General features: G+C 71.2%; 378 protein-coding genes, 1 tRNA gene, 1 rRNA gene, 10 pseudogenes and 1 riboswitch. Of the genes and pseudogenes, 164 read left to right on the top strand and 226 right to left on the bottom strand.

Going from position 1 to position 459,445, the window contains the following annotated elements:
• Positions 1–45: 45 nt before the first annotated feature.
• Positions 46–540 (bottom strand): hypothetical protein, encoded by a 495-nt coding sequence (locus ACZ4EG_RS06165; RefSeq protein WP_467789733.1) that lies wholly within the window; start codon positions 538–540, stop codon positions 46–48.
• A gap of 368 nt (positions 541–908) precedes the next feature.
• On the opposite strand from ACZ4EG_RS06165, the gene ACZ4EG_RS06160 reads away from it, so the two are divergent.
• Entirely contained in the window at positions 909–2,066 is a 1,158-nt protein-coding gene (locus ACZ4EG_RS06160) for a magnesium and cobalt transport protein CorA (RefSeq protein ID WP_467789732.1), read from the top strand.
• A gap of 18 nt (positions 2,067–2,084) precedes the next feature.
• Here the strand turns inward: ACZ4EG_RS06160 and ACZ4EG_RS06155 are convergent, their stop codons facing one another.
• The 8 genes from ACZ4EG_RS06155 to ACZ4EG_RS06120 form a co-directional block, all read right to left on the bottom strand.
• The gene (locus ACZ4EG_RS06155) at positions 2,085–3,326 is read right to left on the bottom strand and encodes an ABC transporter substrate-binding protein (protein ID WP_467789731.1); all 1,242 of its coding nucleotides are present in this window, start codon (positions 3,324–3,326) and stop codon (positions 2,085–2,087) included.
• A 35-nt stretch (positions 3,327–3,361) separates the two neighbouring features.
• Entirely contained in the window at positions 3,362–4,378 is a 1,017-nt protein-coding gene (locus ACZ4EG_RS06150; RefSeq protein WP_467789730.1) for a hypothetical protein, read from the bottom strand.
• Complete coding sequence (locus tag ACZ4EG_RS06145; RefSeq protein WP_467789729.1) at positions 4,375–5,901, bottom strand: VWA domain-containing protein; 1,527 nt, start codon at positions 5,899–5,901, stop codon at positions 4,375–4,377. Before ACZ4EG_RS06145 ends, ACZ4EG_RS06150 begins: the two co-directional genes overlap by 4 nt.
• Positions 5,902–5,939: 38 nt before the next feature.
• The gene (locus ACZ4EG_RS06140; RefSeq protein WP_467789728.1) at positions 5,940–8,243 is read right to left on the bottom strand and encodes a serine/threonine-protein kinase; all 2,304 of its coding nucleotides are present in this window, start codon (positions 8,241–8,243) and stop codon (positions 5,940–5,942) included.
• Positions 8,240–8,509 (bottom strand): hypothetical protein, encoded by a 270-nt coding sequence (locus tag ACZ4EG_RS06135; RefSeq protein WP_467789727.1) that lies wholly within the window; start codon positions 8,507–8,509, stop codon positions 8,240–8,242. The genes ACZ4EG_RS06140 and ACZ4EG_RS06135 overlap by 4 nt, the downstream gene beginning before the upstream one ends.
• Positions 8,506–10,212, bottom strand: a complete 1,707-nt coding sequence (locus ACZ4EG_RS06130; RefSeq protein ID WP_467789726.1) for a S1 family peptidase — start codon at positions 10,210–10,212, stop codon at positions 8,506–8,508. Before ACZ4EG_RS06130 ends, ACZ4EG_RS06135 begins: the two co-directional genes overlap by 4 nt.
• A gap of 132 nt (positions 10,213–10,344) precedes the next feature.
• Positions 10,345–10,836: a TIGR03668 family PPOX class F420-dependent oxidoreductase gene (locus ACZ4EG_RS06125; protein WP_467789725.1), complete on the bottom strand. Its 492-nt coding sequence runs from the start codon at positions 10,834–10,836 to the stop codon at positions 10,345–10,347.
• 40 nt (positions 10,837–10,876) lie between these two features.
• Entirely contained in the window at positions 10,877–11,518 is a 642-nt protein-coding gene (locus ACZ4EG_RS06120) for a phosphoribosyltransferase (protein WP_467789724.1), read from the bottom strand.
• A 102-nt stretch (positions 11,519–11,620) separates the two neighbouring features.
• Between ACZ4EG_RS06120 and ACZ4EG_RS06115 the strand changes: the two genes are divergently transcribed.
• Positions 11,621–12,427 (top strand): polysaccharide deacetylase family protein, encoded by an 807-nt coding sequence (locus ACZ4EG_RS06115; protein ID WP_467789723.1) that lies wholly within the window; start codon positions 11,621–11,623, stop codon positions 12,425–12,427.
• Between the two features lie 41 nt (positions 12,428–12,468).
• Here ACZ4EG_RS06115 and ACZ4EG_RS06110 read toward each other — a convergent pair whose 3' ends face one another.
• Positions 12,469–13,740 carry a cytochrome P450 gene (locus ACZ4EG_RS06110; protein WP_467789722.1) on the bottom strand — a complete coding sequence of 424 codons (1,272 nt, stop codon included), beginning with the start codon at positions 13,738–13,740 and terminating at the stop codon, positions 12,469–12,471.
• 220 nt (positions 13,741–13,960) lie between these two features.
• Between ACZ4EG_RS06110 and ACZ4EG_RS06105 the strand changes: the two genes are divergently transcribed.
• A complete protein-coding gene (locus ACZ4EG_RS06105; protein WP_467789721.1) occupies positions 13,961–14,401 on the top strand; it encodes an SRPBCC family protein in 441 nt (146 codons plus the stop codon).
• 386 nt (positions 14,402–14,787) lie between these two features.
• On the opposite strand, the gene ACZ4EG_RS06100 is transcribed toward ACZ4EG_RS06105, so the two are convergent.
• The 5 genes from ACZ4EG_RS06100 to ACZ4EG_RS06080 all read right to left on the bottom strand — a co-directional run bounded on the left by ACZ4EG_RS06100 (position 14,788) and on the right by ACZ4EG_RS06080 (position 21,494).
• Positions 14,788–15,939 (bottom strand): XdhC family protein, encoded by a 1,152-nt coding sequence (locus ACZ4EG_RS06100; RefSeq protein ID WP_467789720.1) that lies wholly within the window; start codon positions 15,937–15,939, stop codon positions 14,788–14,790.
• A gap of 48 nt (positions 15,940–15,987) precedes the next feature.
• Positions 15,988–17,445: an NCS2 family permease gene (locus ACZ4EG_RS06095; protein ID WP_467789719.1), complete on the bottom strand. Its 1,458-nt coding sequence runs from the start codon at positions 17,443–17,445 to the stop codon at positions 15,988–15,990.
• Positions 17,446–17,617: 172 nt separating this feature from the next.
• A complete protein-coding gene (locus ACZ4EG_RS06090; RefSeq protein ID WP_467789718.1) occupies positions 17,618–20,002 on the bottom strand; it encodes a xanthine dehydrogenase family protein molybdopterin-binding subunit in 2,385 nt (794 codons plus the stop codon).
• 2 nt (positions 20,003–20,004) lie between these two features.
• The gene (locus ACZ4EG_RS06085; RefSeq protein ID WP_467789717.1) at positions 20,005–20,604 is read right to left on the bottom strand and encodes a (2Fe-2S)-binding protein; all 600 of its coding nucleotides are present in this window, start codon (positions 20,602–20,604) and stop codon (positions 20,005–20,007) included.
• On the bottom strand, positions 20,604–21,494 hold the full coding sequence (locus ACZ4EG_RS06080; protein ID WP_453557612.1) for an FAD binding domain-containing protein: 891 nt from the start codon (positions 21,492–21,494) through the stop codon (positions 20,604–20,606). Before ACZ4EG_RS06080 ends, ACZ4EG_RS06085 begins: the two co-directional genes overlap by 1 nt.
• Positions 21,495–21,795: 301 nt before the next feature.
• Here ACZ4EG_RS06080 and ACZ4EG_RS06075 point away from each other — a divergent pair, with 301 nt between their 5' ends.
• From ACZ4EG_RS06075 to ACZ4EG_RS06065, 3 genes are all read left to right on the top strand, one after another.
• Complete coding sequence (locus ACZ4EG_RS06075) at positions 21,796–23,478, top strand: PucR family transcriptional regulator (protein WP_467789716.1); 1,683 nt, start codon at positions 21,796–21,798, stop codon at positions 23,476–23,478.
• Positions 23,479–23,631: 153 nt separating this feature from the next.
• Positions 23,632–24,414 (top strand): hypothetical protein, encoded by a 783-nt coding sequence (locus ACZ4EG_RS06070; RefSeq protein ID WP_363294543.1) that lies wholly within the window; start codon positions 23,632–23,634, stop codon positions 24,412–24,414.
• Positions 24,415–24,487: 73 nt separating this feature from the next.
• Positions 24,488–25,021: a DUF2231 domain-containing protein gene (locus tag ACZ4EG_RS06065; RefSeq protein ID WP_453557616.1), complete on the top strand. Its 534-nt coding sequence runs from the start codon at positions 24,488–24,490 to the stop codon at positions 25,019–25,021.
• Between the two features lie 976 nt (positions 25,022–25,997).
• Here ACZ4EG_RS06065 and ACZ4EG_RS06060 read toward each other — a convergent pair.
• Positions 25,998–26,798: a GntR family transcriptional regulator gene (locus ACZ4EG_RS06060; protein WP_467789715.1), complete on the bottom strand. Its 801-nt coding sequence runs from the start codon at positions 26,796–26,798 to the stop codon at positions 25,998–26,000.
• 449 nt (positions 26,799–27,247) lie between these two features.
• Here ACZ4EG_RS06060 and ACZ4EG_RS06055 point away from each other — a divergent pair, with 449 nt between their 5' ends.
• Positions 27,248–28,285 carry a DUF2637 domain-containing protein gene (locus ACZ4EG_RS06055; RefSeq protein WP_453557620.1) on the top strand — a complete coding sequence of 346 codons (1,038 nt, stop codon included), beginning with the start codon at positions 27,248–27,250 and terminating at the stop codon, positions 28,283–28,285.
• Positions 28,286–28,359: 74 nt separating this feature from the next.
• Here the strand turns inward: ACZ4EG_RS06055 and ACZ4EG_RS06050 are convergent, their stop codons facing one another.
• From ACZ4EG_RS06050 to ACZ4EG_RS06040, 3 genes are all read right to left on the bottom strand, one after another.
• Positions 28,360–28,818 (bottom strand): ATP-binding protein, encoded by a 459-nt coding sequence (locus ACZ4EG_RS06050; protein ID WP_453557622.1) that lies wholly within the window; start codon positions 28,816–28,818, stop codon positions 28,360–28,362.
• Between the two features lie 376 nt (positions 28,819–29,194).
• A complete protein-coding gene (locus ACZ4EG_RS06045) occupies positions 29,195–30,937 on the bottom strand; it encodes a pyruvate dehydrogenase (RefSeq protein ID WP_467789714.1) in 1,743 nt (580 codons plus the stop codon).
• Positions 30,938–31,042: 105 nt separating this feature from the next.
• A complete protein-coding gene (locus tag ACZ4EG_RS06040; RefSeq protein ID WP_467789713.1) occupies positions 31,043–32,437 on the bottom strand; it encodes a PP2C family serine/threonine-protein phosphatase in 1,395 nt (464 codons plus the stop codon).
• A gap of 317 nt (positions 32,438–32,754) precedes the next feature.
• On the opposite strand from ACZ4EG_RS06040, the gene ACZ4EG_RS06035 reads away from it, so the two are divergent.
• A complete protein-coding gene (locus tag ACZ4EG_RS06035; protein WP_467789712.1) occupies positions 32,755–33,741 on the top strand; it encodes a helix-turn-helix domain-containing protein in 987 nt (328 codons plus the stop codon).
• Positions 33,742–33,789: 48 nt separating this feature from the next.
• A complete protein-coding gene (locus tag ACZ4EG_RS06030) occupies positions 33,790–34,272 on the top strand; it encodes a DUF456 domain-containing protein (protein ID WP_467789711.1) in 483 nt (160 codons plus the stop codon).
• 4 nt (positions 34,273–34,276) lie between these two features.
• Here ACZ4EG_RS06030 and ACZ4EG_RS06025 read toward each other — a convergent pair whose 3' ends face one another.
• On the bottom strand, positions 34,277–35,473 hold the full coding sequence (locus ACZ4EG_RS06025) for an SGNH/GDSL hydrolase family protein (protein ID WP_467789710.1): 1,197 nt from the start codon (positions 35,471–35,473) through the stop codon (positions 34,277–34,279).
• Between the two features lie 191 nt (positions 35,474–35,664).
• Between ACZ4EG_RS06025 and ACZ4EG_RS06020 the strand changes: the two genes are divergently transcribed.
• Positions 35,665–36,042, top strand: a complete 378-nt coding sequence (locus ACZ4EG_RS06020; protein WP_467789709.1) for a PPOX class F420-dependent oxidoreductase — start codon at positions 35,665–35,667, stop codon at positions 36,040–36,042.
• Here ACZ4EG_RS06020 and ACZ4EG_RS06015 read toward each other — a convergent pair.
• The 3 genes from ACZ4EG_RS06015 to rsgA form a co-directional block, all read right to left on the bottom strand.
• Complete coding sequence (locus ACZ4EG_RS06015; RefSeq protein ID WP_467789708.1) at positions 36,039–36,533, bottom strand: methylated-DNA--[protein]-cysteine S-methyltransferase; 495 nt, start codon at positions 36,531–36,533, stop codon at positions 36,039–36,041. The genes ACZ4EG_RS06020 and ACZ4EG_RS06015 overlap by 4 nt on opposite strands.
• Positions 36,530–37,927, bottom strand: coding sequence for a bifunctional transcriptional activator/DNA repair enzyme AdaA (locus tag ACZ4EG_RS06010; protein ID WP_467789977.1), 1,398 nt, complete (start codon positions 37,925–37,927; stop codon positions 36,530–36,532). The genes ACZ4EG_RS06015 and ACZ4EG_RS06010 overlap by 4 nt, the downstream gene beginning before the upstream one ends.
• Positions 37,928–38,052: 125 nt before the next feature.
• Positions 38,053–39,144, bottom strand: coding sequence for a ribosome small subunit-dependent GTPase A (gene rsgA / locus ACZ4EG_RS06005; protein ID WP_467789707.1), 1,092 nt, complete (start codon positions 39,142–39,144; stop codon positions 38,053–38,055).
• Between the two features lie 438 nt (positions 39,145–39,582).
• Here rsgA and ACZ4EG_RS06000 point away from each other — a divergent pair, with 438 nt between their 5' ends.
• The 3 genes from ACZ4EG_RS06000 (at position 39,583) to ACZ4EG_RS05990 (ending at position 42,486) form a co-directional block, all read left to right on the top strand.
• The gene (locus ACZ4EG_RS06000) at positions 39,583–39,786 is read left to right on the top strand and encodes a cold-shock protein (protein WP_031161015.1); all 204 of its coding nucleotides are present in this window, start codon (positions 39,583–39,585) and stop codon (positions 39,784–39,786) included.
• A gap of 87 nt (positions 39,787–39,873) precedes the next feature.
• The gene (locus ACZ4EG_RS05995; protein WP_467789706.1) at positions 39,874–41,448 is read left to right on the top strand and encodes a DEAD/DEAH box helicase; all 1,575 of its coding nucleotides are present in this window, start codon (positions 39,874–39,876) and stop codon (positions 41,446–41,448) included.
• Between the two features lie 315 nt (positions 41,449–41,763).
• Positions 41,764–42,486 (top strand): Crp/Fnr family transcriptional regulator, encoded by a 723-nt coding sequence (locus tag ACZ4EG_RS05990; protein WP_467789705.1) that lies wholly within the window; start codon positions 41,764–41,766, stop codon positions 42,484–42,486.
• 16 nt (positions 42,487–42,502) lie between these two features.
• Here the strand turns inward: ACZ4EG_RS05990 and ACZ4EG_RS05985 are convergent, their stop codons facing one another.
• From ACZ4EG_RS05985 to ACZ4EG_RS05960, 6 genes are all read right to left on the bottom strand, one after another.
• Positions 42,503–42,991: a Pycsar system effector family protein gene (locus ACZ4EG_RS05985; protein WP_467789704.1), complete on the bottom strand. Its 489-nt coding sequence runs from the start codon at positions 42,989–42,991 to the stop codon at positions 42,503–42,505.
• A gap of 3 nt (positions 42,992–42,994) precedes the next feature.
• The gene (locus ACZ4EG_RS05980; protein ID WP_467789703.1) at positions 42,995–44,014 is read right to left on the bottom strand and encodes a hypothetical protein; all 1,020 of its coding nucleotides are present in this window, start codon (positions 44,012–44,014) and stop codon (positions 42,995–42,997) included.
• On the bottom strand, positions 44,014–45,969 hold the full coding sequence (locus tag ACZ4EG_RS05975; RefSeq protein ID WP_467789702.1) for a dynamin family protein: 1,956 nt from the start codon (positions 45,967–45,969) through the stop codon (positions 44,014–44,016). Before ACZ4EG_RS05975 ends, ACZ4EG_RS05980 begins: the two co-directional genes overlap by 1 nt.
• 17 nt (positions 45,970–45,986) lie before the next feature.
• Positions 45,987–47,801, bottom strand: a complete 1,815-nt coding sequence (locus ACZ4EG_RS05970) for a dynamin family protein (protein WP_467789701.1) — start codon at positions 47,799–47,801, stop codon at positions 45,987–45,989.
• 3 nt (positions 47,802–47,804) lie between these two features.
• On the bottom strand, positions 47,805–49,748 hold the full coding sequence (locus ACZ4EG_RS05965; protein WP_467789700.1) for a dynamin family protein: 1,944 nt from the start codon (positions 49,746–49,748) through the stop codon (positions 47,805–47,807).
• Between the two features lie 122 nt (positions 49,749–49,870).
• On the bottom strand, positions 49,871–50,878 hold the full coding sequence (locus tag ACZ4EG_RS05960; RefSeq protein WP_467789699.1) for a LacI family DNA-binding transcriptional regulator: 1,008 nt from the start codon (positions 50,876–50,878) through the stop codon (positions 49,871–49,873).
• A gap of 105 nt (positions 50,879–50,983) precedes the next feature.
• On the opposite strand from ACZ4EG_RS05960, the gene ACZ4EG_RS05955 reads away from it, so the two are divergent.
• From ACZ4EG_RS05955 to ACZ4EG_RS05945, 3 genes are read left to right on the top strand one after another with little or no spacing between them, the layout of a single operon-like run.
• Positions 50,984–51,805 carry an ATP-binding cassette domain-containing protein gene (locus ACZ4EG_RS05955; RefSeq protein WP_467789698.1) on the top strand — a complete coding sequence of 274 codons (822 nt, stop codon included), beginning with the start codon at positions 50,984–50,986 and terminating at the stop codon, positions 51,803–51,805.
• Entirely contained in the window at positions 51,802–52,863 is a 1,062-nt protein-coding gene (locus ACZ4EG_RS05950; protein ID WP_467789697.1) for an ABC transporter permease, read from the top strand. Before ACZ4EG_RS05955 ends, ACZ4EG_RS05950 begins: the two co-directional genes overlap by 4 nt.
• Entirely contained in the window at positions 52,860–53,891 is a 1,032-nt protein-coding gene (locus ACZ4EG_RS05945) for an ABC transporter substrate-binding protein (protein WP_467789696.1), read from the top strand. Before ACZ4EG_RS05950 ends, ACZ4EG_RS05945 begins: the two co-directional genes overlap by 4 nt.
• A gap of 86 nt (positions 53,892–53,977) precedes the next feature.
• Here ACZ4EG_RS05945 and ACZ4EG_RS05940 read toward each other — a convergent pair whose 3' ends face one another.
• The 5 genes and pseudogenes from ACZ4EG_RS05940 to ACZ4EG_RS05920 form a co-directional block, all read right to left on the bottom strand.
• Positions 53,978–55,465 (bottom strand): cellulose binding domain-containing protein, encoded by a 1,488-nt coding sequence (locus tag ACZ4EG_RS05940; protein WP_467789695.1) that lies wholly within the window; start codon positions 55,463–55,465, stop codon positions 53,978–53,980.
• A gap of 420 nt (positions 55,466–55,885) precedes the next feature.
• On the bottom strand, positions 55,886–57,226 hold the full coding sequence (locus tag ACZ4EG_RS05935) for a radical SAM protein (protein WP_453562047.1): 1,341 nt from the start codon (positions 57,224–57,226) through the stop codon (positions 55,886–55,888).
• A 58-nt stretch (positions 57,227–57,284) separates the two neighbouring features.
• On the bottom strand, positions 57,285–57,959 hold the full coding sequence (locus ACZ4EG_RS05930; RefSeq protein WP_467789694.1) for a pyridoxamine 5'-phosphate oxidase family protein: 675 nt from the start codon (positions 57,957–57,959) through the stop codon (positions 57,285–57,287).
• Positions 57,960–58,006: 47 nt separating this feature from the next.
• Positions 58,007–58,630: pseudogene (locus ACZ4EG_RS05925) on the bottom strand (LacI family DNA-binding transcriptional regulator); the annotation flags it as partial.
• 110 nt (positions 58,631–58,740) lie between these two features.
• Positions 58,741–59,748: a hydroxyacid dehydrogenase gene (locus ACZ4EG_RS05920; protein WP_467789693.1), complete on the bottom strand. Its 1,008-nt coding sequence runs from the start codon at positions 59,746–59,748 to the stop codon at positions 58,741–58,743.
• A gap of 106 nt (positions 59,749–59,854) precedes the next feature.
• On the opposite strand from ACZ4EG_RS05920, the gene ACZ4EG_RS05915 reads away from it, so the two are divergent.
• From ACZ4EG_RS05915 to ACZ4EG_RS05865, 11 genes and pseudogenes are all read left to right on the top strand, one after another.
• Positions 59,855–61,099, top strand: coding sequence for an FAD-binding protein (locus tag ACZ4EG_RS05915; protein WP_467789692.1), 1,245 nt, complete (start codon positions 59,855–59,857; stop codon positions 61,097–61,099).
• A gap of 138 nt (positions 61,100–61,237) precedes the next feature.
• Entirely contained in the window at positions 61,238–62,485 is a 1,248-nt protein-coding gene (locus ACZ4EG_RS05910) for an ROK family protein (RefSeq protein WP_363294513.1), read from the top strand.
• Positions 62,486–62,496: 11 nt separating this feature from the next.
• On the top strand, positions 62,497–64,353 hold the full coding sequence (locus ACZ4EG_RS05905; RefSeq protein WP_467789691.1) for a glycoside hydrolase: 1,857 nt from the start codon (positions 62,497–62,499) through the stop codon (positions 64,351–64,353).
• Positions 64,354–64,585: 232 nt separating this feature from the next.
• Complete coding sequence (locus ACZ4EG_RS05900; protein ID WP_467789690.1) at positions 64,586–65,851, top strand: ABC transporter substrate-binding protein; 1,266 nt, start codon at positions 64,586–64,588, stop codon at positions 65,849–65,851.
• A 26-nt stretch (positions 65,852–65,877) separates the two neighbouring features.
• Positions 65,878–66,834 carry a carbohydrate ABC transporter permease gene (locus ACZ4EG_RS05895; RefSeq protein ID WP_467789689.1) on the top strand — a complete coding sequence of 319 codons (957 nt, stop codon included), beginning with the start codon at positions 65,878–65,880 and terminating at the stop codon, positions 66,832–66,834.
• Between the two features lie 50 nt (positions 66,835–66,884).
• Positions 66,885–67,700 carry a carbohydrate ABC transporter permease gene (locus ACZ4EG_RS05890; protein WP_467789976.1) on the top strand — a complete coding sequence of 272 codons (816 nt, stop codon included), beginning with the start codon at positions 66,885–66,887 and terminating at the stop codon, positions 67,698–67,700.
• A 12-nt stretch (positions 67,701–67,712) separates the two neighbouring features.
• Positions 67,713–70,607 carry a glycoside hydrolase family 2 TIM barrel-domain containing protein gene (locus ACZ4EG_RS05885; RefSeq protein ID WP_467789688.1) on the top strand — a complete coding sequence of 965 codons (2,895 nt, stop codon included), beginning with the start codon at positions 67,713–67,715 and terminating at the stop codon, positions 70,605–70,607.
• Between the two features lie 121 nt (positions 70,608–70,728).
• Complete coding sequence (locus ACZ4EG_RS05880) at positions 70,729–70,860, top strand: hypothetical protein (RefSeq protein ID WP_467789991.1); 132 nt, start codon at positions 70,729–70,731, stop codon at positions 70,858–70,860.
• A gap of 68 nt (positions 70,861–70,928) precedes the next feature.
• Positions 70,929–71,624 (top strand): annotated as a pseudogene (locus tag ACZ4EG_RS05875) (ABC-2 family transporter protein); the annotation flags it as partial.
• 214 nt (positions 71,625–71,838) lie between these two features.
• A complete protein-coding gene (locus ACZ4EG_RS05870) occupies positions 71,839–73,173 on the top strand; it encodes a hypothetical protein (RefSeq protein ID WP_467789687.1) in 1,335 nt (444 codons plus the stop codon).
• Between the two features lie 52 nt (positions 73,174–73,225).
• Complete coding sequence (locus ACZ4EG_RS05865) at positions 73,226–73,945, top strand: hypothetical protein (RefSeq protein ID WP_453557020.1); 720 nt, start codon at positions 73,226–73,228, stop codon at positions 73,943–73,945.
• Here the strand turns inward: ACZ4EG_RS05865 and ACZ4EG_RS05860 are convergent.
• The 4 genes from ACZ4EG_RS05860 to ACZ4EG_RS05845 all read right to left on the bottom strand — a co-directional run bounded on the left by ACZ4EG_RS05860 (position 73,932) and on the right by ACZ4EG_RS05845 (position 76,327).
• Positions 73,932–74,357, bottom strand: a complete 426-nt coding sequence (locus tag ACZ4EG_RS05860) for an NUDIX hydrolase (protein ID WP_467789686.1) — start codon at positions 74,355–74,357, stop codon at positions 73,932–73,934. The genes ACZ4EG_RS05865 and ACZ4EG_RS05860 overlap by 14 nt on opposite strands.
• Positions 74,358–74,457: 100 nt before the next feature.
• Positions 74,458–75,213 (bottom strand): isocitrate lyase/PEP mutase family protein, encoded by a 756-nt coding sequence (locus ACZ4EG_RS05855; protein ID WP_467789685.1) that lies wholly within the window; start codon positions 75,211–75,213, stop codon positions 74,458–74,460.
• On the bottom strand, positions 75,210–75,671 hold the full coding sequence (locus ACZ4EG_RS05850; protein ID WP_467789684.1) for a hypothetical protein: 462 nt from the start codon (positions 75,669–75,671) through the stop codon (positions 75,210–75,212). The genes ACZ4EG_RS05855 and ACZ4EG_RS05850 overlap by 4 nt, the downstream gene beginning before the upstream one ends.
• A 287-nt stretch (positions 75,672–75,958) precedes the next feature.
• A complete protein-coding gene (locus ACZ4EG_RS05845) occupies positions 75,959–76,327 on the bottom strand; it encodes a VOC family protein (protein WP_467789683.1) in 369 nt (122 codons plus the stop codon).
• Positions 76,328–76,653: 326 nt separating this feature from the next.
• Between ACZ4EG_RS05845 and ACZ4EG_RS05840 the strand changes: the two genes are divergently transcribed.
• Positions 76,654–77,802 (top strand): hypothetical protein, encoded by a 1,149-nt coding sequence (locus ACZ4EG_RS05840; protein ID WP_467789682.1) that lies wholly within the window; start codon positions 76,654–76,656, stop codon positions 77,800–77,802.
• Here ACZ4EG_RS05840 and ACZ4EG_RS05835 read toward each other — a convergent pair.
• Positions 77,747–79,474 (bottom strand): DUF2264 domain-containing protein, encoded by a 1,728-nt coding sequence (locus tag ACZ4EG_RS05835; RefSeq protein ID WP_467789681.1) that lies wholly within the window; start codon positions 79,472–79,474, stop codon positions 77,747–77,749. The two genes, ACZ4EG_RS05840 and ACZ4EG_RS05835, sit on opposite strands and share 56 nt — an antisense overlap.
• A 69-nt stretch (positions 79,475–79,543) precedes the next feature.
• Positions 79,544–80,596 carry a rhamnogalacturonan acetylesterase gene (locus tag ACZ4EG_RS05830; RefSeq protein WP_467789680.1) on the bottom strand — a complete coding sequence of 351 codons (1,053 nt, stop codon included), beginning with the start codon at positions 80,594–80,596 and terminating at the stop codon, positions 79,544–79,546.
• A gap of 190 nt (positions 80,597–80,786) precedes the next feature.
• Here ACZ4EG_RS05830 and ACZ4EG_RS05825 point away from each other — a divergent pair, with 190 nt between their 5' ends.
• Positions 80,787–82,466: a rhamnogalacturonan lyase B N-terminal domain-containing protein gene (locus ACZ4EG_RS05825; RefSeq protein WP_467789679.1), complete on the top strand. Its 1,680-nt coding sequence runs from the start codon at positions 80,787–80,789 to the stop codon at positions 82,464–82,466.
• A gap of 34 nt (positions 82,467–82,500) precedes the next feature.
• Here ACZ4EG_RS05825 and ACZ4EG_RS05820 read toward each other — a convergent pair whose 3' ends face one another.
• Positions 82,501–83,910, bottom strand: coding sequence for an RICIN domain-containing protein (locus tag ACZ4EG_RS05820; RefSeq protein ID WP_467789678.1), 1,410 nt, complete (start codon positions 83,908–83,910; stop codon positions 82,501–82,503).
• Between the two features lie 183 nt (positions 83,911–84,093).
• Here ACZ4EG_RS05820 and ACZ4EG_RS05815 point away from each other — a divergent pair, with 183 nt between their 5' ends.
• Positions 84,094–86,205 (top strand): autotransporter, encoded by a 2,112-nt coding sequence (locus ACZ4EG_RS05815; protein WP_467789677.1) that lies wholly within the window; start codon positions 84,094–84,096, stop codon positions 86,203–86,205.
• A 48-nt stretch (positions 86,206–86,253) separates the two neighbouring features.
• Positions 86,254–87,189, top strand: a complete 936-nt coding sequence (gene mmuM / locus ACZ4EG_RS05810; RefSeq protein WP_453556998.1) for a homocysteine S-methyltransferase — start codon at positions 86,254–86,256, stop codon at positions 87,187–87,189.
• Positions 87,190–87,382: 193 nt separating this feature from the next.
• Here the strand turns inward: mmuM and ACZ4EG_RS05805 are convergent, their stop codons facing one another.
• Positions 87,383–88,966, bottom strand: a complete 1,584-nt coding sequence (locus tag ACZ4EG_RS05805) for a carboxylesterase/lipase family protein (protein ID WP_467789676.1) — start codon at positions 88,964–88,966, stop codon at positions 87,383–87,385.
• A 452-nt stretch (positions 88,967–89,418) separates the two neighbouring features.
• Between ACZ4EG_RS05805 and ACZ4EG_RS05800 the strand changes: the two genes are divergently transcribed.
• Complete coding sequence (locus tag ACZ4EG_RS05800; RefSeq protein WP_467789975.1) at positions 89,419–90,489, top strand: LacI family DNA-binding transcriptional regulator; 1,071 nt, start codon at positions 89,419–89,421, stop codon at positions 90,487–90,489.
• Between the two features lie 64 nt (positions 90,490–90,553).
• Here ACZ4EG_RS05800 and ACZ4EG_RS05795 read toward each other — a convergent pair whose 3' ends face one another.
• On the bottom strand, positions 90,554–91,201 hold the full coding sequence (locus ACZ4EG_RS05795; protein ID WP_467789675.1) for a TetR/AcrR family transcriptional regulator: 648 nt from the start codon (positions 91,199–91,201) through the stop codon (positions 90,554–90,556).
• A 118-nt stretch (positions 91,202–91,319) separates the two neighbouring features.
• On the opposite strand from ACZ4EG_RS05795, the gene ACZ4EG_RS05790 reads away from it, so the two are divergent.
• The 4 genes and pseudogenes from ACZ4EG_RS05790 to ACZ4EG_RS05775 all read left to right on the top strand — a co-directional run bounded on the left by ACZ4EG_RS05790 (position 91,320) and on the right by ACZ4EG_RS05775 (position 94,147).
• Positions 91,320–92,834, top strand: a complete 1,515-nt coding sequence (locus ACZ4EG_RS05790) for an MFS transporter (protein WP_467789674.1) — start codon at positions 91,320–91,322, stop codon at positions 92,832–92,834.
• A 296-nt stretch (positions 92,835–93,130) separates the two neighbouring features.
• Positions 93,131–93,241 (top strand): annotated as a pseudogene (locus ACZ4EG_RS05785) (transcriptional regulator); the annotation flags it as partial.
• Positions 93,238–93,417, top strand: coding sequence for a DUF397 domain-containing protein (locus ACZ4EG_RS05780; protein WP_467789673.1), 180 nt, complete (start codon positions 93,238–93,240; stop codon positions 93,415–93,417). The pseudogene ACZ4EG_RS05785 and the gene ACZ4EG_RS05780, both read left to right, overlap by 4 nt.
• A 103-nt stretch (positions 93,418–93,520) precedes the next feature.
• Positions 93,521–94,147 carry a VOC family protein gene (locus tag ACZ4EG_RS05775; protein WP_390730769.1) on the top strand — a complete coding sequence of 209 codons (627 nt, stop codon included), beginning with the start codon at positions 93,521–93,523 and terminating at the stop codon, positions 94,145–94,147.
• Here ACZ4EG_RS05775 and ACZ4EG_RS05770 read toward each other — a convergent pair.
• Entirely contained in the window at positions 94,144–94,725 is a 582-nt protein-coding gene (locus ACZ4EG_RS05770) for a helix-turn-helix domain-containing protein (protein WP_467789974.1), read from the bottom strand. The two genes, ACZ4EG_RS05775 and ACZ4EG_RS05770, sit on opposite strands and share 4 nt — an antisense overlap.
• Before the next feature lie 125 nt (positions 94,726–94,850).
• Between ACZ4EG_RS05770 and ACZ4EG_RS05765 the strand changes: the two genes are divergently transcribed.
• Positions 94,851–96,224: an MFS transporter gene (locus tag ACZ4EG_RS05765; RefSeq protein WP_467789672.1), complete on the top strand. Its 1,374-nt coding sequence runs from the start codon at positions 94,851–94,853 to the stop codon at positions 96,222–96,224.
• Here ACZ4EG_RS05765 and ACZ4EG_RS05760 read toward each other — a convergent pair.
• The gene (locus ACZ4EG_RS05760; protein ID WP_467789990.1) at positions 96,221–96,379 is read right to left on the bottom strand and encodes a hypothetical protein; all 159 of its coding nucleotides are present in this window, start codon (positions 96,377–96,379) and stop codon (positions 96,221–96,223) included. The two genes, ACZ4EG_RS05765 and ACZ4EG_RS05760, sit on opposite strands and share 4 nt — an antisense overlap.
• Positions 96,380–96,559: 180 nt before the next feature.
• On the opposite strand from ACZ4EG_RS05760, the gene ACZ4EG_RS05755 reads away from it, so the two are divergent.
• The gene (locus tag ACZ4EG_RS05755) at positions 96,560–96,961 is read left to right on the top strand and encodes a VOC family protein (protein ID WP_453556980.1); all 402 of its coding nucleotides are present in this window, start codon (positions 96,560–96,562) and stop codon (positions 96,959–96,961) included.
• On the opposite strand, the gene ACZ4EG_RS05750 is transcribed toward ACZ4EG_RS05755, so the two are convergent.
• Together ACZ4EG_RS05750 and ACZ4EG_RS05745 are read right to left on the bottom strand one after the other, a co-directional pair.
• Positions 96,944–97,630: a helix-turn-helix domain-containing protein gene (locus ACZ4EG_RS05750; protein ID WP_467789671.1), complete on the bottom strand. Its 687-nt coding sequence runs from the start codon at positions 97,628–97,630 to the stop codon at positions 96,944–96,946. The genes ACZ4EG_RS05755 and ACZ4EG_RS05750 overlap by 18 nt on opposite strands.
• Positions 97,631–97,640: 10 nt before the next feature.
• Entirely contained in the window at positions 97,641–98,579 is a 939-nt protein-coding gene (locus tag ACZ4EG_RS05745) for an AraC family transcriptional regulator (RefSeq protein ID WP_467789670.1), read from the bottom strand.
• Positions 98,580–98,660: 81 nt separating this feature from the next.
• Here ACZ4EG_RS05745 and ACZ4EG_RS05740 point away from each other — a divergent pair, with 81 nt between their 5' ends.
• Entirely contained in the window at positions 98,661–99,593 is a 933-nt protein-coding gene (locus tag ACZ4EG_RS05740; RefSeq protein ID WP_467789669.1) for a Rossmann-fold NAD(P)-binding domain-containing protein, read from the top strand.
• A 268-nt stretch (positions 99,594–99,861) separates the two neighbouring features.
• Here the strand turns inward: ACZ4EG_RS05740 and ACZ4EG_RS05735 are convergent, their stop codons facing one another.
• Positions 99,862–101,016: a YihY/virulence factor BrkB family protein gene (locus ACZ4EG_RS05735; protein ID WP_467789668.1), complete on the bottom strand. Its 1,155-nt coding sequence runs from the start codon at positions 101,014–101,016 to the stop codon at positions 99,862–99,864.
• 153 nt (positions 101,017–101,169) lie between these two features.
• Between ACZ4EG_RS05735 and ACZ4EG_RS05730 the strand changes: the two genes are divergently transcribed.
• The 15 genes from ACZ4EG_RS05730 to ACZ4EG_RS05660 all read left to right on the top strand — a co-directional run bounded on the left by ACZ4EG_RS05730 (position 101,170) and on the right by ACZ4EG_RS05660 (position 116,193).
• On the top strand, positions 101,170–102,807 hold the full coding sequence (locus tag ACZ4EG_RS05730; protein WP_467789667.1) for an acyl-CoA dehydrogenase family protein: 1,638 nt from the start codon (positions 101,170–101,172) through the stop codon (positions 102,805–102,807).
• A 289-nt stretch (positions 102,808–103,096) separates the two neighbouring features.
• A complete protein-coding gene (locus ACZ4EG_RS05725; protein WP_453556969.1) occupies positions 103,097–104,386 on the top strand; it encodes a GAF domain-containing protein in 1,290 nt (429 codons plus the stop codon).
• A 187-nt stretch (positions 104,387–104,573) separates the two neighbouring features.
• The gene (locus tag ACZ4EG_RS05720; protein WP_467789666.1) at positions 104,574–105,908 is read left to right on the top strand and encodes a hypothetical protein; all 1,335 of its coding nucleotides are present in this window, start codon (positions 104,574–104,576) and stop codon (positions 105,906–105,908) included.
• A 17-nt stretch (positions 105,909–105,925) separates the two neighbouring features.
• The gene (locus ACZ4EG_RS05715; protein WP_467789665.1) at positions 105,926–106,498 is read left to right on the top strand and encodes a GNAT family N-acetyltransferase; all 573 of its coding nucleotides are present in this window, start codon (positions 105,926–105,928) and stop codon (positions 106,496–106,498) included.
• Positions 106,499–106,625: 127 nt separating this feature from the next.
• Complete coding sequence (locus ACZ4EG_RS05710) at positions 106,626–106,709, top strand: putative leader peptide (RefSeq protein WP_309486338.1); 84 nt, start codon at positions 106,626–106,628, stop codon at positions 106,707–106,709.
• Positions 106,710–106,835: 126 nt separating this feature from the next.
• Entirely contained in the window at positions 106,836–108,536 is a 1,701-nt protein-coding gene (locus ACZ4EG_RS05705; protein ID WP_453556963.1) for a nitrite/sulfite reductase, read from the top strand.
• Between the two features lie 145 nt (positions 108,537–108,681).
• Entirely contained in the window at positions 108,682–108,861 is a 180-nt protein-coding gene (locus tag ACZ4EG_RS05700; protein ID WP_316752968.1) for a hypothetical protein, read from the top strand.
• On the top strand, positions 108,858–109,577 hold the full coding sequence (locus tag ACZ4EG_RS05695) for a phosphoadenylyl-sulfate reductase (protein ID WP_467789664.1): 720 nt from the start codon (positions 108,858–108,860) through the stop codon (positions 109,575–109,577). Before ACZ4EG_RS05700 ends, ACZ4EG_RS05695 begins: the two co-directional genes overlap by 4 nt.
• A gap of 1 nt (position 109,578) precedes the next feature.
• Complete coding sequence (cysC, locus tag ACZ4EG_RS05690; protein WP_453556959.1) at positions 109,579–110,148, top strand: adenylyl-sulfate kinase; 570 nt, start codon at positions 109,579–109,581, stop codon at positions 110,146–110,148.
• Entirely contained in the window at positions 110,145–111,083 is a 939-nt protein-coding gene (gene cysD, locus ACZ4EG_RS05685) for a sulfate adenylyltransferase subunit CysD (protein ID WP_467789663.1), read from the top strand. The genes cysC and cysD overlap by 4 nt, the downstream gene beginning before the upstream one ends.
• Before the next feature lie 2 nt (positions 111,084–111,085).
• Positions 111,086–112,420: a sulfate adenylyltransferase subunit 1 gene (locus ACZ4EG_RS05680; protein WP_453556955.1), complete on the top strand. Its 1,335-nt coding sequence runs from the start codon at positions 111,086–111,088 to the stop codon at positions 112,418–112,420.
• A 226-nt stretch (positions 112,421–112,646) separates the two neighbouring features.
• Positions 112,647–113,753, top strand: a complete 1,107-nt coding sequence (locus ACZ4EG_RS05675) for an aliphatic sulfonate ABC transporter substrate-binding protein (protein WP_467789662.1) — start codon at positions 112,647–112,649, stop codon at positions 113,751–113,753.
• A 34-nt stretch (positions 113,754–113,787) separates the two neighbouring features.
• A complete protein-coding gene (locus ACZ4EG_RS05670) occupies positions 113,788–114,573 on the top strand; it encodes an ABC transporter ATP-binding protein (RefSeq protein WP_390707339.1) in 786 nt (261 codons plus the stop codon).
• On the top strand, positions 114,560–115,444 hold the full coding sequence (locus ACZ4EG_RS05665) for an ABC transporter permease (protein WP_453556949.1): 885 nt from the start codon (positions 114,560–114,562) through the stop codon (positions 115,442–115,444). The genes ACZ4EG_RS05670 and ACZ4EG_RS05665 overlap by 14 nt, the downstream gene beginning before the upstream one ends.
• 5 nt (positions 115,445–115,449) lie before the next feature.
• The gene (locus tag ACZ4EG_RS05660; protein ID WP_467789661.1) at positions 115,450–116,193 is read left to right on the top strand and encodes a sirohydrochlorin chelatase; all 744 of its coding nucleotides are present in this window, start codon (positions 115,450–115,452) and stop codon (positions 116,191–116,193) included.
• Here ACZ4EG_RS05660 and ACZ4EG_RS05655 read toward each other — a convergent pair.
• Positions 116,190–117,173 (bottom strand): helix-turn-helix domain-containing protein, encoded by a 984-nt coding sequence (locus tag ACZ4EG_RS05655; protein WP_467789660.1) that lies wholly within the window; start codon positions 117,171–117,173, stop codon positions 116,190–116,192. The genes ACZ4EG_RS05660 and ACZ4EG_RS05655 overlap by 4 nt on opposite strands.
• A 56-nt stretch (positions 117,174–117,229) precedes the next feature.
• On the opposite strand from ACZ4EG_RS05655, the gene ACZ4EG_RS05650 reads away from it, so the two are divergent.
• Positions 117,230–118,534 carry an MFS transporter gene (locus ACZ4EG_RS05650; protein WP_467789659.1) on the top strand — a complete coding sequence of 435 codons (1,305 nt, stop codon included), beginning with the start codon at positions 117,230–117,232 and terminating at the stop codon, positions 118,532–118,534.
• Positions 118,535–118,729: 195 nt separating this feature from the next.
• On the opposite strand, the gene ACZ4EG_RS05645 is transcribed toward ACZ4EG_RS05650, so the two are convergent.
• From ACZ4EG_RS05645 to ACZ4EG_RS05625, 5 genes and pseudogenes are all read right to left on the bottom strand, one after another.
• Positions 118,730–121,357, bottom strand: a complete 2,628-nt coding sequence (locus ACZ4EG_RS05645; protein ID WP_467789658.1) for a fibronectin type III domain-containing protein — start codon at positions 121,355–121,357, stop codon at positions 118,730–118,732.
• Positions 121,358–121,480: 123 nt separating this feature from the next.
• On the bottom strand, positions 121,481–122,098 hold the full coding sequence (locus tag ACZ4EG_RS05640) for a mycothiol-dependent nitroreductase Rv2466c family protein (protein WP_467789657.1): 618 nt from the start codon (positions 122,096–122,098) through the stop codon (positions 121,481–121,483).
• Positions 122,099–122,170: 72 nt separating this feature from the next.
• Entirely contained in the window at positions 122,171–122,749 is a 579-nt protein-coding gene (locus ACZ4EG_RS05635; RefSeq protein ID WP_390707347.1) for a TIGR03086 family metal-binding protein, read from the bottom strand.
• Positions 122,750–122,774: 25 nt separating this feature from the next.
• Positions 122,775–123,830, bottom strand: a pseudogene (locus ACZ4EG_RS05630) (ketopantoate reductase family protein).
• A gap of 344 nt (positions 123,831–124,174) precedes the next feature.
• A complete protein-coding gene (locus ACZ4EG_RS05625) occupies positions 124,175–124,726 on the bottom strand; it encodes a DUF1697 domain-containing protein (protein WP_467789656.1) in 552 nt (183 codons plus the stop codon).
• A gap of 405 nt (positions 124,727–125,131) precedes the next feature.
• On the opposite strand from ACZ4EG_RS05625, the gene ACZ4EG_RS05620 reads away from it, so the two are divergent.
• Entirely contained in the window at positions 125,132–127,378 is a 2,247-nt protein-coding gene (locus ACZ4EG_RS05620) for an MMPL family transporter (protein ID WP_467789655.1), read from the top strand.
• A gap of 66 nt (positions 127,379–127,444) precedes the next feature.
• On the opposite strand, the pseudogene mgt reads toward ACZ4EG_RS05620, so the two are convergent.
• A pseudogene (mgt, locus tag ACZ4EG_RS05615) lies at positions 127,445–128,693 on the bottom strand (macrolide-inactivating glycosyltransferase).
• Between the two features lie 107 nt (positions 128,694–128,800).
• Here mgt and ACZ4EG_RS05610 point away from each other — a divergent pair.
• The gene (locus ACZ4EG_RS05610; protein WP_467789654.1) at positions 128,801–129,664 is read left to right on the top strand and encodes a phosphotransferase enzyme family protein; all 864 of its coding nucleotides are present in this window, start codon (positions 128,801–128,803) and stop codon (positions 129,662–129,664) included.
• Positions 129,665–129,688: 24 nt separating this feature from the next.
• Here ACZ4EG_RS05610 and ACZ4EG_RS05605 read toward each other — a convergent pair whose 3' ends face one another.
• Complete coding sequence (locus ACZ4EG_RS05605) at positions 129,689–130,597, bottom strand: LysR family transcriptional regulator (protein ID WP_467789653.1); 909 nt, start codon at positions 130,595–130,597, stop codon at positions 129,689–129,691.
• A 94-nt stretch (positions 130,598–130,691) separates the two neighbouring features.
• Here ACZ4EG_RS05605 and ACZ4EG_RS05600 point away from each other — a divergent pair, with 94 nt between their 5' ends.
• Positions 130,692–131,693, top strand: a complete 1,002-nt coding sequence (locus tag ACZ4EG_RS05600; RefSeq protein ID WP_467789652.1) for a DMT family transporter — start codon at positions 130,692–130,694, stop codon at positions 131,691–131,693.
• 228 nt (positions 131,694–131,921) lie between these two features.
• Here the strand turns inward: ACZ4EG_RS05600 and ACZ4EG_RS05595 are convergent, their stop codons facing one another.
• From ACZ4EG_RS05595 to ACZ4EG_RS05580, 4 genes are all read right to left on the bottom strand, one after another.
• On the bottom strand, positions 131,922–132,653 hold the full coding sequence (locus tag ACZ4EG_RS05595) for a 3'-5' exonuclease (RefSeq protein ID WP_453556927.1): 732 nt from the start codon (positions 132,651–132,653) through the stop codon (positions 131,922–131,924).
• Between the two features lie 104 nt (positions 132,654–132,757).
• Positions 132,758–133,996, bottom strand: a complete 1,239-nt coding sequence (locus tag ACZ4EG_RS05590; protein WP_453557040.1) for an SAV2148 family HEPN domain-containing protein — start codon at positions 133,994–133,996, stop codon at positions 132,758–132,760.
• Between the two features lie 103 nt (positions 133,997–134,099).
• A complete protein-coding gene (locus ACZ4EG_RS05585) occupies positions 134,100–135,419 on the bottom strand; it encodes a copper amine oxidase (protein ID WP_453556925.1) in 1,320 nt (439 codons plus the stop codon).
• Positions 135,420–135,495: 76 nt separating this feature from the next.
• Entirely contained in the window at positions 135,496–136,308 is an 813-nt protein-coding gene (locus tag ACZ4EG_RS05580) for a Tat pathway signal sequence domain protein (protein WP_453556923.1), read from the bottom strand.
• A gap of 182 nt (positions 136,309–136,490) precedes the next feature.
• On the opposite strand from ACZ4EG_RS05580, the gene glgX reads away from it, so the two are divergent.
• From glgX to ACZ4EG_RS05565, 3 genes are all read left to right on the top strand, one after another.
• Positions 136,491–138,632 (top strand): glycogen debranching protein GlgX, encoded by a 2,142-nt coding sequence (gene glgX / locus ACZ4EG_RS05575; protein ID WP_467789651.1) that lies wholly within the window; start codon positions 136,491–136,493, stop codon positions 138,630–138,632.
• A gap of 92 nt (positions 138,633–138,724) precedes the next feature.
• Positions 138,725–141,094 (top strand): malto-oligosyltrehalose synthase, encoded by a 2,370-nt coding sequence (gene treY, locus ACZ4EG_RS05570; RefSeq protein ID WP_467789650.1) that lies wholly within the window; start codon positions 138,725–138,727, stop codon positions 141,092–141,094.
• 151 nt (positions 141,095–141,245) lie between these two features.
• Positions 141,246–142,496 (top strand): M14 family zinc carboxypeptidase, encoded by a 1,251-nt coding sequence (locus ACZ4EG_RS05565; protein WP_467789649.1) that lies wholly within the window; start codon positions 141,246–141,248, stop codon positions 142,494–142,496.
• Positions 142,497–142,588: 92 nt separating this feature from the next.
• Here ACZ4EG_RS05565 and ACZ4EG_RS05560 read toward each other — a convergent pair whose 3' ends face one another.
• The 3 genes from ACZ4EG_RS05560 to ACZ4EG_RS05550 all read right to left on the bottom strand — a co-directional run bounded on the left by ACZ4EG_RS05560 (position 142,589) and on the right by ACZ4EG_RS05550 (position 145,046).
• The gene (locus ACZ4EG_RS05560; protein ID WP_467789648.1) at positions 142,589–143,011 is read right to left on the bottom strand and encodes an SSI family serine proteinase inhibitor; all 423 of its coding nucleotides are present in this window, start codon (positions 143,009–143,011) and stop codon (positions 142,589–142,591) included.
• On the bottom strand, positions 143,008–144,333 hold the full coding sequence (locus tag ACZ4EG_RS05555) for a M14 family zinc carboxypeptidase (protein WP_467789647.1): 1,326 nt from the start codon (positions 144,331–144,333) through the stop codon (positions 143,008–143,010). The genes ACZ4EG_RS05560 and ACZ4EG_RS05555 overlap by 4 nt, the downstream gene beginning before the upstream one ends.
• 161 nt (positions 144,334–144,494) lie before the next feature.
• On the bottom strand, positions 144,495–145,046 hold the full coding sequence (locus ACZ4EG_RS05550; protein ID WP_453556911.1) for an FHA domain-containing protein: 552 nt from the start codon (positions 145,044–145,046) through the stop codon (positions 144,495–144,497).
• A gap of 174 nt (positions 145,047–145,220) precedes the next feature.
• On the opposite strand from ACZ4EG_RS05550, the gene treZ reads away from it, so the two are divergent.
• Positions 145,221–146,966 carry a malto-oligosyltrehalose trehalohydrolase gene (treZ, locus tag ACZ4EG_RS05545; protein ID WP_467789646.1) on the top strand — a complete coding sequence of 582 codons (1,746 nt, stop codon included), beginning with the start codon at positions 145,221–145,223 and terminating at the stop codon, positions 146,964–146,966.
• Between the two features lie 10 nt (positions 146,967–146,976).
• Here the strand turns inward: treZ and ACZ4EG_RS05540 are convergent, their stop codons facing one another.
• From ACZ4EG_RS05540 to ACZ4EG_RS05525, 4 genes are all read right to left on the bottom strand, one after another.
• Complete coding sequence (locus tag ACZ4EG_RS05540) at positions 146,977–147,927, bottom strand: aminoglycoside phosphotransferase family protein (RefSeq protein WP_467789645.1); 951 nt, start codon at positions 147,925–147,927, stop codon at positions 146,977–146,979.
• A gap of 70 nt (positions 147,928–147,997) precedes the next feature.
• On the bottom strand, positions 147,998–149,125 hold the full coding sequence (locus ACZ4EG_RS05535; RefSeq protein ID WP_467789644.1) for an aminopeptidase P family protein: 1,128 nt from the start codon (positions 149,123–149,125) through the stop codon (positions 147,998–148,000).
• 133 nt (positions 149,126–149,258) lie between these two features.
• The gene (locus ACZ4EG_RS05530) at positions 149,259–149,813 is read right to left on the bottom strand and encodes a PDZ domain-containing protein (protein ID WP_453556903.1); all 555 of its coding nucleotides are present in this window, start codon (positions 149,811–149,813) and stop codon (positions 149,259–149,261) included.
• A 157-nt stretch (positions 149,814–149,970) separates the two neighbouring features.
• A complete protein-coding gene (locus tag ACZ4EG_RS05525; RefSeq protein WP_467789643.1) occupies positions 149,971–150,846 on the bottom strand; it encodes a LysR family transcriptional regulator in 876 nt (291 codons plus the stop codon).
• A 93-nt stretch (positions 150,847–150,939) separates the two neighbouring features.
• On the opposite strand from ACZ4EG_RS05525, the gene ACZ4EG_RS05520 reads away from it, so the two are divergent.
• Both ACZ4EG_RS05520 and ACZ4EG_RS05515 read left to right on the top strand, forming a co-directional pair.
• On the top strand, positions 150,940–151,662 hold the full coding sequence (locus ACZ4EG_RS05520; RefSeq protein ID WP_467789642.1) for a CTP synthase C-terminal region-related (seleno)protein: 723 nt from the start codon (positions 150,940–150,942) through the stop codon (positions 151,660–151,662).
• 61 nt (positions 151,663–151,723) lie between these two features.
• Positions 151,724–153,253, top strand: a complete 1,530-nt coding sequence (locus ACZ4EG_RS05515) for a hypothetical protein (RefSeq protein WP_467789641.1) — start codon at positions 151,724–151,726, stop codon at positions 153,251–153,253.
• Here the strand turns inward: ACZ4EG_RS05515 and cyc2 are convergent.
• Positions 153,246–155,438: a germacradienol/geosmin synthase Cyc2 gene (cyc2, locus tag ACZ4EG_RS05510; protein ID WP_467789640.1), complete on the bottom strand. Its 2,193-nt coding sequence runs from the start codon at positions 155,436–155,438 to the stop codon at positions 153,246–153,248. The genes ACZ4EG_RS05515 and cyc2 overlap by 8 nt on opposite strands.
• A 153-nt stretch (positions 155,439–155,591) precedes the next feature.
• Here cyc2 and ACZ4EG_RS05505 point away from each other — a divergent pair, with 153 nt between their 5' ends.
• Positions 155,592–156,383 carry an alpha/beta fold hydrolase gene (locus ACZ4EG_RS05505; protein ID WP_467789639.1) on the top strand — a complete coding sequence of 264 codons (792 nt, stop codon included), beginning with the start codon at positions 155,592–155,594 and terminating at the stop codon, positions 156,381–156,383.
• A complete protein-coding gene (locus tag ACZ4EG_RS05500) occupies positions 156,380–157,642 on the top strand; it encodes a cytochrome P450 (protein ID WP_467789638.1) in 1,263 nt (420 codons plus the stop codon). The genes ACZ4EG_RS05505 and ACZ4EG_RS05500 overlap by 4 nt, the downstream gene beginning before the upstream one ends.
• On the opposite strand, the gene ACZ4EG_RS05495 is transcribed toward ACZ4EG_RS05500, so the two are convergent.
• Both ACZ4EG_RS05495 and ACZ4EG_RS05490 read right to left on the bottom strand, forming a co-directional pair.
• A complete protein-coding gene (locus tag ACZ4EG_RS05495) occupies positions 157,614–158,810 on the bottom strand; it encodes a damage-control phosphatase ARMT1 family protein (RefSeq protein ID WP_467789637.1) in 1,197 nt (398 codons plus the stop codon). The two genes, ACZ4EG_RS05500 and ACZ4EG_RS05495, sit on opposite strands and share 29 nt — an antisense overlap.
• A 22-nt stretch (positions 158,811–158,832) precedes the next feature.
• A complete protein-coding gene (locus ACZ4EG_RS05490) occupies positions 158,833–159,480 on the bottom strand; it encodes a ScbR family autoregulator-binding transcription factor (RefSeq protein WP_467789636.1) in 648 nt (215 codons plus the stop codon).
• Positions 159,481–159,932: 452 nt separating this feature from the next.
• On the opposite strand from ACZ4EG_RS05490, the gene ACZ4EG_RS05485 reads away from it, so the two are divergent.
• Entirely contained in the window at positions 159,933–160,862 is a 930-nt protein-coding gene (locus ACZ4EG_RS05485) for a lytic polysaccharide monooxygenase (protein ID WP_467789635.1), read from the top strand.
• Between the two features lie 18 nt (positions 160,863–160,880).
• Here ACZ4EG_RS05485 and ACZ4EG_RS05480 read toward each other — a convergent pair whose 3' ends face one another.
• A complete protein-coding gene (locus ACZ4EG_RS05480; protein ID WP_453556883.1) occupies positions 160,881–161,531 on the bottom strand; it encodes a Tat pathway signal sequence domain protein in 651 nt (216 codons plus the stop codon).
• A gap of 614 nt (positions 161,532–162,145) precedes the next feature.
• Here ACZ4EG_RS05480 and ACZ4EG_RS05475 point away from each other — a divergent pair.
• On the top strand, positions 162,146–162,808 hold the full coding sequence (locus ACZ4EG_RS05475; protein ID WP_467789973.1) for a DUF6230 family protein: 663 nt from the start codon (positions 162,146–162,148) through the stop codon (positions 162,806–162,808).
• Positions 162,808–163,272 (top strand): DUF6114 domain-containing protein, encoded by a 465-nt coding sequence (locus ACZ4EG_RS05470; protein ID WP_467789634.1) that lies wholly within the window; start codon positions 162,808–162,810, stop codon positions 163,270–163,272. Before ACZ4EG_RS05475 ends, ACZ4EG_RS05470 begins: the two co-directional genes overlap by 1 nt.
• 16 nt (positions 163,273–163,288) lie before the next feature.
• On the opposite strand, the gene ACZ4EG_RS05465 is transcribed toward ACZ4EG_RS05470, so the two are convergent.
• The 5 genes from ACZ4EG_RS05465 to ACZ4EG_RS05445 form a co-directional block, all read right to left on the bottom strand.
• Positions 163,289–164,023, bottom strand: coding sequence for a Type 1 glutamine amidotransferase-like domain-containing protein (locus ACZ4EG_RS05465; protein ID WP_467789633.1), 735 nt, complete (start codon positions 164,021–164,023; stop codon positions 163,289–163,291).
• Between the two features lie 28 nt (positions 164,024–164,051).
• The gene (gene tatA / locus ACZ4EG_RS05460) at positions 164,052–164,255 is read right to left on the bottom strand and encodes a Sec-independent protein translocase subunit TatA (RefSeq protein ID WP_467789632.1); all 204 of its coding nucleotides are present in this window, start codon (positions 164,253–164,255) and stop codon (positions 164,052–164,054) included.
• Between the two features lie 204 nt (positions 164,256–164,459).
• Complete coding sequence (locus ACZ4EG_RS05455) at positions 164,460–164,822, bottom strand: ArsR/SmtB family transcription factor (protein WP_467789631.1); 363 nt, start codon at positions 164,820–164,822, stop codon at positions 164,460–164,462.
• 109 nt (positions 164,823–164,931) lie between these two features.
• On the bottom strand, positions 164,932–165,360 hold the full coding sequence (locus tag ACZ4EG_RS05450) for a hypothetical protein (protein WP_467789630.1): 429 nt from the start codon (positions 165,358–165,360) through the stop codon (positions 164,932–164,934).
• A 10-nt stretch (positions 165,361–165,370) separates the two neighbouring features.
• Positions 165,371–166,336 (bottom strand): ABC transporter substrate-binding protein, encoded by a 966-nt coding sequence (locus ACZ4EG_RS05445; protein WP_453556873.1) that lies wholly within the window; start codon positions 166,334–166,336, stop codon positions 165,371–165,373.
• 320 nt (positions 166,337–166,656) lie between these two features.
• On the opposite strand from ACZ4EG_RS05445, the gene ACZ4EG_RS05440 reads away from it, so the two are divergent.
• Genes ACZ4EG_RS05440 through ACZ4EG_RS05425 form a run of 4 tightly spaced genes read left to right on the top strand, consistent with a single transcriptional unit; the run spans position 166,657 to position 170,777 of the window.
• Positions 166,657–169,272 carry a sensor histidine kinase gene (locus ACZ4EG_RS05440; RefSeq protein WP_467789629.1) on the top strand — a complete coding sequence of 872 codons (2,616 nt, stop codon included), beginning with the start codon at positions 166,657–166,659 and terminating at the stop codon, positions 169,270–169,272.
• A complete protein-coding gene (locus tag ACZ4EG_RS05435) occupies positions 169,269–169,745 on the top strand; it encodes a roadblock/LC7 domain-containing protein (protein WP_316752833.1) in 477 nt (158 codons plus the stop codon). Before ACZ4EG_RS05440 ends, ACZ4EG_RS05435 begins: the two co-directional genes overlap by 4 nt.
• A gap of 35 nt (positions 169,746–169,780) precedes the next feature.
• On the top strand, positions 169,781–170,197 hold the full coding sequence (locus ACZ4EG_RS05430; RefSeq protein WP_263213793.1) for a DUF742 domain-containing protein: 417 nt from the start codon (positions 169,781–169,783) through the stop codon (positions 170,195–170,197).
• Positions 170,184–170,777: a GTP-binding protein gene (locus ACZ4EG_RS05425; RefSeq protein WP_363294431.1), complete on the top strand. Its 594-nt coding sequence runs from the start codon at positions 170,184–170,186 to the stop codon at positions 170,775–170,777. Before ACZ4EG_RS05430 ends, ACZ4EG_RS05425 begins: the two co-directional genes overlap by 14 nt.
• A 3-nt stretch (positions 170,778–170,780) precedes the next feature.
• On the opposite strand, the gene ACZ4EG_RS05420 is transcribed toward ACZ4EG_RS05425, so the two are convergent.
• The 5 genes and pseudogenes from ACZ4EG_RS05420 to ACZ4EG_RS05400 all read right to left on the bottom strand — a co-directional run bounded on the left by ACZ4EG_RS05420 (position 170,781) and on the right by ACZ4EG_RS05400 (position 174,683).
• A complete protein-coding gene (locus ACZ4EG_RS05420) occupies positions 170,781–171,449 on the bottom strand; it encodes an ABC transporter permease (RefSeq protein ID WP_453556868.1) in 669 nt (222 codons plus the stop codon).
• Positions 171,446–172,099, bottom strand: coding sequence for an ABC transporter permease (locus ACZ4EG_RS05415; RefSeq protein ID WP_453556866.1), 654 nt, complete (start codon positions 172,097–172,099; stop codon positions 171,446–171,448). The genes ACZ4EG_RS05420 and ACZ4EG_RS05415 overlap by 4 nt, the downstream gene beginning before the upstream one ends.
• Positions 172,096–173,241, bottom strand: a complete 1,146-nt coding sequence (locus ACZ4EG_RS05410) for an ABC transporter ATP-binding protein (RefSeq protein ID WP_467789628.1) — start codon at positions 173,239–173,241, stop codon at positions 172,096–172,098. The genes ACZ4EG_RS05415 and ACZ4EG_RS05410 overlap by 4 nt, the downstream gene beginning before the upstream one ends.
• An 83-nt stretch (positions 173,242–173,324) precedes the next feature.
• Positions 173,325–174,077, bottom strand: a pseudogene (locus ACZ4EG_RS05405) (FAD:protein FMN transferase).
• Complete coding sequence (locus ACZ4EG_RS05400; protein WP_467789627.1) at positions 174,078–174,683, bottom strand: FMN-binding protein; 606 nt, start codon at positions 174,681–174,683, stop codon at positions 174,078–174,080.
• On the opposite strand from ACZ4EG_RS05400, the gene ACZ4EG_RS05395 reads away from it, so the two are divergent.
• Genes ACZ4EG_RS05395 through ACZ4EG_RS05380 form a run of 4 tightly spaced genes read left to right on the top strand, consistent with a single transcriptional unit; the run spans position 174,673 to position 180,099 of the window.
• Entirely contained in the window at positions 174,673–174,978 is a 306-nt protein-coding gene (locus ACZ4EG_RS05395; RefSeq protein WP_467789626.1) for an ATP-binding protein, read from the top strand. The genes ACZ4EG_RS05400 and ACZ4EG_RS05395 overlap by 11 nt on opposite strands.
• A gap of 35 nt (positions 174,979–175,013) precedes the next feature.
• Complete coding sequence (locus ACZ4EG_RS05390) at positions 175,014–175,400, top strand: hypothetical protein (protein ID WP_467789625.1); 387 nt, start codon at positions 175,014–175,016, stop codon at positions 175,398–175,400.
• Positions 175,401–175,410: 10 nt separating this feature from the next.
• Positions 175,411–176,298: a hypothetical protein gene (locus ACZ4EG_RS05385; RefSeq protein WP_467789624.1), complete on the top strand. Its 888-nt coding sequence runs from the start codon at positions 175,411–175,413 to the stop codon at positions 176,296–176,298.
• 42 nt (positions 176,299–176,340) lie between these two features.
• Complete coding sequence (locus ACZ4EG_RS05380; RefSeq protein ID WP_467789623.1) at positions 176,341–180,099, top strand: CHAT domain-containing protein; 3,759 nt, start codon at positions 176,341–176,343, stop codon at positions 180,097–180,099.
• A 62-nt stretch (positions 180,100–180,161) separates the two neighbouring features.
• Here the strand turns inward: ACZ4EG_RS05380 and ACZ4EG_RS05375 are convergent, their stop codons facing one another.
• A complete protein-coding gene (locus ACZ4EG_RS05375; protein ID WP_467789622.1) occupies positions 180,162–181,418 on the bottom strand; it encodes a PP2C family protein-serine/threonine phosphatase in 1,257 nt (418 codons plus the stop codon).
• Between the two features lie 86 nt (positions 181,419–181,504).
• Between ACZ4EG_RS05375 and ACZ4EG_RS05370 the strand changes: the two genes are divergently transcribed.
• Positions 181,505–183,037: an amino acid permease gene (locus ACZ4EG_RS05370; RefSeq protein WP_467789621.1), complete on the top strand. Its 1,533-nt coding sequence runs from the start codon at positions 181,505–181,507 to the stop codon at positions 183,035–183,037.
• On the opposite strand, the gene betA is transcribed toward ACZ4EG_RS05370, so the two are convergent.
• The 6 genes from betA to ACZ4EG_RS05340 all read right to left on the bottom strand — a co-directional run bounded on the left by betA (position 183,013) and on the right by ACZ4EG_RS05340 (position 190,944).
• Complete coding sequence (betA, locus tag ACZ4EG_RS05365) at positions 183,013–184,671, bottom strand: choline dehydrogenase (RefSeq protein ID WP_467789620.1); 1,659 nt, start codon at positions 184,669–184,671, stop codon at positions 183,013–183,015. The genes ACZ4EG_RS05370 and betA overlap by 25 nt on opposite strands.
• A 33-nt stretch (positions 184,672–184,704) precedes the next feature.
• Positions 184,705–187,473 carry a SpoIIE family protein phosphatase gene (locus ACZ4EG_RS05360; protein ID WP_467789619.1) on the bottom strand — a complete coding sequence of 923 codons (2,769 nt, stop codon included), beginning with the start codon at positions 187,471–187,473 and terminating at the stop codon, positions 184,705–184,707.
• 64 nt (positions 187,474–187,537) lie between these two features.
• Positions 187,538–187,945 carry a peptide-methionine (R)-S-oxide reductase MsrB gene (msrB, locus tag ACZ4EG_RS05355; RefSeq protein ID WP_453556844.1) on the bottom strand — a complete coding sequence of 136 codons (408 nt, stop codon included), beginning with the start codon at positions 187,943–187,945 and terminating at the stop codon, positions 187,538–187,540.
• A gap of 13 nt (positions 187,946–187,958) precedes the next feature.
• Positions 187,959–189,350, bottom strand: a complete 1,392-nt coding sequence (gene murC, locus ACZ4EG_RS05350; protein ID WP_467789618.1) for a UDP-N-acetylmuramate--L-alanine ligase — start codon at positions 189,348–189,350, stop codon at positions 187,959–187,961.
• Positions 189,351–189,475: 125 nt separating this feature from the next.
• On the bottom strand, positions 189,476–189,949 hold the full coding sequence (locus tag ACZ4EG_RS05345) for an indole-3-glycerol phosphate synthase (RefSeq protein ID WP_390707397.1): 474 nt from the start codon (positions 189,947–189,949) through the stop codon (positions 189,476–189,478).
• 128 nt (positions 189,950–190,077) lie between these two features.
• Positions 190,078–190,944: a pyrimidine reductase family protein gene (locus tag ACZ4EG_RS05340; protein ID WP_467789617.1), complete on the bottom strand. Its 867-nt coding sequence runs from the start codon at positions 190,942–190,944 to the stop codon at positions 190,078–190,080.
• A gap of 37 nt (positions 190,945–190,981) precedes the next feature.
• On the opposite strand from ACZ4EG_RS05340, the gene zapE reads away from it, so the two are divergent.
• From zapE to ACZ4EG_RS05315, 5 genes are all read left to right on the top strand, one after another.
• Positions 190,982–192,088 (top strand): cell division protein ZapE, encoded by a 1,107-nt coding sequence (gene zapE / locus ACZ4EG_RS05335; RefSeq protein ID WP_467789616.1) that lies wholly within the window; start codon positions 190,982–190,984, stop codon positions 192,086–192,088.
• 112 nt (positions 192,089–192,200) lie between these two features.
• Positions 192,201–193,163 carry a slipin family protein gene (locus ACZ4EG_RS05330; protein ID WP_467789615.1) on the top strand — a complete coding sequence of 321 codons (963 nt, stop codon included), beginning with the start codon at positions 192,201–192,203 and terminating at the stop codon, positions 193,161–193,163.
• Between the two features lie 10 nt (positions 193,164–193,173).
• On the top strand, positions 193,174–193,737 hold the full coding sequence (locus tag ACZ4EG_RS05325; protein WP_467789614.1) for a YbhB/YbcL family Raf kinase inhibitor-like protein: 564 nt from the start codon (positions 193,174–193,176) through the stop codon (positions 193,735–193,737).
• An 88-nt stretch (positions 193,738–193,825) separates the two neighbouring features.
• Positions 193,826–194,674 carry a polysaccharide deacetylase family protein gene (locus ACZ4EG_RS05320; protein ID WP_467789613.1) on the top strand — a complete coding sequence of 283 codons (849 nt, stop codon included), beginning with the start codon at positions 193,826–193,828 and terminating at the stop codon, positions 194,672–194,674.
• A gap of 18 nt (positions 194,675–194,692) precedes the next feature.
• Positions 194,693–194,875 (top strand): hypothetical protein, encoded by a 183-nt coding sequence (locus ACZ4EG_RS05315; protein ID WP_453556832.1) that lies wholly within the window; start codon positions 194,693–194,695, stop codon positions 194,873–194,875.
• Here the strand turns inward: ACZ4EG_RS05315 and ACZ4EG_RS05310 are convergent.
• Both ACZ4EG_RS05310 and ACZ4EG_RS05305 read right to left on the bottom strand, forming a co-directional pair.
• Positions 194,867–195,538 carry an ABC transporter gene (locus tag ACZ4EG_RS05310; RefSeq protein ID WP_467789612.1) on the bottom strand — a complete coding sequence of 224 codons (672 nt, stop codon included), beginning with the start codon at positions 195,536–195,538 and terminating at the stop codon, positions 194,867–194,869. The two genes, ACZ4EG_RS05315 and ACZ4EG_RS05310, sit on opposite strands and share 9 nt — an antisense overlap.
• Positions 195,535–196,416, bottom strand: a complete 882-nt coding sequence (locus tag ACZ4EG_RS05305) for an ABC transporter ATP-binding protein (RefSeq protein WP_467789611.1) — start codon at positions 196,414–196,416, stop codon at positions 195,535–195,537. The genes ACZ4EG_RS05310 and ACZ4EG_RS05305 overlap by 4 nt, the downstream gene beginning before the upstream one ends.
• A gap of 35 nt (positions 196,417–196,451) precedes the next feature.
• On the opposite strand from ACZ4EG_RS05305, the gene ACZ4EG_RS05300 reads away from it, so the two are divergent.
• From ACZ4EG_RS05300 to ACZ4EG_RS05280, 5 genes are all read left to right on the top strand, one after another.
• Positions 196,452–197,201 carry an aminoacyl-tRNA hydrolase gene (locus tag ACZ4EG_RS05300; RefSeq protein WP_467789610.1) on the top strand — a complete coding sequence of 250 codons (750 nt, stop codon included), beginning with the start codon at positions 196,452–196,454 and terminating at the stop codon, positions 197,199–197,201.
• Positions 197,202–197,370: 169 nt separating this feature from the next.
• Positions 197,371–198,684: an MbnB/TglH/ChrH family RiPP precursor modification enzyme gene (locus tag ACZ4EG_RS05295; protein ID WP_467789609.1), complete on the top strand. Its 1,314-nt coding sequence runs from the start codon at positions 197,371–197,373 to the stop codon at positions 198,682–198,684.
• Between the two features lie 146 nt (positions 198,685–198,830).
• Positions 198,831–199,604: a DUF4142 domain-containing protein gene (locus tag ACZ4EG_RS05290; RefSeq protein ID WP_467789608.1), complete on the top strand. Its 774-nt coding sequence runs from the start codon at positions 198,831–198,833 to the stop codon at positions 199,602–199,604.
• Positions 199,605–199,700: 96 nt separating this feature from the next.
• The gene (locus ACZ4EG_RS05285; RefSeq protein ID WP_453556820.1) at positions 199,701–200,486 is read left to right on the top strand and encodes a TIGR04222 domain-containing membrane protein; all 786 of its coding nucleotides are present in this window, start codon (positions 199,701–199,703) and stop codon (positions 200,484–200,486) included.
• 134 nt (positions 200,487–200,620) lie between these two features.
• A complete protein-coding gene (locus tag ACZ4EG_RS05280) occupies positions 200,621–202,279 on the top strand; it encodes an alpha/beta hydrolase (protein ID WP_467789607.1) in 1,659 nt (552 codons plus the stop codon).
• A gap of 492 nt (positions 202,280–202,771) precedes the next feature.
• On the opposite strand, the gene hemQ is transcribed toward ACZ4EG_RS05280, so the two are convergent.
• Positions 202,772–203,503 (bottom strand): hydrogen peroxide-dependent heme synthase, encoded by a 732-nt coding sequence (gene hemQ / locus ACZ4EG_RS05275; protein ID WP_390707411.1) that lies wholly within the window; start codon positions 203,501–203,503, stop codon positions 202,772–202,774.
• Positions 203,504–203,508: 5 nt separating this feature from the next.
• Positions 203,509–204,963, bottom strand: a complete 1,455-nt coding sequence (gene hemG, locus ACZ4EG_RS05270; RefSeq protein WP_467789606.1) for a protoporphyrinogen oxidase — start codon at positions 204,961–204,963, stop codon at positions 203,509–203,511.
• Between the two features lie 157 nt (positions 204,964–205,120).
• On the opposite strand from hemG, the gene ACZ4EG_RS05265 reads away from it, so the two are divergent.
• Both ACZ4EG_RS05265 and ACZ4EG_RS05260 read left to right on the top strand, forming a co-directional pair.
• Positions 205,121–206,074 (top strand): DUF4349 domain-containing protein, encoded by a 954-nt coding sequence (locus ACZ4EG_RS05265; RefSeq protein WP_467789605.1) that lies wholly within the window; start codon positions 205,121–205,123, stop codon positions 206,072–206,074.
• Positions 206,075–206,111: 37 nt separating this feature from the next.
• Complete coding sequence (locus ACZ4EG_RS05260; protein ID WP_467789604.1) at positions 206,112–207,509, top strand: FAD-dependent oxidoreductase; 1,398 nt, start codon at positions 206,112–206,114, stop codon at positions 207,507–207,509.
• Here the strand turns inward: ACZ4EG_RS05260 and ACZ4EG_RS05255 are convergent.
• Positions 207,506–207,793 (bottom strand): hypothetical protein, encoded by a 288-nt coding sequence (locus tag ACZ4EG_RS05255; protein ID WP_453556812.1) that lies wholly within the window; start codon positions 207,791–207,793, stop codon positions 207,506–207,508. The two genes, ACZ4EG_RS05260 and ACZ4EG_RS05255, sit on opposite strands and share 4 nt — an antisense overlap.
• Positions 207,794–207,885: 92 nt before the next feature.
• Here ACZ4EG_RS05255 and ACZ4EG_RS05250 point away from each other — a divergent pair, with 92 nt between their 5' ends.
• Positions 207,886–208,710: a rhomboid family intramembrane serine protease gene (locus tag ACZ4EG_RS05250; protein ID WP_467789603.1), complete on the top strand. Its 825-nt coding sequence runs from the start codon at positions 207,886–207,888 to the stop codon at positions 208,708–208,710.
• Between the two features lies 1 nt (position 208,711).
• Here ACZ4EG_RS05250 and hemE read toward each other — a convergent pair whose 3' ends face one another.
• Positions 208,712–209,779, bottom strand: coding sequence for a uroporphyrinogen decarboxylase (hemE, locus tag ACZ4EG_RS05245; RefSeq protein ID WP_467789602.1), 1,068 nt, complete (start codon positions 209,777–209,779; stop codon positions 208,712–208,714).
• A 96-nt stretch (positions 209,780–209,875) separates the two neighbouring features.
• Here hemE and ACZ4EG_RS05240 point away from each other — a divergent pair, with 96 nt between their 5' ends.
• The 5 genes from ACZ4EG_RS05240 to ACZ4EG_RS05220 all read left to right on the top strand — a co-directional run bounded on the left by ACZ4EG_RS05240 (position 209,876) and on the right by ACZ4EG_RS05220 (position 216,567).
• A complete protein-coding gene (locus tag ACZ4EG_RS05240) occupies positions 209,876–210,556 on the top strand; it encodes a DUF3000 domain-containing protein (RefSeq protein ID WP_467789601.1) in 681 nt (226 codons plus the stop codon).
• Between the two features lie 266 nt (positions 210,557–210,822).
• Positions 210,823–211,485: a response regulator transcription factor gene (locus tag ACZ4EG_RS05235; protein WP_263213751.1), complete on the top strand. Its 663-nt coding sequence runs from the start codon at positions 210,823–210,825 to the stop codon at positions 211,483–211,485.
• Positions 211,486–211,656: 171 nt separating this feature from the next.
• Positions 211,657–212,946 (top strand): HRDC domain-containing protein, encoded by a 1,290-nt coding sequence (locus tag ACZ4EG_RS05230; protein WP_467789600.1) that lies wholly within the window; start codon positions 211,657–211,659, stop codon positions 212,944–212,946.
• A gap of 277 nt (positions 212,947–213,223) precedes the next feature.
• Positions 213,224–214,441, top strand: a complete 1,218-nt coding sequence (locus ACZ4EG_RS05225) for a thiolase family protein (protein WP_453556801.1) — start codon at positions 213,224–213,226, stop codon at positions 214,439–214,441.
• The gene (locus tag ACZ4EG_RS05220) at positions 214,438–216,567 is read left to right on the top strand and encodes a 3-hydroxyacyl-CoA dehydrogenase NAD-binding domain-containing protein (protein WP_453556799.1); all 2,130 of its coding nucleotides are present in this window, start codon (positions 214,438–214,440) and stop codon (positions 216,565–216,567) included. Before ACZ4EG_RS05225 ends, ACZ4EG_RS05220 begins: the two co-directional genes overlap by 4 nt.
• A gap of 71 nt (positions 216,568–216,638) precedes the next feature.
• Here ACZ4EG_RS05220 and ACZ4EG_RS05215 read toward each other — a convergent pair whose 3' ends face one another.
• Together ACZ4EG_RS05215 and ACZ4EG_RS05210 are read right to left on the bottom strand one after the other, a co-directional pair.
• A complete protein-coding gene (locus ACZ4EG_RS05215; protein WP_453556797.1) occupies positions 216,639–217,022 on the bottom strand; it encodes a hypothetical protein in 384 nt (127 codons plus the stop codon).
• 18 nt (positions 217,023–217,040) lie between these two features.
• Entirely contained in the window at positions 217,041–218,057 is a 1,017-nt protein-coding gene (locus ACZ4EG_RS05210) for a PLL family lectin (RefSeq protein ID WP_467789599.1), read from the bottom strand.
• A gap of 264 nt (positions 218,058–218,321) precedes the next feature.
• On the opposite strand from ACZ4EG_RS05210, the gene ACZ4EG_RS05205 reads away from it, so the two are divergent.
• Positions 218,322–218,702 carry an NTP pyrophosphohydrolase gene (locus tag ACZ4EG_RS05205; protein WP_467789598.1) on the top strand — a complete coding sequence of 127 codons (381 nt, stop codon included), beginning with the start codon at positions 218,322–218,324 and terminating at the stop codon, positions 218,700–218,702.
• On the opposite strand, the gene ACZ4EG_RS05200 is transcribed toward ACZ4EG_RS05205, so the two are convergent.
• The 10 genes from ACZ4EG_RS05200 to ngcE form a co-directional block, all read right to left on the bottom strand.
• Positions 218,699–220,147 (bottom strand): ArnT family glycosyltransferase, encoded by a 1,449-nt coding sequence (locus ACZ4EG_RS05200; protein WP_467789597.1) that lies wholly within the window; start codon positions 220,145–220,147, stop codon positions 218,699–218,701. The genes ACZ4EG_RS05205 and ACZ4EG_RS05200 overlap by 4 nt on opposite strands.
• 73 nt (positions 220,148–220,220) lie before the next feature.
• A complete protein-coding gene (locus ACZ4EG_RS05195) occupies positions 220,221–221,744 on the bottom strand; it encodes an amino acid permease (RefSeq protein ID WP_467789596.1) in 1,524 nt (507 codons plus the stop codon).
• A 143-nt stretch (positions 221,745–221,887) separates the two neighbouring features.
• Positions 221,888–223,816 carry a 1-deoxy-D-xylulose-5-phosphate synthase gene (gene dxs / locus ACZ4EG_RS05190; protein WP_453556787.1) on the bottom strand — a complete coding sequence of 643 codons (1,929 nt, stop codon included), beginning with the start codon at positions 223,814–223,816 and terminating at the stop codon, positions 221,888–221,890.
• A 210-nt stretch (positions 223,817–224,026) separates the two neighbouring features.
• Positions 224,027–225,349, bottom strand: coding sequence for a sugar ABC transporter permease (locus ACZ4EG_RS05185; protein ID WP_453556785.1), 1,323 nt, complete (start codon positions 225,347–225,349; stop codon positions 224,027–224,029).
• Positions 225,346–226,137, bottom strand: coding sequence for an ATP-binding cassette domain-containing protein (locus ACZ4EG_RS05180; protein WP_467789972.1), 792 nt, complete (start codon positions 226,135–226,137; stop codon positions 225,346–225,348). Before ACZ4EG_RS05180 ends, ACZ4EG_RS05185 begins: the two co-directional genes overlap by 4 nt.
• Positions 226,138–226,383: 246 nt before the next feature.
• On the bottom strand, positions 226,384–227,487 hold the full coding sequence (locus tag ACZ4EG_RS05175) for a sugar ABC transporter substrate-binding protein (protein WP_453556783.1): 1,104 nt from the start codon (positions 227,485–227,487) through the stop codon (positions 226,384–226,386).
• A 122-nt stretch (positions 227,488–227,609) separates the two neighbouring features.
• Positions 227,610–228,809: an ROK family transcriptional regulator gene (locus ACZ4EG_RS05170; protein WP_453556781.1), complete on the bottom strand. Its 1,200-nt coding sequence runs from the start codon at positions 228,807–228,809 to the stop codon at positions 227,610–227,612.
• Between the two features lie 209 nt (positions 228,810–229,018).
• A complete protein-coding gene (locus ACZ4EG_RS05165) occupies positions 229,019–229,942 on the bottom strand; it encodes a carbohydrate ABC transporter permease (protein ID WP_453556779.1) in 924 nt (307 codons plus the stop codon).
• 17 nt (positions 229,943–229,959) lie between these two features.
• On the bottom strand, positions 229,960–230,895 hold the full coding sequence (locus ACZ4EG_RS05160) for a carbohydrate ABC transporter permease (RefSeq protein WP_316752706.1): 936 nt from the start codon (positions 230,893–230,895) through the stop codon (positions 229,960–229,962).
• Positions 230,896–230,960: 65 nt separating this feature from the next.
• Entirely contained in the window at positions 230,961–232,406 is a 1,446-nt protein-coding gene (gene ngcE / locus ACZ4EG_RS05155) for an N-acetylglucosamine/diacetylchitobiose ABC transporter substrate-binding protein (protein WP_467789595.1), read from the bottom strand.
• 402 nt (positions 232,407–232,808) lie between these two features.
• Between ngcE and ACZ4EG_RS05150 the strand changes: the two genes are divergently transcribed.
• Together ACZ4EG_RS05150 and ACZ4EG_RS05145 are read left to right on the top strand one after the other, a co-directional pair.
• Positions 232,809–236,552: a GH92 family glycosyl hydrolase gene (locus tag ACZ4EG_RS05150; RefSeq protein ID WP_467789971.1), complete on the top strand. Its 3,744-nt coding sequence runs from the start codon at positions 232,809–232,811 to the stop codon at positions 236,550–236,552.
• A gap of 27 nt (positions 236,553–236,579) precedes the next feature.
• Positions 236,580–236,963: a hypothetical protein gene (locus ACZ4EG_RS05145; RefSeq protein WP_453556774.1), complete on the top strand. Its 384-nt coding sequence runs from the start codon at positions 236,580–236,582 to the stop codon at positions 236,961–236,963.
• Between the two features lie 93 nt (positions 236,964–237,056).
• Here ACZ4EG_RS05145 and ACZ4EG_RS05140 read toward each other — a convergent pair whose 3' ends face one another.
• Together ACZ4EG_RS05140 and ACZ4EG_RS05135 are read right to left on the bottom strand one after the other, a co-directional pair.
• Positions 237,057–240,323 (bottom strand): GH92 family glycosyl hydrolase, encoded by a 3,267-nt coding sequence (locus tag ACZ4EG_RS05140; protein WP_467789594.1) that lies wholly within the window; start codon positions 240,321–240,323, stop codon positions 237,057–237,059.
• A 317-nt stretch (positions 240,324–240,640) separates the two neighbouring features.
• Positions 240,641–241,741, bottom strand: a complete 1,101-nt coding sequence (locus tag ACZ4EG_RS05135; protein WP_467789593.1) for a lytic polysaccharide monooxygenase auxiliary activity family 9 protein — start codon at positions 241,739–241,741, stop codon at positions 240,641–240,643.
• 358 nt (positions 241,742–242,099) lie between these two features.
• On the opposite strand from ACZ4EG_RS05135, the gene ACZ4EG_RS05130 reads away from it, so the two are divergent.
• The gene (locus ACZ4EG_RS05130) at positions 242,100–244,820 is read left to right on the top strand and encodes a SpoIIE family protein phosphatase (protein ID WP_467789592.1); all 2,721 of its coding nucleotides are present in this window, start codon (positions 242,100–242,102) and stop codon (positions 244,818–244,820) included.
• A gap of 63 nt (positions 244,821–244,883) precedes the next feature.
• Here ACZ4EG_RS05130 and ACZ4EG_RS05125 read toward each other — a convergent pair whose 3' ends face one another.
• Together ACZ4EG_RS05125 and acnA are read right to left on the bottom strand one after the other, a co-directional pair.
• The gene (locus ACZ4EG_RS05125) at positions 244,884–246,365 is read right to left on the bottom strand and encodes an ATP-binding protein (protein WP_467789591.1); all 1,482 of its coding nucleotides are present in this window, start codon (positions 246,363–246,365) and stop codon (positions 244,884–244,886) included.
• Between the two features lie 192 nt (positions 246,366–246,557).
• The gene (acnA, locus tag ACZ4EG_RS05120; protein WP_467789590.1) at positions 246,558–249,275 is read right to left on the bottom strand and encodes an aconitate hydratase AcnA; all 2,718 of its coding nucleotides are present in this window, start codon (positions 249,273–249,275) and stop codon (positions 246,558–246,560) included.
• A 377-nt stretch (positions 249,276–249,652) separates the two neighbouring features.
• On the opposite strand from acnA, the gene ACZ4EG_RS05115 reads away from it, so the two are divergent.
• Positions 249,653–251,182, top strand: a complete 1,530-nt coding sequence (locus ACZ4EG_RS05115) for a helix-turn-helix domain-containing protein (RefSeq protein WP_390707437.1) — start codon at positions 249,653–249,655, stop codon at positions 251,180–251,182.
• A 67-nt stretch (positions 251,183–251,249) separates the two neighbouring features.
• On the opposite strand, the gene ACZ4EG_RS05110 is transcribed toward ACZ4EG_RS05115, so the two are convergent.
• The gene (locus ACZ4EG_RS05110) at positions 251,250–253,565 is read right to left on the bottom strand and encodes a Dyp-type peroxidase (RefSeq protein ID WP_467789589.1); all 2,316 of its coding nucleotides are present in this window, start codon (positions 253,563–253,565) and stop codon (positions 251,250–251,252) included.
• Between the two features lie 136 nt (positions 253,566–253,701).
• A complete protein-coding gene (locus ACZ4EG_RS05105; protein WP_467789588.1) occupies positions 253,702–255,588 on the bottom strand; it encodes a galactose oxidase-like domain-containing protein in 1,887 nt (628 codons plus the stop codon).
• Between the two features lie 243 nt (positions 255,589–255,831).
• On the opposite strand from ACZ4EG_RS05105, the gene ACZ4EG_RS05100 reads away from it, so the two are divergent.
• Positions 255,832–256,221 carry a hypothetical protein gene (locus ACZ4EG_RS05100; RefSeq protein ID WP_390707440.1) on the top strand — a complete coding sequence of 130 codons (390 nt, stop codon included), beginning with the start codon at positions 255,832–255,834 and terminating at the stop codon, positions 256,219–256,221.
• A 53-nt stretch (positions 256,222–256,274) separates the two neighbouring features.
• Here ACZ4EG_RS05100 and ACZ4EG_RS05095 read toward each other — a convergent pair whose 3' ends face one another.
• Positions 256,275–256,703, bottom strand: coding sequence for a DUF6299 family protein (locus tag ACZ4EG_RS05095; RefSeq protein WP_453555368.1), 429 nt, complete (start codon positions 256,701–256,703; stop codon positions 256,275–256,277).
• Between the two features lie 243 nt (positions 256,704–256,946).
• Between ACZ4EG_RS05095 and ACZ4EG_RS05090 the strand changes: the two genes are divergently transcribed.
• The gene (locus ACZ4EG_RS05090) at positions 256,947–257,135 is read left to right on the top strand and encodes a DUF5999 family protein (protein ID WP_363299341.1); all 189 of its coding nucleotides are present in this window, start codon (positions 256,947–256,949) and stop codon (positions 257,133–257,135) included.
• A gap of 43 nt (positions 257,136–257,178) precedes the next feature.
• On the opposite strand, the gene ACZ4EG_RS05085 is transcribed toward ACZ4EG_RS05090, so the two are convergent.
• Positions 257,179–257,577 carry a RidA family protein gene (locus ACZ4EG_RS05085; RefSeq protein ID WP_363299342.1) on the bottom strand — a complete coding sequence of 133 codons (399 nt, stop codon included), beginning with the start codon at positions 257,575–257,577 and terminating at the stop codon, positions 257,179–257,181.
• A complete protein-coding gene (locus tag ACZ4EG_RS05080) occupies positions 257,574–258,710 on the bottom strand; it encodes an acyl-CoA dehydrogenase family protein (protein ID WP_467789587.1) in 1,137 nt (378 codons plus the stop codon). Before ACZ4EG_RS05080 ends, ACZ4EG_RS05085 begins: the two co-directional genes overlap by 4 nt.
• Before the next feature lie 146 nt (positions 258,711–258,856).
• On the opposite strand from ACZ4EG_RS05080, the gene ACZ4EG_RS05075 reads away from it, so the two are divergent.
• The 4 genes and pseudogenes from ACZ4EG_RS05075 to ACZ4EG_RS05060 all read left to right on the top strand — a co-directional run.
• A complete protein-coding gene (locus ACZ4EG_RS05075; RefSeq protein ID WP_467789586.1) occupies positions 258,857–260,449 on the top strand; it encodes an AMP-binding protein in 1,593 nt (530 codons plus the stop codon).
• Between the two features lie 15 nt (positions 260,450–260,464).
• Positions 260,465–261,277, top strand: a complete 813-nt coding sequence (locus tag ACZ4EG_RS05070) for a PaaX family transcriptional regulator (protein WP_363299345.1) — start codon at positions 260,465–260,467, stop codon at positions 261,275–261,277.
• 111 nt (positions 261,278–261,388) lie between these two features.
• Positions 261,389–261,655 (top strand): annotated as a pseudogene (locus ACZ4EG_RS05065) (adenylyl-sulfate kinase); the annotation flags it as partial.
• A pseudogene (locus tag ACZ4EG_RS05060) lies at positions 261,643–261,819 on the top strand (elongation factor 1-alpha C-terminal domain-related protein); the annotation flags it as partial. The pseudogenes ACZ4EG_RS05065 and ACZ4EG_RS05060, both read left to right, overlap by 13 nt.
• Here the strand turns inward: ACZ4EG_RS05060 and ACZ4EG_RS05055 are convergent.
• Both ACZ4EG_RS05055 and ACZ4EG_RS05050 read right to left on the bottom strand, forming a co-directional pair.
• The gene (locus ACZ4EG_RS05055) at positions 261,803–264,085 is read right to left on the bottom strand and encodes a bifunctional salicylyl-CoA 5-hydroxylase/oxidoreductase (protein ID WP_467789585.1); all 2,283 of its coding nucleotides are present in this window, start codon (positions 264,083–264,085) and stop codon (positions 261,803–261,805) included. The pseudogene ACZ4EG_RS05060 and the gene ACZ4EG_RS05055 sit on opposite strands and share 17 nt — an antisense overlap.
• 81 nt (positions 264,086–264,166) lie before the next feature.
• Positions 264,167–264,994, bottom strand: coding sequence for an enoyl-CoA hydratase family protein (locus ACZ4EG_RS05050; protein WP_453555378.1), 828 nt, complete (start codon positions 264,992–264,994; stop codon positions 264,167–264,169).
• A gap of 295 nt (positions 264,995–265,289) precedes the next feature.
• On the opposite strand from ACZ4EG_RS05050, the gene ACZ4EG_RS05045 reads away from it, so the two are divergent.
• Positions 265,290–265,742 (top strand): ATP-binding protein, encoded by a 453-nt coding sequence (locus tag ACZ4EG_RS05045; protein WP_390707447.1) that lies wholly within the window; start codon positions 265,290–265,292, stop codon positions 265,740–265,742.
• Here the strand turns inward: ACZ4EG_RS05045 and ACZ4EG_RS05040 are convergent.
• From ACZ4EG_RS05040 to ACZ4EG_RS05030, 3 genes are all read right to left on the bottom strand, one after another.
• The gene (locus tag ACZ4EG_RS05040) at positions 265,702–267,162 is read right to left on the bottom strand and encodes an amino acid permease (RefSeq protein ID WP_467789584.1); all 1,461 of its coding nucleotides are present in this window, start codon (positions 267,160–267,162) and stop codon (positions 265,702–265,704) included. The two genes, ACZ4EG_RS05045 and ACZ4EG_RS05040, sit on opposite strands and share 41 nt — an antisense overlap.
• A gap of 112 nt (positions 267,163–267,274) precedes the next feature.
• Positions 267,275–268,306: an ornithine carbamoyltransferase gene (argF, locus tag ACZ4EG_RS05035; protein ID WP_467789583.1), complete on the bottom strand. Its 1,032-nt coding sequence runs from the start codon at positions 268,304–268,306 to the stop codon at positions 267,275–267,277.
• 63 nt (positions 268,307–268,369) lie between these two features.
• On the bottom strand, positions 268,370–269,593 hold the full coding sequence (locus ACZ4EG_RS05030) for an arginine deiminase (RefSeq protein WP_453555385.1): 1,224 nt from the start codon (positions 269,591–269,593) through the stop codon (positions 268,370–268,372).
• 132 nt (positions 269,594–269,725) lie between these two features.
• Between ACZ4EG_RS05030 and ACZ4EG_RS05025 the strand changes: the two genes are divergently transcribed.
• Positions 269,726–270,907: an SPFH domain-containing protein gene (locus ACZ4EG_RS05025; RefSeq protein WP_467789582.1), complete on the top strand. Its 1,182-nt coding sequence runs from the start codon at positions 269,726–269,728 to the stop codon at positions 270,905–270,907.
• On the top strand, positions 270,904–271,803 hold the full coding sequence (locus ACZ4EG_RS05020) for a hypothetical protein (RefSeq protein WP_453555389.1): 900 nt from the start codon (positions 270,904–270,906) through the stop codon (positions 271,801–271,803). Before ACZ4EG_RS05025 ends, ACZ4EG_RS05020 begins: the two co-directional genes overlap by 4 nt.
• On the opposite strand, the gene ACZ4EG_RS05015 is transcribed toward ACZ4EG_RS05020, so the two are convergent.
• The 10 genes from ACZ4EG_RS05015 to ACZ4EG_RS04970 all read right to left on the bottom strand — a co-directional run bounded on the left by ACZ4EG_RS05015 (position 271,742) and on the right by ACZ4EG_RS04970 (position 283,575).
• A complete protein-coding gene (locus ACZ4EG_RS05015) occupies positions 271,742–273,025 on the bottom strand; it encodes an MFS transporter (protein ID WP_467789581.1) in 1,284 nt (427 codons plus the stop codon). The two genes, ACZ4EG_RS05020 and ACZ4EG_RS05015, sit on opposite strands and share 62 nt — an antisense overlap.
• A gap of 3 nt (positions 273,026–273,028) precedes the next feature.
• Positions 273,029–273,571 (bottom strand): DUF5825 family protein, encoded by a 543-nt coding sequence (locus ACZ4EG_RS05010; protein WP_467789580.1) that lies wholly within the window; start codon positions 273,569–273,571, stop codon positions 273,029–273,031.
• A complete protein-coding gene (locus ACZ4EG_RS05005; protein WP_467789579.1) occupies positions 273,568–275,469 on the bottom strand; it encodes a RiPP maturation radical SAM C-methyltransferase in 1,902 nt (633 codons plus the stop codon). Before ACZ4EG_RS05005 ends, ACZ4EG_RS05010 begins: the two co-directional genes overlap by 4 nt.
• A gap of 199 nt (positions 275,470–275,668) precedes the next feature.
• On the bottom strand, positions 275,669–278,233 hold the full coding sequence (locus tag ACZ4EG_RS05000; RefSeq protein ID WP_467789578.1) for a polynucleotide kinase-phosphatase: 2,565 nt from the start codon (positions 278,231–278,233) through the stop codon (positions 275,669–275,671).
• Positions 278,230–279,699 carry a 3' terminal RNA ribose 2'-O-methyltransferase Hen1 gene (locus ACZ4EG_RS04995; protein WP_467789577.1) on the bottom strand — a complete coding sequence of 490 codons (1,470 nt, stop codon included), beginning with the start codon at positions 279,697–279,699 and terminating at the stop codon, positions 278,230–278,232. Before ACZ4EG_RS04995 ends, ACZ4EG_RS05000 begins: the two co-directional genes overlap by 4 nt.
• Positions 279,700–279,827: 128 nt before the next feature.
• Entirely contained in the window at positions 279,828–280,760 is a 933-nt protein-coding gene (locus ACZ4EG_RS04990; protein ID WP_453555401.1) for an LLM class F420-dependent oxidoreductase, read from the bottom strand.
• Positions 280,761–280,840: 80 nt separating this feature from the next.
• A complete protein-coding gene (locus ACZ4EG_RS04985; RefSeq protein WP_453555403.1) occupies positions 280,841–281,311 on the bottom strand; it encodes a DUF6099 family protein in 471 nt (156 codons plus the stop codon).
• Positions 281,312–281,488: 177 nt separating this feature from the next.
• Positions 281,489–281,830 (bottom strand): nucleotide pyrophosphohydrolase, encoded by a 342-nt coding sequence (locus ACZ4EG_RS04980; protein WP_363299360.1) that lies wholly within the window; start codon positions 281,828–281,830, stop codon positions 281,489–281,491.
• A complete protein-coding gene (locus ACZ4EG_RS04975) occupies positions 281,827–283,080 on the bottom strand; it encodes an AAA family ATPase (RefSeq protein WP_467789576.1) in 1,254 nt (417 codons plus the stop codon). Before ACZ4EG_RS04975 ends, ACZ4EG_RS04980 begins: the two co-directional genes overlap by 4 nt.
• A 75-nt stretch (positions 283,081–283,155) precedes the next feature.
• The gene (locus ACZ4EG_RS04970; RefSeq protein ID WP_390707461.1) at positions 283,156–283,575 is read right to left on the bottom strand and encodes a cell division protein SepF; all 420 of its coding nucleotides are present in this window, start codon (positions 283,573–283,575) and stop codon (positions 283,156–283,158) included.
• A gap of 198 nt (positions 283,576–283,773) precedes the next feature.
• Here ACZ4EG_RS04970 and ACZ4EG_RS04965 point away from each other — a divergent pair, with 198 nt between their 5' ends.
• Positions 283,774–285,516, top strand: a complete 1,743-nt coding sequence (locus ACZ4EG_RS04965; protein ID WP_467789575.1) for a hypothetical protein — start codon at positions 283,774–283,776, stop codon at positions 285,514–285,516.
• 218 nt (positions 285,517–285,734) lie between these two features.
• On the opposite strand, the gene ACZ4EG_RS04960 is transcribed toward ACZ4EG_RS04965, so the two are convergent.
• Entirely contained in the window at positions 285,735–286,250 is a 516-nt protein-coding gene (locus tag ACZ4EG_RS04960; protein WP_467789574.1) for a YceI family protein, read from the bottom strand.
• A gap of 112 nt (positions 286,251–286,362) precedes the next feature.
• Between ACZ4EG_RS04960 and ACZ4EG_RS04955 the strand changes: the two genes are divergently transcribed.
• The 4 genes from ACZ4EG_RS04955 (at position 286,363) to meaB (ending at position 291,977) form a co-directional block, all read left to right on the top strand.
• Complete coding sequence (locus ACZ4EG_RS04955; RefSeq protein ID WP_467789573.1) at positions 286,363–286,860, top strand: MarR family winged helix-turn-helix transcriptional regulator; 498 nt, start codon at positions 286,363–286,365, stop codon at positions 286,858–286,860.
• A 138-nt stretch (positions 286,861–286,998) separates the two neighbouring features.
• Positions 286,999–288,807: a methylmalonyl-CoA mutase family protein gene (locus ACZ4EG_RS04950; protein ID WP_467789572.1), complete on the top strand. Its 1,809-nt coding sequence runs from the start codon at positions 286,999–287,001 to the stop codon at positions 288,805–288,807.
• Positions 288,807–290,981 carry a methylmalonyl-CoA mutase gene (gene scpA, locus ACZ4EG_RS04945; RefSeq protein ID WP_453555415.1) on the top strand — a complete coding sequence of 725 codons (2,175 nt, stop codon included), beginning with the start codon at positions 288,807–288,809 and terminating at the stop codon, positions 290,979–290,981. Before ACZ4EG_RS04950 ends, scpA begins: the two co-directional genes overlap by 1 nt.
• A 6-nt stretch (positions 290,982–290,987) precedes the next feature.
• The gene (gene meaB / locus ACZ4EG_RS04940; RefSeq protein WP_390707467.1) at positions 290,988–291,977 is read left to right on the top strand and encodes a methylmalonyl Co-A mutase-associated GTPase MeaB; all 990 of its coding nucleotides are present in this window, start codon (positions 290,988–290,990) and stop codon (positions 291,975–291,977) included.
• Between the two features lie 21 nt (positions 291,978–291,998).
• Here the strand turns inward: meaB and ACZ4EG_RS04935 are convergent, their stop codons facing one another.
• The 5 genes and pseudogenes from ACZ4EG_RS04935 to ACZ4EG_RS04915 all read right to left on the bottom strand — a co-directional run bounded on the left by ACZ4EG_RS04935 (position 291,999) and on the right by ACZ4EG_RS04915 (position 295,714).
• A complete protein-coding gene (locus ACZ4EG_RS04935; protein ID WP_467789571.1) occupies positions 291,999–293,606 on the bottom strand; it encodes an acyl-CoA carboxylase subunit beta in 1,608 nt (535 codons plus the stop codon).
• Between the two features lie 254 nt (positions 293,607–293,860).
• Positions 293,861–293,974, bottom strand: a pseudogene (locus ACZ4EG_RS04930) (DNA-binding response regulator); the annotation flags it as partial.
• A 182-nt stretch (positions 293,975–294,156) separates the two neighbouring features.
• Complete coding sequence (locus tag ACZ4EG_RS04925; RefSeq protein ID WP_467789570.1) at positions 294,157–294,450, bottom strand: hypothetical protein; 294 nt, start codon at positions 294,448–294,450, stop codon at positions 294,157–294,159.
• Complete coding sequence (locus tag ACZ4EG_RS04920; RefSeq protein WP_467789569.1) at positions 294,441–294,638, bottom strand: hypothetical protein; 198 nt, start codon at positions 294,636–294,638, stop codon at positions 294,441–294,443. Before ACZ4EG_RS04920 ends, ACZ4EG_RS04925 begins: the two co-directional genes overlap by 10 nt.
• 326 nt (positions 294,639–294,964) lie before the next feature.
• Complete coding sequence (locus ACZ4EG_RS04915; protein WP_467789568.1) at positions 294,965–295,714, bottom strand: IclR family transcriptional regulator; 750 nt, start codon at positions 295,712–295,714, stop codon at positions 294,965–294,967.
• Between the two features lie 70 nt (positions 295,715–295,784).
• Between ACZ4EG_RS04915 and ACZ4EG_RS04910 the strand changes: the two genes are divergently transcribed.
• From ACZ4EG_RS04910 to dmpG, 3 genes are read left to right on the top strand one after another with little or no spacing between them, the layout of a single operon-like run.
• On the top strand, positions 295,785–296,591 hold the full coding sequence (locus ACZ4EG_RS04910) for a 2-keto-4-pentenoate hydratase (protein ID WP_467789567.1): 807 nt from the start codon (positions 295,785–295,787) through the stop codon (positions 296,589–296,591).
• Positions 296,592–296,600: 9 nt separating this feature from the next.
• Complete coding sequence (locus ACZ4EG_RS04905) at positions 296,601–297,563, top strand: acetaldehyde dehydrogenase (acetylating) (RefSeq protein ID WP_467789566.1); 963 nt, start codon at positions 296,601–296,603, stop codon at positions 297,561–297,563.
• Positions 297,560–298,570 (top strand): 4-hydroxy-2-oxovalerate aldolase, encoded by a 1,011-nt coding sequence (dmpG, locus tag ACZ4EG_RS04900; protein WP_467789565.1) that lies wholly within the window; start codon positions 297,560–297,562, stop codon positions 298,568–298,570. Before ACZ4EG_RS04905 ends, dmpG begins: the two co-directional genes overlap by 4 nt.
• 52 nt (positions 298,571–298,622) lie before the next feature.
• On the opposite strand, the gene ACZ4EG_RS04895 is transcribed toward dmpG, so the two are convergent.
• Both ACZ4EG_RS04895 and ACZ4EG_RS04890 read right to left on the bottom strand, forming a co-directional pair.
• Complete coding sequence (locus ACZ4EG_RS04895) at positions 298,623–299,951, bottom strand: class I SAM-dependent RNA methyltransferase (protein ID WP_467789564.1); 1,329 nt, start codon at positions 299,949–299,951, stop codon at positions 298,623–298,625.
• Positions 299,952–300,017: 66 nt separating this feature from the next.
• Positions 300,018–302,066, bottom strand: a complete 2,049-nt coding sequence (locus tag ACZ4EG_RS04890; protein WP_467789563.1) for an APC family permease — start codon at positions 302,064–302,066, stop codon at positions 300,018–300,020.
• Positions 302,067–302,248: 182 nt separating this feature from the next.
• Between ACZ4EG_RS04890 and ACZ4EG_RS04885 the strand changes: the two genes are divergently transcribed.
• The 3 genes from ACZ4EG_RS04885 (at position 302,249) to ACZ4EG_RS04875 (ending at position 304,020) form a co-directional block, all read left to right on the top strand.
• Entirely contained in the window at positions 302,249–302,389 is a 141-nt protein-coding gene (locus tag ACZ4EG_RS04885; protein WP_453555436.1) for a hypothetical protein, read from the top strand.
• A 288-nt stretch (positions 302,390–302,677) separates the two neighbouring features.
• Positions 302,678–303,349 carry a potassium channel family protein gene (locus ACZ4EG_RS04880; protein WP_453555438.1) on the top strand — a complete coding sequence of 224 codons (672 nt, stop codon included), beginning with the start codon at positions 302,678–302,680 and terminating at the stop codon, positions 303,347–303,349.
• Positions 303,349–304,020, top strand: a complete 672-nt coding sequence (locus ACZ4EG_RS04875) for a potassium channel family protein (RefSeq protein WP_453555440.1) — start codon at positions 303,349–303,351, stop codon at positions 304,018–304,020. Before ACZ4EG_RS04880 ends, ACZ4EG_RS04875 begins: the two co-directional genes overlap by 1 nt.
• 106 nt (positions 304,021–304,126) lie before the next feature.
• Here ACZ4EG_RS04875 and ACZ4EG_RS04870 read toward each other — a convergent pair whose 3' ends face one another.
• From ACZ4EG_RS04870 to ACZ4EG_RS04830, 9 genes are all read right to left on the bottom strand, one after another.
• Positions 304,127–304,888, bottom strand: a complete 762-nt coding sequence (locus ACZ4EG_RS04870; RefSeq protein ID WP_390707476.1) for a DUF3159 domain-containing protein — start codon at positions 304,886–304,888, stop codon at positions 304,127–304,129.
• 3 nt (positions 304,889–304,891) lie between these two features.
• On the bottom strand, positions 304,892–305,290 hold the full coding sequence (locus tag ACZ4EG_RS04865) for an OB-fold nucleic acid binding domain-containing protein (protein ID WP_263213508.1): 399 nt from the start codon (positions 305,288–305,290) through the stop codon (positions 304,892–304,894).
• 73 nt (positions 305,291–305,363) lie between these two features.
• Positions 305,364–306,050, bottom strand: coding sequence for a response regulator (locus tag ACZ4EG_RS04860; protein ID WP_453555442.1), 687 nt, complete (start codon positions 306,048–306,050; stop codon positions 305,364–305,366).
• On the bottom strand, positions 306,047–308,590 hold the full coding sequence (locus tag ACZ4EG_RS04855) for a sensor histidine kinase (protein ID WP_467789562.1): 2,544 nt from the start codon (positions 308,588–308,590) through the stop codon (positions 306,047–306,049). Before ACZ4EG_RS04855 ends, ACZ4EG_RS04860 begins: the two co-directional genes overlap by 4 nt.
• Before the next feature lie 181 nt (positions 308,591–308,771).
• Positions 308,772–309,464 (bottom strand): ABC transporter ATP-binding protein, encoded by a 693-nt coding sequence (locus ACZ4EG_RS04850; RefSeq protein WP_467789561.1) that lies wholly within the window; start codon positions 309,462–309,464, stop codon positions 308,772–308,774.
• Between the two features lie 64 nt (positions 309,465–309,528).
• Positions 309,529–310,698: an alginate lyase family protein gene (locus ACZ4EG_RS04845; protein WP_467789560.1), complete on the bottom strand. Its 1,170-nt coding sequence runs from the start codon at positions 310,696–310,698 to the stop codon at positions 309,529–309,531.
• Positions 310,699–311,354: 656 nt separating this feature from the next.
• On the bottom strand, positions 311,355–312,116 hold the full coding sequence (locus ACZ4EG_RS04840; RefSeq protein ID WP_467789559.1) for a DUF3710 domain-containing protein: 762 nt from the start codon (positions 312,114–312,116) through the stop codon (positions 311,355–311,357).
• Position 312,117: 1 nt separating this feature from the next.
• Positions 312,118–312,669: a dUTP diphosphatase gene (gene dut, locus ACZ4EG_RS04835; RefSeq protein ID WP_453555451.1), complete on the bottom strand. Its 552-nt coding sequence runs from the start codon at positions 312,667–312,669 to the stop codon at positions 312,118–312,120.
• Positions 312,666–313,250, bottom strand: coding sequence for a PaaI family thioesterase (locus tag ACZ4EG_RS04830; RefSeq protein WP_390707484.1), 585 nt, complete (start codon positions 313,248–313,250; stop codon positions 312,666–312,668). The genes dut and ACZ4EG_RS04830 overlap by 4 nt, the downstream gene beginning before the upstream one ends.
• Positions 313,251–313,308: 58 nt before the next feature.
• Between ACZ4EG_RS04830 and ACZ4EG_RS04825 the strand changes: the two genes are divergently transcribed.
• Positions 313,309–313,776: a DUF3093 domain-containing protein gene (locus ACZ4EG_RS04825; RefSeq protein WP_467789558.1), complete on the top strand. Its 468-nt coding sequence runs from the start codon at positions 313,309–313,311 to the stop codon at positions 313,774–313,776.
• 65 nt (positions 313,777–313,841) lie between these two features.
• Here the strand turns inward: ACZ4EG_RS04825 and ACZ4EG_RS04820 are convergent, their stop codons facing one another.
• The 4 genes from ACZ4EG_RS04820 to ACZ4EG_RS04805 form a co-directional block, all read right to left on the bottom strand.
• A complete protein-coding gene (locus ACZ4EG_RS04820) occupies positions 313,842–314,762 on the bottom strand; it encodes a hypothetical protein (protein ID WP_467789557.1) in 921 nt (306 codons plus the stop codon).
• Positions 314,763–314,775: 13 nt separating this feature from the next.
• Positions 314,776–315,072 (bottom strand): DUF4193 domain-containing protein, encoded by a 297-nt coding sequence (locus tag ACZ4EG_RS04815; protein WP_005481602.1) that lies wholly within the window; start codon positions 315,070–315,072, stop codon positions 314,776–314,778.
• A gap of 403 nt (positions 315,073–315,475) precedes the next feature.
• Positions 315,476–316,720 carry a sensor histidine kinase gene (locus ACZ4EG_RS04810; protein ID WP_453555457.1) on the bottom strand — a complete coding sequence of 415 codons (1,245 nt, stop codon included), beginning with the start codon at positions 316,718–316,720 and terminating at the stop codon, positions 315,476–315,478.
• A gap of 5 nt (positions 316,721–316,725) precedes the next feature.
• On the bottom strand, positions 316,726–317,379 hold the full coding sequence (locus ACZ4EG_RS04805; RefSeq protein WP_055494404.1) for a response regulator transcription factor: 654 nt from the start codon (positions 317,377–317,379) through the stop codon (positions 316,726–316,728).
• A 416-nt stretch (positions 317,380–317,795) separates the two neighbouring features.
• Between ACZ4EG_RS04805 and ACZ4EG_RS04800 the strand changes: the two genes are divergently transcribed.
• The gene (locus tag ACZ4EG_RS04800) at positions 317,796–317,960 is read left to right on the top strand and encodes a hypothetical protein (RefSeq protein WP_453555459.1); all 165 of its coding nucleotides are present in this window, start codon (positions 317,796–317,798) and stop codon (positions 317,958–317,960) included.
• A 117-nt stretch (positions 317,961–318,077) separates the two neighbouring features.
• On the opposite strand, the gene ACZ4EG_RS04795 is transcribed toward ACZ4EG_RS04800, so the two are convergent.
• Together ACZ4EG_RS04795 and ACZ4EG_RS04790 are read right to left on the bottom strand one after the other, a co-directional pair.
• Positions 318,078–318,893, bottom strand: a complete 816-nt coding sequence (locus ACZ4EG_RS04795) for an inositol monophosphatase family protein (RefSeq protein WP_467789556.1) — start codon at positions 318,891–318,893, stop codon at positions 318,078–318,080.
• An 8-nt stretch (positions 318,894–318,901) separates the two neighbouring features.
• The gene (locus ACZ4EG_RS04790; protein WP_467789555.1) at positions 318,902–320,029 is read right to left on the bottom strand and encodes a ferrochelatase; all 1,128 of its coding nucleotides are present in this window, start codon (positions 320,027–320,029) and stop codon (positions 318,902–318,904) included.
• Between the two features lie 130 nt (positions 320,030–320,159).
• Between ACZ4EG_RS04790 and ACZ4EG_RS04785 the strand changes: the two genes are divergently transcribed.
• The 3 genes from ACZ4EG_RS04785 (at position 320,160) to sepH (ending at position 324,140) form a co-directional block, all read left to right on the top strand.
• Positions 320,160–321,398, top strand: a complete 1,239-nt coding sequence (locus ACZ4EG_RS04785; protein ID WP_467789554.1) for an MFS transporter — start codon at positions 320,160–320,162, stop codon at positions 321,396–321,398.
• Positions 321,358–322,677 (top strand): D-arabinono-1,4-lactone oxidase, encoded by a 1,320-nt coding sequence (locus ACZ4EG_RS04780; RefSeq protein ID WP_467789553.1) that lies wholly within the window; start codon positions 321,358–321,360, stop codon positions 322,675–322,677. Before ACZ4EG_RS04785 ends, ACZ4EG_RS04780 begins: the two co-directional genes overlap by 41 nt.
• Before the next feature lie 431 nt (positions 322,678–323,108).
• Positions 323,109–324,140, top strand: a complete 1,032-nt coding sequence (sepH, locus tag ACZ4EG_RS04775; protein ID WP_467789552.1) for a septation protein SepH — start codon at positions 323,109–323,111, stop codon at positions 324,138–324,140.
• Positions 324,141–324,224: 84 nt separating this feature from the next.
• On the opposite strand, the gene ACZ4EG_RS04770 is transcribed toward sepH, so the two are convergent.
• Complete coding sequence (locus ACZ4EG_RS04770; protein ID WP_467789551.1) at positions 324,225–325,076, bottom strand: sulfurtransferase; 852 nt, start codon at positions 325,074–325,076, stop codon at positions 324,225–324,227.
• A gap of 320 nt (positions 325,077–325,396) precedes the next feature.
• Between ACZ4EG_RS04770 and ACZ4EG_RS04765 the strand changes: the two genes are divergently transcribed.
• A complete protein-coding gene (locus ACZ4EG_RS04765; protein ID WP_453555470.1) occupies positions 325,397–326,197 on the top strand; it encodes a VOC family protein in 801 nt (266 codons plus the stop codon).
• Between the two features lie 16 nt (positions 326,198–326,213).
• Here the strand turns inward: ACZ4EG_RS04765 and ACZ4EG_RS04760 are convergent, their stop codons facing one another.
• From ACZ4EG_RS04760 to ACZ4EG_RS04740, 5 genes are all read right to left on the bottom strand, one after another.
• Entirely contained in the window at positions 326,214–326,864 is a 651-nt protein-coding gene (locus tag ACZ4EG_RS04760; protein ID WP_467789550.1) for a thymidine kinase, read from the bottom strand.
• 75 nt (positions 326,865–326,939) lie between these two features.
• Entirely contained in the window at positions 326,940–328,130 is a 1,191-nt protein-coding gene (locus ACZ4EG_RS04755; RefSeq protein ID WP_453555472.1) for an alkaline phosphatase family protein, read from the bottom strand.
• Entirely contained in the window at positions 328,130–328,726 is a 597-nt protein-coding gene (locus tag ACZ4EG_RS04750; protein ID WP_467789549.1) for a DUF5998 family protein, read from the bottom strand. Before ACZ4EG_RS04750 ends, ACZ4EG_RS04755 begins: the two co-directional genes overlap by 1 nt.
• 1 nt (position 328,727) lies before the next feature.
• A complete protein-coding gene (locus ACZ4EG_RS04745) occupies positions 328,728–329,141 on the bottom strand; it encodes a hypothetical protein (RefSeq protein WP_467789548.1) in 414 nt (137 codons plus the stop codon).
• An 18-nt stretch (positions 329,142–329,159) separates the two neighbouring features.
• A complete protein-coding gene (locus ACZ4EG_RS04740) occupies positions 329,160–331,988 on the bottom strand; it encodes a bifunctional acetate--CoA ligase family protein/GNAT family N-acetyltransferase (RefSeq protein WP_467789547.1) in 2,829 nt (942 codons plus the stop codon).
• Positions 331,989–332,166: 178 nt separating this feature from the next.
• Here ACZ4EG_RS04740 and ACZ4EG_RS04735 point away from each other — a divergent pair, with 178 nt between their 5' ends.
• Positions 332,167–332,448 (top strand): HPr family phosphocarrier protein, encoded by a 282-nt coding sequence (locus tag ACZ4EG_RS04735; protein WP_028802270.1) that lies wholly within the window; start codon positions 332,167–332,169, stop codon positions 332,446–332,448.
• 146 nt (positions 332,449–332,594) lie between these two features.
• On the opposite strand, the gene ACZ4EG_RS04730 is transcribed toward ACZ4EG_RS04735, so the two are convergent.
• The 4 genes from ACZ4EG_RS04730 to ACZ4EG_RS04715 all read right to left on the bottom strand — a co-directional run bounded on the left by ACZ4EG_RS04730 (position 332,595) and on the right by ACZ4EG_RS04715 (position 337,413).
• Complete coding sequence (locus tag ACZ4EG_RS04730; RefSeq protein ID WP_467789546.1) at positions 332,595–333,290, bottom strand: GntR family transcriptional regulator; 696 nt, start codon at positions 333,288–333,290, stop codon at positions 332,595–332,597.
• Positions 333,291–333,478: 188 nt separating this feature from the next.
• Positions 333,479–334,234: a M23 family metallopeptidase gene (locus tag ACZ4EG_RS04725; RefSeq protein ID WP_453555480.1), complete on the bottom strand. Its 756-nt coding sequence runs from the start codon at positions 334,232–334,234 to the stop codon at positions 333,479–333,481.
• A gap of 12 nt (positions 334,235–334,246) precedes the next feature.
• Positions 334,247–334,410: riboswitch (cyclic di-AMP (ydaO/yuaA leader) on the bottom strand.
• Positions 334,411–334,612: 202 nt separating this feature from the next.
• Positions 334,613–336,001 (bottom strand): M16 family metallopeptidase, encoded by a 1,389-nt coding sequence (locus ACZ4EG_RS04720; protein WP_467789545.1) that lies wholly within the window; start codon positions 335,999–336,001, stop codon positions 334,613–334,615.
• Complete coding sequence (locus ACZ4EG_RS04715) at positions 335,998–337,413, bottom strand: M16 family metallopeptidase (RefSeq protein WP_467789544.1); 1,416 nt, start codon at positions 337,411–337,413, stop codon at positions 335,998–336,000. The genes ACZ4EG_RS04720 and ACZ4EG_RS04715 overlap by 4 nt, the downstream gene beginning before the upstream one ends.
• 341 nt (positions 337,414–337,754) lie before the next feature.
• On the opposite strand from ACZ4EG_RS04715, the gene ACZ4EG_RS04710 reads away from it, so the two are divergent.
• Positions 337,755–340,214: a DNA gyrase/topoisomerase IV subunit A gene (locus tag ACZ4EG_RS04710; protein WP_467789543.1), complete on the top strand. Its 2,460-nt coding sequence runs from the start codon at positions 337,755–337,757 to the stop codon at positions 340,212–340,214.
• Between the two features lie 65 nt (positions 340,215–340,279).
• On the opposite strand, the gene ACZ4EG_RS04705 is transcribed toward ACZ4EG_RS04710, so the two are convergent.
• Positions 340,280–341,335 carry a CobW family GTP-binding protein gene (locus ACZ4EG_RS04705; protein WP_467789542.1) on the bottom strand — a complete coding sequence of 352 codons (1,056 nt, stop codon included), beginning with the start codon at positions 341,333–341,335 and terminating at the stop codon, positions 340,280–340,282.
• 139 nt (positions 341,336–341,474) lie between these two features.
• Here ACZ4EG_RS04705 and ACZ4EG_RS04700 point away from each other — a divergent pair, with 139 nt between their 5' ends.
• From ACZ4EG_RS04700 to ACZ4EG_RS04690, 3 genes are all read left to right on the top strand, one after another.
• A complete protein-coding gene (locus ACZ4EG_RS04700; RefSeq protein WP_467789970.1) occupies positions 341,475–342,164 on the top strand; it encodes a DUF6082 family protein in 690 nt (229 codons plus the stop codon).
• A 250-nt stretch (positions 342,165–342,414) separates the two neighbouring features.
• Complete coding sequence (locus ACZ4EG_RS04695) at positions 342,415–342,651, top strand: hypothetical protein (protein WP_390707507.1); 237 nt, start codon at positions 342,415–342,417, stop codon at positions 342,649–342,651.
• 207 nt (positions 342,652–342,858) lie between these two features.
• Complete coding sequence (locus tag ACZ4EG_RS04690; protein ID WP_467789541.1) at positions 342,859–343,455, top strand: DUF6082 family protein; 597 nt, start codon at positions 342,859–342,861, stop codon at positions 343,453–343,455.
• 12 nt (positions 343,456–343,467) lie between these two features.
• On the opposite strand, the gene ACZ4EG_RS04685 is transcribed toward ACZ4EG_RS04690, so the two are convergent.
• Complete coding sequence (locus ACZ4EG_RS04685; protein ID WP_467789969.1) at positions 343,468–344,634, bottom strand: citrate synthase; 1,167 nt, start codon at positions 344,632–344,634, stop codon at positions 343,468–343,470.
• A gap of 99 nt (positions 344,635–344,733) precedes the next feature.
• On the opposite strand from ACZ4EG_RS04685, the gene ACZ4EG_RS04680 reads away from it, so the two are divergent.
• From ACZ4EG_RS04680 to ACZ4EG_RS04665, 4 genes are all read left to right on the top strand, one after another.
• Complete coding sequence (locus tag ACZ4EG_RS04680; RefSeq protein WP_453555492.1) at positions 344,734–345,993, top strand: citrate/2-methylcitrate synthase; 1,260 nt, start codon at positions 344,734–344,736, stop codon at positions 345,991–345,993.
• Positions 345,994–346,047: 54 nt separating this feature from the next.
• A complete protein-coding gene (locus ACZ4EG_RS04675) occupies positions 346,048–346,989 on the top strand; it encodes a sucrase ferredoxin (RefSeq protein WP_453555494.1) in 942 nt (313 codons plus the stop codon).
• Between the two features lie 134 nt (positions 346,990–347,123).
• Positions 347,124–348,788 (top strand): ATP-binding protein, encoded by a 1,665-nt coding sequence (locus ACZ4EG_RS04670; RefSeq protein ID WP_467789540.1) that lies wholly within the window; start codon positions 347,124–347,126, stop codon positions 348,786–348,788.
• Entirely contained in the window at positions 348,788–349,468 is a 681-nt protein-coding gene (locus ACZ4EG_RS04665) for a response regulator (RefSeq protein ID WP_467789539.1), read from the top strand. Before ACZ4EG_RS04670 ends, ACZ4EG_RS04665 begins: the two co-directional genes overlap by 1 nt.
• Positions 349,469–349,495: 27 nt before the next feature.
• Here ACZ4EG_RS04665 and ACZ4EG_RS04660 read toward each other — a convergent pair whose 3' ends face one another.
• The 3 genes from ACZ4EG_RS04660 to ACZ4EG_RS04650 form a co-directional block, all read right to left on the bottom strand.
• A complete protein-coding gene (locus tag ACZ4EG_RS04660; protein ID WP_467789538.1) occupies positions 349,496–350,557 on the bottom strand; it encodes an ABC transporter substrate-binding protein in 1,062 nt (353 codons plus the stop codon).
• A 150-nt stretch (positions 350,558–350,707) separates the two neighbouring features.
• Positions 350,708–351,571 carry an ABC transporter permease gene (locus tag ACZ4EG_RS04655; protein ID WP_467789537.1) on the bottom strand — a complete coding sequence of 288 codons (864 nt, stop codon included), beginning with the start codon at positions 351,569–351,571 and terminating at the stop codon, positions 350,708–350,710.
• Complete coding sequence (locus ACZ4EG_RS04650; protein ID WP_453555501.1) at positions 351,561–352,376, bottom strand: ABC transporter ATP-binding protein; 816 nt, start codon at positions 352,374–352,376, stop codon at positions 351,561–351,563. Before ACZ4EG_RS04650 ends, ACZ4EG_RS04655 begins: the two co-directional genes overlap by 11 nt.
• 159 nt (positions 352,377–352,535) lie before the next feature.
• Between ACZ4EG_RS04650 and ACZ4EG_RS04645 the strand changes: the two genes are divergently transcribed.
• Entirely contained in the window at positions 352,536–353,228 is a 693-nt protein-coding gene (locus ACZ4EG_RS04645; protein WP_453555503.1) for a response regulator, read from the top strand.
• Positions 353,229–353,292: 64 nt separating this feature from the next.
• Here ACZ4EG_RS04645 and ACZ4EG_RS04640 read toward each other — a convergent pair whose 3' ends face one another.
• The 6 genes from ACZ4EG_RS04640 to ACZ4EG_RS04615 all read right to left on the bottom strand — a co-directional run bounded on the left by ACZ4EG_RS04640 (position 353,293) and on the right by ACZ4EG_RS04615 (position 360,254).
• The gene (locus ACZ4EG_RS04640; protein ID WP_467789536.1) at positions 353,293–354,885 is read right to left on the bottom strand and encodes a solute symporter family protein; all 1,593 of its coding nucleotides are present in this window, start codon (positions 354,883–354,885) and stop codon (positions 353,293–353,295) included.
• Positions 354,882–355,430 carry a DUF485 domain-containing protein gene (locus ACZ4EG_RS04635; RefSeq protein WP_467789535.1) on the bottom strand — a complete coding sequence of 183 codons (549 nt, stop codon included), beginning with the start codon at positions 355,428–355,430 and terminating at the stop codon, positions 354,882–354,884. The genes ACZ4EG_RS04640 and ACZ4EG_RS04635 overlap by 4 nt, the downstream gene beginning before the upstream one ends.
• Positions 355,431–355,498: 68 nt before the next feature.
• Entirely contained in the window at positions 355,499–356,179 is a 681-nt protein-coding gene (locus tag ACZ4EG_RS04630; RefSeq protein ID WP_467789534.1) for a response regulator transcription factor, read from the bottom strand.
• Positions 356,176–357,327: a sensor histidine kinase gene (locus tag ACZ4EG_RS04625; RefSeq protein ID WP_467789533.1), complete on the bottom strand. Its 1,152-nt coding sequence runs from the start codon at positions 357,325–357,327 to the stop codon at positions 356,176–356,178. The genes ACZ4EG_RS04630 and ACZ4EG_RS04625 overlap by 4 nt, the downstream gene beginning before the upstream one ends.
• Positions 357,324–357,848, bottom strand: a complete 525-nt coding sequence (locus tag ACZ4EG_RS04620; protein WP_467789532.1) for a DUF1453 domain-containing protein — start codon at positions 357,846–357,848, stop codon at positions 357,324–357,326. Before ACZ4EG_RS04620 ends, ACZ4EG_RS04625 begins: the two co-directional genes overlap by 4 nt.
• 282 nt (positions 357,849–358,130) lie before the next feature.
• Entirely contained in the window at positions 358,131–360,254 is a 2,124-nt protein-coding gene (locus ACZ4EG_RS04615) for a DNA gyrase/topoisomerase IV subunit B (protein WP_467789531.1), read from the bottom strand.
• Between the two features lie 441 nt (positions 360,255–360,695).
• Here ACZ4EG_RS04615 and ACZ4EG_RS04610 point away from each other — a divergent pair, with 441 nt between their 5' ends.
• On the top strand, positions 360,696–360,926 hold the full coding sequence (locus ACZ4EG_RS04610; protein ID WP_453555517.1) for a DUF7455 domain-containing protein: 231 nt from the start codon (positions 360,696–360,698) through the stop codon (positions 360,924–360,926).
• 96 nt (positions 360,927–361,022) lie between these two features.
• On the opposite strand, the gene ACZ4EG_RS04605 is transcribed toward ACZ4EG_RS04610, so the two are convergent.
• From ACZ4EG_RS04605 to ACZ4EG_RS04575, 7 genes are all read right to left on the bottom strand, one after another.
• On the bottom strand, positions 361,023–361,886 hold the full coding sequence (locus ACZ4EG_RS04605; protein ID WP_467789530.1) for a S1 family serine peptidase: 864 nt from the start codon (positions 361,884–361,886) through the stop codon (positions 361,023–361,025).
• A gap of 121 nt (positions 361,887–362,007) precedes the next feature.
• The gene (locus tag ACZ4EG_RS04600; RefSeq protein WP_467789529.1) at positions 362,008–363,549 is read right to left on the bottom strand and encodes an RNA polymerase sigma factor; all 1,542 of its coding nucleotides are present in this window, start codon (positions 363,547–363,549) and stop codon (positions 362,008–362,010) included.
• 428 nt (positions 363,550–363,977) lie between these two features.
• The gene (locus ACZ4EG_RS04595) at positions 363,978–364,865 is read right to left on the bottom strand and encodes a FadR/GntR family transcriptional regulator (RefSeq protein ID WP_467789528.1); all 888 of its coding nucleotides are present in this window, start codon (positions 364,863–364,865) and stop codon (positions 363,978–363,980) included.
• 162 nt (positions 364,866–365,027) lie between these two features.
• Positions 365,028–367,367 (bottom strand): ABC transporter ATP-binding protein, encoded by a 2,340-nt coding sequence (locus ACZ4EG_RS04590; protein ID WP_467789527.1) that lies wholly within the window; start codon positions 367,365–367,367, stop codon positions 365,028–365,030.
• A 91-nt stretch (positions 367,368–367,458) separates the two neighbouring features.
• Positions 367,459–368,217: an NUDIX hydrolase gene (locus ACZ4EG_RS04585; protein ID WP_453555527.1), complete on the bottom strand. Its 759-nt coding sequence runs from the start codon at positions 368,215–368,217 to the stop codon at positions 367,459–367,461.
• Between the two features lie 131 nt (positions 368,218–368,348).
• Positions 368,349–370,232 carry a glycogen debranching N-terminal domain-containing protein gene (locus tag ACZ4EG_RS04580; protein WP_467789968.1) on the bottom strand — a complete coding sequence of 628 codons (1,884 nt, stop codon included), beginning with the start codon at positions 370,230–370,232 and terminating at the stop codon, positions 368,349–368,351.
• Between the two features lie 803 nt (positions 370,233–371,035).
• On the bottom strand, positions 371,036–372,613 hold the full coding sequence (locus tag ACZ4EG_RS04575; RefSeq protein ID WP_467789526.1) for a DUF4192 domain-containing protein: 1,578 nt from the start codon (positions 372,611–372,613) through the stop codon (positions 371,036–371,038).
• Between the two features lie 142 nt (positions 372,614–372,755).
• Here ACZ4EG_RS04575 and ACZ4EG_RS04570 point away from each other — a divergent pair, with 142 nt between their 5' ends.
• Positions 372,756–374,921 (top strand): RecQ family ATP-dependent DNA helicase, encoded by a 2,166-nt coding sequence (locus ACZ4EG_RS04570; RefSeq protein ID WP_467789525.1) that lies wholly within the window; start codon positions 372,756–372,758, stop codon positions 374,919–374,921.
• A gap of 283 nt (positions 374,922–375,204) precedes the next feature.
• Positions 375,205–375,825 (top strand): hypothetical protein, encoded by a 621-nt coding sequence (locus tag ACZ4EG_RS04565; RefSeq protein WP_467789524.1) that lies wholly within the window; start codon positions 375,205–375,207, stop codon positions 375,823–375,825.
• A gap of 461 nt (positions 375,826–376,286) precedes the next feature.
• Here the strand turns inward: ACZ4EG_RS04565 and ACZ4EG_RS04560 are convergent, their stop codons facing one another.
• The 3 genes from ACZ4EG_RS04560 to ACZ4EG_RS04550 all read right to left on the bottom strand — a co-directional run bounded on the left by ACZ4EG_RS04560 (position 376,287) and on the right by ACZ4EG_RS04550 (position 378,391).
• Complete coding sequence (locus ACZ4EG_RS04560; RefSeq protein ID WP_390707532.1) at positions 376,287–376,916, bottom strand: hypothetical protein; 630 nt, start codon at positions 376,914–376,916, stop codon at positions 376,287–376,289.
• Between the two features lie 68 nt (positions 376,917–376,984).
• Positions 376,985–377,686: a ribonuclease HII gene (locus ACZ4EG_RS04555; protein WP_453555535.1), complete on the bottom strand. Its 702-nt coding sequence runs from the start codon at positions 377,684–377,686 to the stop codon at positions 376,985–376,987.
• An 81-nt stretch (positions 377,687–377,767) separates the two neighbouring features.
• Positions 377,768–378,391 (bottom strand): TetR/AcrR family transcriptional regulator, encoded by a 624-nt coding sequence (locus ACZ4EG_RS04550; protein WP_467789523.1) that lies wholly within the window; start codon positions 378,389–378,391, stop codon positions 377,768–377,770.
• Between the two features lie 187 nt (positions 378,392–378,578).
• Here ACZ4EG_RS04550 and ACZ4EG_RS04545 point away from each other — a divergent pair, with 187 nt between their 5' ends.
• On the top strand, positions 378,579–380,126 hold the full coding sequence (locus tag ACZ4EG_RS04545; RefSeq protein WP_467789522.1) for an MFS transporter: 1,548 nt from the start codon (positions 378,579–378,581) through the stop codon (positions 380,124–380,126).
• A 304-nt stretch (positions 380,127–380,430) separates the two neighbouring features.
• Here ACZ4EG_RS04545 and ACZ4EG_RS04540 read toward each other — a convergent pair whose 3' ends face one another.
• From ACZ4EG_RS04540 to ACZ4EG_RS04530, 3 genes are all read right to left on the bottom strand, one after another.
• The gene (locus ACZ4EG_RS04540; protein WP_453555541.1) at positions 380,431–381,336 is read right to left on the bottom strand and encodes an ADP-ribosylglycohydrolase family protein; all 906 of its coding nucleotides are present in this window, start codon (positions 381,334–381,336) and stop codon (positions 380,431–380,433) included.
• Between the two features lie 10 nt (positions 381,337–381,346).
• Entirely contained in the window at positions 381,347–382,006 is a 660-nt protein-coding gene (locus ACZ4EG_RS04535) for a histidine phosphatase family protein (protein WP_390707537.1), read from the bottom strand.
• A 119-nt stretch (positions 382,007–382,125) separates the two neighbouring features.
• Positions 382,126–382,731 (bottom strand): YdbC family protein, encoded by a 606-nt coding sequence (locus ACZ4EG_RS04530; protein WP_453555544.1) that lies wholly within the window; start codon positions 382,729–382,731, stop codon positions 382,126–382,128.
• A 151-nt stretch (positions 382,732–382,882) separates the two neighbouring features.
• Between ACZ4EG_RS04530 and ACZ4EG_RS04525 the strand changes: the two genes are divergently transcribed.
• Entirely contained in the window at positions 382,883–383,416 is a 534-nt protein-coding gene (locus ACZ4EG_RS04525) for a TerD family protein (RefSeq protein WP_467789521.1), read from the top strand.
• A gap of 461 nt (positions 383,417–383,877) precedes the next feature.
• Here the strand turns inward: ACZ4EG_RS04525 and ACZ4EG_RS04520 are convergent, their stop codons facing one another.
• Both ACZ4EG_RS04520 and nrdR read right to left on the bottom strand, forming a co-directional pair.
• Entirely contained in the window at positions 383,878–386,772 is a 2,895-nt protein-coding gene (locus tag ACZ4EG_RS04520) for a vitamin B12-dependent ribonucleotide reductase (RefSeq protein WP_453555548.1), read from the bottom strand.
• 165 nt (positions 386,773–386,937) lie between these two features.
• Positions 386,938–387,489, bottom strand: a complete 552-nt coding sequence (gene nrdR / locus ACZ4EG_RS04515; RefSeq protein WP_390707541.1) for a transcriptional regulator NrdR — start codon at positions 387,487–387,489, stop codon at positions 386,938–386,940.
• 563 nt (positions 387,490–388,052) lie between these two features.
• Between nrdR and lexA the strand changes: the two genes are divergently transcribed.
• Complete coding sequence (gene lexA, locus ACZ4EG_RS04510; RefSeq protein ID WP_263213418.1) at positions 388,053–388,832, top strand: transcriptional repressor LexA; 780 nt, start codon at positions 388,053–388,055, stop codon at positions 388,830–388,832.
• A 154-nt stretch (positions 388,833–388,986) separates the two neighbouring features.
• Here lexA and ACZ4EG_RS04505 read toward each other — a convergent pair whose 3' ends face one another.
• The 4 genes from ACZ4EG_RS04505 to ACZ4EG_RS04490 form a co-directional block, all read right to left on the bottom strand.
• A complete protein-coding gene (locus ACZ4EG_RS04505; protein ID WP_390730573.1) occupies positions 388,987–390,963 on the bottom strand; it encodes an ATP-dependent DNA helicase in 1,977 nt (658 codons plus the stop codon).
• Positions 390,964–391,183: 220 nt separating this feature from the next.
• Positions 391,184–391,960 carry a GNAT family N-acetyltransferase gene (locus ACZ4EG_RS04500; RefSeq protein ID WP_467789520.1) on the bottom strand — a complete coding sequence of 259 codons (777 nt, stop codon included), beginning with the start codon at positions 391,958–391,960 and terminating at the stop codon, positions 391,184–391,186.
• A 38-nt stretch (positions 391,961–391,998) separates the two neighbouring features.
• A complete protein-coding gene (locus ACZ4EG_RS04495) occupies positions 391,999–393,951 on the bottom strand; it encodes an IucA/IucC family protein (protein WP_467789519.1) in 1,953 nt (650 codons plus the stop codon).
• 76 nt (positions 393,952–394,027) lie between these two features.
• A complete protein-coding gene (locus tag ACZ4EG_RS04490) occupies positions 394,028–395,542 on the bottom strand; it encodes a diaminobutyrate--2-oxoglutarate transaminase family protein (RefSeq protein WP_467789518.1) in 1,515 nt (504 codons plus the stop codon).
• Between the two features lie 285 nt (positions 395,543–395,827).
• Between ACZ4EG_RS04490 and ACZ4EG_RS04485 the strand changes: the two genes are divergently transcribed.
• The gene (locus ACZ4EG_RS04485; protein ID WP_467789517.1) at positions 395,828–397,060 is read left to right on the top strand and encodes a trypsin-like serine peptidase; all 1,233 of its coding nucleotides are present in this window, start codon (positions 395,828–395,830) and stop codon (positions 397,058–397,060) included.
• Positions 397,061–397,195: 135 nt separating this feature from the next.
• A complete protein-coding gene (locus tag ACZ4EG_RS04480) occupies positions 397,196–398,404 on the top strand; it encodes a trypsin-like serine peptidase (RefSeq protein WP_467789516.1) in 1,209 nt (402 codons plus the stop codon).
• 63 nt (positions 398,405–398,467) lie between these two features.
• Here the strand turns inward: ACZ4EG_RS04480 and hflX are convergent, their stop codons facing one another.
• The 6 genes from hflX to miaA all read right to left on the bottom strand — a co-directional run bounded on the left by hflX (position 398,468) and on the right by miaA (position 406,771).
• Entirely contained in the window at positions 398,468–399,961 is a 1,494-nt protein-coding gene (gene hflX, locus ACZ4EG_RS04475) for a GTPase HflX (protein WP_467789515.1), read from the bottom strand.
• Positions 399,962–400,111: 150 nt separating this feature from the next.
• Positions 400,112–401,677, bottom strand: a complete 1,566-nt coding sequence (locus ACZ4EG_RS04470) for a M1 family metallopeptidase (RefSeq protein WP_467789514.1) — start codon at positions 401,675–401,677, stop codon at positions 400,112–400,114.
• 106 nt (positions 401,678–401,783) lie between these two features.
• Complete coding sequence (locus ACZ4EG_RS04465) at positions 401,784–403,994, bottom strand: RelA/SpoT family protein (protein ID WP_467789513.1); 2,211 nt, start codon at positions 403,992–403,994, stop codon at positions 401,784–401,786.
• Between the two features lie 283 nt (positions 403,995–404,277).
• Positions 404,278–405,147 (bottom strand): diaminopimelate epimerase, encoded by an 870-nt coding sequence (gene dapF / locus ACZ4EG_RS04460; protein ID WP_467789512.1) that lies wholly within the window; start codon positions 405,145–405,147, stop codon positions 404,278–404,280.
• Positions 405,148–405,211: 64 nt separating this feature from the next.
• Complete coding sequence (locus ACZ4EG_RS04455; RefSeq protein ID WP_453555643.1) at positions 405,212–405,724, bottom strand: hypothetical protein; 513 nt, start codon at positions 405,722–405,724, stop codon at positions 405,212–405,214.
• 108 nt (positions 405,725–405,832) lie between these two features.
• Entirely contained in the window at positions 405,833–406,771 is a 939-nt protein-coding gene (gene miaA / locus ACZ4EG_RS04450; protein ID WP_453555571.1) for a tRNA (adenosine(37)-N6)-dimethylallyltransferase MiaA, read from the bottom strand.
• A 182-nt stretch (positions 406,772–406,953) separates the two neighbouring features.
• Between miaA and ACZ4EG_RS04445 the strand changes: the two genes are divergently transcribed.
• Both ACZ4EG_RS04445 and ACZ4EG_RS04440 read left to right on the top strand, forming a co-directional pair.
• Positions 406,954–407,268 (top strand): hypothetical protein, encoded by a 315-nt coding sequence (locus tag ACZ4EG_RS04445; protein WP_467789511.1) that lies wholly within the window; start codon positions 406,954–406,956, stop codon positions 407,266–407,268.
• Positions 407,269–407,292: 24 nt separating this feature from the next.
• The gene (locus tag ACZ4EG_RS04440) at positions 407,293–407,571 is read left to right on the top strand and encodes an antitoxin (RefSeq protein ID WP_363299455.1); all 279 of its coding nucleotides are present in this window, start codon (positions 407,293–407,295) and stop codon (positions 407,569–407,571) included.
• Between the two features lie 87 nt (positions 407,572–407,658).
• Here the strand turns inward: ACZ4EG_RS04440 and ACZ4EG_RS04435 are convergent, their stop codons facing one another.
• Together ACZ4EG_RS04435 and miaB are read right to left on the bottom strand one after the other, a co-directional pair.
• Positions 407,659–408,372, bottom strand: coding sequence for a class III extradiol dioxygenase subunit B-like domain-containing protein (locus ACZ4EG_RS04435; protein WP_467789510.1), 714 nt, complete (start codon positions 408,370–408,372; stop codon positions 407,659–407,661).
• Positions 408,373–408,456: 84 nt separating this feature from the next.
• Positions 408,457–409,971 carry a tRNA (N6-isopentenyl adenosine(37)-C2)-methylthiotransferase MiaB gene (gene miaB, locus ACZ4EG_RS04430; protein ID WP_453555577.1) on the bottom strand — a complete coding sequence of 505 codons (1,515 nt, stop codon included), beginning with the start codon at positions 409,969–409,971 and terminating at the stop codon, positions 408,457–408,459.
• A 228-nt stretch (positions 409,972–410,199) separates the two neighbouring features.
• Here miaB and ACZ4EG_RS04425 point away from each other — a divergent pair, with 228 nt between their 5' ends.
• Positions 410,200–410,550, top strand: a complete 351-nt coding sequence (locus ACZ4EG_RS04425; protein ID WP_263213396.1) for an ArsR/SmtB family transcription factor — start codon at positions 410,200–410,202, stop codon at positions 410,548–410,550.
• Positions 410,551–410,799: 249 nt separating this feature from the next.
• Positions 410,800–412,191: a hypothetical protein gene (locus tag ACZ4EG_RS04420; RefSeq protein WP_467789509.1), complete on the top strand. Its 1,392-nt coding sequence runs from the start codon at positions 410,800–410,802 to the stop codon at positions 412,189–412,191.
• A gap of 6 nt (positions 412,192–412,197) precedes the next feature.
• On the opposite strand, the gene ACZ4EG_RS04415 is transcribed toward ACZ4EG_RS04420, so the two are convergent.
• On the bottom strand, positions 412,198–412,605 hold the full coding sequence (locus ACZ4EG_RS04415; RefSeq protein ID WP_467789508.1) for a pyrophosphohydrolase domain-containing protein: 408 nt from the start codon (positions 412,603–412,605) through the stop codon (positions 412,198–412,200).
• An 87-nt stretch (positions 412,606–412,692) separates the two neighbouring features.
• Here ACZ4EG_RS04415 and ACZ4EG_RS04410 point away from each other — a divergent pair, with 87 nt between their 5' ends.
• Entirely contained in the window at positions 412,693–413,691 is a 999-nt protein-coding gene (locus ACZ4EG_RS04410; RefSeq protein ID WP_453555583.1) for a TAXI family TRAP transporter solute-binding subunit, read from the top strand.
• On the opposite strand, the gene ACZ4EG_RS04405 is transcribed toward ACZ4EG_RS04410, so the two are convergent.
• Together ACZ4EG_RS04405 and ACZ4EG_RS04400 are read right to left on the bottom strand one after the other, a co-directional pair.
• Positions 413,670–415,118: a sensor histidine kinase gene (locus ACZ4EG_RS04405; RefSeq protein WP_453555585.1), complete on the bottom strand. Its 1,449-nt coding sequence runs from the start codon at positions 415,116–415,118 to the stop codon at positions 413,670–413,672. The two genes, ACZ4EG_RS04410 and ACZ4EG_RS04405, sit on opposite strands and share 22 nt — an antisense overlap.
• 9 nt (positions 415,119–415,127) lie before the next feature.
• On the bottom strand, positions 415,128–415,814 hold the full coding sequence (locus tag ACZ4EG_RS04400; RefSeq protein ID WP_390730571.1) for a response regulator transcription factor: 687 nt from the start codon (positions 415,812–415,814) through the stop codon (positions 415,128–415,130).
• Between the two features lie 297 nt (positions 415,815–416,111).
• On the opposite strand from ACZ4EG_RS04400, the gene ACZ4EG_RS04395 reads away from it, so the two are divergent.
• From ACZ4EG_RS04395 to ACZ4EG_RS04360, 8 genes are all read left to right on the top strand, one after another.
• Positions 416,112–416,888, top strand: a complete 777-nt coding sequence (locus ACZ4EG_RS04395) for an amino acid ABC transporter ATP-binding protein (protein ID WP_467789507.1) — start codon at positions 416,112–416,114, stop codon at positions 416,886–416,888.
• 82 nt (positions 416,889–416,970) lie between these two features.
• Positions 416,971–417,807: a glutamate ABC transporter substrate-binding protein gene (locus ACZ4EG_RS04390; RefSeq protein ID WP_467789506.1), complete on the top strand. Its 837-nt coding sequence runs from the start codon at positions 416,971–416,973 to the stop codon at positions 417,805–417,807.
• An 80-nt stretch (positions 417,808–417,887) separates the two neighbouring features.
• On the top strand, positions 417,888–418,556 hold the full coding sequence (locus ACZ4EG_RS04385) for an amino acid ABC transporter permease (protein ID WP_467789505.1): 669 nt from the start codon (positions 417,888–417,890) through the stop codon (positions 418,554–418,556).
• On the top strand, positions 418,553–419,452 hold the full coding sequence (locus ACZ4EG_RS04380; protein WP_467789504.1) for an amino acid ABC transporter permease: 900 nt from the start codon (positions 418,553–418,555) through the stop codon (positions 419,450–419,452). Before ACZ4EG_RS04385 ends, ACZ4EG_RS04380 begins: the two co-directional genes overlap by 4 nt.
• A 177-nt stretch (positions 419,453–419,629) precedes the next feature.
• The gene (locus tag ACZ4EG_RS04375; RefSeq protein WP_467789503.1) at positions 419,630–421,273 is read left to right on the top strand and encodes an FAD-dependent monooxygenase; all 1,644 of its coding nucleotides are present in this window, start codon (positions 419,630–419,632) and stop codon (positions 421,271–421,273) included.
• Positions 421,274–421,324: 51 nt separating this feature from the next.
• Positions 421,325–421,438, top strand: coding sequence for a putative leader peptide (locus ACZ4EG_RS04370; RefSeq protein WP_390707565.1), 114 nt, complete (start codon positions 421,325–421,327; stop codon positions 421,436–421,438).
• Positions 421,439–421,549: 111 nt separating this feature from the next.
• Positions 421,550–422,095 carry a cupin domain-containing protein gene (locus tag ACZ4EG_RS04365; RefSeq protein WP_453555593.1) on the top strand — a complete coding sequence of 182 codons (546 nt, stop codon included), beginning with the start codon at positions 421,550–421,552 and terminating at the stop codon, positions 422,093–422,095.
• On the top strand, positions 422,092–422,505 hold the full coding sequence (locus tag ACZ4EG_RS04360; RefSeq protein ID WP_467789502.1) for a rhodanese-like domain-containing protein: 414 nt from the start codon (positions 422,092–422,094) through the stop codon (positions 422,503–422,505). The genes ACZ4EG_RS04365 and ACZ4EG_RS04360 overlap by 4 nt, the downstream gene beginning before the upstream one ends.
• Positions 422,506–422,596: 91 nt before the next feature.
• Here the strand turns inward: ACZ4EG_RS04360 and ACZ4EG_RS04355 are convergent, their stop codons facing one another.
• From ACZ4EG_RS04355 to recA, 4 genes are all read right to left on the bottom strand, one after another.
• On the bottom strand, positions 422,597–425,125 hold the full coding sequence (locus ACZ4EG_RS04355) for an ABC transporter permease (protein WP_467789501.1): 2,529 nt from the start codon (positions 425,123–425,125) through the stop codon (positions 422,597–422,599).
• Entirely contained in the window at positions 425,122–425,736 is a 615-nt protein-coding gene (locus tag ACZ4EG_RS04350; protein WP_467789500.1) for a helix-turn-helix domain-containing protein, read from the bottom strand. The genes ACZ4EG_RS04355 and ACZ4EG_RS04350 overlap by 4 nt, the downstream gene beginning before the upstream one ends.
• 220 nt (positions 425,737–425,956) lie before the next feature.
• On the bottom strand, positions 425,957–426,844 hold the full coding sequence (gene recX, locus ACZ4EG_RS04345) for a recombination regulator RecX (RefSeq protein ID WP_467789499.1): 888 nt from the start codon (positions 426,842–426,844) through the stop codon (positions 425,957–425,959).
• A gap of 3 nt (positions 426,845–426,847) precedes the next feature.
• On the bottom strand, positions 426,848–427,972 hold the full coding sequence (gene recA / locus ACZ4EG_RS04340) for a recombinase RecA (protein WP_467789498.1): 1,125 nt from the start codon (positions 427,970–427,972) through the stop codon (positions 426,848–426,850).
• Positions 427,973–428,375: 403 nt separating this feature from the next.
• Between recA and ACZ4EG_RS04335 the strand changes: the two genes are divergently transcribed.
• A complete protein-coding gene (locus tag ACZ4EG_RS04335; RefSeq protein ID WP_467789497.1) occupies positions 428,376–429,137 on the top strand; it encodes a hypothetical protein in 762 nt (253 codons plus the stop codon).
• Positions 429,138–429,146: 9 nt separating this feature from the next.
• On the opposite strand, the gene ACZ4EG_RS04330 is transcribed toward ACZ4EG_RS04335, so the two are convergent.
• Both ACZ4EG_RS04330 and ACZ4EG_RS04325 read right to left on the bottom strand, forming a co-directional pair.
• Positions 429,147–430,415: an AI-2E family transporter gene (locus ACZ4EG_RS04330; RefSeq protein ID WP_467789496.1), complete on the bottom strand. Its 1,269-nt coding sequence runs from the start codon at positions 430,413–430,415 to the stop codon at positions 429,147–429,149.
• Between the two features lie 60 nt (positions 430,416–430,475).
• Complete coding sequence (locus ACZ4EG_RS04325) at positions 430,476–430,670, bottom strand: DUF3046 domain-containing protein (RefSeq protein ID WP_453555607.1); 195 nt, start codon at positions 430,668–430,670, stop codon at positions 430,476–430,478.
• Between the two features lie 80 nt (positions 430,671–430,750).
• Here ACZ4EG_RS04325 and ACZ4EG_RS04320 point away from each other — a divergent pair, with 80 nt between their 5' ends.
• Complete coding sequence (locus ACZ4EG_RS04320) at positions 430,751–431,695, top strand: hypothetical protein (RefSeq protein ID WP_453555609.1); 945 nt, start codon at positions 430,751–430,753, stop codon at positions 431,693–431,695.
• 12 nt (positions 431,696–431,707) lie between these two features.
• On the opposite strand, the gene ACZ4EG_RS04315 is transcribed toward ACZ4EG_RS04320, so the two are convergent.
• From ACZ4EG_RS04315 to ACZ4EG_RS04305, 3 genes and pseudogenes are all read right to left on the bottom strand, one after another.
• Entirely contained in the window at positions 431,708–432,016 is a 309-nt protein-coding gene (locus ACZ4EG_RS04315; protein ID WP_467789495.1) for an AzlD domain-containing protein, read from the bottom strand.
• The gene (locus ACZ4EG_RS04310) at positions 432,013–432,795 is read right to left on the bottom strand and encodes an AzlC family ABC transporter permease (RefSeq protein WP_467789494.1); all 783 of its coding nucleotides are present in this window, start codon (positions 432,793–432,795) and stop codon (positions 432,013–432,015) included. The genes ACZ4EG_RS04315 and ACZ4EG_RS04310 overlap by 4 nt, the downstream gene beginning before the upstream one ends.
• Positions 432,696–433,682 (bottom strand): annotated as a pseudogene (locus ACZ4EG_RS04305) (AraC family transcriptional regulator). Before ACZ4EG_RS04305 ends, ACZ4EG_RS04310 begins: the two are co-directional and overlap by 100 nt.
• 120 nt (positions 433,683–433,802) lie before the next feature.
• Between ACZ4EG_RS04305 and ACZ4EG_RS04300 the strand changes: the two are divergent.
• The 3 genes from ACZ4EG_RS04300 to ACZ4EG_RS04290 are packed head-to-tail and all read left to right on the top strand — an operon-like array spanning position 433,803 to position 440,421.
• Positions 433,803–438,737 carry an ATP-dependent helicase gene (locus ACZ4EG_RS04300; RefSeq protein WP_467789493.1) on the top strand — a complete coding sequence of 1,645 codons (4,935 nt, stop codon included), beginning with the start codon at positions 433,803–433,805 and terminating at the stop codon, positions 438,735–438,737.
• A 44-nt stretch (positions 438,738–438,781) separates the two neighbouring features.
• On the top strand, positions 438,782–439,624 hold the full coding sequence (locus tag ACZ4EG_RS04295) for an Fpg/Nei family DNA glycosylase (RefSeq protein WP_467789492.1): 843 nt from the start codon (positions 438,782–438,784) through the stop codon (positions 439,622–439,624).
• Between the two features lie 32 nt (positions 439,625–439,656).
• The gene (locus tag ACZ4EG_RS04290) at positions 439,657–440,421 is read left to right on the top strand and encodes an SDR family NAD(P)-dependent oxidoreductase (RefSeq protein WP_467789491.1); all 765 of its coding nucleotides are present in this window, start codon (positions 439,657–439,659) and stop codon (positions 440,419–440,421) included.
• Here the strand turns inward: ACZ4EG_RS04290 and ACZ4EG_RS04285 are convergent.
• From ACZ4EG_RS04285 to ACZ4EG_RS04240, 10 genes are all read right to left on the bottom strand, one after another.
• Positions 440,369–440,656: a hypothetical protein gene (locus ACZ4EG_RS04285; RefSeq protein WP_453555621.1), complete on the bottom strand. Its 288-nt coding sequence runs from the start codon at positions 440,654–440,656 to the stop codon at positions 440,369–440,371. The two genes, ACZ4EG_RS04290 and ACZ4EG_RS04285, sit on opposite strands and share 53 nt — an antisense overlap.
• A gap of 130 nt (positions 440,657–440,786) precedes the next feature.
• On the bottom strand, positions 440,787–441,257 hold the full coding sequence (locus ACZ4EG_RS04280; protein WP_467789490.1) for a Dps family protein: 471 nt from the start codon (positions 441,255–441,257) through the stop codon (positions 440,787–440,789).
• 200 nt (positions 441,258–441,457) lie between these two features.
• Entirely contained in the window at positions 441,458–441,832 is a 375-nt protein-coding gene (locus ACZ4EG_RS04275; protein ID WP_053666341.1) for a helix-turn-helix domain-containing protein, read from the bottom strand.
• A 109-nt stretch (positions 441,833–441,941) separates the two neighbouring features.
• Positions 441,942–442,487: a CinA family protein gene (locus ACZ4EG_RS04270; RefSeq protein ID WP_467789489.1), complete on the bottom strand. Its 546-nt coding sequence runs from the start codon at positions 442,485–442,487 to the stop codon at positions 441,942–441,944.
• On the bottom strand, positions 442,484–443,266 hold the full coding sequence (gene pgsA, locus ACZ4EG_RS04265; protein WP_453555627.1) for a CDP-diacylglycerol--glycerol-3-phosphate 3-phosphatidyltransferase: 783 nt from the start codon (positions 443,264–443,266) through the stop codon (positions 442,484–442,486). Before pgsA ends, ACZ4EG_RS04270 begins: the two co-directional genes overlap by 4 nt.
• Positions 443,263–444,738 carry a 30S ribosomal protein S12 methylthiotransferase RimO gene (gene rimO / locus ACZ4EG_RS04260; protein WP_467789488.1) on the bottom strand — a complete coding sequence of 492 codons (1,476 nt, stop codon included), beginning with the start codon at positions 444,736–444,738 and terminating at the stop codon, positions 443,263–443,265. Before rimO ends, pgsA begins: the two co-directional genes overlap by 4 nt.
• Before the next feature lie 92 nt (positions 444,739–444,830).
• On the bottom strand, positions 444,831–445,670 hold the full coding sequence (locus ACZ4EG_RS04255; RefSeq protein ID WP_467789487.1) for a helix-turn-helix domain-containing protein: 840 nt from the start codon (positions 445,668–445,670) through the stop codon (positions 444,831–444,833).
• Between the two features lie 277 nt (positions 445,671–445,947).
• Positions 445,948–448,665 (bottom strand): DNA translocase FtsK, encoded by a 2,718-nt coding sequence (locus ACZ4EG_RS04250; protein WP_467789486.1) that lies wholly within the window; start codon positions 448,663–448,665, stop codon positions 445,948–445,950.
• A gap of 124 nt (positions 448,666–448,789) precedes the next feature.
• Entirely contained in the window at positions 448,790–449,473 is a 684-nt protein-coding gene (locus ACZ4EG_RS04245) for a response regulator (protein WP_363299495.1), read from the bottom strand.
• A gap of 274 nt (positions 449,474–449,747) precedes the next feature.
• On the bottom strand, positions 449,748–455,204 hold the full coding sequence (locus ACZ4EG_RS04240) for a HAMP domain-containing protein (RefSeq protein ID WP_467789485.1): 5,457 nt from the start codon (positions 455,202–455,204) through the stop codon (positions 449,748–449,750).
• A gap of 395 nt (positions 455,205–455,599) precedes the next feature.
• Between ACZ4EG_RS04240 and ACZ4EG_RS04235 the strand changes: the two genes are divergently transcribed.
• Positions 455,600–458,356 carry a SpoIIE family protein phosphatase gene (locus ACZ4EG_RS04235; RefSeq protein WP_467789484.1) on the top strand — a complete coding sequence of 919 codons (2,757 nt, stop codon included), beginning with the start codon at positions 455,600–455,602 and terminating at the stop codon, positions 458,354–458,356.
• Between the two features lie 61 nt (positions 458,357–458,417).
• On the opposite strand, the gene ACZ4EG_RS04230 is transcribed toward ACZ4EG_RS04235, so the two are convergent.
• The 3 genes from ACZ4EG_RS04230 to rrf form a co-directional block, all read right to left on the bottom strand.
• Positions 458,418–458,490 (bottom strand) — tRNA-Thr (locus tag ACZ4EG_RS04230).
• An 85-nt stretch (positions 458,491–458,575) separates the two neighbouring features.
• Positions 458,576–459,238 carry a DegT/DnrJ/EryC1/StrS family aminotransferase gene (locus ACZ4EG_RS04225; protein WP_467789967.1) on the bottom strand — a complete coding sequence of 221 codons (663 nt, stop codon included), beginning with the start codon at positions 459,236–459,238 and terminating at the stop codon, positions 458,576–458,578.
• 114 nt (positions 459,239–459,352) lie between these two features.
• A 5S ribosomal RNA gene (rrf, locus tag ACZ4EG_RS04220) occupies positions 459,353–459,445 on the bottom strand; the annotation flags it as partial.

The following is a 459,445-nucleotide window of genomic DNA, read 5'->3' as shown; positions in this document are numbered from 1 at the left end:
GTCCCTCTCGACGCGGCCGACGGCGCTATGGGGGCGTCGAACGGGTCACTGTGCGGTCTCGTAGCGAGCGACGTTCTTCGAGACCGCCTTGAGCAGCGGTTCCAGATGATCGACCAGTTGCTGGTAACCGCTCTTCCGGCCGTCCGACCACTGGCCCAGTCCCGCCACCATGGCGCGGCCCTGCCCGGTGAAGGCCTGCACCATTCCGCTGTCGGCCGGCAGGGTCGGCAGGCCGGATCCGGGCGGTGGGGCTTGCGCGGCCACCTCGTAGTCGTCGAAGTTCATGGACAGTTGGGTCACCAGCTTCACCGTCTCCTGGGGGTCCTTCATGGTGAAGACGGCCAGGTTGAACTGGTTGTTGCGGGTGTCCTTGTACAGCGCGATCTCCTCGCCGAGGCACCCGCTGCCGGCGGCGATCTCGGCGGCCAGCGCCGATCCCACCGAGTCGGGCTCGGTGCAGGACTTCAGCACGGCCGAGCCCACCCTGGTGAAGGTGCCACCCTTCCCGTCCGCCACATGGACCGGAAACGCCTCGGCCACCGGGATCATTGGCCTCTCTGCCGTACGCGGTGTGGGTGTGGCCGTTGTCGTCGCGGGTGCGGCAGCTTCGTGTTCCGGGGACGACGAGGCGGTGTAACTCACCGCAAGGACGGCCGCCGTGACCACGGCGGCCGCCGCTACGGCCGGCACGGCATTCCGGGGCCACGTACGCTTCCGGGCAGGAACCGGGCCTTGCTGGAGAAGTGGATTCTCGTTGCTGGACACGGTGAGACCATATTGATCAGGCCTTCCGAGGTGTATACAACGAGGTCACAGCATGATCACTATTGGGGCGCCCACCCGAAGGATCCCCCGTATATCCTGCTGCGTGATCACCCCGACACACGCTCGACCGGGAGGCAGCCGCGATGCATGAGCGACGCGCCGGCTCCGGCGAGAAGAATCACCGCAAGTCCGTCTGGCGTCGCGCGCTGAACCAGCCGCCGCCGACTGCCGTGCCGGCCGCGCCCCCGGCGCGGACCCCGGGCGGGGATGCGGTCGAACCCGTCAGCATCGTCCAGGCGGCCCTGTACCGCGACGGGGTGCGCGTCTCCTCCCCGGACACGCTCACCGACACCTACCGCGAACTGCGCAAGCAGCCCTCCGGCATGGCGTGGATCGGGCTCGCCCGCCCCACCGAGGGTGAACTCCTCCCCCTGGCCGCCGAGTTCGATCTGCACCCGCTCGCGGTCGAGGACGCGATGGAGGCGCACCAGCGCCCCAAGCTGGAGCGGTACGGCGACACGCTGTTCGTCGTCCTGCGTGCCGCCCGGTATCTCGACGCGCCGGAGGAGGTCGACTTCGGCGAGCTGCACGTCTTCGTGGGCCCGGACTTCGTCATCACGGTCCGGCACGGGGCCGCTCCCGACCTCTCGGCGGTCCGCGGCCGTATGGAGGACTCCCCCGACCTGCTCAAACTCGGCCCGGAGGCGGTGCTGTACGCGATCCTCGACGCGGTGGTCGACGGCTACGCGCCCGTCGTCTCGGGGGTCCAGAACGACATCGACGAGATCGAGACCGAGGTGTTCCGCGGCGACCCCGAGGTCTCCCGCCGTATCTACGAACTCTCCCGCGAGATGGTCGAGTTCCAGCGCGCGACCCGCCCGCTGGTCGGCATGCTGCACGGTCTGATGGCCGGTTTCGCCAAGTACGAGACCGACGAGGAGCTCCAGCGCTACCTCCGCGACGTCGCCGACCACGTGACCCACATCAGCGAGCGCGTGGACGGCTTCCGCCAGGCCCTCACGGAGATCCTCACCGTGAACGCGACCCTGGTGAGCCAGCAGCAGAACGCGGAGATGCGGGCGCTGGCGGAGGCCGGATTCGAGCAGAACGAGGAGGTCAAGAAGATCTCGGCATGGGCCGCGATCCTCTTCGCCCCCACCCTCGTCGGAACGATCTACGGCATGAACTTCCGCGAGATGCCGGAGCTGCACTGGGCCCTCGGATACCCCTTCGCCGTCGGTCTGATGGGGGTCGTCTGCGTCACCCTGTACCTCATCTTCAAGCGCAAGGACTGGCTGTAGCTCCGGCACCCACGGCGCTCAGTCCGCCGGCGGGACCCGGTCGCAGACCGAGGGGAGCCAGGTCAGGCCCGGCTTGCGGCCGAGGGTGTCGAGGGACTTCAGCAGGGACCCGAGGTCGCCGGGGCGGGCCAGGAACTCGATGGTCGCCTGGGCGAAGGCGTCGCGCACCGTGGGCGGCATGGCGTCGGAGGCGTCGAAGCAGTGCACCGCCCGCCGGTCGAGGAGGGTGGTGGCGAGCGAGTGGCGGTACGCGGTCACCGGCTCGTACGTCTCCAGCGGCACCTTGGCGTCCACGGAGAAGCCGGACTCCTTGGCACTCCAGGCCCGCTGCGCCTCGGCGGAGGCGAGGTAGCCGATCAGCCTCTTCGCCTGCGGGGTCGCGTGCAGGAGGGCGACCAGGTCGCCGGAGACCTCCCATGCGTCCGAGTCGCCCTTGCCGAGGAGCCGGGAGGAGGCCACGTACTGACCGTCGACCCGCTTCCACGAGTCGGAGGAGTTGCGGATGAACGAGGCCTGGTGCTCCAGGCTGCACTGCCGCGGATCCTTGGTGACGAACGCGGAGGCGTCCTGGTAGTCGGTCAGCAGGGCGCGCCGGACCAGGTCGTCCGGCTTCCGGCCCGCTCCGACCATGGTCCCCCACTTCTTCCAGGCGTTGCGGACCGCGTCGGAGTCCCAGGGGATCTCGCCCCGCGCCCATTTCTGGTACGTCTGCCAGCCCGACTGCTGGAGGAGGATGTCCTCGATCCAGTCGGTACCGGGCCAGCCGCTGGTCGCGCCGGAGCCCATCCCCAGGCACCACTGGCCCGGCTGCCGGGCGGCGTCCCGGATCTGCTGCTCGGTCATGCCGCCGGGGTGCCAGACGATGCTCTTCAGGTCGGCCTTGAGCGGGAACCAGTACACATGGCCGTCGACCGGGGTGGCCCAGGACTCGCTGAAGTCCCCCTTGGGGATGAGCCCTTCGAGAGCCTTCAGCTGGTTCTGCCGGACGTACGCGGCGAGTTCACCGGGCCCGGTGAGCACCACCACGTCGGGCGGGGTGCCCGCCTCCACGTCGGAGCTGAGCACCTGGCTCTCGGCGGAGCTGCCCTGGTAGTCGACGCGGATGTGGTACTTGCTCTCGAAGGGGGCGATCACCGCCTCCTCGAAGTTCTTCTGGTCCTCGCCCGTCCAGTTGGCCAGCAGGGTGACGGTCGGCTCCCGGCCGTAGACGCGGACGCCCACGACGACGAGGGCCGCCAGCAGGGCCAGACAGCTCGCCACGACCGTGACCGTGCGGACGGTCAACCGGGGCGCGCTCACCGCGGCCTGAACCGGTAGTCGTTGATGTGCTGTCGCAGGCCGGTCTCGGCCAGCATCATGAGCAGGCCCCCTCCGATCACGATCCATACGGCCGCCGCCGCGCGGAAGCCGGTGTGTGCCAGGTTCGCGGCGGTCTGCCGCCCCGCTTCGGTGATGGCGGACGGCTCGGACAGCTGCCCGTGGAGCAGCCCGCGGGTGTCCGACATGCCGTCGTGCGTCCACAGGGTGAACAGCGTCAGGGTCACGACCCCGACGACCAGCAGGGCGCCTGCCGCGAGCAGTTCGCGGTTGTACTTGCGCCGGAACCGCCGGCGCAGATAGACCTGCGTCTCCAGCAGGGCCGCCGCCAGGGCGAGGACCAGGAGCACGACGACGCTCCAGCCGAGCCACAGCGTCCAGCCGAAGCTCGTCTGCCGTTTCATCACGCCCTGCTGGTCCTTCTGCAGCTGATCCAGCCGGGTCCTTATGCCCGAGTGTCTGTCCTCCAGGACGCTGCTCGCATACCTGAGGTAGGCGTCGCGCAGCACGCCCGCGGGTTCGAGCTGGGCCTTCTGGACCATGCCGTGGTACACGGTGATCAGGTCGGCGACCGTCTGCAGGGCCTGCCGGCCCGCCGGCCCACCCACGTCGTCGGCGGCCGCGACGGCCAGACTGCGGGCGGCGACGGAGATCTGCTTCTGGAACTCGCTGGTGGACGGTGTGGCGGCCGTGGCCTCCCGCTGGGCCTGGGCGAGCGCGTAGCGCGCGGTGTCGACGGCGAGGACGCCCGGCACGCTGGAGGTGCGCAGCGGGTCCGCGTCGCCGTGCACCCCCTCGTAGGAGACGAAGAGGCAGACGGTCAGCACGGCGGTGAGTCCCAGCAGCAGCCGACGACGCAGGGACAGGTCGTGGGCGGTCGTGCTGGCGCCGTGCGGCGGGCGGTGCCGGCCGCCGAGGAGCCGCTCCAGGAAGCGGGGCAGGGAGCCGGGCGCGGCGGACGCTCTCGTGTCCCGGGGCGGGGTGCCGGTGCTCATGCGGACTCCCCGAGCCGTCTGCCGCAGTCGCCACCGCAGTACAGGGAGCCCGCCGGGCCGAGCCACTTGCAGTCCGGGCACTCCACGAGCTCCTCGCCGCCGTCACCGGCCGCGCCGGGGGCGTCGGGTCCGGCCGGGGGCTGCTGCGCGGCGGCCGCCGGGTCCGGTGGGGTGGTCATGGCGCTGGAGAGGATCAGATGCTGCCAGTCGACGTCCTTGAGCCCGTCGCGCACGGTGACCCGGCCCCCGGGCTCCCGCCCCTCGTCCGTGATCTGCCGCAGGGCGCGCAGCAGTTGCGGGTCGTCGAGCTCCCGCGCCAGTGCCCAGGCCCGGCCGAGTTCGGCGTCCGCCTCCGTCCGGCCGTCCGCGCCGCGCAGCCACGCCCGGTACGCCCGGGCCACGGCCGCGCCGGACTGCTCGTACAACTGGTGGCGCCGTACTCCTGGGTGCTGCCGGGAGGCGTCGGCGGGGTTGTCGGTCCAGTGCACCAGGACCGGCTGCGGCGCCGGCAGCCCTACGGTGCGGCCGAAGTCGGGGACGAGCAGTTCCACGGCGGCGAGCTGGAGGTCCTCGCCGAGGTCCCGGCCGGACGGGTCGGCGGTGAGGACGACCTGGTAGTGCCGGACCTCGTCGCCCCAGCCCCGGGTGACGTACTCGGCTCCGCGCTCGCCCGATCCGGTGCTGACGGTGAGGAGTTCCTGTTCGGCGGGCACGACCTGCTTGACCTGCCGGATCACCGTGCCGGGGGTGGGGACGAGCCGGATGCGCAGCTCGGGGACGGCCGTGCCGAGCAGGCCGTTGACCAACTCCTCGTAGGCGGCGGGCAGTTCCGATTCATGGCGGACCGCGGCCGCGCGTCCGTGCAGCCGCCGGGCGATGCGCAGCAGTACGTCGGCGTCCCAGCCGTCGCCGATACCCCAGGCGTCGCAGATGAACCGGCCGTCGCAGGCGTCGAGCGCGGTGTCCAGCCGCATGGCGGCGCGGTCGTCATGTTCGTTGCGGCCGTCGGTGAGCAGCAGGACGTGCTTGATGGGGGCGTCCTGTCCGTTGAGCAGCCGGCGGGCGAGGTCGAGCCAGGTGCCGATGGCGGTGCCGCCGTCGGCGTCCAGGACGCGTACGGCGTACTCGGCGGCCTCGCGCTGCCGCGGGTCGGCGACGGCCATCGCCTCGGCGCCGGGGGCGGGGTGGACCACGGTCGCGTCGAAGCGGCCGGACAGCACGGCGAAGGCGGTGCGGTCGGGCAGCAGTCGTACGGCCGCCACCGTGGCGTCCTTCGCGGCGCGCAGTTTCGTGTCGGGGTGGAGCATCGACCTGGAGGTGTCGATGATCAGCACCTCGGCGAGTGCGGCCCCCGAGCCGCCGGGCCGTCCCGGCAGCGGTCCGGCCCCGGTGTGGGTGACCCCGATCTCCAGGATGGCGTGCATCTCCTGGTCCCCCGGCGGTCCGGCGGCCGTCGGTACGGCGGACAGGTACTTGTTCTGGCCGACCGCCAGTGTCACCTCGATGCCACCGGCCTCGCTCATCGCTGTGTTCCCTTTCGACGGCTCGTCATTGCGTCTGTTCAGAAGGTGGTCATGGGCCGGACGGCATTGGCCAGGTCGAGCAGGCGGCCGTGTTCGTCGGCGGTGCGGGCCTGGCCGGCCAGGTGCCGGAAGGACTGTTCCAGAAGCGCGCGCAGCGTGTCCTCGTCACCGGATCCGAGCACGGTCCCGGTGGGGAAGTCCGGCCCCCACCCTTGCGGCGGCCGGCGGCCCAGGGCGTTGTCCCGCACCTCGGCGACCAGCCGGGCCCGGGACTCACCGTCGGTCGCTCCGCCGTCCAGGCGCAGCTCGGGCAGCCGCCGGACCGCGTCCCGCAGGTCGGCCACGGACGGCGCCCTGCCGTCCAGGGTGCCGGTGCGGATGCGCACCGCGGCGATACGGGCCGCGTCGTGGTGGCGAGAGGTCGAGGGGACGTGGTCGAGGACCCGTACCGCCTCGTCCCGCCGGCCGGAGGCCAGATGGCCGCGGGCCAGCCCGAAGGCGGCCGCGGCGTGGGCGGAGTCCCGCTGCCAGACGGCCTCGTGGAACTTCATGGCCCGGGCGGTCCGGGGATCGCGCTGCCCCTGGGTGCCCCGCTGCGCCTGGGACTCGCGCAGCCGCTCCGCGCAGTAGCCGAGGGCGAGCTTGGGGACGTATTCGCCGGGCAGGGCCCGGTACACCGCCTCGAAGCAGCTGCCGGCGTGGCTCACCTCGTCCTTGCTCAGGTGCAGGACGCCGCGGTGCCAGGCGATCCGCCAGTCGTACTTGGCGTCCTGCGCGCCGAGTTGGGCCTCGGCCTCGTGCAGCCAGCTCTCGGCGTCGTCCTGTCTGCCGCTCCTCAGATAGGCGCGGCACAGCCACAGCGCGGTCTCGGGGGTGCCCAGCCGTGATTCGCGGCGCCACTGTTCGGCGACGCGGTCCGGGGCGTCCGGCGGGAAGGTGTCGAGCAGCAGGGCGGCGCCGTCGGCGGGGTCCGGGACGGGCTGGGGCAGGGCGGCGGCCACCTCGTGGGCGGGCGGCGGGCTGATGTCCAGTTCGCCGGGGCGGGCGGCGGGGCGGGCCGTCCAGTGGGCCAGGGAGGGGATCGCGCCGAGCCCGGCGTCGAGGGAGGCGTCGGTGGGGCGGAACCGGGTGGAGCTCTCGGGGAGCTGTTCGCCGAACCGCAGCGAACGGAACTCCCGCAGCACTTCCCACAGTTGACGGGACATCTCGGCCGCCGAGCGGAACCGGGCCCGGGGTTCGGCGTGCGTCGCCCGGTCGATCAGGCGCCGGAAGGAGTCGGGGGCGAGACCGCGGGCCGGTTCCGCGCTGCGGGCCAGGGCCTGCAGCGTCATACCGACGGTGTAGAGGTCGCTGTCGACGTGCCAGCCGCGCTTCTCGATCTCCTGCTGCGGCGGGGCGAAGGTGCTCGTGTACACATAGGCGGAGGTGCGGTCGCCGATCGCACGCACCGCGCCGAGGTCGATGACCTTGATGCCGCGCCCGAAGTGGATGACGTTGGCGGGCTTCATGTCGCAGTAGAGCAGGCCGCGTTCGTGCATGTACTGGAGCGCGCCGAGGATCTTGCAGCCGTAGGTGAGCACATGGTCGAGGCGGGGGCGGCCCTTGAAGAGCCGTTCCGCGTCCTCGTCGTCGAAGAGGCGCTGCAGGGAGCGGCCGCCGATGTAGTCCATGACCAGATAGCCGGTGGGCGACTGGCCGGGCACCTCGTGTTCGGCGTAGGTGATGATGCGGACGATGTCGGGGTGGTGCAGAGCGGTGAGCGAGCGGCGTTCCTCGACGGCGTTGCGGCGGGCGAGCGCGTCATGGACGTTGATCAGTCCCTTGAGCACCACGCGGTGCCCCTCGGCGCGGGTGTCCTCGGCGAGGTAGATCCAGCCGAGGCCGCCGCGGGCGAGGCAGCCGAGGATCCGGTAGTGGCCGGCGACGATCTGGCCGGGGTGGAGCTGGGGCAGGAAGGAGTAGGGCGTACCGCAGCGCGGGCAGCGACCGGAGGACCTGGCGGGCTGTCCGCCGTAGCCGACGCCGATCATCATCGTGCACCCGTCGGCACCGCAGCGGCGTCCGCCGGTGGGGGGTCTGGGCTCCTCGACGACCGGGTGCGCGGGGACGGGTACGTCGGGCAGGACGACCAGTCCGTGCTGGTCGAGGTCGCCGACCCCGGCGACGGCGTGGACCGGGGCGTGGCCGGGCGGCTCGGGGCCCGACTGCCCCGGCTCACCGGCATCGCCCGGCACCGGCTGCGGCGGCAACTCACCGATGAGCCCCGGCTTGCGCCCGCACGTGTCGCAGAAACCGGTGACCATGAGACGGCCCGCGCAACCGGCGTGGGTACATGACGTCACGCTGTCCCCTCCTCGTACGCCTGCGGGTGCCCGGAGCAGTACGGCGCGGGGACGAGTCCGCGCCGGTCGAGGTCGCCGACCCCGGCGACGGCGTGGACCGGGGCGTGGCCGGGCGGCTCGGGGCCCGACTGCCCCGGCTCACCGGCATCGCTCGCCACCGACTGCGGCGGCAACTCACCGATGAGCCCCGGCTTGCGCCCGCACGTGTCGCAGAAACCGGTGACCATGAGACGGCCCGCGCAACCGGCGTGGGTACATGACGTCACGCTGTCCCCTCCTCGTACGCCTGCGGGTGCCCGGAGCAGTACGCGACGAATCGCCCGGCCGCGTGTTCCGCCGCGTCGACGTCGCACGGGGCCTCGCGCAGCAGTGCCGAGGCGGTGTCATACAGCTCGTACGCCATGAGGTTGCGCTCGGCCTGCGCCGGGTCGGCCCTGCCCTTGGACAGTTCCCACACCGAGGCGACCCGGCCGCGCAGTTCGTCGCGGCGCGCGATGCGGGCGTCGAGCAGTGCGGCCGCCCGCTCCAGCCGCCGGGTCCGGCGCGCGGCCGCGGCCTCGTAGACGAACAGGTCGTCGGCCCGCGACGGTTCCGTCTCGCGGTCGGCGGCCTCGGCCAGTTGCCCGCGCAGCAGACGGGTGAGCGGGATGCCGCGCCGGGCCCGGTCGATCAGGCGCGCGGTGTCGGGATCCCCGCCGGGCAGTACCCGGCCGAGACGCTCGTCGAGGGCGGGTCCGAGCCGGTCCACGATCCGGTCGAGGTCCGCGCGCAGCCGGGCCCAGCGGTCGGCCAGCGGCCGGTGTACGAGCGTGTCCGCGGCCTGCGTGGCGCGGTCGTTCGGGGCGCGGAACACCAGGAGCAGTCTCGCTCCCTGTTCGGCGAGCCGCTCCAGCATCCCGAGCAGCGGGTCGGGTTCGGCCGCCTCGTCGACCCCGACGAGGACGGCGGCGAGCGTGATGCCCATCGCCACGATCTGCTCGGGCAGCGGGACGGCGGTGTCCCTGGGGGTGCCGAGCCGCTCCGCGATCCGGTCCATGACCTGGGCGACCGTCAATCCCTTGACCACGAGAGCGAGATCGTGTCCGCCGGGCGGCGGGACGGTCTCGCGCGGATCGTCGGCGAAGCGGCTGGTGTTGTCACGGGTGCGCAGTTCGCGGTCGGCCAGGGTGACCGCGCGTCTCAGGGTCCAGGCGCGGCGGCCGCGCACCGGGACGACGGTGACGAGCACCGGCCAGCCCTCGCCGCGGAACCAGGTGGCCAGTTCGGTGGCGAACGGCACGTCCAGTTCGCCGGTGCTCTCCTTGGGGTGCAGCCTCGGGTCGACGGCGGACGGGCCGACCGTCCAGGCGGCGACCTGGGGGAGATGGCGCAGGATGGTCTCGGTGGGGCTCATGTAGGTGAACGCGGATCCGTGTCCCGCGTCGACGCTGAGCACGATGCCGATGAGCTCGCCGGTCGCGTAGTCGACCACTCCCCCGCCACTGAACCCGGGTCCCGCCAGTTCGCCCGGGGTCTCGGGGCGAAGCTGCACCTGGCTGTCCCGGCCGCGCCCGCCGACCAGGGTGGCGCTGTGCCAGCGGCCCCCGTCGTCGCCCTCCGGGAAGCCGTACATGCCCACGCCCTCGCGCGAGGCCGCGAGCCGGCACAGCCGGGTGGTCTGCCGGGTGGGGCGTGGTTCGGCCAGCCGCAGCAGGGCCAGGTCTCCGGTGCGGTCGCCGAAGGAGTCCTCCTGCTGCGGCACGTACTCGTCAGGGCTGACCGTGGCGGCGACCGCCGGTACGCCCGGTACGCCGACGAAGTGGACGACGTACCGTTCGCCCGGGCTGACCACATGGGCTCCGGTGAGCACCCGGTCGGGCCCGAGCAGCACACCGGCGCCCACGACCGGCCCTCCGGCCTGCTGAATCCGTGCAACCCAACGCGGCGTCTCCATCCGCGACTTGACGGCTCGTTCCCCCGTGCGCGTCATGTCTTCCGAGGTTACTCCCCGTACCCGTCCGGTACCACTGGGATGCGCTGGGACTTGACAGACGGGGGTTGTCCGGGGCAACGGGCGGTGCTGGGCGCGGCGACGACGTCCGACGGCGTCCTCGGGACGTGTCTACGCAGGGGCCGTGGTCGCGCGCCAGCCGGTCCAGTGCAGGACGGTCACGGCGATCACCGGGCCGGCCGGCGGGTGGTCGCGGTACTGGGGGTACTTGTCGCGGAGCAGCGCGAGGGCGGCGGTGTACGCGGCCCGGTCGGGTGAGTCGGGTACGTCGGGTGCGTCAGGTGCGTCCGGCGCATCGGATACTTCGGGTGGGGCGGGCGCGACGACGCGGGCCTCGCCGTCGGCTCGGACCCACCACAGGCGGTCCCAGTTCTCGTTGTACAGGTCCGCCAGCAGACACACGGCCGGCCGGCCGGCGATGTTGCGCAGCCGCTTCAGCCGGGTCGTGGTCTTCGGCTTGTGGTCGACGGCGGTCACGATCCCGTCGGTGCCCTGCACGGCGAACACGACCGGCACCAGATGGGGGCGCCCGTCCGTGTCCACGGTCGCCAGCCGCGCCACCCGGGCCGCGGTGAACCGCCGCCGCGCCTCGTCCGCCGTCATGTCCGGCACCGTTGCACCTCCGCCGCCGCCGACGCGGCCGTCAGTACCCGTCCAGCGCGTCGAGCACGTCGTCGTCCGTCAGTTGTCCGAAGTCGTCGTACCACTGGCCGACGGCCGAGAAGCCGTACGGCTGGTGCAGACAGACCACGTCGTCGGCCTCTTCACCCAGCAGGGCGAGCGAGTCCGGCGCGCCGACGGGGACGGCCAGGACGAGCCGTGCGGGGCCCTTGCGCCGCACGTGGCGCAGCGCGGCGCGCGCGGTCGAGCCGGTGGCCAGTCCGTCGTCGACGACGATCACCGTGTGTCCCCGCAGGTCCAGCGGCGGGCGGCCCTTGCGGTAGCGCCGCTCACGGCGGTGGAGTTCCTGCCGCTCCCGCTCGACCGTCGGGGCGAGGGACTCCTCGGTCAGGCCCAGGCCGTCCAGGGTGTCCGCGTCGTAGAGCGGGGGGTCGTCGCCGGCGATCGCGCCGACACCGAACTCCGCGTGGTGCGGGGCGCCGATCTTGCGTACGAGGAGCACGTCGAGCGGTGCTTCGAGCACCCGGGCGACCTCCGCGGCGACCGCGACGCCGCCTCTGGGGAGGGCCAGCACGACGGGTTTCGGCAGGGCGCCCTTGTCCCGCAGGTCTCGGAGCCGTTCGGCGAGTTCGCGTCCGGCCTGCTTTCGGTCCTGGAAGCGCATGGGTCGTCCTCTCGCTGGAGGTCGGTCCTCGTCTTCCATGGTGATACGGGCAACCGCACACATCTATACACACCGTCTATACGCGTTATGTATAGTCCCGGCATGCCTCTGTGGACCAAGAAGCTTCCGACCGGGAAGACGCCGAGACGGGGATCGGGGTTGCGTCTCACCGCGCTGACCGCCGCGGCCCTCTCGCTGACCCTCGCACTCACCGGCTGCGCGGACACCGACACGACCGCCCCCAGCGCCGCCCGCGCCCATGCCGCCTCCGGATCCCAGGCCGCCAGGTTCGGGACCGTCGACTGTCGCGAGGCCAAGTGCATCGCGCTCACCTTCGACGCGGGGCCCAGCGAGAACTCGGCCCGGCTCCTCGACATCCTCAAGGAGAAGCGGGTCCCGGCGACCTTCTTCCTGCTCGGCAAGCGGCACATCGAGAAGTACCCGGAGCTCGTCAAGCGCATGGCGGCCGAGGGCCACGAGGTCGCCAGCCACACCTGGGACCACAAGATCCTGACCCGGATATCGGAGAAGCAGATACGTGAGGAGCTTCAGCGGCCCAACGACGCGATAGAGCGCCTCACCGGGCACCGGCCGACGCTGATGCGCCCGCCCCAGGGCCGTACGAACGGGACCGTGCACCGCATCAGCCGTGAGCTGGGGCTGGCCGAGGTGCTGTGGAGCGTGACCGCCAAGGACTACACGACCACCGACTCCGCACTGATCACCAAGCGCGTCCTCGCGCAGGCGTCCCGTGACGGGATCATCCTGCTGCACGACATCTACCAGGGCACCGTGCCCGCCGTACCCGGCATCATCGACGCCCTCAAGGAGCGCGGGTACGTGTTCGTGACCGTGCCGCAGCTGCTCGCGCCGGGGAAGGCCGAGCCGGGGAAGGTGTACCAGCCCTAGGACAGCACTGGTGCAGCACCGGTGCAGCACCAGGGCGCTCCTCACCAGGTCAGGTGGAGCTCGCGCGGAGAGCGGTGGATCAGCGTGGGCCGCATGGTGACGGGGTGCCCGTCGGCCGGCCGCAGTCCGGGCAGCCGGCGCGTCAACTCCTCCAGCGTGACGCGCAGTTGCTCGCGGGCCAGCTGTGCGCCGGGGCAGGCGTGCGTGCCGAAGCCGAAGGCGAGATGGCGGCCGGGGGCGCGGGTGATGTCGAAGTCGTCGGGGCGGGAGTGGCACGAGCCGTCACGGTTGGCCGCGCCGAACGCGACGAACACCGCTGCCCCGGCCGGGAGTTCGGTGCCCGCGAGGGTGACCGGGCGGGTGGTGATCCGGCGGAAGCCCTGGAGCGGGCCGTCGTGGCGCAGCGCCTCCTCGACCGCCGCCGTAATCCTCCCCCAAGCTCTTCGAGCAGGGGGTACCCCCATTCGCTCCGGCTGCGCTCCGCTCGTCTCCGCGCACAGCAGCTCCCACTGGGACCGGTGCCGCATCAGGTGCAGGATGGTGGTGCCGATCAGCGCGGTCGTGGTGAGGTGCCCGGCGATCAGCAGGTTCTGCAGATGGGCGACGGTCTCGTGCCGCTGGTCCAGGGTGAGTTCGTCCTGACCGGGGCCGGCCACGGAGGCGACGATCTCCGTGCAGAGGTCCTCGCGCGGCCGCGCGTACCGGTTGCGGGCGCAGCGGTCGAGGACGTGCTGCATTGCCACCACGTCCTGGGCGGCGGCCAGTTGATCCGCCTCTTCAAGAGGCCGGAACAGCAGTTCCTCGGCGCGGTGTCCGCCGTGCACGACCACGGGTACGTCGGCCGGGTCGAGGCCGACGATCCGCCCGATGACCTCACCGGGCAGCCGCCTGGCATAGCCGGACATCAGCTCCACGTGCCCGTCCTTGACGAAGCCGTCGACGAGGGCGGCGGCACGCTCGGCGGCGTACGGCACCTGCGCGGCGATCCGGGCCGGTGAGAGCGCGCGGACGAGCGGTGCCCGTAACCGCTGGTGCCGCTCGCCGTCCGAGGTGACCACCACCGGCCGCCCGCCGAACCCGCCGCCGAGGACGACGAGCGCGGCGGGCGACGGGAGCACGTCCGGCCTGAGCGCGTTCGCCGACGAGAAGTCCTCGGTACGACGCAGCACTTCGCGTACGTCGGTGTCCCTGGCCACCAGCCACGCGTCGAGCTCGGCGACATGGGTGAGCCCCTCGGCCGTCCGGGCCCGCGCGTAGTACGGATAGGGGTCGCGCATCAACTCGTCGAGCCTGCCGTGCTGTTCACGGTCCACGACGCCCTCCCGAACGCTGGTACGGGGACGCGCCTCATGGTGCCGTACGGCTGTACGGCGCGACAGGGGACGTACGGCGCGCCGGCCGGTGACCTCGCCCGAGCAGTGCGGCATCCCGCCGCGCCGACCAGCGTACGCCCGCTTACGAAGCCCTCGTTGGCGCAACTGCCCGAGGCGACTCGGGTCCCCTTTCGGGCAACCGCTTCCCTAAGATCGTTGCGTGGTCACCTTCCAGCTCGAACGCACGGCACCGCTGCCGATCGACGAGGCGTGGCGCCGGCTCACGGAGTGGCCCCGGCACGCCGACGTGGTCCCGCTGACGCGGATCACCGTGGTCACCGATCCGCCGACCCGGGAGGGCACGCGCTTCGTGGCCCGTACCGGGATCGGTCCGCTCTCCTTGGCCGACCCGATGGAGGTCACCGCCTGGCACCCGCCGCGCGACGGCGAGCCCGGCCTGTGCCGCCTGGTCAAGCACGGACGGGTGGTGCGAGGCTGGGCCGAGTTGGAGGTACACCCGGGACCGGGCGGCCGTACCCGCGTCGTGTGGCGGGAGGAACTACGCCTCCGCGGCCTCCCGAGCCTCTTCGACCCCCTCCTGGACCGCACGGCCCGGGCCATGTTCGGCAGGGCGCTGAACAGCCTGCTGAGGAGGGCGTGAACGGCGGAGGGCATCAGGACTGCCGAACGGGCACACGGGGACGGACACTTGACCGCCGGCCACGCGCCGGCGGACAGCCACGGCGGCCGACGAAGGCCACACGCCCGCGCGCCGGCAGCCGGGCACTGGCCAAGAGCTCACCGATCGCGCTGCGCAGGTGGCCCTGCTCGCCGATCTCGGCCACGGCCCCTCGCGCCGCACGACCCGCGACCGCCTCGACGACAACACCCCGTCCCTGCCCAAGAACCGCGGCCTGGCCATGTGAACGGACTCACACACCGGCCTCGGCCCCGACAGTCCGCCGCCGCCCGCCCCGGGCCCCCGGCCGACGATGCCGCAGGTCCCGCCCTCAGCCACGGACAGAGCACCGGTCTCCGTGACGGCCCTCAGGCCACCGAACCGATCCGGCCCGCCGGTACGGACGTCGTGCCGTGGTGGATCGGAGTGTGCGCGCCCGTGAGGGACGCGCCGGTGCCGCCGCGGCGGCCCGCGACGATCTCCGAGGCGATCGACAGGGCTGTCTCCTCGGGGGTGCGGGCTCCCAGGTCGAGGCCGATGGGGGACCTGAGGCGTGCCAACTCCAGGTCGGTGACGCCGACTTCGCGCAGGCGCTCGATGCGGTCCAGGTGGGTGCGGCGGGAGCCCATCGCGCCGACGTAGGCCACGGGCAGTCGCAGGGCGAGCCGTAGCAGCGGAACGTCGAACTTGGCGTCGTGGGTGAGCACGCACAGGACGGTACGGCCGTCGACGTCCGTGTGCTCCAGGTACGTGTGCGGCCACTCGACGACGATCTCGTCGGCGTCGGGGAAACGGGTCCGGGTGGCGAACACCGGCCGGGCGTCGCACACCGTCACGTGGTAGCCCAAGAACTTGCCGATGCGGACCAGCGCCGAGGCGAAGTCGATCGCGCCGAAGACGATCATCCGGGGCGGCGGGACCGACGACTCGACCAGCACGGTGAGCGGGGCGCCGCAGCGGGAGCCCTGCTCGCCGATCTCCAGGGTGCCGGTGCGGCCCGCGTCCAGGGAGGCACCGGCCTCGGCGGCGACGGTGCGGTCCAGTTCGGGATGGGCGCCGAAGCCGCCGTCGTACGAGCCGTCGGGGCGGACGAGCAGGGCCCGGCCCCGCAGCTCCGCCGGGCCCGACACGATCCGCGCGACCGCCGCGGCCTCCCCGCGCGCGGCGGCGGCCAGCGCGGCCGCGACCACCGGACGGGCGGGGTCGGCCGCCCGTACCGGTGTGACGAGGATGTCGATGATGCCGCCGCAGGTGAGGCCGACGGCGAAGGCGTCCTCGTCGCTGTAGCCGAAGCGCTCCAGGACGGTTTCGCCGTCCTCCAGCGCCTGTTGGCACAGTTCGTACACGGCACCCTCCACACAGCCGCCGGAGACCGAGCCGATCGCCGTGCCGTCGGTGTCCACCGCGAGGGCGGCACCCGGCTGGCGCGGGGCGCTGCCGCCGACCGCCACCACGGTGGCCACGGCGAAGTCGCGTCCCCGCTCGACCCACCGGTCGAGCTCCTCGGCGATGTCCAGCATCTCTCGGTCTCCTGACGACGGTTGTGTGGAGGGTCTTTCGGTGAGCGGCTAGTGCACGCCGAGCCAGCTCTCAATGGGATTGAGGGCGAAATAGACCAGGAAGATCCCTGTCAGGCCCCACATGAACGCCCCGATCTCCCGGGCCTTGCCCTGAGCGGCCTTGATGGCGGCGTAGGAGATGACGCCGGCGGCCACGCCCGCGGTGATGGAGTATGTGAACGGCATCACGACGACCGTCAGGAACACCGGGATCGCGATGGCCCGGTCGGCCCAGTCCACGTGCCGTGCGTTCATCAGCATCATCGCGCCGATGACGACCAGGGCGGCGGAGGCGACCTCCTGCGGGACGATCGCGGTGAGCGGGGTGAAGAAGAGGCAGGCCGCGAAGAACAGTCCGGTGACGACCGAGGCGAGGCCCGTGCGGGCGCCCTCGCCCACGCCGGTGGCCGACTCGATGAACACGGTCTGGCCGGAGCCGCCCGCGACACCGCCGATCGCACCGCCGGCGCCGTCGATGAACAGCGCCTTGGACAGGCCCGGCATCCGGCCCTTGCCGTCGGCCAGTCCGGCCTCGGTGCCGACACCGATGATGGTGGCCATCGCGTCGAAGAACCCGGCGAGCACGAGCGTGAAGACGATCATCCCCACGGTCATCGCGCCGACCTTGCCCCAGCCGCCGAACTCGACGTGCCCGAAGAGCGAGAAGTCGGGCATCGAGACCGCACTGCCGTGCAGTTCGGGGGCACCGCTGGCCCACTGCTTGGGGTCGATGACACCGGCCGCGTTGAGGATCGCGGCGACGATCGTGCCGCCGACGATGCCGATGAGGATGGCGCCGGGGATGCCCCGGGCCTGGAGCATGAAGATCAGGAGCAGGGTGCCCGCGAAGAGGAGGACGGGCCAGCCGGCCAGTTCACCGGCGGGGCCGAGGGTGACGGGGGTCGCCTTGCCCTGGTGCACGAAGCCGGACTTGTAGAAGCCGATGAGGGCGATGAACAGGCCGATGCCCATGGTGATGCCGTGCTTGAGCGCGAGCGGAATCGCGTTCATGATCATCTCACGCAGGCCGGTGACGACGAGCAGCATGATGACCACGCCGTACATCACGCACATGCCCATGGCCTGCGGCCAGGTCATCTGCGGGGCGACCTGTGAGGAAAGGACACCGGAGACGGAGAGGCCGGCGGCGAGGGCGAGCGGCACCTTGCCGGCGAATCCCATCAGCAGTGTGGTGAAGGCCGCCGCGAACGCGGTCGCGGTGATGAGGGCCTTCTGGCCGAGCGTGTCCCCCGCCGCGTCCTTGCCGGACAGGATCAGGGGGTTGAGCAGGAGGATGTACGCCATCGCCATGAAGGTGGTGACGCCGCCGCGCACTTCGCGTGCGACGGAGGATCCTCTCGCGGATATGTGGAAGTACCGGTCGAGCCACGACCTGCCGGCCGGGTTGCGGGTTCCCGCACCCGCGTCCTCGGCGGTGGTCGTCGACTCCAGAGACTGCTGGGTCATGTGGGGCCTACTCCCAAGGTTCATAGGGGCACCCGCAGCAACCGCCTCGGCGGCTGCGGGATTTGGGATGCTGCTTCGGCCGCACGACCCGGGGGACGGCCCGAGACGAACGATCTGAATACTCCGGGCGGCGCGGAGTGTGTGACGTTCCGTGCGCCGCCCGGAGGGTCTGTCATGCCGTTCCGGTGAGGTGTTCCGGCCGGACCGGCGTCCTGTTCAGCTCCAGGCCCGTCGCGTTGCGGATGGCCGCGAGGACGGCGGGAGTCGAGGACAGGGTGGGGGCCTCGCCGATGCCACGGAGCCCGTACGGGGCGTGGTCGTCGGCGAGTTCGAGCACGTCGACGGGGATGGTCGGCGTGTCGAGAATCGTGGGGATGAGGTAGTCCGTGAAGGAGGGGTTCCTGACCTTCGCCGTCTTCGGGTCGACGATGATCTCCTCCATCACCGCCACGCCCAGGCCCTGGGTGGTGCCGCCCTGGATCTGGCCGACGGCGGACAGCGGGTTGAGCGCCTTGCCGACGTCCTGGGCGCAGGCCAGCTCGATCACCTTGACCAGGCCCAGCTCGGTGTCGACCTCGACGACCGCCCGGTGCGCGGCGAAGCTGTACTGGACATGGCCGTTGCCCTGGCCGGTGCGCAGGTCGAAGGGCTCGGTCGCGCGGTGCCGCCACTCGGCCTCGACCTCGACGGCCTCGTCCTCGAGCACGTCCACCAGGTCGGCGAGGACCTCGCCGGCGTCGGTGACGACCTTGCCGCCTTCGAGCAGCAGCTCCGCCGTCGCCCAAGCGGGGTGGTACGTACCGAACTTGCGGCGCCCGATCTGCAGCACCCGCTCGCGCACCAGCTCGCAGGAGTTCTTCACGGCGCCGCCGGTGACATACGTCTGCCGGGAGGCCGAGGTCGAACCCGCCGAGCCCACCTGGGTGTCGGCCGGGTGGATGGTCACCTGGGCGACGCCCAGCTCGGTGCGGGCGATCTGCGCATGGACGGTGACACCGCCCTGGCCGACCTCCGCCATGGCCGTGTGCACGGTGGCCACGGGCTCGCCCGCGATGACCTCCATGCGGACCTTGGCGGTGGAGTAGTCGTCGAACCCCTCGGAGAAGCCGACGTTCTTGATGCCGACCGCATAGCCGATGCCTCGTACGACGCCTTCGCCGTGCGTCGTGTTGGACAGTCCGCCGGGCAGCTGCCGTACGTCGGCGCCCTCGCTGCTCTCCCACTGGCGCTCCGGCGGCAGCGGCATCGCCTTGACGCGGCGCAGGAGTTCGGCGACCGGGGCCGGGGAGTCGACGGGCTGGCCCGTCGGCATGATGGTCCCCTGCTCCATCGCGTTCAGCTGCCGCAGCTCCACCGGGTCCATGCCGAGCCTCTTCGCCAGCTTGTCCATCTGCGCCTCGTAGGCGAAGCACGCCTGGACCGCGCCGAAGCCGCGCATGGCGCCGCAGGGCGGGTTGTTGGTGTAGAGGGCGATGGCCTCGATCTCGACGTCGTCGACGACGTACGGCCCGATGCCGAGGGAGGCGGCGTTGCCGACGACGGCCGGGGAGGCGGAGGCGTACGCGCCGCCGTCCAGGACGATGCGGCACTTCACATGCGTCAGCTTGCCGTCGTTCGTCGCCCCGTGCTCGTAGTACAGCTTGGCCGGGTGCCGGTGGACGTGCCCGAAGAAGGACTCGAACCGGTTGTAGACGATCTTGACGGGCTTGCCGGTGCGCAGGGCCAGCAGGCAGGCGTGGATCTGCATCGACAGGTCCTCGCGGCCGCCGAACGCACCGCCGACGCCGGCCAGCGTCATGCGCACCTTGTCCTCGGGCAGGCCGAGCACGGGCGCGATCTGGCGCAGGTCGGAGTGCAGCCACTGGGTGGCGATGTAGAGGTGGACGCCGCCGTCCTCCTCCGGCACGGCGAGACCTGACTCGGGGCCGAGGAAGGCCTGGTCCTGCATGCCGAAGGTGTACTCGCCCTCGACGATCACGTCCGCCCGCTCGCGGGCCGCCGTCACGTCACCGCGGACGATCGGCTGGCGGTGGACGATGTTCGGGTGCGGGACGTGCCCGGCGTGGTGGTCGTCACGGCCCTCGTGGACGAGGATCGCGTCCGGCGCGGTGGCGGAGGCCTCGTCGGTGATGACGGGCAGTTCCCGGTACTCCACCTTGATCTTGGCGGCGGCGCGGCGGGCCGTCTCCGGGTGGTCGGCGGCGACGATCGCGACCGGCTCGCCGTGGTGGCGTACCTTGCCGTGGGCCAGGACGGGGGTGTCCTGGATCTCCAGGCCGTAGTTCTTCACGTCGGTCGGCAGGTCGTCGTACGTCATGACGGCGTAGACGCCGGGCGTCGCGAGGGCCTCGCCCGTGTCGATCGAGACGATCTCGGCGTGGGCGACGGTGGAGCGCAGGATCTGGCCCCAGAGCATGTCCTCGTGCCACAGGTCGGACGAGTACGCGAACTCGCCGGTGACCTTGAGGGTGCCGTCCGGGCGGAGGGTCGACTCGCCGATGCCGCCCTTGGTGTGGGAGCCCTGGGTGATCTTGGTGGGAGCGCCGTTCGTAGGCATGCTCAGACAGCCTCTCCCTGCCGGGCGGCCGCCAGGCGGACCGCGTCCATGATCTTCTCGTAGCCCGTGCAGCGGCACAGGTTGCCCGAAAGGGCCTCGCGGATGTCCGCGTCGGTCGGGTTGGGGTTGTTCTCCAGCATCTCGTCGGCGGCGACGAGCAGACCCGGCGTGCAGAAGCCGCACTGGACGGCTCCGGCGTCGATGAACGCCTGCTGGATCGTGGAGAGTTCGGTGCCCTCGCCGGTCTGGGAGTCCGAGGGCTTGGCCTGCCTCCCCCAGGCTTCGCCCGGGGGGACCCCCAGCTGGGCGTCCTGCATCGACGTACCGCACGCGCCGGTCCCGCAGGAGCGCTGCTTGGCGTAGTCCGCCAGACCCTCGACGGTGACCACCTCGCGGCCCTCGACCTGGCCCGCCGCGACCAGGCACGAACAGACCGGCACGCCGTCCAGGCGGACCGTGCAGGAGCCGCACTCGCCCTGCTCGCAGGCGTTCTTGGAGCCGGGGAGCCCGAGGCGCTCGCGCAGGACGTAGAGCAGGGACTCGCCCTCCCAGACGTCGTCGGCTTCCTGCGGGCGTCCGTTGACAGTGAAGTTGACGCGCATTACGCGGCTCCCTCCGTGATGCGCCGGGCGCCGCGGTACGACTCCCAGGTCCAGGTGAGCGTCCTGCGGGCCATGACGCCGACCGCGTGGCGGCGGTAGCTCGCGGTGCCCCGGACGTCGTCGATCGGGTTGCAGGCGGCGGAGCACAGGTCCGCGAACTGCTTGGCGACCGACGGGGTGATGATCTTTCCGTTGTCCCAGAAGCCGCCCTCTTCGAGTGCCGCGTTCAGGAAGTCCTCGGCGGTCTTCGCCCGGACCGGGGTGGGCGCGGCCGAGCCGATGCCGGTGCGGACCGTGCGGGTCTCGGGGTGCAGGGCGAGACCGAAGGCGCACACGGCGATGACCATGGCGTTGCGGGTGCCGACCTTCGAGTACTGCTGTGGGCCGTCCGCCTTCTTGATGTGGACGGCGCGGATCAGCTCGTCGGGGGCGAGCGCGTTGCGCTTCACGCCGGTGTAGAAGTCGTCGATCGGGATCAGCCGTGTGCCGCGCACGGACTCGGCCTCGACCTCGGCGCCCGCCGCCAGCAGGGCCGGGTGGGCGTCGCCGGCCGGGGATGCGGTGCCGAGGTTGCCGCCGACGCCGCCGCGGTTGCGGATCTGCGGGGAGGCGACCGTGTGCGAGGCGAGGGCCAGGCCCGGCAGTTCGGCGCGCAGGTTCTCCATGATCCGGGTGTACGGCACGGAGGCGCCCAGCCGCACGCTCGCCTCGCCCACCTCCCACTCGTAGAGGTCGCCGACGCGGTTGAGGTCGAGGAGGTACTCGGGCCGCCTGTGGTCGAAATTGATCTCGACCATCACATCGGTGCCACCCGCAATCGGCACAGCGGAGGGGTGCTCGGCCTTCGCGGCGAGCGCCTCCTCCCAGCTGGCGGGGCGAAGGAAGTCCATGACCGGCTCTCTTCTTCGTCTTGGGGTCGTACGGAATGAGCCAGATCGTGTGCGGCGGGCCCGGCTCGTTCATGTGCTGTTCACGCTGAGTGGGCTCAGTACACAGCGCTGTGGTCCGAGGGGGTCAGTCACGGAAACCATGAAGGAGTTGGCTGGCCAGCACGGGCATCTTGTAGATTCGTATGAATGGAGGCCATCAGAAACCTCCTCGTTTTCCTCTGGAAACACCACCGGGCCCCCGCCCCACTGAACCCTTCAAGATTCATCGTAGTTTTCGAGACACAGAACGGCGGCGACGAGAATGCGGCTGCGCGCACTCCTGGACACCGATGCGCTGGGCCTGCGGCTGCTCGGCGGTGAGGACGAGCTCGACCGCGCCGTGCGCGGGGTGATGACCACCGATCTGCGCGACCCCAGCCGGTATCTCTCGGGCGGGGAGCTGGTGCTGACGGGGCTGGCCTGGCGCCGCGACGCGGAGGACTCCGAGCCGTTCGTACGGATCCTGGTGCAGGCGGGCGTGGCCGCGCTGGCCGCCGGTGAGGCCGAGCTCGGGGATGTGCCGGACGACCTGGTGCTGGCCTGCGCGCGGCACCGGCTGCCGCTCTTCGCGGTGCATGAGTCGGTTGCGTTCGCAACGATTACCGAGCATGTGGTCCGGCAGGTCTCGGGCGAGCGGGCCGGTGATCTGGCGGCCGTGGTCGACCGGCACCGCCGGATGATGACCTCGGGCCCGGCGGGCGGCGGCCCGGACGTGGTCCTGGACCTCCTCGGCTCCGACCTGGACCTGCGGGCCTGGGTGCTCTCCCCCACCGGGCGGCTGATCGCGGGTTCGAAGGTCGCGGGCCCGGCCCTGCCACCGGAGACCTGCGCCAGGCTCGCCGCCGAGCATCTGTCCGCCGTGCGCACCGGCCGTCGCGGACCGCACCGGGTGCTGCTGGGCTCCGCGCCCGCGTCGACGTACTCACTGTTCCCGATCCGCAGCAGCGGCCGCTCCCCGCAGGGGGCGCGGGACGTGCGCGAGACCGTGCTGTCGGACTGGCTGCTCGCCGTGGAGGCGGACGCCGGGGACTGGCCCGAGGAGCGCCTGGACCTGCTCCAGGGCGTCACCCAGCTGATCGCGGTCGAGCGGGACCGGCGGGACGCGTCGCGCACGGTGCGGCGGCGGCTCGCGCAGGAGGTCCTCGAACTGGTGCAGACGGGCGCCGCGCCCGCCGAGATCGCCGCGCGTCTGCGGGTGGCCGCGCCGGTGCTGCTGCCGGGCCTCGGGACCGCCCCGCACTGGCAGGTGGTCGTGGCGCGGGTCGAGTGGGACGAGGGCGAGGTCGAAGGGGGCCCGGTCGCCCAGTCGCTGCTGGAGGAGATCCTGGTCGACCCCCTCGCCACCGGACCCGAGCCCTCCGACCGGATCGCCGTCGCCCACACCGGTGATGAGGCCGTAGCGCTGGTCCCACTGCCGGCCGTCTCGTCCGAGCACGACGGCTCGGAGGCCGGGATCCTCGCCGACGAGCTCCTGGAGACCGTACGGGACCCGTTGTCGGCGGGCCTGGGCGAGGACGGGCGGGTCACGCTGGGCGTCAGCGCGGCCGTGCACTCGGCGGAGGGGCTGCGGGGCGCGCTGGAGGAGGCGCGGCATGCGCGGCGGGTGGCCGCGGCGCGCCCCGGACACGTGTGCGCGGCGGGCCACCAGGAGCTGGCCTCGCACGTGCTGCTGCTGCCGTTCGTGCCGGACGACGTCCGCCGGGCCTTCACCGCCCGCCTCCTGGATCCGCTGCGCGACTACGACCGCCGCCACCGCGCCGAGCTGATCCCGACACTGGAGGCGTTCCTGGACTGCGACGGCTCCTGGACCCGCTGCGCCACCCGGCTTCACCTGCACGTCAACACGCTGCGCTATCGCGTGGGGAGGATCGAGCAGTTGACGGGACGGGACCTGTCCCGGCTGGAGGACAAGCTCGATTTCTTCCTGGCGTTGCGGATGAGCTGAGGTCGCCCGTGCGGGCGACGGCGATGCGCCAACCGGTGGCGCGATCCCACGACTTTGTGAAATTATTCACCCATCCTCTTGGCCAGGCCAGTCGATTGGTGCTGGAATGCCGCCACCACTCAACAGCTCGATGGCGCGCTCGGGGAGGGCAACGTGGCGCATACCGCCATGTCTGGTAACGGAACGACCGCTGGCGACGATCCTCTCCAGACCGCGGTATGGCGGCTGCGCTCGCGGGCCTGCTGGGCCGACGCGGCCGCGCTGCTCCCGCCGGACGGCGCGGCGGCCACGCTGCAACGGGCCGGGCTGCTGGTCGAGCGGTGTCTCTACACCGAGCGGGGCTGGGCGGAGGCCGAGGACGCGCTGCGTACGGCCGAGGCGCAGGCCCGCAGCGACGAGGAGCGGGGCGCGGCCGCTTGTGAACGCGGGCAACTTGCGTACGCGGCCACGATCCACGGGGTGCGGGACCGGGCCGACGAGGCGCGGGCGGCGCTGGGGCGGGCGGCGGCGCTGCTCCCTCCGGGGGTGCCGGGCCGGGCCCTGCTGGACTTCCGGCGCGGTCTGCTCGCCGAAAACCTGGCCCGCTCCCCGCAGGCGGCGCTGGCCGCGTACCGGCGCGCCCACGCGGCCGCCGCCGCGCACTCCGACCCGCTGCTGCTCTCCTTCACCTGGCGCCACCTCGCCGGACTGGCGCTGCGCGAGGGCGAGTTGGCGGAGGCGAGGCACGGCTTCGCCGAATCCCTGCGCATCCGGGAGGAGTTGGGCTATCTGGTGGGTACGGCACCGGCCCTCGCCTCGCTGGCCGACGCGGAGTCGGAGCCGGAGGCGTCCCGGCTGCGGGAGGAGGCCCGCCGGCTGTTCCGCCTGCTCGGCGGCGTACCGACCTGGCTGGCCCGCCAGCTGGCCCCGCCGGCTCCGGGGGCGGCCACGGCCTGAGCGCGGACCCAGAGGGAACTGAGAGGTTCCTGTGTCAGGGTGGCGCGACCGACCCCCTCACAGGAGTATCCCGATGAGCCTCGTCAATGGCCTGCCCGCACATGTCCTGCTCGTCCATTTCGTCGTCGTGCTCGTTCCGCTGACCGCGCTGGCCCTGGTGGTCTGCGCCGTGTGGCCGAAGGCCGCGCGGCGACTGGGCCCGCTGCTGCCCCTGCTCGCCTTCGTGGCGCTGGTGAGCGTGCCGCTGACCACTCAGGCCGGCGAGTGGCTGGAGGGTCACGTCGACGGCAACGCCCTGGTCCGCCGGCACGCCGAGCTGGGCGACGGGCTGCTGCCCTGGGCCGCGGGCCTGTTCGTCCTGGCGGCGGCAGTCTGGTGGGCGGGCCGCCGCCAGTCCACGCCGGACGCCGCGCAGCCCGGATCTCCCGCCCCGGCACGCCGCTACGCCCTCCCCCTGCAAATCACGTTCGCCGTACTGTCCCTGGTCGTGGCCTCGGGCGCGGTCCTGGACGTGTACCGCATCGGCGACTCCGGCGCGAAGGCCGCCTGGCACGACGGCTTCTCAAAGACGGCAAGCAACACGGGATCCGAGGACGACGGCTCCTGACCCCCTCCGGGCCCGCGCCACGCACCCCCCACACGGGACGCGCCGCGCGGGCCCGGCACGCCGCTCGGCCCGCGGACGCGACGGGCCGACACCCCGCACCGGTACGCCCTGCCCCACATCAGCAGCCCCGACACGAAGCCCGCCACAGGCCCGAAGGCAAGGTCCCTGCCCCCTCCGGGCCCACCCCGCACACCCCCCACACGGGACCCGCCGCGCGGACCCCGGCACAGCGCGCAGGCCGCGCCGAACGCGCCGGATCGGCCGGCATCGCACGCCGGTACCCCTGCCCCGCACCGGCGACTCCGGCGCAAAGGCCGCCGGACAAGACGGCTCCTCGAAGACGGCAAGCGCCACGGGGGCCGAAGGTGAGGTTTCTGCCCCCCCCCTCCGGGCCCCCGCCACGTACCACCCACACGGGACGCGTCGCGCGGGCCCCGGCACGCCGCTCAGCCCGCGCCGAAGGCCAGCCAGCCGCATCGGCGACTCCGGCACGACGGCCCCTCGAAGACCGCAAGCACCACGGGGCCGAAGGCGACAGCCCCTGACCTCCTCCGGGCCCCCGCCCCACGCACCACCCACACGGGACGCGTCGCGCGGACCCCGGCAGACTCCTCAGGCCGCGCCGAACCCGGGTCAGGCCGGATCGGCCGGCATCGCACGCCGGTACCCCTGCCCCGCACCGGCGACTCCGGCGCAAAGGCCGCCGGACAAGACGGCCCCTCGAAGACCGCAAGCGCCACGGGGGCCGAAGGCGAGGTTTCTGACCCCCTCCGGGCCCCCGCCGCGTACCACCCACACGGGACGCGTCGCGCGGGCCCCGGCAGACCGACCGCTCAGGCCGCGCGAAGGCCGACCGGCACGACGGCCCCTCGAAGACCATGAGCGCCACGGGGCCGAGGCAACGGTTCCTGACCCGCTCCGGGACCCCGCACAGCCGCGCCAGGCCCGCAGATGGCCGGGCGGCGCAGCGTGGCGCTCAGGTCGCGCCTGCGAAGTGTTCGCCCACCAGGGCGCGTACTACGTCCAGGTCCCGGGCGATCAGGGCCTCCAGCAGTGCCGTGTGCTCCGCCGCGTCGGCGATGAGGTCGGCGTGGCCCGGGCGCGGCGGGCCGCCGACCAGGGGCCACTGGGAGCGGCGGTGCAGGTCCTCGGCGATCCGGACGAGCTGTTCGTTGCCGGAGAGGGCCAGGAGCGCGTTGTGGAAGGTGCGGTCGGACTCGGCGTACGTGGCGCGGCAGCCGGAGGACGCTGCGCGCGTGGTGTCCTCGGCGAGGGGCCGCAGCTCGGCCCAGCGCGCGGCAGGCACCGTACGGGCGAGCCGCAGCATCACCGGCACCTCGATCAGCGCGCGGATCTCCACCAGCTCGGCCAGCTCCCGGGTGCCCCGCTCGACGACCCGGAACCCACGGTTCGGCACGACCTCGACCGCGCCCTCCAGCGCAAGCTGCTGCATGGCTTCCCGCACGGGCGTCGCGGAGACCCCGAACCGGTCACCGAGCGCGGGCCCCGAGTACACCTCGCCCGGCTTCAGCTCCCCCGTCACGAGCGCGGAGCGCAGCGCGTCCAGGATCTGGCCGCGCACGGACGAGCGCTGCACGACCGCCCGCGGCTGCGGAATCGGCCGCTCACTGTGCGTGTGCTCGCCTCGGGCCTCCGGCGTCGAGGTGTCGCGCTCGCGTGCCACGTCCGCGGCGCGCGGCTGCGCGGGCACCCGCGGCGCGTCCGCCGGATGATCAGGAATCCCCGTTACGGCGGAGCCGTGTGCGCCCTGCTTCACGGGGGTCCTCCTCCGGGTTGTCGGCACTTGGGCTATTAACGGCGGGTTGTTACTCACCCGTCAAGCACCTTAGGCGCACAACGCGTCAGTTCAAATTCCGAACGAAGTGAGTAAGGTAAGGCTTACCTTTTCATTCATCCCGATCACTGACCGGCGGTCACGGCACGGCCCGGTGTCCACTAGAATCACCGGCGACTGGGAACACCCCCGCGGAGACAGGCAGTTCACAACTTCCTCACTTTTCTCAGGAACTTTCCGTGGCCCCATCCGTACGGGTAGTCTTATTCGAACTCAACTCCCGCCCCTCAAGCGGCAGTTCGAGCAGAACGCCGCCCTGGGCATCCCCTTGCACTTCGTTGGCGGCCTCTTGCCCCGAAACCCCCTGAGGGCCGTTGGGATTGGGCCACTATGGCGGGCGATACGCCCTATCCCAATGCAAGGGACCCCAGATGAGAGACATATCGCTGAACTGGCTGCTTCCGGGCGGCGTACTGCTCCTGGGCATGCTGGCGGCGGTTGCGGTGCTTGCGCGCGGTAAGCGCTCCTCGGGGAAGGACGCGAGCGCGGACGACTCGTGGGAGCGCAGCGAGGAGCGCCGCCGGCGCAAGGAGGCCATATACGGCACCGCCTCCTATGTCCTTCTGTTCTGCTGTGCGGCGGTTGCCGCGGCACTCTCCTTCCACGGCCTGGTCGGCTTCGGCCAGCAGAACCTCGGCCTCACCGACGGCTGGGAGTACCTGGTGCCGTTCGGCCTCGACGGCGCGGCCATGTTCTGCTCCGTCCTCGCGGTGCGCGAGGCCAGCCACGGTGACGCGGCCCTCGGCTCCCGGATCCTCGTATGGACGTTCGCGGGCGCCGCGGCCTGGTTCAACTGGGTGCACGCACCCCGGGGCATCGGCCACGACGGCGCCCCCCAGTTCTTCTCCGGCATGTCGCTGTCGGCCGCCGTGCTCTTCGACCGCGCGCTGAAGCAGACCCGCCGGGCCGCGCTGCGTGAGCAGGGCCTGGTGCCCCGTCCGCTGCCGCAGATCCGTATCGTCCGCTGGCTGCGGGCCCCCCGCGAGACCTACAAGGCCTGGTCGCTGATGCTCCTGGAGGGCGTGCGCAGCCTGGACGAGGCGGTCGAGGAGGTGCGCGAGGACCAGCGTCAGAAGGAGCAGACGCGGCTGCGCCGCCGCGAGCAGCAGCGGGTCGAGCGTGCCCAGCTCAAGGCGATCAGCCGCGGGCACCGCGGTTTCGTCGGCCGCGGCACCGGCCGGCAGATGGAAGTGCACGAGGTGGAACGCGGTTCCTCCCAGGTCACTGCGGAGCCTGCCATATCCGCGCCGGAACCGCTGCCCGTACGCTCTCGGCCCTCCCTTCAGCCGGTCCGCAAAGGGTCTGACCCGATCACGGTCGACCTGACCGCGGAGGACGACACCATGGCGCTGCCACGGCTCGACTCCCTGGAGCGCAAGCTCAAGGACCTTGAGCAGCAGTTCGGCTAGTCCGGCCGGGGCCGGACACCACTCGGGACGGGGGCGTGACCTTCAGGGTCACGCCCCCGTCCCGTTGCCGTGGCTCACGCGGCCTCCGCGCCGAGTTCGAACCACACCGACTTCCCCACCCCGTGCGCCCGTACGCCCCACGCGTCCGCGAGGGACTGCACCAGCACCAGACCCCTGCCGTGCGTGCCCTCGTCGGCCTTCGGTGCGCACATCCTCGGCCTGCGGCCGACGAAGTCCCGCACCTCCACACGCAGTCCACGCGGCCCCAGGACGGCTGTCAGGACGGCATCGCGGTCGGTATGGACGAGGGCGTTGGTGACAAGTTCGCTGGTGAGCAGTTCGGCGACCTCGGAGCGGCCAGGCTTTCCCCAGTGCCTCAGGAGCTCGCGCAGTGCCCTGCGTGCCTCGGGCACCTCCCGCAGGTCCGCCCGGCCCAGCCGGCGCCTGAGCTGCGGTGCGTGCGTCTGCTCCACGACGTTGATGTTGACGGTCTCTTCCCCCACTGCCTTCGCCGAGGAGGCCCCGATCGCCACGGGACCGCCCCCTCGTGCCTGCCTCTTCATGACCCCCGCCCGCACGCTGTTGCCGGTACCCCTCCTGATCGAACACCTTCACGGGGATCCATGCCCCGTCCGTCCAGGGGCAGTCATGTCGAAAAGTCAACAACCGGCTCTTCGGCCACGGTTGGAGGGGACTTCAGGGCAGGCTCCAGTGCCCCCGCGTCCAGGTTCCGGACCTGGGGTCCGCAGTACGCCGCCACGGGTGCCCCGTCAAGGGCCTAACGGTTCCGTTCTGCCGATCCGGCCGCCGCCACGGCGGAGACCGGGCACGCGATACGCCGCAGGGACGATTCTGCAAGGCCGGTGAAACTGGCCGGAATCAAACGGTCCCCACAGCCTGACCGACCCGTCAGGGCCGAGGCACGTTCCGCAGGTTGGACCGGGCCATCTGCACCATGCGCCCCACGCCACCGTCCAGCACCATCTTCGACGCGGACAGGGCGAACCCCTTGACCATCTCGGCCTTGATCTTGGGCGGGATGGACAGGGCGTTGGGGTCGGTGACGACGTCGACGAGGGCCGGCCCGGGGTGCTTGAGGGCGTCCCTCAGGGAACCGGCGAGCTGCTTGGGCTTCTCGACCCGGATCCCGAAGGCACCGCAGGCACGGGCCACGGCGGCGAAGTCCGGGTTGGTGGTGGCCGTTCCGTACGGGGGCAGCCCGGCGACCAGCATCTCCAACTCGACCATGCTCAGGGAGGAGTTGTTGAACAGTACGACCTTCACCGGCAGGTCGTACTGCACCAGGGTCAGGAAGTCGCCCATCAGCATGGAGAACCCGCCGTCCCCGGACATCGACACGACCTGCCGGCCCCGGTCGGTGAACTGCGCCCCGATCGCCATCGGCAGCGCGTTCGCCATCGAGCCGTGCGAGAAGGAACCGATGACCCGGCGGCGGCCGTTGGGCGAGATGTAGCGGGCGGCCCAGACGTTGCACATCCCGGTGTCGACGGTGAACACCGCATCCTCGGCCGCGAGTTCGTCGAGTACGGAGGCCACGTACTCGGGATGGATCGGGACGTGCTTCTCCACCTTCCGGGTGTAGGCCTTGACCACACCCTCCAGCGCGTCCGCGTGCTTCTTCAGCATCCGGTCGAGGAAGCGCCGGTCGTCCTTGGTCCGCACCCGCGGGGTGAGACAGCGCAGCGTCTCGCGCACATCGCCCCACACGGCGAGGTCGAGCCGGGAGCGGCGGCCGAGCACCTCGGGCCGCACGTCGACCTGGACGATGGCGACGTCGTCGGGCAGGAATGCGTTGTACGGGAAGTCGGTGCCGAGCAGGATCAGCAGATCGCACTCATGGGTGGCCTCGTAGGCGGCGCCGTAGCCGAGCAGACCGCTCATGCCGACGTCGTACGGGTTGTCGTACTGGATCCACTCCTTGCCGCGCAGCGCGTGGCCCACCGGGGACTTGATCTTCCCCGCGAACTCCATCACCTCGGGGTGCGCGCCCGCCGTGCCGCTGCCGCAGAACAGGGTGACCCGCTCGGCCCTGTCGATCATCTCGACGAGCCGGTCGATCTCGGCGTCGCCCGGGCGCACCGAGGGCCGGGAGGTGACCAGGGCGGTCTCGGCGGTCTTGTCCGGCGCGGGTTCGTCGGCGATGTCGCCGGGCAGGGACACCACGCTCACACCGCGCTGTCCGACCGCGTGCTGGATCGCGGTCTGCAGCAGACGGGGCATCTGTTTGGGGCTGGAGATCAGCTCGCTGTAGTGACTGCACTCGCTGAACAGCCGGTCGGGGTGGGTCTCCTGGAAGTAGCCGAGGCCGATCTCGCTGGACGGGATGTGCGAGGCGAGGGCAAGCACCGGGGCCATGGAGCGGTGGGCGTCGTACAGGCCGTTGATGAGGTGCAGATTGCCCGGGCCGCAGGAGCCGGCGCAGGCCGCCAGCTTCCCGGTGATCTGCGCCTCCGCGCCCGCCGCGAAGGCGGCCGTCTCCTCGTGCCGTACGTGGATCCAGTCGATGGCGGAGTTGCGGCGGACGGCGTCGACGACCGGGTTGAGACTGTCGCCGACGACGCCGTACATGCGGCGTACGCCGGCGCGGACGAGGATGTCGACGAACTGCTCGGCGACGTTCTGCTTGGCCATGGCTCTCGCGTGCCCCTTCGTCTCCGGAGTAACCGTCCGGTGCCATCGGGTGCGATCGGATGCCGTCCGGTCTCTGCGAGATCCATGAATTCACAGGGTGCGCGGTTACGCCTCCCAGACGGCGGCCACCGTACGGTCGTCGGCGTATCCCTTCACCCGCACCTGGGTGTCCGCGAGGAACGCGGCCAGACCGGGTGGGGTGCCACGGGACCAGCGCCGGGCCAGGTAGGCGCAGAGGGCGGGCTCGCCGCGCAGCGGGTCGGCGAGCCCGCCGCTGCACATCAGCAGGGCATCGCCCGGACGGGCGACGGAGGCACGGAAGCGGAAGGGTTCGCGGGGTGGTTCGGGGGCCGGTTCGTACGGACTCGGGGGCGTCGGGATGCCCAGGTCCATGGTGAGCCGGTCGCCCTGCGGGGTCTCGGACGGCAGCGAGCCGAAGCCGACCACGGCCTCACCGGTGGTGTCGTCGGCCGTGACCCGTGGCTCGATGTCCTGCCACTCCCCGTTCCGCAGCCGGAACAGCCCGCCTTCGCCGATCCCGAAGAACACACGTGTGCGGCACTCCGGGTGGGCGGGCAGCAGCAGACAGCGCAGGGTGGCCGAGTACTCATCCGGGTCGATGCCCTGCTCGGCGGCGCTGGCGCGGAGCTTGCCGAGACTGCGGTCGGTGAGCCGGTGCAGGCCGGACTTCAGGTCACCGCGCCGGGCGGCCCGGATGTCCTCGCCGAGCCGCTGATGGCTGCGTCCGACGGCCCGCCCGATCAACTGACAGGCCTCGGCCGCCGCCCGGTGTGCCCCCGGCGTGGCCCGCGCGCCGGTCGCCAGGGCCACGAGGATCAGCGCCTGCTCCCCCGACCCGAACCGCGCGGTGAGCAACGAGTCGCGACGCGGCTCTCCCCGGTACCGCGCGGAGTCCCCCCGCACGGACACGGCCCGCAGCGTGCATGCCCCGTACCGGGCCCCGTCGAGCACCGTGTCCGCGACCAGATCGTCCAGCTCGTCGGGATCGGCGACGGGCAGCGCGGTGGGTTCGGCGTCATAGGTGGGCGGCCCGGATCCGACGTAGTCGACGGTAGCGGAGGGCGGCGGGACGACGGGCAGATCGAGCTGAGTGGCAGCAGGGGCACCCTGCCGGACGTCAGGCGTGCTGTCCGGCAAGTCCCTGAAGCCCGGGGGCCTGGGGCCCGGTGGGAACGTCGCGGGGCCCTCGGGTGCCTCGGCCGGCGGCTCCCAGGGGGCGCGCTGCCGTGGAGGTCCCTCGCCCGGCGCGGTGGGCGCGCGTTGCGGCGGGACCGTGGACTCCACGGCGGGGGGCGCGTCCGAGGGGCTGTCCCCCGTCGCCGTACCCGATCGTGGGTCCACCGTGTCCGCCGCCGAGGCGAACCGGTCGTCCAGGGAGTCGGCCGTGGCCGTGGGCCCGGCGTCGTCGGTGGAGTCGTCGTACAGCTGCCCCCACCAGTCGTCCTCATGACGGGTGGGCCTACCCCCCTGCTGGCTCATGCCCCTAATTGTCCACCGCATGGGCCGTATGAAAACGGGGCATCCCGAAAAACCGGCGCGCCTGCCGGACGTACACGCCGTACCGAGGGACGCGGCGAACTGCCGTACGAGGCAAGGCGATACGCACAACGCCGCCGGGCGGCCCCACCCCCCACGGGAGGACCGCCCGGCGACACCGTTGATCAACTGATCGGTGCCGCCACCTTGGCAGAGTGACCGTCGGTACGGCGATGATGTGCCGAGGCGGGATTGCGCCGTGGCCGGTTTCCGCCATGGCCGCCCGTGTCACGACTTGTCTCAGGGAGGGGCGAGGGCTGATGCTCGCGGCGATAGGGCTGGACGAGACGCACGAGTCGGCGTACCGGGCACTCGTGTCCGTGGGCGCCGCCGACGTGGCCGATCTCGCCCGGCGCCTGACACTGGCCGAGCACGACACCGAGCGCGCCCTGCGCCGGCTGGAGCGGCACGGCCTCGCGGCGCAGTCCTCGGCCCGCCCCGGCCGCTGGGTCGCCGCACCCCCGGGCGTGGCGCTGGGCGCGCTGCTCACCCAGCAGCGGCACGAACTGGAGAAGGCCGAGCTGGCGGCGGCCCTGCTCGCCGAGGAGTACCGCGCGGCAGCCACGGAGCCCGCGGTGCACGACCTGGTCGAGGTGGTGACCGGCGCGTCCGCGGTCACTCAGCGCTTCCTCCAGCTCCAGCTCGGCGCAAGCGACGAGGTCTGCGCGCTGGTCACCGGCAACCCGGCCGTCGTCTCCGGCATGGACAACGACGCCGAGGAGCAGGCCGCCGGACGCGGGGTCCGCTACCGGGTGGTCGTCGAGCGGGCCGTGCTCGACCGGCCGGACGGCATCACCGAGCTGACCGCGGCGCTGGGCCGCAACGAGCGGGTACGGGCGGTGGACCGGGTGCCGACCAAGCTGGTGGTCGCCGACCGCACGCTGGCCATGGTGCCGCTCACCTCGCACACCGGCGAACCGGCCGCGCTGGTCGTGCACGCCAGCGGCCTGCTGGAGCTGCTCTCGGGGCTGTTCGAGTCGGTGTGGCGGGACGCGCTGCCGCTGCGGCTGGGTGCGCAGGGGGTCGTCGAGGAGCAGCCGGACGGTCCCGACGGCACCGATCTGGAGGTGCTCTCGCTGCTGCTCGCCGGGCTGACCGACGCCAGCGTCGCCAAACAGCTCGACCTGGGCCTGCGGACCGTACAGCGACGGGTGAAGCGGCTGATGGAGCTGACCGGTGTGACGACCCGGCTCCAGCTGGGCTGGCACGCCTACGAGCGGGGCTGGGTGGCCAGGGACGACCACTGACCCAGCGCCTGGCCTGCGCCGTCGCCCGGGCTCCGGCACGCTGGGCAGATGGGAGTGCCCGAGCTCCTGCTGGTCGGCCTGGTGATCGTGCTGGGCCTGTGCGGAGTGCTGGTGCCCGGGGTGCCGGGGTCATGGCTGGTGTGGGCCGGGGTCCTGTGGTGGGCGCTGACGGATCCGCAGCCGCTGGCCTGGGGTGTCCTGGTGGGCGCCACCGTCGTACTGGCCCTCTCCCTGGTGGTGCGCTGGGCGCTCCCGCCCCGGCGGCTGCGCGAGAGCGGCGCCACGCCCCGGATGGGGGTGTACGCGGGCGCCGGTGCCTTCCTCGGCTTCTTCCTGCTTCCCGTGCTGGGCGCGATCCCCGGCTTCATGGCCGGGATCTACCTCCACGAGCGACTGCGTCTGGGCCGCCATGGCGAGGCCATGGCCGCGCTGCGTACGACGATGCGCTCGGGCGGCTCCAGCGTGCTGGCGGAGCTGTTCGCCTGCCTGCTGATCGCTGGGGCGTGGCTGGGCGCGGTGATCGGGGGCTGACGCGTCAGCCGAGGACGGCCGGCTCGACGGTGTCGGCCAGCACCCGCATGCCCGCGTCGTTGAAGTGCAGATGGTCGCCCGGGTCGTAGTCGGGCCGGATCCGCTCGGGCGACGCCGGGTCGCGGACGACGGCGTCGAAGTCGACCACCACGTCGAAGACACCGCCCGTGCGGATGAGGGCGTTGACCTTCTGCCGTACCGCCTCACGGGCCGCCGTGAAGGCGGAGTAGCCGCTGTAGGGCGTGAGGGTCGCACCGACGACCCGGATGCCGTGGGCGTGCGCGCGGGTCACGATCTCGCGGTACGCCTCCACGAAGGCGACCGGGTCGCTCGCCTCCGGTGAGCCCTTGATGTCGTTGATGCCCTCAAGGACGATCAGCGCGCGCACCCCGGCCCGGGACAGCGCGTCGGCGTCGAGCCGGGACAGGGCGCTGGGCCCGACGCCGTCCCGCAGGAGGCGGTTGCCGGCGATGCCCGCGTTGAGGACGCCCAGCCGGCGGCCCCGGAGGCGTTCGGCGAGCCGGTCGGGCCAGCGGTGATTGGCATCGGTGGTGGAGCCGTTGCCGTCGGTGAGGGAGTCCCCGAAGGCGACGACACTTCCGGCGGCCGTGCCGCGCACGTCGACGCCGGTGACGTAGTACCAGTAGCGCGTCCTGGCCGAGTAGGCCGCGCCGTCCTCGTCGGCGGCCCGCCCCTCGCCCTGCGCGGCGACATAGCTGGTCTGAAGGGCCGTGCGGTGGTACGTCGCGGGGCCCGAGTCGGCGGGCGTGAAGACCGTGACCAGCAGATCGGCGGCGGCCGGCACGGCCAGCGGCACCGGGTCGGTGAGCACGTCCCAGCCCGGCGGCACGCTGACGGACTCGGCCCCGCCGAAGGTGGCGACGCGCATCGAACCGGCCACGGCTGCCGGACCGCCGCCCGCCCGCCGCAGGGCGACCGTGACCGAGCCCAGCGTCAGGGGCACTGTGCCGAACCGGTTGCTGAGCCTGATCCGCACGGCCGTCCCGCCGACACTGGTGTGCACGACGTTGCGGATGGCGGCACCGGGAAGCGCGGGAGCGGTCCCCGAGGGGGCGGTCTCCCAGGTGCCGGTCCAGCCGGACGACAGCACGGAACCCGCGTCGGCCGTCGCCGTCGGCGCGGTGGCGCCCAAGGACCCCAGCAGTAGCAGCAGTGCGAGAACCCGCCCGGCCTTGACCATGTGTGCGCCCGCCCTTCCCCGTCGCCCGCTGGAGGCGACGGTGACACACGGACGCGGCAAGTCGACGGAACGTCACCGCGGAAAACACCCGCACGGCCCAGCCGGGCCGTTCCGGACTAGGCCGACGGCCCCAGGGGCCCTGGGGCGATGTGCCGATGTGCCGGGCGGGGCGGGCGTGTTCGACTGGTGCCATGACTGGATTCAGCGAGGCCGAGCGGGCATATCTGGCGTCACAGCGGCTGGGACGCCTGGCCACCGTCGACGCACACGGGCAGCCGCAGGCGAACCCCGTGGGCTTCTTCCCGCAGGACGACGGGACGATCCTGATCGGCGGCCGCTCGATGGGTACCACCAAGAAGTGGCGCAACCTCCGGAAGAACCCGAAGGTCGCGCTGGTCGTGGACGACATCGTCAGCACGCGGCCGTGGAAGGTCCGCGGCGTCGACATCCGCGGGGAGGCCGAACTCCTCGTCGGCCCGCACGACTTGGGCCCGTACATGAGCGAGGAGGTCATCCGCGTCCATCCGCGCCGGATCATCAGCTGGGGCCTGGAGGACGACGGGGCCTAGGCATCCGCCGTACCCAGCGCCCCCTCCATCGTGAGCAGCCACACCTTCCGGTCGAGGCCGCCCGCGTAGCCGGTCAGGGAACCGTCCGCGCCGATCACCCGGTGGCACGGGCGGACGACCAGCAGTGGATTGGCGCCGATCGCGCCGCCGACGGCCCGTACGGCGGCCCGGGAGGCGCCGATCCGTGCGGCGATCTCGCCGTACGTCGTGGTCGCGCCGTACGGGACGGAGCCGAGCGCGGCCCAGACCCGCTCCCGGAACTCGGTGCCCGGGCTCCGCAACTCCAGCCGGAACTCCTTGAGTTCACCGGCGAAGTAGGCGGCGAGCTGTTCCTCGGCCGCCCGGAACGGCCCGCGGTCCTGCCGCCAGTCCGCCAGGACCGTACGGCCGCCCTTCTGCCCGGGCACGGACAGCGAGGTCAGCGCCCCGTCCGGGTCGGCGGTGAGCAGCAGCGGCCCGAGGGGCCCGTCCACCCGGGTCCAGTACGTCATGCGGACTCCAACTCCTTTTGCACACGCAGGTGTTGTACGGCGTAGGAACGCCAGGGCCGCCAGCTGTCGGGCACGTCCTCGCCCGGCGGGGCCACGTCGGGGTCGCCGAGCGCGCGGACCCGGACGGCGGCGACCACGGCCGGGTCCATACCGGGCAGGGCGAGCAGCGCCGCCTCGGTGTCGTCCCGGTCGGCGCCCGGATCGAGCCGTACGGTGCCGTCGGCGAGCGCGGCGGCCAGCGCACCCAGGGTGCCGTGCGGCTCGGCCTCCGCGAGGACGGCGGGCTCGGGGAACAGATGGGTCAGGCTGCCGCTGGGGGCGTCCAGCGCCTTGCCGTACCGCAGGACGAGCCGCTCGGCGTCCGGCCGCCCGACCAGGGCCCGTACCGCGAACTCCGCCGGATCGGCGGCGCCGGGCGAACGCAGTCCCGGCCGGGCGGCGATCAGCGCAGCGAGCCGCTCGTCACCGCTGAGCCGCTCGTCGACGGCGTACGGATCGGCATCGAGGTCGAACAGCCGGCGCAGCCGCTGCACGGCGGTGGTCAGGTCCCGCGGGTCGGTCAGATGCAGCCGGGCGTCGAGCCAGCCGCCGGGATGCGCGGCGCTCCCCGCGCCCGGGGCGCCGGTGCGCTCCTCGACGGCGACGGTCCCGGTGCCGTACGGCAGCCGCAGCGTGCGCCGGTAGGTACGACGGCCGGGCTCGCCGCAGGCCTCCTCGACCCCGCTCACGGCCTCGCGGGCGAGTAGGTCGAAGACGGCGCCGGAGCGGTACGGTCCTCGGTACGCGAGGCGCAGCGGGATCCCGGTGCCGGGGGTGGCCCGGCGCGCGCCCCGCTCCCGGGGCGCGGCGGCCCGTACCTCGGTCGGCGTCGAGTCGTACACGGCCCGGATCGTGTCGTTGAACTGGCGCACGCTGGCGAATCCGGCGGCGAAGGCGATCTCGGTGACCGGCAGCTCGGTGGTCTGCAGCAGCACGCGCGCGGTGTGCGCCCGCTGGGCCCGGGCGAGCGCGACGGGACCGGCCCCGAGCTCCGCGGTGAGCTGCCGCTGCACCTGCCGCGTGCTGTAGCCCAGCCGCTCGGCGAGCCCGGCGACGCCCTCCCGGTCGACCACGCCGTCCCCGATCAGCCGCATCGCCCGGCCCACCACGTCCGCCCGGACGTTCCAGTCGGCGGAGCCCGGCACGGCGTCCGGACGGCACCGCCTGCAGGCCCGGAACCCGGAGCCCTGCGCGGCGGCGGCCGTCGCGTAGAACCGCACGTTCCGCCGCTTCGGCGTCACGGCCGGGCAGCTGGGCCGGCAGTAGATCCCCGTGGTCTCGACGGCGAAGAAGAACTCCCCGTCGAACCGGGCGTCCCGGCTCCGCACGGCCTCGTACCTGGTGTCTTCGTCCATCACGCTTCCAGTGTGAGCGATGGACACCGGGCCGGGCTGGCGGATATCGGACACGCACCTGGCGGGTCGGGCCGACACCCTCCAGCCCGTCGGGCGACGGCCGCACCGGCACCGTCGCCGGGCGGCTACCGCCAACGCCCCCGCTTCAGCTCCATCGCCGCCTTTCCTTCCGCCCCCTTCCGCTTCCAGTCGCGCCGCAGCTCCGCACGGACCCGCGCATCGGTCTTGGCCACGATCCACTGGTTCTCCCGCATGAGCTTGCGGTAGCTCTCCAGCCGCCGCTGCGGCAGTTCCCCGGCGTCGACGGCGGCCAGCACCGCGCACCCGGGCTCCGACTCATGGGCGCAGTCGTGGAACCGGCAGCGCTGTGCCAGCTCCTCGATCTCGGAGAAGACCTGTCCGACCCCGGTCTCGGCGTCCCAGAGCCCGACGCCCCGCAGCCCGGGGGTGTCGATCAGCACGCCGCCGCCGGGCAGGGCGAGCAGATTGCGTGTGGTGGTCGTGTGCCGCCCCTTGCCGTCCATGTCCCGGATGGCCTGGACGTCCATCACGTCCTGTCCGACCAGCGCGTTGGCGAGCGTCGACTTGCCCGCGCCGGACTGCCCGAGCAGCACGGAGGTACCCCCGGCGGCGAGCGCCACGAGGACGTCGAGCCCCTCGCCGTACAGGGCGCTGACGGTCAGCACCGGCACACCGGGCGCGGTCGTCTCCACGTCCTGGACGAGGTACGACAGGGCCGTCGCGTCCGGCACGAGGTCCGCCTTGGTGAGCACGACCACGGGCTGCGCCCCCGATTCCCAGGCCAGGGCCAGGAACCGTTCGATGCGGCCGAGGTCGAGTTCGGCGGCGAGCGACACGGCGACGATCGTGTGGTCGACGTTGGCGGCGAGGATCTGCCCCTCGGACCGCTTGGAGGAGGTGGAGCGCACGAAGGCGGTACGGCGCGGCAGACACGTCCGTACATAGCGCGGGTTGCCACCGGGCTCGACGGCGACCCAGTCACCGGTGCACACGACCCGCAGCGGGTCGTGCGGGGTGACGAAGGCGGTGTCCGCCCGTACGACGCCACCGGCGGTGACGACGTCGCACTGCCCTCGGTCGACGCGGACGACCCGCCCGGGCAGCAGTCCTTCGGAGTCGTACGGGGCGAACTGCTCCGCCCATGCCTCGTCCCAGCCGTAGGGAGCGAGAGCGGAGAATGCATTGCTGGAAGTCAAGGGAAACCCTTCACAAGGGTGGCCCCGGCTCCGCGCAGATGTGCGCTGGGAGAAAGGTCAGCCGGAGGCCACGGGGGTGGAGTGGATGCTCTTCTGGTTGCGGGCAGCGCCCCTCGCAGAGACAGCCATCGGTCACACCTCCCGTTCCTCACACGGTCGACAGCGGCGGCCGACGGCCGCCGTGCGAATCAGCCCTCACCCTAGAGCGGCACGCACCCGAGTGCCACCGATTTCCGACCCGCGCCGACCCGGCGGCCTTGCGCCCCGGCGCGCGCCTCGATGTTCCGCACGGGCCGCCGAGCTGTGCTACCGTTTTCGCGTTGCAGTTGTGGTACCCATGAACCTATGTGCGCCTGACGGGAATGTTTCTCCTTCGGGCGCATTATTTGTTTTTCCGGCATCTCCGGATGGGGCCTCTGCCTACAGAAGGAGAAAGTCATGGCACAGGGAACCGTGAAGTGGTTCAACGCTGAAAAGGGTTTCGGCTTCATCGCGCAGGACGGCGGCGGCCCCGACGTCTTCGCCCACTACTCGAACATTGCGACCCAGGGCTTCCGTGAGCTCCAGGAGGGCCAGCGGGTCTCCTTCGACGTCACGCAGGGCCAGAAGGGCCCGCAGGCGGAGAACATCGTCCCCGCCTGATCGCCGGACGCGTATCCGCTCACCGGGGTCCGCACCGTCATGGTGCGGACCCCGGTTTGTGCTGTTTCCAGGAAGGCAGAGAACTGCATGTCCCGCAGGTCGCAGAAGCCGAATAGGCGCGCCTCGTCACCCCCGCCGTCCGCGTCGTCGTCGAGGGAATTCCGGCTGCCGGAAAACACGACACCCGCACTTCCCGCCGTCGAGGACTTCGCCGGTATGGACATGCCCGCGGGGCTGCTGAAGACCCTCACCGCGCAAGGTGTCACCACCCCCTTCCCCATCCAGGCCGCCACGCTGCCCAATTCACTCGCCGGCCGTGACCTGCTGGGACGGGGACGCACCGGCTCCGGCAAGACCCTCGCGTTCGGGCTGGCGCTCCTGGCCCGCACAGCCGGGCTGCGCGCGCAGTCCAAGGCACCCCTCGCCCTCGTGCTGGTGCCCACCCGGGAACTCGCCCAGCAGGTGGCGGACGCGCTGACCCCCTACGCGACGGCGGTGAACCTCCGGCTGGCCACCGTGGTCGGCGGACTGTCCATCACCAAGCAGGCGGGTGCGCTCCGGCGCGGCGCCGAGGTGGTCGTGGCGACGCCCGGCAGACTCAACGACCTCGTGGAACAAGGGGACTGCGTACTCGACAGCGTCCGCATCACGGTGCTGGACGAAGCCGACCAGATGACCGACATGGGTTTCCTGCCGCAGATCACCAAGCTGATCCGGCAGGTACGGCCCGACGGACAGCGCATGCTCTTCTCGGCCACCCTCGACGCCAACATCGACCGCCTGGTGCAGCGGTTCCTGACCGACCCCGTGGTGCACTCCGTGGACCCGTCCGCGGGGGCGGTGACCACCATGGAGCACCATGTGCTCCACGTCCTGGACGAGACCGACAAGAAGGCCGTCACCACGCGCATCGCGGCCCGTGACGGCCGGGTCATCCTCTTCCTCGACACCAAGAGGTCCGCCGACCGGCTCGCCAAGCGGCTCCTGGCGGTCGGTGTCCGCGCGGCGGCACTGCACGGAGGCCGCTCCCAGCCGCAGCGGACCCGAACCCTGGAACAGTTCAAGAACGGCCAGGTCACCACGTTGGTGGCGACGAACGTCGCGGCCCGGGGCATACACATCGACGACCTCGACCTCGTCGTGAACGTCGATCCCCCCGCCGACCACAAGGACTACCTCCACCGGGGCGGCCGCACAGCCCGCGCCGGCGGCTCGGGCAGCGTGGTCACTCTGGTCCTGCCCGACCAGAGACATGACGTCACCCGGCTCATGTCGGACGCGGGCATCCGCCCCCGTACGGCCCGCATCAAGTCGGGCGACCGGGAACTGGTCACCCTCACCGGCGCCCGCGAGCCTTCGGGGGTGCCCGTCACCATCGAGGTCCCGCAGCCGACGACACCGACGGCATCCCGCCCGGACCGGAAGACCGGCGCCGAGCGCGGGAGGCGGTCCGGCCGCCGACGCCGAAACGGCGACGGGTCCGGAGCGACGACAGCTGCTGCCACCAGGAGTGACACCTCCGCATCCGGCAAGGATGCCCGCGGCTCCCGCCGACGAGCGGCGGCCGGCGGAGCCACGGGCGGCGCTGCCGGCACCGGCGGCCGCGGATCCGGCGGCCGAGGCTCCGACCGCCGAGGCGGCCGCCGCACCTCGGCCACCTAGGTCCTGTCGTCACATTCCCGTCGTCGCCCGGAGGGCGGGCCTCTCGGCGTCATGGGGGTCCCCCCTGCTCGAGCGAAGCCGAGAGCTTGGGGGAGCGTGCATGGCGTCGCGGGGCAGACGGGAATGTGACGACAGGGCCCAGCGCGGCATCAGGTACCACGCACGCCGGTACCACATCATGTGCGGGACGAACGGCCCCGACCGAAAAGTCACACCAAAACACCCAACTTCTGGGCGCAGCACGGAAGTCGGGGACACAATGCGTGACAGGCGGCATCTTGGCCAAAAACCAACGGCGATGCGAAGGGCCCCGTCATGACATCAACCGCTGCGCGCACCGGGCCCGCTCCCCGGCCGGTGGAAGGCCACTGGCCGGAGGCCAGCCTGCTGGGTGGACTCTGCGTGGAGACGCGCAATCAGCTGATCGGACTCGGGCGGCCGGTGCGCTTCGAGGGCGGTGAACGATTACTGCGCGAGGGCGAGTACGGCTCGCACGTCTTCCTGCTGCTGAGCGGCTGGTTCAAGGTGCTGGCCACGACGGAGGACGACCGGGAGGCGCTGATGGCGGTCCGGTCCGGTGGTGACATCGTCGGCGAACTGGCCTGTTTCGACGCACAGCCACGCGTTGCCACGGTCGTGGCGGCCGGAGCGGGGACGGCAAAGACCATCACCCGGCAGGAGTTCCTCGCGGCTCTCGCGCGGCACGACGACGCCGCCCAGGCGGTGATGCGCGCGGTGGCGGGCAAACTGCGCTGGGCGACCCGGCGGAGACAGGAGTTCGGGGGCTGTCCGGTGAGCACCCGGGTGGCCCGGGTACTGGGTGAGCTGACCCGGGTGTACGGCCGGCCCTGCGAGGCCGGGGTCTCGATCGGTGTGTCGCTCACCCAACCGGAGCTCGCGGCGCTGGTCGGGGCCTCCGAGCCGAGCGTGCACCGGGTCTTACGGATGCTGCGCGAACATCGGATCATCGAGACCGGGTACCGGCGGATCCTGGTCCGGGACGTCCCCGAACTCAGCCGGATCGCCGGTACGGACTGAGGCGCCGCGCCGCTCCTCATGTCGCCCCGGCCAGCACCAGCCAGACGGCCGCCGCCACGACCATCCCGGCGACCCAGCCGACCGCTCGGGCCGTGTAGCGGTTCTTGAGCGAGGCGATCCGCGCGATGGCGTCCGCCGTCGCCCATGCCTGGACTGCCAGCCGATCGCCGGTCGCACCGGTGTGGTCGGCGACGTCGAGTGAGAACCGGTTCGGTGCCGGGTGCCGCCCTGTGCGCGGACGGATCACCTGGACCAGCAGGTATCCCGACACGGTGAAGCCGAGCAGATACGCCAGGGTGGCGAGCCAGAAGAGCACGGCCACCGGCCCGGTCGGCGCCGGGGCACCGACCGAGCCGACCTTGGTGGCGACGACGGCCGCGAGACCGACGTGCACGGTGACCATCGTTCCGGCCTTGGCGTCGGCCTGCTGGGTGACCTGCTGGAACGAGGCCATCGCGGCGACCGCCGCCGCCAACTCCTCCGCTGCCGAGGTGTGTTCGGCCATGCCTCAGTGCCCGCCGTGGTGGAAGTGGTGGAAGTGGTCGCCGGGATCGTGGTGCTGCGGATCCGGGTCATGGTGCTGGTGCTGAACGCCAGGGTGGTGCGGGTCGGGGTGATGAGGGTCCGGGTGGTGCGGGTCGTGGTGGTGCGGATCCGGGTGGTGCGCGTCGTGGTGATACGGGTCGTGGTGGTACGGGTCCGCATGCGGAGCATCCGCGTGGTGGGCGCCGTACGGACCCGTGTGGTCCGGTCCGTCGAAGTCGTCGCCCCGGCAGCCCGTACCGGCACCGGACTCCGGCAGCGCCCACTCCCGCAGCGTCTGGGTGTGCGAGACCACGGTGGCCGCGAGGTGGGCGGCGGCCAGCGCCGGGACGACGAACTCCCGCATGGCCGCGCGCCCCGGCGAGTGCCCCCAGATCACCGGCTCCTGGCTCATGTCCCTGGCGGGCGCGGACCTCGGCACGTACAGCCAGGCGTCGGTGGCGAAGTCCTTCTTCTCGGTGACCACTTCGGTCCGCCGGAAGTCGGAGGCGGGCAGCCCATGGGCCTGCTGCACGATCACGTCCCGGTAGAGCTCGCTCGACACGGCGAGGGCCAGGTCGCTGTCCTCGTTGCGTTCCAGTGCGCCGCGCAGCCCGTCGGAGTCCACCAGGCGGCTGACCAGCACCACGCAGTCGCCCAGATAGCCGCTGTCGGCCCGGGAGATGGACCCCTGTCCGAGCGCGGCCCGCATCCTCATCCGGCCGAAGGCGCCGGGTGCCCGGTTCGCCTCGTACAGGCCGTCCCGTAGGCCGAGGATCAGTGCCGGGACGGCCCGTACGAGGTCGGTACGGGCCGGGAAGACCACCAGCCGTCCGTCGCCCTGCAGTTGCTGCTGGGTACGGACCCGCATGACCCGGGCGCGGCGCAGCGCGTGTTCGACGACGAGGCGGAGCCTGACCTGTGCGTCGGCCTGTTCGGTGTAGCCGTGGCGGCTGTACTGGCGCAGGTCCACGGCCATGCACAGGCGCCTGCGGTAACGGGCCATCAGAGCAACGCCAGTTCGTCGACCAGGTCGCCGAGGTCGTCACCGGCCTTGCGGAGCAGTGCGTCCAGCCGGTTCAGTTCGGCGCGGCGCTCCTCGACGGCCTCCCCGCCCTGCTGGCGGGCCTCGCGTGCGGACTCCACGCTGCGGGTCAGTTCACCGGTCCGGGCGGAGAGCCCCGAGGTCACGTCTCGGGCGATCGGTTCCATGGTCGTGGTGGCGAACGCCTGGGCCGCCTCTCGGGCCTGCTTGGGCGCAGCCAGCCTGATCTGGGTGGCCATCTCCCGGCCGACGGCCTCCCGCATTCTGTTCTCCAGCCGGCCACCGGCTTCCTTGCTCTTGATGAATCCGTGGACGAGCATGCTGCCGATCAGGGTCGGGATCCCGAACGGGGTGAACATCCAGGCCATGGCGATCGCCAGCGTGATCGGCAGGGTGCGCAGCGCCTCCTTGGCTCCGAACCGGGCACCGACCATGCCGCCCGCCACTCCGCCGAGGACGAAGCCGGCCGCCCCCGAAAGGAACCTGGTGAGCGGTTGTTCCTCCTCGCGTTCCCCGGCGCGCCCGGCGTCCCGCACTCCGGTGAGGCTGATCCGCAGCTCGTCCAGACGGGCCTCGAAGGAGTTCAGCTGAGCGTTCATCCGCTCGCCGAGCTTCTCCAGGTCCTGGTGGATCACCGGCTCCAGCGAACTGCTCACCCAGTCGGCCACCTTCTGCTCGATGGCCCTCGCGGTGCCCGCGGCGATCTCCTGGGTGACCTGTTCGGCCCGCTCCGGAACCTTCAGCGGATTCATGCCGATCCTGGTCGTCAGGGGGACCTCCGCGGCGATCGCCGGAGCCTCGTCCGCCACGGACGCGAGGTAGCCGCCGAGCAGGGCTTCCACCCTGTCCTGGAGCATCCGGGTCTGGTTGCGGATGTCCAGCGAGATCTGCCGGGCCTGTACCTCAAGGTCGCGCAGCGGCTGCTGGGCGGCTTCCCAGCGTCGTTCCAGGTCGGCGGACTTGGTGTCGAGAAGGGCGAGTTCGTGCGGGATGTTGCGGTCGAGCTCCCGCGCGAGGCCGCGCAGGGCTCGCGCCGGAGTGAGCAGCTTGACCTTGTGCCGGTCCGTCACCAGATAGCGTTCCAGGGCGTGTTCCAGATCGGCCACACCGGAGTTCTGGTAGCCGGTGGCGTCGTTGGCGATCCGGGCGCGCAGGGCGGTCTTGGCGTCGACGAAGTGGAAGCGGTTCTCGTCCCGGTCCTCGCCGCGCAGTCCGACGATGCGCTGCCGTGCCCCGGCGATCACGTCGTCCCGCTCGGTGTCCTCGATGGCGTCGAAGTACGTGAAGACGAAGAAGGGGTCGTGCGCGTCCAGGTAGGACGTGAGGAACTGCGACTCGCTGATGCTCATGGGGGCGATCGCATGCTGGAGGAAGATCACCGCGTCCGCCTTGCGCAGGTGGGTGAGGGTGATCTCGTCGCGGTTGGCGTGCTCGTTGAGGCCGGGCGAGTCGATGAGTACGACGTTGTGGCGGCACAGTTCCAGCGGCCAGATGACCTCGGCCCTGACGTAGGGGTTGCGCTGGTCGCGTTCCTTGCTGTTGACGGTGATGAGGGAGATGAGGTCCTCGGGGTGGACGGTCTCGGGTACCGCGGCGTCCTCCCGCCACAGCCGGGCGGCCGGGGGGTCGCCGAACTTGACCTCGGTGATGACGGCGGTGGCGGGCGTCGCCTTGACCGGCAGCACCTGGGCGCCCAGGAGGGCGTTGACGAAGGTGGACTTGCCGCGGTTGAAGTCGCCGACCACCATCACGTGGAAGGCATCGCTGTCCATCCGTTCGAGCAGGGCGGTCACGACGCCTTCCGCCCCGCTGTTGCCGATCTGCCCGGCGATCTTCCCGAGTTGCCGGCAGACCTCCATCAGCCGCAGGCGCTGGGCGTCCGCGGCGCCGTAACCCACGGCTTCCGTGGTGGTCATGGTCGTCACTCTCTCCTTCACTTCTGCAGTTCGGCCCGGATACGTGCGGTCAGGGCGGCCGCCGGGCGGGCCAGGGCCGACCAGTCGACGCCGGACCCGGGCGGGGCTTCGAGCGCGGCTCGTCTGGCCTCGTGCCACACCACGCGGGACTCGCGCAGTTGGTCGAACACGTCGGTGTAGAGGTCCGCGAGCAGGTCGACGGCCTGCCGCAGGAAGGCTGCCGTGCTGTCGTCGACCACGCGGACGAGTACGGCGTCGACCTCGCTGCGCTGCTGTTCGGTCGCGGACCGGATGGCACCCTCGGCCAGCAGGCCGCCGATCAGGCTGAATCCCGCGCCGTAGATCATCGGTATCGGGGCCGAACGGGCGAGGGCGATGAAGTAGCCGACGATGGCGCCGCCCTGGGCGCCGAGGCGGGTCGCGAGGCGGGTCCTGGACAGGTCGGAGATCTCGCCGGTGAGCTGTGGTTGCACGGTCGGTCCGAGCCAGGCCGGGACGGGACTCGGACAGGCTCCGGGCAGTTGTCCGGCGACCTCGGCGTCGAGCCAGTCGGTGTCGGCGGTCAGGCGGGGCAGGACGGTGCGTTCGGACCGCTGGGCGAGCAGGGACAGCTCGTGCCGCAGCCGGAAGGGCAGGTCCCGCTTCCACCAGTCACCGGGGTCCTGGGCGCGTTCCAGTTCCCAGCGCAGCCGCTCGATGAGGCCGTCGCGGTCCGTCTGGATCTGCTCACGCAGCCGGGCCGTGAGGGCGAGTTGACGTTCCGTCAGATCGATGCGGAGCTGCTCCCACCGCTGTTCCTCCTTCTCCAGCAGTGTCCTTGCCTGCGCGGCCCGCTCGTCGGCCTCGGCCTGGGACAGCCCGTCGGCCGCCAGGGCCTCGGCGGCGATTGCGGTCATCGCCTCGCAGTGGTCGGCGACCTGGGCGGCGATGCGCCGGTCACGCCACAGCGCCCGACCGCTGCCCCGGGCGAACTCCTCGACGAGTGAGCGCAGGGCCGCGAGCTCCGGCTCTCCGCCGCCGGGCTCCGGGGCCGGTAGCACGGGGAGGGTGCCGGGCAGGTCCTCCAGGCGCTGCTCGAGGTGTCGTACGGTCTCCTCGCGGTCCTCGGCCGCGACCAGGTCCAGCATGGTCACCACGACGGCGGTGAACGGGACGTGGCGGCACAGCACCTCCTCCTGGAGGAGGCGGTGTTCGGTGCTGCTCATGGGAGACACCGCGGAGACGACGAACAGTACGGCGTCGCTGGCCGCGGCCGTGCGGCGTACCTGTTCGAACTGCTCCTCGCTGCCGGAGTTGACCCCCGGCAGGTCCACCAGCTCGATGCCCAGCTCGGTCAGCCAGGCGTCGGCCACGGCGGCGACCACGGCGGGCTCGGGCGGTGCCGGCTCGGGCTCCGCTCCGTGCGGCGGCCTCGGGGTGGGCAGGGTGCCGATGAGACCATCCCAGGAGTCCTCGGCGTCGAGAGCGCGCACTTCGTCGTGCCCGTCCGGCCAGGTGAGCCGCAGCGACTCCCTCTGGGCCGCCCGGACCGTCACCGGGGCACGGGTGACCGGGCGCGGTCCCGTCGGCAGCAGGTCGCGGTTGATCAGCCGGTTGATCAGGGTGGACTTGCCCCGGTTGAACTCGCCCACCACCGCAATCCGGAAGAACTGCCTTCCGCGTTCGGCGGCCAGGGCCTCCAGGGCCGTGCCGATGCGGTCCAGCCCGTAGTCCTCGGCCAGTTGACGGGCCTCGCGCAGCCAGCCGGGAGCGGCGGCGGTGACGTCGGCGATATGGGTGGTGGTGGGCGCGGGCGGCGGGGTGCCGGCGACGGGCGGGGAACCGTTGTCCATGGGTCACTGCTCCTCGGGGTCGGGGACGGTGCGGGCGGCCTCGCCACGCAGGGCGGCGACCTTTTCGCGGCGGCGTCCGGCGCCGTCGGCGGCCTCCTCCATGGCGGCGATGCCGGCGGCGAGTTCGGCGCGCCGCCGGTCGTTCTCAGCGGTGAGGCGGGCGATCTCCGCGCCCCACTCGTCGTCGTACTGCCGACGGAGGGCGGCGATGCTGTCGGTGACGCCCGCGCGGACGCGCAGCAGGGAGTCGCCGACGAGCGTGCCGATCTCCTCGTGCGCGGCGGCGATGATCGGGCGGGCCCGCTCCAGAAACTGCTCGCGGGCCGCGTCATTGCCGCGTTTGCCGATGAGCGCGCCGAGCGCGCCACCGATGACGGTGCCGATGCCGGGGGCGATCAGGCTGCCGGCCAGGGCTCCGGCCATCGCCCCGCCGCCGGTGCGCCAGTTGTCGCTGGCGCTCAGCTGGGTGCCGATCGCGGTGAGGGTCTCGTCGACGCCGGAGAGGTCGGGGGCGGGCAGGTCGGTCGCCCGCACCGCGGGTGCCTCGGGCGCGGCCCAGATCTCACCGGCCAGCCCGGCCAGGGCGCTGTACTCGGTGGTGAAGTCGCGCGCCAGTTCCTCGGCTCCGGATGTGAGCAGCTCGCCGGCCCGGTCCGCCGCGGTCCGCACGGCCCGCTCGGCCTCTTCGCGTAAGTGGAGCCGGACGATACGGGAGACGTTTCCGGCCGCCTCGGACATGTTGCCGATCTTGTCTCCGGCGACGGCGTCGACCACCTTCGCCTCCAGCGTCGCCCGGGACGCCGCGGGGATGCCGGCCGAGGCAGCATGACTCAGCTCGCTTCCGGCCCGGTCCAGGGTGCGCTGGGCCCAGGCGTCCAGAAAGGCCGGGAAGTCCGGCAGGGACAGGGCGGCCAACCCGCGCTCCGTACGGCTGAGTTCGGCACGCTGGGACTGCGCGGACTCCTGCACCGTGGAGAGCAACTCCGAGAGCAGCCCGAGCACCGTGGCCGCGATGGCGAACTGCCGTCGCTCGGCGGCCAGTTCCGCGATCCGTGCCTCGACGGCGAGGAACCTCGCGAGGTGTCCTTCCGGTTCGGGCCCGCGGGCGCCGGGCGCGGTGAGCTCCTTCAGTGCCTGCCCCGGAGCGCAGGGCAGCAGCACCGGATCACCGATCCCCAGTTCCTTCAGCCGGTTCTCGACGACCTCGACGACCTCGGCCCGTTCGTCCTCGTCGAGCAGGTCGGTTTTGGTGAGCACGAACGCGCACCGGTCCTGGTGGTCCAGCAGCGGTCCGCTCAGGAAGTCCACCAGCGTCATCGACATCGCGGCGACGGCGGGCACCACGACCAGCGCCAGGTCCGCCTGCCGTGCGGCGGCCACGGCCAGCTCCCGATGCCCCCGTTCGGTCACGCTGAACCCCGGTGTGTCGAGTACCGCCGTACCGCCGCCCAGCAGGCGGACGGGCGCCAGGACCTCCAAGTCCCGTACCTGCTCGGCCAGTTCGGTGGTCAGCACCCGCTCCAGGGCATCCTCCAGATCGCCCGGACGGGACGTGTGGCGCAGCCCCGTCCACTGGGCGAACGCGGCGGACGGCCACGTCAGCACCTCGTCGTCGGCCGTGCGGACCACCACGCCCTCGGCGCCGTCCCGGTGGCGCAGCACGGTCGTGGTGTGCGTGGTCACCCGGGCCGAGGAGGGCAGCAGCCTGCGCTGCAGAAAGGCGTTGAGCAGGGTGCTCTTGCCGCTGGACGCCTCGCCGAACACCGCGACCCTCAATTCCGGGTCCGCGGCGCGCGCTTCCACCGCGCGCAGACGGTGACGCAGCGCGCTCCGGCGCTCGGCCGGGAGCCCCAGACTGTCGAGCAGGCCGCGGATCCACCGCAGGTGCCCGGCGACCGCCGAGTCCCACCGTTCCCCCGGGCCATCCACCACCAGCTGTTTCGTCACCTCGCCAGCGTAGAAACGACTGCCGGGCCAACTTCTCATCAGACGATGGGATCGGCGCGATATGCCGAGCGACTTGCCTCGGCCGGCACCGGATCGAACAGCAACGAACGGCCGAGACCGGATCAACGGCTGTACGGCCCCGGTATCTCCCCCGACCCCCGCGGAATCAGCCGGGTGGGCATGACGACGGTCCGCGTCGGGGAGTCGTCCCCGTGGATGCGGGCGAACAGCAGCTGCGCGGCGTTCGTCGCGAGCGCGACCGGGTCCTGGGCGATGACGGTGACCGGTGGGGTCAGCTGCGCGGCCAGGGCGAAGTCGTCGAAGCCGATGAACGCGATGCCGGGGGGCAGGACGGCCAGTGCCCCGAACGCGACGATGTCATTGCTGACCAGGACGGCCGTGGGCGGCTCCGGTGAGGAGAGGATCTCGGTGACGGCCCTGGCGGTGTCCGGGCCCGACCTCAGTCCGTGCCGGACGATCCGCGGATCGGCGTCGATACCTCCGGCCTCCAGCGCCGCCAGATAGCCCCGGTAGCGTTCGCCCACGGTCCAGATCTCCCGCTTGTCGCCGAGGTAGGCGATGCGTCGGTGGCCGTGCGCGATCAGATGCCGGACGGCCTCCTTCACCGCGCCGTGGTTGTCCACCACCACGGCGTCCGCCTCCAGGCCGGGCGCGGCCCGGTCCACGCACACGATCTTGGTGCCGCGTGCCTGGGCCGAGCGCAGAACGCGGTGGCTGCCCGCGACCGGGGTGAGGATCAGCCCGTCGACGCGGCGCGCGGTGAAGGCCGCGATGACCTCCCGTTCCCGGCGGGGGTCGTCGTGGCTGGAGCCGATGAGCACCGTGCTGCCGCGCTGCCGGGCCACGTCCTCGGCGGCGGACGCGACCGCGGCCATGAAGGGGTCGGCGACGTTGTCGACCATCAGCCCGATGGTCTGGCTCGGCCGGTCGGCGCGGCGCAACTGGCGGGCCACATCGTCGCGTTGGTAGCCGAGCCGGCGGACGGCGGCCTCCACCCGGGCGGCGGTGCGCGGCGCGACCGACGCGTCACCGTTGACGACCCGGGACACCGTCATGGCGCTGACGCCCGCCGCCGCGGCTACGTCTTTCATCGTGGGACGGCTGGCCACGCCGCGTCCTCCCGCCAAGGTCCCGTTCGTACCCGACCCTTGACGCCCACCCACGGGCCTCCCAGAATCGACGAGCTGTTAACGATACCAACCAGGAGGCACAACATGGCCTCTGCAAGGGAACCGCTTCTCTCGGCACATGGTGTGGTCAAGCGTTTCGGCCACGTCCAGGCGCTCCAGGGCGCCGATTTCACGGCATATCCCGGCGAGGTCGTCGCCCTGATCGGTGACAACGGTGCCGGCAAGTCCACTCTGGTGAACGTCCTCTCGGGCGTGATCGCCCCCGACGGCGGTGAGATACGGCTGGACGGCGAGCCGGTCCGGTTCGCCGGCCCGATGGACGCGCAGCGCCTCGGGGTGGAGACCGTCTACCAGGATCTGTCGCTGGCGCCCGATCTGGACGCTGCGGCCAATCTCTACCTCGGCAGGGAGCTCCTGCGCGGGGGCCTGCTGGGGCGTATCGGCGTGCTCGACCGGCCCGCGATGCGGCGGGAGGCGGTCAGGGCGTTCGCGGAACTCGGCGTCGAACTGAAGGACGTCACGGCCGCCGTGACAACGTTGTCCGGTGGCCAGCGGCAGTCCGTCGCGGTGGCCCGTGCGGTCGCGTTCGCCAACAAGGTCATCTTCATGGACGAGCCGACCGCCGCTCTGGGTGTCGTACAGCGCGCCCGTGTCCTGGAGACCGTCCGCAGGGTCGCGGACCGCGGCATCTGCACCGTGCTGATCAGCCACAACATGCCCGAGGTGCTGTCGGTGGCGGACCGGATCGAGGTGCTGCGACTGGGCCGCCGGGTCGCCTCGTTCACGGCGGCCGACACCACCATCGAGGAACTCGTCGGGGCCATGACCGGATCGCTGGACGGCCCCGCACAGCAGAACGCAGCCCTCGGCGCGGCCGGTGCGGCGGAATCGGAGGACGCACGATGACCGCTGACAGCAAGGAAGTCCAGCAGACCTCGCGGGTGGCGGACCCGCCCCGGTCCACCGGCGGAGCGATCGCGGTACCGGCATGGCTGAGACGGGCGGCCGGCGTCAGCGAACTGTGGACCTTCGTGATCCTGGTGGCGCTGGTCGCGTTCTTCACCATCGCCGCGCCCGGCAAGTTCTTCACCACGTACGACCTCACCCAGATCGCCGTCAACGCGGCCATCTATCTGGTCCTCGGCGTCGGCATGACGTACGTGGTCATCACCGCGGGCATCGACCTGTCCATCGGCTCGGTGCTGGTGCTGGCCGCGGTGGCGGCGGGCAAGTACAACATCAGCCACGGTGGGGCCACCTCCGGCTGGGGCACGGTGGCCGTCTGTGTCGTCATCGCCCTTGCCGTGGGCACCGCCTGGGGCGCGCTGCAGGGAGCCGTGGTGGCGACCGGGAAGGTGCCCCCGCTGATCGTGACGCTCGGCGGTCTGGGCGCGGCGCTGGGTCTGGCCGAACTCGCCACCGGCGGCCAGGATCCGGCGGGTGCGGCCTCCAACCATCTGCAGAACAGCCTGGGTTTCGGCAAGGTGCTCGGCATCCCGTGGCTGGTGGTCCTCGCCGCGGTGGTCACCGCGGTGTTCGGCGCGGTGCTGGGCGGTACGAGGTTCGGCAGCCACACCCTCGCGATCGGCTCCAATCCGACGGCCGTACGACGTGCGGGCATTTCGGTGGGCCGGCACCTGATCAAGGTGTACGGACTGATGGGACTGCTGGCCGGACTGGGCGCGGTGATGTGGCTGGCCTCGTACGGCACGACGTCCATCGCCGGGCACTCCACCGACAACCTGAAGGTGATCACCGCGGTGGTCCTCGGCGGCACCAGCCTGTTCGGCGGGCGCGGATCGGTGCTGGGCACCGTGATCGGTGTCTTCATCCCCGCCGTGCTCACCACCGGACTGATCGTCATCGGCGTCCAGCAGTACTGGCAGGACGTCGCGGTGGGCGTCGTGCTGGTCGCGGCCGTCTACATCGACCAGATGCGCAGGAAGAGCCGGGAGCGCTCATGACCAAGGAGGACACCGTTATGTCGAGTATGCCGAGCATGCGCAACAGGCGCAGAGTGCTGGTCGCCGTGGGCGCCGTACTGGCCCTGACGGGCGCCGCGGCGTGCGGTTCGTCGGACAGCGGCGGGGGTTCGGGGTCGGCGGGAGGCGCCGCCCACAAGAAGGTCAGGCTGATCACGGGCGTGAAGAGCGACCCGTTCTACATCACCATGACCTGCGCCGCGCAGGCCGAGGCCAAGGCCAAGGGCATGGACTTCAGTGCCGACGGCTCCGCGCAGTGGGACGTGTCGGTCCAGCGTCCGCTGCTCGACTCGGTGGCGGCGTCCCGGCCCGACGGGCTGCTGATCTCTCCGGTCGACACCAACGCCCTGACGCCGTCGCTCAAGCAGATCCAGTCGTCCGGGACCAAGGTCGCGCTCGTGGACACCACGGTCACCGACTCCTCGATCGGCATCACTCGTATCTCGTCCGACAACGAGAAGGGCGGACGGGTGGCCGCCGACGCGCTCGCCAAGCTGATGAACGAGAAGGGCTCGGTCATCGTCATCAGCGTGAAGCCGGGTGTCTCCACCACGGACGCCCGGATCAAGGGCTTCACCGAGGAGATGGCCAAGTACCCGGACATCAAGGTGCTGCCGACCCTCTACGACAACGACCTGCCGGCCACCGCGGCCTCGCAGATCCAGTCGACGCTGGCGGCCCATCCCGACCTGGGAGGCGCCTTCGCGGGCAACACCAACACCGGCCAGGGCATCGCCACCGGTCTCAAGCAGGCCGGCAAGCAGGGCAAGGTGAAGGTCGCCGCGTTCGACGCCGAGCCCGACGAGGTCGAGGCGCTCAAGGCGGGCACCGTGCAGGTCCTGGTCGCGCAGGATCCCGCGGCGATCGGCAGGCAGGCGGTCGATCAGCTCGCCGCGGCCTTCGAGGGCAAGAAGGTCGAGAAGTCGGTCGGCACCAGCATGGTCGCCATCACCAAGGCGAACATGAACGACCCCGCGGTCAGCAAGTACTTCTACAAGTCGAGCTGCTGACCCGCGGACAAGGCGAGCTGCCGACACCCGCGGCCCACCGGGGACCCCGCACCGCGGTGCGGGGTCCCCGGTGGGCCGCGGGTGTCTCAACCCTGTGTGCAGGCGCTCCCGTTCAGTGTGAACCCGTACGGCGGGGAGTTCTTGCCGCTCCAGGAGCCGACGAAGCCGAAGGAGACGGTGCCGTGTGCGGCGACCGACTTGTTGTAGTCGGCGGCGGTGGCGGTGACCCGGGAGCCGTTCTGGCTGACGGTCGCGTCCCACATCTGGCCGACCTGCTGGCCGTCGCGGAACGACCAGGACACGCGCCAGCCGCCCAGGGCCTCGGCGGTGGTCACGGTGACGGTGGCCTGGAAGCCGTTGGTCCACTCGTTCACCTGGTCGTACTCGACCCGGCAGCCGGGCCCCGCGGTGGTGGCGGCGTGGGACGGCTCGGTGCTCTTGGAGGCGGACGAGGAGGAGCCCTGGGGTTCCGGGTCGGGGTTCTTGTGGCCGGACTTGGCCGCCGCCGTTGCGGTCGCGGAGGGAGTGGTGGCGGAGGCCGACGGGAGCGGGTCGGTGGACGGCAGCGAGGGGTCGAGGTCGGAAACCGGCTCACGGTCGTCACGGGCGGCCGCGACGTCGTCGCCCGAGCCGCCGAACGGCATCATCGACACGCCGAGCGCGATGACCGACAGCAGCATGGCGGCGGCCAGCAGGCCGCTGCGCAGGACGCGGCTGCGGCCCACGCCCTCCCTCGGGTCGCCGTTCTCCAGTTCCGCCGCCCTCGCCGGGCCGCCCGCGCCCAGTCGCACCTCGGCGGCCCGGCGGCGCCGCTCCAGATAGGCGAGGCCGCCCCAGCCGATCACTCCGCCGGTCAGCGCCGCGGGCAGTCCGCCGCCGTGCAGACGCAGACAGGCGGCGGCCTCCGCGCACTGCACACAGGTGGCGAGGTGGCGGGAGAGGTCCTCGGGGGTGTCGGCGACAGGCGAGCGGGTGACCGCGTCGAGCAGCCGGGCGTAGCTGCGGCACTGCGCGGCCATGGGTGTGTCCAGGTGTGCGCGATGGCAGCGGTCCCGGAACAGGCCGCGCACCTGGTCGAGTTCCTCGGCCGCGGCGGCCGGGTCGAGGCCCAGGCGGCGGGCCACGGCGGGCAGCGGCAGTGCCTCCACCTCGGCCAGCCACAGCAGCGACGCGTCGGCCTCCTGCATGTCCCTCAGGCCCCGCAGGGCGACCGGGCGCTGCAGGGGCGGGCCGGTGTAGCGGGTGGCCTTGTCGGAGTTGAGCCACAGCCGCAGGTCGGGGTCGAGCTTGTGGCCGAGGCCGTCGGCCTCCCAGCCGGCCGCCGTCGTGCGTACGGCGGTCAGCAGCAGCGGGATCATCGGCAGCCGGGGCGCGGAGCGGCGGCCCGTGCTGCGCACCGGTGCGGACTGGGCGGCGCGGGCCTCGCGCAGGCCGAGCGCGAACGCCTCGGTGGCCAGCTGATTGGCCGCGATGGAGCCGGACGTGCACAGGTCCGCGTAGGAGAGCACCGCGTCCCAGCACTCGGAGAACAGCGCGGCCTCGGTGGCGTCCTGGGGGGTCGGCAGGTCGGGCATGGGTCTCCTGCATCCACGAGCGAGGTCAACTCGCCATATTGGCCAATGGAGTTGGGGGGAACCTCGCGGCAGGGCAAGAGCTTTTCACGTCTCCGACACAACTGACAAGCGGCCTATTCAAATCCGGTGACCGACCGTCGCGCGACCGGTTTCACTCCGTCACGCAACACCCGCTCACCATCAGTGAGTTGACCGCAAGGCCGAAGTCTCCGCCCGGTACGGCGACCGCGCGTCGAGGTCGCGGACACGGTACCGGGCGAAGGCCGCCCGGCGCCGCTCCCTGCCGAATTCGACTTACGCGATGCCTCCGTACGCCCTGGGCTCCACTCCCCCCTCTCGTACGCACCGCGACCACACTTCGGCTCAGCGTTCTCGCGGGCATCTTGCGCACCGCCGGCACCGCCGAGGAGCCCTCCGGGGTCACACCTGCGCCGGCTCCTCCGCCGTGTCCGCCGTGTCCGCCGCCGGAAGGCTGTCCATGAAGGAACTCACCGAGAAGACCGCGCGGCCGGGCCCAGGCCGGCCGTAGCCGGGGGGCGAGGACAGGCCGAAGTCGTCCATCGTGGCGCGGTAGGCCTCAAGGAGCCGGATGTGGTACTCCAGCGGGGCGCCCTGCGGGTTGGCCTTGCCCAGCGGGGTCGTGGGCTCCGGGCACCAGGTGGTGAAGCGGGGCGTGATGCCGTGCGACATGAAGAAGCGCAGGCCCTCGGTGGTGGACGCGATGGCCTCGTCGACGGTGGTGAAGCCGAAGGGCTCGGCCATCTCCACGCCTGCCACGAAGTTGGGGATGACGTTGCGCGCGCCGAAGATCTCGGCCGAGTCGAGGATCCGCCGGTGCCACTCGTCGCGGCCGACGTAGCGCTCCTTGCCGGGGCAGTACAGCTCGAAGAGCCGGCGGTCCCAGACCTCGTAGTTGGGGTGGTAGATCTGCACCCCGTAGTCCTTGAACCGCTGCACGTCGTCCTTCGGCAGCGCCTGTGCCACCACCTTGCCGATCCACCGCCCCGGGAAGCGCTCCTCGATGGCCTTGGCGTAGTGGCCGTAGAAGTCGGCCTCGTCGCGGCCCGCGACCTTCGAGGTGATCGCGCCGCCGGTGAGGGTGTAGGCGGTGGACGCCTTCTGGGTGTCGTACCGGTCGATGATCTCCAGCGCCTCCAGGACCTCTTCCACGTCCTTCACGCCGGTGTACGGCCGCCCGGCCGCCTTGTGCTGGCGCCAGTTGTGGTTGATGTCGCAGTACTGGCACTCCTCCTTGGCGCCGAAGTACTGGCACACCCGGAAGACGGTCAGATAGATCAGGTAGCCCCACTGGATGGTGGGGGCCACCTCCATCACGGACTTCCCGTTGGAGAGGGTGTGCCGGTAGTACTCGGGCATGGGCGGGACGCCGACGTCGGCGATCCGCTTGCCGTCGAGGTAGAGCCCCAGGAGTCCCTCGTCGTCGGCGGCGACCCGGTACGGCGAGGACGGGTTCACCCGCACCGACACGACGGTGCGCCGCAGGTCGTACGGCCCGCCGGTGAGGATGATCTCCTCCGGGGGCCGCCTGAGCGCGGCCTCGCCCAGTTCCGGCAGGGTGCCGTGGTCGAAGGAGAAGATGAAGTACGACTTCGGCTTGACCTCGCCGCCCTCGTTGTCGGAGAGGGCCGACGCGTCGAAGGCGACCCCGCCCCGGAGCAGGTCCTCCTTGAAGACGGCTTCCCGCGGTACGTGCGGGAACCTCTCCATCAGATCCTCGACCAGTGCGGTGCGGCTGCCCATCCCGTGTCTCCTCCCGGCTCAGGCGTTCGACTCCTCACGGTATGCCCCCGCGTGTGCGTCAGCCGTGCCGGGTCCCCTCGCGCCGCGCCACGTGTTCTGGTACAGCGATGCCCTGCGGCAGCGCCGGGTCGGCCACCGGGGCTCCCCAGACCGAGGTCAGGGGGAGGGTTCCGGCCCACAGGCCGAGCTCCGCGTCGGGTCCGTCGCCGTCGTCCGGCGGGCCGGTGCGGATCTTGACGGAGGCCTGTTCGAGGGAGAGGGCGAGCAGGGTGGTGGCGGCGAGTTCCCGGCGGTTCGGCTGCCGTGCGTACGACCACTGTCCCGGCGTCGCGTGCTCGGTGAGCCGGGCGAGGCCCGCGAGCTTCTCCTCGGGGTCGGTGACCTTGCGGGCCTCGCCGTGGATCATGGCGCTGCGGTAGTTGACCCCGTGCTCGAAGACGGACCGGGCGAGGACCAGGCCGTCGACGTGGGTGACGGTGACGCACACGGGCGTACCACCCGCGAGGCTGCGGCTGGCCACGGAGCCGTGCACATACAGTTCCCGCTCGTCGCGCCCGTAGACGGTCGGCACGACCAGCGGCCGCCCCTCGATGACCACACCGAGGTGACAGACGAAACCGGCGTCCAGGATCGCGTTCAGCTCGCCCCGGTCTTGGCTGCCCTGCTCGCGCAGGCGATGGTGGCGGGTGAGGTCGGTCGTGGGCAGGAGGGCGGGCAGCGGATCGGAAGCCATACGCTGACGCTATCGAGATCGCGACACCTTGACTAGATAATTGTCGATTACGGCAGTACGTGCCGCCTCATCCAACGAAATCCGCAGCCATCCAGGGTGCTCCTGGGGGCGTGGACGGCGGTGAGGGAGGGGTGGACATCGTGGGCCATGGGGATGTCGTCGTAGCCGCGGACGCGGCCGAGGTGGGCGATGCGGGGGGCCAGCCGCAGGAGGTGGCCGGTAAGGCCGCAGGAGGTGGCCGGTAAGGGCGCAGGCGCCTGGCCCTCGCCGTGGTGGCCGACGACGGTGGCGGGCACGTCGGATCCGAGCCGCGGCCGGCCCACCAGGACCAGCCGGGAGCCCGCCCGGCCCAGGCCGTGAGCGACGCGGGCAGCCCCCGGTAGTGCGCGTCCTCCCAGACCTGCCCACCACGGCGACCGCGTCGACGCCCGGCCCTCGGCTGCGGCCTGTTCCTCCACTCCGCGCGCGATGTGCGCGCGGAGTGGGCCGGTCACGTCGTCGACGACGGCGATGGTCTTGTTGGTGGCGCCACCGGGGGCACCGGCGTGGCCGTCGACCACGTAGTCCGGTTCACGCATCGCCGTCAGTGCCCTGGAACGGATGGCCGCGGCGACCGGACAGGTGCCGTCAAGGACCCGCGATACGGTCGCCGCGGAGCCTCCCGCCCGCGCGGCCGCGTCCCGCGCCGTCGAGGTGTGCCCGCTCGCCGCGGGCCGCGTACGCTTCGTCGCCGTTCGGTTCCCGCTCCCCCGCGTGTCCGGCCCCCGCTACGGCCCGCCCGTCACGCCACCCGTTCCAGAACCGTGTGGTCGACCGCGTGCCGCAGACCCTCGCCGGACAGCAGCCGGGCGGCTTCCTCGGTGACCGTGTGGCCGAGGCGGGCCAGTTCGTTGCCCTGGGAACCGGCGAGGTGCGGGGTGATGAAGGCGTTGGGCAGGTCGAAGAGGGGCGAGTCGGCGGGCAAGGGCTCGGGGTCGGTGACATCGAGGACGGCGGTCAGGCGTCCGGCGCGCAGTTCAGTGACGAGGGCCTCGTGGTCGACCAGGGAGCCACGGGCGGTGTTGACGAGGACCGACCCGGTGGGCATCAGGGCCAGTTCACGGGCGCCCAGGAGGTGCCGCGTCTCCGGGGTCTCAGGGGCGTGCACGGTGACGGTGTCCGCGGTGCGCAGCAGGTCGTCGAGCGGAAGCAAGGGGACGCCCAGCCGGGCGGCCTCCGCCTCGTCGACGTACGGGTCGGCGAGGCTCACCCGCAGGTCGTACGGGCGCAGCAGTTCGATCAGTCGGCGGCCGATGCGGGACGCGCCCACGATGCCGACGCGGCGGCCGTAGTTGCCGATGCCGGGGACGATGTCGCCGTAGGGGAAGGCGCGCCGGGCGCGGAGCTCGTCGCGGAAGGCGAAGACGCCCTTCCCGGCGAGCAGGATCATCGCGAGGGTGTACTCGGCGACGGGCAGCGCGTTGGCCGCGGCCGCCGAGGAGACCGCGATGCCGCGCCGCCACACCTCGGGCGTAATGAAGCCCTTGACCGAGCCGGCCGCGTGCAGCACCGCGCGCAGCCGCGGGGCCGCGTCCAGGGCCGCCTCGTCCAGGCGGGGGCAGCCCCAGCCCGTGATGAGGACCTCGGTGCGGGCGAGCGCCTCCCGCAGCCGTGGGTCGGTGAAGTCCTCGGCCACCGCGGTGGGATCGATTTCTACGCACTCACGCAGTCGCGCGAGCACCTCCGGCGGAAAGACGTGCGGCACGTTCTCGGCCTTCATGGCGAACATGGCCTGGAGACGCTCGGGCAAGGAAGGGCCCTTCCGGCTCGGTGACGCACCGACAGCAACCGTTCTCTACGGTAGGTCGGGGCGGATGAGAGGGTCAATGGAGGCACTCACCGGGAGGACGACAGGGATGACGGAGACGGTCACCAACTGGGCGCGCAACATCACCTACACGGCCGGTGAGCTGCACCGGCCCGGCTCGCTCGACGCGCTCAGGGCCCTGGTGGGCGGGAGCTCAAGGGTGCGGGTGCTGGGCAGCGGCCATTCCTTCAACGAGATCGCCGACCCGGGCGCCGACGGCGTCCTGCTGTCGATCGCCGGTCTGCCGCCGGTGCTCGACGTGGACACCACGGCCCGTACGGTACGGGTCTCGGGCGGTGTCCGGTACGCGGAGCTGGCCCGCGCGGTCCACGCACACGGCCTCGCCCTGCCCAACATGGCCTCCCTGCCGCACATCTCGGTGGCCGGCTCGGTGGCCACCGGCACACATGGTTCCGGGGTCGGCAACGGCCCGCTCGCCACGGCCGTACGCGAGGTGGAGCTGGTCACGGCGGACGGCTCGGCGGTGTCGATCGCCCGGGGTCAGGAGGGCTTCGACGGGGCCGTGACCGCCCTCGGCGCGCTCGGCGTGGTGACCGCGCTCGTCCTCGACCTGGAGCCGGCGTACGAGGTCGAGCAGCACGTCTTCACCGAACTGCCCCTTGCCGGGCTGGACTTCGAGACGGTGGCGGCGTCGGCGTACAGCGTGAGCCTGTTCACCGACTGGCGGAAGCCGGGTTTCCGGCAGGTGTGGCTCAAGCGGCGCACCGACCAGCCGCCCGCGTACTTCCCCTGGGCCGCGCCGGCGACCGAGGCGCTGCACCCGGTGCCGGGGATGCCCGCGGTCAACTGCACCGAGCAGTTCGGGGTGCCGGGGCCCTGGCACGAGCGGCTGCCGCACTTCCGGGCCGAGTTCACACCGAGCAGCGGTGACGAGCTCCAGTCGGAGTATCTGCTGCCGCGGTCGGCCGCCGTCGATGCGCTGAACGCGCTCGACGCGGTGCGTGAGACCGTCTCTCCCGTGCTGCAGACCTGTGAAGTGCGTACGGTCGCCGCCGACCCGCAGTGGCTGAGCCCCGCCCACGGCCGTGATTCGGTCGCCCTGCACTTCACCTGGATCGCGGACACGGCTGCGGTGCTCCCGGTAGTCCGCCGGGTCGAGGAGGCCCTGGACGCCTTCGATCCGCGTCCGCACTGGGGCAAGGTGTTCACCGTCCCGGCCGCGGTGGTGCGTGACCGCTATCCCCGCATGGCCGACTTCCGCGCCCTGGCCCGGGTCCTCGACCCCGGTGGCAAATTCGCCAACGCCTTCGTACGGGATGTCCTGGGCGGCTGACTTCGGGATGCCCTGCGGCCGACTTTATACACCCCCTTTCCTAACCCCTTGTCGAAAGTCCTTCGCAGCCCATAGCCTTGCGCCGCGCCGGTGCCGATGTGCCCGGCCCGGCCTGGACGGGATGGGAGGGGCAGCTCCGTGAAGCGCACATCACGTGACATCCGCACCGCGAACCGCTACGAGGTGCTGCGCCAGATCATCGCCGCGTCGCCCACCTCACGGCAGGAGCTGGCGTCCGCCACCGGGCTGAGTCTGGCCACGGTCGCCACGCTCGTCGGTGAGCTGCTCGACCTCCGTATGATCACAGAGGTCGGTTTCGAGGACTCGGCGGGGGGTCGCCCCCGCGGTCTCGTGGCCGTCCACGCGTCGGGGGGCGCGCTGATCGGGGTCGACATCGCGGAGACGTACGTCCATGTCGAGCTGTTCGACCTGGCGCTGAACGTCCTTGCCCGCGCGGACGAGGACATGCGCCCCGGCGAGAGCCGCCCGGAGCAGGTGGTCGGCCATGTTGCGGCGGCCGTCGGCTCGGTGGTCGCGCAGGCCGGGGTGGAGGCGGCGCGGGTGCTCGGCGTCGGAGTGAGCGTGCCGGGCCAGGTGGACCGCGACACGGGCGTCTCCGAGTACGCGCCCAACTGGGACTGGCACGACGTGCCGTTGCTCGACCTGCTCTCCGAACACATCGCCTACCCGCTGTACTTGGACAACCCGCTGCGCGCCTGCGCGGTCGCCGAGCTGTGGTTCGGGGCGGCGCGCGGGCGCGGGGACGCCGTGGTGGTGAACCTCGGGACCGGAGTCGGCGCCGGACTGGCGCTCGGCGGCGGGCTGCACCGGGGCGTCAGCAACAGCGCCGGCGAGTGGGGGCACACCACGCTCGTCCTGGACGGGCGGCTGTGCCACTGCGGCAACCACGGCTGTGTGGAGACGTATGTCGGCGCGCCCGGCATCATGCAGAACCTGCGTGAACTGAGCCCGCAGAGCGCGCTGTTGCACCCCGAGGACCAGACGGCCACGATCGACGCGCTGGCGCGCGCGGTCGACGCGAACGACCCGGTGGCCATCAAGGTGGTGCGGGACACCGCCCGTTACCTCGGGGCCGGCATCTCCGATCTGATCAATCTCCTCAACCCCGAGGTGGTCGTGCTCAGCAGCTGGGTCGCCGCCCGGCTGGGCGAGCCCCTGCTCGGCGAGGTGCGCGAGGCCGTCGCCCGGCACGCGCTGCGGCGGCCGCTGGCCGCCACCGAGATCGTCCTCTCCCCGATCCCCACCGACCCGGTCTCCTTGGGCGCGGCGACGTTCGCGCTGGAAGGGGCGTTGCAGTCCGTCGGGCAGAGGAACGGAAGCAAGCGCACCACCCCCGTAAGGAGCCGTACCGCACCGCCTTCATGACGACGGAAGGGATGCACGTGTCTCACCCCCGCACCACGACTCCCCGCACCAGGAGATCGGTCCTCCTGACAGCCGCGGCCGCACTCGCCGTCGCCGGCCCCCTGATATCCGCCCCGCCCTCCTCGGCGGCCACCCCCACGGCCGCCGAGGTCTCTCCCCACGCCGCCCAGACCATCGACGACATCGGTGCCTCGGGCGCCTGGTGGGTCAACGACCTGCGGAACTTCGACCCCGAGGTGCAGGCCCGGGTGGCGCGGCTGCTGTTCTCCTCGCAGGGCCTGGACCTCAGCGCCTACCGCTACAACATCGGCGGTGGCGGCACCGGCGTCAGCTACGCGCCCCGCGCCCCCGAGGACTTCCTGAACGACGACGGGTCCTACGACTGGAGCAAGGACAGGGCGGGCCGCTACTTCCTGTACGCCGCCGCGAAGTACGGCGTCGAGGACCTGATCGGTTTCGTCAACAGCGCGCCCGCCGAGTGGAAGACCAACGGCAAGAGCTGCGGCGGCCATCTGAAGGCGGCCAGCGAGCAGGACTTCGCCAAGTACGTGGCCGACGTCACCGACCACTTCGCCCGGCAGGGCGTCCGGCTCGACTACATCAGCCCCTTCAACGAGCCGACGAACAGCTTCGACTCCTGCGGCCAGGAGGGCATGCTGGTCGATCCCGCCCAGCGCGACGACATCGTGCGCGCCCTCGGCGCCGAGCAGCGCTCCCGGCACCAGCGGACGGGCATCATCGCCGACGAGTCCACCAGTACGGTCAAGTTCAACTCCGAGGTCCCGCAGTGGATCTCGCAGCCGGACACCGCCCAGTACGTCGCCAAGCTCGCCCACCACACCTACGACAACCCGGGCGACGGGGACCGGGCGCAGGTCTACGAGACGTCCAAGGCGGCCGGCAGGCAGTCCTGGTCCACGGAGATCTGCTGCTTCGGCAAGGGAGGCACCGGCTGGGCGCAGGAGTACGACCCGACCATCGACGGCGGTCTGAACCTCTCCCGGATCATCTACAAGGATTTCGCGACCGCGCACGACTCGGCGTTCCAGTGGTGGGTCGCGCTGTCGGAGATGATCGGCAGCGATCCGCTGGCGAAGAACGGCGACGGCTGGAACGACGGCCTGATCTACTACGACCCGAACTACAGGACGAACGGCAACCAGACCCTGTACTTCACCAAGCGGTACTACGCGCTGGGCCAGTACAGCAAGTTCGTGAAGCCGGGCGCGGTCGCGCACAACGTGACCGGCGCACCGGACGGCGTCGAGGTGTCGGCATACGACCGGGACGGCACGTGGGTGGTCGTGGTGAACAACCACAATTCCACCGACACGGCGCTCGATGTGCACTTCAACAGCAGGTCGCCACTACGGGCCACGAAGGCGGTGCGGACTTCGGCGGACGAGAACTGGGCCGACGTGGCCAGGCCTTCGGTGCGCGGTGGCACGATGTCCGCCACGCTCGCGGCCCGCTCCGTCACCACCTATGTCCTCGACCGGCAGGGCCACGGCAGCACGGCCCTCACCGGCGCCCTCCAGGGCAAGCAGTCCGGCAAGTGCCTGACGGCCGACGCCTCCGGCGCCACCATCACCGGCTGCACGGGCACCACCGGGCAGTCGTGGTCGTACGACGCGAAGGGCACCCTGAAGGGGCTCAACGGCTATCTGACGGCCGGGAGTTCCGGGCTCGCGACAGCGGCCGCCACGGGTGACGGCACGCAGCGCTGGCTGCTGAACTCCAACGGACAGATCGTCAACGAGGCGACAGGAAAGTGCCTGGACGTCGGTGGACAGGCGACCACCGACGGCAGCGCCGTGATCCTCTACAGCTGCAACGGCGGCGCCAACGAGGCCTGGACCAGGCAGTAACACCCCGCTGGACCGAGGGCCGCCGGCCACACCCCTGACTCGGCGGCCCTCAACTCCCTCGCCACTTCCTCACGTTCGGGATTCCGGACCGAATGCAACTCTTCGAACAGACTTCGTCCAACCCCTTGCCGAAGCCTTAGCCGAAGGTTAACGTCCCGCTCCGCACAGCACATCCGAGCCATCTGGCCCAAGCCGTTGAGCCGCAGCCGCACTTCGAGACAAGGACGTCAGCATGTCGGCAATGAGCAACAGCAACTGGTCCCGCAGATCACTGTTCCGCGCCGCCGCGGGCATGGCCGCCGCCGGCACACTGGCCGCGTGCGGCAGCAACAACGGCCGTGGGGGCGGCTCCGGTTCGGGCAAGAACCTCGTGCAGTACTTCCACGCGTACGGCGAGGCGGGCACCGAGCAGGCGATCAAGCGGTACGCGAAGGCGTACAAGGACGCGAGCGTCACCACGCAGTGGATCACCGGCTCCAACTTCGAGAGCAAGCTCTTCGCCTCGCTGCTCACCGATCAGGCCCCGGACCTGTTCGAGTTCCACCCGCAGCTCCAGCTCGTCAAGAGCGGTCAGGTGGCCGATCTGACCGACATCATCGAGCCGGTCAAGTCCGACTTCAACCAGGCCGACATCACGTCGCACACGGTGGACGGCAAGATCTACGGCCTCCGCATGATCGACGACCCGCAGTTCTTCTTCTACCGCAAGTCGCTCCTGGAGAAGGCGGGCATCCAGGCGCCCACCACCCTCGACGAGCTGATCGAGGCCGCCGCCAAGCTCACCACGAGCAAGGTCAAGGGCCTGTTCCTCGGCAACGACCTGCACGCGGTCATCAACCCGCTGATCTGGTCGGCCGGCGCCGACACCCTCGACGCGAAGAACGAGATCGCCTACCACACGGACGGCGTGGTCGAGGGTCTGAAGAAGATGCGCAAGCTCTTCACCAGCGGCCACCTGCTGCTCGACGCCCCCGCCGACTTCTGGGACCCCTCCGCGCTCAACCAGGGCCTGTGCGCCATCCAGTTCTGCGGCATGTGGGCCATGCCGCAGTTCCAGCAGACCCTCGGCGACGACCTCGGCATCATGCCGTTCCCGAAGGTCACCGACGCGGGCAAGCCGTCCGTCTACAACGGCGGCTGGTCGATGTTCGTCAACGCCAAGGGCAAGAACGTCGACGCGGCCAAGGAGTACGTGAAGTGGCTGTGGATCGACCAGAAGAAGTACCAGGAGGACTGGGCGACCTCGTACGGCTTCCACATCCCGCCGCGCACCTCCATCGCGCAGTCCGCCGCCAAGCTGAAGTCGGGCCTGCCGGCGGAGGGCGTGAAGCTCTTCAACGAGTACGGGCACTTCGACAACATCGGCTGGACCCAGGCGATGATCACCGCCACGGAGAACGTCTTCGCCGACTGCGTCCGCAAGGGCGGTGACCCCGAGGCCGCGCTCGACACGTGCGACAAGACGGTCGGCGCCGAGCTCAAGAAGCTCTTCGGATAGACCGCCGGACGGACACGGACCACGACATGTCGACGACCACCACGCGTGGCCTCGCGAGCCCCGCCCCGGCCAAGGCCCCCAAGGCCCGGCCGCGGCGGGGGCTGCGGGGCAGCCGCACGTTCAACTTCTGGCTCTTCACCAGCCCGTTCCTCATCGGGCTGATCGTCTTCGTCTACATCCCCATCGGCTGGAGCGTCTACCTCAGCTTCTTCGAGGCCCGCTTCACCGTGACGCCCAGCGACTTCGTCGGCCTGGACAACTACCGGCAGATGCTGACGGACAGCAACTTCACCGGCTCGCTGGTCACCTTCACCGTCTTCGCCGCGTTCATCGTGCCCACCACCTGGGCGGTCTCGCTGGGCCTGGCGCTGCTGGTGAACCGGCTGCGCTTCATACGGGCGTTCTACCGGTCGGTGTTCTTCCTGCCGACGGCCTGCAGCTATGTCGCCGCCTCGCTGATCTGGAAGATGTCCATCTTCAACGGCGTCCGCTTCGGCCTGGCCAACACCGTCATCGGCTGGTTCGGCGTGGACAACGTCGCCTGGCTCGCCAACCCCGACCCGCCCTGGTACTGGCTGGTCATCCTCACCGCCCGGCTGTGGCTGCAGTCCGGCTTCTACATGATCCTGTTCCTGGCCGCGCTGCAGAACATCCCGCGGGAGCTGTACGAGGCCGCCGCGATCGACGGCGCGAAGCCCGGCTGGCAGACCTTCCGCCACATCACACTGCCGCAGCTGCGCGCCACCTCCACGGCCGTGATCCTGCTGCTGCTCGTGGCCGCCTACCAGGCCTTCGACGAGTTCTTCAACCTGCTGTCCAAGACGACGTGGGGCCGTCCGCCGCTCGTCGAGCTCTACTACACGGCCCTCGGCCAGAACCAGAACTACGGAGCGGGCAGCGCCGGAGCGGTGATCCTGACCCTGCTGATCTGTGTCGTGACCCTGTTCCAGGGCAGGATCATGGGCTTCGGAAGGGGTGACTAGTCCCAGTGACCACTATCCCGGAGCGCCGCGTCCGGCGCGGTGGCGGAGTGATGAGCTCCACCGGCCTGTACGTCGCCATCAGCGTCGCCGCGTTCTTCTTCCTCGTCCCGTTCTATCTGCTGATCCGCAACGCCCTCTCCACCGATCCGGAGATCACCGGCGAGAACTGGAAGTTCTTCCCCACCCACATCCAGTGGGGCAACATCACCGAGCCGTTCGACGACCCCACGGTCGACTTCGGACAGTCGATGGTGAACTCACTGGTCGTCGGCACACTCCACACGGTCGGCACGCTCTTCGTGTGCTCACTCGCCGGCTACGGCCTGGCCCGCATCCCCTACCGGCACGCCAACAAGATCTTCTACGCGGTGCTGGTGACCCTCATGGTCCCGGCCGCCGTCACCTTCGTGCCGAGCTTCGTGCTGGTCTCGTCCCTCGGCTGGGTGGACAGCTACCGCGGTCTCATCATTCCGGGCCTGTTCAGCGGTTTCACCTGCTTCCTCTTCCGGCAGTACTTCCTGGGGTTCCCGAAGGAGCTGGAGGAGGCGGCGCGCGTGGACGGGCTCGGCTACTGGGGCGCGTACTGGCGTGTCGTCGTCCCCAACTCGCTGAACTTCTTCGCGGCGATCGCCACGATCACCTTCATCAACGGCTGGAACTCCTTCCTGTGGCCGCTGGTCATCGGCCAGGACCCCAGCGCCTGGACGGTCCAGGTCGCGCTCTCCTCGTACATGACCAACCAGACCGTCAACTACCACCTGATCTTCATGGCCACCGCCATTTCCATCCTGCCCCTGCTGTTCGTCTTCCTCTTCCTCCAGCGCTGGCTGGTCCAGGGAATCGCGCAGACCGGCATCAAGGGCTGAGCAAGGAGACCGATGACTTTCCGCACAACCACCCCCACTCTCGACCCCGCTCGAGCGGGGGGACCCCCATCCATCGATTACGTCGAGGAGGTCTCGCCGGGCTCCGGGGCACTGCCACCCCGGGCCTGGTACGCCTCCTCGGACGCCGCATCTCTTTCCCTGAACGGCAGTTGGCGTCTCCGCGTGTCGGCCACCGCCGACGCCGAGGACGACTCGTTCGCCGAGCCGGGCTTCGACTCCGGCGACTGGGCGGAGGTCTCGGTCCCCGGCCACTGGGTCCTTCAGGGCCATGGCTCACCCATCTACACCAACCATCTCTACCCCTTCCCGGTCGACCCGCCCCACGTACCGACCGAGAACCCCACCGGTGACCATCTGCACATCTTCGACCTGCCGTCCGACTGGCCGTCGGACGGAGGCGCGGTGCTGCGCTTCGACGGCGTGGAGTCCTGCGCGCGCGTCTGGCTGAACGGCACGGACATCGGCGAGTTCAAGGGCTCCCGGCTGCCCCACGAGTTCGCGGTCGGCCATCTGCTCAGGCCCGCCGGCAATGTGCTGGCCGTACGGGTCCACCAGTGGTCGGCGGGTTCGTACCTGGAGGACCAGGACCAGTGGTGGCTGCCGGGCATCTTCCGTGATGTGACCCTGCTGCACCGGCCGGCGGGTGCCGTCCTCGACTTCTTCGTGCACGCCTCCTACGACCATGTCACCGGCGAGGGCACGCTGCGCGTCGACTCCGACGTGGACGGCCGGGTCACCGTGCCGGACCTGGGCGTCGACATCGCGACCGGCGAGCCGGTGACGGTCCCGGTGCGGCCGTGGACCGCGGAGACACCACAGTTGTACGACGGTGTGCTGGCCACCGAGGGCGAGCGGGTGCCGCTGAGGATCGGCTTCCGGACGGTCGTGCTCGACGACGGCCTGATCAAGGTCAACGGCAGGCCGGTCCTCTTCAAGGGCGTCAACCGGCACGAGTGGCACCCGGAGAAGGGCCGCTCCCTCGACCCGGAGACCATGCGCGAGGACGTGCTGCTGATGAAGCGGCACAACATCAACGCCGTGCGCACCTCCCACTACCCACCCCATCCGGCCTTCCTGTCCCTGTGCGACGAGTACGGCCTGTGGGTGATCGACGAGTGCGACCTGGAGACCCACGGCTTCACCGAGCAGGGCTGGCGGGACAACCCCGTCGACGACGAACGCTGGACCCCGGCCCTGCTCGACCGCGCCGCCCGCATGGTCGAACGCGACAAGAACCACCCGTCGGTCGTCATCTGGTCGCTCGGCAACGAGGCCGGCACCGGCCGCGGACTCACCGCGATGGCCGAATGGATCCACGGCCGGGACTCCTCACGGCTGGTGCACTACGAGGGTGACATCAACTGCCGTGACACGGACGTCTATTCACGGATGTACGCCGACCACGCGGAGGTCGAGCGGATCGGCCGCGGCCTGGACGGCGGCACCCACGGACGCCGTGAACTCCCCTTCATCCTCTGCGAGTACGGCCACGCCATGGGCAACGGCCCCGGCGGCATCGCCGACTACCAGCGGATCTTCGAGTCCTACGACCGGCTCCAGGGCGGCTTCATCTGGGAGTGGATCGACCACGGCATCAAGGACGAGCGGTACGGGTTCGCGTACGGCGGCGACTTCGGCGAGGAGCTGCACGACGGCAACTTCGTCTGCGACGGGCTGCTGTTCCCGGACCGGCGGCCCTCCCCGGGGCTGATCGAGTACAAGAAGGTGATCGAGCCGGTCCGTATCGACGGCGACGGCGCCGACGGCACCGTCCGCGTCACCAACCGGCAGGACTTCGCCGATCTGTCCGCGCTCGCCTTCGCGTGGTCGTACCAGGTGGACGGCGAGACGGTCGCGTCGGGCGGCCTCCAGGTGCCCACCCTGGCACCCGGTGAGTCGGCCGACGTGAAGCTGCCGGAGGCGCCCTCGGCCGCGCACGGTGAGACCCAGTGGACGGTACGGGCGCTGACGGCCGCCGACACTCCATGGGCACCGAAGGACCATGTGGTGGCATGGGGCCAGTTCCCGGTGTCGGCGCGGCAGACTCCGTCCGTCGTCGCGACCGACGGGCCGGCGCTCGGCGAAGGGCTGATCACGCTCGGCCCGGCCTCCTTCGACGCCCGGACGGGTGCGCTCAGAACCGTCGGCGGCGTGCCGGTCACCGGTCTGCGTCTGGACGTGTGGCGGGCGACCACCGACAACGACGACGGCGCCGCCTGGCAGACCGACGTCCGCTACGGCCTGCTCTGGCGGAAGCTGGGCCTGCACCGGATGCGGCACCGGCTCGACGGCGTGGAGCTGGGCGACGACGCCCTGACGGTACGCGCCCGGGTGGCGCCCGCCGCCCGGGAGGTGGGCCTGTCGACGGTGTACCGCTGGACGTCGGACGGCAACCGGCTGAAGCTGACCGTGTCCGTGTCCCCCGAGGGCGACTGGACGGTACCGCTGCCGCGGCTCGGCATCCGGCTCGGGCTGTCGGCCGCCGACCGTGTGGAGTGGTTCGGCGGCGGTCCGGGGGAGGCGTATCCGGACACCAGGTCGGCGTCGGCGGTCGGCCGCTGGCAGTCGACGGTGGACGACCTGCAGACGCCCTACGTGCGTCCGCAGGAGAACGGCGCCCGCGCCGACGTCCGCTGGGCGGAGATCGGCGGTCTGCGCATCGAGGGCGACCCGGAGTTCTGGTTCACCGCCCGCCGCTGGACCACCGAGCAGCTGGACGCCGCCGCCCACCGCACCGACCTCACCCCGGGCGACACGGTCTGGGTCAACCTCGACCACGGCCAGCACGGCATCGGCTCCCAGTCCTGCGGTCCGGGCCCCCTGTCCCAGTACTACCTGGAGGCCGAGCCCGCCGAGTTCTCCTTCGTCTTCTCGGAGGTCAATTGACCGACGCGCGCTCCGGAGGACCCCCGCGGCCGGCCGACGCGGGGGTCCCGGGGCGTCCCCCGGAAATCTCTGCACCCGGCCGGCCGCGGTCGCGTCCTGCGTCGGCTTCGTCCTGATCGGCATGCTCCAGGCACTTTACGGCCCGGCGGTGCCCGGCCTGCGCTCGGAGTCGGCGATCACCCAGGCACCGGCCCTGCCCCAAGCGGCCCGGGACACGGTCGTGCAGCACATGCACCACGGCACGATCGTCTAGTGGTATTTGCGTCCCCTTCCGTCCCATCGCTACTACGCGCTGCGGGTGTTGGGCGAGCAGTTGTACGGCAGGTGTCGGTGATCGTGTTCGCGACGGTGCTGCTGACCCGGTTCACCGGGATGGGCGGCTGGGACAGCGCGGACGTCCTGCTGATCCCGGCGACGCGTATGCCGGCCCATGGCCTGTTCGTGCTGTTCCTGGGCCGGGTGCACGGCCTGGGCCGGCACATCCAGGAGGGCAAGATCGACGCGTATCCGCTGCGTCCCATGCCGGTGTACCGCCAGGTCCAGCTGGAGTTCTTCCCCACCAACGCGATCGGCGACCTGGCGGTGGCGGCGGGCCTGATGGCGGGCGCGCCGAGCCGCAGCCATCTGGACTGGACGGCGCCCCGGATCGCCTACCTGATCGCGGCCGTCCTCGGCGGAATGCTTCTGGAGGCAGCCCTGTTCACGGTGATCGCCGCCGCCTCCCTCCGCTTTCCGGCCGCCGACTACTGGGGCCGCCGGGTGGAGGAACTCCTGGGCGCGTTCGGCAGTTACCCCCTGAACGTGCTCCCGAAGGCGGTGGGCGGCCTGCTGACCTACGCCCTCCCCCTCGCCTTCGTCGCCTACTTCCCGGCGGCAGTCCTCACGAACCACGGCCACACGACCGGGGCCCCGTACTGGCTGGCGGCGTCGTCCCCGCTCCTGGGCGCCCTGGCCTACCCGCTGTCCCGCCTCCTGAGGCGCTGGAGCCTGCGGCACTACACGGGGGTGAACGGCTGACGGACCGAACCCGCTCGCTCAGACGCTGGTTCCGTCAGACGCCCCAGGGGCCCCGCCTCCCCCTTAGACTGGACGCTTCGCGGGTGTCACGCCGCCCTGGGGGAGGGAGCGCGCCTTGTCTCAACAACGGCTGGGGCCTGGCCCTTTGAGGCCCGCGAGATCCGGTCCCCCGTCGCCGGTACCGGCACCCGGCGAGTCCGGTCCGGTCCGGCTCGTGGGCTGGCTGGGCGGACTCGGGGCCGCCGCCGCGGGATACGGCGTGTTCCAGTTCCTGTTCGGGGTACTGCCCGACCTCGGCAGCGGGCCCGCCAGATATCTGCTCGCCGGGGTGAGCGGATCGGCCACGACCGCGACCATCTGGCTTGCGGCGGCGCTGGCCCGGGCTCGGACCGCCGACGTGGGTGGGGGCGGCGCCCGGCGGACCGCCGCCGGGTACGCGGCTCAACCCGCCCCCGGCAAACTTCCCGAGCTCCTCGCCTCCGCCCACGTCCGCCTCGTCGAACAGGTCTCCACCGTCGACGACCCGGTCCGGGGCCCACTCATCGGCTGGCCCCACTCGCTGGGCGAACCGCACGAGGTCACGGCCCGGCCCACCTCGGTGGGCACCGCGTACGGCCTGCACCTCATGCTCGATCTCGGTGTGCCCGACGGACGTCTGCGCACGGGCGAGCTGGTGGAGACCCTGTGGCGGCTGCGGCTGCCGGACGGCGGCTGGTCGGCACGCTCACAGGGGTCGATGTCCCGCCCGGAGGTGACCGCCCTGGTGCTGGGCGCGCTGGCCCGGGCAGGCGTCTCCGGGGAGCGCCTCGCCTCGGAGGTGGAGCGCTGCGAGGCCGGGTTCACCCATGAACTGGACCGCGTCGGGCGGGCGTTGACCCATGTCGTCACCACCGTGCTGCGCGGGCTGCTGCGCGCCTCGCCCGGGTCCACGACAATCCCGGTGCTGCGCGACGCCCTGATCGCCGGTGCGGTCAGCGACCCCGACCGCCGGCACCGCCACTGCTGGAGTCATCGGCTGTCGCCGCTGCCCTGGCCCTCCCCCGCTGCCCGGCCCTCCCCGGCGCACACCGCGCAGGCCGTCGTCGCGCTCGACCGGGTGGCCCGCGTCCTGGGCGAGGGCTCCGCGGCGCGCTCCGCCCGCGAGGACGGCATCCGCTGGCTGCTGGCCTGCCCGGCCGCCGCTCACGACGGCTGCCCGGACCTGGCCAATGTGCGGGAGGAGGTCCGCAGACCACACCCGGACGACGCCGGCCACCACGAGGTGCTGAACGTACGGCACTTCACCGCGGCCTGGGTCCTGCGCGCGCTGCTGACTCCCGGCGCTCGCGAACTCGCCCGCGAGGAAGGGCTGGAGCGGGAGTGGCAGGAGCGGCTGAACGGTGCGGCGGCCGCGGTGTGGGCGGGGCAGACGGACGGCATATGGTCCTGGACCCGGGACGGCACCACCCTGACCGCCACGGAGGATCTGCACCAGCCGATGTGGATGACCTATCAAGGCCTTTCGGCGCTGCGGGCCCATGCCGTATGGATGTATCAGCCGAATACCTGAGCGCTCAGGCTCACGGGGAGAAGGAAGTCGACGGAACACGAAAGGGCGGTGCATGGGCGGTCGGCAGATCCTGATGGCACGGCGGCTGCTGGCCGAGGCACTGGACGGTGAGCTGACCGAGCACGAGACGGTGGCCGCGGCCCGGTCGGTCATCGCCGAACTAGGCTCTCCGGAGCGGCTGTTGGAGCTGGTCGCGGAACTCGCCTCGGGCGAGGGCGATCCCGAGGGCTGTGCCCGGCTGTCGTACCGGCACGTCCTCGGCTTCGACAAACTGCTGCTGATCGACGGCGGCCCCCGGCACATGCTGCGCGCCCATCTCTGGCATCCGGGCACCGGCGCCGACGAGGACATCCACAACCACCGCTCCCCGCTCGCCTCCTACGTCGTCCGGGGCCGGCTGGCCATGGAGCTGTACGAGGCGGACGGCGCGGGCGGAATCACGGCGGACCGCTACGAGGAGACCCTGGCGGAGCGGTCGGCGGACTGGATGCTGGAGCGCACCGGTCCGGCCCGGCTGCGGCTGACGCAGGCGGCGCGGTACACGGCGGGCAGCTCCTACGCCCTCCCGGCGCACACCCTGCACCGCGCGTGGTGCGACACGGACGCGCCCACGGTGACGCTGTTCCTGGAGACGGGTACCGGACGGCGGCGCCACACCGATGTGTTCACGGCGGCCGGACCGCATCCGGGCGCGGTGGCCAAGGTGCCCCTGGACGTGCCCGGCTATCTGACCGCGCTCGGCGCTCTGGCGGAACTGCTCAGGAGCTCGTGAGGGCCTGGCGTACGACGTCCAGGTTGTACGCGTCGATGTCGACGGACGACAGCTCGCCCTGCGTCAGCCAGGCGTACTCCTGGTCCCGCTCGGGGAGGACGACCTGCCGGGACAACGGCCTGACCAGGAAGTTGTCCTGCCAGTTCTTGACCTCGTGCCCCTGATAGTCGCTCACGAAGGACGACTGGCCGACCCGGCGTACGATCTCGCCGAGCAGCCCGGTCTCCTCCTTCAGCTCGCGCAGGGCGCCGTCCCGGGGGCTCTCCCCCTGCTCCAGCTTTCCGCAGGGCACGCCCCACACGCGCGGCAGGAACCGCTCCCGCTCACTGCGCCGCACCAGCAGGACCCGGCCCCGTTCGTCCATCACGACGGCGGCCGCCAGTCGCCTCTCGCCGGGGATCTCCATGTCCATGGTTCCTCGGTCCCTCGCCGGTGATGAGTCCCAAAGGGTCTGATACCCAGGAAAGCTCCCAGCGTACCAGGATCGCCCGATCGGGTCTGTGCCCTCGCTCTCACCCGGGCCGGCGCTCAAGGGCCCGTACATCGTCGTACGAGGGCGTCGTACCGCCGACGACCCGCCCGGCCGCGATATCGTCCACGGCGTCCAACGCGGCGCCCAGCGCCCGCCGGTACAGCAGCGAGCCGAGACTGATCCGCCGTACGCCGAGGTCGGTGAGATGGTGGACGGTGGGCCCGGCGGGCGAGTAGAGGATGTTGAGGGGGACGTGGAGGTGCCGCACCAGGGCACCGATGCGCTCGGGGTCGGTCAGCCCGGGGACGAACACACCGTCGGCACCGGCCTGTTGGTATGCATCCAGCCGCCGGAAGGTCTCCTCTCCCTCGCCCAGCCAGTACGTATCGGTACGCGCGTTGACGAAGAGCCCGGGCGCGGCCGACTTGACCGCGGCGATCTTCGCGGCGTGCAGGTCCACGGCCCCGAGCCCGTCTTCGAGATTGACACCGACCGCTCCGACGGCCCACAACTCCCGCGCGAACTCTCCTACTTCTTCAGGCTCGTCGCTGAATCCGCCCTCCGCGTCCACCGAGAGGAGGAAGGGTTCCGTGCCGAGGGTGAGGGCGAGCCGGAGGGTGTGCTCGCGGGTCGCTGCCGCGCCGTCGGGCAGACCGGCGGCTGCGGCGACACCGAGACTCGTGGTGCCGATGGCGGCGAATCCGCGCGCGGCGAGGGCGGCCGCGGAGGCATGGTCCCAGGCGTTGGGCAGGAACAGGGGATCGCCCGGGCGATGAAGACCGCCGAACGAGGTCATGAGAGCCTCCCGAGGGCGTCGGCGTAGTACCGGGATCCCGCGAGGTGGTGGGCGAGTTCGCGAAAACTCCAGCCCGCACCGGGCGAGTCGTCGAGCTGCTCGTCGGTCAACGCGTCCAGACGGTCGGCCCAGATACGGGCGAGCCGGATGAGACGACTGCGGGCCTCGTCAAGATCCCCGGAAGTGAAGGGGGCAAGGTCCGCCGCAGTCGTGATCGCGGAGGCGTGCCAGTGGTCCGGCTGGGGTGTCTGCCCCACCAGCCGGGCCTCCAGCTCGGCCAGGTGGTCGATCAGATGGTCCGCGGTACGACGGATCGCCTTGTGCGGGGTGTAGACGCGGTCGTCGATGTGTGCGGGCATACCGTCCCAGGCGGTCCAGGTGGCGGCCAGGTCCAGCACATGGTCGACCATGGCGGTGATGACCTCGGCGGGTGTCTCCGTTGCGATGTCGGCACTCATACGAAGACGCTAGGCCCCGGTCACTTCGGCGCCCGCCGAACCGTCACGCACGTCCGGACCAGGTTCCACAAGCACCATCACCGGGACGTCAGCCATGCGGCGAGCCCGCTTCCCGTGGTCGTGGCGAGAGCGGTCAAGAACCAACGGGGGATGCGCTGAATCGTCAAGTGCAGTCCATCAAAACGGAGTTCGAACTGTGGCGGGCGGCTTGCTGTGTCAGGGCTCATGCGTCCAGGACAGCAGCTACCAGCTGGTACGTAATGGCCCGCTCATGACTGGGCCCGGACCTACTCCCCCCGCTCCACCACCCCACGCTCCACACAGAACTCGTTGCCCTCCGGGTCGGCCAGTACCGCCCAGCCCGTTCCGTCCTCCCGGCGTCGGTCGTCGACGAGTGTGGCGCCGAGGGCGAGCAGGCGTTTGACCTCCTCGTCGCGGGTGTGGTCCTGGGGCTGGAGGTCCACGTGGACGCGGTTCTTGACGGTCTTGGGGTCCGGCACGGTGACGAAGAGCAAGCCTGCGGACTCGATCAGTGCCTCCGGGTCGCCGGGATGGTCGTCCTCGTGCAGGGGCTCGCCCAGGACCTGGGACCAGAAGAAGGCGAGCGCATAGGCGTCGGCGCAGTCGATCGTCACGTGCCGGATCTTGGAAGTCATGCGTCGGATTCTGGTGCGTGCGCGGGGAAAGGGAAAATGAATTCGGCAATGGGTTCGGCAACCTTTCCGGGGCCGTTGGCGACCGGAGGGCATGACTTCTGCACAACGCACGACACGCCACCGCCGCGTCCGGGTGGCGCGCAAAGCCGCCATAGGGCGCCCTCGCGGCCGCCGGCCTGCTCGCCGGGGCGTGGTACGCCACCGCCGGGGCCGCTACCACCGCCTCGCTCGCGGTCACCAGTACATCGGTCGCTCTGCCTGCCAAGTACCCGTATCTGTCGGAGGGTTACAACAACGTCCGCGAGTGGAACCGTACGGCCACCGCGGTGGCTCCCAACGGCACCCTGCGCGTGGCCTGGCCCGCCTCGGGCGGCGTCCATGTCACCCCGCTGACCCCGGCCGGGAAGCGCTCGGGTGCGGACACGGTCGTCAAGGGCGCCAAGGAGGTCGGCGGCCTGGTCGCGCACGACAACGGCTTCGCGCTGCTCACCCGCGTCTCCGACAGCAACAAGTGGAAGGAGACGGCGGCCGCGATCGTCCGCTACACGAACGGCACGAAGACCTGGAGCACCAGGCTCACCGGCACCGCCTCCCACGACACCGCCCCGACGCTGGACGGACAGCTCAACTGGAACGGCAGCAAGTACGGCGCCTACTTCGTCGTGCACGGCGCGGGCGGCTTCGCCGACGGGCACTACGGCGACAAGCTGTCGTACGTGAGCCCCAAGGGGGCCAAGCTCGGCGGTGGTTGGGGCTGGGGGTGCAGCCACAACGAGGGCATCGCCCTGCACGCGGAGAAGTCCGGCGCCTTCACCTCCCTCTGCTTCGACGACTGGCGTTCGGGTCTGTTCGTCTCCACCGGGATCGGCGCCCCGGACGTGGCCCCGGTCGTACAGCGGGAGCAGTGCTGGGCGGGGTACTGCGGTGGTACCTTCCCCAGCCGCACCGGCGACCTGGTGAAGTCCGCCACCGGCAGATACGCGACCGCGTTCGCCTCCCGCGGTGCCGCCTCCGCCAAGAAGAACCCGGCCGACTCCAGCGGCCGCGGCTGGACGGTCACGCCGAGGACGAGCACCCACCAGGTGGCGATCGCCTTCCTCAAGAACCGAAACTCCGGCCCCGGCGAGTCGATCTACCTGTCGAACACCAAGGGCACCGAGCACGTCAACGTGCACCTCGCCCCGTACGGCAAGGACAAGCTGCTGCTGTCCTGGGAGTCCCTGAAGAACGCCAAGTGCGCCGCGGGCACCTGCACCGGCACCTTCACGGGCACCCATCTGCGGCTCGTCGACTGGAACGGCCGGTTCGTCGGCGCGGACAAGGTGGTGAGCGCCCGTATCACCGGTGACATCGCCGTGGCCAAGGACGGCTCCCTGACCTGGGCCTGCGCTCCCGTCACCCCGTCGTACGCCACCAAGCTCAGCGGGGCGTCACCGACCACGAAGACCCTGCGGATCGTCCGTCTGACGCCGTGAACCGGAAATGACGGACCGGGCCCCCGGCCCAGCTCACGCTCAGGTCGTACGGCCCCCGCACCTCGACGGAGACCAGTTCCCCGAGGGGCAGGGGGTCCGGTTCGCCGGTGAGACGGGCCAGGGCCACGAACAGGGTCGGGCCGTCACCCGTCGTACCGGACAGGGCGAGGTCGCCGGACAGGCCGTGGACCGGCACCAGTTCGGCGTGCTCGTCCTGCCACGGCACCCAGCCGGTGATACGGACATCGGTCCCGGGTGCGGCGCCGGCCACCAGATGGGCGCGCACCTCCGCGGCGCCCTCGGCCACCACGAGGCTGGTGACCTCGGTCCCGCCGCCGACGCCCCCCGCGGTGTACCGGGAGGCCGCCCAGCCCTCCCCCACGCCCAGCGGGACGATGCCGGTGCGGGCCGCGTCCCCGCCCACCTTCACGACGTTGTCGGGCGGCGAACCGAGCGGCCGCGTGACCGTCGAATAGGCGAACCGCGTGTAGTAGGGGTCGTAGCGGACGTCCTCGCTGCCGTGGTTGTGCAGCCGGACCACACCGTCCGAACTCGTGGACTGGAGAAGCCAGTTGGGTCCCGTGATCGGGGTCACCGCGTCGGTCCGCTCGGCCGGTCCCGGTTCCTCGGCCGCCGTCCACACCGCGTGGTCCGCGGGCAGGAGCAGCCCGAGGAAGCCCTTGCTCGCCCAGTAGGGGGAGGCCGGTCCCGAATAGCCCTGCAGGAGCGCCTCGTCGGGGCCGTGCCAGCCGAGGGTGAGCAGACCGTGCTCGTCGACGGCCTCGCGGTCCAGGAAGTACTTCAGCGCGCCGGAGGCCAGCCGGCGGGTCTCCCCCGGCGCCAGGGGCGTACGTCCCGTGAGCGCGCCCAGCCACAGCGGGGCCGTCGTCGCGAACCGGTAGGTGAGGGAGCGGCCCTGGAGCATCGGGGCGCCGTCGCCGCCGAACAGCCGGGCGTAGTCGGCGAGATGACGTTCGAGCCGGCCGCCGTACAGGTCGAGGAGCGCGGCGTCGTCCGCCAGCCAGGCGTGCAGCACCGGATACAGGTGCATGGCCCAGCCGTTGTAGTAGTCGAAGGCGCGGCCGGGGCCGTCGCTGTACCAGCCGTCGCCCACGTACCACTGCTCGATGCGCTCCAGGCCCCGTTCGACGGCCTTGCGGGAGGCGTCGGCCTCGTACCCGATCTCCTGGAGGAATCCGCCGACCGTGACCGGGAACAACTCCCAGTTGCAGGGCCAGGGTTCGGCGGTCAGCGCGTCGGCCAGCCAGGCCGCCGCCCGCTCGCGCACGGGCTCGTCCAGCCGGTCCCACAGCAGGGGCCGCGTCAGCCGCAGGGCGAGGGCGATCGAGGCCGCCTCGACCAGGGGCTGGCCGCGGTCCTCGATGCGCGGCCAGACACCCGAGGCCCCGGCGGCGAGTCCGTCCGCGTAGCGTCCGAGGGCGTTCTCGTCGCGGCGGAAGGCGGCCAGCAGCAGCGTACGGGCGTATCCCTCCAGGCCGTCGGAGAGGCGGCCGGACCAGCTCTCGTGGTCACCGGGGAGGTGGTAGAGGGCGCGGTCCCCGGTGGCGTACGGCTCCACCGCGGCGAGCAGGGCGTCCGCGGCGGCCTCCCAGTGGGCGCGGGTGTATCCGGTGCGCGGGCTCAGGGTGCGGTCGGGCTGGGGCAGGTGCATCGGCGGTGTGTGTCCTTCCAGCGGGGCCGGCCTGGGGCGCCCCGGTTCCGGTCGGGACGCCCCAGGGTTTCATCCCACCCTCACCTTGACCTTCGGCACCAGATGCAGGGCGAGAAGTTCCTCGCGGACCAGGCTCGCGTAGGCCGTGGCGCCGCGTACGGAGGTGTGCGTGTTGTCCCGCTTCTCGTTGTAGAGGTACAGCGCCTTGGAGCCCTCCACGCCCAGGGACTCCACCAGCGCCTTCGTCCGCGCGGTGAGGTCGATCAGCGGGACGTCCTCGGCGGCGGCCACGGAGCGGATGACGGCCGGGTGGTCGACTCCGAGGCCGTTGACCAGCAGGGCGGTGTTGTTGTTCAGCGTGCCGTCCGCATTGAACCAGCGGCGCACGATCGGCGTGACGAGGACCGGCTCCCCGCCCCTGACCCGTACACCCGCCACCAGTGTCTCCAGATTCACCCGGTACGTCGCCCCGTCCGTCGTCTTGTCATTGTGGGCCAGTTGCATCAGGACCAGGTCGCCGGGGCGGATCAGCGGCTGGACGGTCGCCCACAGCCGGGGGTCCTGGAGATAGGTGACCGTACTTTCCCCGGAATCCGCGTAGTTGGCGACGGAGATGCCTCTGCGGAGGTACTGCGGGAGCTGCTGGCCCCAGCCGGAGTAGGGGTCGCCGGGCTGGTCGCAGACGGTGGAGTCGCCAATGAGGATGATCCGGCGGGAGTGGGGAGACGGGGTCACACGGATGTCGGCCAGTGCGGGTGCCGTGCCGCCGATGGCCAGGTCCAGGCCGGGAGTTCCGTCGGCGCCGGTCGGTTCGCCCTCGGGGGTACGGACGTCGACGGTGAAGCTGCGGGTGACGAGCCGACCCGCGTCCGCGGGCGTCTCGGGGAGGAGGGAGCGCCGGGTCTCGCCGCTGATGCTCGTGCTGGAGGCGGCCTCGCCGCCGAGGCGGACCCGTACGTCGTAGGTGCCGGGTGGGACGTCGAAGTGGCAGGCGGTGGCGGTGCAGTCGGCGATGCCGAGCGGCAGCTGCCGGTCATGGGCCCGGGCGGGCGCGGCCGCCAGGGCGGTGCTCATGATGACCGCCGCCGGCACGGCGATGCGCATGGCGCTGAATCGTCTCACTCGTGGCTCCTCCGTCACGGCGACAAGGTCTGGCGGCTGGACCGTATCGCGCTGGAAAAGCGCTTTCTAGACCTTGGGCCAATTCCCCGAGACTACCAACTCCAGGCCAGCGAAAGCCCTTTCGCGAAATCGATTCAACTGTCACTCTGCGAAGCACCGGCACCCCCACACCTCCCGAAGGAGGCCCCCCATGTCCGGATCACCGAACAGACCGATCGGACGCCGCACCTTCGTGGCCGGCACCCTGGCCGCCGCCGGCGCGGCGGCCCTCGCCGGACCGCTCGCGGGCAGCGCGTCCGCCGCGGGCTTCGGCTGGAGCGACGACGGATCGAACTACGTCGTCGACACCGGCGCGGGCCTCGTCTTCAAGGTCGGCAAGGCCAACGGCGACCTGACCTCGCTGGTCCACCGGGGCACCGAGTACCAGGGCTACGGCGGCAAGAACTCACACATCGAATCGGGCCTCGGCACCTCCACGGTGACCATCGCCCAGTCCGGCTCGACGATCCTGATCTCCGTCACGCACGGCACGCTCAAGCACTACTACGCGGCCCGCAGCGGCGAGAACAACGTCTACCTGTGGACGAACAAGGCGGACTCGTCCGTCAGCGCGACCCGGTACATCGTGCGCGTCAGGGCGGGCCTGTTCCTCAACGACGAACCCGACTCGTACACCTACGCGCCCACCACCATCGAGGCCTCGGACGTGTTCGAGAAGTCCGATGGCCAGACCCGCTCGAAGCACTACTCGAAGCTGCGCGTGATGGACTACGCCTACCTCGGCTGGAGCACCGGAAGCGTCGGCCTGTGGATCGTGCGCAGCAACCACGAGAAGGCCTCCGGCGGCCCGTTCTACCGCTCACTGCTGCGGCACCAGAGCGCGGACGGGGGCGGGCTGTACGAGATCCTGTACTACGGCGAGAACCAGACGGAGTCCGAGCGCTACGGCCTCCAGGGCCCGTACGTCATCGCCTTGACGGACGGCGGCGCGCCCTCCTCGTCGCTGTACCCGGGCACGCTGACGACCCCGTGGGCGGATGGGCTGGGCATCTCGGGATACGTCCCCGCGAGCGGCCGGGGCCGGGTGGCGGGCGTGGGCATCGCCGGGCGGAACACGGCGTACGCCTACACGGTCGGGCTGGCCAACTCGGCGGCGCAGTACTGGGGTTCGGCGCGCTCCTCGGACGGTTACTTCTCCGTGGCCGGTGTGCTGCCGGGGACGTACACGCTGACCGTCCACAAGGGCGAGCTGGCCGTGTACAGCACATCGGTGACGGTGTACGCGGGCACGACCACCACGCTCGACACGATCACCGTTCCGTCGACGAACGACCCGGGCAACGCGACCGCGATCTGGCGGATCGGCGACTGGAACGGAACGCCGGGCGGCTTCAAGAACGCGGACCTGATGACGTACGCGCATCCGTCCGACGTCCGTGCCGCGCCCTGGACCGGCAACGTGGTGATCGGCAGCGGCACGGAGACCTCCGCGTTCCCCTGCTACCTCTGGAAGGACGTCAACAGCGGCCTGCTGGTGTACTTCAGGCTCACCGCCGCCCAAGCCGCCGCCGCGCACACCCTGCGGATCGGGGTGACGACCGCGTACGCCAACGGCCGGCCCCAGGTCGTCGTCAACGACACCTGGACGTCGTCGATCCCCTCCCCGCCCACCCAGCCGAGCACGCGGTCACTGACCGTGGGCTCGTACCGGGGCAACAACCACACCTTCACCTACAGCATCCCGGCGAGCGCCTGGCGCACGGACACCGGCCAGTACAACCTGCTGAAGATCAACGTGGTGAGCGGTTCGGGAACGACGGGCTTCCTCAGCGCGGGGACGTCGGTCGACGCGCTGGATCTCCTGGCCTGACGGGACAGTCGGCGAGCGGCCGCCGCGCCTCGGGTCAGGTGCCGCGGGTCCACTGCTGGTTGGTGCCTCCGTTGCAGGTGTAGGTGATGATCGCGGCGGAGTCGGCGGTGGCGGCGCCGGAGACGTCCAGGCACTTGCCGGTGGCCCTGGCCTTGATGTTCACATAGGAGCCGGAGGTGACCAGCGACCACTGCTGGGTGGTGGCGCCGGTGCAGTTCTCCTGGGTGACGTCGGTGGAGTTCTCCCGGAGGCACAGGGAACTGCCCCGGCCCATCAGCTCGTAGTAGCCGGTGCCCAGGTCCTTGAACCACCACTTCTGGTTGGCGCCGCCGTTGCAGGTGTACTGGCTGATGGCGACGCCCTGCCAGAGCGACTGGCTCGGTACGTCCGCGCACTTGGAGCTGTGCCGGGCGATCAGCGTGTTGTACGTGGCGCTCGTGCCGGTGACCGTCCCGGCCGACGTGTCGACGGAGACTTCCGGATACCAGGACATGGACATCGAGGTGGACGTCGGGAAGGTCAGCGGCAGCCAGACGTAACGGGAGTCGTTGACGGTGCCGCCGAAGGAGTTGCCCCAGCGGTCGCCCATGTAGAGGTACGAGGTGCCCGAAGTCCCGGTGACCGGAAGGACGTACGCGGTCTGCGAGTTGTACGCCGTGGAGTCGCCGATGTTCGTCCAGGCCGTCCAGGGGCCGGAGGGGGAGGTCGCGGTGGCGTACTGCTGCTGGTTGGCGTTCCAGCCGGTCGCGCCGGACGTCAGCATGAAGTAGACGCCGCCCCGCTTGAACAGCGCCGGGGCCTCCCGATGGCCGCCCGGCCAGGGGTTGGCGACCAGGCCGGCGATGGCGGTGTAGTCGGCGGTGAGCCGGTAGATGTGCAGGTCGTAGTTCTCGTTGGCGGCCGAGACCATGTACGCGGTGCCGTCGCTGTCCACGTAGGCCGTGAGGTCGCGGGACATGTACTGGCCGAGCGGCCGGAAGCTGCCCTGGTAGGTGTAGGTCCCGTCGACGCTGTCGGAGACGGCCACGGCGGCACGGGCCTGGCTGTAGTCGACGCCGTTCTCCTTGTGCATCCACATGACGAACTTGCCGGTGGCCGCGTTGTAGATGACCTTCGGCCGCTCGATGTAGGCGGTGCCCAGCTCGGAGGCGCTGGACTGCGTCAGAACGCGGTTGCGGAACTCCCAGGTCCTCAGGTCGGTGGAGCGGTACGCGTCCACGGACCGGAAGGTGTTGTCGGAGTTCCGGTCCTCGCCGAACCAGTAGTAGTAGCCGCCGACCTTGATCACCCCACCGCCGTGAGCGTGCACGAAGGCGCCCGAAGTGTCGGTGAACTGGGAGCCGTTGGTGACGGTCCCGGCCGCGGCCGCGGCGGGTGACGCGGTGGCCAGGGCGCCGATCAGCGCCAGACAGAGGGAGAGCAGGATCGCGTACGCACGTCTCATCTCACACACTCCGGCAATGTTCGAGGCTGAGAACAGCATTTGTCATGGCGAACGTTGGGATCGCCGAAAAGGTAAGGGCGTGCCACGAGGAGGTCAACGGGTCCGACGGGACAGAGGAGAAAGCCCTTTCAAGCGATGCCCGATTTTCTGTTATCGGCTTCGCCCCGGCCCGTCTCCAACGATGTGCGCAGCCATCTCCACACCACGACAGCCGCCGCCGGCGCCCTTGCTGCCGTCGCCGCCCTGCTGGTCACCGCTCCCCCGGCGGCAGCCGCCGGCACCCGGGACATCACCGCCGACGTGCTCGCGAACCGGGACGTGACGCTCACCGGCGACTCGGTGGTCACCGTGCCGTCCGGAACGACCACGTACGACGGCGTGTTGCACGGCCGGGGCACGCTCACCGTGCGCGGCGGCGGCACACTGATCCTCACCAAGGACAGCGACTTCACCCTGCCCGGGTCCCGGCAGCGGCAGGTGGTGCGCACCCAGGGCGGCAACCACCCGTACACCACCGTGACCAACCCCGACCCGCCCGCCATCACGGTCGAACGCGGTGCGACGCTCCAGTACGGCACGGGCGGCGGCACCGGCCTGATCGGCCACTTCCCCTACGACACCCCCGGCTACCGGCTGAACCAGCTCAACATCCGGGTCGACGGCACCCTCCGCCTGTCCCTCACCCGCACCTTCAACATCGGCACCATCAGCGGCTCGGGACTGGTCACCCAGCCGCGCAACATGTGGGGCACGCTCGACCTCGCCGGGACCCATCCCTTCTCCGGGGTCATCGACAACGGAACCGGAATGGCCGTGGGCCGCCCGGAGTTCCCGGTGGCCCTGCCCGCCGCCCGCGCGATCCTCAACCAGGGCTCGTGGATCATCGACACCCCGCTGAACCGGACGATCACCCTGCGGCAGGACTTCTACCAGCGCGCCTACGGCAGCGACGTCAACGTCCACACACGGCCCGGCAGCAAGGTCGTGCTGACCGGGCAGTACAGCTACAGCGACCGGGGCGGCGACACCCACCCCTCACTCAGCGACCCGGACCTCAACTGGCGAGCGGTTCCACACCAGTTGAACAAGCGCGGGACCAACATCGAGGGCGCCGACGTGCGGTGGGGGGACGGGACCACGCACCGGATCTTCATGCCGGGCACGCGGGACACCGTGTACATCAACCTGCACATCGCCAGCGGTCGGCGCTCCCGCCTCACCTTCGACTACGACGGCCCGGTCACCCTGGGCGCCCCGATCGGCGGCGGCAGGTACCACGACACCCTGGCCGCGCCCGGCGCCGGGGACATCGTGATCGCGGGGACCCGCGGGAACGACGTCACCTTCGCGGCCGCGCAGTACTACGACGGCTCGACGACCGTCCGTGAGGGTGCCGTGCTGCGGCTGGGGTCCGGCGCGAAGGGCGGCGACGGTTCCCTGCTGACGGGGACCGCGCGGCGCCGGATCGTGAACGACGGGACCCTTTTCCTGCGGAACACGACGACTCCCGTGCGGCTGAGCCACGTCGGCGGGAGCGGCTCCCTGGTGCAGTCGGGCGCCGCCACGACCACGCTCACGGGCGGCGCGGTGACCTACACCGGGACGACGACCGTCACGAGGGGCACGCTCGCCCTGCGCTCCGGAGCAACGCTCGCCCACAGCAGGGCGATCCGGCTGACCTCGGCGGATGCGCGGCTGGACGCGGGCTCCTCGGGGCTGCGGGTCACCACGACGCTCACCGGCAAGGGCACGGTGCGGGGTGCGGTGACGAACGACGGCCTCGTGGCGGGCGGGCTGACGGTGACCGGGCACTACGTCCAACGCGCGAAGGGCCAACTGGTCCTGCGGGGTGAGCCGTTGAAGGTGACGGGTGCGGTCCGGCTGGCCGGGTCCTTCGACCTGTCCGCCGCCGGGACGGATCCGGCCCACGAGATCACCGTCATCGACCACACGGGCCGCTCCCGGACCACCGGCGCCTTCGACGGCCTGCGCGAGGGCGCCCGGTTGAAGCTCGTGGACACCGTCTACCGGATCAGCTACCGGGGCGGCGACGGCAACGACGTCGTCCTCACCGCCGACGGCGGCGGCCACGGCCCCGCCGCGAACTCGCCCACCCGGGCCGAGTCCGACACGAAGGCGGTGGACACCAGGAGCGCGAACACCGCGGCCGACGCCTTCGGCTGGTGGCCGTACGTCCTGGCGGCCGGACTCCTGGGCGCCCTGGTGTTCCCGGCGGGCTTGCGCGCCCGGGACAGGGGGCGACGGAGGGGCGGACGGCATGCGGCGCAGGGCTGACACCCGGCGGCCGATACCGCCCGGCGCCGTTTCGACTAGCGTCGTGACATGAGCAGCAACACCCCCGCAGCGTCCCCCGGCCTCGTCGAAGCCCTCGCCACCGGGACCGTCGTGCTCGACGGCGGCATGTCCAACCAGCTGGCGTCCGCCGGGCACGATCTGAGCGACGAGCTGTGGTCGGCGCGGCTGCTCGCCGAGCGGCCCGAGGCGGTCACCGAGGCGCACCTCGCCTACTTCATGGCGGGCGCCGACGTGGCGATCACCGCGAGCTACCAGGCCACCTTCGAGGGCTTCGCCCGGCGCGGGATCGACCGTGCGGAGGCGGCCCGGCTGCTCGCGCTCAGCGTGGAACTGGCCCGGGAGGCGGCACGGCAGGCCCACGACGAGGGGATCGTGCGCCCGCTGTGGGTGGCGGCCTCGGTCGGTCCGTACGGGGCGATGCTCGCCGACGGCTCGGAGTACCGGGGCCGATACGGGCTGAGCGTCGACGCGCTGGAACGCTTCCACCGCCCCCGTCTGGAGGTGCTGGCGGCGGCCGCGCCCGACGTCCTGGCCCTGGAGACGGTCCCGGACACCGACGAGGCGACGGCACTGCTGCGGGCGGTGCGCGGACTCGGTGTGCCGGCCTGGCTGTCGTACACGATCGACGGGGACCGCACCCGCGCAGGTCAGCGCCTGGACGAGGCGTTCGCCCTGGCCGCCGACGCGGACGAGGTCGTCGCGGTGGGCGTCAACTGCTGTGCTCCCGGGGACGTGGACCGAGCGATCGGGACCGCGGCCCGGGTGACCGGCAAACCGGTCGTCGTCTACCCCAACAGCGGCGAGACCTGGAACGCCGAGTCCCGCGCCTGGACCGGCCGCGCCACGTTCACCACCGAACAGGTCAAGGCATGGCACGACGCGGGCGCCCACCTGATCGGCGGCTGCTGCCGGGTGGGCCCCCGGGCGATCACGTCGATCGCGCGTGCGCTGGCGACGGTCTGACCCGACCTGCCCCCGCCAACTCCGACGCGACCGGGGCGAGGGACACGGCTTTCGGTGAGCCCGCGGGCGCGGACCGCGGCAAGCGGTACAGCCCGGAATCCGTGGCGCGGACCGGATGTCCCGCGTCGACGGCGTGCCGTCCGCCCGCTCCCTGAGCCCCGCCCGCGGCGGCCGGTGACCGGCGGTCGACGAATCAATGCTTGCGGGTACCCACCGAGCGGCGCAGGCGGCGTACCGCGGACGCCAGTTCCGCGGCGCGCGCGGGTGTCGGTGTGCCGTTGACGGTGCTCGGCTCCGGGGTGTCGGTGTCGGTCGCCGCTGCGGCCCACAGGGCGAGTTCGGCGTCCCGCGGGCCGAATGCAGTGTGCGGTTCACCCTCGCCGAAGATCTGGACAGGATGTTCGGAGTCCCACGGCCGCCAACCCGGATCCCCCGTGTCGGCGAACCGCACCCAGGCCCCGTGCATGGCGTCGCACAGTTCCTTCGGCGCGCCCTCGCCGGCGAGCTTTGCCGAGTCCGGGACGTGCCCCGTGTCGAAGACGAACCCGAGTTCCAGAGCGTGGCAGGCCCCGAGGCCGGGCAGGTTGGAGGGCCAGGCGAACTCGTAGACGTACGACGATCCGGAACGCGCGTCCGCCAGCCGGTGCATCGGGAGGCGCAGCAGATGGTCCGTGACCATCTGGCCGACGATCTCGGCGATGCCGGCCTCGGGATGCAGCGCTCGGTAGCCGCGCGGCACCTCGTGGCCGCAGTGGCAGCGGGCCATGGCCCCGGCGAGCGCCACCGGCCCGAGCCGGTCCACATGGTCCATCAGACCGCCCGGCACCAGCCACAGCCGGTACTCGTCGCGGGTCCAGCCCATGAGCAGGTCGACGCCGCCCGCGGCCTCGCCCTCCACCAGGGCCTCCAGCGGGTCGCGCGGGACGATGTCGCCGTCGACGACGATCCCGAACGCGGGACCGCCCAGGACGGGGCTGCTCAGCCGCCCCACCTCGGCCTGGGTGCGCAGCAGCAGGTCGCGGTCGACGGTCGCGAAGGCCTCGGCGGTGGCGGGGACCTTGAGCCGGGCCGCCATACGGCGGACCATCCGCCGTACCTTGTCGCGTTCCGAGGCCTCCGGCGGTCCGCTCTGCAGCACGGCACGGCGGACAAGGCCCTGGGCGCCCGGCGCGGCTATCAGCGCACCGACGCTGATAGCCCCGGCCGACTGTCCGGCCAGGGTGATCCGGCCCGGGTCGCCGCCGAAGGCCGCGATCGACTCGTACACCCATTCGAGCGCGGCCAGTTGGTCACGGAGTCCGGGGTTGGGGGGCGAGTCGGGGAACAGTCCGTAGCCCTCGACGCCGAGCCGGTAGTTGACCGAGACGAGGACGACGCCGTCGCGGGCGAAGCCATGGCCGTCGTACACCGGCACGGACGAGGATCCCCTGGTCAGGGCGCCGCCATGCAGCCACACCAGAACGGGGAGCCGGGCCGCGGGGCCGGGCTGCGGGGTCCAGACGTTCAGATTGAGACAGTCCTCGCCGCCCACGAAGGGGTCGGAGAGGTAGTGCGCGAACACTTCGGAGTACGGCGGTTTCGGCGCGGTCGGCCCGAAGGCGCCCGCGTCGCGCACGCCGTCCCAGGGCTCGGGCGGCTCGGGCGGCCGGAAGCGGCGGGGCCCGAAGGGCGGGGCGGCGTACGGGATGCCGCGGAACACCGCGACCTCACGCTCGTACCTGCCGCGGACCGCTCCGTAGGGGGTTCTGACCACGGGGCCCGCCCGGTCCTCCGCCATCCGCCCACCAGCTCCTCCCGCGCTCGCGTTCGCACACCGGTAAATGCAGAGCATCACATCGGCTCCGGGTATTCCTGTACACGAGGCGAACGGGAGGCCGTTCGGGTGACGGAGCGCCCAGCTCGCACGCACAGTCACGGAACCAGGCGGACGGGCGACTCGCGTTCACCGACCGGATGGGTCACCGGGTGGAGTTCTCACCGCGGATCCGCGGGACGGGGCTGGGGCTGCCGACGGGGCGTCAGGTACAGGTGGTGTACCTGGCGGACCTTGGCGAGCCGACCCCTCCCCCGTTCGAGGTTCGAAAGCCCGACCCACCGTGATTCCGTGAATTCCCATGTCTTCACGCCGAGTTGAGCCGCACCTATCGTAGGAAGCGCTTTCTGTGGTCGCAACTTTCGATGGTCCCCGCGCGGGCCGGAGAGGCGGATTCGGCGATGGCGGGTTCAGCGATGGCGGGTTCGGCGACGGCACGTTCGGGGGGTGCGAGCGTGGCGGCCGGTCCGACGCTGGCCGTGGTGGCCCGCGAGGCCGGGGTGTCGGTGCCGACGGCGTCGAAGGTCGTCAACGGCCGCGAGGACGTGGCGCCGGAGACCCGCCGCCGGGTCACCGAGGCACTGGACCGGCTGGGTTATGTGCGCAGACCCCGCTTCGACACGGCAAAGGCACCGGGGTTGGTCGACCTCGTCGTGCACTCCCTGGACAGTTCCTGGTCGGGCGCCGTGCTGCACGGGGTGGAGGAGGCGGCGCACGAGGCGGGCCTCGAGGTCGTGGTCTCGGCCGGGCTCACCCGGACCCGGGCGGGCCACCCGGAGCGCGGCTGGCTGGACAAGCTGACGGCACGCGGCTCGTCGGGAGTGCTGTTCAACCTGGCCGAGTTGTCCCCGGCGCAGTACGCCTGGCTCGACCACCACCGCATCCCGTACGTGATGATCGACCCGGCGCACGAACCGCCGCCGGCCGTGGTGTCGGTCGGCGCGGCGAACTGGCAGGGCGGGGTGACCGCGACCGAGCACCTGCTGACGCTGGGGCACGAGCGCGTCGCCGTGATCGCCGGGCACCGGCGCACGATGTGCGGCAGCGCCCGGGTGGCCGGCTACCGGTCCGCGCTCGCCTCGGCCGGGGTGCGGCCGCGTCCGGAGTACGTGCGGCACGCGGGCTTCGACGAGACCACCGCCCGGCTGCGCATGCTGGAACTGCTGGACCTGCCCGAGCCCCCGACGGCCGTGTTCGTCTGCTCGGACCGGATGGCCCTCGGGGTGTACACGGCGCTGGCCGAACGGGGGCTGCGGGTGCCGGACGACATCAGCGTGGTCGGTTTCGACGACCTGCCCGAGGCCCGCTGGGCCACCCCGGCGCTGACCACGGTGCGCCAGCCGCTGTCGGAGATGGCGGCGGCGGGCCTGCGCCTGCTGGTGCGGATGATGCAGGGCGAGCGTCCGGAGGGGACGCGTACGGAACTGTCGACCCGGCTGGTCCGGCGGGCGAGCACGGCCGAGCGGCCCGCGGGGACGGGCGCATGACCCGGCATTCGTTCGAGGAACGAGCAGGACAGTCCGACGTCGAGCGCGGCAGACCTCTCCGGAGTCACTCCCCGGCGAGCGGGCCCCGAGCAGACGCATGCCGCGCCGGGGGGTTGTGGTGTGAGGGCCGGCGCAGCGCCAGGCGCAGCGGGGGCCCGTAGATGCGGGTTATTTCATCGATCGTCATGGGAGCGACGGGTTCGAGGCGCAGGATGTAGCGCGTCACGACGAGGCCGGCGATCTGCGCACAGAACGCGCCGGCGCGCTTGCGGGCGTCCGCACCGCCGAGCATGGCGGCGATCTTGTCGATCATTTCCCGTTCCATCACCTCTTTGACCAGCCCGGCGATGGCCTGGTCATGGGTGGCGGCGGCTATCAGTGCGCGCAGCGGGGCCCCCGATTCGGGGTCCTCCCACAAGGCGAGCAGGTCCTGCAGGGCGCGCTGGGGGAAGGTGGCCGGGTCGCCTTCGATGGTGCGGGCGAGAGTTTCGGCGGGGGTGGCGGCCAGGGCGAGGGCCGCGCCGAACAGGCCCTTCTTGGAGCCGAAGTAGTAGCTGACCAGGGCGACGTCGACACCTGCCTCGGCGGCGACGGAACGCAGGGTGACCGCCTGGTATCCGCCTTCGAGGAAGCGTCGTCGGGCGATGTCGAGGATCTGGGCGCGGGTGTCGGGTTTTCCGGCCCTTCTGCCCCGCCCCGAAGAATTCATCATGGTTGAGATTGTACGAGCGGCCGCGTGAGTCTGTGCCGGTACCTGCTCCCGCAGCGAAGGACCGACCTCCGTGCTCTCCGATCCGCGACCGCCTGTCCTTGAGGCTCCTGGCGGAGCCGTGCGCCAGGGCGCTGTCCTGGCGATCACCTGCCTCGCACTGGCGACCGTGGTCGCCGCGATGGCCTCACTCAACGTGGCACTGCCCGACATCGCACGCCACACACACGCCGACCAGACCCAGCAGACCTGGATCATCGACGCCTACAGCCTGGTGTTCGCCTCGCTGCTGCTGCCCGCCGGGGCCTTGGGGGACCGGTTCGGCCGGCGTCGGGCACTCATCGTCGGCCTGGTGCTCTACGGGGCCGGATCCGTGCTGGCGGCCCTGGCCACCGACCCGAACGTGCTGATCGGGCTGCGTGCGCTGCTGGGGCTGGGGGCCGCGCTGATCATGCCGGCCACCCTGTCGACGATCACCAGCAGCTTCCCGCGCGATCAGCGGGCCCGGGCGGTCAGCGTCTGGGCGGCGGTCGCCGGCGGCAGTGGGGTGCTGGGGCTGCTCGCCTCCGGTCTGCTCCTGGAGTGGTGGTCATGGGAGTCGGTGTTCTGGTTCAACGTGCTGCTCGCCTCGGTCGCGCTGGCCGGAACGCTGGTGTTCGTGCCCGAGTCGGCCGAATCCCGTCCGGCACCGCTCGACGTGGTCGGCGCGGTCCTGGCGGCGGCCGGCATCGGCGCGCTCGTCTACGCGGTGATCGAGGCCCCGGTGAACGGCTGGAGCGATCCGCTGACCGTCGGCGGCAGTGCGCTCGGCCTGCTCGTCCTCGCCGGCTTCGTCGCCTTCGAACTGCGCCGACGACACCCGCTGCTGGACCCGCGGCTGTTCCGCAACCGCCGCTTCGCGGCCGGATCGCTCTCCCTCACGCTGCAGTTCTTCGCCCTGTTCGGCTTCATGTTCGTGATCATGCAGTACCTGCAGCTGGTGCGCGGCTACAGCGCGCTGAGCGCCGCGCTCAGCCTGCTGGCGATGCCCCTCGGGATGATCCCCGCCTCCCGGCTGAGCCCACTGCTCGCCCAGCGCCTGGGGGTGCGCGGCCCATGGGTCGCGGGGCTGTTGATGCTCGGCGCCGGTCTGGCCGTCCTGGCCCACCTGGACGGCGCCAGCACGTACGGGCACCTCGCTGCCGGTCTGATTCCGCTGGGCGCCGGTCTGGGGCTGGCGATGCCCCCGGCGACCACCGCCATCACCGACGCCCTGCCCAAGGAACTGCAGAATGTCGGCTCCGCGGTCAACGACCTGGCCCGCGAACTCGGCGGCGCCCTGGGTATCGCCGTTCTCGGCAGCCTGCTGACCGCCGCCTACCGCAGCGACCTCCACCTGACCGGCGTCCCGCCACAGGTCGCCGAAGCGGCCGAGTCGTCGCTGGCCGGCGCCGCCGCCGCGGGCGGCACGGTCCTGCACCAGGCTCAGGCCGCGTTCACCACCGGGCTGCACATCGCCCTGCTCGGCGCCGCCATCACCGCCGTCGCCACCGCCGTCGCCGTGGCCGTCCTGTTGCGCCGCAGTCCGGTCGGCCGGACGCAGGACGCCGCAGCCCTCGATCCAGTGGCTCACGGCGGACAGCAGCGGCCGGAATGACGGAGGACCCGTTGCGCGACAGTCTCTTCGGCCTGCCGCCCACCCGCTGATCGTCCACGCCACCGTGGTCGTCGTACCCACTGCCGCCGTGGCCGTCGCGTTGGCCGCGCTTGGCCGCGGTTCCGGGCATGGGCGGGACCGCTGCCTCTCCTGCTGAGCCTCACGGCCCTGACCCTGGTCCCGGTGACCGTCAAGTCGGGCGAGTCACTCGCGCGGCGCCTCGACGAGACAGCCCTGGCACAGCGGCACGGTGACCTCGGCCAGGGCCTCCTCCCCTGGGTGGGCGCCCTTACCCGGATCCGGACGAGGTGGCGATCCTCAATCAGAAGTATGCGATGCTGCGGACTCAGGCCCTCACCACTGAGGACACGAGAGATCTGCTGGACCGCCGTCTGGGAGAGCGATGAGCGATACCGCGCTTGAGTCGTTCGAGTCGAGCTACAGCAGCGAGGAGGGCGGCGCCTGCATCGAAGTCGCCACGGAACCCACCGCCATCCCCATCCGCGACTCCAAGACCCCGACGACCGCCCGCCTTACGGTCTCCCCCGCCGCCTGGACCGCCTTCCTGAAGCTGCCCCGCTAGCAGCACAGGGAGCAGTGCCGTACGAATGTTCCACAGGAAGGCGGCATTTCACTTGGGGTGGCTCTCTTGAACGGGGGCAGCGGCGCCCCTAGCCTCAGCCGGAATGAATGCCATCCCCCCACTCCTGGACCACCTCGTCCTGGCAACGCCCGACCTCGCGGCGACGGTCGCCGAGTTCACCGAGCGGACCGGTGTGGTACCCGCTCCCGGTGGTGTGCACGTCGAGCTCGGCACCCGTAACTACCTCGTGTCGCTGGGCAGTTCCAGCTACCTGGAGATCATCGGTCCGGACCCGGAGCAGGAGACTCCGTCGGACCTGCACGCCTTCGGGGTCGACGGGCTGACCGGACCGCGCACGGTGACCTGGGCGATCAGCCCGCCGGACCTGGACGCGGCGGTCGCGACGGCCCGGGCGCGGGGGTTCGACCCCGGTCCCACCTACCCGATGAGCCGCCGCGCCCCCGGGGGGACCCTGTTGGAGTGGCGGCTGACCTATACCGCGCACCCTTCGGGGCTGGTGCCGTTCCTGATCGACTGGGGTCGTTCCGTCCACCCGTCCGCGTCGGGGCTGCCCGTCACGCCGCTGGTGGAGGTCTCGGCCACCGCCCCCGACCCGGACGAGATCCGTGCCCCGTTGACCGCACTGGGCACCGAACTCCGCCTCAGCGAGGGGCCGGTGGGTATCGCCTTCACCGTGAAGACGCCCAAGGGACCCGTGACCTTCGACTAGTCGGACGGGCTCGCGCGAATCACCGCCTGGTCTCCCCGAGGTCCGAACAGGTGCAGGATCTCCACGGCGTTCGGGCCCGCCGGGCCGAACCAGTGCGGCTCCCTGGTGTCGAACTCGGCCACTTCGCCGGGGCGCAGCGTGAAGTCGCTTTCCCCGAGGACGATGCGCAGTTCGCCCGCGAGGACGTAGAGCCACTCGTAGCCGTCGTGGGTCACCAGCTTAGGTTCACGGGGCGACAGCACCTGCTTGAACACCTGCACCCGGCCCGGGTACTGGGTCAGCGGCACCAGGACGCTGCCCTGGCCGTGGCGCTGGGGCTTGAGGTGCACGCGCGGGTCGCCGGTGGCGGGCGCGGCCACCAGTTGGTCGAGCGCGACACGGTGCGCACGCGCGAGCGGGATGAGCAGGTCGAGGGTCGGGCGCCGCCTGCCGGATTCGAGCCGGGACAGCGTGCTGACGGAGATCCCGGTCGTCGCCGCGAGGTCCTCAAGCGTGAGTCCGCGGTCGCGGCGGAGCGTTCGCAGCCGGGGGCCGATGCCGTCGATTATCTGTTCCACTTCCGCGTCCACGGAGTCCAGTTTTGCAGCCTTCGCAAGAACGCTGGGCCGCGGTGGCGGTCCGGTCGGACGCTTGCCGGGCTGATGCTCCCGGACGTGAGAGGCAGACCGTGACCACGACGACACATCCTGTTCAGCCGCCCCTTTTGAGCGCGCGCAGGCGCTGGACGGTGCTGGCCGTCTGCTGTCTGAGCATGTTCCTGGTGGGTCTGGACACCACCATCGTGAACGTGGGCCTGCCCGCCATCGGACGCGGCCTGGACGTCGGGACACGCGGCCTGGAATGGACCGTGGACGCCTACACCCTCGTCCTGGCCGGTCTGCTGATCTCCTCGGGCGCGCTGGCGGACCGGTTCGGACGCCGGCGGGTGTTCCAGAGCGGGCTGGTCGTGTTCGGCACGGCCTCGCTGGTCTGTGCGGTGGCCCCCACGGCGGACGCGCTCATCGCGGCCCGTGCCGTACAGGGGATCGGCGCCTCGATGCTGAGTCCCGTGGCTCTGGCGATCGTGGTGAACGCGATGCCCGACCCGAGGGAGCGAGCGCAGGCGATCGGCGTCTGGGCCTCGGTCTTCGGACTGAGCATGGCCGCCGGTCCCGTCACCGGGGGCGCCCTCCTCGCGGGGTTCGGCTGGCGGTCGCTGTTCTGGATCAACGCACCGGTCGTGGTGGCCGCCCTCGTGCTCAGCGCGGTGTTCGTGCCGGAGTCCCGGACGGCGCAGCGGGTGCGGCGGCTCGACGTCCCGGGCCAGACTCTGCTGACCGTGGTCATCGGGGTCTCGGTCGGTGTCCTCATCGAGGGGCCCCACATCGGCTGGACGTCGCCCGTGGCGCTGACCGCGTACGCACTCGCCGTCCTGGCGGCGCTGGTGTTCGTACGGGTCGAGTCCCGTCGGCCCGAGCCACTGATGGATCTGGCGCTGTTCCGGCGTCCGGCGTTCACCGGCGCGGTGCTCGGCGCCGTGGCGGTCTTCGTCGCCCTGAACGTGACGCTGCTGCTCAACACCCTCTATCTGCAGCAGACCCGGGGGTGGACACCCCTGGCCGCGGGGACGGCGACCTTGCCGATGGCGATCGCGGCGACCGTCTGCGCACCCCTGTCCGGACGTCTGATCGGCCGCGTGGGGCCCCGGCTCCCGCTCGTCCTGGCCGGCGCCTTCCTCACGGCGGGCGGCCTCTGCCTGGTCGGGCTCGGCCGGAACACGAGTGTGTTCCTCCTCCTGACGGCCTACGCGCTCATCGGCGTCGGTTTCGGTTTCGCCAACGCCCCCATCACCAACACCGCGGTGAGCGGGCTGCCGCCGAGCCGGGCCGGTGTGGCCGGGGCGATCACCTCCACCGCCCGCCAGTTCGGCTCCGCGCTCGGCATCGCCCTGGCCGGCGGCCTGGTCACGGGCACCGCCCCGGCGGGGCTCGCCCACGCCTCCCGTCCCGGCTGGATCCTGGTCGCGGGCTGCGGGCTGTTCCTGTTCGCCATGGCGCGAGGAATGACGCGCGAGGCACGGCCCGACCTGTCGCGCTAGCCGCGGCCGTGTGGGCGGTGGGTGAGGTGCCAGGAGTCGACCTGACCGTAGGTGCCGTCCGCCTTGAGTACCTGGGTGGAGACGTCCGTGAGCCGCTTACGGGTCCAGAACGACGGCGACAGGCGGCCGGCGCCAGTACTCGCCGTCGTCGTCAAGACAGGTGTGATGTGACGTACAACATGGTCCCATCACACGCATACCGGTTTGGTCACGAGACACATACCGATCACACGTAACTCGGCCGACTCGGCTGAAAGAAGCCCCACTTCGCGCGTCGAGCACTCAGGTCCGATTCCTTCAAGACCACGCACCGCCACCCCGCCTACGGTGACCCCATGACTCCACGATTCGCCGTGATCGGCGTGGTGGCCTCCGACCTGGCCGCCTCGCTCGCCTTCTACCGCCGTCTCGGGCTCGTCTTCCCCGAGGGTGCCGAGGACCAGCCGCATGTCGAGGCCGAACTGCCCGGTGGGCTGACCCTTGCCCTGGACACCGAGGCAACCGTCCGCTCCTTCCACCCCGAATGGCGGCCACCGGCGGGCGGGGGCCGGGTGGGGCTCGCCTTCCGGTGCGGGTCACCCGCCGAGGTCGACACCGTGTACGAGGACCTGGTGGGCGCCGGTCACCACGGCGAACTCAAGCCGTGGGACGCCTTCTGGGGCCAGCGGTACGCCACCGTGCACGACCCCGACGGCAATGGTGTCGACCTCTTCGCACCGCTACCGACCGCCGACTAGCCGCCCCAACGGCACACCCGCCAACTCCTTCACGTCCCGCGCCAGATGGGGCTGGTCCGCGTAACCGGCACGGACCGCCGTCTCCGCGAACGGCACACCGGAGCGGGCCAGCGCGAGCGCCCGCTGCATCCGCAGGATCCGGGCCAGGGCCTTGGGGCCGTAGCCGAAGGCGGCCAGGCAGCGGCGGTGCAACTGCCGTACCCCCAGGTCGAGTTCATCGGCGGTCACGGCCACCGTGCGGCCCGCGTCCAGGGCCGTGACCAGCCGCCGCAGCAGGGGGTCGGGCGGGTCCAGGTCCGCCGCCTGCTCCAGCGCGCTCTCCTCCAGGGCCGTCGCCGGGTCCGCCGCCGCGTCGATCCGGGCGCGCAGGCGTCGTACCTCCCAGGCCGGCCACAGGTCGGCCAACTCCACGCGCCGGTCGCGGAGTTCGGCGGCCGGTACACCCAGGAAGGCGGGCGCGGTGCCGGGGTAGAAGCGCAGGCCCGCCCAGCGCACGGCGGGGCCTTCGGGGACGTAGGCGCGGGTGTCCGGGCCCGCGACCAGCAGCCGTCCCTCGCTCCACAGCAGGTCCATGCAGCCGTCGGGCAGGACCGGCAGGACGGCGGGGTGCTCCAGGGTGCGGCGCCACACCACGGCGCCGGTCAGCCGGGACGCCCGCTCCTCGTACACGTACGCCAGGCTACGCCGCCCGGGTCCGGTGCTCCTGCGGGCTGACGCCGTACACCCGTTTGAACGCGTTGGAGAGGGCGAACGCGCTGCCGTAGCCGACCTCGCGGGCGATGGCGCCGATGGTGTCCTCGCTGTCGCGCAGGCGGTCGGCGGCGAGCGCGAGGCGCCAGCCGGTGAGGTAGGACATCGGGGGTTCGCCGACCAGGTCGGTGAAGCGGCGGGCAAGCGCGGCGCGGGAGACTCCGGCCTTGGCGGCGAGGGACGCCACGGTCCAGGGATGCGCCGGGTCGTCCTGCAGCAGCCTCAGCACCCGGCCGACCACCGGATCCCCGAGCGCCCGGTACCAGGCGGGGGCCGCCGCCTCCGGGCGGGAGAACCAGGCCCGGAGCGCGGCGATGACCAGCAGGTCGAGGAGGCGGTCGAGGACGACCTCCTGGCCCGGTTCGTCGCGCACGATCTCCTCCATGAGGAGCGGGGTGAGCGGGCACTGCCACACGTCAGTGGTGAGGGTGAGCAGCGGCGGGAGCGCGTCCAGCAGGCGGCCGCTGATCTCGCCCTGCATGAGGTACGTGCCGATGAGCATGACCGTGGAGCCGTCGAGGCGGTCGCCCCACGTTCGTACGCCCAGGTCCATGGAGCCCCGCAGGGAGGTTCCGTCGGGGTAGCGGCACTCGCCGCCCGGCAGGATCAGCGCCTGGGGGGCGGTGTCCGGGGCGTCGGCGCAGGTGTACGGGTCCGGGCCACGCGCTATGGCCAGGTCGCCGGTCCGCAACCGCACCGGCTCGCCGCCGGCGTCGGGCAGGATCCAGGAGTCGCCGCGGACCATGAGCATGACCGTGAGCGGGGCGCGGTCCTCTACCCGTACGGCCCAGGGCGGGTCGAAGCACGCCCGGATCATGAAGGCGCCGCGTGCGCGTGGGCCCTCCAGCAGGCCTGCGAGAGCGTCCATGGGGTCAGCGTAGACGTGCGCTTATGGGAATGAGCCGTTCAGCGATGGCCGCCCGGGGTGGGCGGGAGTTGACTCGATGGCATGACACAGAACGCATCACGGACACAGAAGCAGACACAGGACATGACGGTGGTGGTGACGGGCGCGTCGGGTCGTACCGGGCGCCGGGTGGCGGATGCCGCGCGGGCGGCGGGGCTGACCGTGCGGGAGGCCACGCGGGCGCGGGGCTTCGACTGGCAGGACCGGTCGACCTGGGCGGACACGCTGAGGGACGCCGACGGGGCGTATCTGGTGTACCCGTCGGACGTGGGCTCGCCGGAAGCGGCGCTGGCGGTGGGACTGCTCGCGCACGAGGCGGTCTCCCTCGGCATGCGGCGGCTGGTCCTGCTGTCGTCACGGGGTGAGGAGATGGCGCGGCCGACCGAGGAGGCGCTGCGGGAGTCGGGGGCGGACTGGACGGTCGTACGGTCCGCGTGGTTCGCACAGAACTTCAGCGAGGGTCCGCTGGTGGAGGGGCTGCGGGAGACCGGCGAGCTGATCTTCCCGGGCGGCGACGTGCGTGAGCCCTTCATCGACGTACGGGACGTCGCGGACGTGGTGGTGGCGGTGCTCAGCGCGACCGACGACCGCTACGTCGGCCAGTCCCTGGCCATCACCGGCCCCCGCCTGCTGACCTTCGGCGAGGCGATCGCGGAGATCTCGGCGGCAACGGGCCGCGAGCTGACCTACCGCCCGGTGCCGCCCCGCGAGTACGGCGAACACCTGGCAGGCTTCGGCGTACCGCCCCAGGAGGTCGACTTCCTGGTAGACCTGTTCGAATCCCTGCTCGACGGCCGAAACGCCTACCTCACGGACGGTGTGCGCGAGGTACTGGGCCGCAGCCCCCGAGACTTCACAGACTTCACCAGGGAGGCCGCGGCGACGGGCGCATTGCGCCCGCCCAGGACCACGGGGCGCCACGGCCGCACTTCGCGCCGTTGCGGCGGTGGAGGCCGGGCCGGCGACGGAAGCTAGGTAGGGCACCCGGCCGATGCGATCAGCCGATGGCCACGCCCCTGCGGGGGCTTCGCCGGAGAGCCCGACCAGCCGCACGGCCAACACGCACGACCGGCTGCGAGGCGACCGCGCGGCCCCGCGATCGACGCGCGCGACCGGCAGCAGGGGTGCCCCTCCCGGCCGACATGAGCCACCGGCGGCAAAAGCCCCGTCGGTCACACAGCCCCGGCGCGGACGGCCGGCGGCAACAGGCCCATCAGCCACCCGGCCCACGCCCGCCGAAGCGTCACCTGTCCTGGTGCGAGCCGCCCCTGCTCGGTTTGTGTGTGTGGTGTGTGCTCTTCACGTGGGTGCGCAGGCGGGCCGTTACGTCCTCCGGGGGGAGGAAGCGGGACCAGCGTTCCGGGAATTCGGACGGCATGTCGGGATCGTCGGGGTCGGCCTCGCGGGCCGCGGCCACGCGGGCCACGTACTCGGCGACCTCCGCCTCCCGGAGGCGTTCGTTCGCGGCGCGGGCCGCTGCCGTGGCGGCGGCCGGCCAGACGCGGTCGATCGCGGCGTTCATCGCGGCGCCGACCAGCACCGCGAAGGCGGACACACCGATCCACAGGAGTACGGCGACCGCGGCGGCGAGGGAGCCGTAGATCGTGGCGCCCTCGATGGTGTTCGTGAGGTAGATGCGCAGCAGGAAGCTGCCCAGGACCCACATCGCGAGGGCGACCAGCGCGCCGGGCACGTCCTCGATCCACGGGGAGCGGACCGGCACGGACACGTGGTACAGCGTCGTCAGGAAGACGATCGACAGGATGATCACGACGGGCCAGTACAGGACCTGTACGACCGTCTCCGACCACGGCACGATCCGCACCACCGCGTCCGGCCCCGCCACCATCAGCGGCAGCGCCACCGAGCCGATCAGCAGCGCCACGATGAACAGCAGGAACGCCATGATCCGGGTCTTGACGATGCCCCGGACGCCGTCGAGCCCGTACATCACGGTGATCGTGTCGATGAAGACGTTCACCGCGCGCGAGCCCGACCACAGGGCGAACAGGAAGCCGATGGAGATGACGTCGGGCCGGCCGCCCTTCATCACGTCGTGCAGGATCGGCTCCGCGATCTCCCGCACGCCCTTGTCGGACAGCACGGTGCGCGACGCCTCCAGGAGGTTGTTCTCCAGGCCGGCGATGGTGTCGGCGCCGGTCCAGGCGTCGACGTAACCGAGCAGCCCGATCAGGCTGAGCAGCAGGGGCGGCACGGACAGCAGCGTGAAGAACGCCGCCTCGGCGGCGAGGCCGAGGATGCGGTACTCCATGCACGAGTCCACCGTGTCCTTCAGCAGCAGCCAGGCGGTCCTGCGCTTGGAGACGTTCCGGTAGAGGGCTCGGGCCCGGTGGAGCCGACCGGCCGGCTGCTCGGGGGGTTCGCTTGCTGGCTGCACGACCTAAAGGTATCCGCCGCGCCGCACCGTCCTCACCTTCCGGGGTGATCACCGGACAGCTCCGGCGGGCGCCGGGCGGAGCGGACGCGTCCGGTCCGGCCACTGTGTCAGTCTGGTGACCACCGCCGTCGCCCCCGGGGTAGGTTCGCAGACATGGCACGCACCACCACCCACACCGTGACGAACCAGGCTCCGCCGCTGGTCGGATACGACGTCTTCGGCGCCGACCGCGCCCTGGTGGAGGCCGTCGAGCGGCACACCGACGCCGCCGTGCTGGACGAGGTGCTCGGCGAGCTGTCCGCGCTGGGCAGGAGCACGGGCTCGGCGCAGGTGCAGGAGTGGGGGGTGCAGGCGAACGAGAACCCGCCCCGGCTGCGCACGCACGACCGGTACGGCAACCGGATCGACGAGGTCGACTTCCATCCGGCCTGGCACCGGCTGCTCGGCAAGGGAGTCGGGGCCGGGCTGACCGCCGCCTGGGTGCGTCCGGCCGGGCATGTGCGCCGGGCCGCCGGGTTCCTGGTCTGGACCCAGGCCGAGGCGGGCAACGGCTGCCCGCTGTCGATGACACACGCGGCGGTGCCCGCGCTGCGCACCGACCCGGAGCTCGCCGCCGAGTGGGAGCCGCTGCTGACCTCCACCCTGTACGAGCGCGAGCTGCGGCCCGCTCTGCAGAAGGCCGGGGTGGTGTTCGGGATGGCCATGACCGAGAAGCAGGGCGGCAGCGACGTACGCGCGAACACGACGGCCGCGCGGCCGCTGGCCGAGACCGGGACGTACGAGCTGACCGGGCACAAGTGGTTCTGCTCGGCGCCGATGTCGGACGGCTTCCTGGTGCTCGCGCAGGCGCCCGGCGGGCCGACCTGTTTCCTCGTGCCGCGGGTGCTGGCGGACGGCACGCGCAACACGTTCCTCATCCAGCGGCTCAAGGACAAGCTGGGCAACCGGTCCAACGCCTCCGCGGAGGTCGAGTTCGACGGGACCTGGGCGCGCCGGGTGGGCGAGGAGGGGCGCGGGGTGCGGACCATCATCGGGATGGTGGCGGCGACCCGGCTGGACTGTGTGCTCGGCTCGGCGGGGCTGATGCGGCAGGCGGTGGCGCAGGCGGTGCACCACTGCACGCACCGTGCGGCGTTCGGCGGGAAGCTGGTGGACAAGCCGCTGATGCGCAACGTCCTGGCGGACCTGGCGCTGGAGTCGGAGGCGGCGACGGCCCTCGGGCTGCGGCTGGCGGCCGCCTACGACGACGGGGGCGAGCAGGAGCGGGCGTTCCTGCGGCTGGCGGTGCCGGCCGCCAAGTACTGGGTGACCAAGCGCTGTACGCCGGTGGCGGTGGAGGCGGCCGAGTGTCTGGGCGGCAACGGCTACGTCGAGGAGTGCGGGATGCCTCGGCTGGTGCGCGAGTCGCCGCTCAACTCCATCTGGGAGGGCGCCGGGAACATCCAGGCGCTGGATGTGCTGCGGGCGCTCCAGCGGGAGCCGGATGCCTTCAACGCCTATCTCCTGGAGGTGGGCCGGGCGCGCGGCGCCGACCACCGTCTCGACGCGGCCGTGAAGAATCTGCTGGCCGAACTGGGCGACCTGGAGGGCGTCGAGGGGCGGGCCCGGCGGCTGGTGGAGCGCATGGCGCTGGTGCTGCAGGGGTCGCTGCTGGTGCGGTACGCGCCGCCGGAGGTCGCCGACGCGTTCTGTGCGTCCCGGCTGGGCGGCGACTGGGGCGCGACGTTCGGGACGCTGCCGTACTCGCTGGACCTGGCCTCGGTGGTGGACCGGGCCCGGCCGGCGGGCTGAGCTGCGGGCACGGGTCGCGGGGGTGATGCTGCGCCGACACGGCACCACCCCCGCTTCACGGCCCCCGTTCGAGGCCACGAACGCCGATCGGGACGGCGCTGCTCAAGTTTCAGACACCCTCGGCCCGTCCACCAGGGTTGCAAGGGGTTGCAACTTGTTGGCATATATGCGCGGAGCGGTCCCCTCCACCGCGCCCGAAACGGCACTATGAGACCAGCAGTCGGACCGGAAACCGCCGCCCGGACGGCTTGACACTCATGTGTTCGCAAGTGTTTGCGGGAGGATCCCAGTGGCGAACCCGCCGATGAACGTGGCGCAGCTCGCGGCCGTCGACGTGGCACAGACGGCTCGGTTGCTCAGCGAGGTGCGCGAGGCCGCACTCACCGGTCAACGTGCGCGGATGGCGCCCCGCCCCGTGATCGGGCAGTCGTGGGGGCGGATGCTGCGCAACGGGGTGGATCCGGACCATGACTTCAGATCGGGGCTGCTCAGTCCCGAGGAGGTGCGGCACAGACGGGAGGAGTCACCGCTGCGGCATGTCCTGCCGGTACTGCGGGAGGGTCTGCTTTCGGTCGCCGACATCGCCCACCACATCATGGTGGTCGCCGACGCGGATGGCAGGGTGCTGTGGCGCGAGGGCAGTTCGCCGGTGCTGCGCAAGGCGGACGGGATCGGTTTCGAACTGGGCGCGGACTGGCGGGAGGACGTCGTCGGCACCAATGGCGTGGGCACCGTGGCCGTGGTGCGCAAGCCCGTCCAGGTCTTCGCCGCCGAGCACTTCGCCCGGTCGCACACCTCCTGGACCTGTGCGGGCGCCCCGATCACCGACCCCCGGGACGGCAGGCTGCTCGGTGTGGTCGACGTCAGCGGCGCGCTGGAGACGATGCATCCGGCCACCCTCGCCTGGGTCGACTCGGTGGCGAAACTCGCCGAGGCGCGGCTGCGGGAGCTGCATCTGACCTCGCTGGAGCGGCTGCGCGCGGTGGCGGCGCCGGTGCTGGCGCGGCTGGCCGGGCAGGCGCTGGCGGTGGACCGGGACGGCTGGACGGCGGCGGTCACAGGGATGCCGTATGTACGGCGCCTCGCGCTGCCCAAGTCGATGTCGGCGGGCCGCCGGTGGCTGCCGGCGTTCGGTCTGTGCGCGGTGGAGCCGCTGGCCGGGGGCTGGCTGGTGCGCGCGGTGGACGAGCCGCCGGCGTCGGGCGCCTCCCGGGTCGTGCTGGATCTGACGCAGCCGCGCCGCTGGTCGGTGTCCGTCTCCGGTGATGCAGGCGCCTGGTCCCGTGAACTCAGCCCCCGGCACGCCGAGTTGCTCTATCTGCTGGCGGTGCGCCGCTCGGGGCGCAGTGCGGCGGGGCTGGCCGAGGACATGTTCGGTGATCCGTCTCGTACGGTGACGGTACGTGCGGAGATGTCGCGGATCCGGCGGTATCTGGGGGCGTTCCTGGAACACCGGCCGTATCGTTTCTGCGAGGACGCCGAAGTCGAGGCGCTGCTGCCCGAGGACCCCCGTGACCTGCTGCCGCACTCGACGGCACCGGCGGTCACACAGCGGTGGGCGGCCACGCACACGCCGTAAGAGAGTACCGCCGGGGGCATATGCCGTGTACCGATTCGGCACATCCGGGGGGCATCTTCCGCATATTTGCAGGGTCTTCTGCCTCTGTCGCACCTTGCTGCCGTAGCATCCCCTCTACGGGCCTCCCCACCTGCTCCTCGGTCAACGTACGGACCATCAGGCGCAGTTGGCTCGCCGAGGAGGAAGCATGAAGCAACGCGGCAGACATCGCCGGCGCAAGCGGGGCCGCGCCCTGCGCGCGTTCCTGACCGGAACCGCCCTCGCGCTCACCGCGGCCGCCACCATGATCAGCGCCTCGCAGGCCACGGTCGCCGACAGCCCGGGCGCGCTCAAGCCGATAACCTCCTCCGCCGAGACCGGGCCGCTGCGGCTCCAGGAGCAACTGGTGCCGCGGGCCGCGCTCGACCGGCTGGCCGGCGCGATGGGCCGCCCGGTCGGTGTCTCCGCCGTACTGAAGGGCGCCGACCGCGCCCTGCTCGACGCCGCCGACTGCACCTCCGCCGCGCGGGAGTCGCTGCCCGTCGCACCGCGGGCCGCGCACGCGTACTGCTGGGACCCCTCCGACACCGCCGACCCGGACTGGCGTCCGGCCTCGGTGACCACCTCCGGGGACGCCGACGACGACGGCGTCTGGGGCGAGAACCGGGTGATCCTGTCCGGCTGGACGCACAGCGCGAGGACCGGCCCCGCCGCCGAGCGGGGTCTGGCCCGGGTCGCCTTCGTCGACGCCGACGACCCCGCCCGTCTCGCCTACAGCTGGGTCCTGCTCGTGGTCCCCACCGCCGACGGCCGCGACTACCGGGGCCTGGCCTCGACCGTCTCCGGCATGGTCTGGTACCAGGACAAACTGCTGGTCACAGCCGGTACGGGGAGGTCCGAGGCGCTCTATGTCTACGACCTGGACCGCATCCAGCGCACCACGGTCGACGGTCCGTCGATCGGCCGGGTGGCGGGCGGCTGGTCGGCCGACGGCTACCGGTATGTGATGCCCGCGGTGGGCACGTACCGCTTCCCCGCCGGACGCTGCGGCACGGACGGGCCGCCCTGCCCCGGCGGCCTCTCCCTGGATCGCGGATCGGCGCCCGACAGCCTCGTGCTGAGCGAGTGGACCCCGCCCGACAGCGACCGGCACGCCCGGCTGTGGCGCTACGCCTTCAGCGGCAACCCCGCCCGCGGCGGTCTGCTCGCCGCGGACTCCGCGGGGCGGGTGGACGCGGTCGAGGCCTTCGAGACGCGGGCGGCCGGGATCCGGGGCGTACTGGCCTACCACCCGCCCGGGACGACACGGACCTCCTGGTACGTCGGACGCCCGGCCGATTCCCCGGACGGCCGCGGCAGCCTGTGGCGCCAGGACACCTCGGGCGCGAAGGCCGCCCGCTGCGGCTCGGACGCCACACACCACTGCTGGGCCGAGGGCGCGGGCTCGCTCTCCTACTGGCAGGAGACCGGCGAGGTGTGGTCACTGTCGCACCGGATGCTCTTCTCCGCCCCACTGAGCTCGATCGACAGTTCGCTGGGGTAGATGGTTCCCTGGCCTGCATGAGCAGCATCACCGTGACCACCTGGTCCCTGGAGCAGACGTCCCCGGCCGACCTCCTCCCCGCCGCCGCTCCCGACGGCGACGTCCGGATCGTCCGCTCCGGGGTGCCCTCCCCCGAGTTCAGCCGCTTCCTCTACGCCTCGGTCGGCGGCGACATCCTCTGGACCGACCGTCTCGGCTGGAGCTACGCCCAGTGGCAGGAGCACCTGGACCGGCCGGGCGTGGAGACCTGGGTGGCCCACGACCGCGGCACCCCCGCCGGCTATGTCGAGCTCGAGCCCCAGGACGACGGCGCCGTGGAGATCGTCTACTTCGGTCTCATCCCCGCGTTCCGGGGCCGGCGCATCGGCGGCCATCTGCTCTCGTACGGGGCGGCCCGGGCCTGGGACCTGGCGGAACGCTGGCCGCAGCGCGTCCCGACCAAGCGGGTGTGGCTGCATACGTGCAGCAAGGACGGCGAGTTCGCGATGGACAACTACCAGCGGCGGGGCTTCAAGCTGTTCGACACCAAGGTCGAGCCGGAGCAGGAGCAGCCCACCCCGGGTCCCTGGCCCGGCGCTTACCCGGTCTGACCTGCATCGACAAGACCCCACACCAGCTGTGTGATCGACGACACCCTTGTCCCGCATACCGAGACAAGGGTGTCCACATGACGGACGAAGCTGGACTGAGTCCAGATTGCCATGACACGCTTCCGTCATGTCTGGAACTGGAATTGCCTTGGTGAGTCGGCGGCACGTCGACCTCGGCCGCATGTCCAGCGCCATCTGTCCGGCGAGCTGACAGTCCCAGCACCGCCGAGTTCCCTGACATTCCCCGCCTCCTGCGCAGCGCCGCGCGCGTATGCCCGCATGCGCCCATACGCACAGGTCAGAGCCGCTTTCCGCCTGTCCCGAAGGACGTAGAACCATGGCCGCCACCCCGCAGAACCCTGCCGCCTCGGCGCCCCGACGCAAGGTGAGCCGTCACCGCGGCGAGGGTCAGTGGGCCGCGGGTCACTTCACCCCGCTCAACGGCAACGAACAGGTCAAGAAGGACGACGACGGTCTCAATGTGCGGACACGCATTGAGACGATCTACTCCAAGCGCGGCTTCGACTCCATCGACCCCAGCGATCTGCGCGGGCGTATGCGCTGGTGGGGGCTGTACACCCAGCGGCGCCCCGGGATCGACGGCGGCAAGACCGCGATCCTGGAGCCGGAGGAGCTGGACGACGAGTACTTCATGCTGCGGGTGCGGATCGACGGCGGTGCGCTGACCACCCAGCAGCTGCGGGTCATCGGTGAGATCTCCCAGGAGTTCGCGCGCGGCACCGCGGACATCACCGACCGACAGAACGTGCAGTACCACTGGATCCGGATCGAGGACGTCCCCGCGATCTGGGAGCGGCTGGAGGGCGTGGGCCTGTCCACCGTCACCGCCTGCGGCGACACACCGCGTGTGATGATCGGCTCCCCGGTCGCGGGCATCGCCGAGGACGAGATCATCGACGCCACGCCCGCGCTGGAGGAGATGAAGCGCCGCGTCCTGAACAACAAGGCGTACTCCAACCTCCCCCGCAAGTTCAAGACGGCCATCTCGGGGTCACCGCTGCTGGACGTGGTGCACGAGATCAACGACGTCGCGTTCGTCGGTGTGCGCCACCCCGAGCACGGTCCGGGCTTCGACGTATGGGTCGGCGGCGGTCTCTCCACCAACCCCAAGCTGGGCGTGCGGCTCGGCGCCTGGGTGCCCATCGACGAGGTGCCGGACGTCTACGAGGGCGTCATCTCGATCTTCCGTGACTACGGCTACCGCCGGCTGCGCAACCGGGCCCGCCTGAAGTTCCTGGTCGCCGACTGGGGCGCGGAGAAGTTCCGTCAGGTGCTGGAGGACGAGTACCTGGGCGGGCGCAAGCTGATCGACGGACCCGCTCCCGAGCAGCCCGTCCAGCAGTGGCGCGACCACATCGGTGTGCACCGGCAGCAGGACGGCCGGTACTACGTCGGGTTCGCCCCGCGGGTCGGCCGCGTCGACGGCGCCACGCTCACGAAGATCGCCGAGCTGGCGGAGGCCCACGGTTCGGGCCGGGTGCGCACCACCGTCGAGCAGAAGATGATCGTCCTCGATGTCGAGGAGGGGCAGGTCGACTCGCTCGTCGAGGGCCTGGAGGCGCTGGACCTCACCGCCCGGCCGTCCTCGTTCCGGCGCGGCACGATGGCCTGCACCGGCATCGAGTTCTGCAAGCTCGCCATCGTCGAGACCAAGCAGCGCGGCGCGCAGCTGATCGACGAACTGGAGCGCCGCCTGCCGGACTTCGACGAGCCCCTCACCATCAACCTCAACGGCTGCCCGAACGCCTGTGCCCGTATCCAGGTGGCGGACATCGGTCTCAAGGGCCAGCTCGTCGTGAACGACCAGGGCGAGCAGGTCGAGGGCTACCAGGTGCACCTCGGTGGCGCGCTGGGTCTGGAGGCCGGGTTCGGCCGCAAGGTCCGCGGTCTGAAGGTCACCTCGGACGAACTGCCCGACTACATCGAGCGGGTGCTGAAGCGCTTCCAGGCCGAGCGCGAAGCCGACGAGCGGTTCGCCACGTGGGCCGCGCGAGCTTCAGAGGAGGCCTTGTCGTGAGCTGGGCGAGTGAGCCGAAGGGGCGCGCCTCCGTCGTGAGGCCGAGCGCGCGGAGGCCGCGCAGCGGTCGAGCACGGTCGGCCGTCGACGGAGGCTGGAGCGCCCCGGAGGCGAACCGAGCCACAAAAAAGAGGGAGGCCCTGTCGTGAGCGAGCGGGCCGCCCCCTTCTACTGCCCCTACTGCGGCGACGAGGACCTGCGTCCGAGCGAGCAGGGCCACGGCGCCTGGGAATGCGCGGCCTGCAACCGCGCATTCCAGCTGAAGTTCCTCGGGCTGCTGGCCCGGGGGGTTCAGCGAGCCGACAACGGAGGGGATCAGACATGACGACGGCTCAGGAAGAGCGCACGGCCGAGGAGTTGAAGGCACTCGCCGAGCGGGCCGGGCGCGAGCTGGAGGACGCCTCCGCGCTGGAGATCCTCCAGTGGGCGGCGGACACCTTCGGCAAGCGCTTCTGCGTGACCTCCTCCATGGAGGACGCGGTGGTCGCGCATCTCGCCTCGCGCGCGATGAAGGGCGACAGCTTTGTCGACGTAGTCTTCCTCGACACCGGCTACCACTTCCCGGAGACCATCGGCACCCGTGACGCGGTCGAGGCCGTGATGGACGTCAACGTCATCACGCTCACGCCGCGCCGGACGGTGGCCGAGCAGGACGCGGAGTACGGCCCGAAGCTGCACGACCGCGACCCGGACCTGTGCTGCAGGCTGCGCAAGGTCCAGCCGCTGGAGGAGGGCCTGAAGGACTACCAGGCCTGGGCGACCGGCCTGCGCCGCGACGAGTCCCCGACCCGGGCGAACACCCCGGTCGTCGGCTGGGACGAGAAGCGCCGGAAGGTCAAGATCTCCCCCATCGCCCGCTGGACGCAGGATGACGTGGACGCGTACGTCGCCGAACACGGCGTACTGACCAACCCCCTGCTGATGGACGGCTACACCTCCGTGGGCTGCGCCCCCTGCACCCGCCGCGTCCTGGAGGGCGAGGACACGCGGGCCGGCCGCTGGGCGGGCCGGGCCAAGACCGAGTGCGGGCTGCACGGCTGACATGACCGTGCCTTCTACGACATTGGAGAACGACGTGACGACCGGAGCCACCGTCTGGCTCACGGGTCTGCCGAGCGCCGGCAAGACCACCATCGCGTACGAGCTGGCCGGCCGGCTGCGCGAGGAGGGCCACCTCGTCGAGGTGCTCGACGGCGACGAGATCCGCGAGTTCATCTCGGCGGGCCTCGGCTTCAGCCGCGAGGACCGGCACACCAACGTGCAGCGCATCGGCTTCCTCGCCGAACTGCTGGCCCGTAACGGCGTCAAGGCGCTCGTCCCGGTCATCGCGCCCTACGCCCACAGCCGCGAGGCGGTGCGCAAGCGCCACCACGAGAACGGGACGACGTACCTGGAGGTGCACGTGGCCACCCCGGTCGAGGTGTGCTCCGTACGCGATGTGAAGGGTCTGTACGCCCAGCAGGCCGCGGGCCAGCTGTCGGGGCTCACCGGGGTCGACGACCCGTACGAGGCCCCCGAGACGCCCGATCTGCGGATCGAGTCGCAGAACCAGACCGTGCAGGAGTCCGCGGCGTCGGTGCACGCCCTGCTCAGCGAGAGGGGACTGGCATGACGGCGATCGTCGCGACGGCCGAGGAGGGCACGGGCACGCCGTACGCTCTCTCCCACCTGGACTCCCTGGAGTCCGAGGCGGTCCATATCTTCCGTGAGGTGGCGGGCGAGTTCGAGCGGCCGGTGATCCTGTTCTCCGGCGGCAAGGACTCCATCGTCATGCTGCACCTGGCGCTGAAGGCGTTCGCCCCGGCGGCCGTGCCCTTCTCGCTGCTGCATGTGGACACCGGACACAACTTCCCCGAAGTGCTGGAGTACCGGGACCGTGTGGTCGCCGCACATGGGCTGCGCCTCCATGTGGCCTCCGTACAGGACTACATCGACCGCGGTGTGCTCAAGGAGCGTCCCGACGGGACCCGTAACCCGCTCCAGACCGTCCCGCTCACCGAGAAGATCCAGAGCGAACGGTTCGACGCCGTCTTCGGCGGCGGCCGCCGCGACGAGGAGAAGGCCCGCGCCAAGGAGCGCGTGTTCTCCCTGCGCGACGAGTTCTCGCAGTGGGACCCGCGCCGCCAGCGGCCCGAGCTGTGGAACCTCTACAACGGCCGGCACGCCCCCGGCGAGCACGTCCGTGTCTTCCCGCTCAGCAACTGGACCGAGCTGGACGTCTGGCAGTACATCGCCCGCGAGGGCATCGAGCTGCCCGAGATCTACTTCGCGCACGAGCGCGAGGTGTTCCAGCGGGCCGGGATGTGGCTGACGGCGGGCGAGTGGGGCGGCCCGCGCGAGAACGAGACCGTCGTGAAGCGGCAGATCCGCTACCGCACCGTCGGCGACATGTCCTGCACCGGCGCCGTGGACTCCGACGCCACGACGCTGGACGCCGTGATCGCCGAGATCGCCGCCTCCCGGCTCACCGAGCGCGGCGCCACCCGCGCCGACGACAAGCTCTCCGAGGCCGCGATGGAAGACCGCAAGCGCGAGGGGTACTTCTAAGCATGAGCACGACGACGACCGAGGTACTCTCGGCCACCACCCTGCTGCGGTTCGCCACCGCGGGCTCCGTCGACGACGGCAAGTCCACCCTCGTCGGCCGGCTGCTGCACGACTCCAAGTCGGTCCTCGCCGACCAGCTGGAAGCCGTCGAGCACGCCTCCCGCAACCGCGGCCAGGACGCCCCCGACCTGGCACTGCTCACCGACGGCCTGCGCGCCGAACGCGAACAGGGCATCACCATCGACGTGGCCTACCGCTACTTCGCCACGCCCCGCCGACGGTTCATCCTCGCCGACACCCCCGGCCATGTGCAGTACACCCGCAACATGGTCACCGGCGCCTCCACCGCCGAGCTCACGATCATCCTGGTCGACGCCCGCAACGGCGTCGTCGAGCAGACCCGCCGGCACGCCGCCATCGCCGCCCTCCTGCGCGTCCCGCACGTGGTCCTCGCGGTCAACAAGATGGACCTCGTCGACTACCAGGAGCCGGTGTTCGCCGCGATCGCCGAGGAGTTCACGGCGTACGCGACCGAGCTGGGCGTCCCGGAGGTCACCGCGATCCCGATCTCGGCGCTCGCCGGTGACAACGTCGTGGAGGCGTCCGCGAACATGGACTGGTACGGCGGCCCGACGGTGCTGGAGCACCTGGAGACCGTCCCGGTCAGCCACGACCTGGCGCACTGCCACGCGCGTCTGCCCGTGCAGTACGTGATCCGGCCGCAGACCGCCGAGCACCCGGACTACCGGGGCTACGCGGGCCAGATCGCCGCCGGTACCTTCCACGTGGGCGAGCAGGTGACGATCCTGCCGTCGGGCCGTGCGACCCGGATCTCCGGCATCGACCTGCTGGGCAAGCCGGTCGACATGGCCTGGACGACGCAGTCGGTGACCGTGCTGCTGGAGGACGACATCGACGTCTCGCGCGGCGATCTGATCGTGCCCAGCAAGGACGCCCCGCCGACCACCCAGGACGTCGAGGCGACGGTCTGCCACGTGGCCGACCAGCCGCTGACCGTCGGACACCGGGTGCTGCTCAAGCACGGCACCCGCACGGTCAAGGCGATCGTCAAGGACATCCCGTCCCGTCTCACGCTCGACGACCTGTCCCTGCACCCGCACCCGGGACAGCTCGTCGCCAACGACATCGGCCGGGTGAAGATCCGTACCGCCGAGCCGCTGCCGGTCGACTCCTACGCCGACTCGCGCCGCACGGGTTCCTTCATCCTGATCGACCCGAGCGACGGCACCACGCTCACCGCGGGCATGGTCGGCGAGTCGTTCGCCTCCCCGGAGCCGGTCAAGGACGAGGCCGACGACGACGGTTGGGACTTCTGAGCATGAAGACCCCCGATTTCTTCTCGACGTTCGCGAAGGAGGGCGGCCGCGTCGGCAGCGGCGCCCTCGGCAGCGGGCAGGGCGGAGTGGCGCGATGTGCGCGGTGACGTACGCGCACTGCCTGCGCGCCCTCACCCCCCACTGCCTGCGCAAACGAAGACCTGCCGAACTCCCGGCCACGACCTGAGAGACCGTGACCGCCGGGCCACCGAGAGGAACACCTCCCGTGCCTGCCAGTACCGCCCTTCGCCGCACCTTCGCGGTCATAGCCGCGCTTCCCCTGCTCACCCTCGCCGCCTGCGGCTACGGCTCCAAGGCCGCTGACGACACCTCCGACGCGAAGGTCGCCGCCGGAGCCAAGAAGATCGACGGTCTCGACTCCGTCAAGATCGGCTACTTCGGCAACCTCACCCACGCCACCGCGCTGGTAGGCAACCAGAAGGGCTTCTTCCAGAAGGAGCTCGGCGCCACCCGGGCCAAGTACCAGGTCTTCAACGCGGGCCCGTCCGAGATCGAGGCCCTCAACTCGGGCTCCATCGACATCGGCTGGATCGGCCCCTCCCCCGCGATCAACGGCTACACCAAGTCGGACGGCAAGAGCCTGCGCATCATCGGCGGTTCGGCGTCCGGCGGTGTGAAGCTCGTGGTGAACCCGGAGAAGATCAAGTCCCTGAAGGACGTCAAGGGCAAGAAGATCGCGACCCCGCAGCTCGGCAACACGCAGGACGTGGCGTTCCTGAACTGGGTCGCGGAGCAGGGCTGGAAGGTCGATCCGGAGAGCGGCCAGGGCGATGTGTCGGTGGTCCGCACCGACAACAAGGTGACCCCGGACGCCTACAAGTCCGGTTCCATCGACGGCGCCTGGGTGCCGGAGCCGACCGCGTCCAAGCTGGTCGCCGAGGGGGCCAAGGTACTCCTCGACGAGTCGGCGCTGTGGCCGGACAAGAAGTTCGTGATCACGAACATCATCGTGTCGCAGAAGTTCCTCACGGAGCACCCGAAGGCCGTCGAGGCGGTCCTGAAGGCGTCGGTGGAGACCAACAAGTGGATCAACGCCAACCCGGACGAGGCGAAGGCCGCGGCCAACAAGCAGCTGGGGATCGACTCCGGCAAGGAGCTGCCGGCCGACGTCCTGGACCCGGCGTGGAAGTCCATCCAGATCACCGACGACCCGCTGGCCGCCACGCTCAACACCGAGGCGCAGCACGCGGTCAAGGCGGGGCTGCTGAAGAACCCGAAGCTGGCCGGCATCTATGACCTCGTCCCGCTGAACAAGGTCCTCGAGGCCGAGGGCGCCAGCACCGTCGACGACGCCGGTCTCGGCGTCAAGTAAGTCCGGATCCGAGAGTTCCCAGGAGGTGACGATCATGGCAACCGCCCTCGCCAAGGCCGATGACGTCGAGGTGGTCGAGTACGCCGCCCGCATCGAGCACGTCTCGAAGTCCTTCGCCGGGCCCGCCGGGCAGCAGCTCGTCCTCGACGACATCACGCTGGATGTCGCGCCGGGCGAGTTCGTCACCCTCCTGGGGGCCTCGGGCTGCGGCAAGTCGACCTTGCTGAACCTGGTGGCGGGGCTGGACAAGCCCTCCGCCGGCAGCATCGCGACCCATGGGCGCCCGGCCCTGATGTTCCAGGAGCACGCCCTGTTCCCGTGGCTGACCGCGGGCAAGAACATCGAACTCGCCCTCAAGCTGGGGGGAGTTCCGAAGGGCGAGCGGCGCGGCCGGGCCGAGGAACTGCTCGAACTCGTACGGCTGAAGGGCTCGTACGGCAAGCGGGTGCACGAGCTGTCGGGCGGTATGCGCCAGCGCGTGGCCATGGCCCGTGCGCTCGCCCAGGACAGCCGGCTGCTGCTGATGGACGAGCCGTTCGCGGCGCTCGACGCGATCACCCGCGACCTGCTGCACGACGAACTGACCCGGATCTGGGAGGAGACGGGACTGTCCGTCCTGTTCGTCACGCACAACGTGCGCGAGGCGGTGCGGCTCGCGCAGCGGGTGGTGCTGCTGTCGTCCCGTCCGGGCCGGGTGGCCCGTGAGTGGCGGGTGGACATCCCGCAGCCGCGGCGTATCGAGGACGCGCCGGTCGCCGAACTGTCCCTCGAAATCACCGATGTACTGCGTGGGGAGATCCGCCGTCATGGCCAGCACTGAGACGAAGACCGCCACGGACGCGGCAAGCGTCGAGGCCGGCCTGGACGCGCTGGAGACCGCCGTCACCGGCCGGACGCCGTTCCGGCAGACCTTCACCAGCAAGATCCTGCCGCCGCTCGTGGCCACCGCGGTGGTCCTGGTCGTATGGCAGGCGCTGATCTCGTTCAAGTTCGTGGACGATCCGACGAAGCTGCCGTCGCCCGCCGACGTGGGCGCCGAGTTCAAGGACGCCTGGCTGGAAGGCAAGCTGCTCGACTACATCTGGACGAGTGTCTCGCGCGGTCTGCTGGGCTTCCTGTTCGCGCTGGCCATCGGCACCCCGCTGGGTCTGCTGGTGGCGCGGGTGAAGTTCGTGCGCGCGGCGATCGGCCCGGTCCTGTCCGGTCTGCAGTCGCTGCCGTCGGTGGCGTGGGTGCCGCCCGCGGTGATCTGGCTGGGCCTGAACAACTCGATGATGTACGCGGTGATCCTGCTCGGCGCGGTCCCGTCCATCGCCAACGGCCTGGTCTCCGGCATCGACCAGGTGCCGCCGCTGTTCCTGCGGGCGGGCCGCACGATGGGGGCGACGGGCGTGAAGGGCGCCTGGCACATCGTCCTGCCGGCCGCGCTGCCGGGCTATCTGGCGGGTCTGAAGCAGGGCTGGGCGTTCTCCTGGCGCTCGCTGATGGCCGCGGAGATCATCGCCTCCTCCCCCGACCTGGGCATCGGCCTGGGCGCGCTGCTGGAGAACGGCCGCAACGCCAGTTCCATGGCGATGGTGTTCGAAGCCATCTTCCTGATCCTGTTCGTCGGCATCGCCATCGACCTGCTGATCTTCAGCCCGCTGGAGCGGTGGGTGCTGCGCAGCCGCGGACTGCTGGTGAAGAGCTGACACCCATGTCCCACAAGCCGGTTCTTCTGATCATCGCCCACGGCAGCCGCGACCCGCGGCACGCCGCGACCGTGCACGCCCTGGTGCGGCGGGTGCGGTCGCTGCGGCCGGGGCTGCGCGTGGAGACCGGCTTCCTGGACTTCAACATCCCGTCCGTGCACGGGGTGCTGGGGTCGCTGGCGGCGGAGGGCGTACGCGAGGTCGTGGCCCTTCCCCTCCTGCTGACCCGCGCGTTCCACGCGAAGGCGGACATCCCCGCGGTCCTGCGGGACGCCCCGCCGCAGCTGCGGATCCGGCAGGCCGAGGTGCTCGGCCCGTCCCCGCTGCTGCTGTCGGCGCTGGAACGCCGGTTGTACGAGGCGGGCCTGACGCCCGCCGACAAGTCCTCGACCGGGGTCGTACTGGCCTCGGCGGGGTCCAGTGACCCGGAGGCGATCGCAGTGATCGCAGCAATCGCGCGGGAGTGGCGGCACACCGGTTGGTGCGCCGTGCGACCTGCGTTCGCCTCCGCATCTCTACCGCGCACCGAGGACGCCGTACGGGAGCTGCGCGCCCTCGGCTGCAAGCGCGTCGCCGTCGCCCCCTACGTCCTGGCCCCCGGCTTCCTGCCGGACCGCATAGCGCGCGGCGCCGCCGAGGCGGACATCCTGGCCGACGTCCTCGGCTCCGCACCGGAGGTCGCACGCGTCCTCCTGGAGCGGTACGACACGGCACGCGCCCCGATGTCCCTGGCCGCCGTGGGTGCCTAGCGGGCCAGCTCGTCGCCCAGGCGGGTTCGTGCGTAGCGGACGATCCGGCCGGTGCGGGTGCGGGTGAGCAGGCCCGCGTCGTAGAGGACGGCCAGGTGCTGGCTGACCGCGCCCGGGGTGACGTCGAGGCGGTGGGCGAGTTCCGTGGTGGACGCCGGTTCCGCGAGCAGCAGGAGCAGACGGGCGCGGGGGCGGCCCAGGAGGCGTATCAGGGCGCGGTCGGTGACCGGGGGCGGCTCCTCGGAGAGGGTGGCGCGGCCGCGTGCCGGATAGATGAGCACCGGGGGCAGCGAGTGGTCGAGCACCGTCTGCGCGCCCTTGGCGAAGATCGTCGGCATCAGCACCAGTCCACGGCCGGCGATGCGGATATGTCCCGAAGGCCAGGGGGCGGTGTCGGGCGGGCGGGTCAGCGACAGATGTTCGTCGCTCCACACGAGCCGCGGATCGAGCCCGGAGAACAACGCACCGGCGCCCTGTTCCGCCAACACCCGTGCCTGGTGGGCGAGATCGGCCTCCAGGATGGTCTGCACCCGCGGCCACCAGTCGGCGGCGAGACAGGTGCGCCAATAGGCGTCGACCGCGTCCGCGAGCCGGGCGAGGAGCGCCGCGGGGTCGGCGAGGCCGCGCGCGACGACGGGCGGCAGGGCCTCCTCGGTGCGGTAGGTGGCCAGGAAGTCGGCGACGACCACGTCCACCGGGGTGGCGCGGACCTGGTCCAGTTCGTCGGCGAAGGCGGGGCGGGCCCGCTCGGGGCGCGGGGTGACGAAGTCCGGCAGCCACAGCCAGGGAGCGACGAGGGCGGTGAGCAGTTCGCGGTCGAGGGACTCCATGCGGGGGCGGATACGGCGCAGCCAGGGACGGTGGTGGGGATAGCGGGCCGGGTCGTGCAGACAGCGCAGTGAGAACAGCGCCTCCTGCAGCGGGGAGTAGGCGAAGGAGGTGGTGGCGAGGTCGTCGACGGCGAAGCGGAACTCAATCATTGAGCGCCACGCTAAATGATTGTCGGCATCCCGTGGCCGACCGGTTCGCTGGTCCCATGACGACGACACCGGATTCCCCGGCCTCGGGCCCAGTGGCGGACGCGCGCCCGGAGCGTGCCACTCGAGCCGGCGGGCTGCTCCCCGCCGACCCGGCCCTGCGCAGGGCCACGCTCCTCACCGTGGTCAACTCCCTCGGCAACGGACTCTACTTCCCGCTGGGCGTCCTGTACTTCACCCGCATCGTCGGCCTCGACGCCACCGCGGTCGGCTTCGGCATGACGGTCGCGGGCCTGGTCGGTGTGGTGGCGGGCGTCCCGGCGGGACGGGCCGCCGACCGGTGGGGCGCCCGGCAGGTGGGGGCGCTGCTGTGGGGCGGCACCGGGGTGGCCACGGCGGCCTACGTCCTGGTGGACTCGTACGCCGGTTTCCTCCTCTCGGTGGTGTGCGCGACCGGGCTGCAGATGGCCAGTCGCGGGGTGCAGGGCGCGATCTACGCGGACGTGCTGCCCGCGGCGACCAGGGTGGAGGCGCGCGCCTATCTACGGATGGTCACGAACGTGGGCATCGGCGTGGGCGGTGTGTTCGGGGCCGTGGCGCTCCAACTCGACACGCGGGCCGCGTATGTGACGGCGATCGTGCTGAACGCGCTGTCGTTCCTCGGGCCCGCCCTGATGGTGCGCCGGCTGCCGCTGGCGCCGCACGCCCGGGACCGGCAGCCGCACGCGGCCGACGCACCGGCCGCCGACCGCTGGCGTGCGGTGCGGGACCTGCCGTATCTGGCGGTGACCGTGCTGAACGCGGTGCTGTGCGTGCAGTACACCCTGATCGAGGTCGGCCTGCCGCTGTGGATCGTCGAGCGCACCGAGGCACCGCGCTGGACGGCGGCCCTGCTGCTGATCGTCAACTGTGTGCTGGTGGCGCTGCTCCAGGTGCGGGTGGCCCGGCGCGCCTCCCAAGTCCCGTCCGCGGTAAGGGCGATGGCCTGGGCGGGCCCGCTGCTGACGGCGTCCTGCGCCGCCTACGCCGTGTCGGCGGGGCTGCCCGCGGTGTGGGCCGTACTGGCGCTGACCGTGGGCGCGGTGGTGCAGGTCCTCGCCGAGGTGCTGTCCGCGGCGGGCGGCTGGACGCTCGGGTACGAACTCGCCGACGCCCGCGCCCACGGCGTCTATCAGGGCGTGTTCGGTGCCGGGATGTCGGCGGGGATGATGGCGGGCCCGGCGCTGGTCACGGTGACGGCGATCCAGCACGGCAGGGTGGGCTGGGCGGTGCTGGGCGTGCTGTTCGCGGCGGCCGGTCTCGCGGTGCGTCCCGCCGTGCGCTGGGCCGGACGGGACGGTGACTGGCGGGGCGAGCCCGGCTGACAGGGCCGATGGGCCGTCCGCGGTCCGGCGCTCCCCTGTGACGTCGGACCGCGGACGGCCGGCGGGCACACGACTACCGGCTCGCGCGAGCCTCATTGCCGTGTCCCGCTTTTGATACTGCGTCTCCGGCGGCGAACGTGTCACACCAGGGGAGTTATCCGTCGCAGTCGGACCGGAGTGGCCAACAGCGCGGCATTATGGCGCAGTTGCTCGCGTCGTCGCGGTGACCGTGGCCGCGGGTCCGGTACCGGCCGCCGTCACCGCCGCGACGGTCACGGTGTAGGAGGTGCTGGGCCGCAGCCCGCCGATCACCCGGAACATGCCCTTGGCGGAGGGCTGGGTGACCAGGACGTCCCGGCCGGTGACGTCGATCGGGTCCCGGCCGTCGGAGACCGTCACCCGGTAGCCGACGACCTTGGCGTCGCCCGTGGCGGTCGGCGGAGTCCAGGCCAGGGTGGCCGCGGTGGCCGCCGTACGCAGCCTGGGGCTCGCCGGCGCTCCGGGCAGTGCGCCCGCGGCGGTCGGTGTCAGCGGTGCGGAGGCGAGGGACGGGGCGCTGCTGCCGTGGGCGTTGGCGGCGGTGACCGTCACCGTGAACGGTCGGCCGGACGGGGGCAGTTCGCCGATCCGCACCAGTGCCGTCCGCCTGAACTCCGTTGCTGAAATACCCTGTTCGGCAACCTGCGCACCGGATGTGTCGTACACCCGCGCCGTGTACCCGGTCACCGGTGAACCCCCGTCGACGAAGCTGGGGTTGAAGGTGACGTACAGGGCATCCGCGCCCGCGGTGGCCGTCCCGACCCGGGACGGCTGTTCGGGGACGGACGGCGCCGCGACGGTGCGGTCCAGCAGGGCGCGGTAGGGCTGCTCCAGTCCGGCGTTGCGCAGGATCTCCGGCGGGACGTCGGAGGGGGACGCCATGATCCGGTTGCCCGTGGTGACGAGGCCCTTGTTGTCGCCGTCGGCCGTGCCTTCCTCCCACCAGTTGTCCTTCACGAGGGTCGGGTCGTTGTTGCCGAGGCCGTCACGGTAGTCGGTGTGGCGGGAGGCGACGTTGGCGTACGAGGCGTTGTAGAGCACGTTGCCCTGGACCGTCTCGTAGGTGCAGCCGTTGTCGGTGTAGACGTTCTTGCCGAGGCCCCACTGGTCGTGGACGACGTTGCCGGTGACCTTCTCGCCGTCGGCCATCGAGGTGCCGGTCAGGCTCTGGGTGTAGATGCCGCCGCCGTCGTCGAGCATCTGCATGTAGTCGAAGATCAGGTTGTCGCGTACGGCGTTGTCGTGGCTCGGGTTGGGGGTGGCGGGGTCGCCGATCTTGTCGGGCCAGCCGCCCCAGCCCATGGAGATCGCGGAGTAGCCGACGTGGTCGATCTGGTTGTGGGCGATGGTGTTGTCGTGGGTGTAGCCGTTGAGGACGGCGACCGCACCGTGGTACTCGCGGGGCAGACCGTAGAGGTGATTGTTCGTCACCGTCACACCGGACGCCGGAGTTCGGCCGTCCACACCGCCGATCTCCAGGCCGTTGCCGGAGATGTCGGTGAAGATGCTGCCACTGACGGACGTGTCCTCGCTGCCGGTCCCCAACTCAAGGCCGGACGCGCCGAGATGGGCGAAGACGTCGTCGGCGAACTCGATGTGGCGCCCGTGGGTGACGGACACGTTGCCCGGCATCTTCGTCCAGGACGCGAAGGGGCAGGTGCCGCCCTCGACGTACTGGCACAGCCCTTGGGTGGCCCATCCCTTGTCACCGGTGATGGTGTAGCCGGCCTGGATCTCGGAGAAGCCCTCGGGGGTGGAGGGGGTCAGCCAGGTCGCGTAGCTGAACCGGAGCCCGCGGATGGCGATGTCGTGGACGGGGGCGTCGGCGGTGCCCCGTGCGTCGAGCAGCTTCCCGGCGGCCGCCGCCTCGACGTCGGCGCGGGCGAGGTCCTCGCCCTTGCGGGGCAGGTAGTAGACGGTGCGGGACCCCTTGTCGAGGTACCACTCGCCCGGCTGGTCGAGGAGTTCGTAGGCGTTCTCGACGTACGACGGTCTGCCGCCGTTGGTGAGATGTCCCGGGCCGACCATGCTGACCGTGCGGCCGGGGATGTCGGGGAACTCCACCCGCTTGTTGGAGTTGTCCCAGCAGGGCTGGGCCATGGTGATGGTGGTGCCCTCGGCGGAGGCGACCGGGCAGCGGGGTTCGGTCCACTGGCCGAGGCCGTTGCGCTCGACGTTCCACAGGGCCTCGCCGCTGGTGTAGACGAACTCGGCGTCGGCGGGGCGCTTCCAGTGGGCGAGGGTGTCGGAGGACGCGGTGTAGCCGGTGGCGGCCTGGGTGAGGGTGACCGGCACGGCCCCGCGGGCCCGCTGGGCGCGCACTCCGTCGACGTACAACTGCCGTGTGGTGGTGAGCCCTTGGGGTGCCCGCGCGGACCACAGCCCCGGCCGTGCCGGCACCCGGTGCCAGCCGGTGACCCGGCGGCCGCCGCTGATGACGGTGTCACCGGTGCCCTGCCAGATCACTCGATGGCCGTTCGTGCCCGAGTCCCGGGCGTCCAGGACGAGCGGCTTCGTGCGGCGGTAGGTGCCGGCCGCCAGGTGGACCGTGAGGTCGGCGCCCAGATTCCCGGCCCTGGCGCGGACCAGGTCGCGGGCGCGCTCCAGGGTGCGGACGGGATGTCGGAGGGTGCCGTCGGCGTGGTCGTCGCCGACGGGTGAGACATGGACGTCCATGGAGGCGGCCCGCGGCGGCGCGGCGAGGGCCGAGGGCCCGGCCACCACCCCGAGGACGAGGGCGGCGGAGGCGAGGGTGACGAGGGCGGCTCTTCGGTGCGTGGGCATATACCCCTCCCGTGGGATCAGCCTGTACCCAACGCCGGGAAAGGTAGGAGCACTTGGGTGCGACAGTCAATGAAAGGGACCGTAATTGACGCGTATCTTCTACTCACCCAAGGATTCATCCGATCAGTCGAAGCGGAGTGCTCCCGTGCGGGTGCGCTTGAGTTCGAAGAAGTCCGGGTGGGCGGCCAGGACGCGGAAGCTGTCGAACAGTTCGGCCGCCGTGGCCCCGCGCGGAATGGCGCGCAGCACCGGGCCGAACCACACCGTCCCGTCGACGCACAGGGTGGGCGTGCCCACATAGATGCCGGTCTCCGGTTCGGCTCCGGAGTCATGGCTGCGGCGCACCGCGTCGTCGTGCGACGGGTCGTGTGCGGCGGCCGCGAGGTCGGCCGGGAGCGCGAGTTCGGCGAGCGACTCGGCGACGACCGCGTCGAAGTCCTTGATCCCGCGGTCGTGGATCCGCGTACCGAGCGCGGTGTACAGGTCCCGCAGCACCTGCTCGCCGTGCCGTTCGGCCGCGGCCACGGCGACCCGCACCGGACCGATCGACCGGTCCACCAAGTCCCGGTACCAGTCGGGGAGTTCGTTGCCGGCGTTGTGCAGATACAGGCTCATCACATGGAAGCGGAGGTCGAGCGGGCGTTCGCGCTCGACCTCCAGCAGCCAGCGGGAGGTGATCCAGGCGAAGGGGCAGGCGGGGTCGAAGTGGAAGTCGACCCGGGTGGTCGCGGAGTGCGTCATACCGATGACGCTAGTCCGTGAATGGCACAGGGTCTCGACCCAATCCCGCACGCTTTCACTGGCCCAATGGCACTACCGTCGAGGGTCCCGTCCACTCGCCGCCAGTGCCCGCTCGAAGACGGGCGCGTCGTCCGGCACCGGCACCGGGTCGGCGAAGCCGTCGTACTGGCGGTAGAGCTCGCCGTGGGTCTCGACCACGTCGAGGACGAGCCGGGCCGCGCCCTCGGAGACGCGGTACTCCTGGCCGGTGGCGGTCGCGACGTCCCAGCCGTGCACCGCCAGCTCCTTGATGATCATCGAGGCGAGTTCGGCGGCCGGCATCCTGGCCATGCCGAGGTCGACCTCGCCCTCCCACACCTTCGGGTCCGCCCAGGCGGCGACCGCGCGGTCCAGCTGGGCAGCGTACGCCTCGGCCCAGTCGGGGTCGGCGGTGAAGTCGCGGGCGGTCAGCTCCTCGGGGAGCTGCTTGCGCAGGGCGCGGTGCTCCAGGCCGTGCGAGGTGTACAGGACCCAGTGGTTGACCAGGGCGCGGACGTCCCAGTCGGTGCAGTGGCTCTTGTGGTCGAGCTGTGCCGCCGCGACACCGCGCGCGACGCGCGCCGCCTCGGCGGCACATTCGATCATGTACGGGTGCATGTCGTCGTACGTCATGCCCCCCACGCTAGGAAGGCCCGGCTCAGCCTTCTTGAACAAACGCGACAGCGTCGTCCGCCGGCCGTACGAGCTCGTCCACCGGCATCGATCCGGCGGCGCGCCGCTCGCCGCGCGAACCGGTCGGCGAGCCGCTGGAGCAGCTCGTTCAGCGGGGCCGGCACGCCGTGCAGACGTCCGACCAGGACGATGTCGCCGTTCAGACAGTCGGCCTCGATGGTGCCGGTGCCGCGATCGAGGGACTGCCAGGAGGAGCCGCCGCCCCAGCCGGACGCCGTCGAGCGGGACGAGGGTGACCTTGTCGCCGCGCGCCGCCCGCTGTTCCCCGGCGCTCGCGTACGCGATCCCGGCGGCGTCGAGCACGTCCGCGCCCTCGGCCCGCACCCGGGCGTAGAGGTCACGGCCGGCCTCGTCCACGACCGGGCCGCTGACCGCCTCGATGGCGTTGCCGAGGTTGCCGAGCAGCTTGGCGTACTGCCAGCGGGCCACGTCGGCCACCACCGGCGCCCCGAAGCGGGACGCCGCCAGGTCGGCGGCGATCCGGTGCGCGGTGTCGTCGGTGCCGTGCGGCAGGCGGCCGAGATGCAGGATGCCGGTGAGCGGGGTGCCGGCGGCGGAGACGACTCCGGGTTCGACGAAGGCCGAGAGCAGCCAGACGCAGACGCCGTCACCTGCCGGAACCGGCGCAGGGCGAGCCGTCCGCCCTCCACCCCGTTCTGCGCGCACACCAGCGGCAGCCTCCCCCGAGCTTTCGACTTCGCTCAAGCAGCGGGGACCCCCATGGCCGCCGTACCGCCGCCCACCACCGGCGCCGGTCCCCAGGGCGGCCACGCTGTCCTGGGCCCCCACGGCCGGCACCAGCACGTCGTCGGCGCGCAGCTCATCGAGCGCCGCCGGCCCGTCGACAACGGGCAGCCGGTACGTCAGCTCACCTTCCGGCACCCCGCAGCCGCAGCCCGCCCTCACTCAGTGCCGCGTGCTGCTTGCCCCGCGCCACCAGCACGACCTCGCGTCCGGCCTGGGCCGGCCGTCCCCCGACGGTGCCACCGACCGCTCCCGCCCCGATGATGATGTAACGCATGCCCAAGAGCCTGGCACACCAGTGCGCGGCCGACCGGGTTGACCTTGTTCCTGGGGCAGGGATCCGCGCCAACTCACCGCTCTGGTAAGGGGCCTGATTTTCCATCGGCTGGAGGGCGAGCGGGCCGGGTACGACATCGGTCACCCAGTGGTCGTCCTGGAGGCCTGCGACGAAGTACGTGCCGTAGCCGCCCCGGACGCGGGCCGGGGTGCCGGTCGCCCGCAGCAGTGAGCACAGCAGCAGCGCGTAGTCGCGGCAGTAGTTCCGGCGCCTCCACGAGGACCCGCGGCTGGCCGTGCCCCGCGAGATCCTCTCCCTGTCGCCCATCCTGGGCCCGCGCACGGTCACTCTTGCGCGGCGGTGAGCTCCACCAGCTTCACGACGGTGTTCCAGTTCCGGGTCGTGGCGATCAGCCCCTTGGTGATCCGCGGCCGGGACAGAACCGCCGCCAGCCTGGACTGGCCGAGGCCCGCCGGGACGTACAGGTACAGCGCGCGGTCGCCGAGCCGGAACTCCTCGGGGAGGTGGGCGGCCGCGTCGATGTCCGCGAAGCGCTCGGCGGTGACCGGCGCGGAGAAGTACGTGACGTGGAGCTCCTTGCCCTGCAGCTCGGCCGCCGGGAAGGGGCAGGCGCCGGCCACCGCCGCCAGATAGGCGTGGTCGCGCACGATCACCTCGACGGGGAACCCGAAGTGCTTCTCGATCGCCTCGGTGAGGTCCGCGGCCAGGGACTCCTCGTCGCCGCGGACGGCGCCGAAGACGGCCTGCCCGCTCTGCAGATGAGTGCGTACGCCCTGGTGACCGAGTCCCTCCAGGAGCTGCCGGAGCTCGGCCATCGGGAGCTTCCTCTTGCCGCCCAGATTGATCCCGCGCAGCAGCGCCGCATACGTCTTCATCCCGACACCATAGAGCGCCCGTCGTGATGGAGCGGCCGTCGTGATGAGCGGCCGTCGTGCCCCGTGGGGGTGGGCACGACAGCCGCTCGCCCGTGGCCGGGCTGCGCGAAACTCTTGCCGATCAGGTGGGTGCGAATCAACCACTACACGCAGCTGTGACTTGTTCAACAAGGTTTCGCAATCACAAAGTGGATCTCTGCCGACGGAACGGACAGCCCTGAGCGGCACCCCCGAGAAGCCCCCATAGATGTAAGGGCCCAGCATCCTCCTCAGCGATGAGAACAAGGCTGCGCACTTCACCGGACAGCACGACGAGACCTTCTTATCCGCCCCATACCTTCGAATCGAACGCAGCAAAGACGTGGCGGCGGGGGCCGTCACCGCACACGAGGGGGCAATCCCGTCATGGGGAACGGAGACATACGGGTGCGGGGCCTGGCCGCCCGGGCCGGCGGATGGAGTGCCCGGCACCGCTGGGCGGCCGTCGGCATCTGGGTGCTGTTCGTCGTCCTGGCCATGGGACTCGGTTCGGCGGCGGGCCGCGTCGACGTCGACGAGTCCGACCAGTTGTCGGGCGAGACCCACACCGCCGCGAAGATCATCGGTGACGCGGGCATCAAGAATCCGGCGAGCGAGACGGTCCTGGTCCAGTCGAAGGACGGATCCCTCAAGGCCACGGACGCCGAGTTCCGGGCCACCGTCGCCGACGTCGTCAAGGCCGTCGAGGGCACCGGCAAGGTCACCGGCGTCACCTCGCCGTACGAGAACCGGAGCATCTCGAAGGACGGCCACAGCGCGCTGGTGCAGTTCGACATGCGCGGCGACACGGACACCGCGGCCGACCGGGTCGAGCCGGTGCTGAAGGCCGTCGCGGGCGTGCAGAAGAACCACGAGACGGTGCGGGTCGAGGAGATCGGCTCCGCCAGCATGCAGAAGCAGTACAAGGACGCCTTCGGGGACGACTTCAAGAAGGCGGAGCTCTCCGCCGTGCCGGTGGCGCTCGGCATTCTGCTCATCGCCTTCGGCGCGCTGGTGGCCGCGCTGCTGCCGGTGGCGCTGGCGGTCACCGCGATCATGGCGACGATGGGCCTGATGGGCATCGTCAGCCATCTGCAGCCGATGAGCGACACCGCGAACTCCGTGATGCTGCTGGTCGGCATGGCGGTCGGCGTCGACTACTGCCTCTTCTACCTGCGCCGGGAGCGCGAGGAGCGGGAGGCCGGGCGTGACGCGGGGGCCGCGCTGCGGATCGCCGCCGCCACCAGCGGCCGCGCGATCATCGTCTCCGGTGTCACGGTGTGCGTGGCGATGGCGGGCATGCTGTTCACCGGGCTCCCCGAGTTCGAGGCGATGGGCCTGGCCTCGCTGATGGTCGTGGCGGTCGCCATGGTCGGTTCCGTGACCGTTCTGCCCGCGCTGCTGTCCCTGCTGGGCGAGCGCGTCGAGAAGGGCCGCATCCCGTTCCTGGGCCGCCGCAAGCGGCGCGGCGGCGGCTCGGAGAGCCGGTTCTGGACCGCCGTCCTGCGGGGCGTGCTCGCCAAGCCCCTGATCTCGGTCGCCGTCGCGACGGGCGCCCTGCTCGCGGTCGCGGCTCCCGCCCTCGGGATGAAGACCTCGCAGCTCACGCTGGACCAGGAGTTCGGCAACTCGCTGCCGATCGTGCAGACGTACGACCGGCTCAACGACGCCTTCCCGGGCGGCTCCGAGCCGGCCTCGGTGGTCGTCAAGGCGAAGGACATCAACGCGCCCGAGGTGCGTCAGGCACTGGCCGACTTCAAGAAGCAGGCGATCGAGTCGGGCGCCTCGCAGGGCCCGATCGACATCAAGCTGCACGACGCGCAGAACGTGGCCCTGGTGTCCGTGCCGCTGGTCGGCGGCTCCGACATGAGCAGGGCGACCAAGAGCCTGGAGAAGCTGCGCGACGAGGTGCGGCCCGCCACGCTCGGCAAGGTCGACGGCGTCGAGGCGCCGGTCACCGGACAGGTCGCGGGCAACCACGACTTCAACGACCAGCTGATCGGTTCCGTGGTCCCGGTCTTCGCCTTCGTGGTGGTCTTCGCCTTCCTGCTGATGCTGCTGTCGTTCCGCTCGCTGACCGTCGCGATCACCTCCATCGTGCTGAACCTGCTGTCGGTGGGCGCGGCCTACGGCATCCTCGTCGCCGTCTTCCAGCACGGCTGGGGTGCCTCGCTGGTGGGCGCGGAGGGCGTCGGCGCCATCGTGACCTGGCTGCCGCTGTTCCTCTTCGTGATCCTGTTCGGCCTGTCGATGGACTACCACGTGTTCGTGGTGTCCCGGATCCGCGAGGCCCGGCTGCGCGGCCGTACGACGAAGGACGCGATCCAGCACGGTGTGGTCACCACGGCCGGTGTCGTCACCAGCGCCGCGGTCATCATGGTCGCCGTGTTCGCGATCTTCGGCACGCTGTCCATGCAGTCCATGAAGCAGATGGGCGTGGGCCTGGCGGCCGCGGTGCTGATCGACGCGACGATCATCCGCGGTGTGCTTCTTCCCGCGGTGATGGCACTGCTCGGCGAGCGCAACTGGTACCTGCCGAAGTGGCTGCACCGGATGCCCGACCTCACCCACGACGAGTCGCCGGAGGCGGTCGCACCGGCGGTGCCGGAGGAGGGTGAACCGGTCCGGGTCTGACTCTTGGCCGAACCGCTGTGACACGAGGGCCCGTTGGTCTCCCCGGGGGAACCGACGGGCCCTCGCTCATGCCCGACGCGCGGGCAGTTCGGCCTCGATGAGATCGGCCGCACGCCGGGTGCCGCCCTCCAGCTCCATCCCGGCCCGGATCTCCTTCAGCCGCCGGGCGACCTCGGGGTCGCCGACCAGGGCGAGGGCGGCCGCGCGGAGGGTGTCCGCGGTCGCCTCCGGCGTGGGTACGTGCCGGGCGACGCCCAGCGCCTGGAGCATCTCGGCATTGCCGAACTGGTCCACGGCCTGCGGCACCGCGATCATCGGTGTGCCGGTGGCCAGCCCCTCCTGACTGCCTCCCGCACCGGCGTGCGTGACGAACAGGTCGGCCTGCGCGAGGATCGCCAACTGCGGTACCCAGTGGCGCACTTCCACGGTCTCGGGTACGTCACCCAGCTCGGCGGGGTCGACATGCCTGCCGACCTGGAGCACCAGGTGCCAGCCGGGCAGGTCCCCGAAGGCCCGCACACACTCCCGGTAGAAGGCGGGCTGCTTGGTGAAAGCCGAGCCGAGCGACACCAGCACGACCTTCTCGGCGCCCGGCGGACGCTGCCAGTGGCCCTGCTCGACGCGGTCGCCCTGACAGGCACCGACGAAGGAGTGGACGCGCTCGTCGACACGGTCGGCGTGGGGTTGCAGCGCCCGTGGGATCAGCACCAGGGAGCGGGCGGGGCGGCCCACGAAGGGGTCCGGGTGCTCGCTGATCCCGTTCTCCTCCAGCCAGGCGTGGAAGCGGGCGTAGTAGGCCCGGCCCCGCTCGGTCCTCCTCGGCTCCGCCCACATCGGCTCGGCGACCTCCTCCTCGTAGCCCTCCCAGGCGACGAGGTTCGGCGAGAGCGAGACCGCGGGGACGCCCCAGCGGTGGGCGAGGACGCGGGCCGGGTAGGAGGTGATGTCGTGCAGGACGAGGTCGGGCTCGTCCCCCTCGTAGGCCGCGAGCAGTTGCGGGAGCGCCTGGACGGCATCCGCCAGGAAGGGCTCCACGTTGTCGAGCAGGGTGCTCCCCCAGGCCTCCGGGTCGGCGTCGGGACCGGGCAGCGTCGAGTGGTACGGCACGGGCCGCGCATCGGTCGCCGCCACCTTCTCGGCGAACACCGGCGGGATCGCGTATGTCACCCGGTGTCCCCGTGCGACGAGTTCGCGGATCACCTCCAGACTCGGGTTCACATGGCCGTGAGCGGCGATGGAGAACATGGCGATGTGGGAGGGAGGGGTCATGGCATCGAGGGTAAGCGAGACGATACGTCTCGTTCAATTCAATAATGGTCGCGTCAAGGGACCGTGCACCCCGTCCGACCTGTACGGATGCGAGACTGACGCTCGGACGGCGAGATGCTGACGCCGTCACGAGGCCGGACATGGAGGCGGGCGATGGACGAGGCACGGGCGCGGGACGTACTGGCCACGGCAGGGGTGCTGCCGGGTCCGGCGCGGGACGCGCGGCTCCTCGCCCTCGGTGAGAACGCGGTGTTCGCCGCCGGTGATCTGGTCGTCAAGGTGGGCCGCGACGCCGAGCTGCTGGACCGGGCCCGGCGCGAGCTGGAGATCGCCGGCTGGCTGGCCGACGCGGGGGTGCCGGCGGTGCGGGCGGCCGGGTCCGAGCCGCTGCTGGTGGAGGGACACCCGGTGACCGTGTGGCACCGGCTGCCCGAGCCCGTACGGCCCGCCGAACCGCGGGATCTCGCCGAACTGCTACGGCTGGTGCACGCCCTCCCCTCCCCCTCCTTCGCGCTGCCGCCCCGCGAGCTGCTGGGCGGTGTGGAGCGCTGGCTGCGGCTCGCGGGCGACGCGATCGACCCGGCGGACGCCGCCTGCCTGCGTGAGCGCCGCGACGGTTTCGCGGCGGCCGCGGCCGCGCTGACGCCCCAGCTGCCACCGGGGCCGATCCACGGCGACGCGCTGCCCCGCAATGTGCACATCGGCCCCGACGGGCCGGTCCTGGTCGACCTCGAAACCTTCTCCGCCGATCTGCGCGAACACGACCTGGTGGTCATGGCCCTGTCCCTCGACCGGTACGGCCTGCCCGCCGAGGCCTACGACTCCTTCACCGAGGCCTACGGCTGGGACGTGCGGGCGTGGGAGGGCTGCTCGGTGCTGCGCGGCGCCCGCGAGACGGCCAGTTGCGCCTGGGTCGCCCAGCACGCCCCGGCCGACCCCAAGGCGCTGGCCGAGTTCCGGCGCCGGGTGGCGTCACTGCGGGACGGGGACGAGACGGTGCGGTGGTATCCGTTCTGAGCGGCTCTTGAACCCCGCGCCCCCTCAGAAAGTCACCTCGCCCCGGACGGTGCGTGCCGTTCGCCTCAGTTCCGTCAGGACCGTACGGACCGCCTTTCTCGCCGTGCGCTCGGGGCGGCACAGGACGTCGATGTGCCGCGTGGCCCGGACGCCGCTGAGCGGCCGCAGGACCAGCGCCGGATGCGGGCGCATGGTCCAGCGCGGCATCAGCGCGATCCCGCCCCCGGCGGCGACGGCCTCGGCGACCACCGCGAACTCATTGATGCGATGGGCCAGATGGAGCCGTCGGCCGGCCGCCGCGGCGATGGCCTCGATGGTGGCCATGACCGGGAACCCGTCGTGCACGGTGATCCACGGCTGGTCGGCGACATCGCGCGGCGTCACCCGGCGCTTGGCGGCGAGCGGGTGCCCGGCCGGCATCGCCACGTCGAGCGGCTCGTGCAGCAGGGTGGTCACGGTCACCGTGCGCGGCCAGGGCGGGGCGTGGTCCAGGCGGTGGGCGAGGACGAGGTCGTAGGCGCTGGTCAGCCTCGGGAAGTCCTCCTGCGGTACGTCCTCGTCGGCGAGCACGACCGTCGGCGCGTCCGGCCCGGCGAGGGCGCGCAGCAACAGCGGGAAGAAGGCCGCGCCCGCGCTGTGGAACGCCGCCAACGACACCTCGCCGTCCGGCCTGCCGACGAACTCCTCGACCGCGTGCCGGGCCCGGGCCAGCGCCGACTCGACCTCGACGGCCGCGTCCGCCAGCGCCTGTCCGGCGTCGGTGAGCACCAGGCGCCGCCCGTGCCGTTCGGTCAGCGGCACCGGGATCGAACGCTGGAGCAAACGCAACTGCTGCGAGATCGCCGACGGCGTCACCAGCAGTGCCTCGGCGACCGCGGTGACGCTGCCCAGCTCGCCCAGCTCCCGCAGGATCCTCAGCTGCCGTTCGTCCACCCCGTCAGTGTAGGGCGACCGTGTAGGTCTGCTAAAAGATCGTTTAAGAAAGTGGTTCTGGGCTTCAGGTACGTCGACGGTGCACCGTGGGCGGGTGACCGACGCCCGCCGTACCGACGTGGTACTCCTCCTGGTCGCGCTCGTCTGGGGTTCCAGCTATCTGTCCGCCCAGACGGCCGTGGCCGCACTGCCCGTCCTCCTCGTCCTGTTCGCGCGCTACGCCCTCGCCGCACTCCCCTGTCTCGGCCTCGTCGCCGCCCGGGGCGGACTGCGGTGGACCCGCGACGAGGTCCGCGCCGGGGTGCCGCTCGGTCTCACCCAGGCCGCGGTCCTGGTCGTGGAGACGTACGGCGTCGCCCACACCACGGCCGCCAACGCGGGCCTGATCATCAGCCTCACCATCGTGCTCACCCCGCTCATCGACCGCACCGGCCGCCGGGGCGGTCCGCCTCCCGTGTTCTTCGCCGCGGCCGGCGTGTGTGTCCTGGCCGTCGGTCTGCTGATGTCCGGCAACGGCTTCCAGGCGCCGCGCCTCGGGGACCTGCTGATGCTCGCCGCGGCCGGTGTCCGGGCGGTGCACGTGGCCCTGGTCGGCCGGCTCACCGCCGACCGGACGATCCGCCCGCTGCACCTGACGGCGATCCAGACCCTGGTCGGCGCGGCACTGTTCCTCGCCCCCGCCGCCCGCGACCTTCCGTCGCTGGCCCGAGCCGATGCGGCGACCTGGGCGCAGCTGGTCTATCTCGCCCTGTTCTGCAGCGTGTTCGCCTTCCTCGTCCAGACCTGGGCGGTGCAGCGCACGTCCGCCAGCCGGGCCAGTCTGCTGCTCGGCACCGAGCCGGTCTGGGCGGCGGCGGTGGGCATCGCCCTCGGCGGCGAACACCTCACCCCGCTCACGGCCCTGGGCGCGACCCTGATGGTCACCGGCACGTACTGGGGCCAGTCCGTGGAACGCGCCCACAGGACCGCCGGGACCCCCGGGGCCGTCGGCAGCCCCAAGCCCGCCGATACAGCCGCGGCGTTCGCGCCCGCCACACATCCCGAGAGGACCGGAGAGGACGACGCACGCCGGACCACGACACTCACCGGCACCTGATCTCCCTGCTCGACGCCTCCCACGGAGACCGGCGGGTGGATCTGGACGCCGTGCGGGCCCTGTTCGACGCCCTCCCCCACCGTCGGCTTCAGCGACCCGGAACCGCCGAGTGGCTCGCCCGCTCGGCGCCCGGCACGGTGTTGCCGTTCAGCTTCGATCCCGAGCTCGAACTCGTCGCCGACCCGGACGTCGTCGCGCAGCCGCGGCTGTACTTCAACGCCGCTCGGCTCAGACCTTTTCGTCCGTCAGGTTTGCCAGGTCGCGCAGCGGCCACACGCCGTCCACCACCGCTGTCGCATCCCCCTTGCGGCGCAGGAAGTTCTGGAAGTCCGCCGCCCATTCGGCGTACCAGCCGATCTGACGGCGGTGCAGTTCCGCCGGGCCGAGGGATGCGATCTTGGGGTGGCGGTCGGCTATCGCGCCGGCCAGGCGGGCCGCGGCCAGGGCGTCGGCGGAGGCGTCGTGGGCGGTGTCGAGGGTGATGCCGTACTCCGCGCAGACGGCTTCGAGGTTGCGCTTGCCGCGGCGGTAGCGGTCGACCCGGCGGTCGATGGTGTACGGGTCGATGACCGGCGCCGGGTCGATGCCGCCGAGGCGGTCGGAGAGCGACGGCAGCTCGTAGCGCCGCAGTTCGGCGGAGAGCAGGGTGAGGTCGAAGGCGGCGTTGTAGGCGACGACGGGCACACCCGTCTTCCAGTAGCCGGTGAGGACGTCCGCGATGGCGTCCGCGACCTGGTCGGCCGGCCGGCCCTCGGCCGCCGCACGCTCGTTGCTGATGCCGTGCACGGCCACCGCGTCGGCCGGGATCTCCACGCCCGGGTCCGCCAGCCACTCCCGGCGTCCCACGGGCTGTCCGGCCCTGACCTCTATCACGGCCCCCGTGACGATACGCGCCTCACGCGGATCGGTCCCGGTCGTCTCCAGGTCGAAGCCGATCAGCAGCTCCCGGTGCCAGCCCATCGGCGGCCCCCCTTCTTGGTGGTGCTTTCCCCCAGTGATCTCCACCATCGCATGCGCCACTGACAATCAGAGGACCGCATTCCGCTTCATCCTCCGCGGACGGCTCAGGACACGGGCCGTGAGTCCGCCCAGGTCAGCTCGAACTCCTCGCGATATGTCGAAAAGAGGCCACCTTCCTCCACATCGCCCGACTTGACCACACGGCTTCCGTTGCGCAGCACCAGCACCGGCACCTCCATCCCGCGCGCCCCGCGCAGATAGGACTGCACCACGGCGACACCGTCCGCGTTGTCACCGTCCACGAGGTAGGCCGTGAAGCGCGGTGTCTCGTCGTACACCTGGATCTCGAAGGCGCCCGGATCCCGGAGGCGGGAGCGCACCCTGCGCATGTGCAGGATGTTCATCTCGACCGCGCGGCTCAGTTCGCCCCGTTTCATCCCGAGTTCGCGCTCGCGCCGCTTCACCGCGCTGGAGGCCGGGTTCAGGAAGAGCAGCCGCACCCGGCAGCCCGATTCGGCCAGGCGGACCAGCCGCCGTCCGGAGAAGTTCTGCACGAGCAGATTGAGCCCGATGCCTATGGCGTCGAGACGGCGGGCGCCGCCGAAGATGTCCTCGGCGGGGAACTGCCGCAGCAGCCGCACCCGGTCGGGGTGCACGGCGACCACGTCCGCGTACCGGTCGCCGACCAGATCTTCTACGGCGTCTACGGGCAGCCGGCGCGAGGACGGCACGTCGCTGCCCGCGCCGAGCATCTCCAGGAGCCGCGCGGAGGCACGTTCGGCCTGGTTGAGCACGGCCTCGGACAGGGCCCGGTTGCGGGAGACGACATTGCGGGTGACTTCGAGTTCGTCCAGGGCGAGTTCGACGTCCCGGCGCTCGTCGAAGTAGGGCTCGAAGCACGGCCAGTGCTGCACCATGAGCTCGCGCAGCTGGGGCAGTGTGAGGAAGCTGAGGACGTTGTCGTCCGCCGGGTCGAGCAAGTAGCCCTTGCGGCGGCTGACTTCGCGTACGGCGACGGCGCGCTGGACCCATTCCTGTCCGGCGGGGCCGGCCGCGGCGACCACCCATTCGTCGCCGTGGACGGGTTCGTAGATGGGGCGCAGAACAGCGGCCACGACCGCGCGCAGCCGCTGTTCGACGAGGTTCAGCCAGATGTAGGCCCGGCCGGCCCGCTGGGCGCGCGTACGCACCTCCAGCCAGGCGTCGGCGCCCCAGTCCAGCTCCGGCCCGATGGCACCGGCGTCCATGGGCCGTGCCAGGGACACCACGCCGGGCGGGACCTCTGTGGAGTTCCCCTCGTGACCCTCGTCACCAGGGGGCAACTCCAGCCCTCCCGAGCCCACCCGCGCACCGCCTTCCGCTCCCCCGAGCTCTCCCCGTGTCAACGATCAAGGAAGGGTACTCCGGTACCGGTCGGCGGTGCAGCCGGATGGACGGGTCCTTTTCTCAACTACGCGGCTGCCAGTGCCCGTTCTGCCATGCCAGCTCGTCGGGAGTGAGCGGATTCATAGCCGTGACGTCGCGCGGAGCGATGGCGAAGCCCTGCCAGTGGACCGGCATGGGCTGCTGGTCCTCGTCCCGGGCGATGTGGTGGAAGCCGACGTTCATCCAGACGATCGGGTGGGTGAGCGTCTGGCCGTTGACCCACTTGTCGACCGACTTGCCTGCGCCGGCGGGGCAGTTGCCCGGGTTGTTGCTGGCGAACTGCTCGCACTTGTTGTACTCGGTGAAGTAGACGTCGTGCTTGGTGAAGCTGCGTCCCGGGTACCTGGTGGTCGGGCCGGGGACGATCTCGTACGAACGGGCGTGGTCGTCCTTGTTCTTGCCGGTGGCGCTGACCACCCGCCACCAGCGGTAGGTCTTGGCGTCGCCCGCGAGTTCCTTGGTGACCTTGGTGCGGGTGGTCTTGTTGGTCGGGGCCTCCTGGCCGCGGGCCGGCGCGGTGACCGCCGAGTCGTACTGCTCGACCTTCGTCTTGGACGAGCCGTCCAGGCCGAAGTCCAGCCGCCAGAAGACGTTGTGGCTGTGGCTGGTGGCGTAGGCCTTGGCGCCCTTGCCGATGGGCCAGCCGCGGCCGTCACCGGCGTCGTAGTCGCCGTAGGAGAGGCTGCCGGTGGCGCCGACATTCATGTTGACCGTGCCGTCGTCCTGGAAGCGCCACTCGGTCATGTACTCGTACCAGCCGACCTGGTTCACGGTGTAGACGAGCAGGTCCTTGCCCTGGGTCTGGTAGACCTTGTTCGCGCTGTTGCCCTGCATGCGGTAGGCGTGGCCGCGGGAGCGGGTGGTGGTGCACAGGCCCTTGACGTCGGCGTGCTGCGGGTCCCAGGAGTCCGGGACCCGGACGGTCTTGATGGTGCCGCCGGGGCACTCGCCCGGCGCCAGGTTCACCAGCCCCTGGGCGAAGCCGAAGCCCGTCAGGTCGTCGTACTCGACGCTTCCGTCGTCGTAGGGGACGTCGATCTGGGCCAGCCGGGCGCTGTTGAGGACCTTGATCGGCTTGGTCTCGCCCTTGGGCTGGTACGAGACGTTCTCCAGGACCAGTCCGGCCTTGCTGTCGTAGCGCCAGCACATCCGCCAGGTCGTGCCGGTGGCGAGCTTCTGCTCGATCTTGTAGGCGGCACTGCAGTCGGCGGCCGCCGCCTGGGCGGTCTTCGGCTGGGCGGCGGCCGGTCCCGCGCCGGTCGTCGCACCGGCGGCCAGCGCGGCCACGGACAGGCCCACGGCCGCCCGCCTGCGGGCACGGCTGATTCTGTTCGCGCGCATGAAGAAATGACTCCCTTGCAGGAGAAGCAGGTTGGAAAGGTGAAAGGGACGCACGGCCGCTCGGCCGGACGTCCGATCAGCCGCGGTCGAGCCTTGCGACCTTGCGTGCGCTCAGGTCGATGATCAGCGACCTGGCATCGATCCACGGACCGTTCTTGACCTTCGGGAACAGCCGCACGCACCGGTGCTCGCCGCACTTGTCGAGCACGGCGGGCTGGGCACCCGGAGTGGCCCGGTAGACCGCGCCGTTGAACAGCAGCTGATCCGGCGAGGTGAGTTCGTGGCCGGTGGCGTCCTTGTAGTCGGCCTTGAGGCCCGCGCCCAGCGGGTCGGCGATCAGGATCTTGGCCGCCTCGGCGTTCTCGGCACGGCTCAGCGGCGGCTGGACGCCGTGCTGGCTGCTGGTCTGCTCGACCTTGCCCGTCGCCAGGTTGACGGTCTTGGTGACGAGGGTGTCGGTCTTGTAGTCGTAGAAGGTGACCTCGGCCCGCCGCGGCGCGTCGGGGTTGTCCACCTCGTCGGAGTCCGGGTCCGCCAGGTCGACGCTGAGGCGCTGCGGACCGTGGCTCCCGTCGACGTCCTCGCTCGTGTTGAGCAGCTGCCGGTTCACGGCGATCTGCTCGACCCGCTTGATCTCGTCGTCGGTCAGCGGGTCGCGGCCCTTGCCCTTTGCGCCCTCGGCCGGCGCCTGCTCGACGACGCCCGGCCGCACGGCGCCGGAGTCCTGCCCGGCCTGCCGGGCGGACTGCGCATTCCCCTTGGTTCCTCCTGTCTCGTCGGCCCCTGCCGTCCCCGGCAGGGTGATCCCGACCATCACGGCGGTACCCGCCACCGCTATGGCCGCACCGGCCACCACCTTGCCCAGATGGCGGTGCACTATCGTGCGCACATCTTCCCCCTACTCCCCCTGTGTCCCCGGGAGTACGTGTCGGCCCCACTGGATTCGGCATACCTCGTATGCACTGGTCGGCCGGTAAGAGGGACGTAAGTCACAGGGGGTTCCATCACTTTCGGGCAGACTCGTGGCCAAGGCACCCCCAGCGGTGCGGGACACCTGGAAGAGTCGTTTCCATGCAGGTCTGGCCTGGAGAGGCGTATCCGCTCGGCGCCACGTACGACGGCGCCGGCACCAACTTCGCGGTCTTCACGGAGGCCGCGGACCGAGTAGAGCTGTGTCTGCTGCACGAGGACGGCTCGGAGACGGCGGTGGAACTGCGCGAGAGCGACGCGTTCGTGCGGCACGCGTATCTGCCGGGCGTCATGCCGGGGCAGCGGTACGGGTTCCGGGTGCACGGCCCGTACGACCCGGGGCGCGGGCTGCGCTGCAACTCGGCGAAGCTGCTGCTCGACCCGTACGCGAAGGCGATCAGCGGGTCCGTCCGGTGGGGCGAGGAGGTCTACGGCTATCACTTCGAGGCGCCCGAGAAGCGCAACGACCTGGACTCCGCGCCGCACACGATGACCTCGGTCGTGGTCAACCCGTACTTCGACTGGGGCGACGACCGGCGTCCGCGCACCGAGTACCACCACACCGTGATCTACGAGGCCCATGTGAAGGGCCTCACCATGCGCCACCCGGGGCTGCCCGAGGAACTGCGCGGCACCTACGCCGCGCTCGCCCACCCCGCCGTCATCGCACACCTGACCGAACTCGGTGTCACGGCCCTGGAACTGATGCCCGTACACCAGTTCGTGAACGACCATCGCCTGGTCGACATGGGCCTGAACAACTACTGGGGCTACAACACCCTCGGATTCTTCGCCCCGCACAACGCGTACGCCTCCTGGGGCGACCGCGGCCAGCAGGTCCTCGAATTCAAGTCGGCGGTCCGCGCGCTGCACGAGGCCGGTATCGAGGTCATCCTGGACGTCGTCTACAACCACACCGCCGAGGGCAACCATCTGGGCCCGACCCTGTCCTTCCGGGGCCTGGACAACGCGTCGTACTACCGCCTGGCGAACGACCCGCGCTACTACATGGACACCACGGGCACCGGCAACTCGCTGCTCATGCGGTCCCCGCACGTACTCCAGCTGATCATGGACTCGCTGCGCTACTGGGTCACCGAGATGCACGTCGACGGCTTCCGCTTCGACCTCGCGGCGACCCTGGCCCGGCAGTTCCACGAGGTGGACCGGCTGTCGTCGTTCTTCGACCTGGTGCAGCAGGACCCGGTGGTCTCCCAGGTCAAGCTGATCGCCGAGCCGTGGGACGTGGGCGAGGGCGGCTATCAGGTGGGCAACTTCCCGCCGCTGTGGACCGAGTGGAACGGCAAGTACCGCGACACCGTACGGGACCTGTGGCGGGGCGAGCCGCGGGCGCTCGCGGAGTTCGCCTCCCGGCTGACCGGCTCGTCCGACCTCTACCAGGACGACGGGCGGCGCCCGCTGGCCTCGATCAACTTCGTGACCTGCCACGACGGGTTCACCCTGCACGACCTGGTGTCGTACAACCACAAGCACAACCGCGCCAACGGCGAGGACGACAGGGACGGCGAGAGCCACAACCGGTCCTGGAACTGCGGTGTGGAGGGCGACACCGACGACCCGGACGTACGGGAGCTGCGGGGCCGCCAGATGCGGAACTTCGTCGCGACGCTGATGCTGTCCCAGGGCGTGCCGATGATCAGCCACGGGGATGAGTTCGCGCGCACGCAGCGCGGCAACAACAACGCCTATTGCCAGGACAACGAGCTGGCCTGGCTGCGCTGGCCCGGTGCGGAAGAGCCCGGCGACGAGTCCGGCGACGGGCGCGGCGGTGAACTGGTGGAGTTCACGCGCGCGATGGTGTGGATGCGCAAGGACCACCCGGTCTTCCGCAGGCGGCGCTTCTTCCACGGCCGTCCGGTGGAGGGCACGCACGACGAGCTGTCCGACATCGCCTGGTTCACCCCGGAGGGCCGGGAGATGACCCAGCGGGACTGGGACTCGGCGCAGGCGTCGGCGCTCACGGTCTTCCTCAACGGCAACGCGATCTCCGAGCCCGGCTCGCGCGGGGAGCGCATCGGCGACGACTCCTTCCTGCTGATGTTCAACGCCTCGCCGAAGTCCCTGGACTTCGTGGTGCCGGTCGACCACGGCCGACAGTGGCAGGTCGTGGTCGACACCGCCCGCGTCGACGGGGTACCGCCGGGCACGGGTCCGAAGGTGGGGGCCGGGGAGCGGCTGACCCTGGTGGACCGGAGCCTGACCGTGCTTCAGCGGCCCGCCTAGGACAGGGGCTTCGCTCGAATGCCGGTCGCGCGCGTGGGCCACGTGCCGGGTGCCGTGACACGAAAGGCGGCGGGATGGGTACGTAGGTTTGCATGACATCTGAGCGACCCGACCCGGTGGTGCCGACGGCCACCTACCGCTTGCAGCTGCAGCCCGAGTTCCCGTTCGCGGCCGCGGCGGCGGCCGTCCCCTACCTGGCGTCGCTCGGCGTCTCCCATCTGCATCTGTCCCCCGTCCTGGAGTCCGTCCCGGGCTCCACGCACGGCTACGACGTGGTGGACCACGCGCGCGTGCGGGGCGAACTCGGCGGCGAGGAAGGCCTGCGCGCGCTGTCGCGCACCGCGCGGGAGCACGGACTCGGTCTGGTCGTGGACATCGTGCCCAACCACATGGCCATGGCCCCGCGCCACAACCGCGCCCTGTGGGAGGTGCTGCGGGAGGGCCCCAAGTCGCCGTACGCGCGCTGGTTCGACATCGACTGGGACGCGCAGGGCGGCCAGGTGCTGCTGCCGGTGCTCGGCGGGCCGGTCGGCGCGGAGCTCGGGCAGCTGGTGGTCGACGGCGACGTGCTGCGCTACCACGACCATGCATTCCCGCTCCGGGAGGGCACCGAGGAGCTTGCGCTGCCGCAGCTCCTGGACGCGCAGTGGTACCGCCCGGTGTGGTGGCGGCTGGCCCGTACGGAGCTCAACTACCGGCGGTTCTTCAGCATCTCGGAGCTGATCGGGGTGCGGGTGGAGGACCCGGAGGTCTTCGAGGCCACGCACGGCAAGATTCTTCAGCTGCTGCGCGAGGGCGTGGTGGACGGGTTGCGCATCGACCATCCCGACGGGCTCGCCGACCCCGACGGCTACCTGGGGCGGCTGCACGAGGCGACCGGCGGGCGCTGGACCGTCGTCGAGAAGATCCTCGCCGACGGGGAGCCCCTGCCCGCCTCCTGGCCCGTCGCGGGCAGCACCGGCTACGACGCCCTCCGGCACGTCGACGGCCTGTTCACGGACCCGGTGGGGGCCGGTGAACTGCTCGGCCAGTACCGGAGGTTCGCGGCCCCGCAGACGGACCGGGGCGGCGACTGGGAGGCGACGGTGCGGCGGGCGGCGTACAAGGTGCTCACGCATGAGCTGGCCGCCGAGACGGACCGGCTGACCCGGGTGGCGAACCGTCTGTGCGCCGGCTCGCCGGACCCGGCGCTGCGCGACCGGGCCCCCTGGGCGCTGCGCACCGCGCTGCAGGAGCTGCTGGTCCGGCTGCGGGTCTACCGGCCGTACGCCTGCGGTGACGCGGCCGCCGTCGTCACCGAGGAGGCCGCCGAGGAGGCCCGCCGTGCCTTTGTCGTGCCCGAGGAGGGCCGGGCGGTCGATGTGGTGCGCGGTCTGCTGGTCGGGGCGGCGGGTGACGGTCCCGGGCTCGCGGAGTTCCGGGCGCGGTTCGCGCAGACGTCGTCGGCCCTGCGCGCCAAGTCCGTGGAGGACACGGCGTTCTACCGCTACGTGCCGCTGCTGTCGGCGACCGAGGTGGGCGGCGACCCGGGCCGCCCGGGGGTGACTCCGGCGGAGTTCCACGCGTACTGCGCGCGCGTGCAGCGCGACTGGCCGGTCACCGGGACCGTGGTGTCGACGCACGACACCAAGCGCAGCGCCGACGTGCGCGCGGCGCTGTCCGTGCTGACCGAGTGCCCGGGGCGCTGGGCGGACGTGCTCGCCGAGGTGACCCGGGACGGCGAGGGCGTGCCGGACGCGCAGCTGGCCTGGGCCGCCTGGCAGACGGTGTTCGGGCTCGGCCCGGCGGACGGGGAACGGGTCGGCGAGGCCCTGCTGAAGCACATCCGCGAGGCCGGCCTGTACACGAGCTGGACGGAGCAGGAGCCGCCGTACGAGGAGGCGGTGGCCGCGTTCGTCGCGGAGGGGCCGTGCGGGGCGCCCGGTGAGCGCGTGGCCGCCTTCCGCGGCTCCCTGGAGGCCCACATCCGGGCGAACGTGCTGGGCACCGCCCTGGTCCATCTCACGATGCCCGGGGTGCCGGACCTCTACCAGGGCACGGAGGACGAGTACCGGGCACTGGTGGACCCGGACAACCGGCGCCCGGTGCGGTTCCCGCCCGCGCAGCAGGCCGGCGCGTCCGGGGAGAAGGCCGCACTGACGGCAGCGGCCCTCCGGCTGCGCGCCCGCCGCCCGGACACCTTCGGCGACACGGCCACGTACACACCACTGGACGCCCAGGGCCCGGCCGCGGCCCACTGCGTGGCGTTCGCGCGCTCCGGGGACGTCGTGACCGCCGTGACCCGGCTCTCGCTGCGGCTGACGGAGGCAGGCGGCTGGCGCGACACCCGGCTGCCACTGCCCCCGGGACGCTGGACCGACGTACTGGCACCGGAACGAGAGTTCACGGGGCACGCACGCGTGGCCGAGCTGTTCGGGCCGATGCCGGTGGTGTTGTTGGAGCGGGCCGGGGGCGCGGGGTGAGGTGTGCCGCTCACGGGAGACGACGGTCGTCGCCGTCGGCTCAACCTCGAATGCATCTGGGCGCCCCCTGGAGGCTCCCCCGCGCTGTGCTTGACAGTCCACCCATGCCGTGCGGCACTGGGGATTGCGAAGCCGGGCAGACAAGTCGGGGGTGAGTCTCCTGCCGGAGCCGCGTTACCCCAGTGTTCCCGAACTGGTCGCAACCGCCCGGGCATTGGCCGCTCACCGGCCGGGCCTGTGCACGTTGCGGCAGGTGGGAGTCTCACGCGAGGGAAGACCCCTGCACCTGCTGTCCGTGGGCCACGCCAGACCGGCCGTCCTGGTGGTGGCGGGCGCCCACGCCAACGAGCCGACCGGGGGCGGCACCCTCCTCGCGCTCGCCGAACGGGTCGTACGCGCTCCGGATCTGCGCGCCGACACCTCCTGGCACTTCCTGCTGTGCGCGGACCCGGACGGGGCCAGCCTGCATGTGACCCCGGCGCCGCGCAGCCTGTTCGACTACCACCTGGGCTTCTACCGGCCGGCCGGCCCCGAGCAGCCGGAGTGGTCGCCGTCGGTGCTGCCGCCCGACCGGCTGCCGCCCGAGACCCGGACCCTGACCGGCGTGATCGACGAGCTGCGCCCCTTCCTCCAGGTGACCCTGCACGGAACCGATCTGGGCGGCAGCTGGGTGCAGCTGACCAAGGACGTGCCGGGGCTCGCCGAGCCGTTCGCCAAGTCGGCGGCGGAGCTGCGCATCCCGGTGGAGACAGGCGCCTCGGACGCCGCGGGCTGGCCCGCCTCCGGGCCCGGCGTGCATGTGATGCCCGGACCGGAGTCGGGCGTGCCCTACCCGAGCATGCCGGACGACGCACGGCACAGCACCTGGTACCACGCCCACCGGTACGGCGGTCTGACCGCGGTGGTGGAGGTGCCGATGTGGGCCAGCGACCTGGTGGACGACCCGGTTCCGCACCCCGCCCCCGTGGCGGCGATGCGGCACCTGGCCCGTCGCCTCCAGCGGGACGCGCTGGAGGTGGAGCGGGTGCTGGCCGAGGCCCTGCCACGGCTGGACGGCGCCGAGGGGCCGTTGCTGCGGGCCGCGAAGTGGGCGCTGGAGCTGATCCCGGGCCTGGCCGAGGACTGGATCCACACCCCGCCCGTCGACACCACCAGGGCGTACGTGGGCAGCGTGGACGCCTTCGGACGGCGGCTGCCGCTGCGGGCGGCGGCGATGCTGCTACGGGTCCTCCAGGAGGCCGACGACCGCGCCGCTCCCGAGCTCGAACAGCTCGTCGCCTCCTGGTGCGACGCCTTCGCCGAGCGTTTCCGGGCCCGCTGGGTGCCGCTGGAGCACCAGGTGGAGCACCAGTCCCGCACGGTCCTCGTGGCGGCGCAGTACGCGCGCGAGAGGGGGGCGTGAGGCGCGGCACGGGGAGAGCGGCGGGACGAGAACGGGCACGCACGCGTGGGACACCGTCATGTCCCACACGCGCGTGCCCGCGCGGCCCGGCCTCAGTCGTCCAGCCGGAACACCTCCCCCGTCCCCGCTTCCATCGCGCACGCGTTGGAGAACGTCTTCTCGTTCTCGACGGTCCGGCCGTGCCACTGCCCGAACACGCGGACGGTGACGGGGGCGTAGATCATCGGGCAGACGGCGTCCGCCTTGGCCGGGAGGCTGCCGATGTCGCCGTCCGCCGCCTCCAGTTCGGCGCAGGCCTCGGCCGCGTGGGCGTGGCCCAGGGGCGGGTCGCACAGCAGCAGGGTGCCACGCATGTCGCCGGACCGGGTGTCGCCCCGGGTGACGGTGAGGTAGAGCCAGTTGCCGGAGTGGGTGTCCCGGACCGCCGCCTGGGCGGCCGGGGCGGGGCAGGCGGCAACGAGGGCGGCCGCCAGCAGGGCGCCGCGTACGGCGGTCGCTTGCGTGAAGTACGTCATTCCCGGTGCATCGGCACGGCGGCCTCGGCACCCCAGCCCGACTCACCCGAACGGGACGGCACGCGCGCGTGCCACCGCGCCAGTTCGAACGCGCTCAGCACGACACGCGCCTGGTACTCGGCCTGGCGGGCCACCGGGATCCAGCGCGCGCCACAGCCGTCGCGGTAGTCCGCGCACCACTCGTCGATCAGCCGGTCCAGGTCCGGCAGGACGCCGGCCGGATCGTGCCCGGTGCTGAGCACGAGCCGGCGCAGCAGTCCGGCCGTGCGCAGGGCGAGCCGGCGCCCGGAGATGCGCAGGGCGGCCAGGTGGGCGGTGTTGAGCGCGGGCAGCCGGCGGGCACTGCCGTCGTCGGTGTCGGGGTCCCAGGAGTCGGCCAGGCCGGGGCAGACGAGTAAATAGTCGTCGACCGGCGCGAGCAGGCTGCCGGCGTCGGGCACGGCGGCCAGCTGGGGCCGGATCCGGGCGAGGACGCCATCCAGGAGCCGGGTGTCGTGGCGCAGGGTGCCGCTGACGGTGCGCAGCACCGCGTCCCGGTCGGCGGGCGGCGAGCCGTCCTCCACGGCGGCCACGCCCCACATCGGCGCCTCGACGATCGCGGTCACCGTGCCGTACCGGTGCGGGTGGAACCAGGTCGACTCGACGGCGGCCTCGGTGATGGCCGCGGCCAGGTCGCCCCGGCGCGGCGGCGGGATCCGGTAGACGGCGGGGCCCACGCTGGGCCAGTACAGGGTGTCGTACGCGCCGAGTTCACGGGGGATGCCGAGGCGGGCCGCGGAGTGCGCGACGCGCCGGGCCAGGCCGGGCAGGTCGCGGGTGAGCTCCACGAAGCCGCCGCCGACGTCGACTCCGTGCAGGGAGCACTGGAGGAAGGGCCGCAGCTCGTCCTGGAGCCCGAGCAGGGCGCGCGTCTCGGGCAGCACGGCGGCGGCCGCGCCGTCGGGCAGCCATTCGGGCTGCTCCAGGAAGCCGGGCCGGAAGAAGTTCCGGAAGTAGTGGTCCAGGGTGTACGGCCCGGACAGCCAGCCCTCGTTGCGGCGCGAGCCGTCGGGGTCGAGGCACAGCAGCAGGTTCCAGGTGGTGTCGGCGGCCTCGGTGAGCCGGGAGTCGGCGAGCGTGCGCTCGGCCAGCCGCAGGACGGTGGCGCCGCCCACCGGCTCGTTGGCGTGCGGCCCGGCCACGACGAGGGCCTGCCGGCTGCCGTGACCGACGGAAAGCAGCCACAGGGGCGCACCCGCGCGGGAGGTGCCGATACGGCGCAACCGGGCGTCCTCGGGGCGGCGGGCGACGAGCGCGGCCGCGCGGGCACCCAGCTCGTCCACGGTCGGATAGCGGAGGAGCGGCAGGGCACACCTCCACAATGTGGTGCCGTCGTTTCACCTGGTGTGCATGGTGTACGCACAGTCAGTCACGACTTCAGGGGTACGTCAACACCGCGGCGGACAACTCGTTTTCGGCCACCGTGTCCGACGCCGGGCCCCGCTCAGTTCGAGGAGAGCCGGAAGGCCATCCGTCCGAAACCCACCTGGTCGCCGTCGCGGACCACGGCGGCGCCGATCACCCGGCGCCCGTTGACGGTGGTGCCGTTGGTCGAGCCGAGGTCCCTGAGGACCCACATCCCGCCCTGGCGGCGGAGTTCGGCGTGCACGCGGGAGACGGTCTCGTGGTTCAGCCGCAGCCCGTTGGCGGGGTCGCGGCCTATGCGCAGCGGATGGCCGTTGCCGGCGTGCGGCAGCATCAGCTTGGGCAGCCGCTCGGCCTGCCAGGCGGTGCGCAGCCGTACCGTGAAGCCGGAGACCGCCTCGACGGTGCCGAAAAGGACCCGCGAGAGGCGGTTCTCCCTGGGCAGGTCGGCGGTCAGCGCGGCGAGTTCGTCGGCCCGGCGCGCGGCCAGGGCGAGTTCCATGCGGCGCACGAACGTGTCGTGCGACAGACGGCCCATCGCGACGCCGTCACGGAGCACCTGCAGCGCCTTGTCGCGCTCCGCGTCCGAGAGCCGCGCGGGGTACGTGTTGAACTCGAAGGACGACGTCACGCTCGTGATTGTCGGTCAGTGAACCCCGGGTGTCCAGAAAACGGGGAAACGACCATCACGCGCGCGTACTCCTGGCGACACCCGCGGAGAAAGGAAGGATTCGAGGCGCGTCCGTCCCGGTCACGGCACGATGGACGGGCTACATCACGGTGAACAGACGAAGGGGAACCGTCCGTGCAGTTCGAGGTGTGGGCACCGCAGGCAAACCGTGTGACGCTCCATTGCGAGGGCGCCACGCGCGCGTTGGAGCGCGATCCCGAGCGGGCGGGGTGGTGGTCCGGGGAGTCGCAGGCGCATGACGGGACGCGGTACGGGTTCGCGCTGGACGACGGTCCCGTGCTGCCCGACCCGCGCTCGCGCCGCCAGCCGGACGGCCCGGACGGTCCGAGCGCGGTCGTGGACCAGGAGCGGTACGCGTGGCGTGCCGAGTGGGCGGGGCGCCCGCTGCCGGGGGCGGTCCTCTATGAGCTGCACGTGGGGACGTACACCCGCGAGGGCACCCTTGACGCGGCCGCCGAGCGGCTCGGGCATCTGGTGGAACTGGGCGTCACGCACGTGGAGTTGATGCCGCTGTGCCCCTTCCCGGGGCAGCACGGATGGGGGTACGAGGGAGTCTCGCTGTGGGCGGTGCACGAACCGTACGGCGGCCCGGAGGCGCTGAAGCGGTTCGTCGACCGGGCGCACGAACTCGGTCTGGGCGTGGTCCTGGACGTCGTGCACAACCACCTGGGACCGTCCGGCAACCATCTGCCCGCGTTCGGGCCGTACTTCACCGAGACGCATCACACCCCCTGGGGAGCCGCGGTCAACCTGGACGCGCCCGGTTCGGACGAGGTGCGCGCGTACCTCGTGGGCAGCGCGCTGGCCTGGCTGCGCGACTACCGGATCGACGGGCTACGGCTGGACGCCGTGCACGCGCTGCGGGACACGCGCGCGTGCCACTTCCTGGAGGAGCTGTCGGCCGCCGTGGACGGTCTCTCCGCCGAGCTGGGCAGACCGCTGTTCCTGATCGCCGAGTCCGACCTCAACGACCCACGGCTGATCACCCCGCGCGCGGAGCACGGCCTCGGCCTGCACGCGCAGTGGAACGACGACTTCCACCACGCCCTGCACACCGCGCTGACCGGCGAGTCCCAGGGCTACTACGCCGACTTCGCCCGCGCCCCGTTCGCCGCGCTCGCCAAGACCCTTGCCGGCGGTTTCTTCCACGACGGCACCTACTCCGGCTTCCGGGGCCGCCACCACGGCCGCCCGCTGGACCGCGCAACGGTGGCCGGGCACCGGCTCCTCGGCTACGCCCAGACCCATGACCAGATCGGCAACCGCGCCCAGGGCGACCGCCTTTCGCAGTCCCTGTCCCCCGGTCTGCTGGCCTGTGCCGCCGCGCTGACGCTGACCGCGCCGTTCACGCCGATGCTGTTCATGGGCGAGGAGTGGGCCGCGGCCACCCCGTGGCAGTTCTTCACCGACCACACGGACCCGGAGCTGGCCCAGGCCGTACGGCAGGGCAGGCGGCGGGAGTTCGCGGCGCACGGCTGGGCCGAGGAGGACGTGCCCGACCCGCAGGACCCGGCGACCCGCGAGCGCTCCTGCCTGGACTGGTCGGAGCCGGAACGCGAGCCCCACGCGCGCGTGCTGGCCTGGTACCGCCGGCTCGTCGCCCTGCGCCGGGAGGAGCCGGACCTCACCGACCCCGACCTCGCCGACACCAAGGTGGCGTACGACGAACAGGCCCGCTGGCTGGGCTTCCGGCGCGGGGACGTCCGGGTGGCCGTGAACCTGGGCAAGGAGCCGGCCGCGATCCCCCTGGGCGCCGGAAAGGCACGGGTGCTCGCCGCCTGGGACCCGGTGGAGGCGCCGGGCGTCGACGGGCTGCTGCTGGTGCCCGGGGAGTCGTGCGTGGTGCTGGCGCAGGACTGACCCGGCGGGACTACAGTTCCTCGCCCGTCTCGCTCTCCTCGTCCCGGAACTCGGTCGCCCGCTCCAGCAGGATCGCCTCCCAGGCGCGCCGCAGCTGGGTGCGCAGCAGCGGGAGGGGGCCGGTGTCATGGCCGTCCAGGCGGTTCATGAGCCGGACGACGGTGTCGCAGCGGGCCAGCCACAGGCCGCGCAGGCAGGGGCGGGCGCCGTAGCCGGCGAGGGTGGCGGCGCGTACGGCCGCGCCGGAGCCGACGGCGAGGACGAGCCCGGCGATGTCCTCGGCGGGGTCGCCGACGACCACGCCGGTCCAGTCGAGGATGCCGCGCACCCGGCCGTCGGCGCTCACCACGAGGTGCTCGCCCCTGAGGTTGTGATGCACCAGGACCGCCGTGCCGGGCTGTGCGGCCAGCTGGGCGGCGCCGGCCGGGGTGAGCTGCAGGATCAGGGCGGAATCGAACTCGTCGGCGGCGCCGAGACGTTCCGCGGCCCGCACGGCCATCCGGCGCAGCGCCTCCAGCGAGCGCGGTGCGACGCGTGGCACGCCGAGCGTCTCCGCCTGCCGTACGGGTACCTGGCGCAGTCCCGTGAGCAGGCCGGACAGGTCGGCCTCGCCCACGGCGGAGACGTCGTGCTCCTCCCCCGTGCCGCCGGGCACCTTGGTGTCGAGCGTGTAGGTCAGCCCCGGGGCCCACTCGCCGTGCGCCACGCTGGCCGGGACGGTGACGGGGAGGTGCGGCCGGACGAGATCGCGCAGGCGCAGTTCACGGCGCTGCCGGGCGGCGGCGTCGCGGTCGGGCGCCAGGCGCAGCACATGGCGGGTGCCGACCCACCATGTGGAGTGCTCGCCGCCCTCCGCGACGGGCCGCACGTCCGGCCCCGAAGTACTGTCCGCGCTCTCCTTGAGCAGCATACGAACCAGTCTGCGGACGGTGTCCGCGGTGGGTGTCGGTGCCTGGGTCATGTCGCGCCGTTGCCGTTCGGGGTGGTGTCGTCGAGGGTGCGTATGTCTCCTGGTGTCCGGGGCGGCCCGGTCAGTCCACTATGACCATGTCACGAGTCGTGTTGTTGAGGCGACGGCCGCCGTCCGCGGTCACCGTGACGATGTCCTCGATGCGCACTCCGAAGCGGCCGGGCAGATAGATGCCGGGCTCCACGGAGAAGCACATGCCGGGCACGAGGGGCTGTGTCTCGCCCTCGATCATGTACGGCGGCTCGTGGGTGGTGACGCCGATGCCGTGGCCGGTGCGGTGGATGAAGTACTCGCCGTACCCGGCGTCGGCGATCACCGCCCGGGCGGCCCGGTCGACCTCCTGGCAGGCGTCGCCCGGGCGCACCGCCCCAAAGCCCGCCTCCTGGGCCGCGCGGACGATGTCGTGGACCTTCCGCTCCTCGTCCGTGGGCTCGCCCACGTGCACGGTGCGGCTGGTGTCGGAGCCGTAGCCGTCCTTGAGGCCGCCGAAGTCGAGGACGACCATGTCGCCGTGGCGGATGACGCGGTCGCCGACCTCGTGGTGCGGGTTGGCCCCGTTGGGGCCGGAGCCGACGATGGTGAAGTCGACCTGTGAGTGCCCGAAGCGCCGCAGCAGGTCGGCGAGGTCGCGGCCGACGTCGGACTCGCGGCGGCCGGCGAAGGGCACCTTCCGGATCTCTTCGAACGCGGCGTCGGCGGCGGCTCCGGCGGCCGCGAGCAGTTCCAGTTCCGCCGCGTCCTTCACCGCGCGCAGCATCGGCAGCGCGTCGGTGAGGGCGGCGTAGGAGGTGCCGGGCAGGATCTTCTGCAGGCCGAGCAGATGCATCGCCCAGGCGTTGTCGCTGATCCCGAAGCGGCCGCCCGCGTCGAGGAGGGCGGCGGTGACGCCGTAGGGGTCCGTGCCGTCGGTCCAGCCGCGCAGGGTCAGGGCGGGCGCGCCGGACGCCTTCTCGGCGTCCGGGGCCTCCAGGGTCGGTACGACCAGCACGGGATCGCGTCCGGCGGCGAGGACGAGCACGGTGAGCCGTTCGGTGACCGCGGTGGGCGTGTAGCCGGTGAGCCACACCATGTCCGGTCCCGGCGCCACGAGCAGGCCCGCCAGCCCGGCCTCTTCGGCCGAGCGCGCGGCGCGCTCCATGCGGGCCCTGTAGTCGTCGACCGTGAAGGGCGCGGGCGTGCTACCGGTCATCCAGGCCTCCGGGGACGTCTGGGGGCGGGGCAAAGGATTACGGGCAGCATCCTGCCCGGACACGGAGGGCAGCGCGAGCCGGTTACGGGGTCCCGCGGCCACGGTGTCGTCGGCCGCGGGTGCTTGCGGGAGGTCATGTGACGACGCCGGGGACGGCCGTCAGCCGCTGGTAGCCGCCGCTGCGGTGCCGCACCGTGAGCGTGACCTCGGCTCCGGGGCGGGCGCCGGAGACGGCCCGCGCGAGGTCGGCGGCCGTGTCGACGCGTGTCCTGCCGAAGCGCAGGAGTACGTCGCCGACGACCAGGCCCGCGATGTGGGCGGGGCCGGGCTCGTGGACACCGACGACCAGCGCCCCCGACTTCTCGGCGTCCACGGCCTCCACGCCGAGGCTCGCGCCGGCCGGTGACGGCGCGGCCGAGCGGGTTGCGGTCGCGGCCGGCGGCGGCGCCTGATGGCGCAGCTGGGCGAGCCGGCTCATGCCGATCACCGTCGCGCCGACCGTGCCGAGCCCGACTCCGGACAGCACCAGGACCGTCCCGACGAACAGGCTGAGCAGCAGGGTCCTGAGCCGCCTTCCGCGCCGGCGTGCGGCGTGCGGGCGCTGTGCGGTGCCGGGGGTGCCGGGGGTGCCGCCGTCCCGCCGCTCCTGACCGGGCATCGGCTTGGGACGCAGTGCAGTCTCTTCCATGGATCGCCTCCGGCTGGTGCTCTACCCGGCGTGCGCGGGCGCGACGAGCCACGAACGAGTGAGACTGACCCGGGGTCAGCACCGGGAAGTCATGAGCGGCACGGTACGGAACGAGCCGTGTTCGCCGGGGTCGGCCCTCTCGGTCAGCTCCCGTCGGTCAGCTCCCCTCGGTCAGCCGCCGCACGAGGTCCGCCGCGGCTCCGCCCGGTGTCCCGCCGTACAGCAGTTCCGTGCGGTGCACGATCCGTGGCGCGGCGAGCGGAACGGCGACCGCCCCGCGTACCCCGCCGGCCGCCGAGTCGGGCAGCACGGTCAGGCCGCGGCCCGCGGCGGCGAGGGCGGTGAGGGCGTGGACGTCGGTTCCCTCATAGCGCAGGGCCGTACGGAAGGCACCGCCACCGGTGGCCGCGCGCAGCTGGGAGAGGGGCAGTCCCGCGTCGGGAGCGTCGAGCCAGCGGGCGTCGGCGAGGTCGCCGAGGCGCAGCCCCGCGGTGCCGTGGCGGGCGGCGAGCGGGTGCGTGGCGGGCAGCAGGACGCTGACGGGCTCCTCTGCGACGCCGTGCGCGGTCAGCGGCGCGACGTCGGGCAGCCGCAGCGGGTCGCTGGGCGCGGCGAGTCCGTCGACCAGGCCCAGATCGGCGGCGCCGGTGGCGACGGCGGCCGGGATCTCGTCCCGGGCGAGGACACGCAGGGTCAGCCCCGCGACGGGGAGCGCGGCGAGGACGCGGGGTCCGAGGGCGGTCGCCGTCGCGGCGAGGGTCAGTCCGTGGGCGGGCGCGGCGGCCAGCCGCAGGACGTCCGCGCGGGCCGCGTCCAGGCGCAGCAGCAGCGGGTGCGCATGGTCCAGGAGGCGTTCACCGGCCGCGGTGGGCGCGACGGGGCGGCGGGTGAGCAGCGCGGTGCCCAGGTCCTGTTCGAGCGCGGCGATGTGCTGGGACACCGCGGACTGGGTGTAGCCCAACGCGCGGGCGGCCTGCGAGAAGGAGGCGAGGCGCGCGACGGTGACGTACGTACGCAGCAGGTGCGGGTCCATGCCGGACAGCATCCCACTGCATCAGTGATGCTTATCGACCGTGCACGGATCATCGTTGGACGTGAACCCGGACCGGCGCCCAGGATGAGGGCCATGACGGACAACGCCGCGCGCACCGCCACGATCGCCCTGGTCGGGGACCGCTCCCCCAACGTCGTCTCGCACACCCGGATTCCACGCCTGCTCGACGCGCTGGCCGAGCACGACCGGCTCGTCCTGGACGCGTACTGGGTCCCGTCCGAGGAGGCCGTGGCCGCGGACGCGGTGCGCGGTTTCGACGCCGTGTGGGTGCTGCCGGGCAGCCCCTACCGCAGTGAGGCGGGCGTGCTCAGGGCCATCCGCACCGCCCGCGAGGAGGGCATCCCCTTCCTGGGCACCTGTGGCGGGTTCCAGCACGCGCTCCTCGAGTACGCCCGCAACGTGTGCGGCCTGACCCGCGCCGCGCACGCCGAGAACGAACCCGGCGCCGAGGACCCGCTGATCGAACCGCTCGCCTGCTCCCTGGTGGGTCACGAGGCGTCGGTGACGATCGAACCGGGCTCGCTGGCCGAGTCGGTGATCGGCTCGGCGAAGACGGTGGAGCGGTACTTCTGCGCGTACGGCCCCTCCCGTCACCTCGACACGCTGCGCGCGCACGGCCTGCGCTTCTCCGGCCACGACGAGGACGGCCAGGTGCGCGTCGCCGAGTTGCCCGGCCATCCCTTCTTCCTCGCCACGCTCTTCCAGCCGGAGCTGTCCGACGAGGGCCCGCGCCCGCACCCGGTGGTACGGGCGCTGGCGCGAGCCGCCGTGGAACACGCCGCACGCGAGGGGTGAGGCGGCCGGGCCCAGCGGCAGCGGAGTCGCGTTGTCAGTGGGGGCTGTTACGTTCTGTGACATGACCGATCTCGCCCTGCGGCTGCTCCGGCAGCACGACCGCCTGGCCGAACTGGCGGCGTTCCCCTTCGACTTCGACCTGGCCCGCGCAGCCCACGGCCACGTCGAGGCGGTCCGCCTCGCCTCGGGCGGCCCGCTGGAGGTGGTGGCGGGGGACGACACCGGTGGTACGTACTTCGTGTGCGCGGACGGCTCCGTGCTGTACGCCGACTCCGAGGGCTCGGCCGGGATCATCGGCTCGTCCGTCGACGAGGCGCTGGAAGTGCTGATCGGTCTGCCGGGCTGGCACGACTACCTGGGCCTGTCGCCGGCGGACGGCGAGGAGACGATCCTGGCCCGCGTCGCCGAGACGAAAGAGGAGATCCGCGAGCACTACGGCATCGACGAGGAGCGCGCCGAACTGCGCGCCGCGCTCGGCCTGCCCGCGCGGTCCCCGGTCGAGCTGATCGGGATGCTGCACACGGCCCTGTCGCGCACCGAGCCGGACTTCGTGCTGCTCAACGCGGAGGAGGGAGGCTCGTACGAGCCGCTCGGCCGGCCCGCACGCCCGCCCCTGTGGGAGCCGGTGCTGGCACAGGGGCGCGCCGACCTCGCCGGGCTGCGCGCCGGGGACGCCGGGCTGCGCGCCACCGTCGCCGACGATCCCGTACGGCGCCGACTCGCCCTGCGGGCCGCACAGTTCGACCGCTCGGACGGCGACCTCCCCTTCCTGCGCACTCTGCGGCGACGGGAGGCGGAGTCGTCGATGACCGACGAACTGCGGCTCGCCGCCGTCCTGGTGGGGCTGCACGGGGACAGCGCGGACCTGCCGCTGCTGCACGAGGTGCGCGACAGGGACTTCGACACCTGGTGCGGCATGGGCGGCATACCGGAGCCGGACGCCGACGGGGAGGAACTGCGCCAGTGGGCCCGCGCGTCGGACGACTCCCTGTTCGGTACGGATCCGGCCGACGAGCCGCTGACGACCTGGACCGGCCTGGCCGCGGACCAGGGCCTGACCGAGCTCGCCCGGGTCGCCCTGATCCGCAGGCTGGACGAGATCGCCATGGACCAGAGCGCGTTGCGGCGGCCCGGGTCAGCTACGAAGCTCGACACCTCACCCCTGTACTCCCTCGCCCATGAGTTTGAGTGCCTGGGCGATGTGCCGCAGGCCCTGCGCGCCCAGCGGTTGTACGCGGCACTGCAGGAGACCGCCTCGGACCGTGTGTCCGCCCGGCTGACCCAGGCACGCCTGGAGCGCGAGAGCGGCGAGCTGGACCGGGCGGCGGTCGCCCTGGCCACCCTGCGCGATGTCCTGGCCGGCCCCGCCGACGACTTGCTGAAGCACTGGCGGGGCGTGAACCTCGGCTCGTTCATCGCCGAGGAGCACTACACGCTCGCCGGTGCGCTGGCCGACGCGGGCCGCGCCGAGCGGGCCCGCGCGGTGCTGGCCGCCGGGGAGGCGATACACGGCGAGCTGTCGCAGGCCGCCGGCCGGGCCGTACGAGAGCTCGCCGCCCGGACGTCGGCGCGGATACGCGAGCTCAGCTGACCGGCAGCACGGGCACGGGGCGCGTGTCCGGGCGGAAGCCGTGGGTGCGGCGGGCGAGGTAGGAGGCCCGGTAGCGGTCGACCCGCTGGTGCCAGTGCAGGACTCCGGCCAGCCAGTTCTGCAGGTCGAGGACATAGCCCCGGATGGCCTCGCGTGCCTCCTCGGGGAGGTCGAAGTCGTCGTACACGACCGGCAGTTCGTTCGCCACGACGTGCTCGAACTGGCGCATGCGCTGGGTCATCAGGTCGTGCACGACGCCGAGCGCGGTCGGGTAGTCGACGCCGAAGAAGTTCTGGACGACGAGGATGCCGTTGTGGATCTCGCCCTCGTACTCGATCTCCTTCTGGTAGGAGAAGACGTCGTTGAGGAGGCACCCGTAGTCCATGACGGCGTTCTCCAGCGAGCGCACCGGCCCGCTGCGGTAGACCTCCGGTGGGATGGCGGGGCCCCTGCCCATGCGGCACAGGCTCAGGGTGAGGTCGGAGCCGAAGGTGGCGCGCCTCATCTCCAGATAGTCGACCGGGTCGGGGATGCGGTTCTGCAGCTGGTTGGAGAGTTCCCACACCCAGCTCTCGGTCATCGCGTCGACCGACTGCTTCAGGGCGGTGCGTTCGCCGGGCGGCATCCGGGCCGTCGTACGGGCCCACAGGTCGATGAGTCCGCGTTCCATGCCGTTGACCGGGACGGGGACCGCCTCGTCGTCGAGGGGCATGCACGCGGACAGCCGTTGTGTGGTCAGCCGGGCGGCGGCCAGGTCACGGCGGTGCCCGAAGACGAGGGGGTAGTAGTCGTCGCCGTAGGTGCCCCAGGCGAGCCAGTGCGCGCTGAGGTCGAGCGCCTCGGGGGTCGCGTCCGGGTCGAGGCCGGCCGAGCAGAGCGCGAGGTCGTACGCCGTGAGCTTGTCCTCGTCCCAGACCCCCTCCCGGAGCATGCCCATCCGGTGCGTCCAGCCGGTCAGGCGCTCGCGGGCGCCGTCCAGGTGCGGGGAGAGTTCCAGCGGGAAAGGCATGGAGAAGTCGGGCAGCAGGGACGGGCCGACCTTCTGGAAGGGCACATGGGAGTAGGCGCGCAAGCGCCCCCACTGCCTGAAGGACGTGGGAGGTACCCCCATCGCCGCCGCCGAGGCGAGCAGGGCGCCGATGTCGGCGGCGGAGGTGCCCTGGCCGGTCAGGCCGTGCCACGAGGATACGGAGACGGCACCCTCGTTCATGTACCGGCTGGAGCGCAGGTGCCATTCGTGGCCGCCCGACTGCCAGTCCTGGAGTCCCTTCGTGTAGGCCGCGACCGCCGCGACCTGGTCGGGGGTGAGCCCCTTCTCCAGGGCGAGCGCGGGCACTTCGGTCAGCGCGGTGTGCTCGAACTGGTGCAGGCGCGAGGTGAGGATGTCGTTGACGGTGTCGGCGGCCTCCTGGGTGGTGCAGCCGAAGAAGGTCTCCAGGACCAGCACGCCATTGCTGTGCTCCCCCTCGTCCTCCACCTCCCGCTGGTAGGAGAACAGGTCGTTGCGCAGGTGCACGGCGTCGGAGAAGGTCTCCATCAGCACCCTGAGCGGCCTGGATCCGGCGACGCGGGCGGGCACCTCGGCGCTCGCGTACTCGACGAGCCCCGCCGACCAGGGGGCGCCGCCCACCTTGCGGCGCATCTCGATGTACTCGACGGGATTGGCGATCCGCCCCTCGTTGATGTTGGACAGCTCCCACATCGACTCGTTGAGCAGGTGCTCGGTGGCCACCGCGAACCGCCCGCGCCAGTCGGCGGACATCGACGGCACGGTACGCGCCCACAGGTCGGCGAGGCCCGCCTCGACGGGGTTCTCCGGCTCCGGTACGGCAGTCGCCAGGTCCAGCGGCATGAACAGCGGCAGCCGGTCGAGGTGGGCCTTGCCGGCCGCGCGGTCCTGGGTGCGCTTGTACCTCTCCAGGAAGTGGTCGTCGAAGAAGAACACCCACACGTACCAGTCGGTGATCAGCGAGAGGGCGGGTCCGTCGCAGTCGGGGTGGGTGTAGGCGCACAGGAGCCCGTAGTCGTGCGCCTCCAGGTCCGCCTGCTCCCAGACCCCGGAGCCCTCCAGCATGCCCATCTCGCGCGCCCACGCCGTCGAGTGGACACGCGCCTCGTCGACATGCGGGTTCAGCCGCGCGAGGTACGGCATGTAGAAGTGCGGGAGTTCGAACGGCTGCGTCATGGCCGGGCCCTACCCGTGGCCCCCGGCAACCATCCGCCGGGCGACACATGATCACACCATCGCGTGAACCGGGCGGAAACCCGCCAACTCGCCCCGTACGCAAGCCCCGTCCGCGCTCTTGCCGAGCCCCCGTCCACGGGTCACGGTGGTCGCATGACCTCCTTCGTGCTGCCCCATGAGGTGCACGGCGACGGCGCCCACAAGGTGTTCGCCGTGCACGGCTGGTTCGCCGACCGGTCCGCCTACGCGGCCGTCCTGCCGGACCTGGACCGAGAGACGTTCACCTACGCGCTGGTCGATCTGCGCGGTTACGGGCGGGCCAAGGACGCCGTGGGCGCGTACACCACTGCCGAGGCGGCGCTGGACCTGGTGGAGCTGGCCGACCGCCTCGGCTGGGAGCGGTTCTCGGTGGTGGGGCACTCGATGGGCGGCGCGGTGGCCCAGCGGCTGCTGGCCGTGGCCCCGCACCGGCTGCGCCGGATCGTCGGCGTCTCCCCCGTGCCCGCCTCGGGGCTGCCGCTGCCCGGCGAGCAGTGGGAGCTGTTCGCGGACGCGGCGCACCGGCCGGAGAACCGGCGCGCGATCATCGACTTCACCACCGGCGGCCACCGCCCCGCGGCCTGGCTGGACCGGATGGTCGACACCTCGCTGGAGCGGAGCGACGCCAAGGCGTTCCGCGCCTGGCTCGACTCATGGGCGGGCGACGACTTCCGCGCCGACGTCGAGGGCTCGGACGTACCCGCGCTCGCCGTGGCCGGGGAGCTCGACCCGGCCCTGTCACCCGGGCTGGTCCAGGAGACCTGGATGTCCTGCTACCCGCACGCGGAGCTGCGCCGACTGCCCAGCGCCGGGCACTATGCCATGGACGAGACCCCCCTGGAGCTGATCCGGGTGGTCGAGGACTTCCTGCGCGAGGACGGGCCCGGCACGGGCGGGACGGCGTGAGCGTGCGCCAGGCTCCACCCGTTCCGGACGTCTTCGATCCGCGCCGCTACGCGTCCGGTGTGCCGTACGACGACTACCGTGTCCTGCGCGACCACCACCCCGTGGCCCGGCAGGACGAGCCCGAGGTGCTGGGCTGGCCTGCCGGGCCCGGGTTCTGGGCGGTGACCCGGCACGCGGACGTGGTGCGGGTGCTGAAGGACGCGGCGACGTATTCGTCGTACATCGGGGCGACCCAGATCCGGGATCCGGACCCGGAGGACCTGCCGTTCATCCGGAGCATGATGCTCAATCAGGACCCGCCGCAGCACGGGCGGCTGAGGCGGCTGGTGAGCCGGGCGTTCACACCCGGGCGGGTCGACCGGTTCGCGGACGTCGCGCAGGAGCGGGCACGCGCGCTGCTCGCCGGCGCCCTGGAGGCGGCCCGTGCGTCGGACGGCACGGTCGACCTGGTCACGGCCGTCACCGACGAGTACGCGCTGCTCAACCTCGCCGACCTGCTGGGTGTCCCGGAGAGCGACCGGAGGCTACTGCTGCGCTGGACACAGCGGGTGATCGGCTATCAGGACCCGGACGAGGCCGGTCCGCCGGTGCTGGACGGTGAGGGCAAGCCGGTCAATCCGCGGTCGCCCGCGATGCTGCGGGACATGTTCGACTACGCCCGGCAGTTGGCGGCGTACAAGCGGCGCTACCCCGCCGACGACGTGATGACCACGCTCGCACACGACGCCGAACTCACCGGCGCGGAACTGGAGATGTTCTTCTTCCTGCTCACCGTCGCGGGCAACGACACGGTGCGCAGCGCCGCTCCGGGCGGGCTGCTGGCGCTTGCGGAGCATCCGGAGGCGTACCGGATGCTCCGTGAGGAAGAGGTCCGGCTCGGCACCGCTGTCGATGAGTTGCTGCGCTGGCACCCGCCCGTGCTGACCTTCCGCCGTACCGCGGCACAGGACACCGAGCTGGCCGGGCGGAAGATCCGGGCCGGTGACAAGGTGGTCGTCTTCCACGCCTCGGCCAACCGCGACGAGCGGGTCTTCATCGGCCCGGACCGTCTCGATCTGGCCCGTACGCCCAATCCGCACGTGTCCTTCGGGGACGGTCCTCATGTGTGTCTGGGCGCCCACTTCGCGCGGCTTCAGCTGCGGCTGCTGTACGAGGAGGCGCTGCGGGTGCTTCCCGCGCCGCGCCTGGCCGGGCCCGCGGAGCGCCTGGTGTCCAACTTCATCAACGGGCTCAAGTCGCTCCCGCTGTACGTGGATTGACCTGGACCAGTGCGTGCGTGCCACCGGTGCGCCAGCGCTGCCCCTCGGCGGCGACCAGGGCGGCCTCGGTGCGGGTGTCCAGGCCGGTGATCACATCGGACTTGAGCGTGCGCAGGGTGGCGACCGGGCCGGGGAAGTAGGCGGTGACGTCCCGGAAGGGCGTGGTCGGGGGCCACAGCCGGTCGCCCACCAGGCGCCGGTAGTTGAGGTCGCCCTTGAAGAGCGTCAGCGCGGCCGCGGCGAACTCCGCGCGGAGGTCACCGGGCATGTCCGTGTACGGCAGCGGGGCGCACGAGAAGGGGTGGGCGCGTACGGCCAGGCGGCCGTCGGCCATGGCCGCCCACAGGCGCCGCCCGTACGCGGCCGCCGCGCCCTGCGCCGAGGTGAGCCGGCGCAGGCCGTCGACCACGTCGGCGGTCGTGGCGTCGGAGACGTAGTACGGGTACGGCTTGACGTGCAGCACGGCCCGGCCGACGCGCCCCTCGGCGAGCAGGCGGGCGATCAGCAGCAGGTCCGGGACGAGTTCGCGGCCCGCGTTGTCCGCGACCAGGCACAGGGTGCCCGTGCCCAAGGGCGGGAGCAGGGACCACAGGGTCTCGCTGTCGTCGGCGACCAGGGCGGGCACGGCCTCCTTGGCCTCGGCACCGGCGTCGGACAGCCGGAAGCCGAGGTCGGCGCGGTTGCCCCAGAGCGAGCCGTGCAGCAGGGCCCGTGCCCGCTCGTCGGCCGGGCCGTCCTCCAGGGCGTCGAGCGCGGCCAGTTCCTCGTCCGTCTCCTTGGCGTCGAGTTCGGCCAGTTTGAAGGGGCGGAAGGGGTCGATGCCCCGCCAGGCGCCGGGGCCGAAGAAACCGACCGCGTCGAGGAGCCTGCGGTAGAAGTGGCTCTCGGACCACAGCCAGGGGACGTCGAACCAGGACCGGCCGGTGTACGCGTCCATGCCCCACTCCCGCCATCGGTCCCGGTCGGGCGCGTCGGCGGAGAGCGGCTCGATCACGCCCTCGGTGCAGCTCTTGTGCAGCGCGTCGAGCGCGCGGTGCTGCTCGGGGCCGTACGGAAAGGCGTCCCGTACCTGCCGGATGATGGCGGGGTGCCGTTCGGCCAGCACGCTGTGGGGGAACGAACCGGGTTCGTTGCCGAGGATCACGGGTGCGGCGGAGGTGTCGGGCATGCGCGTCACCGTACCGCGCGCGTCAGACGGTTCTGATCTCCCGCTCCAGCTGTGAGGCGAGCGTCAGATAGCGGGCGCGGCGGGGCACCGGGACCAGGCTGCGGATCATGAGGTGCCACATCTCGGCGACTCTGCGCGGCAGTCGGGCGACCGGTTCGAGGGAGCGGCCGGCGACCCGGGTGCCGACGAAGAAGTACACGAGTGAGTGAGCGACGGCATCGATGTCTATGTCCGGGTGCACATCGGACTCCCTGACGGCCCCGAGGAGTTTGCGGGTGGCCAGCTCCAGCCACTCGGCGAAGGGATGCCGCAGCGGCGGCCGTACGGTGACCTCCGCGGTGGCGAGGCGGAGCCCCGCCCGGGGGATGGGCCCCTCGACGGCGAGCCGGGCGATCCCGAACGTGGTGCGCATCAGGGACTCCAGCGAGGAGCAGCCCCGGCTCTCCACTTCCCTCAGCACCTGCCGCGACGCCCTGGACTGGAGCTCCATGATGGCGTGCGCCAGGTCCTCCTTGGCGGCGAAGTGGAAGTACAGCGCCCCCTTGGTGACCTGGGCGTGTTCGACGATGTCACTCAGGCTGGTGGATTCATAGCCATGACGGTCGAACAGGTCGGCTGCGGCTGTGATGATCGTTGATCGGGTCTGCTCGGCGCGTAACTGCCTCGCCATCGACTGGACACTCCTTGCGGTCAGAAACGAACGGGACGTGCCGTTTGTTTTTTACCCCTCGCATACGATAGCTCACCCTGAGAGAACGGGAGTCGGGTGTGCGGGACGGGTGGTCGACACGTGTAACTGATGTGCGGACGGCCGTCGTCACCATCGAGCTCCAACAAACGGACGAAGTCAAAGTACGTCCCTCCCTCGACATCTCCCGTATTTCCGGAGGCTTTGGTGGCCGACGGGCCGCCGCACCGGTGATCGCCACGATACGAGGCGGGCGGCCCGTTCTCAATGGGCCCTTGACGGAACCTCAAAACAGACGGACCGGTCGGTCGTTGACGCCTGGTCGCCTTCGCGAGGATCGGCCGTGATGTACGGCCGTGAGGTGAACGGGACGGGTGTCATCTCCGTACTGCACGGAGCAGACCGTTCCAGCGCCGGCCGAGGAGACGTCCCGGATGACTCGGATGACCTCACACCTCAGGGTCACGGGGGCCGCCGTCGCGGCCTCGGCCCTGCTCTCCCTGTGGGCGGCGGGGCCCGCCCTGGCGCACGGTGCGCCGACGGATCCGGTCAGCCGGGTGTACGCCTGCTCCCCCAGCGGCGGCAGCTCCTCGACCGCGGCCTGCCGGGCGGCGATCGCCGCGAACGGCACGTCCTTCGTGGCGTGGGACAACCTGCGGGTGGCGGGAGTCGACGGCCGGGACCGGCAGCTGATTCCGGACGGCAAGCTGTGCAGCGGAGGACTGTCCGCCTACAAGGGCCTCGACCTGGCCCGCGCGGACTGGCCGTCGACGCGGCTGACGCCGGGCGGGCGGCTGACGATGACGTACGCCTCGACGATCGCGCACACGGGAACGTTCAAGCTGTATCTGACCAAGCCCGGCTACGATCCGGCCGGGCCGCTGAAGTGGTCCGACCTGCCCGCGCAGCCCTTCGCCCAGGTCACCGACCCGGACCTGACGAACGGGGCGTACCACATCACCGCGAAGCTGCCGTCGGACCGGACGGGGCGTCAGGTGCTGTACACCATCTGGCAGAACAGCAGTACGCCGGACACCTACTACTCGTGCTCCGACGTGGTGTTCTCGAAGTCGGCCGACACCTCGGGCGGGGCGGGCGCTCCGGCGAAGAAGCGGGAGAGCGCGAGTCCGTCGAGGAGTGCGAAGCCGAGCCCTTCGACGTCCTCGAAGAGTGCCGACACCCCGTCGGCCCCCGCGGCGGACGCCCCGCAGTCGGCCGCGGGCACCCCCACCGACAGCACGCCGGTCGCCTCCGACACCGCGACCGGCTCGGGCCCGTCCGCACCGCTGATGGCGGGCGGCGCCGCCGCGGTGCTGGTGCTCACCGGGGGCGCCGCCCTCGTACTGCGACTGCGCCGGCGCTGAACGCCGGTCCTCGGAGCGTCAGTTCACGTAGACGGCCGCGCCCGCGTCGGTGACGGGGGCGTACTTCGCGGTGAAGAAGCCGCTGGCGAAGCAGAGCGAGGAGCCGGAGCTCTTGGTGAACTGCTGGTTGGTGAAGGAGATGCTGTTGTCGGCGTTGTCCGCCTTGCCGGTCAGGCTGGCGGCCTGGTAGACGCAGGTGATGCTGCCCAGCAGGGTCTTCAGCTTGACCGTGGTCTGGATGGTGGAGCCGCTCGCCGGGGTGACGGTGAGGGTGCCGTCGGAGGCGACCGAGGTGGTGTACGGCAGGTTGTCGACCGTGATGCTGGTGACGCCGGTGACACCGAGGACGTTGCTGGTGCAGCTGCTGCTGCCGAAGGTCTGCGCGTCGACCGCCTCGGTGGCCGTGCCGGGGGCGGCGGGGTTGTCGGTGACCGTGGCGGTGAACGTCGAGGACGTGCAGGTGACTCCGCTGGTGCCGGTCGCGCTGGAGTAGAGCGTCGCGCTGGTGCCACTGGCCAGCGGCGCGCTGAGCACGTCGCCGACCGCCACGGCGGTGCCGCCGGCGCTGCCCGTGGTGAGCACGGCGCCGTCCGCGGAGGCGGGGACGGTGGCCGCGGCCGTGAGGGCGACGACGGTTCCGGCCAGGGCGAGGAGGGATCGCGTACGCATGGGGGGTGCCTCTTTCCTTGGGTGGGGGCTGCGTGAGGTGAGGTGGGGGGTGAGTCGGGCGCGTGCGGCGCCAGCCGTTGCCGACCCGTTACGCCTTCTCCGTACGTGACGGACCGGCAACGGCAGCCGGCCGGACACCGGCCGGAGACTTCGGGGGGAGAGGTCTCCGGCCGGGCCGGGTGGGGGGCGGCCGGGCACGGACCGAGGGGGGAAGCGACCGTGGCCGTTGCCGCGCCGATGCGGAGCGGTGAAGGGGGGAGGGGGGAGGGGGGTTCGGGCCGGGACGCGGGCTATGCCGCGGCGGCGGATCCGGCGCCACGGATCCGAGGGAAACCAGGGAGAGTTGTAGACCTGAGTGACCGTCAACGTCAAGGCCGATCAAGGGAGTTCAAGGTCGGAGCCACAGCCGGTCCACATTCGACACTCTTTTTTCACAACTCTCTTGACCGTGAAAAGTAACCCCCGGTAACTTCCTCGTCGGCTACTGACGCGTAACGAGAAAGCCCTTGCAATCGCCGGGAGTTGTGAGGAGGCGTGCGCGGCAGCCGCTGTCCGCGCCAGGACAACGTGCCACTGAAGCCCAACCCGCGTTGATTTTGCCCATGGGAGCAGAGATGGCCTCGTCCGCCGACAACATCCCCGAGAACCCGGAAAGCGGTTCCGGGGAACTCACCGAAGGTACTGACAGACGTGGCCGGGTCCGGCTGCGCCGTGCCGCCGTGCTGGCCGTGCCGGCCACCCTGATCGCCGCGGGCCTCGCGGTCCTCACCGCGGAGGGCGCGCTGGGCGTCCAGTTCGCCATCTCCGGCATGCCGTTCACGGTCACGGCGACCAACCTCGACGGCACCGGCTTCGAGCAGTTCGGCAACCTCGACAACATGGCCGAGGGAAGCCCGAACACGGGTGACACGGGCGGTCAGGTGCTGGTGGTCACCTCCGCGATCAAGAACGCCACGCTCACCAAGCTGTGCCAGAGCGTCGACCTCGGTGGCATCAATCTGAAGATCACCGCGGGCGGCGGCAAGGACAAGGTGACGGCGACCGACCTGACCACCGACTCCACCGAGCTGTCGGGCGACGCCGCGTTCGACAACATCGAGATCGGCAACGACGCCAGCACGCTGACGAAGGCCGGGGTGAAGGGCCCGATCGGCGTCTTCAGCCAGCAGGCCGACACCGTGCACATCGGCAACCTGCGGCAGACCAACTACGCCACCACCGCCGGCGTGTTCAAGCTGCCGGGGCTGAAACTCGGCTTCAGCGACTCGGCCTGCTGATGACCGACCGGTCACCGCAGGGGATGCGGCCCGCCTTCCGGCGCTGGCGGGCCCGCCGTCCGTTCTGGGGCGGGCTGCTGCTCGCCCTGGGCGGGGCGGAGGTCCTGCTCACCATGAAGGCGTCGATGAAGGTCGTCATGCACGTCGGCATGCAGGGCCTGGCGGGCTATCTGCTGCCGGCCGTGATGCTGCTGTGCGGCCTGCTGACTTTGTTCAGCCCCGCCCAGCGGATCTTCTACTCCCTCATCGGTGTCATGGCCTCCCTGGGCACCTGGCTCACCTCGAACCTCGGCGGCTTCTTCATCGGCCTCCTCCTCGGCGTCATCGGCAGCTGCCTCACCTTCGGCTGGCTGCCGGACCAGAAGCCCCGGGTGAGCCGGCGCCAACGCCGCCGCCTACGCAAGCAGGAGGCGGCCCGGGCGACGGCCCCCGCCCTTGCGGAGGGCACGGGCGAACCGGTGTGAGCCCGCCGCGCCGGGCTCACACCCCCGGCAGCAGCCGGGGTTCCAGGCGTTCCTCCACCGCTGTGTCGCCGTCCCGCAGGACGACGTACGCGCCCTTGCCCGGGATCTCGGTGACCGCCTCGGTGAGTTCCGTGCCCCGGTAGACCAGGCCGACGCCGTCGTCCGTGCAGTGGCTGGTGGGCAAGGTGCCGTCGGCGACCAGCCGGTGGACCAGGGGACGGCGGCCCGTGTCGGTGTCGTAGTGAACGCCGTTGCCGTACGGCAGGAAGCCGAGCGCGTCGGTGAGCGGGCGAAGTTCGGGGCCGAAGGAGTCGGTGGTGCCGCCCCGGAACCAGCACAGGGAACCGGCGCTGACCCCGCTGAGCACGACACCCGACTCCCAGGCCCGGCGCATGATCCGGTCCAGGCCGTGCACCCGCCACACGGCCAGCAGATTGGCCACCGAGCCGCCCATGACCCAGACGACGTCCTGCGCGAGGACCGCGCCCTCGACGTCGTCCAGGTTGGGCATCGGGAAGAGGTGCAGCGGAGTCAGGTCGAACCCCGCCACCCGCGCCGCCTCCGCCATACGGGCGGTGAAGTGCTCGGCGTCGCCTATCGCCGTACCGACGTACATGACGCGCGGTGGCCGACCGTGGACGCCCGAGAGGTCCACCGCGTGATGGACCAGCGCGTCGAACTCGACCATGGTCCGGCCGCCCGCGCGGTGGCCGCCGGAGGTGGCAAGGATGGTGGGTTCGGAGGCCGGCACGGTGCGGATGCTAGCGGAACCGCCGCTGTCAGCCCGCGGCGGCCGGCGGCTCCGCGGTGTCCGTGACCGGCACCGGGTTATCGTCATTCATCGCCTTGGCCTCGCTCTTGAGGATGCGCATCGACTTGCCCGGGGCCCGCGCGGTGTCGGGCAGCTTCCTGGAGCCGAACAGCACGATGAACACGACCGCGACGATCAGCAGGTGCCAGGGTTCCAGTCCGTTGCGGAGCATGACCGCGCCCTCCTCTTTCTTACGTTTCCCACTCACCGTTGGTTGCTACATTGCGCAACTGCACAACCCGGGGTTGAGACCGTGAGAGGGCGTCGATGCCCATCGCCGGCAGGAGCAGGGAGCGCCGCCGCCCCGGCGGCCGGATACGGATCGCGCTCGCCGGACGACAACCCCTGCGCGAACCTGACCTACGGCTGAGCCCGTTCACGGCGCACCCTGGCCGCCGTCAGCGCGAGGGCGTACAGGCACGACGGGGTCCCGGTCGGTGAGGCGGCCTACCAGGAGTCGTACGACGTCCACCACGTCCGGATCGTCTACGAAGTAGACCTGGCGTCGGCCCTCGCGGTGGGAGCGGACCAGTCCGGCCAGCTCGAGCCTGGTCAGGTGCTGGCTGACCGCGGGCAGCGCGCCGCCGACCCGCTCGGCGAGCCCGGTGACATCGCTCTCGCCCTGCGCCAGCGCCCACACGATGTGCAGCCGGGCGGATGAGGCCAGCAGTCCGAAGGCGGCGGCCGCCTCCGCGAGCACCTCGGCGGAGGGATCCTCGAAGCCACTGCCGACCGGCACCACCGTCGTCGCCCACCTGACGGAACGCTCTCCACGGCTTGTGCGGGCCGCATCAGTCCAGGTCGCCGGGCGGGCGTGGCCCCCGATCCGTTCACCCTCACAATCCGGCTCACAATCCGGCGAGTACGGGCAGGAGCTCCATCGCCGTGGTCACATCGCCCGTGAGTGGGCGGTCCTCGGTGTCCGGTGGGAGGGCGGCGGCCGCGACGGTGAAGGCGGGGACCGTCGGGGGCGTTCGGCTCAGGCGCAACGCCCGTACGGCGGTGACCAGTTCGCAGGCCAGGACCGTGGCGTAGGCGGCCGTGGCGTGCTGGGTCCGGCGGGCGGCCTGGCCGGCGAAGCTGGCGGCCTCCTCCAGGCCCTGCGAGGCCCGGGCCCGGCGGACCCGGTCGAGGGCCTCGGGCGGTACGACGGGTTCGGCGGCCGCGTCGGCGAGCCGGACCAGTCCGGGCACGTCGAGTCCGCGGCCGTCGAGCACGACGCGGGTGTCCCCGGCATCCGGGGGCACCCGCGTCGGGCCGTCGTGGGTCGTGCCCACCCGTGGAACGTCAGCCGAGGCCGGCGGACTTCAGCCAGGCCTTGGCGACGTCCAGCGGGTCCTTGTTCTGCGACTGCACCTGGGTGTCCAGGTCCAGCAGGGTCGCCGTGTCGAGCTTGGCGGACACGGCGTTGAGCGCGTCGACGCCCTTCTGGGAGAGCGCGCTCTTGTAGACCAGCGGCTGGACGTTCTCGAACCCGAACAGGTTCTCCGTGTCCTGCAGGACGACGAACTTCTCCTTGGCGATGGTCGGGTCCGTGGTGAAGATGTCCGCGGCCTGCACGGTGTTCTTCTTCAGCGCCGCCTGGGTGAGCGGGCCGCCCGCGTCGAGCGCCTTGAAGGACTTGAACTCCAGGCCGTACACGGACTTCAGGCCGACCAGGCCCTGCTGGCGGGTCTGGAACTCCGGCGAGCCGCCGATGACCAGGTCCTTGGCGACGCTCTTGAGGTCGGAGACGGAGGACTTGTCCGTCAGGTTGTACTTCTTCGCGGTGGCCGCGTTGACCGTGACCGAGTCCTTGTCCTGCGCGGGCGCCGGCTGGAGCAGCGTCAGCTTGGAGCCGAGCTTGGCCTCGATGGCCGAGGTGGTCGCCTCGATGGTCTTCGGGGCGGCCTTCGGGTCGAGGTAGGCCAGCAGGGCTCCGTTGTACTCGGGCAGGACCGAGATGGAGCCGTTCTTGAGCAGGCCGTAGGTCGTCTCCCGGCTGCCGATGTTCGGCTTGTAACTGACCTTGATTCCCTTGGCCTTCAGTGCCTCGCCGTAGATGTCGGCGAGAAGGATGCTCTCGGCGAAGTTGTTGGAGCCGACGACGACGGTGTCGCCGCTCGCCTTGCCGCCGTCTTCCTTGAGCGGGTCGCCGGCCTTGTCGTCGGAGGAGGAACAGCCCGCCAGCAGGGCCGTAACCGCGGCGAGCGCGACGGCCGCCGCGCCTCGGTGTCTCCGGATGGACCTGCTGGTGTGGGTGGTGGCAGTCACGATTCCCGTTCCGGACTCAGAGGTGGTGGGGTGGGGGGAACAGCGCTGGACGCAGCGCCGGGAACAGCACTCACTGATCCAATCCAGCCGGTTCTCGGTCAGTCAAGTGCCTCTTGGTCACCGATTGGATTCGATCCGTGGCAAGTTGTGGATGGAGAGCGGTTCCTTTGTAACGGATTCTTGATAAAAGGCGAGCCGGTTGGACCTTCAAGGACGCTGTAGTCTCGCGGCAGTTGATATCGGTCACAGCGGTGCACGGGGCCCGCTTCCGTGCCGTTACGCATCAGTTCGGGTGGAGACACCCCGACCAAGGAGGCCCGGTGTCCACGAACGAGGTGGACGCGCCCGCTCGGCCTGCCCGCCCGGGGCGGGCCGAACCACGAGGCTTCGCCGACCGCTGGCCCTTCCGGCGCAAACTCAATCTGCTCGTCGGCGTGCCGCTCGCCGTGATCGCCGTCCTGCTGTCCTACCTCGTCAGCGACCTGATCGAGAAGTCGAACACCACGGAGTCGGCGGCGCGCGTCGTCCGCGACAGCGCCACGGTGGCCCGGCTGGTGGACCGCGTGGAGGCGGAGCACCAGCAGGCCATCCTGCTCTCCGCGCGCTTCGAGTCCGGCTACTCCAAGCCTTCCCTGGCCGCCTACCGCGCGGCCCAGCAGGCGGTGGACGACCAGGTCGAGACGGTGCGCGACACCTTCGGCGACCGGCTGCCGGAGACCGAGACGCAGGCGCTCAGGGAGGTCGAGGGTCTCTCCAGCCTGCGGCAGAGCGTCGAGCGGGGCTATCTGCCGGCCGACAACATCGACCCGGCCTACACCTCCGCGGCCAAGGGCGTGATCGACGGCCTCGGACTGGACCGCACCACCTCGCTCGCGTCCACCTTCACCGGCAACCTGCTGGACTCCCTGCTGCGCGCGGACGCCGCCCACGGCGCCTTCGAGACCAGCGTGTTCTCGGCGACGACCGGGGACACCAACGCCCTGATCGAGTTCACCAACGCGGTCGGCGCGTACGACCTCTACTCCCACCAGGCCGACCGCTTCAACCGGTTCGCCACACAGGACCAGGCGCGCAAGCTGGCGGGGATCGAGCACACCGCCGCGCAGCAGCGCATCGCGGAGTCCTTCGCCGAGTTGCAGATCGACCCCACGCAGCTGGAGGCCGGGGCACAGGACGAGATCCGCAAGGCCGTGCAGGACGCGCTGAGCGAGTACCCCGCCTATCCGGACCAGGCCGCCGCCCGGCTGAAGATCACCACCTCGCTGATCGACGACATCGCCGAACGGGCCGACGAGGCCTCCAACGAGGCACAGTGGCGCGCCCTCCTGCTGCTGAGCGGCACGCTGGTCGGCTTCGCGCTGTGGATCGCCTTCTCCGTGCTGGTCCGCCGCTCGGTCATCCGCCCCGTGCAGTCCCTCACGGGTGCCGCGCGGGAGGTCGCCGACGTGGCCGGCCGGGAACTGGCCCGGGTGGCCGACGACGACGCCGAGGACGACGGGCCGCCCCGGCTGCGCGACATGCCCGTCACCGCGCGCGACGAGATCGGTGATCTGGCCGAGGCCTTCAACAATGTGCAGACGACCGCCGGGGCGCTGCTGGAACGTCAGGTGCTCAGCCGGCGCAACGTCGCCGAGATGTTCGGCAACGTGGGCCGCCGCGTCAGCAATCTGACGACCCGCCAACTGGCCCTGATCGACGCCGTCGAGCGGGGCGAGACCGACCCCGCCCTGCTGGAACGTCTCTACTCCATCGACCACATCGCCGTACGCCTGCGGCGCAACGCCGACAGCCTGATGCTGCTGGCCGGCATCCGTGAGACGGCGCTGGACGCGGAGCCCACGGCCCTGACCAATGTCGTGCGGGCCGCACTCGGGCAGATCGAGGGCTATCAGCGGGTACGGCTGTACGCCGGGACGGACGCCGTGGTCGAGCCGGACATCATCGGCGACCTGACCCTCATGGTGGCCGAACTCCTGGAGAACGCGGTGTCGTTCTCACCCGAGGGCAGCCCGGTCGAGGTCACCGTCCGCTCCGGCGACGAGGCAGCGTACGTCGTGGTCACCGACCACGGACTCGGTATGAGCGCCGAGCGCCTGGCCGAGGAGAACGCCCGGCTGATCCGCCGCGAGCGCCTGGACGTGGTGCCCACCAAGGTCCTCGGCCTCTTCGTGGTCGGCGCCCTGGCCCGCCGCTGGGACATCGGGATCGAGCTGACCCGCACCCCGGGTGGCGGTGTGACGGCCGAGGTGAAGCTCCCCGCGGCACTGCTGCTGACGACGAGTCCGGTGCCGGCGGATGCCTCCGGCAGTTCGGCTATGGACTCGGCCGACGGTGGGACGAACCCTGCGTCGGGCGGTGCCGGTGAGCCGGCCGCCGTGGGTGCGTCCGTGGCGTCGGAGGCGAAGCCCGTGGCCGCGGAAGCGAAAGCCGTGCCCGTGGCCGCGAAAGCCGTGCCCGTGGCCTCGGAGGCGAAGCCCGCGTCCCCGGCCGTCTCCGGGCCCGTGCCCTCCGCCACCGTCGAGGACCGTGCCGCAGCCCCGGACGCTGACCCGGACCACTCCACCGCCCTCCCCCGCCGGGTCCCCCGCCGCGAGTCTCCGGTGACCGACGGGAAGACCCCGCTCGTCCCCGCCGCACGCACCGGGACGCCACCCGCCCAGGACACCTCCCGTCCCCTGCGCCGCCGGGTCCGCGGGGCCACCCTGCGCACCACCGCCGGTGCCGCGCAGGTGCTGCCGCAAGAGGCGCGGGAGCGGGACGCGGAGGCCGTGCGCAGCGCGCTGGAGGAGTTCGAGGCGGCGGTCGAGCGCGCCCAGCGCGACAGCGACACCGGGAACTTCGCCCGCCCCGGCACCGAGGCCGGTCCGGCGGGCGCCTCGCAGACCACGAACCCCCCGCAGGACCAGAACCACCTTCCGGAAGGAGCCGAGCAGTGAGCACGTCGACAGGTGACACCCCGACGGGCGGCACCACACCGACCGACCTGCAGGCCGCCGCGGCCGACTTCAACTGGCTGCTGAACCGTTTCGCGACCGAGACCGCAGGCGTCGTCGACGCCATCGCCGTGTCGTCCGACGGCCTGCTGATCGCGGTGTCCGAGCTGCGTGAGCGCGCGCACTCCGAGCGGCTGGCCGCGATCGTCTCCGGCATCACCAGCCTGGCCGCCGGGGCCTCCGGCAACTATGGGCTGGGCGGTCTGAACAAGGTCATCATCGATCTGGAGGGCGGCCATGTCATCGTCTCCGCGATCGGCAACGGCGCCGTGCTCGGCGTGGTCGCCGACAAGGAGGCCAAGCTCGGCAACATCGCCTACGAGATGACCGTGTTCGCCAACCGCGCCGGTGCCGCGCTCAGCCCGCAGCTCGTGCTCGAACTGAAGAACACCGTCGGTTCGGTGTCGGCGCGCTGACCGGACGCCCGGTCGAGAAAGGAAGCGACCCAGCCATGGCGGACGGCTCCCCGCCACCGGGCCCCGACCCGGTCGGCCCCGCCCCCGCCGTACGGCCGTTCCTGGTCACCGCCGGCCGGGTGGCGGACAACGCCCCCGGCCGGGCGATGCCGGTCGAGACCCAGGTGGTGGCCACCACCGCGGGGCTCGCGGCGCTCGGCCGGCTCTCCTTCGAGCGGCACGACATCGTCGCCGCCTGCCGGCTGCCGCAGTCGATCGCGGAGCTGGCGGCCCGGCTGCGGCTGCATCTCAACGTGGTGCGCGTGCTGGCCGAGGACCTGCGTGACGCCGGGCAGTTGGCGGTGTACCTGCCCGACGTCGAAGCCACCCACGACGCATCCGTCCTGCGCAGGGTTATCGACGGCCTCCGTGCCGTCCCCGACTCCCGAGGGGAACTCCGTGACACCGACTGAACCGCTGGTCCGCGGGACGCAGGCCGCCGTACGGCCACCGCTGCCGGTCAAGATGGTGATCGCGGGCGGCTTCGGCGTCGGCAAGACCACGGCCGTCGGCTCCATCTCCGAGATCGAGCCACTGACCACCGAGGCGGCCATCACCGAGGTCGCGGCGGGCGTGGACGACCTCACGCACACCCCGTGCAAGACCACGACCACGGTGGCGATGGACTTCGGCTGCATCACCATCGACCCGACGCTGAAGCTGTATCTGTTCGGCACGCCCGGACAGGAGCGGTTCGGGTTCATGTGGGACGACATCGTCGAGGGCGCGGTCGGCGGGCTCGTCATCGTCGACACCCGCCGGCTGGACGACTGCTACGCGGCCGTCGACTACTTCGAGCACAAGGGCATCCCGTTCGCGGTGGCCATCAACGCCTTCGACGGGAAGGTGGAGCACACCCTGGACGAGGTCCGCTGGGCCCTCGACGTCGCCGAGGGCACCCCGCTCGTCGTCTTCGACGCCCGGGAACGCGGCTCGGTGCGGGACGCGCTGCTCGTCGTACTGGAGCTGGCACTGGCCCGCGCCGAGGCGTGAGCGTCAGCCGCTGCGCCGCACCCCCGGTGACACCGCGATCCGGCCCACCGCCCAGAACACCGCGATGGTGGCCAGGGCCATCGCGGCGACCAGGGTGGCGCCGCCGACGACCTTCTCGTAGTTCTTCTGGTAGAGGCCGTCGATGATGTAGCGGCCGAGGCCGCCGAGGCTGACGTACGCGGCGATGGTGGCGGTGGACACGATCTGGATGGCCGCCGAGCGCAGCCCGCCCAGGATCAGCGGGAGCGCCACCGGGAGTTTCACCTGGAAGAGGATCCGTGACTCCTGCATGCCCATGCCCCGGGCGGCGTCCACCGGGGACGGGTCGACGGAGCGCATCGCCTCGTAGGTGGTGACGAGGATCGGCGGAACGGCGAGGACGACCAGCGGGATCATCACGATCTCGATGCCGAAGCCCAGCCAGGTGACCACCAGCACCAGCAGGCCGAAGGTGGGCAGCGCCCGGCCGGCGGTGGCGATCAGCGCGAGGGCGTTGCCGCCGCGGCCGTAGTGCCCGGTGACCAGGCCGACCGGCAGTCCGATCACGGCGGCGAGGGCCAGCGCTTCGAGGGAGTACTGGATGTGTTCGGTGATCCGGGTGGGGATGCCGTCGTAGCCCTGCCAGTGGGAGCTGTCGCTGAAGAAGGCGTGGATGAAGTTCAGTACGTTCACCGGGCCGCGCTCTCCTTCGGCATCCAGGGGGTCAGCAGAATGCGCACGGCGACCAGGGCCGCGTCGACCAGGGTCGCCAGCACGGCGGTCGTCACGACGGAGTTCACCGCGAGCACGGGCCGGTTGTAGATCTGCGCGTCGTGCAGCAGGTTGCCCAGCGCGCCCTGGTTGCCGATCAGCATGCCGACGCTGACCAGGCTGATGCTGGACACGGTGGCCACCCGCAGGCCGGCGATGATCGCGGGCACGGCGATCGGCAACTGCACCTGGACATAGCGGCGTACGGGCCCGAGGCCCATGGCGGTGGCGGCCGCCAGGGTCTCCTGCGGTACCGAGCGCACTCCGTCCACGATCGCCGGGACGAGCACCACCAGGCTGTACACGGCCAGCGGGATCATCACCGTGGTCTCGCTCTGGCCGGTGTAGTCGATGAGGACGACGAAGAAGGCCAGCGACGGAATGGCATAGAGCACGGTGGTCACGCCGAGCACGGGCGGGTACAGCCAGCGGAAGCGCACACAGAGCTGGGCGACGGGCAGCGAGACGATCAGGCCCGCGAGGACCGGCAGCAGCGCCTCCCGCAGATGCAGTCCGATCAGGCCGGCGTAGCTGTGCTGGAGGTCGCTGGGGATGTCGAAGAAGCCGTTCATCCGGCGGCCTTCACCTCGTCGACGCGGCCGTCGATACGGCCGTCGGCGTGGGCGTGGCGAATGGCCTCGGCGATGGTCTGCTGCGACACGACCCCGACGACCCGCCCGGTGCTGTCCACGCCGACGGCCCAACCGGTGGGCGACAGCACGGCGCAGTCGAGCGCGGCCCGCAGCGAGTCCTTGCCGTGCACGAAGGGCCGCCCGTGGGACAGCAGCCGCTCGGGCACGATCTCGCCCGCCGTGAGGTCCTGGGGTTCGCCCCAGCCAAGGGGCTTGCCGTCCAGGTCCGTCACGAGGAGATGGGGCACGTCCGCCGAGCCGCGCGCGGCGATCTTCTCGGCGTCGGCGTCCATCGCGACGATCGGAGCGGTCAGCAACTCCAGTTGCCCGGAAGGGAAGAAGGACAGCCGCCGGATGCCGCGGTCGGTGCCGAGGAAGTCCTCGACGAACGCGTCCGCCGGCGAGGTCAGCAGTTCGGCGGGCGGCGCGTACTGGGCGAGTCTGCCGCCGGTGCGCATCACGGCGACCATGGTGCCCAGCTTGATGGCCTCGTCGATGTCGTGCGTGACGAAGACGATGGTCTTGCCCAACTCCTCCTGGATGCGGAGGAGTTCGTCCTGCAGCCCCTTGCGCACCACGGGGTCGACGGCGGAGAACGGCTCGTCCATCAGCAGCACCGGCGGATCCGCGGCGAGCGCCCGCGCCACGCCGACGCGCTGCTGCTGGCCGCCGGACAGCTGGTACGGGTACCGCTTGGCGAGGGCGGAGTCGAGCCCGACCCGCTCCATCAGCTCCGCGGCGCGGGCGCGGGCCTTCTGCTTGCTCCAGCCCAGCAGGCGGGGCACGGTGGCGATGTTGTCGACGATCGTGCGGTGCTGGAAGAGACCGGCGTTCTGGATGACGTAACCCATGGACCGCCGCAGCGTGTTGACCGGCTGCTGCTGGATGTCGACGCCGTCGAGGAGGATGGTGCCCTCGCTGGGTTCGACCATCCGGTTGATCATCCGCAGGGTCGTCGTCTTTCCGCAGCCCGAGGGCCCGACCAGGACGGTGATCGAGCGGTCCGGTATCTCCAACGACAGCCGGTCGACCGCGACCGTGCCGTCCGGGTACCGCTTGGTGACTGAATCTATCCGTATCAAAACGCCGAATACCCTTCGGGTTTGGCAGAAACTGCCCACTTTCGGCCACGGTTGTCCTTGCGCAGGCCGTTGCGGGGACGAGTCTAGACCGCGAGGGTTTCGGCACCGCTCCCTGCCAACGGCACGCCCGCGGTACGCACCACCCGGCGCCCGGCGTCGACCGCGAACACCTCGCAGCCGGGCCGGGCGGCCGCCCACGCCACGCCCTCCTCGCCCATCGCGAAGGCGGCCGTCGCGGTGGTGTCGGCCTCGGTCAGGGTGGGCGCGACCACGGTCAGGCTGAGCAGCCCGGTCGCCGGGCGGCCGGTGCGGCCGTCGAGGATGTGGTCGCCGCGCTCGTAGCGCCCGGAGGTCGCCACCGCCCCGTCCGTGATCTCCAGCACCGCGCACAGCCGGTCCGCCCGCTCGGGATGCCGTAGGCCGACGCGCCAGGGACCACCGGCCGCGACCACGTCTCCCCCGGCGTTCAGGCAGAAGCGCCGTGCCCCGGCCGCCGTCAGCAGATCCGCCGCCTGCTGCACCAACCAGCCCTTGACCACCGCGCAGGGGTCGAGGCCCCGGCCGGGCAGGCGGGCGTCGAAGGCGTCGCCGGTCGCGATCCGCTACTCCTCGCAGACGGCGAGGACCTCGGCGAGGTCCGGGCTCAGCTTCGCGGCGGACAACTCGCCCCGGTCCAGGCGGGACACCTCGCTGTCCGCCTTGAAGGGGCTGAAGCGGGCGTCCACCGAACGCAGCCAGGCGAACACCTCGTCCGCCGCCTCCGCGCCGGCGCCGCAGCCCGCGTCGTCGATCCGCAGCGACACCGGGAAGCCCATGACCTGCTCGACACGCCGCACCTACACGCCCGCCTCGTCGAGCGCGGCCTGGAGGGACTTCTTGTATCCCTCGCTGGTGATCGTGGCCCCGGACACCGTGTCGATGTCGGCGCTCTGCGCCTTCAGGGTCTCCCGGATCAGCGTCGGTACCGCGCCCTGGGTCTGCGGGCTGTTCGGCTGCTTGAGCATGCGTACGGAACCGGTCGCGTCTCCGTCGAGGGTGACCTCGACCTGGACGTCGCCCTTCTCGGTGCTTACCGTGGGGCCCGCGACCACCTGGGAAGAACCGCCGGAGAGGGCGGGCGTCGGAGCGGCCTCGGCCGTCGACGTCGATGTCGATGTCGATGTCGATGTCGATGTCGGGTCGCGGGGCTGACCCGGGGCGGGGACGACTACCTGGTCAAGCCGGTCGAGACCCCGCTCCGCCTTGAGGACACCGACCTGACGGAGCTGGCGCGGGAGGCGGCGGAAGCCTTCCGGGCGGGCCACCCGGACCGCCCGCCGACGGTGAGCGCCGGTCCCGACGCGGTGCGGCTGCGGCTGGACCCCGTGCGCATACGGCAGGTCCTGGACAACCTCCTCACCAACGCGGCCGTGCACTCCGGCCGGCACCGAGGTGTCCGTCACGGTCTCGGCCGCGGGCGGTCTGGCGTCGGTCGGCGTCGGCGACGCGGGCCCCGGTGTCCCGGCCGCCGACCGGGACCGGGTCTTCGACCGCTTCTACCGCGTCGACAAGGCCCGCAGCCGGGACCGGGGCGGAAGCGGGCTGGGGTTGTCGGTGGCGCGGGCGCTGGTGGAGGCGCACGAAGGGACGATCACGCTCGGCGGCGAGGAGGGGACGATGGCGTTCACGGTCACGGTCACCCTGCCGCTCGCCGCACCGTCCACGAGAACCGGGACACCGGTTCGCAGTTGGCGCTGAGGAACTCGGCAGCCGATCCGACTAGCATGGGTGACGTGTCGTCACACGAGGACCACGATCATCAACTGGCTCTGTTCTGCCAGCAGTTGCCGCGACTGCGGCGGATGTACCGGGGGCCGGTGGGCGCGGCGAAACGGCCGGCGATCGACCGCGCGGTGACCGCCGCACGGGCCGGTGAGCCGATCGAGGAGCATCTGGCCGCCCTGGGTCTGCCGCACGGACGTACGGCACCGGATGCGCAGGAGGACGAAGCGCGCTCGACCCTGCCGCCCCGGGTCGCGGATGCCGCGCCGCGCGCACTGCTCGGCGTCCACGTCTGCCCGCGCGGGGTCTGCGCGCGGCGGGAACAGCGGTCGGCCGGTGCGCAGCGGCCGGTGTGCGAGGTCTTCGACCTGGCGCTGCGCTTCGAGGCCGAGAGCTGAGCGGACGGGCATGCTCACCGGATTCGTCACCGACGTAGGACGGAAGCTGGCCGAGCGCTGGGCGGGGGCGGTGGTGCTTCCCGGGCTGCTGTTCACCTGCGCTCTGGCGGCGGGCGTGACGTTACGTCAGGATCACTGGTCCGACGTGGAGTTGCTGCGGCATCGGCTGACCGGGCTGAGTTCGGGTTCGGGCTCGACCCGTACGGCCGTGCTGCTCCTCGGCGCACTCGCCGCTTCCTTCGCCGCCGGGCTGCTGGCCGACGCGCTCTCCGGACCGTACGAGCGTGCCCTGCTGGGGAGTTGGCCCTGGCCCCTGGGTGGGGCGGCCGACGCGCTCACGGGACGGAGGGGCCGGATCTGGCGGGAGCGGGACGAGGCCTGCCGACGGGCCCGGGACGAGGGCGAGGACGGCGTCCGGGTGGGCGAGCTGGAGGTGCGGCGCAACCAGGTGGCGCTGGTCCCGCCGGAGTGCCCCACCTGGACCGGGGACCGGCTGCGTGCAGCCGCGGTGCGGATCCGTCTGGAGCACCGGCTCGAACTCTCCGATGCCTGGCCCCGGTTGTGGCTCGTCCTGCCCGACTCCACGCGCACGCCGCTCGCCGAGGCCCGGCAGCGGCTGGACGAGACACTGCGGCTCGGCGGCTGGGCCGTGCTGTATCTGCTGCTGGGCGCGGTGTGGTGGCCGAGCGCCGCGGCCGGGGCGTGCGCGGCACTGGTGGCCTGGCGGCGGGGCCGTGAACGGGCCGAGGTGTACGCGGAGTTGGTGGAGTCTGCGGTCGACGTCCATCTCCCGGAGCTGTCCGAGCGGTTCGACGAGGAGACCCGTCCGGTCCGGGCGAGCCTGGGACCCGCGCTCACCGAACGGTTCCGGAAGGGGGCGGGGCCGCGGCGACTGTGACGTGACCGGCATCGGGGACGACTCGGATCAGGGGTACGGAACATGACGACGGACACGACGGATCCGGGCCGGCGGCCCGGGGACTTCGACCAGCCGGCCGAGCGCGCGCGGCTGCTTGCGGCCGTACGGGAGCGGCTGGAGGGGACCGGCGGACCCGCCGGCAACGCGCGTCTGCACACCGAGGAGGCGCACGGCGAGACCGGCCGGCTGCTGTGGCACCTGATGGGCCCCGCCCCGGACGGCGGCTTCGGACTCGACCCGGAGGTGGTGTACGTCCTGGGCGTGACGTACCTGTTCCGCGCGCACGACCGGCCGGACGCCCCCACCGCCGAGCGGGAGAGCCGGTACGGCCTGACGCTGCTCGCCCCCTTCTACTTCCACCTGCCGGGACAGGAGGACGTCCTGCCTCCCGACCTGCGTGCCGCGCTCGACGGGATGGCGGGTCCCGACGCCGGGCGGCCCGAGGAGCCGGCGGAGCTCGTCCAGCGGCACGCCGAGGCCCTGACGAATCTGGCGATGCTGGTGATGGAGCTGGCCGTCGCGCTGCCGTATCCGGAGGCCTTCGAACTCGCGGCCGGGCTGACCCGGGACTCCCTTCCGTATCTGTCGCCGCAAGGCCCCGACCGCGCGCTGGCCGGCTGCAACCTCGGATACGCGCTGCTGCTGAGCGCCGTCCACGGGGACAGCGGACCCGAGCGGCTCACCGAGGCCGTCGACGTCCTGCGCACCGCGTTCACCGCGACTCCCCCGGGCCATCCCAACCACGCCCGCTGCGCCAACGGGCTGGGTCTGGCGCTGCTCGCCTCGGCGGAGCAGCGCCAGGACCGCACCCCGGTGCCCGAGGCCGTCGCGATGCTGCGCACGGCGACCCGGGCCGCCACCGAGAGCGATCAGAACAGGGCGCAGATGTACTCCGACCTCGGCTACGCCCTCGTCGTCCTCGCCCGCAGTGCGGAGGACGGCGAAGCGGTGGGTCCGGAGCTGCGGGAGGAGGCCGTGGCCGCGCTGCGGCGCTCGCTGGACCTGACCGGCGACGGGCAGCCGGAGCAGCTGCGCGAACGGCTCGGCCGGCTCGCCGACGCCGAGCTGATCGGCATCCCGGACGACGACCGGCCAGGGGCCGCCGCACAGGCCTCGAAGGCCGCCGGGGCCCTGCGGCGACTGCTCGGGCTCACTCCCGACGGGCACCCGGAGCGCGGTGAGCTCCTGCTGCGGCTGGCCGCGAACCTGGTGGTGGCCCAGCAGCCGCGGGAGGCCGTCGGGCTGCTGACCGAGGCCGGTGCGCTGTTCGCCGGTGACGCCGAGCGGGCGGAGCAGGTGCAGGTGCTGCTGTTCCAGGCGTCGATGCTCCAGGGGGAGCTGGCCTCCCGCTCGGACCTCACACCGGAGCAGCGGGAGGACTGGGAGGCCGTCGACAGCGCCATGCGGTCCGCGCTGTCGGGGGACCCGGCCGGCCATCCGCTGGGCGCGGTGCTGCAGCTCATCGGCATGGGCACGGAGCAGGGCGGCAGCCGCGGCCAGGAGCTGATGGAGCTCGGCACCCTGGTGCTGGGCTACCCGGAGCAGGTCTCCCTGAGCGACCTGTTCGCCAAGACCATGGAGCTCCAGGCCCGGCGCATCGCCCGGCTGCCCGAGGCGGAGCGCGAACAGGCCCTTGCCGACTTCCTGGCGGGTGGGAGCACGTCGTCCGAACCGGACGTCGACGGGCCGGTGGACGCCGGCGCCCTCGACGAACTCCTGGACGTCCACGAGCGGTTGCTCGGCCTGCTCCCGGCCGGCTCCCGCGAGCACGGGCTGCTGAAGGGCAGCCGGAACCTGCTGCGCCTGCAGAAGATCACCTACGAGTCGATGAACGAGCCGGAGGAGGGCCCGGCCCGATTGCGGTCCCTGCGCAGGTCCCTGCCACTGCTGCGGGAGATGTTCGACGACATGCCCGAGCAGCTGCGGCAGTTGGGGATCGCACCCGAACTCTTCGGCGCGCACACGGCGTTGATGTTCTCCTCCGAGTCGCCGTTCGACCAGCTGGAGGCCGTGGAGGACGGGGTGCGGGGCGCCCGCCGCAGACTGACCCGGCTCGCCCCGGGGACACCGGAGTACGACGAGGCCAGGACGTCCCTCGCCGTCTCGCTCTTCTTCCGGAACGCGCTGTGGCCGGAGGAGGCGGACTTCGAGGAGGCCGTGGCGCTCGCCCGCGAGCTGACCGCCGTACCCGATCCCGGGCTGCGCACCGCGATGCTGCTGACGCAGTGGACCTCGGCCACCCGCTCACATCTCGAACAGTCCCGGTCGCCGGATCGACCGGCCTCCCGGTCGTTCAGCCGGATCACCCGGATGGCGTCCGACCGCGCCGCCAGGGCGCTCGACGAACGGGACCCCGTGGACGCGCTGGAGACCCTGGAGGACGGCCGGGCGCACCTGTTGTCCACCGCGCTCAACACCCGTCGCGAACTGGAGGTCCTGCACGGCGCGGACGCCGACCTGCACGCCCGGCTGCGCGCCGCACTGGACGAGGTCCGGGCGCTGCGCCGCAGGGTGGAGCCCGGCCACTGGGCCGACCCGGACGAGTTCGAGGCGGTGCGTGCCGCCTCCGGGGACGCCGCCCGGCTGGTCGCCGAGCTCCAGCGGCGCCCCGGTTTCCGGCGCTTCCTCACCCCGCTGCCGCTCGGCCTGGACGACCTGCTGCCCGCCGCCGCGGAGGGCCCGGTGGTGAGCGTCAACGTCCATCCCCGCCGCTGCGACGCCCTGGCGCTGTGCGCGGACGGGCTGCGCACGGTGCCGCTGCCCGAGCTGGACGCCGCCGACCTGGCGGCGCAGGCCGAGTCGTTCCGGCTCGCGGTCGAGGCGCTCACGGCCGGACCGCGCGATCCGCTGTTCGAGGAGGCGCGGGACATCTTCACGGGCACCCTGGCCTGGCTCTGGGACGTCCTGGCCGAACCGGTCCTGGACGCCCTCGGACTGACCGGCCGTCCCCCAAGTTCTCGGCTGCGCTCGGACAGGGGGGACCCCCATGAGCCGGGAGCGCCGTGGCCCCGGCTGTGGTGGTCGCCGTCCGGTGTGCTCAACTCCTTCCCGCTGCACGCCGCCGGGCACCACGGCCCGGACGCGCCGGCCGGCGCGGCGGTCCTGGACCGGGCCGCCTCCTCCTACACGCCGACGCTGCGCGCTCTGCTCTTCAGCCGGGCCCGCCGGCGCGCGGCACCCGGCCGGCGCAGCACCCTGGCCGTGGCCATGCCGGAGACGGCGGGGCAGGCGCCCCTGTCCCGTACGGTCGCCGAGGCCGCCGAGGCGGTCGCGGCGGGCGGCGGGGTCCCGCTGATCGGAGCGGCCGCCACCAGGGACGCGGTGCGCACGGCCGTGCCGGCAGCGTCCCTGGTGCACTTCGCCTGCCACGCCGACAGCGACCCGGAGGAGCCGGCAGCGGGCCGGCTGCTGCTGGCCGACGGCGACCTGTTCCTCCAGGACATCGCCGAACTACGCCTGGAGTGCGCCGAGTTGGCCTATCTCTCGGCCTGTGGCACGGCCCGTGGCAGCGCCGCGCCCGCCCTGGCCGACGAGGCCATCCATCTCGCCTCCGCCTTCCAGCTGGCCGGATACGCCCAGTCGGTGGCCACGCTCTGGGAGGTCGGCGACGCCTTCGCGGCCGACGCCGCCGCCCGGTTCCACCGCACGCTGGCCCCGTCCCTGCCGCACCCCGGACCCCTGCCCGCAGCGCAGGCCCTGCACCACACCGTGCGCTCGCTGCGTGCGGAACGGCCGGACCTGCCGTGGACCTGGGCGGCGCTGGTGCATGCGGGGGCGTGAGCGGGCGGGGTGAACGTGAGCGGGCGGGGCGAAGCGGCCACGGAGCAAGGATGCCGTGGGGCTCACCACCCCATCTCGGGAGAGCCCTCCAGCGGAATGTGGGAGCCGTGGCGCAGCCGTGGGCGGGCCGCCATGACCGCCACGTCGTCCTCCGCGTTCTTCACGTCGAGGCGACTGACGATGGTCTCCAGGATCTCGTGGACGCCCGCGCCCACCGCGAAGCGGATCTCGGCCAGGCGTTGCAGGGAGCTGTCGATGTCCTCGCCGCGGTGTTCGACGAGGCCGTCGGTGAACAGCACCAGCGTCTGGTCGGGGTCGATCCGGTACGTGGTCGACTCGTAGCCGCCGAAGCCGGTGCCCAGCGGTGGGCCGACCGGGGCGGGCAGCAGTGAGGTGCGGCCGCCGCGCGTGATCAGGGCGGCGGGCAGGTGGCCCGCGCTGGCCACGGTGAGCTGGCCGCGGGCCGGGTCGACACGTGCGATCAGACAGGTGGCGGGTCTGCGGTCCGCCTCACCGGAGGCGATGTCGTCCATCTGGCGCAGCACCCGGTGCGGAGGCAGGTCGGCGGAGGCGATGTAGCGCAGGGAGGAGCGGTACGCGTTCATGTCGACGGCGGCCTCCAGGCCATGGCCCATGACGTCGCCGACGACGAGCAGGGTGCGGCCGAAGTGCAGCCGTACGGTCTCGCACCAGTCGCCGCCGACCAGCGTGCGGGTGCCCGCGGGCAGGTAGCGGACGGCGACATCCAGGTTGGGGTGCGGCCGGCCGGGCTCGGCGAGCAGGGCGCGCTGCAGGTCGGCGGCGGTGCTGCTGACGCGGTCGTACTCGCGGGCCTGCCGGATGTGGGACGCGGCGCGCTCGGCCAGCAGGGCGAGAAGCTCCACCTCGGAGCGGGTGAACGGCGGTCCGTCCCGTGCGCAGACGAGGACGCCGTACTGGAGTTCCCCACTGGTCAGCGGCAGACAGATCGCGGGCCGGGCCCCGTCGTGGGCCGGGTACTCGGTCCACGGCTCCGCACGGCCGTCGGCCGCCGGGGTCGCGGCGCCCTCGGCCACGGCGGCGGCCCAGCGGGCGTCGGGCAGGGCGTCGGCGTCCCCGATGATCGAGTCGTACCCGGAGACGCTTCTGCCGACCCGGTGCATGACGGCCGCCGAGCCGCCGGCCAGCTGCACGACCGCCCGGGCCAGCTCGGCGCAGGTCGTGCTCTCGTCCAGCGTCGTGCCGATACCGGCCGCCGCCACGCGCAGCGCCCTCAGCCCGTTCTCCCGGCTCTGCCCGTCGACCTGCACCGTTCTTCGACGGGACCGGATCCACCGCACGACACCCAACACCCTCACAGAATCTCAAACCAGGGCATTCGGGGCATCCACCGGTTGTGGATGCGGCATATGCCCATGGAGCCATCATGGGAACTGTGAGGATCCCGAGGAGCCGTCCTCCCGAGGCGCCCGGCGACGACAGCGACGACCTGGCACGGTTCGGCTACCGTCAGGAGCTGAAGCGCTCCCTCGGGCCGCTGTCCAGTTTCGCCGCGAGTTTCAGTTACATCTCGGTCCTGACCGGAGTGTTCCAGCTCTTCGGCTTCGGCTTCGCCTCCGGCGGCCCGGCGTACGTCTGGACCTGGCCGCTGGTGTACCTCGGGCAACTCGCCGTCGCCCTGTGCTTCGCCGAGATGGTCGGACAGTTTCCGCTGGCCGGCTCGGTGTACCAGTGGTCCAAGCACCTCGCCCGGCCCCTCACCTCGTGGCTGTCGGGCTGGATCATGGCCGGCGGCGCGGTGGTGACCGCGGCCGCCGTCGCGGTCGCCTACCAGGTCGTCCTGCCGCAGATCTCACCGGCCTTCCAGATCCTCGGCAGCCCCGGCGACGCGGGCGTGACCGACACCCGCGGCGGTGCCCAGAACGCCATCGTGCTCGCTCTCGGTCTGGTGGTCTTCACCACCGTGGTCAACCTGTGCGGTGTCCGGCTGATGGCGAGGATCAACGACTTCGGCGTGGTGGTCGAGCTGGTCGCCGTGGCCCTGCTCATCGTCATGCTGGCCATGCATGTCAGACGGGGGCCGCAGGTCGTCCTGGAGACGCACGGCACCGGGGCCGGCCACTCCTCCGGCTATCTCGGCGCGTTCCTGGTCGCCTCTCTCGCGAGTGCCTACGTCTTCTACGGCTTCGACACCGCAGGATCGCTGGCGGAGGAGACGAGGGAGCCCAGACGCCACGCGCCCCGCGCCATCCTGCGGGCGCTCACTGCGGCGTTCGTCGCCGGCGGGCTGCTGATCCTGTTCGCGATGATGGCGGTCGGTGACATCGGGGACCAGGAACTGCGCAACCTGGGCATGCCCTACCTGGTCAAGTCCACGCTGGGCTCCGGGCTCGGCTCCGTCTTCCTGGTGTGCGTGGCGATCGCCGTCACCGTCTGCTGCCTGGCCGTGCAGACCGCGGCCATCCGGCTTCTGTTCTCCATGGCCCGCGACGGCCGGCTGCCCTTCAGCCGGGCCGTCTCCCGGGTCTCCCCGCATTCCAGGACCCCCGTCGTGCCGGCCCTCCTCACCTGCCTGCTGACCATCGCACTGCTGGTGGTCAACCTCGGCAACCGGCACCTGTTCTACACCCTGACCTCGGCCGGCATCGTGCTGTTCTACGTCCCGTACCTGCTGGTGACCGGCCCCATGCTGGTGCGTCGGCTGCGTGGCACATGGCCTCGTGCCGACCACGGGCCGTACTTCTCCCTCGGCCGCTGGGGCATGGCGGTGAACCTCGTCGCCGTGCTGTACGGCATGGCCATGACCGTCAACGTGGCCTGGCCACGGGCCGCGGTGTACCCCGGGGACGCCTGGTACTACCGGTGGGGGGCCCTGTTCTTCCCCGCCGTCATCACGGCCGTCGGCGCGGCCCTCTACCTCGTCCGGCGACGCGCTCATCCGGCGCCGGAGTGCCGGTAGAACTCCACGGGTTCGGGCGCCAGGGGCTTGTTGCCGAGGATGATGTCGGCGGACTTCTCGGCAAGCATCATCACCGGGGCGTAAATGTTGCCGTTGGTCACGTACGGCATCACGGAGGCGTCCACGACGTACAGCCCCGCCAGGCCGTGCACCGCCATGGTGCCGGGGTCCACGACCGATGCCTCGTCGATGCCCATCCGGCAGGTGCACGAGGGGTGGAGGGCGGTCTCGCCGTCGGCCGCCACCCAGTCCAGGATCTGCTCCTCGGTCTCTACCCCGGGGCCCGGGGAGAGCTCACCGCTGCTGAACTCCTCGAAGGCGGGCCGGCCGAGGATGTGCCGGGTGATGCGGATCGCCTCGACCCATTCCCTGCGGTCCTTGGCGGTCGAGAGGTAGTTGAACCGCAGCGCGGGGTGCGTGCCGGGGTCGCGTGAGACGATCTTCACCGATCCCCGCGCGTCCGAGTACATGGGCCCGACATGCACCTGATAGCCGTGTCCGTGTGCGGGTGAGGACCCGTCGTAGCGGACCGCGGCGGGCAGGAAGTGGAACATCAGGTTGGGGTAGGCCACGTCGTCGTTGCTTCGTACGAAGCCGCCGGCCTCGAAGTGGTTCGTCGCCCCGGGCCCGCGGTGCAGGAGCAGCCACTCGGCGGCGACAAGGGGCCGCCGCCACAGCTTGAGCGCGGGCTGCACCGACACCGGTCTCCTGCTGCCGTGCTGCACATACACCTCCAGGTGGTCCTGAAGGTTCTCGCCGACGCCCGGCAGGTTCAGGACCGGCTCGATGCCGAGCGCTGCCAGCTCGTCCGCGTTCCCCACGCCGGAGAGCTGGAGCAACTGCGGGGAGTTGACGGCTCCGCCGCACAGGACGACCCTTGCGCCGCGGCCCTGCCGCAGCCCGCCGCGGCCCCGCGCGAGGTACTCCACGCCCACCGCCCGCCCACCCTGGAACAGGATGCGGGTGACCGTCGCCCGGGTCCGCACCGACAGGTTGGGGCGGCTCATCACGGGGTGCAGATAGGCCCGGGAGGCGCTGAGCCGACGGCCGCGGTACACGTTCCGGTCGAACGGGGCGAAGCCCTCCTGTCGGAAGCCGTTGACATCGTCGGTCAGCCGGTACCCCGCCTGCTGCACGGCTTCGAAGAAGGCGGTGAACAGCGGGCTGTCGGCCGGTCCCCGTTCGAGGACGAGCGGCCCGTGGTGGCCGCGGAATTCCCCCTCCGGGTCGGCGAGACAGTTCTCCATCCGCTTGAAGTACGGCAGGCAGTGGGCGTAGTCCCAGGTCGCCATCCCCGGGTCGGCGCTCCAGCGTTCGTAGTCCAGGGGATTCCCCCGCTGGAAGATCATCCCGTTGATGCTGCTGGAGCCGCCGAGCACCTTGCCCCGGGCGTGGTAGATCCGCCGGCCGTGCAGGAAGGGTTCCGGCTCGGACTCGTACCGCCAGTCGTAGAACCGGCTGCCGATGGGAAAGGTCAGGGCGGCGGGCATGTTGATGAGGACGTCCCACGGGTAGTCGGGGCGTCCGGCTTCGAGCACCAGCACCCGGTTGGCGGGATCGGCACTGAACCGTGCCGCCAGCGCGCAGCCGGCGGAGCCCCCGCCGACGATGACGAAGTCGTATCGATCTTCCAAGGCCTTGGTCTCCTGCCTGGCCGTGGGGACCGGTCAGCCCCCAGGCATCGACTGCTCGGCCCAGATGACCTTGCCGCGGGGTGTGTAACGGGTTCCCCAGCGCTGGGCGAGCTGGGCCACGAGGAAGAGGCCGCGGCCGCCTTCGTCGGTCATGTCGGCCTGACGCAGATGCGGAGACGTACTGCTGGTGTCGGCGACCTCGCAGATGAGCATCCGATCGCGCAGCAGCCGTACCTGGAAGGGGCCGGTGGCATGGCGGATGGCGTTGGTGAGCAGTTCGCTGAGGATCAGCTCCGTGGCGAAGACGGCCTCTTCCAGGTTCCAGTCGGCGAGCTGCCGAACCACGGCTCCACGTATCTCGGACACGATGGCCGGGTCCGGTGAAAGGCCGTCCCAGCAGGCCATGTCCGAGGCGTCCAGACCGCGGGGGCGGACGACGAGCAGGGTGACGTCGTCCTCGGCCGGCTGGGACGGCGGCAGGGCCGCCACGGCGGCCTGGCAGGTCTCCTCCGGCGAGCGTCCGGGGTGCCCCAGAGTGTGCCGGAGTTCCTCCAGCACGGTCTCGATGCACCGTTCCCGGTCCTCGACGAGCCCGTCGGTGTAGAACACCAGCTGGCTGTCGTCCGGCAGCTCGATCTCGACCGTCTCGAAGGGGAATCCGCCCAGGCCGAGCGGCGGCGCGGCGGGCACCTCGGGGAAGGTCACCGTCCCGTCGCCGGAGATGAGCGCCGGTGGGAGGTGTCCCGCGCGGGAGAGGCTGCAGCGGCGGGTGGTCGGGTCGTACACCCCGTACAGGCAGGTGGCTCCGATGAAGGCGTCCGTGCTGCCGTCCTCCCGGGCCATCCGGGCGACCAGGTCGTCCAGATGCGTGAGGAGTTCGTCGGGGGCGAGCTCGAAGGAGGCGAAGTTGTCCACGGCGGTGCGCAGCCGCCCCATGGTGGCGGCAGCTTGGACGCCGTGGCCGACCACATCGCCCACGACAAGTGCGATACGGGCTCCCGACAGCGGGATCACATCGAACCAGTCACCACTGACTCCGGTGTGCGCGGGCAGGTAGCGGTAGGCAACCTCCAACGCGTTCTGTTCGGGCAGGCCGTGCGGGAGCAGACTGCGCTGAAGGGCGAGGGCGGTGGCGTGCTCGCGCGTGTAGCGGCGCGCGTTGTCGATGCAGAGCGAGGCGCAGGCGACCAGTTCCGCGGCGAGTGAGATGTCGTCGTCCTCGAAGGGCGCGGATCTTCGCGAACGGTAGAAGCCGGCCATCCCCAGGGGCACGCCGCGGGCGCTCAGCGGCACGGTGATGAGCGAGTGTATGCCCCGGGCGAGGATCTTCGCGGCACGTACGGGGTCCTCGGCGGCCCAGCAGCGCGAGGCCTTCAGGTCGGCCTCCATCGCCGCGGAGCCACTGGCCAGACACTGCGCCTGCAGGCTGGTGGGGGCGAAGCCGATCTGCTCGCCCACGCCACTGAAGGGGAAACCCTCCACCCCTCCCACTGCGGCGCGCTGCATCGGCAGCACACCCGCCACCGAGGGCTCGTCGCCGCGGAGCACCGCGGGGTACAGGTCGACGGTGACGACGTCGGCGAAGTTCTCGACCACCACCTCGGCCAGTTCTTCGGCCGTGCGGACGACGTCCAACGTGGTGCCGATGCGGCGGCTGGACTCGCGCAGCAGCTCAAGGCGGCGCCGCGCCGCGAGGGCGAGCCTGCCGATCCCCGGTTCCCCGACGGCCAGCAGCCATCGGTGGCACTGCCCCTCGCCCGCCGTTGCCGTCGGAGCCTCGGGGGGAGCCGGAACCGCGGTGGGAGGACCGCGCCAGGCACCGGGGGCCGTTTCGGGCGTGTCGGTTCGCGGCGCGGCCGGGGTGGAAGCGGGCGTCCCGCCGGCGGAGAACAGCGCACCGCTCGCGGGAACGATGACCTCGACCGCGACCCCCTCGCACACGTCCGCCACCGGGCGCGCCAGGAGCGTGACCACCCGTCCACCGGACACGGGTACCTCGATGGCGGCCCTGCGGCCCGAGGCGATCAGTCCTGCCGCCTTCTCCTCCAGGACCAGCCGGTCGGACCCCGTCAGCAGGTCCTCGGCCGGGGCGCCGAGGACGATCTGCCTTCCGTCCCTGAACTCGGGTGCCCGCACCTGGCGAGCGGTCTGCATGTAGGCGCGCAGCAGCGTGCGCTCCCGGTCGGTCTTCTGCTCCAGCAGCCTGCGTTCGATGGCGTGAGCGGCTTTGCGCGCCATGGTTTCCAGCATCGGAGTGAACTCGGACGACTCGGTCGCGAGGTCCACCACGCCGACGATGCGTCCGCTCAGGGGCTCGTGCACGGGCACGGCCACACAGCCCTGCACGGTCCATGCGTCGGCGAAGTGCTCATGGCCGTAGACGCGGCTGGCACGCCGCTCCGCGAGCGCGAGGCCGATGGACGTGGTACCGCCGAGGGACTCGTGGAAGCTGAAGCCGGGCGCCCCGCCGCCCGCGGTGTCGAGATACCGGGTCATCTGCGGCTCGCCGGTCAGGCAGCGGAGCACCACGCCCTCGCCATCGGTGAGGATCACGGTGGACCAGGTTCCGGCGATCGCGCGGGCCACCTCGTCGAGCACCGGCTCCGCCGCGTGGACGAGTTCCGTGTCCAGGTCGGGTTCTCCCAAGTAGGTGGTCCCCAGACTCGGACGCAGACCGAGGGACTGGCAGCGGCTCCACGAGGACAGGATCTCGCTGCGTACCCCGGCGACCACCGGCCCCCCGGCCAGGAAGCGCTCACGGCTGCGCGCCGTGACGTCATCGCTCCGACCGTCGCGAGCCATCCGGACCACTCCCACCTGTAGACAAATCAGGTGACTTTACGAAAATACACCAGACGGTTTTGTCTCAGCCCTCGTCCGGCGTCATCCGCAAAGAGATCGAGTTGATGCAGTACCGCTGGTCGGTCGGGGTCGCGTACCCCTCGCCCTCGAAGACATGGCCGAGGTGCGAGCCGCAGCGGGCGCAGCGCACCTCGGTGCGCACCATTCCGTGCGAGCGGTCCTCCAGGAGTTCGACGGCGTCGGTGTCCTTGGGGTCGAAGAAGGACGGCCAGCCGCAGTGGGAGTCGAACTTGGTTTCGGAGGTGAAGAGTTCGGCGCCGCAGGCGCGACAGGAGTAGACGCCCTTGGTCTTGGTGTTCGTGTACTCACCGACGAAGGCCGGCTCGGTGCCGGCCTCGCGCAGGACGGCGTACTCGGCCGGGGTCAGCTCCGCGCGCCACTGCTCGTCCGGCTTCTCGACGTCGTACGACATGAGTCTCAGCCCCTCACTGCTGCGACAGGTGATCCAGGATCCGCGGGCCCAGGTCGGTCACGTCACCCGCGCCCATGGTGAGAACGAGATCACCCGGCTTCGCCATTCCCGCGATCACCGAGGGGACCTCCGCCTTGTCGTGCAGGGCCGTGACGACTGCACCCGCCGCGCGCGCCGCGTCGATGATCAGGTCGCTGGTCACGCCGGGGATCGGGTCCTCACGGGCCGGATAGATGTCGAGGACCACGGACTCGTCCGCGAGGGCCAGGGACTCGCCCATCTCCTTGCCCAGCTCCTGGGTGCGGGAGAACAGGTGCGGCTGGAACACGACGAGGATGCGGGAGTCGCCCGCGGCCCCGCGCATCGCCTCCAGGTCGGCGGTCATCTCCGTGGGGTGGTGGGCGTAGGAGTCGATGACCTGGACGCCGGCCGCCTCGCCCTTCAGCTGCAGACGCCGCTTCACACCGGTGTACGCGGCGAGCGCGGGCGCCAGCTCGGCGGCCGGGACGCCCAGGGCGACGCCCGCCGCGAGGGCGGCCACCGCGTTGTGGGCGTAGTGGCGTCCGGGGACGGAGACCGTGAAGGTGAGCTCCGTCCCGTCCAGCAGGACGGTGACCTCGCTCTTCAGGCCCTGCGGGACAACGGACAGGACGCGTACGTCGGCGTCCGCCGCCTCGCCGTACGTCACCGTCCGTACCGATCCGGCCAGGCGCTCGGTCAGCTTCCTGGCGCCCTCGTGGTCGGCGGAGATCACCAGGGTGCCGCCGGGCACGATCCGGCCGGCGAAGGTCTCGAAGGACTCGTAGATCTCGTCGATCGAGGCGTAGTTGGCGTGGTGGTCGAGCTCGACGTTGAGGACGATCGCGACCTCGGGCGCGTACTTGTGGAAGCTGCGGTCCGATTCGTCCGCCTCGGCGACGAAGATCTCGCCGTCGCCGTGCAGGGCGTTGGAGCCGGGGGCGTCCAGGTCGCCGCCGATGGCGTAGGAGGGGTCCAGGCCCAGCTCGGACAGGGAGACCGCGAGCATCGACGTGGTGGTCGTCTTGCCGTGGGTGCCCGCGACCGCGATCGGGCGCAGGCCCTCCATCAGGGCGGCCAGGGCGTCGGAGCGGTGGACCACGGGGATGCCCAGCTCCGCGGCGCGGGCCAGCTCCGGGTTGTCCTTGCGGATCGCCGACGAGACGACCACACAGCTGGCGTCGTCGGCGAGGTGCTCGGCCGCGTGCCCGATATGGACCGTCGCGCCCAGCGCGCGCAGCGCCTCGGCGGTCGCCGACTCCTTGGCGTCACTGCCCGCCACCTTGGCCCCACGCTGCGCGAGGATCTTCGCGATGCCCGACATTCCGGCGCCGCCGATGCCGATGAAGTGCGGTCGGTCCATGGCGGTAGGAAGGCCCGGGGCCATGTGCGTCTCCCTGGAGTGGTGCGGCGAAGCGAACATTCAGCGCACCACCATATGGCCCCGGCGCACCCAACACCTATTAGGTCCGTTACGGGCGGCGGTCACGTCGCGTCCGCCACGGTCGCCGGTCACGCCTTGCTGTGCGAGAACAGCTTGAGCACCGGTACGCCGACCTTGTGGCGGGCCCGGGACGCCCAGTCGCGGTGGAAGAACTCCTCCACGTAGTGGGGGTCGGTCAGGACGATCACCTCGTCGGCGCCGATCTCGTCGACCAGGGCCTTCAGGGCGTCCAGCGGGTGGTCCTCCACCAGCCTGCCCTCCGCCTCGCCGCCCGTCGCGCGCAGCGCCTTCAGGGACACCTCCAGGGCCTGCTCCGCGGGCTCCTTCGCGGCGGCGCCCTCGGGCGTCTCACGTTCGCGAGCCGCCTCGTCGAGCTCGCCGAGCGCGATGTCGTCGATGGCCCGCAGGAGGCGGTCGGCCTGGTCGCCCCGAGGCTGGAGCAGCACGTGGAAGGAGACCTGCTCGTCTCCGTGCAAGGTGGTGACGAACTCCACGTCGGCGGACGTCAGGGCCTTCTCGATCATCAATACGCTTGTGAACACCAGTGCCCCATTCTGCTCCGTGGGCCGTGTCAGGCCCTGCGGAAACCATCCTGCCCCGTGATCGCACGGGTACTGCCGGATTTAGTGTGCCCGTCGAAAGCCAAGCGGAACGGTAGATTCCGCAGATTTCATGACCGGCGGTAGCGACCGAACAGGAACCCGGCCTCTTCCAGCAGCGACACCAGTTCGAAGCGCCGCGGCACCGCGACCGACGGCCCCCCGGCGATACGCTGCGCGTCGCCCGCGGTGAGCATCGGGGAGAGGGTCAGACAGAGCTCGTCGAGCGCTTCGGCGGCGATCAGCTGGCCCAGCAGCCGGGGACCGCCCTCGGTGAGCAGCCGGGTGTGACCGAGGCCGGCCAGGGCCGCCACGGCCCGCGCCGGGTCCACTCCGGCGCCGTCGCCCGCGATCACCACCCGCGCGCCCGCCTTCTCGGCGGCGGCGACACGGTCCGGCGCCGCCGCGGCGCCGGTCAGGACCAGGGTGGGCACCTGGGGGGAGGTGAACAGCGGGAGCGAGTAGTCCAGGTCCAGGCTCGCGGTGACGACCGCGATCGCCGGGGCCGGGGCCTGTCCCGCCGCCTTCCTGGCGTCCGCGAACTCCACACGGGCGCGTGCGGGGCGGTAGGCCTCCTGCCGTACCGTTTCCGCGCCCACGAGGACGACGTCCGCGAGCGCCCGCAGCGTGCCGAAGATCCGCATGTCGGCCGCGCTGGAGATGGGCTGCGAGCGGCCCTCGTGCTGGGCGGCCCCGTCGAGCGTGGACACCATGTTGGCCCGCAGCCAGGTCCCGGGCTCCCCGGCCGCCGGCTCGGGGTAGGCGTATGCGGCCGCCAGCTCGGCAAGACTCCACTCCCGGTCACCGAGGGCCTCGCCGGTCGCGCCGGCCCCTCGGCCCCCACCGCCCTCCTCGGCCGCCTCCGCACCCTCCTTCTCGGTGCCCCCGCCGAGGGGCTGGGCTGCTGTTTCGTCGGTCACAGGGAACAGGCGTCGCATGTCGTGCAGTGTGACACGGCGCTTAGCATGGGTAACCGTGTCGTCATCCACCGCCGCGTCCGCCCTCAGCCCGATAGCCGACGCGACCCCGTTGTCCCTGTGCGCCCGCGAGCCGCACGTCCCCGCGGACCGGCTGGTCGCCGAGATGGTGCCGCCGCCGCGCTTCGACTCGGTCCGCTTCGCCACGTACCTCCCGGACCCGGACCAGCCGAGCCAGACCGAGGCCGTACAGGTCCTCGACGGCTTCGCGGCCGGTCTCGGCGGGGCGCACGCCATCGGCACCGGCCGACGGGGTTTCTTCGGGTTCGGCAAGGCCAAGACGCCCAAGGCGCCGGCCGGACCCCGCGGTGTCTATCTGGACGGCGGGTACGGCGTCGGCAAGACCCACCTCCTCGCCTCCCTCTGGCACGCCACCCCGGCCGAGCCCGCGCTCAAGGCGTTCGGCACCTTCGTCGAGCTGACCAACCTCGTCGGCGCCCTCGGCTTCCAGCAGACCGTCCAGACCCTGTCCGGTCACCGGCTGCTGTGCATCGACGAGTTCGAGCTCGACGACCCGGGCGACACCGTGCTGGTGTCCACCCTGCTCGGCAGGCTCGTCGACGCCGGTGTCGCACTCGCCGCCACCTCCAACACCCTGCCGGGCAAGCTCGGTGAGGGCCGGTTCGCGGCGGCCGACTTCCTGCGCGAGATCCAGGGCCTGTCCGCCCACTTCCGCGCCCTGCGCATCGACGGCGAGGACTACCGCCACCGCGGCCTGCCCGAGGCACCGGCGCCGTACTCGGACGAGCAGGTGACGAAGGCGGCGTACGCCACCGCGGGCGCCTCGCTCGACGACTTCCCGCATCTGCTGGACCACCTGGCCAAGGTGCACCCCAGCCGGTACGGCGCGCTGACCGACGATCTGAAGGCGGTGTGCCTCGTCGGTGTGCGGCCGGTGCCGGACCAGTCGACGGCGCTGCGCCTCGTGGTCCTCGCGGACCGGCTCTACGACCGTGAGGTCCCCGTGCTGGCCTCGGGGCTGCCCTTCGACAAACTGTTCAGCGAGGAGATGCTGAAGGGCGGCTACCGCAAGAAGTACTTCCGCGCGATATCCCGCCTCACCGCACTCGCCCGGGACGCGAAGGCACTCGTGACGGCCGAGTAGCCCACCCGGACCGCCGGGGCAAGTCCCGCGGCATGAGGCGTGGCCGCAGACCAGATACCGGGCATATCGTTGCAGGAGTGGACACAAAGGGCCTCTTATGGAGGAGGTCGTCATGTTCCAGGAACTGCTGGGGGCGATCATCGCGGCCGGTGCCGTCGGACTGGTGTACGTGTCCGCGGGGGTGCGGGTCGTCAAGCAGTACGAGCGCGGGGTGGTCCTGAGGCTCGGCCGCCTGCGGCGCGAGATCCGTTCGCCGGGACTCGCGCTGATCATCCCGGTCGCGGACCGGCTCTACAAGGTCAACATGCAGATCGTGACGATGCCCGTGCCCGCCCAGGAGGGCATCACGCGGGACAACGTGACGGTGCGGGTCGACGCGGTCGTGTACTTCAAGGTCGTGGACGCGGCGGCCGCGACCATCAACGTCGAGGACTACCGCTTCGCCGTCTCCCAGATGGCACAGACCTCTCTGCGCTCGATCATCGGCAAGAGCGACCTCGACGATCTGCTCTCCAACCGCGAGAAGCTCAACCAGGGCCTGGAGCTGATGATCGACAGCCCCGCCATCGGCTGGGGCGTACAGATCGACCGGGTCGAGATCAAGGACGTGTCGCTGCCGGACGCGATGAAGCGCTCCATGGCCCGGCAGGCCGAGGCCGACCGTGAGCGCCGGGCGAGGATCATCAACGCCGACGCCGAACTCCAGGCCTCCAGGAAGCTGGCCGAGGCAGCGCAGCAGATGGCCGACACGCCGTCCGCACTACAGCTGCGCCTGCTGCAGACGGTGATGGCCGTGGCGGCCGAGAAGAACTCCACGCTGGTGCTGCCCATCCCGGTGGAGCTACTGCGCTTCCTGGAAAGGGGCCAGCAGCCGGCCGCGCTCGCCGAGTCGCACCAGCCGGACGGAACCACCGGCTCTCACCCGGCGGACGCCGCCGGCGACCTGCGGCAAAGCGAACCGCAACAGAGCGAACCGCAACCGCCGGACGGCACCGGCGACGCGCAGCGGTCCACCGCCGTCGACGGCACGCAGCAACCCACCGGCATCGGTGACTCCGCGGCCCCCCGGAGCTAACGTTCCGGGCATGCGCCGGAGCTTCCTGATCGCGTTGGTGGCCACCATGGGCCTGCTCCCGGGCTGTGGGAGCGACAGCGGCGGCTCGTCCGCCCCCAGCCCGACCCCCACACCCACCGCCTCGCACCGCATCACGGTGACGAGTTCCGCGTTCGCCGAGGGCGGCACGATCCCGCGCCGCCACACCTGCGACGGCGAGGACGTGTCGCCGCCGCTCGCCTTCTCCGGCGTACCCGCGGACACGACCGGACTGGTCCTCATGATGGAGGACCCCGACGCCCCGCACGGCACGTTCACGCACTGGCTGGTGTGGAACATCGGCCCGCGGACCACGGAGCTGGCCGCCGGGCAGGCGCCCCAGGGCGCGACGCAAGGGCGCAACGGCTTGCGCAAGGCGGGCTACGGCGGCCCCTGCCCGCCCAGGGGCGACAGCCCGCACCACTACGTCGTCACGGTCTATGCCGCCGACCGGCACCTGGACCTCGCCCCCGACGCAACGCCCGACGACGTCCGACGCGCCCTGACCGACCACACCCTGGCCACCGGCACCCTGACGGGCCGATACGGCCGCTGACCGGGCGGAGCGGCCGGGCGGGTGACTCCGGTACGACCGACAGGGCGCGTCGGTCGAATGAGCATATTTACGATCATACCTTCATACGGTGTTCACTCTTGTACGCCGTGTCACCGCCCTCTGCGCCTTTGGCGCCGCCCTCGCCGCCTGCGGCACCGCGAGCACCCCGCACGCCGCCCACCAGGCCCCCACATCGCCCTCCGCCTCCGCTTCCCCTTCACGACCCCCCACCCTCCTCCCGGGCCCCGGCGGCCTCACCCCGGTCTTCACGAACGGCCCGCGCACACAGGGCAGGACCGTCGCCCTCACCTTCGACGCCGACATGACCGCCGACCAGGGCCCGCGAGCGGCCTCCGGCGAGCACTTCGACAATCCGGCGCTCATCGCCACGCTGCGCAATCTGAAGGTCCCGGCCACCGTCTTCATGACCGGCCGGTGGGCCGACCAGTACCCGGCCGAGGCCCGCTCCCTCGGCAACGACCCGCTGTTCGAGGTCGCCAACCACTCCTACAGCCACTACGCCTTCACCGGCGACTGCTACGGCCTGCCGACCGTCGGCGCCGACAGGATGCGGACGGACGTGGAGCGGGCGTACACCGCGATCCACAAGGCCGGGGTGGCGCAGCCGATGCCGTACTTCCGCTTCCCCGGCGGCTGCTACGACCAGAAGGCGCTGCGCGCGCTGAGCGGCCTCGGCGTCACCGCGGTGCAGTGGGACGTGGTGAGCGGGGACGCGTTCGCGACCGACGCCGACGCCGTCACACGGCAGGTGCTGGACGGGGTGAAGCCCGGCTCGGTCGTCGTGATGCACTGCACCCGCAGCGCGGCCCCGACGACGGAGCAGGTGGTGCGCACGGTCGTACCGGAACTGCGTAAGCGGGGCTTCCGGTTCGTGAAGGTGTCCGAGCTGATCGGCCAGACCGGTGGCCACCGGTGACCGGCCTACCCTGAAGAGATGAGCGACGAGGACTACTGCACGATCATCGACACCACCGAGTCGCAGCCCGCGGACGGGCCGCCGTACGCGGAGTGCGTGCTGTGCCGGAAGCCCACGGAGTACCCCGCGTCGTACAGGGGCATCACACTGTGCCCGGTGTGCGAGTGGCAGGAGGCGCAGCGCAGCGCCTGCTCAGGGTGACCGGCGGCGGGTGAGCGCGCAGGCCACGGCGAAGGCCGCGGCGGTCAGCAGCGCCGCCGCGGCCAGTGGCAGCAGCGGCACCGGGACCCGGCCCGACTGTGAGCCGGTGACCAGCCCGTTCACCGCCGCCTGCGCCGGTGAGCCCGCGACGACCACCGACAGCAGCGCGGCCAGCAGCATCGCGGGCACCGCCCGGCCGGGCGAGCGCAGCAGCGGCCAGTTGGTGAGCGCGCCGACGGCCGTGCCCAGCAGCGCGCAGGAGAGGCCGGCCAGGAGCCCGGCCGCGCCCGCCTCGAAGCGGGGGACGTGGGCGCGATGGCCATTGGCCGCCGGGTCGCTGATCAGCGTGACGGCCAGGGTCGCCACGGTGCCGAGCGCCGCCGACGCGAGGAGAGCCGCCAGGAGACAAGCGAGGTGGGCCCTGGCCGGTCCGGCAGCTGCGGCGACGCAGGCGCGGGCCGCGGGCGGCTCGTTGGTGACGCAGATCCGCACCAGCCAGGCGGCGACCGGCAGCAGCGCCGCGGCCGTGTAGCCGAGCGAGTCGAGCACCGGCTGGCCGCTCTGTACTCCGACGGCGAGGAAGGCCGCGTACAGGACGACGGGCGGCAGCCAGCGCTGGGACCGTACGAGGAGTGCGGCCTGGTAACGCAGGAGTGCGGTCATGGGCGGCTTTCGGGATCGGGCGGCGTCTCGGGGGGTGTTCCGGGGCTCACGCTCACCACGTGCCAGGGCGGGCGGGCCGTCAGCAGGGCGCGGAGCAGGACGTCGGAGTGGGACTCGGGGACGGTGAGCCGGTGGGTGCGGGGCGCGGTCGCCTCGGCCGAGGTGACCGTCCGTGCCGCGTCGGGGGGCAGTTGTCCGCCCGAGGGGCCCTGCGCGATGACGACGGCGTACCGGCCGGCCGGTGAACTCTCCTTCCCGGTACGGAGGTTGAGGGCGCCGTCGACGACGGTGTACGTCGCGTCGGGCGCCCCGGCCAGGCGGCGCGGGTCGTGGTCGACGAACACGACGGCACATCCGGCGGCCGTGCGCTCGGCGACCGCCCGCTCCAGTTCCGCCCTGGCCGCGGCGTCCAGACCGGTCCAGGCCTCGTCCAGCACCAGGAACTCGGGCTCCGCGAGCAGGGCCTGGGCCACCGCGACCTTCTGGCTGCTGCCCTTGGACAGCTGGGCCATCGGCGTTTCGGCATGGGCGGCGGCGCCGAAGCGGTCCAGCCATGCGACGGCGGCGCCGGCCGCCGTCCGGCGGGACAGGCCGTGGACCGTGCCGAGGTGGGTGAGATAACCGGCGGCGGTGAACGGGAGCGCCGAGGGGAACCGCTCCGGGACGTACGCCGTGCGGGGGCGGCCGGTGATACGGCCCTCCGTCGGCGCGTCCAGCCCGGCGAGGATGCGGAGCAGGGTGGACTTGCCGCTGCCGTTGGCTCCTTCCACGCGGATGAGTGAGCCGGGCGTGACGGTGAGGTCGATGCCCCGTAACACCCAGGGGCCGCGTATGCCGTAGCGGCGGCCTACGCGGGCCAGCCGAAGATCACGTCGCATGGGGCTATTTTGGCCCGGCTTTAGGGTTGGCTGTTGTGAGCCACGTTTCGACATCCCCCGGTGACAGTCCCTTCCGGTCCGAGCGCAGTGCGCGTGACGAGGCGCCGCAGTTCGTGCTGCCGCTGGTCGTGCGCATCGAACGCGGTGCGCCGCCCGCCCGTACAGATGCGCTGGAGACCGCCGCGCGTTCCGTGCTCATGCTGCTCGCCGACGAGCGGGCGCTGGGGGACGGCGAGTGGGCCGAGGCCGTGCGGGACTGGCAGGACGCCCGGATCCGCAAGGTCGTACGGCGGGCCCGTGGCGCGGAGTGGCGGCGGGCGGAGGCGCTGCCCGGGATCACGGCGACCGGCAGGTCGGCGCAGGTACGGGTCTTCCCGCCCGTCCCGCTGGACGGCTGGCCCAAGGACCTGGCCAAGCTCCAGGTGTCGGGCACCGATCTCGACGACCCGGAGCCGCCTGCCGGACCCGACCGTGCTCAGCCCGTGCTCTGGATGAATCCCGAACTCGGCATGTCGGCCGGAAAGGCGATGGCCCAGGCCGGGCACGGCGCCCAACTCGCCTGGTGGGAGCTGTCCGACGAGGAGCGCGCGGCCTGGCGTGCCGCGGGCTTCCCGCTCTCGGTACGCACCGCGGACCCGGCCGAGTGGCGCCGGCTGACGGACAGCGGGCTGCCGTTGGTACGGGACGCGGGCTTCACGGAGATCGCGCCGGGCTCCTGCACGGTGGTCGCCGATCATCCGGCGCTGCGGCGGGATCCGGTGGACTCGCGGGGCGTGCCCGGGTAGGCCGGGTCCGGGCCGGGTTCCGGGCCGCGCATCTCGGATCCCGCTCGGCCGCGCACCTCACCCCCCGCTCTGCCACGAACCTCAAATGTTGCTCTGAAGGTGTGGGCGGTGTGGTTCGGAGCCGGGCGCCGGGGCGATATCCCCGTCACGCGAAGGAGGGGGAAGGGCCATGCGGCGACTGGGAACGGGGATCGGCTGGCGGCCGGAGATCGCGGACGCCGTGGAGCGCATGCCCGGTATCGACTGGGTGGAGGTCGTGGCGGAGAACGTGTGCCCCGGCCACCTTCCCGAGTCACTGCTGCGGCTGCGTGAGCGCGGGGTGACCGTGGTGCCGCACGGTGTCTCGCTCGGCCTCGGCGGCGCGGACCGGCCCGACGAGGGGCGGCTGACGGCACTCGCCGAGCGGGTGGCGGCGCTGGGCGCGCCGCTGGTCACCGAGCACATCGCGTTCGTGCGCGCGGGCGGTCCGCTGACCGCCTCCCCGCGTCTGGAGGCGGGCCATCTGCTGCCCGTGCCCCGCACCCGGGACGCCCTCGACGTGCTGTGCGAGAACGTGCGCATCGCCCAGGAGGCGCTGCCCGTGCCGCTCGCCGTGGAGAACATAGCCGCGCTGATCTCCTGGCCCGGCGAGGAGCTGACCGAGGGGCAGTTCCTGTACGAGCTGGCCGAGCGGACCGGGGTGCGGCTGCTCATCGATGTGGCGAACCTGCACACCAACCAGGTGAACCGGGGCGAGGACCCGGCCAAGGCGCTCGCCGAGCTGCCGCTGGAGGCCATCGCGTATGTGCATGTCGCGGGCGGCTTCGAGCGGGACGGCGTCTGGCACGACAGCCACGCCCACCCCGTACCGCGACCGGTGCTCGACATCCTGACCGACCTTGCCTCGCGGGTCGCGCCGCCCGGCGTGCTGCTGGAGCGGGACGAGAACTTCCCCGAACCCGGTGAGCTGGAGCGGGAGTTGGAGTCGATTCGGGTGGCGGTGGAGGAGGGACGGGCGATGCGCTCCGGTTCCGGGGCGGCGTCGCGGGCCGGGACCGTGACCCCGCCTGTGGTCGCCGCCGACGACGACACCCGGGAGCGGCTCGCGCTCGCGCAGACCGCGGTGCTGTCGTCGCTGGTCGCCGGGACGCCCGTGCCCGAGGGGTTCGACCGGGTGCGGATGGGGGTGCAGGCGCGGGCGCTCGCCGCGAAGCGGGCGGACGTGGTGGCGAAGATCGCGCCCGAGCTGCCGTTGATGCTGGGGGCGGAGTACCGGCCGGCCTTCCTCGACTACGCCCACGGGCACCCGATGACCGGTGGTTACCGGCAGGACGCGCTGGACTTCGCGGGGCAGTTGCTGTTCGCGGGGCGGATCGAGGACGCGGGGATGCGGCGGGAGCTGCGGGAGTGGTGGCTGGAGCGGTCGGGGCCGGTGCCCCGGTCGCGACGGCCGGTGGTGCGGGCGGCCCGGGCGGCGCGGAGGGTGCTGCTGCGGAGAGGGTGACAGCCGTAACACCGGCATCCCATTTGATGGGTTCGCACACCCTATGTCCCTGCGCCCGCACGGTGGTTGGCCCTGACTCCGCAGTAATATGCCGACTCGCACCCACCCGAGCGCACTGGCGTGCGGTGCCGCAAGCAGGAGGCACCATGCGACGGCGACCCCCGATCAAGGGCAGAGGCATCTTCAGCGGGACCGGGCTCATCATCACGGGCCTGGCCGCGACGCTGGGGGCGCTGCTGTTTCCCGTCTGGTCGTACGCGGACCGGACGGGGACCGCCGGCACCGGCGCCGACGTGCTGAGCGCCCAGACCGTGACGACCCGGTACGGCCCGCTGTCCCAGGCGGACCGGGACTTCGTGACCAAGGTCCGGCTGGCCGGGCTGTGGGAGCTGCCGGCCGGTCAGCTGGCCGAGACGAAGGGCACCACCGAGGCCGTACGGGCGGCCGGGCAGCATCTCGTCGCGGGGCACACGTCCCTGGACGCGCATGTCCGCACCGTCGCCACCCGGCTCGGCCTGCCGCTGCCCAACGAGGCCAACGAGCAGCAGCGGCAGTGGCTCGCCACCCTGAGCGCGGCGCAGGGGCAGGACTTCGACCGCGAGTTCGCCAACATCCTGCGACTGGCCCACGGCAGGGTGTTCTCGGTCGTCGCCCAGGTCCGGGCCAGTACCCAGAACTCACTGGTCCGCCATCTCGCCGACGACGCCAACACCACCGTGCTGGATCACATCAAGGTGCTGGAGGCGACCGGGTACGTGGACTTCGCCGCGCTGGCCCGGGACTTGGCGGCCGCCGCCTCGCCCGTGCCGTCGCCACCGGTGGTCCAGCCCGGTTCGGCGACTCCGGTCGCCTCCCCGCCCTCGCCCACGTACTCGCTTCCGCCGGCCGCCTCCAGCCCGCCGCCGGGCGGCGGCTCCTGATCCACCCGGGAAGCGGAACGTCACGTACCGACAACACTCCGTCCGGATGGTGAAAAGGGCATGGTGTTTCCCAGGCCCCTGGCATAGAAAAACGTCATGTTCTGGGTCCTTCTCCTGCTGCTGGCCTGGGCCGTCGCGGGCACGGCGTGTACGCGGCTGTGCCTGGCCGCCGTACGTGCGGCGGCCGTCGACGCGGAGGGTGCGACCGCGGACCGGGGGCACGATCTGACGCTGTACGAGGCGGCGTTCCTGTCGGGCGGACCCGCACGGGTCGCCGATCTCACCATGGTCTCCATGGCTCGGCAGCGGCGGCTGCTGCTCGCGCACACCGGCTGGGCGACCGTCGTCGACCCGCGGGGCCGGGACGAGATGGAGCGGTCCGTCATAGGGGCCATAGGGCCGGAGGGCCAGTCCCGTATCGAGCCGGTGCGCTCCGCCGCGGCCGGGGCCGACGCCGTGCGCAGCATCGCCGACGGGCTGGTCCGGGCGGGGCTCGCGGTGCCCGACGGGGCGCGTACGACCGTGGCGTCCGGGGTCCGTCAGGTGCGGGTGGCCGCGCTGGCCGTCGTCGTCCTGGGCGCGACCGCGCTGCTGACGCCGACTCAGACCGACATGCCGCGCGACCTGGTCGCCGCCTGGTTCGCGCTTCCCTTCGCCCTGACCCTGAGCTGCCTCGCCATCGCCCGGGTCGAGGTGCATCCGTACTCGCGCTGGGCCTCCCCGGCCGGGCAGCGGCTGCTCGGCGCGCTGGCCCGGCGTGCGACCGGGGCCGTTGACGACCGCACCTATCTGACCTCCGTCGCCGTGCGCGGAATCCGCGCGATCGGCGAACCGGAGCTGCGCGCGGCGTTCGCCCATCGCGACCAGCCCTGGCGGGAGTGACCGCGTCCGCGGGGGCGCACAGGGAGTATTGACGCCGACACCGGCGGGGTGGTGCTTGCCTTCGCCAACGTCCGAACGAAGTATCCCTTTTGTTGACGCAGTGCCAGTGCTGCGGCGCACCGAAGGGATACGCCATGCGAGCTGCCGCCCTCTACTCGGCCGCCGGGTCGTTGCTGCTGACCACCCTCGCCGCCGCGCCGGCCGGCGGCGCGCCCGGTGCTTCGGGTGTCCCGGGCGCGGCGACCGAGACGCGTGGCACGGCGGTCGCCGCCGCGCGTGCCCGTGCGGAAGGCATCGCGTTCGGGAAGTGCCCCGCCGCGGAGGGCCTTCCGGACAGCCTGCAGTGCGGCACGGTGCGCGTCCCGCTGGACTACGCGCATCCCGACGGCAAGCAGATCGAACTGACCGTGAGCCGGACCGCGGCCACGCACAAGGACCCGCGCAACAGCAAGCGGAAGGTGCCCCGGCAGGGCTCGCTCGTCTACAACCCGGGCGGTCCGGGCGCCTCCGGCATGGCCTTTCCCCTCGTCGGCGCACTGCCCGAGTGGCAGCGGATCGCGGCCGCGTACGACCTCGTCGGGTACGCCCCGCGCGGGGTGGGCCGGTCGGCGCCGCTGTCCTGCCAGGCCCCGGAGCGGTTCTTCAAGGGGCCCTCGCAGGCGCCGACGCACCCCTCGGAGTCGTACAAGAAGGAGCGGATCGCGGAGGCGAAGGCGTACGCGCACGACTGCGCCAAGCGCGCCGGAAGCGGACTGCAGTACTACAACTCGCTCAACAACGCACGTGACCTGGACGTCCTGCGTGCCGCGCTGGACGAGGAGAAGCTGACCTTCATGGGCGCGTCGTACGGCACCTACTTCGGGGCCGTGTACGCGACGCTGTTCCCCTCGCACGTACGACGGATGGTGCTGGACGCGGCCGTGAACCCGGACCCGGCGCAGATCTGGTACCGCAGCAACCTGGAGCAGTCGGCCGCGTTCGAGAACCGCTGGACCGACTTCCGTGAGTGGGTCGCCCGGCACGACGACGTGTACGGGCTCGGTGCCACGGCCGAGAAGGTGCAGCGCAGCTACGACCGGGTGCGGGCGGCGCTGGCCGCGGAACCGGCGGGCGGCAAGGTCGGGCCGGGGCAGTTGCAGGGCGCGTTCCTGATGGCCGGGTACTACGACGACGTCTGGCCGAGCCGCGCCGAGGCGCTGTCGGCGTATCTGAAGGGCGACACCGGGCCACTGGTGAAGATCGCCTCATCGGCCGGCGGGACGGGGACGGCCGCCGAGGCCGAGAACGCGAGCGCGGTGTACGCGGCCGTCGAGTGCAACGACGCGCCCTGGCCGACGGACTGGGCGGTCTGGGACCGCGACAACACCCGGCTCGCGCGCGTGGCGCCGTTCGAGACCTGGGACAACGCGTGGGCGAATCTGCCGTGCGCCTACTGGAAGGCACCCCGGCAGGTGCCGCTCGACGTGCGGACCGGGCCGGACGAGCTGCCGCCGACGCTGATCCTGGCCGCCGAGCGGGACGCTGCCGCGCCCTATGACGGGGCGCTGGAGATGAACCGGCGGCTGGCCGGCTCGGTCCTGGTGACCGAGCGGGACGCCGGCACACATGGCGTCGCGGGCGGCCCGAACCAGTGCGTCAACGCCCACCTGGACGCGTACCTCCTACAGGGCCGCCTCCCGAACCGCCACGCGTCCTGCGCCGCCCACCCGGAACCAAGGCCCCGAACATCGGCCGCCCCCTCCCAGCACCAGTCACAACGGGACGCCCTGAAGGGAAAGGCCGACCAGCACTGAGCCCTCCCGGGCCCGGACGGGACCGACGACCCCCACAGCCCCGACCGGACAAGCCCGCGATCAGCTCGCCCATCACCTCGCGACGGCCCGCACGGCACCCGCCGGGGGACAACCCCCGGCCCCCGGCCGACCCGGATGAGGGCACGGCCGATCGCGCAAGCCCGGCGATCAACTCGCCCATCACCTTGCGGCGGCCCGCACGGCACCCGCCGGCAGACACCCCCGACCCCCGGCCGACCCAGAAAACCCGCGCGCCCCATCAGGCAAGCCCGCGATCAGCTCACCGAGCTCCCTCTCGGGCCGACCCACAAAACACCGCGGCCGACCAGGCAGCCCGTTCGATCAGCCCACCGATCACCTTGCGGCGGCCCGCACCGCACCGGCCGGGCCCCCGGCCGGCGTCGGGCCCACGAAAAACCGCGCCCCATCAGGCAAGCCCGCGATCAGCTCACCGAGCTCCTCGCGGACCCACCCACAAAACTCCGCGGCCGATCAGGCAAGACCCGCGATCAGCTCGGCGATCTCCTTGCGGCGGCCCGTGTAGAACGGGATTTCCTCGCGGACGTGCATGCGGGCCTCCGAGCCGCGGAGGTGGCGCATGAGGTCGACGATGCGGTGCAGGTCGTCGGCCTCGAAGGCCAGGATCCACTCGTAGTCGCCGAGCGAGAACGAGGCGACCGTGTTGGCGCGGACGTCCGGGAAGCCGCGGGCCATCTTGCCGTGGTCGGCGAGCATGCGGCGGCGGTCCTCGTCGGCCAGCAGGTACCAGTCGTACGAGCGCACGAAGGGGTACACGCTGACATAGTTGCGCGGCGTCTCGTCGGCGAGGAACGCCGGGATGTGCGAGCGGTTGAACTCCGCCGGACGGTGCAGCGCCATGTTCGACCAGACCGGCTCCAGCGCGCGGCCCAGCTTCGTGCGGCGGAAGAGGTTGTACGCCTCCTGCAGCTGGTCACTGGTCTCGGCGTGCCACCAGATCATGACGTCGGCGTCGGCGCGCAGACCGGACAGGTCATACGTGCCACGGATGGTCACGTCCTTCGCGGCGAGCTGGTCGAACAGCTCCTGGACCTCGTCCGCGTAACCCGCGCGGTCCTCGGGCAGCACGTCCTTCAGCTTGAAGACGGACCACAGGGTGTAGCGGATGACCTCGTTGAGGTCCTTGGCCAGCTTGCCCTTGTTCGGGATCCTGCCGGTCTCGGTGGTGGGTGCGTCGTCACTCATGTCCCTTATTCTCCCGCTCCGCCATGAAGGCTCTGCACCGGGTTGGCGGTGAGCTCCTGCACACCGCTCCAATCGCCGCCCAGCCGGTCCACGGCGGCGTACGCGCTCGCGATGCAGGCCGGGATGCCCACGCCGTCGTACTGCGCTCCGCACACGGCCAGCCCCGGCAGCTTGGCGACGTGCTCACGGATACGGGCCACGCGCGCGTGGTGGCCGACGGGGTACTGCGGCAGGCCGTCGGTCCAGCGGGTCACGACCGTCCGCACGGGTGTGGCGTCGAGGCCGATGGCCGCCCTCAGGTCGTGCCGGGACACGTCGACCAGGTGGGTGTCCTCGTGCTCCAGGATCTCCGTCTCGCCGTACCGCCCGACCGAGGTGCGCAGGACGACGATGTCGGGGTCCTCCTCGGCGATCCAGCCCCACTTCCGGGAGGCGAACGTCGACGCCTTGACGGTGCGGCCGTCCACGGGCGGGACGAGGAAGCCGCTGCCGTCGGGCAGCGCGATCTCGCTGCGCCGGTAGGCGAGGGTGATCAGGGCCATGGAGGCGTACTCGACGGCCCGCAGTTCGGCCGCGGCCCCGGGGGACTCCGCGGCCAGCAGGTCCGCGGCCGCGGGCGCGGGGACGGCGACGACCACGGCGTCGGCGTGCAGGACGCGGTCGCCGGCCGTCACGCGCCAGCCGCCGGCGGCGTCCCGGCGCAGCTCCGTCGCCGGCCGCGAGGTGAGGATCTCGCCCCCGCGCGCGGTGACGGACTCGGCGACGGCGAGGGGCAGCGCGCCGACACCGCCCTCGATGCCCATGAACACGGGCCCGGTCTGCCCGCCGGCCGCCGCCTTCGCCTGGATCTCGCGGACGGCCTCCGTCAGGGAGTCGTGGGTCTGGGCGGCCTGGAAGAGCTGCGGGACCGCCGAGCGCATCGAGATGCGGTAGGCGTCACCGGCGTACACCCCGCCGAGCAGGGGTTCGACGAGGCGGTCGACGACCTCGCGGCCGAGCCGCGCCGCCACGTACTCCCCGACCGCCACGTCCTCCCCGACCTCCGTGCGGGGGAGGTCGGCGTCGCACTCGATACGGGCGAGGCCCTCGTCGGACAGCACACCGGACAGGGCGGAGGCGGTGCCGGGCACGCCCATCACATGCCCCTTGGGCATGGGGCGCAGGGCGCCGCGGGTCCAGATCGAGGCGGCCGCGGTGGCGGGCGGCCGGAGCCGGTCGCCGAGGCCCACCTCGCGTGCGAGCCCGACCGCTTCGGGGCGGCGGGCCAGCATCGACTCGGCACCGAGGTCGACCCGCACGCCCTCGATCTCCCCGGACCGCAGTTTGCCGCCGAGTCTGCGGCCCGCCTCCAGCACGGTCACGCGCGCCCCGCGCTCCAGCAGCCGGTGCGCGGCGGCCAGCCCCGCGATACCGGCCCCGATGACGACGACATGACCCGTGCCCGTAGGTGATCCGCTCATGCCCCCACCCTCTCAGACCCGGCCGACACTCCCGCCAGGGCCATGTGGCCCTGCCGAGTCCCGACCGTGACCGCATCGGGACTCGCCCCGCCAAACGTCCCGGCCCGGCCCGGCGTCCAAGGAGCGTCATCGTCACGACCCTCGGGGGTACTGCCACATGCGCACACGACGTTCCGTACGACCGGCCCGGGCCCTGACCGGGATCCTGCTCGCCGCCACGCTCGCGCTCGCGGGCTGCGGCGGCTCGGACTCCTCCGGTGGAAGCACGAGCGACGCCAAGGCCGCCGCGGGAAGCGCGCCCCAGCGGGGTGCCGCCGACAGCTACTCCGGCGACGCCGCGAAGGGCTCCGCGGCGAAGGCACCCGACCTCACCGCGAACCGCATCATCCGCACCGCCTCCCTCACCGTGCAGGTCAAGGACGTGCCCAAGGCGCTGGACGAGGCCCGTACCACCACCGAGAACGCGGGCGGCTACATCGGCAACGAGAGCACCACCCGCGATGCCCGGGGCCACGAGCGCACCCGCGTGATCCTGCGCGTCCCCGTCGAGAAGTACGACGAGGTCCTCGCCGACCTCCAGGGCACGGGCAAGCTGATCGACCGCACGTCCAAGGCGCAGGACGTCACCGACCAGGTGGTGGACGTCGACAGCCGCATCCGGTCGCAGCGGGCCAGCGTGGCCCGGGTCCGGGAGCTGATGGACAGGGCGACCAAGCTCAGCGACGTGGTCACCCTGGAAGGGGAGTTGAGCAACCGGGAGGCCGGCCTGGAGGCGCTGCTCGCCCGGCAGGCGTCCCTGAAGGACCGCACGAGCCTGGCCACCATCACCCTGTCGCTGTCCGAGACGCCGGTGAAGAAGGCCGCAAAGGACGACTCCCCCGGCTTCGTGGACGCGGTGTCCGGCGGCTGGCACGTCTTCGTCACGATGCTGCGCTGGATCGCCCTGGCCCTCGGCGCGGTGCTGCCGTTCGCCGCGCTGGTGGCGCTGCTGGTGCTGGTGTGGCTGCGGATCGTACGGCGCCGGCTGCCGCTGCGTGCGGCTCCCGCGGCCGGGCCGGGTCCGCTGCCGGCGAGCGGCCGGGAACCCGGTGAGGAGAGTGAGGAGGGCTGACCGAGCCCGAAATGGCCCGTCCCCGTAGCGTGTTCACATGAGCATGAGCGGTGGGCGGGGCGGGACGGAACGGCTGGTCGTGATCGGCGGCGACGCCGCGGGGATGTCCGCGGCGTCGCGGGCGCGCCGGCTGCGCGGGCCCGGCGAGCTGGAGATCGTGGCGTTCGAGCGCGGCCACTTCACCTCGTACTCGGCGTGCGGGATCCCGTACTGGGTGGGCGGGGACGTCCCCGACCGGGACCGGCTGATCGCGCGCACGCCCGAGGAGCACCGCGCGCGCGGGATCGATCTGCGGCTGCGCACCGAGGTCACCGAGATCGACGTGGCCGGGCAGCGGGTACGCGCGCGTGACGTGGATTCCGGCGCCGAGTCCTGGACGTCGTACGACAAGCTCGTGATCGCGACGGGCGCGCGCCCGGTCCGCCCCGACCTGCCGGGCGTGGACGCCCCCGGAGTGCACGGCGTACAGACCCTCGACGACGGCCAGGCCCTCCTCGACACACTGGCACGCACGCGCGGCCGCCGAGCGGTCGTCGTCGGCGCGGGCTACATCGGCGTCGAGATGGCCGAGGCCCTCATCAACCGGGGCTACGAGGTGACGGTGGTCAACCGCGGCAAGGAGCCCATGGCCACGCTCGACCCGGACATGGGCCGCCTGGTGCACAAGGCGATGGAGGGCTTGGGCATCACCATGGTCAATGACGCCGAGGTCGTCGGGATGCCCACCGGACCGGACGGCCGGGTGCGCGCGGTGGCCACGCTGGACGCGGAGTACCCGGCGGACGTGGTGGTGCTCGGCATCGGCGTGCGCCCGGAGACCGCCCTCGCCGAGGCGGCGGGACTTCCGCTCGGCGGGCGGCGCGGTCTGCTCACCGACCTCGCGATGCGGGTCCGCGGCCACGAGAACATCTGGGCCGGCGGCGACTGCGTGGAGGTCCTCGACCTGGTCTCCGGCCAGGAGCGGCACATCGCGCTGGGCACCCACGCCAACAAGCACGGCCAGGTCATCGGCACCAATGTGGGCGGTGGTTACGCCACCTTCCCGGGCGTGGTCGGCACGGCGGTGAGCAAGGTCTGCGACCTGGAGATCGCCCGCACCGGCCTGCGCGAGAAGGACGCGCACCGGGTCGGTCTGCGCTTCGAGACGGTCACCATCGAGTCGACCAGCCGCGCGGGCTACTACCCCGGCGCCTCCCCCATGACGGTGAAGATGCTCGCCGAATGCCGCACGGGACGGCTGCTCGGCGTGCAGATCGTCGGCCGGGAGGGCGCGGCCAAGCGGGTCGACATCGCCGCGGTGGCCCTCACGGCGGGCATGACGGTGGAAGGGATGACGGCCCTGGACCTGGGCTACGCCCCGCCGTTCTCGCCGGTGTGGGACCCGGTCCTGGTGGCGGCGAGAAAGGCGGCGGCGAAGGTGCGCGACCGTGCCTAGGCCGACCCGCTGATCCGCGGGAGTGCGGTCACGCCCGCGCTCGTCGAGGTTGCCGGTGCGGGCTGTTCGCCCGCCGGCCTGGCGTGCGCGGCGGACGGGCGGGTGGACCGCAGACGGTTGCTGACGGCCTCGTCCAGCGTCACCGGCCGCTGCATCTGCGTGGCCAGCCGCCCGGCCTCCTGGCCGAGTCTGGCGACATCCTCCCAGGGAAGCTTCACGACAAGGGAGAGCTCCGCCTCCCCGTCGGGCAGAGCCTGCATCGCAGGAGCAACTCGCTCGTTCATCGCCTGATCCTCACGTCGGTTGACCAGTGATACGCGTGCACGGGCGGGCCCGTTCATCGATTCGCGGGCCGCGTCGGGGGCACTACTTCTGTGTGGTCATCCCCGTGCATGACGTGAACCCGGTACGCCGCACCCCTTGGGTGACGTATGCGCTCATCGCCGCGAACGTCCTCGTCTTCGTGTCCACGCCCGGCATAGCCGGTTCCGTGGCCGGCGGCAGCGACCTGGCCCAGCTGTGCCATCTCCAGGCGTTCATGGACCACTACGCGGCCGTGCCCCGAGAACTGATCCACCATCAGCTGCCCCGGCTGGTCCCGACGGGCGAGGTGAGGCTGGGACCGCACGGCGCCGGGTGCGTGGTGGCGCCGCCGCGCTACGCCAAGTCGCCGCAGCTGTCGGTGTTCACGGCGATGTTCCTGCACGGCAGCTGGCTGCACCTGCTGGGCAACATGCTCTTTCTGCTGATCTTCGGCAACAACGTCGAGGACCGGATGGGCCACATCCGCTACTTCCTCTTCTACGTCGTCTGCGGCTACGCGGCCGGCTACGGCTTCGCGCTGCTCAACGCCTCCTCGGGCGACCCGCTGATCGGCGCGTCAGGGGCGATCGCCGGGGTCCTGGGCGCCTATCTGGTGCTGTATCCCAGGGCGCGGGTGTGGGTCCTGGTCCCGTTCCTGATCTTCCTGCCGCTGCGGCTGCCCGCCTGGCTGGTGCTGGGCTTCTGGTTCGTGCTCCAGGCGGTGTACTCGTCCGGCCACGGTGTCTCCGGCGCCGGGACGGTGGCCTACGCGGCGCATGTGGTCGGCTTCGTGGCGGGGATGCTGCTCGCCTGGCCGCTCAAGCCCGGCACCCCGCCGCCACCGGAGCCGCGCAGCCTGCTGTTCGGCAGGCGGGCCCGGCCCCGGCACACCTGGTGAGTCAGCGGGCGGTCTGCGTGTGGACGTAGTCCACGAGCCGGGTCAGGGCGTCCGGGTCGGTGGAGGGCATCACACCGTGGCCGAGGTTGAAGACGTGCCCCTCCAGGCCGGCGGCCGTCTCGAGCACCTCGCGCGCCTTGGCCTCGACGGCTTCCTTGGTGGCGAACAGCACCGTCGGGTCGAGGTTGCCCTGGAGCGCCTTGCCGGGGCCGACGCGACGGGCGGCCTCGTCCAGCGGGACGCGCCAGTCGACGCCGACGACGTCCGCGCCGGCCTCGCCCATGAGCTTCAGCAGCTCACCGGTGCCGACACCGAAGTGGATACGCGGGACGCCGTACCCGGCGACGGCCTGGAAGACCTTGGCGGAGGCGGGCAGCACCGAGCGGCGGTAGTCCGCCGGGGACAGCGCTCCGGCCCAGGAGTCGAACAGCTGGACCGCGCTCGCGCCCGCCTCGATCTGGACCTTCAGGAAGGCGGCCGTGATCTCGGCGAGGCGGTCGAGGAGGTCGGCCCACAGCTCGGGGTCGCCGTACATCATCGCCTTGGCGTTCTCGTACGTGCGGGACGGACCGCCCTCGACGAGGTAGCTCGCGAGGGTGAAAGGAGCGCCGGCGAAGCCGATCAGCGGGGTGGCGCCCAGCTCGCGGGTGAGCATCCCGATGGCCTCGGTGACGTAGGAGACGTCCTCGGGGCCGAGGTCGCGCAGCTGGGCCAGATCGGCGCGGGTGCGGATCGGGCGCTCGACGACCGGGCCGACGCCGGGCTTGATGTCGAGGTCGATGCCGATGGCCTTGAGCGGTACGACGATGTCGCTGAAGTAGATCGCCGCGTCCACGTTGTGCCGGCGCACCGGCTGGAGCGTGATCTCGGTGACCAGCTCGGGCCGCATGCAGGACTCCAGCATCGGAATGCCCTCGCGCACCTTGCGGTACTCCGGCAGCGAGCGCCCGGCCTGCCGCATGAACCACACGGGGGTGTGCGGCACGGGTTCGCGCCTGCACGCCTTGAGGAAGGCACTGTCGTACGTCGCTGTCGGCTGCTGGCCCGTGGGGCTTGCGTTGGCACTCACGACGGCAAGTCTCGCACGGCCCGGAAGCCGACGTGGCCGCGGCCTTGAGGGTGTCTCTCCCTGCGCGGAGGCCCCGTTCCCCTTAATCTTCCCCGCATGGCTGCGGCTCAGGGACGACTGTCGGACGGCGCTGGCGAAATGGACGACGCGAAGGAGACGGGGGAGGCGGAGCGGCACAAGGACAAGGCGGCTCCGTCGGCCTTCCGGGCCGCGGTCGAGGCGATCAGGAGCGCGCGGCTGCGGCCGCAGGTCGAGGTGGAGCCGACGCCGGCGCCGCAGCGGCTCGCCCCGTTCGCGTACGCCCTGGAGGCCGCGGTGGTCGACGGCGACCAGGAACTCGCCGACGGCCGTCTGGTGCTGCTGCACGAGCCGGACGGGCACGAGGCCTGGCACGGCACCTTCCGGTTGGTGACGCTGGTGCGCGCCGAGCTGGAGCCGGAGATGGCGGCGGACCCGCTGCTGCCCGAGGTGTGCTGGTCGTGGCTGACCGGGGCGCTCCAGGCGCGCGGGCTGTCGTACGGCGAGCCGAGCGGCACGGTCACGCGCGCGAGCTCGCACTACTTCGGCGGGCTGGCCGAGCGCCCGGCCGCCTCGCAGATCGAGATCCGTGCCTCCTGGACGCCCCGTGAGGGCCTGGGCGGAGTCCCGGACAGCGCGGCGCATCTGGCCTCCTGGTGCGATCTGCTGGCCCAGGTCGCGGGTCTGCCGCCGGCCGCCCCGGGCGACGCCTCGGTGGTGACCCTGCCGCAGCGCCGCAGGGGGCCGCAGTCCCGTTGACCGCCGACTTTCGGTTGATCATCATCTCGTTGACCATCTCTTTGTCGATACGGCCACTTTCAGTCCCGTAATCGCCACGACTTGAGCCGACTCGATCTTCGGGTGATCGATCGCGTGTCCGAATTGCACGGATTGTTACTCACTAGATCGTGATCATTCTCTAAAGGCGGACGGGTTTGATGCCGAAGACAGCTGTGACCTTGAAAGCACGGTTCGTCCCGGCTTCATCCCCAGAGCCGGCCCCGTCCCGCACTCCAGGAGGCCTGGTGTCCGTTCTTCTTGAGCAGCCCGCAAGCCTGGTCGCCTACCGCCCGAACAAGCCGACCGCCATGGTGGTCGTGGCCGACCCGCGCGTCCGCTCCACCGTCACCCGTCATCTGTGGGCGCTCGGTGTGCGCGATGTCATCGAGGCCTCGTCCATCGCGGAGGCTCGTCCCCGCATCGGCAACCCCCGCGACATCTGCGTCGCCGACGTCCACCTTCCCGACGGTTCCGGCCTGACCCTCCTCTCCGAGACCCGTGCCGCAGGCTGGCCGAACGGGCTGGCACTGTCCGCCGCCGACGACATCGGCGCCGTACGCAACGCCCTGGCCGGCGGGGTCAAGGGCTATGTCGTCACCGGGACCCGGACCAACATCGGGCTCCCCACCAGACCGGGCACCTCCCCCATCGGCGCGACCGCCGCCCGTATGCACCGCCGCCCCCCGGGTTCCCCGAGCCACCCGGGTGGCTACCGCGAGCTGTCCGGCCGCGAGGTCGAGGTGCTGCGGCTGGTCGCGGAGGGCCAGTCGAACAAGGCGATCGGCGTCTCGATGGGCCTGTCCGCACTGACCGTCAAGAGCCACCTCGCCCGCATCGCCCGCAAGCTCGGCACCGGTGACCGGGCCGGAATGGTCGCGGTGGCCCTGCGCACCGGGATCATCCACTGAACCGGCCGAAACCGTACGCCGAACCCGCCGGAGGCCCCACACCCACCTACCGTGTTCGTTCACTCACGTGAACGAGATGTTTCACCGACCTGACTGGTTTACGACCCCCTGACGCCCGTCGACGGAACGTTCCGTCGACGGGCGCTGTCCACACACAGATACCCTTGACAGGTGACCGACGCCCAAGACACCGCAGCCGACATGCCACTGCGCACCACCGGAGGGACCCCTCCGGACGACGGCGGATCGTCAGCGGCGGGGGCGCCGATCCCTTTGCTCGAACCGCGCGAGGGCATTCCGCCGGTGATCGCCGACGAGGCCTCGCTGGCCGAGGTGATCGCCGCCTTCGCCGCCGGCTCCGGCCCCGTGGCCGTGGACGCCGAGCGTGCCTCCGGCTACCGCTACGGCCAGCGCGCCTATCTGGTGCAGCTGCGCCGCGAGGGCGCCGGTACCGCGCTGATCGATCCCGTCGCCTGCCCCGACCTGTCGGGGCTCGGCGAGGTCCTGTCCGGTGTGGAGTGGGTGCTGCACGCCGCCACCCAGGACCTGCCCTGTCTGCGCGAGATAGGCATGGTGCCCAGCCGCCTGTTCGACACCGAGCTGGCCGGCCGGCTCGCCGGGTTCCCCCGGGTCGGTCTGGGCGCGATGGTCGAGGGCGTGCTCGGATACGTACTCGAGAAGGGGCACTCCGCTGTCGACTGGTCGACCCGGCCGCTGCCCGATCCGTGGCTGCGGTACGCGGCCCTGGACGTCGAGCTGCTCGTCGACCTGCGCAACTCCCTGGAGAAGGAGCTGGACCGGCAGGGCAAGCTGGAGTGGGCCCGCCAGGAGTTCGACGCGATCGCCGACGCCCCGCCCGCGGAGCCGCGCAAGGATCCCTGGCGTCGCACGTCCGGGATGCACAAGGTGCGGCGCCGGCGGCAGCTGGCCGTGGTGCGGGAGCTGTGGGAGACGCGGGACCGCATCGCCCAGCGGCGGGACGTCTCGCCCGGGAAGGTGCTCGGTGACGCCGCGATCGTCGAGGCGGCGCTGTCCCTCCCGGTCAATGTGCACGCGCTCGCCGGGCTGAACGGGTTCGGGCACCGGATGGGCCGGCGCCAGCTGGAGCAGTGGCAGGCCGCGGTGGACCGGGCCAAGGCCCTGACGGAGGCGCAGCTGCCGCAGCCGGGGCAGCCCGTCGCCGGGCCGCCGCCGCCCCGGGCCTGGGCCGACAAGGACCCGGCCGCCGCGGCTCGGCTCTCCGCCGCGCGCGCCGCGGTGTCGGCGCTGGCCGAGCGGCTCACCATGCCCCAGGAGAATCTCATCGCCCCGGACACCGTGCGGCGGCTCTGCTGGGAGCCGCCGAAGTCTGTCGACATCGACTCCGTGAGCGGTGCGCTGTCCGGGTACGGTGCGCGGCCGTGGCAGGTGGCGCAGGTGACGCCGGCGCTCGTCGACGCACTGTCGGTGAAGGACGCGTAGCCGCCACAGCGGTTGGTGACGCACCGCGGCGTCGAGATCACGCCAAGATCCTGGGACGCCCCGGACGAGGACGGACGGCCGCCTTTGACCGGGCGGCCCGGTCCACGCGCTTCCACGCGCTTCCCGATGACGGTCGCATCCCCGCCGATGTGACGTTCGCCGCTCCCCGCGTCAGGGGTGTGCAGCTACGTTACCCACAAGTAGCATGGGTCCTGAGCGCGCGCTCAGCTCTTGCGCGTCGCAGCAGTGCCATCCCGCACCCTGGAGGAGAGCCATCGTGCCTCGTACCGTCAGGGATGTCGTCTTCGTCGACGGCGTCCGCACCCCGTTCGGCAAGGCGGGCCCGAAGGGCATCTACCACGAGACCCGCGCCGACGACCTCGTCGTGAAGGCGATCCGGGAGCTGCTGCGCCGCAACCCCGGTCTCGACCCGAAGAAGATCGACGAGGTCGCCATCGCCGCGACCACGCAGATCGGTGACCAGGGCCTGACCCTCGGCCGCACGGCCGGCATCCTCGCCGGTCTCCCCCAGTCCGTCCCGGGCTACTCGATCGACCGCATGTGCGCCGGCGCCCTGACCGCCGTGACGACCACCGCCGGTTCGATCGCGTTCGGCGCCTACGACGCCGTCATCGCCGGTGGCGTCGAGCACATGGGCCGCCACCCGATGGGCGAGGGCGTGGACCCGAACCCGCGCTTCGTCAGCGAGAAGCTGGTCGACGAGTCCGCCCTGTTCATGGGCATGACCGCCGAGAACCTGCACGACCGCTACCCGCAGATCACCAAGCTCCGCGCCGACGAGTACGCGGTGCGCTCGCAGGAGAAGGCCGCCAAGGCGTACGCCGACGGCAAGATCCAGCAGGACCTGGTGCCGATCTCGGTGCGTCGTACGAACCCCGAGGCCGGCGAGACCGGTTGGGGCCTGGTCACGGCCGACGAGCCGATGCGCCCGGGTACGACCCTGGAGAACCTCTCCGGTCTGAAGACCCCCTTCCGCGTGCACGGCCGGGTCACCGCCGGTAACGCGGCCGGTCTGAACGACGGAGCCACCGCCTCGATCATCGCGAGCGAGGACTTCGCCCGCGAGAACAACCTGCCGGTCAAGATGCGCCTGGTCTCCTACGCCTTCGCGGGCGTCGAGCCCGAGGTCATGGGCTACGGCCCGATCCCGGCCACGGAGAAGGCCCTCGCCAAGGCGGGCCTGTCCATCTCCGACATCGGTCTCTTCGAGATCAACGAGGCCTTCGCCGTCCAGGTCCTGGCCCTCCTGGACCACTACGGCATCGCCGACGACGACGCGCGCGTCAACCAGTACGGCGGCGCCATCGCCTACGGCCACCCGCTGGCCTCCTCGGGCGTCCGTCTGATGACGCAGCTGGCCCGCCAGTTCGAGGAGCAGCCGAACGTCCGCTACGGCCTGACCACCATGTGCGTCGGCTTCGGCATGGGCGCGACGGTCATCTGGGAGAACCCGCACTTCGAGGGGGACAAGTGAGCACCACCGCTGAGCTTCTGAAGGGTGCGGCCGAGCTGTTCCCCGACGAGGTCGTGACGTCCGCGCACGTACGCCACCTCGACCTGCCGTTCGGCGCCGGGCGCTTCGCGCTCATCACGCTGGACAACGGCTTCGACCACACCAAGCCGACCACCTTCGGCCCGGCCTCGCTGGCGAACCTCAACACCGCCATCGACCAGGTCGAGGCGGAGGCCGCGGCCGGCGGCATCGTCGGTGTCGGCATCACCGGCAAGCCGTTCATCTTCGCGGTCGGCGCCGACCTCAAGGGCGTCGAGCTGCTGAAGAAGCACGAGGACGCGCTCGCCATCGGCAAGGGCGGCCACGAGGTCTTCAAGCGCCTCGCGGGCCTCGCCGTCCCGACCTTCGCGTACTACAACGGTGCCGCCATGGGCGGTGGCGTCGAGGTCGGTCTGCACTGCGCCTACCGGACCGTCTCCAAGGCGATCCCGGCGTTCTCCCTGCCCGAGGTCTTCCTCGGTCTGGTCCCGGGCTGGGGCGGCTGCACGATCCTGCCGAACCTGATCGGCGCCGACAAGGCCGTCTCGGTGATCATCGAGAACAGCCTCAACCAGAACAAGCAGCTCAAGGGCCAGCAGGTCTTCGACCTGGGCATCGCCGACGCCCTCTTCGAGGGCGCCGACTTCCTGGAGCAGTCGCTGATCTGGACCGCGAACGTCCTCAAGGGCGACATCGAGGTCGAGCGCCCGGTGATCGACCGCGGCGAGGGCTGGGACCAGGCCGTCGCCAAGGGCCGCTTCATCGCGGACTCCAAGGTGCACGGCGCGGCCCCGGCCGCCTACCGTGCCCTGGACATCATCGCGGCCGCCAAGAACGGCGACCTGCAGCAGGGTTACGACGCCGAGGACAAGGCGCTCGCCGACCTGATCATGGGCGGCGAACTGCGCTCCGGCATCTACGCGTTCAACCTGGTGCAGAAGCGCGGCAAGCGCCCGGCCGGTGCCCCGGACAAGAACCTGGCGCGCCCGGTCACCAAGGTCGGCGTGGTCGGCGCGGGCCTGATGGCCAGCCAGCTCGCCCTGCTCTTCCTGCGCCGCCTGGAGGTCCCGGTCGTCCTCACGGACATCGACCAGGAGCGCGTCGACAAGGGTGTGGGCTACGTCCACGCCGAGATCGAGAAGCTGCTCGGCAAGGGCCGTATCAACCAGGACAAGGCCAACCGCCTCAAGGCGCTGGTCACCGGTGTCCTGGACAAGGCGGAGGGCTTCGCGGACGCCGACTTCATCATCGAGGCCGTCTTCGAGGAGATCGGCGTCAAGCAGACGGTGTTCGCGGAGGTCGAGGCGGTCGCCCCGGCGCACGCGATCCTCGCGACCAACACCTCCTCCCTGTCGGTGACGGAGATGGCGTCGAAGCTCAAGAACCCCGAGCGGGTCGTGGGCTTCCACTTCTTCAACCCGGTCGCCGTCCTCCCGCTCCTGGAGATCGTCCGGGGCGAGCAGACCGACGACGCCTCGCTGGCCACCGCCTTCGCGGTCGCCAAGAAGCTGAAGAAGACCGCGGTCCTCACCAAGGACGCCCCGGCGTTCGTGGTGAACCGCATCCTGACCCGCTTCATGGGCGAGATCCAGAACGTCATCGACGAGGGCACCCCGGTCGAGGTCGCCGAGAAGGCCATCGAGCCGCTCGGCCTGCCGATGTCCCCGCTGGTGCTGCTGGAGCTGGTCGGTCCCGCGATCGGTCTGCACGTCTCGGAGACCCTCAACCGGGCCTTCCCGGACCGCTTCAAGGTCTCCCCGAACCTCGCGGCCGTCGTCAAGGCGGGCAAGCGCGGCTTCTACGTCTACGACAGCGGCAAGCCGGAGCTGGACCCCGAGGTCGCGGCGCTGCTCAAGCAGGGCGATGTCGTCCTGACCGAGGAGCAGGTCCGGGACCGCGTCCTCGACGCGGTGGCCCAGGAGATCGGTCTGATGCTCGACGAGGGTGTCGTGGCCGAGGCCCAGGACATCGACCTGTGCCTGATCACCGGCGCCGGCTGGCCCTTCCACCTGGGCGGCATCACGCCGTACCTGGACCGTGAGGGCGTCTCGGAGCGGGTGAACGGCAAGAAGTTCCTGGCTCCGGGCACGGCGAGCGTCCCGGCGTAACCGGTTCCGCGGCGTTCCGTACGCACGGACGATGCCCGGCGCACCCGAGTGGTGTGCCGGGCATCGGCGTTTCAGGAGGCGGGCGGACTTGCGTCCTCGACATGGACCACGTGCAGTTCCCGGCCGTCCTGGTCGCGCTTGGACCGGCCATGGATCCCGACGGCCAGATGCGAGGGGTCGGCGGGTTCGTCGAGCCCGACGAAGGTGACCACGTCCGGGTGATGGCCCGTCACCAGCCAGCCCTCGTCGTTCTTGAGCTCCAGTACGCGGAAGTCGCCCGCGGGCCCGGCCACGTGCACGGGGCCGAACTCCCGCAGGAGCTCGGTGGCCCGCTCGTCGAGTTGCCCCTCGGGCTCCTCCAGCACCACGCAGGTGCCGTGCTCGAAGAGCACCCACGATTTTCCGGATCCGGCGAGGAGACGGCGCCATGTGTCGATGAGTGTCTCGGTGTCCACGCGGTCATCTTCGCGCACTCAGACCTCCCGCCATGCCTCCAGTGCCAGTCCCGGCTCCTCCTTGCGGCGGGTGACCAGGAGTTGGCCGGTCGACGGGGACAACGTTGCCGCGGCCACGCGGCCGTTCTCGTCCAGCGCGAGGGCCACCACGGCGTCCGCGGGGAGCTGGGGGCCCGACTCGGTCCACCAGGCACCCGCCGTCTCGTCCTGGGTCGGATACGCGGCGAAGACCACGCGGCCGCTCGACGAACGCTGGGCGAGGAGGGTGCAGTCGTGGCCGTCCAGTTCGCAGCGGACCGCCGCGACCGGGCCGTCGCCGGCCGCGGGGAGCAGGGCGACGGGCTTGCCGCCGGGGCGCCAGGCGCAGATGTCGCCCGAGTCGGCGGTGTAGAAGAGGGTGGTGCTGTCGGGGGAGGTGGCCAGGGCGTGCAGGGTGCCCGGGCGGGCCGGTGCCTCCAGCGCCTCCTCCAGGACCGGCTCGGTGCCCGCCTCCTCCTGGCGCCAGTGCAGTACGGCGCCGGGGACGGCCGCGTAGAGCTCGACCCGGCCGGACTCCCCCGTCACGGCCGCGAGTTCCTCCTGGACGTCCCGGCCCTTCAGATCGCGCCAGGGATCCCAGCCGCCCTTCTCCTTCTGGGCCAGCAGGCTCACTCCGCCGCCCTTGTTGCGTACGAAGACATGGGCCCGGCCCTGTGCGTCCACGGCGACCGCCGGGGTGCCGGTGCGGTCGCCCTTCTTGTCGGGGTGTCCGACCGGAGCCCAGTCCAGGGCGGCGAGATGCGGCCGGAAGTGGGTGGAGTGCACCAGGCCCGACTCACCGGCCGCCGTGGGCCGCCAGGAGACCAGATGGGCGTAGCCGTCGGCGCCCTGACCGACGCCGAGCACGGGGTGCAGCCGCTGGTCGCCGCCGACCGTCCGCGGGGCGCCCCAGGGACCACCGGGCCCGCGCTCCGCCCGGCACAGGACGGCTTCGCCCGACGGCAGGTAGACACTGAGCCGACCGTCACGGCCGCGTATGAGCCAGTCGCCGTTCACCGCATCACTCTATGCCGGACGAGCGATTGACCGGGCCCCGCCTCTGCCGGTTACTGCAGCCGGTGCGCTGCACGAACCCGGTGGCGCTCGCCCAGGGGGCAAGCGGAAGACGCCGCCGGCCGGAGGACCAAGGCGCCCCCGATGGGCCGACAGCCCCGCCCGACTCCCTCCGCCAACACCCGCGCCCCGACCGGAAGCCCGAGAGCGGCCACGCGCCGGTGTTCTGTCGGTGTTCGGGGCGCGTCGCCGTGGGAGGCTTGGCGTATGGACGAGGATGCGCCGCTGCTCGTGATCGTCGATGCCGCGAACGTGGTCGGGTCGGTGCCCGACGGATGGTGGCGGGACCGGAGGGGGGCCGCCGAGCGGCTGCGGGACCGGCTGGCGTCGGAGGGGCTGCCCGGTCATCCGAACCCCGTGGAGATCGTGCTGGTCGTCGAGGGCGCGGCGCGCGGCGTTCAGTCCGCGCCCGGACTGCGGGTGGAGTCGGCGCGGGGCAGCGGCGACGACCGTATCGTCGAGCTGGTCGAGGAGAACCGCGGCCGCCCCACCCTGGTCATCACGGCCGACCGCGAACTGCGGTGCAGGGTGACGGAGTTGGACGCGGAGGTGACGGGCCCACGGGCGGTGCTCGGCGGCATGCCCTAGTCCCGCGTCACCCGCGCGTACAGCACCGCCCCGTCCACCTCCCCCACCGGCTCGTACCGTGCCGCAAGGAGTTGGCGCAGGCCCGGGACGCGTTCCGGGGCGTACGGCTTGCCCCTGGAGTCGTCGACCACCAAAGCAGGTGCGTGGGCGGTCATTTCCTCGCGGAAGACGGGCCAGGTGCCCTGGACGGCGTACTGCTCGCCGACCTGGGGGCTGCCCCGGCCGCCGCTGAAGTTGGTGAGGAGCCCCGCGGTGAGATAGCGGCTGGCGGGGGTGCGCTGGGACAGCCAGTACGTCTCCGGGTGTATCCCCCACACGAGGACCCGGTCGGTGAGCGCCGTGCGGTGGGCCACGGCTGAGGCCAGGCGCTGGGCGTGGGTGAGTTCGGGGCGGGGCGCCAGCAGACCCCAGGCCAGGAAGAGGACGCAGCAGCAGGCCGAGGTGAGGACCGCCGCGGTCAGCCGCTGCCGGGGCAGGATCTGCAGCGCGGCCGTCGCCAGCAGGGCGAGCGGCGGGATGAGTTGCAGGTAGTAGTGGCCGAAGAAGTGGAAGCCGAGGACCACGGCCAGGGCCGAGGAGGCGAGCCACAGCCACAGGTCGGCCGCCCCCGTACGGGCCAGCCGCAGTACCCGTACCACCGGCGGGATCAGGCCCGCGCAGGCCACGGCCAGGATCGCCGTGTTGGTCAGCGCCCGGACCAGGGCGTGCAGTTCGGACCCGGTGAAGGAGGCGTACGCCCCCGATCCGGTGACCGTCCAGAAGACGAAGCCGGCCGGATCGGTGACCAGGGCCGCACCCAGCACCGGCAGGGCCACCCCGGCGGCCAGCCGCAGCACCGCGCCGCGCGGGGCGCCGTACCGGTGTGCGAGCCACAGCACCGGCATCAGCACCACCCCGCCGGTCTGCTTGGTGAGCAGGGCGCAGGCGACGGCCACGCCGGCCGTGCCCCAGCGGCGGCGGTCCGCGCACCACATCGCGGCGGCCGTGCAGGGCAGCATGAACACCTCGAACGTGGCGGCCTGCGCGTCCTCGGGGTTGAGCCCCACGGAGACCAGCAGATACAGCACCCCGGCCGTCCGGCCCGCGGTGTCGCCCCACCGGAGCCGGGCGAGCGAGGCCAGCAGGACGGCGGTGAGCAGCTGTGCCAGCACGGCGAGGATCCGCACCGGTGTGAGCGATCCGGAGCCGCCCAGCGCGAACGCGGCCTGGTACAGCCAGGGCACGATGGGCGGCTTGCGGTCCACCACCGTCTCGTACATCTGCCCGCCGTGTGCCAGCATCCGGGCCTGCACGGCGAGAAAGCCCTCGTCGGGGTTCCACAGCGGCCGCGCGAAGGACGGCACACGGGTCACACAGGCCAGGGCCGCCAGCAGCGGCAGCAGCCGCGTCCAGTACGCCTTCCGTGCGACTACGGAACGTGGTGGGGCGAGCGACGCGGCGGACATGGGGAGCACGCTATCCGGCCCCGCGGTCTCCACCGAAACAGGACATACGGGGCCGGTGCGTTCACGGGGCCGGCTACGGGGTGTCTCCGCCCGGCCGCCTTCCGACCTCGTCGGGCGTCGTCTCCTCGTGGCGTCCCAGGCGGCTGTGCGAGCGGCCGTACGCGAAGTACACGACGAAGCCGATCACCATCCAGATGGCGAACCGGAGCCAGGTCTCGGCGGGCAGGTTCAGCATCAGCCAGAGCGTGGCGGCGACGGACAGGACCGGGATGAAGGGCACCCACGGCGTACGGAAGGCGCGGTGCAGGTCCGGGCGGGTGCGGCGGAGGATGATCACGCCGAGCGCGACGACCACGAAGGCGAACAGCGTGCCGATGTTCACCAGCTCGGCGAGTTCGCTCAGGCTGGTGAAGCCCGCGATGACCGCGATGAGCACACCGAGCAGGATGGTCGGCCGGTGCGGGGTCCGGAACCGGGGGTGGACGATGGAGAAGAAGCGGGGCAGCAGACCGTCGCGGCTCATCGCGAAGAACACCCGGGTCTGACCGAGCAGCAGGATCATGCAGACGGTGGTCAGGCCGATGACGGCGCCGAAGCTGATCGCGCCCGCGTACCAGGGGTGTCCGAGGGCCTTGAAGGCGTCGGCGAGCGGGGCGTCCACGGAGAGATCGGTGTAGTGCTGCATGCCCGTGACGACGATGGACACCGCCACGTACAGCGCCGTGCAGATGAGCAGGGAGCCGAGGATGCCGCGCGGCATGTCCCGCTGCGGGTTCTTGGTCTCCTCGGCGGCGGTGGCCACGACGTCGAAGCCGATGAAGGCGAAGAAGACGACGGAGGCGGCGGTGAAGATGCCCATCACGCCGAAGTTGGACGGCGCCCAGCCGGCCATCAGTTGGATGAGCGGCGCCTTGAGAGTGCCCCCGGCCTCCACCGGCTGGGCCTTGGGGATGAACGGCTTGTAGTTGGCGCTGGTGATGAAGAAGGCACCGGCGACGATCACGATCAGGACGACCGTCACCTTGATGGCGACGACCACTTCGGTGACCCGCGCGGACAGTTTCATGCCGATCACGAGGATGGCGGTGAGCACCAGGACCAGCGCGGCGGCGAGGATGTCGAAGCCGAAGCCGTGGGCTCCGTCCCGGCCGGCCAGGTAGTCGGGCAGGTGCCAGCCCGCGTTGTCCAGGAGCGAGCGCATGTAGCCGGACCAGCCGACGGCGACCACCGCCGTGCCGAGCGCGAACTCCAGGACGAGGTCCCAGCCGATGATCCAGGCGGGCAGTTCACCGAGGGACGCGTACGAGAAGGTGTACGCGGATCCGGCCACCGGGACCGTGGAGGCGAACTCCGCGTAGCAGAGCGCGGCAAGGGCGCAGACGACGCCGGCCGCGACGAAGGCCAGGGAGACCGCGGGGCCCGCGTTCTCCCTGGCGACCTTGCCGGTCAGGACGAAGATGCCGGTGCCGATGATGACACCGACGCCGAAGACGGTCAGATCCAGCGCGGACAAGGATTTCTTGAGCGCGTGCTCTGGCTCCTCGGTATCGAGGATGGACTGCTCCACCTTTTTCGTCCGGAAGAGGGAACTGCTCACGGGGTACCTCCCACGCTTGTCGTCCTCGACATGATCGAGAGGGGGCGCGGTACGTATGCCCCGGGGCGTGCTCATTCACGCAAATGGGCCGGTTTCACCACTCTTGACAGTGGCAAAACCGGCCCGGAAGGGCGCCTCTGGTGCTAGTCGCGCGCGGGCTCCACCGAGTCGACCTCGCTCGTCGGGCGGTCGAAGCGGCCGTCCAGCTTGGAGACCAGACCGGTGACCTGGCGGGCGATGTCGGGGGCGGTCAGCCCGATCTCGGCCATGACCTCGGCGCGGGAGGCGTGGTCGAGGAAGCGCGGCGGGATGCCGAAGTCACGCAGCGGGACGTCGACGCCGGCGTCCCGCAGGGCCTGGGCGACGGCCGAGCCGACGCCGCCGACGCGGGAGTTGTCCTCGACGGTGACGACCACGCGGTGCCGCTCGGCGAGCGGGGCCATGGCCTCGTCGACGGGCTTGACCCAGCGCGGGTCGACGACGGTGGTGGTGATGCCCTGCCGGTCCAGCAGGCCGGCGATCTCCAGGCACATCGGGGCGAGGGCGCCCACGGAGACCAGCAGCACGTCCGGGGTGTCGGTGCCCGGTTCGCGCAGCACGTCCATGCCGCCGACGCGTCCCAGGGCCGGTACGGCGGGACCGACCGCGCCCTTCGAGAAGCGCACGACGGTCGGCGCGTCCTTCACCTCGACGGCCTCGCGCAGCTGCGCGCGCACCTGGTCGGCGTCGCGCGGCGCGGCCAGCCTGAGCCCCGGCACGACCTGAAGGATCGACATGTCCCACATGCCGTTGTGGGAAGCGCCGTCGGTGCCGGTGATACCCGCACGGTCCAGCACGAAGGTCACCCCGCACTTGTGCAGGGCCACGTCCATCAGCACCTGGTCGAAGGCGCGGTTGAGGAAGGTGGCGTACACGGCGAAGACGGGGTGCACCCCGCCCGTCGCGAGGCCCGCGGCGGAGACGGCGCCGTGCTGCTCGGCGATGCCGACGTCGTACACCCGCTCGGGGAAGGCCTTGGCGAACCGGTCGAGTCCGACCGGCTGGAGCATCGCGGCGGTGATGGCGACGACGTCCTCCCGCTCATGACCCAGCTTCACCATCTCGTCGCCGAAGACGGAGGTCCAGTCGGCGCCGGAGCTGGCGATGGGCAGGCCCGTGTCGGGGTGGATCTTGCCGACGGCGTGGAAGCGGTCGGCCTCGTCCTGGAGGGCGGGCTGGTAGCCGCGGCCCTTCTCGGTGAGGCAGTGGACGATGACCGGGCCGCCGAACCGCTTGGCGCGGGCCAGCGCCGACTCCAGGGCCTCGATGTCATGGCCGTCGATCGGGCCGACGTACTTCAGGCCGAGGTCCTCGAACATGCCCTGCGGGGCGATGAAGTCCTTCAGGCCCTTCTTCGCGCCGTGCAGGGTCTCGTAGAGCGGCTTGCCGACGACCGGGGTGCGCTCCAGGACCTCCTTGGTGCGGGCCAGGAAGCGCTCGTAGCCGTCGGTGGTGCGCAGCGTCGCGAGGTGGTTGGCGAGGCCGCCGATGGTCGGCGCGTACGAGCGCTCGTTGTCGTTGACGACGATGACCAGCGGGCGGTCCTTGGCGTCGGCGATGTTGTTGAGCGCCTCCCAGGCCATGCCCCCGGTGAGGGCGCCGTCGCCGATGACGGCGACGACATGGTTGTCCTTCTTGCGCAGTTGATTGGCTTTTGCCAGACCGTCAGCCCAGCCGAGGACCGTCGAGGCGTGCGAGTTCTCGATGATGTCGTGCTCGGACTCGGCCTGCGAGGGGTAGCCGGACAGACCGCCCTTCATCTTCAGCCTGGAGAAGTCCTGCCGGCCCGTGAGCAGCTTGTGCACGTAGGACTGGTGGCCCGTGTCCCACAGCACCTTGTCCTTCGGGGACTCGAAGACACGGTGCAGGGCGATGGTGAGCTCGACCACGCCCAGGTTGGGTCCGAGATGTCCGCCTGTCTTGGAGACGGCGTCGACGAGGAAGGTCCGGATCTCCTCTGCCAGCTGTTCCAGCTCCTCCAGACTGAGCCGGTCCAGATCGCGCGGTCCCCTGATGCGGGTCAGCAGCGGCACCCGTGCCTCCTTGCAGTAGAGCTGATCGAGCTGTTGCCGGGCCTGTCGAGTCTAATGTTCCGCCTCTGCGACCGACGCCCGGGCTGTGCGTCGTACGTCACGCGAACGGCCGTACCCACCAGAAGGGTTCCCGAGACACAGCTGTGCCCGGCACCGCCGTTGGTGCCGGGCACAGGGTTCTGATGTGAGCTACGGCGACGGATCTGCGCGTTATGCGCGGCCCGCTGCCTTCTGGCTCTTGCGGGAGACCGAGTCGATGACGACGGCGCCCAGCAGCACTCCACCGGTGATCATGTACTGGATCGAGGTGTTCATGTTGAGCAGGTCGAGACCGGTCTGGATGGACTGGATGACCAGCATGCCGAGCAGGGCGGACCAGACGGAGCCGCGGCCGCCGAAGAGGCTCGTACCACCGATGACGGCCGCCGCGATGGCGAGCATCAGGGTGTTGCCGCCACCGGCGTTGAGCGTGGCGCTCGCGGTCTGGCCGGCGAAGAACATACCGCCGATCGCCGCGAAGCCGCCGGAGATGGCGAACACGGTGATCCGGACCATCGGCACGCTGATACCGGCACGGCGCGCGGCCTCGATGCCACCACCGACTGCAAAAACCTTCCGGCCGTAGGTCGTACGACGCAGCACGAAGTCGACGATCACCAGCGCGGCGAGGAAGATCACCAGGGCGTTGGAGACACCGGAGGCGTTGTTGAGCACGGCCGCGGCGGCGAAGGACGCGATGGCGAGCAGGACGACCCGGATCAGGATCTCGCTGGTGGGCCGGAAGGGCACACCGGCGGCGCGGCGGCGGCGCTGCTCGTTGAAGGAGCCGACGGCCATCAGGACGACACCGAGGCCCGCGAGCAGGTAGGCGCCGACGATGGCTTGGTCCATGAAGAAGGAGCTCTGACCGAGCAGGTGCACCGGGCCGGACTCGGCCGGGATGTTGATGGTGCCGCTGTCGCCGAGGAGCCACAGCATCAGACCGTTCCAGCCGAGGAAGCCGGCCAGGGTCACGACGAACGCCGGTACGCCGATCTTGGCGAAGAACCAGCCCTGCAGCGCGCCGATGGCGATACCGGTCACGACGGACAGGACCAGCGCCAGCCAGCCGTTCATGCCGTGGTTGACGACGAAGACCGCGAACACGGTGGACGCCAGACCGCTGACCGAACCGACGGAGAGGTCGATCTCGCCCAGCAGCAGCACGAACACCAGGCCGATGGCGAGCATGCCGGTGGCCGCGAGGAAGTAGCTGATGCTCGACAGGTTGTCGGCGCTGAGGAAGAGGTCGTTCTTCAGCTGGAAGATCGTCCAGATGACGACCAGACCGACGAAGACCGGCAGCGAACCGAGCTCGCCGCCCTTGATCTTGCGCTTGAACTCGGTGATGTAGCCCTTGAAGCCCTCTTCGCGGACCAGCAGGCGGGGGTCGACGACGGCGACCGGCGCGGCCGTGGGGTCGTCGGCGGGGGCCACGGTGTCCTGGACCGGGGCGGCGGGGTCGACCTTCTCGACCTTGGACGTGTCACTCACTTTGCCGCCTCCGTGGTGCGACGCTCCGCACGACGAGTCACGGCGTTGTCCGTGGCTCCCGTGATCGCGGCGATGATCTCTTCGTGGCTGGTGCTCTTCACAGGGAAGGAGCCGTTGTTCTTGCCCAGACGCAGGACGGCGACGGTGTCCGCGACAGCCTTCACGTCCGCCATGTTGTGGCTGATGAGGATGACGCCGAGGTTGCGCTCGCGCAGCCGCTCGACCAGGTCGAGGACCTGAGCGGTCTGCTCGACGCCGAGCGCGGCGGTGGGCTCGTCGAGGATGACGACCTTCGGGTCGCCGATCAGGGCGCGGGCGATGGCGACGACCTGGCGCTGACCGCCGGAGAGGCTCGCGATCGGGATGCGCACGCTGGGGATGCGGATCGAGAGCGTGCTCAGCAGCTCACGTGCCTGCTTCTCCATCGACACCTCGTCGATGGCTCCCCGGTGCAGCAGCTCGCGACCGAGGAAGAGGTTGCCGACCACGTCGAGGTTGTCGCACAGCGCGAGGTCCTGGTAGACCGTCGCGACACCGAGTCCCTGGGCGTCGTGCGGCTTGTTGATGCTGACCGGCTTGCCCTCCCACTCGATGACGCCCTCATCGATGGGGTGGACACCCGCGATCGTCTTGACCAGGGTCGACTTTCCTGCGCCGTTGTCGCCCACCAGGGCGACCACTTCTCCGGCGTGGACCTCCAGCTCGACGTCGGTGAGGGCCTGAACCGCACCGAATCGCTTGGAGACTCCGCGCAACGCCAGCACGGGCGTAGCGGACACGTGAACCATCTCCTTCGCCGCCTGACCGGCGGGGATGCCGCGCTTGGACAGGCGCGGAGGGACGTGCACGAAGCACGAGGTTTACAAGATGAACATGCGCGAATCCGCTGCCCTTGGCAACGGTTCCGTCCGACGCCCGTCCCGGCAGCGGGGTATGGAGGCCGGGGCGGGCATCGGAGGGGTTTCGCGGGACCGCCGTGAGCGGTCGGGGCCCGGTGCTGCTCGTACGCGCCTCACCGGGCTTGGGCCGAGTGATTACTGGAGGCCGGCGGCCTTGCAGGCCTTGGCGAACTCGGCGGTGCAGATGTCCTGGACCGTGTACAGCTTGTCCTTGATCACCGTGTCCTTGATGTTGGCCTTGGTGACCGACACCGGGGTCAGCAGCTGCGAGGGCACCTTGTCGCCGGAGCCGCTGGTCAGCTCCTGGTTGGCGAGGGACTTGATGTCCTTGCCCTGGAGCAGGTTGACCGCGAGCTGGGCGGCGGCGTCCGCCTCCGGCTTGAAGGCCTTGTAGACGGTGGAGGACTGGGTGCCGGCGACGATGCGCTGGATGCCCGCGAGCTCCGCGTCCTGACCGGTCAGCGGGATGCCGCTGATGCCGGCGCCCTTCAGCGTGGTGGCGATACCGCCGGCCATGCCGTCGTTGGCGGCGTAGACGCCCGCGATCTTCTTGGCGCCCAGCTGGGTGATGGCCGCCTTCATCTTCTGCGCGGCGACGGTGTCCTTCCAGAGGCCGGACTGCTCGTAGGCGATGTCGACCTTGCCGTCGAGGATGTTGTGGGCACCCTTCTTGAACTGACCGGCGTTCGGGTCGGCGTCGTCACCGTTGATCATGACGACCTTCGAGCTCTTGGTGGCCTTGGAGCCGAGCGAGTCGAGCAGCGCCTGACCCTGGAGCTCGCCGACCTTGACGTTGTCGAAGGAGACGTACGCGGAGACCGGGCCCTGGGCGAGGCGGTCGTACGCGACGACCTTGATGCCCTTGTCGACGGCGGTCTGAATGGAGGACTTGATGGCGGCCGAGTCCTGGGCGCTGATCACGAGAACCTTGACGCCCTTGGTGATCATGCTGCTGACCTGCTGGGCCTGCTTGGCCGCGTCACCGGCGGCGTTCGCGTACTCGACCTTGCAGTCCGAGCAGAGCTCCTTGACCTTCGCCTCGAAGAGCGGGTGGTCGAACTTCTCGTAGCGAGCGGTCACGCTGTCGGGGAGCAGCAGACCGATGGTCTTGCTGCCGGAGGAGCTGTTGCTGCTCGACGAGTCGTCCTTCTTGTCGCCGGCCTTGCCACAAGCGGCCATGGACAGTGCCATCGAAACCGCCGCCGTACCGATGACGACTCTGCGCATCGTTGCGTTCATTTGGGGGTGCCTCCCTGACAGGGCCGCAACGCTGCGGCCGAGGTGGCTCGAAGTCAACTCGGCCGCAAGTTCGACGTCAAGAAGTAAATACTTAACGAGATGGCAACGGCGTCATGCGTTCTCTAAGTGAAGGCAGGTGCCGCGGCGGTCAGAGTTCCGTCCAAAAGGGTTGAATCGCCCATCTCGCTGAGGGCGAGAGCGAGCGCACCGAGCACCTCCGCGCGACCTCCGAGCGCCCCTGGGAGCACGGAGAGCCGACGGGCGGCACTGGGGATCGCATAGCGGCTCACGGACTCCCTGATGGGCCCCAGAACCAGCTCTCCGGCCTCCGCGAGATCACCGCCGAGGACCACCCGGCTCGGGTTCAGCAGATTGCAGAGGTTGGCCACTCCGCTGCCGATGTGGCGGCCGACGTCGGCGATCACCCGACGGCAGCCCGGATCGCCGTCCCTGGCCAGCCGTACGACGCCTTCCATGGTCAGGTCGGTGCCATGACTGGACTGGAGCAGCGGGAGCACATAGCGCGCGGCCGCGAACGTCTCCAGGCAGCCGCGGTTGCCGCAGCGGCAGACCGGGCCGGACTCATCCAGGGTAATATGCCCGATTTCACCCGCCGTGCCGCCCGGACCGCGATAGATCTTCCCCTCGATCACCAGACCGGCGCCGACACCGCTCGCGACCTTGATGTAGGCAAGATCACGAACTCCTCGGCCGCTGCCCCAGACCAGCTCGCCCAGGGCGCCCAGGTTGGCGTCGTTGTCCACGTGCACCGGCACGCCGAGCCGCCCCCGCAGCTCCTCGGCGGGTCTGGTGCCGCTCCAGCCCGGCAGGATCGCGGACGAGCCGAGCGTGCCGGACTCCAGATCGATCGGGCCGGGTACGCCAAGACCCACGCCGGCGATCTTGGAGCGATCCACTCCCGTTGCCCCGATCAGGCGGTTGACCAGCTGTTCCGCCCGGTCGAAGCCCTGTGCCGCGGAGGCGTCCACATCCAGCGGCTCGGACTCTTCGGCAAGTACCTGATGAGCCAGGTTGCCGACCGCGACCCGCAGATGCGTATGGCCGAAATCGACACCGATCACAATGCCCGCGTCCCCGCTCAGGGAGACGCTGCGGGCCCTGCGGCCACCCGCCGACGTGGGCGTGACCTCGACCGTTCCGCCGTCCTTCAGCTCCCGCACGATGTTGGAGACCGTTGCTGCGGACAGGCCCGTGGTCCTTGCGATCTCCGCCTGCGTGAGCGACCCGGCGAGTCGTACGGCGCGCACGACCCTCTCCAGGTTGGCTCGGTGCAGTGACGACTGCGACCCCGGAGTCTCCACGACGACCTCCTGCGCGCGGGACCGCCTCGGCGAGGTCCCGTCTATGTCCAACTAGTGAACTCTAAGCTGAGCCGTTCGGGTCGGCTCCCGTCAAGAGGTTGAACTGTTTCCGGGGTCTTGCCCACACGACCGCGCGCCGCCCCCGAACCCGGGAACGGCGCGCGTACGGACCGTTTCGAAGCGCTACGCCGAGCGCCTGTGAACTGGCACTACTTCAGGGTCGCCGAGGTCAGTCCGGCCTGCACCTGACGCTGGAAGGAGAGGTACACGACCAGCATCGGGATCATGGCGATCGTCACGCCGGCGAAGAGAACGGGCAGGTCAGAGGCGTATCCCTGCTGTTGCTGGAGCTGGATGAGGCCCTGGGTGAGAACATAGCGCTCGGGGTCCGAGCCGCTCTGCGGCTGCATGAGGACCGTCGGCAGGATGAACTGATTCCACTGGCCCAAAGTGTTGAAGATCCCGACGCTGATCAGGCCCGGCTTCGCCATCGGAAGCATCACCTGGAAGAAGGTCCGGGTGTGCGAGGCGCCGTCCAGGATCGCCGCCTCGAAGACCGCCGTGGGCAGGGTCCGGAAGAAGGCGTGCATGAAGAACACGGTGAACGGCATCGAGTAGGCGATGTAGACCAGGATCAGGCCCTGGTAGGTGTTCAGCATGTCCAGCCGTTTGACCATGAAGAACAGCGGGACCAGGGCCAGGAACACCGGGAACATGGCGCCGGCGACGAAGAAGTAGTAGAGGAGCCGGTTGCCCCAGAACTGGTAGCGGGCCAGGACGTACGCGGCCATCGAGCCGAAGAGCATCGTCAGCGGCACGCTGAACACCAGCACGATGACCGTGTTCAGGAAGTAGTCGCCGATGCCCTTGTTCCAGGCGCGGTGGAAGACGTCGAAGGACCAGTTGTGCGGCCAGCCGAAGGCCGAGCCGCCGATCTGCGCGTCGGTCTTGAAGGAGCTGATCACCAGCCAGAGCAGCGGCAGCACGATCAGCAGGGCCCACAGGGCGAGGAAGCCGTGCGAGAAGACGTTCAGGACGATGCCCTCGCCGCGCTGCTCGCCGGGGCGTACGGAAACCTTGTCGATAGGCCGCTCGGCGGGAACGGCCTCGGTCTCCTTCGAAGGTGCGCTCATGTCGTCGTATCTCCCGCTCAGAACTCGACGCGCTCGCGGCGGGTGGCGCGCAGCATGACCACGGACAGGACCAGGGTGAGCACCAGCATGACCACGCCCATGGCGCAGGCGTAGCCGCTCTTCCCGAAGTATTGGAAGTTGCGCATCATCACCGTCGACATCACGTCGCTGTGGTGATCGGGGCCGCCGCCGTACGCGCCCATGTTCTGGGTCATGGAGGAAACCAGGACGAACATGTCCATCGCGACGATGCCCAGATAGACCCACGCGGTCTGCACGGTGTCCCACAGCAGGGGCAGGGTGATGCGGAAGAAGGACTGGTTGCGGCCCGCGCCGTCGATGAGGGCGGCCTCGTAGATGTCCTTCGGAATGGACTGCATGGCGGCCGAGAACAGCACCAGATAGAAGCCGACGCCGTGCCAGACCACGGCGGCGATCAGCATCCACAGCACCAGGTTGGGCTCGTTGAGCCATTCCACGGGATTGTCGGTGTCGACCAGTCCGAGCTTGATCAGGAAGCCGTTGAGAAGGCCGCCGCCGTCACTGCGGTACACCGCGTTGAACAGCACCGCGACGATCGCCAGCGACAGCACCTGAGGGAAGAAGTAGACGATTTTGTAGAACCGGGATCCGGCGACGCCCTGCACTCCACCCGCCCTGCTGCGGCCGCCCGCGTTCACCATGAAGGCGAAGAACAGGGCGAGCAGAATGGTGATCACCGGGATGAAGATCAGGAACAGGATGTTGTGCCAGATGGCCTGCATGAAGACGTCGTCCTGGAACAGCGCCTTGTAGTTGTCCAGGCCGACGAACTTGAAGGTCTGCGACTGGCCCTTCCAGTCGGTCAGCGAATAGCCGAACGTCTGGATGTACGGCCAGATCACGAAGATCACATAAAGCGCCACGGGCACGAAGAGAAATCCCGCGACGAATCTGTACTGCCCTTTGCGCATTGGCCTTCCTGCTCCTGGTGTCCTCCCCCGGGCCGGATCGCTCCGGCCCGGGATACGGCGTGCGGTCAGTCCCGGTGATTCTTCTTGGAGGCCGGGTCCTTCGCCTGCTTGTCGACCGCGGCCTGGCACCGCTTCAGCCACTCCTTCGGCTGGATGCGCTTGGCCATCAGCTCGTTGGACGCGGCCTCGATGGCGGCGCCCATCTCGCTGTACCACTCCGTGTAGAGGTAACGGAAGGTGTTGTCACCGGCCGCCTTGGACGCCTCGACCGTGGACTGGGTGCCCGGCCGGAGCTTGACGCTGGGGTCGACGCCGTCCTTGAGGATGGTGAGCGAGTTGGCCTCCTTGGCGAACAGCGTCGACCACTCCTTGGAGAGCATGTGCCGCATGAACTCCTTCGCCCCGGGCAGGTTCTTCGCCTTCGCCGGGATGATGAAGGGCTCGCCGGAGCCGGCCCGGATCGCCTCGAACGGCAGCTTGCTGCCGGGCAGCAGCGGCATCGGCATGAACTTCATGTCGAAGTCCGCGGGCGTCTGCTTGAGCTGCTCGTTCTCCAGCCAGGAGCCGCAGGTGATGAAGGCGGCCTTGTACTGGTTCCAGCGGGTCTGGGACTCGGTGTGGGTCAGGCCGTTGGTGCCGGGCATCAGCAGGCCCTTTTCGACGACCTCGTAGATCGCCTCGACACCGGCCTTGGCCGCGTCCGAGCCCACGAACGCCTTGGGGTCGAGGTTGTCGATCGCCTTCATCGCGTCCAGACCGCCGGTCTTGGCGATCAGGTCCATGATGGCGACGTTGATGTAGTACGGGTACTTGCCCTGGTGGGCCAGGCCGCCGATGCCCTGCTTCTTGGCGTCCTGACAGATGGTGAGGAAGTCGGCCCAGGTCTTGGGCTCCTCCCAGCCCTTCTCCTTGAAGAGCTTGCCGGAGTACCACAGACCCCACACGGTGTAGATGTAGTTGAGGGCGACGATCTTGCCCTCCTGCATGCCCGCGTCCAGGGTGCCGGGGATGATCATGTCCCGGACCTTCTTGGCCGGGTCGTCGACCGACGGGGCGTCGAGCACCGCGGCGAGGTCGAGCAGCTGGCCGTTCTTGTAGAGGACGTCGACCTTGATCTGCTGGGCGCCGGAGTCGTCCACGATGTCCGGCGGGTTGCCGGCGTTGAAGCGCGGCTGGAGCTTGCCCGTGATCTCCTGGGTGCCGGTGTGGGTGGAGGTGATGCCGAGCTTCTTCTGGTAGTCCGACTCCCACGCCTTGGCGTAGTCGTCGCCGTAACCGCCCTTGAAGATGACGACGTCGAGCTTGCCGCCCTTCTTCACGCCGAACGGGTTCGACTTGGACGTCTTGCCCTGGTCGCCGCCGTCGTTGGAACTGTCGCCGCCGCCGCTCGCGCAGGCGGACAGGAAGCCCGCCGTCGGAATGGTGAGCAGACCGAGTGCGGCGGACCGCTTGATCAGATCACGACGGCCCACACCGTCGGCACCATGGTTCGCTGCGGATTGGGATCCCATGCTCAAGTCCTCGCCTTCTCCAGGACTCAGGCGGTGAACCGGATCCTCCCCGGCACCGCGGTCGGGTAGCGCTGGGTCGTGCAGGAAACGCCGACAGGTATAGTCCACTTCCGGCCGACGGAGCAAGATCGAACGCAAGGTTGGCCATGGGTCTTTTCCGAGTTGAGACCTCACGGAAATATGAGCCGCCTGTGACCGCGCTGCCGGAAAAGTCCGCGACATAGGCCCCTGAATGCCACACCCAACACCCTTGACATCAACGGCCACTTGGCCACCTACTGGATCCTGCGCACGAACTTGACAACGTTGTCTGAAGCCCGCGCAGGGAGGGAACCCGTTTTGTTGCAGCGGAGAACTCGGCACAGATTCGGTACGGCGGCCGTGCTCACGGCCGCCTTTGCCATGGCGGTGGCCTCGCAGGGAGCCGCGGTCGCACGGCCCGCCCAGACGCCCGCCGCCGACCGAGAGTTCGCATCCTCGTTCGAAGCTGATGACCCGGCGCCGGACTGGCTGAACACCGTCGACACGGAGCCGGACGGGAGCAAGCGCGCCTCGGGCGTCGACGGCGGCTACAGCACCGGCATCCCGGGCAATGTGACCGACCATGTCACCGATGTACGGGCGAGCGCCGAGAACACCGGCGCGGGCGAGGTGAAGGAGAACCTCGTCGACGGTGAACCGGGGACGAAATGGCTGGCCTTCGAGCCCACCGGCTGGGTCGAGTTCGACCTGGACAAACCCATCGAACTCAGGACGTACGCGCTCACGTCGGCCAATGATTACGACGAGCGCGACCCGAAGGACTGGACCCTTCAGGGCTCGACGGACGGCAAGGACTGGAAGACCCTCGACACCCGCTCCGGCGAGACCTTCTCCGAACGGTTCCAGACCAAGTCGTACGACCTCGCCCAGCCGGCCGAGTACCAGCACTTCCGGCTCGACATCACGAAGAACAACGGCGCCTCGGACATCGTGCAGCTCGCCGATGTGCAGTTCTCGACGGGCGGCAGCACAGGCCCGGTACCGCAGGACATGCTCTCCCTCGTCGACCGCGGCCCGAGCGGCTCGCCGACCGCCAAGGCCCGCGCCGGCTTCACCGGCACCCGGGCCCTGCGGTACGCCGGGCGGCACACGGGGGCCGGCCACGCGTACTCGTACAACAAGGTCTTCGATGTGAACGTGAAGGTCGGCCGGGACACACAGCTTGCGTACCGGATCTTCCCGTCGATGGCCGACGGCGACCGCGACTACGACGCCACGAACGTCTCCGTCGACCTGGCCTTCACCGACGGCACCTATCTGAGCGACCTCGGCGCGAGGGACCAGCACGGCTTCCCGCTCTCCCCGCGGGGACAGGGCGCGGCCAAGGCGCTGTACGTCAACCAGTGGAACAACGTGGCCTCGCGCATCGGCTCGGTCGCCGCGGGCAGGACGGTCGACCGGATCCTGCTGGCCTACGACTCCCCGGACGGCCCCGCCAAGTTCCGCGGCTGGATCGACGACGTGGCTCTCCGGCCCATCGCCCCGGAGCCGCCCAGGGCCCATCTGTCCGACTACGCGCTGACCACCCGCGGCACCAACTCCAGCGGCAGCTTCTCGCGCGGCAACACCTTCCCGGCCACCGCCCTGCCGCACGGCTTCAACTTCTGGACGCCGGTGACCAACGCGTCCTCGCTGAGCTGGCTCTACGAGTACGCGCGCGCCAACAACGACGCCAACCTGCCGACCATCCAGGCGTTCAGCGCCAGTCATGAGCCCAGCCCCTGGATGGGCGACCGGCAGACCTTCCAGCTGATGCCGTCGGCCGCCGCCGGCACCCCGGACACCGGCCGCACCGCACGGGCGCTGGCCTTCCGGCACGAGAACGAGACGGCACGGCCGTACTACTACGGCGTACGGTTCGAGAACGGGCTCAGGGCCGAGATGACCCCGACCGACCACGCCGCCGCGCTGCGCTTCAGCTACCCCGGCGACGACGCGAGCGTGCTCTTCGACAACGTCACCGAGCAGGCGGGCCTCACCCTCGACAAGGACCACGGGATCGTCACCGGATACTCCGACGTGAAGTCGGGCCTGTCCACGGGAGCGACCCGGCTCTTCGTGTACGGGCAGTTCGACAAGCCGGTGACGGACGGCGGCGCCGGCGGCGTCAAGGGCTATCTGAGGTTCGACGCGGGCGCGGACCGCACCGTCACCCTGCGCCTGGCGACCTCGCTGATCAGCATCGACCAGGCCAAGGACAATCTGCGCCAGGAGATCCCCGACGGCACCTCCTTCGACACGGTGAAGGCACGCGCCCAGCGGACCTGGGACCGGCTGCTCGGCAAGGTCGAGGTCGAGGGTGCCACCCCGGACCAGCTGACCACGCTGTACTCCAGCATGTACCGGCTGTACCTGTACCCCAACTCCGGCTTCGAGAAGGTGGCCGGCAAGGACCAGTACGCCTCCCCGTTCTCCCCCATGCCGGGCCCGGACACGCCGACGCACACCGGCGCGAAGATCGTGGACGGCAGGGTGTACGTCAACAACGGCTTCTGGGACACCTATCGGACGACCTGGCCGGCCTACTCGTTCCTGACACCCCGTCAGGCCGGTGACATGGTCGACGGGTTCGTGCAGCAGTACAAGGACGGCGGCTGGACCTCCCGCTGGTCCTCCCCCGGCTACGCCGACCTGATGACCGGCACCTCCTCCGACGTCGCGTTCGCGGACGCATACGTCAAGGGTGTCCGCTTCGACGCGAAGGCGGCGTACGACGCGGCCCTGAAGAACGCCACCGTCGTCCCGCCGACCTCGGGCGTGGGCCGCAAGGGCATGAGCACCTCGCCCTTCCTCGGCTACACCAGCACCGACACGCACGAGGGTCTGTCGTGGGCGATGGAGGGCTACGTCAACGACTACGGCATCGCGAAGATGGGCGAGGCCCTCTACGAGAAGACCAAGGAGAAGCACTACAAGGACGAGTCCGAGTACTTCCTCAACCGCGCCCAGGACTACGTCGACCTCTTCGACTCCAGGGCGGGCTTCTTCCAGGGCCGTGACGCCAAGGGCAACTGGCGTCTGGACTCGTCGAAGTACGACGCGCGCGTGTGGGGCTACGACTACACAGAGACCAACGGCTGGGGCTATGCCTTCACCGCCCCGCAGGACAGCCGGGGCCTCGCCAACCTCTACGGCGGCCGCGGCGCCCTGGGCGACAAGCTCGACGAGTACTTCTCCACCCCGGAGACCGCCTCCCCCGACTTCGTCGGCTCCTACGGCGGCGTCATCCACGAGATGACCGAGGCACGGGACGTGCGGATGGGCATGTACGGCCACTCCAACCAGGTCGCGCACCATGTGATCTACATGTACGACGCGGCCGGCGAGCCCTGGAAGGCGCAGCGGTACGTCCGCGAGGCGCTGTCCCGCCTCTACACGGGCAGCGAGATCGGGCAGGGCTACCACGGCGACGAGGACAACGGCGAGCAGTCGGCCTGGTATCTGTTCTCCTCGCTCGGCTTCTACCCGCTGGTCATGGGCAGCGGTGAGTACGCCATCGGCTCCCCGCTGTTCACGAAGGCGACCGTGCACCTGGAGAACGGCCGGGACCTGGTGATCAGGGCACCGAGGAACAGCGCGAAGAACGTGTACGTACAGGGTCTGACCGTCAACGGCCGTCCCTGGACGTCGACTTCGCTCCCCCACTCGCTGCTCGCCAAGGGCGGGGTGCTGGACTTCCGCATGGGAGCCAAGCCCTCGGCCTGGGGCACCGGCAAGAGTTCGGCCCCGGTCTCCATCACCCGGGGCGACAAGGTCCCGACGCCGCGCGCGGACGTGCTGAAGGGCGACGGCGCCCTGTTCGACAACACGTCGGCGACGGACGCCACGGTCACCTCGGTGGACCTGCCGGTGAGCGGCGCCGCAACGGCCGTCCAGTACACGCTGACGTCCTCCGCGGACCGCACCAAGGCACCAACCGGCTGGACGCTGCAGGGCTCGGCGGACGGCACGACCTGGCAGACCCTGGACCGGCGTACCGAGGAGTCGTTCGCCTGGGACCGGCAGACCCGGGCCTTCACGGTCACCGCACCGGGCTCGTACGCGAAGTACCGCCTGGTCCTGGACGGCGAGGCGGCGCTGGCGGAGGTGGAGCTGCTGGCCTGACCCGTTCCACCGTGAGACAGTCGGCCCATGCAGGAGACGCAGGAAGCCCACCGGCTCCTCGCTGCGTGGGCCGCTGTCGTCCGCGGGCTGGACGAGGGTTATGGATGGTGCGCGCCGGAGTTCGGCAACGACATCTGGTGCCGCACCCGGCTGGCCCGGCTCTGGCCGGTGCTGCCCGCGGAGATCCGCACCGCCGAGAGGCCCTTGCTCGACGGGATCGACGAACAGTTCCGCTCCGTCACCGTCCCCTGGCCCGGCCGGGAGGAGGAGCGGGGCTTCGGCTGGTGGCACCGGCGGGTACCGCGGCTGCTGGAGGCCGAGCCCGGTGAGGTGCTCGACGGTGGCTGGCCCCTCGGCTGGGAGATGATGCCGTTCCCCAAGCCGGACGAGGTCCGGGTCGTCGTGCCGTGAGAAGAGCGTGAGAAGAGGCCGCCCCCGGGAGAACCGGGGGCGGCCTCTTGCCTTGGGGCGGGGCCTCTTGCGCCGGGGCGGCCGGCGGGATGCTCAGCCCACCGCGAGGGTGAACACGTGCAGATCCGTGTCGTCCGGGAGCTTCACGCTCCTGATGGTCTTCCCGGACGGCGCCTCGAACGGCTTCGTCGCGAAGACGTACGTCGCCACCGGGTCCTTGTCCGCGCCCGCGACATTGCGGTACGCGCTCTTGGCGACGACCTCGTTGCCGTACTGGACGGTTCCGCCGCCTCCGCCGACGGTCCAGTCGGTGAAGGAGAGGTCGACGGCCTCGGTGGTGCCGTCGGTGTAGGTGACGGTCGCCTTCTTCTGCTGGTTTCCGTTGACCCCGCTGCCGATGAAGGACAACTTGACGGCCGGGGTGGGCAGTTCGACGCTCTGGCCGGCCGCGGCGGCGTTGTCCGGCCGGCCGGTGGGCGAGTTCGGCCAGGTGAAGGTGAGCCCGTCCACCGTGCCCTGCCCGCCGGGGGTCAGGCCCGCCGCCGCGAGGGCCTGGCGGGAGTAGCTCCAGCCGCCGCCGTCGTAGTCGGCCTCGTCGTGGTCGCCGTTGTCGTCCGAGACGCCGGTGTTGTTGTAGGCGGCGAGGAGGGTGCCGGGGGCGGCCACGGTCAGGGCGACCGGCTGCCCGTACGAGGTGTCGCCCGAAGTCACCGTGACCTTGACGTCGTAGAAGCCCTGACGGGCGCCGTCGGCCGCGGAGAGGGTGATCTCCTGCGAGCCGTCGGTGACCGTGCCCTCGGCGGGCGTGGCCGTGATGCCCTCCGGGGTCTCGACGCGGAAGCGCACCTCGGGGCCGGTGCCGCCGCTCAGCGACAGGGCACGGATGCCGAGCTTCGTGCTGCCGCCGGGGGCGACGGTCGCCGCGGTCGGACCGACGCCGATCTGGTACGGCTGCTCGCCCTCCCGGAAGGACGGGGGCGGGGAAGAGGTGCCCCAGGCCCGGTTCGGGGCGGCGGAGAGCCTGTAGTCCAGGCGGCCGCCGTCACGCACGAAGGAGGCCGGGAGCCAAGGCCGGTCACTGGTACGGCCGTTGACCTTCAGGGACTGGACGTACGGCGCTTCGGCGGCCGCTCCCCTCGCGCGGATCGAGATGTCGTTCCCCTGCGGACGGTCGATCTCGACGCGCTCGAACAGCGGTGACGCGAGGACGAGTTCGGCGCGGGAGGGGACCTGCGGGTACATGCCGAGCGCGGAGAAGACGTACCAGGAGGACATGGCGCCGAGGTCGTCGTTGCCGGGGATGCCCCCGGGCTGCGTCGACCAGAGCTGCCTCATCGCCGCGCGGACCGTCTCCTGCGTCTTGTACGGGGCGCCCGCGTAGTCGTACAGGTAGGGGACGTTGAGGGACGGCTCGTTGTCCAGCTCGGACTTGGCGCCGCCGCTGCCGGTGAAGGCCCAGCTGCCGTCCGCGTTGTGGAAGAAGTCGTCGAGCCGGGCCAGCGCCTTGTCCGTGCCGCCCATCACTGCGAACAGGCCGGCCGGGTTGTGCTGGACCATCCAGGTGTACTGGGCGGCCGTACCCTCGACGAACCCGTTGCCGGTGTCCGGGGTGAAGCCGGTGACCCAGCTGCCGTCGGCCTTGCGGTTGGCGATGTAGCCGCCGGTGGGGTCCGCGGCGATGTTGAAGTTGTTCTGCCACCACTGGGCGCGCCGGGCGAAGGCCGCCGCCGTGTCCTTCTCCCCCGCCGCCGCGGCGAGCCCGGAGAGCGAGAAGTCGGCGGTGGACATCTCCAGGGTCTCGGCCGCGCCGCCCCAGGCGTTGGACACGGACGGCATGTAGTGGTGGGAGAGGTACTTGTCCAGGGAGGGGCGCTGTCCGACCGACAGCACCGGCTTGCCCGCGGCCGACAGGTCCTTGTCGGTCGGCACGGTCGCCGCCTTCACCAGTGAGTCCAGCGCGCCGCGCAGGTCGAAGCGGGTGCCGCCGAACGCATGGATACCGGCCAGAGCGGTGGGCGACGGGTCGCCGTTCATGACGTGCGTGCCGCTCGCGCCGTGCAGCCAGCGGTCCCAGATGCCCCCGTTCTGTCGGGCGAGTTCATACAGCGACTGGGCGATGTCCGAGCCGGTGCGCGGGTCGAGGAGGGTGAGCAGCTGCACCTGGTCGCGGTAGACGTCCCAGCCGGAGAAGGTGCCGTACTGGGCCCGGTGACCGCGGCCCACCCGGTGCACCTTGTCGTCGCTGCCCCGGTATCTGCGGTCGGCGTCGCTGATCACGTTCGGGTGCAGCAGGGAGTGGTAGAGGGCGGTGTAGAAGGTGGTGCGGTCCATGTCCGTGCCGCCGCCGACCCGTATGGCGCCCAGCCGGTGTCGCCAGGCCTGCCGGGCCGCGGCCTCGACCGAGTCGAAGGAGCGGTACGACGGGTTCTCGGCCGCGAGGTTCGCCTCGGCGCCCGCCCGGCTCACGTACGAGATACCGACCTTGACGTTCACCGGCCCGGTTCCGGGCGCGAACTCGACGTACCCGCCCGCGCCCTTGCCCGCGACGGGCCTCCCGCCCTTGGCGAAGCCGCCCGTGCCGCCGGAGGCCGTCGTGGCTCCCGGCTCCAGCCGGTCGTCCTGCCAGGTGCCGGTGGATGTGAAGGCGCGGTCGAAACGGGCGGTGAAGTAGAGGGTGTAGTAGGCGCGTTGGCCCTCCGGGTCCAGGTAGCCGCAGAAGTCGCCGGAGGTGACGGAGCCGGAGATCGTGCGGGTCGCCGGGTCGATCGTGACCGTCGAATCGGCCGACCCCACCTCGGAGTTGGCGGTGCGGACGAGCAGCGAGGCCGGCTTGTCCGCCGGGAAGGTGAAGCGGGCCGAGCCGGTGCGCGCGGTCGCGGTGAGGTCGGCGGTGACGCCGGAGGCGAGACCCACCTTGTAGTGGCCGGGTTCGGCGGTCTCGTCGGTGTGGCTGAAGTCGGAGGCGTAGACGGCGTCCTTGGTGTCGCTCGCCGGGGACGAGGTGACCCTGCCCGCGTACGGGAAGAGCGGGATGTCTCCGCTGCCGCCCGCACAGCCCGTGCCGGACATATGGGTGAGACTCAAGCCGCGGATGCGGGTGGCGTCGTACTGGTAACCGCCGGGTGCGGCAGTGCGCATGGCGTCGCCCCGGGTGTTCTCGGGGCTCCAGGAGAGCATGCCGAACGGCACGACGGCACCCGGGAAGACATTGCCGCCGTTCTTGGTGCCGATCAGCGGATCGACGTATGCGGTGGGGTCCTTGACGAGATCGGGCGGTTCGGCGGTCGCCGCCAGGGCGGGGGTGCCGCCGCCCACCGCGAGTACCGCGGCGAGCAGCAGTGACGTGGGACGGAAACGCATGACGCGGCCCCTCCTCCTTCGGACGGGTCGCGCATCACAGGTCGCACAAGCCGCAGGGACAGTAACGCGCGTCGGCAGTACCACGGAAGACCGCGTGCACCGCCGTCGACGCGCCCCGGGATCACTCTGGTGGGTGATCCCAACTCGCTTGACATCGTTGTCGGTTGGGGCGGTAGAGTCATGCACGGACCTGATAGACAACGTTGTCGCCATCGCGGCGTCGACACAAGCCACGCTCCACCCGGGCGGGCCGCACCCCCTCGCCCGCCCGGCTCGCGGACCCGGTGTGCACCGCCACCGGGTCCGCCCAGAGCGACTCAGCCGACCCGGCAGGGCAGAGTCGTCGCGCTGTCACCGCCGGAGCCCTGGACGACGTAGCCGAACGTCGCGCTCCGCCCCGGACTCAGCGAGCCGTTCCAGTCGGCGTTGTGGACCATCACGTCCTGCCCGCTGTAGGTCGCGTTGCCGTTCCACAGGCCGGCCACCGACTGACCGCCCGGCAGCGTCCAGTCGACCATCCAGCCGAGCATCGGCACGTCGCCGCTGTTGGTGACGGTCACCTCGGACTGGCAGCCGCCGGGCCGGCTGTTCGTCGTCCTGCGGGTGGCCGTGCAGGTGCCGGGCGGGGGCTCGGTGGGGTTGCCCGGGTCGTGGACGCCCGTCACCTCGCCGTTGCCGCCGTCGAAGACGACGTCGGAGCCGGAGTAGAAGGTCTCCGCGCTGTCCGAACGCTGCCAGACCATGTAGATGATGTGCCGCCCGGACTTGCCGGCGGGCAGCGTGCCGGTCCAGGAGTAGTTGGCCTCGACCGTGCCCGGGGTGCCGTTGAGCGGCGGGTGGTCGACGTCCAGGAAGGGCTGGTCCTCCATATCGTTCCAGGTGAGCGGCTTGGTCGGGTCGTAGCCGTCCTTGGTGAGATAGACGTGGAACCAACCGGGGTGCGCCGCCCAGGCGTTGTAGGAGAAGTCGACGGTCGCTCCCGCGGTGAGGTGCGTGAGGGGCCAGTCGTTCCGCGGCAGGTCGAACCCGGTGAAGTTGGGGTTGCCGCCGCTGCACAGCTCGCCGTCGGGCACGAAGCCGCGGGTGCGTCCTGCGCCGTCCGAGCGGAGCACCGAGAACCAGTTGTAGAACGGGGTGGTGCCGCTGACCTGCTGGGCCGCCTTGCAGGCGGGGTTGACGGGCTTGATCTCACCGGTGTCGGTGAGCCCGTCCTGCCAGCACAGGAAGGTGCGGCTGCCCGGTTTCATGGGGGTGCCGTGGGCCTCGGCGCGGGTGCCGGTGGCGACGATGAGGCCGAGGGCCGGGACGGTGGCGAGCAGGGCCAGGAGGACCAGGAAGAAGGCCCCGCCACGGGAGGCCGAGTGCGGTAATCGCGGACGTCCCGGGAATCGGGGACCGCTCAGTGTTGTCGTAGGCATGACAGTTCCACGTTCATCATGGGGACGCCCGAAGGCCGTGCCGAAGGTGTGCGGATGCGCGCCGAGGGGCGCGTGGGGCGGGAGCGGGCCCGCACGGCGGGTTCCGGTCCACTGGGTGGGAGCGCTCCCACCCCACTCTCCTGCGAAAGTAGCGCGGACCGTGACAGCTGTAAACGCCCGATACGCACGGGCGGGTGACCCCCCAGGAGGCAAGGCAAGTTTCCGGTAAGAATTTTTGGTTAAAAAAGGGGCTTTCTACAGAAAGGACGCGGCGGTGCCGTCCGTAAAGGGGGGTGACGCTGTCCGCACATTGGACCGGGCCATAGCCAGGGGGAATCACCGGTGCTACAAATATCGCATGGCGGACCGATTCGCCCGGTTTCGACGCTTCTCCTGGCGCTCGCTTGCCGGCAAGAGCCCGCGCAGCGTCGCCGGGCAGGTCTTTGTACTGCAGCTGACGCTGGTCGCGTTGCTGGTGGTCGGTGCCGTCTTCGCCCTCGTCCTGCAGTCGCAGCGGGACACCAGCACGGAGGCCAAGCGCCGCTCCGTGGCCGTCGCGCAGACCTTCGCGCACTCCCCGGGCGTCCTGGAGGCGCTGAAGACCAAGAAACCGTCGACGGTGCTCCAGCCGCTGACCGAGGCGGGACGTAGGTCGGCGGGCGTCGACTTCATCGTGGTCATGGACACCAAGGGCATCCGCTACACCCATCCCCTGCCGGACCGGATCGGCAAGCGGTTCGTGGGGAGGATCGAGCCGTCGCTGGAAGGCAAGGTCTACACCGAGAGCGTCCACGGCCCGCTGGGCCATGAGGTGCAGGCGACCGTGCCCATCGAGAACGCCGACGGCAAGGTGGTCGCCCTCGTGTCCGCGGGGATGAAGGTCAAGAACGTGACCAGCGAGGTGAACCGGCAGCTGCCGATCATCCTCGCCGCCGGAACCGGTGCGCTCGTGGTGGCGACCGGTGGAACGGCGCTGGTGGGCCGGCGGCTGCAGCGGCAGACCCACAGCCTGGCGCCGGACGAGATGACCCGCATGTACGAGCACCACGACACGGTGCTGCACTCCGTACGGGAAGGAGTGCTGATCGTCGGTGAGGACGGGCGGCTGCTCCTCGCCAACGACGAGGCGAGACGGCTCCTTGAGCTGGCCCCGGACGCGGAGGGGTGGCACGTGTGGGAGCTGTCCGACCTCGAACCCGACATGGTGGACCTGCTCGTCTCCGGGCGCGAGGCCACCGACGAGGTGCACTTCGCCGGGGAGCGGCTGCTCGCGGTCAACCAGCGGCCCACGGACCGCGACGGCGGCCCCAGGGGAACCGTGGTGACGCTCCGCGACTCCACCGAGCTCCAGGCGGTGTCGGGCCGCGCGGAGCTCGCTCGTGAGCGGCTCAAGCTGCTGTACGACGCGGGACTGAGTATCGGCACCAGCCTCGATGTGCTCCAGACCGCCGACGAGCTGGCGCAGGTCGCCGTCCCCCGCTTCGCCGACTTCGTCACCGTGGACCTCGCGGACGCCGTCATCCACGGCGAGGAACCCGCCCCCGCGGCCACCGACATGCGGCGGGTCGCCGTGTGCGGCATCCGGGGCGACCATCCGCTCTACGAAAAGGGCCGGCTGATCGACCTCGTGCCCTCCACACCCCAGGCACGCGGCTATGACACCGGCCGCTCCGAGCTGGTGACGAACCTGTCGGACGCGGCGGACTGGCACGCACAGGACCCGGAGCGCGCACGGGAGATCGTTATGTACGGCATCCACTCGCTCATCGCCGCGCCGATCCAGGCCCGCGGCGTCGTACTGGGCATGGCCAACTTCTGGCGCTCCAAGCGGCACGAACCCTTCGACGAGGAGGAGCTGTCGCTGGCGGAGGAGCTGGTCGCCCGTGCCGCGGTGAGCATCGACAACGCCCGCCGCTACACCCGCGAGCACGCCCTGGCGGTCACGCTCCAGCGCAGCCTGCTGCCGCGGGCCCTGCCCGAGCTGAGCGCCCTGCAGGTCGGCTACCGCTACATCCCCGCCCAGTCGGGCGTGAGCGGTGACTGGTTCGATGTGATCCCGCTGCCGGGGAACCGGGTGGCGCTGGCCGTCGGCGACGTCGTCGGGCACGGTCTGCACGCCGCCGCGACGATGGGGCGGCTGCGGACCGCGGTGCACAACTTCTCCACGCTGGACCTGCCGCCGGACGAACTGCTGAGCCACCTGGACGACCTGGTCGGCCGCATCGACCAGGACGAGGCGTGCGCGGAGGCGTCCGAGGTCGTGGGCGCCACCTGCCTGTACACGATCTACGACCCCGTGTCCCGCCGCTGCGCCATGGCACGCGCGGGACACCTGGCACCCGCGCTGGTCCATCCCGACGGCACCGTCACCTTCCCCGACCTGCCCGCCGGACCCCCGCTCGGCCTGGGCGGCATGCCCTTCCAGACGGCCGAGGTGGACATCGCGGAGGGCACCCAGCTGGTCCTGTACACCGACGGCCTCATCGAGGACCGGGCGCGCGATCTGGACGTGGGCATGGAGCTGCTGCGCCAGGCGCTGGCGGGCCACCCCGACCGGCCTCCCGACGAGAGCTGCCGGGCGGTGGTGGAGGAGCTGCTGCCCGGGCGGCCCAAGGACGACGTCGCTCTGCTCATCGCGCGCACCAGGGCGCTGCCGTCCGACCAGGTCGCCGACTGGGACGTGCCGCGCGATCCGGCCGCCGTGTCGGGGATGCGCAGTGCCGTCTCCGAGAAGCTGGACGAGTGGGACCTGTCCGAGCTGGGCTTCGGCATGGAACTCGTCCTGAGCGAGCTGATCACCAACGCCATTCGCTATGGCTCCGAGCCGATCCATGTACGCCTGATCCAGGACCGCACGCTGACCTGCGAGGTGTCCGACGGCAGCAGCACGTCGCCGCATCTGCGGTACGCCGCGACGACCGACGAGGGCGGCCGGGGCCTGTTCCTGGTCTCCCAGATGGCCGAGCGCTGGGGCACCCGGTACACCCCGCAGGGCAAGGTGATCTGGGCCGAACTGGCCCCACCGGACCCCAACGAGGTCGGTCTGCTGGACATCCCGGACGACCTCTTCCCGGACTGACCCACGATCGGCGATCGGCGATCGGCGAGAGCGTGACGCGGGGCCGTGATCCGCGGCCGGTGCTCACCGCAGTGAGGCCCTGGGCCGGCACGTCGGCGCGTCCGCCCCCCAGTCGCCGACCGACGGGAGCACGACCGTGAACTCCGTGCGCCCGGGCTCGCTCCGCACGTCGATACGCCCCCCGTGCGCCGCCGTGACGGCCGCCGCGATCGCCAGCCCCAGCCCCGATCCGCCCTCTGCCGCCCCGGCCCGGGTGCGGGAAGTGTCCGCCCTGGTGAAACGCTCGAAGACGGACGGAACGAGTTCCGGCGGGATGCCGGGGCCGTCGTCGTGGACGCGGATGACGTGCTGGGCGGACGTGGACTCGACGGAGGCGGTCACCGTCGTGCCAACAGGTGTGTGCACACGCGCGTTGGCCAACAGGTTGGCCACCACTTGCCGGAGTCGGGCCCCGTCGCCCCTGACCAGGGCGGGGGTGTCCGGGGAGAGGCCGAGTCGCCAGACATGGCCGGCGCCCGCGGCCCGTGCGTCCCACACCGCCTCGGCGACCAGCGCGGCGAGGTCCACCTCGGTGCTGTGCAGCGGGCTGCCCTCGTCGAGGTGGGCGAGCAGCAGCAGGTCCTCGACCAGCTCCGTCATGCGCGCCGACTCGGCGAAGACCCGGTTCCAGGCGAGGTCGGGGGCGACACGGTTCATCAGCTCGGCGTACCCGGCGATGGAGGCGAGCGGGGTGCGCAGTTCGTGACTGGCGTCGGCGACGAACCGGCGCATGCGTTCCTCGCCGCGCCGCCGTTCGGCGAGCGAGGCCTCGACGTGGTCGATCATCCGGTTGAGCGCGGCACCGACCTGCCCGGCCTCGCTGCCGGGGTCGGTGTCGCGCTCGGGGACCCGGGGCAGCGCGCTGACCCGGCCGTGGCCGAGCGGTACCCGGGAGACCTCGACGGCGGTGGCGGCGACCCGGCCGAGCGGGCGGAGCTGGCGCCGGATGACGACGGCGCAGACGCCGCCCGCGAGGGCGAGTCCGGCGGCGCCGACGACCGCCTCGATCTCGACCAGTGTGCCGAGCGTGGCCCGGACGTCGTCCATGGGCAGACCGGTGAGGACGCGGATGCCGCTCGCGTCGAGGGCGGTGACCCGGTAGGTGCCGAGTCCGGGCACCGTCCGGGTGTGCAGCGAGCCGTCGGGGCGGATGCCGGCGAGGGCGGCGCGCTGGGCGGAACCGAGAGTGCGGGGGGCCGCGTCCCGGGTGACGACCGCGGCGGAGACGAGGTGCCCGGCGGCGTCGAGCCGGGCGACGAGCAGGCCCTCGGTGTGACCGCCCTCGTCGAGGAAGGCGAGGTCGGCGGGGAGTTCGGGGTGCAGCGCGGCGCCGCCCACGCTGCGTTCGGCGGCGTCGTTGACCCGGTCGTCCAGGTTGCCCATGAGATAGGCGCGTTGGGCGAGGACGGTGGTGAGGGCGAGCGCGGCGCACACGCACACGAGGGTGGCGGTGACGAGGACCAGGAGGCGTGTGCGCAGCGAGCGGGCCCACGGGCGGCGGCTCATGTACCGATCCTGTCCCGGTTCGCTGGGGGAAGCCTGTGTTCCGTCTGAGGGTGGGTGATGACCTTCGTGCCGCCTTCGTGCTGCCCTTCGTGATGACCTTTGTGCGGCCCTTCGCCGTACCCGGCCCGGACACGGCGAAGGGCCGCACCCCCGTCACCGGGGATGCGGCCCTGTACCGCCGTACGCTGCCGCTTACTTGCGGATCAGGTTGCGCAGGACGTACTGCATGATGCCGCCGTTGCGGTAGTAGTCGGCCTCACCGGGGGTGTCGATGCGGACGACGGCGTCGAACTCGACACCGGTGTCGGTGGTGACCTTCACCGTGCGCGGCGTGGTGCCGTTGTTCAGCTCGGTGACGCCGGAGAAGGAGAAGGTCTCCTCACCGGTCAGACCGAGGGACTCGGCGGAGGCACCCTCCGGGAACTGCAGCGGCAGGACGCCCATGCCGATGAGGTTCGAGCGGTGGATGCGCTCGTACGACTCGGCGATGACGGCCTTGACGCCGAGCAGCGCGGTGCCCTTGGCGGCCCAGTCGCGGGACGAGCCGGAGCCGTACTCCTTGCCGGCCAGGACGACCAGCGGGATGCCCTGGTCGATGTAGTTGCGCGAGGCGTCGTAGATGAACGACACCGGCGCGTCGGCCTGGGTGAAGTCGCGGGTGTAGCCGCCCTCGGTGCCCGGCGCGATCTGGTTGCGCAGGCGGATGTTGGCGAACGTACCGCGGATCATGACCTCGTGGTTGCCACGGCGGGAGCCGTAGGAGTTGAAGTCACGACGCTCCACACCGTGCTCGGTGAGGTACTTGCCGGCCGGGGTGTCGGCCTTGATGGCGCCGGCCGGGGAGATGTGGTCGGTGGTGACCGAGTCGCCCAGCTTGGCGAGCACGCGGGCACCGGCGATGTCGCTGACCGGGGCCGGCTCCATCTCCATGCCGTCGAAGTACGGGGGCTTGCGGACGTAGGTCGACTCGGCGTCCCACTCGAAGGTGTTGCCGGTCGGGATCGGCAGGGACTGCCACTGGGCGTCGCCCGCGAAGACGTCCGCGTAGGACTTGTTGAACATGTCCTCGCCGATGGCGTTCGCCACGACGTCGTTGACCTCGGCCTCGGTCGGCCAGATGTCGGTCAGGTAGACCGGCTTGCCGTCCTGGTCGGTGCCGAGGGCGTCCCTGGTGATGTCCACCTTCATGGAGCCCGCGATGGCGTACGCGACGACCAGCGGCGGGGAGGCCAGGTAGTTCATCTTGACGTCGGGGTTGATACGGCCCTCGAAGTTCCGGTTGCCGGAGAGGACCGAGGTGACCGCGAGGTCGTGGTCGTTGACGGCCTTGGAGACCTCCTCCGGCAGCGGGCCGGAGTTGCCGATGCAGGTGGTGCAGCCGTAACCGACCAGGTTGAAGCCGACCTTGTCGAGGTACGGGGTCAGACCGGCCTTGTCGAAGTAGTCGGTGACGACCTTCGAGCCCGGGGCGAGGGTGGTCTTGACCCACGGCTTGCGGGTCAGGCCCTTCTCCACGGCCTTCTTCGCGACGAGCGCGGCGGCGACCATGACGTACGGGTTCGAGGTGTTGGTGCAGGAGGTGATGGCCGCGACCGTCACCGCACCGTGGTCGATCGTGTAGGTCGTGCCGTCGGGGGCGGTGACCTGGACCGGGTTGGACGGCGCGCCGTTCGGGTGGACGGCCGGGGAGTCGGAGGCGGGGAAGGACTCCTCGCCCGCCTCGTCGGCGGTGGTGACGTAGTTCAGGACGTCGGACTTGAACTGCTCGGCCGCGTTGGCGAGGACGATACGGTCCTGCGGGCGCTTCGGGCCGGCGATGGAGGGGACGACCGTCGACAGGTCAAGTTCGAGCTTCTCGGAGAAGTCGGGCTCGGCCTGCGGGTCCAGCCAGAGGCCCTGCTCCTTGGCGTACGCCTCGACGAGCGCGACCTGCTGGTCGGAGCGGCCGGTCAGGCGCAGGTAGCTCAGGGTCTCGCCGTCGATCGGGAAGATCGCGGCGGTGGAGCCGAACTCCGGCGACATGTTGCCGATGGTGGCGCGGTTGGCGAGCGAGGTGGCGGCCACGCCCTCGCCGTAGAACTCGACGAACTTGCCGACGACACCGTGCTTGCGGAGCATCTCGGTGATGGTGAGCACGAGGTCCGTGGCTGTCGTACCCGGCTGCAGCTCACCGGTCAGCTTGAGGCCGACGACGCGCGGGATGAGCATGGACACCGGCTGGCCGAGCATGGCGGCCTCGGCCTCGATGCCGCCGACGCCCCAGCCGAGGACACCGAGGCCGTTGACCATGGTGGTGTGCGAGTCGGTGCCGACCAGGGTGTCCGGGTAGGCCTGCCCGCCCCGAACCATGACGGTCCGCGCGAGGTGCTCGATGTTCACCTGGTGGACGATGCCGGTGCCCGGCGGGACGACCTTGAAGTCGTCGAACGCGGTCTGGCCCCAGCGCAGGAACTGGTAGCGCTCGCGGTTGCGGCCGTACTCCAGGTCGACGTTCTGCTTGAAGGCGTCGCTGGTGCCGAACTTGTCGGCGATGACGGAGTGGTCGATGACCATCTCGGCCGGGGAGAGCGGGTTGATCTTCGCCGGGTCGCCGCCGAGCGCCGCGACGGCCTCACGCATGGTCGCGAGGTCCACGACACAGGGGACACCGGTGAAGTCCTGCATGATCACGCGGGCCGGCGTGAACTGGATCTCCTGGCTGGGCTGGGCCTGCGAGTCCCAGCTGCCGAGAGCGCGGATGTGGTCGGCGGTGATGTTCGCGCCGTCCTCCGTGCGGAGCAGGTTCTCCAGCAGGACCTTGAGGCTGTACGGCAGCCGGGCCGAGCCCTCCACCTTGTCCAGCCGGAAGATCTCGTACGACTCGTCGCCCACCTGCAGCGTGCTGCGGGCGTCGAAGCTGTTCGCCGACACGACAGTCTCCTTCATTGATGTGCGCGTACTCACCACGATCCTGCCGCCACGGCATCTCGGCCAATCCGCTAAGGTAAGGCTAAGTTAGGTAACCCTTACCAGGGTGGCGGCTGCGGTGCTCCTCGCCAGATATCTCGATGTCGAGATAACTCTAGTACACGGGGGCCGAATGGTCATGCCCGGACCGAATCCACCGCCTCGATATTCAGTGGCATGGCCCACACAGCACACACGGGATGTTATTCGCAAATCAGTACGCAAGACTCCTGTACGATATAACCTGACGAATCCCCTTCATCCAGAAGTGCACTGACACCTCATCACCCGAATGGACCCCCCAACGGGCGCCATCTCATATCTGAGATAGCCTCAGCCTCATGGCAGACGACTACCTCGTACGCATCGGCAAGCTCATCCGTGACGCCCGGCAACACCGTGGCTGGACACAGGCGCAGCTCGCGGAAGCGCTCGGCACAAGTCAGAGCGCTGTCAATCGCATCGAGCGCGGCAACCAAAACATCAGCCTTGAGATGATCGCTCGAATCGGTGAAGCCCTGGACAGTGAGATCGTCTCGTTGGGCTACGCGGGCCCGATGCATCTGCGAGTGGTCGGCGGCCGCCGGCTGTCCGGGGCCATCGATGTGAAGACCAGCAAGAACGCCTGCGTGGCCCTGCTGTGCGCGACCCTGCTCAACAAGGGCCGCACGGTGCTGCGTCGGGTCGCCCGGATCGAGGAGGTGTACCGCCTGCTGGAGGTGCTCAACTCGATCGGCGTGCGGACCCGCTGGATCAACGACGGCGTCGACCTGGAGATCGTGCCGCCGGCCGAACTCGACATGGACGCCATCGACTCCGACGCGGCCGTGCGCACGCGCTCCATCATCATGTTCCTCGGCCCGCTGCTGCACCGTATGGACGGGTTCAAGCTGCCGTACGCCGGCGGCTGCGACCTCGGCACGCGGACCATCGAGCCGCATATGATCGCGCTGCGCCGCTTCGGGCTCGACATCGCCGCCACCGAGGGCCAGTACCACGCCCAGGTGGACCGTTCCGTACGGCCCGACCGGCCCATCGTGCTGACCGAGCGCGGCGACACCGTGACCGAGAACGCGCTGCTGGCCGCCGCCCGGCACGACGGCGTCACCGTCATCCGCAACGCGTCCTCCAACTACATGGTCCAGGACCTCTGCTTCTTCCTGGAGGTGCTGGGCGTCAAGGTCGAGGGCATCGGCACGACGACCCTCACCGTGCACGGTGTGCCGGACATCGACGCCGACGTCGACTACTCCCCCTCCGAGGACCCGGTCGAGGCGATGAGCCTGCTGGCCGCCGCGGTCGTCACGGAGTCCGAGCTGACGGTGCGCCGGGTGCCGATCGAGTTCCTGGAGATCGAGCTGGCGGTCCTGGAGGAGATGGGCCTCGACCACGACCGCACCCCGGAGTACGTCGCCGACAACGGCCGCACCCGACTGGTGGACCTGACCGTGCGGCCCTCCAAGCTGGAGGCGCCGATCGACAAGATCCACCCGATGCCGTTCCCGGGCCTGAACATCGACAACGTCCCGTTCTTCGCGGCCATCGCGGCGGTCGCCCAGGGCAAGACGCTGATCCACGACTGGGTCTACGACAACCGGGCCATCTATCTGACGGACCTCAACCGCCTCGGCGGCCGGCTCCAGCTCCTCGACCCGCACCGCGTGCTGGTCGAAGGCCCGACCCGCTGGCGCGCCGCCGAGATGATGTGCCCGCCCGCGCTGCGGCCCGCCGTGGTCGTGCTGCTGGCGATGATGGCGGCGGAGGGCACCTCCGTGCTGCGCAACGTGTATGTCATCAACCGGGGTTACGAGGACCTCGCGGAGCGCCTCAACTCGATCGGGGCGCAGATCGAGATCTTCCGGGACATCTGACGTCCCGGATCGGAACGACGGACCGGCCCGGCGAAGCTCCGCCGGGCCGGTCGGTTCAGTCAGGTGGTCAGGCCTCGCGGAACCACGCCGTGTTCGGGCGGTCCTCGCGGAGCAGGGTGTCGGCGTGGCCGAAGCCGTCGGCGATGCTGATGAGGCGGTACTGCCGGTCGTGGAAGACCCAGGTCCAGGTCTGGCCGTTCATCCGGTACTTGCCGGGGACGAAGTGGAAGGCGTCGACCTTGGTGACATCCCGCAGGGAGGTCCACTGGGTCAGGTCGCGGTCGCTGCGGACCACTTCGTCGGTGTGCATGCCGCCGTCGGCGATGGAGATCAGACGGTAGCGCCGGCCCTGCGCGGTGGTGTGGAAGAGCCAGTACTGCGTCTTGCCGTCGACGCGACGCTGGTCCGGCACCGGCAGCACCGCGTCGACCCGGGTGACGTCCTTGAGGGAGCGCCAGGCGCTGAGTGCCCGGTCGTCGCCGACGCTGCGGCTGGCGTGCCGGGCGTCGCAGGAGATGTAGATGCGGCGGTAGACCTGGGTGCCGCCCACCGTGTGGAAGAGCCAGTAGCTGCTCTCGCCGTTCACGGACTGCTCGTCGGGGACCGGCACGATCGCGTCGACCTGTTCGACCCCGGCCAGCGCGGGCCAGGTGGAGAGGTCCGCGGCGGTGTCCACGACGACGCCGGTGCGGTCGTCGCTGCCCGTGGTGAGCGCACCGGTCTCGGCGGCGCCGGTGCCGACGACACGGACGGTGCGGCCGGAGAAGGTCCAAGCCCGCTCCTCCGTGTCCGGCCAGGGCAGGATCTCGTCGACCGGGCCGGGTTGCACGGGCGGCTGCGGCGGGCGGGTCTGTCCGGTGCCCGTCGTCGTCCACTCCTGGCTTCCGTTCTGCGTGCCGCCGATCGAGGTCGCGGCCTGCAGCCGGCCCTGGGTGAGGCCGCGCAGGGTGGTGATCGACGGGGTGAAGGCGTAGACGGAGCCCTCGGTGGTCACGAAGGGCCGGAAGGACAGCACAGTGGTCTTCCGGTCGCCGTTGGTGCGGCTCTCGAAGGCGATCTCACCGGTGGTGACGTCGGGCAGCAGACCGCTGATCATCGGGTCCGGTCCGGGCATGGGGTCACGGTCGTGCGGGAAGTTGGGGTCGTTGACCCAGTCCGCCTGGATGAACTCGAACTGACGGGCCAGGTCGGCCTGGTAGCAGACGAAGACCAGGCCGCGTGGCTCGTCGGGGCCTCCCCCGTCCTCGTTGGCGGGGTCGAACGGGGCGCCGAAGGGGATGCCGCGCCGGATGATGCGGCGTACGTCCATGAACTTCTCGTCGACCGGTTCGCCCTTGTCGACCAGTCCGTCGCGCGGGGCGGTCTTGCGCAGATGGGAGAAGAGCGGGGTGATGACGCCGTCGGGGTCGTCCCTGAAGCTGAGGTCGTTGTCGGCATCGGTGCCGGGCGGGGGCGCCGCGTCCGGGAACCTGGCGACCGAGGCGCCGCAGCGCCAGCGGCCCACCAGACGGGCGGCGAGCCATTCGCTCTTCGTGTCCTGGCCGACCACCTTGGCTTCCCGCAGCTTCTGGAGTTCGGTGCCGACCTGTGCCCACCAGCCGGGAACATCCTGGCCGAGACGCCGTACGACCTGGAAGGAGCCGTACTTCATCCAGTCGGGCGCGCCGTCGGGCAGGGGGGTGTCGTCGGTGCCGAGGACGAACTGGCCGGCCGGGATCATCCGGTCGCTCTTGGCCTTCGCCGGGTCGTCGAAGCCGATCACGGCCGGTTCGCTGACGCCGTCCTTGAAGCCGAAGTGCTCCTTGCCCCGGCGCTTGCCGGGCAGCGTGGCGCCGTTCTGCTGGTGGACGATCAGCACGCCGGCCCGGGAAGCGGCCTCCAGCTGCCGGTTGAGTTCGGTGTTGCGGTCGGTCTCCAGGTCGGCGGCGATGGTCAGCACGGCGTGGATGGGCGGGCGGTGGTCGGCGCCGAAGGCCCAGTTCGCCGGTGCGTTGCAGCCCTTGTCGCCGAGGGCCCCGGCACGGGTGGCGGACCCCTGCACGAACGCCTCGACGGTGCCGCCGAGGGGCACGTCGGCGAACACCTCGGTCTTGCCCGTCAGGCGCTGCAGCCCCGCATGGGTGAGGCTCAGGCCCAGCCAGGTGGCCTTGAGGTTCTTCGGGTCGTCACCCGCGGAGGCCTCTCGGGCGTCGTGGAACTTGGCGTTGAAGTTGGCGACCTGTTCCGTGGTGGCGATCCGGGGGACCAGCTCCGTCAGCCAGTTCCGGGCGGCGGCCACATCGCCGAACTGGAGGAAGAGCAGGGTCATGTAGTCCTTCTTGAACCCGGCGAGGATGTCGCCCTGGATCTCTGTGCTGTCGCGCAGCGGTAGTTGAGCGGACATGGAACTCCCTTGGTGGGACGGACGAGGGGAGGAACCGGACGGCACCGGGCAGCGGCAGGGGCACCGCCGCCCGGGAGTCCGGCGGCAGGGGACGAAGACGAAAGCGTCGGGGACGGAACGTCAGGGGACGGCGGATTCAGGGACGGAGCTGGACCCACTTGGCGACGCTGGGCACGCCCCGCTGGTCGAGCAGGAAGAGCAGGTAGTACCCGGGCGGCGCGTCGTTGGCGGACGGCGGGGTCGTCAGTTCGAGCTTGTTGCCGGCGCGGCTGGAGATGTCCAGTTCGATGCGGCGCTGGCTGGTGTCCACGGAGTGGGTGGAGGTGATGGGCGCCATCAGGACGGCCTTCGCGGCCCGGGTGGGCGTGGCCGTGCTGACCCTCAGCCCGGCGTTGTAGCCCACGGTCGGGTTCGCCACGTCCGTCAGCGTCGGGCGGTCGCCCTGGTGCAGATACGGCGGCTCGTAGATCTCGATGGTGCCGTTCATCCCGGACTTGATGTCTGGGTTGTTGGCGATCTCCTGGAGCTCGTCGCCGGTGACCATGATGCGGCCGTCGGGCAGCAGCACGGCGTTGGAGTGGTAACCGCGGGGCAGCCGCTGGACCGGGCCGAGCCGCCAGGCGCCGTCCAGGCCGCGTAGTTCGGTCTGGCGGTACTTCTCGTCGGCGTTGGGGTTGTACAGGCCGTTGCCGTAGTCGCGGATGTCGTAGCCGCCGTTGACGGTGAACAGCCGGCCGTCGGGGAAGATCAGCGTGTCGTCCTGGGTGCGGCCGAAGGCCCGGGAGGTGCCCTCGGTCCAGCGGCCGCCGGAGAACTTGTACGTCTTGGGGTCGTTGCGGTCGCCGCCGAGGATCAGCACGGAGTCGGGGCCCTGGCCCTTGGTGGTGCTGGGCAGGGCCACCGCCGAGCCGTAGTTGCGCATGCCGCCGCCGGGGCGGCTGAGCAGCGGATGGCTGGTCTCGGTCGCCGGGTCGAAGACGAACTGCTCGTTGTAGTTGCGGCCGAAGCCGTAGATCCTGCCGTCCCGCAGCGAGAACAGATGCGGATAGTCGGCCATGTACTCCGCGTTGACCGGCCACTTGTCGAGCGCCTGGCCGACGGGCTTGGTCTTCGGGTCCGTCGAGACCGGGGTTGTCTTGGCCGGGAAGCGCTCGATCGTCATGGAGAGCTTGCCCCAGCCGGTGTCGCCGTGGCCGGAGGTGATGAACTGCCGGCCGTCGGCGCCGGTGACCACGGACGGGTACCAGCGGCCCTCGGCCATGTCCTGCTGCCGGTACCAGGTCTCGGTCCACGGGTCGAAGACCAGGGCGAGGTGGGCGCCGGTGCCGTGGTTGCCACCGAGGTTGCCGCCGAAGACGCCCACCATGCCGTTGGGCAGGTAGGAGTGCCCGGCGCAGAAGATCGGCGCGGCACGCGGTTCGTCCAGGCCGTCGTCCATGTTCACCACGGGCGGCGGTACGGCCTTGAAGGCGGCGGCGCCGGTGCCCTTGGCGGGGTCCCAGACATAGGCGCGTCCGGCGTTGTCGCGGCCGATGACCTCGGTGGGCGCGGTCTCCTTGTTGGGGCTGTCCTCGACGGCCTCGAAGGAGAACAGCAGGATCTTGCCGGTGGGCAGCAGGGCGACGTGGTCGCCGTAGTCCGGGCTGGCGAAGTAGTCGGTGAACTTCCCGAACGTGGCCGGGTCGAACGCCGCGTTCTGCTCCCGCTGCGAGTCGGTGAGCCGCTTGAGGCTGCGGTTCCGCATGGGCTGGGGGTAGCCCCGGTCGACGGCGCGCAGGCCGATGCGGTCGCGGGCCATCTGTTCGGCGCGGGCCTTGCCGAATGCCTTGACCTCGTCGGGGCGGATCTCCTCGGCGAGCTCCGCCTTCGAGATGTGCACCCCGTGCGGGTGCGGATCGGCCGGCCGTGCCGAGGACGGCAGGGGGACGAGACGGAACGGGGCGGCGCGGCCGGCGGGGGCGGTGAGTGACAGAACGACCGCGGCGCAGCCTGCCGCGATCGTCCACCTCCCTCTGCGGGGCATGGGGACTCCTCTTGGGGACACGGGATGCCCTGAGCCGGTACGGGGCACTACAGGGCGACCACGTAGAGTGACGGAATGGCGCCAGTAAATCACACAGCGTAGCGATAAGTGACCGCTTTCTCGAAAGATTGACCGCTTTGCCCCGATGGGGTGCAACGCTGCGTGTCCGGCGGAGGCCTGGACGGGACGACGGCTGCAATGGTCCAGGCCAGTCCCCCTGTCCCCTTTGCGAGGAGCACCCCCATGCCCCGAACACGTACCGCCGTCACCGTGGCCGCGGGAGCCGCGGCCCTGCTCGTCTGTGCCGCCCCCGCCGTGGCCGATCCACCCCAACCGCCGCACCACTTCTCGGTGTTCGTCCCCGGCGGTGCCGACGGCCGGCCGCACGAGGCGCTCTGCCCGGCCGCGCAGCACGCCTACAGCGGCGGATACACCATCAGCGCCAAGCAGGACGCGGTCCTCGGCACGGACCGGACCGATGTCACCGAGGACCGTATGAACGACCACGCCACCGGCTGGATCATCACCGCGCGCAAGGCCCAGACCTGGCCTTTCCTCAGCCGCTCGGCCCCGGCCGACCTGACGATCCACATCGCCTGCACGGACGACGTCATGAGCCACGGAGCGGCCTGAGCGCGCACGCGGCGGCCCGGCGCACCTGGTGCGCCGGGCCGCCGCGTGCGCGCTCAGCCCTGGCCGAGCGTCACCTCCTGCTCCTGGTGGGCGTGGAAGTACGGCAGCGGCAGACCGCCCTCGGGGCGCAGTTCCATCACGGTGGCCTCGACGCGGGCCGCGCCGGGCCGAAGCCGGTCCTTTTCGACCTTGCCGGTGTTCACCCAGGTGTGTGCGGCGCCGTCGCACACCGCCTCGGTGCCGCCGATGCCGTAGCGGACGGTCGAGGAGTCCTGGCCGACGGTGCTGCTGACGAACACCGGTCCCGTGCCGCCGGTGCAGCGATAGGTGCCGGAGAGGGTCACGGTGCCGTCCGCCGCGACGCGGCCCGTCGGATCGACGGTGACGGTCTCGTTCGGGTCGGCGGTCGCGGGGACGACGGCGGCGCAGAGCAGCGCGGCGGCTCCGGCGGCGGCCGCGGCGAGGGCGGGACGTACGGGCATGGGGGGCCTTTCCGATCGTGCAGTGGGGGGTTCCCACTGGTACCGGGCGGGCGCGGCACCGTGTGTGAACGTCACTCCATCGGGGGCGAGTCACGGCGGTCGTGGAACGGTCAGGGAGTTGTCCGCGAGTTGTCACACTTCGCTTCAGGCCGTTCCGAGGAGTTCACGAGGGGGGCATGGTCTACTCGTGCCGGGCGGCGAACAGGCCGCAGGCACCCGTCACATCCGACGCGGAGGTGTGCCATGTGTTCCCACCGGACCCCGACTCACGACAGCGGCGCCCCGCACATCGTCGCAGCCCACCCCGAGCAGGGCTGGAGCTTGCTGTGCGACGGGGGGATCGTCTTCGACGACACGGGTGAGCTGCACGCCGACGGCAGTGTCGTGCCGCCGCACCGGGCACCGGCCGAACGGCAGACGGTCGCCGCCTGAGCTCCGGTTCAGAAAGGCTCTGGAACTCCGGCTCAGAAAGGCTCTAGGACAGCACCGCGAAGCCGTCGAGCTCGACCAGCGCCTGCTCGTCCCACAGCCGTACGACCTCCACGACCGCCATGGCCGGATAGGTGCGGCCCGCCAACCGGCGCCAGATCCGCCCGAGTTCGGGGGCCTGGGTGCGGTAGGCGGCGACGTCGGTGGCGTACACGGTGACGCGGGCGAGGTCGGCGGGGGTGCCGCCGGCCGCGCGCAGGGCGGTGAGGAGATTGCCGAGCGCCTTCTCGAACTGCTCGGGGAGGGTGTCGCCGGTGACCTTGCCGTCGGTGTCGAGGGCGGTCTGGCCCGCGAGGAAGACCACGCGGGTGCCGGTGGCGACGACCGCGTGGGAGAAGCCGGCGGGCGGGGACAGGTCGGGCGGATTGACGCGCTCGGTCGTCACGGACGGGCCTCCCGGTCGGCGGTGGCGTACAACTCCTTGGCGATGATGCCGCGTTGGACCTCGCTGGCACCCTCGTAGATACGCGGGGCGCGCACCTCGCGGTAGAGGTGTTCGAGCAGATGGCCCCGCTCCAGCGCCCGGGCGCCGTGCAGCTGGACGGCCGCGTCGACGACGTACTGCGCGGTCTCGGTGGCCAGCAGCTTCGCCATTGCGGCGCGCTTGGGGACGTCGGGGGCGGACTCGTCGTACGCCGTCGCCGCCGCGTAGACCATCAGGCGGGCCGCCTCCGTGCGGAGCGCCATTTCCGCCACCTGATGAGCGATCGCCTGCAGATCCCTCAGCTTGCCGCCGAACGCGTCCCGTCCGGCCGTATGGACGAGGGTCGCGTCGAGCGCCGCCTGGGCCATGCCGACGGCGAAGGCACCGACGCTCGGGCGGAAGAGATTGAGTGTGCCCATCGCGACCCGGAAACCGCGGTCGACCTCCCCGAGCACGTCGTCCTCGGTCACGGGTACGGCGTCGAAGTCGAGGCTGCCGATGGGGTGCGGGGAGAGCATCTCCAGGGGCGAACCGGTGAGGCCGGGCCGGTCGGCGGGCACCAGGAAGGCGGTCACCCCGCGGGAACCGGCATCGGGGGTGGTCCGCGCGAAGACGGTGTAGAAGTCGGCCTCGGGGGCGTTGGAGATCCAGCACTTCTGCCCGGTGAGCCGCCAGCGCCCCGCTCCCCGCGGTTCCGCCCGCAGGGCGAGCGCCGCCGCGTCCGAGCCCGCCCCCGGCTCGCTCAGCGCGAACGCGGCCACCGCGCTGCCGTCGGACACCCGGGGCAGCCAGCGGTCCCACTGAGCGGGGGTGCCATGGGCGTGGACCGGGTGGGCGCCGAGACCCTGGAGGGCCAGGGCGGTCTCGGCCTCCGTGCAGACCTGGGCCAGGGACTCGCGCATCAGACAGAGGTCCAGCGCGCCGGAGGTGAACAGGCGCGACAGCAGACCGAAGCGGCCCAGTTCCGTAAGGAGCGCCCGGTCGACCCGGCCGGGCTCACCCTTCTCCGCGAGCGGGCGCAGCCGCTCCGCGGCCAGGGCGCGCAGCTCGGCACACCAGGCGATCTGTTCCGGTTCGAGCGAGAATGCGGGCACTGCCGGTCCTCCCTCCACGGCGGGCCGCCATCGACCCCCATTCGACGGTATCGCGTACTGTTGACTGCCGTCACCAACACGATACGCTCCTTGCGCGAGCGCACCACGAGCCCACGCGAGCCCACCAGGCAAGGGGGCGAACCGTCATGAACGTCTCGGCGCACGTCGACGCCTTCGCGCGCGACAACCTGCCACCACCCGACGAGTGGCCGGAGCTCCACTTCGACCTGCCGGAGCTGCACTACCCCGAGCGGCTGAACTGCGCCGTCGAGCTCCTGGACCATGCCGACCCGGCGCGTCCCGTGTTCCACGCGCCCACCGGGGACACCTGGACCTACGGCGACCTCCGGGCCCGCGTCGACCGCATCGCGCATGTCCTCACGCGCGACCTGGGCGTGGTCCCCGGCAACCGCGTCCTGCTGCGCGGCCCCACCACGCCCTGGCTCGCGGCCTGCTGGCTGGCGGTGCTGAAGGCGGGCGCGGTGGCCGTCACCGTGCTGGCCCAGCAGCGCCCGCACGAACTCGGCACGATCTGCTCCATCGCCCGGGTGGGCCACGCGCTGTGCGACATCCGCGCCGTCGACGACCTCGCCAAGGCCGAGATCCCCGGGCTGCGCATCACGACGTACGGCGGTGACGCCCCGGACGACCTCCTCAACCGCCCGGCGCCCGGCACCCCGTACCCCGCCGTCGACACCGCGTCCGACGACGTCGCGCTGATCGCGTTCACCTCCGGCACCACCGGTCGCCCGAAAGGGTGCATGCACTTCCACCGGGATGTGCTCGCCATAGCGGACACCTTCTCGAAGCATGTGCTCAAACCACATGTGGACGATGTCTTCGCGGGCAGTCCCCCGCTGGGCTTCACCTTCGGTCTCGGCGGGCTCGTGGTGTTCCCGATGCGGGCCGGCGCCAGCGCGCTGCTCCTCGAACAGGCGACCCCCAAGCGGCTGCTGCCCGCGATCGGTGAGCACCGGGTCTCGGTCCTGTTCACCGCGCCCACCGCGTACCGCGCGATGCTCGACGACCTGGACGGCCATGACATCTCGTCACTCAGACGCTGTGTGTCCGCCGGGGAGAACCTGCCCGCCGCGACCTGGCGGGCCTGGCACGAGCGCACCGGCCTGCGGATCATCAACGGCATAGGCGCCACCGAGCTGCTGCACATCTTCATCTCCGCCGCCGACGAGCGGATCAGGCCCGGGACGACCGGTGTTCCGGTGCCGGGGTGGCAGGCGCGCGTGCAGGACGCGAACGGGGATCCGGTGCCGGACGGGGAGGCCGGGCTGCTCGCCGTGCGCGGGCCGGTCGGCTGCCGGTACCTCGCCGATCCTCGGCAGCGGGACTATGTGCGCAACGGCTGGAACGTCACCGGCGACACCTACGTCCGCGAGGACGACGGCTACTTCCGCTATGTCGCCCGCGCCGACGACATGATCATCTCGGCCGGGTACAACATCGCCGGACCGGAGGTGGAGGACGCGCTCCTGCGCCACCCGGACGTGGTCGAGGCGGCGGTGATCGGGCAGCCCGACGAGGCCCGCGGACACGTGGTCGTCGCGTATACCGTGCTGAAGGAGGGCGCGGAGCGGGACGCCGACGCGCTGCGCGGTTTCGTCAAGTCCGAGCTGGCGCCGTACAAGTGCCCGCGCGAGATCGTCTTCCTCGACGCTCTGCCGCGCACGGCGACCGGCAAGCTCCAGCGCTATCGCCTCCGTACCGAAGGTGACCAGCCGTGATGCCGAAGACCTAAGATGATCAACGTGTCCGAGCAACACGCACCACGGTCCCTCATCGTCACGCTCTACGGCGCGTACGGCCGCTTCACACCCGGTCCGGTACCCGTCGCCGAGCTGATCCGGCTGCTGGCCGCGGTCGGCGTGGACGCGCCCTCCGTACGCTCGTCGGTGTCCCGGCTCAAGCGGCGCGGCCTGCTGCGGCCCGCCCGTACGGAGCAGGGCGCGGCCGGGTACGAACTCTCGCCCGAAGCACGGCAGTTGCTCGACGACGGCGACCGGCGCATCTACGCGACCGCACCGCCCGAGGACGAGGGCTGGGTGCTCGCCGTGTTCTCGGTGCCGGAGTCGGAGCGGCAGAAGCGGCACGTGCTGCGCTCCCGGCTGGCGGGCCTGGGCTTCGGCACCGCGGCCCCCGGGGTGTGGATCGCCCCGGCACGGCTGTACGAGGAGACCCGGCACACCCTTCAGCGGCTGCGGCTCGACCCGTACGTCGACTTCTTCCGCGGCGCGCACCTCGGCTTCGCGCCCACGGTCGAGGCGGTCGCCCGCTGGTGGGACCTGGCCGCGATCGCCAAGGAGCACGAGGCGTTCCTCGACGCGCACGAGGGCGTGCTGCACGACTGGGAGCGGCGCACGGACACCCCGCCCGAGGAGGCCTACCGCGACTACCTCCTGGCCCTGGACACCTGGCGCCACCTCCCCTACACCGACCCCGGCCTCCCCGTGCACCTGCTGCCCGCGAACTGGCCGGGCGCGCGGTCGGCCGAGGTGTTCCGGGGACTCCACGAGCGGCTGCGGGACGCGGGAGCCACGTTCGCCGGGCTGTGAGCCCGGCCACAACCAGCGTCCCTCATGGAACCCTCAGCTCCTTCCGTCCCTCTTCTCAGGTTTCCTACCGGCGTTCAACGAGCCGTACGCCCTGGTCAGAGAAGAGGACTGTTGCGCATGACCACCACGGCAAGGGCTCAGGGAGCCACTGTCTGGCTCACCGGGCTGCCGAGCGCGGGCAAGACGACGATCGCCCGCCTCCTGGGAGACCGGCTGGCGGCCGAGGGACACCGGGTGGAGGTCCTCGACGGCGACGAGATACGCCGCTTCCTCTCCGCCGGCCTCGGCTTCTCGCGGGCGGACCGGAACACCAACGTGCAGCGCATCGGGCTCGTCTCCGAGGTGCTCGCGCGCAACGGCGTGCTGCCGGCGCCGCCGAGCTGACGGCGAACGGCCTGGGCCGGATCACCCTGCGCACGGCCGAGCCGCTGGCCCTCGACGACTACGCGGTCTCCCGGCGCACCGGCGCGTTCATCCTGATCGATCCGGCGGACGGCGCCACGCTGACCGCGGGCATGGCCGAGGTCAACTCTCCAGGGTGAGCCGCGGCTTGGGGGCGTCCGTGCGTCCGGTCTGCGGGGGCCGGCTGCCCGCGCGGTACGGGTCGGGCCACGCGACGCCCGGACCTTCGTACCCCTGATCGGCGGCGGCGTGCAGTGTCCAGTGCGGGTCGTAGAGGTGAGGTCGGGCCAGCGCGCACAGGTCCGTACGCCCGGCCAGAATCAGGGAGTTGACGTCGTCCCAGGAGGAGATCGCGCCGACCGCGACGACCGGGACGCCGACCTCGTGCCGGATCCGGTCGGCGAACGGCGTCTGGTACGACCGCCCGTACTCCGGCTCCTCCTCGGCCACCACCTGCCCGGTCGACACGTCGATCGCGTCAACGCCGTGGGCGGCGAAGGCGCGGGCGATCTCGACGGCGTCCTCGGCCGTGGTGCCGCCCTCGGCCCAGTCGGTGGCGGAGATGCGCACGGTCATGGGCCGCTCCTCCGGCCACACCCCGCGTACGGCGTCGAAGACCTCCAGCGGGAAGCGCAGCCGCTTCTCCAGCGAGCCGCCGTAGGCGTCGGTGCGCCGGTTGGTCAGCGGGGAGAGGAAGCCGGAGAGCAGATAGCCGTGGGCGCAGTGGAGTTCGAGCAGATCGAAGCCGGCGCGGGCGGCACGCCAGGCGGCGGCGGTGAACTGCTCCCGGATGTCGGTGAGTTGGGCGCGCGAGAGCTGGCGCGGCAGCTGACTCTCGGGCTTGTACGGGAGCGGGGAGGCGGCCACGAGCGGCCAGTTGCCGTCGGGCAGGGGCTCGTCGATGCCCTCCCACATCAGCTTCGTCGAGCCCTTGCGCCCGCTGTGGCCGAGCTGCACGCCGATCGCGGTGCCCGGTGACCGGTCGTGCACGAACTCGGTGATCCGCCGCCAGGCCTCGCCCTGTCTGTCGGTGTAGAGACCGGCGCAGCCTGGGGTGATCCGGCCCTCCTCGCTGACGCACACCATCTCGGTCATCACCAGACCGGCGCCGCCGAGGGCGCGGGCGCCCAGGTGGACGAGGTGGAAGTCGCCGGGGATGCCATGGACCGAGGAGTACATGTCCATGGGCGAGACGACGACCCGGTTGCGCAGGGTCAGACCGCGCAGCCGGAAGGGGGTGAACATCGGGGGCGTACCGGGCGGGCAGCCGAACTCGCGCTCCACGGACTCGGTGAAGCCGGCGTCGCGCAGCCTGAGGTTGTCGTGGGTGACGCGGCGGCTGCGGGTGAGCAGGTTGAAGGCGAACTGGCGGGGCGGCTGGCGCAGGTACAGCTCGATGTTCTCGAACCACTCCAGGCTGGCGCGGGCGGCGCGCTGGGTGGAGGCGACGACGGGTTTGCGCTCGGTCTCGTAGGCCGTCAACGCCTCGGCCAGGGTGGGCTGTTCCTCCAGACAGGCGGCGAGCGCGAGGGCGTCCTCGACGGCCAGCTTGGTGCCGGACCCGATGGAGAAGTGGGCGGTGTGGGCGGCGTCGCCGAGGAGGACGATGTTGCCGTAGGACCAGTGTTCGTTGACGACGGTACGGAAGTTGATCCAGGCGGACTTGTTGGAGCGCAGGGGCCGCCCGCCCAGCGCGTCCGAGAAGATCTTCGCGCAGCGCTCGACCGACTCCTGCTCGCCGAGTTGGTCGAACCCGGCGGCCCGCCACACCTCCTCGCGCATCTCGACGATCACGGTGGAGGCGTCGGCCGCGTAGGGGTAGCCGTGCAGTTGCATCACGCCGTACTCGGTCTCGGCGATCTCGAAACGGAAGGCGTCGAAGGCGAAGTCCGCGGCCAGCCAGATATAGCGGCAGCGGTGGGTGGCCACATGGGGCTGGAACACATGGGTGTAGGCCTCACGGGTGGTGCTGTTCACGCCGTCGGCGGCGATGACGAGGTCGTAGGCCTCGGCGAGCCAGGCCGGGTACGGTGCCTCGCTGCGGAAGCGCAGCTCCACGCCCAGGTTGCGGCAGCGCTCGTGCAGGATTTCGAGGAGGCGTTTTCTGCCGAGGGCCGCGAAGCCGTGGCCTCCGGAGGTTTGGCGGGTGTTGCGGTGGACGATGTCGATGTCGTCCCAGCGGACGAAGTGTTTCTGCAGGGCCTCGTAGACCGTGGGGTCGGCGTGTTCGATGCCGCCGAGGGTTTCGTCGGAGAGGACCACTCCGAAGCCGAAGGTGTCGTCGGGGGCGTTGCGTTCCCAGACCGTGACGTGCCGTCCCGGATCGAGCCGCTTGAGGAGAGCGGCGGCGTACAGGCCGCCGGGGCCGCCGCCGATGATTGCGATGCGTTGGGGGTGGCCGGTCATGTGCGGCGGCTGCGGGTTCGATGTGGCTGGTCGCGCAGTTCCCCGCGCCCCTGGGGTTGGCACAGCTGAGGTCGGCATGAACTATCGCCCCCTCCACTTCGGAGGCCTCTTCTCCGTGAACGCCGCGTGGAACTCCGCGTAGTCCTCGCCGTTCATCAGCAGCGCCTGTGTCGAGGCGTCCAACTCCACCGCCGCCGCCATCGGCATGTCCAGCTCTGCTGTGAGCAGGGCCTTGGTCTGGGCGTAGGCGAGGGCCGGGCCGTTGGAGAGGCGGTGGGCCAGGGCGAGGGCCGCTTCGTCGGTGTGGCCCTCCTCGGTCAGTTCGCTGATCAGGCCGATCCGCTCGGCCTCCGCCGCCCGCACCGGCTCGCCGAGCATCAGGAGGCGGGTCGCGTGGCCGAGGCCGACCACGCGGGGCAGCAGATAGGCCGCGCCCATGTCGCCGCCGGACAGGCCGACGCGGGTGAAGAGGAAGGCGAAGCGGGCCGAGGGGTCGGCGATGCGGAAGTCGGCCGCGAGGGCCAGTACCGCTCCCGCTCCGGCCGCCACCCCGTGCACCGCCGCGATCACCGGGAACGGGCACTCCCGTACGGCGCGCACGACCTGCCCGGTCATCCGGTTGAAGTCGAGGAGTTGCGCGGTATCCATGGACAGCGTCGCGCCGATGATCTCGTCGACGTCGCCGCCGGAGCAGAAGCCGCGGCCCTCCCCGGTCAGCACCAGGGCGCGGACCGACCTCTCGCGGGACAGCTCGGCGAGCAGGTCGCGCAGGTCGGCGTAGGCGCCGAAGGTGAGGGCGTTGAGTTTCTCGGGGCGCGCGAGGGTGACGGTGGCGACTCCGTCGGCGATCTCCACCCGCAGATGCTCCCAGTCGGAGGTGCGGGCGGCGGAGCCGGTGAAGGGACTCATGACGGCGGCCTCCCAGGGCGGCGGTGCCTCACGTAGCTCTACCCCACGAAGCTATCACCCATTTATGACTGTCGTCACGAGCACGCGACACGAGTGGCGCATTTGGCCGAGTGCGGTCACGCCGGTCACGGGTCGTCGACAGGGAGGTAACAGTGGGAGCGGCCGCGCTAGGCGCAACGTGGTAGCGGGTAAGCCGCCCGGTACCGGGGCCACAGGCCCCCTGCGGTGCCCCTTGAGAGACGCTGAAGCGGGGCGCCGTACCATCTCTTGGGTTGAAAGCAGGACAGCCTGCTCCATGAACGGAACCGCCTTGTACGAGAGCCCCTCCGCCCCAGCCTCGTGGCGCATCGCGCTGCCGCACACCGCCGCCGCGGTGCCGGTGGCGCGTGCGCTGGTCCGTACGGCACTGGCGGAACTGGAGCATGCGGCCGACAGCGACACCGCTGAGCTGCTCACGGCCGAGCTGGTCGCCAACGCGGTGGAGCACACCTCGGGCAACGGCCCGATAGAGCTGGTGGTGGAGCTGCGGCCGACCGGCTGCCAGGTCGAGGTGCACGACCCGGACCCGGCGCCGCCCGGCCATTTGACCCGGCCCGTCGTCGAGCAGCCCGACCCCTGGCAGGAGCACGGGCGCGGTCTGCTGCTGCTCCGCGCCCTCAGCTCGTCCTGCGGCCACCGCCCGACCGAGTCGGGCAAGGCGGTCTGGTTCAGACTGCCTGTGGTACCGCGTCAGCGGCGTCCCGCGTGACCTCGGCGTCCCGCGCCGTGGTGAGCGTGGAGTTCCGGCGCCCGTAGAGGACGTACACCAGGAATCCGGCCGCGAGGAACACCGCGAACTGGATCCAGGTCGTCCAGCCCGTCTCGTACATCAGGTACAGGCAGAAGCCGACGCCGAGCAGCGGGACGACCGGGTAGAGCGGTACCCGGAAGGAGCGGACGAGGGCCGGTTCGCGGCGGCGCAGGGCGATCACCGTGATGTTGACGACGGCCATGATGGCGAGCGTGCCGATGGTGCACAGGTTCATCACGGCGTCCAGCGGGGCGAGGGCCGCCGGGAGGGCGAAGACGACCGCGACGATCAGGGTGCCGGCGACGGGCGTGGAGGTCCGGGGCGACACCTTCTCGAAGACGCGCGGGATGAGTCCGTCCCGGGACATCGACATCAGGATGCGGGTCTGGCCGTACATCACGGCGAGCACGACGGAGGCGATGGCGACCACCGCGCCGAAGGCGATGACCCCGCCGCCGATCGCCGAGCCGGTGACCTGGTTGACGACGTAGGAAAGGGCGGCGGGCCGGTTCGCGACCCGGTCGCCGCCGACGGCGCCGATGGCGGCGACGGCGACCGCGCAGTACAGCAGGGTGACCAGGCCCATGCAGACGAGGATCGCGACCGGGATGTCGCGGCGCGGGTTCTTCGCCTCCTCGCCGGCGGTGGTGATCGCGTCGAAGCCGATGTACGAGAAGAACGCGGCCGTGGTGCCGGCGCCGATGCCGCCGAGCCCGGCCGGGGAGAACGGGGTGAGGTTGCCGTGCTTGAAGGCGCTGTAGCCGATGGCGCAGAAGGCGACGAGGATGGCCAGCTTGACCGCGGCCATGGCGGCGGTGGCCCGGGCGCTCTCGCGCACACCGCGTACCAGCAGCCCGGAGGCCAGGGCGATGACGATCACGGCGGGGACGTTGACGATCCCGCCGTCGGCCGGACCGGCGCAGAGCGCGGCCGGGAGCTGCAGGCCGGTGAGGCTGTGCAGCAGTTCGTTGACGTACTGGCTCCAGCCGACGGCGACGGCCGAGATCGAGATGCCGTACTCCAGGAGCAGGCACCAGCCGACCAGGAAGGCGGTGGACTCGCCGAGGCCCGCGTAGGCGAAGGAGTACGACGATCCGGAGACCGGGATCGCGCCACCCAGCTCGGCGAAGGAGAAGGCGGTGAAGACGCAGGTGATCGCGGCGAGGATGAAGGAGACGACGACCGCGGGACCGGCCTGGGCGACCGAGTCGGAGAGGCCGACGAAGATGCCGGTGCCGACGATCGCGCCGACGCCGAAGCAGATCAGCTGGAAGAGGCCCATCGTGCGCTTGAGGCCGTGGCCTTCGCGGTCGGCGCCGGACTCGGCGATCAGCAGGGCGGGGGACTTGATACGCAGCTTGGTGGGCTGAGCGGGCATACGGGTGGTGCTCGTTTCTGGTGGTGCGGGCGCGATCCGGTGTCGATCGCTGCGGCGGCCGTGGCAGGGGTGGCGCCGGGCCGCCGGACAGGATAAGGCCTGGTGAGGCCGGTCAGGCAACGTCGCGCGCGGCAGGCCGCCCGAGGGTGGCCACCAGGACGGCCTTGATGGTGTGCATCCGGTTCTCCGCCTCGTCGAAGACGACGGAGTGCTCGGACTCGAACACCTCGTCGGTGACTTCCAGCTCGGTCAGTCCGTGCCGCTCGTGGATCTCGCGGCCGACGGCGGTGCCGAGGTCGTGGAAAGCGGGCAGGCAGTGCAGGAACTTCACCTGCTCGTTGCCGGTGGCGCGGAGCACGTCCATGGTCACGGCGTACGGGCCCAGCAGCGCTATGCGCTCGTCCCAGACCTCCTTCGGCTCGCCCATCGACACCCATACGTCGGTGGCGATGAAGTCGGCGCCGCGCACGCCCTCCTTCACGTCGTCGGTGAGCGTGATCCGGGCGCCGGAGGCACCGGCGAGCTGCTGGGCCACCTCGACGATGGTGTCGTCCGGCCACAGCAGCCGGGGCGCGACGATCCGGACGTCCATGCCGAGCAGGGCGCCGGTGACGAGGTAGGAGTTGCCCATGTTGTAGCGGGCGTCGCCGAGGTAGGCGAAGGCGGTCTCGGTGAGCGGCTTGTCGCTGTGCTCGGTCATGGTGAGCACGTCGGCGAGCATCTGGGTGGGGTGCCACTCGTCGGTGAGGCCGTTGTAGACGGGGACCCCGGCGAAGGCGGCCAGCTCTTCGATGACGCCCTGTCCGTGCCCGCGGTACTCGATGGCGTCGAACATCCGCCCGAGGACCCGGGCGGTGTCCTTGACCGACTCCTTGTGGCCCAGCTGCGAGCCGGAGGGGTCGAGATACGTCGTCGAGGCGCCCTGGTCGGCGGCGGCGACCTCGAACGCGCACCGGGTGCGCGTCGAGGTCTTCTCGAAGACCAGCGCGATGTTCCTGCCCCGCAGGTACTGCGTCTCGGCCCCCGCCTTCTTGGCGGCCTTCAGCTCCGCGGCCAGCTCGACCAGGCCGCGGAACTCCTCCCGGGTGAAGTCCAGCTCCTTGAGGAAGTGGCGGCCGGCGAGGGCGGTCGGGACTGTCGCCATGGGGGGCGCTCCAGGGGTACGAGATCACAGGACGGCTGGAAGTCTATACGACAGACCACATTTCTATACAGCATCCCGTTCCACCGGACAGCTCATACAGCGCGGCCCGCCTCTGCCCCGGCCCAGCTCGCTGCCCGGGATCTCGATGACCTCGATGCCCTGCTTGCGCAGATGCGTGTTGGTGGTGGAGTTGCGCTCGTAGGCGACGACGACGCCGGGCTCGACGGCGAGGACGTTGCAGCCGTCGTCCCACTGCTCGCGCTCGGCCGCGTGCACGTCCTGCGTGGCGGTCAGGACACGGATCTCGCTCAGCCCGAGGGAGGCGGCGATCGCCCGGTGCATGTGCTCCGGCGGATGGTCGGTGACCTTGAGCTCCTTCTCCACGGCGCCGGGTTCGATGGTGTACGAGCGGAGCATGCCGAGCCCCGCGTACTGGGTGAAGGTGTCGCCGTCGACCATCGTCATCACGGTGTCGAGGTGCATGAAGGCGCGCCGCTTGGGCATGTCGAGCGCGACGATCGTCCGCGCCGAGCCCGCGGCGAACAGCTTGTGCGCGAGCATCTCCACGGCCTGCGGGGTGGTGCGCTCGCTCATGCCGATCAGGACGGCGCCGTTGCCGATCACCAGGACGTCGCCGCCCTCGATGGTGGACGGGTAGTCGGCCTGGCCCGCCGACCAGACGCGGAAGGCTTCGTCCCGGAACTGCGGATGGTGCCGGTAGATCGCCTCGAAGTGCACGGTCTCGCGCTGCCGGGCGGGCAGGCGCATGGCGTTGATGGCGACCCCGTCGTAGATCCAGGCGGAGGTGTCCCGGGTGAAGAGGTGGTTCGGGAGCGGGCCGAGGAGGAAGTCGTCCAGGTCCATCACATGGAAGCGGACGGAGGTGGGCTCCTCGTGCGCGTCCAAGAACTCCCGCTTGGTCATGCCGCCGACCAGGGCCGCGGCCAGTTCGCGCGCGGGCAGGGTCTCGAAGGCCGCCCGGAGGTGGTCGGTGGCGAGGGGGCCGTACTCCTTCTCGTCGAAGACCCGGTCCAGGACGAGCGTCCTGGCCTCCGGGATCTCCAGGGTCTCGGCGAGCAGGTCACCGAAGAGGTGGACGGTGACACCGCGGTCGCGCAGCACGTCGGCGAACCCGTCGTGCTCGGCACGCGCCCGGCGCACCCACAGCACGTCGTCGAAGAGGAGGGCGTCCTTGTTGCTGGGGGTGAGCCTTTTGAGCTCAAGATCCGGCCGGTGCAGGATGACGCGGCGCAGCCGCCCGGCCTCGGAGTCGACGTGGAATCCCATGCCTCCATCCTGACCACAGAAGACCGCCTTCACCCTCTGCTCGACCGTTTCGGAATCTTCTTGTTTTCGTCCCGTTGACGACAAGTGGTCCCTCCGTTTATCGTCTACATGACGAAAACAGGAGGGGGTTCCATGGCCGACATCACCCGGCGCCTCGGCTGGCGCCATCTGCGCGGCGCCCCGACGGCGCACATCAGACACCACCGGTCGGGAAGGCTCGCGCACGACGGCCCGGGGCTCAGCTTCTGGTACCGCTCACTGACCGCCGCGCTCTCGGAGGTGCCGGTCGACGACCGTGAGCTGGCGATGACCTTCCACGCCCGCACGTCCGACTTCCAGGACGTGGCCGTGCAGGCGACGGTCACCTACCGGATCGGCGATCCGGCCGTCGCCGCCGCCCGCCTGGACTTCTCGATCGACCCCGACACGGGCGTGTGGCGGGGCGCGCCCCTGGAGCAGCTGGGCACGCTGCTCACCGAGACGGCCCAGCAGCACGCGCTGGCCGTTCTCGCCCGTACGCCGCTGTCGTCGGCGCTGGCCGACGGGGTGAGCGCGGTGCGCGAGCGGATCGCGGAGGGGCTGGGCACCGAGCCCCGCTTGCCGGCCATCGGCATCGAGGTCGTCGCCGTCCGTGTGATGGCGCTGCGGCCCGAGCCCGAGGTGGAGCGTGCGCTGCGCACCCCGGCCCGGGAGCAGATCCAGCAGGAGGCCGACCGGGCCACCTACGAACGGCGGGCGGTGGCCGTCGAACGGGAGCGGACGATCGCCGAGAACGAGCTGGCCAGCCAGATCGAACTCGCCCGCCGCGAGGAGCAGCTGGTCGAGCAGCGCGGCACGAACACGCGCCGCGAGGCCGAGGAGCACGCGGCGGCCGACGCGGTGCGCGCCCGGGCGGAGGCGGCTCGGACGGTCAGGCTCGCCGAGGCCGAGGCGGCCCGCTCGGTGAAGCTCGCGGAGGCGGAGGCCGACCGGTCGGTGCGACTGGCCGACGCCGAGGCGCGGCGCACCGGGCTGCTCGCCGAGGCGGAGGCCGCGCGGACGGCCCGGCTGGCGGAGGCGGAGGCGGCCCGTTCGACACGGCTCGCCCGCGCCGAGGCCGAGGGCGCGCGCGAGGTGGGTGAGGCGCGGGCACAGGCGCGGGCCGCATGGCTGCGGGTACACGCGGACGCCGGAGTCGACGGTGTCGCGACCCTGCACGCCCTGACAGCCACCCGGCTGGCGGAGAACCTGCCCCGGATCGACAGCGTGACCGTGTCGCCGGACGTGCTCACCGGACTGCTGGCGAAGCTCGGCGGCACCGGGACGGAGGAATGAGTCTCGCCCCGCGTGCCGTGCTGGTCCATCGCACCACGGAGTACGAGGAGTTGGTGGCCCGGCACGGCACGCACGGCCAGGCCGCCTTCTTCCTCGCCTCCCGCGGCCGTGACATCGACGAGGTCGCGGAACGCCACCACCGCACGCGCCGGGCGCTGGCCGAGGTCGCCTCGGCGGTCCCGCTGACCTGGCGGCAGAGCCGCGTGGAACGGTCCGACCTGGACCGTTTCCTGTTCGCGCCCGAGGACGTGGTCGTGGTGGTGGGCCAGGACGGGCTGGTGGCGAACGCCGCCAAGTACCTCGCGGGCCAGCCGGTGCTGGGCATCGACTCCGATCCCGGCCGCAACCCCGGTGTGCTCGTCCGGCACCGGCCCGCGGACGCGGCGGCACTGCTGCCGGCCGCCCTGGCCCGGGGCACCGGCGCCGAGGAGCTCACCATGGTCGAGGCCGTCGCGGACGACACACAGCGCCTGGTCGCGCTCAACGAGATCTATCTGGGGGCGGCCGGACATCAGACCGCCCGGTACCGCCTGGGCCTCGACGGCGACGGGGGTGTCGTCGAGGCCCAGGCCTCGTCCGGGGTGCTGGTGGGGACCGGGACCGGGGCCACCGGGTGGCTCCGGTCGGTGTGGCAGGAGCGGGTCAGCCGGCTTGCGCTCCCCTCCCCCACCGAGGACCGGCTGCTGTGGTTCGTACGGGAGGCCTGGCCGTCACCGGCCACCGGAACGTCCCTGGTGGCGGGCGAACTCGCGGCCGCTCAGGCCCTGTCGGTCACCGTCGAGTCCGATCGGCTGATCGCCTTCGGCGACGGGATCGAGAGCGACGCTCTGGAGCTCACCTGGGGGCAGACGATCCGGGTGCGGGTGTGCGGGCAGCGGCTGCGGCTGGTCGGCTGACGCCCGGCGTCCACAGGCTCGCCGCCGCCAGCAGCGCCACCACCGCCGACCCGAGGAGCACGGGCACATTGCCGATCCCGGCGGCCAGCGCACCGCCCGCCAGCGCTCCGACCGGCACCGTCCCGAGGAGCGCGGCCTGCACGAACCCGGCGACACGGCCCTGCATGCCCACCGGTGTGGCCAGCTGCTGCAGAGTGGTCATGGAGATCGCCCACACCGTGACGGCGAGCCCGTAACAGGCCTGGTAGACGAGCAGCAGCGGAAATGCGGGGCCCAGCGCGGCCGCCGGAACCAGAAAGACCGCGCCCCCCGCCAGCAGCGCGCAGATCCTGGTGGCCGACCACAGCCCCGCCGTCCGGGCGAAGCGGCCCGCGACACCCACCCCCACCAGCGTGGCCGCGCTGTGCACGGCGTACGAGATGCCCAACTGCCAGGCGGACAGGGCGAGATCGCGGGTCGCGTAGTACACGAGGAGCGCACCCGCCGCACCGCTGCCGAGGTTGAGCCCGGCGCCCGCGAGGACCATCCGGCGCAGCCTCGGTTCGCCGCGCACCACCTCAAGTCCCGTGCGAAGCAGTGCCGTCGGCGACTGCGCACCCCTTGGCTCGGCCGGGTCGTTCAGTGCCGCGGGCAGGGCCAGCAGGAGCAGTGCCTCGACGGCGTAGGCCGCGCTGCCCGCCAGCAGGGCCGGGGCGGGTCCGAGGATCCCGACCAGCACACCGCCGAGTGCCGGGCCGCCGATCAAACCGGCCGTACGGGCCCCGGTGAGCGCGGAGTTGGCGGCCAGCAGCCGGTCCGGTCCGACGACCCGGGGCAGCGCCGCCTGCAGGGCGACCGAGAGGGTGAAGGTCAGCGCGCCGGAGACGACGGCGACGCCGTACAGTTGCGGACGGCCGACTCCTCCCAGGGCGTTCGCGAGCGGGACCGAGCCCACGACCAGGGCCTGTGCGGCGGTGACCACGACGAGCAGCCGGCGCAGCCGCACCCGGTCGACGAGCACTCCGGCGAAGGGGCTGAGCAGGGCCCCCGGCAGATAGGTCAGCGCGAGCACCGCGGCCGCCCCGAACGGCCCCGTGTCCAGATCGGTCACCGCGAGCAGCGCCACCGCGAGGGCGGTGACCTGGCGTCCGACGGAGCCGGCGATCTGCTCGCCGCACAGCAGCACGAAGGCCCGCTGCCGCCGCAGCGGGAGCGGCCGTGCCTCGGCGGTCGCCGCGGCCACTCCTCAGATCCCCGTGCAGGGCACGGGCCAGCGGTTGATGCGCGGCGGCAGGGCCACCGCCCATCCGTCGGTGACCAGGGCCAGCCGCTCGGCGGCCAGCAGTCCCGTGGCCTCGCGCGGGCCGGGGTCCAGCTCGTGCAGGGGCGTGGGGTTCAGCAGCGTGTGGAAGGCGGAGAGCAGATCGGGGTGGTCGAGGGTGAGCCGTACGGCGGTGCCGGGCTCCCTGCGGTCCATGACGGCGACGAAGTCCGGCCCACGACGGTGGTAGAGCATCCCGTACGCATACCCCGCCCGCCACTCTTTCAACTCACCTGGCTCATCGGACACTTGAGCGGGCGGGGGCAGATGGCGCAGGAGCCCGATGTCGTACGGCGTCTCCCCGTCGGCCGCCGTCCAGTTCACCCGGAGTCCGAGGCTCTGGCACTCGCGCAGGAACTGGACCGCCAGCGCACTGCGTTGCCCGCCCGCGCCCAGGCGGACCGGCTCGGTCGCCTCGACCCGGCGGCCGGTGACCCGGTGCGGGACGGCGGTGGGCAGCCCGGTCATCCGGCGACCCCCGCCCCGTCGGCCACGCGGACCGTCTCGTCCCAGGTGGGCAGGGAGACATAGGTCCGGCCGTCGCGGAACAACAGGCCGAGGGAGAAGGTGTGTTGGAGCCAGTCGTGCAGGGCTTCGGGGCTGACGCAGTGGCCGTCCTCCGTCAGCAGCCGGTGCAGTGCGGACTCGGTGCGCCCGTCCTCCAGGCGGCGCAGCGCGGCCGCCGCCCAGCCGGTGAAGCGGTGGGTGGCCGGCGGCCGGCCGTGGCGCCGGTCGTGCACGAGCAGGGCGGCCGCGTCCGCTCCCTCTCCCACATCTCCCTCGTCTCCCTCGGCCTCCTCGGCCTCCTCGAACAGCAGCCGCGAGGTGTGATGTCCGGCGCGCCACTGCGCCACGGCCGCCTTGAGCCGGTTCTCCGTCTCGCCCCCGATGCCCGCGTCCTCCGTGTCGAACAGGTAGACGAGGTCGGTCAGTTCGTCCTCGGGCAGGTCGTAGACGTGCTGGTACATCGCGGCCGGGCGCCGCTTGCCGAAGCCCAGGCCCGGGTCGGTGAAGTGCGGGCTGAACCGCTCCAGTTGGATGCGGTGGGCGCCGCTGGGCGGTTGCAGATGGACGAGTGCCGGGAGCTGGTCGACGACATGGGCGTAGTCCTCGGCGGTCTCGCCGGGGAAGCCGTACAGGAGGTTCCAGGAGCAGGTGAGCGCGTGGTTCTCGCACTCGCGGAGGGTGCGGATGTTGCGGGCGCCGCTCACGCCCTTGTCCATGAGGTCGAGCACCCGGCTGCCGAGGCTCTCGATGCCGGGCTGGATGTGCACGGTGCCCGAGCGGCCGAGGAGGCGGAGCTGGTCGGGGGTGAGGTTGGACTTGACCTCGTAGTGCAGCCGCAGGTCCCAGCCGCTGTCGACGACGCGCGGGAGGAAGTCCCGGAAGTAGGCCATGTCGATGATGTTGTCGACGGTGACGATGTCGAGGATGCGGTGCCGTCGTACGAGGCGGTCGATCTCTTCCCACAGCCGCTCGCCCGGCTTGGCGCGGAAGGCCATGGACGAGCCGTTGAGCCCGCAGAAGGTGCAGTGGTGCTTCTCCCCCCACCAGCAGCCCCGGGCCCCCTCGACCACCAGCTTGGGGTGGACGTACTCCAGCACCGGCGAGGCCTCCAGGGCGGCCTGCCACTGGTCGTAGTCGGGCGAGGGTATGTCGGCGGGCACCACCGTGCGGCGGGTCTCGGTGTTGGCGCGGGATATGTCTCCGTCCCACCAGCACAGGCCGGGGACGTCCACGGGCGGGGTGCCCGCGTCCACATGCCGCAGGAGCGCCGGTAAGGCGTACTCCCCCTCGCCGCGCACCACATGGTCCACGAACCGGTGGTTGCGGTGCAGGGCGTGGCCCATGGGGCCGTCGCAGTTGCTGCCGCCGAAGACGACGGTCAGCTCCGGGCGGCGGCGCTTGAGCTCACGGGCCAGCGCCAGGGAGGACACGTTCTGCATGAACGTGGTGGTGAACCCGACGACGTCGGGCTCCGCCGCGAGCACCTCGGCGGCGCACTCGTCGATGAACCCGGCCGCGTACGGCCGCATGTCGAGGGCGGTGCCGATGAAGACGTCCCGGGCCGCCGCGTAGGCGCGCAGCCGGGCCGAGCCCCAGTCGGGGTCGTCGTACAGGACGCCCGAGAACACCCAGTCGCCGAGGCCGTGGAAGATCGAGTCGCTGCCGACCGCCACATAGTCGCCCGGACGAAGCCGCCCTCCGGAGTGCTCCAGGAGGAACTCGGCCCAGCGCAGGGAGCCGTGGAACTCGGTCACCTCGTCGGCCGGGCGGGCCTGCCGCACCAGTCGGTGCAGCAGGCCCACCTGCAGCGAGGGGAGGTCGATCGGATGCCAGGGCATCGTCACCAGGTGAACGCGCATGCCGCCCCTTCGGTCAGCGGGTCGGCCGCTTCTCCAGGATCGCCGGCCGACGGCTGGTGCTCTGGTCCTCGCGGACCACGACCTTCTTGATCTCCATGTTCCCTCACTCCCTCCGGTGTCCGAACACACGTACGTCGCAAGGCGTTTCACCATATGGACACATACGTGTGAGGCACAAGGGCGTGGGGGGAGGGACGGTTCACAAGCGCGGGTCCACCGGCTCCGACTCCAGCGCCAGTACCCCGAACACGGCCTCGTGCACCCGCCACAGCGGCTCGCCCTCCGCCAGCCGGTCCAGGGCCTCCAGCCCCAGCGCGTACTCGCGGATCGCCAGTGACCGCTTGTGGTTGAGGAACCGCTTGCGCAGCCGGTCCAGGTTGTCCGGCCGGGTGTACTCGGGGCCGTAGATGATCCGCAGGTACTCGCGGCCCCGGCACTTGATGCCCGGCTGGACCAGACGGCCCTCGTCGCTGCGCACCACCGCGCCGACCGGCTTGACGACCATGCCCTCGCCGCCCCGGCCGGTCATCTCCAGCCACCAGTCGACACCCGCCCGCACCGACTCCGGGTCGCCGGTGTCGACGTACAGCCGCCGGGTGGTCTGCAGCAGCCCGGTCCCGTCGTGCTCGACGAGCCGGTCGATCAGCGCGAGCTGCTCGTCGTGCGGCAGCGCGGCCAGGCTGCGGCCCTGCACGGCCAGGATCTGGAACGGGGCGAGGCGCACCCCGTCCAGGCCGTCCGTGGTCCAGCAGTAGCGGCGGTACGCGTCCGTGAACAAGGCCGCGTCGGCGGCCCGCTCGCGCTGCCGGGAGAGCAGCCCCGTCACGTCCACACCCCGTGCCGCCGCGCCCTCCAGGGCGGCCAGCGCGCCCGGGAACACCGCGCCGGAGGCGGCGCCCACGGCCGCGTACTGCGAGCGCAGCAGCCCGGACGCCTTCAGCGACCACGGCATCAGCTCGGCGTCGAGCAGCAGCCAGTCAGTGTCGAGTTCGTCCCACAGGCCCGCCTCTCCGATCGCCGAGCGGACGCGTCCGAGGATCTCCTCGGTCACGGCCTCGTCGTCGAAGAAGGGCCGGCCGGTGCGGGTGTAGAGCGACCCGGTGGGCCCGTCCACGCCGAACCGCTTGCGCGCCGCCTCGGCGTCCCGGCACACCAGGGCCACGGCCCGCGAGCCCATGTGCTTCTCCTCGCACACGACCCGGGTGACGCCGTCCTGCGCGTACTGCGCGAAGGCCTCCGCCGGGTGCTCCAGGAAGTGTCCGTCAGCGGCTCCGCCGCGGGCCTCGATGTGACTCGTGGCGGTCGGCGCCATGGTCGGCGGGAGGTACGGCAGCAGGCGCGGGTCGATCGCGAAGCGGCTCATGACCTCCAGGGCCGCCGCCGCGTTCTCCTCGCGGACCGCGACCCGGCCCGCGTGCCGTGTCTCCACGACCCGTCGGCCGTGCACGTCCGCCAGGTCCAGCGGCCGCCCGTCGTGCCCGCCGGGCGCCTCGCTGCGCAGCGGCTTGGCCGGCTCGTACCAGACCCGCTCGGCCGGTACGTCGACCAGTTGCCGCTCCGGCCAGCGCAGCGCGGTGAGCTTGCCGCCGAAGACGGCGCCGGTGTCCAGGCAGATGGTGTTGTTGAGCCACGTGGCCTCCGACACCGGGGTGTGGCCGTAGACCACGGCCGCCCGGCCCCGGTAGTCCTCGGCCCACGGGTAGCGCACCGGCAGCCCGAACTCGTCCGTCTCCCCCGTCGTGTCGCCGTACAGCGCGTGCGAGCGCACCCGGCCGGACGTCCGCCCGTGGTACCGCTCCGGCAGACCCGCGTGGCAGACGACGAGCCGGCCGCCGTCGAGGACGTAGTGGCTGACGAGGCCGTCGAGGAACTCCCGGACCTGTGCCTTGAACTCCTCGCTCTCGCCCTCCATCTGCTCGATGGTCTCGGCGAGCCCGTGGGTGTGCTGCACCTTGCGGCCCTTGAGGAAACGGCCGTACTTGTTCTCGTGGTTGCCGGGCACGCACAGCGCGTTGCCCGACGCGACCATGGACATCACGCGGCGCAGCACGCCGGGGGTGTCCGGGCCGCGGTCGACGAGGTCGCCCACGAAGACGGCCGTACGGCCCTCGGGGTGCACGCCGTCGGTGTAGCCCAACTTGGCGAGCAGCGACTCCAGTTCGGAAGCGCAGCCGTGGATGTCACCGACGATGTCGAAGGGGCCGGTGAGGTGGGTCAGGTCGTTGAAGCGCTTCTCGGTGACGACGGTGGCGCCGTCGGCCTCCTCGACCCCGCGCAGGATGTGCACCTTGCGGAAGCCCTCGCGCTCCAAGTGCCTGATGGAACGCCGGAGTTCACGGATGTGCCGCTGGATCACCCGGCGCGGCATGTCGGCCCGATCGGTGCGGGCAGCGTTGCGCTCGGCGCACACCTCCTCGGGGACGTCGAGCACGATGGCGATGGGCAGCACGTCGTACTTCCTCGCCAGTTCGATCAACTGGCGCCGGCTGTCCTGCTGCACGCTGGTGGCGTCGACGACGGTACGGCGGCCGGCGGCGAGCCGCTTGCCGGCGATGTAGTGCAGGACGTCGAAGGCGTCCCTGGTCGCGCTCTGGTCGTTCTCGTCGTCGGAGACCAGACCGCGGCAGAAGTCGGAGGAGATGATCTCGGTGGGCTTGAAGTGCCGGTGGGCGAAGGTGGACTTGCCCGAGCCGGAGGCGCCGACGAGCACCACGAGGGAGAGGTCGGTGACGGGAAGCACCCGCCCCTTGCGTGTCTCTGTCATGCTGCCTTCGCCTCCTTCTCGTTCGTGGTCCTGATGCTGAACACGGCCATCTGCGTGGGCGGGCCCACCTCGGGGTCGTCGGGTCCGACGGGCCGGAACTCCACGTCGTAGCCGTGCCGTTCGGCCACCGTCCCGGCCCAGGTGCGGAACTCCTCGCGGGTCCACTCGAAGCGGTGGTCGCCGTGCCGGACGTGCCCGGCCGGCAGGGACTCCCAGCGGACGTTGTACTCGACGTTCGGGGTCGTCACGAGGACCGTGCGCGGCCGGGCCGCGCCGAACACCGCGTACTCCAGGGCGGGCAGCCGGGGCAGGTCGAGGTGCTCGATGACCTCGCTGAGCACGGCGGCGTCGTAGCCCTTGAGCCGACTGTCGGTGTAGGCGAGCGAACCCTGCTGGAGCGTGACGCGCGAGGCCTGCCGCTCTCCCATCCGGTCCAGCTTCAGCCGCCGTCCGGCGATGGTGAGGGCCCGCATCGACACGTCGACACCGACGATCTCGGTGAACCGGGGGTCCTTGAGCAGCGCCTGCACCAACTGGCCCTGTCCGCAGCCGAGGTCGAGGACCCGGGCGGCGCCCGACTCGCCGAGTGCGGCGATGATCGCGTCCCGGCGCTGCACGGCGAGCGGGGTCGGCTTCTCCTCCGCCTCGCTGTCCTCCTCGACGGCGTTGTCGATCTCCTCGACCTCGCTGTCGTCCGCCTCCGCAAGGCGTACCAGCTCCAGGCGCTCCATCGCCTGCCGGGTGAGCGACCAGCGGCGGGAGAGATAGCGGCTGGTGATGAGCTTCTGCTCCGGGTGGCCGGGCAGCCAGCCCTCCCCGGCCCGCAGCAGCTTGTCGACCTCGTCGGAGGCGACCCAGTAGTGCTTGGCGTCGTCGAGGACCGGCAGCAGCACATACAGGTGCCGCAGCGTCTCGGCGAGGGTCAGCGCCTCCGACTCCAGGACCAGCCGCACATAGCGCGAGTCGCCCCACTCCGGGAACGCGGTGTCCAGGGCCACCGGCTCGACGGTCACCGCCCAGCCGAGCGGCTCGAAGAGGCCTCGTACGAGGTCGGGGCCACCGCGGGCGGGCAGCGCGGGCACCTCGACGCGCAGCGGCAGCGGCTGCGTGGCGCGCTCCGGGCGGGCGGTGCACACGCCCCGCATCGCGCTGGAGAAGACGCTGCTCAGCGCCACGGCGAGCAGCGAGGAGGCGGCGTACGGGCGGTCGTTCACATACTGCGCGAGCGCCGCGTCGGGCGCTCCGCCCCGGCCCTTGCCCTTGCCCCGCCGCACCAGCGCCACGGCATCCACCTCCAGCAGGAGCGCCGCCGTGCAGCGTTCCGCGTCCGCCTCTGGGTAGAGGACGTGCGCCTTGCCGTAGGAGGTGGAGAACGCCTGCGCCTTCTCGGGATGCTTGTGCAGCAGAAAGCCGAGGTCGGTGGCGGGGCGCTCCGGGGTGCCGGTGGTGCCGATGGTCAGGAACATGCCCTGAGTCTCCCTGGCCAGGGCGCCGGTGACCAGCGGTTTTCATAGGGTGGCGGACCGACGACCGACCGTTGTGACGCCCCCGAAGGCCGGTCGTCGTACGCCCGCACTGGTTACTCCTATGACTCCTATGACTCCTGTGCCAGCTGCGACTGGACCTGGGAGGAGATCAGCTCCAGGTGGTCCAGGTCCGTGAGGTCGAGGACCTGGAGGTAGATGCGCTGCGAGCCGATCGCGGCGTACCGGCCGATCTTGTCGACCACCTCGGCCGGGGAGCCGGCCAGACCGTTGGTCTTCAGCTCGTCGACCTCGCGGCCGATCGCGGCGGCCCGGCGGGCGACCTCCCGGTCGTCCCTGCCGACGCACACGACGAGGGCGTTGGAGTAGGTCAGGTCGTCGGCCCCACGACCCTCGGCCTCCGCCGCGGCGCGCACCCGCCCGAACTGCCGCTCGCTGTCCTCGATCGAGGCGAACGGCATGTTGAACTCGTCCGCATACTGCGCGGCCAACCGCGGGGTGCGGGTGGCGCCGTGGCCGCCGATCAGGACCGGGATCTTGGCCTGGGCGGGCTTGGGCAGCGCGGGCGACTCGGTGAGGTCGTAGTGCGTGCCGTGGAAGTCGAAGCTCTTGCCGGCCTCGGTCGCCCACAGACCGGTGACGATCGCCAGCTGCTCCTCCAGGCGGGCGAACTTGTCCTTCGGGAAGGGGATGCCGTACGCCTTGTGCTCCTCCGCGAACCAGCCCGCGCCCAGGCCGAGTTCGACCCGGCCGCCGGACATCTGGTCGACCTGGGCCACCTGGATGGCGAGCACGCCGGGCAGCCGGAAGGTGGCGGCGGTCATCAGGGTGCCGAGTCGGATCCGCTTGGTCTCACGGGCCAGACCGGCCAGCGTGATCCAGGCGTCGGTGGGTCCCGGGAGGCCGTCCACGTCGCCCATCCGGAGGTAGTGGTCCGACCGGAAGAAGGCATCGAACCCAAGGTCCTCGGTGGCCTTCGCCACGGCGAGCAAGGTGTCGTAGGTCGCCCCTTGCTGGGGCTCGGTGAAGATTCGAAGGTCCATACATCCATCCTGCACGCCGACGGCTCCACCAACCCCATCGGCACCACGAGCCCCTTGCCGGGTGGGCGAGGCTGCCGCCCTCAACCCGGCTCCTTCTCCGGTAGCACCTCCTCGCGCGCCGCCAGCTTTCGCAGCATCTCCAGGACGCGGTCCCGGGACTCGTCCGCGGCGTCGATCGCCTCCATGCACTGCCAGTACCTCGCCTGGTCGTCCGCCGAGCTGGCCATGCCGACGAGGGCGATGCCGACCTCGCCGAGGAGGCCGCCCAGACCGAGAAGGGTCTCGCGGGCGTCGTCCAGTTCGGTGAGCTGGGCTGCGCGCAGGTCGCCCGGGTCGAGCTGCGGTGCGTCCAGGACGCCACAGCCGCGGCCCGCCAGTTCGGTCAGGCCCAGTGCCTCGCCCCGTAGTTCGGGTGGGCCGGAGACGGCCAGGCGGCTGCCGATCGCCTGGGCCAGGGCCTGGGCCTGCCACACCTCCGCCAGGATCTGAGGAGCGTCGCCGCTTCCCGCCAGGGCGCTTCTGCTCGTCACGATGAGTCGCATCGCTTCCATGGGCCGTCCCCGTCCGCCCGACGTGCTCGCGCACGCCTCCGCCCGAACTCCCTTGTTCACTACCCAGAGTGAGGGGCGCTGAGACAGAAAGCCAGAGGAAGACGGAAATCTGTGGACAACAATTCGGATTCGGACGACATTTTGACTCCGGAGAGTGATTTCGGAATCAAGAATTCCCTACGCGTCGCCCTCCCCCGGCACCGGAAACCTCCGCTCGTTCCGGTCGATCTTGGCGTCCAGGGCGGCCAGCGGTTCGATGCCGAGCACCTCGCACAGCTGCAGGAGGTAGGCGAGCACGTCGGCCACCTCGTCCGTGACGCGGTGCGCGGTGTCGGGGTCGTCCATGACGCGCGCGGACTCCTCGGGCGTCAACCACTGGAAGATCTCGACCAGTTCGGACGCCTCCACGCTGAGGGCGGCCGCGAGGTTCTTGGGGGTGTGGTACGGCTGCCAGTTCCGCGCGGCCGCGAACTCGGCCAGCCGGCGCTGCAGTTTCGCCACGTCCAGGTGTTCCGTCACGGGTTCAGGTGTACCACCGTGACTCCTTCGGTCTCCGCGGCCCACGAGGCGTCGCTCACCGCGCCCACCAGGCGGATGTGCCCGAGGCCGCACATCCGGGTGGCGAGCCGCAGCAGTTCCGTGCGCTGACGGCCGTCCAGCGCGCGGTCGAAGCCGTCGGCGAGGACGGTGAGGGCCCGCATGGCGTCGGGGACCTCGCCGGGTGTGTCGACGTCCAGCACGCCCGGGCCGGTGAGCAGCACCAAGGCCAGCGCGAGATATCTCAGCTCGCCGTCCCCGAGCCGGCCGAGGTCGGTCCGGATCCCGTCGCCGCGGTCGAGCAGCGCCCGTACCGTGCCGTCGCCCAGCGGTTCGGCGGCCAGGTCGGCCACGGGCCCGGCGCATCCGGCGTGCACCGCGGCGACGAGTCGGGCGTGCCGGCGCCCGCATTCGGAGCGGGTGCGCCACAGCACCTCGGCGAGGTTGTCGCAGCCGGGCAGAAGGCGTCCGGAGCCCAGCGGGACGGCCTCGCGCATCCGGTCGGGACGCGGGTCGCAGGCGAAGACCGAGCGCAGGGCGACCACCGTCTGTTCGGCCGCGGCCAGCACCTGGCGCTGGCCGTCGGTCTTGCCGGCCACGCGCAGCGGGAGGAGAGCGGTGCCGAGACGGTCGTCGGGGAGCGGGGCGCGGGTCACCGGTGAGGATCCCGCGGTGTGCCAGGCGGCCTGTACGGCGGGGCGGCCCGGGTCACGGAGCGCCGTCTCCAGGAGGACGAGTCCGCCCGCGGTCAGCCGCTCGCCGACGATGCGCAGTTCGGGCTCGGCCTGTACGGCGACGTCGAGCCGGACCGGACCCTCGGGACCGTCCGTCGTACAGCCGATGCGGAAACCGCGCCGGCGCTGCAGGTCGGGCCGGGCGCGCTCGGGCACACAGGCCGCCGGATCCGGGAACACCGCGGCGAGCGGCGCGCCGCCGCCGAGCCGGGCGAGCGCCTCGTACGCCCGCAGCGCACTCGACTTGCCGCACCCGCTGGGCCCGGCGAAGAGCGTGAACGCCCCGACGGGAAGCCCGGCGCCCCGATGCCCCGCGAACGCGGACAGCCGCAGCTCGGTGACCCGCGGCCGCGCCCATCTGTCCCGACGGGCCGGGCCGTCGAGGACCGCCGGCGCGGACGGTGGCTGCGGTGGGGCCGGGGCCTGCTCCCGCTTCGGGCCGGGTGGGGTGGGCCCGGGTGCTCGGTCCGGAGGGACGGGTGTGGGGGGTGCGGTCATATCCGGACCGTAGGGGGCCCGGTGGAAGGGGAACCGTTCCGGCGTCGGGACCTTCCTACGAACGGGGGACCGCCCTCAGGTGCCGGAGACCCCGGCGCCCTCCATGAGCCCGCTGACCTCGGTCCCGGGCGGGGTGAGCAGGAACACGTTCCGGTCCACGCGGTGCATTCCGCTGCCCAGGCCGAAGACGACACCGGTGCTGAAGTCGAGGACGCGCTTGGCCACCTCGGTCTCCGCGCTGGAGAGGTCGAGCAGGACCGGCACGCCCGCCATGAGCGTCTCGGCCACCTCGCGGGCGTCCGCGAAGACATTGACCCGCAGGACGACGAACCGCCGCCGGGTCTCGGTCTCCGCGTCCGGGAGGGAGCGGTGGCTCACCGCGGACGGCCAGGCGTCGCGCCCCCTGAGCGGCACGACCTGCGCGAGCCCTTCCCACTGTTCATCGGTGACGTCGTAACGGCTCACCGGATCCCCCCGAACTGACTCGCACTCCATGCCTGCACCTGCCAATTCTTACGCCAAGTCACCCGTCCGGCCCAACAGCGACACGAAGCGCGACCCGACCGACGGGGTCCTTCCTTCCGTCACCTCCTGCGACACATGTGCGAAATAGCCCGCTTCTTACCGCCCTCACACCGGACTCTTCACCTCCTGCGATCCCCCGCTCACCGGCCGCGATTACGGTCCGATGTCGTGCACTTGGCAGAAAAACAGCTGGTGACACCCGGCCGGCGGACGCAGTCGGCGGTGTCCGCCGCCCCGGGGCTCCCGGCACAGTGGCATCGCGTCCTGACCCTCCTCGCCGACGTGAGCCTGTTCATCGGGACCCGTGCGGTGTGGACACAGGCGGCGACCCACCGTCTCGTCCTCGCGGCGGTCATCTCCGTCTGCTACGCCTCGATCCTGGTGACCGGCGTACTGGCCCTGACGGTCCGCCGCGCCCGCTCGCTGGCCCGCCTGGACCTGGTGGTCCTGGTGACCGCCGTGGCGCTCACCCTGTGCGGCTGGGCGCTGAACCACAGCGGCGGCGACGAGGCGGTCCTCACCACCCAGGCCGCCAAGGAACTGGTCGCCGGGCACACCGTCTACGGACAGCCCTGGCCCTGGCTCTTCAGCGGCAAGGGCGTCGCCATCACGCCGACGATAAACGGCGGGTACGACTTCACGTACGGCTACCCCCCGCTGGCCCCGCTGCTGGCCGCCCCGCTGCTGTGGCTGGGGCACGGGGGCACGGCCGCGACGGCGGTCGGCACCGGCGCGCTGGTCGTCGGCGCGGTCGTGATGTGGCGGATGCTGCCGGTGCCGTGGCGGTCGGCGGCCACGATGGCCTGTCTGGGCTTCGGGTTCCTGCCGTCGTACGCCCGGCTCGGCTATCCGGCGATCCTCGGCATGGCCCTGCTGGTGCCGGTGGTGGTGCGCTGGCCGCGGATCGGGAGGGGCGGGCGGCTCGGTGCCGCCGGGATCGCGCGGGCCGTGTGTCTGGGGGCCGCGTGCGCGGCGCAGCAACTTCCCTGGTTCGTGGCGCCGTTCCTGCTGGCCGGGATCTACGCGGTGCGCCGCGGCGAGCTGGGCGGGCGCGCGGCGGGGCTGGTGGTCCTGCGGGTGGTGGGGATCGCTGTCACGGTATGGCTGCTGATCAACACGTACTTCATCGTCTCCGAGCCCGGCCCGTGGCTGGCGGGGATCGCCCTGCCTCTGACGCAGGGCGCGGTGCTGCACGGCCAGGGCCTGGTGGACATCTCGCTGTACTTCACCAACGGCAGTGACCGGCTCGACTGGTACTCGCACGCGAGCATGCTCCTCGCGGCGGCCCTGCTCGCGCTGTTCGTCCTGTTCGTACGGCGGCTGGGCCCGGCGGCGACCGTGCTGCCCTGGCTGGCCTTCTATCTGGCGACCCGTTCCCAGGACGGCTACTACCTGATGATGACCCCGCTGTGGCTGGCCGCGGCGGTCACCGCGCCCCTCGCGGAGTTCGAGAACGCCTGGCAGCCGCGCCCGGGGCCGCTGACCGACCCCCGGCGCCGCCCTGCCCTGGCCGCGGCGATCGCCCTGCTGGTCACCCCGGCCCTGGTGTGCGCGGCGCTGGCGGTGTCGGGCAGGCCGCCGCTCAGGATGGAGGTCGCCTCGGTGCGCCGGGCCTCGGCGAACGCGATCTCGGCACTGACCGTGCGGGTGGTCAACACGGGCGACGCCGCGCTCACCCCGCACTACACGCTCACCACGGGCCAGGGCATGAACAAGTACTGGTCGCTCGCGCGCGGTCCGGCCACGATTCCCGCCCACGGCACGGCGAACGTGGAACTCCGCCCGCCCAAGGGCAGGTTCCCGCTCCCCCGACCGAGCGTCCGCATCCGGCTGCGCGCCTTCACGGCGTCCCCACAGACGCTGTCCAGCCAGGACATACGACTGCGCAAGACCACCACCAAAGCAGGCTGACCGGACCGATCAGACCCCCGCGCGCGCGTGAACCGCAGCGTGGCGGTCACCGTCGCCAGGCCGCGGATCATCCCCAGCGATTCCGCCCACGTCGATCCGCGGCCGACCGATGCCCCGCACGGCGAGCCGACCCGGCAGGCGCCGCGGCACCGCCCCGCAGCCCGGCGCCGGCACACCCCCACGGCGTCCCCCTGGACACCGACCAGCCACCGGACCGATCAGGCCCCCGCGCGCGTGAACCGCAGCGTGGCCGTCACCGTCGCCAGGCCGCGGATCATCCCCAGTTGGTTCCAGGTCATGCCGAAATCGGCGCGGTCCACGGTGAACTCGGTCTCCAGCGTGAGCGCGTCGGCGGTCGCCGCGGTGACCCGCGCGGTGAGGGACTGCGGGCGGCTGATGCCGCGGACGGTGAGCTGGCCGTTGACGTGTGCCGTGTCGCCGTCGCGCAGTTCGGCGCCGCGGACGGCGAAGGTGATCTCCGGGTGGTGGTCGGCGTCGAAGAAGTCGGCCGAGCGCAGATGGGTGTCGCGCTTGGCGTGCTTGGTGTCCAGCGAGGCGACGTCCAGGGTCAGGGTGCCCGTGGCGGACCCGTCGGACCGGACCTCGCCCTGACCGGCGACGGCGGCGAAGGTGCCCTTCACGGCCCCCAGGCCCCAGAAGGTCTTGTGGCTCAGGGCCACGGTGGTGGCGGTCGGGTCGAGCTGCCAGACACCTGTTTCCACGGCGACGGTCATGGTCGTACTCCCAAGTGATGCATCCGAGTGGCGATGCGTCCGAGTGGTTCAAATTTGGATGACTGCACGCTAGCCCATCATCCAAATTTGGACAACAGGTAGACTCGAAGCCATGGCCGCCCCCGACGAGCACCCCGCCGACCAGCCCGAATGCTGTGCCCGGGAGGGCAGTGAGCTGCTCCCCGGAGAGCTGCGCGCCTGGATGCTCCTGCTGGCCGCGACCGGGGCGGTGGAGCAGCGGCTGCGCTCCGCGGTGAAGGAGAACCTCGACGTCTCCCACGACGAGTTCCTCATCCTGTGCCTGCTGGCCGAGCACCCGCGCGACGGCCTGCGCATGACCCGGATCGCCGACCTCCTGGGCCGCCCGAAGACCCGGCTCACCTACCAGATCGCCTGCCTCCAGCACGCCGGCCTGGTCACCCGCCAGACGGTCTGCGGCGACAAGCGGGGCGTCCAGGTCACCCTCACCGAGAAGGCCCGGCGGCTGCTGAGGGAAACCTCCGGACTGCTCGCCGCGACGGTCAAGGAGGCGCTCGCCGAGTTCGTCGGACCGGAGCAGCGCGACGCGGTGAGCGGACTACTGCCCGGACTCGCCGACGGGACCTGCTGACGACCCCGCGAACAACCCCTGCTGACGGTACGAAAGCGGGCGTACGGCACCGGAGAGGCACAGGTCACAACCGCGAGGAGGGAAACGTCACAGCCCCCGCGCCACTGCCATTTGAGCGGCCTGCCCTAGCATCCGAGCATGACGGTCCTGCCTGACGACGGGCTCTCACTGGCCGCCGAGTTCCCTGACGCGACACACGAGCAGTGGCAAGCCCTGGTCGAGGGTGTGCTGCGCAAGTCGGGCAAGGAAGTCTCGGGCGCGGCAGCTGAGGACGCTCTGTCCACGACGCTGGAGGACGGGCTGCGCACCCGTCCCCTGTACACCGCGCGCGACACCGCGCCCGACCCCGGCCTGCCCGGCTTCGCGCCCTTCGTGCGCGGCGGCCGCTCCGAAGGCAGCACCGCGGGCGGCTGGGACGTACGGCAGCGGCACGCGGCGGCCGAGGACGGCGCGATCCTGACCGACCTGGAGAACGGCGTCACCTCGCTGTGGCTGCTCGTGGGCCAGGGCGGTATCCCCGTTTCCGGCCTCGCCCGCGCCCTCGACGGTGTCTACCTCGACCTGGCCCCGGTGGTGCTCGACGCCGGACGTGACGTCGAGGCCGCCGCGGCGGAACTGCTGCGGCTCTACGAGGAGCGGGGCGTCGACCCGAAGGCGGTGCGCGGCAACCTGGGCGCCGACCCGCTCGGCCACGAGGCCCGCACCGGCACCTACCTGGACTTCGCGCCGGTCGCCGCCCTCGCCGCGCGGTGCGCCGCCGAGTACCCGGGGCTGCGCGCGCTGACCGTGGACGCGCTGCCGTACCACGACGCCGGCGGCTCGGCCGCGCAGGAACTGGGCACCTCCCTGGCCACCGGTGTGGCCTATCTGCGTGAGCTGACCGAGGCGGGCCTCACGGCCGAACAGGCCCTGGCGCAGCTGGAGTTCCGCTACGCGGCCACCGCCGACCAGTTCCTGACCGTCGCCAAGCTGCGCGCGGCCCGCCGGCTGTGGGCACGGGTCGCCGAGGTGTGCGGGGCGCCCGGCGCGGGCGCGCAGGTGCAGCACGCGGTGACCTCGCCGGTGATGATGACCCGCCGCGACCCGTGGGTGAACATGCTGCGCGCGACGGTCGCGACGCTCGCGGCCGGGGTGGGCGGGGCCGACTCCGTCACCGTGCTGCCGTTCGACCACGCGCTCGGCCTGCCGGACGCGTTCGCCCGCCGGATCGCCCGCAACACGTCGACGATCCTGGTCGAGGAGTCCCACCTGGCGCGGGTCATCGACCCGGCGGGCGGCTCCTGGTACGTGGAGTCGCTCACCAACGAACTCGCCCGCGCGGGCTGGGAGTTCTTCCGGTCGATCGAGCGCGACGGCGGCCAGGCGGCCGTGCTGCGCTCGGGCCGGATCCGTACGGACCTGGCCACGACCTGGGCGGAGCGCTCCAAGAAGCTCACCAAGCGGCGTGAACCCATCACCGGTGTCAGCGAGTTCCCGTACCTGGCGGAGAAGCCCGTGGAGCGCGAGCCCGCTCCCGAGGGGCCCTCCGGCGGGCTGCCGCGCGTGCGCCGCGACGAGGCCTACGAGGAGCTGCGCGCCCGCTCCGACGCCCACCTCGCGGCGACCGGCTCCCGCCCCCGGGTCTTCCTCGCCACGATCGGCTCGGCCGCCGCGTACACCGCGCGCTCGACGTTCGCCGCCAACCTCTTCCAGGCGGGCGGCATCGAGCCGGTCACCGAGGGCGGCTTCGAGGACAGCGGCGCCACCGAGGCCGTGCTGTGCTCCAGCGACGCGCTGTACGAGGAGCAGGCCGAGCAGCTGGCCCGGTCCCTGAAGGCGGCGGGCGCCCGGCACGTGTTCCTCGCGGGCCGCCCCGCCGAGTACGCGGACATCGACTCGTACGTCTTCGCGGGCTGCGACGCCGTCGCCACGCTGTCCGCGACCCTCGACCGCATGGGAGTGTCCTGATGGGAATCCCCGACTTCTCCGGGATCGAGCTGGGGACGCCGGTCGCCGACGGCGGTGCCGAGGAGTGGCGTACGGCCGTCAAGCGGGCGACCGGCGCCGAGGAGGCGCTCTGGGAGACCCCGGAGGGCATCGGCGTCAAGCCGCTCTACACCGGCCGTGACCTGGAGGGCCTGGACTTCCTGGGCACCTACCCGGGCATCGCGCCGTATCTGCGCGGCCCGTACCCGACGATGTACGTCAACCAGCCCTGGACGATCCGCCAGTACGCGGGCTTCTCCACCGCCGAGGAGTCCAACGCGTTCTACCGGCGCAACCTGGCGGCCGGTCAGAAGGGCCTGTCGGTCGCCTTCGACCTGCCCACGCACCGGGGTTACGACAGCGACCACCCGCGCGTGACCGGTGACGTCGGCATGGCGGGCGTGGCGATCGACTCGATCTACGACATGCGGCAGCTGTTCGACGGGATTCCGCTGGACAAGATGACCGTGTCGATGACGATGAACGGCGCCGTGCTGCCGGTGCTGGCGCTGTACATCGTGGCGGCGGAGGAACAGGGCGTACCGCCCGAGAAGCTGGCCGGAACCATTCAGAACGACATTCTGAAGGAGTTCATGGTCCGCAACACCTACATCTATCCGCCGAAGCCGTCGATGCGGATCATCTCCGACATCTTCGCGTACACCTCGCAGCGGATGCCCCGCTACAACTCCATCTCCATCTCCGGCTACCACATCCAGGAAGCGGGTGCGACGGCCGATCTTGAGCTGGCGTACACGCTCGCGGACGGTGTGGAGTACATCCGGGCGGGCCGCGAGGCGGGCCTGGACGTGGACGCGTTCGCGCCCCGGCTCTCGTTCTTCTGGGCGATCGGCATGAACTTCTTCATGGAGATCGCGAAGTTGCGGGCGGCCCGGCTGCTGTGGGCCAAGCTGGTCTCCCAGTTCGAGCCGAAGAACACCAAGTCCCTGTCCCTGCGCACCCATTCGCAGACCTCGGGCTGGTCGCTGACCGCGCAGGACGTGTTCAACAACGTCACGCGCACCTGTGTCGAGGCCATGGCGGCGACCCAGGGCCACACCCAGTCGCTGCACACCAACGCCCTCGACGAGGCCCTGGCCCTGCCGACCGACTTCTCGGCGCGCATCGCCCGCAACACCCAGCTGCTCATCCAGCAGGAGTCCGGCACGACCCGGGTCATCGACCCGTGGGGCGGCAGCGCGTACGTGGAGAAGCTGACGTACGACCTGGCCCGCAAGGCCTGGGCGCACATCCAGGAGGTCGAGCAGGCCGGCGGTATGGCGCAGGCCATCGACGCCGGTATCCCGAAGCTGCGCGTGGAGGAGGCGGCCGCGCGCACGCAGGCCCGCATCGACTCCGGCCGCCAGCCGGTGATCGGCGTCAACAAGTACCGCGTCGAGAACGACGAGGCGATCGAGGTCCTCAAGGTCGACAACTCCTCCGTGCGCGCCCAGCAGATCGAGAAGCTGCGGCGGCTGCGCGCGGAGCGGGACGAGACCACGTGCCGGGACGCGCTGGACGCGCTGACCCGGGCCGCGGACGGCGAGGGCAACCTGCTGGAGCTGGCCGTGCGCGCGGCCCGCGCCAAGGCCACCGTCGGCGAGATCTCCGATGCCCTGGAGAAGGTGTACGGCCGCCACGCGAGCCAGATCCGTACGATCTCCGGCGTGTACCGCAACGAAACCGGGGAGTCCCCGTCCGTGGACCGCACCCGCGCCCTGGTGGACGCCTTCGAGGAGGCCGAGGGACGCCGGCCGCGCATCCTGGTCGCCAAGATGGGCCAGGACGGCCACGACCGCGGCCAGAAGGTGATCGCCACCGGCTTCGCCGACCTCGGCTTCGACGTCGACGTCGGCCCGCTGTTCCAGACCCCGGAGGAGGTCGCCCGTCAGGCGGTCGAGGCGGACGTCCATGTGGTCGGCGTGTCCTCGCTGGCCGCCGGTCACCTCACCCTCGTACCGGCGCTGCGCGAGGCGCTCGCCGAGGAGGGCCGGGAGGACATCATGATCGTGGTCGGCGGGGTGATTCCGCCGCAGGACGTGCCGACGCTCCTGGAGATGGGCGCCACGGCCGTGTTCCCGCCCGGGACGGTGATCCCGGACGCGGCGTACGACCTGGTGAAGCGACTGTCGGCCGATCTCGGCCACGATCTGTAGAGCCCCATGGCAGCGATCGATCTCGACACGTATGTGAAGGGTGTGCTCGACGGGAAGCGGGCGATCGTGGCCCGTGCGATCACTCTCGTCGAGTCCACCCGGCCGCAGCACCGGGCGCTGGCACAGGAGTTGCTCACCGAGCTGCTCCCGCACAGCGGCCGGGCGCGGCGGATCGGCATCAGCGGGGTGCCGGGCGTGGGCAAGTCGACGTTCATCGACGCGTTCGGCACGCTGCTGACCTCACTGGGGCACCGGGTGGCGGTGCTCGCCGTGGACCCGTCCTCCACCCGCACCGGCGGCTCCATCCTGGGCGACAAGACCCGGATGGAGCGCCTGGCGGTGGACCCGGCGGCCTTCGTACGCCCCTCCCCCAGCGCGGGCACGCTGGGCGGGGTCGCCAAGGCCACCCGTGAGTCCATGGTCGTGATGGAGGCGGCGGGCTACGACGTGATCCTGGTGGAGACCGTCGGTGTCGGCCAGTCCGAGACCGCGGTCGCCGACATGGTCGACTCCTTCCTGCTGCTCACCCTGGCCCGCACCGGCGACCAGCTGCAGGGCATCAAGAAGGGCGTCCTGGAACTGGCCGACGTGATCGCGGTCAACAAGGCGGACGGCCCGCACGAGCGCGACGCCCGCGCCGCCGCACGGGAGTTGGCGGGCGCGCTGCGGCTGATGCACGGCAAGGACGCCTTCTGGACCCCACCAGTGCTCAGTTGCAGCGCCCGCGAGTCGACCGGCCTGGAGGTCGTCTGGGAGCGCCTTGAGCAGCACCGTACGCTCCTCGACTCCACGGGCCGGCTCACCGCCAAGCGGCGGGATCAGCAGGTCGGCTGGACCTGGGCGATGGTGCGCGACGAACTGCTGGGCCGGCTGCACGCCGATCCGGCGGTGCGGGAGGCCGCGCCCGGCCTCGAACAGCGGGTCAGGGAGGGCTCGTTGACGGCGACACTGGCCGCCGAGCGGATCCTGGAGGCGTTCCGGGGGCCCGTCGGCTGACCTCGTGGTCCTCGGCGGTGCTCATACCGGCTGGTTCCCGTGTTTGCGGGACGGCATCGTGGCGTGCTTGGCGTGGAGCATCGCCAGGGAGCGGATGAGGACGGCCCGGGTGTCCGCGGGGTCGATGACGTCGTCCACCAGGCCGCGTTCGGCGGCGTAGTAGGGGTGCATCAGTTCCTCCTGGTACTGCTGGACGCGCTGCGCGCGTGCCGCCTCCGGGTCCGGCGCGGCGGCGATCTCGCGGCGGAAGACGACGTTCGCGGCGCCCTCCGCGCCCATCACCGCGATCTCGTTGGTGGGCCAGGCGAAGGTCAGGTCGGCGCCGATGGACTGGCTGTCCATGACGATGTACGCGCCGCCGTACGCCTTGCGCAGGATCACCGATATACGGGGGACGGTCGCGTTGCAGTAGGCGTAGAGGAGTTTGGCGCCGTGGCGGATGACGCCGCCGTGCTCCTGCTCGCGGCCCGGCAGGAAGCCCGGGACGTCGACGAGCGTGACCAGCGGGATGCTGAAGGCGTCGCAGGACTGGACGAACCTCGCCGCCTTGTCACTGGCATTGATGTCCAGGGCGCCCGCGAAGGAGGCCGGCTGGTTGGCCACGATGCCGACGACATGGCCGTCGAGCCGGGCCAGGGCACAGATGATGTTGGTGGCCCAGCCCGCGTGCACCTCGAAGATCTCACCGTCGTCGACGATCTCCTCGATGACGGGACGCATGTCGTACGAGCGTCCGGGGTCGCCCGGCACCAGGTCGAGCAGGTCCTCGCCCCGGCGGGTCGGGGAGTCGTCCGGCCGTACGGCGGGCGGCAGTTCGCGGTTGTTCTGCGGCAGCATCGACAGCAGATAGCGCACCTCGGCGAGGCATTCGGCCTCGTCCTCGTACGCGAAGTGCGCGGCGCCGGAGACGGTGGCGTGCACATCGGCGCCGCCGAGCCGGTCGTGGCTGATCCGCTCGCCGGTGACGGCCTGCACCACGTCCGGGCCGGTGATGTACATCTGCGAGGTGCCGCGGACCATGAACACATAGTCGGTGAGGGCGGGCGAGTACGCGGCACCGCCGGCGCACGGGCCGAGCATCACGCTGATCTGCGGGATGACGCCGGACGCGGCCACGTTGCGGCGGAAGATGCCGCCGTACCCGGCGAGCGCGGTGACGCCCTCCTGGATGCGAGCGCCGGCGCCGTCGCTCAGCGCCACCAGGGGCGCGCCCGCGGCCAGCGCCCGGTCCATCACCTTGTGGATCTTCGAGGCGTGCGCCTCGCCGAGGGAGCCGCCGAAGATGCGGAAGTCATGGGCGTAGACGAAGACCGTGCGGCCCTCCACCGTGCCCCAGCCGGTGACCACGCCGTCCGTGTGGGGCCGCTTGTCCTCCAGCCCGAACCCGGTGGCGCGGTGCCGGCGCAGCGGCTCGATCTCCTGGAAGCTCCCCTTGTCCAAGAGCAGTTCGAGGCGCTCGTGGACGGTCAGCTTGCCCTTGGCCCACTGCTGCTCGGTGGCACGCGGACCGGGGCCCTCACGCACCGTCTGCTTGACCAGTTCGAGCAGGGCCACCCGGGACCGCGAGTCGGGGCGCGACGGTGGCTGGGTCATGGGGGCGAGTGAGGCGGTCTCCTCGGTCACGGTCATGGGTCACCCATCCATGCGGCTCAGGGTATTCGGACCGTCAATTCAAACCGTGCGGTCCGGCACGGGGCCACAGCGCACACCCCCTATGGTCGGCGTCCGCCCCCCTACTAAGGGTGGCGGACGGGGCCGAACAGGGGTTGGTGGGGCCTTGCCGAGTGGCGCTTGCAGCGCGTGCGGTCGCCCCCGGGCTGACGCACACCGCCCGGCTGACGCACACCGCCCGGCTGACGCACACCGCCCGGCGGCCGTCACCGTCACGTCGGCATGCCGCGCTCGGCGAGGCCACTCTCACACACGATGATGACCAACTGCGCGCGGTCCCGGGCGTACAGCTTCGCCAGGAGGCTGCCGACGTGGGTCTTCACCGTCGGCGTGGGCGGGCACGATCCGGTAGAGCGCGACCACCCGGCCGGCCTCGGTGAGGTCCCCGGCCTCCGCCAGGCCGGCCCAGCGGGCCGTCACACCTGTGCGTGACCGGCAACTTCCCCTCGTCGCACGTCATGTAGCCGGTGTCGAGGAAGTCGACCACGTTGCGGCAGAGCCGGCCTCGTCAGCCGGCGGCGGCGATCGCCTCGCCGAGCGCGGCGAGGGAGTCGGCGAGCTGGTCCATCCACAGCGAGACGGACTGGCCGCCTTCGGAATGGAGGGCGACGAACGCGCCGTCGTAGCCGGCCATTCCGAAGGGAGCGAGGGTCTCCGCGATGTTGTCGGCGGTCTCTTCACCCGCGCTCACGAAGGACGAGCGGATCATGTGCGCCATGTAGGCACGCCCCTCGTCGCGGACCGCGATCACGGTCTGCAGCGCCTCGGGGGCCTCTGCCGCCTCTCGGCTCATCACCAGCACGAACAGCAGACGAAGGAACTCTCGCCGTTCTCGATGACGTCGCCCGTTCGGCGCATGTACCAGCGGAGCAGGTCGCGGGGGCTGCCCTCCGTGGGCGGGTTGCGGTGTGCTTCGCGCATGGCGGCGAAGAAGGCGTGCGCGCCCTGCTCCATGACCGCCGAGAGCAGCCCGGCACCCTGAGAACCCACCCCTGCCGGGCAGCCCGACGTCCCGGTGGTCGGCGGCGGAATCGGCCGACTCGGCACCGCCTTGCCCTGTCCCGCCAGGGACTGCGGGTACGCGTCCTCGAACAGGCCCCGGAGTACGGCGAGGTCGGCGCCGGCCTGCAGATCGCCCCCAACTGCACCCGCCGCTCTCCTCGGCGACGCCCGAGGACCGGGCGGCCTGACCACCCCACGCGCCCCTGACCATGGCCGGGTGTGACGCGACAGGCGTCGCGCCCGGCCTCAGCGCGTCGTGCGGGCTGTTCGCGCAGGGGCGACACGGGACCGCTGCGAGCCTGCCGGTCCCTTGTTCAGGGGCGTCGGCGGGCGAGAGTGGAACCCAGGGCCGTGGCCGCGGCGCGTACGGCGTTCGCGTGGGATTCGGGGCGGAATCGTCCGACCGGGCCGGTCACGCTGATGGCGGCGACCGCTGTCGGACCGTCGGGGGTGAGGACCGGCGCGGCGACGCAGAGCAGGCCCGGTGTCGACTCCTCGCGTTCATAGGCGACACCAGTCTCGACCGCCTTCACCAGCTGCCTGCGCAGCAGGCCCGGGGCGATCACGGTGTGCGGTGTGCGGCGTTCGAGCGGCGCGGTCAGCACGGCGGTCCGCTCGTCCTCCCCGGCATGGGCCAGCAGCACCTTGCCGATCGCCGTGCAGTGCACCGGCATCCGCCCACCGGTGCGGGAGGGCGCCTTGGCCTGACGGTGTCCGCCGATCTTGGCGACGTAGACGACCTCATGCCCCTCGAGCACGCCGAGGTGCACCGTCTCGTGGGTGCGTTCGTAGAGATCCTGCAGAAACGGCATCGCCAGCTCCAGCAGGGTGCGTTCGGTGGCGGCGCGCAGGCCGAGCTCGAAGAGGCCGCCGGAGAGCCGGTAGCCGTGGTCGGTCTTGTCGAGCAGCCGGTGGTGGACCAGGTCCCCGGCGACGCGGTGGACGGTGCCCTTCGCCAGACCAGTACGCCGCACCAGCTCGGCGAGCGGGAGCACGGAATCGGCCGGGCCGAACGCGCGCAGGATCCCCAGTGCCTTGCCCAGGACGGTGTCGCTCTCCTCCATGGAAAAGAGCGTACCGCTGAGTGGAACGCCGTCCTGGAGCTCGCTGCGCCCGTACCGCAGATTGGACGACATGCCCCAGAACCATCCCACTGTCGGCACCGACAGCATCGCCGCCGCCGCGGCCCGGCTCCGTGAGGCCGCTGCCACCGGCACCCCCGCCGCCCCCGTGCGCGATCTGATCGGCCGCGACGACATCGAGGCCGCGTACGCCGTGCAGCAGCGGCTCATTGCCGAGCGGATCGAGGCCGGTGCCACGGTCGTCGGCCGGAAGATCGGCCTCACCTCCGCGGCCGTGCAGCAGCAGCTCGGCGTCGACCAGCCCGACTTCGGCTTCCTCTTCGACGACATGGAGTACGCCGACGGCTCGGTCGTGCCGGCCGACGCCATCCTCCAGCCACGGGTCGAGGCCGAGATCGCCTTCGTGCTGGGGGCCGACCTGGCCGAGGGACCGCTCGACGACGCCCAGGTGCGCGAAGCCATCGACCATGCCGTGGCCGCGATCGAGATCTGCGGCAGCCGGGTGGCCGACTGGGACATCAGCTTCGGGGACACGGTCGCCGACAACGCCTCGGCCGGCGGCTACGTCCTCGGCGCGCAGCGCGTCCCGCTCACCGGGTTCGACCCCGTCGCGGCCGAGATGGCCATGACCGTCGACGGCGAGACCGTCTCCACCGGCAAGGGCGCCGCATGCCTCGGCGACCCGGTCGGCGCCGTCGTCTGGCTCGCCCGCCAGGCCCACGAACTGGGCGAGCCGCTCCGCGCGGGCCAGGTCGTCCTCTCCGGGGCCCTCGGCCCGATGCGTCCCGTGACGCCGGGCGCCGCCGTCCACGCCACCGTCACCGGCCTCGGCACGGTGTCGGTCACCTTCTCCCGTTAAGGAACGACGATGAGCAAGACCAAGGTCGCCATCATCGGATCGGGCAACATCGGCACCGACCTGATGATCAAGATCATGCGTACCGCGCAGCACCTGGAGATGGGGGTCATGGTCGGCATCGACCCAACCTCCGACGGCCTGGCGCGCGCCGCGCGTCTCGGGTTCGAGACCACATCCGAGGGCGTGGACGGGCTGCTGAATTCGCCGCAGATCGACGAGATCGGCATCGTCTTCGACGCCACCTCCGCCGCTGCGCACAAGACCAACGACGAGAAGCTGCGCCCGCTCGGCATCCGCATGATCGACCTGACGCCGGCCGCGATCGGTCCGTACGTCGTCCCGGCGGTCAATCTCGAGGAGCACCTCGACGCACCGAACGTCAACATGGTCACCTGTGGTGGCCAGGCCACGATCCCGGTCGTGGCCTCGATCAGCCGGGTCGTCCCGGTGGCGTACGCGGAGATCGTCGCCTCGATCGCCGCCAAGTCGGCCGGCCCCGGCACCCGGGCCAACATCGACGAGTTCACCGAGACCACCTCGTCGGCGATCGTGCGGGTCGGCGGCGCCGAGCGGGGCAAGGCGGTCATCATCCTCAACCCTGCCGAGCCGCCGCTGATGATGCGTGACACGGTCTTCGCCCTGGTCACCCTGCCCGAGGGCGAGGACGGCGCGACCGCGAAGGCCCAGATCACCGAATCGGTCCGCAAGATGGTCGCCGAGGTCTCGGCGTACGTACCGGGCTACCGGATGGTCCAGGACGTCCAGATCACCGCGATCCCGGCCGACCAGCCCGTCGAGACCCTGCTCGCCGACGACGCGACCACACGGCCGACCCACCAGGTGTCGGTCTTCCTCAAGGTCGAGGGCGCGGGCATGTACCTCCCGGCGTATGCCGGGAACCTCGACATCATGACCTCGGCCGCCGTGCAGATGGCCGAGAAGATCGCCGCCGCCAAGGAGGCCACGCAGTGAGCACCCCGATCTTCGTCCAGGACGTCACCCTCCGCGACGGCATGCACGCCGTACTGCACCGCATCACGCCCGACGACGTCCAGCGCATCGTCGTGGCCCTGGAGGAGGCCGGTGTCGACGCGATCGAGGTCGCCCACGGCGACGGCCTCGCCGGCAGCTCGCTCAACTACGGCCCGGGCTCACACACCGACTGGGAGTGGATCGAGGCCGCCGCCTCGGTCCTGAAAGCCGCCCGTCTCACCACCCTGCTGCTGCCGGGTGTGGGTACCGTCCACGAACTCAAGCGCGCCTACGACCTCGGCGTCCGCTCGGTGCGGGTGGCCACCCACTGCACCGAGGCCGACGTCTCCGCACAGCACATCGCCGCCGCCCGCGAGCTGGGCATGGATGTCTCCGGCTTCCTGATGCTCTCCCACATGGCCGAACCCGAACAGCTCGCGCAGCAGGCCAAGTTGATGGAGTCGTACGGTGCCCAGTGCGTCTACGTCACCGACTCCGGCGGCCGGCTGACGATGAACGACGTCGCCGCCCGGGTGCGCGCCTACCGCGACGTCCTCGAACCGGCGACCGAGATCGGCATCCACGCCCACGAAAACCTCTCGCTCTCCGTCGCCAACTCCGTGGTCGCCGTCGAGAACGGCGTCTACCGCGTCGACGCCTCCCTCGCCGGACACGGCGCGGGCGCGGGCAACTGCCCCATCGAAGCCTTCATCGCCGTTGCGAACCTGTCGGGCTTCAAGCACAACTGCGACCTGTTCAAGCTGCAGGATGCAGCCGACGACATCGTCCGCCCCCTCCAGGACCGCCCGGTCCGAGTCGACCGCGAAACTCTCACACTGGGCTACGCCGGTGTCTACTCCAGCTTCCTGCGGCACGCCGAGACCGCCGCGCAGCGGTACGGAGTCGACGTCCGCGACATCCTGACGGAATCTGGCCGACGCCGGCTGGTCGGCGGCCAGGAGGACATGATCCTCGACATCGCCCTCGGCCTGGCGGCCAGCCGCTGAAATCTGCTCCGTCGGTCCGGTTCACGGTCCGCACACTCGAAGAAACCGCAGGTCAGAGGCCCTTTTCAGCAGGCTCCAGAATCGCCACGCACTCCACATGATGCGTCATGGGAAACAGATCGAACGCCCGCAGCGTCCGCACCCGGTACCCGCCCTCGCGGAAGTAGCCGAGGTCCCGGGCCAGGGCCGCCGGGTCGCAGGCCACGTAGGCGATGCGGCGGGCGCCCAGTGAGGTCAGGTGGGCGACCGTCTGGCGGCCGGCGCCGGCGCGCGGGGGGTCGAGGACGATCAGGTCGACCTCGGTGATGCCGGTGCGGGGCAGGACGGACTCGACCTTGCCCTGTTCGATGCGGACGCGGGGGAAGTCGGCAAGGTTGTGGCGGGCGTCCTCGACGGCGCGCTTGCCGGACTCGATGCCGAGGACCGCGCCCTTCTCGCCGAGGCGGTCCGCGAGGGCGCCGGCGAAAAGGCCGACACCGCAGTAGAGGTCCAGGGCCATCTCGCCCTTGCGCGGGAGCAGGCCCTGCATGACCGCCGTCACCAGGGTGTCCGCCGCCTTCGGGTGGACCTGCCAGAAGCCGCCGCTGCCGACGCGGTGGGTGCGGCCGTCCGCGCGCTCACGGACGAAGGGGCGGCCGTGGACGCGGTGCACGCCGCCGTCCTTCTCGCCGACGCGCATCACCGACACCGGCTTGTCCAGCTCGACGATCGGGAGGCGGGCACCGGGCCGCGGCGTCAGGATCACCTGGCGGTCCTGCGAGCCGGTCGCCGCGATCGCCTCGATCGACTCCATGCCGGACCAGTCGCGCTTCTCGATGCCCAGCTCGGTGACACCGGCCGCCGCGATCATGCAGTGGTCGATGCGCTCCACCTCGTGCGAGCGGTGGCGGCGCAGGCCGGCGTGGCCCTCGGCGTCGACGGCGTACTGGACGCGGGTGCGCCACTGGGGCACCTCGCCCGCCGGCAGCTTGTCGCCCTCGGCGGGCATCACCGTGCCGTCCCAGCCCGCCTCCTCGGGCGTGAGGCCCGCGAGCCGCTGCAGCTGCTCGGCGATGACCTCGCCCTTGAGGCGGCGCTGGGCGCCGGGCTTGGCGTGCTGCCAGTCGCAGCCGCCGCAGCTGCCGGGACCGGCGTAGGGGCAGGGGGCCTCGATACGGTCCTTGGAGGCCTCCAGCACCTCGACCGCGTCCGCCCGCAGATACCGGGCACCCTCCTCGCCCTCCGTCACCCGGGCCACGACCCGCTCGCCCGGCAGCGCGTGCCGGACGAACAGCACCTGGCCCTCGGACGTACGGGCGATGCAGTGGCCGCCGTGGGCGACGGCGCCGACCTCGACCTCGTACTCCTCGCCCACCAGCGACTTCTTCGGTTCTGCCTGCATGGCGGGGTGACTCCAGATCGAGGGGCGGTACAACAGCCCACCAGTCTACGTCGTCACCCGCACCGCTCAGTTCCCGGCGGTCGGCTCCTTCGGCCGCTGCTGGGCGGGACCGCGTCGCACCGCACCCGGCGCGTTCCACTCCTGCCGCTTACGGGCACGAACCTTGGCCGCCTCGGAGGACTCCAGCTGGTACGGCACCGAGGTGACCATGACGCCCGCGGTGAACAGCAGACGGCCCTTGAGCCGCAGGGCGCTCTGGTTGTGCAGCAGGTGCTCGTACCAGTGGCCGACCACATACTCCGGGATGATCACCGAGACCGCGTCGCGCGGGGACTCCGCGCGCAGGCTCTTGACGTACTCGATGATCGGGCGCGTGATCTCGCGGTACGGCGAGTCGAGCACCTTCAGGGGCACGTCGATGCCGCGCCGCTCCCACTCCTCGCGCAGCGCCTTCGTCTCCGCCGGGTCGACGTTGACGGTGAGTGCCTCCAGGGTGTCGGAGCGCATCAGCTTGGCGTAGGCCAGGGCGCGCAGGGTGGGGCGGTGGATCTTGGAGATGAGGACGACGGAGTGGACCCGGGAGGGCCGCACGCTGTCGTCGCTCGGGCCCTCGGGGGCGGCGATCTCCTCGGACACACGGTCGTAGTGGCGGCGGATCGCGGTCATCGTCGCGTAGAAGATGACCATGCCCAGCAGGGCCACCCAGGCACCGTGCGTGAACTTGGTGACGAGGACGACGACCAGGACCAGGCCGGTGAAGAAGGCGCCGAAGGCGTTGATCGCCCGGGAGCGGACCATGTGGCGGCGCTTGGCCTGGTCCTTCTCGGTGGCGAGGTGGCGGTTCCAGTGCCGGACCATGCCGGTCTGGCTGAGCGTGAAGGACACGAACACGCCGACGATGTACAGCTGGATCAGCCGGGTCGAGTCGGCGCCGTAGATCACGACCAGCAGGGCCGCCGCGCCCGCGAGCAGCACGATGCCGTTGGAGAAGGCGAGGCGGTCGCCTCGGGTGTGCAGCTGGCGGGGCAGGTAGCGGTCCTGGGCGAGGATCGAGCCGAGCAGCGGGAAGCCGTTGTACGCGGTGTTCGCCGCCAGGAACAGCACCAGGGCGGTGGCGGCCGCGAGCAGGATGAACAGGAAGCTGCCCTTGCCGAACACGGCCTCGGCGACCTGGGAGATCACCGGGTTCTGGACATAGCCCGGACCGATCGGGACGCCGTTGTGGATCAGGTCGCTGCCCGGGTTCTCGGCCATGCGGACCTTGGTCGACATGGCGAGGGCGATGATGCCGCAGAACATGGTGACGGCCAGCAGGCCCATCATCGCGAGCGTGGTCGCCGCGTTCTTGGACTTGGGCTTGCGGAAGGCGGGGACGCCGTTGGAGATCGCTTCGACGCCGGTGAGCGCGGCACAGCCGGAGGAGAAGGCGCGCAGCAGCAGGAAGACGAGGGCGAATCCCGCCAGACCCTGGTGTTCCGCCTTGATGTGGTAGTCGGCGGTCGGCGCGCGCATGGTGTCGCCGAGGACCAGGCCGCGGAAGGCGCCCCACGTGATCATGACGAAGACGCCGCCGACGAACACGTACGTCGGGATCGCGAAGAGCTTGCCCGACTCCTTCACCCCGCGCAGGTTCATCAGCGTCAGCAGCACGATCACCGCGCTCGCGCAGAGCACCTTGTGCTCGACGACGAAGGGGACCGCGGAGCCGAGGTTCTCGATGCCGGAGGCGATGGAGACGGCGACGGTGAGGACGTAGTCGACGAGCAGCGCGCTGGCGACGGTGAGGCCCGCCTTGGGCCCGAGGTTGGTGGTGGCCACCTCGTAGTCGCCGCCGCCGCTCGGGTAGGCGTGGACGTTCTGCCGGTACGAGGCGACCACGGTGAACATCAGCACGACGACCGCGACCGCGATCCAGGGGCTGAAGTGGTACGCCGACACGCCCGCGATGGACAGGACCAGCAGCACCTCCCCCGGGGCGTAGGCCACGGAGGACAGCGGGTCGGAGGCGAAGACGGGGAGTGCGATGCGCTTCGGCAGGAGCGTTTCGCCCAGCCGGTCGCTGCGCAGGGCGCGCCCGATCAGGATCCGTTTGGGCACGTCGGTCAGTTTGGACACGACAGAGAATGCTAAGCCTTCGAACTGGCTGTCGCCCACCCGCGTCCACCGATCTGCCTCAGCGCGTCCACCGATCTGCCTCAAGAGTGAAAACAGCCACGACTGGAACTGCGGATTCCGCGGTCGGCGCGATCATCGTGTCTATATGACAGACGCCGCCTGTCGCCGACCCCGGAGGTCCCATGCCCGCGACCGCAGAGCTCATCGGTGCCGCGTCCGCCATCGTCGGCCTCGGAATCCTCACCCTGTGCAGCGTGCGCAGCATCACTCGCCGCCGGGCGGTCAGGCGGTCGTCCGGGTACGCGGCCGAGTCGCGGTTCTGAACCCGGACCCGGTTCCGCGAACCGGGCACGTCGGCCGGGCCTTCACCCGCGCGGTCCAGGCTCCCTGGAGGCACGAGCCGGGCTGTCGGTCCGTGCCGTTACGGTGGACTTGGGCACACACGGGCAGCGATCCGTACCCGCGGGGGATCACATGGGCGATTCCCCGGCATGATGTTGCCCGGTGGACCGTGAAACAGGTCCCCCGACCCGTTGCCCCGGCGAGCCGAGAGAAGGATATGAGCACTGCGTTCACGCAAGTCAGCGGCCTGAGGAGTGCGGGGTAAGACCGTGCACATCGTCATCATGGGCTGCGGAAGAGTGGGCTCCGCTCTTGCCCAGACCCTGGAACAGCGGGGCCACACGGTCGCCGTGATCGACCAGGACCCCACCGCCTTCCGTCGGCTGGGCCCCGGATTCGGCGGGCGCCGGGTCACCGGCGTCGGCTTCGACCAGGACACGCTGCGCGAGGCCGGCATCGAGGAGGCGGGCGCCTTCGCCGCCGTCTCCAGCGGAGACAACTCGAACATCATCTCCGCGCGCGTGGCCCGCGAGATGTTCGGCGTGGAGAACGTCGCGGCCCGTATCTACGACCCCCGCCGCGCGGAGGTCTACCAGCGCCTGGGCATCCCCACCGTGGCGACGGTCCGCTGGACCGCCGACCAGATGCTGCGTCGGCTGCTGCCCTCCGGGGCGGAGCCGCTGTGGCGCGACCCCACCGGCGGCGTCCAGCTCGCCGAGGTGCACGCCTCCGCGAAGTGGGTCGGCCACAAGATCAGCAAGCTGCAGGAGGAGACGGGCGTCCGCGTGGCGTTCCTGACCCGCCTCGGCGAGGCGATCCTGCCCACCTCGCAGGCGGTGCTGCAGGAGGGCGACCTCGTCCACGTGATGATGCGGACGGACGACGTCGAGAAGGTCGAGGCGGCGTTCGCCGGGGGTCCCGAAGAGGAGGGCGGTCACTGATGAGGGTCGCCATTGCCGGTGCCGGCGCGGTCGGCCGTTCGATCGCCGGCGAACTGCTGGAGAACGGCCACGAGGTCCTGCTCATCGACAAGGCGCCGACCGCCATCTCGGTCGAGCGCGTCCCGCAGGCGGAGTGGCTGCTGGCCGACGCCTGTGAGATCACATCCCTGGACGAGGCGGCGCTCCAGCGCTGCAACGTGGTGATCGCCGCGACCGGCGACGACAAGGTCAACCTGGTCGTCTCCCTGCTCGCGAAGACGGAGTACGGCGTCCCGCGTGTCGTGGCCCGGGTGAACAACCCCAAGAACGAGTGGCTGTTCAACGAAGCCTGGGGCGTCGATGTCGCCGTCTCCACGCCGCGTCTGATGTCCGCCCTGGTCGAGGAGGCGGTGAGCGTCGGCGATCTGGTCCGGCTGCTGCGCTTCAGCCACGGCGACGCCAACCTCGTCGAACTGACCCTCCCGGAGGAGTCGGCCCTGGCCGGCACGCAGGTCGGCGACGTCGAGTGGCCCGAGGACACGTCCCTGGTCACGATCATCCGCGGCACCCGCGTCCTCACCCCCTCCAGGGACGACTCCCTGGAAGCGGGCGACGAACTCCTCTTCGTGGCCGCACAGGCCCGGGAGGAGCAGCTGGAGGACCTGCTGTCGGTCCGGCGGGACAACGGCTGACGTTCGAGGGTTACGACGATGGGGGCGCCCGGAGATCGATCTCCGGGCGCCCCCATCGTCGTATGCGAAGTACGTGAACTCCGTGGGGTGGGCGAAGTGCGCGGAACTACCCGTCCCGGCGGTGCCGTCCGCCCGTGGTCTCGCCCCGCTCCGCCGCCAGTGCCGCCCTGCGCTCCTCCTCGGCCTTCTCCTCCGCCTCCATCTCCGCGAAGACGTCGATCGGCGCGGGCGCCTTCGCCAGGAAGACCCAGGTCAGCCAGACCGCGAGCAGGAAGGGCGGGATCTTGAGGGCGACCAGGACCCAGCCGAGCTGAGCGGTGTTCGCCCACCAGTAGAGCGGGAAGAGGATCGCGCACTTGGCGAGCAGGATCAGGCCCCAGGCCCAACTCGCCTTGGCGTAGGCTTTCTTGCGGCCGGGGTTGCGGGTGCGCCAGGAGAGGTTCTCCTTGAAGACCGGGCCGAGGATCAGCCCGATCAGGGGGACGCCCGCGAGGGTCGTGATGATGTACGCCAGCGCCAGGCCCAGCGTGTAGAGCATGCCGGGGAGGTAGAAGTCCTTGGCGTTGCCGGTGAACATCGCGAAGACCACACCGAAGGCGACGCCGAAGACACCGCTGAAGGCGTGCTTGACGGTGTCCTTCATCGCCAGCCGGACCACGACCAGGACGAGCGACACGGCCAGCGCGGCGATCGCGGACCAGTGCAGGTCCTTGTTGATCGTGAAGATCGTGACGAAGAGAAGGCCGGGCAGGACCGTCTCGACCATGCCCCGGACACCGCCGAACGCCTCGAACAGCGCGGCCTCGGTGACCGCCCTGGCTTCGTCCTGCTGAGTGGTGTCTTCGGTCGGCTTGTCGAGTGACGTCACGGGCTACTCCCGTCCGAGGGGTCTCAGTTCGTACTTGGGGTTGAACAGCACGCGGCGGCCCCGGCTCATCGAGATCCGGCCCGACGCGATCAGCTTGCGCCCCGGTTCTATCCCCACGATGGAGCGCCTGCCGAGCCACACCACGTCCAGGGCGGCGGAGCCGTCGAACAGCTCGGCCTCCAGGGCCGGCACTCCGGCGCGCGGCCGCAGGGTGACCGTGCGCAAGGTACCAGTAACCGTGACGATCTGCCGGTCGTGGCAGTCGCCGATCCGGATACAGCCCGCGATGTCGGCGTCCTCCCGCAGCTCCTCGGACTCCAGGTCCTCCTGGGAGGAGGAAAGCCGGTCGAGCATGCGCCGGAACCGGCCCACCGGCTTTTCGGAACGAGGAACAGCACTCATATCTGAAGCGTACCGGGGAGCACTGACGGCCACGTACCCGCGGCCCCACGCCCCGAACCCGCGCCGCCCCGGCTCACCTCTCGAACCGATAGCCCATCCCCGGCTCCGTGATGAAGTGCTTGGGGTGCGAGGGGTCCGCCTCCAGCTTGCGGCGCAGCTGGGCCATGTACACGCGCAGATAGTTCGACTCGGTCCCGTACGACGGCCCCCACACCTCCTGCAGCAGCTGCTTCTGGCTGACCAGGCGGCCGGTGTGGTGCACCAGCACCTCCAGCAGATGCCACTCGGTCGGAGTCAGCCGTACGTCCTTCCCGGCCCGGTTGACCTTCTTTGCGGCCAGGTCGACCGTGAACCCCTCGGTCTCCACCAGCACGTCGTCCTCGCCGCCCCCGGCGACCGGCTCGGCCCGGCGCACGGCGGCCCGCAGCCGGGCGAGCAGCTCGTCCATGCCGAAGGGCTTGGTCACGTAGTCGTCGGCGCCGGCGTCGAGCGCCTCGACCTTCTCGTCCGAGGTGTGCCGGGCCGACAGGACCAGGATCGGCACCCGGGTCCAGCCGCGCAGGCCCTTGATCACCTCGACGCCGTCCATGTCGGGCAGGCCCAGGTCCAGGACCACCGCGTCGGGGTGGCGGGAGGCGGCGAGTTCGAGGGCGGTACGGCCGTCGGCGGCCGCGTCCACCTCGTACTTGCGTGCCTTGAGATTGATCACGAGGGCGCGCACGATCTGCGGCTCGTCGTCGACCACGAGCACCCGGGTCATGTGACCTGCCTTTCCGGTGGTACGGGGGTGAGCTGTCCGGCACGCGATCCTGCCGCGCGCAGGCTCAGGACCATGGTGAGACCGCCGCCGGGCGTGTCCTCGGCGTCGAGGGTGCCGCCCATGGCCTCGGCGAAGCCGCGGGCGACGGCCAGGCCGAGGCCGACCCCGGCGCCGCGCGGGGCGTCGCCGTAGCGCTGGAAGGGTTCGAAGATGCGTTCCTTGGCCGCGTCCGGGACGCCCGGCCCCCGGTCCACGACCCGCACCTCGACCCGGTCGGCGATGGCGCTGCCGGAGACGAGCACGGGCCGGTCCGACGGGCTGTACTTGACGGCGTTCTCCACCAGGTTGGCCACCGCGCGTTCGAGCAACCCGGCGTCGACGGCGACCATCGCCAGGCTCTCGGGGATGTCCAGGTCCACGCTGCCCTCGGGCACGCCGCCCAGGGCCATCGGCACCACCTCGTCGAGATCGATCTCGCGGATGATCGGGGTGACCGTGCCGGTCTGCAGCCGGGACATGTCCAGCAGGTTGCCCACCAGGTGGTCGAGCCGGTCGGCGCCCTCCTCGATGCCCTCCAGGAGCTCCGCTTGGTCCTCCTCGGACCAGGCCACGTCGTCGGACCGCAGCGAGGAGACGGCCGCCTTGATGCCGGCCAGGGGCGTACGGAGGTCATGGCTGACGGCGGCCAGCAGCGCCGTGCGGATGCGGTTGCCCTCGGCCAGCGCGCGGGCCCGGTCGGCCTCCTCCTGGAGGCGCCTGCGGTCCAGCACGACGGCGGCCTGCGCGGCGAAGGCCGCCAGCACCCTGCGGTCCTCGGCGGGCAGCACCCGGCCCGTCAGCGCGAGTGCCAGGTGGTCCCCGACCGGCATGTCGACGTCGGCGTCCTCCGGCCGCTCCAGCGTGGGCCCGAATCCGGCACGGCCTGCGCAGGTCCAGGGCTCGGTCTCGCCGACCCGCTCCAGCAGGGCCGCCGACTCCATCCCGAAGGTCTCCCTGACCCGCTCCAGCACCTCCTCCAGGCTGGTCTCGCCGCGCAGCACATTGCCGGCCAGGAAGGAGAGGATCTCCGACTCAGCGCGCAGCCGGGCCGCCTGGTGGGTGCGCCGGGCCGCGAGGTCGACCACCGAGGCGACCGACACCGCGACCCCGAAGAAGATCACGATGGCAACGATGTTCTTCGGGTCGGCGATCGTCAGCCGGTGCAGCGGCGGTGTGTAGAAGTAGTTCAGGAGCAGTGACCCGAAGGCCGCCGAGGCGAGGGCCGGCAGCAGCCCGCCGAGCAGGGCCGCCGCGACCGTGAGGGTCAGGAACAGCAGCATGTTGTTGGCGAGGCCGAGGTTCACGTTGGTCAGCAGCACCGCCAGGACGGCGGGGCCCGCAAGTCCCACGGCCCAGCCCCAGATGATCCGGGCGCGGCCGAGCCGCGCGCCCCGGGCCACGGGCAGTCCGCGGCCCTTGGCCACCTCTCCGTGCGTGACGATGTGGACGTCGAGGTCGGGCCCGGACTCCCGGGCGACCGTGGCGCCGACGCCGGGCCCGAAGACGTACTGCCACGCCTTGCGCCGCGAGGAGCCGAGGACTATCTGGGTGGCGTTGACCCCGCGCGCGAAGTCGAGCAGGGCGATGGGTATGTCGTCGCCGACGACGTGGTGGAAGGTGCCACCGAGGTCCTCGACCAGCGTGCGCTGGACGGCGAGCTCCTTCGGGGAGGCCGAGGTCAGGCCGTCACTACGGGCTATGTAGACGGCGAGCACCTCGCCTCCGGCGCCCTTCTCGGCGAGACGGGCGGCCCGGCGGATCAGCGTGCGCCCCTCGGGGCCTCCGGTCAGGCCGACGACGATCCGCTCCCGGGAACCCCAGATCGCCGAGACCCGGTGCTCGCTGCGGTACTGCTTGAGGTACTCGTCGACCCGGTCGGCCACCCACAGCAGCGCCAGCTCGCGCAGCGCGGTCAGATTGCCCGGCCGGAAGTAGTTGGACAGGGCCGCGTCGACCTTGTCGGGCTGGTAGATGTTGCCGTGCGCCATCCGTCGCCGCAGCGCCTGCGGCGACATGTCGACAAGCTCGATCTGGTCCGCCCGCCGTACGACCTCGTCCGGCACGGTCTCCCGCTGCCGTACACCCGTGATGGACTCGACGACGTCGCCGAGCGACTCCAGGTGCTGGATGTTGACGGTCGAGATCACGTCGATGCCGGCGGCGAGCAGCTCCTCGACGTCCTGCCAGCGCTTGGCGTTGCGCGAGCCCGGGATGTTGGTGTGGGCGAGTTCGTCCACCAGGGCGATGGCGGGCGCGCGACGGAGGACGGCGTCGACGTCCATCTCGGTGAAGACGGCGCCGCGGTACTCCAGCTCCCTGCGCGGGACCTGCTCCAGGCCGTGCAGCATCACCTCGGTGCGCGGCCGGCCGTAGTGCTCCACGAAGGCCACCACGCAGTCGGTGCCCCGCTCCACACGCCGGTGCGCCTCGGACACCATCGCGTAGGTCTTGCCCACGCCCGGTGCCGCACCGAGGTAGATCCGAAGCTTGCCGCGTGCCATGGCCCCATTGTCTTCCGGTTACTGCCGCATACGCAGCGTCGACCTTACGGCCAACAATCCCGGCCAATGGGGCACGGGGTCCGGCAGCGGGCATCTTTGACGCAACCCTGACGGGCTGCCCCGACGTGCTCCCCCGATCTGCCGCCCTGATGTCCTGTGCGCTCAGCGCTCGACCGCGTGCTCAGTACTCGACGATCTCGCCGTCGCCCAGTTCCAGCACCCGGTCGGCCAGGTCGAGCAGGGTCGCGTCGTGCGTGGCGACCAGCGCCGTGACCCGCTCGCTGTGTACGACGGCCCGCAACAGCTCCATCACGGCGTGACCGGTGTCGGCGTCCAGCTGGCCGGTCGGCTCGTCGGCGACGAGGAGCGCGGGGCGGTTGGCGAGGGCGCGGGCGATGGCGACGCGCTGCTGCTGGCCGCCGGACAGCTCGCCGGGCCGCTGGGCCGCGTGGTCGGCCAGGCCGACGAGGGAGAGCAGCAGCTCGACACGTTCCTCGCGCTCGCGCGGGTCGGCCCTGCGCAGCCGCATCGGCACGCCGACGTTCTCGGCGGCCGTGAGGATGGGAATGAGCCCGAAGGACTGGAAGACGAAGCCGATCCGGTCGCGGCGCAGCGCCAGCAGCCCGCTCTCGCCGAGCTCCGCAAGGTCCCGCCCGTCGACGGTGACCCGCCCCCGGTCGGGCGTGTCGAGCCCGCCGACGATGTTCAGGAGCGTGGTCTTGCCGGATCCCGAGCGCCCCTTGAGGGCGACGAGCTCGCCGCGCGGGACCTCGAAGGAGACACCGCGCAGGGCGTGCACGGCAGCGGCTCCGTGGCCGTAGGACCTGTGGACGTTCTCGACGCGCACCATGGTCTCGGTGACCACCTGGCTCATGTCGCCTCCCCCGTGGACCGGGCGCCAGTATCGCCGCCGGACGCCCGGCCGTTCAACGGGTTCGTCAGCCGGGGTTGTCGCCGTGGGTGAGGGTCTCCCAGGCGACGAAGAGGTTGTTGCTGCCCGCCGGGCGGTTGTTCAGGGTCAGCGCCTGGGTGTTGGTCATGGCGATGCCGAGACGGTTGTGCAAGGCGTTGTAGCCGACCTCGGTGACCGGCCCGAGCCCGAGCTTGAGCGACCCGCCGCACAGCCAGCTCGGGGCGGCCGCGCCCAGCTGGTACTTGGACTGGAATCCGAGCGCCTGCCGCAGCCGCTCGCCGACGTCGGTGCCGTACAGGTCCTGGCCCTGGATCCGGCTGGTCTCGGCGATGTGCGAGATCGCGGAGATGCCGTAGCCGGTGTGCACGAAGTCCCGGCAGGTCTCCTGGGTGAGCCCGGTGACGAAGGTGGACTGGCCCTGCCAGTAGGCGACGATCTTGGCGGTGGTGTCGAGGTGCTGGCTGGGCACGGTCTTCGGCACGGAGCCGTCGGAGGACAGATAGACGTAGGCGGCCGCGCGGGTGCGGAACTTCGCCATGGCCGTGTCGTACGACGTCTTGTCGTCCAGGAAGACGGAGATGCCGACGGCGGCCTCCATCATCGACAGCTCCCAGTTGCCGTTGGAGTTGGAGCCCTTGATGACGACCGGGAGGTAGACGTTGCGGAGCATGGTCGCGAAGCGGCCCTGGTTGGCCCAGCCGCCCGTGTACGTGTACTTGATGATCTCGGCGGCCTTGGGCCAGGAGGAGCCCGCCCAGCCGGTCTGCAGGGGCGCGTTGCTGTTGGTGTGACTGGTGATCGTGCTCGACCAGGCGTCCATGATCTGGATGGCCTTCTGGGCGTAGCGGGTGTCCCGGGTGATGTACCAGGCGAGGGCGTCGGTGTACGCGGCGATCGCGTCCTCGCGCTCGTCGGTGCAGCCGTAGTCGGGGTTGGAGTAGGAGCCGCACTCCACGGTGGCACGGGGCTTCGGGGTGCGGTTCAGGTCGGCGTACTTGCTGGCCAGCATCCGGTCGTAGGCGCCCTTCCAGGGCTGGGCACCGGCCAGGACCTTGTCGCGGGCGAAGTCCAACTGGCCCTTGGAGACGGTGACTCCGGGATGGACGAAGGCGGTGGGGGCGGAGTGGGCGGCGGGTGCCGCCAAGGCGCCCAGCAGCAGGGAGGCCACGACTGCGGGCAGTGCGGTTCGGCGCACGGTGACTCCGTTCTCATATATGAACGCGGAGCGCCTTTATGAACAGAGGCGTTGGCCGGAGACCGTAGGTACAGACCATTCACGCGTCAAGGGGTCACGCATACGAAAGGCCCGCACCCGACATCGGGTACGACCCTTGGACCGCCCGGCCGAGCGCCCCGCCCAGGTCCTGCCACCCGCGGGGCGGGCCCGGCGGGCGGCAAGGGAGAGTCCCCTGCTCGAAGAGCCCGGGCGTGCGTGCGGGGCGTCGCGGGGCCGACGGGAGTGTGACGACGGCACGCGAAAGGGCCGCACCCGGCATCGGGGTACGGCCCTTGAACCGCTCAGCCGCGCGCAGCGCCCAGCGGACTTCAGCGTCGCCGGGCCGCGCTGCAGCCGGCCCATACCGCCGGAGAAGCGCAAGGACTCCCCCCGCTGAACACCTTCGGGGGCCGCCGGTACAGCCCGTTCGCCCGTCAACGCGTCACCCACGCGAAAAGACCGCACCCCCACACCGCGAGACGGCCCTGAACCGCCCAGCCGAGCGCACCGCCCAGGCCCTGTCGTCACACTCGCGTCGCCGGCCGCCGGGCCGACGGGAGTTCGACGACGGCGCGCGAAAGGGCCGCACCCGGCATCGGGGTACGGCCCTTGAACCGCTCAGCCGCGCGCAGCGTCTAGCGGACCTCGGTGATCTCCGGGCCGCGCTGCAGTTGGCCCATGCCGCCGGAGAAGCGCGAGGACTCCTCCTGCTGGACGCCTTCGGGGACCATCTGGGCGTCGTTGGGCAGCTTGAGGACGATCGGGTCGCGGGGCGCCATCGGGCCCTCGCCGCGGACCACGACCGTGTCCCGGAAGATCTGCTCGAGCAGACCGGCCGCCTGCGGCTGCACCGCGCCCTGGCCGGAGATCACACCGCGCAGGAACCAGCGCGGGCCGTCCACGCCCACGAACCGCACGACCTGGAAGCCACCCGTGCCGTCCGGCAGCTGCACCGGCACCTGGGCGCGCAGCTCCCAGCCCAGCGGACCCTCGACCTCGTCCACGATGCCGCCCTGCTGGGTGATGCCGGTCGCGATCTCCTCGCGCACCTCGCCCCAGATGCCCTCGCGCTTGGGCGCGGCGAAGGCCTGCAGCTGGACGGCGCTGTCGCGCAGCACGACCGTCGCCGCGACGATCGCGTCGCCCGCGACCTCGACGCGCAGCTCCATGCCGTCGACACCGGGCACGAGCAGACCGCCGAGGTCCACCCGGCCCTCGCCCGGCTCGCGCACCTCGGAGTCGTCCCACGGCCCGTCGGGCCGGGGCTCCGGCTCAAGGCGTACGCGCTCGCGCTCGCCCTCTTCCTTGTCCGCCTCGGTGTCGACGCTGTCGACGACCTGCTCGGCCTCGCCGGCCGCGTCCTCGGCGGCACCCTTCTTCTTGCGACGTCCGAACACGTCACTGTCCTTCCCGGTCGGATACGACCGAAGCGTATCGATTCCCACCCGTCTGACCGCCTACGGCGGCCTGACCGTTTGTGCCGCTCACGTCGCCCACCGCGGCATGACCGCCGGTGGACCCGAAGCCCCCCTCGGCCCGTGCAGAACCGGGAAGCTCCGCGACCTCCTGGAAGCGGACCCTCTCGACCTGCTGGACGACCAGTTGGGCAATCCGGTCGAAGCGCTCGAACCGCACGCACTCGCGCGGGTCGAGATTCACCACGATCACCTTGATCTCCCCACGGTACCCGGCATCAACCGTCCCCGGGGCATTCACGAGGGCGACACCGCAGCGGGCTGCGAGACCGGATCGAGGGTGCACGAACGCCGCGTACCCCTCAGGGAGGGCGACAGACACTCCCGTGGGCAGGACGGCCCGCTCCCCCGGCTTCAAATCGCAGCCCTGAGTCGTCCGCAGATCGGCTCCCGCGTCACCGGGGTGCTCGTACGCCGGAAGCGGTACGTCCGGGTCGACGCGGCGGATCAGCACGTTCAGGGGCTCACGGCTCACGGGTTCACCTCGAAGGCACGAGCGCGCCGGACCTGGTCCGGGTCGCTCATGGCCGCCTGGATCTCTTCCTTGCGGCCGTTCTTGACGAAGTGATCGACCTCGACCTCGATGAAGAGGGCGTCGGCGCGGACGGCGACGGGCCCGTCGGGGCCGCCGATCCGGCCGGTGGCCCTGGAGTAGATCTTCCGCCCGGCGACGGCGGTCACCTCGGCCTCCAGATGCAGCGCCGTCCCCACCGGCACGGGCCGCACGAAGTCCGTCTCCAGCCGGCCGGTGACGGCGATGGTCCGCAGCAGCCAGTTGAGCGACCCGAGCGTCTCGTCGAGGGCGGTGGCGAGCACCCCGCCGTGCGCGAGGCCGGGTGCGCCCTGGTGGGCGGGCTGCACGGTGAACTCGGCCGTGAGGGACACACCCTCGCCGGCCCGCGCCTCCAGATGCAGCCCGTGCGACTGCTCGTGGCCACAGCCGAAACACTGTTCGTAGTGCGCACCGAGCGCCTCACCGGGCGCGGGGGCATCGGGGTGCCGCACCGGCTTCACGGCATCGGCGGGAGGCTTGAGACCTGCGGAACTACCACTCACAGCCGCAGACCTTACCCGCGCGTCGGCGGTGCCCGGACACCGTGCCAAGCTTGGCTCCATGCAGCTCTCCGCCAGCCCCTACGAAGAACGCCTCACCGCCCCCCGCTCCTGGTGGCTGATCAGCTTCCTGACCGGGGTCTCGTTCGCCCTGATCCTGCTCCCCTTCGGCCCGTTGCCGGCGCTGGGCGGCCTGGTGGGTGGCACGGCGGCGGCCGCGGTCGTCGCCAGCGCGTACGGCTCGCTCCGCATCCGCGTCGTGGGCGACTCCCTGATCGCCGGCGAGGCCAAGATCCCGGTGTCGGCCCTCGGCAAGTCGGAGATCCTGGACCCGGAGGAGGCCCGCGCCTGGCGCACGTACAAGGCCGACACCCGCGCCTTCCTCCTCCTGCGCGCCTACATCCCCAGGGCCCTGCGGGTCGAGGTCACGGACCCGGACGACCCGACGCCGTACCTGTACCTGTCCACACGGGACCCGGAACGCCTGGCGGCGGCCATCGAGGCGGCACGCGGGGGGACGACGGCGTAGGCCGTCCTACGGGGACGTGTGGCAGGAGGTGGCGGGGCAGGGCGCCCGACGGCGGGACAGGGGGCTCAGCGCCCCAGTTCCTTGGTGATGTCCCCCATCGTCAGCGGATGCTCCGGCGCCTCCAGCGGGGGCAGTTCGGCCAGGGCGTCCCACGGGACCTGGACCTTGCGCAGGTCCGCACGGATCCGTGCCGCGAGTCTCCTGGTGTCCCGGCGGTTCATGACCGCCCCGACCGCCGCGCCGACCATGAACGGCATCAGAGTGGGCAGGTCACGCACCATCCGCTTCATGATCTGCTGGCGCAGCTCGCGCTTCATCTGGCCGCCGAGGGCGCGGTCGTACGTCGACGGCTTCAGCATCCGGATCCCGCGCTCCCCCGACCAGGAGGACAGATACGCGGTGCTCCGGTCCTTGAGGTTGCCCGGCGGCCGTACGCCGTAGACCTCGTGCAGCTCGGCGATCAGCTTCAGCTCGATCGCCGCGACCCCGGTGATCTCCGCGGCCAGCTCGGTCGGCATGGCAGGCGGCACCGGCAGCATCGCCGCGGCCCCGATCCCGGCCCCGACGGTCGAGGTCCCGTAGGCCGCGCCCGCCACGAGCTTGTCCGCGAGCTCCTCGGGCCCGAGGCCGGGGAACTGTCTGCGCAGCGTGGCGAGGTCACGTACGGGAATCCGCGGGGCGATCTCGATGATCCGGTCCGCGAGGTACCCAAGGCCCGCCTTGGCGCGGCTGCCGCCCTTACGGGCGCCTTCCCGGGCCATGTCCCAGGCCTTGTCCCGGATGACCGCGGCCCGCCGCCTGGCGACGGGCGCGGGCACCTGGGCCGACGCCGGGAGGTCACCCCGGTCGGCCACCGGTTCGAGCGAGGCTCCCATGCCGGATGAGCCCCGCTCGTCGTCACGCGCGCCGAGCGGGCCGTCGGACGGCCCCTGGTCCGCTCCCGTCAGACGGAAGCGGCGCTTCCTGGGAGGGGTCGAGCCAGTCACGGCCGACCCCTCCTCAGTCGCAGTCGCGGCAGATCGGCTGACCGTTCTTCTCCCGGGCCAGCTGGCTGCGGTGATGCACCAGGAAGCAGCTCATGCAGGTGAACTCGTCCTGCTGCTTCGGCAGCACCCGGACGGCCAGCTCCTCGTTCGAAAGGTCGGCGCCGGGCAGCTCAAGACCTTCGGCGGCCTCGAACTCGTCGACGTCCACCGCGGAGGTCGACTTGTCGTTCCTCCTGGCCTTCAGCTCTTCGAGACTGTCCGAGTCGACGTCGTCGTCGGTCTTGCGTGGAGTGTCGTAATCGGTTGCCATGTCGCTCTCCCCCTCTGGGTGTCTGCGGTGTCTCCAGCGCACGTAACGCGTGAGAGGCCGGACTTGTGCCCGACCCGAGGCGGAGATTTTGCCTCACATCAAGGTCTGTTACTCAATCGACACCCAACCGGACTCCTCAAGAGTGATCGGCTTGGATGGCGATGGGGACCGTACACGGTCCTAATGCCGCACCTCAAAGGCGTCTCACCGTGTACTTCCCGTGATCAAGACCCCTGAAAACCCGGATTTTCCAGGCTTTCTGCCCACAATCATGATCACGGAGAGTAGATGGCCGGAAAACCGCGCATGTGATCGATCACACACGCGGAAGCCCGTCCGGTCTCCCGAAAATTCCGCGCAAAGCGAACACCCCCGCGTGTGTCGAAACACGACCAGTTGTGGATCACACCGGCAGGGTGACCCGCATCACGAGACCGCCCCCCTCGCGCGGCTGCGCAGCGATGTGGCCGCCGTGGGCGCGCGCCACGGAGCGCGCGATCGACAGGCCGAGGCCCACACCCTTGTCGCTGCCCGTCCGCTCCGTACGCAGCCGTCTGAAGGGCTCGAAGAGGTTGTCGATCTCGTACGCCGGCACGACCGGCCCGGTGTTCGACACCGTCAGCACCGCCTGCCCGTGCTGGATCTCGGTGGTGACCTCCACCCAGCCGTCCTCGGGCACGTTGTAGCGCACCGCATTCTGCACCAGGTTCAGGGCGATCCGCTCCAGCAGGACGCCATTGCCCTGGACGACCGCCGGCTTGCGCTCGCCCTCGATCCGCACGCCCTTGGCCTCCGCCTCGGCATGCACCTGGTCGACGGCCTGCGAGGCGACCTCGGCGAGGTCTACGGGCTTGCGCTCGACGATCTGGTTGTCGCTGCGGGCGAGCAGCAGCAGACCCTCCACGAGCTGCTCGCTGCGCTCGTTGGTCGCCAGCAGCGTCTTGCCGAGCTGCTGCAGCTCCACGGGCGCGTTCGGGTCGGACAGGTGCACTTCCAGGAGCGTGCGGTTGATCGCGAGCGGGGTCCGCAGCTCGTGCGAGGCGTTCCCGACGAAGCGCTGCTGGGCGGTGAAGGCCCGCTGCAGCCGCTCCAGCATGTCGTCGAAGGTGTCCGCCAGCTCCTTCAGCTCGTCGTCCGGGCCGTCCAGCTCGATCCTGCGGGACAGGTCCGAGCCGGCCACCGCGCGGGCGGTGCGGGTGATCCGCCCGAGGGGGGAGAGCACCCGGCCGGCCATCGCATAGCCGAACGCGAAGGCGATGATGGCGAGGCCCAGCAGGGCCAGCAGGGAGCGGCTGAGCAGGTTGTCCAGTGCCGCCTGGCGCTGGTCTTCGGCGCATCGGCTGATCGCGCCGTTGAAGTCCGCCAGCTGCAGGGTGTTGGTGATCGCGGGACAGTTGTCGCTGGAGACCTGCAGCTTCTGGAAGCTGACGATCTTGAACAAAGGCGCGTTGCCGGTGGTGATGGCCTGCGCGGCCAGCAAATAGATGATCGACAGCAGCAGGATGCCGGCGATCAGGAACATGCCGCCGTACAGCAGGGTCAGCCGTATCCGGATGGTCGGGCGCAGCCACGGGAAGGGGGGCTGCGGCCTGCGGGGGTCCCAGGTGGGCTTCGGGGGCGCCTGGAGCGACGTGGGAGAGGCGGCCATGGCGATCAGATCCGGTAGCCGGAGCCGGGAACGGTGACGATGACGGGCGGCTCGCCCAGCTTGCGGCGCAGGGTCATGACCGTCACGCGGACCACGTTGGTGAACGGGTCCGTGTTCTCGTCCCAGGCCTTCTCCAGCAGCTGCTCGGCCGAGACGACCGCGCCCTCGCTGCGCATCAGCACCTCCAGGACGGCGAACTCCTTGGGCGCGAGCTGGACCTCCTTGCCCTCGCGGAAGACCTCGCGGCGGTTGGGGTCGAGCTTGATGCCGGCGCGCTCCAGGACGGGCGGCAGCGGGACGCTGGTACGCCGGCCAAGGGCGCGCACGCGCGCGATGAGCTCGCTGAACGCGAAGGGCTTGGGGAGATAGTCGTCGGCGCCGATCTCCAGGCCCTCGACGCGGTCGCTGACGTCGCCGGACGCGGTCAGCATGAGCACGCGCGTGGGCATGCCCAGCTCGACGATCTTGCGGCAGACGTCGTCGCCGTGCACGAGCGGGAGGTCGCGGTCGAGGACCACCACGTCGTAGTCGTTGACGCCGATGCGCTCCAGGGCGGCCGCACCGTCGTACACGACGTCGACGGCCATGGCCTCCCGGCGCAGTCCGGTGGCCACCGCATCGGCGAGCAGTTGCTCGTCCTCGACGACGAGTACGCGCACGTCGCTTGTCCTTCCTGTGTCCACCCGCGTAGCGCTCCGTGAGCGCGCGTGGGCAGGGGGCTTCGTGGGGTGTGACCTCCATCCTGCCCTTTTCGGCCATAAGTCGGCTGTAAGACGGGGGCGCCGGCCGGACGGATCGGGCCGGGCGGACGGGAATGCGAGATTTTCTCCTCCTGTTGAGGTTTCCGCGGAAGGGAGTGGGGGGAGGACGGCTTTACACCCCACGATCACGCTCTGCATGTGCCGCAACACCATGCGGTACATCGCGATCCGCTTTTCCGCGGAGCGGGCGTGGGTGTCCGGCACCGTCGCCGCCCAGCAGGGCAGCGCTGGGCACCCGCAGGAGACGTGATCGTCCCTTCCGAACGGCACACCCCCGTGCCACCGACCCACGACCCAGGACGAGGGGGCGCAGCATGGACGCATTCACCGCAGGACTTCTGCAGCGCATAAAGGCGACCGAGTCCGACCTCACGCGGGCTCGTGACGAGGGCGACGACTTCCTCGCCGAGGTGGAGCAGGCAGAGCTCGACGACCTGCACCGCCTCGCCGCCGAACACGGTGTGGAGGTCAGCGCCTAGCGTCTGATCGCGCGTGAGCACGACAACGGGGCCCCCGGCGAATCCAGCGCCGGGGGTTCCTTTTTTGGCTCGTTCGCCTTCGGGGCGCCCAAGCCGGTGTCGAGGGTCTGACCGTGCTCAGTCGTGCCAAGCCCCGAAGTCCTCCAGGAGGCGCTGGAGGGGTTCGAAGACGCCGGGCGTGCCCGCGACCGTCAGATCGCGTGCGGGGCGTTCTCCGGGGCGTCCGCCCGTCAGTGCGCCGGCCTCCCGGGCGATCAGGTCGCCTGCGGCGAAGTCCCAGGCGTTCAGGCCGCGCTCGTAGTAGCCGTCGAGGCGGCCCGCGGCCACGTCGCACAGGTCGACCGCGGCCGAGCCGCTGCGGCGGATGTCGCGCAGCAGCGGGATCAGCCGCGCGGCGATCTCGGCCTGGTGGGCGCGGACCTCGGAGACGTAGTTGAAGCCGGTTGACACCAGGGCCTGCTCCAGGGGCGGCGCGGGGCGGCAGGCCAGTCTGCGTTCGCCGTCCCAGGTGCCGGTGGCCCAGGCGCCGCCGCCGCGTACCGCGTGGTACGTCTCGCGGCGCATCGGGGCGGCGACGACCCCGACGACGGTCTCGCCGTCCTGCTCCGCCGCGATCGACACCGCCCAGGTGGGCAGCCCGTAAAGGTAGTTGACCGTGCCGTCGAGCGGGTCGATCACCCAGCGGATGCCGCTCGTGCCCTCGACGGAGGCGCCCTCCTCACCGAGGAAGCCGTCGTCGGGGCGGTGGCCGGCGATCAGGTCGGTGATCAGCTTCTCCGCCGCGATGTCCATCTCGGTGACGACGTCGATCGGGCTGGACTTGGTGGCGGCGACCGCGAGGTCGGCCGGGCGGCCGTCCCGCAGCAGGGTGCCGGCTCGGTGGGCGGCCTCCTGCGCCAGCCGCAGCAGGTCGGAATGCGGGGCGTCGGTCACGGGGCTCCTCACGCGTAGGGGCTGTCGGCGCCCGCGGCGGCAGGGCGGGGGGTGCGGGCGGGGCAGCAGCCGACCGGGCAGAGGTTGTGGCTCGCGCCGAGCGTGCCCAGGGCGCACGGCGTGACCTCCTGCCCCTTCTCCGCGGCGGCACGCTCCAGGACGAGCTCGCGGATCGCGGCGGCGAACCGCGGGTCGGCGCCGACGGTGGCCGAGCGGCGCACCGGCAGGCCCAGCTCCTCGGCCTTGGCCTTCGCCTCGGTGTCGAGGTCGTACAGGACCTCCATGTGGTCGGAGACGAAGCCGATGGGGGCCATGACGACGGCCGGGACCCCGGCCTCGTGCTGCGCCTCCAGGTGGTCGCAGATGTCGGGCTCCAGCCACGGGATGTGCGGGGCGCCGGAGCGGGACTGGTAGACGAGCCGCCAAGGGTGGTCGACGCCCGTGCGCTCGCGGACGGCCTGGGCGATCAGCTCGGCCACGTCCAGGTGCTGTTCGAGGTACGCGCCGCCCTCGCCGTGGTCCTCGACCCGGCCGGAGGTGTCCGCGGCGGAGAGGGGGATCGAGTGGGTCGTGAACGCGATGTGGGCGCCGTCCCGGACGTCGGCGGGGAGGTCGGCGAGGGATTCGAGCACCCAGTCGATCATGGGCTGCACGAAGCCTGGGTGGTTGAAGTAGTGCCGCAGCTTGTCGACCTTGGGCAGCTCCAGGCCTTCGGACTCCAGGGCGGCCAGCGAGTCGGCGAGGTTCTCGCGGTACTGGCGGCAGCCCGAGTAGGAGGCGTAGGCGCTGGTGGCCAGGACCAGGATGCGGCGGCGGCCGTCGGCGACCATCTCGCGCAGGGTGTCCGTCAGGTAGGGGGCCCAATTGCGGTTGCCCCAGTAGACGGGCAGGTCCAGGCCGTGCTCGGCGAAGTCCTTGCGGAGGGCGTCCAGCAGGGCGCGGTTCTGGTGGTTGATGGGGCTGACCCCGCCGAACAGGAAGTAGTGCTGTCCGACTTCCTTGAGGCGTTCCTTGGGGATGCCGCGCCCGCGTGTCACGTTCTCCAGGAACGGAACCACGTCGTCCGGGCCTTCCGGGCCGCCGAAGGAGAGCAGGAGCAGGGCGTCGTAGGGGGTGGCATCGAGCGCGTCTGGCATGGATCCGATCCTGCCACCCGGCACTGACAGCCGGGAAACAGCGGGGTGACGAGTGCGGTTCGGGGCGGTGCGTCAGGCTTGCCTAACCCGTAAGCTGTAACGACTCTCTTCACACCTTACGGAGCCCCGCGTGCCCAGCCCTTACCGCGCCCTGTTCGACGCTCCAGGCACCAAGGCCTTCTCCGCCGCGGGCTTCGTCGGCAGGATGCCGCTGTCGATGATGGGCATCGGCGTGGTCACGATGATCTCCCAGCTCACCGGGCGGTACGGGCTCGCGGGCGCGCTGTCGGCGACCATCGCACTGGCCGCGGCGGCGGTCGGGCCGCAGGTCTCGCGGCTGGTGGACCAGTACGGGCAGCGCCGGGTGCTGCGCCCGGCGACACTGGTCGCGCTCGCGGCGGCGGCCGGGCTGCTGTTCGCCGCGCACTACGGGTGGCCGGACTGGGTGTTGTTCGTCTGCGCCGCCGGGATCGGCTCCGTACCGAGCCTGGGCGCGATGATCCGGGCCCGCTGGGCGGCCCTGTACCGGGGCACCCCGAAGCTGCACACCGCCTACTCGTTCGAGTCCGTGGTGGACGAGGTCTGCTTCATCTTCGGGCCGATCGTCTCCATCGGACTGTCCACCGCCTGGTTCCCGGAGGCGGGGCCGCTGCTGGCCGGCTGCTTCCTGGCCGCCGGTGTCTTCTGGCTGACGGCCCAGCGCGCCACCGAGCCGGAGCCGCACCCGCGCGAGCACCACGGCGGGGGATCGGCGCTGCGCTCCCAGGGACTCCAGGTACTGGTGGCCACCTTCGCGGCCACGGGGGCGATCTTCGGGGCGGTCGACGTGGTCACCGTGGCCTTCGCCGACGAGCACGGCCAAAAGGCCGCCGCGAGCGTCGTCCTGGCGCTGTACGCGGCCGGTTCCTGCCTGGCCGGGGCCGTGTTCGGGCTGCTGCGCTTCGCGGGGGCGCCCGAACGCCGGTGGCTGCTGGGCATATGCGCGATGGCCGTGAGTATGATCCCCCTCCTACTGGTCGGAAACCTGCCGCTTCTGGCCGTGGCGCTGTTCGTTGCGGGCCTGTCCATCGCGCCGACGATGATCACGACGATGTCCCTCATCGAAGAGCACGTACCTCGCGCGAAGCTCACCGAGGGGATGACCTGGGTGAGCACCGGCCTCGCGGTCGGGGTCGCCGTCGGCTCCTCCGTGGCCGGCTGGGTGATCGACGCGGCCGGCGCACGCGCCGGGTACGGGGTTCCGGCCGTGTCCGGAGCCGTCGCGGTCGCGGTCGGTTTCCTCGGGTACCGCCGGCTCAGCAGGCCGGCCGCGGGTCGGGGAGGCACCGTTGAGCACTACAGCGAGCGGGAAGAACGGCACGTGGCGTAACTGGGGAGGCAATGTCGCCGCCCGTCCCGCCCGGGAGGTGACGCCCGCCTCCGTGGAGGAGCTGGCCGCTGCCATGCGCCGGGCCGCCGAGGACGGCCTGAAGGTGAAGGCGGTCGGCACCGGGCACTCCTTCACCTCCATCGCGGCCACCGACGGCGTGTTGATCCGCCCTCAACTGTTGACCGGTATCCGCACCATCGACCGCGAGGCCATGACCGTCACGGTCGAGGCCGGCACCCCGCTCAAGAGGCTCAACATGGCTCTGGCGCGCGAGGGTCTGTCGCTCACCAACATGGGCGACATCATGGAACAGACCGTCTCCGGGGCCACCAGCACCGGCACCCACGGCACGGGCCGCGACTCCGCCTCCATCGCCGCCCAGATCAAGGGCCTGGAGCTGGTCACGGCCGACGGCTCGGTGCTCAGTTGCTCGGCGAAGGAGAACCCGGAGGTCTTCGCGGCCGCCCGAATAGGCCTGGGCGCCCTGGGCATCGTCACCGCGATCACGTTCGCCGTGGAGCCGCTCTTCCTGCTGACGGCCCGCGAAGAACCGATGTCCTTCGACCGGGTGCTCGCCGAGTTCGACGAACTCTGGGCCGAGAACGAGCACTTCGAGTTCTACTGGTTCCCGCACACCGGCAACACCAACACGAAGCGCAACAACCGCAGCGCGGGCCCGGAGAAGCCGGTGGGGCAGCTGGCCGGGTGGTTCGAGGACGAGTTCCTCTCCAACGGCGTGTTCCAGGTGGCCCAGTGGGTGGGCCGGGCGGCGCCCGCCGCGATCCCGACGATCGCCCAGGTCTCCAGCAAGGCCCTGTCCGCACGCACTTACACGGACATCCCCTACAAGGTCTACACATCGCCGCGCCGGGTGCGGTTCGTGGAGATGGAGTTCGCCGTCCCGCGCGCGGCGGCGGTGGACACGCTGCGGGAACTCAGGGCGATGGTCGACCGTTCACCCCTCAGGATCAGCTTCCCGGTGGAGGTCCGCACCGCGCCCGCCGACGACATCACCCTGTCCACCGCCTCCGGCCGGGACAGCGCCTACATCGCCGTCCACATGTTCAAGGGCACGCCCTATCAGGCGTACTTCACCGCCGCCGAGCGCATCTTCACCGCGCACGAGGGCCGGCCGCACTGGGGCAAGGTGCACACCCGGGATGCGGAGTACTTCGCCCAGGTCTACCCGCGCTTCGGCGAGTTCACCGCCCTCAGGGACCGGCTCGACCCGGACCGGCTGTTCCAGAACGACTACCTGCGAAGGGTTTTGGGGGCGTAAGGAGGCTTACGGGCGGAATACGCCCGGAACAATTGATTCCGTTTGCGGTAATTGTGTGAAACGGCCCCGTTCATGATCGGGAAAATCCGCTTGCGCACGGCCAAGTCGCATCCCTTGCCAGAAGTTGGGCGGCGCGGCAATCCACGCACGTGGCCCGAATGGAGTACTGTTGCGAGCCTTGGGCCCGGCCTCCCGTCAGGGTGTCCGCGGTCCTGCAGGACCGCCGAGAGGGGGGCTAGTTGCACAGGGTGACGGAGTTGGTCACTTAGCGTTGCGAATAGGTAACCGTGCCAGAACGGCGGTCCAGGGCCCGTGCCCGACACGCCGGGCAACTCGGCAAGGTTGTGGCAGGCTGCACCCGGGCAGGCCACACTCGACTAGCGGAAGCAGCGACGCACGTGACGTCGGCAGGCACCACCCGGGAGGTCCCCATGCCCGAACTGCGTGTCGTGGCCGTCTCGAATGACGGCACACGGCTGGTGCTCAAGGCTGCCGACTCCACGGAGTACACGCTTCCGATCGACGAGCGGCTGCGCGCCGCCGTGCGCGGCGACCGGCCCCGCCTCGGCCAGATCGAGATCGAGGTCGAGAGCCATCTGCGGCCCCGCGACATCCAGGCACGTATACGTGCGGGCGCGACCGCGGAAGAAGTCGCGCAGCTCGCCGGCATCCCCGTGGATCGCGTACGGCGGTTCGAGGGCCCGGTGCTCGCCGAGCGCGCCTTCATGGCGGAGCGGGCCCGCAAGACCCCGGTCCGCAGACCGGGCGAGAACTCCGGTCCCCTGCTCGGCGAGGCCGTCCAGGAGCGACTGCTGCTGCGCGGTGCCGAGAAGGACACCGTGCAGTGGGACTCGTGGCGCCGCGACGACGGCACCTGGGAGGTCCTGCTGGTCTACCGGGTCGCGGGCGAACCCCACTCGGCGAGCTGGACGTACGACCCGCCTCGGCGGCTCGTGCAGGCCGTCGACGACGAGGCGCGCTCGCTGATCGGCGAGTCCGACGACCTCGCCGTACCGGAGCCGAGCTTTCCGTTCGTACCGCGCATCGCCCGGCTGCCCCGCGATCGTGCGCTGGACCGTGCCATGGACCGCGAGCGGCCGAGTCTGCCGGCGCAGGCATCCGAGCCCGCCGAGGAGAGCACGGGCGAACGGGACTCGCTGACCAGCCTGTTGGAGGCGGTGCCGAGCTTCCGGGGCGACATGGTGGTCCCGGAGCGCCCGGCGGAGGTGCCGGAGGAGCCCGTCATCGAGCCCGAGGCGGAGGAGCCTCCGGCCCCCGCGGCCTCGGCCGGATCCGCCTACGCGGACGTCCTCATGCCGCGCTCCGTCGGCAGCCACCGCGACCGCCTCATCGGCGCCACCGACCGCCAGGCCGAGGCCGACGGCGTCCGCCCGGGCCGCCGGGCGGCCGTCCCCAGCTGGGACGAGATCGTCTTCGGGACGCGCCGCAAGAAGCAGGAGTAACCGGCCGAGAAGCAGGAGTGGCCGGTCTCGTACGACCGTGCGCAGAAGGGGCCCCGCTCACGAGCGGGGCCCCTTCTCCTGCCGTTACTGGGGGTCGGGCCCCACGGCCACCGGCCGGGACGGGTCCCCGGACCACTCCGACCAGGAACCCGCGTACAACGCCGCCGGAATGCCCGCGATGGCAAGCGCCAGTACCTCGTGCGCTCCCGAGACGCCCGAGCCGCAGTACACGCCGACCTCCGCGTCCTCGGACGCCCCGAGGGACTTGAAGCGGGCCCGCAGCTCCTGAGCGGGCAGGAACCGCCCGTCCGCCGCCACGTTCTCGGTCGTCGGCGCGGACACGGCCCCCGGGATGTGCCCGCCGACCCGGTCGATCGGCTCCACGTCGCCCCGGTACCGCTCCCCCGCCCGCGCGTCGAGCAGCACACCGGAGCGGGCCAGCGCGGCGGCGCCGTCCGCGTCCAGCAGCCCCACGGCACCCGGCGCGGGCACGAAGTCGCCCTCGGCGGGCGTGGGCACGTCCGTCGACAGCGGCCCCTCCCAGGCGGGCAGTCCGCCGTCCAGGACCCGCGCATCCGGATGACCCGTCCAGCGCAGCAGCCACCAGGCACGGGCCGCAGCCCAGCCCTGACCACCGTCGTACACAACCACCGGCCGGCCGGTGGTCACACCCGCCCGGCGCATGACGGCGCCGAAACCGGCCGTGTCCGGCAGCGGATGCCGGCCATTTTTACCCGGGGGCGAGGCGAGTTCCCGGTCCAGGTCGACGAAGACCGCGCCGGGGATGTGCCCGGCCTCGTACTCGGCCCGGCCGTCGAAGGCCGGTGCTCCCGCCGCCTTGGCCAGGCTGAGCTGCCAGCGGACGTCGAGCAGCACCGGCGGGTTGTCCCCGGTCAAGTCGTGCGCGAGTCGCGTTGCGGTGATGATGGCTTTCATGGCCTCCATCCTTACGTCAGGGGTGGCCGCATCGTCCAGGTCCGACTACTCTGCTCGGCCGGACAGGATCGATCACCAGGCGTACGGGATCGGGCACATGCTGTGCAGCTGATGGACACCCGGCGGCAATCACCCGGAAACGGGAGAGAAAAGGCAGAGCAGGCATCCTCGCGGCGGCGCCGCACGGCAGCGGCGCGGCCGCGGCGCGCGATGTCACGGAGGGTGCGAGCATCGGCACGGGGCGTGCGCGCGACTGCGGCACACCGATCCGGAGAGCGGAAGCGACACGGCCACCGCGAGGGGCCGGGGAGAGAGTGACGATGACCGAGGCACGGGGGTCGGCGGGCCCGAACGGCACGCGAACTCGGCGCGAGCCCGGCACGCCCTGCTGGGTGACCCTGATGGCACACGGCCTGGCCGCGACCGAGGAGTTCTACGGTGCGCTGTTCGGCTGGGAGTTCGAGCCCGGTCCCCAGCAACTCGGCCCCTATGTGCGGGCCCTGCTCGACGGGCAGGAGGTGGCAGGCATCGGTCAACTACCGCCGGACCGTCATCTGCCGATCGCCTGGACGCCGTACCTCTCCTCGGACGACGTGGACCGGATGGCCGAGACCGTACGGCTGTGCGGCGGCACCGTGGGCGTGGGCCCCCTGGACATGGCCGAGGCCGGTCGGCTGCTGATCGCCTCCGACCCCTCGGGGGCGGTGTTCGGCATCTGGCAGGCGGCGGAGCACCACGGCATGGCCGTCTCCGGCGTGCCCGGCACGCCCTCCTGGAACGAACTGCTCACCTTCGAGACGGCGAGCGTCGCCAAGTTCTACAAGACGGTGTTCGGCTTCCAGGAGGAGGCAGTGGTGTCCGCCGGCTTCGACTATGTGACGCTGCACGTCGGCGGGCGCCCGGTGGCCGGCATCCACGGCGTGGGCAACGCGCTGCCCCGCGACCGGGGCCCGCACTGGCTGACGTACTTCGAGGTCGCCGACACCGACGAGACGCTGCGCCGGGTCGCCGAGCTTGGCGGCCAGGTGCTGAAGCCGGCCCATGACACCGAGCACGGCCGGGTGGCGACGGTGGCGGATCCGGAGGGCGCCGTCTTCTCCGTGGTCCAGAGCCCGCGCTGAGCCCCGGTGGGGCGCCTCAGTCCGTCGGGACCGGCAGGACGTCCGGGGACAGTGCCGCCGCACGCGCCGTCGCGGCCGTCATTCGGCGCCGGTGGTGTCGGCGGCACAGCACCTCGTAGCCGACCTCGTCCCTGGACTGATTGACGTCGCCGACGACCACCTGGGCACCCTCGACGACCATTTCGCCGCCGACCGTGCGCGCGTTGTGGGTGGCGCGGGCTCCGCACCAGCACAGGGCCTCGACCTGGAGGACCTCGACCCGGTCGGCGAGTTCCACCAGCCGCTGGGAGCCGGGGAACAGCTTGGAGCGGAAGTCGGTCGTGATGCCGAAGGCATAGACGTCGACGGCCAGGTCGTCGACGACGCGCGCCAGTTGGTCTATCTGCTCCGGGGCCAGGAACTGCGCCTCGTCGGCGATCACGTAGTCCGCGCGGCGGCCCTGGGAGAGATGGTCGACGAGATACGCGTACAGGTCCTGGCCGTCCTCGACCTCCACCGCGTCGGTGACCAGGCCGAGACGTGAGGACAGCTTGCCCTCACCGGCCCGGTCGTCGCGCGTGAAGATCATGCCGACGAGACCGCGCGCGGAGCGGTTGTGCTCGATCTGGAGAGCCAGCGTCGACTTCCCGCAGTCCATCGTTCCGGAGAAGAACACCAGCTCGGGCATGGGGAGTTGAGCACCTTTCGGCGAGGCGAAGACGGGCGGGACGGCGGGCGGTGCTTCGGGAGCGAACTTCGAGCGTCAGGAGCGTACTTCGAGCAGAGGCACCAACTGCTCGGCAGGGGTCATCGAACCGTGGTTGCCGATCAGCGCCGACTCCTTCGGCTCCCGCTCGGAGGCGATGATCAGGACGTCGTCGTGCGCGGCCGCGACCACATCGCCGATCCGTGCGTAGACGCGGTCGTCGACCCGGGGGCCGAACCAGCCCGCCGCGATCGCCTCGTCCCGCGAGGCCACCCAGAACTGCTCGCCGAGCACCTCGCGCCAGCAGGTGAGGACGTCGTTCTCGGCGCCCGGCAGCGCGTAGACATGGCGGGCGCGGCCCTCGCCGCCCAGCAGGGCGACCCCGGCGCGCAGCTCCCAGTCCTCGTCGAAGTCGAAGCGGTGCTGCTCGTCGGAGGGCACGTCGACCATGCCGTGGTCGGCGGTGACGTACAGCGCGGTGCGCGGCGGGAGCTGCTCGGCCAGCCGCTGGACGAGGCGGTCGACATACATGAGCTGGCCGCGCCAGGTGTCTGAGGCGACGCCGTAGCGGTGCCCGGCGCCGTCCAGCTCGGCGTAGTAGGTGTACACCAGGGAGCGGTCGGCGGCGGCCAGTTGCTCGGCCGCGATGTCCATGCGGTCCTCGCCGGTCAGCCGTCCGTGGAACGCTCCGCCACTGAGTGCGATCTTGGTCAGCGGGGTGTTCTGGAAGGCGGGGGACGACACCTGGGCGGCGTGCACGCCCGCCTCGTGGGCCAGCTGGAAGACGGTGGGGTACGGCTGCCAGGCACGCGGGTCGGTGTACGGCTGCCAGCGGAGCTGGTTCATCAGCTCACCGGTCTGCGGGTTCCGGGCCGAGTAGCCGGGCAGGCCGTGCGCGCCCGGCGGAAGGCCGGTGCCGACGGAGGCGAGGGAGGTCGCGGTGGTCGCCGGGTAGCCTGCGGTGATCGGGCGTCCCGTGCCCCCGCGCGAACTCGCCAGCAGCGAGGTCATGAAGGGGGCCTCGTCCGGGTGGGCCTTCAACTGCTCCCAGCCGAGCCCGTCGATCAGGAAGACACAGTTGCGGTCGGCCGCGGTCAGCTCCTGGATCCCGGCGGTCATACCCGGTACGGCCATACCGGCGGCCAGGGTGGGCAGGAGATCGGCGAGCGAACCGCTGCCGTACTCGGGGAGCGGCGCGGTGCCGAGGGCGAGCGGTTCCGGGTGGTCCCAGGCGGTGGGGTACGCCATCAGTGTGTGACGTCCGCTGTTGCTTCGGAGATGGCCTGCGCGAAGGCGAGTGCCTGACGCACCGTCTCCGGGCCGTCCCCGGCCTCGCTGACGCGCAGGCTCAGGTCGTCCGCCGTCGAGTTGCCCGTGTAGCCGTGATCGGCCTCGCAGTTGGGGTCGCCGCAGGCGGCGGGCTCCAGGTCGATGCGGGAGACGGCACCCCAGCCGATGGTCAGCACGACCTCGCGGGGCAGCGAGCCCGGCGCGTACTGCTCCGGGTTGGCGACCACTCGGCTGACCACGACGGACGAGATCCGGCCGAGCTTCACGGACTCCGTGGACGTCGTGGCGTACGGCGTCGGGGAGGTGCTGTCGGCGGCCTGCTCGTCGGTGTGGCTGACGATGAAGCGGTTGCCGGTGAGGACGAGCACGGTCACATGCCGCCGCACCTCGTTCTGGTCGAACGTCGTCTCCTGGTGGACCAGGTACGACCGGATGGGCTCGCCGCCCACAGCGGCCTCCACCGCCTCGGCCACGAGGGCCGGGTAGTAGCCGCTGCGCTCGATCGCCGCGCGCAGCCCCTGGGTCGTCGTACTGGTCTTGGCCATGACGTCCATCCTAATCCGTGGGCAAGGGGGCTCCGGGCCAGTCGTGGGCGGCCGGGGCGGTATGAGCGCCCGCGCGCGCGTGCCGGAGGACGAGCCCGGGCCGGATGTCGAGCCGTTCCGCGGCGATCAGACAGGAGACGGGCTCACTGCCGCCGGCGTCCGCTTCGAACGCGACCACCAGGGGCGGTGTTTCGCCGAGCGTCCGCGCGAGACGTGCCGTCTCCCCGGTGGTGGGCGGGCGGAAGACGGGGTCCTGGAAGCCGAGCGGACAGGACACGAAGGCCGGGGCGACGAAGACCAGCTCCAGGCCGTGGTGGTAGGTGAGGTCGTGCCCGGCGGCCAGGCGGAGCTGCCCCGCGCCCCAGACGATCACTTTCCAGTCCCACCAGCTGCCGTCGGGCAGCTCCCGTCCGGCGATCTCCATGCGCTCCCCCTCCCCCGCTCAGTAGGCCGGCAACGTGCGCGGGCCGAGGTCGTCACGGGCGGGCGGCGGCGCGAGCCGCAGGGTGGCGCCGAGGACGCTCACGCCGTGCGGGGCGACGACGACCGGCTCCAGGGTCACGGCGACGACCTCCGGGTGGTCGTCGACCAGCCGGGACACGCGCAGCAGCAACTCCTCCAGGGCGGGTGTGTCGACGGGGGTCGACCCGCGCCAGCCGAACAGCAGCGGCGCGGTCCGGATCGACCGCACCAGCGAGGTCGCCTCCCGGTCGGTGACCGGGACCAGCCGGTGCGCCATGTCGCCGAGCAGCTGGGAGGCGGCTCCGGCGAGCCCGAAGGACAGCACTGCTCCGGCCGCCGGATCGATCACGGCCCGTACGACGGTGTCGACGCCCCGGGGTGCCATCGACTGCACGACCGGCCGCAGCCCCTCCGGCTTCCCGAACAGCTCGGTCAACTCCGCGTACGCCCGGCGCAGTTGTTCCTCGTCCGCCAGGTCGAGCCGGACCCCGCCCAGGTCGGCGCGGTGGCGCAGATGGGGGGCGGTGGCCTTGAGGGCGACTGGGTAGCCGAGGGTCCGGGCGGCTTCGGCGGCGGTGTCGGGGGTGGGGGCGGGCAGCGCGCGGCGGACGTGGATGCCGTACTTCCCGAGCAGCTCGCAGGTCTCCTCCGAGCCGAGCGTGAGTCCCTGCCCGCGCTCCAGCAGCCCGCCGATCAGCTCCGCGGCGCCCTTCTCGTCGATGTCGTCGTACTCGGGGACCCGGCCCGGATCGGCGGCCTCGCGTCGCCACTGCGCGTACTTCACGGCTTCGGCGAGGGCCCGGGCGGCCCGCTCCGCGGCGGGGTAGGCGGGGATCAGGCGGGAGCCGTTCCGGGCGGTGTCCGCCTGAACCGGTACGGCGCTGGGGGACGGCTGTGCCTCTCCCGCGCCGGGCGTGCGGTCCGTGGGGCGGTTCGGTGCCGTACTGGCCGCGGCCGACAACGCCTCCGCGAGCCCGCCGAGCTCCACGTGCACGACGAGTGCCGGTTTGGAGGGAGCGGCAGCGGCGGCGGACCGCAGTGCCTCGGCCAGCTCCGCGTCCCCGGGCGACCCCTCCCCGATGGCCGGTATGGCCGTGACGACCACCGCGTCGCACGAGTCGTCGGCCAGCGCCTGGGACAGCGCCCGCCGGAAGTCCTCAGCGGTGGCGCCGGTCGTCAGGTCGAGGGGCCGCTGCGGCCGCAGCCCCTCGGCGAGGCACGCGTCGTACGTCAGCTGTCCCAGGGACTCGGAGTTCCCCAGGATCGCCACCCGCGGCCCGCCGGGCAGGGGCTGCCGGGCGAGCAGCAGCCCCGCATCCACCAGTTCGGTGATCGTGCCGACCCGGATCACCCCGGCCTGCCGCAGCAGCGCGGAGACGGTCGCGTGCGACAACTGCGTGGCCCGTACCGCGTGGCCCTGTGGAGCGGACCCGGCCCCCTGCACCACGACGAGCGGCTTGGCGACGGCCGTGCGCCGGGCGAGGCGGGTGAACTTGCGCGGGTTGCCGATGGATTCCAGGTACATGAGGACGACGTCGGTGTCGGGGTCGTCGTACCAGTACTGGATGACGTCGTTGCCGGAGACGTCTGCGCGGTTGCCGGACGAGACGAAGGTGGACACGCCCGTGACCCCGGTGACTCCGCCGCCGCGCCGGTGCAGCCGGGACAGCAGCGCGATGCCGATCGCCCCGGACTGGGCGAAGAGCCCGATCCGGCCGGGGCGGGGCAGCTCCGGCGCCAGGGACGCGTTGAGCCGCACCTCCTCGGAGGTGTTGATGATCCCGAAGGCGTTGGGCCCGATGATGCGCATGCCGTACGCGCGCGCCTGCCGGACGAGTTCACGCTGCCGCTCGCGGCCCTCGGGTCCGCTCTCCGCGTATCCGGCGGACAGTACGACGAGCCCCTGCACGCCGTGTTCCCCGCACTCGGCGACCACCTCGGGCACGCGTTCGGCCGGTACGGCGACGACCGCGAGGTCGACGGGGCCGTCGATGTCCCGCACCGAGCGGTGGGCGGGCACGCCGTCGATCTCCTTCAACTCGTCCGGGAAGGCCTTGTTCACGGCGTGCAGGCGGCCGGTGAACCCGGCGTCCCGGATGTTGCCGAGGACACCGCGGCCCACCCCGCCGGGCGTGCGTCCGACGCCGACGACCGCGACGGAGCCGGGCGCGAGGAGCCGCCGTACGGACCGCGCCTCCGCGCGCTGCTCCCGCGCGCGCTGCACGGCGAGCGAGCGGTCGGTGGGTTCGAGGTCGAATTCCAGGCGTACGACGCCGTCCTCGAAGCTGCGTTTCTGGGTGTAGCCGGCGTCCGTGAACACCTTGATCATCTTGGTGTTGGCGGGCAGCACCTCGGCGGCGAACCGGCGGATGCCGCGCTCGCGCGCGACGGCCGCGATGTGTTCGAGGAGGGCGGAGGCGACCCCGCGCCCCTGGTGCGCGTCCTGCACGAGGAAGGCGACCTCGGCCTCGTCGGCGGGGGCGGAGGCGGGCATGCCGCCGACGCCAATGCGGTCATAGCGTACGGTTGCGATGAACTCGCCGCCGATGGTGGCCGCGAGTCCCACCCTGTCCACAAAGTCGTGGTGCGTGAAGCGGTGGACGTCCTTGGCGGACAGTCGTGGGTACGGCGCGAAGAAGCGGTAGTACTTCGACTCGTCCGAGACCTGCTCGTAGAAACTGACCAGGCGGTCGGCGTCATCAACGGTGATGGGCCTGATGCGCGCGGTACCCCCGTCGCGCAGCACTACGTCCGCCTCCCAGTGAGTGGGGTACTCGTGCCGGTCCTGCCGGCCCGCCGAGGTCTGCATGGGCCCCAGAGTACGGCTCGCGTCGGACAACGGCGCGAGGCAGTCTGTGGAGGACGGAAGTCGGATCGAGGCCGAGGTCCGACGTCATCTCCGGAGCGGAACACAGGCCCGCTCCGGGCATGCTTCACGATATGGGAAACTGGTCTAGACAACCCTGAACAGTGAAGGGCAGCATCACATGGCTGAGCGCCGCGTCAACGTCGGCTGGGCCGAGGGCCTCCACGCCCGCCCCGCCTCCATCTTCGTCCGGGCCGCCACGGCCTCCGGCATCCCCGTGACGATCGCCAAGGCCGACGGCAACCCCGTCAACGCGGCCTCCATGCTGGCCGTCCTCGGGCTGGGCGCCCAGGGCGGCGAGGAGATCGTCCTCGCTTCCGACGCCGAGGGTGCGGACGCCGCCCTCGACCGTCTCGCGAAGCTCGTCGCCGAGGGCCTGGAGGAACTGCCCGAGACCGTCTGAGCCACCGCGCCGAACGCCGGAGCCGCGTCAGCCCTTTCGGGCGGCGCGGCTTCGCCGTATTCTCATGGAAATTCCGGGCGTACGGAAATCAGGGCAGCGGAAATGCACCTCCGCCGAATATCCCTTCTTTGTATACGGCGCCCGTGTTAATGCCGCAGGCCCGACATGTTTACGGCATGTTGCGAAGTCCTCACACGGTCCGAACGGTCCCCGCCGCCGGGAAAGCGCAATCGGTGCGCGGATGTCGCGCGCTCGGTGTGCAGCGCCGTGATCGCCCGCGCGCGCTCGCCGTCGCCGCGCGCCACCGCGTCCACGATGGCGCCGTGCTCCGTCCAGGACTCCACCGGGTTGGCGGGCGCCTCCACCGTGTACATCCAGGCGATCTTGTGCCGCAGCTGGGTCAGCATCGAGGTCAGGGCGTGACTGCCGGAGGCCTGCGCGAGCGTCTCGTGGAACCAGCCGCCCAGGGAGCGCAGATCCTCGTGGCTGCCCCGCCTGGCCCGCTCCTGGCCCAGCCTCACCAGGCCGCGCAGCACCTTGAGATGGGCCTCGGTGCGCCGCTGCGCGGCCCGGGAGGCGCCGAGCGGCTCCAGCAGCATGCGCATCTCCAGCAGGTCGGCGGCCTCCTGCTCGGTCGGTTCGGCGACGCACGCGCCCGCGTGCCGCCGCGTCACCACGAAGCCCTCGGCCTCCAGGGTGCGCAGTGCCTCGCGGACGGGGACGCGCGAGACGCCGTAGCGGCGCGCGAGGAGTTCCTCGGTGAGCCGGCCGCCGCGCTCGTAGACACCGGCGACGATGTCGTCCCTGATCGCCGTGCATACCGAGCTCGCCGGAATACGCATGACCGACCTCCGCTTTAATCCCCGTGAAACGTCGCCGATTGACGTGTGTTCCGTGACTCTATTGCAATCAACGGGAATTTCCGATGGCGTGCCGGAATCCATGGATATTTTTTGGACAGCGGGGCGGCCGAAACGGCGAAAGCCCCGGCTCGGGGAGCCGGGGCTTCGGGAAGCGGTGCGCCCTGCCGTCAGACGTTCACGCCGTGCTTGCGGAGGTAGGCGACGGGGTCGACGTCCGAGCCGTACTCCGGGGTCGTCCGGGCCTCGAAGTGGAGGTGCGGCCCGGTGACGTTGCCGGTCGCGCCGGAGAGGCCTATCTGCTGGCCGGGAAGGACCTTCTGGCCCACGGAGACGCCGATGGACGACAGATGGCCGTACTGGGTGTACATGCCGTCCGCCATCCGGATCACGATCTGGTTGCCGTACGACCCGCCCCAGCCGGTCGACACGACCGTGCCGGAGCCCACCGCGTGCACGGTGGTTCCGCTGGAGGCGTGGAAGTCGATGCCGGTGTGGGAGCCGGAGGACCACAGGGATCCGCCGGTCTTGTAGCCGGTGGAGACATACGAGTTCGCGATCGGCGCCACGAACGCGTTGAGCCGCTTGCGCTCGGCCTCGCGGGCGGCGCGCGCCTTGGCCTCGCGCTCCTTCTCCGCCAGGGCGACGGCCTTCTTGCGCGCGGCCTCCTCGGCCGCCTTCTGCTCGGCGGCCTGCTCCTGGGCCGCGGCCTGGGCATCGATCTGCTCGGCGACCGAGTCGCCCATGGTGATGACCGGCGTGAGACCGGTGTCCGCGGGGGCGGGCTCGGCGGCGAGGGCCGGAGAGGCCGCGAGGGTGCCGACGGCACCGGTGGTGGCGAGGGCCGCGACGCCCGCCGCGCGGGCGGTGGTGCGGTGCATCCGGCCGGGACGGCGGTGCTTCCCGGTGGCGCGGGTGAACGCCATGTAGTGGCTGGTCCTTTCCTTCCCTCTCGCCTACCGGGTTAGCTGACGGGTTCGGAGCAGGAAGGTCTCCTACGGACCCCCTCGCGGCACGCGCGGGTGTCCGATTCACCCCAGGGACTGCGTGGGTCCCCGGCTCCCCTGGCTCGCGCCGTACGGGGACTCGGCGATGACTGTCCGGTGCCGCGGGTGCGGCGCACTGCCCGACGAACAGCCTGGACGACGCTATGCGGGCGGTCTTTGGATCCCCAAACCGAAGCCGGATTTTGTAGCGCATCCCACAGGGCAGACAGGCAACCTCCGCCCCAATTCGGACATCTTGGAGAAACGTTCGTGGGTCCTGACGACCCGTCGGCCGACAGGACCCACGCGCGCGTGCCTCTACTCGGCCGAGACGACGGTGACTTCGCCGATGCCGAGAGCCTCGACCGGCTCCTTGATCTGGGCGGCGTCGCCCACCAGGACCGTCACCAGACGGTCCACCGGGAAGGCGTTGACCACCGCGGCGGTGGCCTCCACGGTGCCGGTGGCGGCGAGCTGCCGGTACAGCGTCGCCTGGTAGTCGTCCGGCAGATACTGCTCGACCTGGTCGGCCAGCGTGCTCGCCACGGCCGCCGCGGTCTCGTACTTCAGCGGCGCGACCCCCACGAGGTTCTGCACGGCGACGTCGCGCTCGGCGTCGGTGAGGCCCTCGCCGGCGAGCTTGCGCAGCACCGCCCACAGGTCCTGCAGCGCGGGACCGGTGTTCGGGGTGTCCACGGAGCCGCTGATGGCGAGCATCGAGGCACCCGCGCCGTCCGGGGCGGACCTGAGGACCTGCCCGAACGAGCGCACACCGTAGGTGTAGCCCTTCTCCTCGCGCAGGACGCGGTCCAGGCGGGAGGTGAGGGTGCCGCCGAGGCAGTACGTGCCGAGCACCTGGGCGGCCCACACGCGGTCGTGCCGGTCCGCGCCGACCCGCCCGATGAGCAGCTGCGTCTGGACGGCTCCGGGGCGGTCCACGATGACGACCCGGCCGGTGTCGTCGGCGGTCACCGGCGGCACGGGCCGCGGCTGCGCCGAGGAGCCGTTCCAGTCGCCCAGGGTCTCGCCGAGCAGCGCGTCCAGGTCGATGCCGGTGAGGTCGCCGACGACCACGGCGGTGGCCGTGGCGGGCCGCACGTGCCGGTCGTAGAAGCCGCGGACGGCCGCCGCGTCGATCTTCTCGACGGTCTCCTCGGTGCCCTGGCGCGGGCGCGACATGCGCGCGGTCGCCGGGAACAGCTCCTTCGAGAGCTCCTTGGCGGCACGGCGGGAGGGGTTCGCCAGCTCGTGCGGGATCTCGTCGAGGCGGTTGCGCACCAGCCGGTCCACCTCGCTCTCGTCGAACGCGGGTGCCCTGAGGGCGTCGGCGAGCAGGCCGAGCGCCTTGCCGAGGCGGGAGGCGGGGACCTCCAGGCTCAGCCGGACGCCCGGGTGGTCGGCGTGCGCGTCCAGGGTCGCGCCGCAGCGCTCCAGCTCGGCGGCGAACTCCTCGGCGGAGTGCTTGTCGGTGCCTTCGGAGAAGGCCCGCGCCATGATCGTGGCGACACCGTCGAAACCGGCCGGCTCGGCGTCCAGCGGCGCGTCCAGGAGCACCTCGACGGCGACGACCTGCTGGCCGGGGCGGTGGCAGCGCAGAACGGTCAGGCCGTTCTCCAGCGTGCCGCGCTCGGGGGCCGGGAAGGCCCACGGCTTCGCCTCGCCCGCACGGGGCTGGGGGTGGAACTCCATCGCGGCGAGCTCGGTCACTTGGCCGCCTCCTCGTCCTCGTTGTGGTCGGCGGTGGGCGCTTCCACGGTGGCTTCCGACTCCGGGTCCTCGGGGAAGTCCTCGTCCTGGGTGTGCTCCGCGGACTCGGCGGAGAGCGGCTCGTAGACGAGCACCGCGCGGTTGTCCGGGCGCAGGCGGGCCTTGGCCACCTCCTGGACCTCCTCCGGCGTCACCTCCAGGACGCGCTGGACGGCGGTCAGGGCGAGCTGCGGGTCACCGAACAGGACCGCGAACCGGCACAGTTCGTCGGCGCGGCCGGCGACCGTGCCGAGCCGGTCCAGCCACTCGCGCTCCAACTGGGCCTGGGCACGCTCCATTTCCTCGGGCGTGGGGCCCTCCTCCGCGAAGCGGGCGAGTTCCTCGTCGATGGCGGTCTCGATGACCGGCACCTCGACGTCGCCGGAGGTCTTCACGTCCAGCCAGCCCAGGGAGGGCGCCCCGGCCAGCCGCAGCAGGCCGAACCCGGCCGCGACGGCCGTACGGTCGCGGCGCACGAGCCGGTTGTACAGGCGGGACGACTCGCCGCCGCCCAGGACGGTGAGCGCCAGGTCGGCGGCGTCGGACGCGCGCGTGCCGTCCTGCGGGAGCCGGTAGGCGGCCATCAGGGCGCGTGCCGGGACCTCCTCCACGACGACCTCGCGCAGCTGCTCGCCGATGACCTCCGGCAGCGAGCCGTCGCGGGGCTCGGGCTTGCCGTCGTGGGAGGGGATCGAGCCGAAGTACTTCTCGATCCAGGCCAGGGTCTGCTGCGGGTCGATGTCGCCGACCACGGAGAGCACGGCGTTGTTGGGCGCGTAGTACGTCCGGAAGAACCGGCGCGCGTCCTCCAGCGTGGCCGCGTCCAGGTCGGCCATCGAGCCGATCGGCGTGTGGTGGTACGGGTGGCCCTCCGGGTAGGCGAGGGCGGTGAGCTTCTCGAAGGCGGTGCCGTACGGAACGTTGTCGTAGCGCTGCCGGCGCTCGTTCTTGACGACGTCCCGCTGGTTCTCCATGGACTCGTCGTCGAGGGCGGCCAGCAGCGAGCCCATGCGGTCGGCCTCCAGCCAGAGGGCGAGCTCCAGCTGGTGGGCGGGCATGGTCTCGAAGTAGTTGGTGCGCTCGAAGCTGGTGGTGCCGTTGAGCGAGCCGCCGGCGCCCTGCACCAGCTCGAAGTGACCGTTGCCCTTCACCTGCGCGGAGCCCTGGAACATCAGATGCTCGAAAAGGTGAGCCAGGCCGGTACGGCCCTTGACTTCGTGGCGGGAGCCGACGTCGTACCAGAGGCACACCGCCGCGACCGGGGTCAGGTGGTCCTCGGAGAGCACCACGCGCAGACCGTTGGCCAGGCGGTGCTCGGTCGCTGCCAGGCCCCCGGAGCCTGCCTCGGCCTTGGTCGTGTGACCCATGGGCATGTACGTCCCTTCGATCGCGGAAGCGGTTGTGCAACCGCTGTGTTCCTGCCGGTCCTGCCACTGTATGCAAGCGGCCGCAGCCTCGGTGAAGTTCCCGCCGGACGTACGCCCACAGCGGATCGCGTAGCCTGCGGGAGTCGTGCCGCGGGGCGGCTCCTCCGGCGCCGCGCGCCACCGGGAAGGGCCGCCTGCACCGGGTCCTGGCCCGGCTTGTCAGTACCGCGGTCCACAATGGTCCGATCAGACCCGTTCACGCTTCAGAAAGAGTGAGCCGAAGGGGTGCGTCGACACCGACGTGAGCGACCCGTAGGCGAGCGACCAGAAAAGAGGAGCCGGCAGCGATGGCCCGCCGCAGCACGAAGACCCCGCCGCCCGACGACTCGTACGAGGAGAAGATCCTCGACATCGACGTCGTGGACGAGATGCAGGGCTCCTACCTCGAATACGCGTATTCGGTCATCTACTCGCGTGCCCTGCCGGACGCCCGTGACGGCCTCAAGCCGGTGCACCGCCGGATCGTCTACCAGATGAACGAGATGGGCCTGCGCCCCGACCGCGGCTATGTGAAGTGCGCGCGTGTCGTCGGCGACGTGATGGGCAAGCTCCACCCGCACGGCGACGCGTCGATCTACGACGCCCTGGTGCGCATGGCCCAGCCGTTCTCCATGCGCGTCCCGCTGGTCGACGGGCACGGCAACTTCGGCTCGCTGGGCAACGACGACCCGCCGGCCGCCATGCGGTACACCGAGTGCCGGATGGCCGAGGCCACGAGCCTGATGACCGAGTCGATCGACGAGGACACGGTCGACTTCGCCCCCAACTACGACGGCCAGGAGCAGGAACCGGTCGCCCTGCCCGCCGCCTTCCCGAACCTGCTGGTGAACGGCGCGTCGGGTATCGCGGTCGGCATGGCCACGAACATGCCGCCGCACAACCTCGCCGAGGTCGTCGCGGCCGCCCGGCATCTGATCCGCCACCCGAACGCGGACCTGGACACACTGATGAAGTACGTCCCGGGGCCCGACCTGCCCACGGGAGGCCGGATCGTCGGCCTCTCCGGGGTCCGGGACGCGTACGAGACGGGCCGCGGCACGTTCAAGATCCGCGCCACGGTGACGGTGGAGAGCGTGACGGCGCGCCGTATGGGCCTCGTCGTCACCGAGCTGCCCTTCACGGTCGGCCCGGAGAAGGTCATCACCAAGATCAAGGACCTGGTCAACGCGAAGAAGCTGCAGGGCATCGCGGACGTCAAGGACCTCACGGACCGCGCGCACGGCCTGCGTCTGGTCATCGAGATCAAGAACGGCTTCGTGCCGGAGGCGGTCCTGGAGCAGCTCTACAAGCTGACGCCGATGGAGGAGTCCTTCGGCATCAACAACGTGGCCCTGGTGGACGGCCAGCCGCTCACGCTGGGCCTCAAGGAGCTCCTCGAGGTCTATCTCGACCACCGCTTCGACGTCGTGCGCCGCCGCTCGGAGTACCGCCGCGGCAAGCGTCGCGACCGGCTGCACCTGGTGGAGGGCCTGCTCACCGCCCTCGTCGACATCGACGAGGTCATCCGTCTGATCCGCTCCAGCGAGAACAGCGCGCAGGCGAAGGAGCGCCTGATGGAGCGCTTCTCGCTGTCGGAGATCCAGACCCAGTACATCCTCGACACGCCGCTGCGCCGCCTCACCAAGTACGACCGCATCGAGCTGGAGGCGGAGAAGGACCGGCTCAACGCGGAGATCGCCGAGCTGACCCGGATCCTGGACTCGGACGCCGAGCTGCGCAAGCTGGTCTCCGCCGAACTGGCCCAGGTGGCCAAGAAGTTCGGCACCGAGCGGCGTACGGTCCTGCTGGAGTCCTCGGGCGCCCCGGCGGCGGCCGTGCCGCTGCAGGTGGCGGACGACCCGTGCCGGGTGCTTCTGTCGTCGACGGGCCTGCTGGCCCGCACCGTGAACGGCGAGCCCTTCGCGCAGGACGCCGAGGCCAGACGCTCCAAGCACGACGTGATCGTCTCGGCGGTGCCGGCCACGGCGCGCGGCGAGGTGGGCGTGGTGACGTCGGCGGGCCGCCTGCTGCGGCTGAACGTGGTCGATCTCCCGCAGCTGCCGGAGACGGTGGCGGCGCCGAACCTCTCCGGAGGGGCGCCCCTCGCGGAGTTCGTCTCCCTGGAGGACGACGAGACGGTGATCTGTCTGACCACGCTCGACGAGTCGTCCCCGGGCCTCGCGCTCGGCACGGCACAGGGCGTCGTCAAGCGTGTGGTGCCCGACTACCCGTCCAACAAGGACGAGTTGGAGGTCATCACGCTCAAGGAGGGCGACCGGATCGTCGGCGCGGTGGAGCTGCGCACCGGCGAGGAGGACCTGGTGTTCATCACGGACGACGCGCAGCTGCTGCGCTACCAGGCGTCCCAGGTCCGTCCCCAGGGCCGGCCGGCGGGCGGCATGGCGGGCATCAAGCTCGCCGAGGGCGTGAAGGTGATCTCCTTCACGGCGGTCGACCCGGCGGTGGACGCGGTGGTCTTCACCGTCGCGGGCTCGCGCGGCACGCTGGACGACTCGGTCCAGACGACCGCCAAGCTGACCCCGTTCGACCAGTACCCGCGCAAGGGCCGTGCCACCGGCGGCGTGCGCTGCCAGCGGTTCCTGAAGGGCGAGGACTGCCTCTCCCTGGCCTGGGCGGGCGCGCTCCCGGCACGGGCGGCACAGAAGAACGGCACCCCGGTCGAGCTCCCGGAGATCGACCCGCGCCGGGACGGCTCCGGCACGTCGCTGGCGAAGACCGTGTCGGTGGTGGCGGGTCCGGTCTTCTGACCGGCCCGATCCGGTCTGGCCGGCAGACCGATCCGGTCGTCCAGCAGGCCGGTCCGGTCCGCCGGCTAGACCGGCGGGGCCCCTTCTTCGGGGTCCCGTACGTAGCGCAGGACACCCCACATGCCGCGCTCGTCGGCGTGTGGGGCGTCGTTCCCGCACGCCTCCAGTTCCTTGGCGAGGGTGGCGGTGTCGATGCCGGAGCCGATCAGGACGAGCTGGGTGAGGCGTGCCTCCCCGGGCGTCCAGGGCTGCGGGTAGAAGCGCAGAAACCGCCCCACCGCGTGGACGGCGTAGCGGTTCAGGGCGTCGTGGGGCCCGAAGTCGACGTACCCCTTGATGCGGTAGAGCCCCTCGGACCGGCTGTCGAGGAACTCCATCAGCCGACGCGGGTCCAGGGGGACCTCGCAGACGAAGGACAGGCTGTCGTACGCCGTGTGCAGATGCCCGGCGTGCTCGTCGTCGCTGTCGTGGTCGTGGAGGTCGTCGAAGGACAGCTGCCCGACGCGCTCCTCGCTCGGCCTGCAGTCGAAGAGGAACTCCGGGTCGATGCGCCCATAGGTGGCGGGGACGACGGCGGCACGGTCGGTGAGCGAGCCGACGATGCCGAGGACGCGATCGGCATCGGCCGCCCGGTCGAGCTTGTTGACCACGACCAGATCGGCGAGGGCGAGGTGCCGGTCGATCTCGGGGTGTTGCTCGCGGGTGGTGTCGAACTCGGCGGCGTCGACGACCTCGACGAGTCCGCCGTAGACGATCCCGGGATGCTCGCTGGCGAGCACCATCCGCACGAGCTCCTGGGGTTCGGCGAGTCCGCTGGCTTCGACGACGATGACGTCGATGCCGGCCGACGGGTTCGCGAGCCGCTCCAGATACAGATCCAGTTCGCTCGCGTCGACGGCACAGCACAGGCATCCGTTGCCCAGGGAGACCGTGGAGTCGCCGAGTGCGCCGGCCACGGCCATCGCGTCGATCTCGATGGCCCCGAAGTCGTTGACGATCGCCCCGATGCGGCTGCCTCCGCTGCGGTGCAGGAGATGATTGAGCAGCGTGGTCTTCCCCGAGCCCAGGAACCCGGCCAGTACGACGACCGGGATCTGCTGCGGACCTCGGCTTTGCCCCACTCTGTGACCTCTCTCACGCGGACGCGTGCACCGGCTCTCGGCCCGGCGCACGAACGACGATGGGAATGCCGACTCAGGATACGAGCGGGAAGAAACACCGCGAAGTGAACGATTGTTAGCACCTCTTGCGGGGCAGACGATGGGCAGGCGCCGGAGCGTGCGACCCTCGCTTCCTTCCGTGCGCCTCCTCTCCGCCTCCCCGCCGATCAGAGCCGCTCGGCACACTCTGGGAGACGGCAAGCGCCGCCCACCGCTCGCCGGTCCCCTCCAGTCGACCCGCACCCCGACGACCGGCGGACGGCCGCCTGATTCGGGGGTTGACATGGCCACACAGAGTTCAGGGATAGGGAGGATCGTTTCGGCTGCCAAAGCAAAGCTCGCAGCCGTCATCGACTCCATCGGCACGCGGAGGGCACGTCACCGCAGAAGGGCCGCTCTCACTCAACAACACCGGCTCCACTTCGACCTGATGTGCAAGGCCATGGACGATCCCGCCCTGGCCGCGGTGCTCGACACCTACGAGACCGACATTCCGCTGGAGAAGCAGCGCCAGTTCCTCTTCGCGAACGCGCTCTACATCAATGCCCTGTACTTCCACCGGATCGAAGCCCTGTCCAAGGCGGAGCTCTACGGACACCTGCGGATCATGTGCCAGAACAGAGTGTTCCGCGAGTACTGGGAGGCGACCCTCCACCACAGGCAGAGCCTGCCCGAAACGTCGGAGGAGTTCCTTCTGGGCCGGATGATGGACGATCTCATCCAGGAACTGGCCGATTCCGACACGGACGAGTGGTGGGTGGTGGGCGAACCCCCCAGTGACCCGTCCTGATCGCGCCGGCACCTCCTTCACCCCTTCCCGGGGTCCGTCAAGAGGCAGTGATCGAGCTTCACTCGACTGCCTTGTCGCAACTCGGCCCCCGCGAGCACCAAAGTCGCTATCTTGTCGCTTGCCCTCTCCGGGCACTCCGACGAACACCCCTGCGCTCGGAGACAGACCGCTCCGACGCACACACCTGCCCGGAGACCGCCACGCTCGGAGGAGACCTACTTACTCTGAGCCACAAGGCGGGTATCTCCCTGTGAAGATCGTGCGACGTGTCGGGGCCTCGCCTCGCGAGCGTGGCAGCAGCACCGGTCAGTCATGCCCCGACATCTTTGAACTCAGTAACGGCGATTTCGCCGTCATTGGGCGCGAAGCCACCGCTGAACTCGACCCTGAGCTCCCTCCGGACGCCGCACGTGCCGACTATGAGCGCATCGTCGTCATCACACGCGAGACCTTGGTACGGGCCAAAAGCGACATCCCCGACGCCTGACACCGCCGAGCACAGCACCACCAGCCCTTTAGTCACCGCCCTCGCATGCTCGACCCGGTTTCTGCGGCACTGCGCGGGGAACCATCGTGGTCGACCCGAGGGGGACGTTTGACGCGTGGGGCAGGCTGGAACTCGGTTGCCAGGTACGGCACTTGGCTGGTCGCGGCGGTCATCGCGATCGTCTTGGTGTGTTTGGCCTCCGTTGCCGTGAGCGGCTGGCTGATAGACGGCGTCGAGCGAGCGAACGGCGGCCTGCGAAAGGCCGCCCAACGCAGCGTCCTCGGCGAGTACTTCGGCGCCGTCAGCGCCGTCTTCTCGGGCGTCGCCCTGCTCCTCCTGGTCGTCACACTGCTCTTCCAGCAACGTGAGCTGCACTTGCAGCGCCGGGAACTCGCCCTGCAGCGAGAGGAACTGATCGCCTCACGCGACGAACTCCGCAGGAGCGCCGCCGCAGATCTGCGAGCTCTCCATCTCCAGCTCACACAGATGCAGATGGCGGATCCGGCGTTGGCCGAGGTCTGGAACGACTGGCCCGGCCAGCCTCCCGCGGACGTACGGCAACTGCTCTTCGCGAACCTCACCTACGGCCATTACATGCTGGTGTACGAATGGGGAAGCACCACCGAGGACGAGGTACTCGCCCACGCACGAAGGCTGGTGCAGAGCCCCTCGTTCCGTCGCTACTGGCTGCTCTCCCGTGAGGCAAAGGCCGCCCTCCCGCCGGACAGCGTCGAAGGACGCTTCTTCCGGCTCTTCGACCGGGCCGTCAGCGAAACGCAGACCGGAGGTTCACCACCGGCCTGACCGCCGCTCGCGTCACCCCGCCGTGGGCACCGCCACCGGCGGCTCCGGGCCCACATACCGGGCCGCCGGGCGGATGATCTTCGAGTCCTGGGCCTGCTCCAGGATGTTGGCGCTCCAGCCCACCACGCGGGCCGCGGCGAACGTGGGGGTGAACATCTCGCGCGGCAGGCCGCACAGTTCCATGACCACGCCCGCGTAGAACTCGACGTTCGTGTGGAGTTCGCGTCCGGGCTTCAGCTCGGCGAGGATCGCCTCGACATGGCGCTCGACCTCGACGGCGAAGTCGACGCGCGAGCCGCCGAACCCCCGGGCGATGTCCCGGAGCATCCGCGAACGGGGGTCCTCCGTGCGGTAGACGGCGTGCCCGAAGCCCATGATGCGGTCACCGGCGAGAACGCGCCCCCTGATCCAGGAGTCGATCCGGTCCGGGGTCCCTATCGCGTCCAGGGTGTCCAGCGCGCGGCTGGGCGCACCCCCGTGCAGCGGCCCGGACAGCGCACCGACCGCTCCCACGAGACACGCCGCCGCATCCGCGCCCGTCGACGCGATGACCCGGGCCGTGAAGGTTGACGCGTTGAAGCCGTGATCAATGGTTGAGATCAGGTACTGCTCGATCGCCCGGGCCCGCCGGGGATCAGGTTCCACACCCGTGAGCATGTAGAGGTAGTTGGCCGCGTACGACAGGTCTTCGCGCGGCTCCACCGGGTCGAGCCCCTGCCCGAGCCGGTACAGCGAGGTGAGCAGGGTCGGTACGGCCGCGCAGGCGGCGAGGGTGTCCGCGCGACGCCGGTCCGCGTCGACGTCGTACACCGGCCGGAATCCCTTCGCCGCACCCAGCAGCGACAGTGCCGTGCGCAGCCCGGCCAGCGGGCCGGAGGTGCGGCTCGCGGCGGCGACGGCGGGCAGGGCGGCCCGGACCTCGTCCGGCAGGCTCCGCAGCGCGGCGGTCCGGGCGGAGAAGGCGGTGCGCCGCTCGGCGTCCGGCAGTTCGCCATGGACCAGGAGATGCCAGACGTCCTCGAAGCAGCGGGTCCGCGCGAGTTCGACGGCCGAGTACTGGCGGTAGTGGTAGAAGCCTTCGAGCCCCCGGACGTCGCCGATCTCGGTGTCGGTGACGACGACGCCCGCAAGTCCGCGCGGGACGTCGACGAGGGTGGCCGCGGCCCTGTTGATGGACATCATTTTCCTCCCTGGACTTGATTCCACTGTCAATGCTTGACTATTTCCCTGTCAATATTGATTCAGTCAATATGCCGGGAGGCGGCTACGGTGACCCCCATGCGCGATCAAGAACCGGCTTCCGGCCGCCCCGGGCGGAGGCTGAGCACCAAGGAGACCGCCGAAGCGCTCGGCGTGAAGCCGGAGACCGTGTACGCGTATGTGAGTCGCGGTCAGCTCAGCAGCAGGCGCGAGCCCGGCGGCCGCGGCAGCACCTTCGACGCCAAGGAGGTGGAGGCCCTCGCCCGGCGCAACAGGCGGGAGAGCAGCGTGCGTTCGGGCTCCGGCGGCGAACTGTCCGTACGCACCCGCATCACACTGATCGACAAGGACCGGTACTTCTTCCGGGGCGTGGACGCCACCCGGCTCGCCGCCGACCACTCCTACGAGGAGGTCGCCGAGTGGCTGTGGACCGGGCGGATGCGCCCCGGCGTCACCTTCACCGCGCCGGAGGCCGTCGTCGCCGTCGTCCGCCGCGCCGTGGACGCCCTGCCCGAACACACGGCGCCCATCGACCGGCTGCGGGTCGCGGCGATCGCCGCGGCGGCGGAGGACCCGCTGCGCTTCGACCTGTCCGAGCAGGCCGTGCTCGGCACCGCGCGCGTCCTGATCCCCACACTGGTCGCCGCCCTGCCGCCCCACCCGTACGCCCACCACCACGACGACGGTCCACTGGCCCACCGCCTATGGGGCCGGCTGACCGGGCACGAGGCCGACGAGGCGTCACTGCGCGCCCTGGACACGGCACTCGCCCTGCTCGTCGACCACGACCTGGCCGCCTCGACGCTCGCGGTGCGGGTCGCCGCCTCGGCCCGCGCCCACGCGTACGCCGCCGTCTCGGCCGGACTCGGCGTGATCGAGGGCCCGTTGCACGGCGCGGCCAGCGGACTCGCCCACCGGATGCTGCAGGACGTGCTCGAACGCGGCACCGCGGTCCCGGTGATCGCGGACGAACTCCGCGCCGGCCGCCGCATCCCCGGACTCGGCCACCGGCTCTACGCGGGCGAGGACCCACGCGCGCGTGCCCTGTTCGCCCTCCTGGAGCGGGTTCCGCGCGCGGAACCCGCCCTGCTCGCGGCCCGCGACGTCGTCACCACCACCGCCCGCCACACCCCGCTGCACGCGAATGTCGACCTGGCCCTCGCCGTGCTCACCGTGTCCTCGGGCATGCCCGCCACGGCGGGCGAGACGATCTTCGCCGTGGCCCGGACGGCCGGCTGGATCGCCCATGCCCTGGAGGAGTACGGGGAACGCCCGTTGCGCATGCGGCCCAGCGGACACTACGTGGGACCGAGACCGCCTCAACCACTGCCTGAGTAGGACACCAGCCCGGCTGGAAGTCACTCCGAGGAAAGTCAGGTTAGGCTCACCTCTGTGAGTAGGTGTGCGACCGTCTCCCGGAGCCTCGAAGAGCCCGTCTCCGGTACCGCGGCCACTGCGACGACATGGCTGCTGCTGGAACAGCCCGGTCCCTGGGGTGCCAAAGCGCTCGCTTCGAGCCACCTGGACCCCGCGCTGGGGCGCGCCCTGGAGGCGGCCGCCGAGGGAACCGGCGTACGGATCGCGCTGATCCGGCGTCCCGGACGCCACGCCGACCTCGGCAGGCCCGCCATGCGGCAGGTCTACGCCGCCCACACCGTTCCCGGGAACACCTGGCTGCGCAGCGCCACGACCTGCGACCCGGAACAGCTGCGTGCCCTCGACTTCGCCGCCCTCGGCGCGGGTGACCACCGTTCGTTCGACGTGGCACTGCGCGCCCAGGCGCATCCGGACGGCCCGCTGGCGCTCGTCTGCACCAACGGCAAACGCGACCGCTGCTGCGCCCTTCTGGGCCGCCCCCTCGCGGCCGAGCTCGCCGCGTCCGGTGTGCGGGGCACCTGGGAGGTCACCCATCTGGGTGGTCATCGCTTCTCGCCGACTGTGCTCGTGCTGCCGTACGGCTACGCCTACGGCCGGGCCGAGGCGCACGCCGTCAAGGAGGTGCTGCACGGCGTGCGGGAGGGCCGTGTCGTCATCGAGGGCTGCCGCGGCTGCTCGGCCTGGGAACGGCCCGGCCAGGCTGCTGAACTGGCCGTGCGCACGGCCGCCGACGAGTACACGGCGGGCACGCTGAGCGTCGTAGGGACAGAAGGCGGGGCGCCGCGCTGGGAGGTGACCGTGGCCCATGTCGACGGCCGCCGGTGGCGCGTCACCGTGGCCCAGGGCGCCTCGCTGCCTCCCCGGCCGGAGAGCTGTGGGGCAGCGGTGCTCGGTACCCCGGCCCGGATGGACGTGGTGGCGGTGCACGAGCTGACCACGACGGCCCTGGCGAGCTGACGACGGCAGCCCCGGCGAGCCGACGGCCCCGAGCGGGGCCCGCCCGGTTCTCCCGGCTCTCCCAAGGTCCGGGTCAGGAGATCCACGCCACACCCTCTACGGCAGGGTGCGCCCGGCCACGTACCGTCGTGGGTATGAGGCCCACTCCCCCCGCACGCCGTCTGCGCCTCGGTCTGCCGCGGCGGGTGTTCTCCCAGGTGCTGCTGATGCAGGTGGCGATCGCCGCGGGAGTCGCGGTGCTCGCGACCGGGCTGTTCCTCGCGCCGCTGAGCAAGCAGCTCGACAACGAGGCCATGCGCCGTGCGCTGGCGATCGCGCAGACCACCGCGCAGGAGCCGCAGGTCGCGACGGACCTGCAGAACACCCCGCCGACCGCCGACGGCCCGGTGCAGCGGGAGGCGGAGCGCATCCGGCGCGCCACCCACGCCGAGTACATCGTGGTGATGGACCTGCGAGGCATCCGCTGGTCGCACACGAACCCGCGGCAGATCGGCCTGAAGGTCTCGACCAACCCCGAGGAGGCCCTCGCCGGCAATCAGGTCATGGAGATCGACACCGGCACCCTGGGCCGCTCCGCCCGCGGCAAGGTGCCGCTGTACGACGCCGACCACCGGATCGTCGGGGCGGTCTCGGTGGGCATCGCGTACGACAGCGTGCGGGCCCGGCTGATCAGCGCGATCCCGGGGCTGCTCGCCTACGCGGGCGGCGCGCTCGCGGTCGGCGCGCTGGCCGCCTGGCTGATCTCCCGCCGGGTCCAGCGGCAGACCCGGGACCTGGCCTTCTCGGACATCTCGGCGCTGCTCGCGGAGCGCGAGGCGATGCTCCACGGCATCCGGGAGGGCGTCGTCGCCCTCGACCGCACCGGCCGCATACGTCTGCTCAACGACGAGGCGCGGCGGCTGCTGGGCATCGGTGACGAGGCCGTCGGCCGGACGCCGGACGAGGCGCTGGGCGCGGGCCGTACGACGGACGTCCTGGCCGGGCGGGTGACCGGCACCGACCTGCTCACCGTCCGAGGCCAGCGGGTCCTGGTCGCCAACCGCATGCCCACCGACGACGGCGGCGCCGTGGCCACCCTGCGCGACCGCACCGAACTGGAGCAGCTCGGCCGCGAACTCGACTCCACGCGGGGCCTCATCGACGCCCTGCGCGCCCAGGACCACGAGCACGCCAACCGTATGCACACCCTGCTGGGCCTGCTGGAACTGGAGATGTACGACGACGCCGTGGAGTTCGTCGGAGAGGTGGTCGGCGCCCACCGGGTCACCGCGGAACAGGTCACCGAGAAGATCCAGGACCCGCTGCTCGCCGCCCTGCTGGTCGGCAAGGCGACCGTCGCGGCCGAGCGGGGGGTCGCCCTGTGGGTCTCGGACCGCACCCGGCTCCCGGACCGGCTGATCGACCCCAGGGGCCTGGTCACCGTCGTGGGCAATCTGGTGGACAACGCGCTCGACGCCGTCGCGGGCACTCCGCACGCGCGCGTGGAGGTCGAGTTGCGCATCGAGGGGCGTACCGCCGTCCTGCGGGTGTGCGACACGGGTCCCGGCATACCGGCGGAGCAGCGGGAAGTGGTCTTCACCGAGGGGTGGTCCACCAAGAAGCCGCCCGCGCACGGCAAGCGCGGCATAGGGCTCTCCCTGGTGCGCCGGCTCGCCGAGCGGCAGGGCGGGAGCGCGAAGGTGAGCGAGGCGGACGGCGGGGGCGCCGAGTTCACGGTCGTACTGCCGGAGGCCCTGACCGAGCCGGGCCTGGCACCGGCACTGACCGCACCCGTGGCGTCCGCCGACGAGGAGGCGTGATGATCGAGGTCCTGGTCGTGGACGACGACACCCGGGTCGCCCGGGTCAACGCCGCCTACGTCGAGAAGGTGCCGGGCTTCCATGTGGCCGGCGAGGCGCACAACGCGGCCGAGGCGCTGCGCCGGATGGAGGAGCTGCCACGGCTCGACCTGGTCCTCCTGGACCACTACCTGCCCGACGAGACGGGTCTCGCGGTCGTCCGGGAGATGCGCCGGCGCGGCCACCAGACCGACGTCATCATGGTCACGGCGGCCCGGGACGTGTCGACCGTGCATGCGGCGATGCGGCACGGCGCCCTGCAGTACCTGATCAAGCCGTTCGCCTTCGCGGGCCTGCGGGCCAAGCTGGAGGCGTACGCGCGGCTGCGCCGCACCCTGGACGGCGGGGGCGAGGCCGAACAGGCGGAGGTGGACCGTATATTCGGCGCACTGTTCGCGCCGTCGGAGCCGGGGCTGCCCATGGGCCACTCCCCCACCACCGCCGGGCTGGTGCGGCAGTCCCTGATGAACGCCGAAGGCCCGCTGTCGGCCCAGGAGATCGCCGAGCGGACCGGGGTGAGCCGGCAGACCGCCCAGCGCTATCTGAAGCTCCTGGAGCGCACGGGACGGGCCCGGCTGACCCTCAAGTACGGCGACGCGGGCCGCCCCGAACACCGTTACGTGTGGGCGACCCGCGTCTGACCGCGGCCGTTGCGTCCGTCGGCCGGCCTACTTCGCGGCCTTCTCCACGAATTCGGTCGTGTACGTCTTGCTCAGGTCCACCGTGGCGTTCTTGATGGTGGGGTTGAACGCCTTGAGGACCTTCTCGACGGTCTCGGGGCCGTTCGTGGGCATCACACCGTCGTCGGTGAACATCGGAAGGGTGCTCTTGATGGCCTCCGAGTAGAGCGTCTTGTTGCCCTGGGAGTAGTCGGCGGGCATCTTGGCCGCGATCTCGTCCGCGCTGTGGGTGGACATCCACTTGAGCGTCTTGACGAATGCATTGGCCAGCTTCTGGACGGTGTCCTTGTGGCTGTTCACCCAGTCCGTCTGCATGTACAGACTTGACGACGGGTACGGGCCGCCCAGCGCCTCCTGCGAGCCCTCGGGGGTCCGCATGTCGACGAGGATCTTGCCCGCCTTCTTGTCCAGGATCGTGGCGACGGTCGGGTCGGTCGTCATGCCGGCGTCGATCGAGCCCTGCTGCAGCGCGGAGATGAACGTCGGGCCCGCACCCACGGCGACCGGGATGAACTCGCTGGTCTTCACGCCGTTCTTGACCGCGAGGTACTTGGTGAGGAAGTCGGTCGAGGCGCCGAGACCGGTGACGCCGAGCTTCTTCCCCTTGAAGTCCTTGGCCGAGGTGATGTCCTTCGCCTTCTTGGTGGAGACGACCTCCACCTCGCCGGGGGCGTGCGAGAACTGCACGACGGACTCCACGGCCTTGCCCTTCACCTGGAGGTCGAGGGTGTGGTCGTAGAAGCCGACGGCGCCCTGGACCTGGCCGGAGACGAGCGCGGTCTCCGCCTGGACACCGGCGGGCTCGCTGAGCATCTCCACATCGAGGCCCTCGGCGTCGAAGTAGCCGAGCCGCTGGGTGAGCATCGCCGGCAGGTAGATGACCTTGTCCAGGCCACCGACCATGATCTTGACCTTGGTGCCCTTGCCGTCGCCCTTGCTCCCGGAGCCGGCGGAGGCGGTGCCGGCCGCGTCATTGGCGCACGCGGTGAGCGAGGAGAGGGCGAGCAGGCCGACGGCGGCGAGCGACGCGTATCTGGCGGACTTGCGCATGGCGGTTCACGTCCTTGTGAGAGGGCGGTGCGGGGATGAAAGGAAGGTCTGTGGGGGGCGTTCAGCTGGGCGGGTCCGGTCGCCGGGCGAGGCCGGTCCGCCGGGCGAAGCGGGTTCGCCGGATGAAGCGGGTTCGCCGTGCGGCTCGGATCAGCCGTCCGAGCCGGCCGGCTTCCATCGGAAGATGCGGCGCTCGGCGAAGGTCAGCAGGCCCTCGGCGAAGAGTGCGACGACCGCGAGGATCACCATCGCGGCGTAGACGCCGGCCGCGTTGAAGGTGCCCTGCGACTGGGCAACGAGCAGGCCGATGCCCTTGGTGGCGCCGATGTACTCGCCGACGATGGCGCCGATGAGGGCAAAGCCGAAGCTGACGTGGAGGCTGGTGAAGATCCAGGAGGTGGCCGACGGGATGACCACCTGAAGGGTCACCCTGCGATCGCTCGCACCGAGGATCCGGGCATTGGCGACCAGGTTGCGGTCGACCTCGCGGGCGCCCTGGAAGGCGTTGAAGAACACCGGGAAGAACACCAGCACCACGGCCGACGCGATCTTGGAGGCCGGGCCCAGGCCGAACCAGATCACGAAGATCGGGGCGAGGACGATCCTGGGGATGGAGTTGAGCACCTTGATGTATGGACCAAGGACATCGGCCAGGAAGGCGATCCGTCCGAGGGCGATACCGAAGACCACACCGGCGGCGACACCGATGATCCAGCCGAGCAGCGCCTCGTGGAGCGTGTACCAGATCTGCTCGCCGAGGGAGCCCTGCGCGGTCCCGTGCATGATCCACGTGTAGATCTGGTCCCAGATCTTCGACGGCATCGAGAAGTTGAACGGATCGATGACGCCGGCCCGGGACAGGGCCTCCCACAGGCCGAGCACGGCGACCAGGACCAGCACACGAGCGCCGGTGACGACGATCTTGCGTCTGCGGGCGGCCTGCGCCCGTGACTGCGCACGGTCCGGTGTCTTGACGGTGTCGACGACGGGCGTGGTGATGACCTCAGGCGACATTGGCGGCACCCCTTTCGCGGGTGATGCGGACCTCTTCGCCGAGGGACTCCCAGATCTCGCGGTAGATCTCGATGAACCGGGGCTCCAGACGCACCGACTCGACCTTGCGCGGCCGGGGCAGGTCGATGTCGAAGACCTGCTTCACGGTCGCGGGTCCGGCGGTCATCACGACGACCTTGTCGGCCAGCGCGATGGACTCCTCCAGGTCGTGGGTGACGAAGACGACCGAGGCGCCCGTGCCCTCCCACAGCTCCAGGAGCTCGTCCGACATCAGCGCCCGGGTCTGTACGTCGAGCGCGGAGAACGGCTCGTCCATCAGCAGGATCTCGGGGTCGTTGACGAAGGTGGCGGCGAGAGCGACGCGCTTGCGCTGTCCGCCGGAGAGCTGGTGCGGATAGCGGTCCTCGAAGGCGGCGAGCCCGACCCGGGCCAGCCACTCGCGGGCCTTCTCCTTGGCCTCCGCCTTCGGCACGCCCCGGAAGCGGGGGCCGGCCATGACGTTGGACAGGACCGTGCGCCAGGGGAAGGTGGCGTCCTGCTGGAAGACGAATCCGACCTTGTCACCGACGCCGGAGACCGGCTGCCCAGCCACCAGCACATCGCCCTCGGTGGGCTCCTCCAGCCCGCTGACCAGGGTCAACGTGGTCGACTTACCGCAACCGGTCGGGCCGACCACAGCCACGAACTCACCGCGTCCGACGGTGAGGTCCAGGTCCCGGACGGCCGTGTGCAGACCCCCCGAAGGGGTCCTGAAGATCTTGCTCGCGCCCCGCAACTGGATGGCGGGGCTGGTGTCTGCGCTCATGGCCCGGGACGGTAGGTGTGGCCCCGGCCACAGCAGCAGTCTTCTGAGCGCAAGCCGTTCTTTTGCTCGCAAGAGCCTGTTGTGCTCATTTTGCTCGCGCTACAACTGCGGAGCACGAAACACGGGCTTAACGCTCGCCGGCCTTGAAGGAGAGGCCTGATGATTGACGTCCTGGTCGTGGACGACGACTTCCGTGTCGCCGAGATAAACGCCAAGTACGTGGGAAAGGTTCCCGGATTCCGGGTGGCCGCCCGCGCGCACAGCGCTGCCCAGGCCCTGGCCACCGTGGAACGCGGGGGCATCGACCTGGTGCTGCTCGACCACTACCTGCCGGACCGGACCGGCCTCGAACTCGTCCACCTGATGCGGGAACAGGGCCACGGCACCGACGTCATCATGATCACGGCGACCAGCGATGTGACGACCGTGCAGAAGGCGATGCGGCTGGGAGCCCTGCACTATCTGGTCAAGCCGTTCACCTTCGCCGCCCTGCGCACCCGCCTGGACTCCTACGCCGCCCTGCGCCGCACCGTCGACCGGGTCGGCGGCCGGGGCCTGACCGGACAGGAGCAGGTCGACCGCATCTTCGGCGCGCTACGGACCACGCCCGCGCCGAACGCGCCCGGCCTGCCCAGCGGTCAGTCCGAGCCCACCACGGACCTCATCTGCGGCGTCCTGCACCGCGCCGCCCACCCGCTGTCCGCCCACGAGGTCGCCGCCGAGACCGGCCTGAGCCGCTCCACCGCCCAGCGCTACCTCCGCCACCTGGAGCAGGCGGGCCGGCTCCGCCTGTCCCTGAAGTACGGCGACACGGGACGCCCCGAGCACCGGTACGCATGGGTGGCACCGTGACGCGTCGACGCCCTGGCGCACGGATGACTCCGCAGCGGCTCACCGCCCTGGCACGCGGGCCGCACTACACGGCCCCCGCTCCGGTCAGCGACCGCACCTCGGTCTCCGCGTGTTTGGCCTTGTCCGGGACCTCGGCCGAGGTGACCGTCCCCAGCCAGCCCGCGAGAAAGCCCAGCGGGATGGAGACGATGCCGGGGTTCTGCAACGGGAAGTACTGGAAGTCGACGGCCGGGAACAGCGAATCCGGGCTGCCGGACACCACCGGCGACAGCAGGACGAGCCCCAGAGCCGGAACAAGCCCTCCGTATACGGCCCATGCCGCGCCGCGTGTGGTGAAGCCGCGCCAGAACAGCGAGTAGAGCAGCACCGGCAGATTCGCCGACGCGGCCACGGCGAAGGCCAGGCCCACCAGGAAGGCCACGTTGAGGTCGCAGGCCAGCAGGCCCAGCCCGATCGCGACCAAACCGATGCCGACCGCCGCGACCCGGGCCACGGCCACCTCGCTGCGCGGCTGACCACCACTGCGCCGCAGCGAGGCATACAGGTCGTGGGCCACCGACGCGGAGGACGCGAGGGTGATCCCGGCGACCACCGCAAGGATCGTGGCGAAGGCGACGGCCGCGACGACCGCGAAAAGCACCGTTCCTCCGGTGGAGTCGGCGCCGCCGCCCAGATTGAGCGCCAGCAGCGGAACAGCCGTGTTCCCGGCCGCGTTCGAGCCGCTCACGGCCTTGGGCCCGACGATCGCGGCCGCCCCGAACCCGAGCACGATCGTCATCAGGTAGAACCCGCCGATCAGCCCGATCGCCCACACCACCGAACGGCGTGCGGCCCGCGCGGTCGGCACGGTGTAGAACCGGGACAGGATGTGCGGCAGTCCGGCCGTGCCCAGCACCAGCGCGAGGCCCAGGCTGATGAAGTCGAACCGTGCCGTCCAGTCCCCGCCGTACTTGAGGCCGGGCGCCAGGAACGCGTCCCCGTGACCGCTGCGCTCGGCGGCCGTGAGCAGCAGTCGGTCGACGTCGCCGTGGAACCGCAGCAGGACCAGCACGGTCAGCGCGATCGTCCCGCCGAGCAGCAGAACCGCCTTCACGATCTGAATCCACGTCGTGGCCCGCATCCCTCCCAACGACACATAGATCACCATGAGCGCGCCGACCCCGATGACGGTCCATGCCTGCGCCGCCTCACCGCTCCGCCCGAGCAGCAGCGCGACCAGGCTGCCCGCCCCCACCATTTGCGCCACCAAATAGAGAACGGACACGGTGACCGAGGACGTTCCCACCGCGATCCGCACCGGACGCTCGCTCATCCGCGCGGCCACCACGTCGGCCAGCGTGAACCGCCCGCAGTTGCGGACCAGTTCGGCGACCAGGAACAGCACCACCAGCCAGGCCACCAGGAAGCCCACCACGTACAGCAGTCCGTCGTAGCCGAACAGGGCGATGAGACCGGTCACTCCGAGGAACGAGGCGGCCGACATGTAATCGCCTGCAATGGCAAAACCATTCTCCATGGGCGAGAAGAGCCGCCCGCCAGCATAGAACTCCTCCGCGGAACCACGCCGGTTACGGCTCACCCAGGTGGTGATCGCCAGCGTGATCGCCACAAAGCCACTGAACAGCAGCAGCGCCAGTGTCTGGTGATGGCCCGTCATGACGCACCACCCTGCACACCACGCGTCAACTCCTGTGTGTCCCAGCGCAGATCGAGCGCCGCCCGGTCCCTGTGCAACCGCGCATGCCGGGTGTAGGCCCAGGTGAGGAGGAAGGTGGTGGCGAACTGCCCGAGTCCCGCGAGTATCGCCACGTTCACCACGCCCACCACGGGCCTGGCCATGAACCCGGGCGCCGTCGTCGCCGTGACCACATACCCCACGTACCAGGAGAAGAAGACCGCGACCCCGGGCACCACGAACCTGCGGTACCGGCTGCGCACTTCCTGGAAGGCCGCGCTGCGCTGCACCTCCAGGTACACGTCGCGCGCCCGAAAGGCCACCCGCTCCTGCCCTTCGCGCGCGGCCGGCACCACCGGAGTGGGCACGCCCGTGCCGTCCAACTCGCCCCAGCCGGAGGCCAGCGCGTCGTACCAGGGGTCTTCATATCCCACGCTGTGGGAAGCCGGGCCATGGTCTTCGTGGTTCCCGGCCGGACTCTCGGGGCCGCCTCCGCCTTCGCAGGGACGGCCGTTGCTTGACTGCATGCCCAAGGATGGACAGATCGGGAAGATCCCTGACTCTTCTTCCCCCGGCTCTCACCCCATCAGGTGACTCAACCGGCTGGTGGACGCACCAGTCCCTTTCCGTACGCGTAACGCACCGCCTGGGCACGGTCCTTGAGCCCCGTCTTGGCGAAGAGGTTGTTGATGTGGGTCTTCACGGTCGCCGTGGAGACGTGCAGCCTGCGGGCGATCTCCTGGTTGGTGAGGCCCTCGGCGATCAGCACCAGGACCTCGGTCTCCCGCGCCGTCAGCCCGTCGGGCGCCTCGGCGCGCTCCGGCCTCGGCTCGGGCTCCGACAGCCGCTCCAGGAGCCGCCGTTGGACACTCGGCGACAGCCCGGCGTCTCCGGACAGCACGCTCTCCACGGCCCGCACGATCTCGTCGCCGCCCGCGTCCTTGGTCAGGTAACCGCGAGCCCCCGCTCTCAGCGCGGGGAACAGCGACTCGTCGTCCGCATACGTGGTGAGCACCACGACCTGGGTCCCGGGGTACTCCGCCCGGATCCGCCGGGTCGCCTCGACACCGTCGCAGCGGGGCATCCGCAGGTCCATCAGGACGACGTCCGGGGCGAGTTCGGCCACCAGCTTCACCGCCTCCTCGCCGTCGCCCGCGGCCCCGACGACCTCGACGCCAGGCAGCAGCCCGAGCAGCATCACGATGCCCTCCCGGACCACGGTCTGGTCGTCCGCCACGACCACCCGCGCGGGCCTCTTGCCTGCCTCCTCCGTCATACGGGCACCTTCAACGTCACCGCGAACCCCTCCTCGTCCGGCCGGGCCTCCAGCGAACCGCCCAGCAGCTCGGCACGCTCCCGCATGCCCAGCAGACCGTACCCGGCGCCCGACGCGGTGAGTTCGCCCGCCGCACCGCCCGAGTCCCGCACGTCCAGGATCACTTCATGGTCGCTGTAGTCCAGCCACACCCGGACCTTGGCGCCGTGGGCGTGCTTGCGAACGTTCGTCAGCGCCTCCTGGGCGACCCTCCGCACGGCCTGCGACGCCTCCGCGGGCAACGGTCGGCGCTCACCCGTGACGGTGACCTCGGCGCCGTCGGCCGTGCTGACGAGTTCGCCGAGGAAGTCCTCCAGCGGGGTCAGTTCACCGCGCAGCGCGGAGAGTGCCTGCCGGGTCTCGGCGAGACCGTCCCGGGCCATCCTCCGTGCCGCCACCACCCGTTCCAGGATCTGCTCCCGGTCGGCGCCCCGCTCGATCAGCAGGCGGGCCGCCTCCAGGTGCACGAGCTGCGCCGAAAGGCTGTGCGCGAGCACGTCGTGGATCTCCCGCGCGATCCTGGCCCGCTCCGCCAGCGCCGCCGACTCCGCCTCGGCCACCCGGGCGGCACGCTCCTGCGCGAGCAGACGCTGGGCGTTGCCGCGCGCTTCGGCGTCGAGGCGGAGGACATAGCCGGCGAGGGCCATGCCCGCGACGGTGGCGGCGGTGGTCAGCCAGACGTCGTTGTTGAAGGCCGAGTACGAGGCAAGGGCCACGGAGGTCACCGGCAGAGCGGCGCCGAGGGGCAGTCGCTCCAGGGCGGAGATGCCGCACCCGCACCAGATCACAAGGGCAGGCCTCTTGAAGCCCGTGGCCTGTGCGGCTACCGCGATGCCCAGCAGCACGCCGATGAGGGCCAGGGAGGGCACGAGCCGGTGCGCGTAGGTCGTGCGGAAGAAGGCCCAGGAGACGACTGCGGCCACTACGACGCCCACGGCGGCGGCGACCGCGCCCAGGGCATGGACGTGACGTGCGCTGAAGGCTTCCCAGAGGAGTATGGCGAGCACCAGGATCCTCACGGCCCAGGCGAGCATCCGCCGGGGCCGGGAGATACCCGCGCGGCCGAGCGCCTCGCGGGACGGCCAGCGCGTCCAGGCGTTCTCCGTCATACACGCTCCTTCCACGCAGGCCCGGCCACGCTGTCACCGTACGCCGCGCCCTGTGCGGCGGGTGTCCTCAGCAACTGCGCACGCCAGGCCAGGATCCCGGAGCGGACCAGCAGGGTGCCGGCGAGGGCGACCATCAGGGCGGAGCTGTCCTGGTGCACGCCGACCAGGGCGCCGAGCGCGAAGAGTCCGACGCGCAGACCGATGCCCACGGCCCAGACGAGCACGCTCGCTTTGGTGCTCTTGGTCCAGACGACGCCGTCCGGCTCCTCCCACACACGGGTGGTCCAGGCCCAGCCGACGCCGGTGGCCAGGCCTATGAGCACCTCGGCGGCGAGCAACAGAGCGGACCCGGTGCGGTGGTGGGCGTCGAGTATGCCGGGCTCGCGCAGCGCGAGGACCGCGAGGATCACGGGCACGGCCCACCAGCGCCGGTCGGTCTCGATCGGACGGGCGCGGAACTGCCGTACGACCACCAGCGCGACAACGGCCGCGATCACCAACACGTTGACGAGCCCGGACATCAGAGCCTCCGTGAGCGGGAAGGGGATGCCGGCAGCGAGTCCTGCCGACGCCTTCGACGCTACGGAAATTCACAGGTCAGCAGATCGGAGCGGGGGTGGATCATGGGTGGATCCCTGCGGCCGGGCCTCATCCACCCACGGGTGGAGAAACGGCGAAACCGCACTCGTACCCTGAGGCCGCACGAGTACCGCGAAGCGATGCGAGCCCAGCAAAACCAGGCGAGTACCGCCGGGTCATCCACCTGGGCCGGTCACGGAACCGGCCCAGGCCCGGCGTAGTTGCTACGCGTCGATCCGCGACCGGTCCAGCGTCGCCGCCGAGCTGGAGATGAACTCCTTGCGGGGCGCGACGTCGTTGCCCATCAGCAGATCGAAGACCTGCTCGGCGGCCTCCAGGTCGGAGAGGTTGATCCGGCGCAGGGTGCGGTGGCGCGGGTCCATCGTGGTTTCGGCCAGCTGGTCCGCGTCCATCTCGCCCAGACCCTTGTAGCGCTGGATGGAGTCCTTGTACCGGACGCCCTTGCTCTGGAACTCCATGAGCTTGTCGCGCAGCTCACGGTCCGAGTAGGTGTAGACGTACTTGTCCTGGCCCTTCTTCGGCTGGACGAGCTCGATGCGATGCAGCGGCGGCACCGCGGCGAAGACGCGGCCGGCCTCGACCATGGGCCGCATGTAGCGCTGGAACAGCGTCAGCAGCAGGCAGCGGATGTGGGAGCCGTCCACATCGGCGTCCGTCATCATGATGATCTTGCCGTACCGGGCCGCGTCGAGGTCGAAGGTCCGGCCCGAGCCCGCCCCTATGACCTGGATGATCGCGCCGCACTCGGCGTTCTTCAGCATGTCCGTCACGGACGACTTCTGGACGTTGAGGATCTTGCCGCGGATCGGCAGGAGCGCCTGGAACTCGGAGTTCCGGGCCAGCTTCGCCGTGCCGAGCGCGGAGTCTCCCTCGACGATGAACAGCTCGCTGCGCTCGACGTCGTCGCTGCGGCAGTCGGCGAGCTTGGCGGGCAGGGACGAGGACTCCAGGGCCGTCTTGCGGCGCTGCGCGTCCTTGTGCTGGCGGGCCGCGATGCGCGTACGGGCGGCGGCGACCACCTTTTCCATGATCACCCGGGCCTGGGCGGCCGCGTCGCGCTTGGTGGAGGTCAGGAAGGCCTTGAGCTCCTTGGCGATCACGTTGTTCACGATCCGGCGGGCGGCCGACGTGCCGAGGACCTCCTTGGTCTGGCCCTCGAACTGCGGTTCCGCGAGACGGACGGTGACGACCGCGGTGAGCCCCTCCAGGGCGTCGTCCTTGACGATGTCGTCCTCGGCGACGCGCAGCAGCTTCTTGGCGCGCAGCACCTCGTTCAGCGTTTCCTTGACGGCCTGCTCGAAGCCGGCGACATGGGTGCCGCCCTTGGGAGTGGCGATGATGTTGACGAACGACCTGAGGGTCGCGTCGTAGCCGGTCCCCCAACGCATCGCGACGTCGACGCCGAGCTCGCGCGTGACCTCGGTGGGCGTCATCTGGCCGTGGTCGTCCAGGACCGGGACGGTCTCCTTGAAGGTGCCCTGTCCGGTGAAGCGGAGGACGTCGCAGACCGGCTTGTCGGTCGCCAGGTACTCGCAGAACTCGCTGATGCCGCCGTCGAAGCGGAAGGATTCCTCGCCCTTGCTGCCACCCTCGCCCAGGCCGTACTCGTCTCGGACGACGATAGTGAGGCCGGGTACGAGGAACGCGGTCTGGCGGGCGCGCTGGTGCAGCGTCTCAAGGGCGAGCTTCGCGTCCTTGAGGAAGATCTGGCGGTCGGCCCAGTACCGCACGCGCGTGCCGGTGCGGGTCTTGGGGATCCTCTTGGCCTTGGCCAGGCCGCTCTTGGCCTCGAACTTGGCATCCGGGCCGTCCGTCGCGAAGGCACCCGGGACGCCGCGGCGGAAGCTGATGGCGTGGGTGTGGCCGCCGCGGTCCACCTCGATGTCGAGACGGGCGGACAGTGCGTTGACCACGGAGGCACCGACGCCGTGCAGACCGCCGGAGGCCGCGTACGAGCCACCGCCGAACTTGCCGCCGGCGTGCAGCTTGGTCATGACGACCTCGACTCCGGACATGCCTGTCTTGGGCTCGACGTCCACGGGGATGCCGCGGCCGTTGTCCCGCACTTCCACGGAGCCGTCGTCGTGGAGGATCACCTCGATGTGGTCGCAGTAGCCACCGAGGGCCTCGTCCACGGAGTTGTCGATGATCTCCCACAGGCAGTGCATGAGGCCGCGGCTGTCGGTCGATCCGATGTACATACCGGGGCGCTTGCGCACGGCCTCGAGGCCCTCGAGGACGAGCAGGTGCCGCGCGGTGTAGTTGGAACCGTCCCGGTCTGCTCCTGCCAGCAGCGCTGTGGACGGCACGGACTTATCGGCGGTCACGCGGTTCGCTCCTCGCTGAATTTCAGTTGGGCCCCTTCTGGGCAGGGGCCCGGCTTCGGTCGCCGCTCAGAGGGTACCGAGGCCTGGTAGAGCCGTTGTAACGCCACCCTCACTCTGAACTCAGACTAGTCCAGAGTCGTATGCATGTTCGATCCCTCGATGGAGTGAAGTACATATCACGTTCCCTTCGAGGCATGAACCATTTAGGCTCCGGGCACGTCCTCATGAACAACCGGCAAGCCAGCCGGGGGGACCCAAACCGATAGACAGCGCGAACCCGTAAGCACACAAAACACGCAATACGGCACATTCGCCGCCAACCGGCAGCAGACAGCCGCCCCGGAAAGATTTTTTCGAGGAAATGCCACGAGCGGGAACGTTTTCGGGCTGGTTGGATGTTGACCCTGGTACGACAGCTCGTCGAGCTAGAGAAGAGGCGACGTGACTACTGTTCTGACCCCCGCGAGCCCGCTGACGGCCGCCGATCGCTGCGACCGCTGCGGCGCCCAGGCCTACCTGCGCGTAGTCCTGCTCAGCGGCGGTGAACTGCTCTTTTGCGCCCACCACGGTCGCAAGTTCGAGCCGGAACTCAAGAAGATCGCCGCTGAGATACAGGACGAGACGGAGCGGCTGACGTCCGTTCCGGCATCCGCCTCCAAAGAAGAGCGCTGACCTCTCGCATCCACGACGAGCCAGCCCCGGCACAGGCCGGTGTTCGGGCGGTCGCTCCTCCCAGGAGCGACCGCCCGTCCTCGTCCCCACGGCCTCTCAGGCCCCCGGGTGCGCCTTCGGTGCCCCGCTCCCGCTGACCTGGCCCAGCGTCCGTACGACCTCGGACACACGGGTATAGACCCCGGGGCTCCCCGCGCGGCCACAGCCGTCCCCCCAGGAGACGAGCCCGATCAGCCGCCCATTGGCGACCAGCGGGCCCCCGCTGTCGCCCTGGCAGGCGTCGGGACCGCCCTGTGTCTGCCCCGCGCACAGCATGGAGCCGGCCTGGTACGTGCCTTCCTCTCTGCCGGGATAGGCCTCCTTGCACAGCTCGTCGGGCAGCACGCGCACGCGTGCGGCATGCAGTTGCCGCGTGTAGTCGCCAGTGCCCGTCGTGTCGCCCCATCCGGTGACCATGGCGCTCGTTCCGGGGGTGTACGCGGGATCACCCGCTGCCGCCATGGTGATGACCGAGCTCCGCGGCAGGGGCTTGGCAAGGGTGAGCACGGCGAAGTCTCCGGTATTGCCGACCGGGTCGTAGTGCGGATTGATCCGGACCGCGCGCACGGCGATCTCCTCGCCCTGGCCCGACAGGAGGTCCGTACGGCCCGCGATGACCCTGAGGTCCCGCGCCTGGTCCGGCGGGCCACCCAGGACGTCCTCGCCCAGGCAGTGGGCAGCGCTCAGCACAGTGCTGCGGTCGATCGCCACGCCACCGCAGAACTGTCCCGCCCGCATACCCCCGAACCGGTCACGGCTGGACAGCGCGACAGTCCAGGGCACCTGTGACACATCGACGGGGAAGCCACCTACGACAATGCTGTCCGCGGCGACCGGGGCCGCGGTCGCCAGCGGTATTGCGGCCGCGGCAGCTGCCAGGACCAGCGGCCGGACCAATGCCCGCGCAAACGTACGACGCATGCTCGCTCCTCACTCAGGGTGCTCTTGGAACACCCAGAGTCATCCAGAGCGCCGCACTGCGCAGCGCGAAGGCCCGGCCCCCCAAGGGGAGACCGGGCCTTCGAGGCCGTTCGAGGGCGACCTAGTCGAGGTAGTCGCGCAGCACCTGGGAACGCGAAGGGTGGCGCAGCTTCGACATGGTCTTGGACTCGATCTGGCGGATCCGCTCACGCGTCACGCCGTACACCTTGCCGATCTCGTCGAGGGTCTTCGGCTGACCGTCGGTGAGACCGAAACGCATGGACACGACGCCCGCCTCGCGCTCGGACAGGGTGTCGAGGACGGAGTGCAGCTGCTCCTGGAGGAGCGTGAAGCTGACCGCGTCGGCCGGGACGACGGCCTCGGAGTCCTCGATGAGGTCACCGAACTCACTGTCGCCGTCCTCGCCCAGCGGGGTGTGCAGCGAGATGGGCTCACGGCCGTACTTCTGGACCTCGATGACCTTCTCCGGGGTCATGTCGAGCTCCTTGGCCAGCTCCTCCGGGGTGGGCTCGCGGCCCAGGTCCTGGAGCATCTGGCGCTGCACGCGCGCGAGCTTGTTGATGACCTCGACCATGTGCACCGGGATACGGATGGTGCGGGCCTGGTCGGCCATCGCGCGGGTGATCGCCTGACGGATCCACCAGGTGGCGTACGTGGAGAACTTGTAGCCCTTGGTGTAGTCGAACTTCTCGACCGCGCGGATCAGACCGAGGTTGCCCTCCTGGATGAGGTCCAGGAAGAGCATGCCGCGGCCGGTGTAGCGCTTGGCCAGGGAGACCACCAGACGGAGGTTGGCCTCCAGGAGGTGGTTCTTGGCGCGGCGGCCGTCCTCCGCGATGATCTCCAGCTCACGCTTGAGCTTCGGCGCCAGCTTGTCGGCGTTCGCCAGCTTGTCCTCGGCGAACAGACCGGCCTCGATGCGCTTGGCGAGCTCGACCTCCTGCTCGGCGTTGAGCAGGGGGACCTTGCCGATCTGCTTGAGGTAGTCCTTGACCGGGTCGGCGGTGGCGCCGGCCGCGGCGACCTGCTGCGCGGGCGCGTCGTCCTCGTCCTCGTCGGACAGCACGAAGCCCGCGCTCTCGGCGCCCTCGGGCTCCTCGGTGCCCTTGGCGTCCTCGAGCACCTCTTCCTCTACGAGCTCGCCGTCGTCCTTCTTGGCGGTGGTCTTCTTGGCCGCCGTCTTCTTGGCGACGGTCTTCTTCGCGACAGCCTTCTTGGCGGTCGTCTTCTTGGCAGCGGCCTTCTTGGCGGGCGCGGCTTCCTCGGCGGGATCGACGGCGGCAGGTTCGGCGGACGCGACCGGGGCAGCCGTGGTGGCGGTGGCCTTCCTGGTGGTCACCGTCTTCGCCGCGACCGTCTTGGTGGCGGTGCGCTTGGCCGGACTCTTCGCTGCGACGCTCTTTCGGGTGCGCTTGGGCTCCGCGGCACTGACCATCAGCGTCACACCCTCTTCCTCGAGGATCTGGTTGAGGCTGCGCAGTACGTTCTTCCACTGAGTGGCCGGAATCTGGTCAGCTTCGAAGGCCCGACGCACGTCATCGCCGGCGATCTGCCCCTCAGCCTTTCCCCGCTCAATGAGCGCCATGACAGAGACGGACTCGGCAATCTCCGGCGGGAGCGTACGGGATGTGCTGGCCGACACGAACAACCTCTCGGAACGTTGGAAAACGGCTTTCGGCCCCGTCCAAAATGGACTGGAGCCGACCGCCGGCTTGGGGATGGGCCGACGGCGCGGGCGGGGGCCGGGAAGACTCACAGCGCCTTGAACGGCGTCCGTATTCCCTCCGCGGCTGTCACCTCTTAGGTCATCGCGCTGATCCCGTGAGCGTTACGCCCAATCTGCGTGGCCCGAGTCACACCGCGTAACCACTCAAAAACGGTCAGACACGGGCAGATGATGTCACCGATGTCCTTGACCGAGGCCGCTCCGACGCATATGCCACCTCGTCGCACCGCCGGACCCCGCCGGACTTCTGAGGGTCCGGCGGGGTCCGGTGGCAGACGGGTTCCGGGGCCCGGCACAGCCACGAGAACGCGGCACTCACCGACCGCACCGCCCGCGGGGCGGGCTCAGTGTTCGCGTGGCGCGGGCACCACGCGCTCCACCTCGGGATGAACGGTCAGCAGTTGCCGCATGGCCGCCTCGGCCGCCGCGCCGTCGCCGGTGCCCAGGGCGTCGACGATCCGCGCGTGCTGGGCCAGTGACCCCTCGTTCGGCCGGTCGCAACCGGTGACCGGGCCTCCGGAGACCTGCAGGGCGGCCGACACGATGCCGGAGAGGTGCTCCAGCATGCGGTTGCCCGCGATCTGGATGAGCAGCGTGTGGAACTCGGAGTCGGCGCGGGAGAAGGTGAGCGCGTCGCCCTGTCCCATGGCGTGGCTCATGATCTCGACCATGTCGGAGAGGCGCTGCTGGACCTCCTCGCGCCCGTGCCCGGCGGCGAGGCGCGCGGCGAGCGGCTCGATCGTCCAGCGCAGCTCGCTCAGCTCGCGCCGCTGGTCGTCGCGCTGCGGCCCGAAGGCCCGCCACTCGATGATGTCCGGGTCGAGAAGGTTCCAGTCGCTGACGGGACGCACGCGCGTGCCGACGTTCGGGCGGGCGCTGACCAGGCCCTTGGCCTCCAGGACACGGAGGGACTCGCGGACTACGGTGCGGGAGACCTCGAAGCGCTGGCCGATCTCCTCCGGGACGAGCGGGCGGTCGGCGCCCAGGTCACCCGAGACGATCATCTGGCCCAGTTGCTGAACGAGTTGGCCGTGCAGCCCGCGTCCGCGACTGCCCGCGGCGCGCCGGCCCACACGGCCCAGCTCGGGTTCCGCACCGTCCCAGACAGGCGCTCCGACGCGGTCGGTGGCGGGGGCCTCCGCGTAGGGGTAGCGGTCGAGTTCGCCCGGGCCGACCAGACCGGAGTCTGCGGGGCGGGCGGCGGTCATCATGGTGTGCGCAAGGGTACTCACGGATCCTTTGTCGGCGCCGTCTCCAACTCCCTTGAGGTCTTTGGTGAAAAGCACACGAAAGGGTGATCGCTCACCCCGTCGCAATTGACGCCTTATCGGAAAGAAGTGGGCGTTCTCCGGGAGGTTGTGTGCACGGGCGGACCCGAAGCGTACGGACGGTCGTCATCGGACCCTGCTCCGCAGGGTCGTCAGCACATACGCGCAGAGCAGGGCGGTCAGCGACAACGTGAGGGCGCCGCCCACGGGTTGGGCGAGCACCCGGGCAGCCGCGGTCAGATATCGCTCTCCCCCGAACGGCCACTGCAGCAGGAAGACCTCCCGCATCCGCCCGGGAAGCCCCGCCGCCATCCGCACCGCGGGCCCCTGCAGCGCCTTCTGCACCAGGGGTACGACCACGACGGGTACGGCGAGCACCGCGGCGAGCCCGGCCGCGGTGGACCGGAAGACGCCCGCGGCCAGCACTCCGGCCCAGGCGCACCCGGTCACGAGCCCGAACCAACTCGCGGTCACCGAAAGCCAGTCGGCGGGAACCTGCGTGAGCTCCCGGCCGTATACGAGATAGAGCAACTCGGCGTCGCAGCCCACGGTGAGGAAGGCCAGCATCAGCGCCGTGGCACCGGAGACGAGGAGTTTTGCGGTGAGCAGCCCCAGCCGACGGGGCACGGTGCCGCGGTCGGCCGCCAGGGCGGGGTGGCGGAACTCGTCGCCGAAGGCCAGCGCGCCGAGCAGCCCCGCGCCGAGCGCCGCGGGCGGCAGAGGCAGCTCCTGGGGCCACGCCGCGAACAGACGCGCTTGCGTGGTGTGGCCGAGGCGAGCGAGCAGTACGGCGGTGAGCGCGGACACCACGAGCACGGCACCGCAGGTGACGAAGCCCGTGCCGATGCCGGCGGCCCGGCGGAGTTCGTAGCGGAGGGGGCGGAGGGGGCTGGGGGCGGGACGGACGGAGATGGGGGGCGGGAGGGGGGACAGATCACCTGGAGCGAGGGGGCCGGCGGGGCGTGAGTGGCCGGCCCTGAGCCGGGTTCCGGACGCGCGGTGGTGATGCGCGGCGGTGGTGAACGGGGTGGGGGTGGGGTCGTCGGGTTCCGAGCCGTCATCGGTTGCCTCCACGTCGGCCGTGCGCGCGCCGCTGACCTGGGCCTGCTCACTCTCGGCGGCGGAGACCGAGGCGGCGGGTGGCCCCGCGGGCACGGTGGTCGGCAGTGCGTCCGGAGCGGGCGGACCGGGGTCGGACCGCGACTGACCTGGCACGTAGGGCTCGTCGAGGGGCTGCGGCTGGTCCGGCTCAGGGAGGTCGTCGAGGATCTGCGACCGATCTGTGGCGGCCACGTTGCCAGGAGTTTCCGGTCGATCCGCGGCGGCGGGATCGTCAGGCGTCCTTGGCCCATGCGCCACAACCGGACCGTCAGACGTCGTCGCCTGATCCGTCGGCACCGCACCGCCGAGCGCCTTCGGCCCCTCCGCGACCCCCGGGCCGCCGGCCGACTCCGCCTGCTCCACCGCCACTGCGTCGCCGGGAGTCTTCGGCTGTTCGGCGGTCGGCGGCTCGTCGGCGGGGGCCGGGCGGTTCGCCTCCGCCGATCCGTCGGCCGGGCGGGATCCGTCCGTCGTCGGCGTTCCGGCCCCGGGGCCCATGTCGCCCGTCTCGTCCGCGAGTTGGTGGACGAGGATGCCATGACGGAACGCCGTCTCCCCCACGTCGGCGGTCGTACTGCCATACACGGAGAGGCGGTTGCCGCCCTCATGTACGACCTCGACGGAGCGCCGGCCGGTGCGGGCCTCCTTGGCGAGTACGGCGGCCAGGCGGGCGGCGTGCGGGCTGCGGACAGCCACGCGGGGGCGCAGGCGGGTGCGGCCGAACTCCGCCGCCTCCTGGTCGGCGACGAGCCTTCCGCCCTCCAGGGTGACGACCTGGTCGGCGGTGCGCGCGGCTTCCTTGGGGTCGGCCGTGGCGAACAGGACCGTGCCGCCCTGGCTCGCGTGCGCCCGGAGCATGCCGTGCAGCCACCGGGCCTCGCGGACCGACAGGCCGTGCGCGGGGTCGTCCAGCACCAGGGTGTGCGGGTCGGACAGCAGGACGCAGGCCAGGCCGAGCCGGCGGTCCATGCCCCGGGACAGTGTGCCCAGGCGCTCCTCGCGCAGGCCTGCGAGGCCGACCACTTCGAGGACCTCGTCGGCGCGCCGGGCGGGGACTCCCGCCGCGGCGCACAGCATGCGCAGGTGTCCTCGGACCGAGCGGGCCGGATGCCCGGGCACATCGCCGAGGAGGACGCCGACTTCGCGTGAGGGGTGGGTGATGCGGTGCAGGGGCCGGCCCCTGAAGCAGGTGATCCCGCGGCCCTGTTGGAGTTCGAGCATCAGCCGGAGCGCCGTCGTCTTGCCCGCACCCGATGCCCCGAGGAGCGCGGTGACACGGCCCGCGCGCGCCTCGAACGAGACGTCGTCGACGGCGGGCGGGTGCGCCTTGCGGGGGTTGCTGGTCAGTCCGAAGGCCTGGATCACCTGAAGCAAGATAGCGCGCTTCGTCCGATTTTTCGGGTATCGCCCCTTCTATCCCGCCAGGGCCGCCCGTCCGGTCTCCGCCGCCGCAGCTTCACACCTCGGGGCGCAGCATCGGGGGGTTGAGCAGTGTGGCGCCGCCCGCGCGGAAGAGTTGGGCCGGGCGGCCGCCCTGGCGCGTGGTCGTGCCGCCGGCGGGGACGAGGAATCCAGGGGTGCCGGTCACCTTGCGGTGGAAGTTGCGCGGGTCGAGAGCCACGCCCCAGACGGCCTCGTAGACGCGGCGCAGCTCTCCGACGGTGAACTCGGGCGGGCAGAAAGCGGTGGCCAGCGACGAGTACTCGATCTTGGAACGGGCCCGCTCGACCCCGTCGGCCAGGATCTGGGCGTGGTCGAAGGCGAGCGGCGCCACCGGCTCACCGTCACGGCCGTACCCGCCCTGCTGGAGCAGCTCCTCCACCGGTGCCCAGCGCGCATTGCTCGCGTCGCCGCCTGCCCGGGGTGCCGGCAGGTCGGGAGCGAGGGCGAGGTGCGCGACGCTGACCACTCGCATGCGCGGGTCCCGCTTGGGGTCGCCGTAGGTGGCAAGCTGCTCGAGGTGGGCGCCGCCGTCCTGGGCGGGGGAGGAAGGGTCGTGGGCGTGCAGCCCCGTCTCCTCGGCAAGCTCGCGGGCCGCGGCCTGTGCCAGGTCCTCGTCGGCCCGTACGAAGCCGCCGGGCAGCGCCCAGCGCCCCTGGAACGGGGGCTCACCCCTGCGCACCGCCAGCGCGCACAGGGCATGGCGGCGCACGGTCAGCACGACCAGGTCCACGGTGACGGCAAAGGGCGGAAATGCTGACGGGTCGTAGGGCATGCGGCGATCATAGTCGTCTGCCTGACGATAAGCACTCCCTTCTTGAGCCGCATCGACAGCTGATCCACTTCCGTCCGGCACGGGGCCCACGAGTCGGCTCGCGCACCGCGCGCGGGTCGCGTCGTACGAGGTCACACTCCCAACTGCAGGCCCTCCGCCGCCTCCTCGACCATGGCGAGTCCGAGTCTGCTGACCCGTACGGAGAAGGGGGCCCCGGCGATCCGCAGCCCCGTGAAGCCGATCTCTCCCAGGGGCACGCTCCGTACCGGGCGCAGCGTGATCGTCCGGGCCGGGGCGTCGGGGCGGATGCCCGCGAGCGCGGTGAGCAGCAGGACCCCGGAGGCCGCCGCCACGGCCGCCGGGCGGCAGGCCGCCGGGTGGGGAACGGGTGCGCTCCCCTCGGAGCGCTGCTCGCCCGCGTACATCTCGGGCAGCCGGTGGCCGAAGCGCTCGGCAGCCGCCAGGACACCGCGCAGCAGGCCGCTCGCCTCCTGCTCATGGCCCGCGGCGGCCAGCCCGGCGACGGCGAGTGCCGTCTCCTGGACGCGTACGGCCCCGGTCCGGTGGCCGAACGGGTTGTGTCCCGCCTCCTTCGTGCCCAGTCCGCGCAGCCCCCAGCCGGAGTCCAGTGCGGGGCCGCCGAGCAGCCGGGCGAGCTGGTCGGTCTGCGCTCTGTCGAGCAGACCGGGCGCCGGTTCTCCCGCGCCGAGCAGACCGGTGTCCAGGAGGTGGGCGGCGGCAGCGCCGAGGTGCGGAAGCAGCCGTCCGTCCGGGGCACGGGCCGCCGCCGGACGACCGCCGCCATGATCTTCGATCCAGAAGTCGCTTTGGAACGCCGCCCGCAGTTCCCGCGCCCACTGGCGTAGTTCCGTGCCGCCGGGTCTGCCGTACGCCTCCAGGAGATCGGCGCCCAGCAGTGCCGCGCGATGGGCGTGGGCCTGGGTCTCGCAGCGGACCGGGCCTCCGGGCTGCGGGTCGCACAGGTACGTGCTGCCGCGCACGGTGGTGCGCAGCCAGGTCAGACACCACTCGGCCGTGGGCAGCAGTTCTTCGGCCTCCTGCTCCGGGAGCCCCCAGCGGCGGGCCTCCGCGAGCAGGACGGGGAACAGCAGTGTGGCCTCCGTACCCGTGCAGCCCGGCGGCACGTGCGTACCCGCGTCGCGTCGCGGTCCGGGGATCATGCCCGTCTGCGGTCCCGCACCGGTGAGTTGTGTACGGGCGAGGGTGCGCAGTGTGCCGACGGCGAGCCTGGTGCCGAGGGGCAGCGTCATGCGCGCGGCGGCGAGTGCCTCGGCCGGGGCCATGCCGCACCGCCAGGGCGCCCCTGCCGCGAGATAGATGTCGGTGGGGTGGGCCGGATCCCGCAGCAGCAGAGCCCGGAGATCCTCGATGCTCGTCCGCATCAGGATCGCGGCCCTGGGGTCGTCGCCCGCAGCCCGGGCGTGCGCCAGGGGGCTCGTCGCCGCACGGCCCGCGGCTCTGAGCGGTCCGGCCCCGCCCGGCCGTACGCGCAGTTCCACGGTCACCGTCGCACCTGGTGGCAGTTCGAACTCCCAGCACAGCAGTCCCGCTGAGGCCAGGGCGTCGGCAGGCGGCGGGGCGGCCGTGACCGTGGAGGTCCCCGCGGCGCGGGTCCAGCGCAGGCCCGAGTCGTGGACGGTGGCGGGCAGTTCGGGGCCCGCGTTGCCGGAGGCGATGGCGCTCAGGTCCGCAAGGTCCGTACCGAGGGCCACCTCGACCGGCAGCCGCAGCGGGCGCAGGGCAGCGCTGTGGAAGGTGATGCGCTCGGTGCCGTCGGCGTGCCGGATCCGCTCGACGACGACGTCCGGGTCCGGTCCGGCGGCCGAGGCGGTACGCACCGTTCCCACGAAGCGGGCCTGATCCGCTCCGGCCATCCTGGCCTGCACCGCCAGCGGTTCTCGTCCGCCCACGCGGACCTGGCAGCGCGAGAGCAGCCGTCGGCCCGCCAGGTAGAACCCCTCCAGACCCCGCCCGGCCAGCTGCCCCTCCTCCATGGAGATGGCGAGGCCCGGCAGGGCGACGCAGATCAAGGCCGTGTGGGTGGGCGGAAGGTCGGCGGTGCGACGGAGGGGCGATGGCTGCACGCCTGCGGTGGCTCCCTGAGGTGGGGACGCGGGCGGACGTGGGACCCGACGCGCAGGCACGGACGGGGACCGGTCTCGGGGCGTCGAGGAGGCCGGAGACCGGCTCTGCGGCGCGGACGACGACCGGCGGGAGTCTTCCATGAGCCGGGGATCCATGAGCCGGGGATCCGTGAGCCGGGGAAAAGCTCCGGTCTGCCACGGCGCAGGCACGGGGTCGGATCCCAGGGCCTGGAGCAGGTTCGGGTCCGCCGTGCTGGTCGGTCCCGGGGGGACTGTATCGACGGGCGGGGACGGTGCAGGGGTGTCGGGGACAGAGGGGTGGTCGTCGGTTGCGATGGGCGGAGTCGGCTGATGCATGCGGCGGTTTCTTCTGCGCTCTGTGCGCCTCGGACGTGCTCGGCGCCGGGTGGCGTGCTCCGGAGGAACATCGGACGTGCGGCGGCGCAGCCCGTCCGGGGGTACCGCCACCCAGGTGAACGGCAGGGAAGTCCGCCTGGTCACGCCTCCCCTCAGGGAAGCGACCGAATGGCGGCGGTTCTTGAGTGCGGGTTCACTCTTCGGACCCACAGCCCGGCGCCGACACCAGTGCGGCGGTAGCGGGCCCCCGGCACCGGGCCGAGCCGGCCCGGCCAGTCGCCACGTGCCCCGACCGGACAGCAGACGCCAAGCGACCAGCAGGCACCAGGCAACCGAGGCAACGCACCAATCGTTGCTCATGCATCCGCCTCCGGGCCATTGCCTCCGGACCGGTTCCCTCCTGATGCGGCGTCGTCGCGCCGAGCGTCGCCCTTCCCTGCGGCACGCGTGCGCGTACTGGCCGGCCTTGAGGCACCCGGGCGCGTACGACCGGGTGCCGGGGTGCGGGGATGCGTGCTGTCCGGCCGGGGCCGTCGGCCCTTCGCGCGTGTCGAGCGCGGCTGACGGTCGGCGCCGTCGGCCACACGAGGGCGGTGGTGTCGGCGGGAGGCGCTCTCCGAGACACCCGGCCGAGTCAGGGCCGAGTCCGCGTCCGCCTCCGTCCCCTCGTCCTCAGCGGCCTCCGTCTCCTCACCTCCCGTGCGTCCCGCACGCAGGCAGCGGCGGATCGCCTCCGGATCCAGGCCCTCGTTGCAGGCCTGGTGCAGAAGGCGGGCGAAGAGGTAGTCCGGGTCCGCGCCCAGGGCCATCGCCAGGGCCTCCCTGGCTTCGAGGTCGTCGCCGCTCGACCAGGCCACCCAGCCCGCGAGGGTGAGGGGTGCGGCGGCGTGTTCGCCGTACGGCCCGACGCATCGGCGGGCCAGCGCACGCCACAGACGCAGCGCCGGACCGGCCTCGTCACCTTCCATCCATGCCGCGGCCCGGTCCCGGGTCGTGCGGTCCTGCAGACCGAGGATCAGCTTCGCCGCTTCCTCGTGCGTGATCAGTTCGTCGTCGCGAAGGTCCGCGGGGAGCATGCCGGACACCGACGGCGCTGCGGCAAGCCGGGCCATGACCCGCTCGGCGAGGCCGAGGGTCTCCTCGGCGACCTGCGCACGCGTCGCGTCGTCGATGATCCTGGGCACCACGGACATGCCCATGGTGTCCAGGACGATCTCCTGCTCCAGTGCGGCAGGCGTCTCCCAGGCAAGGAGCCTGGCCCGCAACTCGCGCAGCGTGCCGCGCACTTGGATACCGGCGTAGGTGGCCGCGGCCGCGAGTACGGATGTGCCGGGCAGGCCCATCGGTGTTCCGTCGTCCGGACAGCACCCTTCGTTCGGGCAGCAGTAGGACCAGAAGCGGCCGTCCGAGATGCACACCGCCTCGATGACCGGTACGTCGAGGTGCCCGCACTCGGTGCGCAGCAGTTGGGCAAGCGGACGCAGCCGCCGCATGACGTCCCGGCCCGACTCATCCTTCGCCGGTTCCTGACAGACGTAGGCGACCATCTGCTCGGGCCGGGCGCCCCTGCGCTCGCTGCCGGCCACCAGGCCCTGGGCCAACTGACGGGCGGCCGACTCCCAGTCGTCCATGCTCGCGGGGATGCCGAGCCGGGCCCGGCCGCCGAAGCGGCCGCGGCCGCCCCGGTCGTGCAGGGCCACCAGCACGATGCTGTCCTCGGGGCGGTAGCCGAGCAGATAGGGCAGAGCGTCGGCCAGTTCGGCCGGGGTGCGCAGCGTGATCTGGCTTTCGTGTGCCGTGGGCCCAAGGTCTGCCATGCGCGCTGTCTCCGCTCGCTCCGATCGCCCCGCGTCCGCGGCGCGCCCGCTGTGCGCGTCACGTCCTGCGATATCGCCGTTTTCGGAAGATCCGGTCGTTTCGCCGTGATTCGTCATGCGCAGACGATCTCGCGGATCCTGAGATTCCGCTTGAGCCTGTGGATAAGTCCGAGCAGGGACACGACAAACAACGGGAGCACTTCGGCCCGCCGTCCCACGGACCGCCCGGATGTCAGTGCCGTCCTGTTGTATGGGACGCATGGAGCACACGAGCAACGCGGACCTCAGGACGCAGGCCGACGCCGTCCTCGCCCGTCTCGTCGGGGACGCCACGGGCACGGCCGGACTGCGCGAGGACCAGTGGCGGGCGATCGAGGCGCTGGTCGCCGACCGGCGCCGGGCCCTGGTCGTCCAGCGCACGGGCTGGGGCAAGTCCGCCGTCTACTTCGTGGCGACCTCGCTGCTGCGTGCCCGGGGCAGTGGCCCGACCGTCATCGTCTCGCCGCTCCTCGCGCTGATGCGCAACCAGGTGGAGGCGGCGGCCCGCGCCGGCATCCACGCCCGGACCATCAACTCCTCCAACACAGAGGAATGGGACACCGTCCAGGGGGAGATCGCGGCGGGAGAGGTCGACGTGCTGCTCGTCAGCCCCGAACGCCTCAACAACCCCGACTTCCGCGACCAGGTCCTGCCCAAACTGGCCGCCGCGACCGGACTGCTCGTCGTGGACGAGGCCCACTGCATCTCCGACTGGGGCCACGACTTCCGCCCCGACTACCGACGGCTGCGCACCATGCTCGCCGACCTCCCACCGGGTGTACCCGTACTGGCCACCACGGCCACGGCCAACGCACGGGTGACCGCCGACGTCGCGGAGCAGCTCGGCACCGGAGGCACGTCCGACGCACTGGTGCTGCGCGGCCCGCTCGACCGGGAGAGCCTGAGCCTGAACGTGCTGCGGCTGCCGGACGCCGCGCACCGCATGGCCTGGCTCGCCGACCACCTCGACGACCTGCCGGGTTCCGGCATCGTCTACACGCTCACCGTGGCGGCGGCCGAGGAGGTCACCGCCTTCCTCAGGCAGCGGGGACACACCGTCGCCTCGTACACGGGAAAGACGGAGAACGCCGACCGGCAGCAGGCCGAGGACGACCTGCTCGGCAACCGGGTCAAGGCGCTGATCGCCACCTCCGCCCTCGGCATGGGCTTCGACAAGCCCGACCTCGGCTTCGTGGTGCACCTCGGCTCGCCCTCCTCCCCCATCGCCTACTACCAGCAGGTCGGCCGTGCCGGGCGCGGTGTCGAGCACGCCGAGGTACTCCTGCTGCCGGGCAAGGAGGACGAGGCGATCTGGGAGTACTTCGCGTCGCTGGCCTTCCCTTCCGAGGACCTGGTGCGCCGCACCCTGGACGTCCTCGCCCGGGCCGCCTGCCCCTTGTCCCTGCCCGCCCTGGAACCGCTGGTGGAGCTGCGCCGGTCGCGACTGGAGACCATGCTCAAGGTCCTCGACGTCGACGGTGCGGTCAGGCGCGTCAAGGGCGGTTGGATCGCGACCGGTCAGCAGTGGACGTACGAGGCCGAGCGGTACGCCTGGGTGGCGCGGCAAAGGGAGGCCGAGCAGCAGGCGATGCGCGAGTACGCGTCCACGACAGGCTGCCGGATGGAGTATCTGCAGCGGCAGCTCGACGACGAGGGCGCAAAGCCCTGCGGCCGCTGCGACAACTGCGCGGGAGCGCGTTTCACGGCGGACACCTCGACGGCCGCGCTGGATGCGGCGCGCGTCGATCTGGGCCGCGCGGGAGTCGAAGTGGAACCCCGTCGCATGTGGCCGACGGGGCTACCGGCGATCGGCATTGATCTCAAGGGGCGCGTTCCGGCCGGGGAACAGGCTTCGGCGGGGCGGGCGTTGGGGCGACTGTCGGACATCGGCTGGGGCAACCGGCTGCGGCCGATGCTCGCACCGCAGGCGCCGGACGCTCCCGTGCCGGACGATGTGGCGAGGGCCGTGGTGGGAGTCCTGGCCGACTGGGCCAGGGGCCCCGGCGGCTGGGCCTCCGGTGAGGAAGACGCGCCGCCCCGGCCGGTGGGCGTCGTGACCGTCGCCTCGCGCACCAGGCCGCGGCTGATCCAATCCCTGGGCGCGCGCATCGCGGAGATCGGCAGGCTGCCGCTGCTGGGCTCCGTGGAGTACATCGGCGAGGTGCCGCGCGGCTCCCGCAGCAACAGCGCGCAGCGCCTGAAGGTCCTCGACGGCGCGCTGACCGTTCCGCCCGCCCTGGCCGCGGCTCTCACCGAGGCCCGGGGTCCCGTTCTGCTCGTGGACGACTACACGGAGACCGGCTGGACCCTGGCGGTCGCGGCCCGGCTGCTCAGGAGGTCCGGGGCGCAGGGGGTGTTGCCGCTGGTCCTGGCCATGCAGGGCTGATCCACGGATGCGCGGGCGCCGCCCCCGTCCGCGGCGTACGCACGTGTCGTGCTCGAACGTCACGTACGTTGCCAGGCGCCTCACAAGGTAGGGATATAAGCCACGCACCACCAGATAACAGTCGGTGGCCCCAATTGCTCGTTGCCGCATCCAAGTTCGACAGGAAGAATTGAAGTCCGCTCCCCGCACGGCTCGCTCGTGATCCGGTTGGGCTTCGCTGCGGTGTGCGCTCCCCCGAATCCGACCCCGCCCGCTGTATGGGCGCGTAGCCGAAGGGAGGAACGTGACCTTCGGATTCGCTCCGTCCTCGGCGGCCTCGTTGTCGACGTCCGCGTCCGCCGCGTCCGCCAGTCGCCTGCTTGAGCCTGCCGAGTGGGCGGCCGCCGGCATCCCACTGCTGCGCAACCCCCGCGAGGTCGTCAGCGGGCTGCACACGCGGCACCGTCCCAAGGCGGCGACGGCGATCGTGGCCGTCCTCGACCCGGAGGAACGGCTGCTGGCGAGCGCCTCGTTCACCCGACGCCCGGCACCGGCCGACGGATGGATGTTCCGCAACGCACTGCTGGACCAGCTGCGCCGGGTCATACCGCACGATCTGCGGCGCCGCACACCGGTGCGCACCGCCGTGCTGCTCTACTGCCGCGAGGGGGACGCGCGTTGGACGGAGGATGACGGCGCGTGGATGTGGGGGCTGCGTGACGCCTGCACGCTGCACGGGCTGCGCTGCGGGGCGTACATCACGCTGACCCGCGACGGCTGGCAGGTGCTCGGCGAGGGGCGTGGCGGCCGCCGCCCGAACTTGGACTCGACACCTGAACCCTTCGGCATATCGGACGTGCCGGCCCCGTCGCCTCGCACCGGCGGCGCCATGTCGGACGTCCTGCGCCGCGCAGCGGCCCGCTGAGGAGCACCGGCTCCGCGTTCGCGTGGCGCCGGGCCGAGCCTCCACCGGGCGACCGCTCCCGAAGCGCTGCGCGCCGCACAGGTGGAGACGGGACCACGGCGACTCGGGGAGGGCCTTCCGGCCCGGACCCCGACGGCGCCGATGGGCCCCTCGGAGTTCTTCGCGCGCGGGACACGGGACCCGCGTACGCACCGGTCACAGCGCGTGGGTACGGCGCCTGCGAGATGCCGTACCGCGGAGCGGGGACGGATACGACACCCCGGCCCGCCGCCCGACGGGCGCGTCGGCGTCGTCACACCGCATGCCTCCACCAAGCCCTGAGCCGCCCGTCCGTCCGGAAGCCGCCCCTCAGCGGGGCAGGGCCGCACCGGATTCCGGGCACGCCGAAGGGCCCACCGTGCCGGTGCCACCGCTGCGACACCCTCGGCACCTCCGGTGCTCCTGGAGGTGCCGGACAGGGCTCAGACGCCCGCGCCCAGCACCGAGTTGATCTGCTGCGGGTCACCGCAGACGACCAGCAGGGCACCGGCCCGGGTGTGGGCCAGCGGGAGCGCGGTCGCGGCAGCGGCGGCAGGACCACCGTTGACGGCAACCACGACGACAGGACGGGACGCGGCACGCGAGGCCATGGCGGCACCCGTGTAGAAGACGTCGTCGCCCGCGTCGTGCTGGGCCCAGTAGGAGGCTTCACCGAAGGACAGCTCGTGGTCGGCCCACGGGTGCGGTTCGCCGGTGGTGATCACCAGCACGTCACCGGGGGCACGGCCCGAGTCCAGGAGCAGGTCCACCGCCTCCTCGGCGGCGTCGAGGGCACCCTCGACAGAGGCCGGGATCAGCTGGATCTGCGGAGTCGCCGCGGCTGCGGCGGGAGCGGCCGGACCCGACGGGCCCGGTTTGGCGGCCACGTCGCGCGGCGTACGTTGCACCGGTTGCCCGGGCCGGAGAGGGCCGGGACGACCGGGACGCGACGGAGCCGCGGGGCGGGGGCCGGGTACGGGGCGAGGGGTCGGCGCGGTACGGCCACTGGCCGGAGTGGCGCGGGGACCCTGGGCACTCTCGTGAATCTGAGGCTCCTCGGGAATGAGAGGCATGAGCTGATGTTTATCAAACGTTGGTGCGACTCGCGCGACCGGGTGGCACAACAGTGCGGGTGGAACGGTCAGAAATCGAAGCCCAGCTGACCCTCGACCTCAGGAACGCTTCCCTCCGCCCAGCTGCGGACCTTCTTGAGGTGCCGCCACTGGGGCAGCGCATCAAGATACGCCCACGACAACCGGTGGTACGGGGTGGGGCCCCGCTCCTCCAGTGCGGCCTTGTGCACGGGCGACGGATACCCGGCGTTGTCCGCAAAACCGAAGTCTGCATGGTCGATACCCAGTTCGGCCATCATTTTGTCGCGCTGAACCTTGGCAATCACCGAAGCCGCCGCCACCGCCACGCACGAGCGGTCGCCCTTGATCACCGTGCGGACCTTCCAGGGGGCTCCGAGGTAGTCGTGCTTCCCGTCGAGGATCACCGCGTCGGGGCGGATCGGCAAGGCCTCCAGGGCCCGTACGGCGGCAAGGCGCAGCGCCGCCGTCATCCCCAGAGCGTCGATCTCCTCCGGGGAGGCATGCCCCAGGGCATAGGCCGTCACCCACTTCAGCAGCTCCGCGGACAACTCCGTGCGGCGCTTGACGGTGAGCAGCTTGGAATCGGTGAGGCCCTCGGGCGGCCGGCGGAGTCCGGTGACCGCCGCGCAGACGGTGACAGGTCCCGCCCAGGCGCCGCGTCCCACCTCGTCGACACCGGCGATGACCTTCGCTCCGATCGTGGCGCGGAGGGAGCGCTCGACGGTGTGAGTAGGCGGTTCGTACGGCATGGCGCCCTTAGCCTACGCCGCCGAGATCCCCGAGCGACACCCCGGCTCACCCGGCGGGCCCGGGGCCGACGCGGCCCCGGATCAGGCCCCGTCCGGGCGTAGCAGCGGAAGCATCAACTGGTCGATCATCTCTTCGAGATCCTGGTCGGTCCATTCGCTGGCGCACATCTTGGACCGGTACATCATCATCGCCGGAATGGCGTCGAAGACATAGCTGTTGGCCGCATCCGAGCGAACCTCTCCCCGACCTATTCCACGAGTGATGACCTCACGCAGCAGCCTGATGGTCGGCTCCACAACCCCTTCGAAGATCAGGCCATGGAAGCGCTCGGCCTGTGCGGGATCACACTCGTGAATGATCGCTCGGAGGGCGAAGCCGGGTCGCGAGAACATCGCGCGACGCGCCTGGCGGCACAGGGCGAGCAGGTCCTCGCGCACCGTCCCCAAGTCGGGCGCCTCCACCGGACGCGGCAGCCCGGCCTGGAGCGCGTCGGCGACGAGATCCTCCTTGGACGGCCAGCGGCGATAGACGGCCGCCTTGCCGGTCTGGGCACCGGCGGCGACACCCTCCATCGTGAGGCCCTTCCAGCCGACCGTACTGAGCTGCTCCAGCGCGGCGTCCAGGATCGCGCGTTCGAGCACGGCGCCGCGCCGGCGAAGGGAGGCCGTCCGAGCGGGGGCGGCCGTCCAGCGCGAGGTAACCATCTGAGTTTCTCCAGCGAGCAGGGTGAAGCGGGGATTGCGGGACTGGGGACACATCGCGCGACGGCAGAGGGGGACGCGAGGCGCGACGGTGAGCTAAGTGAACGCTTGCGTTCTCTGTCAGGAACTCACTACCGTTGACGGGACAGTGAACGCCTGCGTTCACTAACGCCTTCGTGGGGGACTCATAGTGACAACCTCTCAGCTGATACAGAACGAAAAACCTGGAGCAGCCCGCCGGGAGGGACACCCCGGCATCGCACTCACCGTCATCGCGGCCTGCCAACTCATGGTGGTACTCGATGCGACGATTGTGAACATCGCTCTCCCGCACATTCAAGACGCGCTCAAGTTCAGCACCACGGACCTCACATGGGTGGTCAGCGCCTACACGCTGACCTTCGGAGGCCTCCTCCTGCTCGGCGCGCGAGCCGGTGACATCCTCGGCCGCCGCCGGGTGTTCATGACGGGCATCCTGCTGTTCACCTTCGCCTCGCTGCTCGGCGGAATCGCCCAGGAGCCCTGGCAGCTGCTCGCCGCGCGCGCCCTGCAGGGCATGGGTGGCGCCATCGCGTCGCCCACCTCGCTGGCGCTCATCACCACCACGTTCCCCGAAGGGCCGGAGCGGAACCGGGCGTTCGGCGTCTTCGCCGCCGTCTCCGCGGGTGGTGGCGCCATCGGCCTGCTCGCGGGCGGCATGCTGACCGAGTGGCTCGACTGGCGCTGGGTGCTCTTCGTCAATGTGCCGATCGGCGTGCTCATCGCCGCGCTCACCCCGATCTACATCAACGAGTCCGAGCGACACCCCGGGCGCTTCGACATCGCGGGCGCGCTGACCTCGACAGCCGGTATGGCATCGCTCGTGTACGGCTTCATCCGGGCCGCGGAGGACGGCTGGCGCGACAGTCTGGCCCTCGGCTCCTTCGGTGCCGCCGTGGTCCTGCTGGTGGCCTTCGCGCTCACCGAGATGCGGGCCAAGGAGCCGATCACCCCGCTGAAGATGTTCACCGACCGCAACCGCTCCGGCACGTACGTGATCATGCTGAGCCTGGCGGCCGCGATGTTCGGCATGTTCTTCTACATCGTGCTCTTCGTGCAGAACGTGCTGGGCTACAGCCCGATCAAGGCCGGTCTGGCGTTCCTGCCCGTGACGGTCGCCATCGCGGTCGGCGCGGGTCTCTCGCAACGGTTCCTGCCCACGCTCGGCCCCAAGCCGTTCATGATGTCCGGTGCAACGCTCGTCGTGATCGGGCTCGTCTGGCAGTCGTTGATCACCCCCGACAGCTCGTACGCCGGCGGCGTGCTCGGACCGATGCTGGTGTTCGGCTTCGGCATGGGGCTGAACTTCGTGACGGTGACCGTGACGGCTGTCTCCGGCGTCGCCCAGCACGAGGCGGGTGCCGCGTCCGGACTGCTCAACGCCACCCAGCAGGTGGGCGGTTCGCTGGGTCTGTCGATCCTCACCACGGTCTTCGGCTCGGCCAGCAAGGACGAGGCGAAGAAGCAGCTGCCGAAGTTCCTCGCCAACGGCTCGCCGGAGCAGAAGGCGGAGTTCGCCAAGAACCATCAGCTGCCCGCGCCCTGGGGGCACGAGGTGCTCGCCCACGGCATCTCGACCGCGTTCATTCCGGCCGCTGCGATGGCCGTGCTCGCCCTGGCCACCGCATGGCTGGTGATCAAGGTCCGCAAGAGCGACCTCGAAGCCCTCGCCGGCACGGCGGGCCCGGGAATCGGCTGACCCGACCGGGTCCGCGCAAGACCGCGGAAGGCCGGACCACGCCCGGGGGACGGATGGCGAGGGCGACGGTCCGGCCTTCCGCACTTGGGCCGGCGAGGCCACGAGGAACACAGGCACCACCAGCACCAGCACGAACGACACTCCCGACACCCCCTGCCACCCGCGGAACCTCTCGCCCGTGCGCATCCGGACGCCACACGGCTGATGCCAGGACAACGCCCACCCATCACGCAGAGTTCCCGGCAAATACAGAGAGTTCCCAAAGGCGGCTCGGCCCCACAGGCGTCAGCTCGGCCCACGGGCATCAGGCGGACGCGGCCACCCACTCCGGCAGCGTCTCCGTACGCTCCACCCACCCGGCGGGCGGTGTCCCCGCCTTGCCCGACGCGAGCACGCCGCCCACGATGGCACAGGTGGTGTCCACGTCCCCGCCGACCTGCGAGGTGGTCCAGAACGCCGTCTCGTAGTCACCGAGGGCCCGCGCCGCCGACCAGAGGGCGAAGGGGACGGTGTCATGGGCGCTCGTACGCCGTCCGCAGCCCAGGACGGCCGCGACGGTGCCGGCGTCGCCGTAGTCGAGCATGTCCCGGGCGCGCCGCAGGCCCGCACCGACGGCACTCTTCGGCACCAGGGCGATGACCCCGTCGAGGAATGACTCCGGGGTGGGCGGACCGCCGGGGGCGGCGGCCAGCGCGGCGGCCGCGGCGACGGCCATGGCGCCGACGACAGCCTCACGGTGCTGGTGCGTGGGGTACGCCGAGATCTCGGCTTGGTGGGTCGCCTGCTCCGGGTCGTCCGCGTACCAGGCGCCCAGCGGTGCGATCCGCATCGCGGCCCCGTTGCCCCAGGACCCCTGCCCGTTGAACAGGCCGGAAGCCAGCTCACGCCAGTCGCCGCCCTCCCGCACGAGGCGCAGCAGCCTGTTGACCGCGGGGCCGTAGCCCCGGTCGAAGTCGTGGTGCTCGGCGAAGGAGAGCGCCAGCGCGTCCTGGTCGACGCGGTGGTGTACGGCGAGGACGGCGACCACGGAGCAGGCCATTTCCGTGTCGTCCGTCCACTGCCAGGAGCCGGGCGGCAGCTCGCGGCGCTTCAGCAGCGGATAGTTCGCCGGAACGAAGAACTGTGAGCCCAGCGCGTCCCCCACCGCGAGTCCGCGCAGGCTGGCCAAGGCGCGGTCCAGGCGCCCGAAGGAAGAGGAGTCAGCGGTCATCGCCGCCACTCTAACCGGTGACCCAGTGCGGCACCGGGTCCCGCCAGCGCTCGAAGGGCCGGTCCAGTGTGTACTTGCCGTCGTCGCCGAGAACGAGCATCCGCATCTCGGCGTTCCCCGGGTTCGAGAGCGACTCGAATTCGGCGACCGTCCAGTGGAACCAGCGCATGCAGAACAGCCGCATGGCCAGACCGTGGGTCACCAGCAGGACGTTCGGCGGATGGTCGGGGGCCTCGAAGCTGCGGAACAGGCTCTCCAGGAAGCCGCCGACCCGGTCGTACACATCGGCGCCGGACTCTCCCTGGGGGAAGCGGAAGAAGAAGTGCCCGTACGCGTCCCGGTAGGCCTTCTGCACGCGTACGTCGTCGCGGTCCTGCCAGTTTCCCCAGTCCTGCTCGCGCAGCCGGGGTTCCTCGCGCACCCGTATGAGCTCGGGGTCGAGATGGAACGCGCGGAAGGTCTCATGCGTGCGGCGGTACGGGGAGACGTACACGCTCACCCGCTCCCGCCCGAAGATCTCCCGGATCCGCTTGCCGGTCTCCTCCGCCTGCTGCCAGCCCCGCTCGGTGAGTCCCAGAGCATGGTCGGGTTCACGCTCGTACACGGAGTCATCAACATTGCCCGTTGACTCGCCGTGCCGGACAAGGACGATGCGCCGTGGTCGTGCCATGCCAAAACCCTAGATCGGCCGACGCCCGATCGAGCAATCGTACGGGCTCCATACGGCGTACGTCACACGAATCCCGCACCACGAGCCACACAGAGGCACACGTTTTACGCGTTCGGATTTCAAACCGTCCAGGACGGTTCCAGCTCCACGATGTCGCCGGTCAGCGATGCGATGTCCGCCTCCGTCTGGGCCCGCAGGGCGAGGCGCTCCACCCGCTCGGTGCGGTACTTACCGTGCTCCGCGGCCGACCGCCACATCGACAGGACGAGGAACTCGTGCTCCGGGGCCTCGGCGAACATCCCCCGGATCATGCCGGGCGAGCCGGCCATCGCGGGGTTCCACACCTTCTCCTGCATCAGTGTGAAGTGCTCGACGCGCTCCTCGTGGACACGACAGAGGGCGACACGGATGAGGTCGGAGTCCGTGAACCGAGGCTCGAAGCCTGTCTTCACGTCGAACCGGTACTCGAAGAGTTTGACCTGCGCGTCCTTGAACGTGCCGGACTGGGCAGTTGCCAGCCGGTCATGGGAGCGGGCCATGAAGGAGTCGTAGAAGGCACGGCTCTCCCAGAAGGCGAATATGTGCGCCACCCCCGGCCGCTGCCGGCTCCAGCCACCGCCCTGTCCCCGAAACCCCGGCTCCCCCAGAAGCCCCGCCCACTTTCGCTGCCCCCGCTCGAAGCCGCGGCGGTCCACCACGGTGCAGCGAATCCACTTGACCAGCACCGCGCCATCGTAAGGCCATGGGGCGTGGCGTCGGTCACGCTCCGGCATAGATCACCCGCGCACACTCCCCCGCGCGCATGGCACGATGGACAACGTGCCTCGGCCACCCGGGAGTTGGGGCAGGAGGCCGCGAGGGGGAAGGGGACGCCTGTTGAACGGCTTCAGCAAGGGGATCCGCAAGGTCGAGGTCGCACTGAAGTGGGACCCGAGTCCGGCGGGGCAGTCACCCACCGATCTGGACATCGTCGCCGCTCCGTACGCGGCTGACGACCCGTACGGGGCACCGGCGTACCTGGTGCACTTCGACAGTCGCTCGCCCGACGGCACGATCTTTCTCAACCGGGACAGCAAGGACGGCAAGGGCTTCGGCTGGGACGAGGTCATGACGCTCGAACTCGACCGGCTCGACGCCCGGTACGCGCGCGTGGTGGTCGGCATCGTCATCCAGCAGCGCACGGCGGAACGGACCTTCGTCAACGTCCGGAATCCGGCCGTGCGCATTCGGGAGGGCTACAACGTCCTGGCCGAGGACGACTTCGGCTCCGTCCTCGGATCGACGGCGGCGACGGTCGCGGAGTTCGTGCGGGGCGAGTCCGGCGGGTGGAACTTCCACCCCGGCATACGCGGCTTCGACGACGACCCCGCGGCCTTCGCCCGGCACATGGGCGGGGCTCATCAGCCCTGAGGGTCACCCGGCGTAGGGGGCGACGCCCGCGATCGTCGCCACGCACGGTGCTGGAGGCCCAGGCGGGGACCGGTCCGGTCTCGCCCGTCCGGAAGGCCTCCGCCACCGGCTTCGGCCACTGCGCCGGCTCGGCTTCGGTCAGGTCCTGACGGCAGCGGATCCGGGCGAGCGCGTAGGCGATGCGCTCGTCCAGTGCCGCTCGGTCCTGTCCAGGGCCGGTGTCCGGGGCACTGCGGCGAGACAGGCCCCGTCCGCGCGCGGCTGGATCCGGGGGCGCAGGCCCGCGACGAGCGCTTCGCGAGGCAGGGCACGGGCCCGCCCGCACAGTTCCCCGAATGTCAGCGTCGTGCCTCCGCGATGTCGTCATCAGCGGAGGATGTGGGCCCGTCGGGGCGCACGGCACGGAAAAGGGGCGCCGGCACATGGCCGGCGCCCCTCAGCTCAAGGGCTTGCCGTCGGCGTCAGCTGCAGCCGCTCGTCGAGCCGCAGCCCTCGCAGATGTAGCAGGAGCCGGCCCGCTGCATCTTCGTGCCGCAGGAGAAGCAGAGCGGGGCGTCCGCCTGGATGCCCAGCTGCATCTCCACCAGTTCGGCGCTGGTGTGGGCCTGCTTCGGAACGGGCTGGGCCGCGCCGGCCTCGGCCTTCGGCGTGGCGACGGCCTTGAGGTCCGTCTGGCGCGGCGCCGACTGGGCCAGGCCCTCGACGTCGACCTCGTCCTCGGAGGACTCGTACGAACCCGTCTCCAGGTGGCGCTGACGCTCCTCGGCGGAGTGGATGCCGAGCGCGGAGCGCGTCTCGAAGGGCAGGAAGTCCAGCGCGAGGCGGCGGAAGATGTAGTCGACGATCGACTGCGCCATCCGCACGTCCGGGTCGTCCGTCATGCCGGCCGGCTCGAAGCGCATGTTCGTGAACTTCGAGACGTACGTCTCCAGGGGCACGCCGTACTGGAGACCCACCGAGACGGCGATGGAGAAGGCGTCCATCATGCCCGCGAGGGTGGAACCCTGCTTGGACATCTTCAGGAAGACCTCGCCGAGACCGTCGTCCGGGTAGGAGTTGGCGGTCATGTAGCCCTCGGCACCACCGACGGTGAAGGACGTGGTGATGCCGGGACGACCCTTCGGCAGGCGCTTGCGGACGGGGCGGTACTCGACGACCTTCTCGACCGTCTCGCGGATGGCCGCCTCGGCCTTCTCCGTGATCTCGGCCTTCTCCTTCTCCTTGGTCTTGGCGGAGAGCGGCTGGCCGACCTTGCAGTTGTCGCGGTAGATCGCGAGCGCCTTGACGCCCATCTTCCAGGCCTCGAAGTAGACCTCCTCGACGTCCTCGACGGTGGCGGTCTCGGGAAGGTTGACCGTCTTGGAGAGGGCGCCGGAGATCCACGGCTGGATCGCGGCCATCATGCGGACGTGGCCCATCGCGGAGATGGAGCGCTCGCCCATGGCGCAGTCGAAGACCTCGTAGTGCTCGTGCTTGAGGCCGGGGGCGTCGATCACATTGCCGTGCTCGGCGATGTGGGCGACGATCGCCTCGATCTGCTCCTCCTGGTAGCCCAGGCGGCGCAGGGCCTGCGGAACGGTGCCGTTGACGATCTGCATCGAGCCGCCGCCGACCAGCTTCTTGAACTTGACCAGGGCGAGGTCGGGCTCGAGGCCGGTGGTGTCGCAGGACATCGCGAGACCGATGGTGCCGGTCGGGGCGATGACGGATGCCTGGGAGTTACGGAAACCGTTCTGCTCGCCAAGGCGGACGACGTCCTGCCAGGCCTCCGTGGCGGCGGCCCAGATCGGCGTGTCCAGGTCGTCCATGCGGACGGCCGTGCCGTTGGCGTCGGCGTGCTGCTTCATGACGCGCTTGTGGGCGTCGGCGTTGCGGGCGTACCCGTCGTACGCGCCGACGACCGCGGCGAGTTCGGCGGAGCGGCGGTACGACGTGCCGGTCATCAGGGAGGTGATGGCGCCGGCGAGGGCGCGGCCGCCGTCGGAGTCGTACGCGTGGCCGGTCGCCATCAGCAGGGCGCCGAGGTTGGCGTAGCCGATGCCGAGCTGGCGGAACGCGCGCGTGTTCTCGCCGATCTTCTGGGTCGGGAAGTCCGCGAAGCAGATGGAGATGTCCATCGCGGTGATGACGAGCTCGACGACCTTGGCGAAGCGCTCGACGTCGAAGGACTGGGTGCCCTTGCCGTCGTCCTTGAGGAACTTCATCAGGTTCAGCGAGGCGAGGTTGCAGGACGTGTTGTCCAGGTGCATGTACTCGCTGCACGGGTTCGAGCCGTTGATACGGCCGGACTCCGGGCACGTGTGCCAGCGGTTGATCGTGTCGTCGTACTGGATGCCCGGGTCGGCGCAGGCCCACGCGGCCTCGGCCATCTTGCGGAACAGGGCCTTGGCCTCGACCTCCTCGATGACCTCACCGGTCATCCGCGCGCGGAGACCGAACTTGCCGCCCTGCTCGACCGCCTTCATGAACTCGTCGTTCACACGGACCGAGTTGTTGGCGTTCTGGTACTGGACGGACGTGATGTCGTCGCCGCCCAGGTCCATGTCGAAGCCCGCGTCACGCAGGGCGCGGATCTTCTCCTCCTCCTTGACCTTGGTCTCGATGAAGTCCTCGATGTCGGGGTGGTCGACGTCGAGGATGACCATCTTGGCGGCGCGGCGGGTGGCACCGCCGGACTTGATCGTTCCGGCCGAGGCGTCGGCACCGCGCATGAAGGAGACGGGACCGGAGGCGTTGCCGCCGGAGGAGAGCAGTTCCTTGGAGGAACGGATACGGGAGAGGTTCAGACCGGCGCCGGAACCACCCTTGAAGATCATGCCCTCTTCCTTGTACCAGTCGAGGATCGACTCCATGGAGTCGTCGACGGACAGGATGAAGCAGGCGGAGACCTGCTGGGGCTGCGGGGTGCCCACGTTGAACCACACGGGGCTGTTGAAGCTGAAGATCTGGTGCAGGAGGGCGTACGCCAGCTCGTGCTCGAAGATCTCGGCGTCGGCGGGCGAGGCGAAGTACTTGTAGTCCTCACCGGCCTTCCGGTACGTCTTCACGATGCGGTCGATCAGCTGCTTGAGGCTGACCTCGCGCTGCGGGGTGCCGACGGCACCACGGAAGTACTTGCTGGTGACGATGTTGACCGCGTTCACCGACCAGAAGTCGGGGAACTCGACGCCACGCTGCTCGAAGTTGACCGAGCCGTCGCGCCAGTTGGTCATGACGACGTCACGGCGCTCCCAGGCCACCTCGTCGTACGGATGCACGCCGGGGGTGGTGTGGATGCGCTCGATACGCAGGCCCTTGGTGGCCTTGGCGCCCTTGGCTCGGGAACCTCGTGCCGGACCGCTCGCCGTCTCTGTCATGCCGCCTCCCTGTACGGGCTAAAACGCCCTGAAGTGCCACGATGTTCCCGTGACACGGTGTTCTGTCATGTGTTGCGGACACCCTCACGCTGCCGCCCGCAACAGGTCCTTGGATTGCCGCCGTCCGGCCGGATCCAGGGCCTCCGCCCCGCTCCGGTCCGCCGGTCAGTCGGCGGCGTGGGCGGGCACCGGAACCTGGCTGGTCCCTCCGGTCCCGCGGTCGTCTTCCTGGCTCCCCGCTCCCGCGTCTTCGTCGTCCACGGCGGGGCCTCGCCTCGTTTCCCTGAGCTCCGCGATGGCTGCCTCGAAGTCCTCCAGCGAGTCGAACGCCCGGTAGACGGAGGCGAATCGCAGATAGGCGACGAGGTCGAGCTCCTGCAACGGGCCGAGTATGGCCAGCCCCACGTCGTGGGTGGTCAGCTCGGCGCTTCCGGTGGCCCGCACCGCCTCCTCGACCCGCTGGCCGAGCTGGGCGAGTGCGTCCTCGGTGACAGGCCGCCCCTGGCATGCCTTGCGCACGCCATTGATGACCTTGGTACGACTGAAGGGCTCGGTGACTCCGGACCGCTTGACCACCATGAGCGAGCACGTCTCCACGGTCGTGAAACGACGGGAGCAGTCAGGACACTGGCGGCGCCTGCGGATCGACGTGCCGTCGTCGGTCGTACGACTGTCGACCACACGGCTGTCGGGGTGCCTGCAGAAGGGGCAGTGCATGATCTCCAACCCTCCTCACAGCAGACTGAACAGCCTCGCGAGACCTCTTGGGCCCCTCGAAGCAGCCCCAAGCATAGGCGATCTCCGAGACACCGAAGACCCGGGGGACCACAACTTGTGGGCTGCTGCTGCAATCCAACCACTAGATGTGGGGCTTGGCAGATACATCGACCGTACGCGCGTGTCGCACGCGCGCGTATCCGCACGACACGGCAGGCAAGCCGCTACGGAACACACACGTGCGCCTGCGTACCGCTGCGACGCTTACGGAGATACGGTGGGCGCCGCACGGAGGTCACGTAGGACTCCGGCGCAGAAGGGGACCGGATCCCGGTTGACCGGGTTCCGGATGGCAGACTTGGGACACAACCCACGAGGTCATCACCCCGGCGGTGAAGAGTACAACAATGGGCCCTTTTGTCCGCCAGGTGCCGCGTTAGCCATACACCCAGACACACGATTACGTAAGGTGAATCGCGGTTTTTCACTCGAACGTGTGTTTGGCGCAACCTTTCGAAAGCAACTACCGTTGTCCAGCAGGGAGACCATCGAGAGGGGCCGACGTGACCACCACCGCAGACAGTGCCACCATCACTGCCCAGGACCGCTCCCAGGGCCGACTGGACCCGGTGCACGCGATGAACGAAGCCACGAATCCCGAGGCGCACAAGCGCTCGCTGCCAGGCCGACCTCCAGGCATCCGGGCGGACAGCTCGGGGCTCACCGACCGGCAGCGCCGGGTGATCGAAGTCATCAGGGATTCCGTGCAGCGGCGCGGCTACCCGCCGTCCATGCGGGAGATCGGCCAGGCCGTCGGACTGTCCAGCACCTCCTCGGTCGCGCACCAGCTCATGGCACTGGAGCGCAAGGGCTTCCTGCGCCGCGACCCGCACCGCCCGCGCGCGTACGAGGTGCGCGGCTCCGACCAGGCGGTGACGGTGCAGCCGACGGACACCGCGGGCAAACCCGCCGCGTCGTACGTCCCGCTGGTCGGCCGTATCGCCGCCGGCGGTCCGATCCTCGCCGAGGAATCGGTCGAGGACGTGTTCCCCCTGCCCCGGCAGCTCGTGGGTGACGGCGAGTTGTTCGTCCTCAAGGTCGTCGGCGACTCGATGATCGAGGCCGCGATCTGCGACGGCGACTGGGTCACCGTGCGCCGTCAGCCGGTCGCCGAGAACGGCGACATCGTGGCCGCCATGCTGGACGGCGAGGCCACCGTCAAGCGCTTCAAGCGCGAGGACGGCCATGTCTGGCTCCTCCCGCACAACTCGGCCTACGAGCCGATCCCCGGCGACGACGCGACCATCCTGGGCAAGGTCGTCGCGGTGCTGCGGCGCGTGTGACGGCTGCGGCGGGCGAGCACGACAGGCTCGTCCCCTGACCGGGCCCCGGGACCCCTGCGCCGGTTCCGGGGCCCTGTTCTGTCCCGGCCCGGCTCCCTGGCCGCTTGGTATCGCTGGGTAGCCTGTCCCGGTGCCGGGACAGGCTACCCAGCGATCACTCCGCTTCCTTCTGCTTCGCCGCCGCGTCGATGGCGGCCAGTGACTTCCGAACCTGGTTACGGTCCGTGGTGAACCAGAAGTCGGGCAGTGACGCCTTGAGATAGCCGCCGTACCGCGCGGTGGCCAGCCGCTGGTCGAGCACGGCGACCACACCACGGTCCCCGGACGCCCGGACGAGACGCCCGGCGCCCTGCGCCATGAGGAGCGCCGCGTGAGTCGCGGCGACCGCCATGAATCCGTTGCCGCCGGCGTCCTCGACGGCCTTCTGGCGGGCGCTCATCAGCGGGTCGTCGGGACGCGGGAACGGGATCTTGTCCATGACGACCAGCTGGCAGCTGGGACCTGGGACGTCGACGCCCTGCCACAGCGACAGCGTGCCGAAGAGACAGGTCTTCGGGTCCGCGGCGAAGTTCTTGATCAGTTCCCCGAGGGTCTCCTCGCCCTGGAGCAGGATCGGGAACTCGGGAATCCGCGAGCGCAGTTCCTCGGCGGCGAGCTGGGCGGCGCGCATCGAGGAGAACAGACCGAGCGTGCGGCCACCGGCCGCCTGGATGAGCTCGGTCAGCTCGTCGAGCATGTCGGCGCGGTCGCCGTCGCGCGCCGGGCGCGACAGATGCCTGGCGACATAAAGAATGCCCTGCTTGGGGTAGTCGAAGGGCGAGCCCACGTCGACGCCCTTCCACTGGGGGAGGTCCTCGCCCTCCGTGCCCTCGGGGGCGAGCCCCAGGGAGGCGCCCACTCCGTTGAAGTCACCGCCGAGCTTGAGCGTTGCCGAGGTGAGGACGACGGAACGGTCCGCGAAGAGCTTCTCCCTGAGGAGACCGGAGACGGACATCGGGGCGACACGCAGCGAGGCCCCGAAGCGGTCGTGCCGTTCGTACCAGACGACGTCCCACTCCGAGCCGTTCACGACGCGCTCCGCCACGTCGTGGACCGTCTCCACCGAGGCCAGCGCCTGCTTGCGCACCGCGTCCTCGTCCTGAACGGACTTGTCGCGGGTCGAGCCGATCGCGGAGATCACGGTGCGGGCGGCATCCCGGAGCGCCATCAGGGCATAGGCGAGGTCCTCCGGGATCTCCTCCAGGCGACCCGGCAGAGCCAGCTCCATCAGCCGCTCGAAACCCTCGGCGGCGGTCTGGAGCTGGTCGGCGGCCTTCTCGTTGACCAACTTCGCCGCACGGCGCACCGCACGGTTGACCTGCCCGGGCGTGAGCTCGCCGGTCGCGACACCGGTGACCCGCGAGACCAGCTCATGGGCCTCGTCCACGATCAGCACCTCGTGCTGGGGCAGGACCGGAGCGCCCTCGATGGCGTCGATCGCGAGCAGGGCGTGGTTGGTGACGACGACCTCGGCCAGCTTGGCGCGCTCGCGGGCCATCTCGGCGAAGCACTCAGCGCCGTACGCGCACTTCGAGGCGCCCAGGCACTCCCGGGAGGACACGGACACCTGGGCCCAGGCCCGGTCGGAAACGCCCGGCGTGAGGTCGTCGCGGTCACCGCTCTCGGTCTCGTCCGCCCAGTCCCGCAGCCGCAGCAGGTCCTGACCCAGCTTGCTGGTGGGCGCGGCCGCCTCGAACTGGTCGAAGAGGCCCTCCTCCTCGTCCTGCGGCACGCCCTCGTGGAGCCGGTGCAGGCACAGGTAGTTCGACCGGCCCTTGAGCATCGCGAACTCCGGACGGCGGCGCAGCTGCGGGTGCAGTGCGTCGACGGTGCGCGGCAGGTCGCGCTCCACGAGCTGGCGCTGCAGGGCGAGGGTGGCTGTCGCCACGACGACGCGCTCCCCGTGCGCGAGGGCGGGCACCAGGTAGCCGAGCGACTTTCCGGTGCCGGTGCCGGCCTGGACCAGCAGATGGGATCCGTCGTCGATCGCTTCGGCGACCGCTTCGGCCATGGTCACCTGGCCGGGGCGCTCCGTACCGCCGACGGCTGTGACGGCGGCATGCAGGAGTTCGGGGAGTGAGGGCTTCGTCATAGCGCGACCACCCTACGACCCGGCACTGACAAACGGGTGATCAACGCTGGGACCGAGGGCGGGACCAGGGGCGGGACGGGGGGCGGGAGCAGGGGTCGGAGCACGGCCGGGACTCCTCGGGCGGGACGGGCGAGGGCTGGGACGGGCTGGAGGTGAGACGTGGCGAGAGGTAGGACGGGGCGAGAAGTGGGACGTGGCGAGAAGCGGTCGTCACTGGGGGCTACATCAGATCGCGCAGGGACCGGTCCCGGATCATGAGGGCGGCCCGCTTGGCGGGCAGGTCGACCTCGGCGGCGAACCGGAACCCGGCATTCAGGAACGCGGCTACGGAGGGCGTGTTGCGAAGATCGGGTTCCGCGACGACGCGCGCGCAGGCGGGGCGTCGGTCGAGCACCAGGTCGGCCACGGCTCTGAGCAGGGCGGACCCCAGACCCCGCCCACGGTCGGCGACACCGCCGATGAGGAGGTGGACACCGGTGTCGTGCGGGCGGGCCGGATAGTGGCGGGCAAGCGGGTCCAGGTCCGCCCGGTAGATCTCCCAGTAGCTCATCGGGGTGCCGTCCAGCACGCCGACGCACGGGACGCTTCGCCCGTCACCGTTGAGCTGAGCGCGTACATGCTCCTCGGTCTGAGCGCGGGAACCGGCGAGTTCCCAGAACGCGGCGACGGCGGGATCGTTCATCCAGCGGCTGATGAGGGGAAGGTCGCGGTCGACCTGGACGGGGACCAGTTGGAACGGACCCACCGGAGTGACGAACGGGCCCCAGTCGCCGACGCGGTCGAGCAGGTCGTCGTCGGGGGACGCGAAACGGTCCTCGACCGGTGCAGGTCTGTCCTCGACCGGGACGAGACCCTCCGCCGCCTCCCCGGCGATGAGGGCAAGGAGTTCGTCGGGCAGGCGCAGGTCCAGCGTGTCCTCATTGTCCCCGCCAAGACCGGCGCAACCGGGGTGAACAGGGACAGTGACGGCATCGGCGCTCGCGTCGGTGGAAGACACGGCGGGCTCCTATCAAAGACGAGGTGGGTCGTGTGGGTTCAGCAGTGAAGGGGGTTGGCCACAGTGACGTAGACGGACTGGGTGTCGACCGGGCCGACCAACTCGTCGAGCCCGTGCAGACGCGTCAGCAGGTTGGCCTTGCAGCGCAGCACCGGTGAGTCCAGCAGCCGGGCCGGCAGGGAGGTCCGCAGCGGGGCGAGTCCCGAGGCGACATCGGTGAGAAAGCGGCGGAAGGCGGCGAGCAAGAGCTGTTCGTCGACGAGGCGCTGGGAGCCGAACGCGCCGATCAGGCCGAGCACATTGTTGATGGCGAGGTAGTACGCGAAGCGTTCGTCGGTGACCTCGTCGGAGACGAACGTGTCGCTGTGCTCGCCGATGCCGGGCAGCCGGGCGTCGAGTTCGGCGCGCCGGGACTCACGGAAGTAGTAGCCCTGGTTGTCGCGGTAGCGGCCGCCCGCGGGCCAGCCGTCGCCGTCCAGCAGGAGCAGGGTGTTCTGCTGGTGTGCCTCCAGGGCGATTCCGGCCTCGCCGTCCAGCCACAGCACGGGGCGCACGACGTGTTCCAGATAGCGCAGGAACCACTCCGCGGCGACCGCCCCCCGGGACCGACCGGTCCTCTCGGCGAGCCGTGTGACGACGTGGGCGAGCCGGGATCCGACCCGCGGCGTCCCCTCCGGCATGGGACTGTCGACAGAGGCAGCGGCAGGACAGGGCCGGGGCGAGACCAGACCGGCGATACAGGAGACGTCGTCGGACGGGGCGAACGGGTTGTGCCGGATCACCACGTCCAGTCCGGGCACGGGGCGGCCGTCCGGGCCGTCGACGGCCAGCCAGGCCGGGTCGCGGACGATGTCGAAGCCGGGGTGCACGGCCTGCCACGCCTTGGACAGGCCGGCGCGCAGCAGGCGGTGCACCTCGACACCGCGGTGGAGCTCCTTGCGCAGGTTCTCACGGCGGGAGTTGGTGATCCGCAGGCCCAGCGACAGCTTGAGCATCGCGGGGGCGCCGGACCGGTGAACAGTGCGTACGGACGAGATGGGGTGCCACGGCGAGCCGTGGGGGCCGAGGTCGCGGAGCAGACCGGCGTCGAACAGAGCAGCGGTCTCGTCGCGGTGCCGGACCTCGCGTGACTGCCAGGGGTGCAGGGGCAGGGCGGCGTAACCATCGGGCAGCGGCAGTCCGGGGCCGGCGAGCCGTGTCGTGAGCAGGTCGGCCGGAACGGGCCGGCCGCGCTCGGTCCAGGCCGAGTCGACCGCGAGCACGGAGGGGGCGACAGCCATCCAGTGCAGCGGGAAGGAGCCGCTCACCTCCGGTGAGTACAGGCGGGACTCGCCCTCGGACAGGCCCTCGCGGCTCTTCGGAGTCGGGTGGAAGGGGTGGCCGAGCAGGAGTGCCTGTTCGGCGCCGAGGAAGAGGTCGGGGCCGTCAGCGGGTCGCTCGCGCCGGTCGGTGATGAAGGTGGCGGTACGGCGTACGGAGTCGGCGACCCGGGCCACGAGGTCACCGCCGTCGGTGCTCACGGCGGCCTGCGGGCCGGTGCAGGCGGCATCCGGCCTGCCGGGCGCCTCCCGGGTGAGCAGCGCCGCGAGCGTGACAGCGTCGAGCGGTGGTGCGTCCTGCGGGGCATCGGCCAGGCGCGGAAGTCCGAAGCGGTGCCAGCCTGTCGGAGACCAGTAGTGGACGGGTGCGGTCAGAGAGACACCGCTGGTGGGCAGCGGGATGTGCAGGGTGTCGGTGTCGGGGGCCGCCAGGTTCGTCTCGCGTACCCAGCAGCGGAGCAGGTTCTCCACGGCGGCAGCCTGGGCGGCGGCGTGCGGGTCGGGGTGGTCCAGGAGGTCGGTGGCGGTACCTCGTGGGTGCTCGGCTTCCGTTGTGCGGGGCTTCTGCTGGGGTACCGGCTCGGCCGGCGGTAGGGGCGGGGCTTGGGTGCCGTGGGAGTCGTCGTGCGAGGGAGTGCGGGAACGGCCGTTGGGGATGGGGATCGCGTTCAAGACTGTTCCTTGGAGCGTTCGGATGTGCTGGAGAACTGCGTCGGCGGTGCAGGAACAGGGGCGCAAGGCGCCTGGTTCAGCGTTGCGACCGAGGTGGGACGACCTGTGCGGTGGCGCCGCGGGCCACCGCCGCCACCGCGTCGGTCAGCCGGTCGAGTACGGCCGCCGCCTGCTCGTCGCTGATGGTGAGGGGCGGGAGGAGCCGTACGACGCTTGAGTGGCGGCCGCCGATTTCCACGATCAGACCGCGGCGCAGGCACTCCCGCTGGACGGCGGTGGCAAGTTCGGGGGCGGCGGGACGAGGAGTGCGGGCGGGCTCCAGCCCGGCGACCGTCCGTTCGGGAGCTTCCGCGGGACCGGGTCCGAGTCCGCCCGGGCCGCCCTCCCCCATGAGATCGCCCGCCATCGGATCCGCCCCCACCGGAACCGTCCCCACCGGATCATCCCCCTCCGGATCCACCAGTTCGACGCCGATCATCAGCCCCCGCCCCCGGACATCCCCCACGCAAGGGAACTCCCGCTCGAGTTCCCTCAGTTGGGTCAGCAACCGGGAGCCCAGCAGGGCCGCGCGCTCCGCGAGGCCGTTCTCGCGGACATGGGCGAGGGTCGCGGCGCCGGCGGCCATGGCGAGCTGGTTGCCCCGGAAGGTGCCGGCGTGGGCGCCGGGTTGCCAGACGTCGAGGTCTTCCCGGTAGACGACCACGGCCAGCGGGAGGCTGCCGCCGATGGCCTTGGACAGGACCATCACATCGGGGGTCACGCCGCTGTGTTCCACGGCCCAGAAGGCACCGGTGCGTCCCACGCCGGTCTGGATCTCGTCCGCGATCAGCGGGACGGACCGGGCGGCGGTGATCTGCCGCATGCGCCGCAGCCAATCGTCGGGGGCGGGAATCACCCCGCCCTCGCCCTGAACGGGTTCCAGGATCATCCCGGCGGGAAGGGGCACGCCGGACTTGGGGTCGTCCAGGACGGACTCGGTCCAGCGAGCGGCGAGTTCGGCGCCGCGCAAGCCGCCGATTCCGAAGGGGCAGCGGTAGTCCTGGGGGTACGGGAGGCGGGCGACCCGTACGTCGCAGGCGCCACCGGACGCGGCCAGGGCTCCGCTGGTCATCCCGTGGTAGGCGCCGGTGAAGGCCAGGATCCCGGTGCGTCCGGTCGCCGCTCGGACCAGCTTGAACGCGGCCTCGACGGCGTCGGTGCCGGCCGGTCCGCAGAACTGGACGCGGGCACGATCGGCCAGGCCGGGTGGCAGGGTGCGGAACAGTTCGGTGATGAAGGCGTCCTTGACCGGGGTCGCCAGGTCGAGGACGGAGAGAGGGGCGCCCGAGTCGAGGACCTTGCGGATGGCCTCCAGGACGACGGGGTGATTGTGGCCGAGGGCGAGTGTTCCGGCGCCGGAGAGGCAGTCGAGGTAGCGGCGGCCGTCGGCGCCCTCGATCGTCAGCCCGCGCGCTCGCACCGGCACGATCGGGAGGGCGCGCGCATAGGTGCGCGCTGCCGACTCGCGCGCCGACTGGCGCCTCAGAATCCCCTCGTGCGCGGCGCGCGCTCCCCGGGATGTCCCCCCGGTCACCGATTCGGTCACGGCCACGGCTCGCTGTCCTCCCGCTGTCCAGAGGCGAGTTGATGCGTGGGGACGGGCGTGGGCAGCAGCCCCCACACCGCTACAACCCCGAACCGCCCAGCTGGTTACGGGTTGCTTCAAGATCCTTGCCGTGACGGAACCGTTGCCGTTCCGTCGGAAGTCCCCCACAGCGAGCGCATAGTGTGTGATGCCGTTCCGGACGTCCGTGGGACCGTCGCGAACTCCCCATGAGTTCCGGCCGATGTCGCGGGCACAGCGCCTAGTTCCTTTACAGCAGGGGGAGTCAAGACCATGCGATCCATACGGCCGTCCTTCACCGTTCGCCGAGGAGGGAGCGCGCCTCGCAGAACCTCCCCCGTGCTGGCGGCCGTCGCCCTCGCCTCGGCGCTGGCGCTGACCGCCACCGCCTGCAACGGCTCCGGTGACGACAACGCCGGCGGGCAGGCGACCGCCGCCGCGACCGGCGGGGACAGCAGCGACGGCAAGATCAAGATCCCGGACGACATCAAGAACAAGCTCAAAGAGCACGGGATCGACATCGACAAGTGGAAGAACGGCGCCTGGAAGAACTGGGACAGGGACGACTGGCTGCGCGAGGCCAACGACTTCATCAACCCGATCATCAAGGGTCTGTGGGACCCGGACCGCATGCGGGACGCCAACGACCCCGACAAGGGTGTCGACGAGAACGACATCTCCGGTGACCAGGGCGTGACCGACCCGACGCCGACGCCGGTCAAGGCGCAGGCGGTGCAGCCGACGTACCACGCCCATGCGGCCACCTCCGGAAAGGTGTTCTTCGACGCCCCCGAGGGCAAGATGGTCTGCTCGGCGACGGTGGTGAAGGACCCGGCCCACCCGGGCAAGTCCAACCTCATCTGGACGGCGGGTCACTGTGTGCACGCCGGCAAGAAGGGCGGCTGGTACCGCAACATCGTGTTCGTGCCGTCGTACAACGACAAGGGCATGACGAACGAGCAGCTGCAGAAGGCCACCAGGGACGAGATCGCACCGTACGGCGTCTGGTGGGCCGACGGGGCCCAGACCTCGCAGCAGTGGATCGACCAGGGCGGGGAGACGGGCGGCGACGGCGCCTCGTACGACTACTCTGTGATCCATGTGACGCCCGAGCAGGGCAGCGGAGGCAAGTCGCTGGAGGAGACGGTCGGTTCGGCGCTGCCGGTGAACTTCAACGCCCCGGCCGTGCCGAAGGTGCAGAGCATCACGGCCACCGGCTACCCGGCGGCGCCGCCGTACGACGGAAGCCTGCTCTACCAGTGCCAGGACAAGCCGGGACGGCTGTCGATCAACAAGTCGGACCCGACGATGTACCGGATCGGCTGCACGATGACCGGTGGCTCCTCCGGCGGCGGCTGGGTGGAGACGGGCTCGGACGGCAAGCCGACGCTCGTGTCCAACACCTCCATCGGCCCGGTCACCGCGGGCTGGCTCGCGGGTCCGCGGCTGGGTGATGTGGCCAAGGGCGTCTACGACTCGGTCAGCAAGAAGTTCGCCGGGCAGTAGCGGCCAGCCTGCGCGGCCGGAGCACGGACGGCGGCGCGGCGGGTCGCGGAAACCTTCACCGGCTCGCCGCCGTTCGTCCCCAACCCCACGGGCATAGTGGGGTGTCAACATCGCTTCAACGGGGGTAATCGCAGCATGCGTTCCATACGTACGCCCTTCGCGCACCGGCGCGGACGGCGGCGCACCGTCCTCGCCGCCACCGGTCTGGTCGCGGCCCTGGCGCTCACCGCCACCGCCTGCAACGGCTCCGGTGACGACAAGTCGAGCGACAAGCCCGGCGCCACGGCCACCTCGGCGGCCGACGACGCCGGCAAGGTCGAGATCCCGGCCGACATCGCGAGCAAGCTCAAGGACCACGGCATCGATGTCGACAAGTGGGCCAACGGCGGCTGGAAGAACTGGGACAAGGACAAGTGGCTCAGTGAGGCCAAGGACTTCGTCAACCCGGTGATCGAGGGCCTCTGGAAGCCGGAGCGGATGCGGTCCGCGAAGGAGGCCAACAAGACGGTCACGGCGAAGGACGCCGCCGCCGACCAGGGCGTCAGCGACCCGGATCCGCAGCCGGTGCGGGCCGCGGCGGAGAAGACGCCGTACCACGACAACGCGGCCCCCGTCGGCAAGGTCTTCTTCGACTCCCCCGAGGGCTCGATGGTCTGCTCCGGCACGGTCGTCAAGGACGTCAACCACCCGGGCAGGTCCAACCTCGTGTGGACGGCGGGCCACTGTGTGCACGCAGGCAAGGGCGGCGGCTGGTACCGCAACATCACCTTCGTGCCGTCGTACAACGACCTCGGCAAGCCGGAGTCGCAGCTGGCCGATGCCACGAGCTCGCAGATCGCCCCGTACGGCACCTGGTGGGCGGACTGGGCGTCCACCTCGAACGAGTGGATCCAGGGCGGCTCGGAGACGGGCGGCGCGGGTGCCGCGTACGACTACGCGGTGCTGCACGTGAAGCCGGAGTCCGGGTCGAAGTCCCTGGAGGAGACGGTCGGCGCGGCGCTGGACGTCGACTTCTCGGCCCCGTCCGCGACCGAGGTCCCCAAGATGGGCGCCTGGGGTTACCCGGCGGCGCCGCCGTACAGCGGTCTGAAGATGTTCAAGTGCATCGACCGGCCCGGCCGGCTGTCGCTCGGCCCGGTGCTGCCGACGATGTACCGGATCGGCTGCACGATGACCGGCGGTTCGTCCGGCGGCGGCTGGTTCCGGGTGGTGGACGGAAAGACCGAACTGGTGTCGAACACCTCGATCGGTCCGGCGGACAACACCTGGCTCGCGGGCCCGCAGCTGGGCAAGGAGGCCGAGGGGCTCTACCAGAACATGAGCAGGACGTACGGCGGTCAGTGACCCCGGCACACCGAAGGCCCGCCCCCTGCGCCGAGCAGGAGGCGGGCCTTCGGGCTGTACGGGTCAGGCCGCGGGAGTGGGCACGTACGGTGCCAGGTCCGCGGCCAGCTCCTCGTGCACCCGCACCTTGAGCAGCGTGCCCTCCGCGGTGTGCTCCTCGGAGATCACCTCGCCCTCGGTGTGGGCACGGGCGACCAGCTTGCCGTGGGTGTACGGCACGAGCGCCTCGATCTCGACGGACGGGCGCGGCAGCTCGTTGTCGATCAGCGCGAGCAGCTCGGCCATGCCCTGGCCGGTGCGGGCCGAGACCGCGATGGAGCGCTTCTCGATCCGCTGCAGCCGCTGGAGCACCAGCGGGTCGGCCGCGTCGGCCTTGTTGATCACGACGATCTCGGGCACGTCGGTGGCGCCGACGTCCCGGATCACCTCGCGCACGGCGGCCAGCTGCTCCTCCGGGATCGGGTGCGAGCCGTCCACCACGTGCAGGATGAGATCGGCGTCGCCGACCTCCTCCATGGTGGAGCGGAACGCCTCGACCAGGTGGTGCGGCAGGTGCCGGACGAAGCCGACGGTGTCCGCCAGTGTGTACAGCCGGCCGCTCGGGGTCTCCGCCCGGCGGACGGTCGGGTCCAGGGTCGCGAACAGGGCGTTCTCGACCAGGACGCCGGCTCCGGTGAGGCGGTTGAGCAGGGAGGACTTGCCGGCGTTGGTGTAGCCCGCGATGGCGACGGACGGCACCTTGTTGCGCTTGCGCTCCTGGCGCTTGATCTCGCGGCCGGTCTTCATCTCCGCGATCTCCCGGCGCATCTTCGCCATCTTTTCGCGGATCCGGCGCCGGTCCGTCTCGATCTTGGTCTCACCGGGACCACGGGTGGCGAGACCGCCGCCCTTGCCGCCGCCCATCTGGCGGGACAGCGACTGACCCCAGCCCCGGAGCCTCGGCAGCATGTACTGCATCTGCGCGAGCGCGACCTGCGCCTTGCCCTCCCGGGACTTGGCGTGCTGGGCGAAGATGTCCAGAATCAGGGCCGTACGGTCGATGACCTTGACCTTGACGACGTCCTCGAGGTGGATCAGCTGGCCGGGGCTCAGCTCACCGTCGCAGATGACGGTGTCCGCGCCCGTCTCGATCACGACGTCGCGCAGTTCCTCGGCCTTGCCGGAGCCGATGTAGGTGGCCGCGTCGGGCTTGTCGCGGCGCTGGATCACGCCGTCGAGCACGAGCGCGCCCGCGGTCTCCGCGAGGGCGGCGAGCTCCGCGAGGGAGTTCTCCGCGTCCAGCACGGTCCCCGAGGTCCAGACGCCGACGAGCACGACCCGCTCCAGGCGGAGCTGGCGGTACTCGACCTCGGTGACGTCCTCGAGCTCGGTAGAGAGGCCCGCCACGCGGCGCAGGGCCGCGCGCTCGGAGCGGTCGAACTGGTCGCCGTCCCGCTCTCCGTCGATCTCGTGGCTCCAGGCGACGTCCTCTTCCATCAGGGCATCGGCCCGAAGACCTTCGGGGTAGGCGTGCGCGAAGCGCTTGGTGTCCTGGGAAAAGGAAGAAGAGGAGGTCATTGGGTCCTTACGTCGATGGGGATTCCGATGCGGCGGTCATTGTGCTACGGCGGTCACTGTGCACAACGTACGAGTCTCCTGGGAGATTCCCGGACCCGTACCACGCCAACCCGAAGATGGTCGCACGGGACGCCCCGTCTCGTCACCGTCTTATTCGCCGTGCGCGGCCTTGCCGGGCAGGGCCTTGCCGTGTGCGCTCCTGGCGGGTGCGTCCTTGGTCTGCGCGCCCTTGGCGGGCGGCGTGGACGTCCAGTCCGGGTGGCCCGGCATCGGCGGGGTCTTCTCGCCGTAGAGCCAGTCCTTGAGGAACCCGCCGAGGTCGCGGCCGGCGATCCGCGAGGCCAGCTCCACGAAGTCGGCCGTACTCGCCGTGCCGTCCCGGTGGTCGCGCACCCACGCCCGCTCCAGACGCTGGAAGGCGTCCTTCCCGATCTCCTGCTGCAGGGCGTAGAGCGCAAGCGCGGCTCCGTCGTAGACGTTGGGCCGGAAGATGCTGATCTTCTGGCCCTCCTTGGGCGGCTTGGGGGCGGCGGGCGGGCCGCCCGAGGCACGCCAGCGGTCGGAGGCGCCGTAGGCGGCCTTCATGCGGTCGGCCATGGGCTTGTTCGCCTTCTCCTGCGCGTACAGGGACTCGTACCAGGTGGCGTGCCCCTCGTTCAGCCACAGGTCGGACCAGCTGCGGGGGCTGACGCTGTCGCCGAACCACTGGTGGGACAGCTCGTGCACCATGACCGACTCGATGTACCACTTGGGGTAGGCGGGCTCGGTGAACAGTTCCTTCTCGAAGAGGGAGAGAGTCTGGGTCTCCAGTTCGAAGCCGGTGGAGGCCTGGGCCATGAGCAGGCCGTACGTCTCGAAGGGGTAGGCACCGACCTTGCTCTCCATCCAGGCGATCTGGTCGGGAGTCTTGGCGAGCCAAGGTTCGAGGGCCTTGCTGTCGGCGGCGGGGACCACGTCGCGCACCGGCAGCCCGTGGGGTCCGGTGCGGTGCAGGACGGCGGAGCGGCCGATGGACACCTGGGCGAGCTCGGTGGCCATGGGGTGCTCGGTCCGGTACGTCCAGGTGGTCGCGCCGCCGTCCCGGCCCACACCGGCCGGAACTCCGTTGGCCACGGCCGTGAAGCCGTCGGGGGCGGTGACCCGGATGGTGAACATCGCCTTGTCCGACGGATGGTCGTTGCACGGGAACACCAGGTGCGCGGCGTCGGCCTGGTTGGCCATGGCGAGGCCGTCGGAGGTCCGCACCCAGCCGCCGTCCCGGCCCTTGACAGGCATCGGGTCACTGGTGTGCCGCACGGTGATCCGCATCCAGGAGCCCTTGGGCAGCGGCACCTGAGGAGTGACGACCAGATCCTCACCGGCGGCGGCAAAGGTGGCCGGCAGGCCGTCGACCTCGACGGACTCGACCTTGCCGTGCGCGAAGTCGAGGTTGACGCGGTCCAGGTCGGCGGTCGTCCGGGCGTCGATCGTGGTGACGGCCCGGAGGGGCTTGTCGTTGGTGCCGGGATAGGCGAAGGAGAGGTCGTACGACGTGACGTCGTATCCCGGGTTGCCCAGGTAGGGGAAGAGGCGGTCGCCGACGCCCAGCGGCTCGGCGGGGGCGCTCGCGGCCAGGAGGCAGACGGAGACGGCGGAGGCGAGGAGGGCCGCCGTGCGGTGCCGGGAGATCCTCGTCCTCTTCGACCGGGGAGGGCGGGTGCGGAGGGTGAGCAGCATGCACCACGGCTACCAGCGCTCGCCCGCCCTGCGGCGGCGACGCGCGCCCGGCCCACCCGAACGGGTTGGTCGGGTCGGTTCCTCAGGAGGCCTGCGGTGTCATCCCTCAGGAGGAGGCGGGGGCCTGGTGCTGGGCCCGGCTCACGTCGTACACGCCGGGTACGTTCCGCATCGCCCGCATGAGGGCCGGCAGGTGGGCCGCGTCGGGGAGTTGGAGGGTGTACGTGTGGCGTACGCGCTGCTGGCTGGGCGGTTCGACAGTCGCGGAGACGATCTCGGCGCCTTCCAGGGCGATCGCTTCGGTGAGGTCGGCGAGCAGATGGGGGCGGCCGAACGATTCGGCGACCAGCGTGACCCGGCATTCGGTGGTGTCACCCCAGCGCACATCGACCTCTGCGCGCCCTGCACTCGTCATCCGGGCCACCGCGGCGCACTCCACTCGGTGCACGGTCACCACTCCGCCGCGCACGGCGAATCCGGTGATCCGGTCGGGCGGTACGGGAGTGCAGCACCCGGCGAGCCGTACGGCGGCTCCCGGCGGGTCCACGAGGACGTCGGCGCCTCGGGGGAGCGCGGCTCGGGCGTCGCTCCCGGAGCGAGCGCCGGGGGCATCCGTGGTGACGCGCGCGGCGGAGGCGCCGGGACCGGCTGCCGGTCCGTCCGGGCCCGCACCGGCCTCGGTCTCCTGGGCGCGCGTGCCGGCGGACGCGTCCCGCGCCGCCTCACCCTCCGGATGCGCCGCCAGCCACCGCTGGATGGCGATGCGCGCGGCCGGCGTGTGCGCGTGCTCCAGCCACTCCCTGGAGGGCTCGGAGGCCGGGTCCTGGCCCATGAGGAGCTGGACGCTGTCGCCGTCCCGGAGGACCGTGCTCAGGGTGGCGAGGCGGCCGTTGACGCGCGCGCCGATGCACGCGTGCGCGTCCTCGCCGTACTGGGCGTAGGCGGCGTCGACACAGGTGGCGCCGTCGGGCAGGCCGAGCGTGCCGCCGTCGGGCCGGAAGACGGTGATCTCGCGGTCCTGGGCCAGGTCCTCCCGCAGGGTGGACCAGAAGGTGTCGGGGTCGGGCGCGGCCTCCTGCCAGTCGAGGAGGCGGGAGAGCCAGCCGGGGCGGGTGGGGTCGGCGCGCTCGCCGTCGCTCGCGGACTGCTCCTCCGAAGGAGGAGCGTAGGGATTGCCGAGCGCGACGACCCCGGCCTCGGCGACCTTGTGCATCTGGTGGGTGCGGATGAGGACTTCGGCGACCTGGCCGTCCGGGTGGGCCACCGCGGTGTGCAGCGACTGGTACAGGTTGAACTTCGGTACGGCGATGAAGTCCTTGAACTCCGAGACGACGGGCGTCATACAGGTGTGCAGCTCGCCCAGGACGCCGTAGCAGTCCGCGTCCTCGCCGACCAGGACCAGCAGCCGGCCGAAGTCCGCCCCGCGCAGTTGTCCGCGTTTACGGGCCACCCGGTGGACGGAGACGAAGTGACGTGGGCGGATGAGGACTTCGGCCTGGATGTCGGAGTCGCGCAGGACCGTGCGCACCTCGTCGGCGATCTCCGCGAGCGGGTCGTCGGGGCGGGCCGCGTTGTCGGCGATCAGACGGCGGGTGTGTTCGTACTCCTCGGGGTGGAGGATCGCGAAGACGAGGTCCTCCAGTTCGGTCTTCAGTGCCTGGACGCCGAGCCGTTCGGCGAGCGGGATGAGGACGTCGCGGGTGACCTTGGCGATGCGGGCCTGTTTCTCGGGGCGCATGACGCCGAGGGTGCGCATGTTGTGCAGCCGGTCGGCGAGTTTGATCGACATCACACGGACGTCGCTCCCGGTGGCGACGAGCATCTTGCGGAACGTCTCGGGTTCCGCCGCGGCTCCGTAGTCGACCTTTTCGAGCTTGGTGACGCCGTCGACGAGATAGCGCACTTCCTCGCCGAACTCTTCCCGCACCTGATCCAGCGTCACGTCGGTGTCCTCGACGGTGTCGTGGAGCAGAGAGGCCGTCAAGGTGGTGGTCTCGGCACCGAGTTCGGCCAGCATCAGGGTCACGGCGAGCGGATGGGTGATGTACGGCTCGCCGCTCTTGCGCATCTGGCCGCGGTGCGAGGACTCGGCCAGGACGTAGGCCCGGCGCAGTGGTTCGAGGTCGGCGTCGGGGTAGTGGGCGCGGTGGGCCTCGGCGACATGGCCGATGGCGTCCGGCAAGCGGTCGCGGCCGGCAGGACCGAGCAGCGCGACGCGGCCGAGTCGACGCAGGTCGATCCGGGGGCGGGCCTTCCTGCGGGCCGCTGTAGGGGCTACAGGGCCTGGGGTCGCAGGGTTCGTGGCCTCCGCACTCATGGGCACCTCCGGCTCGTGGACCGGCGGACGGGGCCCCAGGGCATACGCGGCTCAGGGTTGGCGACGTTCCCCCGTCCGTGCCGGTGCTTGATGCTACCGAGCCCATCACGCCCGACAGAGCCGCTCTCGCCGAGCGTGAAACGGATCACCCATTCGAGCGACGATTTGGAGGTTTACGGTTTTGCGCCACCTGCCTCGCGCTCTGCCGTCGTTTCGCACCACCCCGGACGCCGGGATCCACGGATCCATGCGCCCAGGGCTGCGGGAGCTGCGTTTCGCGCGGTCAGCGAGCCGCGTTTTCCAGCCACTCGGCGTCGATGCCGCCTTCGGCGACGATCACCGCCGGACCGGTCATCTCAACCTCGCCGTCGGGTCGCTCGGTGATGACCAGACGTCCGCCGGGCACGTCCACGGTGTACGTCACCGGGGTTCCGGTGGCGGTCGGGTCGGCGCCGTCCCGGCGCGCGGCGGCCACGGCGACGGCGCACGCGCCCGTGCCGCAGGAGCGGGTCTCGCCGGAGCCGCGCTCGTGCACGCGCATCGCGACATGGCCGGGCCCGCGGTCCACCACGAACTCGACGTTGACCCCGTCGGGGTACGCGGCGGCGGGGCTGAAGGGCGGAGGGTCGAGCAGCTTGCCGGCGTGCGCGAGGTCGTCGACGAAGGCGACCGCGTGCGGGTTGCCCATGTTCACGTTGCGCGCGGGCCAGCTGCGCTCTCCGACGCTCACCGTGACGTCCCCTTCGGGGAGACGCGCTCTGCCCATGCCGACGGTGACGTCACCGTCCTTGGCGATGTGGACGGCCTTCACTCCCCCGCGCGTGGCGATCGCGAGGTCCCCTTCGGCCACATGTCCGGCGTGCTGGAGGTAGCGCGCGAACACACGGACGCCGTTGCCGCACATCTCCGCGATCGAGCCGTCGCTGTTGCGGTAGTCCATGAACCACACGGCGTCGGCCGCCATGTCCCTGGCCTCCGGGTGCGCGGCGGAGCGCACGACGTGCAGCACGCCGTCACCGCCGATGCCGGCGCGGCGGTCGCACAGGGCGGCCACGGCGGCCGGGGTCAGGTCGATGACGTTCTCGGGGTCCGGGACGATCACGAAGTCGTTCTCGGTGCCGTGACCCTTGAGGAAGGCGATCCGCGTGCTCATTCCTCGATCGTACGGGGTCGGTACGACAGCCGTACGGGACGTACGGGTGGGTACGGCGGACCGGCTAGCGCAGCCGGGCCACGCGCCACACGGCGAGGACCGCGATCACCGCCACCAGCAGGACGTAGCCGATGACGACCCGCCAGTCCGGGCGGCGTCCGGAGCCCCTCGGGGGCAGGCCGGGGAAGGTGTAGCCCACGCGGCGGGCGGCCATCATGCCCCAGCCCGCGGCGCAGCAGCAGATCAGCAGGCCCAGCATGGCGATCACCGCGCCGCTGTCGCCGAAGTCGAAGGCGAGGGGGAAGGCGAACATCAGGGAGCCGACCGCGGCCAGGCCGACGATGGGCGCGAGCTGCCAGATGCGCAGCCGGCGCTGGGGGCGCAGCTCGACCTCGACCTCCGGTCCGCCGGCGAACATCTCCTCGGGCTCCGGACCGTCGTCGGTCACACCGCCCGCGGTCTCGTCGGGCCCGTCGGAGCTCAGAGGGCCCTCACCCGGTTCCGGTTCTACGCCGCCGACGCCGATGTGCTCGGTGTCTTGTGCCGCCTGTGCGGTGTCGCGAGGGCCGGCCTCCATCGCCACGCGCCCTCCCAACTAGGACTCCACTTGGTCGATCGAAGCTCGATGATGGCACGGCGTCGGAGGCCTCGATGACCGGCGGCGCATCCCGATGCCATCACGTGATCAGGCTGTAACCGGTCGTTCGACCAACGCCAGTGCGAGGTGCGGAAGTTCTGTGAGATCCGTCGCGGCCCCACTCAACCACTGCACGCGGGGATCGCGCCTGAACCATGAATCCTGACGGCGCGCGAAGCGCTTGGTGGCGCGCACGGTCTCGGCCCGCGCTTCCTCCTCGGTGCACTCCCCGGAGAGCGCGGCGAGCATCTGCTGGTAGCCGAGCGCGCGCGACGCCGTACGCCCCTCGCGCAGGCCCTGCGCCTCCAGTGCGCGCACTTCCTCGACCAGACCCGCGTCCCACATCCGGTCGACCCGGCGCGTGATGCGCTCGTCGAGCTCGGGACGGGCGACGTCGACCCCGATCTGGACGGTGTCGTAGACGGAGTCGTGGCCCGGCAGGTTGGCGGTGAAGGGCTGGCCGGTGATCTCGATCACCTCGAGGGCCCGGACGATACGGCGGCCGTTGCTGGGCAGGATCGCCCGCCCGGCCTCGGGGTCGGCGGCGGCGAGACGCGCGTGCAGCGCCCCGGAGCCGCGCAGCGCGAGCTCCGCCTCCAGCCGGGCCCTGACCTCGGGGTCGGTGCCGGGGAACTCCAGGTTGTCGACGGCTCCGCGGACGTAGAGGCCGGAGCCGCCGACGAGGATCGGCCAGCGCCCCCGGGCGAGCAGGTCGTCGATCCTGGCGCGGGCCAGCTTCTGGTACTCGGCGACGGAGGCGGTGACGGTCACGTCCCAGATGTCCAGCAGGTGGTGCGGGACGCCGCCGCGCTCCTCGGGCGTCAGCTTGGCGGTGCCGATGTCCATCCCGCGGTAGAGCTGCATGGAGTCGGCGTTGACGACCTCACCGCCCAGCTGCTGGGCCAGGAAGACGCCCAGATCGGACTTTCCGGCCGCGGTGGGACCGACGACGGCGATGACGCGGGGGGCGGAGGGTGCGCTGCTCACCGCACCAGTCTCGCAAACCTCGCGACCACGTCTCGAACGGGTTACGTGACGCGCCGGGTTCGGCGTCGTTGCCCGTTGCGAGGATCCGGCCGCCGGTTTCGAGGGGCGGTGACCCGGGCGACGCAAACGGACGCTCCGGGTGACGCGGGATTTCGCCCGCACGAGTAACGTATGGAGTGGATATGGGAGTTTTTGCACGACTTCTTGGGAAGTCGAAGGCGACGGAGGAGACCTCCGCCGCCGAGGCGCGGGTCGGCGCGGAGCCGGCCGGGGCCGAGGCGGAGGACGTGGCGGAGGACGTGGCGAAGGTGACGGCCGAGGACGCGCCGAAGGGATTGTCGGAGGCGAAGGGATCGGCGGGAGACGGCGACGAGAGCGCGGCGGCGGCCGCGACCGACGCCGCCAAGGGTGCCGCCGCCGAGAGCGCCGACATTCCCAAGCAGCAGGCGGCCGAGAAGGCCGCCGACAACGACGCCGGTGAGGGCGCCCGTACATAGCTGACCCGCGAGGGAAGGTGGACCATGCATCTCTTGGACACCCTGAAGGCCAAGCTCGCCCCGGCCAAGGAGAAGGTGTCGGACCTCGCGCACCATCACGAGGACAAGATCGACAAACTTGAGCACGGTCTCGACAAGGTCGCGAAGGCCGTCGACGAGAAGACCAAGGGCAAGTACAGCGAAAAGATCCATGCGGGCACCGACAAGGCCAAGGGCGCCATGGACCGCTTCGTGCAGAAGAGCGGCACCGAGCCGGGTGAGGGCACGGCGACACCGCCCGAGGCGCCGCCACCGGCGTCCTGAGCGGTCGGGGCGGTGGCCCGGCGGGCGGATCGGCCGACGGCCGAGGAGCGTGGGGGCTCCCGGCCGTCCGCCGTTTCCGGGACGTGTTCAGGACCAGGCGGCGACCAGGTACCCCACCCCATAGGGCGCGTCCTCGTAGAGCAGCGCGCCGGTGAGGTTCGCGCCCTCGGCCGCGCCCGCGAGGATCTGCCAGGGGGCTCGGCCGGAGACCTTCAGCTCGTACGCCAGCTCGACGTCCAGGGCCTCCAGTGCCGCCACGTCCGCCGCGCCCAGCGCACGCGCGACCTGCGCGTCGAAGGGTGCCGCCCGCTCGTCGAGGTAGCCCGGCGCCTTGAGCGTGCGGCAGGCGCTGGCGTCGCCCATCACCAGCAGTGCCACCCGATCGGCCCGCGCTCCGATGTCCCTTCCGACCGCCGTGCACCGCTCGGCCGTGAGCGATTCCTCCACACCGAGTCCCTCGATCGGGGCGTCCGCCCAGCCGGTCCGCTCCAGCAGCCATGCGGCGACGGCGAGCGACGGCGGCAGCTCCCGCTCGGACGCCGGGGCCCGCCCCGGGCCGAGCCGTACGTCGAGGTCGACGCCGAAACCGCGGAAGGAACCCCGGGCGCCCTGCGGATGAGGCCCGCTTCCGCTCTCCCCCGCGGGCCCGACCACCACCAGCCGGTCGGGACGGGCGGCGGCGAGCACCCCGAGCGCGTCCGTGCACGCGGCACGCGCGGCGTCCAGCTCGGCTGCGGCGCCCGAGGCGACCTGGGGCACGAGGAGCGGTGGACAGGGGCAGACGGCTGCGGCGACAAGCATGATCGGCAGGGTAACGCCGTACGGCGGTCCTGACGTCACTCCTCGTCGAGCACGTCGGCCGGATCGAGGCCGGATCGATCAGCGTCAGTCGCAGCCGCACCCGCTCGTCGCCACCGGCAGCGGCGCCGGGGCGCCGATCTGCGGCAGGCCGAGCATCACGCCGGCCGGCTTCGCCGCCTCCGCCGCGTTGCGCTTCGCCCAGGCGTCACCCGCGCGCGTGGGGCGCACGCCGAGAACGGCGCCCTCGGCGAGGAGGTGGTGCGGGGCGGCGTAAGTGACCTCGACGGTGACCACGTCGCCGGGGCGTACCTCCTGCTCCGGCTTGGTGAAGTGGGCCAGGCGGTTGTCGGGGGCGCGGCCGGAGAGGCGGTGCGTGGCGCCGTCCTTGCGGCCCTCGCCCTCGGCGACCATCAGTTCCAGGGTGCGGCCGACCTGTTTCTTGTTCTCCTCCCAGGAGATCTCCTCCTGGAGGGCGACGAGACGCTCGTAGCGCGCCTGCACGACCTCCTTGGGGATCTGGTTCTCCATGGTGGCGGCCGGGGTGCCGGGCCGCTTGGAGTACTGGAAGGTGAAGGCCTGCGCGAAACGCGCCTCGCGGACGACGTGGAGGGTCTGCTCGAAGTCCTCCTCGGTCTCGCCCGGGAAGCCCACGATGATGTCCGTGGTGATCGCGGCGTGCGGGATGGCGGCGCGGACCTTCTCGATGATCCCGAGGTAGCGCTCCTGCCGGTACGAGCGGCGCATCGCCTTCAGGACGGTGTCCGAGCCGGACTGGAGCGGCATGTGGAGCTGCGGCATCACGTTCGGCGTCTCGGCCATGGCCGCGATCACGTCGTCGGTGAAGTCGCGCGGGTGCGGGGAGGTGAAGCGGACGCGCTCCAGGCCCTCGACGGTGCCGCAGGCGCGCAGCAGCTTGCTGAAGGCCTCGCGGTCACCGATGTCGGAGCCGTACGCGTTGACGTTCTGCCCGAGCAGCGTGATCTCGGAGACACCCTCGCCGACCAGCGCCTCGACCTCGGCCAGGATGTCGCCGGGGCGGCGGTCCTTCTCCTTGCCGCGCAGGGCCGGGACGATGCAGAAGGTGCAGGTGTTGTTGCAGCCGACGGAGATCGAGACCCAGGCCGCGTACGCGCTCTCGCGCCGCGTCGGCAGCGTGGAGGGGAACGCCTCCAGGGACTCGGCGATCTCGACCTGTGCCTCCTCCTGGACGCGGGCGCGCTCCAGCAGGACCGGCAGCTTGCCGATGTTGTGCGTGCCGAAGACGACGTCCACCCAGGGCGCCCTGTTCACGATGGTGTCGCGGTCCTTCTGCGCCAGACAGCCACCGACCGCGATCTGCATACCGGGCCGGGCCGCCTTCTTCGGCGCGAGGCGACCGAGGTTGCCGTACAGCCGGTTGTCGGCGTTCTCCCGTACGGCGCAGGTGTTGAAGACGACGACGTCCGCGTCCCCGTCCGACCCCTCGGGGGCGCGCACATAACCGGCCTCTTCGAGCAGCCCGGACAATCGCTCGGAATCGTGGACGTTCATCTGGCACCCGTAGGTGCGCACTTCGTAGGTCTTCACGCCCACGGGCCGGCTCCGGTCGATGCTGCTCATGTGACAAGGGTAGGGGGTTCCCGGAGCACCCCCTCCCCGAGGGATGGAGCTGCGCAATTGCGAAATTTAGCAATTATTTAGCTGATTCCGGGTGCGCTGGTCACCGTGTTCGGATCCGACGCGGTCGCACGAGAAGATGGGCCGCATGTTCCTGACGAGTAGGCGGACACGATGCACCGAGGTCCGGCAGGCGGTGCCGCGCCGCCATGCCGGGGAAGGGGCGACACCGTGAGCGCGCCGCTGTACCAACTGAAGGCCGAGTTCTTCAAGACACTCGGCCACCCGGCACGCATCCGCGTCCTGGAGCTGCTGAGCGAGCGCGAGCACGCGGTCGCCGAAATGCTGCCCGAGGTGGGCATCGAGCCCGCGCATCTGTCCCAGCAGCTGGCGGTGCTGCGGCGCGCCAACCTGGTCAGGACCCGCAAGGAGGGCGCGAACGTGTACTACTCGCTGACGAGTCCGCACGTCGCCGAGCTCCTGCGGGTGGCCCGCACCATCCTGTCCGGCGTCCTGGCCGGACAGGCCGAGCTCCTCGCCGATCTGCGGGCCGCACAGGGTGAGGAGAAGCCGTCGTCCTAGCGGCGGGGTCGTACGGAGATACAGGTGGGTGATCCGGCCTGCACCGCGGCTTGAAATCGCCGTGGTTCAGGTCACGTTCGGATGTGGCCGGATTGTGGGCGTCGCGTGCGCACGGCCATGGCATGCTCATGGCTCGTCGCCGAGTTACCGGCCAGTACGACGCATTGCCGCTGTCCGCCGGTACCTCCTTGCCACCCCCCACCCTCAGGAATCACCTTGCGCAGACGCACGAGGCACACGCATGCCCTCATGCCCGCCTTCGCCGTGACCGCCCTCCTGTTCGCCGTCGGCTGCTCCTCGTCCTCACCGCAGGCCGAGCAGCCCGCCGCGGGTCACAGCCGGCAGACCCAGGGCCCGGACGGCACCGCCACGACCGCCGCGGACCACTCGCTCACCGTCGCCGCCGCTCCCGCCGTCACCCCGACCGCGGCGGCGGGCCCGGACGGCTCGGGCAGGCCTGCACACAAGACCACACTCACCGTCAGCTCGTACAACAGCAAGACCCGACGGGCCGTCATCTCCCAGGGGAAGAAGCCCGGTTCCCCCTCGCCCTCGGCGTCCTACCCCTCCCCCGGCGCCTCCGCCGGCCGGCACGAGGCCGCCGTCGGTGACGTCATCGCCAGCGCCCCGGCACCCGGTGCGCCGCACGGTCTGCTTGCCAAGGTCACCAAGGTGATCGGCGAGACCGACAAGGGCACGGAGGTGCAGACCGAGCCCGCCGCGCTCAACGCCCTGCTCGGCGACGACACGGCGAAGGGCACCGTGCCCGTCGACCCGGCCTCCTTCGACATCGACAAACTGCTGCCCGACGTCAAGGTCTCCTGGTCCAGGACCGGTGATGTGCACGTCGGCCCCAAGGGCGCCACGGTCCCGCTGGGCAGCCTGCGGCTCGACGTCTCCGCCGAGGTGCCCACGCCCGAGGGCGCCCCGGTCTCGGCAGCCGCCTCGGTGTCCGGCTTCGTGCAGGTGGCTCCGCAGGTCGACTTCAAGTACGGCGGCCAGGGCACCGACACCGCGCCCGGCTCCGCCTACCTGGGCGTGTCCGGCGACTGGACCTCGGGCTGGGCCGTCAAGGGCCGCGCAGCCGCCTCCGCCACACCGCTGCGCATCCCGTTCGCGAAGCTGCACGCCGACCCGGTGCTGCAGGTCGGCCCCGTCCCGGTCGTCGTCAACCTCGACCTGACCTGCTACTTCCAGATCAGCGCCGACGGCAAGGTCACCGTCGACGTACAGCAGAGCCTCAAGGGCGACTTCAAGGCCGGCGGCACCTTCGGCGCGGGCAAGGGCTGGACCCCGGTGAGCGCCTCCGACATGACGAGCACACCGGTGCGGACGTCGGTGACCGCCGCCGGGAACGTGAAGACCGCGCTCGGCGCCGAGGCCTCGGTCGGTCTCTACGGCACCGTGGGCGTCACCGCCGACCTGGCGCCGTACCTGCGCGGCGAGGCCTCGGGGACGGTGAAGGCCTCGTCGGACACCACCGGCGCGAAGACCACCGGCAAGTGGGGTCTGTACGGCGGCGTGGACCTGTCCGGCACCCTGCGCCTCCAGCTGTCGATCTTCGGCACCCCCATCCTTCAGCGGAGCATCCCGCTGGGCGCGCTGCACCGCGAGTGGCAGCTGGCGGGCGACTCGGTCTGAGCGACGTCAGACGCCGCCGGGTACCCATCCCTGGCGGCGCAGGACGGCCGTCACGTCCGGCGCCGCGTAGTGCTCGCCCTTGAGGACCTTGCCGTCGGACCGGCGGGCGACCTCGCCGTCGGGGCCCAGCTTGCTCATGTTGGAGCGGTGCACCTCGGCGATCACCGCGTCCAGGTCGATGCCGTGGACCAGGGCCGTGCCATAGGCCACGTAGACGACATCGGCCAGTTCGTGCGCGAGCCGGTCCAGCGGGCCGGCCACCGCGACCTCGGCAACCTCCGCGGCCTCCTCGGCGAGCAGTTCCCCGCGGTGCGCGGCCAGCTCGGCGGGCACCTCCGTCGGTCTGCTGCGGGCGTCGAGGCCGAAGGCGACGTGAAACTCACGGACGAGGCCGGCGGGCGAGGAGTTGCTCATACGGCGACTGTAGCGGCCGCCACCGACAACCCCCCGCGGCGAGCCCGGCGCTGGTCAGGACCGCGGGCGGCTGGCAGGATCGCGCGCATGTCCAAGGTCTTCCCCGGTATCGGCAGGCGCCGCGCGCTCCAGGGCGCGGCCGCCGGCTTCGTCGCGTTCGGGCTACTGCTGTGGTGGCTGCTGCCGCTCGGCGAGGAGCCACCGAGCGGGACGATCGTCTTCAGCACCGGCACGCCCCGGGGGGTCTACCAGCAGTACGGCGAGCGGCTGCGCACCGAACTCGACAGGGACATGCCGGGTCTGTCGGTCAAGCTGCTGAACAGCGCCGGTTCGCAGGAGAACGTGCGGCGGGTGGCCACCGGGAAGGCCGACTTCACCATCGCGGCGGCCGACGCGGTGGAGTCGTACGAGCTCCAGCACCTCAGCGGTGCCGGGCGGCTGCGCGGTGTGGCCCGGCTGTACGACGACTACGTTCAGCTCGTCGTGCCGCGCGACTCGCATGTCAGGTCCATCTCCGACCTGAAGCACAAGCGGGTGGCCATAGGGCTGCCCAACTCGGGGGTGCGGCTGATCGCCGTCCGGCTGCTCAAGGCCGCGGGGATCGATCCCAAGAAGGACATCACGCCGGTGTCCGACGGCATCGACACCGGGCCCGACAGGCTGGAACAGGGGAAGATCGACGCGTTCTTCTGGTCCGGCGGGCTGCCCACGAACGGGCTGGTCCAGCTCACCAAGACGTTCGACTTCAAGTTCGTCCCGATCGACGGCGACGTGGTCGACAAACTCCACGCCGAGGGAGACACCGCCCGCTACTACCGGGCCACCAACATGCCCGAGTCGGCGTACCCGTCCGTCCAGCAGGGGTCGACCGTGGCGACCATCGCGGTGTCCAACCTGCTGATGACCCGCACGGACATGGACCCCCGGCTGATCGAGTGGGTCACCCGAACCGTCATCAAGAGCCGCGACGACATCGGCGCCCACGTCCACTCCGCGCAACTGGTGGACCTCCGCACCGCCATCTACACGGACCCGCTCAGGCTGCACGAGGGGGCACGGCGGTACTACCGGTCGGTGAAGCCGTAACGGGGAGCGTGCGCGCCCCCGCCCTGAGCCACCGTCTCGCTCCTCGGCACCCGCACCGTCACACTCAGGCCGTGCGGGGCATGGTGCTCGTACTCGATGGAGCCGCCGCCCGCCGCGAGGAGGGCGCGGGTGATGGAGAGGCCGAGGCCGGAGCCCTTGACGTTCTGGTGGCGGCCGCTGCGCCAGAAGCGGTCGCCGACGCGGGCTAGTTCCTCCTCGGTGAGGCCGGGGCCGGTGTCGGTGACCACGACCGTCGAGGACTCGCCGTTGGAGGCGACGGTCACCGTGACGGTGCCCTCCTGCGGTGTGAACTTCACGGCGTTGTCGATCACCGCGTCCAGCGCGCTGGACAGTGTGATCGGGTCGGCCCAGCCGGTGGTCGGCGGGCAGTCGCCGGTCAGCCGGACCCCCTTGGCCTCGGCCGTCGGCGTCCACGCGGCCAGCCGCTCGGCGGCCAGCTGTCCGACGTCCGTCAGCCGCAGGTCGGCCTCGGCGTGCTCGGCCAGCGCGAGGTCGAGCAGGTCGTCCAGGACCTGCGCGAGCCGCTTGCCCTCGGTACGGACCGAGGCGATCTCCTCGTTGCCCTCGGGCAGTTCGAGGGCGAGCAGCTCGATGCGCAGCAGCAGCGCCGAGAGCGGGTTGCGCAGTTGGTGCGAGGCGTCGGCGACGAAGGCGCGCTGCTGCTCCAGCACGTCCTCGACGTTGTCCGCCATCTCGTTGAACGACCGGGCGAGCCTGCGGAGTTCCGGCGGCCCGCCGGCCACCGCGACCCGGGACTTCAGCCGCCCGGTGGCGATGTCATGAGTGGTGGCGTCGAGCACGCGTACCGGCTTGAGCACCCAGCCGGTCAGCCGTAGCGCCGCGCCCACGGCCAGCAGCATCGCGGCGATCTCACCGGCTCCGATCAGCAGCCAGCCGCGCAGCGTCCGCGACCGCATGGGCCCCGTGGGCGAGTCGGTGAGCACGACCGCGACGACGTCTCCGTCCCGGATCACCGGCGAGGCGACGATGAGGCGGCTGCGCTGCCAGGGCCACACCTGTTCGGGGTCATGGCTGCGCCGGCTGAGCAGCGCCTCGTCGAAGGCGTCCCGCGCCTCCCCGCTCTGGGGCAGGAGCCAGTCGTCGGGTGCGTTGGCCATCGCCGCACCGTTGCGGTAGAAGACGCCCGCGCGAATGCCGTAGACCCCGTAGTAGCTGGCGAGTTCGCGGCGCAGCGTCTCCTTGCGGTCGTCCTCGGTCGTGCGCGGGGATCCGGTGCCGTCGGTGACGAACTGGGCGAGCGCCGCGAAGCGCGCCGTGTCGTCGATCCGGTCGACGACCACCGTCTGCTGCTGCGCCGCGGCCACGCTGACGGCGAGCGGGAGGCCCAGTGCGAGCAGCACGGCCGCCATCAGGACGATGAGCAGCGGCAGGAGACGTGTGCGCACCCGTCCCCGCTACGCGGCCGGGGCGACGAGTCGGTAGCCGACGCCGCGTACGGTCTCGATCAGCGCGGGCATGCGCAGCTTGGCGCGCAGGGAGGCGACATGCACCTCAAGGGTGCGTCCCGTTCCCTCCCAGCTGGTGCGCCACACCTCGCTGATGATCTGCTCCCGCCGGAAGACGACGCCGGGGCGCTGGGCGAGCAGCGCGAGAAGGTCGAACTCCTTGCGGGTCAGCTGGACGACCGAACCGTTGACGCTGACCTGGCGCGTGGGCAGTTCGATGCACACGGACCCCAGGCGCAGCGCGTCCTCGGTGCCCGGTACGGCGTCCTCGTGGGCGGTGCGCCGGCTGACGGCGTGGATCCGGGCGAGCAGTTCCCCGGTGTCGTACGGCTTCACCACGTAGTCGTCGGCGCCGAGGTTGAGGCCGTGGATGCGGGAGCGCACGTCGGAGCGGGCGGTGACCATGATCACCGGGGTGCTGGTGCGCTTGCGGATCTTGCCGCAGACCTCGTATCCGTCCTGGTCGGGCAGGCCGAGGTCGAGCAGGACCACGCCGAATCCGGGCCCCTCGGGTACGAGCGCCTGAAGCGCCTCCTCGCCGCTGCGGGCATGGGTCACATGGAATCCGTGTCGCGCGAGGACCGCGGAAAGCGCCGCGGCAACGTGGTTGTCGTCCTCGACGAGCAGCAGTCTCATCCCGGCCCCCTCCGGTTCAGTGGTCGTACGGTCCTGGTTCGTTCTCGGCTTGTACAAAACGCGCGCACGCGCGCGTGCACCAAGGCAGTCACGCCGATGGATGATGATGACGTCAAGACGGTTCCGGTTCCATGCGGGTTCCGTTACCCGGCCGATACGTGCCCCGGCCGCAACTGCTACGACACGTGTCCGATTGCTATCGGATCGTGATGCTCAGATTCCCCTCAGATGTAATGACGCTGGTCATTCGGGGTTACTACATTCCTCCGAAACCGAGGAGGACGGAGCCCGAAAGCGATGACCGAAGTATCGGTGGCCAAGCAGGACATGGCCGCGACCGGCGACTTGGTCGTCCTGGAGAGCGTCAACAAGCACTTCGGCGCCTTGCATGTACTCCAGGACATCGATCTCACGATCGCCCGCGGTGAGGTCGTGGTGGTCATCGGGCCCTCCGGGTCCGGGAAGTCCACCCTGTGCCGCACCATCAACCGCCTGGAGACCATTGACGCGGGCACCATCACGATCGACGGAAAGCCGCTGCCCCAGGAGGGCAAGGAGCTGGCCCGGCTGCGGGCGGACGTCGGGATGGTCTTCCAGTCGTTCAACCTCTTCGCGCACAAGACCGTGCTCGAGAACGTGATGCTGGGCCAGATCAAGGTCCGCAAGACCGACAAGAAGCAGGCCCAGGACAAGGCCCGCGCCCTGCTCGACCGGGTCGGCGTGGGCACCCAGGCCGACAAGTACCCGGCACAGCTCTCCGGCGGCCAGCAGCAGCGCGTCGCCATCGCGCGCGCTCTGGCCATGGGCCCGAAGGTCATGCTCTTCGACGAGCCGACCTCGGCCCTGGACCCCGAGATGATCAACGAGGTCCTCGAGGTCATGCAGCAACTCGCCCGCGACGGGATGACGATGATCGTCGTCACCCACGAGATGGGATTCGCACGATCGGCTGCAAACCGGGTGGTCTTCATGGCCGACGGCCGGATCGTCGAACAAGCTGCGCCCGACCAGTTCTTCAGCAATCCGCGCAGCGACCGGGCCAAGGACTTCCTCTCGAAGATCCTGCACCACTGACGGCACGCGTCCGCGCCGCGGACGACCGACCTGCGTCACCCGCCTGACGACTCCCCTGTTCACCAGACAAAGGATGTTCACGATGAAGCTCCGCAAGGTCACCGCCGCCTCGGCCGTCGTACTCGCGCTCTCCGTCGCCGCAACGGCGTGTGGGTCGGACAAGAAGGACGACAGCGGTTCCTCCGGCGGCGGCAAGAAGATCACCATCGGCATCAAGTTCGACCAGCCCGGCATCGGCCAGAAGACGCCGCAGGGCTACTCGGGCTTCGACGTCGACGTGGCCACGTACGTCGCCAAGAAGCTCGGTTACAGCGCCGACCAGATCGAGTGGAAGGAGTCCAAGAGCGCCGACCGCGAGACCATGCTCAAGCGCGGCGACGTCGACTTCATCGCCGCCTCCTACTCGATCACCCCTGAGCGCCAGAAGCTGGTGGACTTCGCCGGCCCGTACCTGTTGGCCCACCAGGACGTGCTGATCCGCGCGGACGACAACACCATCAAGTCGCCGGCGGACCTCAACAAGAAGAAGCTGTGCTCGGTCACCGGCTCGACGTCGGCGCAGAACGTCCACGACAAGCTGGCTCCCAAGGCCCAGCTGCAGGAGTACCCGACGTACTCCGCGTGCCTGACCGGTCTGCAGAACAAGGCGATCGACGCCTTGACCACCGACGACTCGATCCTCGCCGGTTACGCCGCCCAGTCCCAGTTCAAGGGCAAGTTCAAGCTCGGCGGCTTCAAGATGACGAACGAGAACTACGGTATCGGCGTCAAGAAGGGCAGCGACCTCAAGGACAAGATCAACAAGGCCCTGGAGGACATGGTCACCGACGGCTCCTGGAAGAAGGCCGTGGACAAGAACTTCGGCCCGGCCGGCTACAAGAACGAGCCCGCCCCGAAGATCGGTGACATCAAGAGCTGAGGCAACGCCCGGCGGGTGCGCCGTCCGCCAGGGCGGCGCACCGGGGTATCGCATCCCTACACGCGGAAGCGCGGGAGATCGTGTTCGACTTTCTTGAAGGTTACGACCTGCTGGGAGCCTTCTGGACGACGGTGCAGCTGACGCTGCTGTCCGCCGTCGGCTCCCTGATCTGGGGCACTCTGCTGGCCGCCATGCGGGTGGGCCCGGTGCCGCTGATGCGCGGTTTCGGTACCGCCTACGTGAACATCGTGCGGAACATCCCTCTGACGGTGATCATCCTGTTCACCTCGCTCGGCCTCAGCCAGACCCTCGGCGTCACCCTCGGTGCGGCGGACGACTTCAAGACGCTCAACTTCCGGCTGGCCGTGCTCGGTCTGATCGCCTACACCTCGGCCTTCGTGTGCGAGGCCCTGCGGTCCGGCATCAACACGGTTCCGGTCGGGCAGGCGGAGGCGGCCCGGGCCATCGGCCTCAACTTCACGCAGGTGCTGGGTCTGGTCGTGCTGCCGCAGGCCTTCCGGGCGGCCGTCGGCCCGCTGACGAACGTCCTGATCGCGCTGACGAAGAACACGACCGTGGCGGCCGCGATCGGCGTCGCGGAGGCGGCGGCGCTGATGAAGGTGATGGTCGACAAGGAGGCACAACTGATCCCGATCGCCGCGATCTTCGCCCTCGGGTTCGTGTGCCTGACGCTGCCGACGGGTCTGATCCTCGGCTGGGTGGGCAAGAAGGTGGCGGTTAAGCGATGAGTTCGGTCCTCTACGACGCCCAGGGACCCAGCGCCAAGCGGCGCAATGTCCTCTACGCAGCCGTCTTCATAGTCGCCCTCGCGGCCGTCCTGTGGTGGGTGTACAGCGCCCTGAACGACAAGGACCAGCTCGCCTGGGACAAGTGGAAGCCGTTCTTCACCGGCAGCGAGGCCTACTCGACGTACATCTGGCCCGGTCTGCAGAACACGCTGAAGGCCGCTGCGCTGGCCATGATCATCGCGCTGCCACTGGGCGCGGTCCTCGGCATCGCCCGCCTCTCCGACCACCTCTGGATCCGTGTACCGGCCTCGGCCGTGGTCGAGTTCTTCCGGGCCATCCCGGTATTGGTCCTGATGATCTTCGGGCAAGCCCTGTACGCCAACTACACCAATGTCAGTTCGGACGACCGCCCGCTGTACGCGGTCGTCACGGGACTCGTGCTGTACAACGCGTCGGTCCTCGCGGAGATCGTCCGCGCGGGCATCCTCGCCCTGCCGAGGGGCCAGTCCGAGGCTGCGATGGCGATCGGTCTGCGCAAGAACCAGGTGATGCGGCTCGTCCTGCTACCGCAGGCGGTCACCGCGATGCTCCCGGCGATCGTGAGCCAGCTGGTCGTGATCGTGAAGGACACGGCACTCGGCGGCGCGATCCTCACCTTCCCCGAACTGCTCGCGGCCGCCAACACAATGATCGGCTACTACGGGAACACCATCGCCTCCTTCACCGTCGTGGCCGTAATCTTCGTCGTGCTCAATTTCTCCCTCACGTCGTTCGCCAGCTGGCTTGAGGTACGGCTGCGCCGCGCCAAGAAGTCCACCGGCGCGGTGGTCGGCGTCGAAGCGGTCGCCGAACTGGCCGCTCCGGGCGAGCACGAGGACGTGACGAAGTCGTTCTGACGGGTGATCCGACAAGACGACAACATGCGGTAGGCAGTGGCATGATCGCCACTGCCCCCGTCACTTGACGCAAACCCCGCCAATGGGTTGCATACGTTCTGTGATCGTGCACCCTGCCCCAACTTCTTGTTCACACATGTCCGTCAGGGCACAGCCGCGGGCAGGGGGCGTCGCGCCGTGGACCCGGTGATCATCGTGGGTGCGGGGCCCGTCGGGCTCACGACGGCCCTGGCGCTGGCCCGTCACGAGGTGCCGTCCGTCGTCCTCGACGAGGGCCCCGGCAAGGACGAACCGCGCGCCGCGCGCACGGTCGTACTGCGCGAGGAGACCGCCGCCCTGATGGAGCGGCTGACCGGCGTCCCGCTCGCCGAGCGGGGTGCGCGCTGGGCCGGATGGCGGTCTCTGCGGCGCAAGCAGGTGATGCGCGAGCTCGTCTTCGACGACACCGAACCCGCCCCGCTGCACCTGGCACAGCACGTGCTGACCAACGCCCTGCGCACCGCCCTCGCCGACGAGCCGCTGGTCAGGATCGCCCTCGACAGCCGGCTCGACAGCATCGAGCAGGAGCGCTCGGGAGTCACCGCGCACACCCGCGGCCCCAAGGGCACCTGGTGGCGGGGCAGTTATCTGGTCGGCTGCGACGGCCCGCGCTCGACCGTGCGCAAGCTGCAGGACATCCGCTTCCCCGGCCGTACGGCGGTGGAGCGACACGCCGTCGCCGCGCTGCGTGTGGAACTTCCGTGGCCCGGTCAGGCGTTGCTCCATCGGATGCCGCCGTGGCGGACGTCCGGGCCCTCGGCCGGGGAGGTGACCGCCCGCCCCCTCCCGGACGGCGTGTGGCGCCTGGACTGGCTGCTGCCGCCGGGCAAGGACCTGGTCACGCCCGACCTCCTGGTGGCCCGTGTCCGCGAGACCCTCGCGGGCTGGACGGACGGCCCCACACCGACGTACGAACTCCTCGACACCGGAGTCCACACGGTGCACCACCGCCTCGCCCGCCGGTGGCGCACCGGCCGGGTCTTCCTCGCCGGGGACGCGGCGCACCTGCTCGGCGCGCTGGGCACCCAGGGGCTGGACGAGGGGCTCAGGGACGCCGACAACCTCGCCTGGAAGCTGGCCGTGGCCTGGCACCACGGGCCGCACGAGGCGCTGCTCGACAGCTATCAGGCGGAGCGGCGTGCGGTGGTGGCCGCCCGGTTGCGCGCCGCCGACCAGGTACTGCCTGTGCTGCGCGGCAGTGGCGGGCTGCGCTCGTACGTCCCCGGCTCGGGCCGGGGCCAAGAGGCGCTGCTCACGGACGGTCACCTGGGGCGCGGGGCGCTGGGCGCGCCGGGCTCGTACGCTGGTTCACCGCTCGCGCCCCGGCACCTGGAAGGGGAGGTCTCCGTCGACACTCCTCCCGGCACACCTGTGACCGATGTGCGGGTCACGGCGGAGGACGGCTCCTTCGTACGGCTGCGGGACCGGCTCGGGCGTGGCGCGCTGCTGGTCGTGCTGATCGCGCCGGGCACGGGTGTGTGGGACCGCAAGCACTGGGTCTCCGCGGGGCTCATGCCCCGGCTGGCCGCCGCGGTGACCGCGTTGCCGTACCCCGCGGAGCTGCTGGTCGCCGAGGAGTACCCGGGCGCGCCGGCGCATACCGTGCTGCTCGTGCGCCCCGACGGTCACCTGGTCACCGCACTGAGCGGGGTCCGGCCGGCCGACCTGTACGCGGCGGCGGAGGCGACTCTCGGCGGGGCGGTGAAGGCGGAGAAGGAGGAGGAGAAGGAGTCGGAGGCGCAGGCAGAGGCCGGGGCCGGGGCGGGCTCCAGCGTGCGTTGACCGTGAGTGCGGTCACCCTCCGGTCCACATAGTGACTGTCGGTTGACCGGTATGCACCGGCATGGTGTACTCCGGATCGTGACCGACACCGATGTGCGCCTGTGGCGGAGGGTCCATATGGACCTGGTCCGCTATGCGGGCTGCGTGTGTCGCACGTCCTGCTGAATTCGCATCGCTGAATTCGCCATCCCTCTCTTCTCTCCTTCTCTTCCCGTCGCGCGCCGTTCCCCGCATTGCCGCGCGTCACCTCAGCGAACGCACCTCAGGACGGTGTACGTGTCTGTCTCTCCCTCTCTCTCCCCCACGCCCCCCGCCCAGGGGTCCGCTTCCGCGCCCACGCAGGCGGACCTCCTCGGCTTCGTACGGCAGGTGGCCGCCGACGCCGAACTGATCGCCTCACTCCCGCTCGACCCGGAGGGCCGCACCTGGGTGCGACTGGAGGGCCCCGGCGGCAGCGAGGCCTGGCTGATCGGCTGGCCGCCCGGCACCGGCACCGGCTGGCACGACCATGCCGAGTCCGTCGGCGCCTTCATCACCGCGACGGGCGAACTCAAGGAGAACTCCCTCGCCGTCCGGCTGCCCGCCGACGGCTGGAAGACCCTGGAACTGACCGACGACGTGGACCGCGAGCGGCAGCTGCCGGCCGGACAGGGCCGCTCCTTCGGCCGACACCACGTCCACGAGGTGCTGAACGAGTCCACCGACCAGCACGCCATCTCCGTGCATGCCTACTACCCGCCCCTGCCGCGGATCCGCCGCTACAGCCGCACGGGCCCGGTGCTGCGCCTGGAACAGGTCGAGCGTCCGCAGGACTGGCAGTGAGCGGGACCGAGGAGAAGCCGGAAGAACAGCCGGTGGGCATCGACGAACTGCTGGAGCGGGTGCGCGACGGCTACCGGCGGATCGAGCCGCTGGAGGCGTACGGCGCGATGCAGGCCGGCATGGCCCTGCTGGTCGACATCCGCTATGCGGCCCTGCGCGAGAAGGACGGACTGATCCCCGGCGCGCTCGTCGTGGAGCGCAACGAACTGGAGTGGCGCCTGGATCCCCGCGGCAGCCATCGCGCCCCCGAGGCGACCGGCCACGACCTGCGCGTCGTGGTGGTCTGCAACGAGGGCTACGCGTCCAGCCTGGCGGCGGCCTCCCTGCACCGGCTGGGCCTGCACCGGGCGACGGACCTGGTCGGCGGCTTCCAGGCGTGGAAGGCGGCAGGGCTGCCGGTCACCTCCTGACACACGGTCACCTCCTGATACGCGCTCACCCCTCGGGCGGGCAGTACCGCGGGGCCATGTCCGTGGTCGGCGAGGCGCTCGGGCACCGGTGCTACTCCTTCGCGGTCGCCACCGTCACCGCGCGCACCCTGAGCGCCACGCGTCCCGGGAGCGCGGTGGCCACCAGGGCGAGGACGGCGGCGACCGCGACGACGGTGACGTACAGCAACGGCGTGACCGTGGGCGCGGCCCGGCCCGTCATACCGATGCCGAACGCGGTCAGCACGGCGAGGGCGATGCCGCTGCCGAGTGCCGTGGCGAGGAGCAGGACCGCCAGGGCCTCGGTGCGCAGCATCCGGAGCACCTGGCGCCGGGTCGCCCCGGCCAGGCGGAGCAGCGCGAACTCGCGGACGCGTTCGGAGACCGACATGGCGAGCGTGTTGACCACGGCGATGGCCGTGAAGGCCAGGACGAGCCCCATGGCCAGATAGTTGACCTCGGCGTTCGCCTGCTGCCGGTCCGCCTGGAGCGAGTCGGCGGCGGCCGGGGAAAGAATTCGAAGTCCCGGGAACTTACGGAGAGTAGTCGCGAGTTGTGTCTGTGTACGGGTCGTGCTGACGAGGACGGAGGAGGCGAGCGGGTTGTCGACGTGTCGGGCGACGAGGTCGTGGGCGAAGGTGATGTCGCCGAAGCCGAGACCCCGGGCGTAGACGGCGGCGACGGTGAGCGTGGCGGGCGTGCCGTCGCCGAGCGTGAGTTTCAAGGTGCTGCCGGGCTTCAAGTGGCGCTGATCCGCGGCGAGTTCACTGACCGCGACGGTGTTCCCGGTCAGCCGGCCGAGGGAGCCGGCGGTGACCTTCGGGTCCCAGGTGCGGGTGAGGCCCTCAGGGGTGACGCCCTGGGCGGCGTATTTGTCCAGGCCGATGCGGACGGTCGTGCGGACCACTTCGGTGACGGCGTCGTGATGGGTACGCAGCTGCCGCGCGGCCTCGGCCGGGACGCCCGGTCCCTGGGCGGCGACGACCCAATCCGCGGTGACGCCCTCGCGGGCCTGGGCCCGGGCGGCGCCGCCGAGGGTCGACTGGACGAACAGGACGGTGCAGGTCATGCCGATGAGAAGAGTGAGGGGGGTGACTGCGGAGGCCATCCGGGCGGCGTTCCCGCGCAGGTTGGCGGTCGCGAGCCGACCGCTGTGACCGGTGAGCCGCAGCGGGCCGGCGAGCAGCAGCGCGGCCGCCCTGACCAGCAGGGGACCGAGCAGAGCAACGGAGGTCGACAGGACCACGACGGCGAGGAAGGTCACGGGAGTCGAGGCGGGCTCGGTGCGCAAGGAGGTGAGAACGACGACGAGGACGATTCCGCCGGCGAGCAGCAGCAGACCGGCGAAGATCCGCCCCCAGGCGGTGCGGGCACGCTCGGTCCTGGCCTCGGCCAGTGCCTCGGCCGGACGGATCCGGGCGATCCGGCGCGAGGCGATACGGGCCGCGGCCCACGCCCCGACCAGGGTCACCGCGAGCGCCGCAAGGGGCGGAAAGACGCCGGCGGTGTGCTGCAGTGTGTCGGGTACGGCGCCCAGGGCGACGAACCGATCGTGCAGCAGACCTCCTAGAGGAAGCCCGAGGAGCGCGCCGACCGTGCCCGCGGCCGCACCGACGACCAGGGCCTCGCGGCCGAGCAGCTTGCGGATCTGGCCGGAAGTGGCGGCGATGGCGCGGAGCAGGGCGAGTTCGCGGTGGCGCTGCTGGACGGAGAGCGCGAAGGTACCGACGACCACGAGGACGGCCACGAGCAGCGAGGTCCCGCCCATCGCGCCACCCATGCTGACGAGCCGGGTCCGGGCGGCTGCCGCGTCCAGGAACTCGACGGGGCCACGGGCGTCTCCGCTGCTGACCTGAGCGGTGGTGCCGTGCAGCGCCCTCGCCACCGACTGTCGCAGGTGGTCCGGGTCCGTGCCCTTGGCGGGGAGCACGCCGTATGCGGTCACCTGCCCGGGGTGCGCGGCCAGTCGGCGGGCCTCGGCGCTGGAGAAGAACAGCGACGTCTGATGGCGTACGTCCGTTGCAGGAGCGGCAATGCCGGAGATCCGGTAGCTGCGCGGGGACCGCGTCGACTGCACGGTGAGGTGGTCACCGGGCCGAAGGTGGGCGCGTGCGGCCAGATAGCGGTCGACGACGAGGCCGGTGGCGGTCTTGGGGGCGGTGCCGGCGGTCAGCCGGTACGGCGTGAGCGCGGCGGAGTCCCAGGCGTGTCCGTAGGCGGTACGGCCGCCGGTTCCGGCCGGGGTCAACGGCTCGGCGAGGAAGGTCAGTTCGGGGACTACCCGGGCGACGCCCGGGGTGCCGGCGAGGGTGCGCTCCAGAGCGGCCGGGAGCCAGGCACGTTCGGCGATGGGTTTCGCCTTGTGCTTGATCTTGGTCTTGCCCTTCTTGTGCTTGACGGTGGTCTGGTGGACGTTCTGGTCGGCGGAGACCACGACCGGGGCCGCCGCATAGCGCTCGGTGCGGATCGTGCCGCGCAGGCCGGTGTCGAGCAGGGTGCCGCAGGCGGTGATGAGTGCGGCTGCGCACATCAGGGCGAGGAAGGCGCCGAGGAATCCGGCCTTGCGGGCGCGGACGGTCCGAAGGGCATGACGCAGCATCATGAGGGCCGGGTCTCTTTTCTGTTGTCGGTCGGGGTGTTGTGGTCGGCCGGGGCAGGGAAGGCGAGCAGGCGCGTGAGTACGGTGCGGGCATCGGGCGGGGTGTCGGCCTCGGGGCGCTTGTAGCGGTTGAGGAGGGCGATGTACTCCTCGAAGAACTCAAGGAGTTCGGGCAGGGTCAGCCGGATGGTGCCGCGCGAGTAGGGGAAGGCGTCCGCCCATGGGTCGCCCTCGTCCGTGTCCAGCTGGAGCTGCTCGAACAGCTCCAGATCGGCGGCATGGGCGTGATGGTTCAGCTCGTCCATGCCGTGCCGGAACTCCGCGCTCTGCCGACTGCGCGGCGGGAATCGCAGGTCGCCAGGGACGGCCCGCCACCATCGTTCCCGGCCGTGGCCGGCGGCCGCGGTGGTCTCCTCGACGAAGCCGTACCGGGCGAGTTCACGCAGGTGGTAGCTGGTCGAGCCGGTGTTCAGCCCCAGCGCGCGGGCGAGGGTGGCGGAGGTCGCCGGGCCGTGCAGGGTGAGGTGCTGAAGCATGCGCTGCCGACGCGGGTGGCCGAGCGCCTTGAGCGCGGCGAGGTCGGAAAGCTCGACGGGAGCGGGCGGTACGGGCATGCGTACACAGTCGTCTGTGCACAGGTGGCTGTGCACTGCGGTGCTCCGGCCTCTTCGGACTGGGGTCAGCCCCACCCCGTCCATGGAAGGGCGGCTCGGCAGGCGTCGCCGGGATCACACGGCGGATCACGCGACGGATCAAAAGGCCCTCACGAAGGCCTCTCGATCGAAGGCCCTCAACCGATCGGAGCGGGCCGACCGGTCCGGGGCCGACGGTGGCTCAGGGCTCCTCGCCCTCAAGGAACTCCGTGTCCTCGCCCTCTTCTTCCAGCGCCTGTCGGACGACCCGGAGAGCCATGCCCTCGGAGTACCCCTTGCGGGCGAGCATCCCCGCGAGGCGCCGTATCCGCTTGTCGCGGTCGAGGCCGCGGGTGGCGCGCAGCTTGCGGGCGACGAGTTCGCGGGCGGTCGCCTCCTCCTGCTCGGAGTCGAGTTGGGCGACGGCCTCGTCGATCAGCGTCGAGTCGACGCCCTTGGTCCGCAGCTCACGCGCGAGCGCGCGCCGGGCCAGCCCCCGGCCGTGGTGCCGGGACTCCACCCAGGCGTCGGCGAACGCGCTGTCGTCGATCAGGCCGACCTCCTCGAACCGCGACAGCACTTCGTCGGCGACGTCGTCCGGGATCTCCCTCTTGCGCAGGGCGTCCGCGAGTTGCTTCCGCGTGCGCGGGGTCCCGGTGAGCAGGCGCAGACAGATCGCCCGCGCCCGCTCAGCCGGGTCCCCCGGGTGCTCCTTCTTCTCGGCCCTCGACGAGGAGAAGGAGTCCCCGTCCTCATCAGGCGCCGCACCGGACGCCTCACCGAAGCCACCGCGCCCACCGCGCCCGCGACGTCCGCGCGAGCCGCCCCGGACACGCGTCCCACGGCCACCGCGCCGCGAACCGCCGCGCGGCTCGTCGCCGCTGGGGCCGTCCGGGTCATGGCCCGGATCGCCCCCGTACGACCCGTCACCTCCGTAGGACCCGTCGCCCTCGTACGGCCCGGTGTCCGCGAACGCGCCGTCGCCCCCCGTACCGTCGCCCGTCCGGGCAGGACCCGCGCCGCCTCTCCCCCGCCGCTCCCGTGGAGCGTCGGGGTACGCGTACTCGGCCCAGTCGGTTCGTCGTGTCACGGGTCAGCTCTTGGCTGCGCCGGCCTTGGGCTTGGCGGCCTTGCCGGCTGCCGGGGCGGGCACCGTCTTCCCGGCGTCCGTACTGGCCGCGGCCGGGGCGTCGGCGCCCTGCTCGGCGGCGGGCTCCTCCGGCCGCACTCCGACGCCCAGCTTCTCCTTGATCTTCTTCTCGATCTCGTTGGCCAGGTCGGGGTTGTCCTTGAGGAAGTTGCGCGCGTTCTCCTTGCCCTGGCCGAGCTGGTCGCCCTCGTACGTGTACCAGGCGCCGGCCTTGCGGACGAAGCCGTGCTCCACGCCCATGTCGATCAGACCGCCCTCACGGCTGATGCCATGGCCGTAGAGGATGTCGAACTCGGCCTGCTTGAAGGGCGGCGCGACCTTGTTCTTCACGACCTTGCAGCGGGTGCGGTTGCCGACCGCCTCCGTGCCGTCCTTCAGGGTCTCGATGCGGCGGATGTCGATGCGCACCGAGGCGTAGAACTTCAGCGCCCGGCCACCGGTCGTGGTCTCCGGGGAGCCGAACATCACGCCGATCTTCTCGCGGAGCTGGTTGATGAAGATCGCGGTGGTCTTCGACTGGTTGAGCGCGCTGGTGATCTTCCGCAGGGCCTGGCTCATCAGACGGGCCTGCAGACCGACGTGGCTGTCGCCCATCTCGCCCTCGATCTCCGCGCGCGGGACGAGCGCGGCGACGGAGTCGATGACGATGAGGTCGAGGGCGCCGGAGCGGACCAGCATGTCCACGATCTCCAGGGCCTGCTCGCCGTTGTCGGGCTGGGAGAGGATGAGGTTGTCGATGTCGACGCCGAGCTTGCGCGCGTACTCGGGGTCGAGGGCGTGCTCCGCGTCCACGAACGCGACCTGACCGCCGGCCTTCTGTGCGTTCGCCACGGCGTGCAGGGTCAGGGTCGTCTTACCGGAGGACTCCGGGCCGTAGATCTCCACGACGCGGCCGCGCGGCAGTCCGCCGACGCCCAGGGCCACGTCGAGCGCGGTCGACCCGGTCGGGATGACCTCGATGGGCTCCCTCGACCGCTCGCCCATGCGCATGACCGCGCCCTTGCCGAATTGCCGTTCAATCTGTGCGAGTGCGGCGTCGAGCGCCTTCTCGCGGTCGGTTCCTGCCATGGGTTCCACCCGGTTTGCTTGAGTCGATCGCTTCACGTCAAAGACGCTAACGCCTGCCACTGACAATGCGCCCCGACGCCGGCCCGGCCTGTGGACAACTCGGGCACTTCTCCACCCAAACCATGTCGAAATCCCCGTCGAGAGCCTCGCCCGAGCCTCCATGAGAATGGATGTTCGATTTTCATGTCAAGCGCACCGGGCGACACCTGCGATGCTTCGCCGCGGCCCCGGCCGAGGCTCCTGCCGACGCGTCCGACGCCGGCCCAACGGCGGTCCGGCCGCGCGGCTACTCCGGGCGGCGTACGACGGATGTCTTCGACCGGACGACGACCGCACGGGGCGCTCCCGGGAGCCTTGAGCCATGCTTCGGTCCCCGGCACAGTCCCTGCGAAACCCGCGGTCCGTGAAGGACCAGCCGTCCGTCGACACCCGGCACGCCGCCGAGCGTCTCTGTCACGCGATCGGACTGCTCCTCGTCGCCTCCGGTCTCGTGCACCTGGTGGTGTTCGCGGTCGACGGCGGCCCCTGGGACGGTCCCGTCTCCTGGCGCAAGCCCGTCACGTTCGGGCTCTCCTTCGGGATGACACTGATCGCGGTCACGTGGGTCACGTCGTACCTGCGCGTCGGGCAGCGGCTGCGCACCGTGCTGCTCGTCGTGTTCGCCGCCGACTGTGCGGTGGAGGTCGGCGGCATCACCCTTCAGGCGTGGCGCCGGGTGCCCTCGCACCTCGACATGGAGACCCCCTTCGACACGGCTGTGTCCATGACGCTCGCGGTGGGTGGAGGTGTGCTCGTGGCGCTGCTCACCGTCTTCGCGGTGGCATCCTTCCGACACCGGCCGACGGGCCCGGCGGGCATGCCGCTCGCGGTGCGCTCCGGATTCGCGATCCTGCTCGTGGCGCTGGCCTCGGGCGCCGCGATGATCGCCCGCGGGGTGGTGCTCACCCGGACCGGCCACCAGGAGGCGGCGTACCACTCGACGGCCCCGCTCAAGCCGCTGCACGGAGTGAGCCTGCACGCCGTCCTGATCCTGCCGGCGCTGGCGTGGCTGCTGTCGCGCACGTCCTGGAGCGAGCGGACGCGGCAGCGCATCGTCGCCGTCGCGGTCGGCTGTTACGCGGCCGCCGTGGCGGGTGCCGGGGTGTGGGCGGTCCTCACGTACTGAAGCCGTTCCTCAGGAGGACTCCTCCGGGAGCCCCGCCCCAGGCTCGGCCGCACCCGGCTGCCCCGCCCACAGCCGACGCGCACGCGCGATCAGGCCGGGACCGGATGCCCCGCGTGTGCGGTGCCCCTGCACCCGGGGGTCGTCCGTGACCTCGTACCTCTTCACGTACGCGCCCAGGAAGGCCTGCAGCGTGGCGACCGCGGGGATGGCGATCAGGGCGCCGACGGCACCGAGCAGTGCAGTGCCCGCGATGACGGACCCGAAGGCGACCGCCGGGTGGATGTCGACGGTCTTCGAGGTCAGCTTGGGCTGCAGCACATAGTTCTCGAACTGCTGGTAGACCACGACGAAGGCCAACACCCACAGCGCGTACCAGGGGTTGACCGCGAACGCGATCAACATGGGCAGCGCGCCCGCGAGATACGTGCCGATGGTGGGGATGAACTGCGAGACCAGCCCCACCCAGACACCCAGCACGGGCGCGTACGGCACACCCAGGGCCTGGAGCAGGATGTAGTGCGCGATCCCGGAGATGAGCGCCATGAGGCCGCGCGAGTAGAGGTAGCCGCCGGTCTTGTCCACGGCGATCTCCCACGCGCGCAGCACCTCGGCCTGCCGGGCGGGCGGCAGGACCGAGCACAGGGTGCGGCGCAGCCGCGGCCCGTCGGCGGCGAAGTAGAACGAGAAGAGGGTGACCGTCAGCAGCCGGAACAGGCCGCCGAGCACCTGGGCGGAGACGTCGAGCACACCGGCCGCGCTGGTCTGCGCGTACTTGCGCAGCCAGTCGGAGTGGAGCAGCCCCTCCTGGACGTCCACACGTCTGAGGTCGGTGCGGAACGTCTGGTTGACCCAGTTGATCAACGAGTCGAGATAGCCGGGGAAGCCCTCGACCATCTTGACGATCTGGCCCGCGAGCATCGACCCGAGCAGCGTGATGAAGCCCGCGGTCACGATCATCAGGCCGAGGAAGACCAGGAAGGTGGCGAGCCCCCTGCGCATTCCATGGGCGGACATCCAGCTCACCGCGGGTTCTATCGCGAGGGCCAGGAAGAACGCGATGAGGATGTTGATCAGCAGGCCGGTCAGCTGGTGGAAGGCCCAGCTGCCGAGCTGGAACACGGCGACGAGGGCGAGCGCGAGCACCATGGCGCGCGGCAGCCAGCGCGGCATGCGGGCGCCCGGCCCGGCGGCGCCCTCGGCCGGGGGCCGGGTGGGCGGCGTCGTACCGAACGGGGATGCGTGCTGGGCGAGCTGCCCGGTGTCGTCAGTGGGTGCCACGGAGCAAGTGTCGCCCACGCCGCTGACAGCCCACTATCGGCCTGCGATCTTCGTTACCGGTCAGCGCCTCTCCCCCGGCACGTTCATGACGGTGCAGACCACCCGCCACACGTCCTTGGCCTCCCAGCCGGCGCTCAGCGCCTCGCGTACCGTGCGTCCGCCCAGCTCCGACATCACATGATCGCGCGCGAATGTCTCGGCGTACCCCGCACCGAAGTGTTCCGCCATCCGCTGCCAGAAGACCGTCAACCGCATGACACCAGTATCCCGCCCCTTGGGGTGGGCCCTGCCGGGGACCGCCTTGCGAGACCGCTTTCCGTCCTACGGTCTGACGCATGCCCGAAACAGGAGCTTCTCCACTCCCCCCTGTGTCCCCGGCGCGCACCCCGCTCTTCCGCGCCGAACAGTTCGTCTGGCTCACCGCGCGCGTGCTGGAGCAGCGCCTGTTCGCCTTCCACTTCCTGAACGGCGGCGCCGATCCGGTGGAGACGGCGCTGGACGCCTATCGCAACGAGGACGGCGGGTACGGTCATGCTCTCGAGCCCGATCTGCGCGGCCCGGTGAGCCAGCCGCTGCACACGGGCCACGCGCTGCGCGTCCTGGACGCCGTGGGACGGTGCGGCGGGCAGCGGGTGGAGCGCGTGTGCCGCTATCTGACCTCCGTCTCCACCTCGGACGGCGCCCTGCCGGCGATCCATCCCAGCCAGCGCGGCTATCCGGCGGCCCCGTTCATCCCGATCGTGGACAACCCGCCCAGCGAGCTCCTGGCCACCGGACCGGTGGTGGGCCTGCTGCACCGCAACGAGGTGTGGCACGCCTGGCTGTTCCGGGCCACCGACTTCTGCTGGCAGGCCGTGAACGGCCTGGAGAAGTCCCACCCCTACGAGGTCGAGGCCGCGGTGGCCTTCCTGGACTCGGTGCCCGACCGCCCGCGCGCGGAGGCGGCCGCCGACCGCCTGGGCCGCCTGGTGCGCGAGCAACGACTCGCGGCACTGGACCCAGAGCGGCTCGACGAGTACCCCGTCGCGCCCGGCTACGCCCCTGACGAGCACCACTTCCCGCACGACTTCGCGAGGACACCGCAGTCGCTCGCGCGCGCGTGGTTCACGGACGAGGAGATGACACGCTCCCTGGACTTCCTCGCGGCCGAGCAACAGGAGGACGGCGGCTGGCCGGTTCGCTGGCGTCAGTGGGCGCCCGGCACGGCCCTGGAGGCCCGCCCCATGGTGACGATCGAGGCCCTGCGCACCCTCAGGGCGTACGGCCGGTTCGTGGGCTGAGCCGGGGCACCGTCATCCTCCGACGGCCCGCACCCCCGCCGTGACCACCACGGCCGCCGCGACGACGAGCAGGAACGGGGCGCGCAGCACCAGCGCCACGGCTGCGGCCGCGAGCCCGGCGGCCCGGGCGTCCAGCACCAGCGCCTGCCCGTGGGCGAAGGTCTGCTGAGCCGTGAGGGCGGCGAGGAGGGCGACGGGCAGCAGGGCGGCGAGCCGCTTGACCAGCGGACGCTCCAGGGCGCCCGCGGGCACGAGCAGTCCGGCGAGCTTGACGGCGTAGCAGCCGAGGGCGGTCGCGCCGATCGCGATCCAGGTGTTCAACGGTCTTCCTCTGGTGCGTCGTCGGGTATGTCGTGCGGTGCGTCGTCGGGTGGGTCGTGTCGGGTACGGCCCCTGCGGCGGCCCTCCGCCCACAGGGCGACCGGCGCCGCGAGCGCGGCCACCAGAACGGGCACACCGGCGGGCAGGACGGGCAGCAGGGCGAGTCCGAGCAGCACCGCCAGGGCCGCGACGGCACGCTCGGTGGCGGTCTTCACCATGGGGGCGAGCAGCGCCAGGAACACGGCGGGCCCGGCCGCGTCCAGGCCCCACGCCTCGGTGTTGCCGATGGCCTTGGCGCCCAGGGCGCCGAGCAGCGTGGTGAGGTTCCACAGCAGGTACAGGCTGAGCCCTGTGACGGTGAAGCCGATCCGCACCGCACGTCGGGTCGGCTGCGCCAGCGCCACCGCCGTCGTCTCGTCGATCACCCACTGAGCAGCGAACGGACGCACCGCGCGCGGGAGGGCCAGCAACTGCGACAGACGCAGCCCGTAGAACGCGTTGCGCACCCCGAGGAAGAAGGCGCCCGCGGCCGCCGTGAGCGGGTTGCCTCCCGCGGCCAGCGCCCCCACCAGGGCGAACTGCGAGGCGCCGGTGAACACCAGGAGGCTGAGCGCACAGGTCTGCAGCAGGCTCAGCCCGCTGCCGGCCGAGGTCACCCCGAAGGCGAACCCGGACAGTCCTACGGCGACCCCGACTCCGAGGGCGTCCCGTACGACGGCGGCGTCCGGTTTTCCTCCGTCGTCGGCGCGTATGTCTGCGAGAGCTGTCTGTTGTGCCACGCGTCGGACGTTACGAGCAGTTGGGATCCCCGGTCTTGTACGTTCTTGCGCTCTCACTCTTGTACGTTCTTGCGCTCTCGCTGGTACGCCCCCGGGGGCACGCCGACGATCCGGGCGAAGTGCCGGTTGAGGTGCGGCTGGTCGGTGAAGCCGACGGCGACGGCCGCCGCCGCGGGTGCGGTCCCGGCGTCCAGCAGGTGCCGTGCCCGGCGCACCCGGGCGTCGGTCAGCCAGGCGTGGGGCGGCATGCCGTAGGTGTCACGGAACGCCCGCAGCAGCGCGAAGGGGCTGGTCCCCAGGTCGGCGGCCAGCCGCTCCAGGGTGGGTGGCTCCGTCATCCGGTCCTCCAGCACGGCACGCGCCCGTGCCGCGGTACGGGCCCCGGCCGTGCGTACCTCGCGCCGCGGCAACGGTCCGCCGTTGAGCCGCAGCAGCCGGGTCACGGCCACCCGCAGCAGGGTGTCGGCGGCCAGCGCGTTGCCCTCGTCGGTGGCGCGCAGCACCTGGTGCACCAGGCCGACGGTGTACGGATCGTCGAGCACGGGGCTGACGAAGCCGGGGGTGCCGCGGATCGTGGTGGTCTCGGCCGCGATGGCGCCCACCACCTCGGGCGACGGGTAGACCGCCCCGTACCGCCAGCCCTCCGGAACGCCGGCCCGCCCGGTGTGCGGGGTGTCCGGATTGACCAGTGCGAGCGCTCCCGCGCCGGCGTGGACGTCGGACCCGCCGTGGTGGAAGACCTCGACGCCGGCGGCGATGGCGGCGATCACGAAGTTCTCGTGGGTGTGCCGGACGAAGGTCTTGCGGATGTACCGCGCCCGCAGCAGGTCGACGCCGGGCAGTTCCTCGTACTGCCAGTGCCTCGCCCGCTCGCCCGAACCCGCCATGGGGTCATTCTCCTGCACCCCGGCGGACCGGCGGCCGCCCGCGGCCGGGCCGGGCCATCGGGTTCGGTCGGGTTTTCCCAGGTCAGCGAGATTGTCAGTGCGCGGGTGCAGGATGGACGCATGGTCAGCTCCGCACACCGAGCCCTCGACGGCTTCTCCCCCGCGACCCGCGGCTGGTTCACGGGGGCCTTTTCCGCGCCCACCGCGGCCCAGGCGGGCGCGTGGCAGGCCATCGGCGAGGGTTCGGACGTGCTGGTGGTGGCCCCGACCGGCTCCGGCAAGACGCTGGCCGCCTTCCTCGCCGCGCTGGACCAGCTCGCCTCGACGCCCGCGCCGGCCGACCCGAAGAAGCGCTGCCGCGTTCTGTACGTGTCACCGCTGAAGGCCCTCGCGGTCGACGTCGAGCGCAACCTCCGCAGCCCGCTGACCGGTATCCGCCACGAGTCCGTGCGCCTGGGCCTGCCCGAGCCCGAGGTCAAGGTCGGCATCCGCTCCGGCGACACCCCGGCCGCCGAGCGTCGCGCCCTGTCCACGCGCCCGCCGGACATCCTGATCACCACCCCGGAGTCCCTGTTCCTGATGCTGACGTCGGCCACGCGCGATGCGCTGACCGGCGTGGAGACGGTGATCCTGGACGAGGTGCACGCGGTCGCGGGCACCAAGCGCGGCGCACATCTGGCGCTCTCCCTGGAGCGGCTGGACGAGCTGCTGCCGCGGCCCGCCCGCCGCATCGGCCTGTCCGCGACGGTCCGCCCGGTGGACGAGGTGGCCCGCTATCTCTCCCCGCACCGCAAGGTGGAGATCGTCCAGCCGAAGTCCGGCAAGGAGTTCGACCTCTCCGTCGTCGTCCCGGTCGAGGACCTGGGCGAGCTGGGCGGCTCCCCGGTGGCCGACGGCAACGAGGGGGGCGAGCGGCCCTCGATCTGGCCGCATGTCGAGGAGCGGATCACCGACCTGGTCCAGGCCCACCGCTCGACGATCGTGTTCGCGAACTCCCGCCGCCTCGCGGAGCGGCTGTGCAACCGGCTCAACGAGATCGCCTACGAGCGCGCGACCGGCGAGCCCCTGGAGGAGCACCACTCCCCCGCCGAACTGATGGGCGGCTCGGGCGCGGCCCAGGGCGCGCCACCGGTGATCGCCCGTGCGCACCACGGCTCGGTCTCCAAGGAGCAGCGCGCCCTGGTCGAGGAGGACCTGAAGGCGGGCCGCCTGCCCGCCGTGGTAGCCACCTCCAGCCTCGAACTGGGCATCGACATGGGTGCGGTGGACCTGGTCGTCCAGGTCGAGTCCCCGCCGTCGGTGGCCTCCGGCCTGCAGCGGGTCGGCCGTGCGGGACACCAGGTGGGCGCGGTCTCCACCGGCGTGGTCTTCCCGAAGTACCGGGGCGACCTCGTGCAGGCCGCCGTGGTCACCGAGCGGATGCGCTCCGGCTCCATCGAGTCTCTGAGGGTGCCCGCCAACCCCCTGGACGTGCTCGCGCAGCAGCTTGTCGCGATGACGGCCCTGGACAGCTGGCAGTTCGACGACCTGCTCGCCGCGGTCCGCCGCGCCGCGCCCTTCGCCTCGCTCCCCGAATCGGCGTTCACGGCGGTCCTCGACATGCTCGCGGGCCGCTACCCGTCCGACGCCTTCGCCGAGCTGCGCCCGCGCGTGGTGTGGGACCGCGTGACCGGGACGATCACCGGACGCCCGGGCGCCCAGCGCCTCGCCGTCACCTCCGGCGGCACGATTCCCGACCGCGGTCTGTTCGGGGTCTTCCTCGCCGGGGCGGATCCCAAGAAGGGTGGCGGGCGGGTCGGCGAGCTCGACGAGGAGATGGTCTACGAGTCCCGGGTCGGTGACGTGTTCACGCTCGGCACCAGCTCGTGGCGCATCGAGGACATCACGCGCGACCGCGTCCTGGTCTCTCCCGCCCCCGGAGTGCCCGGCCGCCTCCCCTTCTGGAAGGGCGACCAGCTGGGCCGCCCGCTCGAACTGGGCCGCGCGGTGGGCGCATTCCTGCGCGAGGTCGGCTCGCTGCCCAAGGGCGACGCCCGCCTGCGTCTCCTCGCCGCGGGCCTCGACGCCTGGGCCGCGGACAACGTCCTGTCCTACCTCGACGAGCAGCGCGAGGCCTGCGGCCACGTCCCGGACGACCGGACGATCGTCGTGGAGCGCTTCCGCGACGAACTGGGCGACTGGCGGGTCGTCGTGCACTCCCCGTTCGGGGCGCAGGTCCACGCCCCGTGGGCACTCGCGCTCGGGGCCCGCCTCTCCGAGCGGTACGGCATGGACGCGCAGGTCATGCACGCCGACGACGGCATCGTGCTGCGACTGCCCGACGCCGACCTGATGGGCCTGGACCTGCTCGACCAGGAGCCGCGGAAGGCCGGCGCCCGCTTCCACACGGCGGTCGACGCCGACCAGGCTCCGGTCGGCGCGGCGGACGTCGCCTTCGACAAGGGCGAAGTCGACCAGATCGTCACCGACCAGGTCGGCGGCTCGGCCCTGTTCGCATCCCGGTTTCGCGAGTGCGCCGCCCGCGCGCTGCTGCTGCCGCGCCGCAACCCCGGCAAGCGCACCCCGCTGTGGCAGCAGCGCCAGCGCGCGGCCCAGCTGCTCCAGGTGGCCAGCGAGTTCGGTTCGTTCCCGATCGTCCTGGAGGCGGTCCGCGAGTGCCTCCAGGACGTCTTCGACGTCCCCGGCCTCGTCGAGCTGATGGGCGACCTCGAGTCCCGCAAGGTGCGCCTGGTCGAGGTCACCACCCCCGAGCCGTCGCCCTTCGCACGCTCCCTCCTGTTCGGGTATGTGGCCCAGTTCCTGTACGAGGGCGACTCCCCGCTCGCCGAGCGCCGTGCCGCGGCGCTCTCCCTGGACTCACGGCTGCTGGCCGAGCTGCTGGGCCAGGCGGAGCTGCGCGAGCTGCTCGACGCGGAGGTGCTGACCGAACTGGAGCGGGAGCTCCAGTGGCTCACCGAGGACCGCCGCGTCAAGGACGTCGAAGGCGTCGCCGATCTGCTGCGGATGCTGGGGCCGCTCACGGACACCGAGCTGGCCGAGCGGGGTGCCGAGCCGCAGTGGGCCCAGGAGCTGGCCGGAACCCGCCGGGCCATCCGGGTGCGGATCGCCGGCGCCGAGCACTGGGCGGCCGTCGAAGACGCGGGCCGGCTGCGCGACGCCCTGGGCACGGCGCTGCCGGTCGGCGTCCCCGAGGCCTTCACCGAGCCGGTCAAGGACCCGCTGGGCGACCTCCTGGCCCGGTACGCCCGCACACACGGCCCGTTCACATCGGCCACGGCGGCGTCCCGCTTCGGCCTGGGCGTGGCGGTCACGGAGGGCGCCCTGCAGCGGCTCGCCGCGGGCGGCCGTGTCGTGCAGGGCGAGTTCCACCCGGCGGGGATCGGCCAGGAGTGGTGCGACGCGGCCGTGCTGCGCCGACTGCGCCGCCGCTCGCTGGCCGCCCTGCGGCACGAGCTGGAGCCGGTGCCGCCCGCCGCGCTGGCGCAGTTCCTGCCGCAGTGGCAGCACATCGGCAAGGGCCACGGGCTGCGCGGCATCGACGGACTGGTGCGTGCCATCGAGCAGTTGCAGGGTGCGTCCGTGCCCGCGTCCGCACTGGAGAAGCTGGTCCTGCCGTCCCGCGTCGCGAACTACACCCCGGCGATGCTCGACGAACTCACCGCCGCGGGCGAGGTGGTGTGGGCCGGCGCGGGCGCGCTGCCCGGCAAGGACGGCTGGGTCTCCCTCCACCTGGCGGACGCGGCCCCGCTGCTCCTGCCGCCGCCCCATCCCTTGGAGCTGACCGCACTTCACCAGTCCGTCCTGGACGCGCTGTCCGGTGGCTACGGCCTGTTCTTCCGTCAGATCGCCGACCGGGTAAGGGCCACCACGCACCCCGACGCCACCGACCCGCAACTGGCCGACGCCATCTGGGACCTGGCCTGGTCCGGACGGCTCACGAACGACACCCTCGCCCCGATGCGCTCCGTCCTGGGCTCCGGCCGCACCGCGGGTTCCACGGCCCATCGCGCCAAGCGCACGGTCCCGCGCGGGCGTTACGGCTCCCTGACCGCGGCCGCCCGCACCGCCTCACGCACCGGCCCGCCGACCGTGGCCGGCCGCTGGTCGCTGCTCCCCCAGCGTGAGCAGGACGCCACCGTGCGCGCCCACGCCCTGGCCCGCACGCTCCTCGACCGGCACGGCGTGGTCACCCGGGGAGCGGTCTCGGCGGAGGGCGTCGAGGGCGGCTTCTCCGCCGTGTACCGGATCCTGTCCGCCTTCGAGGAGAGCGGCCAGGCACGGCGCGGCTATGTCGTGGAGGGGCTCGGTGCGGCCCAGTTCGCGATGGACGGGGCGGTGGACCGCCTGCGCGCGGTGGCCAATGCCCGCGAGCGGGGCGAGGGCCTGCCCGGTACGGGCCCCGGGAACGGCGGCTCACCGGGCTTCGGGCTACCGGACGACACCGCTTTCCCCGCCCCCTTCGGCCAGGCCGACACCGGATTCGACCTGACCGCCCTCGACGCCGACTTCGACAGCGACCTCGACCGGCCGGCGGACCACCGCACCGCACCGGGCGACTACGTCTCCCCCCGGGACTTCGCCGCGCCCGGTTACGGCGGCCCCCGGGGCGGTCCGGCCACCCCTTACGGCTACGGCGACCGGCGTACCCGTACGCCCACCGCCGACACGCGGGCCGTCGTGCTCGCCGCGGCCGACCCCGCCAACGCCTACGGCGCCGCCCTCGCCTGGCCCGAGCCGCCGACCGGAGCCGGGCACAAGCCGGGGCGCAAGGCGGGCTCGCTGGTGGTGCTGGTGGACGGCGAGCTGACGCTCTACATGGAGCGCGGCGGCAAGACGTTGCTGGCCTGGCCCTCCGCCCCGGACACCGAGGCGGGCGACGACCCCCGCCTGCGGGCAGCCGCGGAGGCCCTGGCGGCGGCCGCCCGCGCGGGCACCCTCGGCACGGTCACGGTGGAGCGGGTCAACGGCGCCTCGGCCCTGACCTCCCCCATCGGCGCCCTCCTGGAAGGAGCGGGTTTCATCGCGACCCCGCGCGGACTGCGGCTCAGAGCATGATCCGCGGGGCAACGGCACGACGACCGGCATGTCACCCTTGAGCCATGCCCGAGGGTGACACGGTCTGGCAGACCGCGAGGCGGTTGCACGCCGCGCTCGCGGGCCGGGTGCTGACCCGCAGCGACCTGCGGGTGCCCAAGTACGTCACGGTCGACCTCACCGGCCGTACGGTCCTGGAGGTCGCCCCGCGCGGCAAGCACCTGCTCACCCGCGTCGAGGGCGGCCTGACGCTGCACTCGCACCTGAGGATGGACGGCTCCTGGAAGGTCTACGGCAACGCCCAGCGCTGGAGCGGTGGCCCGGCCCACCAGATCCGCGTGATCCTCGGCAACGCGGAGCGCACCGCGGTGGGGTACCGCCTCCCGGTCCTCGACCTCCTGCGCACCACCGACGAGTCCCGCGCCGTCGGACACCTCGGCCCCGACCTCCTGGGCCCGGACTGGGACCCAGACCAGGCCCTGGCCAATCTCCTGGCGGACCCCGCCCGCCCCCTCGGGGAGGCCCTGCTCGACCAGCGCAATCTGGCCGGCATCGGCAACATCTACAAGAGCGAGCTCTGTTTCCTGCTCGGCGCCACCCCCTGGCTCCCGGTGGGCGCGCTGCCCGCCGACCGGGCCGCCAAGCTGCCCGCACTCGCCAAGAAGCTCCTGGAGGCGAACCGTGACCGCCCGGTGCGCAGCACCACGGGCCGGCGCGGCCAGGACCTGTTCGTGTACGGCCGCGCACCCCGCCCCTGTCTGCGCTGCGACACCCCGGTCCGCGCGGCCGACCAGGGCGACGGCTCCCGGGAGCGCCCCACCTACTGGTGCCCGGGCTGCCAGCAGGGCCCCGCCCCGGCGCCGGGCTCCCCGCAGGCCCGTCGAATCCGCCCCCGTACAGGTAATTGACGACCCGTCAGAAACGCTCGTACCGTCGCTTCATGCCCGTCAAGGCGTACGACCTCACCGGACGCACCGCTTTCGTCACCGGCGCCGCCGGGGGCATCGGCCGGGCCTCCGCCGTCCTGCTCGCCGAGGCGGGTGCGACCGTGCACCTGGCCGACCTGGACGCGGACGGGCTGCACAGCACGGCCACCCTGGTCAAGGACCGGGGCGGCAGCGCCCGCACCCATCCCCTCGACGTCACCGACCCGGCGCAGCTGGCGCAGGCCGTGCGGTCCTGCGAGCGCCTGGACGTGATGGCGGCGATCGCCGGGATCATGCACAGCAGCCCCGTCCTGGAGACCCGGGACGAGGATCTCGACCGGGTGCTGAACGTCAACTTCAAGGGCGTGCTGCACGCCTGCCAGGAGGCGGCCCGGCTGATGCTCGCCCAGGGCACCGCGGGCAGCATCATCACCATGGCCTCGGGCGCCGTCGACACCGGCGGACCGGGGCTGCTCTGCTACGGCGCGGCGAAGGCGGCCGTGGTCCAGCTGACGAAGACCCTCGCGAACGAGGTCGGCCGACACGGCATTCGCGTCAACGCCGTCGCCCCGGGCTGGGTCCGCACGCCCATGACCGAGCGCCACGACCGTGAGACGCAGGCGCATGTCGAGTCGCGGATGGCCCGGATGTCACCGCTCGGCAGGGTCGGCGAGCCGGACGACATCGCGCATGCCGTGCTCTACCTGGCGTCCGACGCGTCGTCGTTCACGACGGGTCAGATCCTGCGCCCGAACGGGGGTGTGGCGATGCCGTGGTAGCGGTCGTCACGCACCCCGCCCGCCAGGCCGCCACCCATCGCCCCGGGCCCACGGCCCTCCTTGCCCGCATCTTGGGCACACAGTGCACCGGCAGCAGGCTCAGCCCCCACCCGCCTGCCACCACGGTTCCCTCCAGCACCCCCGTGTCCGTCCCCGACGCGAGCCGCAGCACGGCCCACCACCACACCACCCCGAGCCCCAGAGCAGCCCCCCACCGCACTATCCGCCCCACCATGGCCGCCACCTCCAGCCGGACGCTAGAACGCCGCCTCACGCTCCGGGGAGGCGCACCAAGGGCTCATCGATGCAACACAGGGCGACAACACACCTGGCTGTCCGGGCGGCAACCGTCGTCAAGGGCACGCTCATGCGTTCTCCGCCTGGAACATCCAGTGGTGCTTCTCGAGATCCGCCGTGATCGAGATGAAGATGTCCTGCGACACCGGGTCCGCCTCCCCGGTCGCCTCCATCCGCTCCCGCATCCGTGTGATCACCCGTCCGAGTGCATCCACGAGCGTCCCCACCGCATCCGTGTCCTTGACCCAGCCTGCGGGTGTCGCCCCGATGCCACTGCCGGCCGCCACCGTGGAGGCGCGTCCGTCGGGCGGGACTCCCAGCGTGGACGCCCGCTCCGCCACCGTGTCGGAGTGGGTCCGGGCGGAGTCGACCACGTCGTCCAACTGGAGGTGGATCGACCGGAAGCGAGGACCGACGATGTTCCAGTGGATCTGCTTCGCGGCCAGCGAGAGGTCCACCAGGTCGACGAGCGCACCCTGCAGCGCCTCGGACACGGTCTTGCGGTCCGCGTCGGACAACGTGCTCTTCACGACGTACATGCGCATCCTCCGTTGGCTCCGCCCCGCCACGTCCCTCCACCATGACGGCCCCACCCCATACCGGCAAATGGACGCAAACCGAACCACCGGAAGGTGTGGCGCACAGCACGAAGGCCCCGACGGCACTCCCCCGGGTCTCCCCGGAGAAGCCCCGGCCGGGGCCTCACACGTGTTGCGTCACAGAGCCACGCGCGTGAACGTCACGCGGCGACCACGTCCACCGCTTCGGCAGGCGCCTTGATGGTCACCCGCTCCGGTGGCACACCGGTCACCGAGACGGAACCCAGCATCGGGCGAACCGGCGTGGGTACGGGCTCGGTGGCCGCGGCAGACTGGGCCAGCTCGGCGAGGGCGAGCTCGTCGCTCACTTCCCGCATGAGCTCGGACATCCGTACGTCCAGCGCGTCGCAGATGGCGGCGAGCAGTTCGGAGGAAGCCTCCTTCTGCCCCCGCTCCACCTCGGAGAGATAGCCGAGTGAGACTCGGGCGGACGAGGAGACTTCGCGCAGAGTACGGCCCTGGCGTTGGCGCTGCCGACGCAGCACGTCACCAAGCAGGCGACGGAGCAGAATCATCGGTGGCTCCCTCCTCGGACCGCGTAGCCGCATCCTTCACGCCCCACCGTACCGCCTCGCGCCGCGGCCGTGCGGGGAGCGATGTCGTGTTCACTCAGGGCTGCAAACATCAAAACCCCCCGTTCTGTTCCGTATCCTGTGCCCGCTCATTCCCGGTCTGTTCGCCCGCAAGCTCCTTCAGGAGCAGTGCGAGTACGCTCCGTACACTCTCCATACGAATTTCCGCGCGGTCGCCGTTCAACCGCAGGGCCTCGACTTTTCCGCCACCGGCGGAACCGGAGTGCGCCCCGAAGGGGCCGTCGACGGCCACGAAGACCGTCCCGACGGGCTTGCCGTCCTGTGGTTCGGGACCGGCCACACCGGTCGTCGCAAGGCCCCAGTCGGCCCCCAGCGCCTTCCGTACTCCGGCCGCCATCTGGGCCACGACCTGCGGATCCACCGCACCGGACTGGGCCAGCAGGGTGGCGTCGACGCCCAGCAGCTCATGCTTCAGTTCGGTGGCGTAGGCGGTGACCGAGCCGCGGAAGACCTTGGAGGCACCGGGGACCGTTGTGATCTCCGCCGCGACCAGACCGCCGGTGAGCGACTCGGCGACGGCGAGCGTCTCGCCCCTCACCGTGAGTAGTCGCACCAGTTCGGCGGCCGCAGAATTCACGCTTCCGTCTCCTCCGACGCCGCCTTGCGTTCGGCGATTCCCTGCCTGCGCAGCACAATGGCCTGTCTCACATAGTCGACGCCGGTCACCACGGTCAGGATGACCGCCGCGGCCATCACCCACCATCTCAGGGTCGCCAGCCACCCCGTCAGTGCCAGCACGTACATCCCCACGGCCACGCCCTGGGTGAGGGTCTTGAGCTTGCCGCCGCGGCTCGCCGGAATGACGCCGTACCGGATGACCAGGAAGCGCAGCAGCGTGATCCCCAGTTCCCGGCCGAGGATGACCGCCGTCACCCACCACGGCAGATCGCCCAGCGCGGAGAGACAGATCAGCGCCGCTCCCATGATCGCCTTGTCGGCGATGGGGTCGGCGATCTTCCCGAAGTCGGTGACGAGGTTGTACGTGCGCGCGATATGGCCGTCGAACAGGTCGGTGATCATGGCGATGGCGAAGGCAGCCCAGGCCAGCGAGCGCCACGCCGGGTCATAGCCACCGCCCGCCAGCATGAGCGCCACGAAGCCGGGGACGAGGACCAGCCGGAGCATGGTCAGCAGATTCGCCACGTTCCACAGGCTGGCCTCGTTGACGGCCGCGGCCGCCAGCTTCCCGCCGCGCGCGGGCCTCGCCCCGCCCTGCGGCTCGGCACCCTTACCGGAAGTACCGGAAGCGGAAGAGGCAGAAGCAGAGCCGGGGGCAGCACCGGAAGCGGCGGCGGAGCCCGTGGCGCCCTGCGCGCCCGGGGAACCACCCGCGGCGGATGCCGGTACTCCGGTCATCTGCCCGCCTCCTCACTGCACGCGAACGAGCCCTGCAGGGGCTCGGCCACCAGGTCGACGCCCTCCGTACCGACCACCTTCGCCTCGACCATACGACCGATGGACAGGCCTTCGCCGCTCGTGAGCAGGACGTGGCCGTCCGTCTCCGGGGCCTGGTGCGCCCCGCGGCCGTGGACGCCCTCCTTCTCGTCGACGGACTCGACGAGCACGTGCACGGTCTCGCCGAGCCGCTCCTCGGCCCGCTGCGAGACCAGCTCCTCGGCCAGCCGCGAGATATGGGCCAGCCGCTCGGCGACGACGTCCTCGTCGAGCTTGCCGTCGTACGTCGCCGCTTCCGTGCCCTCCTCGTCGGAGTAGCCGAAAACACCGATGGCGTCCAGGCGCGCATGGTTCAGGAAGCGCTCCAGCTCGGCCAGGTCGGCCTCGCTCTCGCCGGGGAAGCCGACGATGAAGTTGGAGCGCACGCCGGCCTGCGGGGCCTTGCCGCGGATGGTGTCGAGGAGCTGCAGGAAGCGGTCGGTGTCGCCGAAGCGGCGCATCGAGCGCAGCACGTCGGGCGCGGAGTGCTGGAAGGACAGGTCGAAGTACGGGGCGATCTTCGGGCTGGAGGTCAGCACGTCGATCAGACCCGGGCGCATCTCGGCCGGCTGGAGGTAGCTCACGCGCACCCGCTCCAGGCCGTCGACCTCGGCGAGCTCGGGCAGCAGGGACTCCAGGAGACGGATGTCGCCCAGGTCCTTGCCGTAAGAGGTGTTGTTCTCGGAGACCAGCATGACCTCCTTGACGCCCTGCTCGGCCAGCCAGCGCGTCTCGTTCAGCACGTCGCTCGGGCGGCGGGAGATGAAGGAGCCGCGGAAGGACGGGATGGCGCAGAAGGAGCAGCGCCGGTCGCAGCCGGAGGCAAGCTTCACCGAGGCGACCGGGGCGCCGTCCAGCCGGCGGCGCAGGGGCGCACGGGGGCCGGACTGCGGGGCCAGGCCCTCGGGGAGGTCCGTGGGAGCGCCGTGACCCGGCAGGGCCACCTCGGTCGCCGAGTCCTGGCGCTGGGCCGGGCTGACCGGCAGCAGCTTGCGCCGGTCGCGCGGGGTGTGGGCGGCGTGGATGCCGCCGCCCAGGATGGTCTGCAGGCGGTCGGAAATGTTCGCGTAGTCGTCGAAGCCGAGCACGCCGTCGGCCTCGGGAAGGGCATCGGCGAGTTCCTTGCCGTACCGCTCGGCCATGCAGCCCACCGCCACGACGGCCTGGGTTCTGCCGTGCTCCTTGAGGTCGTTGGCCTCCAGGAGGGCGTCGACGGAGTCCTTCTTGGCGGCCTCGACGAAACCACAGGTGTTGACCACGGCGACATCGGCGTTCGAGGCGTCCTCTACGAGCTGCCAGCCGTCCGCCTCCAAACGGCCTGCGAGCTCCTCCGAGTCCACCTCGTTACGGGCGCAGCCGAGAGTGACGAGTGCGACGGTACGGCGTTCAGGCATGGGCTCAAGACTACTTCGTCCCACTGACAGCCCACGTCGACGGGGTTGGCCGATCTTGGCCAACCCCGTGCGTTCTCGACCGATCGAACCTCTTATCCGACCTCGGGGTCGCCCTTCGTGTACGTCAGGCGCTCCACGGCGCCCGGCTGGAAGGCGTCCTCGATCTTCTTGCCGTTGACGTAGAGCTGGATCGCGCCGGCGTCGCCCAGGATGAGGTTGATCTTCGAGCTGTCCTGGAAGGTCTTCGAGTCGCCCTTCTTCAGGAGCCCGTCGAAGAGCATCCGGCCGTTGTGGTCCTTGGCCGAGATCCAGCTGCGCCCGTTGACGGCGCTCACCTGGACCGTGACCTTGTCCTGCGGCGCGGCCGCGATGGCGCTGTCCGACGGCTCGGGCTTGCCGGCGGGCTTGCTCTTCTTCGGCGTGGGCGAGGCGGACTTGTCGGCCGTCGGCGAGGCGCCCTGGGCCACCTGGTCCTTGGCGTTGCTGCCGTCGTCGCCGCCCTTGAACACGGTGAAGCCGACGAAGCCGATCACAACGACGATCGCGGCGACCATGGCCGCGGTCCAGTTCGGTCCACGGCGCTCGGGGCGGATACGTTCCGCCTCGAACAGCGGGGCGGCCGGGGTCGGCGCGGGACGCCCGCCGTGCTCGGCGTCGTACTGCTCGACCAACGGGGCCGGGTCGATGTGCACGGCCCTGGCCAGGGTCCGGATGTGCCCGCGGGCGTAGACGTCTCCGCCACAGGGAACGAAGTCGTCGGCCTCGATGGCATGCACGATGGCGATACGGACGCGAGTGGCACTGCTGACGTCGTCGACGGTGAGCCCGGCCGCGATGCGCGCCTGCTGGAGGGCGCGCCCGACCGAGGTGCGGGCTTCCTCGGATACGTCGTGGAACGGACGCTCGTCTTCAGGGGAGTTGCCGATGGACACGGGGGCGCCTTTCGAGCGTTTTAGCCACCTGTGCTGGAGGTTCAGTCTAGGGGGGGTACGAAAGGGTGAGGCAACCGGGCGGTATGACTTTGTACGCCATCGGTATGGCCGGTCATCCCGATGACGGGCCAGGCACGAACCCAGTGTGGTAGCCGCGCCTGTCCTTTCGCTCAACTTGACGTACGTTGCAGGGAAACGGTTGCCCGCGGATCACTAACGGGTGGATCACGACCGTGTCTCCACCCGGCTCCAACCGTTCCGCCGGGCGGACATATCCCTACCCTTCAGACTCCCCGCGTATCACAGCGAGGACGCCGTCCAGCTCATCGGGCTTCACCAGAACGTCGCGCGCCTTGGAGCCCTCGCTGGGTCCGACGATGTTCCGGGACTCCATGAGGTCCATCAGCCGCCCGGCCTTGGCGAAGCCGACGCGCAGCTTGCGCTGGAGCATGGACGTCGAGCCGAACTGCGTGGTGACCACCAGTTCGGCCGCCTGGCACAGCAGGTCGAGGTCGTCGCCGATGTCCTCGTCGATCTCCTTCTTCTGCTTGGTGCCCACGGTGACGTCGTCCCGGAAGACCGGCGCCATCTGGTCCTTGCAGTGCTGGACGACGACGGCGACCTCTTCCTCGGTCACGAACGCGCCCTGCATACGGGTCGGTTTGTTCGCGCCCATCGGCAGGAACAGACCGTCGCCCTTGCCGATGAGCTTCTCGGCACCGGGCTGGTCGAGGATGACGCGGGAGTCGGCCAGGGACGAGGTCGCGAAGGCGAGCCGCGAGGGCACGTTGGCCTTGATCAGACCGGTGACGACATCGACCGAGGGGCGCTGCGTGGCCAGCACCAGGTGGATGCCGGCCGCGCGCGCGAGCTGGGTGATGCGCACGATCGCGTCCTCGACGTCCCGCGGCGCGACCATCATCAGGTCGGCGAGCTCGTCGACAATCACCAGCAGGTACGGGTACGGCTGGAGTTCCCGCTCGCTGCCCTCGGGCAGCTTCACCTTGCCGTTGCGGATCGCCTCGTTGAAGTCGTCGATGTGCCGGAAGCCGAACGCGGCCAGGTCGTCATACCTGAGGTCCATCTCCCGTACGACCCATTGGAGCGCCTCGGCGGCCCGCTTCGGGTTGGTGATGATCGGTGTGATCAGGTGCGGAATGCCCTCGTAGGCGGTCAGTTCGACGCGCTTGGGGTCGACGAGGACCATCCGGACTTCCTCGGGGGTCGCGCGGACCATGACGGACGTGATCAGGCAGTTGATGCACGAGGACTTACCGGAACCGGTGGCTCCGGCGACCAGGATGTGCGGCATCTTCGCGAGGTTGGCGGTGACATAGCCGCCCTCGACGTCCTTGCCGAGCGCGACCAGCATCGGGTGGTCGTCCTCGGACGCGTCCGCCAGGCGCAGCACGTCACCGAGGTTGACCATCTCCCGGTCGGTGTTCGGGATCTCGATGCCGACCGCCGACTTGCCGGGGATCGGGCTGATGATCCGCACGTCCGGGCTGGCGACGGCGTACGCGATGTTCTTGGTGAGCGCGGTGATCCGCTCGACCTTCACCGCGGGGCCGAGCGTGACCTCGTAACGGGTGACCGTCGGTCCGCGCGTGAAGCCCGTGACGTCGGCGTCCACCTTGAACTCGGCGAAGACCTGGCGCAGGGAGTCGACGACCGCGTCGTTGGCGGCGCTGCGCGCCTTGCCGGGTCCGCCGCGGGCGAGGAGGTCGAGCGAGGGCAGGGAGTAGGTGATGTCGCCGGAGAGCTGGAGCTGCTCGGCGCGTGGCGGCAGGTCGCGCGCCTCCTCGGGGGCCGCCTTGGTCAGGTCGGGCACGGCCTGCTCGACCGCGAGCTTCTCCTGCCGGGGCCGCCGCGCCGGGGCCGGGACGGGGGTGGGGGTCGGTGTCGGTGTCGTGTCCTCGCGGTCGCCGATGCTCACGCCCTGGGTGAGGTCGGCCACCAGCGGGGAGGGCGGCATGCCGTGCAGCACGGCGCCGTCGAGGTCGGCGGCGGCCGCCGCGGCGATGTCCACGGCGTCCAGCTGCCGGTCCATCGCGGGCTGCGGCACCGCGGAGCGCCTCGGGCGGCCGCGGCGCTTGGCGAGGGCCTCCTGCTCGGCGCCGTCGGGGTCGAAGTCCTGGGGGGCGCTCCGGCGCCTGCGGGGGCGCGCGGGCAGCGACTCGCGCCACTGGTCTTCGTAGCGCTCGTCGTCCTCGGTGAGGTCGTCCTCGACGGGATCGTGAACGACACCGAGCCGCACACCGAGGGCCCGCAGCCGCTGCGGGACGGCGTTGACCGGGGTGGCGGTGACGACGAGCAGCCCGAAGATCGTGAGCAGGACCAGCAGCGGTACGGCGAGGACCTTGCTCATCGTGTACGTCAGCGGGGTCGCCGCGCCCCAGCCGATGAGGCCGCCGGCGTCCCTTATCGCCTGCATGCCGTCACTGCGTGCGGGCGAACCGCAGGCGATGTGGACCTGGCCGAGCACGCCGATGACCAGCGCGGACAGGCCGATCACGATGCGGCCGTTGGCCTCGGGCTTCTCGGGGTGGCGGACGAAGCGCACCGCGATGACCGCGAGCAGTATCGGCACGAGCAGGTCGAGACGCCCGAAGGCGCCGGTCACCAGGATCTCGACGAGGTCCCCGACGGGACCGCGCAGATCGGCCCAGGTGCCGGCGGCGACGATCAGCGCGATGCCGAACAGCAGGAGTGCCACGCCGTCCTTGCGGTGCGCCGGGTCGAGGTTCCTCGCACCCTGCCCTATGCCGCGGAAGACGGCGCCCACGGCATGCGCGAGCCCGAGCCAGAGGGCGCGCACAAGCCGGTAGATGCCCCCGGTGGGGCTCGGCGCCGGCTTCGGCGGCGGCGCCGACTTCTTCGCCGCGGCCTTCTTGGCCGGGGCCTTCTTCGCGGCGGCCTTCTTCGCCGGTGCCTTCGCGGGAGCGGCCGCCTTCTTGGCTGGCTGCTTCTTGGCTGCGGAGGGACGTGAGGCCATGGAAGTGAGATTACCGGTGGAGACGACAGTGGACACGCGTGCCGGGCGCTTCACCCGATCGTGTCGCCCTTGCCGGGGCGCGAAACTGACGCGCCCTCATGCGCAACTGCGTCCGAGGCGGGCGTCAGTTCTGCGTGGGGACGGAGGGGGCACCGGTGCCCGTGCCCGGTTCCAGGGCGTCGAGTGCGCGGCGCAACCCGGTGAGTTTGCGTTCGAGATGGGCCGCAGTGGCCACCGCGGCCGCGTCCGCGGAGTCGTCGTCCAGCTGCTTGGACAGCGCCTCGGCCTGCTCCTCGACGGCAGCGAGCCGCGCGGAAAGTTCGGCGAGCAGCCCCGCCGACTCCTTGCCGGCGCCGACCGCGCCCTTGCCGCCGCCCTCCAACTGGAGCCGCAGCAGCGCCGCCTGCTCCCGCAGCTGGCAGTTCTTCATGTACAGCTCGACGAACACGGACACCTTCGCGCGCAGCACCCATGGGTCGAACGGCTTGGAGATGTAGTCGACCGCGCCCGCCGCGTATCCGCGGAAGGTGTGGTGCGGGCCGTGGTTGATCGCGGTGAGGAAGATGATCGGGATGTCCCGGGTCCGCTCCCGCCGCTTGATGTGCGCGGCGGTCTCGAAACCGTCCATGCCCGGCATCTGGACATCCAGCAGAATGACCGCGAAGTCGTCCGTGAGCAGTGCTTTGAGCGCTTCCTCCCCGGACGATGCCCGCACCAGCGTCTGATCGAGCGCAGAGAGGATGGCCTCCAGCGCCAGCAGATTCTCCGGCCGGTCATCGACCAGGAGGATCTTGGCCTTCTGCACCATGGCCCGCCCTCCTCGCCCCGGCGGTACACCGGGCGCCGCCCCAGGGGACGACTCCCTATCGCCGCCCGTCCTTGTGCCGGTCATCGTAGCCGCACCCCGACCGTCGCCACACCCTGTCACCGCGATGTCACTGTGCACGTAGCAGAAACGCGGCGGGAGACCAGAAGGTTCCCCGAATCCCGCACTTCTACACGGGTTCGGCCACCCTGAGTCAACAACTCCGCTCGTACACCGAAGGTTCCCACAGCGTTCGCCCCGAGCCCGTGCGCGCCCGTCACTCCTCTCGCATCCACTGCCGCATCACCGCCAGCAGGTGGTCAGGATCGACCGGCTTCGTCACATAATCGGATGCACCCGACTCGATCGCCTTCTCCCGGTCGCCCTTCATGGCCTTCGCGGTCAGCGCGATGATCGGCAGCCCGGCGAACTGCGGCATCCTGCGGATCGCCGTGGTCGTCGCGTAGCCGTCCATCTCGGGCATCATGATGTCCATCAGGACGACCGCCACGTCGTCGTGCTGCTCCAGTACCTCGATGCCCTCGCGGCCGTTCTCGGCGTACAGCACGGACAGGCCGTGCTGCTCCAGAACACTGGTGAGCGCGAACACATTGCGGATGTCGTCGTCGACGATCAGCACCTTCTCGCCGCCGAACCGCACCACGCGGTGCGCCTTGGGCGCCGCGAGCTGATCGCCGACCGTCCACGCCTCCGTCCGCTCCTCGGCCCCCGGAGCGCCCCGTCGGCGGCGCCGGAAGAGGGCGGCGGCGCCGTTCTGCGTCTCCTGGTACGACTTCACCTCGGCCGGCGTCTCGACGTCCGCGCCGACCACCTCGGCCAGCTGCGCCGCGGAGGCGACCAGGTCGCCGGTCTCCAGCGCGGGCACCGGCTGCTGATAGCCCTGCGGCGGCAGTTCGCTCGGGTGCAGCGGCAAATACAGCGTGAACGTCGAACCGCGTCCCGGCTCGCTCTGCGCGTGGATCTCACCACCGAGCAGCTGTGCGATCTCCCGCGAGATCGACAGCCCGAGGCCCGTGCCACCGTACTTGCGGCTGGTCGTGCCGTCCGCCTGCTTGAAGGCCTCGAAGATCACCCGCATCTTGCTCGCCGCGATTCCGATACCGGTGTCGGTCACGGAGAACGCGATCAGCTCCGCGTCCGGGTCGTTGACCGACCCCGCCTCCAGCAACTGCTCCCGGATCGCCATCGGCACGCCCGCGCCGGCCGGCCGGATCACCAGCTCCACCGACCCGGAGTCGGTGAACTTCACCGCATTCGACAGCAGGTTGCGCAGCACCTGCAGGAGGCGCTGTTCGTCGGTGTGCAGCGTGGCCGGCAGCTCCGGCGACACCCGCACGGACAGATCGAGGCCCTTCTCGGCGGTCAGCGGCCGGAAGGTGGCCTCCACATAGTCGACGAGCTGGACCAGCGCGATACGCGTCGGGGAGACGTCCATCTTGCCCGCCTCGACCTTCGACAGATCGAGGATGTCGTTGATCAGCTGGAGCAGGTCGGAGCCGGCGCCGTGGATCGTTTCGGCAAACTCGACCTGCTTCGGGGAGAGGTTCCCCTCGGCGTTGTCGGCGAGCAGCTTGGCCAGAATCAGCAGCGAGTTGAGCGGCGTACGCAGCTCGTGCGACATGTTGGCGAGGAACTCGCTCTTGTAGCGCATCGACACGGCGAGCTGCTCCGCGCGCTCCTCCAGGACCTGCCGCGCCTCCTCGATCTCGGTGTTCTTCACCTCGATGTCGCGGTTCTGCTGGGCCAGCAGCTCGGCCTTCTCCTCCAGTTCGGCGTTGGACGACTGGAGCGCCTTCTGCCGGTTCTCCAACTCGGCCGACCGCTCCCTCAGTTGCTCGGTCAGCTCCTGCGACTGCTTCAGCAGCACCTCCGTCTTGGTGTTGACGGAGATGGTGTTGACGCTGGTCGCGATCATCTCAGCGATCTGGTTGAGGAAGTCCTTCTGGATCTGCGTGAACGGCGTGAAGGAGGCCAGTTCGATGACGCCGAGCACCTTGCCCTCGAACAGCACCGGCAGCACGATCACCTGTGCGGGCGGGGCCTCGCCGAGCCCGGAGGAGATCTTCAGATAGCCGCTGGGCGCGTTCTCCACCAGGATCGTGCGCTTCTCCTGGGCGGCCGTCCCGATCAGCGCCTCACCCGGCCGGAACGACGTCGGCATGGAGCCCATCGAATAGCCGTACGAACCGAGCATGCGCAACTCGTATGCGTCCTCGCCCTCCGCGCTCGGGTCCTTGCCGTCGACCAACGGCATGGCGAGGAAGAACGCGCCGTGCTGCGCGGAGACCACCGGGGTCAGCTCACTCATGATCAGCGAGGCCACGTCGTCCAGGTCGCGGCGGCCCTGCATCAGCGCGGAGATGCGGGCGAGGTTGCCCTTGAGCCAGTCCTGCTCCTTGTTGGCGATGGTGGTGTCGCGCAGGTTGGCGATCATCTTGTTGATGTAGTCCTGCAGCTCCTGGATCTCGCCGGACGCGTCCACGTCGATCTTCAGATTCAGGTCGCCGCGGGTCACCGCGGTCGCCACGCGCGCGATGGCGCGCACCTGCCGGGTCAGGTTTCCGGCCATCTCGTTCACGGACTCGGTGAGGTCGCGCCAGGTGCCGTCCACGTCACGCACGCGTGCCTGGCCGCCGAGTTGTCCCTCCGTGCCCACCTCGCGCGCGACCCGGGTGACCTCCTCGGCGAAGCTGGACAGCTGATCAACCATGGTGTTGATCGTCGTCTTGAGTTCGAGGATCTCACCACGGGCGTCAATGTCGATCTTCTTCGTCAAGTCGCCCTTGGCGATGGCCGTGGTCACCATGGCGATGTTGCGTACCTGACCGGTCAGGTTGGACGCCATCTGGTTCACCGACTCGGTGAGGTCCTTCCATGTGCCCGCCACACCCGGCACATGCGCCTGACCACCGAGGATGCCGTCCGTGCCCACCTCACGGGCCACCTTGGTGACCTGGTCCGCGAACGAACTCAGCGTCTTGACCATGGTGTTGATGGTGTCGGCGAGCTGGGCCACCTCACCCCGCGCCTCGATCGTCACCTGCCGGGTCAGATCGCCGTTGGCGACGGCCGCAGAGACCTGGGAGATGTTGCGCACCTGCATGGTCAGGTTGTTGGCCATCAGGTTCACGTTGTTGCTGAGGTCCTTCCAGATGCCCGTGACACCCGGAACGTGCGCCTGACCGCCCAGAATGCCCTCCGTGCCCACCTCACGGGCCACCCGGGTCACCTGCTCGGCGAAACTGGACAGCTGATCAACCATGGTGTTGACCGTCGTGACGAGCTCAAGGATCTCGCCCTTCGCGTCAACAGTGATCTTCTTGGACAGGTCGCCCTTGGCGACCGCGGTCGTGACCTCGGCGATGTTGCGGACCTGGATGGTCAGGTTGTTCGCCATGAAGTTCACGGACTGCGTGAGGTCCTTCCAGGTGCCCGCGACCCCCTGCACCTCGGCCTGACCGCCCAGGATGCCCTCGGTACCCACCTCGCGGGCCACCCGCGTGACCTCTTGGGCGAACGACGACAGCTGGTCGACCATCGTGTTCAGGGTGTTCTTGAGCTCCAGGATCTCCCCGCGCGCGTCCACGGTGATCTTCTGGGAGAGGTCACCCCGGGCCACCGCCGTCGCGACCTGGGCGATGTTGCGCACCTGGGCGGTGAGGTTGCCCGCCATGCCGTTCACGGAGTCCGTCAGGTCACGCCACACACCGGCCACACCGGGCACCTGCGCCTGACCGCCGAGCCGGCCGTCCGTACCCACTTCGCGAGCAACCTTGGTCACCTGGTCGGCGAAGGCGGAGAGTTGATCGACCATCGTGTTGATCGTGTTCTTCAGCTCAAGGATCTCGCCGCGCGCGTCGACGTCGATCTTCTGGGACAGGTCGCCCCGGGCCACCGCCGTCGTCACCTGGGCGATCTGCCGCACCTGCGAGGTCAGGTTCCCCGCCATGAAGTTGACGGAGTCCGTCAACTCCTTCCATGTGCCCGAGACGCCGTCCACCCGGGCCTGACCGCCCAGCCGGCCCTCCGTACCCACGTCCCGGGCCATCCGCGTGACCTGGTCGGCGAAGCTCGACAGCTGGTCCACCATCGTGTTCACGGTGTTCTTCAGCTGGAGCATCTCGCCGGAGACGTCGACCGTGACCTTCTGCGACAGATCACCGTTGGCCACCGCCGTGGTCACCTGGGCGATATTGCGGACCTGACCGGTGAGGTTGCGGAATGCAGTGTTGACGGAGTCCGTCAAGTCCTTCCAGGTACCGGCCGCGCCCGGCACCTGCGCCTGCCCTCCCAGCTCACCCTCGACACCGACCTCCCGCGCCACGCGCGTGACCTCGGCACCGAACGACGACAGCTGGTCGACCATCCCGTTGACGGTGTTCTTCAGCTCCAGCATCTCGCCGGCCACGTCGACCGTGACCTTCTGCGACAGATCACCACTGGCCACCGCCGTCGTCACGGCGGCGATGTCCCGCACCTGTGTGGTCAGGTTCCGGAACACCGTGTTGACGGAGTCCGTCAGGTCCTTCCAGGTGCCCGCGGCACCCGGCACATTGGCCTGACCGCCGAGCCGTCCCTCGGCACCCACCTCGTTGGCCACGCGCGTGACCTCGTCCGCGAAGATCCGCAGCGTCTCGGTCATCTGGTTGATCGTCTCGGCGAGCTGAGCGACCTCGCCACGTGCCGGGACGGTCACCTTCTGCGACAGGTCACCGCTGGCGACGGCCGTCGTGACCTGGGCGATCCCGCGCACCTGGGCGGTGAGGTTGCCCGCCATCGTGTTGACGGAGTCGGTGAGCTCCTTCCACACACCGGCCACCCCGGGCACCTGAGCCTGACCGCCCAGAATGCCCTCGGTGCCCACCTCTCGCGCGACCCGCGTCACCTCGGAGGAGAAGGAGGACAGCTGCTCCACCATCGTGTTGACGGTGTTCTTGAGCTCCAGCATCTCGCCGGCCACATGGACGGTGACCTTGCGTGACAGATCACCCCGGGCGACCGCGGTGGTCACCAGGGCGATGTCCCGCACCTGCGCGGTCAGCCGGTTCGCCATCGTGTTGACGGACTCCGTCAGGTCCTTCCACGAACCGGACATACCGCGCACCCGGGCCTGACCGCCCAGCTTGCCCTCGGTGCCGACCTCACTGGCCACACGCGTGACCTCGTCGGTGAACGTCGACAGCTGGTCGACCAGATTGTTGACGGTCCGCCCGACCCTGAGGAACTCACCCCGCAGCGGATGCCCGGTCCCGTCCGGCGCCTGCGTCCGCAGCTCCATGCGCGGCGACAGATCGCCCTCGGCCACCGCCGTCAGCACCCGGCCGACCTCCGAGACGGGCCGTACGAGATCGTCCACGAGTGCGTTGGAGGCGTCGATGGCAGCCGCCCATGAGCCCTCACAGGCCCCCGTCTCCAGCCGCTCCGTGAGTTTTCCCTCACGTCCGACCATGCGCCGCACGCGCGACAGCTCACCCGTCAAATGAAGGTTGCGGTCGGCGACCTCATTGAAAACCGCGGCGATCTCCGACATCACGCCGTCACCGGACACCGTGAGCCGCTTGCGGAAATTCCCGTCACGCATCGCGACGAGAGCGACCAACAGACGGTTCAGGGCAGCCGTGTCCACCACCGTCGTCCCGTTGCGCTGCTTGCTCAGGGACTGTCCGCCTTTCGCGCGCGTCTTCGTTCCACGCGTCGCTGCGCCAGACTCCACTGTGTCCCTCCCGCAGGGGTCGACCGTTACTGCCGTGCTCGGGCACTTCTGCTCGGTGTACCGGTTACCTCGGCGTACCCGTTACTGCTGCGTATTTCTGCCAGATGTGTTCCGGCCACACCAGGGGCTGCTGCCCGCCGTACACGGAACACACTCAGTCTGGCCGGACCTTCACCAGAAGCTTGCCCAGTGTTTCACCCCTGCTGAACCCGGCCATAACAGTTCGGCAGCTTCGCACATCGTCCGCACACTCTGAGGGCGTAAACACCGACGACCGGCATCCGATCGGACGGCGAAGGTAAGTAACCTTGCATGCGGCTGTCCAGCCGCACCGGTCCGTCCGGCCTGGGCGGTGGCACGAGAACGAGCGCGCATCGGAGGGGCGGCCGCAGACCATGACCACGGGAGTGATCCCCGGGGGACAGTCCCCGGAGCCGCGTCCGACGGGCACGCAGATGCCGCACCAGCGGCACGAGCAGGTCGGACACGGCGCCCACCACATCGACAACCGGTCGAGGAGTTCTGTGATCACCGCGCGCGCGGCCGCCAACTTCGAGCCCGTCGGACGGTCGGTCGCGACCGCCCGGTCCTTCGTCCGCGACACCCTCCAGGGATGGGGATTCGCCGACATCGTCGACGACGCCGTGGTCCTCACCAGCGAACTGGTGACCAATGCCGTGGTACACGCGGGCACCCACGCCGACGTCCTGTGCCTGCGCAGCGAGGACGGCGTACGAATCGAAGTGGCCGACCGCTACCCGGAACGCGAGGTCCCGCTCCAGAGCTCGGCCGTCAACATGGGCAGCCCCGACCGCGAGGGCGGCCGGGGCCTCCAGCTCTGCGCCGCCCTGGCCGGCCGCTGGGGCGTGGAGTACACGCCCACCCACAAGAACGTCTGGTTCCAACTCGACCTCCCGGAGCGCCCGCTGGGCACCCGGGCTGCGGGCCCGTCCCTCCCGGCCGACCTCCTCCCGCTCGCCGACGGCCGGGTCCGCGTCGCGGTCGTCCAGATCGACCGCAAGGGCTCCGTCAGCGCCTGGAACGAGGACGCCGAGGAACTTTTCGGCCATCCTGCCGACCAGGTCACCGGCAGGCCGCTCACCGACCTCGCGGCCTGGCCGCACACCCCGGGCACCGGCACCGGCATCGCGGAGGCGCTCCAACTCTCGCGCTGGGAGGGCAGTTACGGAATCCGGGGCGCGGACGGCCGGGTGACGCCGGTGTACGCCTCCCACCTCCGCGTCCGCGACACCGGCGGCGAGCCCTCCACGGTCTGCCTCCTGGTACGGGACCACGAACGCGCGGTCCTCCAGACGCCGTTGCGCGTCCCGGCCTCCGACGCGCCCGCCTCCTCCGACGGACAGAGCACCGACCCGTTCGAGGTGTTCATCGGCTCCCCCGCCCCGGACGACCTCGACGGCCTCCTCCAGCGCACGGTGGAGCGCGCCCGGGACATGCTCGACGGCGACTCCGCGTTCCTCCTGCTGGCCACGGACGACGAAACGGAGCTGGAGGTCCGCGCCTCCACCGGCCTGCCCTCCGCCCGCCAGCGCTTCGCCCGCGTCCCCGTCGAGGCCGGCCCCGGCCGCTACGGCTCCGCCCGGATGCCGGCCGTACACGACGACCTGGCGGCCGTACCGGGCGCCGTCCCGCTGCTGAACGCCACGGGCATGCGCTCGGTCGTCACGGTTCCGCTGAAGGTCGAGGGCCGTCTGACCGGCTCCCTCGGCGTCGCGGCCGAGGCCCCCAGCAGATACTCCAACGAGGAGGCGCTGCGCCTCCAGTTCGCCGCCGACCGCATCGCCCTGGCCGTCGAATCGGCCCGCCTCGGCGAGCTGGAGCGCCTGCGCCGTGGCTCGCTCAGCTTCCTCGTCGAGGCCTCCGACCTGCTCGCCGGAACCCTGGACCGCGACCAGACCCTGGCCCTGATGGCCCAGATGACGGTCCCCACCCTCGCCACCTGGTGCGCCGTCTACACCATCGCCGACCAGGCCTCCGAGCCGTATCTGTCGTACGTCCTGCACGAGGACGAGGAACTCATCGACGGCATCAAGTCGTTGCTCTCCAAGATTTCCCCGCCCGACCCGGTACCCACGCCCGGCGCCCGCGTCTGGACGGCCCCCGGCGAGGCCGCCCACGAGGCCGCCCTGCGCAGCTCGATGCGCAGCCTCGGCCTGAGTGGCGGCCCGACCCACCAGGTCGCCTCGGGCATCGGCCCGACCCTCGCGACGGCCTCCGCGGTCGGCGGCGAGACGGTCGTCCTGCCGCTCGTCGCCCGCAACCGCGTCATCGGCATGCTGACGCTCGGCAAGCCGACCGACGAACACTTCCGCCAGGAAATCCTGGAACTGGCCGAGGACTTGTCCCGCCGGGCCGCCCTGGCCCTGGACAACGCCCGCCTCTACTCGGAGCGCACGGCCATCAGCCAGTCCCTCCAGCGCAGCCTCCTGCCACCGGGACTCCCGACCATCGAGGGCGTCGAGGTCGAGGTCATCTACCGCGCGGCCGGCGAGGGCAACGAGGTCGGCGGTGACTTCTACGACGTCTTCCCGATCCGGGACGGCGCCTACGGCTTCGCCATCGGCGACGTCTGCGGTACGGGCCCCAACGCGGCGGCGGTGACGGGCCTGGCCCGGCACGCCCTGCGCCTGCTGGCCCGCGAGGGCCTCAGCGGCCCGGCCGTCCTGGAGCGCCTGAACTCCGCGATCCTCGACGAGGGCGCCCGCAGCCGCTTCCTGACGCTCCTGTACGGCGAGATGCGCCCCCAGGAGGACGGCAGCGCGGAACTGAAGGTCGTCTGCGCCGGCCACCCGCTCCCGCTGCGCCTGCGCCAGGACGGCACGGTGGAGGCCGCGGCCGAACCCCAGCCGCTGCTCGGTGTCATCGAGGACCTGGAGCTGTACGAGCAGACGGTCACCCTCGACCCGGGCGATGTCCTGCTCTGCGTCACGGACGGTGTCACGGAGCGCCGCGAGGGCAGCCGCATGCTGGGCGACGACGGCCTCGCCGACGTCCTCACCACGTGCACCGGCCTCACGGCGGGAGCGGTCGCGGCACGCATCATGCGCGCGGTGGAGCGCTTCGCCTCCGACGCCCCGTCCGACGACATGGCAATCCTGGCGATGCGGGTACCCGGCCTCCACGTGGACTAGGACCAGGGCCGCCCCGGGGCATGAAAAAGGCCCCGCCCATGTGGGCGGGGCCTTTTGGCTGAGCCCCCAAACGGAATCGAACCGTTGACCTTCTCCTTACCATGGAGACGCTCTGCCGACTGAGCTATAGGGGCCTGTCACCTTTTGAGGTTTCCCTCGCGGCAACGGAATAGATCATACCCCGAACAGAGCCGTGTTCCCAAACCCGTTCAGTGATCATCAGAAGGCGGGCTGAAGAAGTCCCCCGAGGGCATTGCACGCGGATACGACCCGCTGCATTTCCCGCTTCGTCAACGACGCGTCCACGGGCAGCGCCAGCGTCTCGTCCGCGGCCCGCTCGGTCTCCGGCAGCGACACACACCGCCGGTACTCCGGCAGCCGGTGCACGGGCGTCTTGACCGGCACCCGGCATTCAACTCCCTTGGCCCGCACGGCGCGCGCGAAGGCGTCACGGTCCGGCCGCCCGTTCCCGGGCACCCGCACGACGTACTGCTGGTACGTGTGTCCGTCACCGCCGTCGGGGGTCCATACGCCCCGCAGCTTGCCATCCAGGAACGCGGCACGCTCCCTGCGCTGCGCGATCTCGTCGTACGGCGCCTCGGACTCCCCCTGCTCCAGCACCAGGAGCCCGTGCCGCTGCCCGACACCGTGCAACCGCGTGATGTCGGCCCGACGTCCGAAGCGGTGGACGACAACAACGGCCGCGGAGCGGGGAGTTATGGCCGCCTCGACGGCCGACACGTCCAGGCAGTACGTCACCGGGTCTATGTCGGCGAACACCGGGAGCGCGCCGGCCAGCGTCACGGCCTCGGCGACTTCCACGTTCCCGAAGGCCGGCACGACGACCTCGTCACCGACTCCGACGCCGGCGGCCCTGAGCATTGCAGCAGTACCCATGCTGTGGATGCTCCGGCCGGAACGTGAACGTCAAGTTACGCATACCAGAAAAGGGTCGGTCCCCGAACCGAAGTTCGGGGACCGACCCTTTCAAAATTTGTTCGGCGGTGTCCTACTCTCCCACAGGGTCCCCCCTGCAGTACCATCGGCGCTGTGAGGCTTAGCTTCCGGGTTCGGAATGTAACCGGGCGT

This window comes from Streptomyces sp. NPDC025638, from assembly GCF_055558775.1.
This window is presented reverse-complemented; position numbering and strand designations above follow the sequence as displayed.

What these genes read in the sequence shown, in the direction of transcription:
- ACZ4EG_RS04485 (WP_467789517.1), top strand. Translation starts at nt 395,828, where the DNA reads ATGCGATCCATACGGCCGTCCTTCACCGTTCGCCGAGGAGGGAGCGCG.
- ACZ4EG_RS05865 (WP_453557020.1), top strand. Translation starts at nt 73,226, where the DNA reads ATGGGCGGTCGGCAGATCCTGATGGCACGGCGGCTGCTGGCCGAGGCA.
- treY (WP_467789650.1), top strand. Translation starts at nt 138,725, where the DNA reads ATGACATCTGAGCGACCCGACCCGGTGGTGCCGACGGCCACCTACCGC.
- ACZ4EG_RS04550 (WP_467789523.1), bottom strand. Translation starts at nt 378,391, where the DNA reads ATGGTTACCTCGCGCTGGACGGCCGCCCCCGCTCGGACGGCCTCCCTT.
- argF (WP_467789583.1), bottom strand. Translation starts at nt 268,306, where the DNA reads ATGGCGACAGTCCCGACCGCCCTCGCCGGCCGCCACTTCCTCAAGGAG.
- ACZ4EG_RS04875 (WP_453555440.1), top strand. Translation starts at nt 303,349, where the DNA reads ATGAGGGTCGCCATTGCCGGTGCCGGCGCGGTCGGCCGTTCGATCGCC.
- ACZ4EG_RS05880 (WP_467789991.1), top strand. Translation starts at nt 70,729, where the DNA reads ATGCTCCAGGCACTTTACGGCCCGGCGGTGCCCGGCCTGCGCTCGGAG.
- ACZ4EG_RS05805 (WP_467789676.1), bottom strand. Translation starts at nt 88,966, where the DNA reads ATGGCGGAGGACCGGGCGGGCCCCGTGGTCAGAACCCCCTACGGAGCG.
- ACZ4EG_RS04480 (WP_467789516.1), top strand. Translation starts at nt 397,196, where the DNA reads ATGCGTTCCATACGTACGCCCTTCGCGCACCGGCGCGGACGGCGGCGC.
- ACZ4EG_RS05515 (WP_467789641.1), top strand. Translation starts at nt 151,724, where the DNA reads ATGACCGATCTCGCCCTGCGGCTGCTCCGGCAGCACGACCGCCTGGCC.
- ACZ4EG_RS05040 (WP_467789584.1), bottom strand. Translation starts at nt 267,162, where the DNA reads ATGCCCGCTCAGCCCACCAAGCTGCGTATCAAGTCCCCCGCCCTGCTG.
- ACZ4EG_RS04440 (WP_363299455.1), top strand. Translation starts at nt 407,293, where the DNA reads ATGCATCTCTTGGACACCCTGAAGGCCAAGCTCGCCCCGGCCAAGGAG.
- ACZ4EG_RS04445 (WP_467789511.1), top strand. Translation starts at nt 406,954, where the DNA reads ATGGGAGTTTTTGCACGACTTCTTGGGAAGTCGAAGGCGACGGAGGAG.
- ACZ4EG_RS05715 (WP_467789665.1), top strand. Translation starts at nt 105,926, where the DNA reads ATGAGCAGCATCACCGTGACCACCTGGTCCCTGGAGCAGACGTCCCCG.
- ACZ4EG_RS06080 (WP_453557612.1), bottom strand. Translation starts at nt 21,494, where the DNA reads ATGGACTTCCTTCGCCCCGCCAGCTGGGAGGAGGCGCTCGCCGCGAAG.
- ACZ4EG_RS05285 (WP_453556820.1), top strand. Translation starts at nt 199,701, where the DNA reads ATGTTCTGGGTCCTTCTCCTGCTGCTGGCCTGGGCCGTCGCGGGCACG.
- ACZ4EG_RS05720 (WP_467789666.1), top strand. Translation starts at nt 104,574, where the DNA reads ATGAAGCAACGCGGCAGACATCGCCGGCGCAAGCGGGGCCGCGCCCTG.
- ACZ4EG_RS05985 (WP_467789704.1), bottom strand. Translation starts at nt 42,991, where the DNA reads ATGGCCGAACACACCTCGGCAGCGGAGGAGTTGGCGGCGGCGGTCGCC.
- ACZ4EG_RS04235 (WP_467789484.1), top strand. Translation starts at nt 455,600, where the DNA reads ATGACCACGGGAGTGATCCCCGGGGGACAGTCCCCGGAGCCGCGTCCG.
- ACZ4EG_RS06045 (WP_467789714.1), bottom strand. Translation starts at nt 30,937, where the DNA reads ATGGCCAAGCAGAACGTCGCCGAGCAGTTCGTCGACATCCTCGTCCGC.
- ACZ4EG_RS05105 (WP_467789588.1), bottom strand. Translation starts at nt 255,588, where the DNA reads ATGCCCCGCAGAGGGAGGTGGACGATCGCGGCAGGCTGCGCCGCGGTC.
- ACZ4EG_RS05380 (WP_467789623.1), top strand. Translation starts at nt 176,341, where the DNA reads ATGACGACGGACACGACGGATCCGGGCCGGCGGCCCGGGGACTTCGAC.
- ACZ4EG_RS04855 (WP_467789562.1), bottom strand. Translation starts at nt 308,590, where the DNA reads ATGGCACGCGGCAAGCTTCGGATCTACCTCGGTGCGGCACCGGGCGTG.
- ACZ4EG_RS05845 (WP_467789683.1), bottom strand. Translation starts at nt 76,327, where the DNA reads ATGACTTCCAAGATCCGGCACGTGACGATCGACTGCGCCGACGCCTAT.
- ACZ4EG_RS05265 (WP_467789605.1), top strand. Translation starts at nt 205,121, where the DNA reads ATGCGCACACGACGTTCCGTACGACCGGCCCGGGCCCTGACCGGGATC.
- ACZ4EG_RS05000 (WP_467789578.1), bottom strand. Translation starts at nt 278,233, where the DNA reads ATGACAGAGACACGCAAGGGGCGGGTGCTTCCCGTCACCGACCTCTCC.
- hemQ (WP_390707411.1), bottom strand. Translation starts at nt 203,503, where the DNA reads ATGAGTGACGACGCACCCACCACCGAGACCGGCAGGATCCCGAACAAG.
- ACZ4EG_RS05745 (WP_467789670.1), bottom strand. Translation starts at nt 98,579, where the DNA reads ATGGACGCTCTCGCAGGCCTGCTGGAGGGCCCACGCGCACGCGGCGCC.
- ACZ4EG_RS06145 (WP_467789729.1), bottom strand. Translation starts at nt 5,901, where the DNA reads ATGAGCGAGGCCGGTGGCATCGAGGTGACACTGGCGGTCGGCCAGAAC.
- ACZ4EG_RS05990 (WP_467789705.1), top strand. Translation starts at nt 41,764, where the DNA reads ATGACATCAACCGCTGCGCGCACCGGGCCCGCTCCCCGGCCGGTGGAA.
- ACZ4EG_RS04400 (WP_390730571.1), bottom strand. Translation starts at nt 415,814, where the DNA reads ATGAGACTGCTGCTCGTCGAGGACGACAACCACGTTGCCGCGGCGCTT.
- ACZ4EG_RS05955 (WP_467789698.1), top strand. Translation starts at nt 50,984, where the DNA reads ATGGCCTCTGCAAGGGAACCGCTTCTCTCGGCACATGGTGTGGTCAAG.
- ACZ4EG_RS05940 (WP_467789695.1), bottom strand. Translation starts at nt 55,465, where the DNA reads ATGCCCGACCTGCCGACCCCCCAGGACGCCACCGAGGCCGCGCTGTTC.
- ACZ4EG_RS05775 (WP_390730769.1), top strand. Translation starts at nt 93,521, where the DNA reads ATGAATGCCATCCCCCCACTCCTGGACCACCTCGTCCTGGCAACGCCC.
- ACZ4EG_RS04290 (WP_467789491.1), top strand. Translation starts at nt 439,657, where the DNA reads ATGCCCGTCAAGGCGTACGACCTCACCGGACGCACCGCTTTCGTCACC.
- ACZ4EG_RS04415 (WP_467789508.1), bottom strand. Translation starts at nt 412,605, where the DNA reads ATGAGCAACTCCTCGCCCGCCGGCCTCGTCCGTGAGTTTCACGTCGCC.
- ACZ4EG_RS05295 (WP_467789609.1), top strand. Translation starts at nt 197,371, where the DNA reads ATGCGGCGACTGGGAACGGGGATCGGCTGGCGGCCGGAGATCGCGGAC.
- ACZ4EG_RS05905 (WP_467789691.1), top strand. Translation starts at nt 62,497, where the DNA reads ATGCACGTGTCTCACCCCCGCACCACGACTCCCCGCACCAGGAGATCG.
- ACZ4EG_RS06065 (WP_453557616.1), top strand. Translation starts at nt 24,488, where the DNA reads ATGAGCCTCGTCAATGGCCTGCCCGCACATGTCCTGCTCGTCCATTTC.
- ACZ4EG_RS04645 (WP_453555503.1), top strand. Translation starts at nt 352,536, where the DNA reads ATGATTGACGTCCTGGTCGTGGACGACGACTTCCGTGTCGCCGAGATA.
- ACZ4EG_RS05900 (WP_467789690.1), top strand. Translation starts at nt 64,586, where the DNA reads ATGTCGGCAATGAGCAACAGCAACTGGTCCCGCAGATCACTGTTCCGC.
- ACZ4EG_RS04555 (WP_453555535.1), bottom strand. Translation starts at nt 377,686, where the DNA reads ATGCCGTACGAACCGCCTACTCACACCGTCGAGCGCTCCCTCCGCGCC.
- ACZ4EG_RS04685 (WP_467789969.1), bottom strand. Translation starts at nt 344,634, where the DNA reads ATGTCCATCAACAGGGCCGCGGCCACCCTCGTCGACGTCCCGCGCGGA.
- ACZ4EG_RS05730 (WP_467789667.1), top strand. Translation starts at nt 101,170, where the DNA reads ATGGCACGCACCACCACCCACACCGTGACGAACCAGGCTCCGCCGCTG.
- ACZ4EG_RS04735 (WP_028802270.1), top strand. Translation starts at nt 332,167, where the DNA reads ATGGCTGAGCGCCGCGTCAACGTCGGCTGGGCCGAGGGCCTCCACGCC.
- ACZ4EG_RS04995 (WP_467789577.1), bottom strand. Translation starts at nt 279,699, where the DNA reads ATGTTCCTGACCATCGGCACCACCGGCACCCCGGAGCGCCCCGCCACC.
- ACZ4EG_RS04935 (WP_467789571.1), bottom strand. Translation starts at nt 293,606, where the DNA reads ATGACCGTGACCGAGGAGACCGCCTCACTCGCCCCCATGACCCAGCCA.
- ACZ4EG_RS05890 (WP_467789976.1), top strand. Translation starts at nt 66,885, where the DNA reads ATGAGCTCCACCGGCCTGTACGTCGCCATCAGCGTCGCCGCGTTCTTC.
- ACZ4EG_RS04910 (WP_467789567.1), top strand. Translation starts at nt 295,785, where the DNA reads ATGCCCCAGAACCATCCCACTGTCGGCACCGACAGCATCGCCGCCGCC.
- ACZ4EG_RS04700 (WP_467789970.1), top strand. Translation starts at nt 341,475, where the DNA reads ATGGGCAGGCGCCGGAGCGTGCGACCCTCGCTTCCTTCCGTGCGCCTC.
- ACZ4EG_RS05525 (WP_467789643.1), bottom strand. Translation starts at nt 150,846, where the DNA reads ATGGACCCGCACCTGCTGCGTACGTACGTCACCGTCGCGCGCCTCGCC.
- ACZ4EG_RS04680 (WP_453555492.1), top strand. Translation starts at nt 344,734, where the DNA reads ATGCGCGATCAAGAACCGGCTTCCGGCCGCCCCGGGCGGAGGCTGAGC.
- ACZ4EG_RS05930 (WP_467789694.1), bottom strand. Translation starts at nt 57,959, where the DNA reads ATGGCTTCCGATCCGCTGCCCGCCCTCCTGCCCACGACCGACCTCACC.
- ACZ4EG_RS04285 (WP_453555621.1), bottom strand. Translation starts at nt 440,656, where the DNA reads ATGGTGGGGCGGATAGTGCGGTGGGGGGCTGCTCTGGGGCTCGGGGTG.
- ACZ4EG_RS04750 (WP_467789549.1), bottom strand. Translation starts at nt 328,726, where the DNA reads ATGGACGTCATGGCCAAGACCAGTACGACGACCCAGGGGCTGCGCGCG.
- ACZ4EG_RS05370 (WP_467789621.1), top strand. Translation starts at nt 181,505, where the DNA reads ATGGGAACTGTGAGGATCCCGAGGAGCCGTCCTCCCGAGGCGCCCGGC.
- ACZ4EG_RS04985 (WP_453555403.1), bottom strand. Translation starts at nt 281,311, where the DNA reads ATGGAAGCGATGCGACTCATCGTGACGAGCAGAAGCGCCCTGGCGGGA.
- ACZ4EG_RS05180 (WP_467789972.1), bottom strand. Translation starts at nt 226,137, where the DNA reads ATGGTTCACGTGTCCGCTACGCCCGTGCTGGCGTTGCGCGGAGTCTCC.
- ACZ4EG_RS05005 (WP_467789579.1), bottom strand. Translation starts at nt 275,469, where the DNA reads ATGCGCGTTCACCTGGTGACGATGCCCTGGCATCCGATCGACCTCCCC.
- ACZ4EG_RS05705 (WP_453556963.1), top strand. Translation starts at nt 106,836, where the DNA reads ATGGCCGCCACCCCGCAGAACCCTGCCGCCTCGGCGCCCCGACGCAAG.
- ACZ4EG_RS05145 (WP_453556774.1), top strand. Translation starts at nt 236,580, where the DNA reads ATGCAGGAGACGCAGGAAGCCCACCGGCTCCTCGCTGCGTGGGCCGCT.
- ACZ4EG_RS04715 (WP_467789544.1), bottom strand. Translation starts at nt 337,413, where the DNA reads ATGCCCATGGGTCACACGACCAAGGCCGAGGCAGGCTCCGGGGGCCTG.
- sepH (WP_467789552.1), top strand. Translation starts at nt 323,109, where the DNA reads ATGCCCGAACTGCGTGTCGTGGCCGTCTCGAATGACGGCACACGGCTG.
- ACZ4EG_RS05740 (WP_467789669.1), top strand. Translation starts at nt 98,661, where the DNA reads ATGACACAGAACGCATCACGGACACAGAAGCAGACACAGGACATGACG.
- ACZ4EG_RS06115 (WP_467789723.1), top strand. Translation starts at nt 11,621, where the DNA reads ATGCCTCTGTGGACCAAGAAGCTTCCGACCGGGAAGACGCCGAGACGG.
- ACZ4EG_RS06090 (WP_467789718.1), bottom strand. Translation starts at nt 20,002, where the DNA reads ATGCCTACGAACGGCGCTCCCACCAAGATCACCCAGGGCTCCCACACC.
- ACZ4EG_RS04640 (WP_467789536.1), bottom strand. Translation starts at nt 354,885, where the DNA reads ATGACGGGCCATCACCAGACACTGGCGCTGCTGCTGTTCAGTGGCTTT.
- ACZ4EG_RS04905 (WP_467789566.1), top strand. Translation starts at nt 296,601, where the DNA reads ATGAGCAAGACCAAGGTCGCCATCATCGGATCGGGCAACATCGGCACC.
- ACZ4EG_RS05850 (WP_467789684.1), bottom strand. Translation starts at nt 75,671, where the DNA reads ATGAGTGCCGACATCGCAACGGAGACACCCGCCGAGGTCATCACCGCC.
- ACZ4EG_RS04950 (WP_467789572.1), top strand. Translation starts at nt 286,999, where the DNA reads ATGACGGTCCTGCCTGACGACGGGCTCTCACTGGCCGCCGAGTTCCCT.
- ACZ4EG_RS04760 (WP_467789550.1), bottom strand. Translation starts at nt 326,864, where the DNA reads ATGCCCGAGCTGGTGTTCTTCTCCGGAACGATGGACTGCGGGAAGTCG.
- ACZ4EG_RS05795 (WP_467789675.1), bottom strand. Translation starts at nt 91,201, where the DNA reads ATGATGAATTCTTCGGGGCGGGGCAGAAGGGCCGGAAAACCCGACACC.
- ACZ4EG_RS04470 (WP_467789514.1), bottom strand. Translation starts at nt 401,677, where the DNA reads ATGCTGCTCACCCTCCGCACCCGCCCTCCCCGGTCGAAGAGGACGAGG.
- ACZ4EG_RS04420 (WP_467789509.1), top strand. Translation starts at nt 410,800, where the DNA reads ATGCCCGCCTTCGCCGTGACCGCCCTCCTGTTCGCCGTCGGCTGCTCC.
- ACZ4EG_RS04810 (WP_453555457.1), bottom strand. Translation starts at nt 316,720, where the DNA reads ATGGCCGCCTCTCCCACGTCGCTCCAGGCGCCCCCGAAGCCCACCTGG.
- ACZ4EG_RS06150 (WP_467789730.1), bottom strand. Translation starts at nt 4,378, where the DNA reads ATGAGCACCGGCACCCCGCCCCGGGACACGAGAGCGTCCGCCGCGCCC.
- ACZ4EG_RS06000 (WP_031161015.1), top strand. Translation starts at nt 39,583, where the DNA reads ATGGCACAGGGAACCGTGAAGTGGTTCAACGCTGAAAAGGGTTTCGGC.
- pgsA (WP_453555627.1), bottom strand. Translation starts at nt 443,266, where the DNA reads ATGACCGGAGTACCGGCATCCGCCGCGGGTGGTTCCCCGGGCGCGCAG.
- ACZ4EG_RS04605 (WP_467789530.1), bottom strand. Translation starts at nt 361,886, where the DNA reads ATGCGTCGTACGTTTGCGCGGGCATTGGTCCGGCCGCTGGTCCTGGCA.
- ACZ4EG_RS04275 (WP_053666341.1), bottom strand. Translation starts at nt 441,832, where the DNA reads ATGATTCTGCTCCGTCGCCTGCTTGGTGACGTGCTGCGTCGGCAGCGC.
- ACZ4EG_RS04245 (WP_363299495.1), bottom strand. Translation starts at nt 449,473, where the DNA reads ATGGTGCAGAAGGCCAAGATCCTCCTGGTCGATGACCGGCCGGAGAAT.
- ACZ4EG_RS04975 (WP_467789576.1), bottom strand. Translation starts at nt 283,080, where the DNA reads ATGACCGCACCCCCCACACCCGTCCCTCCGGACCGAGCACCCGGGCCC.
- ACZ4EG_RS04960 (WP_467789574.1), bottom strand. Translation starts at nt 286,250, where the DNA reads ATGACCGTCGCCGTGGAAACAGGTGTCTGGCAGCTCGACCCGACCGCC.
- ACZ4EG_RS05200 (WP_467789597.1), bottom strand. Translation starts at nt 220,147, where the DNA reads ATGTCCGCCGCGTCGCTCGCCCCACCACGTTCCGTAGTCGCACGGAAG.
- ACZ4EG_RS05260 (WP_467789604.1), top strand. Translation starts at nt 206,112, where the DNA reads ATGAGCATGAGCGGTGGGCGGGGCGGGACGGAACGGCTGGTCGTGATC.
- ACZ4EG_RS04630 (WP_467789534.1), bottom strand. Translation starts at nt 356,179, where the DNA reads ATGACGGAGGAGGCAGGCAAGAGGCCCGCGCGGGTGGTCGTGGCGGAC.
- ACZ4EG_RS05640 (WP_467789657.1), bottom strand. Translation starts at nt 122,098, where the DNA reads ATGACGCACTCCGCGACCACCCGGGTCGACTTCCACTTCGACCCCGCC.
- ACZ4EG_RS05070 (WP_363299345.1), top strand. Translation starts at nt 260,465, where the DNA reads ATGATCAACGTGTCCGAGCAACACGCACCACGGTCCCTCATCGTCACG.
- ACZ4EG_RS05385 (WP_467789624.1), top strand. Translation starts at nt 175,411, where the DNA reads ATGCTCACCGGATTCGTCACCGACGTAGGACGGAAGCTGGCCGAGCGC.
- ACZ4EG_RS05980 (WP_467789703.1), bottom strand. Translation starts at nt 44,014, where the DNA reads ATGGCCCGTTACCGCAGGCGCCTGTGCATGGCCGTGGACCTGCGCCAG.
- ACZ4EG_RS05695 (WP_467789664.1), top strand. Translation starts at nt 108,858, where the DNA reads ATGACGACGGCTCAGGAAGAGCGCACGGCCGAGGAGTTGAAGGCACTC.
- ACZ4EG_RS04850 (WP_467789561.1), bottom strand. Translation starts at nt 309,464, where the DNA reads ATGAGCCAGGTGGTCACCGAGACCATGGTGCGCGTCGAGAACGTCCAC.
- ACZ4EG_RS06015 (WP_467789708.1), bottom strand. Translation starts at nt 36,533, where the DNA reads ATGACGTACTGGACCCGGGTGGACGGGCCCCTCGGGCCGCTGCTGCTC.
- ACZ4EG_RS06085 (WP_467789717.1), bottom strand. Translation starts at nt 20,604, where the DNA reads ATGCGCGTCAACTTCACTGTCAACGGACGCCCGCAGGAAGCCGACGAC.
- ACZ4EG_RS04825 (WP_467789558.1), top strand. Translation starts at nt 313,309, where the DNA reads ATGCAGCTCTCCGCCAGCCCCTACGAAGAACGCCTCACCGCCCCCCGC.
- ACZ4EG_RS05755 (WP_453556980.1), top strand. Translation starts at nt 96,560, where the DNA reads ATGACTCCACGATTCGCCGTGATCGGCGTGGTGGCCTCCGACCTGGCC.
- ACZ4EG_RS04395 (WP_467789507.1), top strand. Translation starts at nt 416,112, where the DNA reads ATGACCGAAGTATCGGTGGCCAAGCAGGACATGGCCGCGACCGGCGAC.
- ACZ4EG_RS04435 (WP_467789510.1), bottom strand. Translation starts at nt 408,372, where the DNA reads ATGCTTGTCGCCGCAGCCGTCTGCCCCTGTCCACCGCTCCTCGTGCCC.
- murC (WP_467789618.1), bottom strand. Translation starts at nt 189,350, where the DNA reads ATGGCCCCGGGCCTTCCTACCGCCATGGACCGACCGCACTTCATCGGC.
- ACZ4EG_RS05950 (WP_467789697.1), top strand. Translation starts at nt 51,802, where the DNA reads ATGACCGCTGACAGCAAGGAAGTCCAGCAGACCTCGCGGGTGGCGGAC.
- ACZ4EG_RS06125 (WP_467789725.1), bottom strand. Translation starts at nt 10,836, where the DNA reads ATGACGGCGGACGAGGCGCGGCGGCGGTTCACCGCGGCCCGGGTGGCG.
- ACZ4EG_RS04670 (WP_467789540.1), top strand. Translation starts at nt 347,124, where the DNA reads ATGAGGCCCACTCCCCCCGCACGCCGTCTGCGCCTCGGTCTGCCGCGG.
- ACZ4EG_RS04860 (WP_453555442.1), bottom strand. Translation starts at nt 306,050, where the DNA reads ATGACCCGGGTGCTCGTGGTCGACGACGAGCCGCAGATCGTGCGCGCC.
- ACZ4EG_RS05075 (WP_467789586.1), top strand. Translation starts at nt 258,857, where the DNA reads ATGAACGTCTCGGCGCACGTCGACGCCTTCGCGCGCGACAACCTGCCA.
- ACZ4EG_RS05835 (WP_467789681.1), bottom strand. Translation starts at nt 79,474, where the DNA reads ATGCACCTGCCCCAGCCCGACCGCACCCTGAGCCCGCGCACCGGATAC.
- ACZ4EG_RS06130 (WP_467789726.1), bottom strand. Translation starts at nt 10,212, where the DNA reads ATGACGCGCACGGGGGAACGAGCCGTCAAGTCGCGGATGGAGACGCCG.
- ACZ4EG_RS05885 (WP_467789688.1), top strand. Translation starts at nt 67,713, where the DNA reads ATGACTTTCCGCACAACCACCCCCACTCTCGACCCCGCTCGAGCGGGG.
- ACZ4EG_RS05520 (WP_467789642.1), top strand. Translation starts at nt 150,940, where the DNA reads ATGACGGACAACGCCGCGCGCACCGCCACGATCGCCCTGGTCGGGGAC.
- ACZ4EG_RS05055 (WP_467789585.1), bottom strand. Translation starts at nt 264,085, where the DNA reads ATGACCGGCCACCCCCAACGCATCGCAATCATCGGCGGCGGCCCCGGC.
- ACZ4EG_RS04570 (WP_467789525.1), top strand. Translation starts at nt 372,756, where the DNA reads ATGGAGCACACGAGCAACGCGGACCTCAGGACGCAGGCCGACGCCGTC.
- ACZ4EG_RS05895 (WP_467789689.1), top strand. Translation starts at nt 65,878, where the DNA reads ATGTCGACGACCACCACGCGTGGCCTCGCGAGCCCCGCCCCGGCCAAG.
- ACZ4EG_RS04585 (WP_453555527.1), bottom strand. Translation starts at nt 368,217, where the DNA reads ATGCCCTACGACCCGTCAGCATTTCCGCCCTTTGCCGTCACCGTGGAC.
- ACZ4EG_RS04295 (WP_467789492.1), top strand. Translation starts at nt 438,782, where the DNA reads ATGCCCGAGGGTGACACGGTCTGGCAGACCGCGAGGCGGTTGCACGCC.
- ACZ4EG_RS04800 (WP_453555459.1), top strand. Translation starts at nt 317,796, where the DNA reads ATGGACGCATTCACCGCAGGACTTCTGCAGCGCATAAAGGCGACCGAG.
- ACZ4EG_RS05650 (WP_467789659.1), top strand. Translation starts at nt 117,230, where the DNA reads ATGACGACGACACCGGATTCCCCGGCCTCGGGCCCAGTGGCGGACGCG.
- ACZ4EG_RS05485 (WP_467789635.1), top strand. Translation starts at nt 159,933, where the DNA reads ATGACTCGGATGACCTCACACCTCAGGGTCACGGGGGCCGCCGTCGCG.
- ACZ4EG_RS05540 (WP_467789645.1), bottom strand. Translation starts at nt 147,927, where the DNA reads ATGACCCAGGCACCGACACCCACCGCGGACACCGTCCGCAGACTGGTT.
- ACZ4EG_RS04280 (WP_467789490.1), bottom strand. Translation starts at nt 441,257, where the DNA reads ATGTACGTCGTGAAGAGCACGTTGTCCGACGCGGACCGCAAGACCGTG.
- ACZ4EG_RS05255 (WP_453556812.1), bottom strand. Translation starts at nt 207,793, where the DNA reads ATGAACGAGCGAGTTGCTCCTGCGATGCAGGCTCTGCCCGACGGGGAG.
- ACZ4EG_RS05305 (WP_467789611.1), bottom strand. Translation starts at nt 196,416, where the DNA reads ATGCGACGTGATCTTCGGCTGGCCCGCGTAGGCCGCCGCTACGGCATA.
- ACZ4EG_RS04465 (WP_467789513.1), bottom strand. Translation starts at nt 403,994, where the DNA reads ATGAGTGCGGAGGCCACGAACCCTGCGACCCCAGGCCCTGTAGCCCCT.
- ACZ4EG_RS04710 (WP_467789543.1), top strand. Translation starts at nt 337,755, where the DNA reads ATGGCCCGCCGCAGCACGAAGACCCCGCCGCCCGACGACTCGTACGAG.
- ACZ4EG_RS04650 (WP_453555501.1), bottom strand. Translation starts at nt 352,376, where the DNA reads ATGAGCGCAGACACCAGCCCCGCCATCCAGTTGCGGGGCGCGAGCAAG.
- ACZ4EG_RS05660 (WP_467789661.1), top strand. Translation starts at nt 115,450, where the DNA reads ATGTCCCACAAGCCGGTTCTTCTGATCATCGCCCACGGCAGCCGCGAC.
- ACZ4EG_RS05205 (WP_467789598.1), top strand. Translation starts at nt 218,322, where the DNA reads ATGGACGAGGATGCGCCGCTGCTCGTGATCGTCGATGCCGCGAACGTG.
- ACZ4EG_RS05970 (WP_467789701.1), bottom strand. Translation starts at nt 47,801, where the DNA reads ATGGACAACGGTTCCCCGCCCGTCGCCGGCACCCCGCCGCCCGCGCCC.
- ACZ4EG_RS05585 (WP_453556925.1), bottom strand. Translation starts at nt 135,419, where the DNA reads ATGCGCGCGAACAGAATCAGCCGTGCCCGCAGGCGGGCGGCCGTGGGC.
- ACZ4EG_RS05150 (WP_467789971.1), top strand. Translation starts at nt 232,809, where the DNA reads ATGGCGGTGGCCTCGCAGGGAGCCGCGGTCGCACGGCCCGCCCAGACG.
- ACZ4EG_RS05820 (WP_467789678.1), bottom strand. Translation starts at nt 83,910, where the DNA reads ATGAGACGTGCGTACGCGATCCTGCTCTCCCTCTGTCTGGCGCTGATC.
- ACZ4EG_RS05535 (WP_467789644.1), bottom strand. Translation starts at nt 149,125, where the DNA reads ATGACCGGTAGCACGCCCGCGCCCTTCACGGTCGACGACTACAGGGCC.
- ACZ4EG_RS04865 (WP_263213508.1), bottom strand. Translation starts at nt 305,290, where the DNA reads ATGAGTGCTGTTCCTCGTTCCGAAAAGCCGGTGGGCCGGTTCCGGCGC.
- ACZ4EG_RS05945 (WP_467789696.1), top strand. Translation starts at nt 52,860, where the DNA reads ATGACCAAGGAGGACACCGTTATGTCGAGTATGCCGAGCATGCGCAAC.
- ACZ4EG_RS05100 (WP_390707440.1), top strand. Translation starts at nt 255,832, where the DNA reads ATGCCCCGAACACGTACCGCCGTCACCGTGGCCGCGGGAGCCGCGGCC.
- ACZ4EG_RS05050 (WP_453555378.1), bottom strand. Translation starts at nt 264,994, where the DNA reads ATGAGTCCCTTCACCGGCTCCGCCGCCCGCACCTCCGACTGGGAGCAT.
- ACZ4EG_RS05175 (WP_453556783.1), bottom strand. Translation starts at nt 227,487, where the DNA reads ATGAACGCAACGATGCGCAGAGTCGTCATCGGTACGGCGGCGGTTTCG.
- ACZ4EG_RS04915 (WP_467789568.1), bottom strand. Translation starts at nt 295,714, where the DNA reads ATGGAGGAGAGCGACACCGTCCTGGGCAAGGCACTGGGGATCCTGCGC.
- ACZ4EG_RS04665 (WP_467789539.1), top strand. Translation starts at nt 348,788, where the DNA reads ATGATCGAGGTCCTGGTCGTGGACGACGACACCCGGGTCGCCCGGGTC.
- tatA (WP_467789632.1), bottom strand. Translation starts at nt 164,255, where the DNA reads ATGCTCCGCAACGGACTGGAACCCTGGCACCTGCTGATCGTCGCGGTC.
- ACZ4EG_RS05915 (WP_467789692.1), top strand. Translation starts at nt 59,855, where the DNA reads ATGACGGAGACGGTCACCAACTGGGCGCGCAACATCACCTACACGGCC.
- cyc2 (WP_467789640.1), bottom strand. Translation starts at nt 155,438, where the DNA reads ATGACGCAGCCGTTCGAACTCCCGCACTTCTACATGCCGTACCTCGCG.
- ACZ4EG_RS05935 (WP_453562047.1), bottom strand. Translation starts at nt 57,226, where the DNA reads ATGGGCAGCCGCACCGCACTGGTCGAGGATCTGATGGAGAGGTTCCCG.
- ACZ4EG_RS04535 (WP_390707537.1), bottom strand. Translation starts at nt 382,006, where the DNA reads ATGGCACGACCACGGCGCATCGTCCTTGTCCGGCACGGCGAGTCAACG.
- nrdR (WP_390707541.1), bottom strand. Translation starts at nt 387,489, where the DNA reads ATGCACTGCCCCTTCTGCAGGCACCCCGACAGCCGTGTGGTCGACAGT.
- ACZ4EG_RS04320 (WP_453555609.1), top strand. Translation starts at nt 430,751, where the DNA reads ATGCCCGAAACAGGAGCTTCTCCACTCCCCCCTGTGTCCCCGGCGCGC.
- ACZ4EG_RS06075 (WP_467789716.1), top strand. Translation starts at nt 21,796, where the DNA reads ATGCGGCTGCGCGCACTCCTGGACACCGATGCGCTGGGCCTGCGGCTG.
- ACZ4EG_RS06120 (WP_467789724.1), bottom strand. Translation starts at nt 11,518, where the DNA reads ATGCGCTTCCAGGACCGAAAGCAGGCCGGACGCGAACTCGCCGAACGG.
- ACZ4EG_RS04575 (WP_467789526.1), bottom strand. Translation starts at nt 372,613, where the DNA reads ATGACGAATCACGGCGAAACGACCGGATCTTCCGAAAACGGCGATATC.
- ACZ4EG_RS05095 (WP_453555368.1), bottom strand. Translation starts at nt 256,703, where the DNA reads ATGCCCGTACGTCCCGCCCTCGCCGCGGCCGCCGCCGGAGCCGCCGCG.
- ACZ4EG_RS06160 (WP_467789732.1), top strand. Translation starts at nt 909, where the DNA reads ATGCATGAGCGACGCGCCGGCTCCGGCGAGAAGAATCACCGCAAGTCC.
- ACZ4EG_RS04655 (WP_467789537.1), bottom strand. Translation starts at nt 351,571, where the DNA reads ATGTCGCCTGAGGTCATCACCACGCCCGTCGTCGACACCGTCAAGACA.
- ACZ4EG_RS04540 (WP_453555541.1), bottom strand. Translation starts at nt 381,336, where the DNA reads ATGACCGCTGACTCCTCTTCCTTCGGGCGCCTGGACCGCGCCTTGGCC.
- ACZ4EG_RS05240 (WP_467789601.1), top strand. Translation starts at nt 209,876, where the DNA reads ATGGCTGCGGCTCAGGGACGACTGTCGGACGGCGCTGGCGAAATGGAC.
- ACZ4EG_RS06055 (WP_453557620.1), top strand. Translation starts at nt 27,248, where the DNA reads ATGAGAGACATATCGCTGAACTGGCTGCTTCCGGGCGGCGTACTGCTC.
- ACZ4EG_RS05475 (WP_467789973.1), top strand. Translation starts at nt 162,146, where the DNA reads ATGGCCTCGTCCGCCGACAACATCCCCGAGAACCCGGAAAGCGGTTCC.
- ACZ4EG_RS04520 (WP_453555548.1), bottom strand. Translation starts at nt 386,772, where the DNA reads ATGACAGAGACGGCGAGCGGTCCGGCACGAGGTTCCCGAGCCAAGGGC.
- ACZ4EG_RS05505 (WP_467789639.1), top strand. Translation starts at nt 155,592, where the DNA reads ATGACCTCCTTCGTGCTGCCCCATGAGGTGCACGGCGACGGCGCCCAC.
- ACZ4EG_RS04355 (WP_467789501.1), bottom strand. Translation starts at nt 425,125, where the DNA reads ATGATGCTGCGTCATGCCCTTCGGACCGTCCGCGCCCGCAAGGCCGGA.
- ACZ4EG_RS04300 (WP_467789493.1), top strand. Translation starts at nt 433,803, where the DNA reads ATGGTCAGCTCCGCACACCGAGCCCTCGACGGCTTCTCCCCCGCGACC.
- ACZ4EG_RS05310 (WP_467789612.1), bottom strand. Translation starts at nt 195,538, where the DNA reads ATGACCGCACTCCTGCGTTACCAGGCCGCACTCCTCGTACGGTCCCAG.
- ACZ4EG_RS05010 (WP_467789580.1), bottom strand. Translation starts at nt 273,571, where the DNA reads ATGACCGGGCTGCCCACCGCCGTCCCGCACCGGGTCACCGGCCGCCGG.
- ACZ4EG_RS05125 (WP_467789591.1), bottom strand. Translation starts at nt 246,365, where the DNA reads ATGAGCCGCCGCCCGTGGGCCCGCTCGCTGCGCACACGCCTCCTGGTC.
- ACZ4EG_RS05340 (WP_467789617.1), bottom strand. Translation starts at nt 190,944, where the DNA reads ATGCGACGCCTGTTCCCTGTGACCGACGAAACAGCAGCCCAGCCCCTC.
- ACZ4EG_RS05610 (WP_467789654.1), top strand. Translation starts at nt 128,801, where the DNA reads ATGGACGAGGCACGGGCGCGGGACGTACTGGCCACGGCAGGGGTGCTG.
- ACZ4EG_RS06020 (WP_467789709.1), top strand. Translation starts at nt 35,665, where the DNA reads ATGACTGGATTCAGCGAGGCCGAGCGGGCATATCTGGCGTCACAGCGG.
- ACZ4EG_RS04580 (WP_467789968.1), bottom strand. Translation starts at nt 370,232, where the DNA reads ATGGAGGAGGGGCAGCTGGCCGGGCGGGGTCTGGAGGGGTTCTACCTG.
- ACZ4EG_RS05090 (WP_363299341.1), top strand. Translation starts at nt 256,947, where the DNA reads ATGTGTTCCCACCGGACCCCGACTCACGACAGCGGCGCCCCGCACATC.
- ACZ4EG_RS05800 (WP_467789975.1), top strand. Translation starts at nt 89,419, where the DNA reads ATGGCGGGTTCGGCGACGGCACGTTCGGGGGGTGCGAGCGTGGCGGCC.
- ACZ4EG_RS04885 (WP_453555436.1), top strand. Translation starts at nt 302,249, where the DNA reads ATGCCCGCGACCGCAGAGCTCATCGGTGCCGCGTCCGCCATCGTCGGC.
- ACZ4EG_RS05530 (WP_453556903.1), bottom strand. Translation starts at nt 149,813, where the DNA reads ATGGAAGAGACTGCACTGCGTCCCAAGCCGATGCCCGGTCAGGAGCGG.
- ACZ4EG_RS04990 (WP_453555401.1), bottom strand. Translation starts at nt 280,760, where the DNA reads ATGGACCTTCGAATCTTCACCGAGCCCCAGCAAGGGGCGACCTACGAC.
- ACZ4EG_RS05020 (WP_453555389.1), top strand. Translation starts at nt 270,904, where the DNA reads ATGAGTCTCGCCCCGCGTGCCGTGCTGGTCCATCGCACCACGGAGTAC.
- ACZ4EG_RS05470 (WP_467789634.1), top strand. Translation starts at nt 162,808, where the DNA reads ATGACCGACCGGTCACCGCAGGGGATGCGGCCCGCCTTCCGGCGCTGG.
- ACZ4EG_RS04410 (WP_453555583.1), top strand. Translation starts at nt 412,693, where the DNA reads ATGTCCAAGGTCTTCCCCGGTATCGGCAGGCGCCGCGCGCTCCAGGGC.
- ACZ4EG_RS04955 (WP_467789573.1), top strand. Translation starts at nt 286,363, where the DNA reads ATGGCCGCCCCCGACGAGCACCCCGCCGACCAGCCCGAATGCTGTGCC.
- ACZ4EG_RS05330 (WP_467789615.1), top strand. Translation starts at nt 192,201, where the DNA reads ATGTTCCAGGAACTGCTGGGGGCGATCATCGCGGCCGGTGCCGTCGGA.
- ACZ4EG_RS05780 (WP_467789673.1), top strand. Translation starts at nt 93,238, where the DNA reads ATGAGCGATACCGCGCTTGAGTCGTTCGAGTCGAGCTACAGCAGCGAG.
- ACZ4EG_RS06100 (WP_467789720.1), bottom strand. Translation starts at nt 15,939, where the DNA reads ATGCTGGACATCGCCGAGGAGCTCGACCGGTGGGTCGAGCGGGGACGC.
- cysD (WP_467789663.1), top strand. Translation starts at nt 110,145, where the DNA reads ATGACGGCGATCGTCGCGACGGCCGAGGAGGGCACGGGCACGCCGTAC.
- ACZ4EG_RS05415 (WP_453556866.1), bottom strand. Translation starts at nt 172,099, where the DNA reads ATGAACGGCTTCTTCGACATCCCCAGCGACCTCCAGCACAGCTACGCC.
- ACZ4EG_RS06025 (WP_467789710.1), bottom strand. Translation starts at nt 35,473, where the DNA reads ATGGTCAAGGCCGGGCGGGTTCTCGCACTGCTGCTACTGCTGGGGTCC.
- ACZ4EG_RS05710 (WP_309486338.1), top strand. Translation starts at nt 106,626, where the DNA reads ATGTCTGGAACTGGAATTGCCTTGGTGAGTCGGCGGCACGTCGACCTC.
- ACZ4EG_RS05620 (WP_467789655.1), top strand. Translation starts at nt 125,132, where the DNA reads ATGGGGAACGGAGACATACGGGTGCGGGGCCTGGCCGCCCGGGCCGGC.
- ACZ4EG_RS04660 (WP_467789538.1), bottom strand. Translation starts at nt 350,557, where the DNA reads ATGCGCAAGTCCGCCAGATACGCGTCGCTCGCCGCCGTCGGCCTGCTC.
- ACZ4EG_RS04730 (WP_467789546.1), bottom strand. Translation starts at nt 333,290, where the DNA reads ATGCGTATTCCGGCGAGCTCGGTATGCACGGCGATCAGGGACGACATC.
- ACZ4EG_RS06040 (WP_467789713.1), bottom strand. Translation starts at nt 32,437, where the DNA reads ATGAGCCAGCAGGGGGGTAGGCCCACCCGTCATGAGGACGACTGGTGG.
- rimO (WP_467789488.1), bottom strand. Translation starts at nt 444,738, where the DNA reads ATGCCTGAACGCCGTACCGTCGCACTCGTCACTCTCGGCTGCGCCCGT.
- glgX (WP_467789651.1), top strand. Translation starts at nt 136,491, where the DNA reads ATGCAGGTCTGGCCTGGAGAGGCGTATCCGCTCGGCGCCACGTACGAC.
- ACZ4EG_RS05655 (WP_467789660.1), bottom strand. Translation starts at nt 117,173, where the DNA reads ATGATTGAGTTCCGCTTCGCCGTCGACGACCTCGCCACCACCTCCTTC.
- ACZ4EG_RS05360 (WP_467789619.1), bottom strand. Translation starts at nt 187,473, where the DNA reads ATGGCTCGCGACGGTCGGAGCGATGACGTCACGGCGCGCAGCCGTGAG.
- ACZ4EG_RS04770 (WP_467789551.1), bottom strand. Translation starts at nt 325,076, where the DNA reads ATGAAAGCCATCATCACCGCAACGCGACTCGCGCACGACTTGACCGGG.
- ACZ4EG_RS04455 (WP_453555643.1), bottom strand. Translation starts at nt 405,724, where the DNA reads ATGGAGGCCGGCCCTCGCGACACCGCACAGGCGGCACAAGACACCGAG.
- ACZ4EG_RS04380 (WP_467789504.1), top strand. Translation starts at nt 418,553, where the DNA reads ATGAGTTCGGTCCTCTACGACGCCCAGGGACCCAGCGCCAAGCGGCGC.
- ACZ4EG_RS06095 (WP_467789719.1), bottom strand. Translation starts at nt 17,445, where the DNA reads ATGACCCAGCAGTCTCTGGAGTCGACGACCACCGCCGAGGACGCGGGT.
- ACZ4EG_RS04815 (WP_005481602.1), bottom strand. Translation starts at nt 315,072, where the DNA reads ATGGCAACCGATTACGACACTCCACGCAAGACCGACGACGACGTCGAC.
- ACZ4EG_RS04370 (WP_390707565.1), top strand. Translation starts at nt 421,325, where the DNA reads ATGCACCGGCATGGTGTACTCCGGATCGTGACCGACACCGATGTGCGC.
- ACZ4EG_RS05595 (WP_453556927.1), bottom strand. Translation starts at nt 132,653, where the DNA reads ATGGGCTGGCACCGGGAGCTGCTGATCGGCTTCGACCTGGAGACGACC.
- ACZ4EG_RS05160 (WP_316752706.1), bottom strand. Translation starts at nt 230,895, where the DNA reads ATGCGCAAAGGGCAGTACAGATTCGTCGCGGGATTTCTCTTCGTGCCC.
- ACZ4EG_RS04560 (WP_390707532.1), bottom strand. Translation starts at nt 376,916, where the DNA reads ATGCCTCTCATTCCCGAGGAGCCTCAGATTCACGAGAGTGCCCAGGGT.
- ACZ4EG_RS04250 (WP_467789486.1), bottom strand. Translation starts at nt 448,665, where the DNA reads ATGGCCTCACGTCCCTCCGCAGCCAAGAAGCAGCCAGCCAAGAAGGCG.
- ACZ4EG_RS04325 (WP_453555607.1), bottom strand. Translation starts at nt 430,670, where the DNA reads ATGCGGTTGACGGTCTTCTGGCAGCGGATGGCGGAACACTTCGGTGCG.
- ACZ4EG_RS04625 (WP_467789533.1), bottom strand. Translation starts at nt 357,327, where the DNA reads ATGACGGAGAACGCCTGGACGCGCTGGCCGTCCCGCGAGGCGCTCGGC.
- ACZ4EG_RS05680 (WP_453556955.1), top strand. Translation starts at nt 111,086, where the DNA reads ATGAGCACGACGACGACCGAGGTACTCTCGGCCACCACCCTGCTGCGG.
- ACZ4EG_RS05495 (WP_467789637.1), bottom strand. Translation starts at nt 158,810, where the DNA reads ATGCCCGACACCTCCGCCGCACCCGTGATCCTCGGCAACGAACCCGGT.
- ACZ4EG_RS04755 (WP_453555472.1), bottom strand. Translation starts at nt 328,130, where the DNA reads ATGGCGTACCCCACCGCCTGGGACCACCCGGAACCGCTCGCCCTCGGC.
- ACZ4EG_RS04745 (WP_467789548.1), bottom strand. Translation starts at nt 329,141, where the DNA reads ATGGAGATCGCCGGACGGGAGCTGCCCGACGGCAGCTGGTGGGACTGG.
- ACZ4EG_RS04635 (WP_467789535.1), bottom strand. Translation starts at nt 355,430, where the DNA reads ATGCAGTCAAGCAACGGCCGTCCCTGCGAAGGCGGAGGCGGCCCCGAG.
- hflX (WP_467789515.1), bottom strand. Translation starts at nt 399,961, where the DNA reads ATGACCTCCTCTTCTTCCTTTTCCCAGGACACCAAGCGCTTCGCGCAC.
- meaB (WP_390707467.1), top strand. Translation starts at nt 290,988, where the DNA reads ATGGCAGCGATCGATCTCGACACGTATGTGAAGGGTGTGCTCGACGGG.
- ACZ4EG_RS05315 (WP_453556832.1), top strand. Translation starts at nt 194,693, where the DNA reads ATGAGCGACGAGGACTACTGCACGATCATCGACACCACCGAGTCGCAG.
- hemG (WP_467789606.1), bottom strand. Translation starts at nt 204,963, where the DNA reads ATGAGCGGATCACCTACGGGCACGGGTCATGTCGTCGTCATCGGGGCC.
- msrB (WP_453556844.1), bottom strand. Translation starts at nt 187,945, where the DNA reads ATGTCGTACGACGTCGAGAAGCCGGACGAGCAGTGGCGCGCGGAGCTG.
- scpA (WP_453555415.1), top strand. Translation starts at nt 288,807, where the DNA reads ATGGGAATCCCCGACTTCTCCGGGATCGAGCTGGGGACGCCGGTCGCC.
- miaB (WP_453555577.1), bottom strand. Translation starts at nt 409,971, where the DNA reads ATGAGCAGCATCGACCGGAGCCGGCCCGTGGGCGTGAAGACCTACGAA.
- ACZ4EG_RS05670 (WP_390707339.1), top strand. Translation starts at nt 113,788, where the DNA reads ATGGCAACCGCCCTCGCCAAGGCCGATGACGTCGAGGTGGTCGAGTAC.
- ACZ4EG_RS05290 (WP_467789608.1), top strand. Translation starts at nt 198,831, where the DNA reads ATGCGACGGCGACCCCCGATCAAGGGCAGAGGCATCTTCAGCGGGACC.
- ACZ4EG_RS05645 (WP_467789658.1), bottom strand. Translation starts at nt 121,357, where the DNA reads ATGCCCACGCACCGAAGAGCCGCCCTCGTCACCCTCGCCTCCGCCGCC.
- ACZ4EG_RS05860 (WP_467789686.1), bottom strand. Translation starts at nt 74,357, where the DNA reads ATGGACATGGAGATCCCCGGCGAGAGGCGACTGGCGGCCGCCGTCGTG.
- ACZ4EG_RS06010 (WP_467789977.1), bottom strand. Translation starts at nt 37,927, where the DNA reads ATGGACGAAGACACCAGGTACGAGGCCGTGCGGAGCCGGGACGCCCGG.
- ACZ4EG_RS05635 (WP_390707347.1), bottom strand. Translation starts at nt 122,749, where the DNA reads ATGACGTACGACGACATGCACCCGTACATGATCGAATGTGCCGCCGAG.
- ACZ4EG_RS05135 (WP_467789593.1), bottom strand. Translation starts at nt 241,741, where the DNA reads ATGCCTACGACAACACTGAGCGGTCCCCGATTCCCGGGACGTCCGCGA.
- ACZ4EG_RS05045 (WP_390707447.1), top strand. Translation starts at nt 265,290, where the DNA reads ATGAACGGAACCGCCTTGTACGAGAGCCCCTCCGCCCCAGCCTCGTGG.
- ACZ4EG_RS05855 (WP_467789685.1), bottom strand. Translation starts at nt 75,213, where the DNA reads ATGACCTCGTTCGGCGGTCTTCATCGCCCGGGCGATCCCCTGTTCCTG.
- ACZ4EG_RS06035 (WP_467789712.1), top strand. Translation starts at nt 32,755, where the DNA reads ATGCTCGCGGCGATAGGGCTGGACGAGACGCACGAGTCGGCGTACCGG.
- recA (WP_467789498.1), bottom strand. Translation starts at nt 427,972, where the DNA reads ATGGCAGGAACCGACCGCGAGAAGGCGCTCGACGCCGCACTCGCACAG.
- ACZ4EG_RS05280 (WP_467789607.1), top strand. Translation starts at nt 200,621, where the DNA reads ATGCGAGCTGCCGCCCTCTACTCGGCCGCCGGGTCGTTGCTGCTGACC.
- ACZ4EG_RS04740 (WP_467789547.1), bottom strand. Translation starts at nt 331,988, where the DNA reads ATGCAGACCTCGGCGGGCCGGCAGGACCGGCACGAGTACCCCACTCAC.
- ACZ4EG_RS05625 (WP_467789656.1), bottom strand. Translation starts at nt 124,726, where the DNA reads ATGAAGACGTATGCGGCGCTGCTGCGCGGGATCAATCTGGGCGGCAAG.
- ACZ4EG_RS05995 (WP_467789706.1), top strand. Translation starts at nt 39,874, where the DNA reads ATGTCCCGCAGGTCGCAGAAGCCGAATAGGCGCGCCTCGTCACCCCCG.
- ACZ4EG_RS04765 (WP_453555470.1), top strand. Translation starts at nt 325,397, where the DNA reads ATGACCGAGGCACGGGGGTCGGCGGGCCCGAACGGCACGCGAACTCGG.
- ACZ4EG_RS05025 (WP_467789582.1), top strand. Translation starts at nt 269,726, where the DNA reads ATGGCCGACATCACCCGGCGCCTCGGCTGGCGCCATCTGCGCGGCGCC.
- ACZ4EG_RS04505 (WP_390730573.1), bottom strand. Translation starts at nt 390,963, where the DNA reads ATGACGAAGCCCTCACTCCCCGAACTCCTGCATGCCGCCGTCACAGCC.
- ACZ4EG_RS06030 (WP_467789711.1), top strand. Translation starts at nt 33,790, where the DNA reads ATGGGAGTGCCCGAGCTCCTGCTGGTCGGCCTGGTGATCGTGCTGGGC.
- ACZ4EG_RS05490 (WP_467789636.1), bottom strand. Translation starts at nt 159,480, where the DNA reads ATGGCGAGGCAGTTACGCGCCGAGCAGACCCGATCAACGATCATCACA.
- ACZ4EG_RS05560 (WP_467789648.1), bottom strand. Translation starts at nt 143,011, where the DNA reads ATGACGTACTTCACGCAAGCGACCGCCGTACGCGGCGCCCTGCTGGCG.
- ACZ4EG_RS05130 (WP_467789592.1), top strand. Translation starts at nt 242,100, where the DNA reads ATGGCGGACCGATTCGCCCGGTTTCGACGCTTCTCCTGGCGCTCGCTT.
- ngcE (WP_467789595.1), bottom strand. Translation starts at nt 232,406, where the DNA reads ATGGGATCCCAATCCGCAGCGAACCATGGTGCCGACGGTGTGGGCCGT.
- ACZ4EG_RS04725 (WP_453555480.1), bottom strand. Translation starts at nt 334,234, where the DNA reads ATGGCGTTCACCCGCGCCACCGGGAAGCACCGCCGTCCCGGCCGGATG.
- ACZ4EG_RS05430 (WP_263213793.1), top strand. Translation starts at nt 169,781, where the DNA reads ATGGCGGACGGCTCCCCGCCACCGGGCCCCGACCCGGTCGGCCCCGCC.
- ACZ4EG_RS05110 (WP_467789589.1), bottom strand. Translation starts at nt 253,565, where the DNA reads ATGTCCGCTCAACTACCGCTGCGCGACAGCACAGAGATCCAGGGCGAC.
- ACZ4EG_RS04620 (WP_467789532.1), bottom strand. Translation starts at nt 357,848, where the DNA reads ATGTCCGGGCTCGTCAACGTGTTGGTGATCGCGGCCGTTGTCGCGCTG.
- ACZ4EG_RS04225 (WP_467789967.1), bottom strand. Translation starts at nt 459,238, where the DNA reads ATGCTCAGGGCCGCCGGCGTCGGAGTCGGTGACGAGGTCGTCGTGCCG.
- ACZ4EG_RS04390 (WP_467789506.1), top strand. Translation starts at nt 416,971, where the DNA reads ATGAAGCTCCGCAAGGTCACCGCCGCCTCGGCCGTCGTACTCGCGCTC.
- ACZ4EG_RS05325 (WP_467789614.1), top strand. Translation starts at nt 193,174, where the DNA reads ATGCGCCGGAGCTTCCTGATCGCGTTGGTGGCCACCATGGGCCTGCTC.
- ACZ4EG_RS04350 (WP_467789500.1), bottom strand. Translation starts at nt 425,736, where the DNA reads ATGCCCGTACCGCCCGCTCCCGTCGAGCTTTCCGACCTCGCCGCGCTC.
- cysC (WP_453556959.1), top strand. Translation starts at nt 109,579, where the DNA reads ATGACCGTGCCTTCTACGACATTGGAGAACGACGTGACGACCGGAGCC.
- ACZ4EG_RS05825 (WP_467789679.1), top strand. Translation starts at nt 80,787, where the DNA reads ATGTCCGGATCACCGAACAGACCGATCGGACGCCGCACCTTCGTGGCC.
- ACZ4EG_RS04790 (WP_467789555.1), bottom strand. Translation starts at nt 320,029, where the DNA reads ATGCCAGACGCGCTCGATGCCACCCCCTACGACGCCCTGCTCCTGCTC.
- dapF (WP_467789512.1), bottom strand. Translation starts at nt 405,147, where the DNA reads ATGAGCACGCGGATCGCCTTCCTCAAGGGTCACGGCACCGAGAACGAC.
- ACZ4EG_RS05665 (WP_453556949.1), top strand. Translation starts at nt 114,560, where the DNA reads ATGGCCAGCACTGAGACGAAGACCGCCACGGACGCGGCAAGCGTCGAG.
- ACZ4EG_RS05115 (WP_390707437.1), top strand. Translation starts at nt 249,653, where the DNA reads ATGGCAGACGACTACCTCGTACGCATCGGCAAGCTCATCCGTGACGCC.
- ACZ4EG_RS05140 (WP_467789594.1), bottom strand. Translation starts at nt 240,323, where the DNA reads ATGCGTTTCCGTCCCACGTCACTGCTGCTCGCCGCGGTACTCGCGGTG.
- ACZ4EG_RS05030 (WP_453555385.1), bottom strand. Translation starts at nt 269,593, where the DNA reads ATGGGATTCCACGTCGACTCCGAGGCCGGGCGGCTGCGCCGCGTCATC.
- mmuM (WP_453556998.1), top strand. Translation starts at nt 86,254, where the DNA reads ATGAGCAGCAACACCCCCGCAGCGTCCCCCGGCCTCGTCGAAGCCCTC.
- ACZ4EG_RS04895 (WP_467789564.1), bottom strand. Translation starts at nt 299,951, where the DNA reads ATGCAGGCAGAACCGAAGAAGTCGCTGGTGGGCGAGGAGTACGAGGTC.
- ACZ4EG_RS04970 (WP_390707461.1), bottom strand. Translation starts at nt 283,575, where the DNA reads ATGGAGTGCGAGTCAGTTCGGGGGGATCCGGTGAGCCGTTACGACGTC.
- ACZ4EG_RS05975 (WP_467789702.1), bottom strand. Translation starts at nt 45,969, where the DNA reads ATGACCACCACGGAAGCCGTGGGTTACGGCGCCGCGGACGCCCAGCGC.
- ACZ4EG_RS05165 (WP_453556779.1), bottom strand. Translation starts at nt 229,942, where the DNA reads ATGAGCGCACCTTCGAAGGAGACCGAGGCCGTTCCCGCCGAGCGGCCT.
- ACZ4EG_RS05480 (WP_453556883.1), bottom strand. Translation starts at nt 161,531, where the DNA reads ATGCGTACGCGATCCCTCCTCGCCCTGGCCGGAACCGTCGTCGCCCTC.